Source organism: Winogradskyella sp. Asnod2-B02-A (assembly GCF_045063645.1).
Classification (GTDB): domain Bacteria; phylum Bacteroidota; class Bacteroidia; order Flavobacteriales; family Flavobacteriaceae; genus Winogradskyella.
The window spans coordinates 1,211,104-1,672,476 of sequence record NZ_JBEFOG010000027.1; the positions used below are offsets into that span (position 1 = coordinate 1,211,104).

The 461,373-nt window shown below is 32.9% G+C and carries 362 protein-coding genes, 2 tRNA genes and 1 riboswitch (2 of these 365 cut by a window edge); of the genes, 184 read left to right on the forward strand and 180 right to left on the reverse strand.

Annotated elements, in window-relative coordinates:
• The 3 genes in view from ACJJVO_RS13345 to ACJJVO_RS13355 are tightly spaced (at most 1 nt apart) and all read right to left on the reverse strand, a layout consistent with a single transcriptional unit that may run on beyond the window.
• Window positions 1–223 carry the 5' portion of a hypothetical protein gene (locus ACJJVO_RS13345; RefSeq protein ID WP_405574957.1) on the reverse strand. 911 nt of this gene lie to the left of the window's left edge, so only the first 223 of its 1,134 coding nucleotides appear in the window; it begins with the start codon at window positions 221–223; its stop codon lies beyond the left edge, outside the window.
• Between the two features lies 1 nt (window position 224).
• On the reverse strand, window positions 225–1,118 hold the full coding sequence (locus tag ACJJVO_RS13350) for a DMT family transporter (protein WP_405574959.1): 894 nt from the start codon (window positions 1,116–1,118) through the stop codon (window positions 225–227).
• Window positions 1,111–1,464: an arsenate reductase family protein gene (locus ACJJVO_RS13355; protein ID WP_405574961.1), complete on the reverse strand. Its 354-nt coding sequence runs from the start codon at window positions 1,462–1,464 to the stop codon at window positions 1,111–1,113. Before ACJJVO_RS13355 ends, ACJJVO_RS13350 begins: the two co-directional genes overlap by 8 nt.
• Window positions 1,465–1,604: 140 nt before the next feature.
• On the opposite strand from ACJJVO_RS13355, the gene ACJJVO_RS13360 reads away from it, so the two are divergent.
• Window positions 1,605–2,855: a cation:proton antiporter gene (locus ACJJVO_RS13360; protein WP_405574962.1), complete on the forward strand. Its 1,251-nt coding sequence runs from the start codon at window positions 1,605–1,607 to the stop codon at window positions 2,853–2,855.
• Here the strand turns inward: ACJJVO_RS13360 and ACJJVO_RS13365 are convergent.
• Window positions 2,852–3,571 (reverse strand): DUF3298 domain-containing protein, encoded by a 720-nt coding sequence (locus ACJJVO_RS13365; RefSeq protein ID WP_405574964.1) that lies wholly within the window; start codon window positions 3,569–3,571, stop codon window positions 2,852–2,854. The two genes, ACJJVO_RS13360 and ACJJVO_RS13365, sit on opposite strands and share 4 nt — an antisense overlap.
• A 113-nt stretch (window positions 3,572–3,684) precedes the next feature.
• Here ACJJVO_RS13365 and ACJJVO_RS13370 point away from each other — a divergent pair, with 113 nt between their 5' ends.
• Complete coding sequence (locus ACJJVO_RS13370) at window positions 3,685–4,824, forward strand: cystathionine gamma-synthase (RefSeq protein ID WP_405574966.1); 1,140 nt, start codon at window positions 3,685–3,687, stop codon at window positions 4,822–4,824.
• Between the two features lie 79 nt (window positions 4,825–4,903).
• Here the strand turns inward: ACJJVO_RS13370 and ACJJVO_RS13375 are convergent, their stop codons facing one another.
• Window positions 4,904–5,719 (reverse strand): THC0290_0291 family protein, encoded by an 816-nt coding sequence (locus tag ACJJVO_RS13375; protein WP_405574968.1) that lies wholly within the window; start codon window positions 5,717–5,719, stop codon window positions 4,904–4,906.
• Between the two features lie 281 nt (window positions 5,720–6,000).
• Between ACJJVO_RS13375 and gdhA the strand changes: the two genes are divergently transcribed.
• The 4 genes from gdhA (at window position 6,001) to ACJJVO_RS13395 (ending at window position 13,036) form a co-directional block, all read left to right on the forward strand.
• Complete coding sequence (gene gdhA / locus ACJJVO_RS13380) at window positions 6,001–7,344, forward strand: NADP-specific glutamate dehydrogenase (RefSeq protein ID WP_405574969.1); 1,344 nt, start codon at window positions 6,001–6,003, stop codon at window positions 7,342–7,344.
• A gap of 126 nt (window positions 7,345–7,470) precedes the next feature.
• Window positions 7,471–9,855 carry an ABC transporter substrate-binding protein gene (locus ACJJVO_RS13385; RefSeq protein ID WP_405574971.1) on the forward strand — a complete coding sequence of 795 codons (2,385 nt, stop codon included), beginning with the start codon at window positions 7,471–7,473 and terminating at the stop codon, window positions 9,853–9,855.
• A 2-nt stretch (window positions 9,856–9,857) separates the two neighbouring features.
• Window positions 9,858–10,577: a DNA repair protein RecO gene (gene recO, locus ACJJVO_RS13390; protein ID WP_405574973.1), complete on the forward strand. Its 720-nt coding sequence runs from the start codon at window positions 9,858–9,860 to the stop codon at window positions 10,575–10,577.
• Between the two features lie 29 nt (window positions 10,578–10,606).
• Window positions 10,607–13,036: a TonB-dependent receptor plug domain-containing protein gene (locus ACJJVO_RS13395; protein ID WP_405574974.1), complete on the forward strand. Its 2,430-nt coding sequence runs from the start codon at window positions 10,607–10,609 to the stop codon at window positions 13,034–13,036.
• A 212-nt stretch (window positions 13,037–13,248) separates the two neighbouring features.
• On the opposite strand, the gene ACJJVO_RS13400 is transcribed toward ACJJVO_RS13395, so the two are convergent.
• Window positions 13,249–17,967 carry a lamin tail domain-containing protein gene (locus ACJJVO_RS13400; RefSeq protein WP_405574976.1) on the reverse strand — a complete coding sequence of 1,573 codons (4,719 nt, stop codon included), beginning with the start codon at window positions 17,965–17,967 and terminating at the stop codon, window positions 13,249–13,251.
• Window positions 17,968–18,198: 231 nt separating this feature from the next.
• Here ACJJVO_RS13400 and ACJJVO_RS13405 point away from each other — a divergent pair, with 231 nt between their 5' ends.
• Window positions 18,199–18,672, forward strand: coding sequence for a regulatory protein RecX (locus ACJJVO_RS13405; RefSeq protein ID WP_405576953.1), 474 nt, complete (start codon window positions 18,199–18,201; stop codon window positions 18,670–18,672).
• Between the two features lie 65 nt (window positions 18,673–18,737).
• Here the strand turns inward: ACJJVO_RS13405 and ACJJVO_RS13410 are convergent, their stop codons facing one another.
• The 5 genes from ACJJVO_RS13410 to ACJJVO_RS13430 all read right to left on the reverse strand — a co-directional run bounded on the left by ACJJVO_RS13410 (window position 18,738) and on the right by ACJJVO_RS13430 (window position 24,232).
• Complete coding sequence (locus ACJJVO_RS13410; RefSeq protein ID WP_405574978.1) at window positions 18,738–19,223, reverse strand: DUF6646 family protein; 486 nt, start codon at window positions 19,221–19,223, stop codon at window positions 18,738–18,740.
• Between the two features lie 114 nt (window positions 19,224–19,337).
• Entirely contained in the window at window positions 19,338–19,811 is a 474-nt protein-coding gene (locus ACJJVO_RS13415) for a hypothetical protein (RefSeq protein WP_405574979.1), read from the reverse strand.
• Between the two features lie 58 nt (window positions 19,812–19,869).
• Complete coding sequence (locus ACJJVO_RS13420) at window positions 19,870–21,246, reverse strand: flotillin family protein (RefSeq protein WP_405576955.1); 1,377 nt, start codon at window positions 21,244–21,246, stop codon at window positions 19,870–19,872.
• A gap of 80 nt (window positions 21,247–21,326) precedes the next feature.
• Entirely contained in the window at window positions 21,327–21,950 is a 624-nt protein-coding gene (locus tag ACJJVO_RS13425) for a hypothetical protein (RefSeq protein WP_405574981.1), read from the reverse strand.
• A gap of 458 nt (window positions 21,951–22,408) precedes the next feature.
• The gene (locus ACJJVO_RS13430; RefSeq protein ID WP_405574983.1) at window positions 22,409–24,232 is read right to left on the reverse strand and encodes a TonB-dependent receptor plug domain-containing protein; all 1,824 of its coding nucleotides are present in this window, start codon (window positions 24,230–24,232) and stop codon (window positions 22,409–22,411) included.
• A 98-nt stretch (window positions 24,233–24,330) separates the two neighbouring features.
• On the opposite strand from ACJJVO_RS13430, the gene ACJJVO_RS13435 reads away from it, so the two are divergent.
• Window positions 24,331–25,827, forward strand: coding sequence for a PLP-dependent aminotransferase family protein (locus tag ACJJVO_RS13435; RefSeq protein WP_405574985.1), 1,497 nt, complete (start codon window positions 24,331–24,333; stop codon window positions 25,825–25,827).
• On the opposite strand, the gene ACJJVO_RS13440 is transcribed toward ACJJVO_RS13435, so the two are convergent.
• A complete protein-coding gene (locus ACJJVO_RS13440) occupies window positions 25,817–26,233 on the reverse strand; it encodes a DUF2007 domain-containing protein (protein WP_405574987.1) in 417 nt (138 codons plus the stop codon). The two genes, ACJJVO_RS13435 and ACJJVO_RS13440, sit on opposite strands and share 11 nt — an antisense overlap.
• A gap of 139 nt (window positions 26,234–26,372) precedes the next feature.
• Here ACJJVO_RS13440 and ACJJVO_RS13445 point away from each other — a divergent pair, with 139 nt between their 5' ends.
• The 4 genes from ACJJVO_RS13445 to ACJJVO_RS13460 are packed head-to-tail and all read left to right on the forward strand — an operon-like array spanning window position 26,373 to window position 29,523.
• Complete coding sequence (locus ACJJVO_RS13445) at window positions 26,373–26,882, forward strand: hypothetical protein (RefSeq protein WP_405574988.1); 510 nt, start codon at window positions 26,373–26,375, stop codon at window positions 26,880–26,882.
• Window positions 26,883–26,884: 2 nt separating this feature from the next.
• On the forward strand, window positions 26,885–27,472 hold the full coding sequence (locus ACJJVO_RS13450; protein ID WP_405574990.1) for a DUF2975 domain-containing protein: 588 nt from the start codon (window positions 26,885–26,887) through the stop codon (window positions 27,470–27,472).
• A 2-nt stretch (window positions 27,473–27,474) separates the two neighbouring features.
• Window positions 27,475–27,681 carry a helix-turn-helix domain-containing protein gene (locus ACJJVO_RS13455; protein WP_405574992.1) on the forward strand — a complete coding sequence of 69 codons (207 nt, stop codon included), beginning with the start codon at window positions 27,475–27,477 and terminating at the stop codon, window positions 27,679–27,681.
• Between the two features lie 45 nt (window positions 27,682–27,726).
• A complete protein-coding gene (locus tag ACJJVO_RS13460; protein ID WP_405574994.1) occupies window positions 27,727–29,523 on the forward strand; it encodes a M61 family metallopeptidase in 1,797 nt (598 codons plus the stop codon).
• A gap of 2 nt (window positions 29,524–29,525) precedes the next feature.
• On the opposite strand, the gene dinB is transcribed toward ACJJVO_RS13460, so the two are convergent.
• Window positions 29,526–30,743, reverse strand: a complete 1,218-nt coding sequence (gene dinB / locus ACJJVO_RS13465) for a DNA polymerase IV (protein ID WP_405574996.1) — start codon at window positions 30,741–30,743, stop codon at window positions 29,526–29,528.
• A 46-nt stretch (window positions 30,744–30,789) separates the two neighbouring features.
• Window positions 30,790–33,813, reverse strand: coding sequence for a DNA polymerase III subunit alpha (locus tag ACJJVO_RS13470; protein WP_405574998.1), 3,024 nt, complete (start codon window positions 33,811–33,813; stop codon window positions 30,790–30,792).
• Between the two features lie 88 nt (window positions 33,814–33,901).
• On the opposite strand from ACJJVO_RS13470, the gene ACJJVO_RS13475 reads away from it, so the two are divergent.
• A complete protein-coding gene (locus ACJJVO_RS13475) occupies window positions 33,902–34,669 on the forward strand; it encodes an XRE family transcriptional regulator (protein WP_405575000.1) in 768 nt (255 codons plus the stop codon).
• Between the two features lie 72 nt (window positions 34,670–34,741).
• Here ACJJVO_RS13475 and ACJJVO_RS13480 read toward each other — a convergent pair whose 3' ends face one another.
• From ACJJVO_RS13480 to ACJJVO_RS13510, 7 genes are all read right to left on the reverse strand, one after another.
• Window positions 34,742–35,017, reverse strand: coding sequence for a F0F1 ATP synthase subunit epsilon (locus ACJJVO_RS13480; protein ID WP_405575002.1), 276 nt, complete (start codon window positions 35,015–35,017; stop codon window positions 34,742–34,744).
• A gap of 76 nt (window positions 35,018–35,093) precedes the next feature.
• The gene (atpD, locus tag ACJJVO_RS13485; protein WP_405575004.1) at window positions 35,094–36,602 is read right to left on the reverse strand and encodes a F0F1 ATP synthase subunit beta; all 1,509 of its coding nucleotides are present in this window, start codon (window positions 36,600–36,602) and stop codon (window positions 35,094–35,096) included.
• Window positions 36,603–36,785: 183 nt separating this feature from the next.
• A complete protein-coding gene (locus ACJJVO_RS13490) occupies window positions 36,786–38,351 on the reverse strand; it encodes an SGNH/GDSL hydrolase family protein (protein ID WP_405575006.1) in 1,566 nt (521 codons plus the stop codon).
• Window positions 38,352–38,361: 10 nt separating this feature from the next.
• A complete protein-coding gene (locus ACJJVO_RS13495) occupies window positions 38,362–41,115 on the reverse strand; it encodes a TonB-dependent receptor (RefSeq protein ID WP_405575008.1) in 2,754 nt (917 codons plus the stop codon).
• A 169-nt stretch (window positions 41,116–41,284) separates the two neighbouring features.
• Window positions 41,285–43,132 carry a glutamine--fructose-6-phosphate transaminase (isomerizing) gene (glmS, locus tag ACJJVO_RS13500; RefSeq protein WP_405575010.1) on the reverse strand — a complete coding sequence of 616 codons (1,848 nt, stop codon included), beginning with the start codon at window positions 43,130–43,132 and terminating at the stop codon, window positions 41,285–41,287.
• A gap of 15 nt (window positions 43,133–43,147) precedes the next feature.
• Window positions 43,148–44,878 carry a DUF4270 domain-containing protein gene (locus tag ACJJVO_RS13505; protein WP_405575012.1) on the reverse strand — a complete coding sequence of 577 codons (1,731 nt, stop codon included), beginning with the start codon at window positions 44,876–44,878 and terminating at the stop codon, window positions 43,148–43,150.
• An 8-nt stretch (window positions 44,879–44,886) separates the two neighbouring features.
• Complete coding sequence (locus ACJJVO_RS13510; protein WP_405575014.1) at window positions 44,887–45,699, reverse strand: glycogen/starch synthase; 813 nt, start codon at window positions 45,697–45,699, stop codon at window positions 44,887–44,889.
• A 108-nt stretch (window positions 45,700–45,807) separates the two neighbouring features.
• On the opposite strand from ACJJVO_RS13510, the gene panC reads away from it, so the two are divergent.
• The 11 genes from panC (at window position 45,808) to ACJJVO_RS13565 (ending at window position 63,656) form a co-directional block, all read left to right on the forward strand.
• Window positions 45,808–46,659: a pantoate--beta-alanine ligase gene (panC, locus tag ACJJVO_RS13515; RefSeq protein WP_405575016.1), complete on the forward strand. Its 852-nt coding sequence runs from the start codon at window positions 45,808–45,810 to the stop codon at window positions 46,657–46,659.
• A 13-nt stretch (window positions 46,660–46,672) separates the two neighbouring features.
• Entirely contained in the window at window positions 46,673–47,023 is a 351-nt protein-coding gene (panD, locus tag ACJJVO_RS13520; RefSeq protein WP_115815707.1) for an aspartate 1-decarboxylase, read from the forward strand.
• Between the two features lie 4 nt (window positions 47,024–47,027).
• Complete coding sequence (locus tag ACJJVO_RS13525; protein ID WP_405575018.1) at window positions 47,028–47,987, forward strand: YbhN family protein; 960 nt, start codon at window positions 47,028–47,030, stop codon at window positions 47,985–47,987.
• A 41-nt stretch (window positions 47,988–48,028) separates the two neighbouring features.
• The gene (locus ACJJVO_RS13530; RefSeq protein ID WP_405575020.1) at window positions 48,029–49,177 is read left to right on the forward strand and encodes an alpha/beta hydrolase; all 1,149 of its coding nucleotides are present in this window, start codon (window positions 48,029–48,031) and stop codon (window positions 49,175–49,177) included.
• Between the two features lie 78 nt (window positions 49,178–49,255).
• The gene (locus ACJJVO_RS13535; protein WP_405575021.1) at window positions 49,256–50,455 is read left to right on the forward strand and encodes an alpha/beta hydrolase; all 1,200 of its coding nucleotides are present in this window, start codon (window positions 49,256–49,258) and stop codon (window positions 50,453–50,455) included.
• 201 nt (window positions 50,456–50,656) lie between these two features.
• A complete protein-coding gene (radA, locus tag ACJJVO_RS13540) occupies window positions 50,657–52,015 on the forward strand; it encodes a DNA repair protein RadA (RefSeq protein WP_405575023.1) in 1,359 nt (452 codons plus the stop codon).
• A 202-nt stretch (window positions 52,016–52,217) separates the two neighbouring features.
• Window positions 52,218–58,277, forward strand: coding sequence for a PA14 domain-containing protein (locus tag ACJJVO_RS13545; RefSeq protein WP_405575025.1), 6,060 nt, complete (start codon window positions 52,218–52,220; stop codon window positions 58,275–58,277).
• Between the two features lie 183 nt (window positions 58,278–58,460).
• On the forward strand, window positions 58,461–61,865 hold the full coding sequence (gene ileS / locus ACJJVO_RS13550) for an isoleucine--tRNA ligase (protein WP_405575027.1): 3,405 nt from the start codon (window positions 58,461–58,463) through the stop codon (window positions 61,863–61,865).
• Window positions 61,866–61,870: 5 nt separating this feature from the next.
• Window positions 61,871–62,254, forward strand: a complete 384-nt coding sequence (locus ACJJVO_RS13555; RefSeq protein ID WP_405575028.1) for a TraR/DksA family transcriptional regulator — start codon at window positions 61,871–61,873, stop codon at window positions 62,252–62,254.
• A gap of 166 nt (window positions 62,255–62,420) precedes the next feature.
• Window positions 62,421–63,011: a hypothetical protein gene (locus tag ACJJVO_RS13560; protein ID WP_405575030.1), complete on the forward strand. Its 591-nt coding sequence runs from the start codon at window positions 62,421–62,423 to the stop codon at window positions 63,009–63,011.
• A 27-nt stretch (window positions 63,012–63,038) separates the two neighbouring features.
• Entirely contained in the window at window positions 63,039–63,656 is a 618-nt protein-coding gene (locus tag ACJJVO_RS13565) for a lipoprotein signal peptidase (RefSeq protein ID WP_405575032.1), read from the forward strand.
• On the opposite strand, the gene ACJJVO_RS13570 is transcribed toward ACJJVO_RS13565, so the two are convergent.
• The 6 genes from ACJJVO_RS13570 to ACJJVO_RS13595 all read right to left on the reverse strand — a co-directional run bounded on the left by ACJJVO_RS13570 (window position 63,653) and on the right by ACJJVO_RS13595 (window position 68,169).
• On the reverse strand, window positions 63,653–64,063 hold the full coding sequence (locus ACJJVO_RS13570) for a response regulator (protein WP_405575034.1): 411 nt from the start codon (window positions 64,061–64,063) through the stop codon (window positions 63,653–63,655). The two genes, ACJJVO_RS13565 and ACJJVO_RS13570, sit on opposite strands and share 4 nt — an antisense overlap.
• 5 nt (window positions 64,064–64,068) lie before the next feature.
• A complete protein-coding gene (locus ACJJVO_RS13575; RefSeq protein ID WP_405575036.1) occupies window positions 64,069–65,196 on the reverse strand; it encodes an ATP-binding protein in 1,128 nt (375 codons plus the stop codon).
• A gap of 115 nt (window positions 65,197–65,311) precedes the next feature.
• Window positions 65,312–65,875 carry a 5-formyltetrahydrofolate cyclo-ligase gene (locus tag ACJJVO_RS13580; protein WP_405575038.1) on the reverse strand — a complete coding sequence of 188 codons (564 nt, stop codon included), beginning with the start codon at window positions 65,873–65,875 and terminating at the stop codon, window positions 65,312–65,314.
• A complete protein-coding gene (locus tag ACJJVO_RS13585) occupies window positions 65,872–66,840 on the reverse strand; it encodes a succinylglutamate desuccinylase/aspartoacylase family protein (protein ID WP_405575039.1) in 969 nt (322 codons plus the stop codon). Before ACJJVO_RS13585 ends, ACJJVO_RS13580 begins: the two co-directional genes overlap by 4 nt.
• Window positions 66,841–66,868: 28 nt before the next feature.
• Complete coding sequence (rimK, locus tag ACJJVO_RS13590) at window positions 66,869–67,744, reverse strand: 30S ribosomal protein S6--L-glutamate ligase (RefSeq protein ID WP_405575041.1); 876 nt, start codon at window positions 67,742–67,744, stop codon at window positions 66,869–66,871.
• Window positions 67,741–68,169, reverse strand: coding sequence for an ATP-dependent zinc protease (locus tag ACJJVO_RS13595; protein WP_405575043.1), 429 nt, complete (start codon window positions 68,167–68,169; stop codon window positions 67,741–67,743). The genes rimK and ACJJVO_RS13595 overlap by 4 nt, the downstream gene beginning before the upstream one ends.
• 88 nt (window positions 68,170–68,257) lie before the next feature.
• On the opposite strand from ACJJVO_RS13595, the gene uvrC reads away from it, so the two are divergent.
• Both uvrC and ACJJVO_RS13605 read left to right on the forward strand, forming a co-directional pair.
• Window positions 68,258–70,051: an excinuclease ABC subunit UvrC gene (gene uvrC / locus ACJJVO_RS13600; RefSeq protein ID WP_405575045.1), complete on the forward strand. Its 1,794-nt coding sequence runs from the start codon at window positions 68,258–68,260 to the stop codon at window positions 70,049–70,051.
• Between the two features lie 80 nt (window positions 70,052–70,131).
• Window positions 70,132–72,369 carry a patatin-like phospholipase family protein gene (locus ACJJVO_RS13605; RefSeq protein WP_405575046.1) on the forward strand — a complete coding sequence of 746 codons (2,238 nt, stop codon included), beginning with the start codon at window positions 70,132–70,134 and terminating at the stop codon, window positions 72,367–72,369.
• A 45-nt stretch (window positions 72,370–72,414) separates the two neighbouring features.
• On the opposite strand, the gene ACJJVO_RS13610 is transcribed toward ACJJVO_RS13605, so the two are convergent.
• Genes ACJJVO_RS13610 through ACJJVO_RS13620 form a run of 3 tightly spaced genes read right to left on the reverse strand, consistent with a single transcriptional unit; the run spans window position 72,415 to window position 76,084 of the window.
• Window positions 72,415–75,099 (reverse strand): carboxypeptidase-like regulatory domain-containing protein, encoded by a 2,685-nt coding sequence (locus ACJJVO_RS13610; protein WP_405575048.1) that lies wholly within the window; start codon window positions 75,097–75,099, stop codon window positions 72,415–72,417.
• 10 nt (window positions 75,100–75,109) lie between these two features.
• On the reverse strand, window positions 75,110–75,829 hold the full coding sequence (locus tag ACJJVO_RS13615) for a GLPGLI family protein (RefSeq protein WP_405575050.1): 720 nt from the start codon (window positions 75,827–75,829) through the stop codon (window positions 75,110–75,112).
• A gap of 6 nt (window positions 75,830–75,835) precedes the next feature.
• Window positions 75,836–76,084 (reverse strand): hypothetical protein, encoded by a 249-nt coding sequence (locus ACJJVO_RS13620; RefSeq protein WP_405575052.1) that lies wholly within the window; start codon window positions 76,082–76,084, stop codon window positions 75,836–75,838.
• A 716-nt stretch (window positions 76,085–76,800) separates the two neighbouring features.
• On the opposite strand from ACJJVO_RS13620, the gene ACJJVO_RS13625 reads away from it, so the two are divergent.
• The 9 genes from ACJJVO_RS13625 to ACJJVO_RS13665 all read left to right on the forward strand — a co-directional run bounded on the left by ACJJVO_RS13625 (window position 76,801) and on the right by ACJJVO_RS13665 (window position 89,301).
• Window positions 76,801–77,964 carry a homogentisate 1,2-dioxygenase gene (locus ACJJVO_RS13625; RefSeq protein WP_405575053.1) on the forward strand — a complete coding sequence of 388 codons (1,164 nt, stop codon included), beginning with the start codon at window positions 76,801–76,803 and terminating at the stop codon, window positions 77,962–77,964.
• Between the two features lie 19 nt (window positions 77,965–77,983).
• Complete coding sequence (locus ACJJVO_RS13630) at window positions 77,984–78,475, forward strand: CCC motif membrane protein (RefSeq protein ID WP_405575055.1); 492 nt, start codon at window positions 77,984–77,986, stop codon at window positions 78,473–78,475.
• A 96-nt stretch (window positions 78,476–78,571) separates the two neighbouring features.
• Window positions 78,572–79,732, forward strand: coding sequence for a 4-hydroxyphenylpyruvate dioxygenase (gene hppD, locus ACJJVO_RS13635; RefSeq protein WP_405575057.1), 1,161 nt, complete (start codon window positions 78,572–78,574; stop codon window positions 79,730–79,732).
• A gap of 421 nt (window positions 79,733–80,153) precedes the next feature.
• Window positions 80,154–80,936 carry a DUF3108 domain-containing protein gene (locus tag ACJJVO_RS13640; protein ID WP_405575059.1) on the forward strand — a complete coding sequence of 261 codons (783 nt, stop codon included), beginning with the start codon at window positions 80,154–80,156 and terminating at the stop codon, window positions 80,934–80,936.
• A 7-nt stretch (window positions 80,937–80,943) separates the two neighbouring features.
• Entirely contained in the window at window positions 80,944–81,876 is a 933-nt protein-coding gene (locus tag ACJJVO_RS13645; RefSeq protein ID WP_405575061.1) for a tryptophan 2,3-dioxygenase family protein, read from the forward strand.
• A gap of 12 nt (window positions 81,877–81,888) precedes the next feature.
• Window positions 81,889–83,202, forward strand: a complete 1,314-nt coding sequence (locus tag ACJJVO_RS13650) for a peptidoglycan DD-metalloendopeptidase family protein (RefSeq protein WP_405575062.1) — start codon at window positions 81,889–81,891, stop codon at window positions 83,200–83,202.
• Window positions 83,203–83,204: 2 nt separating this feature from the next.
• A complete protein-coding gene (pgi, locus tag ACJJVO_RS13655) occupies window positions 83,205–84,851 on the forward strand; it encodes a glucose-6-phosphate isomerase (RefSeq protein ID WP_405575064.1) in 1,647 nt (548 codons plus the stop codon).
• Window positions 84,852–85,013: 162 nt separating this feature from the next.
• Window positions 85,014–87,590, forward strand: coding sequence for a TonB-dependent receptor (locus tag ACJJVO_RS13660; RefSeq protein ID WP_405575066.1), 2,577 nt, complete (start codon window positions 85,014–85,016; stop codon window positions 87,588–87,590).
• A gap of 13 nt (window positions 87,591–87,603) precedes the next feature.
• The gene (locus ACJJVO_RS13665) at window positions 87,604–89,301 is read left to right on the forward strand and encodes a choice-of-anchor J domain-containing protein (protein ID WP_405575067.1); all 1,698 of its coding nucleotides are present in this window, start codon (window positions 87,604–87,606) and stop codon (window positions 89,299–89,301) included.
• Window positions 89,302–89,371: 70 nt separating this feature from the next.
• Here the strand turns inward: ACJJVO_RS13665 and gldD are convergent, their stop codons facing one another.
• From gldD to mutY, 4 genes are all read right to left on the reverse strand, one after another.
• On the reverse strand, window positions 89,372–89,941 hold the full coding sequence (gene gldD / locus ACJJVO_RS13670; RefSeq protein ID WP_405575069.1) for a gliding motility lipoprotein GldD: 570 nt from the start codon (window positions 89,939–89,941) through the stop codon (window positions 89,372–89,374).
• A complete protein-coding gene (locus ACJJVO_RS13675; protein ID WP_405575071.1) occupies window positions 89,938–91,257 on the reverse strand; it encodes a gliding motility-associated protein GldE in 1,320 nt (439 codons plus the stop codon). Before ACJJVO_RS13675 ends, gldD begins: the two co-directional genes overlap by 4 nt.
• A gap of 20 nt (window positions 91,258–91,277) precedes the next feature.
• Window positions 91,278–91,715, reverse strand: coding sequence for a single-stranded DNA-binding protein (locus tag ACJJVO_RS13680; protein WP_405575072.1), 438 nt, complete (start codon window positions 91,713–91,715; stop codon window positions 91,278–91,280).
• Window positions 91,716–91,816: 101 nt separating this feature from the next.
• The gene (mutY, locus tag ACJJVO_RS13685) at window positions 91,817–92,857 is read right to left on the reverse strand and encodes an A/G-specific adenine glycosylase (RefSeq protein ID WP_405575074.1); all 1,041 of its coding nucleotides are present in this window, start codon (window positions 92,855–92,857) and stop codon (window positions 91,817–91,819) included.
• A gap of 134 nt (window positions 92,858–92,991) precedes the next feature.
• Here mutY and ACJJVO_RS13690 point away from each other — a divergent pair, with 134 nt between their 5' ends.
• Together ACJJVO_RS13690 and ACJJVO_RS13695 are read left to right on the forward strand one after the other, a co-directional pair.
• A complete protein-coding gene (locus ACJJVO_RS13690; protein WP_008270198.1) occupies window positions 92,992–93,282 on the forward strand; it encodes an HU family DNA-binding protein in 291 nt (96 codons plus the stop codon).
• Between the two features lie 306 nt (window positions 93,283–93,588).
• A complete protein-coding gene (locus ACJJVO_RS13695) occupies window positions 93,589–95,133 on the forward strand; it encodes an Rne/Rng family ribonuclease (protein ID WP_405575076.1) in 1,545 nt (514 codons plus the stop codon).
• A gap of 371 nt (window positions 95,134–95,504) precedes the next feature.
• On the opposite strand, the gene ACJJVO_RS13700 is transcribed toward ACJJVO_RS13695, so the two are convergent.
• The 6 genes from ACJJVO_RS13700 to ACJJVO_RS13725 all read right to left on the reverse strand — a co-directional run bounded on the left by ACJJVO_RS13700 (window position 95,505) and on the right by ACJJVO_RS13725 (window position 103,045).
• Window positions 95,505–96,212, reverse strand: a complete 708-nt coding sequence (locus ACJJVO_RS13700; RefSeq protein ID WP_405575077.1) for a Bax inhibitor-1 family protein — start codon at window positions 96,210–96,212, stop codon at window positions 95,505–95,507.
• A 111-nt stretch (window positions 96,213–96,323) separates the two neighbouring features.
• Complete coding sequence (locus tag ACJJVO_RS13705) at window positions 96,324–97,019, reverse strand: zinc metallopeptidase (RefSeq protein ID WP_405576957.1); 696 nt, start codon at window positions 97,017–97,019, stop codon at window positions 96,324–96,326.
• 118 nt (window positions 97,020–97,137) lie between these two features.
• Complete coding sequence (gene ald, locus ACJJVO_RS13710; protein ID WP_405575079.1) at window positions 97,138–98,238, reverse strand: alanine dehydrogenase; 1,101 nt, start codon at window positions 98,236–98,238, stop codon at window positions 97,138–97,140.
• 401 nt (window positions 98,239–98,639) lie between these two features.
• Window positions 98,640–99,074, reverse strand: a complete 435-nt coding sequence (locus tag ACJJVO_RS13715) for a hypothetical protein (RefSeq protein WP_405575081.1) — start codon at window positions 99,072–99,074, stop codon at window positions 98,640–98,642.
• Window positions 99,075–99,078: 4 nt separating this feature from the next.
• Window positions 99,079–100,017, reverse strand: coding sequence for a hypothetical protein (locus ACJJVO_RS13720; RefSeq protein ID WP_405575083.1), 939 nt, complete (start codon window positions 100,015–100,017; stop codon window positions 99,079–99,081).
• 25 nt (window positions 100,018–100,042) lie between these two features.
• Window positions 100,043–103,045: a leucine--tRNA ligase gene (locus tag ACJJVO_RS13725; protein ID WP_405575084.1), complete on the reverse strand. Its 3,003-nt coding sequence runs from the start codon at window positions 103,043–103,045 to the stop codon at window positions 100,043–100,045.
• Between the two features lie 204 nt (window positions 103,046–103,249).
• On the opposite strand from ACJJVO_RS13725, the gene ACJJVO_RS13730 reads away from it, so the two are divergent.
• The 6 genes from ACJJVO_RS13730 (at window position 103,250) to ACJJVO_RS13755 (ending at window position 107,919) form a co-directional block, all read left to right on the forward strand.
• Window positions 103,250–104,128, forward strand: a complete 879-nt coding sequence (locus ACJJVO_RS13730) for a cell division protein FtsX (RefSeq protein ID WP_405575086.1) — start codon at window positions 103,250–103,252, stop codon at window positions 104,126–104,128.
• A gap of 19 nt (window positions 104,129–104,147) precedes the next feature.
• Window positions 104,148–105,173, forward strand: a complete 1,026-nt coding sequence (locus tag ACJJVO_RS13735) for a TlpA family protein disulfide reductase (protein ID WP_405575087.1) — start codon at window positions 104,148–104,150, stop codon at window positions 105,171–105,173.
• A gap of 106 nt (window positions 105,174–105,279) precedes the next feature.
• Window positions 105,280–105,543, forward strand: coding sequence for a DUF3098 domain-containing protein (locus ACJJVO_RS13740; RefSeq protein WP_405575089.1), 264 nt, complete (start codon window positions 105,280–105,282; stop codon window positions 105,541–105,543).
• Between the two features lie 57 nt (window positions 105,544–105,600).
• A complete protein-coding gene (locus ACJJVO_RS13745) occupies window positions 105,601–106,404 on the forward strand; it encodes an undecaprenyl-diphosphate phosphatase (protein ID WP_405575091.1) in 804 nt (267 codons plus the stop codon).
• Window positions 106,404–107,102, forward strand: coding sequence for a tRNA pseudouridine(55) synthase TruB (gene truB / locus ACJJVO_RS13750; RefSeq protein ID WP_405575093.1), 699 nt, complete (start codon window positions 106,404–106,406; stop codon window positions 107,100–107,102). Before ACJJVO_RS13745 ends, truB begins: the two co-directional genes overlap by 1 nt.
• A gap of 148 nt (window positions 107,103–107,250) precedes the next feature.
• A complete protein-coding gene (locus ACJJVO_RS13755; RefSeq protein ID WP_405575095.1) occupies window positions 107,251–107,919 on the forward strand; it encodes a hypothetical protein in 669 nt (222 codons plus the stop codon).
• 28 nt (window positions 107,920–107,947) lie between these two features.
• Here ACJJVO_RS13755 and ACJJVO_RS13760 read toward each other — a convergent pair whose 3' ends face one another.
• Window positions 107,948–108,562: a thioredoxin family protein gene (locus tag ACJJVO_RS13760; protein WP_405575096.1), complete on the reverse strand. Its 615-nt coding sequence runs from the start codon at window positions 108,560–108,562 to the stop codon at window positions 107,948–107,950.
• A gap of 79 nt (window positions 108,563–108,641) precedes the next feature.
• Here ACJJVO_RS13760 and ACJJVO_RS13765 point away from each other — a divergent pair, with 79 nt between their 5' ends.
• Window positions 108,642–109,205, forward strand: a complete 564-nt coding sequence (locus ACJJVO_RS13765) for a DNA-3-methyladenine glycosylase I (protein WP_405575098.1) — start codon at window positions 108,642–108,644, stop codon at window positions 109,203–109,205.
• Here ACJJVO_RS13765 and aat read toward each other — a convergent pair.
• From aat to ACJJVO_RS13780, 3 genes are all read right to left on the reverse strand, one after another.
• Entirely contained in the window at window positions 109,186–109,824 is a 639-nt protein-coding gene (aat, locus tag ACJJVO_RS13770; protein ID WP_405575100.1) for a leucyl/phenylalanyl-tRNA--protein transferase, read from the reverse strand. The genes ACJJVO_RS13765 and aat overlap by 20 nt on opposite strands.
• A 277-nt stretch (window positions 109,825–110,101) precedes the next feature.
• Window positions 110,102–110,476 carry a DUF3127 domain-containing protein gene (locus ACJJVO_RS13775; RefSeq protein ID WP_405575102.1) on the reverse strand — a complete coding sequence of 125 codons (375 nt, stop codon included), beginning with the start codon at window positions 110,474–110,476 and terminating at the stop codon, window positions 110,102–110,104.
• Window positions 110,477–110,521: 45 nt separating this feature from the next.
• Window positions 110,522–111,391: a flavin reductase family protein gene (locus ACJJVO_RS13780; protein WP_405575104.1), complete on the reverse strand. Its 870-nt coding sequence runs from the start codon at window positions 111,389–111,391 to the stop codon at window positions 110,522–110,524.
• A gap of 210 nt (window positions 111,392–111,601) precedes the next feature.
• Between ACJJVO_RS13780 and ACJJVO_RS13785 the strand changes: the two genes are divergently transcribed.
• Complete coding sequence (locus ACJJVO_RS13785) at window positions 111,602–112,750, forward strand: sensor histidine kinase (protein WP_405575106.1); 1,149 nt, start codon at window positions 111,602–111,604, stop codon at window positions 112,748–112,750.
• Between the two features lie 104 nt (window positions 112,751–112,854).
• Window positions 112,855–113,211 (forward strand): hypothetical protein, encoded by a 357-nt coding sequence (locus tag ACJJVO_RS13790; protein WP_405575108.1) that lies wholly within the window; start codon window positions 112,855–112,857, stop codon window positions 113,209–113,211.
• On the opposite strand, the gene ACJJVO_RS13795 is transcribed toward ACJJVO_RS13790, so the two are convergent.
• On the reverse strand, window positions 113,212–113,601 hold the full coding sequence (locus ACJJVO_RS13795; protein WP_405575110.1) for an HIT family protein: 390 nt from the start codon (window positions 113,599–113,601) through the stop codon (window positions 113,212–113,214).
• Between the two features lie 205 nt (window positions 113,602–113,806).
• Window positions 113,807–114,280 carry a transcription elongation factor GreA gene (greA, locus tag ACJJVO_RS13800; RefSeq protein ID WP_405575112.1) on the reverse strand — a complete coding sequence of 158 codons (474 nt, stop codon included), beginning with the start codon at window positions 114,278–114,280 and terminating at the stop codon, window positions 113,807–113,809.
• Between the two features lie 139 nt (window positions 114,281–114,419).
• Between greA and ACJJVO_RS13805 the strand changes: the two genes are divergently transcribed.
• On the forward strand, window positions 114,420–114,857 hold the full coding sequence (locus ACJJVO_RS13805; RefSeq protein WP_405575114.1) for a hypothetical protein: 438 nt from the start codon (window positions 114,420–114,422) through the stop codon (window positions 114,855–114,857).
• Here the strand turns inward: ACJJVO_RS13805 and ACJJVO_RS13810 are convergent.
• The 8 genes from ACJJVO_RS13810 to ACJJVO_RS13845 form a co-directional block, all read right to left on the reverse strand.
• Window positions 114,854–117,109 (reverse strand): TonB-dependent receptor, encoded by a 2,256-nt coding sequence (locus ACJJVO_RS13810; protein WP_405575116.1) that lies wholly within the window; start codon window positions 117,107–117,109, stop codon window positions 114,854–114,856. The genes ACJJVO_RS13805 and ACJJVO_RS13810 overlap by 4 nt on opposite strands.
• A 484-nt stretch (window positions 117,110–117,593) precedes the next feature.
• Complete coding sequence (arfB, locus tag ACJJVO_RS13815; RefSeq protein ID WP_405575118.1) at window positions 117,594–117,998, reverse strand: alternative ribosome rescue aminoacyl-tRNA hydrolase ArfB; 405 nt, start codon at window positions 117,996–117,998, stop codon at window positions 117,594–117,596.
• Complete coding sequence (locus ACJJVO_RS13820; RefSeq protein WP_405575120.1) at window positions 117,998–119,596, reverse strand: DUF4301 family protein; 1,599 nt, start codon at window positions 119,594–119,596, stop codon at window positions 117,998–118,000. Before ACJJVO_RS13820 ends, arfB begins: the two co-directional genes overlap by 1 nt.
• 7 nt (window positions 119,597–119,603) lie before the next feature.
• A complete protein-coding gene (locus tag ACJJVO_RS13825; RefSeq protein ID WP_405575122.1) occupies window positions 119,604–120,173 on the reverse strand; it encodes an AAA family ATPase in 570 nt (189 codons plus the stop codon).
• Window positions 120,134–120,766: a nicotinamide riboside transporter PnuC gene (gene pnuC, locus ACJJVO_RS13830; protein ID WP_405575124.1), complete on the reverse strand. Its 633-nt coding sequence runs from the start codon at window positions 120,764–120,766 to the stop codon at window positions 120,134–120,136. Before pnuC ends, ACJJVO_RS13825 begins: the two co-directional genes overlap by 40 nt.
• Window positions 120,750–121,010 (reverse strand): hypothetical protein, encoded by a 261-nt coding sequence (locus tag ACJJVO_RS13835; RefSeq protein WP_115815764.1) that lies wholly within the window; start codon window positions 121,008–121,010, stop codon window positions 120,750–120,752. Before ACJJVO_RS13835 ends, pnuC begins: the two co-directional genes overlap by 17 nt.
• 8 nt (window positions 121,011–121,018) lie before the next feature.
• On the reverse strand, window positions 121,019–121,744 hold the full coding sequence (locus tag ACJJVO_RS13840) for a geranylgeranylglyceryl/heptaprenylglyceryl phosphate synthase (protein ID WP_405575127.1): 726 nt from the start codon (window positions 121,742–121,744) through the stop codon (window positions 121,019–121,021).
• Window positions 121,744–122,370: a 4'-phosphopantetheinyl transferase family protein gene (locus ACJJVO_RS13845; protein ID WP_405575129.1), complete on the reverse strand. Its 627-nt coding sequence runs from the start codon at window positions 122,368–122,370 to the stop codon at window positions 121,744–121,746. Before ACJJVO_RS13845 ends, ACJJVO_RS13840 begins: the two co-directional genes overlap by 1 nt.
• Window positions 122,371–122,500: 130 nt before the next feature.
• Between ACJJVO_RS13845 and ahcY the strand changes: the two genes are divergently transcribed.
• Both ahcY and ACJJVO_RS13855 read left to right on the forward strand, forming a co-directional pair.
• Window positions 122,501–123,817, forward strand: a complete 1,317-nt coding sequence (gene ahcY / locus ACJJVO_RS13850; protein WP_405575131.1) for an adenosylhomocysteinase — start codon at window positions 122,501–122,503, stop codon at window positions 123,815–123,817.
• 96 nt (window positions 123,818–123,913) lie between these two features.
• Window positions 123,914–124,384: a DUF1569 domain-containing protein gene (locus ACJJVO_RS13855; protein WP_405575132.1), complete on the forward strand. Its 471-nt coding sequence runs from the start codon at window positions 123,914–123,916 to the stop codon at window positions 124,382–124,384.
• Window positions 124,385–124,626: 242 nt separating this feature from the next.
• On the opposite strand, the gene ACJJVO_RS13860 is transcribed toward ACJJVO_RS13855, so the two are convergent.
• The gene (locus tag ACJJVO_RS13860) at window positions 124,627–126,765 is read right to left on the reverse strand and encodes a S46 family peptidase (protein ID WP_405575134.1); all 2,139 of its coding nucleotides are present in this window, start codon (window positions 126,763–126,765) and stop codon (window positions 124,627–124,629) included.
• Window positions 126,766–126,847: 82 nt separating this feature from the next.
• Between ACJJVO_RS13860 and ACJJVO_RS13865 the strand changes: the two genes are divergently transcribed.
• The 4 genes from ACJJVO_RS13865 (at window position 126,848) to ACJJVO_RS13880 (ending at window position 130,187) form a co-directional block, all read left to right on the forward strand.
• Entirely contained in the window at window positions 126,848–127,990 is a 1,143-nt protein-coding gene (locus tag ACJJVO_RS13865) for a methionine aminotransferase (protein ID WP_405575136.1), read from the forward strand.
• A 68-nt stretch (window positions 127,991–128,058) separates the two neighbouring features.
• The gene (locus ACJJVO_RS13870) at window positions 128,059–128,574 is read left to right on the forward strand and encodes a hypothetical protein (protein WP_405575138.1); all 516 of its coding nucleotides are present in this window, start codon (window positions 128,059–128,061) and stop codon (window positions 128,572–128,574) included.
• Window positions 128,575–128,642: 68 nt separating this feature from the next.
• Window positions 128,643–129,290: a hypothetical protein gene (locus ACJJVO_RS13875; RefSeq protein ID WP_405575140.1), complete on the forward strand. Its 648-nt coding sequence runs from the start codon at window positions 128,643–128,645 to the stop codon at window positions 129,288–129,290.
• Between the two features lie 117 nt (window positions 129,291–129,407).
• On the forward strand, window positions 129,408–130,187 hold the full coding sequence (locus ACJJVO_RS13880; protein ID WP_405575142.1) for an amidohydrolase: 780 nt from the start codon (window positions 129,408–129,410) through the stop codon (window positions 130,185–130,187).
• Here ACJJVO_RS13880 and ACJJVO_RS13885 read toward each other — a convergent pair.
• Together ACJJVO_RS13885 and ACJJVO_RS13890 are read right to left on the reverse strand one after the other, a co-directional pair.
• The gene (locus tag ACJJVO_RS13885) at window positions 130,179–131,792 is read right to left on the reverse strand and encodes an Ig-like domain-containing protein (protein WP_405575144.1); all 1,614 of its coding nucleotides are present in this window, start codon (window positions 131,790–131,792) and stop codon (window positions 130,179–130,181) included. The genes ACJJVO_RS13880 and ACJJVO_RS13885 overlap by 9 nt on opposite strands.
• A gap of 82 nt (window positions 131,793–131,874) precedes the next feature.
• Window positions 131,875–132,552: a ComF family protein gene (locus tag ACJJVO_RS13890; RefSeq protein ID WP_405575146.1), complete on the reverse strand. Its 678-nt coding sequence runs from the start codon at window positions 132,550–132,552 to the stop codon at window positions 131,875–131,877.
• Window positions 132,553–132,622: 70 nt separating this feature from the next.
• Between ACJJVO_RS13890 and ACJJVO_RS13895 the strand changes: the two genes are divergently transcribed.
• Window positions 132,623–133,507 (forward strand): hypothetical protein, encoded by an 885-nt coding sequence (locus ACJJVO_RS13895; RefSeq protein WP_405575147.1) that lies wholly within the window; start codon window positions 132,623–132,625, stop codon window positions 133,505–133,507.
• Between the two features lie 77 nt (window positions 133,508–133,584).
• On the forward strand, window positions 133,585–135,123 hold the full coding sequence (locus ACJJVO_RS13900) for a glycine--tRNA ligase (protein WP_405575149.1): 1,539 nt from the start codon (window positions 133,585–133,587) through the stop codon (window positions 135,121–135,123).
• 91 nt (window positions 135,124–135,214) lie between these two features.
• Here ACJJVO_RS13900 and ACJJVO_RS13905 read toward each other — a convergent pair whose 3' ends face one another.
• From ACJJVO_RS13905 to ACJJVO_RS13925, 5 genes are all read right to left on the reverse strand, one after another.
• A complete protein-coding gene (locus tag ACJJVO_RS13905) occupies window positions 135,215–135,790 on the reverse strand; it encodes a DUF3575 domain-containing protein (RefSeq protein WP_405575151.1) in 576 nt (191 codons plus the stop codon).
• Between the two features lie 146 nt (window positions 135,791–135,936).
• On the reverse strand, window positions 135,937–137,067 hold the full coding sequence (locus tag ACJJVO_RS13910) for an efflux RND transporter periplasmic adaptor subunit (RefSeq protein WP_405575153.1): 1,131 nt from the start codon (window positions 137,065–137,067) through the stop codon (window positions 135,937–135,939).
• 2 nt (window positions 137,068–137,069) lie between these two features.
• Window positions 137,070–141,389 carry a CusA/CzcA family heavy metal efflux RND transporter gene (locus ACJJVO_RS13915; RefSeq protein ID WP_405575155.1) on the reverse strand — a complete coding sequence of 1,440 codons (4,320 nt, stop codon included), beginning with the start codon at window positions 141,387–141,389 and terminating at the stop codon, window positions 137,070–137,072.
• A 64-nt stretch (window positions 141,390–141,453) separates the two neighbouring features.
• Entirely contained in the window at window positions 141,454–141,843 is a 390-nt protein-coding gene (locus ACJJVO_RS13920; RefSeq protein WP_405575157.1) for a hypothetical protein, read from the reverse strand.
• Between the two features lie 59 nt (window positions 141,844–141,902).
• Entirely contained in the window at window positions 141,903–145,343 is a 3,441-nt protein-coding gene (locus ACJJVO_RS13925; RefSeq protein ID WP_405575159.1) for a hypothetical protein, read from the reverse strand.
• A 144-nt stretch (window positions 145,344–145,487) separates the two neighbouring features.
• Between ACJJVO_RS13925 and ACJJVO_RS13930 the strand changes: the two genes are divergently transcribed.
• The 3 genes from ACJJVO_RS13930 (at window position 145,488) to ACJJVO_RS13940 (ending at window position 148,530) form a co-directional block, all read left to right on the forward strand.
• Complete coding sequence (locus ACJJVO_RS13930) at window positions 145,488–146,249, forward strand: exodeoxyribonuclease III (RefSeq protein WP_405575161.1); 762 nt, start codon at window positions 145,488–145,490, stop codon at window positions 146,247–146,249.
• Between the two features lie 48 nt (window positions 146,250–146,297).
• Entirely contained in the window at window positions 146,298–147,257 is a 960-nt protein-coding gene (locus ACJJVO_RS13935; RefSeq protein ID WP_405575163.1) for an OmpA family protein, read from the forward strand.
• 235 nt (window positions 147,258–147,492) lie between these two features.
• On the forward strand, window positions 147,493–148,530 hold the full coding sequence (locus ACJJVO_RS13940) for an aldo/keto reductase (RefSeq protein WP_405575165.1): 1,038 nt from the start codon (window positions 147,493–147,495) through the stop codon (window positions 148,528–148,530).
• Window positions 148,531–148,588: 58 nt separating this feature from the next.
• Here the strand turns inward: ACJJVO_RS13940 and ACJJVO_RS13945 are convergent, their stop codons facing one another.
• Both ACJJVO_RS13945 and ACJJVO_RS13950 read right to left on the reverse strand, forming a co-directional pair.
• On the reverse strand, window positions 148,589–149,059 hold the full coding sequence (locus ACJJVO_RS13945) for an Lrp/AsnC ligand binding domain-containing protein (protein WP_115815785.1): 471 nt from the start codon (window positions 149,057–149,059) through the stop codon (window positions 148,589–148,591).
• A 90-nt stretch (window positions 149,060–149,149) separates the two neighbouring features.
• Entirely contained in the window at window positions 149,150–150,514 is a 1,365-nt protein-coding gene (locus ACJJVO_RS13950) for a saccharopine dehydrogenase family protein (protein WP_405575167.1), read from the reverse strand.
• A gap of 82 nt (window positions 150,515–150,596) precedes the next feature.
• On the opposite strand from ACJJVO_RS13950, the gene ACJJVO_RS13955 reads away from it, so the two are divergent.
• A complete protein-coding gene (locus ACJJVO_RS13955) occupies window positions 150,597–150,986 on the forward strand; it encodes a DUF423 domain-containing protein (RefSeq protein WP_405575169.1) in 390 nt (129 codons plus the stop codon).
• Between the two features lie 65 nt (window positions 150,987–151,051).
• On the forward strand, window positions 151,052–152,668 hold the full coding sequence (pckA, locus tag ACJJVO_RS13960) for a phosphoenolpyruvate carboxykinase (ATP) (RefSeq protein ID WP_405575171.1): 1,617 nt from the start codon (window positions 151,052–151,054) through the stop codon (window positions 152,666–152,668).
• A 192-nt stretch (window positions 152,669–152,860) separates the two neighbouring features.
• Here the strand turns inward: pckA and ACJJVO_RS13965 are convergent, their stop codons facing one another.
• Both ACJJVO_RS13965 and ACJJVO_RS13970 read right to left on the reverse strand, forming a co-directional pair.
• Window positions 152,861–153,610 carry a uroporphyrinogen-III synthase gene (locus tag ACJJVO_RS13965; protein ID WP_405575173.1) on the reverse strand — a complete coding sequence of 250 codons (750 nt, stop codon included), beginning with the start codon at window positions 153,608–153,610 and terminating at the stop codon, window positions 152,861–152,863.
• Window positions 153,611–153,626: 16 nt separating this feature from the next.
• Complete coding sequence (locus ACJJVO_RS13970) at window positions 153,627–154,277, reverse strand: DUF4271 domain-containing protein (RefSeq protein WP_405575175.1); 651 nt, start codon at window positions 154,275–154,277, stop codon at window positions 153,627–153,629.
• 147 nt (window positions 154,278–154,424) lie between these two features.
• Between ACJJVO_RS13970 and ACJJVO_RS13975 the strand changes: the two genes are divergently transcribed.
• The 3 genes from ACJJVO_RS13975 to ACJJVO_RS13985 are packed head-to-tail and all read left to right on the forward strand — an operon-like array spanning window position 154,425 to window position 156,999.
• On the forward strand, window positions 154,425–155,147 hold the full coding sequence (locus ACJJVO_RS13975; RefSeq protein ID WP_405575177.1) for a polyprenol monophosphomannose synthase: 723 nt from the start codon (window positions 154,425–154,427) through the stop codon (window positions 155,145–155,147).
• Window positions 155,148–155,153: 6 nt separating this feature from the next.
• Window positions 155,154–156,497, forward strand: coding sequence for a dihydroorotase (locus ACJJVO_RS13980; protein ID WP_405575179.1), 1,344 nt, complete (start codon window positions 155,154–155,156; stop codon window positions 156,495–156,497).
• A gap of 1 nt (window position 156,498) precedes the next feature.
• Complete coding sequence (locus ACJJVO_RS13985) at window positions 156,499–156,999, forward strand: DUF4296 domain-containing protein (protein WP_405575180.1); 501 nt, start codon at window positions 156,499–156,501, stop codon at window positions 156,997–156,999.
• On the opposite strand, the gene ACJJVO_RS13990 is transcribed toward ACJJVO_RS13985, so the two are convergent.
• Window positions 156,959–157,972, reverse strand: a complete 1,014-nt coding sequence (locus tag ACJJVO_RS13990) for an NAD-dependent epimerase/dehydratase family protein (RefSeq protein WP_405575182.1) — start codon at window positions 157,970–157,972, stop codon at window positions 156,959–156,961. The genes ACJJVO_RS13985 and ACJJVO_RS13990 overlap by 41 nt on opposite strands.
• 165 nt (window positions 157,973–158,137) lie before the next feature.
• Here ACJJVO_RS13990 and tyrS point away from each other — a divergent pair, with 165 nt between their 5' ends.
• Window positions 158,138–159,448, forward strand: coding sequence for a tyrosine--tRNA ligase (tyrS, locus tag ACJJVO_RS13995; protein WP_405575184.1), 1,311 nt, complete (start codon window positions 158,138–158,140; stop codon window positions 159,446–159,448).
• A 137-nt stretch (window positions 159,449–159,585) separates the two neighbouring features.
• Window positions 159,586–160,050 (forward strand): DUF1572 family protein, encoded by a 465-nt coding sequence (locus ACJJVO_RS14000; protein WP_405575186.1) that lies wholly within the window; start codon window positions 159,586–159,588, stop codon window positions 160,048–160,050.
• Window positions 160,051–160,175: 125 nt separating this feature from the next.
• On the opposite strand, the gene ACJJVO_RS14005 is transcribed toward ACJJVO_RS14000, so the two are convergent.
• Window positions 160,176–161,156, reverse strand: coding sequence for an acyl transferase (locus ACJJVO_RS14005; protein ID WP_405575188.1), 981 nt, complete (start codon window positions 161,154–161,156; stop codon window positions 160,176–160,178).
• A 77-nt stretch (window positions 161,157–161,233) separates the two neighbouring features.
• A complete protein-coding gene (locus ACJJVO_RS14010) occupies window positions 161,234–162,874 on the reverse strand; it encodes a T9SS type A sorting domain-containing protein (protein WP_405575189.1) in 1,641 nt (546 codons plus the stop codon).
• 234 nt (window positions 162,875–163,108) lie between these two features.
• Between ACJJVO_RS14010 and ACJJVO_RS14015 the strand changes: the two genes are divergently transcribed.
• Window positions 163,109–163,795 carry a response regulator transcription factor gene (locus tag ACJJVO_RS14015; RefSeq protein WP_405575191.1) on the forward strand — a complete coding sequence of 229 codons (687 nt, stop codon included), beginning with the start codon at window positions 163,109–163,111 and terminating at the stop codon, window positions 163,793–163,795.
• Complete coding sequence (locus ACJJVO_RS14020; protein ID WP_405575193.1) at window positions 163,795–164,838, forward strand: sensor histidine kinase; 1,044 nt, start codon at window positions 163,795–163,797, stop codon at window positions 164,836–164,838. Before ACJJVO_RS14015 ends, ACJJVO_RS14020 begins: the two co-directional genes overlap by 1 nt.
• Here ACJJVO_RS14020 and ACJJVO_RS14025 read toward each other — a convergent pair.
• A complete protein-coding gene (locus ACJJVO_RS14025) occupies window positions 164,821–165,732 on the reverse strand; it encodes a glycosyltransferase (protein ID WP_405575195.1) in 912 nt (303 codons plus the stop codon). The genes ACJJVO_RS14020 and ACJJVO_RS14025 overlap by 18 nt on opposite strands.
• A gap of 258 nt (window positions 165,733–165,990) precedes the next feature.
• Between ACJJVO_RS14025 and trmB the strand changes: the two genes are divergently transcribed.
• The 3 genes from trmB to ACJJVO_RS14040 are packed head-to-tail and all read left to right on the forward strand — an operon-like array spanning window position 165,991 to window position 167,670.
• The gene (gene trmB / locus ACJJVO_RS14030) at window positions 165,991–166,665 is read left to right on the forward strand and encodes a tRNA (guanosine(46)-N7)-methyltransferase TrmB (protein WP_405575196.1); all 675 of its coding nucleotides are present in this window, start codon (window positions 165,991–165,993) and stop codon (window positions 166,663–166,665) included.
• Window positions 166,666–166,668: 3 nt separating this feature from the next.
• Window positions 166,669–167,298, forward strand: coding sequence for a LysE family transporter (locus ACJJVO_RS14035; protein WP_405575198.1), 630 nt, complete (start codon window positions 166,669–166,671; stop codon window positions 167,296–167,298).
• A 39-nt stretch (window positions 167,299–167,337) separates the two neighbouring features.
• Window positions 167,338–167,670: an MGMT family protein gene (locus ACJJVO_RS14040; protein ID WP_405575200.1), complete on the forward strand. Its 333-nt coding sequence runs from the start codon at window positions 167,338–167,340 to the stop codon at window positions 167,668–167,670.
• Here the strand turns inward: ACJJVO_RS14040 and ACJJVO_RS14045 are convergent, their stop codons facing one another.
• Window positions 167,671–169,914 (reverse strand): T9SS type A sorting domain-containing protein, encoded by a 2,244-nt coding sequence (locus ACJJVO_RS14045; RefSeq protein ID WP_405575202.1) that lies wholly within the window; start codon window positions 169,912–169,914, stop codon window positions 167,671–167,673.
• A 200-nt stretch (window positions 169,915–170,114) separates the two neighbouring features.
• Here ACJJVO_RS14045 and ACJJVO_RS14050 point away from each other — a divergent pair, with 200 nt between their 5' ends.
• From ACJJVO_RS14050 to ACJJVO_RS14080, 7 genes are all read left to right on the forward strand, one after another.
• On the forward strand, window positions 170,115–171,254 hold the full coding sequence (locus ACJJVO_RS14050; protein ID WP_405575204.1) for a P-loop NTPase: 1,140 nt from the start codon (window positions 170,115–170,117) through the stop codon (window positions 171,252–171,254).
• Entirely contained in the window at window positions 171,255–171,497 is a 243-nt protein-coding gene (locus tag ACJJVO_RS14055; RefSeq protein WP_405575206.1) for a NifU family protein, read from the forward strand.
• A 62-nt stretch (window positions 171,498–171,559) separates the two neighbouring features.
• Window positions 171,560–172,615 (forward strand): NAD(P)/FAD-dependent oxidoreductase, encoded by a 1,056-nt coding sequence (locus ACJJVO_RS14060; RefSeq protein ID WP_405575208.1) that lies wholly within the window; start codon window positions 171,560–171,562, stop codon window positions 172,613–172,615.
• Window positions 172,616–172,672: 57 nt separating this feature from the next.
• On the forward strand, window positions 172,673–173,008 hold the full coding sequence (locus ACJJVO_RS14065) for a ferredoxin (protein WP_405575210.1): 336 nt from the start codon (window positions 172,673–172,675) through the stop codon (window positions 173,006–173,008).
• Between the two features lie 189 nt (window positions 173,009–173,197).
• Window positions 173,198–174,541: an autotransporter outer membrane beta-barrel domain-containing protein gene (locus ACJJVO_RS14070; RefSeq protein ID WP_405575212.1), complete on the forward strand. Its 1,344-nt coding sequence runs from the start codon at window positions 173,198–173,200 to the stop codon at window positions 174,539–174,541.
• A gap of 20 nt (window positions 174,542–174,561) precedes the next feature.
• On the forward strand, window positions 174,562–175,641 hold the full coding sequence (locus ACJJVO_RS14075) for an imelysin family protein (RefSeq protein WP_405575214.1): 1,080 nt from the start codon (window positions 174,562–174,564) through the stop codon (window positions 175,639–175,641).
• 81 nt (window positions 175,642–175,722) lie between these two features.
• Entirely contained in the window at window positions 175,723–177,114 is a 1,392-nt protein-coding gene (locus tag ACJJVO_RS14080; protein ID WP_405575215.1) for a di-heme oxidoredictase family protein, read from the forward strand.
• On the opposite strand, the gene ACJJVO_RS14085 is transcribed toward ACJJVO_RS14080, so the two are convergent.
• The 7 genes from ACJJVO_RS14085 to ACJJVO_RS14115 form a co-directional block, all read right to left on the reverse strand.
• Window positions 177,111–178,016, reverse strand: a complete 906-nt coding sequence (locus ACJJVO_RS14085) for a serine/threonine protein phosphatase (protein WP_405575217.1) — start codon at window positions 178,014–178,016, stop codon at window positions 177,111–177,113. The two genes, ACJJVO_RS14080 and ACJJVO_RS14085, sit on opposite strands and share 4 nt — an antisense overlap.
• A 29-nt stretch (window positions 178,017–178,045) precedes the next feature.
• The gene (locus tag ACJJVO_RS14090; RefSeq protein WP_405575219.1) at window positions 178,046–178,801 is read right to left on the reverse strand and encodes an SGNH/GDSL hydrolase family protein; all 756 of its coding nucleotides are present in this window, start codon (window positions 178,799–178,801) and stop codon (window positions 178,046–178,048) included.
• Between the two features lie 169 nt (window positions 178,802–178,970).
• Window positions 178,971–182,420, reverse strand: a complete 3,450-nt coding sequence (locus ACJJVO_RS14095; protein WP_405575221.1) for a hypothetical protein — start codon at window positions 182,418–182,420, stop codon at window positions 178,971–178,973.
• Window positions 182,421–182,557: 137 nt separating this feature from the next.
• Window positions 182,558–183,736 (reverse strand): acyl-CoA dehydrogenase family protein, encoded by a 1,179-nt coding sequence (locus ACJJVO_RS14100; RefSeq protein ID WP_405575223.1) that lies wholly within the window; start codon window positions 183,734–183,736, stop codon window positions 182,558–182,560.
• A gap of 111 nt (window positions 183,737–183,847) precedes the next feature.
• Window positions 183,848–184,564, reverse strand: coding sequence for a tRNA1(Val) (adenine(37)-N6)-methyltransferase (locus ACJJVO_RS14105; protein WP_405575225.1), 717 nt, complete (start codon window positions 184,562–184,564; stop codon window positions 183,848–183,850).
• Window positions 184,564–185,094, reverse strand: coding sequence for a ribosome maturation factor RimM (rimM, locus tag ACJJVO_RS14110; protein ID WP_405575227.1), 531 nt, complete (start codon window positions 185,092–185,094; stop codon window positions 184,564–184,566). Before rimM ends, ACJJVO_RS14105 begins: the two co-directional genes overlap by 1 nt.
• Before the next feature lie 148 nt (window positions 185,095–185,242).
• Window positions 185,243–185,746 carry a 30S ribosomal protein S16 gene (locus ACJJVO_RS14115; protein ID WP_405575229.1) on the reverse strand — a complete coding sequence of 168 codons (504 nt, stop codon included), beginning with the start codon at window positions 185,744–185,746 and terminating at the stop codon, window positions 185,243–185,245.
• A gap of 248 nt (window positions 185,747–185,994) precedes the next feature.
• On the opposite strand from ACJJVO_RS14115, the gene ACJJVO_RS14120 reads away from it, so the two are divergent.
• From ACJJVO_RS14120 to ACJJVO_RS14185, 14 genes are all read left to right on the forward strand, one after another.
• The gene (locus ACJJVO_RS14120) at window positions 185,995–187,248 is read left to right on the forward strand and encodes a DUF6252 family protein (RefSeq protein ID WP_405575231.1); all 1,254 of its coding nucleotides are present in this window, start codon (window positions 185,995–185,997) and stop codon (window positions 187,246–187,248) included.
• A 227-nt stretch (window positions 187,249–187,475) separates the two neighbouring features.
• Entirely contained in the window at window positions 187,476–191,855 is a 4,380-nt protein-coding gene (gene dnaE / locus ACJJVO_RS14125; RefSeq protein ID WP_405575233.1) for a DNA polymerase III subunit alpha, read from the forward strand.
• 243 nt (window positions 191,856–192,098) lie between these two features.
• Window positions 192,099–192,761: a 3,4-dihydroxy-2-butanone-4-phosphate synthase gene (gene ribB / locus ACJJVO_RS14130; protein ID WP_405575234.1), complete on the forward strand. Its 663-nt coding sequence runs from the start codon at window positions 192,099–192,101 to the stop codon at window positions 192,759–192,761.
• Entirely contained in the window at window positions 192,762–193,337 is a 576-nt protein-coding gene (locus ACJJVO_RS14135; RefSeq protein ID WP_405575236.1) for a Crp/Fnr family transcriptional regulator, read from the forward strand.
• 150 nt (window positions 193,338–193,487) lie between these two features.
• A complete protein-coding gene (locus tag ACJJVO_RS14140) occupies window positions 193,488–194,051 on the forward strand; it encodes a TetR/AcrR family transcriptional regulator (RefSeq protein ID WP_405575238.1) in 564 nt (187 codons plus the stop codon).
• A gap of 62 nt (window positions 194,052–194,113) precedes the next feature.
• Window positions 194,114–194,860 carry an SDR family NAD(P)-dependent oxidoreductase gene (locus ACJJVO_RS14145; protein ID WP_405575240.1) on the forward strand — a complete coding sequence of 249 codons (747 nt, stop codon included), beginning with the start codon at window positions 194,114–194,116 and terminating at the stop codon, window positions 194,858–194,860.
• Between the two features lie 106 nt (window positions 194,861–194,966).
• Window positions 194,967–195,947 carry an alpha/beta fold hydrolase gene (locus ACJJVO_RS14150; protein WP_405575242.1) on the forward strand — a complete coding sequence of 327 codons (981 nt, stop codon included), beginning with the start codon at window positions 194,967–194,969 and terminating at the stop codon, window positions 195,945–195,947.
• Between the two features lie 9 nt (window positions 195,948–195,956).
• Complete coding sequence (locus tag ACJJVO_RS14155; protein WP_405575244.1) at window positions 195,957–196,925, forward strand: alpha/beta fold hydrolase; 969 nt, start codon at window positions 195,957–195,959, stop codon at window positions 196,923–196,925.
• A gap of 311 nt (window positions 196,926–197,236) precedes the next feature.
• Window positions 197,237–197,554, forward strand: a complete 318-nt coding sequence (gene trxA / locus ACJJVO_RS14160; RefSeq protein WP_157363520.1) for a thioredoxin — start codon at window positions 197,237–197,239, stop codon at window positions 197,552–197,554.
• A 67-nt stretch (window positions 197,555–197,621) separates the two neighbouring features.
• Window positions 197,622–198,551: a DUF58 domain-containing protein gene (locus ACJJVO_RS14165; RefSeq protein ID WP_405575247.1), complete on the forward strand. Its 930-nt coding sequence runs from the start codon at window positions 197,622–197,624 to the stop codon at window positions 198,549–198,551.
• Window positions 198,552–198,627: 76 nt separating this feature from the next.
• Window positions 198,628–198,701, forward strand: a tRNA-Asp gene (locus ACJJVO_RS14170).
• Window positions 198,702–199,481: 780 nt separating this feature from the next.
• Complete coding sequence (locus tag ACJJVO_RS14175) at window positions 199,482–199,652, forward strand: hypothetical protein (RefSeq protein ID WP_405575249.1); 171 nt, start codon at window positions 199,482–199,484, stop codon at window positions 199,650–199,652.
• Window positions 199,653–199,774: 122 nt separating this feature from the next.
• Window positions 199,775–201,799 (forward strand): ATP-binding protein, encoded by a 2,025-nt coding sequence (locus tag ACJJVO_RS14180; RefSeq protein WP_405575251.1) that lies wholly within the window; start codon window positions 199,775–199,777, stop codon window positions 201,797–201,799.
• 5 nt (window positions 201,800–201,804) lie between these two features.
• Complete coding sequence (locus ACJJVO_RS14185) at window positions 201,805–202,473, forward strand: DNA-binding response regulator (RefSeq protein WP_405575253.1); 669 nt, start codon at window positions 201,805–201,807, stop codon at window positions 202,471–202,473.
• A 251-nt stretch (window positions 202,474–202,724) separates the two neighbouring features.
• Here ACJJVO_RS14185 and ACJJVO_RS14190 read toward each other — a convergent pair whose 3' ends face one another.
• On the reverse strand, window positions 202,725–203,222 hold the full coding sequence (locus ACJJVO_RS14190; protein WP_405576959.1) for a DUF456 domain-containing protein: 498 nt from the start codon (window positions 203,220–203,222) through the stop codon (window positions 202,725–202,727).
• Between the two features lie 126 nt (window positions 203,223–203,348).
• Here ACJJVO_RS14190 and ACJJVO_RS14195 point away from each other — a divergent pair, with 126 nt between their 5' ends.
• The 4 genes from ACJJVO_RS14195 to ACJJVO_RS14210 all read left to right on the forward strand — a co-directional run bounded on the left by ACJJVO_RS14195 (window position 203,349) and on the right by ACJJVO_RS14210 (window position 207,783).
• Window positions 203,349–203,708, forward strand: a complete 360-nt coding sequence (locus ACJJVO_RS14195; protein WP_405575254.1) for a BlaI/MecI/CopY family transcriptional regulator — start codon at window positions 203,349–203,351, stop codon at window positions 203,706–203,708.
• A 2-nt stretch (window positions 203,709–203,710) separates the two neighbouring features.
• Window positions 203,711–206,050 carry an energy transducer TonB gene (locus tag ACJJVO_RS14200; RefSeq protein ID WP_405575256.1) on the forward strand — a complete coding sequence of 780 codons (2,340 nt, stop codon included), beginning with the start codon at window positions 203,711–203,713 and terminating at the stop codon, window positions 206,048–206,050.
• Between the two features lie 9 nt (window positions 206,051–206,059).
• Window positions 206,060–207,190, forward strand: a complete 1,131-nt coding sequence (locus tag ACJJVO_RS14205) for a tetratricopeptide repeat protein (RefSeq protein ID WP_405575258.1) — start codon at window positions 206,060–206,062, stop codon at window positions 207,188–207,190.
• A 116-nt stretch (window positions 207,191–207,306) separates the two neighbouring features.
• A complete protein-coding gene (locus ACJJVO_RS14210) occupies window positions 207,307–207,783 on the forward strand; it encodes a hypothetical protein (protein WP_405575260.1) in 477 nt (158 codons plus the stop codon).
• 55 nt (window positions 207,784–207,838) lie between these two features.
• Here ACJJVO_RS14210 and ACJJVO_RS14215 read toward each other — a convergent pair whose 3' ends face one another.
• Genes ACJJVO_RS14215 through ACJJVO_RS14230 form a run of 4 tightly spaced genes read right to left on the reverse strand, consistent with a single transcriptional unit; the run spans window position 207,839 to window position 211,593 of the window.
• Window positions 207,839–208,576, reverse strand: coding sequence for a Bax inhibitor-1/YccA family protein (locus tag ACJJVO_RS14215; RefSeq protein WP_405575262.1), 738 nt, complete (start codon window positions 208,574–208,576; stop codon window positions 207,839–207,841).
• Window positions 208,576–209,436 (reverse strand): hypothetical protein, encoded by an 861-nt coding sequence (locus tag ACJJVO_RS14220; protein WP_405575264.1) that lies wholly within the window; start codon window positions 209,434–209,436, stop codon window positions 208,576–208,578. Before ACJJVO_RS14220 ends, ACJJVO_RS14215 begins: the two co-directional genes overlap by 1 nt.
• Window positions 209,437–209,488: 52 nt before the next feature.
• Complete coding sequence (locus ACJJVO_RS14225; RefSeq protein ID WP_405575266.1) at window positions 209,489–210,637, reverse strand: glycosyltransferase; 1,149 nt, start codon at window positions 210,635–210,637, stop codon at window positions 209,489–209,491.
• Complete coding sequence (locus ACJJVO_RS14230; protein ID WP_405575268.1) at window positions 210,637–211,593, reverse strand: hypothetical protein; 957 nt, start codon at window positions 211,591–211,593, stop codon at window positions 210,637–210,639. Before ACJJVO_RS14230 ends, ACJJVO_RS14225 begins: the two co-directional genes overlap by 1 nt.
• A 39-nt stretch (window positions 211,594–211,632) precedes the next feature.
• On the opposite strand from ACJJVO_RS14230, the gene ACJJVO_RS14235 reads away from it, so the two are divergent.
• From ACJJVO_RS14235 to ACJJVO_RS14330, 20 genes are all read left to right on the forward strand, one after another.
• On the forward strand, window positions 211,633–212,271 hold the full coding sequence (locus ACJJVO_RS14235; protein WP_405575270.1) for a cell envelope biogenesis protein OmpA: 639 nt from the start codon (window positions 211,633–211,635) through the stop codon (window positions 212,269–212,271).
• A 4-nt stretch (window positions 212,272–212,275) separates the two neighbouring features.
• Window positions 212,276–212,830, forward strand: coding sequence for a crossover junction endodeoxyribonuclease RuvC (ruvC, locus tag ACJJVO_RS14240; protein WP_405575272.1), 555 nt, complete (start codon window positions 212,276–212,278; stop codon window positions 212,828–212,830).
• 34 nt (window positions 212,831–212,864) lie between these two features.
• Window positions 212,865–213,230, forward strand: coding sequence for a hypothetical protein (locus ACJJVO_RS14245; protein ID WP_405575274.1), 366 nt, complete (start codon window positions 212,865–212,867; stop codon window positions 213,228–213,230).
• Window positions 213,231–213,259: 29 nt separating this feature from the next.
• A complete protein-coding gene (hemW, locus tag ACJJVO_RS14250) occupies window positions 213,260–214,387 on the forward strand; it encodes a radical SAM family heme chaperone HemW (RefSeq protein ID WP_405575276.1) in 1,128 nt (375 codons plus the stop codon).
• A 2-nt stretch (window positions 214,388–214,389) separates the two neighbouring features.
• On the forward strand, window positions 214,390–215,139 hold the full coding sequence (locus ACJJVO_RS14255; protein ID WP_405575278.1) for a cyclase family protein: 750 nt from the start codon (window positions 214,390–214,392) through the stop codon (window positions 215,137–215,139).
• A gap of 108 nt (window positions 215,140–215,247) precedes the next feature.
• On the forward strand, window positions 215,248–215,859 hold the full coding sequence (locus ACJJVO_RS14260; RefSeq protein WP_405575280.1) for a DUF4230 domain-containing protein: 612 nt from the start codon (window positions 215,248–215,250) through the stop codon (window positions 215,857–215,859).
• Window positions 215,856–216,257 carry a GNAT family N-acetyltransferase gene (locus ACJJVO_RS14265; protein WP_405575282.1) on the forward strand — a complete coding sequence of 134 codons (402 nt, stop codon included), beginning with the start codon at window positions 215,856–215,858 and terminating at the stop codon, window positions 216,255–216,257. The genes ACJJVO_RS14260 and ACJJVO_RS14265 overlap by 4 nt, the downstream gene beginning before the upstream one ends.
• Window positions 216,254–216,613, forward strand: coding sequence for an MmcQ/YjbR family DNA-binding protein (locus ACJJVO_RS14270; RefSeq protein WP_405575284.1), 360 nt, complete (start codon window positions 216,254–216,256; stop codon window positions 216,611–216,613). The genes ACJJVO_RS14265 and ACJJVO_RS14270 overlap by 4 nt, the downstream gene beginning before the upstream one ends.
• A gap of 135 nt (window positions 216,614–216,748) precedes the next feature.
• Window positions 216,749–217,123 (forward strand): hypothetical protein, encoded by a 375-nt coding sequence (locus tag ACJJVO_RS14275; protein WP_405575286.1) that lies wholly within the window; start codon window positions 216,749–216,751, stop codon window positions 217,121–217,123.
• Window positions 217,124–217,258: 135 nt separating this feature from the next.
• Window positions 217,259–217,669: a response regulator gene (locus tag ACJJVO_RS14280; protein ID WP_405575288.1), complete on the forward strand. Its 411-nt coding sequence runs from the start codon at window positions 217,259–217,261 to the stop codon at window positions 217,667–217,669.
• Window positions 217,669–218,208, forward strand: coding sequence for a heme NO-binding domain-containing protein (locus tag ACJJVO_RS14285; protein ID WP_405575290.1), 540 nt, complete (start codon window positions 217,669–217,671; stop codon window positions 218,206–218,208). The genes ACJJVO_RS14280 and ACJJVO_RS14285 overlap by 1 nt, the downstream gene beginning before the upstream one ends.
• The gene (locus ACJJVO_RS14290; protein WP_405575291.1) at window positions 218,208–220,166 is read left to right on the forward strand and encodes a PAS domain S-box protein; all 1,959 of its coding nucleotides are present in this window, start codon (window positions 218,208–218,210) and stop codon (window positions 220,164–220,166) included. The genes ACJJVO_RS14285 and ACJJVO_RS14290 overlap by 1 nt, the downstream gene beginning before the upstream one ends.
• A 2-nt stretch (window positions 220,167–220,168) precedes the next feature.
• A complete protein-coding gene (locus ACJJVO_RS14295) occupies window positions 220,169–221,302 on the forward strand; it encodes an FIST signal transduction protein (protein ID WP_405575293.1) in 1,134 nt (377 codons plus the stop codon).
• The gene (locus ACJJVO_RS14300) at window positions 221,302–222,366 is read left to right on the forward strand and encodes an ATP-binding protein (RefSeq protein ID WP_405575295.1); all 1,065 of its coding nucleotides are present in this window, start codon (window positions 221,302–221,304) and stop codon (window positions 222,364–222,366) included. Before ACJJVO_RS14295 ends, ACJJVO_RS14300 begins: the two co-directional genes overlap by 1 nt.
• Entirely contained in the window at window positions 222,353–222,670 is a 318-nt protein-coding gene (locus tag ACJJVO_RS14305; RefSeq protein ID WP_405575297.1) for an Hpt domain-containing protein, read from the forward strand. Before ACJJVO_RS14300 ends, ACJJVO_RS14305 begins: the two co-directional genes overlap by 14 nt.
• Window positions 222,671–222,680: 10 nt before the next feature.
• Window positions 222,681–223,391, forward strand: coding sequence for a LytR/AlgR family response regulator transcription factor (locus ACJJVO_RS14310; protein WP_405575299.1), 711 nt, complete (start codon window positions 222,681–222,683; stop codon window positions 223,389–223,391).
• Between the two features lie 415 nt (window positions 223,392–223,806).
• Window positions 223,807–224,304: a CAP domain-containing protein gene (locus ACJJVO_RS14315; protein WP_405575301.1), complete on the forward strand. Its 498-nt coding sequence runs from the start codon at window positions 223,807–223,809 to the stop codon at window positions 224,302–224,304.
• Between the two features lie 264 nt (window positions 224,305–224,568).
• Entirely contained in the window at window positions 224,569–227,169 is a 2,601-nt protein-coding gene (locus ACJJVO_RS14320; RefSeq protein ID WP_405575303.1) for a DUF6923 family protein, read from the forward strand.
• A gap of 185 nt (window positions 227,170–227,354) precedes the next feature.
• A complete protein-coding gene (locus tag ACJJVO_RS14325; protein WP_405575305.1) occupies window positions 227,355–227,903 on the forward strand; it encodes a redoxin domain-containing protein in 549 nt (182 codons plus the stop codon).
• A 6-nt stretch (window positions 227,904–227,909) separates the two neighbouring features.
• A complete protein-coding gene (locus ACJJVO_RS14330) occupies window positions 227,910–228,674 on the forward strand; it encodes a thioredoxin family protein (protein ID WP_405575307.1) in 765 nt (254 codons plus the stop codon).
• Window positions 228,675–228,748: 74 nt separating this feature from the next.
• Here ACJJVO_RS14330 and ACJJVO_RS14335 read toward each other — a convergent pair whose 3' ends face one another.
• Window positions 228,749–230,812, reverse strand: a complete 2,064-nt coding sequence (locus tag ACJJVO_RS14335) for a tetratricopeptide repeat protein (protein WP_405575309.1) — start codon at window positions 230,810–230,812, stop codon at window positions 228,749–228,751.
• A gap of 155 nt (window positions 230,813–230,967) precedes the next feature.
• On the opposite strand from ACJJVO_RS14335, the gene ACJJVO_RS14340 reads away from it, so the two are divergent.
• From ACJJVO_RS14340 to ACJJVO_RS14350, 3 genes are all read left to right on the forward strand, one after another.
• Window positions 230,968–231,249 carry an STAS domain-containing protein gene (locus ACJJVO_RS14340; protein WP_405575311.1) on the forward strand — a complete coding sequence of 94 codons (282 nt, stop codon included), beginning with the start codon at window positions 230,968–230,970 and terminating at the stop codon, window positions 231,247–231,249.
• A gap of 31 nt (window positions 231,250–231,280) precedes the next feature.
• Window positions 231,281–232,522, forward strand: coding sequence for an oligosaccharide flippase family protein (locus tag ACJJVO_RS14345; protein ID WP_405575313.1), 1,242 nt, complete (start codon window positions 231,281–231,283; stop codon window positions 232,520–232,522).
• Between the two features lie 577 nt (window positions 232,523–233,099).
• A complete protein-coding gene (locus ACJJVO_RS14350) occupies window positions 233,100–234,305 on the forward strand; it encodes a glycosyltransferase (protein ID WP_405575315.1) in 1,206 nt (401 codons plus the stop codon).
• A 228-nt stretch (window positions 234,306–234,533) separates the two neighbouring features.
• On the opposite strand, the gene ACJJVO_RS14355 is transcribed toward ACJJVO_RS14350, so the two are convergent.
• Genes ACJJVO_RS14355 through ACJJVO_RS14365 form a run of 3 tightly spaced genes read right to left on the reverse strand, consistent with a single transcriptional unit; the run spans window position 234,534 to window position 240,348 of the window.
• The gene (locus ACJJVO_RS14355) at window positions 234,534–236,048 is read right to left on the reverse strand and encodes a glycoside hydrolase family 2 TIM barrel-domain containing protein (RefSeq protein WP_405575317.1); all 1,515 of its coding nucleotides are present in this window, start codon (window positions 236,046–236,048) and stop codon (window positions 234,534–234,536) included.
• The gene (locus ACJJVO_RS14360) at window positions 236,042–237,259 is read right to left on the reverse strand and encodes a hypothetical protein (protein WP_405575319.1); all 1,218 of its coding nucleotides are present in this window, start codon (window positions 237,257–237,259) and stop codon (window positions 236,042–236,044) included. The genes ACJJVO_RS14355 and ACJJVO_RS14360 overlap by 7 nt, the downstream gene beginning before the upstream one ends.
• Entirely contained in the window at window positions 237,259–240,348 is a 3,090-nt protein-coding gene (locus tag ACJJVO_RS14365) for a hypothetical protein (RefSeq protein ID WP_405575321.1), read from the reverse strand. Before ACJJVO_RS14365 ends, ACJJVO_RS14360 begins: the two co-directional genes overlap by 1 nt.
• Before the next feature lie 271 nt (window positions 240,349–240,619).
• On the opposite strand from ACJJVO_RS14365, the gene ACJJVO_RS14370 reads away from it, so the two are divergent.
• From ACJJVO_RS14370 to ACJJVO_RS14395, 6 genes are all read left to right on the forward strand, one after another.
• On the forward strand, window positions 240,620–241,804 hold the full coding sequence (locus ACJJVO_RS14370; protein WP_405575323.1) for a response regulator: 1,185 nt from the start codon (window positions 240,620–240,622) through the stop codon (window positions 241,802–241,804).
• 28 nt (window positions 241,805–241,832) lie between these two features.
• Window positions 241,833–242,318: a glycosyltransferase gene (locus ACJJVO_RS14375; RefSeq protein WP_405575325.1), complete on the forward strand. Its 486-nt coding sequence runs from the start codon at window positions 241,833–241,835 to the stop codon at window positions 242,316–242,318.
• A gap of 11 nt (window positions 242,319–242,329) precedes the next feature.
• Window positions 242,330–243,310, forward strand: coding sequence for a type I phosphomannose isomerase catalytic subunit (locus tag ACJJVO_RS14380; RefSeq protein WP_405575326.1), 981 nt, complete (start codon window positions 242,330–242,332; stop codon window positions 243,308–243,310).
• Between the two features lie 74 nt (window positions 243,311–243,384).
• Window positions 243,385–243,960: a PhnA domain-containing protein gene (locus tag ACJJVO_RS14385; RefSeq protein WP_405575328.1), complete on the forward strand. Its 576-nt coding sequence runs from the start codon at window positions 243,385–243,387 to the stop codon at window positions 243,958–243,960.
• Window positions 243,961–244,137: 177 nt separating this feature from the next.
• Complete coding sequence (locus tag ACJJVO_RS14390; RefSeq protein ID WP_405575330.1) at window positions 244,138–244,401, forward strand: DUF1272 domain-containing protein; 264 nt, start codon at window positions 244,138–244,140, stop codon at window positions 244,399–244,401.
• A gap of 222 nt (window positions 244,402–244,623) precedes the next feature.
• On the forward strand, window positions 244,624–244,950 hold the full coding sequence (locus ACJJVO_RS14395; protein WP_405575332.1) for a hypothetical protein: 327 nt from the start codon (window positions 244,624–244,626) through the stop codon (window positions 244,948–244,950).
• A 101-nt stretch (window positions 244,951–245,051) separates the two neighbouring features.
• Here ACJJVO_RS14395 and ACJJVO_RS14400 read toward each other — a convergent pair whose 3' ends face one another.
• The 5 genes from ACJJVO_RS14400 to ACJJVO_RS14420 form a co-directional block, all read right to left on the reverse strand.
• Window positions 245,052–245,522 carry a YybH family protein gene (locus ACJJVO_RS14400; protein ID WP_405575334.1) on the reverse strand — a complete coding sequence of 157 codons (471 nt, stop codon included), beginning with the start codon at window positions 245,520–245,522 and terminating at the stop codon, window positions 245,052–245,054.
• A 91-nt stretch (window positions 245,523–245,613) separates the two neighbouring features.
• A complete protein-coding gene (locus ACJJVO_RS14405; RefSeq protein ID WP_405575336.1) occupies window positions 245,614–246,714 on the reverse strand; it encodes a DUF4407 domain-containing protein in 1,101 nt (366 codons plus the stop codon).
• Between the two features lie 187 nt (window positions 246,715–246,901).
• Window positions 246,902–250,414: a M56 family metallopeptidase gene (locus tag ACJJVO_RS14410; protein ID WP_405575338.1), complete on the reverse strand. Its 3,513-nt coding sequence runs from the start codon at window positions 250,412–250,414 to the stop codon at window positions 246,902–246,904.
• Between the two features lie 2 nt (window positions 250,415–250,416).
• Window positions 250,417–250,782, reverse strand: a complete 366-nt coding sequence (locus ACJJVO_RS14415; protein WP_405575339.1) for a BlaI/MecI/CopY family transcriptional regulator — start codon at window positions 250,780–250,782, stop codon at window positions 250,417–250,419.
• A gap of 194 nt (window positions 250,783–250,976) precedes the next feature.
• Window positions 250,977–252,365 carry a dipeptidase gene (locus tag ACJJVO_RS14420; protein WP_405575341.1) on the reverse strand — a complete coding sequence of 463 codons (1,389 nt, stop codon included), beginning with the start codon at window positions 252,363–252,365 and terminating at the stop codon, window positions 250,977–250,979.
• A 153-nt stretch (window positions 252,366–252,518) separates the two neighbouring features.
• Here ACJJVO_RS14420 and ACJJVO_RS14425 point away from each other — a divergent pair.
• Window positions 252,519–252,600: transfer RNA gene (locus tag ACJJVO_RS14425), tRNA-Leu, on the forward strand.
• Between the two features lie 77 nt (window positions 252,601–252,677).
• Here ACJJVO_RS14425 and ACJJVO_RS14430 read toward each other — a convergent pair.
• The 6 genes from ACJJVO_RS14430 to ACJJVO_RS14455 form a co-directional block, all read right to left on the reverse strand.
• A complete protein-coding gene (locus tag ACJJVO_RS14430; RefSeq protein WP_405575342.1) occupies window positions 252,678–253,646 on the reverse strand; it encodes a Gfo/Idh/MocA family protein in 969 nt (322 codons plus the stop codon).
• A gap of 30 nt (window positions 253,647–253,676) precedes the next feature.
• The gene (locus tag ACJJVO_RS14435; RefSeq protein WP_405575344.1) at window positions 253,677–254,993 is read right to left on the reverse strand and encodes a sugar MFS transporter; all 1,317 of its coding nucleotides are present in this window, start codon (window positions 254,991–254,993) and stop codon (window positions 253,677–253,679) included.
• A 234-nt stretch (window positions 254,994–255,227) separates the two neighbouring features.
• Window positions 255,228–258,110 carry an alpha-amylase family glycosyl hydrolase gene (locus ACJJVO_RS14440; RefSeq protein WP_405575346.1) on the reverse strand — a complete coding sequence of 961 codons (2,883 nt, stop codon included), beginning with the start codon at window positions 258,108–258,110 and terminating at the stop codon, window positions 255,228–255,230.
• Window positions 258,111–258,204: 94 nt separating this feature from the next.
• Window positions 258,205–259,389: a SusE domain-containing protein gene (locus ACJJVO_RS14445; RefSeq protein WP_405575347.1), complete on the reverse strand. Its 1,185-nt coding sequence runs from the start codon at window positions 259,387–259,389 to the stop codon at window positions 258,205–258,207.
• Between the two features lie 16 nt (window positions 259,390–259,405).
• Window positions 259,406–261,328, reverse strand: a complete 1,923-nt coding sequence (locus ACJJVO_RS14450; protein WP_405575349.1) for a RagB/SusD family nutrient uptake outer membrane protein — start codon at window positions 261,326–261,328, stop codon at window positions 259,406–259,408.
• A gap of 11 nt (window positions 261,329–261,339) precedes the next feature.
• Window positions 261,340–264,270, reverse strand: coding sequence for a SusC/RagA family TonB-linked outer membrane protein (locus tag ACJJVO_RS14455; protein WP_405575351.1), 2,931 nt, complete (start codon window positions 264,268–264,270; stop codon window positions 261,340–261,342).
• Between the two features lie 272 nt (window positions 264,271–264,542).
• Between ACJJVO_RS14455 and ACJJVO_RS14460 the strand changes: the two genes are divergently transcribed.
• The 11 genes from ACJJVO_RS14460 to ACJJVO_RS14510 all read left to right on the forward strand — a co-directional run bounded on the left by ACJJVO_RS14460 (window position 264,543) and on the right by ACJJVO_RS14510 (window position 282,279).
• The gene (locus ACJJVO_RS14460) at window positions 264,543–265,589 is read left to right on the forward strand and encodes a LacI family DNA-binding transcriptional regulator (protein WP_405575353.1); all 1,047 of its coding nucleotides are present in this window, start codon (window positions 264,543–264,545) and stop codon (window positions 265,587–265,589) included.
• 130 nt (window positions 265,590–265,719) lie between these two features.
• Window positions 265,720–267,090 (forward strand): MFS transporter, encoded by a 1,371-nt coding sequence (locus ACJJVO_RS14465; protein WP_405575354.1) that lies wholly within the window; start codon window positions 265,720–265,722, stop codon window positions 267,088–267,090.
• Window positions 267,091–267,099: 9 nt separating this feature from the next.
• The gene (gene pgmB, locus ACJJVO_RS14470; RefSeq protein WP_405575356.1) at window positions 267,100–267,756 is read left to right on the forward strand and encodes a beta-phosphoglucomutase; all 657 of its coding nucleotides are present in this window, start codon (window positions 267,100–267,102) and stop codon (window positions 267,754–267,756) included.
• A 45-nt stretch (window positions 267,757–267,801) separates the two neighbouring features.
• Complete coding sequence (locus ACJJVO_RS14475; RefSeq protein WP_405575358.1) at window positions 267,802–270,108, forward strand: glycoside hydrolase family 65 protein; 2,307 nt, start codon at window positions 267,802–267,804, stop codon at window positions 270,106–270,108.
• A gap of 136 nt (window positions 270,109–270,244) precedes the next feature.
• Window positions 270,245–272,185 (forward strand): glycoside hydrolase family 13 protein, encoded by a 1,941-nt coding sequence (locus ACJJVO_RS14480; RefSeq protein ID WP_405575360.1) that lies wholly within the window; start codon window positions 270,245–270,247, stop codon window positions 272,183–272,185.
• Window positions 272,186–272,211: 26 nt separating this feature from the next.
• The gene (locus tag ACJJVO_RS14485; protein WP_405575362.1) at window positions 272,212–274,599 is read left to right on the forward strand and encodes a TIM-barrel domain-containing protein; all 2,388 of its coding nucleotides are present in this window, start codon (window positions 272,212–272,214) and stop codon (window positions 274,597–274,599) included.
• Window positions 274,600–274,604: 5 nt separating this feature from the next.
• Window positions 274,605–276,500, forward strand: a complete 1,896-nt coding sequence (locus ACJJVO_RS14490) for an alpha-amylase family glycosyl hydrolase (protein ID WP_405575364.1) — start codon at window positions 274,605–274,607, stop codon at window positions 276,498–276,500.
• Window positions 276,501–276,634: 134 nt separating this feature from the next.
• A complete protein-coding gene (locus ACJJVO_RS14495; protein ID WP_405575366.1) occupies window positions 276,635–278,314 on the forward strand; it encodes an alpha-amylase family glycosyl hydrolase in 1,680 nt (559 codons plus the stop codon).
• A gap of 33 nt (window positions 278,315–278,347) precedes the next feature.
• Complete coding sequence (locus ACJJVO_RS14500; RefSeq protein ID WP_405575368.1) at window positions 278,348–280,468, forward strand: glycoside hydrolase family 97 protein; 2,121 nt, start codon at window positions 278,348–278,350, stop codon at window positions 280,466–280,468.
• Window positions 280,469–280,492: 24 nt separating this feature from the next.
• Window positions 280,493–280,981, forward strand: a complete 489-nt coding sequence (locus ACJJVO_RS14505) for a hypothetical protein (RefSeq protein WP_405575370.1) — start codon at window positions 280,493–280,495, stop codon at window positions 280,979–280,981.
• Window positions 280,982–281,061: 80 nt separating this feature from the next.
• Window positions 281,062–282,279 carry an NAD(P)/FAD-dependent oxidoreductase gene (locus ACJJVO_RS14510; RefSeq protein ID WP_405575372.1) on the forward strand — a complete coding sequence of 406 codons (1,218 nt, stop codon included), beginning with the start codon at window positions 281,062–281,064 and terminating at the stop codon, window positions 282,277–282,279.
• On the opposite strand, the gene ACJJVO_RS14515 is transcribed toward ACJJVO_RS14510, so the two are convergent.
• Entirely contained in the window at window positions 282,246–284,522 is a 2,277-nt protein-coding gene (locus tag ACJJVO_RS14515; RefSeq protein ID WP_405575374.1) for a response regulator, read from the reverse strand. The genes ACJJVO_RS14510 and ACJJVO_RS14515 overlap by 34 nt on opposite strands.
• A gap of 225 nt (window positions 284,523–284,747) precedes the next feature.
• Between ACJJVO_RS14515 and ACJJVO_RS14520 the strand changes: the two genes are divergently transcribed.
• From ACJJVO_RS14520 to ACJJVO_RS14550, 7 genes are all read left to right on the forward strand, one after another.
• On the forward strand, window positions 284,748–285,287 hold the full coding sequence (locus tag ACJJVO_RS14520; protein ID WP_405575376.1) for a DUF1697 domain-containing protein: 540 nt from the start codon (window positions 284,748–284,750) through the stop codon (window positions 285,285–285,287).
• A 1-nt stretch (window position 285,288) separates the two neighbouring features.
• On the forward strand, window positions 285,289–286,386 hold the full coding sequence (gene mvaD / locus ACJJVO_RS14525) for a diphosphomevalonate decarboxylase (protein WP_405575378.1): 1,098 nt from the start codon (window positions 285,289–285,291) through the stop codon (window positions 286,384–286,386).
• 34 nt (window positions 286,387–286,420) lie between these two features.
• Entirely contained in the window at window positions 286,421–287,350 is a 930-nt protein-coding gene (locus ACJJVO_RS14530) for a mevalonate kinase (RefSeq protein WP_405575380.1), read from the forward strand.
• Between the two features lie 60 nt (window positions 287,351–287,410).
• A complete protein-coding gene (locus tag ACJJVO_RS14535) occupies window positions 287,411–288,313 on the forward strand; it encodes a geranylgeranylglycerol-phosphate geranylgeranyltransferase (RefSeq protein ID WP_405575382.1) in 903 nt (300 codons plus the stop codon).
• Complete coding sequence (locus tag ACJJVO_RS14540) at window positions 288,314–289,261, forward strand: carbon-nitrogen hydrolase family protein (protein WP_405575384.1); 948 nt, start codon at window positions 288,314–288,316, stop codon at window positions 289,259–289,261.
• 41 nt (window positions 289,262–289,302) lie between these two features.
• Window positions 289,303–290,145, forward strand: coding sequence for a pseudouridine synthase (locus tag ACJJVO_RS14545; protein WP_405575386.1), 843 nt, complete (start codon window positions 289,303–289,305; stop codon window positions 290,143–290,145).
• 129 nt (window positions 290,146–290,274) lie between these two features.
• Window positions 290,275–290,655 (forward strand): hypothetical protein, encoded by a 381-nt coding sequence (locus ACJJVO_RS14550; protein WP_405575388.1) that lies wholly within the window; start codon window positions 290,275–290,277, stop codon window positions 290,653–290,655.
• Window positions 290,656–290,810: 155 nt separating this feature from the next.
• Here the strand turns inward: ACJJVO_RS14550 and ACJJVO_RS14555 are convergent, their stop codons facing one another.
• The 9 genes from ACJJVO_RS14555 to ACJJVO_RS14595 form a co-directional block, all read right to left on the reverse strand.
• Window positions 290,811–291,707, reverse strand: coding sequence for a hypothetical protein (locus tag ACJJVO_RS14555; RefSeq protein WP_405575390.1), 897 nt, complete (start codon window positions 291,705–291,707; stop codon window positions 290,811–290,813).
• Between the two features lie 17 nt (window positions 291,708–291,724).
• Window positions 291,725–292,246, reverse strand: coding sequence for a hypothetical protein (locus ACJJVO_RS14560; protein ID WP_405575392.1), 522 nt, complete (start codon window positions 292,244–292,246; stop codon window positions 291,725–291,727).
• A gap of 43 nt (window positions 292,247–292,289) precedes the next feature.
• Window positions 292,290–293,732 carry a hypothetical protein gene (locus ACJJVO_RS14565; protein WP_405575394.1) on the reverse strand — a complete coding sequence of 481 codons (1,443 nt, stop codon included), beginning with the start codon at window positions 293,730–293,732 and terminating at the stop codon, window positions 292,290–292,292.
• Between the two features lie 7 nt (window positions 293,733–293,739).
• Window positions 293,740–294,924: a hypothetical protein gene (locus tag ACJJVO_RS14570; RefSeq protein WP_405575396.1), complete on the reverse strand. Its 1,185-nt coding sequence runs from the start codon at window positions 294,922–294,924 to the stop codon at window positions 293,740–293,742.
• Window positions 294,925–295,083: 159 nt separating this feature from the next.
• A complete protein-coding gene (locus tag ACJJVO_RS14575) occupies window positions 295,084–295,557 on the reverse strand; it encodes a hypothetical protein (protein WP_405575398.1) in 474 nt (157 codons plus the stop codon).
• 126 nt (window positions 295,558–295,683) lie between these two features.
• Window positions 295,684–296,142, reverse strand: coding sequence for a lipocalin family protein (locus ACJJVO_RS14580; protein ID WP_405575400.1), 459 nt, complete (start codon window positions 296,140–296,142; stop codon window positions 295,684–295,686).
• A 21-nt stretch (window positions 296,143–296,163) separates the two neighbouring features.
• Window positions 296,164–297,456, reverse strand: coding sequence for an OmpA family protein (locus tag ACJJVO_RS14585; protein WP_405575401.1), 1,293 nt, complete (start codon window positions 297,454–297,456; stop codon window positions 296,164–296,166).
• Between the two features lie 281 nt (window positions 297,457–297,737).
• Window positions 297,738–298,487 (reverse strand): LytR/AlgR family response regulator transcription factor, encoded by a 750-nt coding sequence (locus ACJJVO_RS14590; RefSeq protein WP_405575403.1) that lies wholly within the window; start codon window positions 298,485–298,487, stop codon window positions 297,738–297,740.
• Window positions 298,480–300,462 (reverse strand): histidine kinase, encoded by a 1,983-nt coding sequence (locus ACJJVO_RS14595; protein ID WP_405575405.1) that lies wholly within the window; start codon window positions 300,460–300,462, stop codon window positions 298,480–298,482. The genes ACJJVO_RS14590 and ACJJVO_RS14595 overlap by 8 nt, the downstream gene beginning before the upstream one ends.
• A 529-nt stretch (window positions 300,463–300,991) precedes the next feature.
• Between ACJJVO_RS14595 and ACJJVO_RS14600 the strand changes: the two genes are divergently transcribed.
• From ACJJVO_RS14600 to ACJJVO_RS14640, 9 genes are all read left to right on the forward strand, one after another.
• On the forward strand, window positions 300,992–302,434 hold the full coding sequence (locus ACJJVO_RS14600) for an arginine decarboxylase (RefSeq protein WP_405575407.1): 1,443 nt from the start codon (window positions 300,992–300,994) through the stop codon (window positions 302,432–302,434).
• A 112-nt stretch (window positions 302,435–302,546) separates the two neighbouring features.
• Window positions 302,547–303,488: an agmatinase gene (gene speB / locus ACJJVO_RS14605; RefSeq protein WP_405575409.1), complete on the forward strand. Its 942-nt coding sequence runs from the start codon at window positions 302,547–302,549 to the stop codon at window positions 303,486–303,488.
• The gene (locus ACJJVO_RS14610; protein ID WP_405575411.1) at window positions 303,478–304,455 is read left to right on the forward strand and encodes a deoxyhypusine synthase family protein; all 978 of its coding nucleotides are present in this window, start codon (window positions 303,478–303,480) and stop codon (window positions 304,453–304,455) included. Before speB ends, ACJJVO_RS14610 begins: the two co-directional genes overlap by 11 nt.
• A 2-nt stretch (window positions 304,456–304,457) precedes the next feature.
• On the forward strand, window positions 304,458–305,987 hold the full coding sequence (locus ACJJVO_RS14615) for a bifunctional GNAT family N-acetyltransferase/carbon-nitrogen hydrolase family protein (RefSeq protein WP_405575413.1): 1,530 nt from the start codon (window positions 304,458–304,460) through the stop codon (window positions 305,985–305,987).
• Window positions 305,988–306,032: 45 nt separating this feature from the next.
• On the forward strand, window positions 306,033–306,371 hold the full coding sequence (locus ACJJVO_RS14620) for a hypothetical protein (RefSeq protein ID WP_115815927.1): 339 nt from the start codon (window positions 306,033–306,035) through the stop codon (window positions 306,369–306,371).
• 111 nt (window positions 306,372–306,482) lie between these two features.
• A complete protein-coding gene (locus tag ACJJVO_RS14625; RefSeq protein ID WP_405575415.1) occupies window positions 306,483–306,896 on the forward strand; it encodes a VOC family protein in 414 nt (137 codons plus the stop codon).
• 1 nt (window position 306,897) lies between these two features.
• On the forward strand, window positions 306,898–307,674 hold the full coding sequence (locus tag ACJJVO_RS14630; RefSeq protein ID WP_405575417.1) for an RMD1 family protein: 777 nt from the start codon (window positions 306,898–306,900) through the stop codon (window positions 307,672–307,674).
• 137 nt (window positions 307,675–307,811) lie between these two features.
• The gene (locus ACJJVO_RS14635) at window positions 307,812–308,186 is read left to right on the forward strand and encodes a hypothetical protein (RefSeq protein ID WP_405575419.1); all 375 of its coding nucleotides are present in this window, start codon (window positions 307,812–307,814) and stop codon (window positions 308,184–308,186) included.
• A gap of 289 nt (window positions 308,187–308,475) precedes the next feature.
• The gene (locus tag ACJJVO_RS14640) at window positions 308,476–309,306 is read left to right on the forward strand and encodes a GIN domain-containing protein (protein ID WP_405575421.1); all 831 of its coding nucleotides are present in this window, start codon (window positions 308,476–308,478) and stop codon (window positions 309,304–309,306) included.
• 61 nt (window positions 309,307–309,367) lie between these two features.
• On the opposite strand, the gene ACJJVO_RS14645 is transcribed toward ACJJVO_RS14640, so the two are convergent.
• The 5 genes from ACJJVO_RS14645 to ACJJVO_RS14665 are packed head-to-tail and all read right to left on the reverse strand — an operon-like array spanning window position 309,368 to window position 315,909.
• The gene (locus ACJJVO_RS14645) at window positions 309,368–310,804 is read right to left on the reverse strand and encodes a mannosyltransferase (protein ID WP_405575423.1); all 1,437 of its coding nucleotides are present in this window, start codon (window positions 310,802–310,804) and stop codon (window positions 309,368–309,370) included.
• Window positions 310,801–312,291 (reverse strand): cellulose synthase family protein, encoded by a 1,491-nt coding sequence (locus ACJJVO_RS14650; protein WP_405575425.1) that lies wholly within the window; start codon window positions 312,289–312,291, stop codon window positions 310,801–310,803. The genes ACJJVO_RS14645 and ACJJVO_RS14650 overlap by 4 nt, the downstream gene beginning before the upstream one ends.
• Window positions 312,288–312,980 (reverse strand): glycosyltransferase family 2 protein, encoded by a 693-nt coding sequence (locus ACJJVO_RS14655; RefSeq protein ID WP_405575427.1) that lies wholly within the window; start codon window positions 312,978–312,980, stop codon window positions 312,288–312,290. The genes ACJJVO_RS14650 and ACJJVO_RS14655 overlap by 4 nt, the downstream gene beginning before the upstream one ends.
• A gap of 32 nt (window positions 312,981–313,012) precedes the next feature.
• On the reverse strand, window positions 313,013–314,602 hold the full coding sequence (locus ACJJVO_RS14660) for a 4Fe-4S binding protein (protein WP_405575429.1): 1,590 nt from the start codon (window positions 314,600–314,602) through the stop codon (window positions 313,013–313,015).
• A 2-nt stretch (window positions 314,603–314,604) separates the two neighbouring features.
• Window positions 314,605–315,909, reverse strand: coding sequence for an NAD(P)/FAD-dependent oxidoreductase (locus tag ACJJVO_RS14665; RefSeq protein ID WP_405575431.1), 1,305 nt, complete (start codon window positions 315,907–315,909; stop codon window positions 314,605–314,607).
• A gap of 97 nt (window positions 315,910–316,006) precedes the next feature.
• Here ACJJVO_RS14665 and ACJJVO_RS14670 point away from each other — a divergent pair, with 97 nt between their 5' ends.
• A complete protein-coding gene (locus ACJJVO_RS14670; RefSeq protein WP_405575433.1) occupies window positions 316,007–317,014 on the forward strand; it encodes a glycoside hydrolase family 113 in 1,008 nt (335 codons plus the stop codon).
• A gap of 81 nt (window positions 317,015–317,095) precedes the next feature.
• Window positions 317,096–318,373, forward strand: a complete 1,278-nt coding sequence (locus ACJJVO_RS14675; RefSeq protein ID WP_405575435.1) for a POTRA domain-containing protein — start codon at window positions 317,096–317,098, stop codon at window positions 318,371–318,373.
• Between the two features lie 6 nt (window positions 318,374–318,379).
• Here ACJJVO_RS14675 and ACJJVO_RS14680 read toward each other — a convergent pair whose 3' ends face one another.
• On the reverse strand, window positions 318,380–319,903 hold the full coding sequence (locus tag ACJJVO_RS14680; RefSeq protein WP_405575437.1) for a carboxypeptidase-like regulatory domain-containing protein: 1,524 nt from the start codon (window positions 319,901–319,903) through the stop codon (window positions 318,380–318,382).
• A 173-nt stretch (window positions 319,904–320,076) separates the two neighbouring features.
• Between ACJJVO_RS14680 and ACJJVO_RS14685 the strand changes: the two genes are divergently transcribed.
• The gene (locus ACJJVO_RS14685; protein WP_405575439.1) at window positions 320,077–320,808 is read left to right on the forward strand and encodes a metallophosphoesterase family protein; all 732 of its coding nucleotides are present in this window, start codon (window positions 320,077–320,079) and stop codon (window positions 320,806–320,808) included.
• Here ACJJVO_RS14685 and ACJJVO_RS14690 read toward each other — a convergent pair whose 3' ends face one another.
• The 13 genes from ACJJVO_RS14690 to ACJJVO_RS14750 form a co-directional block, all read right to left on the reverse strand.
• Window positions 320,809–321,642, reverse strand: a complete 834-nt coding sequence (locus ACJJVO_RS14690; RefSeq protein ID WP_405575441.1) for a TIGR04283 family arsenosugar biosynthesis glycosyltransferase — start codon at window positions 321,640–321,642, stop codon at window positions 320,809–320,811.
• 32 nt (window positions 321,643–321,674) lie between these two features.
• On the reverse strand, window positions 321,675–322,535 hold the full coding sequence (locus ACJJVO_RS14695; RefSeq protein WP_405575443.1) for a DUF547 domain-containing protein: 861 nt from the start codon (window positions 322,533–322,535) through the stop codon (window positions 321,675–321,677).
• 27 nt (window positions 322,536–322,562) lie between these two features.
• Window positions 322,563–323,471, reverse strand: coding sequence for a sterol desaturase family protein (locus tag ACJJVO_RS14700; RefSeq protein ID WP_405575445.1), 909 nt, complete (start codon window positions 323,469–323,471; stop codon window positions 322,563–322,565).
• A 33-nt stretch (window positions 323,472–323,504) separates the two neighbouring features.
• Complete coding sequence (locus ACJJVO_RS14705) at window positions 323,505–324,317, reverse strand: purine-nucleoside phosphorylase (protein WP_405575447.1); 813 nt, start codon at window positions 324,315–324,317, stop codon at window positions 323,505–323,507.
• A complete protein-coding gene (locus ACJJVO_RS14710) occupies window positions 324,310–324,939 on the reverse strand; it encodes a TIGR04282 family arsenosugar biosynthesis glycosyltransferase (protein ID WP_405575449.1) in 630 nt (209 codons plus the stop codon). The genes ACJJVO_RS14705 and ACJJVO_RS14710 overlap by 8 nt, the downstream gene beginning before the upstream one ends.
• On the reverse strand, window positions 324,932–325,426 hold the full coding sequence (locus tag ACJJVO_RS14715) for a rhodanese-like domain-containing protein (RefSeq protein WP_405575451.1): 495 nt from the start codon (window positions 325,424–325,426) through the stop codon (window positions 324,932–324,934). Before ACJJVO_RS14715 ends, ACJJVO_RS14710 begins: the two co-directional genes overlap by 8 nt.
• Window positions 325,427–325,456: 30 nt before the next feature.
• Window positions 325,457–326,284 (reverse strand): metallophosphoesterase family protein, encoded by an 828-nt coding sequence (locus ACJJVO_RS14720; RefSeq protein WP_405575453.1) that lies wholly within the window; start codon window positions 326,282–326,284, stop codon window positions 325,457–325,459.
• Complete coding sequence (locus ACJJVO_RS14725) at window positions 326,269–327,603, reverse strand: sodium:solute symporter family transporter (protein WP_405575455.1); 1,335 nt, start codon at window positions 327,601–327,603, stop codon at window positions 326,269–326,271. The genes ACJJVO_RS14720 and ACJJVO_RS14725 overlap by 16 nt, the downstream gene beginning before the upstream one ends.
• A gap of 6 nt (window positions 327,604–327,609) precedes the next feature.
• Complete coding sequence (locus tag ACJJVO_RS14730) at window positions 327,610–329,052, reverse strand: SusD/RagB family nutrient-binding outer membrane lipoprotein (RefSeq protein ID WP_405575457.1); 1,443 nt, start codon at window positions 329,050–329,052, stop codon at window positions 327,610–327,612.
• A gap of 9 nt (window positions 329,053–329,061) precedes the next feature.
• Window positions 329,062–332,256 (reverse strand): SusC/RagA family TonB-linked outer membrane protein, encoded by a 3,195-nt coding sequence (locus tag ACJJVO_RS14735; RefSeq protein WP_405575459.1) that lies wholly within the window; start codon window positions 332,254–332,256, stop codon window positions 329,062–329,064.
• Between the two features lie 89 nt (window positions 332,257–332,345).
• Complete coding sequence (locus ACJJVO_RS14740) at window positions 332,346–333,026, reverse strand: DUF2064 domain-containing protein (protein ID WP_405575461.1); 681 nt, start codon at window positions 333,024–333,026, stop codon at window positions 332,346–332,348.
• A gap of 70 nt (window positions 333,027–333,096) precedes the next feature.
• Window positions 333,097–334,152 (reverse strand): arsenosugar biosynthesis radical SAM (seleno)protein ArsS, encoded by a 1,056-nt coding sequence (arsS, locus tag ACJJVO_RS14745; protein ID WP_405575463.1) that lies wholly within the window; start codon window positions 334,150–334,152, stop codon window positions 333,097–333,099.
• A 56-nt stretch (window positions 334,153–334,208) separates the two neighbouring features.
• A complete protein-coding gene (locus ACJJVO_RS14750) occupies window positions 334,209–334,544 on the reverse strand; it encodes an arsenosugar biosynthesis-associated peroxidase-like protein (RefSeq protein WP_020895861.1) in 336 nt (111 codons plus the stop codon).
• Window positions 334,545–334,719: 175 nt separating this feature from the next.
• On the opposite strand from ACJJVO_RS14750, the gene xdhC reads away from it, so the two are divergent.
• The 4 genes from xdhC (at window position 334,720) to ACJJVO_RS14770 (ending at window position 339,031) form a co-directional block, all read left to right on the forward strand.
• A complete protein-coding gene (xdhC, locus tag ACJJVO_RS14755; RefSeq protein WP_405575466.1) occupies window positions 334,720–335,505 on the forward strand; it encodes a xanthine dehydrogenase accessory protein XdhC in 786 nt (261 codons plus the stop codon).
• A 291-nt stretch (window positions 335,506–335,796) separates the two neighbouring features.
• Window positions 335,797–337,035: a M20 family metallo-hydrolase gene (locus tag ACJJVO_RS14760; protein ID WP_405575468.1), complete on the forward strand. Its 1,239-nt coding sequence runs from the start codon at window positions 335,797–335,799 to the stop codon at window positions 337,033–337,035.
• Between the two features lie 7 nt (window positions 337,036–337,042).
• Window positions 337,043–337,804 (forward strand): (S)-ureidoglycine aminohydrolase, encoded by a 762-nt coding sequence (gene allE / locus ACJJVO_RS14765; RefSeq protein WP_405575470.1) that lies wholly within the window; start codon window positions 337,043–337,045, stop codon window positions 337,802–337,804.
• Window positions 337,805–337,810: 6 nt separating this feature from the next.
• Window positions 337,811–339,031, forward strand: a complete 1,221-nt coding sequence (locus ACJJVO_RS14770; RefSeq protein WP_405575472.1) for a M20 family metallo-hydrolase — start codon at window positions 337,811–337,813, stop codon at window positions 339,029–339,031.
• 83 nt (window positions 339,032–339,114) lie between these two features.
• On the opposite strand, the gene ACJJVO_RS14775 is transcribed toward ACJJVO_RS14770, so the two are convergent.
• The 14 genes from ACJJVO_RS14775 to ACJJVO_RS14840 all read right to left on the reverse strand — a co-directional run bounded on the left by ACJJVO_RS14775 (window position 339,115) and on the right by ACJJVO_RS14840 (window position 364,642).
• Complete coding sequence (locus ACJJVO_RS14775; protein WP_405575474.1) at window positions 339,115–340,227, reverse strand: pyridoxal-phosphate-dependent aminotransferase family protein; 1,113 nt, start codon at window positions 340,225–340,227, stop codon at window positions 339,115–339,117.
• Between the two features lie 43 nt (window positions 340,228–340,270).
• Window positions 340,271–341,140, reverse strand: a complete 870-nt coding sequence (uraD, locus tag ACJJVO_RS14780; protein WP_405575476.1) for a 2-oxo-4-hydroxy-4-carboxy-5-ureidoimidazoline decarboxylase — start codon at window positions 341,138–341,140, stop codon at window positions 340,271–340,273.
• A gap of 5 nt (window positions 341,141–341,145) precedes the next feature.
• Window positions 341,146–342,549 carry a urate hydroxylase PuuD gene (locus ACJJVO_RS14785; RefSeq protein ID WP_405575478.1) on the reverse strand — a complete coding sequence of 468 codons (1,404 nt, stop codon included), beginning with the start codon at window positions 342,547–342,549 and terminating at the stop codon, window positions 341,146–341,148.
• Complete coding sequence (allB, locus tag ACJJVO_RS14790; RefSeq protein WP_405575480.1) at window positions 342,542–343,888, reverse strand: allantoinase AllB; 1,347 nt, start codon at window positions 343,886–343,888, stop codon at window positions 342,542–342,544. The genes ACJJVO_RS14785 and allB overlap by 8 nt, the downstream gene beginning before the upstream one ends.
• 6 nt (window positions 343,889–343,894) lie before the next feature.
• Window positions 343,895–346,216 carry a xanthine dehydrogenase molybdopterin binding subunit gene (locus ACJJVO_RS14795; protein WP_405575482.1) on the reverse strand — a complete coding sequence of 774 codons (2,322 nt, stop codon included), beginning with the start codon at window positions 346,214–346,216 and terminating at the stop codon, window positions 343,895–343,897.
• Window positions 346,209–347,618, reverse strand: coding sequence for an FAD binding domain-containing protein (locus ACJJVO_RS14800; RefSeq protein WP_405575484.1), 1,410 nt, complete (start codon window positions 347,616–347,618; stop codon window positions 346,209–346,211). Before ACJJVO_RS14800 ends, ACJJVO_RS14795 begins: the two co-directional genes overlap by 8 nt.
• Before the next feature lie 162 nt (window positions 347,619–347,780).
• On the reverse strand, window positions 347,781–348,254 hold the full coding sequence (locus tag ACJJVO_RS14805; protein ID WP_405575486.1) for a nucleoside deaminase: 474 nt from the start codon (window positions 348,252–348,254) through the stop codon (window positions 347,781–347,783).
• A gap of 157 nt (window positions 348,255–348,411) precedes the next feature.
• Window positions 348,412–350,652, reverse strand: a complete 2,241-nt coding sequence (locus tag ACJJVO_RS14810; RefSeq protein ID WP_405576961.1) for a BamA/TamA family outer membrane protein — start codon at window positions 350,650–350,652, stop codon at window positions 348,412–348,414.
• A gap of 47 nt (window positions 350,653–350,699) precedes the next feature.
• Window positions 350,700–355,781 (reverse strand): translocation/assembly module TamB domain-containing protein, encoded by a 5,082-nt coding sequence (locus ACJJVO_RS14815; protein ID WP_405575488.1) that lies wholly within the window; start codon window positions 355,779–355,781, stop codon window positions 350,700–350,702.
• Between the two features lie 189 nt (window positions 355,782–355,970).
• Window positions 355,971–358,928 (reverse strand): DUF6493 family protein, encoded by a 2,958-nt coding sequence (locus ACJJVO_RS14820; RefSeq protein WP_405575490.1) that lies wholly within the window; start codon window positions 358,926–358,928, stop codon window positions 355,971–355,973.
• A gap of 1 nt (window position 358,929) precedes the next feature.
• Complete coding sequence (locus ACJJVO_RS14825) at window positions 358,930–360,276, reverse strand: SWIM zinc finger family protein (protein WP_405575492.1); 1,347 nt, start codon at window positions 360,274–360,276, stop codon at window positions 358,930–358,932.
• A 94-nt stretch (window positions 360,277–360,370) separates the two neighbouring features.
• Entirely contained in the window at window positions 360,371–361,378 is a 1,008-nt protein-coding gene (locus ACJJVO_RS14830) for an alpha/beta fold hydrolase (protein ID WP_405575494.1), read from the reverse strand.
• Window positions 361,379–361,449: 71 nt separating this feature from the next.
• A complete protein-coding gene (locus ACJJVO_RS14835; RefSeq protein ID WP_405575496.1) occupies window positions 361,450–362,748 on the reverse strand; it encodes an O-acetylhomoserine aminocarboxypropyltransferase/cysteine synthase family protein in 1,299 nt (432 codons plus the stop codon).
• A gap of 120 nt (window positions 362,749–362,868) precedes the next feature.
• A riboswitch (SAM riboswitch) is annotated at window positions 362,869–362,992 on the reverse strand.
• A gap of 102 nt (window positions 362,993–363,094) precedes the next feature.
• Complete coding sequence (locus ACJJVO_RS14840; protein WP_405576963.1) at window positions 363,095–364,642, reverse strand: hypothetical protein; 1,548 nt, start codon at window positions 364,640–364,642, stop codon at window positions 363,095–363,097.
• Window positions 364,643–364,789: 147 nt separating this feature from the next.
• Here ACJJVO_RS14840 and ACJJVO_RS14845 point away from each other — a divergent pair, with 147 nt between their 5' ends.
• The 5 genes from ACJJVO_RS14845 (at window position 364,790) to ACJJVO_RS14865 (ending at window position 371,779) form a co-directional block, all read left to right on the forward strand.
• Entirely contained in the window at window positions 364,790–365,965 is a 1,176-nt protein-coding gene (locus ACJJVO_RS14845; protein ID WP_405575498.1) for a 2-isopropylmalate synthase, read from the forward strand.
• A gap of 5 nt (window positions 365,966–365,970) precedes the next feature.
• A complete protein-coding gene (gene leuC / locus ACJJVO_RS14850) occupies window positions 365,971–367,353 on the forward strand; it encodes a 3-isopropylmalate dehydratase large subunit (RefSeq protein ID WP_405575500.1) in 1,383 nt (460 codons plus the stop codon).
• A gap of 80 nt (window positions 367,354–367,433) precedes the next feature.
• Window positions 367,434–368,024, forward strand: a complete 591-nt coding sequence (leuD, locus tag ACJJVO_RS14855; RefSeq protein ID WP_405575502.1) for a 3-isopropylmalate dehydratase small subunit — start codon at window positions 367,434–367,436, stop codon at window positions 368,022–368,024.
• Between the two features lie 47 nt (window positions 368,025–368,071).
• A complete protein-coding gene (leuB, locus tag ACJJVO_RS14860; RefSeq protein WP_405575504.1) occupies window positions 368,072–369,190 on the forward strand; it encodes a 3-isopropylmalate dehydrogenase in 1,119 nt (372 codons plus the stop codon).
• Window positions 369,191–369,199: 9 nt separating this feature from the next.
• Window positions 369,200–371,779: a phosphoenolpyruvate carboxylase gene (locus ACJJVO_RS14865; protein ID WP_405575506.1), complete on the forward strand. Its 2,580-nt coding sequence runs from the start codon at window positions 369,200–369,202 to the stop codon at window positions 371,777–371,779.
• Window positions 371,780–371,916: 137 nt separating this feature from the next.
• On the opposite strand, the gene ACJJVO_RS14870 is transcribed toward ACJJVO_RS14865, so the two are convergent.
• The 4 genes from ACJJVO_RS14870 to ACJJVO_RS14885 all read right to left on the reverse strand — a co-directional run bounded on the left by ACJJVO_RS14870 (window position 371,917) and on the right by ACJJVO_RS14885 (window position 376,218).
• Window positions 371,917–373,173 carry an ammonium transporter gene (locus tag ACJJVO_RS14870; protein ID WP_405575508.1) on the reverse strand — a complete coding sequence of 419 codons (1,257 nt, stop codon included), beginning with the start codon at window positions 373,171–373,173 and terminating at the stop codon, window positions 371,917–371,919.
• A 6-nt stretch (window positions 373,174–373,179) separates the two neighbouring features.
• On the reverse strand, window positions 373,180–373,518 hold the full coding sequence (locus ACJJVO_RS14875; protein WP_405575510.1) for a P-II family nitrogen regulator: 339 nt from the start codon (window positions 373,516–373,518) through the stop codon (window positions 373,180–373,182).
• 310 nt (window positions 373,519–373,828) lie between these two features.
• Window positions 373,829–375,094, reverse strand: coding sequence for an ammonium transporter (locus ACJJVO_RS14880; protein ID WP_405576965.1), 1,266 nt, complete (start codon window positions 375,092–375,094; stop codon window positions 373,829–373,831).
• 62 nt (window positions 375,095–375,156) lie between these two features.
• The gene (locus ACJJVO_RS14885) at window positions 375,157–376,218 is read right to left on the reverse strand and encodes an outer membrane beta-barrel protein (RefSeq protein ID WP_405575512.1); all 1,062 of its coding nucleotides are present in this window, start codon (window positions 376,216–376,218) and stop codon (window positions 375,157–375,159) included.
• A gap of 441 nt (window positions 376,219–376,659) precedes the next feature.
• On the opposite strand from ACJJVO_RS14885, the gene gltB reads away from it, so the two are divergent.
• Both gltB and ACJJVO_RS14895 read left to right on the forward strand, forming a co-directional pair.
• On the forward strand, window positions 376,660–381,174 hold the full coding sequence (gene gltB / locus ACJJVO_RS14890; protein WP_405575514.1) for a glutamate synthase large subunit: 4,515 nt from the start codon (window positions 376,660–376,662) through the stop codon (window positions 381,172–381,174).
• A gap of 4 nt (window positions 381,175–381,178) precedes the next feature.
• The gene (locus ACJJVO_RS14895; RefSeq protein ID WP_405575516.1) at window positions 381,179–382,642 is read left to right on the forward strand and encodes a glutamate synthase subunit beta; all 1,464 of its coding nucleotides are present in this window, start codon (window positions 381,179–381,181) and stop codon (window positions 382,640–382,642) included.
• 139 nt (window positions 382,643–382,781) lie between these two features.
• Here the strand turns inward: ACJJVO_RS14895 and hisIE are convergent, their stop codons facing one another.
• From hisIE to ilvD, 23 genes are all read right to left on the reverse strand, one after another.
• Window positions 382,782–383,369, reverse strand: a complete 588-nt coding sequence (hisIE, locus tag ACJJVO_RS14900) for a bifunctional phosphoribosyl-AMP cyclohydrolase/phosphoribosyl-ATP diphosphatase HisIE (protein ID WP_405575518.1) — start codon at window positions 383,367–383,369, stop codon at window positions 382,782–382,784.
• Window positions 383,360–384,118, reverse strand: a complete 759-nt coding sequence (hisF, locus tag ACJJVO_RS14905) for an imidazole glycerol phosphate synthase subunit HisF (RefSeq protein ID WP_405575520.1) — start codon at window positions 384,116–384,118, stop codon at window positions 383,360–383,362. Before hisF ends, hisIE begins: the two co-directional genes overlap by 10 nt.
• Window positions 384,112–384,825 (reverse strand): 1-(5-phosphoribosyl)-5-[(5-phosphoribosylamino)methylideneamino]imidazole-4-carboxamide isomerase, encoded by a 714-nt coding sequence (hisA, locus tag ACJJVO_RS14910; RefSeq protein WP_405575522.1) that lies wholly within the window; start codon window positions 384,823–384,825, stop codon window positions 384,112–384,114. Before hisA ends, hisF begins: the two co-directional genes overlap by 7 nt.
• 120 nt (window positions 384,826–384,945) lie before the next feature.
• Window positions 384,946–385,524, reverse strand: a complete 579-nt coding sequence (gene hisH / locus ACJJVO_RS14915; RefSeq protein ID WP_405575524.1) for an imidazole glycerol phosphate synthase subunit HisH — start codon at window positions 385,522–385,524, stop codon at window positions 384,946–384,948.
• Complete coding sequence (gene hisB / locus ACJJVO_RS14920) at window positions 385,521–386,612, reverse strand: bifunctional histidinol-phosphatase/imidazoleglycerol-phosphate dehydratase HisB (protein WP_405575526.1); 1,092 nt, start codon at window positions 386,610–386,612, stop codon at window positions 385,521–385,523. Before hisB ends, hisH begins: the two co-directional genes overlap by 4 nt.
• Window positions 386,613–386,641: 29 nt before the next feature.
• Window positions 386,642–387,676: a histidinol-phosphate transaminase gene (hisC, locus tag ACJJVO_RS14925; RefSeq protein WP_405575528.1), complete on the reverse strand. Its 1,035-nt coding sequence runs from the start codon at window positions 387,674–387,676 to the stop codon at window positions 386,642–386,644.
• Window positions 387,669–388,958 carry a histidinol dehydrogenase gene (gene hisD / locus ACJJVO_RS14930; RefSeq protein ID WP_405575530.1) on the reverse strand — a complete coding sequence of 430 codons (1,290 nt, stop codon included), beginning with the start codon at window positions 388,956–388,958 and terminating at the stop codon, window positions 387,669–387,671. Before hisD ends, hisC begins: the two co-directional genes overlap by 8 nt.
• Window positions 388,958–389,815 (reverse strand): ATP phosphoribosyltransferase, encoded by an 858-nt coding sequence (hisG, locus tag ACJJVO_RS14935; RefSeq protein WP_405575532.1) that lies wholly within the window; start codon window positions 389,813–389,815, stop codon window positions 388,958–388,960. Before hisG ends, hisD begins: the two co-directional genes overlap by 1 nt.
• A 241-nt stretch (window positions 389,816–390,056) precedes the next feature.
• Complete coding sequence (argH, locus tag ACJJVO_RS14940; RefSeq protein WP_405575534.1) at window positions 390,057–391,331, reverse strand: argininosuccinate lyase; 1,275 nt, start codon at window positions 391,329–391,331, stop codon at window positions 390,057–390,059.
• 161 nt (window positions 391,332–391,492) lie between these two features.
• Window positions 391,493–392,554, reverse strand: a complete 1,062-nt coding sequence (locus ACJJVO_RS14945) for a M20 family metallo-hydrolase (protein ID WP_405575536.1) — start codon at window positions 392,552–392,554, stop codon at window positions 391,493–391,495.
• Complete coding sequence (argB, locus tag ACJJVO_RS14950) at window positions 392,551–393,327, reverse strand: acetylglutamate kinase (RefSeq protein WP_405575538.1); 777 nt, start codon at window positions 393,325–393,327, stop codon at window positions 392,551–392,553. The genes ACJJVO_RS14945 and argB overlap by 4 nt, the downstream gene beginning before the upstream one ends.
• Window positions 393,328–393,398: 71 nt before the next feature.
• The gene (locus ACJJVO_RS14955; RefSeq protein WP_405575540.1) at window positions 393,399–394,334 is read right to left on the reverse strand and encodes an acetylornithine carbamoyltransferase; all 936 of its coding nucleotides are present in this window, start codon (window positions 394,332–394,334) and stop codon (window positions 393,399–393,401) included.
• A gap of 1 nt (window position 394,335) precedes the next feature.
• Window positions 394,336–395,463: an aspartate aminotransferase family protein gene (locus tag ACJJVO_RS14960; RefSeq protein ID WP_405575542.1), complete on the reverse strand. Its 1,128-nt coding sequence runs from the start codon at window positions 395,461–395,463 to the stop codon at window positions 394,336–394,338.
• A complete protein-coding gene (gene proC / locus ACJJVO_RS14965; RefSeq protein WP_405575544.1) occupies window positions 395,460–396,260 on the reverse strand; it encodes a pyrroline-5-carboxylate reductase in 801 nt (266 codons plus the stop codon). The genes ACJJVO_RS14960 and proC overlap by 4 nt, the downstream gene beginning before the upstream one ends.
• Before the next feature lie 153 nt (window positions 396,261–396,413).
• Window positions 396,414–397,397, reverse strand: a complete 984-nt coding sequence (argC, locus tag ACJJVO_RS14970; protein ID WP_405575546.1) for an N-acetyl-gamma-glutamyl-phosphate reductase — start codon at window positions 397,395–397,397, stop codon at window positions 396,414–396,416.
• Window positions 397,398–397,480: 83 nt separating this feature from the next.
• Entirely contained in the window at window positions 397,481–398,662 is a 1,182-nt protein-coding gene (locus tag ACJJVO_RS14975; protein WP_405575548.1) for an argininosuccinate synthase, read from the reverse strand.
• Complete coding sequence (locus tag ACJJVO_RS14980) at window positions 398,655–399,284, reverse strand: GNAT family N-acetyltransferase (protein ID WP_405575550.1); 630 nt, start codon at window positions 399,282–399,284, stop codon at window positions 398,655–398,657. Before ACJJVO_RS14980 ends, ACJJVO_RS14975 begins: the two co-directional genes overlap by 8 nt.
• A gap of 426 nt (window positions 399,285–399,710) precedes the next feature.
• On the reverse strand, window positions 399,711–401,303 hold the full coding sequence (locus tag ACJJVO_RS14985) for an NADP-dependent glyceraldehyde-3-phosphate dehydrogenase (protein ID WP_405575552.1): 1,593 nt from the start codon (window positions 401,301–401,303) through the stop codon (window positions 399,711–399,713).
• Between the two features lie 79 nt (window positions 401,304–401,382).
• Window positions 401,383–402,651, reverse strand: a complete 1,269-nt coding sequence (ilvA, locus tag ACJJVO_RS14990; protein WP_405575554.1) for a threonine ammonia-lyase IlvA — start codon at window positions 402,649–402,651, stop codon at window positions 401,383–401,385.
• Between the two features lie 77 nt (window positions 402,652–402,728).
• The gene (gene ilvC, locus ACJJVO_RS14995) at window positions 402,729–404,228 is read right to left on the reverse strand and encodes a ketol-acid reductoisomerase (protein WP_405575556.1); all 1,500 of its coding nucleotides are present in this window, start codon (window positions 404,226–404,228) and stop codon (window positions 402,729–402,731) included.
• A 41-nt stretch (window positions 404,229–404,269) separates the two neighbouring features.
• Window positions 404,270–404,800 (reverse strand): acetolactate synthase small subunit, encoded by a 531-nt coding sequence (ilvN, locus tag ACJJVO_RS15000; RefSeq protein WP_405575558.1) that lies wholly within the window; start codon window positions 404,798–404,800, stop codon window positions 404,270–404,272.
• A 3-nt stretch (window positions 404,801–404,803) separates the two neighbouring features.
• A complete protein-coding gene (gene ilvB, locus ACJJVO_RS15005) occupies window positions 404,804–406,540 on the reverse strand; it encodes a biosynthetic-type acetolactate synthase large subunit (RefSeq protein WP_405575560.1) in 1,737 nt (578 codons plus the stop codon).
• Window positions 406,541–406,552: 12 nt separating this feature from the next.
• On the reverse strand, window positions 406,553–408,232 hold the full coding sequence (gene ilvD / locus ACJJVO_RS15010; RefSeq protein WP_405575562.1) for a dihydroxy-acid dehydratase: 1,680 nt from the start codon (window positions 408,230–408,232) through the stop codon (window positions 406,553–406,555).
• A gap of 703 nt (window positions 408,233–408,935) precedes the next feature.
• On the opposite strand from ilvD, the gene ACJJVO_RS15015 reads away from it, so the two are divergent.
• Entirely contained in the window at window positions 408,936–411,521 is a 2,586-nt protein-coding gene (locus ACJJVO_RS15015) for a T9SS type A sorting domain-containing protein (RefSeq protein ID WP_405575564.1), read from the forward strand.
• Between the two features lie 347 nt (window positions 411,522–411,868).
• Window positions 411,869–412,957 (forward strand): formylglycine-generating enzyme family protein, encoded by a 1,089-nt coding sequence (locus ACJJVO_RS15020; RefSeq protein WP_405575566.1) that lies wholly within the window; start codon window positions 411,869–411,871, stop codon window positions 412,955–412,957.
• Between the two features lie 109 nt (window positions 412,958–413,066).
• Here the strand turns inward: ACJJVO_RS15020 and ACJJVO_RS15025 are convergent, their stop codons facing one another.
• The 6 genes from ACJJVO_RS15025 to ACJJVO_RS15050 all read right to left on the reverse strand — a co-directional run bounded on the left by ACJJVO_RS15025 (window position 413,067) and on the right by ACJJVO_RS15050 (window position 424,068).
• A complete protein-coding gene (locus ACJJVO_RS15025; RefSeq protein WP_405575568.1) occupies window positions 413,067–414,905 on the reverse strand; it encodes an arylsulfatase in 1,839 nt (612 codons plus the stop codon).
• 37 nt (window positions 414,906–414,942) lie between these two features.
• Window positions 414,943–416,331 (reverse strand): sulfatase, encoded by a 1,389-nt coding sequence (locus ACJJVO_RS15030; protein ID WP_405575570.1) that lies wholly within the window; start codon window positions 416,329–416,331, stop codon window positions 414,943–414,945.
• 7 nt (window positions 416,332–416,338) lie between these two features.
• Window positions 416,339–417,889, reverse strand: a complete 1,551-nt coding sequence (locus ACJJVO_RS15035) for an arylsulfatase (RefSeq protein ID WP_405575572.1) — start codon at window positions 417,887–417,889, stop codon at window positions 416,339–416,341.
• 4 nt (window positions 417,890–417,893) lie between these two features.
• Window positions 417,894–419,048: a putative glycoside hydrolase gene (locus tag ACJJVO_RS15040; RefSeq protein WP_405575574.1), complete on the reverse strand. Its 1,155-nt coding sequence runs from the start codon at window positions 419,046–419,048 to the stop codon at window positions 417,894–417,896.
• A 10-nt stretch (window positions 419,049–419,058) separates the two neighbouring features.
• Window positions 419,059–420,849 (reverse strand): alpha-L-fucosidase, encoded by a 1,791-nt coding sequence (locus ACJJVO_RS15045; RefSeq protein ID WP_405575576.1) that lies wholly within the window; start codon window positions 420,847–420,849, stop codon window positions 419,059–419,061.
• An 87-nt stretch (window positions 420,850–420,936) separates the two neighbouring features.
• Window positions 420,937–424,068 carry a TonB-dependent receptor gene (locus tag ACJJVO_RS15050; protein WP_405575578.1) on the reverse strand — a complete coding sequence of 1,044 codons (3,132 nt, stop codon included), beginning with the start codon at window positions 424,066–424,068 and terminating at the stop codon, window positions 420,937–420,939.
• A 216-nt stretch (window positions 424,069–424,284) separates the two neighbouring features.
• Between ACJJVO_RS15050 and ACJJVO_RS15055 the strand changes: the two genes are divergently transcribed.
• From ACJJVO_RS15055 to ACJJVO_RS15115, 13 genes are all read left to right on the forward strand, one after another.
• Window positions 424,285–425,808 carry an alpha-L-fucosidase gene (locus ACJJVO_RS15055; RefSeq protein ID WP_405575580.1) on the forward strand — a complete coding sequence of 508 codons (1,524 nt, stop codon included), beginning with the start codon at window positions 424,285–424,287 and terminating at the stop codon, window positions 425,806–425,808.
• A gap of 33 nt (window positions 425,809–425,841) precedes the next feature.
• The gene (locus ACJJVO_RS15060) at window positions 425,842–427,026 is read left to right on the forward strand and encodes a putative glycoside hydrolase (protein ID WP_405575582.1); all 1,185 of its coding nucleotides are present in this window, start codon (window positions 425,842–425,844) and stop codon (window positions 427,024–427,026) included.
• Window positions 427,027–427,055: 29 nt separating this feature from the next.
• Window positions 427,056–428,963 carry a sulfatase gene (locus tag ACJJVO_RS15065; protein WP_405575584.1) on the forward strand — a complete coding sequence of 636 codons (1,908 nt, stop codon included), beginning with the start codon at window positions 427,056–427,058 and terminating at the stop codon, window positions 428,961–428,963.
• Between the two features lie 30 nt (window positions 428,964–428,993).
• Window positions 428,994–430,922 carry a sulfatase gene (locus tag ACJJVO_RS15070; protein ID WP_405575586.1) on the forward strand — a complete coding sequence of 643 codons (1,929 nt, stop codon included), beginning with the start codon at window positions 428,994–428,996 and terminating at the stop codon, window positions 430,920–430,922.
• Window positions 430,923–431,039: 117 nt separating this feature from the next.
• Complete coding sequence (locus tag ACJJVO_RS15075) at window positions 431,040–432,533, forward strand: arylsulfatase (RefSeq protein ID WP_405575588.1); 1,494 nt, start codon at window positions 431,040–431,042, stop codon at window positions 432,531–432,533.
• Window positions 432,534–432,737: 204 nt separating this feature from the next.
• Window positions 432,738–433,910 carry a DUF6786 family protein gene (locus ACJJVO_RS15080; RefSeq protein ID WP_405575590.1) on the forward strand — a complete coding sequence of 391 codons (1,173 nt, stop codon included), beginning with the start codon at window positions 432,738–432,740 and terminating at the stop codon, window positions 433,908–433,910.
• A 2-nt stretch (window positions 433,911–433,912) separates the two neighbouring features.
• Entirely contained in the window at window positions 433,913–435,508 is a 1,596-nt protein-coding gene (locus tag ACJJVO_RS15085) for an arylsulfatase (RefSeq protein WP_405575592.1), read from the forward strand.
• Between the two features lie 29 nt (window positions 435,509–435,537).
• On the forward strand, window positions 435,538–437,397 hold the full coding sequence (locus ACJJVO_RS15090; protein WP_405575594.1) for an alpha-L-fucosidase: 1,860 nt from the start codon (window positions 435,538–435,540) through the stop codon (window positions 437,395–437,397).
• Between the two features lie 8 nt (window positions 437,398–437,405).
• A complete protein-coding gene (locus ACJJVO_RS15095) occupies window positions 437,406–439,013 on the forward strand; it encodes an arylsulfatase (RefSeq protein ID WP_405575596.1) in 1,608 nt (535 codons plus the stop codon).
• Window positions 439,014–439,045: 32 nt separating this feature from the next.
• Complete coding sequence (locus ACJJVO_RS15100; RefSeq protein WP_405575598.1) at window positions 439,046–440,542, forward strand: arylsulfatase; 1,497 nt, start codon at window positions 439,046–439,048, stop codon at window positions 440,540–440,542.
• A 15-nt stretch (window positions 440,543–440,557) separates the two neighbouring features.
• A complete protein-coding gene (locus ACJJVO_RS15105) occupies window positions 440,558–441,706 on the forward strand; it encodes a prolyl oligopeptidase family serine peptidase (protein ID WP_405575600.1) in 1,149 nt (382 codons plus the stop codon).
• Between the two features lie 69 nt (window positions 441,707–441,775).
• Window positions 441,776–443,308, forward strand: coding sequence for an arylsulfatase (locus ACJJVO_RS15110; protein WP_405575602.1), 1,533 nt, complete (start codon window positions 441,776–441,778; stop codon window positions 443,306–443,308).
• 7 nt (window positions 443,309–443,315) lie between these two features.
• Window positions 443,316–444,875 carry a sialate O-acetylesterase gene (locus ACJJVO_RS15115; RefSeq protein WP_405575604.1) on the forward strand — a complete coding sequence of 520 codons (1,560 nt, stop codon included), beginning with the start codon at window positions 443,316–443,318 and terminating at the stop codon, window positions 444,873–444,875.
• Between the two features lie 172 nt (window positions 444,876–445,047).
• Here the strand turns inward: ACJJVO_RS15115 and ACJJVO_RS15120 are convergent, their stop codons facing one another.
• From ACJJVO_RS15120 to ACJJVO_RS15145, 6 genes are read right to left on the reverse strand one after another with little or no spacing between them, the layout of a single operon-like run.
• Window positions 445,048–447,792, reverse strand: a complete 2,745-nt coding sequence (locus ACJJVO_RS15120) for a T9SS type A sorting domain-containing protein (RefSeq protein WP_405575606.1) — start codon at window positions 447,790–447,792, stop codon at window positions 445,048–445,050.
• A 56-nt stretch (window positions 447,793–447,848) separates the two neighbouring features.
• Complete coding sequence (locus ACJJVO_RS15125) at window positions 447,849–450,665, reverse strand: chitobiase/beta-hexosaminidase C-terminal domain-containing protein (protein WP_405575608.1); 2,817 nt, start codon at window positions 450,663–450,665, stop codon at window positions 447,849–447,851.
• Between the two features lie 30 nt (window positions 450,666–450,695).
• Entirely contained in the window at window positions 450,696–452,324 is a 1,629-nt protein-coding gene (locus tag ACJJVO_RS15130; RefSeq protein WP_405575610.1) for a hypothetical protein, read from the reverse strand.
• Complete coding sequence (locus ACJJVO_RS15135) at window positions 452,314–454,866, reverse strand: hypothetical protein (RefSeq protein ID WP_405575612.1); 2,553 nt, start codon at window positions 454,864–454,866, stop codon at window positions 452,314–452,316. Before ACJJVO_RS15135 ends, ACJJVO_RS15130 begins: the two co-directional genes overlap by 11 nt.
• 38 nt (window positions 454,867–454,904) lie before the next feature.
• The gene (locus tag ACJJVO_RS15140; RefSeq protein ID WP_405575614.1) at window positions 454,905–456,428 is read right to left on the reverse strand and encodes an arylsulfatase; all 1,524 of its coding nucleotides are present in this window, start codon (window positions 456,426–456,428) and stop codon (window positions 454,905–454,907) included.
• Window positions 456,421–456,621, reverse strand: coding sequence for a hypothetical protein (locus tag ACJJVO_RS15145; RefSeq protein WP_405575616.1), 201 nt, complete (start codon window positions 456,619–456,621; stop codon window positions 456,421–456,423). Before ACJJVO_RS15145 ends, ACJJVO_RS15140 begins: the two co-directional genes overlap by 8 nt.
• A 132-nt stretch (window positions 456,622–456,753) precedes the next feature.
• Here ACJJVO_RS15145 and ACJJVO_RS15150 point away from each other — a divergent pair, with 132 nt between their 5' ends.
• The 3 genes in view from ACJJVO_RS15150 to ACJJVO_RS15160 are tightly spaced (at most 24 nt apart) and all read left to right on the forward strand, a layout consistent with a single transcriptional unit that may run on beyond the window.
• Window positions 456,754–459,138 carry a glycosyl hydrolase family 95 catalytic domain-containing protein gene (locus ACJJVO_RS15150; RefSeq protein WP_405575618.1) on the forward strand — a complete coding sequence of 795 codons (2,385 nt, stop codon included), beginning with the start codon at window positions 456,754–456,756 and terminating at the stop codon, window positions 459,136–459,138.
• A 10-nt stretch (window positions 459,139–459,148) separates the two neighbouring features.
• Window positions 459,149–460,672 (forward strand): sulfatase-like hydrolase/transferase, encoded by a 1,524-nt coding sequence (locus ACJJVO_RS15155; protein ID WP_405575620.1) that lies wholly within the window; start codon window positions 459,149–459,151, stop codon window positions 460,670–460,672.
• Between the two features lie 24 nt (window positions 460,673–460,696).
• Window positions 460,697–461,373 carry the start of a sulfatase gene (locus ACJJVO_RS15160; protein WP_405575622.1) on the forward strand. It continues 1,162 nt past the right edge of the window, so only the first 677 of its 1,839 coding nucleotides appear in the window; it begins with the start codon at window positions 460,697–460,699; the stop codon falls past the right edge of the window.

A 461,373-nucleotide genomic window follows, 5' to 3' on the forward strand; every position in this document is an offset into this window, starting at 1 on the left:
TAATGGTTTCAATACCAATAGTTACAATTTGTGTATTGGCAAATGCAACGGCTTGTTTGTCTTTTAAAATAAAAATATAATTAAACTCAATATCTGTATTTGCGGTTTCAAACGCTTTTAAAAATTCTGGTGAATAATAAATATTTGTACAACAGTTTACGCTATTCCAATAACGTATTGGAATACTATCAACGCTTTTAAATATTTGAGATTTTAACGACAAATTAAGTAACTTTTTTGGGCTTTTTAATCACTAGGTAAACACCTAGAAAGATGACTAACATCGCTGTAATTTTAATGGTATCTATAAAATCGGCTCCTACTGCTAATGCAAAAAGAGCGGCAATAGCTGGTTGAAGATAAATAAAAATACCGACGGTAGATGCTTTAAGTTTATTAAGCGCTAAAGGATTTAATAAATAAGTGCCAAAAGTAGCTCCGATAACAACAAATAGTACTGAAAAAGTGGTATATGGAGTAAACGTATGCCATTGAACCTCTTGTAATTCACTATATCCAAAAGGTGTAAGGATGATTAACCCAAATAAAAACAACCATTTTATAAATGTAAACGGATGATATTTAGCGGTTAATTTTTTAATCAAAATAATGTAAATACTATAGGATACTGCATTTAGAAACACAAGTAAATTTCCTAATGGAACATTATCACCAATCCTAGACGATTTACCATAAAGCGTTAATACCAAAGCACCAACTAAACCTAAAACGACTCCTGCTATTTTTAATTTTGTGACTTTTTCTTTTAAAATATAGGCAGATAATACAAGGATTATAATTGGTATAATCGTCATAATAGAAGACGCATGTATTGGTGATGTATATTCTAATCCTTTAAAAAAGAATAACATATTAATTACAACACCAAAGAGCGAAGCAACCGTGAGTTTAAGGTAGTCTTTTCTTTCTATTTTCTCTTTTGGTAAAAATAGACTAAGAATCCAGAATAGTATGGTTGCACCAATAACTCTTAGTAATACAAACCCAAATGGTTTAATGAAATTTTCATTCATCACTGTTTTTGCAATGGTATAATTGAGTCCATACAAAAGCTGAACCATTAAGAGCGCAAAAATGGCAAAACCTCTGCTATTCATGTATAGCAAGTTTTGCAGCTTCAACTGTTTTTTTAGAGTTGCCTATAAAAATCTGATTCTTAAAAAGAATGACTGGGCGTTTTAGAAAGGTGTAGTGTTCTAATATGTAGTTTTTATAGTCTTCTTCAGATAGTGATTTTTCTTTTAATCCTAATTCTTTGTATAGTCTAGCGCGTTTACTAAATAGACTTTCGTAGCTGTTAGTAAGTGCTCTCATCTCTTCAATTTGAGACTTAGTAATAGGTTCTGTCTTTATATCTTGAAGTTGAAATCCTTTAGGTAAATTCAGCTCATTAATGATTCGAGTGCAAGTATTACAACTGCTTAAATAGTAAATTTTGTTCATATCAGAATTCTATATAATTTTGAAATCTAACTTATACGCTCTTTAGGAATTTTAGTCCATTAAAAAAGTTTGTATGAGTTCAATGCAAAGTAACCGTATTTAAAGGGAAATTTAATTACTTTTAAGAAAAATATCATTCTATGGATTATTACTCAATTGCAACCATTTTAGTTGTACTATCTGCTCTATTTGGTTATATAAATGTGAAGTTCTTAAAACTGCCAATCACAATAGGCTTAATGGTTATTACTATTGTATTTACTGTGGTTTTAGTTGGAATTGCACAATTTGATGATACGCTATTGATACAAGAACGAAAATTTATAGCAATGATAGATTTTGAAACTGTTCTATTAGATATTATGCTAAGTTTCTTACTCTTTGCAGGTGCCTTACACACCAATTTTAATCAGCTAAAAGTGCAACGAGGACCAATTTTAGCTTTTGCTACGTTGGGTGTTTTGGTGTCTACATTTTTAGTTGGAATTGCCATGTTCTACGTGTTAAAATTTATGAATTTAGATGTGAATTTTATCTATTGCTTATTATTTGGTGCTTTAATTTCACCTACAGATCCAATTGCAGTGTTAGGTATTCTAAAAAAAGCTGGAGCACCAAAAAAGTTAGAAACTAAAATTGTAGGCGAATCACTATTTAATGATGGAGTAGGAGTTGTAGTGTTCTTAACCATTTTTGCGATTGCTGCAAAACCAGATGCAGCTATTGAGTTTGCCGATATTGCTACTTTATTTGGTCAAGAAGTTATTGGTGGGATTATTTTAGGTCTTTTTCTCGGTTGGGTAACTTATCGTTTAATGAGATCAATTGATAATTATGAAATTGAAGTTATTCTAACACTTGCAACCGTAATGGGAGGTACGATGTTAGCGCATCAGTTTCATTTGTCTGCTCCACTAGCAATGGTAACAGCCGGACTTATAGTTGGGAACGATACCGTAAGGAATTCTGCAATGTCTGAAACCACAGAGCTTTATGTAGATAAGTTTTGGGAACTGATAGATGTTTTACTCAACACTATTTTATTTGTAATGATAGGTATGGAAATGCTAGTGTTAACCTTAGAAGGTAAATTTATTTATGCAGGTTTATTGGCTATTCCTATTATATTGCTGTGTCGTTATATGTCGTTGTGGTTGCCTATTAAATTCTTTGCAAAACGTTTAGATTTTGTGCCTAAAACAAACTTAATAATGACTTGGGGAGGATTGCGAGGCGGAATTTCAATTGCATTAGCATTGAGTCTTACAACTGATATGCATAGGGAATTGTTTTTAGTAATTACTTATGTTGTAGTTGTGGTATCTATTGTAGGCCAAGGTTTAACCGTTGAGCCTTTTATAAAACGATTAACAAGAAGCGCAAAGAATTAATGAACTTTTAGGTAAGATTCACATTCTGAAAATGGAATTACAAATTCTGTGTAACCTTGATCGTAAGAAGCAACTTCATAAACATTATAAAGTAATACCAAACCATCTTCACTAAATCCTATGTTTTCTGGTAGATGAAATGGTTCTCCAAAAAAGAAATCTTCCATTTTTAAGTTGTCTTTTTTGTTGGATAATGAATTTACAAAAGCTTGTTGGGCTAGAGCTTTAAAGCTTTCTATATCCTTGATAATTTCGTTTCTGCTTAAAACCTTACCTGTTTTAGCATCTAGGTTTAGAAACTGTATTTGGTCACTACCATGTGCACCACCTTTAAATTCGTAAGTGCTAATGGCAATGGTAAGGACTTCTGCAGATTGATACGTTAGTTCTGTTTCAATTTGAAGTTCCCAAGCTGGTTCTGATTCCTCTGAAAATTCATTTTTAAAGTCAAGGTATTCTGTATTAAAAGCTTTTAAAACATCTTTTAAGTCATCGGTGTTTTCAAGTGGGCTTAATGCTTTAATAATTGCATTTTCAACATTTGTATTAATAGTATGGCTAAGCTCACTAGTACCTTTGGCTTTACTGTAAGTTGCTGAAATCTGAGCGTCATAAGCAACATCAACATCTATAGTTTCGAATGTTGCAGGTTTAAATTCAGAATTACAAGAAGTTAATACAATTAAAAAGGCGAAAAAAGAGATGATTCGTTTCAAAATGGTAGAGGTTAAATTATCAGACAATAAAGGTATTATATTGATTTGAATAGAACGAATTATCCGTTAAATTTGTTGTGTTCCCAACTCGATAATTCAATTAAATATTTATCATGAAATTCAATACAAAAACCATTCATGGAGGTCAAAAGCCAGATGCTGCTTATGGCTCGGTTATGCCACCAATTTATCAAACCTCTACTTTTGCGCAATCTACTCCTGGTGGTCATAAAGGTTATGAGTATGCGCGTTCAGGTAACCCAACACGTCATGCTTTAGAAAATGCATTTGCAAGTATAGAAAATGGTCGTTATGGTTTAGCATTTGGTTCTGGTTTGGCGGCTATTGATGCGGTTTTAAAATTATTGAAATCTGGAGATGAGGTGATTTCTACTAACGATTTATATGGTGGCACATATCGATTATTCACTAAGATATATGAAGACTTTGGGATAAAGTTCCATTTCATAGGTATGGAAAATGCAGAACACATAGAGGATTATATTAATAAAAATACAAAGCTTATTTGGGTAGAAACACCAACAAACCCAATGATGAATATTATTGATATTGTGGCAACAGCAAAAATTGCAAAGAAGCATAACGTGTGGCTTGCTGTAGATAATACGTTTGCAACTCCATACTTACAACAACCTTTAGATTTAGGTGCAGATATTGTAATGCATTCTGCAACTAAATACCTTGGTGGTCATAGTGATTTAGTTATGGGAGCTTTAATTGTGAAAGATAAAGATTTAGCAGGTCGGTTATATTTTATTCAAAATGCAAGTGGAGCCGTTTGTGGACCTCAAGATGCATTTTTAGCAATAAGAGGAATTAAGACCTTGCATTTGCGTATGCAACGTCATTGTGAAAATGGTAGAGCTGTAGCCTTGTATTTAAAAAACCATCCAAAAATTGAAAATGTGTACTGGCCAGGATTTGAAGATCACCCTAATCATTTAATTGCAAAATCTCAGATGAATGATTTTGGTGGTATGGTGTCTTTTACTACCAAAGGAAATAATTATAACGAGTCTATAAGAATTATTGAAAATCTAAAAATCTTCACACTTGCTGAATCTCTTGGAGGTGTAGAGTCATTAGCTGGTCATCCGGCAAGTATGACCCATGCTAGTATTCCTAAAGAGGAACGTGAAAAAACAGGAGTTGTAGATTCTTTAATTAGATTAAGTGTTGGTGTTGAAGATGAAGCAGATTTAATTGCAGATTTAAAACAAGCCATAGGCTAATGCATAAACTTCTTCTAATACACAAAAAAGACCAAATCTAATGATTTGGTCTTTTTTGTGTATTGTATAATTTATAATTCTAGTCTAAGTAGTAAATGTAGCCAAAGTTTAACCATACCATCCAATCATTTGCTTTATTTGAAGCAAGTTGGTGATCTAAACCATCTGTTTTATCACTAAAAAAGTATTGCCATCTTAAGTCTATCATTAAATCCGAAAGAATAGTTAACTTATATCTCGTACCTACACTTCCAACTACAGACCAAGCAGAACCGCTGGCATCACTTATAGAGCCTGGTTCCCAAGCTGAGTAAAAATTACTTGGATCATTAATATCACCAATATTATTTAGATTTGAAAAATCTGAACTTACATAATTGGTATAAACACTTGGATTATAAGAAACGTAATGAGCACCTAAACTTGCAAATGGAGCAAAGGAATAAACACCTGCAGCAAATTCTCTAATACTTCTAGGGAAAAACTCTAATTGCATTCCAATATCCCAGTTTTGAGCTTCACCAGTATGACTTCTTAATCGATCTGCATTTTCAGATGTTTTATCAGCATCTACCCATTCACCAAAATGTTGAAGCTTCGTTTTATTCCAAGCAATTTCACTTCGTAATTTAAAGTGATCATTAAAGTATTTATCTGTGGTATAACAATTACAATCTGCACGATATGCAAAATTGATGTAATGTATTAGACCAATACCAATACCTGTGTTTCCAGAATTGGTTTCTAAATCAGAGCGTACTCCAAAATCAGATTGATAGGCTATAGGACCAGCAATTATGCCTACTTCGTGAGAAAAGCCTAATTGAGAATAGCTGAATTGCACTGATAAAAGTAGTGCAAATGGAATGATTAGTTTTTTTATATCTAGTATCATGTAACTTTAAAATTGAGACTCTTGCCGAGCAAATATATAAAAACTCGACGAACTACAAAATAAAACAGACAAAATGCACACTTTATTATTCTTTAAAGAAAAGGATTAATGTTGATTTTGAAAAATTAAATAGAAAAAAATAAAAATTAATCACTTATTTTTGTGGATAATTTATATTTGCAACCAATATATTATAATTTTCGAAATTAAAGTAAATTAAAATGGTTTTTATGTAAAAAAACGCGCATAAAAAGATTTTAACAAAACAAAAAAATAAATTTATGAAAGACAAAATTGAAGCTTTTTTAAATCTAGTAAAAGAAAGAAATGGCCAGGAACCTGAGTTTATGCAAGCCGTTGAAGAGGTAGCAGAAACTGTAATTCCATTTATTGAGAACAACGTTAAGTATAAAGACAAAATGTTGTTAGAGCGTATGGTAGAACCAGAACGCACCATAATATTTAGAGTAGCATGGATTGACGATAAAGGTAATACCCAAGTAAATAGAGGATTTAGAATTGAATTTAATTCGGCTATCGGACCTTATAAAGGTGGGTTGCGTTTTCATCCTTCTGTAAACTTAAGTATTTTAAAATTTTTAGGTTTTGAGCAAGTATTTAAAAATTCTTTAACTACGCTTCCAATGGGAGGAGGTAAAGGAGGTTCTGACTTCAATCCTAAAGGAAAATCAGATAATGAAGTGATGCGTTTTTGTCAAAGCTTTATGAATGAGCTTTTTAGGCATATTGGTCCAAATACCGATGTTCCTGCAGGTGATATTGGTGTAGGTGGAAGAGAAGTGGGTTATTTATTTGGTCAGTACAAAAAACTGCGTAATGAATTTACTGGTGTATTAACTGGTAAAGGCATGTCTTTTGGTGGTTCACTCATAAGACCAGAAGCTACAGGTTATGGCAATGTATATTTTGCTAAAAATATGTTGGCAACCAAAAATGATAGTTTTAAAGGAAAGAAGGTATTAATATCTGGTTCTGGAAATGTGGCTCAATATGCTGCGGAAAAAGCGATAGAATTAGGAGGGAAAGTATTAACAATGTCTGATTCTTCTGGTTATATCCTAGATAATGATGGTATTGATAGTGAGAAACTAGCATTCATTATGGAACTTAAAAATGTGAAGAGAGGACGAATTTCTGAATATGCAGATAAGTTTTCATCCGGAACATTTTATGAAGGCAAAACTCCATGGGGAGAAAAGTGTGACATAGCGTTACCTTGTGCTACTCAAAATGAATTGAAAGAATCTGATGCCAAAGAATTATTAAGTAATGGTTGTATTTGTGTAAGTGAAGGTGCAAATATGCCATCAACACCTGAGGCAATTCACGAGTTTCATAAAGCTAAAATATTATTTGCACCAGGAAAAGCATCTAATGCTGGTGGTGTTGCAACATCTGGTTTAGAGATGAGTCAAAATTCATTGCGTTATAATTGGACGCGAGAAGAGGTTGATGCTAAGTTAAATCAGATTATGAATGATATTCACGCAGCATGCGTTAAGTATGGTTCTGATAAAGATGGCTATGTAGATTATGTACAGGGAGCAAATATTGCTGGTTTTGTAAAAGTCGCAGACGCTATGTTAGCTCAAGGTGTAGTTTAAACAAACCTTATTTTATTAAAATATAAGCTTCTGTGTTTTTCATAGAAGCTTTTTTATTGACTTAATATATGATAACTACAATATTATCGTTACTATTAAATATCTTTGACCAAACATAATTTTCTAATGCGTAACACCTTTTTTAAAATCTTTATTTTTCTATTTGGGCTTACAACTTCTGGATATAGTCAAGATTTCTCGGCACTTTGGCAAGCTCATTATTCATATAATAATATTGTAGATGTTGTAAGTGGTGGTGATAAAATTTATGCGGCTGCACAAAATGCGGTATTTGAATATGATACCTTAACAAATCAATTAACAACTATTACTACTGTAGATGGTTTGTCTGGAGAACAGATTACAACAATTTATTATAGCGAAGTTTATCAGTACTTACTCATAGGTTACGAAACAGGATTAATTGAGTTATATTCTGAAACCGACGATAGCGTTTTAACGATAGTTGATATTTTAGATAAACAAAATATTACGCCAGTGAATAAGCAGATTAATCATTTTTTTGAACATCAAGGACTCGTTTACATCTCTACAGATTATGGAGTCTCTATCTATGATCTAGAACGTTTAGAGTTTGGTGACACTTATTTTCTAGGTGATGGTGGTGCCCAAATAACAGTAAAACAAGTGTCCATTTTAAATAATGAAATATATGTGGCCTGTTTAAATAGCAACGGTGTAAAAAAGGCAGATTTAAATAATCCAAATCTTATTGACTTTCAGCAATGGGAAACAGTTATTCTTGGTGATTATTATACTATCAATACTATTAATAATAAATTATATACAGTTCGAAGTAATAACGTTCTTTATGAAATAAATGGTGCATCAATAAACACGTTGTTTACATTGCCGTTATTGCCATTAGATGCTGATGTTTCTGGTTCTAATCTTATTTATTCTACTACAAATACCATTTATGTATATAATGAAAACCTTAGTCTTGTAAGTAGCTTTCAGCCTACAGCAGAATTTTCTACCGTTTTTTCATCTGCAATTACATTAGACGATACAATATATATAGGTACAGATACCTTAGGTGTGTTAAGTCATTCTATTTCTAGCAGTAGTGGTTATTCTGAAATTATACCAGCAGGACCATTATTTAATGAAACTTTTAGAATTAATGCAGAGTCTAATACCGTATGGGCTAGTTTTGGCGATTATACAGAATCATTTAATCCTTCTCCATTACGATCTAGAGGTTTAAGCTTTTATAGAAATGAAACATGGAAAAGTCTTCCGTTCGATAGTTTATTTGGTGCCAAAAACCTTAATAGTATTTCTGTAAACCCATTTAACTTAAATCAAGTCTTTGTAAGTTCATTTCAAGATGGACTTTTAGAGATAAATAGCCGTGAACCCACAATATTGTATAATGAAACCAATAGTGGTTTAGAATCTTTATTTTTAACTGAAGCGCCAAGTTATGAAAGTATTAGGGTAGGAGCCTCTACTTTTGATGAAAGCGGACTTTTATGGACTGTAACATCTCGGATATTTGAACCTTTAAAATCTTATGATCCAAATTCTGGTAATTGGACGAGTTACGATTTTTCGAGTATAATACTAGATGCTATTGATGATGAGCTTGGTTATTTTGATATTGAAATTGATAATAATGGTACCAAATGGATGGGTGGTTATTCTAATGGTCTGTATGCTTATAATGAGACAATCTCAAATAATCCATTAAGAAATATAACTTCAGAAGAACAGAATTTACCTTTTCCTAGAGTAACCTCTTTAGCTGTTGATACCAGAAACCAACTTTGGGTTGGTACATTTTCTGGGTTAAGAGTGCTTTATAACACTTCTGGGTTTTATGAAGATAACAACCCTACTTTGAGTTCAATCATAATTTTAGAAGATGGTATTGCTAAAGAGTTGTTAGAAAGTCAGACTATTACAGATATTGAAGTGGATGGTTCTAATAACAAATGGATTGGTACTGTAGATTCTGGCGTGTTTTATTTTTCACCAGATGGACAAACAACAATATATCATTTTACTAGTGATAATTCTCCTTTACCATCAAATAGAATTAATGATATTTCAATTGATTCTGAAAACGGATTGGTATACATCGCCACAATTAAAGGATTATTATCTTTTAAAGCTGGTGGTTCTAAACCTGGAGAAACTTTAGAAGATGCTTTTGCTTATCCTAATCCGGTTAGACCAGAGTACAACATTCTAGGATTTAATGATCTTAATGATATTAATAAAGGTGTAAAGGTTAGTGGGCTTACTGAACGTGTTAATATTAAAATTACAGATATAGAGGGGAATTTGGTGGCAGAAGCGCAGTCTAGTGTTAACTTAAGATCTTCTAACTCTAATTATAATTTTGCCATAGATGGTGGGACAGCTATTTGGAATGGTAAAAACTTTTCTAATTCTATAGTGAGATCTGGCGTATATTTAATCATGATTTCAGATTTAGATTCTTTTGAAACTAAGGTGCTAAAAGTTCTTATAATAAGATAAATATGCGCGCTACAAACAATAGCATTGTTCTTTCAAAATTAAAATATAGAGATTACGATCTAATTGTTAAGTGCTATACAGAGGAGCGCGGAATTGTTAGTTATATGCTAAGAGGAGTTTTAAAATCTAAAAAAGGATTATCTAAAACGGTATACTATCAGGCTTTATCTCAACTTCAAATTGAAGAAAATTACAAGCCTAATCAATCACTACATTTTATAAGTGAAGTAAAGTTTAACTACATCTATAAAAGTCTTCACACTAATATTTATAAAAGTGCTATTGTACTGTTTTTATCCGAAATTCTTTCAAATGTTTTAAAAGAGGAAGAGAAAAATAAAGATTTATTTCATTTTATAGAAGCTGCGCTTCAATATTTAGATAATGAAGATCAGTTTTCAAATTTTCATCTATTATTTTTATTGAAATTAACACGTTATTTAGGATTTCAGCCTGAAAACTTAAGTAATGATTATCCATATTTTAATTTAGAATCTGGAATATTTGAAGCTTCAAACCATGGGATATACTCCGTTTCTGGTGAAAATTTAGCGCTACTAAAATGTTTGTTAGGCACAAATTTTGATGCTTTAAATACCGTGAAAGTTAATGCTAAACAAAGGCAAGAGTTTTTAAATATGTTGTTGTATTATTTTGAGTTACATTTGGGAAGTTTTAAAAAACCTAAATCATTACAGGTGCTTAACGAGGTGTTTCATTAAGCCATATTTACCAAAATATTTTATTGAAAATGAGTTTGCAATTAAAGCGAAACATCGCATATAGTATTTTTTTAGTTCTTTTTTTACAATCGGTTTTTGGGCAGACTGTTACTGTTTTAGAAGAAGGGAGTCTTACACCAATACCTGGAGTTGCACTTTATAATCTTAAGAAAAATAAAACACAAGTAACTGATTTAAATGGTAAGGCATCATTAGCCATTTTTGGTGCGAATGAAATCATCTTTTTTCAAAATTTTTTATACGAAAAACAAAAACTCACAAAAGCAGAAATTACTAAAAATAACAATATCCTTTATCTCGTTCCAAAGGTCGAAGGTTTAAAACAAATTGTTATCTCGGCTTCTAAATTTGAGCAGAACAAACGAGATATACCACAAACCATTGTAAGTATAGACGCCAAAGATATTGCATTGGTAAATCCGCAAACCAGTGCAGATTTATTAGAAAACACGGGTAATATCTACATACAGAAAAGTCAATTAGGTGGAGGAAGTCCAATGATTAGAGGGTTTTCTACAAATAGACTTTTAATTACAGTAGATGGTGTGCGAATGAATAATGCTATTTTTAGAGGAGGTAATCTTCAAAACGTCATTTCTATAGATCCATTTGCAATTAAAAATACAGAAGTTACCTTAGGAGCAGGTTCTGTGGTATATGGTAGTGATGCTATTGGAGGTGTGATGAGTTTTTATACCAAAAAACCACAATTATCTTATAAAGACGATTTGTATTTAAGTGCTAATGCCTTGGTAAGGTATGCAAATGCCAGCGAAGAAAAAACAGGTCATTTTGATGTGAATTTGGGTTACAAAAAATGGGCATTTTTAACCAGTGTGAGTTATACTAATTTCGATGACCTTAGAATGGGGAGTCATGGACCAAATGATTACCTGAGATCAGAATATGTGGTGAGAGAAAACGGAGAAGATGTGATGGTTTCTAATTCTAATCCGTTAGTGCAAACACCAACTGGATACGACCAGATTAACTTAATGCAGAAAGTAAGGTATGAGCCATCCGATAATCTAAATTTCGATTTTGGTGTGTATTATTCTACAACTTCAGATTATTCTAGGTACGATAGATTAATTAGGTATAGAGGAGATGATTTACGTTCTGCGGAGTGGAATTATGGACCACAACAGTGGTTTATGGGAAATTTTCAATTGACCAAATTGAGTAGTAATTCTAACTTGTATGATAAAATTCAGACCACTTTGGCGTATCAAAACTTTAAAGAGAGTAGAGAAGATAGAGACTATCAGTCTGCCATACGCGAGGTGAGGTCAGAATCTGTGGATGCAATCTCTTTTAATCTAGATTTAGAAAAGGGCTTAAATAAGAAAACAAGTGTGTTCTATGGTATAGAATATCTTCATAATACTGTAGGCTCTAAAGGACATGAAGAAAATATTGAAACCAATGAAAATGCACCTAATGTTACTCGTTATCCAGATGGATCAACATGGCAATCTATGGCGGCTTATGCGAGTTTAAAACATAAGCCTAATGCTAAGTTTGTGTTTCAAACCGGACTTCGGTTTAATCAAGTGATTGCTAAAGCAGATTTTACAGAAAACAATGTGTTTTTAAACTTGCCTTTTGATGATGTAGAAATTAATACAGGTGCATTAACTGGTACAGCTGGTATTACGTGGTCACCAAGTGATATGATTCAATGGAAATTAAATGCTTCAACAGCTTTTAGAGCTCCAAATATTGATGATATAGGAAAGGTGTTCGATAGTGAGCCTGGTGCTGTTGTGGTGCCAAATAAAGATTTGAAAGCCGAGTATGCTTATAGTGGTGAATTGGGATTAAAATTGAATTTTGAAAACAAAGTGGTTTTAGATTTAGCGACTTATTATACTTTTTTAGATAACGCTCTAATTAGAAGAAATTATCAGATAAATGGAGAAACCGAAATCATGTATGATGGCGAATTAAGTAATGTTCAGGCGATACAAAATGCATCTAAAGCTTGGATTTATGGTTTTGAAGTTGGTTTAGAGATCAATTTTTCAGAACAATTAAAATTAAAATCGCAGTATAATGTTATCGGAGGTACAGAAGATAATGATGGAGTAGAAGAGCCTGTAAGACATGTTGCACCAAATTTTGGACGCACGCATTTCATCTGGAAAAAGAATAAACTTCAATTAGATGCCTTTGTTGTTTATAATAATGAACTCTCTAATAATCAATTGGCGGCATCAGAAAGTGCAAAAGATTATATCTATGCTTTAGATGCTGATGGCAATCCATATGCTCCTGCATGGCACACCTTAAACTTTAGATCACAATACCAATACAATGATAAGTTAACTATTACGGCAAGCTTAGAAAATATTACTGACCAACGCTACAGACCTTATTCTTCAGGGATTTCTGCTGCTGGTAGAAATCTAATACTAGCTTTAAAATATACGCTATAATAAATGCTGTTAACTTTTATGTTTAACTGAATTAGAATAAGCGCTGATCTGATTATCACCCAAATGTTACCAAAATTAAACACGGGAGAACTTATAGTTTAAGTTCTCTTAAAATAACTTTAGAGTAATTTATAGGTTTATATAGGGTTTTGCTTAAAATAAAAAAAGCCTCATTTTACATGAGGCTTTTAATTTTATAGGTGAATATGTTCTTACTGTTGTTTAATCGCTTTCTTACTAATAATTTGTCCGTTAGATAATGTGATTTTTGCGATATAAGCAGATTTACTAAGCTGAGACAAGTTATATACTTCGGTCGCATTATTGCCTCTTAAGTTATAAACTCGTCTTCCTAACATATCTATAATCTCAACATTAGTAATGATGTTTTGATTAGAATTAAGCTTAAATTCTACATTACCATTGGTTAATTCAGTAATGGTAATACCGTTAGCATCGATTTCGTTGTCTTTTATAGAAAGTGTAGACGTTCTAAATACTATTTCAAAACGATCATTAAATATACCTGTTTCTGAAGTAAAGATATAGTCTGAATCTTTAAGGTTGTGGTACGTATTTAACAAATTATCCTTTAAATAAATCGTATTGGTAGTGTAAAAATCACCTTCAAATTGCGCAATAGAAATGTTATATAACGTTGGTACCGTTATAATGGTTTTAAACCCAACATGAATCACTTCATATTCATCTAAGCTAGAGGTATTTTTTCCTTGAATAACAAATTGGTCATCCTCACCATCTAAAATCCTCGAATATATTGTTGCCGCATTGCCTGAAGAAAGATTTTCTTTTACATCGTAAAAAGAACCATCATAGCTATCTGTTGCTCCATCAAGATGGGCTACTGCAATTTGTTTTGCGACTCCATTATCTGAGCTTAAATTAAGCCATAATACGTTTCTTGAATTACCCGTGTTTTCATTTCTAAAGAATTGATCATTATTACCTGTAACTCGCATAGAGTTGTTAAAAGTAATATTTGTTCCAGATAAGGCTTCTATGAAAAAACCTTGTCCAGAAGGCACAAAATCATTTGGTATTACACCATCTCCACCAGCTACATTTACACCACTTGCATTAATTATAGCATAATCAGCTCCAGAAAAGTTTTGACCTTCATTACCAGAAGCATTTGCATTTAATGGAGTGGCTTGGCTCCATAAATAGATATTGTCAGTAATACCAGTATTAACCGTAAAAAACACACTAGCATCTATTGCGCTTGGGTATGGGTTACCAATAAAGTTCCAGTCGTTGTAGACTCCAGCACTGTTATTTATAATTGTTGGGGTAAAAACACCATTGTTAAAAGGACCTACAAAAGGAAACTGTTGTGCAACAGGAAATGCAGGCCCAAGAGTACTTGGTGTAGCTGCGTAACCAATACCTGGCAGCATTGTGCCAGATGCCACTTCCCAATCATCTCCATTATCATCAATATCATCTGGTCCTGGTGTAAACGTGCCTGTGTTGGCAACTTCTGTTAAGGTATCAACAAAGTTGGCAGCATTAAACGTAAAGCGTCTGGTGGGTTGTACTGTAGAAAAAACATTTTCTATGGTTTCATTAGCTACAGGTGAACTCCAATAGGTATAATTATAAGCGTCAGTTAAAACGGTAGTAAATTTCTGAACAGTGATAACACCACTACCTGTTACAGCAGCTAAATCATTTATTTGCACTACTGCGCCATCAGTCTCAACTATAATATCGCCATTAGCAACAATGTCGTTTTCTATTTCAATAAACGTGTTGTCTCTTATGTCTAGAGTGAATCCTGAATTTACAGTTAGGCTACATGCGCTAAAGCTTATTTCATCTCCTCCAACTGAGGTATCATAATTTCCATTTATTAACGCAAATCTATCTATAGTTGGTGGTACAGACCAATTTGTACCATCCCAAATAGATACGCGTACATCTAGTTTTACAGCATTAGAGGCTTCATAACACGTTACGGTATCTTCTCTTAACTGACAGTAATATTGATAACCATTTAAAGTGGCTGTGTCTATTATATTTAATGTTGCTGTTTGTTGGCCACTGTAATCAGTGTTAGCAGGTAAAATTTCTGTCCAAGTTGAAGTGCCAGGTACATTATAAAACCATTGGTATGCTAAGTCTTGTGTATCTGCAGGAGTTGGACCTGTAAAGCCTTCCGTACCAGCAATAGTTAAACTTGCAGAAAAAGCACAAGCAAATACTGGATCCACAGGTTGTAATGTTACTATTGGAGGTGTTCCTGTAGAGAAATCGAATATACCTATGTGAGAATAATCATTACCGCTACAAGATGCTGTTCCAGAACCTACCCAATCAATCACAGTCCAATTTCCAAGTTCGGCTAATGTAAATGTTGGATCTGGTAGTACTGTGGCTGTATTAGAACGTCTAAAGTTAAAACCTCTATCACCAGTAATTATGGTTGAATCCATCCAATCACTATCTTCGTAAACACCAAACTCATCAATGGTTGTACCAGTGTTAACTAATCTTATAACATCGTGTTCATTGGTTTTTTTATTAATACCTCCACTAGAAAATTGAGCGTTTGCACTAGACGCTAATTCACCAGAGCCTCCTGTGATGCTTGTACAAGCGTTAGTTGAAGTTACAGGACTTTGTCTCCCTATGGCAATAACGTAAGTGGTGCCGTTTGGCATTGTGAAATTTTCTAAATCAAAAATATTGATAGTAGCTGCTGTTGGATCACCATTAGCAATTACTTCAATAGAATAATTATCTATGTTTATAGGTGCACCTGTACCATTAAAAAGTTCTACATAACTAAGTCCGCCATATGTGGCATCTGTAATTTCACTTATAAATAAATCGGTAGGTATGGTGCCTCCACTACCTTCGCAGCCAGAGATTTCTGAATCAATAACGGTAAATGGAGTAGAGCCTGGACAACCGTTACTGTCTGTTATTTCTAAATTACCTGTTGTGGCTCCAGCTGGTACAATTACAGTCATCAGAGTAGCAGAAATATTATACGCAGTTGCAGCTAAACCATTGAATGTTGCAGTAGCAGTTAATAAATCTGTACCTGTTACAGTTACTATGGTGTCTACAGGACCAGACGTTGGCGTGGCTGTAATTCCAGTAGCAAAACATAAACCTTCACCTGTTACAGTAAACGTATATGGATTTTCATCGGTATCGTTGCTAATAATTTGTATTACAGCAGTTCTTGTACCTATTGCTGTTGGATTAAATTCTATATCAAAACTACTAGTTCCTAAAGCCGCAATTGGTGAGGCAGGCAATGTGATAATAGAAAAATCTCCAGTATCACCACTTAAAACAGTGACGCTTGTGATAATTAAATCTGTAGTACCAGCAAAATTTTCTATTCTAAAAGGGTTACTTAATGGCGATCCAATAAACGAACTACCAAAGTCAGTACCATCAAACGTATTAGGTGTAACATCTCCATCAGCAATGTCTGGATAATTTCCGGTGTCTCCTTCAACGTTAATTTCTGGACCTGGTGGAGTACAAGGTGAAATAAGTGAATTTACTCCTGGAGAACCTCCATTGAGTACTTCCCAATAATTTGTGTTTGTAACTGAATTATCAAGTGATGTATCTACTACATGTAATGATTCACCTGTATTATTAGCACCATCACCATCATCGTAAGTAACTACATCAATATCTGTAGTGCCATCTGAAGCAACAAGACTTATTGTGGCACTTGTATTAATAAGATTATTGTTATTAAAAGTTGAAGCTCCTATGCCATAATCTGGTGTAAAAGGACAATCATTATTATAAATGCCATCACCATTACTTCCTAGGGAAACAGTAATACATGTACCATCTAGCATTATTACACCTGATGAAGGGAAAGTAAAAAGCGTACTTCCATTATAATCAATTGTATAATCATTTAAAACTTGTGGCACACCAGAAACGTTACATATTTCTATCCATTCATCATCATAACCAGCTGAGTCATACATTATCTCAGTTATTACAACATCTGCAATTGCAGATACTTCGTTGTCTATAATGGTTAAAACATGTTGGTCATTAGACCCTAAAGCTGCAGAATCTCCTCCAGCAGGAGAGACTAAGTCTAAAACTACGGTTTCGTTACCTTCAACTAAAAGATCATCGTTTGAAATGTAAACGGTAAAACATTCATCTGTGGTACTACCTATTGGGAACGTTAGTGTATAAGGAAAAGTGATTGCTGCAGGCACACCTGCTCCATCATCATAATCGGTACCGTTTGTAGCTGTTGAGCTCCCATCTAATGCAATATCTACTGTTGTAGCTGTTGAAGCAGATGCGTTTGTAATGCTGACACAAATATCTATAAATAAACCATTTTCATCTAGCGTAGACGTGGTCGAAGTAAATTGCACTATAGTATTTGTTGGTGCATCTTCTTTATATAGTTTTAATTTTACTTGATTTGAAGAATATGCAACAAATCGAGGAGCACTATTATTCCATTGTAATATTCTAGTACTATTACTAACATTTGCTAGCGTCCATAAGCCTCCACTTACTGTTGGTGTCCATCTTTCAGTATCTGCAATTGTACCATTAAAAAAATCAGCGTCATTTGCTGTTACACCACTTCTTCCCCAAGAAGCATAACCTTCATTTGCATTGTAAATGGTAATATTGCCACCAGAGACCGTAATATTAAAAACATTATTAGCTGTGTAACCAGTAGTAATTGCGGCTCCTGGGTTTGTAATAGCTGTGTAGTCGATATATACTGAGCCATCTGTTGAGTTAACCATGAGACCATCATTGCTTGTTCCATCTCCGACAATTAAATAATTGCCATCGGTAAGCTCACCTAACGTGGTAATTTGATTATAAGTTTGCCCATAAGAAATAAAGGCACAAAAAAATAGTAGGCATGTTAATAAGTAATTCTTAATCATAGGGATAAATTAAGGGGTTAACCGCCTACAAAGATAGGCTAAAAACATTGTAGGTCAGGGTGTTGTAAGTTCTGTTTTTATTAACAAATTGTTAAGGTTTAAATTATTTTTTCGATTAAATACGTTTTTAGACGATTAAACGTATTAACTGTTCGGTGATTGGATATTTTCTTTAGCTCTTTTCACCTCTTAAGTCAATCTTTAATGGCATTCTATTGTATTTTTGATGGCATGAATTCACATAAAACCTATACTGTAGCACAAGCGCAGCAAAAGCTAGAAAGCTATTGTGCTTACCAAGAGCGTTGCCATAAAGAAGTGCGTCAGAAGCTTAGAGATATGAAAATGATTCCTGAAGCTATAGATGTAATTATGGTGCATTTAATTCAGGATAATTTTTTAAACGAAGAACGTTTTGCTAAAGCTTTTGTTAGTGGGAAATTCAGAATAAAAAAATGGGGAAAAAACCGTTTGGTTAGAGAGTTGAAATTTAGAGAGATTTCTAAGTACAGTATTGATACCGCTTTAAAAGAAATAGATTTAGACGATTATTATAAGACTTTAGATGATTTGGTACAAAAACGAATAGCTCAAGTTAAAGAAACTAACATCTACAAGAAAAAGAAAAAAGTGGCAGATTACTTATTGTATAGAGGTTGGGAGTCGCATTTAGTGTACGAAAAAATGAATGAATATATTAAATAAAAAAGCCTTTTCGATTCTGATAACTACCAGAGGAAAAGGCTAAATTATAATAAAGTATTGTTGTTCTATAAGTTAAAAACAGCACCAAGATTAAGTGTGAATTGATTATGAATATCAATTGGTTCATCATTATCATATTTAGCTAAAGGGAAATTAGCTTCGGTGTAAACACCAAATCCTTCAGAAAAGAAATAACGTGCACCTAGATGTCCACCAAAGTTTTTAAGGCTAAGATTTAAACCAGGATAAAAATCGAAATTATCATCGATAGCTATAACATTACCTAAGTTAGCATTAAATCTTGCTTTTAAATCAAAACGGTCACCAAAATCTAGATCCTCGATACCATCTGCACCACCTAAAGAATAAGAAGACGATACACCAACAGAAATGTTTTCACCTAAACCGTGATCGAAACTTACATTAATTCCTGTAGCAGAATCTTGAATATTTGCACCTACTTGAAATTTCTGATCTCCTTTACCTTCAAAAGCTTGAGCATTACTAAAACTAAATGCTATTAAAGCAACTATTAATAAAATATTTTTCATTTTTTTCATTTTTTAAAATCTGTGCAAATATACAAATAGAATTCTTAAATGTGTGAGAATAATAGTCGAAACGCGAGGTGTTTATAGTTGACGTTTGTCTTCAATAATTAAAAATTATAACCATTTTGTTTCGCGTGTGGTAGCATCTAAAATATCTACATGTAAAATAGACGCTATTTCTTTTGCTTTTGAAAAGGCATCCTCTACGTCTTTAGTATCGTAAATTTCTATTTTCTGATTGGTGTTATAAAAAAGGTTGACCTTAACCACGGCACTTGATACATTGGCACTTGCACTTGCAGCCCAAACCGTTGTGGTTTCTGTAGTTTTAAAGACTGAGATATACTCTATTTCTGGAAGCGGTTGCCATTTCCCTACAGTAATTCCAAACAAAGATTTTATATGTCTGTAGCTCTTATTTTTGTAATCTAACTCTATACCATCTTGTATCAGTAAATAGATGCCAATAAATAGAGGTACTAAGCCTTTGATGTCTTTTATAATGCTTATGATACCAACGATTAAAGCAAAACCTCCGACTATGTATTGCCAAGCTAAATTTTTTCTTTTAAATTTAAATGTGTTCATCGTTTATATTAAAATGTAAAAAGTCCATTCTTTTAAAAATGGACTTTTTTAGTTTTAATTAGTCTTTAGATATTTCAATCTTAGCATCTTCAGCTTCAATTTCCTTTTTATCTTTTCCTTTTAAATACTCCGGTAAATCCATACCAGCCATATTAAACATTTCTTGTAAAGGTGGTACAGATTTGTACATGCCAGATAAGAAATTAGCAGTAGACGACTTTCCGTCTTCACCACCACTACCGTTATCCCAAACGGTTACTTTATCAATCTTAATATTTTTAATTGCGTCCGATTGAATTCTTACTAATTCTGGTAATTTATCTGCAATTAATAATAATACCGCATCTCTACTGTTGTTTCCAGCTGCTTTTACAATTTGCTCCATACCAGCAGCTTGCTTAGTTAAGATTTCAAACTGTCCTTGAGCTTCTGCTTGTGCTTTAAATAATATCGCATCTGCTTCACCTTTTGCTTTACGTCTAATACGCTCTGCTTCTGCCTCTGCATCAATTTCAACTTTACGCTTATCAATTTCCGCAGGTACAATAATATCTGCCATTTGAGAAGAACGCTCACGTTCTGCTCTTGCTGTTTCTGCTTCTTGTTCTGCAGCATAAGATTCTTGTAAGGCTTTTGCACTTTGTACTTTCTCTGAAGCAATTGCTACACGTTCTGCTTCTGCTTCTCGCTGACGACGTAAAGAATCTGAATTAGCAACAGAAATCTTAGCCGAGTTTTCTCCTTCAACAGCTTGCGCGTTGGCTGCTGCAACTTGGGTTCTTTCATCTTGTACAGCATTGGCTTCACCAATAGATCCATCTCTAGTTTTCTCCGCTACCGATTTACGTGCTGCGTTAATGGCGTGTGCAGCAGCTTCCTTACCAAGGGCTTCAATATAACCAGACTCGTCAACGATATCTGTAATGTTTACGTTAATTAGTTTTAAACCTACTTTCTTTAATTCTGTTTCAACAGATTGCGAAATGTTAGTTAAAAATTTATCCCTATCGTTGTTAATTTCTTCAATATCCATAGAAGCTACAACCAAACGTAACTGACCGAAAATAATTTCTTTCGCTAATTCTTGTACGTCTTGCGCGCCTAAACCTAATAAACGTTCGGCAGCATTTTGCATTACACCAGGTTCTGTAGATACACCAATGGTAAAACGAGATGGTACATTAACTCTAATGTTTTGTTTAGATAAGGCATTTACCAGATTCACTTCTATTGAAATGGGAGTTAAATCCAAGAATTCATAATCTTGAATTACAGGAATTATAAAAGCCGCTCCACCATGTATACATTTTGCAGATTGTCCGCCACCAACTTTACCATAGACCACTAAAATTCTATCTGAAGGACAACGTTTGTAGCGTTTTATTAAAATAATTAAGGTCAATACAATAAATAAGACCACAAAAATGGCGACCATAGGCAGACCTAGGCTATCGACATTAAAATTTTGTTGGATGGTTAGTAAATTCATAGTTTTTAAATTTGAAGGTTTGTTTTTTAGTTAGATATTTTCTTTTGAGTGTTGTTACTCAATAAAGGTTCATTTTGCACTGTAGAAGCCTCAATGGGTTTACGTGTTTGGTCTACAATTAATATTCCGTTAGAGGTTACATCTAGGACTTTTATAATAGTTCCGGTTTTTAAAGGTGTTAAGGAATCGGTTAAAGCATCTAATTCTCTCATAGAACCTTGCACACTAATACTTACTTTTCCCATTTTAGAACGGTCTGCTCCAATGGTTAAATAGACTTCGCCAACAGCATCTAGTGCATTTTTATAATTTAAAGTACCACTATCAGAAAGTTTGCTAATAAAGTAAAATAGCGCAGCCATAATTACCATCATTAATAAACCGCAAATTGTGGAAATAATAATAGTTGCTGGTGTTGATAGGCCAGCATCTATACAAGCAATGCCACTCCAACCAAAAATGGTAAAAAAGCCAACGAGGTTTTTAAAGGATATAAACTGAAATCCTGCTTCTACATCTGCATCAATATCATCTGCATCTCCTCCTGTAAAAGCCATGATCATAACTACAGAAAACACAATTGAACCAATAATAGCTGTTAGCCAATATATTTTGGAAAGCAATTCTAAATTTGAGAACCATTCTGCCATAGGATGTCGTTTTAATTTGAGTTTATAAATATACGACCATTGTAAGAGTTTCACCTCTTTTTTTGAAAGTAAGTCAGACCAAATTTAACCAGCAGATAGATGTTTAAAGTCTCAGTTTTAGACTCGTTTGAATTTTAATAATTCAAGCTTGGAATAATTGATTGTAATTTGATGGTTATTGAAGTACGGTCGTTTTTATACTATTTGGAGCCTCAAAAAAGTTTTGAGATTTAGACCACTTTCAACATATAAGTAGCAGATGAAGGAATTATGTTACAAGATTTTTAAAAAATATTTAGTGAACATTCCTTAAAGTTGACTAATGGGAGTAATTCTAAGATTGCGCAACTTCTCTTTATGGCTAGGGTTATGATTGGTTCTCGATACAATTTTATCCCGAAGTTTTTCGGGATAAAATCACTCAAACGTACGTTTGTTTATCATTGGGATTCCTTTTTTTAAAGGAATTTGTAACGCAAGCCAAATAATACATTACTTGGTGGCATTGGTGTAAAGCCAGATTCAATATAATCGGCATCAAAAATATTGCTTGCTGTTAGTGATAATTCAACTTGTTTTAATTGCATTACAATTGAGGCATCCCAAACATTATAAGTTTCTCCTGTGCTGCGTTCTGCATATTTATAAATAATATTTTGGCTAATGTTTTTAAATAATTTAGTGCTTAATCTTGTGGTGTAATGATGTTTTAAAGTCCTTAAGGCATAACGTGATAATTCTTCATTTTGTTCAGAAATAGTATCGTCTAAATAAGAATAACCAACGGCTATGGTTTGGTTAAAGTTATTGAGCTTAAAATTATAAGCAGCATCAAACTCAAAACCTTTAGTGTTAACTTTTGCAATATTTGTTGCTGTAAAAACTTCTTCAGAAACATTAGATCTTATATAATCTATTAAGTTTTCAGCATCTCTATTAAAAACAGCAAGCGTGGCAGAGAATTTTGGTGTCATGTATTTTATACCCAATTCTTGAGCAAATGCTTGTTCTGGTTCTAAATTGGGATTTCCAGCACTTCCTCCTCCGTTATAATACAAATCAGTGTAAGTTGGTATTCTATATGTAAATCCGACGTTTCCGTAGGTTTTTAGATTATCCGTAATATCAAATCCTACATCTAATCCAGGAAAGATGTTAAATTTAAAATCCGAAAAATAGGTCATGGCAACACCAGGTGTAATATCTAATCGGTTATCTATAAAGTGAAAACGGTGTTCTAAAAATAGCGTAGTCATAAAACGGTTTCTGTAGCCTAAGTTGTTGCTGCGCAAATAAACTTGAGAAATGTCAATACCAAAGCCAGTAATACCTAATTTAGACCTGTAAGATGCATTAGCTTCAGCACCAATTTTATTTGAAATATGAAAGTTTCTAAATCCATTTGGGTCATCGCGTTGAAGTAAAAACATATCTTGATTTCGTTTCCAGTAGACACGAGGCTGAATTTTTAATTTTTCAGATTGAAATTTAGTACTAAAGGCAATTAAGCTATTTTGAGTTTCTTCATATTCATTAAAACCCCAACTACTTGGTGTGTAGAAATTTTGAGCTCCAAAATTTTTATCGAAAAAGGTTGCTATCATTTCAATAGATTGTGCTTTTTTGTTGAAAACACTCTTTAAGAAATAATTAGAATTCTCATAATCTGAATTGTTTTGGTAACCATTAGACGTCATTTTACCAGCATGAAAAATATGTGATGAGTGTTCTAACTCAGACCCAACGGTTACTGAGCCATTAAGCTGGCCAAAAGAACCGGTTTCAACATTTGCAGAAACAGAATTATCTAGGCTAGATTTGGTAACAATATTTATAGCTCCTGTAAAGGCATTTTGTCCAAAAACACGTGCAGCAGGTCCTTTAATAATTTCTATTCGCTGAATAACTTCTAAAGGGAGTGCAGCATTCATGGTATGGTGCCCAGTTTGTGCATCGTCCATTTTTATACCATCAATTAATAAAAGCGTTTGGTCAAAACCTCCACCTCTTATAAATAAATCGGCTTGGCTACCTCCTGTACCACGACGTCTTATATCTACTCCTGCAACTTGCTGTAGTAAATCTACAATAGTTACTGCAGCACTATTTTTAATATCTGATGCTGTAATGATATCTATAGTTCTAGAATTCTTTTTAAAAGGTAGATCAATTCGAGATGAGGTTATGGTTACAGAATCGAGATGTTGTTCCTTTGGGTTTTGAGCGTTTACATTAAAAATAGTAATTAATATGAATGTAAAAAAGAAAATTTTATTTTTCATCTATTAAGTTTTGCGGTACTTAGTTGTTGTGCTGTATGTGTTTAACGTTGCAAATGTCGTAACTTTCCGGACGATTAAAGTAGTCCAGTTTTAAAACAATGAATAGTCCGGTTAATCAAATTCTAAAACAGCTTATTACATTTGATAAAAGTATAGTACAGCCAGTATATATCCAAGTAGCACAGCAATTAATGAATGCCATACAACGTGGTTATTTAGAAAAAGGCAGTAAGTTGCCAGGAACTCGTGTTTTAAGTCAGTTATTAAATGTGCATAGAAATACAGCAGTTGCTGTTTATGAGGAATTGGCATCTCAAGGTTGGGTAGACATTATACCTAATAAAGGCACTTTTGTTTTGGTACCTGAAGCATCTACAGCAAAAATTAAAGCGGCTACTAAACATTTAGATCATGCGTATGTCTACTCTAAAGTTGCGGGTTTTCCTTTTCAGAAATCATTTAATCTAGCTTCTACAGCAGAAGAAACGACAGCAAAATATACGATTAACGATGGTAAACCAGATTTGCGTCTGCATTCCGTACATCAATTTTCGAGATGGTATAGTGCTGCTATGAAGCGGAAACCGTTAATAAACAAATGGAACAGAGCATCTGCATTAACACCTTCGGTTTTTAAAATACAGCTTAGTAATTATTTAAATGCTACGAGAGGATTTCATATACAACCTAATAATTTATTAAGTACACGCAGTACAGAAATGAGTCTTTATATTGTCTCTCAATTGCTCATTAAACAAGATGATTTGGTGTTGGTTGGGCAATTAAGTAATTATGCTTCTAATATGATATTTCAGCAAGTAGGTGCAACTATAAGGACAATACCTGTAGATAATGAAGGATTAGATGTAGACTATATAAAGAAACATTTTGTAAAGCATAGAATACGATGTGTTTATGTTAGTACCAATAGAGATTATCCAACCACACAGACGTTAAGTGCCAAACGACGCTTGCAATTATTACAATTGGCAAAAAGCTATGGGTTTGCCATTATAGAAGATGATTACGATTATGATTTTCAATTTACTGGTTCTGCCATGTTACCTATGGCAAGTGCAGATGCTAATGGAATGGTGATTTATTTGGGTAAATTAGGGCAATCTTTATTTCCGAGTTTTCATACAGGCTTTGTGGTAGGACCAGAGAACTTAATTTCTGAGGCCAAAAATTATTTACAACTATTAGATAAACAAGGTGATTTAATACAAGAGCAAATGCTCTCAGAACTTATTTCTGAAGGAGAAATAGACCGTCTAAAGAAAAAAAACATTGTCACTTACAAACAACGTCGAGATCGATTATGCTATTATTTAGATTATTATTTTGAAGATATCATTAGATGGCAAATACCTTCTGGTGGTTTGGCGCTATGGTTGCAATTTGATAAAACCATATCCTTAATGAAATTGGCTGAGGAAGCTGAGAAACTAGATTTATTCTTACCTAAAACCATTTTATATCAAGATAAAAATACGTGTGCTATTCGTTTTGGTTTTGGACATTTAAATGAAGACGAATTAGAAATTGTGATTAAAATTTTGAAAAGTGCTTATGATAAGGTGCTTAATTTTTAATAGGAAATTCAGTGTTGCAATCCTCACATTTATATTGGTAGCGTGCACTAAAAGGTAATGTGAAGAATAAGAGACCAATTAAAAATGACATCAAGGATTTGAAACTATTAATGGTGGTGTACATTTCAATATGTTCATTTTTACAATTGGGACAAACTATAGGGTTCCCATTGTCATCTACAGAATAGGCTTTAATTGATTTTAAAATGGCTCGCGCTCGTTCTTCGTCCTTGGCAAGTACTTTTAATTTTACACCTCCAATAGCTTCGCTCACTAAAGGATCCGTGTCTATGGTAAGATTATCTCTTAGAAAGACTTCAATGCCATCTGCTTCTAATCGTCCTTTTGCAATTTGTGCTTCTGTAGAATATGGGAATCGGGCTATGGTAACGAAGGTATCTTGCATGTGGTAAAGATACTATAATCTTGTGGAGACCTGTCAGGTTTTTAAGATCTGCGAGGTCTAATATTAAAATTATCTTTTCTAATAGTTTATTATTGTTTATCGATAATTTTTATATATTTGTTATCGTAAAACGATAATTATGAATTCTGCAAAAACACTTTATACGATACTAAATGTTATTATTTTCCTTATTCTAATGAGCATTGGTATAGGGATTTTCATACTAGCAATGATTCTCTTGGGTATAAAACAAGATTTTATCGGTTTAAAATATGATGCATTAACTTTTAAAACGGAAAAACTGCTTTATATTTTTACTTTTTTAGAGCTTTTGGTTTATGCTGTTTTTGTCGATGCGCTTTTGAAATTAAGAAAGGCGACCAAGTTGTTATTAAAAAATGATTTTTACAATACCGAACTTACAAATGGCATGTTCAATTCGGGGAAACTTATGGTTTTTTCTTCAGTCGCTTTATGGTTGATTGATGAGATTGGTAATATGTTCTATAAACGGCAAGTTATACTTGGTTTAAGTGAAAAAACATTGGTCTATTTATTGATAATTGCGATGGGATTGTTTTTAATGCTAATGAGTACAGTCTTTAAAGATACTAAGGCTATAAAAGAAGAAAACGATTTAACGATATAATTATGACTAAAAACACACTTTTAAATACCGCGATTTGGGTGACTAGGCTATTGAAAATCATATTGATCATTGCTACCATAGGTATTACGAGCTTATTTATATATGCTCAAATTGATAAAGACACTTTTGCAGATCAAGAGATTGTATTAAAGGTTAATCCCGGTATTATAGGTTTTTCGACAATTGGTTCATCGGTTTGGAAGGATGATACGAAGGGTGGTAATTATGATTTAAAACCATATACTTTTGGAAAATTAAAAACTGTATCCTTGTATATCAATTATTTTAAAGTCATTTTTATTGCGTTGTTAATATTTCTTATACTTAGGGCTTTCGAGACCATTATGTTATCTGTTAAAACATTACATACCTTTAGTAGTCGTAATGCAAAGCTGTTTAGGAAGATTGGGGTCTATATAATTGTGATTACAATTCTTATAAGTTATACGGTATTTCGATTTGAAAGTGGAGTGCAAACAGTATCGCAAATATCATTAACTCCCATAGTTTATATCCTTTTATCTTTTATTATGGCAGAGATTTTTAAAGAAGGTGAGAATTTGAGAGCAGAAAACGATTTAACCATATAACCATGTCCATAGTAGTCAACTTAGACCTCATATTAGCCAAACGCGGCATGAAGAGTAACGAACTTGCAGAACTCGTAGGGATCACAACCGCCAACCTGTCCATTTTAAAAACGGGAAAGGCTAAGGCTATTCGGTTTTCAACCTTAGAAGCCATTTGTAAAGCTTTGGACTGTCAGCCTAGTGATATATTAGAATACGTAGAGGATTAAAAGGTTTTAAAAATTAGTATCTTGGGTGTCTAAAAAATTGAATAGATGCGAAGCCTAATTTTATTACTGTCATTTTTATGTTTAGTGAATTGTAAAGATGATACAACTTCTGAAACGGAATTAACAATTGGTGGAAGTTCAAGTTATATCATTTCGTTTGAAAATGCAGTGCATCATGAAGCTGAAATCATGGCCACTTTCAAAGGTTTAAAATCTGGTGAAGCCACATTTAGAATGTCTAGAAGTTCACCAGGACGTTACGCTATTCACGAATTTGCTAAGAATGTTTATAACGTAAAGGTTACAGATGGGAAGGGTAATGTTTTAGAAACGACACGTCCAGATCCGTATTCTTGGAACGTAAACAATCACGATGGCACTATAATAGTCAATTATACCTTATACGCTAACCATGGTGATGGCACTTATGCGCAAATAGACGAAACGCATGCGCATCTTAATATGCCAGCGACCTTTATGTATGCTCCGAGTTTGGAGAATGACACTTTCAACATTGAATTTAAACCACGCGAAGATTTAGGCTGGAAAGTGGAGACACAGTTAAAACACTTAAAAGATAACAGCTATTTCGCTGACAATTTACAGTATTTTATGGATAGTCCAACTGAGATTAGTGACCATATGGTACGTTCGTTTGAGGTGGATGGTCAAAAAATCAATTTTGCATTGCACCATAATGGCACCGCAGCAGAGTTTGATGACTATTTTGAAAAGGTCAAAAAAACAATCTTACAACAAAAAGCTGTTTTTGGTGAATTACCAACTTACGATTACGGAGAATACACGTTTTTAGGTTGTTATATTCCTAATGCTACAGGAGATGGTATGGAACATCGAAATTCTACTATCGTCACCAGCACGCGAAGTTTAGCTGATGGAGCCGATCGAAATATAGGAACAGTATCTCATGAGTTTTTTCATTGCTGGAATGTAGAACGTATACGACCACAAAGTTTAGAGCCCTTTAATTTTGAAGAAGCTAACATGAGTGGTGAGCTTTGGTTTGCTGAAGGGTTTACAAGTTATTATGATGATTTAACCTTAACTAGAGCAGGAATTATAGCACAAGAAGATTATATAAAAGGATTGACAGGAACTTTTAATTACGTGTGGAATTCGCCAGGACGACAGTTTTTTAATCCTATTGAAATGAGCTACCAAGCTCCGTTTGTAGATGCGGCACGTTCGGTGGATGATATCAATCGCGATAATACATTTATCTCTTATTATTCTTATGGAAGTATGCTAGGTTTGGCTTTAGATTTATCGCTTAGAGCAGAAAACTTGAATCTGGATGATTATATGACATTAGTCTGGAACACCTACGGAAAGACAGAAACCTATTATACCATTGCAGATTTACAGCAAGCGTTAAACGACTATGCTGGTGCTGAATTTGGAGATCAATTTTTCAATAATAATATCTATAAAAGCGGCATGCCAGATTTTGAAACCTTATTTAAAACGGTTGGTGTTCAGTTGCAACAAAACACAGCACAGCCTGCTTTTGGATTGCGTTTGAACAATCAAGTGATTACAAGTAATACATTAGTCGGTTCTGGAGCTTATACCGCAGGACTCGAAAAAGGAGATAAATTACTTGAAATTGATGGTGTTGCACTCAATGAAACATCAGACTTAAATAAAATTTTAGGCACCGTAAAACCGAATCAAACCGTTGTTGTGGTTTACGAGCGCTTCGGAAAGCAACGCATTGTAAAACTCACTTTAGATGCTGATACGTCTTATGCTATTTCAAGTTTAGATGAATTATCTGAAGGAGAGAAAGCAAATCGTGAGGCTTGGTTGGGTGCGAAGTAAAATTATTGTCGTCGATTAGCCAATAAAGGAGGAGGTTCTCCATTAAACGGGTTAAAACGGCTAATGGTTTTAGCTTCTAATCCTGCAGCACTCATAACGACTCTATCTCCATAACGTTCGCGCATTTTGTCCATGGCATTGGTTAGGTTGAGGTGCATTTCGTTGTCTTCAAAAAGATTCACTTGATGGCCTCCTTCTACTAAATGACTAAATTTTACGCCAATTAATCGTACTAAAAGTCTGCGATGGTATAGTTTTTTAAACAAATCTAAGACCACAGGAATGAGCATATGGTCCATAGCACTATATGGAATGCGTTGTTGTTGTGTGTAGGTCTGAAAATCTGAATACCGAATTTTAAACGTCACACAAGCCGTTAGTTTATGACCACGACGGAGTTGGTAGGCTAAGTTTTCTGCCATAGCAACAATCATCCCTTTTAATTTGGCAACATCTGTGGTATCTTGATTAAACGTCCGTTCTGTAGAAATGGATTTACGTTCTTGGTATTGTACTACTGGCGAATTGTCTATGCCATTGGCTTTTTTCCAAATAACAAGGCCATTTTTGCCCAATACTTTATGCATGAGTTCCATGGGCATTTCTTGTATGGTATGAATGCGTTTGACGCCCAAATCACACAAGGCTTTGTAAGTGACATTGCCAACCATCGGAATTTTTTTAACCGACAGTGGTGCTAGAAATGGTTTTTCGTTACCAGAGAGAATTCGGATTTCGTTATTAGGTTTGGCTTCACCAGTCGCAATTTTAGACACCGTTTTATTAAGCGATAAGCCAAAGGAAATAGGTAAACCTGTTTCTCTTATAATTTTCTGGCGTAATTCAGAAGCTAGTTTGTGGCAACCAAAAAATTTATCCATTCCGGTGAGGTCCATGTAAAACTCATCAATAGATGTTTTTTCATAAAGCGGTACACTTTCTTTAATCACATCGGTAACGTCATTTGAAAATTTAGTGTAAATCCCAGAGTTACCTCTAAGCACAATGGCTTCTGGGCACAATTGTTTTGCCATACGCATTGGCATGGCAGAATGCACACCAAAGGTGCGCGCTTCGTAACTGCAAGACGCTACAACGCCTCTGTCGCTTGTGCCACCAATGAGTATCGGTTTTCCATTGAGACTACTATCCATGTGTCTTTCACAGGACACAAAAAAGGTGTCGAGATCCATGTGTACGATGCTGCGGTTTTTGTTCATGCTTGATTTGGGATAATTCGCGGCACGGAGAAGTTGTGACTTGTCCCTACTGAGCGATGGCTCTTTTGTGTTCTTGAAAACTTTTTTTATTCTGAAATGTTGGATTCAAAGATTTTACTGAATAACGTGGATCTTCAATAATGGCCAAGCGTTCCATTTTTGAAACTTCAATAGTGACACAATCAAATTCTACCATGACCTTGCCTATGATGCTATAAATCCCTTTTCCTCTAAATAGATATTTGGCTACAGTAGGAGGGAAATGAACCGTATCTATAAAATCACCATCACGATCTAAGAACGTGCCAAAATGCATCATTTTACCGTTCGATGTTTTGGTATTTTTGGTGGTGATCAAGTAGCCTTCAATGCTAATGAGTTTGTTTTCTAGTTGTGTTAAGTGTTTAGCGCGTAACTTACTAATCGAATGTTTTTCTAATAAATAAAATGGATTGCAAAGGCTAAATCCTAATAATTCAATGGAATCGAAAGTATTTTCTAGCTCTGTACTTGGTAATTCTGGTGTATTATAGTTAATCCGTTGGGTTTTAAATAGTGTCATCACCTCGTCTTGTACTACCGTTTTACTAATTTTTAAATGCGCTTCCCAAAGCAATTCACGTTTATTAATATTTGTAAACCGAAAGGCATTGATTTTAATTAAAATGGAAATCTGTTCAATAGAAATGGAAACTCGTTCTATAAAATCATCAAGTGATTGAAATATGCCATTTTCCTTACGTTCATTCAGTATACGATTGATGTTTTTAGATTCTAAAGATTGTAAAAACATAAAGCCTAAATAAATGGTTTTCTCTTTTATAATCGCTTGATGAAAGGAGTGATTAATACAAGGAGCTTCAATGATACCGTTGTGCATTCGGGCTTCGTGCACATAGAGTTCTGTGCTATAAAATCCACCAAAATTATTAATAGTTGCGGTCATGTATTCTAAAGGGTAGTAAGCTTTTAAAAATAAGCTTTGGTAACTTTCAACAGCATAAGAAGCCGAATGCCCTTTGGCAAAGGCATAGCCAGCAAAACTTTCAATTTGTCGCCAAATATCGGTCACTAAAGCTTCGGGTTTGCCATCGTTTATACAATTGTCAAAGAATTTTTGTTTCACTTTATCAAACTCGTCTCGCGACCTAAACTTTCCAGACATACCACGACGCAACATATCCGATTCGCCCAAATCTAATCCACCAAAAAGATGTGCGACTTTTATCACATCTTCTTGATAGACCATAATACCGTAGGTTTCGGGCATGATTTTCTGCAAAATAGGATGGGCTTCTTTTCGTTTTTCGGGATAACGATAACGCAAAATATATTCGCGCATCATACCGCTTTTAGCCACACCAGGTCTAATGATAGAACTTGCCGCGACTAAGCCCAAATAATTATCGACTTGCAACTTTTTTAAGAGCATCCGCATGGCTGGTGATTCTACATAAAAACAACCAATGGCTTTAGCGTTACGTAATAAATCTTTTATGCGTTCGTCTTTTTTAAACCCGTTTATATCATGAATATCAATAGGCGGTTGATCGCTGTAATTTTCGTCAATAATTTCTACCGCTTCTTTTATTTTTCCTAAGCCACGCTGACTCAGAATATCGAATTTATACAACCCAATGTCTTCGGCAACCACCATATCAAATTGTGTGGTGGCAAAACCTTTTGGTGGCATAAATGTGGCGCAATAGCAATGAATAGGTTGTTCTGAAATTAAAATACCACCAGCATGAATCCCTAAATAATTAGGAAATCCTTGAATGTAGGTTGCATATTTAATAACTAATTGCGAGAGCTTATCGAGTTGATTAATGTTATATTTTCCTCGAGTTAATTTGTCCATTTCAGCTTTTGGTAAGCCAAAAACTTTCCCTAATTCACGTACCGAAGCTTTAAATTTAAAGGTGTTATAAACCGCAATAAGCGCTGTATGTTTAAAGGTTTTGAAAATGTAATTGGTAATATCATCTCTGTCTCTCCAAGAAAAATCGAGATCGAAATCTGGTGGGTTTTGTCTAAATAGGTTGATGAATCGTTCAAAATACAAATCGAGCTCAATAGGATCTACATCTGTAATTCGCAATAAATAAGCAATAATACTATTGGCACCACTGCCACGACCAACGTAGTAATAATCGTTGCTTCGCGCGTATTCTAAGATTTTCCAGTTGATAAGAAAATAAGACACAAAGTTTTGTTGTTTTATAATGCTAAGTTCCTTTTCAATGCGGTCATATACTTTTTGTTCCACGTTAGTGCCATAACGATACGGAATGCCATCGTAAGTCAATTGTTTTAATAATGTATAATCTGAAGTTTCATTTTCAGTGAGGCATTTTTGATTTTTGGGTGTGGTATTTTCAAAATCAAATGTGGTGGTACAACCTTCTAAAAGCTGCTCAGTATTACTGATGAGGTTTGGGAATTCTGAATAGGTTTCGCACAGGTCGTTATAAGGAAGCATTCTGTCGTGTTCATTGCCTTCTTCAGACTTTGGAAGTTTGCTTAACAAGGTGTTATTTGCAATAGCACGTAATAAACGGTGTGTGTTAAATCCTTTTTTATTTTGAAAGGACACTGTTTTTAAGACCACGAGTTTGTGTTTGAATTGATTCCATTTTGAAAATTTAAGTCGATTAAGGTCTTGAGGTGTAATGCCTAAAAACTCATTAGGTTTTAATTGGAAATCTATGTCGTTTTGATATGGATAAATCACGAAACAATCGTCTAAATTTTCATCTGGTCGTTCGGGAATTTGCAAATCATGATTATGCAGAAATTTAGACAGATACGCATTGATGTTTTGAAAGCCTTTATTGTTTTTAGCAATAAGAATAAATTGCTGTTGCACACCATTTCTAAAATCGACTCCTAGCACTGGTTTTATTCTATATTTTTTTGATAGACGCATCACATCTAAACATGCGGATGTACTATTAATGTCCGTTAAGGCAAGGGTTTGAACACCATTTTCGGATGCAATAGCAAGGAGTTGTTCTGGTTTTATGGTTCCATAACGAAGGCTGTAATACGTGTGACAATTTAAATACATAATAAAAAAGCTAGACTGTAAAATTAGCTACTATATGTAGTTTGTATTGCTTATATTTGTAGTAAATAATGTTAAAACTCAAATTTCAATGAAGCCTATTCAAATTAATATAAAACATTTACGCGCATTAAAACAGATGTCTCAAGAGCGTTTTGCAGACGAATTAAGTTGGAGTCGTTCAATGGTTGGGTCTTATGAAGAAGGGCGTTCTGAGCCACCAATAGACCGTTTAATAGACTTATCTAACTTCTTTGATATTCCTATTGATATTTTGGTTAAAAACGATTTGCGTAAAGCAAAAAATACTTCTTTTATAGAAGTAGGGAACAAGCGTGTGCTATTTCCGGTAACGGTAAATGAAGATAACGAAGATTTAATTGAAATTATACCTGCAAAAGCATCGGCAGGATATTTATCTGGTTATGATGACCCAGAATATATAGAGCAACTTCAAAAAATTAAATTACCGTTTTTACCCACAGGCACACATAGAGCATTTCCTATTAAAGGAGATTCTATGCTGCCAGTAAAAGATGGTGCGTTTATAGTGGCAAAGTTTGTAGATGATATTAGAGATGTTAAAAATGGACGTACGTATATTATATTAACTAAGGACGATGGTTTGGTGTACAAGCGGATTTATATTCCTGAAGGAGATACTACGAATTTGTTATTAAGTTCAGATAATAAAACGTATCAACCTTATTTAATTCCTCGTGAAAATATCTTAGAGATTTGGGAGTTTACATGTTGTATTAACACGCAAGAATACGATGAAAAGGAATTGAAATTAAGCAGTATTATGATGTTGTTTCAAGAATTGAAAGTAGAATTAGAAGCTGTAAAAAGAATGTAATATTTTACTATTAGACATAAAAAAAGCGCGAAATATTTCATTTCGCGCTTTTTATTTTATATAATGATTGAATTAATCTGCTAAAATAATTAGCTTATTATCTTTCATTTCAAGTGTTCCAGAATTGATTGCTAGCCAAACGCCTTTATCAGATTTAGTGAATTTTGCTTCAACTTCATCTTCTAATTGAACGTTACCAGCAACTTTTACATGTCCTTCTTTAAGAATAGAGACAATGGGTGCGTGATTGGTTAACATTTCAAACTCACCATTTACTCCAGGAACCGTTACTGAAGTAACTTCTCCGCTAAATAATGTGGCTTCTGGTGATACAATTTCTAAATACATATTCTTTTAGTTGTTTGTTATTAGTAGATGGTTGTTGGAAAAACTAGCAACCAACAACTACAAACTATTAACTAATTTACGCTTCAGCTAACATTTTCTCTCCTGCTTCAACAGCTTCTTCAATAGAACCTTTAAGGTTAAATGCAGCTTCTGGTAAGTGATCTAATTCACCATCCATAATCATGTTAAAACCTTTAATAGTTTCTTTAATGTCTACTAATACACCAGGAATACCTGTAAATTGCTCAGCTACGTGGAAAGGTTGTGATAAGAAACGTTGTACACGTCTTGCTCTACCTACAGCCATTTTATCTTCTTCAGATAATTCTTCCATACCTAAGATGGCAATAATATCTTGTAATTCTTTATAGCGTTGTAATAACTCTTTTACACGTTGTGCACAAGCATAGTGCTCATCACCTAAAATATCAGCAGTAAGAATTCTTGATGTAGAATCTAATGGATCTACCGCAGGATAAATACCTAACTCTGCAATTTTACGAGATAATACTGTTGTAGCATCTAAGTGAGCGAACGTTGTTGCTGGAGCTGGATCCGTTAAATCATCTGCAGGTACGTAAACCGCTTGTACAGATGTAATAGATCCTCTTTTTGTTGAAGTAATACGTTCTTGCATTGCACCCATTTCGGTTGCTAATGTTGGTTGGTAACCTACCGCAGAAGGCATACGACCTAATAATGCAGATACCTCAGAACCAGCTTGTGTAAAACGGAAGATGTTATCCACGAAAAATAATACATCTTTTCCTTGTCCTTCACCAGCACCATCACGGAAATACTCAGCAATAGTTAATCCTGAAAGTGCCACACGAGCACGAGCTCCAGGAGGCTCATTCATTTGTCCGAATACGAAAGTGGCTTTAGATTCTTTCATTCCAGATTTATCAACTTTAGATAAATCCCATCCACCATCTTCCATAGAATGCATAAAGTCATCACCATATTTAATAATACCTGACTCTAACATTTCACGAAGTAAATCATTTCCTTCACGTGTTCTTTCACCAACACCTGCAAATACAGAAAGTCCACCGTGTCCTTTTGCAATATTGTTAATCAACTCTTGGATTAATACTGTTTTACCTACACCAGCACCACCAAATAAACCAATTTTACCACCTTTTGCATAAGGCTCAATTAAATCGATTACTTTAATACCAGTAAATAAAACTTCCGTAGATGTTGATAAATCTTCGAATCTTGGAGCTTGTCTGTGAATAGGTAAACCAGCATCACCAGCTTTAGGTAAATCTCCTAATCCATCAATAGCATCACCAATAACGTTAAAAAGACGTCCATAAACATCTTCACCAATTGGCATTTGAATTGGAGCACCTGTAGCATGAACTTCTGTTCCTCTGCTTAAACCATCCGAAGAATCCATAGCAATAGTACGTACTGTATCTTCACCAATGTGAGATTGTACTTCTAATACTAATTTAGAACCATCTTGATTGTTAATTTCTAACGAATCATAAATCTTTGGAAGCTCTGAACCAGCAGCGAATTCTACATCAATAACTGGACCTACTATTTGTGCAACTTTACCTGTAACTTTTGACATTACTCTTATGTTTTTGTTTTTCAATAATTTAAATATGAGAAAAGACTGACTTAATCTAGTTAAGTACGTTCGTTTTTCGCGCTGCAAAGATATGGTTTTAATTTAAAAAATAACAGTGTTTTTTTGAATAAAAAAACACCTTCATATTGAAGGTGTTTTAAAAGTTTATTTTAACTAATTTTATTAAAGTGAAGGAGGATAATTTGTTGGGTAATTTCCTATATCTAATAAATTTCCGGAAGCCTCAAAGTTAGAACCATAGGTTGTATCAATTTCTCTCATAAATTCGTTTGCTAATAGCGCATAACCTCTTGCTGTTGGGTGAACACCATCTAACGAGAATGCTCCTCCTGTTACTAAACTAGAAGTTAAATTAAAGTCTCCATCTAGATAGCCACCATTATCTAATTGTTGCATTAATGAATTAGCATCTACAAAAGCAAATCCGGCAGAATTTGCTGCCGCTTCTAATGTGGCATTAAAATTATCTGTTGCTGTTTTTATTTCGGCCTGTTCTTCTGGTGTTAAAACCCACTTATCTGCTAAAGGTATTGCGACACCATTAACAGTTGTTGGATTTCCTGGAATAGCCTCAGTACCAATAAAACTAGAGGCAGGTAATACTAATAAGTCATCTTCAGTAGCTTGACGCATGCTAACTAAAGCAGCGTTTATGGCTGTTAAATCAGTTAAATTCTCATCCATAATAACAACAGCATTTCCCGCGCCTTCATTAAAGTAAACTTTTCTTTTAGCTATTTCAGCAGTTGCTAATTCCTCAGATGTCATTGTATCAGTAGGAGGAAAGAAAAATTCTAATTGAGTAGAATTATCTATAAGGTAAGCCAATGTAGCATCAAGTCCTCCATTGTATGCGCCATATGCGCTTGCACTATTAAGAAAACCAGCAGTTGCAGCGTCTAAAGGAACTGGGTTGTGAGGAACAGTTGTAAAATGAGGAATAGTGGTAACATATGGTATGTTGGCCATAACCCCTTGAGCACCTGAGGCCTGCAATGCGCCAACAATAGCATCTATAGAGCCTTCAAAAGTTGCTTGAGGTGTAATTGCAGCAACTGTTTGGTCTCCTCCAGATGTTGCATAACCTAGAACATCGTTATTACCTATCCATAATGAAACAAATGTAGGTTGTTGTGCTAGAGCATCTCCTAAAATTGTTGTGTTTGGAGCAGAAGCCATACGTACAAAATATGGATTAGCAGAAGGAGGATCTGTCAATAGATTAGCTGGATTACCATAACCATCATATAACAAGTGAAAACTTGCAGCACCAGGCACTCCCATATTGTTTTGAGAACCTAATGACGGTGCAAATGCTTCTGTTGTTGACATGGCTGGTAAACTTGCTGGTCCTGAGCCATTAAAATATAATCTAGGTCCAAAGCTACCATCATCTTTTGGGCTTCCTCCAAATAATAAGCCACCAATATTATCATCCATTAAGGGTTGTGTAAAAGTACCGCCTCCAAGTAAAGCGAACTTTTGTGATAACATATTAGGCATTGAATTTTCTTGTCCTGCTATAAATAAAGCATTATCTGTGAAACCAGCCGTTAATGAGTTACCTATTGCCACATATTTTGAGAAATCTGCTGTACCAGAAGTAAGTTCTGGAAATACAACTTCTTCTGTTGGATTGTCTAATAAGTCTTCAAAATCTTCTTCATCATTACATGCTGTAAATCCAATAAGGACAGCTGATAGTAATAAATATTTTATATTTTTCATTTTGTTTTTTTTATAAGTTATTAATTGTCCAAGAAGCATAATACATAGAACCGATATAACCCGATCCAAAGACGGTGAAATATTCTTTACCACCAATGTTTGTACCACCTATTTTAATAATAGATTTTAATGCTGGGATTTTGTAATTAATTTGGGCATCAACAGTATGGAATTCTGGTACAATACCATCACCAAATGTTGCTTCCCAGAAATAATCATCGCTAAATTTATAGGCTACATTGAATCCGAAATTTTTAAACAATTCTGTATTGCCAAAATGAGCTTTAAATTTGTGCTCTGGTGTGTTAAAGTTAGTTTCGAAATTAGGATTTGAAGCTTGGTCAAAATCTTGTTTAGTAAATGTATAACTTCCTCCTAAATCAAAATCTCCTAATACTTTTGCAGATAAACCTATTGAAGCTCCATAAGAATTAACATCTGCATTAGAATTTGTATAAGTACTATATGTAGTGAAATCGCTACTTGCTATTGCAAGAACAGATAAATTTCTTTCAGTAGAACCTTCAGGAGCAGTAACATCACCATATAAAGGAGCCATAACAACTTCTGAGGAAATAAAATCTTTGTATTTATTATAATAGGTACTAAAATCTATGGTCACTTTATCAAATTTCCCTCTATATCCAATTTCGAAAGAAGTTACTTGTTCTGGTGATACAAGATTTGGGTTTGCCTCTATTAAATCCGTAGTTCCTCCACTTTCAGCGAATTGCTCTACGGACGATCTTGTATAAGAATTATTATAAGCTGCAGCACCAGTTTGTGTATAAACGGTTCCGTTACTTGCTGTAAAGTCTCTAGAATATCTATCTAAATTATCTGGAGCAGAACCTACTAAAATAGCTCTACCAGCATCTAAACCAATAAATAAATCTTGTGTTGTAGGGTTTCTAAAACCTGTTTGTCCAGAAAATCTAATGTTATGGTTTTCATTTAATGTTAACCCTAAAGATAATCTTGGAGATACGAAACCATCAAAAAATTCTGATTTATCATAACGTGCTGAAGCAGTAATTTTTAATTCCATATCTTCATTAAGTTCTAGATTTTTTTGAATTTGAGTGTAAATACCAAATTCACTGTATTTTATATGGCCATCGTAGTCGGTATATATAGATCCTAATGAGTTTAAGTCGTATTGTCTAAAAGATCCACCTACTTGAATATCTGCAAAATCTATTAAATCGCTAAAGTTATAATTACCATCTGCATGATAGTATTTAGATGCATCTTGAAATTTTGATCCTGTAGCTAAATCTGGATCTTTAATAATTCTATCAAATGCATTTTGAAATTCAGTAGAACCTGGTTCAAATCTTCCGTTTTCTGCAGCAGCTCTTGCTGCAGCATGTGCTTGATCGTCTGTAGCACCACCTCCAAGAGTTGCAGCTACATACGTATTTATATAATCTCCAAACCAATCAGCATCGCTTTTCCAAGATCGGTTAATATTGATACCAGTAAATACCATATCATAAGAGTCACCAGCTTTATCAGCTACAACATAACCTCTCACAAAATAGTTATCGTTCTTTAATTCTATTTTGTGTTGTTGTTGAAAGAACCCATCAATATTGTAGCGGTTCGTTCCTTGATAAATTGTTGTACCTGTACCTACTTTACCTACATATTGTATTTCGAAATTACTATCCGTTATTGGACGATAATATAATCCCCAATCAGCTTTGATACTTTCTGCTTTGTTTTGTGTTAAATATCGTTCATTATATCCTGTTCTACTTACAAATACATCTGGTACTATACCTGTTCCACCAGCTAAATCATTAATATTTGCTGATACTTCATCTCCATAAACATTAATACCGTTATAGTTTAAATTTGTTGCTCTTGTACCTCCAAACACATCGCTGTCTACGATGCTATTTGCAGCCCAGTCTGTACCATTTAAATATCCAAAGTTTACTTTGGCGGCAAATTTATCGCTAAATTTATATGCTATTCTTATACCTAAATCAGTATACTCATTGTCTCCTGCTGCTTTTTGAGACGTGATACCTTTTTTAACAAAAGCACTTATGCCTTGGTGATCAAAAGGGTTTTTACTTCGCATAAAAAGAATACCGTTAAAAGCATTTGCGCCATAAAGTGCAGATGATGCACCTGGTAATAATTCAACACTTTGTACATCTGTTTCAATCATACCAACAAGATTTCCTATAGGGAAGTTTAAAGCAGGAGTCGAGTTGTCCATGCCGTCAACTAATTGCATGAAACGCGTATTAGCTGTAGTGGCAAAACCTCTAGTGTTTACAGATTTGAAAGTTAAACTACTCGTATTTACATCAACACCTTTTAGATTTTCTAATCCACCATAAAAGTCTGCTGATGCTGTATTTTTAATTTCTTTTAAACCAAAGCGTTCTACCGTTACCGGAGATTCAAAAATCCGTTCTGGAGTTCGTGAAGCTGAAATGACAACTTCATCTAACTCATTACCTTCAGCCAAGGTTATATCAATTGTTTGATTCTTTTTGGTGACTTCAATGGTTTGAGTTTCAAAACCAGCGTAACTAAATTGGATTGAAAAAGGAGGTTCTTGTTCTGTTGTTAGCACATAGTTACCATCAAAATCTGTAACTGTACCAGAACTCGTGCCTACTACAATAACGTTAGCACCAGGTAAGGGAAGCCCAGAATTATCAATAATTTTACCTTTTACTGTGGTCTGTGCAAAGGATACCACGCATAAGAGCATAGTGAAAAGCTTTAAGATTGTCTTCATTTTAGAGAATTAGTTAATTTATTAGATTAGCAATTTAATTAAATATATGAAAATTAGATAACAAATTCTTAAAAATGTATGCATGCATAAGAATATTTGAGAAAAAAACGGCTTAAAATTGATTATTACTCAATTTTAAGCCGTTTTATAAAAATTTTCTATCAGTTATTTATTCAACTGTTACCGATTTTGCTAAATTTCTAGGTTGGTCTACATTTTTATTCAACATTACAGCTATGTGGTAAGATAATAATTGTAATGGAATGGTTGTAAGTAATGGAGTAAAACATTCTAATGTTTCTGGAACTTCAATTACATGGTCAGCTAATTCCTTAACACTTGTATCTCCTTTTGTAACAATACCAATAATTTTACCTTTTCTAGATTTAATTTCTTGAATGTTACTTACTACTTTTTCGTAATGTCCTTTTTTAGTTGCAATAACTATTACTGGCATTTGCTCATCAATTAAAGCAATTGGTCCGTGTTTCATTTCTGCAGCAGGATAACCTTCAGCATGTATATATGAAATTTCTTTTAATTTTAATGCACCTTCTAGAGCTACAGGGAAATTAAATCCACGACCTAAATAAAGACAGTTTTTTGTGTCTTTATAGATTTCTGCTACCGTTTTAACGTAAGCATCAGATTTTAACGCTTCTTCTACTTTACCAGGAATAGTCTCTAGCTCAATTAAATGATGTCTAAATTCTGAACTTGACATAGTACCTTTAGCTCTAGCTAATCGTAATGCCATTAATGTTAATACGGTAATCTGTGTCGTAAATGCTTTAGTTGATGCAACTCCAATTTCTGGGCCAGCATGTGTATATGCTCCAGCATCTGTTTCTCTTGCAATTGTAGAACCAACTACATTACAAACTCCAAAAACAAAAGCTCCTTTAGATTTTGCTAATTTTATAGCGGCTAAAGTATCTGCAGTTTCACCAGATTGAGAAATTGCAATAACAACATCTTTTTCTGTAATTACAGGGTTTCTATATCTAAATTCTGAAGCATATTCAACTTCTACAGGAATTCTTGCTAAATCTTCAAAAATATATTCTGCGACTAAACCAGCATGCCATGATGTACCACAAGCTACAATTATAATTCTATCAGCTGCTAAGAATTTTTTCATGTTATCCTCAACACCAGCCATTTTTATAATAGCTTCGTTACTTAATAGTCTTCCTCTAAAGGTATCTAAAATTGCACTAGGTTGTTCATAGATTTCTTTAAGCATAAAATGGTCGTAACCACCTTTTTCAATTTGCTCTAAATTAAGTTGAAGTTCTTGTACATAGGGATCAACTAATGCGTCACTCTTAATTTTTCTGACTTTGATATCTTTTCCTCTTCTAATAATTGCCATTTCTTCATCTTCAAGATAAATAGCATTTTTAGTATATTCAATAAAAGGAGAAGCATCACTTGCTATAAAAAACTCGTCTTCACCAACACCTATAGCTAAAGGGCTACCAAGTTTAGCAACAACAATTTCGTTGGGTTTGTTTTTGTCAAAAACAGCAATAGCATAAGCTCCTACAACCTGATTTAAAGCTATTTGAACAGCTTTTCCGAGTTTAAGCTTTTCGCTTTTTTGAACATCTTCAATAAGATTAACTAATACTTCTGTATCTGTATCTGATTGAAACGTGTAACCACGTTTTATTAATTCTTTTCTTAATGAATCGTAATTTTCAATAATTCCATTATGGATGATAACTAGATCTCCAGAATTAGAATAATGTGGATGAGAATTTACATCATTTGGTACACCATGTGTTGCCCAACGTGTATGACCTATACCTAGAGTTCCGTCTGTAGAAGTTTCACTTTCCATTTTACTTTTAAGATCAGAAACTTTTCCTTTGGTTTTAGATAGCTTAATCTCTTTGCCATCATACAACGCAATACCAGCACTATCATAGCCACGGTATTCTAATCTTTGAAGTCCTTTAATAACAATAGGATAAGCCTCTCGATGGCCAATGTATCCAACAATTCCACACATAGGTTAATTTTTTAATTAATTTGGTTTGGTGTAATAAATTTCTAAATACACACGTTTTGTTTCATCTTCACTACCGTTACCATGCAATATTGTACCTCTTGGTGTTAATATTGAGCCTATTGGTACAGTAAAATCATTAGAGTTTTGTACTTTTTTCTGTGTCAAACCTAAAGTAGAGTTTTCTAAATTAACACTTAGTGAAACTGCTAAACCAAGTTCGACATTTGTAGAATCTCGTACTAATAAATTATTTATATGCTCTGTGATTCTTAATTTATATTTAACACCTTTATCATCATTAGATTCATCTCGTTCTAATATTCCAAGGTGACTATATTTAGAGATCGAAGGTAGACTAGTGTTAGTTGCATCTAAAAAATAATCGATTAACGGTGTTTTATTGTCCATATCGTACAAGTAAAGTCGATTTGGTTCGTTGTCTGAAACTTCATTTGCCATATCTAATTGATTTCTATCTACATAAAAAACAAGATTAGCTTCATTGACTAAACGTTTAGAACTTACAAATTTGCCTTTATCATCAGTTACTACAAATTCATTTTTGAAGTTTTCGAACGTATTTATTTCTGGATCATCATCTAAATCTTCACCATTAAATAGTTTTATGCCTGCAATTGATCCCTCTCCTCCTTTTAAATAGATTTTACTGTCGCCAGTTGTTGGATCACCTGAATTAATAGGTGTAGTAAAATTATTATCATAAAAATTAATTCTATTTGGTCCAAAATTAAGTACATAAGATGAAGTGTCGGTAGCATCATCAGCATCGTCTGTTGCAGATGTTAACTTTTTATAATAAATGGTAATATTAGCGTTTGAGCTACTTGCATCTAAAATAAGGAAACTGCCTTCATTATTTACAGCTTCTGCCTTGAAATAAAGTCCTTTAAAATAGTTTAAAAAGTTATTTTGGTTACTTAAAACGGCATCTCCTTCTTTATCTATAATTTTATTTTGCCAAAAAGTTGGATCTAGCTTAACTCTGATACCTGGTGCTATTCTTTCCGTTACCTGTGGATCTGTGTCTTCATCATCTTCGTCATCTGCTTCTTCTAATACATATACATCATCAGTAATACTGATTTCATTATTTGTAGCTCCATTGTCATAAGATGTTTGAAAATCTGGAATCAGAATAAGTTCTTCTCCTTCTAATGCCGCTGAAAAAGACTCAGCAGCGGATGAGCCTGTTTTATTCGAATAGTAAGCTTGGCTTTCGTTTACATCACCAAATGGGTCAAAATCTCTAATAAAATAATTATTTTCAAAGATTCTTAACTTTATTGAGTTGTAAGTATCATCTTTTGGTAATATTGAGTCTACCTCATAAGTTACATTACCATCATCATCAAACCCAGTACTAGTACTAAAAAATGGAATGGTAACTACAACAGAATCTATTATGGTACCATCTCCAAAGTCTGGATCGTAAGAACTTGCAGAAAGTTGAGTTACAAAACTAGCAGTTGTTTTTCCATAAACATCATCATAAAGTCCTAAAGTGCTTAGTCCAAGTCCATTTGTTTGTACGGGCTTATCAATAGGATTTAAAGCTTTAGTATATGTTATGATATTGTGTTTTTCAGAAAGAATATCAAAATTAGTAGCAATATCGTTGTTTATAACATCAGATTCTAACGTTGCATAATCTTCATCACAAGCTATAAATGTAAAGGCAATTAAACCAAATGCTATGATTTGTAAGGCTATTTTATTTTTTTTCATAGGTAATATTAACTGTTTAATACAGTGTTGTTGTAAAAATCTGTGTATGGATCTGCAAATTCTTCAATAGAATAGTAGTCTAATACAGGTTTTGTTAAGTCGTTTAAATAAGTATCTAGTTCTTCAGGTAATTCTTTTGAACCTCTTATAATGGCATCAGAATTATCTATTGCAATTTTCATTAAATTAGTATAATTAGGCTGTTCTAAGAGTTTTGTCGCTTTTGCATCTAAATCGTCAAAATTCACTTTAGAAAGCATGTTTTTATCTAACGTTCCTTCAAAGCTTTGATTGTATACTGATGTAACTATTTTACTTTCAGTAAATAAAGGTTCTGTTTTGTAAAACTCTTTTAAGTATAATGGTAGTAAAGAAGCTAGCCATCCATTGACATGAATAATGTCTGGAGCCCAGTTCAATTTTTTAACCGTTTCTATTACACCTTTAGCGAAGAAAATAGCGCGTTCATCATTATCTGAAAATAACTGTCCGTTTTCATCAGTTAATGTGGCTTTTCTTTTAAAATAATCTTCATTATCTATAAAATAAACCTGAATACGCTCTTTAGGAATAGACGCCACTTTAATAATTAAAGGCATATCTAAGTCATTAATGACTAAGTTAATTCCAGAAAGTCTAATAACTTCATGTAATTGGTGTCGTCTTTCATTTATGTTTCCAAAGCGAGGCATAAATATTCTAATCTGACCTCCTTGTTTGTTTACCATTCTCGGAGCTTCAAAGGACATTGAAGAAATTTCTGTTTCTGGTAAATATGGAACAACTTCCGAGGACACATATAATATTCGTTTATCTTTCATAAATCTGCTGCTTTTGAATTAATGGTAAAAAACATGCAAAATTACAAAAATTTGTGCAGATTGCTAGTATTATATTATGTTTGCATGCGTTAAACTTTTGTTACTGCATTGAAAAACTATAATAATAAAATAGAATTAGCAACTCAGATTAGTACTTTAAAAGAAAAAGGCTATACTATTGGGTTTGTGCCAACAATGGGTGCCTTGCATAATGGGCATTTATCTTTGGTGAATATGGGACTTAGTGAAAACGACTTTGTTGTTGTTAGTATTTTTGTAAATCCTACTCAGTTTGATAATAGTGAAGACTTGGTGAGATACCCAAGAACTTTAGAGGCTGATATGGCACTTCTAAAGCAGGTAAGTGATGATAAGATTATTATTTATGCTCCTTCTGAAGAAGATATTTATGGTGATCAAATACAATCACAAAATTTTGTTTTTGATGGTTTAGAGCATGAAATGGAAGGTGCATTTAGGTCAGGTCACTTTGATGGTGTAGGGACAATTGTAAAACGTTTGTTTGAAATTGTAACACCAGATCGCGCCTATTTTGGTGAAAAAGATTTTCAGCAATTGCAAATTATTAGAAAGTTAGTTGAATTACATCAATTACCTGTAACTATTATTGGTTGTCCAATTTATAGAGCAGAAGATGGTTTGGCTATGAGCTCTAGAAATGCAAGACTAACCGAAGAACACAGAGACATAGCGCCATTTATTTATAAAACATTAAATGCAGCTAAAGTAAAGTTTGGCACAAAAAGTGCTAAAAATGTTACAGAATGGGTTGTAAAGCAATTTAAAAATCAACCGCTTTTAGAGCTAGAGTATTTTATCATTGCAGATATAACAACTCTAAAAGAAGTAAAACGAAAATCAACAAAAAAGTCATATAGAGCGTTTATAGCTACATATGCAGGCGATATAAGACTAATAGATAATATTGCTTTAAATTAATTATCTTTGTGGTATGCAAATTCAAGTTGTAAAATCAAAAATTCATCGTGTAAAAGTTACAGGAGCAGCGTTAAACTATATTGGTAGTATTACTATTGATGAAGATTTAATGGAGGCAGCTAATATTATACAAGGTGAAAAAGTTCAGATTGTTAATAACGATAATGGCGAACGTTTAGAAACCTATTGTATTCCGGGTCCAAGAAAAAGTGGTGAAATAACTTTAAATGGAGCTGCGGCAAGAAAAGTTTCTGTTGGAGATACCTTAATACTCATTACTTATGCGTTTATGGATATAGAAGACGCAAAAGTATTTAAGCCTTGTTTGGTGTTTCCAGACGAAGCAACTAACTTGTTAAAATAAATAGGTGAGTAAGCCTAAATCTATCCTAAAAGTAGTTTTGCCTTTACTCTTGGGAGTAGGACTAGTTTGGTATTCTTTATCAAAAATTTCCATTCCTATATTGGTACAATATTTTAAAGATGCTGATTATAGTTGGATTATTTTAGGTGTATCTTTAGGTATTCTTAGTCATGCGTCTCGAGCATATCGTTGGCTTTATATGGCAGAACCTTTGGGTTTTAAGCCTAAGTTTGCCAATAGTTTTATGGCTGTTTATGCGGCCTATCTTATTAATTTTACCATTCCACGTGCAGGTGAAATAGCGAGAGCTTCAATTCTAACCAATTATGAAGGGATTCCTTTTGATAAAGGTTTTGGAACAATTGTAGCGGAGCGGATTGCAGATACCATTATGCTATTGTTTATAATTGCGATAGCTTTCTTCTTAGAGTTTGAATTTATTTACAATTTTTTTGCCGAAAAATTTAATCCAACATCATTACTCCTTGGTGGATCTATTTTGTTATTAGGTGCTTTATTTTTATTTATATTTATAAAGAAGAGTAATTCTAAATTTGCTTTAAAAGTAAAAGGATTTATTTCGGGTCTTTTAGAAGGTGCACTTAGTATTTTTAAGATGAAAAAGAAATGGGCTTTTATAGGACATACGTTATTTATTTGGTGCTTATATGTACTGATGTTTTATGTTACCACTTTTGCATTACCAGAGTTAGAACATATATCTATAGCAGCAGTGCTCATTGGGTTTATACTTGCAAGTTTTAGTATTGCAGCGACAAATGGAGGCATTGGTTCTTTTCCCGAAGCTATAGTTATTGCATTAACATTATTTGGTATGTCAGAAGATCCAAGTAGAGCTTTTGGTTGGATAATGTGGTCTACTCAAACTTTAGTTATAATCGTTATAGGAGGTCTATCATTGTTATACTTACCGGTTTACAACAGAAAGAAAACAACAGTATAGAAATATTTTTTAACTTGCTTTAAATTTAATCAGTTTTATATATGAAGAATTTTTATTCACTTGTAATCGTTTTTTTTATCGTTTTAAATATACAAGCGCAAGCTATTTATAAAACTATTGATTCTGAAAGGCTAGGAGGCGAACGTGAATTAAAGATTCAATTGCCAAGAAATTACGACCCAGAAGAGAAGCGTTCTTATCCCTTAATAATTGTCTTAGATGGAGATTATTTATTTGAACCTGTTGCAGGTAATATTGATTACCAGTCCTATTGGGAAGATATTCCAGATTGTATTGTTGTGGGTGTTAACCAAGCAGATACAAGGTCTAATGATTTGTTTTATGATTCTGAAAGCTATTTTCCAAAAGATTCAGGCGCGCAATTTTATGAATTCATTTCAGCAGAATTATTACCTTATGTCGAAAAAAATTATAAAGCCTCTAACTTTAGAATCATTTTTGGGCACGATCTAAGTGCTAATTTCATTAATTATTTTCTCTTTAAAGACAATCCTGTTTTTAGAGCTTATGTAGCATTTAGTCCAGAGTTAGCGCCAGAAATGGGAACTAGGTTACAACAGCGCTTATCTGAAATGACGCAAGAGATTTTTTATTATATGGCAACTTCAGATGCCGATATAAAAACCTTGAGGGCTTCTACCTTAGAAACAAATGCACTTATTTCAACCATAGAAAATGATAAACTTTTTTACAAGTTTGATGATTTTGAAGATGCAAATCACTATGCATTGGTAGGACGAGGAATCCCTAAGGCACTGAATGAGATTTTCGGACTTTTTAAACCCATAAATGCAAAAGAATACAAAGAAAAGTTATTACCATACGAAGGTTTATCTTACGATTATTTAATTAAAAAATATGAGGATATTGAACATTTCTATGGATTTGAAAAAAAATTAATTGAAAATGATATTAGAGCAATTGCTGCTGCTTGTAATAAAAAAGAAGATTTAGAATCTTTAGAAAAATTAGCAAAATTGGTTAGGAAAGAATTTCCCGATTCAATGCTAGGTGCTTATTACTTAGGTATGTACTATGAAAAAGAAGGAAACTATAAAAAGGCATTGTTGCAGTACAAAGGAGGTTTGCTTTTACAGCCCTCACAATCTGTAGATAAGGAACTTATGCTTGAAAAAATGTACGATGCTGAAGAGGCTCTAAATAATTAATTGTATTTCATCGAAAAAAATTGACAACTTAACGATAATTTAGTATGTTTGGAGTCCCAAATCTAAACCTATCAAATTATGAGAAAAACTATCCTACTAGTTTTTACTTATCTCATTTTTGCGTTTTCAACTGCGCAAGTAACCTATAAGGAGATATCTTCTGCTAGTCTTAATTCCGAACGGAAATTAAAAATTAAGCTACCTAAAAATTACAACCCAGACTCAGATGTAAAACATCCAGTAATTATTGTTTTCGATGGTGATTACCTGTTTGAACCTGTCGCTGGACAAGTAGATTTTCAAACTTATTTTGATGATATGCCAAGTTCTATAGTTGTTGGTATTATGCAAGGTGAAGACCGTTTTTATGATGCATATTTTGATCCTGCAACAGGATTGCCAACGGAATCTGGACTTAGGTTTCATAATTTTGTCTCAGAAGAATTGTTGCCTTATATTGATAAGGAATATAATACAAGTAAATTTAGAGTTGCTGTTGGCCATGATCGCATGGGTAATTTTATTAATTCTTATTTATTTAAAGAAGATTTGTCGTTTCAGGCCTACGTTTGTATAAGTCCAGATTTTGTAGGTTCGTTAAGTAGCTTTGTTTCAAAACGTTTAACGCTTTTTAAGGATGATGTTTTTTATTATATGGCAACTTCAGAAAAAGATATACCTCAAATTCGAGAGAATATAATTGGTACAAACGAACAAATTAAAGCTGTTGATAATAAACATTTAACTTATTATTTCGATGATTTTAATGGTGAAACGCACTATACATTAGTTAGTAGTGCTATTTCAAGATCTTTTGATAAGATTTTTGATATTTACACTCCGTTAAGAGAAAAAGAATTAGAAGAAAAAGTGTTGCCTTACGAAGGTACTTTAGATCAATATTTAGTAGATAGATACAATAGAATTGAAAAACTATTCGGAATCGAAAAAGAGATTAGTGAAGAAGAATTAGAGAAAGTGGCAAAAATTGCAGAGCAACGAGAAGATTATCAATCACTATACAAACTTGGTAAATTAGCCAATAAACTTCATCCCGAAACTTTATTAGGAACATACTATTTGGCGCAATCAGCAGAACATTTTGGTAAAACTAAAAAAGCTAAAAAATTATACGAATCTGCATTGATTTTGGAAGATGCTATTAATATTGATAAGGAATATATCGCATCTAAAATTGAAGAGCTTAATGTAGTTTTAGTAGATTTAGATGATGATTTAGACGAAGAAGAAATAGATGAGGATAATGAAGAAAAGTAAAAAAAACTCCCTATCAACAGACTACTTTTTTGAAGCATTATATCAAAAATCTAAAACATTTTTATTTTCTAATTTACCTTCAAAATTAGCTGCCTTCAAAATTTTAGCAATTTTAACTTGGTTTAAAGAGATCAACTAAATTTGTCTTAATTTTGCTGTTCGAATTTTAAAATTAGATGTCCGATTTCTCGGAATGTGAACATGGCTAAAGTAAAAACAACTTTTTTTTGTCAGAATTGTGGTAGTCAATATGCTAAATGGCAAGGACAATGTACATCTTGTAAGGAATGGAATACCATTGCAGAAGAAGTCATTCAAAAACCCGAAAAGAGCGATTGGAAATCACCAACGTCAACTTCAAAACGTGCATCAAAACCATTATTGATTAATGAAATTGATACTTCGCAAGAAGCACGTTTAGATATGCAAGATGGCGAATTTAATCGTGTGCTTGGAGGCGGAATGGTTCATGGTTCTTTAACATTATTAGGTGGTGAGCCAGGAATAGGAAAAAGTACACTTTTACTTCAAATTGCCTTAAAATTACAATACAAAACCCTTTATGTTTCTGGAGAAGAAAGTCAGAAACAGATAAAAATGCGTGCAGAACGTATTAATCCTAATAGCAGTAATTGTTACATTCTTACCGAAACCAAAACCCAGAATATATTTAAGCAAATTGAAGCTTTAGAGCCAGATATTGTGGTTATTGATTCTATACAAACCTTACATAGCGATTATATTGAATCTTCTGCAGGAAGCATTTCTCAAATAAAGGAATGTACAACAGAACTGATAAAATTTGCCAAAGAAACTGCAACACCAGTTTTATTAATTGGTCATATCACAAAAGACGGACACATTGCAGGTCCAAAAATTCTTGAGCATATGGTAGATACGGTTCTTCAATTTGAAGGCGACCGTAATCATGTATTCAGAATTCTACGAGCCAACAAAAACCGTTTTGGTTCTACTAATGAGTTGGGTATATACGAAATGCAAGGCTCAGGATTACGAGAAGTTTCTAATCCATCAGAAATATTAATATCAGAAAAAGACGAAGAACTATCTGGTAATGCAGTCGCAGCGACTTTAGAAGGATTACGACCTTTAATGATTGAAGTACAAGCATTGGTTAGTACAGCAGTTTACGGAACACCACAACGTTCTGCTACGGGTTTTAATGCAAAACGTCTTAACATGCTATTGGCTGTTTTAGAAAAACGTGCAGGTTTCCGCTTAGGTGCAAAAGATGTCTTTTTAAATATTACAGGTGGCATCACAGTAGATGATCCTGCTATAGATTTAGCGGTTGTCGCTTCCATATTATCATCTAATGAAGATGTGGCTTTGCCTAGTACATATTGCTTTGCGGCAGAAGTAGGACTTTCTGGTGAAATAAGACCAGTACAACGCGTAGAACAAAGAATTTTAGAAGCTGAAAAATTAGGGTTCTCAACCATTTTTGTTTCTAAGTACAATAAAATAGCCTTAAAAAATACGATTATTAAAATTCAACTGATTTCTAAGATTGAAGATTTGGTTGGTTTTCTAGTTTAAAAAAAAATTTAACACTGAATTTTTCCCATGTAAAAATACCTTTCAACGAACTTAAATGCTTTTTAACGACAAAAACAGTACAATTATCTAGATTATTAGATAATTTTTTTCTAATATTGCCCTGTTGTTAAAATGCAATATTAGTTTCAATTGTGAAAATTCTGCCCCTCAGGTTTATTCATAATACTTTAATTCTTAACCTATGATAACTGCTAGAATTTTATTCAGTCGATGGTCGACGCTGCTTTTTTTTATTTTTATAACAAAGCTAAATGCTCAATATTGTACCCCTTCTAATATTGGAAGTTTTAATACAAACTACATATCTAATGTAGCCATTGGTACAATAAACAACAGTAGCTCTGGAGCCACAGGCACGTTTGCAGACTTCACAACAGTGGTGCCTACAGATATTATTGCAGGTCAGACAATAAACGGAACTATTACAGTCACTATTGATGGATGGAATACCAATACCAATACAGTTGTAGTATGGTTTAATTTTAACGAAATAGATGACGATTTTGAAGATAGTGGAGAACGTTTTATATTTACATTTAGAGATACTAATAATGTTAGCGGACAAAAAAACGTGGCCGTTCCTGTAAGTATTCCGATACCTTCAACTGCTCAAAATGGAAATGCTAGAATGCGTGTTGGTTTAAGAACAGGTACTAATACTAATTTCACGTCGTGCGACTATAATTATCAGGCAGGTGAAATTGAGGATTATCTAGTTAATTTCATTTCAGGTACGGATCCTGGTGATTTGCCACCTAATTTTTGTGAAACCATAAATATAGGAAGCTACAATACCTTATACATTTCTAATGTTTCTTTAGGTCCTATAAATAATAGTAGTGTTGGCACAACAGGTAGTTTTACAAATTACACGACGTTTTCTTCAGAAAACATACCAATAAATCAAACGCTTGCAGGCACAGTAAGTGTCACTTTAAATGGTTGGAATACTAGTCAGAATACAATCGCTATTTGGCTTAATCTAAATGAAAGCTCGGATGATGATTATGAAGATGCAGGCGAACGTTTTTTGTTTACATTCCAAGATACCAATAACGTTGGTGGAAATAAAGTTGTAAATGTACCAATTAACATTGCTATTCCTAATAGTGCGGATGAAGCACTTTCTAAAATAAGAATCGGAGTACGAGGAGGAATTGATACAGGGTTTACATCCTGTGATTTTGACTTTACTAATGGAGAAGTAGAAGATTATATCATTAACATTGGTGGTTTAGCTAATACTCCAGATATCGATGGAGACGGAATTGCAGATAGTGTAGATGTAGATAATGATAATGATGGTATACTAGACGTAAATGAAGGTACTGCATGCGATGAAATTACTCAAAGTTTATCTTATGAGTTTTACGATGTAAATGTCTCACCAACTGTAGACGACATTCCAACTACTGGAGCCACAGCAACAGGTAGTGTTTCTGAAATCGATGTAGACGCACTTTGGTCTATGATTACACCAGGCGATCACGAAAATTTTGCGATAAGATATCAAGGTTTTATTAAGATTAATACAACAGAAACATATACATTTTATACAAGTTCAGATGATGGTTCTAAATTGTTTATTGACGGAAACGAGGTCGTTGATAACGATGGTTTACATGGTATAGTAGAAAACTCAGGAACAATAGCCCTTAACCAAGGCATTTATCCAATCACGATTCTGTTTTTTGAAAGAACGGGAGGTGAGTTCTTAAGTGTGTCATATTCGAGCCCAACTATTTCTAAAACATTAATTTCTTTTTCTGTCTTATCAGAAAATAATTGTACAGATACAGATAATGATGGGATTCCAGATTATTTAGATTTAGATTCAGACAACGATGGTATCTACGATATCGATGAAGCGGGTAACGGAGGTTTAGATACTAACAACGATGGAATAATAGATAGTAACGATGATTCGTTTAGTGATAGTAATAACAATGGAGCAGATGATACTGCAGAAACTACAATACCAATAGACACTTCTGGTGATGGTAATTTCGATTTTCAGAATATAGATAGTGATGGTGATGGCTGTAATGATGTTATAGAAGCAGGCCATACAGATAGCAATGCAGACGGACAAGTAGATGGTGCAAGTATTAACGCTAATGGTTTAGTTACAGGTACTTCAACGGCATATACAGGCACAACTACAAATGTGACTACTGCAACAGAAGTTATTGTAGATGCTACAGACTTAGATGATCAGTTAGTTGTAATAGGTGCGGCTACAAGCTTTACTATAACTAGTGCAACAGCGACAAGCACAACTACGTTTACAACAGAAGGTGTGCCAGATTATTCAAATAGCTCTACAGATGTAAGTACAGGCTTAGGCTACCAATGGCAATTAAATGGTACAAACCTAACTGATGGAGGTGTTTATACAGGTGTTACCTCGGATATTTTAAATATTTCCGATGTTACAGGATTAGACGATAGTGTATATACTTTAGTCGTAACACATGCAACTAATTTATGTATTCAAATAGAAAATAGTGCCACTCTTAATTTAGATTCAGATATGGATGGCGATGGTATAGGTGATACCACAGATTTAGATAGTGATAATGATGGTATACTAAATGTAAATGAAGGTGCGGTATGCGATGAAATTAATCATACTCTCTCTTATGAATTTTATGATATAAATGTCTCGCCAAGCGTAGACAATATTCCAACTACAGGAGCTACAGCAACAGGTAATGTATCTGAAATCGATGTAGATGCACTTTGGGGTATGATCACACCAGGAGATCACGATAATTTTGCTATTCGATATACGGGTTATATTACTATTAATACCGAAGAAACATATACGTTTTATACCAGTTCTGATGATGGTTCTAAATTGTTTATTGATGGCAATGAAATAGTTGATAATGATGGAGATCATGCTATACAAGAAAGGTCGGGAACTATTGCGTTAACTCCAGGTATTTACCCAATTACAATATTGTTTTATGAAAGAGGTGGACTAGAATCTTTAAGTGTGTCTTACTCAAGCGCAACTATTTCTAAAACATTAATTCCTTTTTCCGTATTGTCAGACAATATTTGTACAGATACAGATAATGATGGGATTCAAGATTATTTAGATATAGATTCAGATAATGACGGTATACCAGATAATGTAGAGGCACAATCAACAGGTGGTTATATTTCTCCGAGTGGTAGTGGAGCAACAATGGTAGATTTAAACAACGATGGTGTAGACGATAATTACGGATCTGGTTTTGCAAGCCTAGAAGATACTGATGGTGATAATATCCCAGATTATAAAGACTCAGATAGTGACAATGATGGAACTCCAGATATTCAAGAAAATGGAATGGCTAATACGCTATCAGGAAATGATGCAGACGGAGATGGTTTAGACGATAACTTCGAAACAACAAATATTAATGATCCTATTTTAGACATTAACGAAGATATTGAGAATCCATTAGACTTATCTATTTTACCAGATACAGATGGGGATTTATTATTAGGTGGAGATTTGGACTATAGAGATGGTATTGATGTCTATTTAACCTCAGCAACCATGGATTTTGATGGTATTGATGACTATGTTTTAGGTTCAGAATTCTTGTCTAATTTTAATGCAAGTAATAATGACAATATTACCTTAATGGCATGGGTAAAAAGTGAAGTTGAAGATAATAACACTTATTTTATTCTTGGCGAAGAGAACGGTATTGAAATATTTATTAGAGACTCAAAGATCATTGTTAATATAGCAGCAGAATTTTCAGATGGTTCCTCTTCCAATTTATCTGTTGAAAATAATGATGTATTTAAAAAGGGAATTTGGAGACATATCACAGTAAATCTAGATTTTAGTAGTGGTAATGTAAGTGTTTACTATGACGGAAAATTAGGAGTAACGCTGTCTATAAATTCAGGCTCTAGAACACTAGTTAGGTTACAAAGTGCAAGTACAGCAACTGAGGAAAAATTTATGCTAGGTAGAAAAAATGAAACAAGTACTAGTTATTTTGAAGGATCCATAGACGAAGTAAGAGTATTCAATAACATTTTAATTGAAAAGGAAATACGAGAAATTGTTTATCAGGAGATTGAAAATGACGGAGGAAATTTGAAAGGATCAATTACACCTTATCATATTGGTAACATAAGATGGAGTGATTTAGAGTTGTATTATTCAATGTCTAAAATTGCTTCAACAAAGCTTAGCGATGATTCTAATTATGGTAATGATGCTATTTTACATAATATTAGCACAGTACAACCTCAAACAGCACCAATGCCTTTTGTTACTGTACAAAATGGTAATTGGCACGATAAAACAACTTGGTTATATGGAGATCTTTGGGCTATTCCAGGAGATGAAGTAGCCGATCATGCTTTGCAATCAGAAGAAACCTATACTTGGGGTATCTATCACATTAAAAACAATATTAATTTAACAACATCTCAAAGCTTGAGTAATGAAGCTAGAGGTTTAAAAGGTATTCATGCTCTAGCTTTATTAGTAGATGAGAAAACGGCAGCCGACGAGGATATTGTTTTTACAGTAGGGAGTTCTGCTGAAGATTTACAGCTTAATGTAACTAAATATTTAGAGCTAAATGGAACAATTGATTTACAGCAAGATTCTCAACTGTTACAGGGAACGGAAAGTGATTTAGTGACCTCAGCTCAAGGTAAAATTTTAAGGCGTCAAGAGGGAAGTTCAAGTGCATACTGGTATAACTATTGGGCCTCTCCAGTAGGGGTTTTAAGTGAGACTTTATTAACAAACAATAATGCATTAAACACCAACAATAGTAATAACTCGATTTTTAGACTAAATATGCTTAAAAAGCAAGATGAAACTAATTTCGAATTTACAACCGCACATCAAGAAATAGGAAAAATAAGTACACGTTGGCTGTATACTTATAAAAATGGAGTCACCTATTATGATTATGAAGCTGTTAATACAAACACGGCATTACAACCAGGTGTTGGTTACACTCAAAAAGGAACAGGTATTTCTGGAGTAACTCAGCAATATTTGTTTCAAGGGAAACCCAATAATGGAACTATTTTAGTTGACGTTACAGATACGGGTGGTAACGGATCAGTTTCTGCGGTATCTAAAACAGACTACTTGTTAGGAAACCCTTATGCCTCTGCGATAGATCTGCATGAGTTTATTGATGATAATGCTGGTGTTATAGACGGTACTATTCAACTTTGGCAGCAATGGAGTGGAGCATCACATTACTTAAATGAGTATAACGGTGGTTATGCACAAGTTAATAAAACAGGCTCTACAAGAGCATATCAATTTATAGGTATTGAAGGTGCTACAAATGGAAGTCAAGATGGTACAAAAAAGCCATCTCGATATTTACCAGTTGGACAAGGATTTATTACAGAAATTGTATCTAGCGGAACTATTGTTTTCAAAAATAGCCAACGTGTCTTTGTCAAAGAAGCAGAAGCAGATGGCTCTTATAATAATGGTTCTGTTTTCTTTAGAAGTACTGCAAGTTCAGAAAATGAAAGTGATTCTGAAACATCAGAAGAATCTCTAATGCAAAAAATACGTTTAGAATTTAATTCTGTTAACGGACCAGCAACCAAGCGAGAATTGCTTTTAGGTTTTAGCGAACAGACATCAGACGATTACGATTATGGTTACGAAGCCATCAATATTGAAACTTATGTAGATGATTTAAATCTTGCATTAGATGATAAACTTGCCACAATTCAGGCATATGCTCCAATTACTGATGATAAAATAGTGCCTTTAAATTTAAAATCTTCAGGAAACTATAATTATACCATAGGAATTACAGAAACTGAAAATATTTCTGATGATCAAGAAATATATATAAAGGATAATTTTACAGGAGAATATTTTAACTTGAAAAATGAATTACCATATGAGTTTTCATCAGAAGTTGGTGAGTTTAGTAATAGGTTCGAAATAGTTTTTAAAAACGAGTCAGAATCACTTTCTCAAATTGATGAAACAATAGCATCCCTTAATTTTTATTACGCTTCAAATAGAAATAAAATAGTAGTGCTAAATCCTAATAATATTGATGTTAAAAGCATCGATGTCTATAATATTTTAGGGCAATCAGTTTATAGCGTCAATAAATCATTTTTAGGTTCTTATAATGAGTATCAATTATTTGATGTAAGCACAGGAACTTATGTTATTAAATTGACTACAGCTGATGGTGTTCTCACAAAGAAGATTTTGGTAAAATAAAAAGAGAGAATCTCGATAAATAATTATTGGGATTCTTTTTTCTATGACATCAGTTTAAAAATCAGAGTATAAAGATTCTATTGGTTTTTTTAATTCGTGATTGGAATAGGTTTCTAGAAAAAAAATTAGTCTTCTTTTTCCCTAAAATTCATTATTTTCGCACCTCGAAAAGAAAACAGAAAAATGAGTACAAAGTTCCCTGAATACAAAGGACTTAACTTGCCAAACGTTGCTGATGAAATCGGTAACTATTGGGAAGCTAACGACATCTTCGATAAAAGTGTAACCACAAGAGAAGGAAAACCACCTTTTGTGTTTTTTGAAGGACCACCTTCTGCAAACGGTTTGCCTGGTGTACACCACGTTTTAGCACGTGCGATTAAAGATATATTTCCACGTTATAAAACCATGAAAGGTTTTCAAGTAAAACGTAAAGCAGGTTGGGATACTCACGGACTACCAGTGGAGCTTGGTGTAGAAAAAGAACTGGGTATTACCAAAGAAGATATTGGTAAAAAAATCACAGTAGAAGAGTATAACGAAGCGTGTAAAAAAGCCGTTATGCGCTATACAGATATTTGGAATGACCTTACACAAAAAATGGGTTATTGGGTAGATATGGACGATCCATATATTACCTACAAATCTAAATATATGGAATCTGTTTGGTGGTTACTAAAGCAGATTTACGAGAAAGATTTAATTTACAAAGGCTACACTATTCAGCCATATTCACCAAAAGCAGGTACAGGTTTGAGTTCGCATGAACTTAACCAACCAGGAACATATCAAGATGTAACGGATACAACAGTTGTTGCGCAGTTTAAAGCCAATGCAGATTCGTTACCAGATTTTCTTCAAAATGAAGGTGATATTTTCTTTTTAGCTTGGACAACAACACCATGGACGTTGCCTAGTAACACCGGATTAACGGTTGGGCCAAAGATTGAATATGTTTTAGTTGAAACGTATAACCAGTACACGTTTCAACCCATGAATGTAGTCTTGGCTAAGAATTTAGTCAACAAACAATTCGATGGTAAATTTAAACGTGTTGAAACTAAATCAGAATTAATAGACTACAAGGAAGGAGATAAAAAGATTCCTTATTTTGTGGTTAAAGAATTCGTTGGGAAAGATTTAGTAGGTATTACTTATGAGCAATTATTACCATACGCATTACCAAACGACAATCCTGAAAACGCCTTCAGAGTAATTTCTGGAGATTTCGTAACGGTTGAAGACGGAACAGGTATTGTACACACAGCACCAACCTTTGGAGCAGATGATGCTATGGTTGCAAAACAAGCAATACCAGAAATTCCACCACTTTTAGTAAAAGATGAGAATGGTAATTTAGTGCCATTAGTAGATTTGCAAGGAAAGTTCAGACCAGAACTAGGTGAATTTGCTGGTAAATATGTAAAGAATGAATATTACGAAGATGGTGAAGCACCAGAACGTTCTATAGATGTAGAACTTGCCATTAAATTAAAAACGGAAAACAAAGCCTTTAAGGTTGAAAAATATAAGCACAGTTACCCAAATTGTTGGAGAACTGATAAGCCAATTTTATACTATCCATTAGATTCGTGGTTTATTAAAATCACAGATGTTAAAGGAAGAATGCACGAGTTAAATACCACTATTAATTGGAAACCAAAATCAACTGGAGAAGGGCGTTTTGGAAATTGGTTGGCAAATGCAAACGACTGGAATTTATCGCGATCTCGTTTTTGGGGAATTCCATTACCAATTTGGAGAACAGAAGATGGAAAAGAACAAATTTGTATTGGTTCTGTAGCTGAGTTAAAAGAAGAAATGGCTAAGTCTGTGAAAGCAGGTGTTATGTCTCAAGATATTTTTGCTGAATTTGAAGTAGGCAATATGTCTGAAGCAAATTATGAAACTATCGATTTACATAAAAATGTAGTTGATAAAATCGTTTTAGTTTCAGCATCAGGTCAACCAATGAAACGCGAAAGTGATTTAATAGATGTATGGTTCGATTCTGGTTCTATGCCTTATGCGCAATGGCATTATCCATTTGAGAATAAAAACCTAATTGATAATAAAGAAGCATATCCAGCTGATTTTATCGCAGAAGGTGTAGACCAAACACGTGGTTGGTTCTATACGCTTCATGCTATCGGAACTATGGTTTTCGATTCTGTAGCATACAAAAATGTCGTTTCAAACGGATTGGTTTTAGATAAAAACGGTCAAAAAATGTCTAAGCGTTTAGGTAATGCAGTGGACCCTTTTGAAACCTTATCTAAATATGGAGCAGATGCCACACGTTGGTACATGATTAGTAATGCAAATCCTTGGGATAACTTAAAGTTTGATAGCGAAGGTATTGCTGAGGTAAGTCGTAAATTCTTCGGAACATTATATAATACCTATTCATTCTTCACGCTTTATACCAATATTGATGGTTTTAGCTACAGTGAAGCAGATATTCCTTTAGAAGAACGACCAGAAATTGATCGTTGGATTTTGTCTGAATTAAATTCATTAATTCAGAAAGTAGATGAGTATTATGCAGAATATGAACCAACAAGAGCAGCACGAGCAATTTCAGACTTTACACAAGATTATTTAAGTAATTGGTACGTGCGTTTAAGCAGAAGACGTTTCTGGAAAGGCGATTACCAAACGGATAAGATTTCGGCATATCAAACGCTTTATACATGTATGGAAACCATTGCAAAGTTAGGCGCACCAATAGCACCTTTCTTTATGGATCGTTTGTATTTAGATTTGAATGCAGTGACTAAAAAGGAAACGTTTGAAAGTGTGCATTTAGCAGATTTCCCTGTTGCAGATACTAGTGTTATTGATAAAGTATTAGAGCGAAAAATGGAAAGTGCGCAAACAATATGTTCACTTGTATTATCGTTGAGAGCTAAAGAGAAGATTAAAGTACGTCAGCCGTTACAGAAAATTATGATTCCTGTTGATAATCAACAACAAAAGGAAGAAATTGAAGCGGTTGCAGATTTAATAAAACATGAAGTAAACATTAAAGAAATTGAACTGTTAGAAGATGCTTCAGATATCTTAGTGAAACAAATAAAACCAAATTTTAAAGCTTTAGGACCTAAGTTTGGTAAAGATATGAAGCTGATAGCGAGTGCAATAAGTGCTTTTACTGCAGATGATATTAAAAATATCGAGCAAAACGGCAATATTGATGTTGAAATTAACGGAAAAAAGATTAATTTGGGTCTTGATGATGTGGAGATTACATCGCAAGATATTGAAGGATGGCTCGTAGCAAATGAAGGTGCATTAACCGTAGCTTTAGATGTTACTATTAATGAAGATTTACGTAAAGAAGGTATTGCAAGAGAACTTGTTAATCGTATTCAGAATTTACGAAAAGACTCAGGCTTTGAAGTTACAGACAGAATTGATGTTCAGCTTCAAAACGACCCACATGTTGTGGAAGCAGTTTCTTCAAATGAAGCGTATATTAAATCAGAAACATTAACTGAAAAGTTAGAAATTAAGGACTCAATAAACAATGGTATAGAAATTGTATTTGATGAAGTAAATACTAAATTGTTTATTAATAAACACTAAAAATTATGTCAACAGAAACCAATAATAGATATTCAGATAAAGATTTAGCAGAGTTTAAATCTTTATTAAAAGAAAAAATTAAGAAAGCAGAGCACGATTTAGAGCTTATTAAAAGTGCTTATATGAATGATTTTGATAATGGTACAGATGATACGTCACCAACATTCAAAGCATTTGAAGAAGGGAGTGCAACAATGAGTAAGGAAGCAAACTCAGCATTGGCGATTCGTCAAGAAAAGTTTATCAGAGATTTAAAAAATGCATTGATCCGTATTGAAAACAAAACGTATGGTGTTTGCCGTGTTACTGGTAAATTAATAAACAAAGAACGTTTAAAATTGGTGCCTCATGCCACATTGAGTATTGAAGCAAAGAATATGCAATCTTAAGGAAATCCCTTTATTAAAAAGGAATTCATTATATTGAGATTATATTTTGAACAAAAACAGAACAATAAAGCCTTGGTATTTTAATTTCAAGGCTTTAGCGTATTATATAGATAGACCTCTAAGTTTTCAAAAATCTTTGAGGTCTTTCTGTTTTATAGTGTGCCTTTTGTCATTTGCAGTTACGAGAGCTCAAAATAAACTTCAAAAAGAAATTTCTGCTGAGCATATTAAAGTAATTTCAATACAAGGAGATCAATTTTTTAATATTATCGTTTCCAGCTCAAAAAAAGATAAGATTAGTATTTCTTCAATATTAGATGGTGAATATCAAAATGATTTTCAATTGGTTGTTAAAGAAGAAAATAATACACTAAACTTAAGTTTAGCTTACTTATCTTTAATAGACATGCCTGACGATAAGCGGAATGCACATAAGGTAATTGCTGCCATGCTCTATCTTGAAATTCCGGAACATCTTTCTTTAAATATTATAAGTGATATTGGACATGTAACATTAAACGGAGTTTTTAATTCGCTTTCTATTGAATTATTACAAGGGCAATGTAGTGTTAAGGGAGAATCAAAATCAGCAATTATAAATACCTTAGATGGAGATATCAGCATTGTAACTAAAAGTGCTACTGTTGAAGCCAAATCAAATCACGGAAAAGTTATTATAGACGACTTTAATAATAAAGATGCTATTTGGAAATTGACTTCTATAAATGGCAACATTACGGTTGCAAAGCCCAATTAAACGTCTATTTTTGCTTAAAATCTTTAGATGTCTCTTAAAAAAGCCTTATTAATTATTTTTGTTATTCTTCTGGTAGACCAAATCAGTAAAATTTACATTAAAACCCATTTTCAGTTAGGAGAAAGTATTCATGTTTTTTCTTGGTTTCAAATTGCTTTCATTGAGAATGACGGTATGGCTTGGGGAACAAAATTGAGTGATTTTACAACTATAATATCTGATAGATCCGCTAAATTAATTTTAACTTTATTTAGAATTGTAGCTGTTACAGGTATTGCATTTTGGCTAGTTGATGTGACTAAGAAGCAGAAGTCTAAAATCTTAGTTTTCGCTATTTCTATAATATTTGCTGGTGCTTTAGGTAATATTATAGATTCTGTGTTTTATGGCTTTTTGTTTAGTGATAGCATAATGCAAGTGGCTACCTTTTTACCTGAAAATGGCGGCTATGAAAGTGTATTTCATGGAAACGTTGTAGATATGCTTTATTTTCCTATTTGGAATGGTATTTTACCAGAATGGTTACCGCTTTTTGGAGGTAAGCAATTTTCTTTTTTTGATCCTGTTTTTAATGTCGCAGATGTAGCAATAAGCACAGGAATTGGGATTTTAATTGTGTTTAATAAGAAAGCTTTTAGTGATTAAGCTATTTTTTTAAATACAGCTTCAAGTTCGTTAATCCTCACGGGTTTTATCAAGTAATTTTCTACTGAAGATAATGATTTGGCTTTGTCAATATCTGTAGCGTTAATCGATGAGCTCACAACATAAAGCGTAATTTGATGATTAAATTTATTTTTAATCTTAGTAAAACGTTCTAGAAATTCCCAACCATCCATTACAGGCATATTGAGATCTAATAAAATGACTTCTGGTATGTTGTCTTTATCTAAATTTTGGAGTAGAGTTTCAAAATAGTCTATACCCTCTTTTCCGTCTTTAAATATGAGCAGATGATCACAGAGTTTTCTTGTCTCTATAATTTTTCTTACCAATTTTACATAGATATTATCATCATCAATTATACATGCCAATTTTATTTGTTTACTCATTGATATTAAAATTTTATAGTAAAAGTTGTACCTAAATTTAGATCACTTTTTACACTAATCTCCCCATTTAAAGATTCAACTTGGTTTTTTGTAATAAACAAACCAATACCTCTTGCGTCTGCATTATAATGAAATGTTTTGTACATGCCAAAAACTTTATCTCCAAATTTATCCATGTCTATTCCAGAACCGTTATCAGAAATTTCTAAAACAACACGATCTTGATTTGTGTAATCTCGCGTTGTACTGATGTTAATTACTGGATCTCTGTCTTTGTGCTTATATTTAATGGCATTAGTAAGTAAATTTAAAAAAATACTATCTAAATATGCGGGAATATACTCAATAAATTCAACTTTACTAAAGTCTGAATTTATTGTAACCTTATTATTATCAATAATTTGGTTGATTGATGTTGTCACTTGCTCTAATGTTTTAGCAAAATTAACTTCTACTTTAAGTTGATTAGAGTTAGTTTGTATAGTAACTACTTCATTTAAATGTTCTATGGTTGTATTTAGGCTTTCTGATACATGTGTAATATTATCTAGTAATTCTAATTTTTCTTCTACAGTATCTAAATCGTTTATAAGCTGAACAATTAAAGTTAAATTACTAGAGTGGGACCTTAAATTATGAGAAACAATATGTGCAAAATTGAACAATCTATTGTTTTGAGAAGCTACAATTCCCGAAGCTTTTTCTAAATTAATTTCCTTTTGAATATTATCATCAATATCTTGAAAAACGCCACGTACACCAATGATTTTATTAGCATTATTATAAATTGGCTTTCCAATAGCTCTTGCCCAAAACTTTCGGTTATTGGCAGTAAGCATTTGTATTTCTGTATCAAAAGGAGTACCAGATAAGGCGCATTCAAAAAATATATTTGAAATATACGCGTGGTGTTCTTCAGCATATAAAGACATTGCCATTTTTAAGGATGGAACAAAATCTACGGGATATTCTAAAATCGTCCTAGTAATATCATCCCAATAACTCTTTTTGTTTTCAAAATCAATATACCAACTTCCTGTAGAAGTCATAAGTGCTGATTCGTGATAATAAAAATTGTCTTCTTCTAATTTTTCATTAGGTATAATATGCCGTTTTAGGTTAGTTTCCGTCATGCTATTGTTAGTTACAACTCAGATTTTGGGTCAAATTTGAATACTTGAACTTGCAAGATATGAAATTTTTACACTTTATCTAATTTATAGGCACTTCAACGGTGGTTATTTTTCTTTAAAAGCGATATATTTTATTAGGAATGATGCAGTAGTCTAGCTTTATATCGTTTTTAGAAAAGTCAGAAATTTCGTCTTCAGATTCAAAAAATGATAATCCAATTTTTATAGTTTCAGGTTTACAACTCGCTAAAAAGCGATCATAGAACCCTTTTCCGTAACCAATTCTATTTCCTGCTGTATCAAAAGCTAAAAGTGGAATAAAAACGACTTCTAATTGGGATGGTTTAATTTCAATACCATCTATTGGTTCAGGAATGTTGTATCTATTTTTTTTAATCGTTGTACTATCTGTTAATAGATAATGCGACATGCTATAATCATCAAAGTTACTTTTAGAAATAACGATGTGTTTATCTTTTCCTGCTAAAATATTGAGTATAAAATCGGTATTGATTTCTTTTTGCTCTTCAATCGTTAAAAAAATATGGAAAAATGATTTATTCCAAATGTCTAACGTTAGTAACTGATTGGCAATAGCAATGCTAAAATCGTCTATGTCATTTTCAGAAAGTTGTGACCTAAGCTGTTTGTATTTTTGTCTTAATTCAGACTTTTTCATTCTTTCACTTTTGTGGAGATATGAAAAATAGCATCTCCTTGATAAATTATTGGAGATTCATTAATATTAAAAATGAATCCATCATTTGGTGCTTTTACAAAATGATTAAAGCTACCATATGGATCGGTTATGTTGCCTAAATCATCTCCTTTTTTTACTTTAGAGTTTATACTCACTGTTGCTTTAAACATACCAGAATACTTTGCTCTTACCCATTTACTATCTAATAAATAAATGCAAGATTGTTTAGGTTGAGAAACTTTAAAGTTTCGGTTAAGCATTTCAAGGTGATTTAAAACACGTTTAACTCCATTTACACCTGTGTTTGTAATAGTATTGTCAATATTAAAAGATTTGCCACCTTCAAACAAAAGAATAGGAATACCAAGTTTGTGGCAGGTGTTTCTAAAGGACTTATTAATGTTTTTAGAGTAGAAAATAAATGGTGGACCAAAGACTTTGGCTAATTCATCTAAGGTTTTTTCGTTTTTAATAATTCTAACTTGTGCTGCATTAAAACGATCTGCACCTCCTGTATGAAAATCCATGACCAAATCTGCATGTGGTAAAATTTCGGTAACCAATTTAAAAGCGACTCTACTTGCTAAAGAGCCACCACTTATACCTGGAAAAACACGATTAAGATCGCGACCATCTGGAAACTCACGTTTCATATTTAAAAAACCAAAGACATTAATTACCGGAACACAGATAATAGTGCCTTTTTTTGGTTTGTTAATGCCTTTTGAAATAATCTGTCGTACAATTTCTACACCATTAACTTCGTCTCCATGAATACCAGCAGTTATTAATATAGTTGGTCCAGGTTTTTTGGAACGCTCAATAATAATTGGGACATCAATGGTGTTTTGTGTATGTAGTTTTGCAACATTAAAACTCAATTGAGCACTTTGACCTAAGCCTATTTTTTTTCCGAGGATTTCTAAAATGTCTGGTGCCTTCATAGCAGTATTTTAAAATTGAAGTTAGGTCTTATTTCTTATTACGTTCAATAAAAGTAATAATAGCTTTTGCTATATTTTTATGTGTTGCACCTTCAATACCTTCTAATCCTGGTGTAGAATTTACTTCTAATAATAATGGACCACGAGCAGATTGTAGCATGTCTACACCACATACAGGTAATTTTAATACTTTAGCTGCATTCATGGCTAGCTTTAGCTCGTCTGGTTCTAATTTTATAATATTAGCAGAACCTCCACGATGTAAATTAGATCTAAATTCGCCTTCTTTTCCTTGGCGTTTCATAGCTCCAACGACTTGGCCATCTACAACTAAAGCTCTTAAATCAGCACCTTTAGCTTCTTTTATAAACTCTTGTACAATTACTCTGGCTTGTAGGCCATTAAAGGCTTCTAAAACTGATTCTGCGGCATTTTTAGTTTCAGCTAATACAACTCCAAGTCCTTGCGTGCCTTCTAATAATTTAATAATTACAGGTGTGCCACCTACATAATCAATCACTTCTTCTACATCTCTAGAATAGTTTGTGAAAACGGTTTTAGGCATGCCTATACCTGCTTTACTTAGACGTTGTAAACTTCTTAACTTATCTCTAGATCGTGTTATAGCATCAGAGGCTGCAATAGTAAAAACTCCCATTTCTTCAAACTGACGTACAACAGCACAACCGTAAAAAGTTATAGATGCTCCTATTCTTGGAATAATGGCATCAACATAATCTAAATAACGGTCTTTATAGTATATGGTTGGCTTTTCCTTCTCAATAATTATATCACATTTTAAAGGATCAATAATTTCAATTTTATGACCTCTTTTCTCGCCTTCTTCAACAAGTCGTTTTGTGGAATAAAGTTCAGAATTTCTCGAAAGAATTACTATGTTCATTTAGTTAGGGTTTGTTTATAGGATTGATTTTCGATATCTACATCAATCAAAAATTTGTGTTTCAAAAATTGACGACCAATTAATACAGGAAATCTCATGTCTTCTCTGGTGCTTAAAGTTAAGTTAATCTTATACGTTTTACCAAAGAATATAACGGTTGTTTTAATTTTGTAGCGGTTTTCTTTATGGCCATTACTACTTTTTACATCTGTATAGGTGTAAGTATCAAAAGCCACTTCTTCGCTCTTAAAGTTAGGGTGTCCTTTACTTTCAAAAATACAATAGAGTTTACCATTTTCTTCTCTAATTTTAGAGCAATGAATAGCAGAAGTATAAGCTCCCGTATCTATCTTAACATCGATGTTATTTAGTTTTAATTCAGGGAAATTGACTTTGTCTACGCGTCCCAAAACTTTTTTTGTCATAAACTGAATATATAAAAAGAGGTGCAAGGTAATGATAAAGTGTATTAATTATACATATATATTTTTATGAATTATTACCTTTGGTTATATGCCAGAATCGACCTTAGAAATACAGATAAAAACCTTACCACACCAGCCAGGTGTCTATCAATATTTTGATGCAGACGAGCGTTTAATTTATGTTGGCAAAGCTAAAGATATTAAAAAGCGCGTAAGCAGTTACTTTAATAAACATCACGATTATGGTAAAACGCGTGTTTTGGTTAAAAACATAGCCTCAGTAAAGCATATTGTAGTAGAAACTGAAAACGATGCATTGTTACTTGAGAATAATCTTATAAAAAAGTATAAGCCTAAGTATAATGTTTTATTAAAAGATGATAAATCTTATCCTTGGATTTGTATTAAAAAAGAACGTTTTCCAAGAGTATTCCCAACAAGACGCATTATTAAAGATGGTTCAGAATATTTTGGGCCATATACAAGTATGAAAACCGTAAAAACGCTTTTAGGTTTAATAAAAGGTTTATATCAATTAAGAACTTGTAATTATGATTTGTCTGAATCTAAAATTGAAGCTGGAAAGTATAAAGTTTGCTTAGAATATCACTTAGGCAATTGTTTGGGTGCTTGTGAAGGTTATGAAACTGAAGAAGAGTATCAGGCAAATATTATTGCAATTAGAGAAATTTTAAAAGGTAACTTTAAAGATTCTTTACAGCAATTTAAAATTCAGATGCGCCAACATGCAGAAGCAATGCAATTTGAAGATGCGCAGAAAATAAAAGAAAAATTAGAGGTTTTAGAAAACTACCAAGCCAAGTCTACTATTGTAAATCCTAAGATTAGTAACGTAGATGTATTTTCTATTGTCAGTGATGAAACATACGCTTATGTGAATTTTTTACAATTAAGCTACGGTTCAATTATTAGGTCGCATACGCTAGAGTTAAAAAAGAAATTACAAGAATCAGATTCCGATTTATTAGAATTAGCCATTACAGAAATCAGGCAGCGTTTTAATTCAAATTCAAAAGAAATTTATGTACCTTTTAAAGTTAATCTAGGAAATGACTTAAAAATAACAATTCCGAAACTTGGCGATAAAAAAAGTATACTAGATTTATCTATTAGAAATGCGAAGTATTTTAGAATGGATAAATTTAAGCAGGTAAAACTTGTAGATCCAGATAGGCATGCTAATAGAATTATGGCACAAATGAAAGCTGATTTACGCTTGTCTGAAGAGCCAAGACATATTGAATGTTTTGATAACTCAAATATTCAAGGAACAAATCCGGTTGCAGCCTGTGTAGTTTTTAAAAATGGAAAACCGAGTAAAAAAGATTATCGTAATTTCAACATAAAAACGGTAGAAGGTCCAGATGATTTTGCGTCTATGGAAGAAGTCGTTTACAGACGTTACAAACGTTTAAAGGAAGAAGACCAACCTTTGCCGCAACTTATAATTATTGATGGAGGAAAAGGGCAATTATCATCAGCGTTAAAAAGCTTAGATGTCCTAGGATTGCGTGGAAAAATCGCTATCATTGGTATTGCAAAACGTTTAGAAGAATTGTTTTATCCAGATGATCCAATTCCGTTGTATTTAGATAAGAAAAGTGAAACTTTAAAAATAATACAGCAGTTAAGAAACGAGGCACATCGCTTTGGTATAGAGCATCACAGAAATAGAAGAAGCAAAGGAGCGTTAACCACTGAGTTAGAAAATATACCTGGAGTTGGCGAGCAAACTATTGTAGATCTAATGAAGCAATTTAAAACGGTAAAGCGTATTGGAAACGCCAAGTTAGATGAGTTAGAGGCAGTCGTTGGAGTATCTAGAGCAAATAAAGTATATGATTATTATCATAAAGAATAGAAAATTATACTATTAAGAATTTAAATTAAGACATACAGCTTAAAAATCAATTTAAAATATCTTGTTGGATATTAAATGCTATGAAAACCAAACACTTTATATTTATTTTATTTCTTGTAGGTCTTTTGCAATTAAAGGCTCAGAATGATACCATTAAGCCAACACCTAAAATTGGTTTAGTGTTAAGTGGAGGTGGCGCTAAAGGTTTTGCGCACATAGGAGTTTTAAAGGTTATTGATAGTTTAGGTATAAAAGTAGATTATGTTGCTGGTACTAGTATGGGAGCCATTATTGGATCTTTATATGCTTCTGGTTATTCTGGTAAACAATTAGAGGATATTTTTAAAACTCAAGATTTCGATGAGTTAATAAATGATGGTTTCCCAAGAGCCTCTAAGTCTTTTTATGAGAGAGAGAATTCAGAAAAATATGCCGTAAACTTACCTTTTGATAGATTTAAAATTAGTTTGCCTTCAGCTTTATCAAGAGGTCAAAACGTGTATAACCTGTTGTATCATTTAATGCTTCCTGTAAATGATGTTAGAGATTTTAGCCAATTACCTATTCCATTTTTTTGCGTTGCTACTGATATAGAAACAGGTGAATCTTTAATAATGAATAAAGGCAAATTAGCAGAAGCTGTTACTGCAAGTGGAGCGTTGCCGTCATTGTTTCAGCCAGTAATGATTGATGAGAGGATTTTAATAGATGGTGGAGTTACTAATAATTTTCCTGTTGAAGAACTGCGAGCCAAAGGCATGGATATTATTATTGGTGTCGATGTTCAAGATGCTTTAAAGGATCGTGAATCGCTTAAATCTGCTCCAGACATTTTGTTGCAAATTGGTAATTTTAGGACTATAAATGCGATGAAAAGCAAGGCGAAATTAACCGATATTTATATAAAGCCAGACATCACAAATTTTTCTGTAATTTCATTTGATGAAGGAGATGATATTATTGCTAATGGTGAAGCAGCAGCACGAATTAAGCTTTCTGAATTAAAAGATATAAAAAAACATCAGTCAAACTTTACGGAACTACAGCCAGTTAAAATATTAGATAGTTTAACAATTAAAAATGTTAGTATTGAAGGAAACGAGCGTTATACTAGATCTTATCTTTTAGGGAAATTAAAATTAAAAGGTGCGGAAAAAATGAGCTATGCAGATTTTAGACAAGGTATAAATAATCTTATAGCTACAAATAATTTTGATACGTTTAGATACCAATTAGCTGCAACTGAAAATGAATCTGAATATAGATTGTTGGGTAAAATTACAGAATCTGAAACGAGTACATTTTTAAGATTAGGTCTACATTATGATGAGTTATACAAAAGTGCAATACTTGTAAACATTACTCAGAAAAAACTATTATTTAGTAATGATATTGCTTCATTAGATGTTATTTTAGGTGATAACACTAGGTATAATCTCAATTATTTTATTGATAAAGGTTTTTATATTAGTATTGGTGTAAAATCACGTTATAATCAGTTTAATAAAAATGTGAACCCAATAATAGCTTTAGAAGAAGGCTCTCCTTTATTAGAAGACCTAAATAAAATTGACGCCAAGATTTCAGATTTTACTAATCAGGTGTATTTGCAAACTATTTTCAGAAAGGATTTTGCATTACGAATAGGTGCAGAACATAAACATTTAAAAATTACTTCAGAAACTATAATCGATGACGATAGAGAGGATAAAATAATTTTTGAAAATACAGATTATTTTAGCGTGTTTGGTAATCTAAAGTTCGATGATTATGATAATTCCTATTTTCCTAAAAGCGGATTTTATTTTAATGGAGATTTTCATTTGTATTTAAAAGCATCAGGTTTTAATTCTAATTTTGAAGAGTTTTCAATAGCTAAAGCAGACATGGGTTATGCCTTTAGTTTTAGTGACAAGCTGGCTTTAAAAACAGAAGCCAATGGTGGTTTTAAAATAGGTGATAAATCCACAAATGCGTTAGGGTTTGCAATCGGAGGCTACGGAGCTAATTTTATTAATAATTTTTATTCATTTTATGGATATGATTATTTAGCCTTAACGGGAGATAGTTTTGTAAAAGCAACTTTCACTTTAGATTATGAAATTTTTAGAAAACATCATATTCTATTAGCCGCAAATTACGGAAATATTGGCGATGGTCTTTTTGAGTCTGGTCAGTTTTTCTCTTCACCTAGTTACAATGGCTATGCAATAGGTTATTCATTAGAAACTTTTTTAGGACCTTTAGAAGGGAAATATACGTATTCGCCAGATACAGGAAATAGTTACTGGATTTTTAATCTTGGTTTTTGGTTTTGACCACATTCCTGCGAAAGCAGGAATCTCAGAATTGAAATTTAAAGTTTACAATTTATAACTCACCTTAAACATCACAATCCTAGGCAAAACATAAGTTCTACTATCGCTAATTACAAAAGCATTAAATGAATTCTGTTGTTTAAATTTTACATCAAATATATTTGTTGCATTTACCTCAAATCCCCAAGGGCTATCTTCTATTTGGTAGAATAACGAGGTATTTGCAGTATCAAAAGTGTTGTTGATGTTTTGACTTTTATTGTTGTAATTATCAAAGGTATAATCTGCTTTAAAGATAAAATCCCTTAAAAAATCGTATTCTAAGATCAATTCTAATTTATCGTTTTCAAATTGAGATGTGTTGTTTAAAGCTTTATAATTACTATAATCTTTAGTGTAATTGATTTCTACATTTGGATAATTTTTAAAAAAAGTTTCTATGCCTATCGTTGAAGATATTGATTTTGAAATATTAAGATTGGTTTCATTATTTAAAATCTGAAAGTTATCATTATAACTAAAACGACTACTTAAATTATAACGTATTTTTTTTATTTTTTTTGAAATACGTCCGCTAATTGTCCAGTTATGTTCTGGTTCATCAAACATAGTGGTTGTGTTAAAGGATTCTATACCATTAAGTTCTGAAACCGTTTTTATACTTTCTATACGTTTATTAAAACTGGTATTTAAGTTGAGGTTTAAGTTTCTAAACAGGCTAAATTTATAATAACTTAAAGTGGCAGAATGGTACAATTGATTTTCTAATTGAGAATTTCCTCTATAAACACTATTAAAATTAGAGAGAACAAAATTATTAGCTAACTGATTAATACTTGGAAAACGTGCATTTAATTTGTAGCGGAAATTCAATTTTTCACTATTATTAAATTCAACTTTAGTTGTAAATTGTGGTAAAAACAGATTTTTAGAAAAGGTTTTTGCATTATCGAATTGCTGTGTTCGCCATAAATAACCATGATAAAACACGGCAGGTTTAAAAGTCGCAATTCCAACTTGAAATTTGTATTCCAAGCCCAAATAGGTATCTATAAAATGATAACCAAAATCATTTCCAAAACCAGCAGAACTAAAATTATTGATAGGACCATCATTTAGCAATTGTACATCTTCATTAAAGAAATCATTAAAAGAAGTGTTTATACCAACACTTGTATATAGATGGTTAAAATTATTAAGCGTCCAATAATCTTTTATAACAGCATTAAAATTATGTGATTTAGAATTTTTAGTTTGAAGAATATTATAGATAGCAGAATCTTCTAAAGGAATTAAGCCTTGTAAAATTTGCCGATTAGTTAACCATTCAGTTATTGGTTTATCATTCTGAAAATTATAAGTCGCTTCTAAAGTTGCTGTATGTGCTTTAGAAAGCTTACGACTATAGCTTATATTTTGTTTAAGATTAAGTGAAGTAACATCTGTTAGCGTAGTAATGTGGTTACTTTGATTAGGACTTAACGTATTTACAAAACCATGACTATCATTATTGGTCACCTTAACAAAAGCGTTATAAGCAAAATCTTCTTTATAACTTGGGTCGTAATCTATGGTTACTTTACCAATGGTAAAAAAGTTGTTGAGATTATTGGCAACTGTTCTATCTTCAGTAAAAGGGTCTGCAATATTTTGGTAATAATTTAGCGTATTGCTAGCTGTTTGGGTCTTAGAGTTAGATGTAATTAAATAACCACTAATATCTGTATGTTTAGAAACGGATTGCCTAATATTTAAAGCTCCAAATTGGTTAGTATTATCTGTAAAATCTTGGTTATTGAGGTATTGCGCAAAATCGCTATTAAATAAACTAAAATAATTACCAGCATCATCTAGTAGTTTACCAAAACCACCTTCAAATTCTAAATAATCTCTAAAACTAAAACTTTTTATTCCTTGGTTGTTTAAGTCGCCTATAAAATTAACATTGGTTTTTGGGCTGTAATAAAACAAATTAGGATGCAACAAATATCGCTCTTCAATGCCAGCACCAGCTTCTATATCACCAAACACAAATTTCTTTTTGTCTTCTTTTAATAAGATATTCATTGCCATATCCTCAGAGTCTTGCAAGCCTTTTAGCATAGCCACCTCATTGTAATTATCTAAAACTTCTATTTTTTCTACGGCATCTGCTGGTATATTATTTACAGCCAATTTACTATTGCCTGTAAAAAAGGTTTTGTTTTCTACTAAGACTTTGGTTACTTTTTTGCCATTTACCATCACATTACCTGCTCTATCTACTTCTACGCCTGGTAATTTTTTTAAAGCATCTCTTAGTTTGCGTTCTTCTCCAGTTACAAATTTAGAAACATCGTAAGTGATGGTGTCTTTTTTTACGGTTATTGGTGGTGTGTATTTTATGTTAACCTCGTCTAGTTGGTCTGGGTTTTCTTTGAGGATGAAGTTTTTAGAGAGGTTTTGGTCTGTGGTAGTTATAATAATCGTTTGTGGTTTGTAGCCCAAATAACTTACCGTGAGTTCGTAGGTTTGGTTTTTTGCTAAGCCAAGTTTGTAGCTGCCATCGTTTTCGGTGATGGCGAATTTTACTTCTTGGTTGTCTGCTTTTGGTATGGCTAAAATGTTGGCGTAAGATAATGGGTTTTGGATAACGTCTGTTATTTTACCAGAAATTTTGATTTTCTGTGCATTGCAATATGAAAAAAATCCTACTAAAAAGAGCAGGATTATTTTTTTTCTAAGTTTCAATTTTAAATACTTAATTTTCAAAAAAGTCAGGTGTTCTTTTCTTAGCGATTGCCATGAATTCTTCAAGTGTCAATATTGGTGCATTTTTATGTTTTTCAATCACAACATTTTTTTTATTTAAATTAATTTTTTCTGCAATGAATGTCATTTTAGAAAATTGTAATTCAATAATTAATCCTGGTAACCCAAAATATTCTAATGGACCAAAACCAACAGGGATAGAAGGACAAAACCATGCTGTAGCACCAACCTTTTCTTTATCTCCTTCTAGTATAGTTGAGTATGCTTTAGTGCATGTCAAACCATCGATCATCTTTGTTTCTTTTGTAATTACCCAGTTTGGTGAATCTTTCTTAATTAAATAAAGTTTACCTAATGATGTATTAGATTGGACTACTTTTAGTGAATCGTTGTTACAGTAAAATAAATTATCACCACCTGCAAAAAAATAAGTTATGTTGATTGAATCAATTCCATCGACTTTTAGTTTTTTGTTTACTCGATAGGAGGATTCTTTACTATTGAAATTTAAAGTTGTATAAACGTCTGAGGCGTTTTGTAATAATTGGTTTGCACCTTCTATTCCTTCGGACTTTTCTCCTGAATCTTTTTTAATCTTGGTTTTATTGTGTGAAGCTTTATATAAAACCGTTCCTGATAAATTACTCTGGGCTTGGGCTAATATGCCCAAGACCAAAGTTAAAAATATAATAAATTTGGTTTTAATCATTTGTATTTAGTTATTCACACATTCGGTATATGCAATCATGTATAATTCTAAATAAGTTGTATTGCCATTTACCATGTCTGTATTAGCCTCGTGTCCATTGTTGGCTGCTAATGTTAAAACAGCATTCCTCCAATAGCTAACGCAATCGGATGCTTTACCAAAATCTTCTTCCATTGGTTTATCAGATGGTGCAGCACTAACTAAACTACCTGCAAACATTACCACAGCCACAAGGCTAAATATTTTTTTCTTCATAATTTAAGATTTTAAACCCATCACATTTATTAAGATAAGTTGATTAATAAATAATTTCTCCCTAAAATTTAGGGAATAGAAGTCTTTTAAATTTAGAAGTCATTTGTTTTCTCATATAAGGGTATGAGAAGTAGAAGTCATTTGGTTAGAAGTCTTTTTTTGCGCTATTTAGTATAATTTTCAAAAGGGATTAAAAAATAAAAAAACCTGCGCAGGTCATAATGTTAACATTTATGTTGTTCACATTCTATAAGAGCGACTTCTTACATTACCCTATAAAAATGCTTTCAACTCTGTAAATCTAAAAAAAAAAAATGGAAACCACCTAATTAAAAACGCTTTAAATGTTAAAGAAATGTTAACTGCAAAAAACCGTAATTGAAACTGTAAAATAGTTGAAACTTTAACAGTTTTGCGTTTGGATTTTAACAATAAATTATTGGAAATGTTTCGTTTAGAAAACTTTATGTAAAACCCCTATTGTCATAAATATTTCAGTATCTCACATAATTTCTCGATATTTGTGCATATGACACCATTCTGGGCAAACATAAAACTTCACCTTCATTTCCTTATTAAAAGGAATCCGGAATAAACACGCCTTATTCCTGCGAAGGCAGGAATCTTTACAAATTTTGTACCTTTAAAGTTGTAAATAAAGTGTCACCTTGAGCGCAGTCGAAAGGGCTTTGTAATATTTAAAACCATTCAAAAAAATGCCATTCTATCATAAATTAGGGAAAATTCCACCAAAACGCCACACGCAGTTTAAAAAACCAAATGGCGATTATTATTACGAGCAATTGTTCGGAACCATTGGTTTCGATGGTATGTCTACCAACAGTTACCACGAGCAACGACCAACACAAGTTAAAGAAATTAAAAAACAATATAGTGTTGCTCCTAAAGTTGCAAAAGCTAATAATATGCAATCTTATCGTTTTAGAGGGTTTCAGGTTAAGCCAGAAAACGATTATTTAGAGAGTAGAAAAATTGTGTTAACTAATAGTGATTGTAATATTATATTGGCAGCACCAAAACAATCAACAAAAGATTATTTCTATAAAAATACAGATGCGGACGAATTAATTTTTATCCACAAAGGCACAGGGAAATTAAGAACACATCTTGGAAATTTAGATTTTAAATATGGTGATTACCTTTTAGTGCCAAGAGGTATTATTTACAAGCTCGATTTTGATACCGAGGACAATCGTTTATTTATTGTAGAATCTTACAGACCAATTTATACACCAAAACGTTATCGTAATTATTTTGGGCAATTATTAGAACACTCTCCATTTTGTGAACGCGATTTGCGTCAGCCACAAGAATTAGAAACCTATAACGAATCGGGTGATTTTTTAATAAAAATTAAAAAGCAAGACGAAATTTTTGATATGGTGTATGCTTCTCATCCTTTTGATGTGGTAGGTTACGATGGTTATAATTATCCGTATGCGTTTTCAATTCACGATTTCGAACCTATAACTGGTCGTGTACATCAACCGCCTCCAGTACATCAAACTTTTGAAACAGATGCTTTTGTAATTTGCAGTTTTGTACCACGTTTGTACGATTATCATCCACTTGCTGTACCTGCACCTTACAATCATAGTAATATAGATAGTGATGAGGTGTTGTATTATGTTGATGGTGATTTTATGAGTAGAAACGATATTGATGCTGGTCATATTTCATTGCATCCAGCAGGTATTCCGCATGGTCCACATCCAGGAGCTATGGAGCGCAGTATTGGCAAAGTAAAAACAGATGAGCTAGCTGTAATGGTGGACACGTTTAAACCCTTAAAAGTAACAGAAGAAGCCTTAAAAATAGCTGACGAAGACTATTTTAAATCTTGGTTAGAGAAAAAATAGGTCTAAAATTATATTATAAATGAATCAAAATAAATTACCAGCAGACCCATTAGCTTTAGTATTAGGAGTATTAGCATTGGTTATTGGTTTAGTAGGTTGTTGCTGTTATGGAGTTACTGCAATAGTGCCATTAACTATGGCTATAATTGGATTAGTAGTTGCTAATAAAAGTTTGCGAGAGTTTGGTGAAAATCCTGAGGCTTTCGATTCTCAATCTCGGAATAATGTAAATACAGCAAAAATTATAAATATTATAGCTATTGTACTTAATGGTTTTATTTTCTTGGCTGCCCTAGCAGCGTTTGTGTTTTACGGAACCTTAATTTCATCTGCTATTTTAGACGGTATTAAAAATGGTGATTTTGAGAATGATGACTATTATTACGAAACTGAAATTGAAGAAGAAACAGATACCATCAATACTTGGACTGATGAAGACTACATTATTGATGACATAGAAAGTGAAGATAATGTTGAAGATATAGAATTAGAAAGCGCTCAACAAGAGTAATTATTTATAGTTTTTAAAGAATTAAATTATTAACAATTAAACCCGCTTAAATTAGAATTTAATTAGTTTAGGAGGTCTAAAGTAAGCTATCATATTATGGCAAAAGAAGTAAAAAGTGTAAACTACGGTTTAGAAAAAATATTTGAAGGAGCGCAAGATTTTTTGCCGCTTTTAGGAACAGATTATGTTGAGTTTTATGTTGGTAATGCAAAACAATCTGCGCATTTTTATAAAACCGCCTTCGGTTTTCAGTCACATGCATATAAAGGATTAGAAACAGGCTCTAAGGATTCTGTTAGTTATGTGTTAAAACAAGATAAAATCCGTTTGGTACTTACAACTCCATTAAACAGTAAGTCAGAGATTAATAAGCATATTGTAAAACATGGAGATGGAGTTAAAATTGTTGCCCTTTGGGTTGAAGATGCACGTAAATCTTATGAAGAAACGACAAAACGAGGTGCAAAGTCTTACATGGAGCCAACAGTTGAAAAAGATGAGTTTGGAGAAGTTGTTAGAGCTGGGATTTATACGTACGGTGAAACTGTGCACATGTTTGTAGAGCGTAAAAACTATACAGGAACATTTATGCCAGGATTTGTAGAGTGGAAAAGTGATTATAATCCAGAGCCTGTAGGATTAAAGTATATAGACCATATGGTTGGCAATGTGGGTTGGGGACAAATGAACAAATGGGTAAAATGGTACGAAGATGTTATGGGCTTTGTAAACTTTTTATCTTTTGACGATAAACAAATACACACCGAATATTCAGCTTTAATGAGTAAAGTGATGAGCAACGGAAATGGGAGAATTAAATTCCCAATTAATGAACCCGCAAAAGCCGCTAAGAAATCTCAAATTGAAGAGTATCTAGATTTCTACGAAGACTCAGGAGTGCAACATATTGCTGTAGCAACAGACGATATTATTAAAACCGTTGCGCAATTAAAAGCAAGAGGAATAGAATTTTTACCTCCACCACCTCAAGCCTATTATGATGATATTCCAAAACGATTAGGTGAACACATGGATATGATGAAAGAGGATATTGGTGAGCTTCAAAAATTATCTATTATGATTGATGCTGATGAGGAAGGGTATTTACTTCAAATATTTACTAAACCAGTAGAAGATAGACCAACATTGTTCTTTGAAATTATTCAAAGAATGGGAGCTCAAGGTTTTGGAGCAGGTAACTTTAAAGCCTTATTTGAATCTATTGAGCGAGAACAGGCTAAAAGAGGAACATTATAATACTAGTGTAGTATTGTATTAGTTTTTAATAAAAAAAAAACAAAAGCGCGTTTAGTGGTCTATAACTAAACGTGCTAAAAAAATCAACTCTAAATTTCCACTGTATATAAATTCAAATTTTATGTTTTGGATAGAGATAAGCTTCCTTTAGTAATATTTAAGAATGTAGGTGGTTTTTCTTAATTGAATAATATAATTTTGGTTTTCAATTGTTTTTCAATGGTTTATGGGTTTGTGTCAACAGTTAAGAACTTTTGGAATAGTAATTGTATTTAAGATAATTGTAACATAATAAATCCGTTACATTAATTATATTTACAAACTAGGGATTATGGAATAAACGTGTTTAAGGTATTGTTAGCTGAGCTAATGGTGGCATAGAAAAGGCAGGTGAATTTCAAAACTCATTAGACATTTACAAATGAAATATTTATTCACAGTTATATTATTTTTTGTAGGATTTCAAGCTTCAAAAGTTGAAAAGGAAACCGCTTTTCAAGAAGGTGAGTGGTTTAAATTCGAAATGAGCTATAGTGGACTCTTAAAAGCAGGGAACGCTACTTTGTCTTTAAATGAAACAACATTAGATGGAAAGCCAGTCTTTCATGTTGTTGGAAAAGGTTGGACCACAGGAGCCATAAAATGGATGTTTAAAGTTAAAGACCGCTACGAAAGTTATTTTGATAAAGAAACAGGTGTGCCTTATAAATTTATTAGAAAAATAGATGAAGGAGGTCATACAAAGGATATCGAAATTAAATTTGATCATAAAAACAGAAAGGCTGAAGTTTTTAATAAAAAGAATAAAAGCGTAAAGACTTTAGCTACAGAGAAAGATGTACAAGACATGGTTTCTATGTATTATCATTTAAGAAATAAAATTGATATTTCATCTTTAAAACATGGCGATGAAATAAAAACAACTATGTTTTTTGATGAAGAAAACTATGGCTTTAAGCTGAAGTATTTAGGTCAAGAAATTATTAAAACAGAATTTGGAAAAGTAAATACCATAAAATTCAGACCTTACGTTATGGCAGGTCGTGTTTTTAAAGAAGAAGAAAGTTTAACCTTATGGGTAAGTGCAGATAAAAATAAAATGCCTTTAAAAATTCAAGCAGATTTAGCTGTTGGTTCGTTGAGAGCAGACCTAGTTGCTTTTAAGGGTTTAAAGCACGCCTTTAATATAGAATTCAAAGAATAAGTATTAGATGTCAGACCAACCTAACTACGACGATATTATAAAAGCACTTCAAGAGAAGTACATAAAAATAGATCAAGACACAGACGACCACTTATATGGTTTGCTTTACAGTAAGCCAATTACATATTGGGATTATATTCAAACAGATGCTTTATTGAATCTGCAGATTCAACGCACAACGCTTCCAGATGAAATGGTGTTTATTGCCTATCATCAAATTAATGAGTTGATTTTTAAAATGATACTTTGGGAAATTTCTCAAGTAGCAGAAAAAGAAGATTTAGATGTTACTTTTTTTGAAAACAAACTCATGCGAATTAGTAGATATTTCGATATGTTGTCTACCTCTTTCAATATTATGAGAGAAGGAATGGATGTTGATCAGTATATGAAATTTAGATATACATTAACGCCAGCTAGTGGTTTTCAGAGTGCGCAATATAGATTTATTGAATTTGCTTCAACTGAATTAATTAATCTTATAGATTATAGATTTAGAAAAGATATTGATAGAGATACACCATTTACACATGCTTTTGAACATTTATATTGGCAAGCAGCAGGAAAAGATCATAAAACAGGTAAGAAATCTATACTTTTAATTAATTTTGAAAAACGTTACAAAGACGAGTTTTTGAGGTTTATGGAAACCTATAATACTAAAAATCTTTGGACGCGTTTTAAAGAACTTCCGGTAAAAGACCAGAAAAATGATGAGCTTATAAAAGCTATGAGACATTACGATTATACCGTAAATGTTTCTTGGGTAATGGCACATTACAACGCAGCTAAACATTACATTGATAGTGGTATTGGAGATGGTGAAGCTACAGGAGGAAGTGATTGGAAAAAATATATGCATCCAAAATACCAGAAACGTATTTTCTTTCCAGAATTATGGAGTGCAGAAGAATTAGAAAATTGGGGAAATAATTTATAATTAGCTTAATTAATGCAGTTAAAACGCTTAGCAGTACTAACGATATTTTTAATAGGATTTTTTGCTTGTAAAGAGGATAATTCCGATGAAGTGGCCTACGAAAAGGAACTTTCAGAAATAGTTGAAGAAGAAAAAATTCTTGAATTTGGGTTCGATATCAATAACTACATAGTAAAACGAGATACCATTCATAAAGGTGATAGTTTTGGTGAAATTTTACAACGAAATAATATAGGATATTCAGATATTTTTCAAATTGCTGAAAAAACTAAAGACACTTTCGATATTACAAAATTACATCCAGGGAAACCTTATACCTTGTTGTTTTCAAAAGAATCACAATTAGATAGTCTGCCTCAACCAGAAACTTTTATCTATCAGACTGACCCAATAAAATATGTGGTTATCAATTTAAAGGATTCTATTCATGCCTATACCAATAAAAAGCCAGTGACCTATATAGAAAAAACAGCAACTGGTATTATAGAAAGTAGTATTTCTTCAACATTAGAAGACAAAGGTTTGAGTCAAAAGTTAGCCTATAAAATGGCCGATGAAATCTATGCTTGGACTATTGATTTTAGAAGACTTCAAAAAGGTGACCGTTTTAAGGTTATATATACAGATAAATATATTGATGATACTATCTATGCTGGTGTTCATAATGTAAAGGCAGCTTATTTTGAGCATAATGGAGATTCTCTTTATGCCTTTCAGTTCGAAACCGATTCTATTAAAGGTATAGTAGATTATTTTAACGAAGATGCAAAGAATTTAAGACGTGCATTTTTAAAAGCTCCTGTTCAATTTAGTAGAATATCATCGCGCTATAATTTAAAACGACGAATTGCATATTACGGTAATAAAGTCCGACCACATAGAGGAACTGATTTTGCGGCACCAATTGGTACACCCATAATGGCAACAGCCAACGGAACTGTAGTTGAATCTACAAGACGTGGTGGAAATGGAAAATTTGTAAAAATTAGACATAATGATACCTATTCAACGCAATATCTTCACATGAGTAAGCGCTTAGTGAAAAAAGGTGATTTTGTAAAGCAAGGTGATATTATTGGTAAAATTGGGATGACAGGTAATACTGGTGGTCCGCATGTATGTTATCGTTTTTGGAAGAATGGAAGAGAGGTAGATCCATTTCAGCAAAAATTGCCAGAGGCTAAACCCATTTCTGATAGCTTAAAAGTAAAATTTCTAGAACATATTAAACCAATAAAACAAAGATTAGATAATATCTTTTTCTTGGAGGCTGAACCAATTGAGCCAGAGAACACAATAACACAAGATTTAACTATAGATTTATAATAATGGCATTAAAAGCAACTAACCCGACAACTACAAACGCTTGGAAAAAATTACAAGCACATTTCGATTCTATTAAATCTCAACATCTAAAAGATCTATTTAGCTCAGATGCAGAAAGAGCAAAGGACTTAACGGTTAAGTGGGAAGACTTTTATGTAGATTTTTCTAAAAACAGAATCACAACCCAAACTTTAGATTTGTTAATTGAGTTGGCAAATGAATTAGATTTAAAAGATGCTATTTCAAAATACTTTGATGGAGATATCATTAATGCAACTGAAGGGAGAGCTGTTTTACATACTGCTTTAAGAGCACCTAAGGATGCTACAGTTTTAGTTGATGGAGAAAATGTGATTCCAGAAGTGCATGCGGTTAAGAAAAAGATAGAAGATTTCACTAATTCTGTAGTTAGTGGTGCTCATAAAGGGCATTCTGGCAAGGCCATCACAGATATTGTTAATATTGGTATTGGAGGTTCTGATCTCGGACCAGCAATGGTGGTAGATTCACTACAGTATTACAAAAACCAACTCACTACTCATTTTGTAAGTAATGTGGATGGTGATCATTATCAAGAAGTCATTAAAAATTTAAATCCAGAAACAACATTATTCGTTATTGTTTCAAAAACATTTACAACTCAAGAAACCTTATCTAATGCTAATTCTATTAGAGCTTGGTTTTTAAAGTCTCAACCAAAAGAGGCTGTTTCTAAACATTTTGTTGCCGTTTCTACAAATATTGAAAGTGTAAAAAACTTTGGAATAGATGAAGAGAATATTTTTCCAATGAAAGATTGGGTTGGTGGTCGTTTTTCATTATGGAGTGCTGTTGGTCTATCTATAAGTTTGGCCTTAGGTTATAAACATTTTGAAAGTTTATTAGAAGGTGCACACAAAATGGATGAGCATTTTAGAACAGCAGATTTTAATGAGAACATTCCTGTTGTTTCTGCGTTGTTAACCGTTTGGTATAACAATTTCTTTAAATCAGAAAGTGAGGCTATTATTCCGTATACACAGTATTTAAATCAATTTGCTACCTATCTTCAACAAGGTATCATGGAAAGTAATGGTAAGAGTGTAGATAGAAATGGAAACAAAGTAAATTATCAAACCGGAACCCTAATTTGGGGAGAGCCAGGTACCAACTCTCAACATGCTTTTTTTCAATTGATACATCAAGGCACAAAATTAATTCCAACAGACTTTATAGGTTATGTTGAATCTTTATATGGTAACAAGGATCATCATAATAAATTGATGTCTAATTACTTTGCACAAACAGAAGCTTTAATGAATGGTAAAACGGAAGCTGAAGTGTTATCTGAATTGAAAGGACAGTCGCTTTCGGCAGAAGAAATTTCTAAATTACTGCCTTTTAAGGTGTTTGAAGGAAATAAGCCAACGACGTCATTATTAATACAAAAATTATCTCCAGAGAGTTTAGGTAAGCTTATCGCTATGTATGAGCACAAGATTTTTGTAGAAGGTATTGTGTGGAATATTTATAGTTATGATCAATTTGGTGTGGAACTAGGTAAGCAATTGGCTAAATCTATACTAAACGAACTAAATGAAGAAGTAAATAGTACGTCTCACGACTCCTCTACGCAAAGTCTAATAGCGTTTTATAAGGATAATTGTTAAAAATTGTTAAAAACATTTAATAAAATCTATTATGCATACATAAAATTTAAGGATATTATAATTAATTTCGTTTTGCAGAATTGTTAACATTAAGTTAATGTATCAGCTTTTTAAGCTGTGTAATTTTGCGATAATTATAAAACCAATTAACTTAAATTTTATATGAAAAAATTTAGTCATTTTTTATGTATTGCTGTACTGACATTGTTCTCTACAGTTATGTATGCACAAACTACTATCACTGGTAAGATACTCGATGGTGATATGAATTCACCACTTCCTGGTGCGAACATAATAGTAAAGGGAACAACTAATGGTGCAACAACAAATTTCGATGGTAATTTTACCCTTAATTCAAATTCTGATTCTGGTGAAATTGTAATTACTTATGTTGGTTACGTAAGTCAAACGTTTGCTTTTAGTGGAAACACTGATTTAGGAACTGTTACTTTACAGTCTAGTGATTTAGGTTTGGATGAGGTTCAAATCATTGCTTCTGTCGCAGTTGATAGAAAAACTCCAGTCGCAGTTTCAACAGTAAAAGCTGCTGACATTGCATTAAAATTAGGTACTCAGGAATTTCCAGAGGTTTTAAAATCTACACCTGGTGTTTATGCTACCAAATCAGGTGGTGGCTATGGAGATGGACGTATTAACTTACGTGGTTTTAGTTCAGAGAATGTTGCAGTAATGATAAATGGTGTTCCTGTAAATGACATGGAAAATGGTGCTGTTTATTGGAGTAACTGGGCAGGTTTAGGAGATGTAACAAGTTCTATGCAGGTTCAAAGAGGTCTTGGTGCTGCTAAAGTAGCAGTTCCTTCTGTAGGTGGTACTATCAACATTTTAACAAAAACAACAGATGTAGAAGAAGGTGGAAATGTTATGGCTTCTATCGGAAACGATGGCTATAAAAAATATGGAGTAACATATTCTACTGGTTTAATGGATAATGGTTTTGCAGCTACAGTTTCTGCAGCAAAAACTGATGGTGATGGCTATGTAAAAGGTACTTCTTTTAATGCTGTATCATATTTTCTTAATGTTTCTAAAGAAATAAATGATAAGCACAAATTGTCGTTTACTGCTTTTGGGGCAAAACAACGTCACGGACAAAGACAAAATAGACAGTTAATTGAAACTTATAGAGAAAGTGAAGATGGGATTAAATATAACGCTGATTGGGGTTATAAAAATGGACAAGTAACATCTATTGAAGATAACTTTTACCACAAGCCACAGATTTCATTAAATCATTATTGGGATTTAAGTGAGAATACAACTATATCCACTGCAGCTTATGCTTCATTTGGTTCTGGTGGAGGTGGAGGAACTCTTGGTAGTGATGCTGAGACTCCAGGTTTCGAAGGAGATGCAAGATTTAAATTTACAAGTGCCGATTACCGTATTGGTGAATTTGGCCCATTAGATTTTGATAGAATTGTTGAAGAAAATATTGCTCATGGAGCTAACGGTTCTAGTGCTGCTTTGAGAGCTTCTAGAAATGATCACAATTGGTACGGTATCCTATCGACATTAAAATCAGATTTATCAGATGATTTAGTCTTTCTTGGTGGATTAGATTTTAGAAACTATAAGGGAATTCACTTTAGAGAAGTTACGGATTTGTTAGGTGGTCAATTTATTATTAATGAAGATAACGTTAACAATCCTTCAGGTGTATCTAAGGTTGGAGATAAAGTTTCATATTATAATGATGGCTTAGTAGGTTGGTTAGGAGCTTTTGCTCAAGTTGAGTATGACGTCAATGAGGATTTTAATACATTCGTTTCTTTGTCAGCATCGAATACTTCATATAAGAGAATTGATTATTTTCAATATACTCCAGACGATCCTTTAAGAGAAACAGACCGTTATAATTTCTTTGGTTTTGGTGCTAAAGGTGGTGCAAACTATAGATTAACAGAAAATCACAACGTATTTGCTAATTTAGGATATTTTGAAAAAGCTCCAGATTTTGATGCTGTTTTTCCTGAATTTAATAATGAGGAAATAAATGGAGATGCGGAAAATCAAAAGATTTTAAGTTTCGAATTAGGTTATGGGTTTAGAGGTAATAAATTGTCTGCAAATGTTAACTTATATAGAACTACTTGGAGAGACAGAACTGAAACAATTCCTTTTCAGTTAAATGATGATGAAACAGGTTTTGCTAATATTTTAGGTATTAATGCAATTCACCAAGGTATAGAGGTTGATTTTGTATATAGAGCAACAGATAAGTTGAATATAACAGGTATGGTATCGTTAGGAGATTGGAGATGGGAAGATGATGTAACTGATGTACAAATATTAAATGAAGAACAAGAGGTTGTTGAAACTTTAGATGTTTACATTGCAGACTTACATGTAGGTGATGCAGCCCAAACAACTTTAGCACTTGGAGTTAATTATAAATTTACTGACAAAACAAGATTTACCGTAGATTATAATTATTTTGATAATCTTTATGCTGATTTTGACCCAAGTGATCGAAGTGATGAAACTTTTAGAGAGGATGCTTGGAAAGTGCCTGCATATGGTATTTTTGATGCTGCGTTTACTCATGGTTTCAAATTAGGTATTTTTGATGCTTCTTTAACTGCACGATTAAATAATGTATTTAATACGACTTATATCGCTGATGCACTAGATGGTACAGGTTCTAATGCTCAAAATGCATTAGTATATTATGGTTTTGGAAGAACTTTCAGTTTCGGAACAACAATTAAATTTTAAAAAAAAAAGTAATATGAAAAAAGTTATTTATTTATTATCCTTTATAGGTATGGCTTTTGTGGGTTGTAATCCCGTAGAAGATATTCATAACGAAATTGACTCACAAGATAACTCTGTTGAGGGATCAACTGAATATACATTAACATCAGAAGATTATGCTGATTTAGTTGAACAAGGAGAAGATGAAGAAGCAGATTTTTACGAAACTTATGAGGCATTTAGTGATGTTGATGATGCTAAACTAATGTTACCAGATTTTTTGAGCTCTAAATACCCTTTTTGGGGACAAGGTTCTTCTGTAACTGTTAATTATAATCTTTATGACGGAAACCCTGAAGATGTAAGTCTTTACGTAAATGCAGATTATTATGAGTTAACTTCAGCAGATTATCCGCAAGGAGATTTAAATGCAGTAGGGTTTTACCCAAACGAATATGCGTCTGATTATATAAATGATATTCTGACTATGCAGTTTTCTACTGCGATAGAAGGACAAGTGGTTCTTGTTGAGTATAATGAATATACAGCTGAACCAATTGAAGGGTATTCAAATTTAGTTGATGTAGATTTTGTTGAAGCTCAAACATTATTAGACTGGGAAACTCAAAGTGTTTCTGGAGATGAAGCTTGGGCTGGTACGCAATATGGTGCAACAATGGATGGTTCACCAACATTTCCTGGGAGTAATGTCAATGAGGATTGGTTAATTTCTCCAGCAATTGATTTATCAACCGAAATAAACCCTCTATTTCAGGTCACTCAGATATTAAATTATTCAGCTGGTGATGATTGGTATAATATTATGATATCAACAGATTATGTAGATGACGTTACTACTGCAACTTGGACAAATATTGAAGTATCACCATCACCTACAGGTGATAGCTGGTCATCTTTTACATCTGATGATTATAATTTGTCTGCATATGAAGGTGAAACTATTCATATTGGATTCAAATACGAGTCAGATATAACAACTGGTGCAACTTGGGAAATAGAACAAGTTTTAGTAAAAGTGCCTGGTGTTGAAGGAGAAACTCTTTCTAAAAATATGTATTATAAATATACAGGTAGTGAATGGGATTTAGTTGACAATGTATATTATTTATCATCTGGAGATTATGATTCAATGGGTACTTCATCGGGTCAACCAGGTCAATATAATAACTTTAGTAGTTCTGTTTTACCTGCAGATTATTTACCTCAATTTTTGAACATAAATTATCCGTATGCGCAAGAGGATGAGACTTTATTTGTGGTTTATAAGTATTATGAAGGGTCTACAGTAACTAAAGGGAACTTATACACTTTTACAAGTGGTGAATGGGTGCCTTCTGTCGCTACGTTACAATTTGGCTTTACAGATGGAATATGGGTACCAGATAATACTATTAGATATACTGTAGCGAGTTCTGATTATAGTTTAGTTGCTTCTACTTTATTAACAGAACCTGGTTTTGAATCAGCAGCAGGTAATTTAGATAGTTACGGAAACTTTAATAGAACTGGTGGTAGCTCTGCTTGGACTGATTCTCAAATGAAAACAGCTATAGGTGTTGTATTAGATAATTTAGATCCAAATGCAGAAGAAGGACAAAAATATATTGTAACTGTTGATGTTTATAATGGTGCCAGTGGTACTGAGGACTTTCCTGTAATTAAAACAGATGGTGTTTGGGATTGGCAAAATCCAGAAGATTACGACGAGTAAAACACAATATTTTATTAAATAAGAAAATGCCACTGAATTTCAGTGGCATTTTTATTATAAATTAAATAAATTACTCTTTCCATTCCACGCTTTCCATAATCCGTCTTATATCCTTTTTCAAATATTCTGCAGCAGGATAAATAGAATCGTAATTAGGTTTGGCATAGAAATAAAGAGAGCCGCTTAAAAAGTGATGAATACTATCTGTAACGTAAAATTGAGATTGTGACGCAGCATCTCCTCCTACTTCATATAACATACCATATACTTTGGTTTTTTTGTTTTCAAACGGAATATTGAAAATTTCATCCGCTTTTATAGTATGCTTCTGTGTAAGGTTCTGTGCATCTCGTAATAAATCATTTAAGTTGTCATCTTTAACTTCTTTATAGGTGAGGTAAATGGTTGCGTTTAAGGATGGGTAATTAACATCAATACCATTAGTGTTAGCAGAAGATTTTATGCTTTTAATTGGATCTGCTAGCTCGTTTTTTTCAAAAGTGAATGGTAAGGGTATTGTCGCTTTTTTATAATTGGCTTTTGGATACTCTAATCTTAAATAGCCTTTTGGTTTAGGTAATGGATCATCTCCACAACTTAGCATTAATAGACTTAAAATGGGTAAAACTATTCGTTTCATTTTTGCTGATCTAATAAAGTGAGTTTAATTTGTTTTATGCGCTTTCGTTCTAAAGCCTCTACTGTAAAAACGTAATTTTCGAAATTTATTTTACTTCCTATTCTTGGAAATCCACCTGAAATCTCTAAAACGAAGCCAGCAAGTGTTTCGGCATCACCTTTCTTAGCTTCAAAAAGTTCAGTGTCAGTTTCAATACCAACTATTTTATAGACATCTTTTAAGGGTGTTTTTCCTTCAAAGCTATAATTGTTATTATTTAATTTAGTGTAAACTAAATCGTCATCATCATATTCATCACTAATATCTCCAACAATCTCTTCTATAATATCTTCAAGAGAAACCAATCCAGAAGTGCCTCCGTATTCATCAACTACAACGGCGAGATGTACTTTTTTGGTCTGAAATTCTACCATTAAATCATCTAACTTTTTGTTTTCTGGCACAAAAAACGGTTCACGTAAAATCGTAGTCCAATCGAATGTTTTTTTATTAAGATGTGGTAATAAATCTTTAACATAAAGCACACCTTTAATAGTATCAATGCTTTCTTCATAAACAGGGATACGAGAATAACCATTATCTATAATTTCTTTTATTATAGTTTCGTAAGGAGTATTGATGCTTAAGGCAAATAAATCCATTCTTGGACGCATTACTTGCTTAGTGTCGGTATTACCAAAGGACACTATACCTTGTAATAATTTTTGTTCTTCCTTGGTGGTGTCTTGATCATTGGTGAGTTCTAAAGCTTGAGATAATTGATCAACACTAAGATTAGAGCGTTGCTTGCCAAATTTGTTTTGAATCTGAATGGTTATAAAACGCATTGGTAAACTTAGAGGAGAAAACAGCACATCTAAAACTCTAAGTGGTCTTGCCATAAATAAAGAAAACTTTACACTATTTCTACTGGCATAAATTTTAGGAATAATCTCACCAAATAATAATATTAAGAAGGTTGCCGAAACAACTTCTAACAAAAATCTAAAAAGGGTATTTGTAATTGTATTAAAAAGAGTTTCCCCTATGTAAGCAAATAGCAAAACAACAGCGATATTTATAAAATTATTAGCTACCAAAATTGTGGCTAATAGTTTTTTAGGACGTTCTAAAAGTGTTGCAATTATTAACATTGCAGGAGATTTGTTTTCTAAGCCTTCATCTAAGTTAGATTTGGTTAAAGAAAACAAGGCCACTTCTGCGCCAGAAATTAGAGCAGAACACATTAGTAAAATAATAAGAATAATAATACTTGTTATAAAAGACGTATTAATAGCTAACAAATGAGAAATTAAAACCGTGGGTTCTGGGTCCAAGATATGATAATGTTAAATGGTTAAAATGGCAAATCATCATCGCCTTGTGGTGCTGCATTTTTTGATGCAGATGGTTGCGATTGAGGATTAGCATTTGGTCTGTTAGACTGTTGTTGATCTGTTTTAGGAGTTAAAAAGGTGAATTCATCACATTGTATTTCTGTAGAGTAACGCTCCATACCCTTATCATCAGTCCATTTTCTAGTCTTTATTCTTCCTTCAATATATACTTTATCTCCTTTGGTAAGGTATTTTTCGCAAATTTCAGCGGCTTTATTTCTAACCACAATATTATGCCACTCTGTATTAGTAACACGTTCGTTAGTTTGTTTATTAGTGTAAGATTCGCTTGTTGCTAACGGAAAACGACCAACACAATTTTTGTCATCAAAATAATGCATTTTCACCTCGTCGCCTAAGTTTCCAATTAGCATTACTTTATTTAATGTTCCAGCCATAATTATTTCGTTTTAAGATGCAAAGTTACTGTTTTTGCTATCACTACTTTAAAAGTAATAAAAAAATGTGATTTCTTTAAGGTTCTATAATCATATCCCATTTAAAAATTGAAGCTTTCAATAAAGTCGCTTATAAGGACAGAAGTAGGGTAATTTGTTAATGAAGCAATATTTATAGCTTCATTAGGAAGTTGATCTACGTCAATAATCCAAAATTTAGTATGTAAATGCTGGTGAGATAATTTATGGATGATATCAGTTTCATTATATAAGGAGTAATCAAAATCTACAGTACTTAACATTGTGTTTTCAAAATTTAAAAGATGAAATTCTTCAGCGTTTAGACTTTTTTCAGATTCAATTAAAGGAAACTGATAGAGGTTTTGCCAAATCCCTTTATTTGTTCGTTTTTCGTATAATATCTGTTTGTGACTATCTATACATACTAAAAAGTTGTAGTATTTGGTGGTAACTTTAGTTTTCCTCAATTTTACAGGAAGCACACTCACTAAATTCTTTTGAAGTGCTACACAACCATCTTTAAGTGGGCAAATATGGCAGTCAGGATTTTTGGGTCTGCATTGTAATGCGCCAAATTCCATAATAGCCTGATTATAGGTTGCGGGTTGAGTTTTGTCTATTAAAGAAGTTGCTAAGGATTTAAACTCTTTAATACCAATAGTAGAATTAATAGGTGTGTCAATGCCAAAATAGCGAGATAGTACACGGTAGACATTGCCATCAACAACAGCAGCTACTTCATTATATGCAAAAGATGAAATAGCACTTGCGGTATAATCTCCAACTCCTTTTAATTTTAATAAGTCTTTATAATTATTAGGAAATTCGCCATTTAGTTCATTTACAACATGTTTTGCGGCAGTATGTAAGTTTCTAGCTCTAGAATAATATCCTAAACCTTGCCATAATTTTAAAACAGAAGTTTCGGTTGCTTTTGCAAGGTCGAAAATAGTAGGATATTGGGCAACAAATGCGTCGTAATAAGGGTGGCCTTGTTTAACTTGAGTTTGTTGTAAAATGATTTCAGACAGCCAAATGTAATAAGGGTTTTTAGTTTCTCTCCAAGGGAGTTGTCTCTTATTATTTGAGTACCAGTAAATTAGTTTAAATTTGAAGTTCATTTGACTTTTTAAATGAGAAAGTAAAATTAATTGTTTATTGCGTTAAATTTTAATTAATTACGTTTGAAATATTGTAATTAAATTACCTATATTTGCAATCCCTTAGAATTATAGTAACCCTAAAACTAGTAAAAATGACAAAAGCCGATTTGGTAGCAAAAATATCTGATAAGTTAGGTATTGAAAAAGGTGACGTACAAGCAACTGTAGAAACCTTTATGGAAGAAGTAAAAACATCTTTAGAAAGCGGAGATAACGTTTATTTAAGAGGTTTCGGAAGTTTCATTATTAAAACAAGAGCTGAAAAAACAGGTCGTAATATTTCAAAAAATACTACAATAAAAATTCCTGCTCACAACATACCAGCATTTAAGCCTGCTAAAGTATTTTTAGAAGGAGTTAAATCTAATGTTGAGGTTAACTAAGAAAGCATTTAAAATATAATATTAACTAAAAGCATTATTTATTATGCCAAGTGGTAAAAAAAGAAAAAGACACAAGGTAGCGACGCACAAGCGTAAAAAACGTAGACGCGCTAATCGTCATAAAAAGAAATAAATTGTTAAAAGTAGTTTTAGAACTACTTTTTTCAGTTTTAAAGAAACGTTCTTTGATATAGAATCAGGAGTATTTAATAGAGTACACCTAGATTTGTTGGATATTACATCCTGTGTCAAATAATTTAGTAAAATCCATCTATCTCAATTAAGAGTTAGATATAAATTAACATCATGAACAAAGAATTAATCGTAAGATCGAGTTCAGATATTGTTGATTTTGCCTTATTAAAAGATGGAAAACTTATTGAATTACATAAAGACGAAGAGGATAATGACTTTGCGGTAGGTGATATTTTTATTGCCAAAATCCGTAAAGTTATGCCTGGTCTAAACGCTGCGTTTGTTAACGTAGGGTATGAGAAAGATGGTTTTTTACACTATCATGATCTTGGACCACAATTACCTTCTCTTTTAAAATTCATTAAACGTGTAAGCACAGGGAAATTAAAAGACTATACTCTAAAAGACTTTCCGTTAGAACAGGATTTGGATAAGCATGGCAAAATTGCAAATGCCATTAAGTCTAACCAGTCCATTTTAGTACAAGTAGTTAAAGAGCCAATTTCCACAAAGGGACCTCGCATTAGTTCAGAATTGTCTATTGCAGGTAGATACATTGTCTTAGTACCTTTTTCAAATCGTATTTCAATTTCACAAAAAATTGAATCACAAGAAGAAAAAGACCGCTTAAAAAGACTTGTTAAAAGTATCACACCTAAAGGATTTGGAGTTATTATTCGTACCGTAGCTGAAGGCAAAAAAGTTGCCGAGCTCGATAGTGATTTACAAAATTTGCTGGATCGATGGACAGCAATGTGTAAAAAGTTATACAAAGCACATCATCCTACCAAAGTACTAGGAGAAATGAACAAAGCATCCTCAATTTTGAGAGATATTTTTAATGATTCATTTTCAGGTATTGTTGTAGATGATGAAGAAATGTATTTACAAGTAAAAGATTATGTGCATCAAATTGCACCAAACAAAGAGTCTATAGTAAAGTACTATAAAAATGGTGTTCCAATTTTTGAAAAGTTTGGCATAGAACGTCAAATTAAAACATCATTTGGTCGTACAGTATCTATGGCAAGAGGAGCTTATTTGGTAATTGAACATACCGAAGCCCTTCATGTTGTTGATGTTAACAGTGGTAATCGCTCTAATAAAGAGAAAAATCAAGAAGATACTGCGTTAGAAGTCAACATGATCTCAGCTCAAGAAATTGCACGCCAATTACGTTTACGTGATATGGGTGGAATTATCGTTATCGATTTTATTGATATGGGAAAAGCCGAGAATAGAAAAACGCTTTACAATTATCTTAGAGATGAGATGAAAGATGATAAAGCAAAGCATAAAATATTGCCGCCGAGTAAGTTTGGTTTAGTACAAATTACCAGACAACGCGTTAGGCCAGAACGCAATATTAAAACGAAAGAAGAAAATCCTAACTTAATAGGAGGAGATGAAATCGAAGCACCAATTAAAGTGGTGGAACGCATAAATCAAGACCTAGAGCGCATTTTCAAAAAAGACTTTAAAAAGGTAACACTTAATACACACCCTTTTATAGCAGCCTTTTTAACCAAAGGGTTTCCATCAGTACGTTCAAAGTGGTTTTTTGAACACAAAAAATGGGTAAAAGTTTTACCTAGAGATGCTTACACTTATCTTGAATATCATTTTTTTGACAAAAATGGTGACAAAATCAAATAATATCTATTAGAAAAGCCCAACTGAAAATTTCAGTTGGGCTTTTTGTTTTTAAACTATGTTTAGTTTTATTTATAACGTCTTTTAGTATTCCAAACCATTGAATTGGCAAAACCAAATTTCAATGTTTTTGTACCTACTTTACTTTCTGTTTTTATCCTACTACTTGTTTTCATAACTTATTTACTTTTCTTTTTTCGAGGTGCAAATTTACGTTAGGTATAAGCATTTGAAAACAACAGACTTAATGCATTTGTATGTTATATTAACCTTATTTTGTTTTTTTTAACAAAAAACAAGATAAAATAAAATATCTCATAAAAAATCCCAACTGAAATTTTCAGTTGGGATTTGATTTTATATCTCATTATAGATTAATCTCTAGACATAAAGATTCTAAGGATATACCAGAATAATAGCATTAACGATGCAAATAAACCTAATGCTGCTGGAATATAGTCTTCAACACCATATTTGTTTATCAAATTAGAGGTCTGGTATAAAATTGAGCCGCCAGCTAATAAACACATACCTACTGAGAACCACAAGCCTAGGTTAAAACCAAATAAAGTACCAGCTATAATTAAGCCAATAGCAATAAAGAAACCTATGGTTAAGCCTGTTTTTAAGAATGAAAAATCTTTCTTGGTAAATAAAACTACAGCAGATAAGCCTGTAAATAATGCTAATGTAACAATTGAGGCTTGATAAAGAGTTTCTGAACCAGAAGGACCCATTAGCGTTGTAACGATATATAACATTGGCACAAAGATTAAGGCTTCAAAAAAGATATAAATACCATAGGCTAAATATTGTGTGTTTTTGTCAGAAGATTTCATAGCCATTCCTTCAGCGTAGTTTGTTGCTAACATAAATCCACCAAGTAATAGTAGCCATTTATAACCTTGGGTCATTGATAACATAAAATTCACTACAGTGTCACTTTGTAATAAAAGGTATTCAAAAAGAATAAAAACTAAAACGCCACCTGCAACGTGCGAATAGGTTTTCTTGTAAAATGCAACACGCTCTACTTCAGATAAGCTGTTGATCATTATTTTTTTTGGGAATTGATTTTCCATTTTAAGTTTTAGAATTAGTGAGTTAACTAATGTATATATTTTCAGTTGTAATTCAAATAAAAAAAGCTCCGATTACTCAGAGCTTTAATGATATTTATATGTTTTAAGTTTTTAGTCTCTTCCACCAAACACCTGAAGTGCCCAATACAATAAAGAGGCTAATGCACCAATAGCAGCAACTAAATACGTTCTGGCAGCCCATTTAAGTGCATCCTCAGAACCAGCATATTCTTCTGGTGTTACCATATTTTTATTCTTTAACCAAGCTAAAGCTCTGTTACTTGCATCGTACTCAACAGGTAATGTTATAAAGCTAAACAATGTAGCAAAGCCCATAAATACTAAGCCAGCAACTGCAACCCAATAGCCTAACCCTACACCAGCAGCAGCTCCTAAAACTAAGCCACCAATAACTAACCATTGCGACATGCCAGATGTTACGCTAACAATTGGTACTAGTGCAGAACGCATACCTAAAGCACTATAAGCTTGTGCATGTTGTACGGCATGACCACATTCGTGAGCAGCAACAGCAGCCGATGCTGCATTACGTTTGTTATAAACGGATTCACTTAAGTTAACCGTTTTATTTTTTGGATTGTAATGATCTGTTAATTGTCCTGGTGTTGAAATTACTTCTACATCGTAAATACCATTGTCGGCTAGCATCTTTTCTGCAATCTCTCTACCAGATAAGCCGTTACGCAATTGTACTTTTGAATACTTAGCGAATTTACGTTTAAGTTGATTACTTACTAACCAGCTTACTAAAGCAATAGCACCAATTAGTATGTAATATCCCATCATTCCACTCATAATTTGATTTTTTAATTTATGTAAATTTACTAAATGAATAGCAAATAGTGCGCCAAATTTGAGTTAAGAAAAATTGTCAGGATGCAGAGTAACAGAAAATCACTTTTAGTTACATGGCATCTACAGACCAATTAAAGGCTTCTGCGATTTCTTCATATACAATTCTACCATTAACAATATTTAAACCTTTAGCTAACATTTCGTCTTTTTCACAAGCTTTTTCCCAGCCTTGGTTAGCTAAACGCAGCACGTAAGGTAACGTTACATTTGTTAAAGCTAAAGTTGATGTATAAGGTACTGCTCCTGGCATATTTGCGACACAATAATGTACAACATCATCAATGATATAAGTTGGGTCCTCATGCGTTGTTGCTTTAGTCGTTTCCATACAACCACCTTGATCTACGGCAACATCTACTAATACAGTTCCTGGACGCATGTCTTTTAACATGTCTCTAGTGATTAATTTTGGTGCTTTTGCTCCTTTAAGTAATACACCTCCAACAATTAAATCATGATCTTTAATTCGTTTTCTAATATTATATTCGCTTGAAAACTCAGTAACTACATGACTAGGCATTACATCATTTACATAACGTAACTGTTTCATGTTAATATCCATTACGGTAACATGAGCGCCTAAACCTGCAGCCATTTTTGCGGCTTGTATACCAACAACACCAGCGCCTAAAATAAGTACACGTCCTGGTGGTACACCTGGAACACCTCCAAGTAATACACCACGACCTTTAATTGGTTTTTCTAAATATTTTGCACCTTGCTGAATGGCCATTCTTCCGGCAACTTCAGACATTGGTGTTAATAAAGGTAAAGTGCCATCTTTATCTTCAACAGTTTCATAAGCAATACAAACCGCTTTGCTTTTAAGCATGGCTTTGGTTAGTGGTTCGCTAGATGCAAAATGAAAATAAGTAAATACCACATGGTGAGATTGTATTAAAGGGTACTCTTCAGCAATAGGTTCTTTAACTTTTACAATCATGTCGCTAGATCCATAGACATCTTCTATAGTATCTAAAACAATGGCACCAGCATTTATGTAATCTAAATCTAAAAATCCGCTGCCAAAACCAGCATCTTTTTGTACATAAACGATGTGTTTATTTTTAGTTAATTCGAAAACTCCAGCAGGTGTCATACCAACTCTATTTTCATTGTTTTTAATTTCCTTTGGGACTCCGATTTTCATTTTTTAATGATTTATAAGATTAATAGCGTTTGGAAATTACTATTAAAAAATCTATCCAACCAAATTTGAAGTTGATATTGAAATGATTTTTGCGGAATTATTAATTTATAGCTTTTATTTTGAAAACTTCTAAAATAAGCACTGATTTTCAGGTTAATATGGTATTCGACGTATGTATAATAGTTTCGATAACCTGAAATGGCCTACAAATGAACTAATGATATTTTATGAAAATGAAGTGAAGACTGGATGATTTGGTAAAGGAAGGTTCTCGATACAAAATTGCGAAAAAGCAATTTCACTCGAACTGACGAATGATTAATTAATATGGTTTTTTGAACAGGACGTCATTTCGAGTGATTCCGAAGCATGAGGAATTGTATCGAGAAGCTAGATAAAAATTAATCTTTACTAGGCGTTATTAAGGTTTTAATGACGCGATTGTTTTTAAAAATTATAGTGAGCTGTTTAATGTCACCATTATTATAGGTTGCACGAATGCCTACATAATAATTAAATTGGTCTATCTCATTATAATTAGACTCTTTTGGATAACCTAATTGCTGAATCACTTCTCTTTTCGTATCATTAATAAAAAGTTCTCTATTTATGATATCCTCTAATATTTGGTAGCGTCTCATAGGACTTTCTTTCCAGCGTTCTTCTGTAAAACGTTGATCAAAAAAGTAAATTAAAGTGGTTGCCAAAACAAATGCCGAAAAAAATATTAAGCCAATTTGATTCACCTGATTATTACGAAAATCAAAATAATCTTTAAGGCCTTTTCTTTTCTTCTTTGGCACTGGTTCCTCAGTTGATGGCTTATCTAAATACATGAGGTTACGCTTTTGTGAGTTCAGAGTAACTTAGAAAATAAGATTCTTCACAAGGGCCCAAAACATGCGGATAACTAGGGATAAGTAAAACGCCTTCTGATGTTAAATTCCATGTTTTGTATTTCCAATAACTGTCATCAACAAAAGTTTCGCACTCTTCGTCTTGTACATCATTTTCAGACCCTTGGTATTTGCTTTTTAATTTTTGAAAAAAATCTACGTTTGGATATAATGATTCTATGTCTTCAACAACCTCTAATGTTTCGAGGTTAAACGTATATCCAACATTTCCATGAGAAGGATGTGCACCACCACAATAAACACTGTAATATTTAAGGTAGCTTATAAATTTATTATTAACGAGATTGATGTCGTATGAAATTTCGAACCAAGAATAACAGTCTAAATTATCTTTGGCATCTGTAAGATGAATAGCATCTAAAATAGGATTGAAAACAGCGCGTTGTTCTTTAGTAAATCCATTACCTAATCTAAATAAGGGCAGTTTTGAATATTTTTCATGAAACCAAACTAACTGTTTGTCTTTGTAATTAGTAATGCTATCTTTTATAAAGGTCAGTTTAGGGTTTCTAAAATCTCCTAAAGGCTCTTGTTCTGTTTCGGTTAAAACAACTTTATAAGTGTCATCTTTTAAAGTGAAATTACCTATAAGTTGATTACCTTTTTTAGTTAATTCAAAAACTTCGTCGGCATCAATTACCTTTTCAGGCCTAAAAAAATAGCCATCAATTAAAGTGATTTTATCTTTTTTGAAATCACCACAAATAGGAATACTTATCAATTTAGAATCGTAAAAATAATAGCCTTCTAATTCGCCAGAAGTGGTATCCTTTTCATGTGGATAAACATTAACTTCTAAATGAATAGGATAATCACCAATAGTACCAACATAACTTTGAGACCAACCTGTAATTGGTAACAAAGTTATGATAATATATCTTAGAAGTTTACCCAACAATATTTACTATTTTACCAGGCACTACAATGACCTTTTTAGGTGTTCTGCCATCTAATTGTGCAATAGTTTTCTCATGAGCCATAACGGTTTTTTCAATATCGTCTTTGCTCATGTCCATTGGCAATTCTAAAGTAAAACGCATTTTACCATTAAAAGAGATGGGATATTTTTTACTGCTTTCTACTAAATGACTTGCATCAAAAACTGGGAAAGGTGCCGTAGAAATAGTATCGTTATTTCCTAATTGACTCCATAATTCTTCAGCAATATGTGGTGCGTAAGGCGAAATTAAAACCAATAAATGTTCTAAAATGCTTTTGCTTGTACATTTCTGTTTACTCAATTCGTTCACCGCAATCATAAAAGTAGAAACTGATGTATTGAAAGAGAAATTTTCAATATCTTCTTGTACTTTCTTTATGGTTTTGTGTAATGTCTTTAAGTTGTCTTTTGTTGGCTCTGCATCATTGACAATTAAACCATTATCACCAACATATAATTTCCAAAGTTTTTTAAGAAAACCATGTACACCTGTAATACCAGCAGTATTCCAAGGTTTGTATTGTTCTAATGGTCCTAAGAACATTTCGTAGAGTCTTAGGCTGTCTGCTCCATAATCTGCAACAATATTATCTGGATTGACGACGTTGTATTTTGATTTGGACATTTTTTCAACGTCTCTTAAAGTAGTAAATTCAGTAGCTTTTTTAGAAACAAAATAAGCATCTTTAAACATTGGTCTCCATAATTTAAAAGCTTCAACATCTAATATATCTGATGTTCCTTTTAATAAACTAATATCAACATGTTGTTTTGTTGTTATACTGCCATCAATGTATTCTACAACAACATCTGCGTCCTTAAAGAATTCCATTGTTGAAAAATCTTCTTTTATTTCTTCAATAACTTCATTATACCTATCTGTCATGAGTACATCATCTTCTAGTACCATCATAGCACTTACTCTTCTTGGTTTAGAAAGACCGTTTTTTGTTTTGATGCTTATATCAAATTCTTGTTTTGTCCAATAAACAAAAGCACTCGTCCCCAAAATCATACCTTGGTTAATCAACTTTTTAAAAGGCTCTTCAACATTAACAAAACCTCTGTCTTTCAATAATTTCACCCAAAAACGAGAGTAGAGTAGGTGACCTGTAGCATGCTCGCTTCCACCAATATATAAATCTACATTTTCCCAATATTTAAGCGCAGCTTCACTTGCAAAAACACCATCTCTATTGGCAGCATCTTCCATATAACGGAAGAAATACCAAGAACTTCCTGCCCAACCTGGCATGGTGTTGAGTTCTAAAGGATGAATCGTTTCGTTATCAATTAACTCGTTACTTACTACTTTACACTTATCTGTATCCCAAGCCCAAACGTCTGCACGTCCTAGAGGTGGTTCACCTTCTTCGGTTGGTAAATATTTTTCTACTTCCGGTAATCTAATCGGTAAATGCTCAGCATCTATCATTTGTGGCATACCATTCACATAGTAAACCGGGAATGGTTCGCCCCAATACCGTTGTCTTGAGAATACAGCATCACGCAAACGGTAATTGGTTTTACCTACGCCTTGGCCTAATTGTTCTAATTGATAAATAGCGAGTTTGGATGCTTTTTTATAGTTCATGCCATTAAGGAAATCACTATTGGCAATTTTCACATTGTCTTTAGACGCAAAAGCTTCTTCAGAAATGTCAACACCTTCAAATATATTTGGAATCGGAATATCAAAATGTTTTGCAAAATCGTAATCACGTTGGTCACCACAAGGCACTGCCATAACTGCACCTGTTCCGTAGCTTGCTAAAACGTAATCGCCTATCCAGATTGGAATCGGTTCTTTAGAAAACGGATGCTCCGCATAGGCTCCTGTAAACACACCAGAAATGGTTTTTACATCTGCCATTCTATCGCGTTCGCTTCGTTTGGCTGATTTTTCTATGTAAGCTTCAACTTCAGCTTTTTGTGCTTCGGTTGTAATTTGTGATACTAATTCGTGTTCTGGTGCTAAGGTCATAAATGACACTCCAAAAATAGTATCTGGACGCGTTGTGAAAACGTCTATTTTGTGAGACGTCTCGACTGCGCTCGACGTGACAGCAGGAATTACATTGAATGTTACCGAAGCTCCAACGGATTTACCAATCCAGTTTTTCTGAATGTCTTTTAAGGCATCTGTCCAATCTAAATCATCTAAACCTTGAAGTAAACGTTCTGCATACGCAGAAATTCGCATGCTCCATTGGGTCATTTTTTTACGTACTACTGGATGACCACCACGTTCTGAAACACCATTAACTATTTCGTCATTGGCTAAAACGGTTCCTAATTCTGGACACCAGTTTACCTCAGTTTCTGCTAAATAGGTGAGTCTGTATTTTAAAAGTATTTCTTGTTGTTCTTCCGAAGAAAAATTATTCCATTGCTCTGCCGTAAACTGGCCTGCATTATCATCACATACAGCTTCTACAGCAGTATTACCCTCTCTAGCAAATACCTTTTCTAATTCAGAAATAGGAAAAGCTTTATTAGCATGATTACAATACCAAGACTCAAACAATTGAATGAAAATCCATTGTGTCCATTTGTAATATTCAGGATTGGAAGTTCTTACTTCTCTGCTCCAATCAAAAGAAAATCCAATTTGGTCTAATTGTCTTCTATATGTAGCAATATTGGTTTCAGTAGTAACTGCAGGATGCTGACCTGTTTGTATCGCATACTGTTCTGCAGGCAATCCAAAACTATCGTAACCTTGAGGATGTAAAACGTTAAACCCTTTATGACGCTTATAACGTGCATAGATGTCACTAGCAATGTAACCTAACGGATGACCAACATGTAAACCTGCACCAGAAGGATAAGGGAACATGTCTAATACGTAGTATTTTGGTTTGTCGCTTGTGTTTGAGGCTTTAAACGTTTGGTTTTTTGCCCAATAGTCTTGCCACTTTTTTTCTATAGTGTTAAAATCGTATGTCATTGTCTTGTTTTCCTTGTGATAATGGCACAAATTTAAACCTATTACAACACAATTAAAAATGAAACGTTGTAATACTTAGAGACTATTTAATGCTTGAAAATAATGAGTTTAGAAAATCAATGGATTCTTAGACAGTAAATCCAATTATTAAACGGATTTAATCCAAATCTTTATTATTTTTACATCATAAATTCGCATTGATTCATGGCATCATCTTTTGATAAATACCAAAAACGTAAACTGATATCTTCTTACGTATCTGTAGTGATTAGTATCGCTTTGGTATTGTTTCTTTTAGGCTGTTTAGGGCTTTTAGTCATTAACTCTAAAAAAGTAGCAGATCACTTTAAGGAACAAGTGGTTATGACTATTTATTTAAACGATACGGCAAAAGAAGTTGAGGTCAACCAGCTAAAAAAGAGTTTAGCGATGGCAGATTATACAAAAGATGCACTTTACGTATCTAAAGAAGAAGCTGCTGAGTTTATGAAAGCTGAAACAGGTGAAGACTTTATGGATTTTGTAGGTTATAATCCTTTGAAGAATTCAATTGATGTGCACTTAAAAGCCGATTTTGTTACTACAGAACAATTAACTGAAATCACTGAAAGTTTATCTAACAAAGCCTTTATTGAAGAAATAAGATATGATAATGATTTGGTAGAATTAATGAATGATAACGTTAAGAAAATTACGTTTTGGGTATTAATCATTAGTGCTTTATTTACATTAATTGCGGTATTATTAATAAACAGTTCAATTCGTTTAGCTGTTTATTCTAAACGATTTATTATTAAAACCATGCAAATGGTTGGTGCAACAAAAACCTTTATCCGACGCCCTTTTGTTTGGAAAAGTGTTCAGCTTGGTATTATTGGTGCGTTGGTTGCATTAGCTGGTATGGCTGTTGTATTATACTATTTAGACATCACCTTCCCTGAATTAGAACTATTAAAAAATACCGTTTTAATTGCAGGTTTATTTGTTGGTATTTTCTTGTTAGGCATCCTCATCACATGGATCAGTACCTTTATTGCTACGCAACGTTTCTTAAACTTGAAAACAGATCAGTTGTATTATTAATGAAAGAATAGTCAATGCTATGAAAGTTACTTTTTATTGTCTTTCTTTATTTTTTATTAGTTTATTAAGTGCTTGTAGTCATCTTGAAAAATCAAATCCAAATAGTATTTCAATTGAAATAAAAGGCGACGTACAACCAGACAGTATTAAGTTGGTAAGCTTCAATAATTCTGAAGGTTTAATAGCAAAAAATGGAAACCCATACGTTTTTAATTTTGGCAATGCCATACATGATGCCTATGTTATAGATGTTTTTAAAAACGGAAAGACAGATTCAAAAAAACTATTTCTTGATGGTGAAGCTTTAAAAATTAAAGCAGAATTAACACCTGAGGCATTTAAAATAGATACCGTTATGGGTTCTAAAACTTATAATAAATCTATTAAGTTCTATTCAACTTTAGACAGCTTAAAAAATAATAAGGTTAATGATTTTGAGATTAATCAGTTTTTATTGGAAAGCGTTGAAGAAAATATTAGTCATCCGTTTTCTTTTGAAATAAGTAATCATTTTATTGATAGAAATAAAAATTATAAAGCAAGATTAATTCAACTTAAAACTATTTTAGATCAACAGCCAGAAACTTTAAAAGCCAATACACTTAGTGTACATAGAACGTTAAAAGATTTGGTTAAAAATGAATATATAGATCTTACCGCTTTTCAGTTTTATAATAGAAGTGGAAAAGTATCTAAGATAGATCTTTCGCACAAGGGAGATTACATCCTAGATTTTTGGTTTGTGCATTGTCCACCTTGTGTGCGTGATCACAAAGAAATAATAACTCAATTAGATTTGTTTAGTAGCAATGATTTAGAATTAATAGGTATTTCTATTGATACGGAACCAGATAAATGGTTGAATTATTTAGAAAATCATCAATACAATTGGCAAAATTTTAGAGAGCTTAGAAACGGAAATGATCTTGTAGATGCCATGAATGTTTGGGAATTTCCTACGTATATTTTAATCAATAATAGTGGTGAGATTAAAACTAAGTTTTATGCTTTTGAAGAGATAGAAAACTATTTTAATAAGCTGTAATTGTTTAATGGAAGATTTATACTTTTTTAAATTCACAATCTCTTAACGTTCCAATTATAAATAAAACTGTTACTTTGCAAAGTAGTAAAACATAGCTGAAAAGACCATGGGAGAACAAAAACGTAAGGAAGAAACAAAGTCCGAATTTATTTTTGGAAAAAAAAATTATAAATTCTTATTTATAGGCTTAGCATTTATTGTTATTGGATTTATCCTAATGGCAGGCGGTGGAAGCGATGATCCTAATGTTTTTGACGAATCTATTTACAGCTGGAGACGTATTCGTTTGGCACCAACTTTAGTCTTAATTGGTTTTGGTATTCAAGTTTATGCTATTCTTTTGAATCCAAATAAAGCGTCGAAAAAATAATATTCATTTTACTTACTTTTGTATCGTGTCATTACTCTAAAATGATACTTTTGCCTTATGGAAATCATTGATGCTATTATTTTAGGAATTATCCAAGGGCTCACCGAATTTTTACCTGTGTCTTCTAGTGGTCACTTAGAGTTGGGTAAAGCTATTCTTGGAAGTGAAGCTATTCCAGAAGAAAGTTTAATGTTTACTGTTGTACTTCATTTTGCGACTGCTTTAAGTACAATGGTGGTTTTTAGAAAAGATATTATTGAAATTCTTAAAGGAATCTTTGCTAGTATTACAACTTTAAAATGGAACGAAGAGTCTAAGTTTTCACTAAAAATTATCGTTTCAATGATACCAGCGGTTATTATTGGTTATAAATACGAACGTGTTTTTGAGCAACTTTTTGGAAACAATATACTCTTAGTTGGAGCTATGCTTATAGTTACTGCGTTATTATTGTTTTTGGCAGATAGAGCAAAAAAAACCCATAAAAAAGTATCTCTAGCAGATGGTTTTATAATTGGTATTGCGCAAGGTATTGCAATGCTTCCAGGTATTTCTAGGTCTGGTGCTACCATTTCAACTTCTGTACTTTTAGGAATTGATAAAACCAAAGCAGCCAGATTTTCTTTTTTAATGGTGGTTCCGTTGATTTTTGGTAAAATAGCTAAGGATATTTTATCTGGAGAGTTAACCTATAGTAGTACAAGTTTTGGTTATTTAAGCGTTGGATTTATTGCTGCTTTTATATCTGGTTTATTTGCGTGTACTTGGATGATTGCTTTGGTAAAGAAAAGTAAATTAACCTATTTTGCTATCTATTGTGTTATCGTTGGAATAATAGCAATAATCTGGACTCAAATCTAATGCAAACTAAAGACGATTTTTTAAGCGGAAAAGTCTTATTGATAGACAAACCTTTGACATGGACATCCTTTCAGGCTGTTAATAAATTACGATGGGAAATCCGCCATGCTTTCGATATTAAGAAAATTAAAGTCGGTCATGCTGGTACTTTAGACCCTTTAGCAACTGGTTTATTAGTGATTTGTACTGGTAAAATGACCAAGCAAATTAATATTTATCAAGGACAAGAAAAAGAATATACAGGCACGTTTACTTTGGGTGGTACAACACCTTCCTTTGATTTAGAAACTGAAGTAAATGAAAGTTTTCCTACGGAGCATATCACAGATGAATTAATCCACGCGACTACCCAACAATTTATAGGTCAAATAAATCAATTTCCGCCAGTGTTTTCGGCCATTAAAAAAGATGGTAAGCGTTTGTACGAATTTGCTAGAGCAGGTGAGGAGGTTGAAATAAAATCGAGACAAGTAGAAATTACAGAATTTGAAATCACTCAAATTAATGCTTTAGAATTACATTTTAGAGTGGTATGTAGCAAAGGCACATATATTAGATCTTTGGCTAACGATTTTGGAAAAGCTTTAAATTCTGGCGCACATTTATCATCTTTACGTCGTACAAGAATAGGAGATTTTAAAGTTGAAAATGCATTAACACCAGAAGCTTTTATTGAAAGTTTACCTTCAAAAGATTGATTTAGTATAGGTTTTGGGTGGCTGTTTAAACTATTTCTGCATTATATTCGTATATAGTAAACATCACTAAACCTATTTTCTGAATTTCATTGAACAACATAAAGCCTTAATTATTACAATTCTTTTCGCCGGAATCGTTGTATTTGGTATGTTTAGTATTCAAATAAAACAACACCAAGATTTAATTACCGAGAGTTATTACTTGCTTGAGCCAGAGCCTGAAAAAACAAAAGAGGAACTTCAGAAACTCGAAGAAATAAACGGTAAGTCTACCAACAAAGCTTTTAATGAAGACGAAGAATACAAGGCAATGATGCGTAACTTTAAAACTGTAAGCGCAAACGATTTTGAACGGACTACTAAAGCCATCGAAGACGCTAAAACAAGTGATGAAGTATTGGACGAGACAAGTCTGAATAAATCTTATGATAATTCTGGTAATGCTTACGCTTTAAATTCTAAGGAAACAGAATCCTACAAAAAGCTGCAAGAACAATTAAATCAAAGTAAGAAAAATAAAAAACAAGCTGACGAGCACGCTAAAAATAAAGGAACACTAACATACTCCTTAAAAGGCAGAATTTTGGCCTATTACAAAATTCCACGATATCTGTGCGAAGTCGGTGGAAAAATTGTAGTTAATATTAGAGTCAATGAGGCAGGAAACGTATTTGAAGCTTACGTTAATGGTTCTTCTAACTCCAATAATAAATGCTTAACAGACCATGCTATTGCCTATGCTAAATCAGTTCAGTTTGATGCTTCAGACCGAAAAGATCAATTAGGTTCAATTACGTTTATGTTTAAAGGGAAATAGTATTGAACTTGGTTAAGTTGCACGCTTATTAGTTTAGCAAACTAATCAAGTCTTCAACAATAGATTGCCCTTTATCTTTATTATACCAACGTTGCAAATCTTCTTTAAACTCAGGTGTTAGCATACCATGCTCAGCTTTATAATCTTGTACCATTTTAGTAGCAACAACAGGTCTTGGACCAAAGGTGTTTAGTACTTCGTTGGTCTCAGAATCGAGCATAATTAATTTCGGAATTGACATACCTCCATTAGTTAAAAATTGGTTCATAAGAGTTTCATTTTCATCTCTTAAAACTATTTTGTAATCAATGTTATCATTAAGTTCTGCCACTTTATTAATAATTGGCATAATATGAGCTGCATCACCACACCAACTTTCAGAAATCACTAACCACGTAACTTTTTTGTCAAAGTTTTCAATCTTAGTTTTCATGTCTTCAGTAACTTTACCCGTTTTATCCCAACGTCTCATACGTCTGTCGTTAAGCTGAGTATATTCAACGAACGCTTCTGATTTGTCGTTACCAGTAGAAGATTTTTCTTCAACTAATTTTATAACTAAGTTTCTGTATTCAGTATAAGTCATACTATTATTTAGACTTTCTGAAATGATATCTTTTACTGTAAGTGTGTCTGTTTCCATAAAACAAAAATAAGATTCTATTGCCATTTATTATGCAACTGTTGTTACATTAGTAGCACAAAATTAAATTCCTTACAAGATGAATAAAAACAGGTGTGGTTGGTGTGTTGGCAATGATTTATATGAAGCCTATCACGATGAAGAATGGGGAGTTCCTGTATATGATGATGCTACTTTATTTGAGTTTTTAATTTTAGAAACGTTTCAAGCAGGTTTAAGCTGGATAACCATTTTAAAAAAGCGTGAAAATTTTAGAAAAGCTTTTGACAATTTCGATTATAAGAGAATCGCTAAATACAATTCCTCTAAAGTTGAAGCGCTATTGCAAGATACTGGTATTGTAAGAAATAAATTAAAAGTGAATGCAACAATAACTAATGCGCTAGCCTTTATGAAAATTCAAGAAGAATTTGGGTCTTTTTCAAAGTATATCTGGAATTTTGTGGATGGAAAACCGATAAAAAATAGTCTTAAAAATCATAAAAATGCTCCAGCAAATACACCTTTGAGTGATGCAATAAGCAAAGATTTAAAAAAACGCGGTTTTAAGTTTGTGGGCTCAACCGTTATTTATGCACACATGCAAGCCACAGGAATGGTAAACGACCACGTAGAATCTTGTTTTAGATACCATGAGGTGTAAGGTATTCTATGAAATCTTTTCGAGTGATGTTTTTGGCGCCTAAACTTTCTAAATGTTTAGTGTGTAGTTGGCAATCGATGAGCTTATAATTAGAGTTTTGAATAAAGGTTATAAATCCCACTTTACTGGCATTACTCACTTTAGCAAACATACTTTCTCCACAAAAAACGGAGTTATTAATTTCTATCCCATATAATCCACCAACCAACGCGTTATCTTGCCAAACTTCAATTGATTTTGCAAAGCCTTGTAGATGTAATTTGTAGTAGGCCTCTATCATGTCTTCAGTGATCCATGTGCCATCTTGATCGTTGCGTTTTGCATTGGCACAATTTTCTACAACGGCTTTAAAATCTTTATTTACCGTGACTTTAAAATGGTCTTTTTTTAAAATTTGCTTCATGCTTTTAGATACTTTTAAATCTTTAGGAAATAAAACAAACCTAGGATCTGGTGACCACCAAAGAATGGGTTCTTCATCTTGAAACCATGGAAATATTCCTTTAGAGTAGGCATGCATTAAGCGTTTTGTAGATAAATCTCCTCCAATGGCTAATAGGCCGTCAGCAGAGGCTTCAGATACGTCTGGAAATTCGATGTTTTGAGTTAAAAACTGCATTACTGTAAATAAAGGTAAGATTACATTAGTGAAATTAAGGCTTTTTTAGCTTTGATACTACAAGAATTTTAATGATATTTGAGTTGACCTTTATGAATTAAATTTTTGTTCATCATTGCTTTTTTTAATTTGTTTATAGAGGTCAAACCTAAAACCATTAGTACCAAGTCCTGATTAACCATCAGGACTTTTTTTGTCTTATATGAAAAGTATAAATATAAAAAAAGACCTGTTTTAAATAAAAACAAGTCTTTTTTTTATCAATTTAATTAACGATTTAGAATGGTAAATCGTCATTATCACCTTCGTTTAAATCACTAACTGGCTCAAAAGCTTCAGTTGGTGGTACAGGTGGCATATCTCCACTTGCAGCTGCTTGTACACCTTCAATTCTCCAACCTTGAATAGAGTTAAAGTATTTAGTTTCACCTTGTGGATTAACCCATTCTCTACCTCTTAAGTTGATGTTTATTTTTACTTGCTGACCTTCTTTGTAGCTGTTTAGTAAATCACATTTGTCTTGAACAAATTCCACCATTATATGTTGTGGATATTGCTCTTCTGTAGTCACTACAACTTCTCTTTTTCTAAACCCATTACTCCCAAAAGTTTGAGTCTCTCCTACCATTTTAATACGTCCTTGTACTTCCATTTTTGCTTAATCTATAATTTATTATAATACTTAATTATTTTGAGGCTACGAAAGTAATAACTTCCAAGCACTTTTTACGTCTCCAAAGCTCAAATAATTTCGAGCTAATTTATGTTTTTCTCTGTGCGATGCTGTTTTAATGTCTGGGTAACGCTCGCTAATATCTTCAACAAATTTATTTACTTCCTCTATACTAGGCAATGCTTCTACATTACCTAACATACCAAGATTATTTCCAGTTAAAATCATGCTGTTTTTTACATGGTCTGGCATATTATCAACACCAATTCCCATGTTAGATAATGGTTTTGGTATTTCAAAAAATCCTTTTTTAGCTCTACTATAATAGCTTCCGCCAGCTCTTGCTACTAAATCTAAAGCTTCTTGGTTTATGGTTTTGTCGTCGTTTAAAACGTCTTCGGTAATGTGAAGTTTTACCACTTCGCAAATCACTAAATTTCCAGCTCCTCCTTCAGTTCCTAGGTGTACAATTTCATTTACTTTACACTCCAATTGAATAGGCGATTCTGCAACTCTAAATGGTTTTATAAGATCTGACGGCAACATAGTTAAGCCAGCTTTAGTAAACTCATTAACGTTTTCAGGATATTCTGTGCTAGTTAAAGACATTTGATGAACCATGTCAAAATTCACAACATTAATAACTACTTCTTTAGTGGTTTCAACATTTTCTAATGTATGTTTTATGGTATTATCTCTAACACGTCTGGCTGGAGAAAAAATTAAAATTGGTGGATTAGCACTAAATACATTAAAAAAACTAAATGGTGACAAATTAGGATTACCATCTGCATCAATAGTACTAGCAAATGCAATAGGCCTTGGTGCAACAGCACTTAATAAATAACTGTGCAAAATGCCAGTTGTAAGGTCTTGAGGGGTAAATGAAACCATGTAGTTGATTGATTTTCAACAAATATAATTATATTGAGTTGTCAACGAAAGTATTTTATACACAATAGCGTACAATATTATTAACAGTTTTGCATTATATTTAGAATTGAAACGCATATTCTAAAGATTTTATTATTTATAGGAATTATTAATAACGAACAGCATGTGACTTAAAATATTAATTAAAAACACATGAATTAAAACGAATCAATGACTTTTAGCTTAAACCAGAATATAATCCGTTGGATTATTGTTGTGTCTTCATTTATTATTATTTCGCTTATTCTTTGGAACACCTATTCATTTTTTCAAAATTTTAAAGAAGAAGAACGTTCTAAAATGGAGAATTGGTCTTTTGCTCAAAAAGAAATGCAAAAAACTGATAATCTCAATTTAGATCTAGGATTACCATTAGCCATAATATCGAGCAATACTACAACACCAATGATCAATGTGTATAGTGACGGTAGTTTAGATCCAAGAAATATTAATCAAAAAAAAGATAAGGATTCGCTTTACCTTATTGGTTTAATTAAAGAATTTACAAAGGAAAATGAGCCCATAGAAATTAGTTATAAAGGCAAACATTATTCTACGGTATATTATGGTAATTCTCCATTATTGAACAGACTAAAATATTATCCTTTAGCTTTATTACTTATTATTTTTCTATTTGCGGCAGTGGTTTATTTCTTTTACCGAAGCTCTAAAAATGCTGAACAGAATAAACTTTGGACAGGTATGGCAAAGGAAACGGCACATCAAATAGGTACACCTTTGTCTTCATTAGTGGGTTGGGCAGAAATCTTGAAAACAGAAAATGTTAACCCAGAATATATTGTTGAAATTGAAAAAGATATTGATAGACTTCAAACCATAACCGAACGTTTTAGTAAAATTGGTTCTGCGCCAACTCTTAAAACAATGGATATTGTAGAGGTCACTAAATCATCTTATGACTATCTTAAGTTAAGATCTTCTAAACTAATTAATTTTGAAATTATAATTCCTGAAACAGAAATACAAGTTAATTTAAATGAACAGCTCTTTAGTTGGACAATTGAAAACTTAGTGAAAAATGCCATTGACGCCATGAAAGGTAAAGGGGATTTAAAACTTGAATTAACACAGCTTGAAAATCAGGTATTTATTAATATTTCAGATTCAGGGAAGGGAATTCCCAAATCTTCATTCACTAAAATTTTTGAACCAGGTTATACCACTAAAAAACGTGGTTGGGGACTTGGACTCTCTTTAGCTAAACGTATTGTTGAAGACTACCACAATGGTAAAATAAAAGTGTTGACTTCAGAGTTAGGAAAAGGAACAACGATACAGATTATATTAAGGCAAATTTAGATTATAATTTATACATCAAAAGAAGGTGTGTTGTTTCTAGTTAACAATAAGTTAGCTATTTTATTTTAAATTAAAAATATCAAAATTTTAGTTTAAATTTGGGCATGAATTCGTCACGATTTTTCACTATAAAAGAAGCTAGAATAGGTAATAACTGTCCGGAATGTTATTCTAACGATAGTTTAGAACTGATATTTAAGCAAAAGTTAAAGGAAACCACATTTTCTAAAGCTATTACTGAAGAAACAGTGTGTGAAATCCGTTGTTTAAATTGTGAAGAACAAATCTTTCCTATTCAATGGACTAATGATATTGAGCGTGTTGTGGATTACCACAAAAGAGGACTTAATAAAAAACCGAAGTCTGTAAAGTTAAAACCAATGACTTGGGCGCTTATTACGGTTAGTCTTGTGTTATTAATTGTAGTTATTTTATTTGTAACCGGAATTATCTCGGTTTAGTTACAGAAATGAAGCAATTTTATTTGCTATAGCTTCAAATTCTTCAGGCTCTAATTTTTGTTTATTTGAAAAACGAGCATCGTCCATGGTATGCAAAGGAATTAAATGCACATGCGCATGTGGCACTTCTAAGCCAATTACAGACATTCCTATACGTTCACATGGTACCGCTTTTTCAAGAGCAATAGCAACAGTTCTAGAAAATTGCATTAGCCTAGTATAAGTATCTTCATCTAAATCGAAAATTTTATTAACTTCTTTCTTAGGAATACAAAGGGTATGCCCTTTAGAATTTGGATTAATATCTAAAAAAGCATAGAAATCTTCTGTTTCAGCAACTTTATAAGATGGAATTTCGCCTGAAATAATTTTTGTGAAAATTGTTGCCATACTAATAAGTGAGCTTAAATATTAACTAAATGTCCTTTTGAGCGCAATCAAAAGGTTTTAAAAAAATATAATTTAGGTTGCGACTGCGCTTAACCCAAACAACTAAATGTAAATATAAGTTATTACATAAATATAAAAAGATTCCTTTTAAAAAGGAATCTTTTTTATGATATAACAATAAGATTATCGGATATTAAATATGTTATTATCTAGAAATTTCTAAAATATCAAATCTCATAGCACCACTTGGTACTTGTATTTCGGCAGTATCACCAACAGATTTTCCTAATAAACCTTTTCCAATAGGAGAGTTTACGGAAATTTTACCAGATCTTATATCTGCTTCACTTTCTGCAACCAATGTATAGGTCATTTCCATGCCATTTACTTGGTTTTTTATTTTAACTTTAGATAAGGCCAAAACTTTAGTAAGATCTAATTGAGACTCGTCTATAACACGAGCGCCAGATAAAGTTTCTTCCATTTTAGAAATTTTCATTTCTAACATACCTTGTGCTTCTTTAGCAGCATCATACTCGGCATTTTCACTTAGATCTCCTTTGTCTCTTGCTTCACCAATAGCTTGTGATGCTTTTGGGCGTTCTACATCTTTAAGATAATTTAACTCTTCTCTTAATTTTTTTAAACCCTCAGCTGTGTAATAAGATACTTTACTCATAATTTATTCGTTTAATTCAAAAGATGCTGAAATACATTCAGCATAAAAAAAATCTCGCGCTGACGAGATTACATTACAAATATATAAAATATTTACGGTATAGTTGAATTAATCGTAAATTGGCCCACAAAAATTGAAGATGAAGAAATTGATTTTAATACTAAGTTGTGTAGTTGTTTTTACTTGTAGTAATAATGATGATAGTAGTAATTGTAACTTCTTATTTAATACTGGAGTAAATTTAGTTGTTAATACTAATTTACCTCAGTTTGCTCAGTTACAATTTAATGATAATAGAGTTTATGTTCCTGGATATGGAAATAATGGAATTTGGCTTTATCGCGCAAATTCTTCTACACTTTATGCTTGGGATGCCGCAGATCCTAGCCATGAGCCACTTTCATGTTCTACTTTAACATACTCAGGTATAGGTGATATTGTAACTTGTGGCTGTGATGATGCTAACGAATATAGTTTGGCAACGGGTTATGGTTTTGAACAAAATACTCAACCCTGTACATTGCAGCCGTACAGGGTTGAGTCTACTGGTAATAATACTTATTTAGTGAGTAATTAAAACTTTAATGTTACACCAACTAAAAAGTTTCTAGTGGCTTGTGGATAAAATCCTGCGCCTTCTATAGTAGTTACGCTATTTGGGTCTGACCAAGTATCATCATAAGTGAAATAATAACCATTAGAAATATATTTTTCATTAAAAATATTATTCACTAAGCCTGTAAAGATAATAGACTCAAAAATAGATTTTGTTTTTAAGGTGTAACTAATGTTAAAGTCATTAATAAAATAACTGTCTAGTTTAGAACTTTCTGCTTCAGTATTACTCATATATTGTTCACCAACAAATTTACTTAATAATGACACCTGAAAATTTTCTATAGGTTGAAAAACAATCGCATTTGCGGCAACTAAATCTGGAGAAAATGAAATATCTGTTTTACCTAAATTTTGTAATTCTCCATCAAAAGGTGTGATAGTTTCATTATTTTTATTGGTACTAATTGTTATGTTTGGCTGCAATGTTAACTTTGGTGTCACAGGAATAATGGCCTCTAACTCTAAACCTAATCGGTAGCTCTTACCACTATTAGTTCTAATTGGGTTGCCTACATCATCTAACTGACCAGACAAAACCAATTGTTCATTATATAACATGTAATACGCATTGGCATTAAATGTGAAATTTCCTTTTTTATGTCTCCAACCTAATTCAAAATCATTTAATTGTTCTGCTTCTATACTTTCGTTGCTTTCAAAATCGGTTCTGTTTGGTTCTCTATTGGCTCTTGCATATGAGAAATAAAGATTATTGTCATTGTTTATTTCGTATGTAATACCTGCTTTTGGATTAAAAAATGTAAAATCTTTATCAACTGCAAATTCTACAATATCAGAGGTTGTTCCTGTAGTTTTATACGTTACGTTTCTTACTTGCAAATCACCATATAAGCTTATTTTTTCGTTAAGTTGATAATTTGCTTTTGTAAATAAAGAAAGGTCATTCTTTATACTATTACCATCGTAATAACGATCTCTAATTTCAGACTGACTTGCAAATTCTGCCCAAATCACTTCACCAAAATGATCACCATCATAATGACTATAAGATCCACCAAAGATAAGATTGATATTGTTATCTTTATAGTTCACGTTTGCATTAACAACAAAGAAATCATTTTCTAACCAACGACGACGAATCAAGTCTGTTTCATCAATTATTTCGCCATTGAAATCTAAAGGTTCAAAACCATAATCGCTAAAATCCTCAGCTTCTTTATATTGTTCAAAATAACCACTACCTTTTGTGTAGTTTAAACCAAGTGTTGTAGACCATTGATTGCTGTAGCGTTGATTCCAGTGCAGTTGATAATGGTCTTGTCCGTAATTGTCTACTTCATTATCATAAGTGTAATAGTTATATCTTCTGTCTGAGTTTCTAAGGTTTTCAGCTTCAGCTTCACTTAAATAATTTTCAGAAATATAGGCTTCAATTCCTGCTTCATCACCAGTAATTCTGGCTAAAGGTGTTCCGTACCATGCTTGGTAAGTTATTTCTTCACCTCCAAAAGTTATGGCTTTTATTAAGGTGTTATCATCTACGTAAGACCCTTGTAAAAAGTAAGACTTTAAATCTGAAGATGCTCTATCTATATAACCATCAGAGGCAATATTAGATAAGCGACCTGCAATTTCAAAATGGTCGTTCATAAGACCAGTACTAAATTTTAAAGTGTGCTTTCTGGTATTGTAACTACCAAATGAGTTAGAGATTTCGCCACTTGCATCTTTAGAGAAAGCATCAGTTAATACATTAATACTTGCTCCAAAAGCACCAGAACCATTGGTTGATGTTCCAACACCTCGTTGTAATTGTAAGCTTTCTACAGAAGAAGCAAAGTCTCCTAGATTAACCCAAAATGTACCTAAAGATTCTGCATCATTATACGGAATTCCGTTAATGGTGACATTTGTAGATTGTGAACTTACACCACGTACTCTAATACCTGTGTAACCAACACCTGCTCCAGCATCTGTTGTGGTTACTACTGAAGGTAAAAAGTTTAGTAACATCGGAATGTCTTGTCCTAGATTACGTTTTGCTAAATTTTCTTTGGTAACGTTAGAGTGCGTAATTGGTGATTTAGCATCCACTCTAACGGCTTTTACTAAAACCTCGTCTAGTTTTTCAACTTTGGTTGAATCTTGTTGTTTTTCTTGTCCATAAGCTGAACAAATTGCTAATAATAAAAATGAAAGTGTTAATCTCTGTCGTTTTGTTTTTGAGAGATTGTTGAATAAAATTTTCATACGACTATAATTTATAATCGAATAAAAAGAGGTCATTATTCTTGGTTAATAATTAATTTTTTTGAGCTATCAGCAACCACAATAATGATAAATGTCGTTTTTCTATTTGAATCTATAACATGTAAAATAGTACAAGATATAACTCAGAAGTAGAAAAATAAACATTGATAACTATTGCGTTCGCCAAAAACATCCATAAGATATTTTCTTTACGCTCGTTTCCTAAACAGCATTACCTGTTCTAGGTTCAATGGGTATGATCTCAGCCGATAATAGGCACCCCTTTTTTGAGAACGCGGCAAAGATATAAAGGAATTTAGAATTTAGAATAATGAATTGTGAATTATTTTTGAATTGAAGTAAAGATGTCAGTTCCAGTGAAACTCCTTTTTTAGAATTTTGTATTTAGATCTTTTTAAAAGTATATTAAAGCTTCTCGATACAATTCTTCGTACTTCAGAATCACACGAAGTTACGGAAGTGGTTAATCAAGTGTTGGTCGCTTTCGATTGGCTTTTTTATCTGCGTTAATACGCTTGTTTTTTAAGCGCTTCTTTTTTACTCCTCTTGGAACTCTTGTTGGTATACGAATTCTCTCTTCTTTTAATCCTTCTTCAATGAGTTCTAAAAAGCGCTGAGTGACTAAAGCTTTATTTCTAAATTGACTGCGACTTTCATCACAGGCAAGAATTAAAACACCGTCTTTGGTTAAACGGTTATTAAAGAATTCTAAAAGCTTTTGTTTTTCGTCGTCATTAAAAACATTAGAATTTTTAAGATCAAAATATAATTCAGCTTTAGAAGACACCTTATTTACATGTTGTCCTCCGCTACCTGAGCTGCGGACGTATTTATAAGATAATTCAGATTTAAGTAAGTTAGAATTCACTATTCTATAATTTGATGTGGTGATTTTAGTAAATCGTTGACTGTTTTCACAGGATTAAAAGTAATGATAGGGACTTCAACAAAAATAGTTGTCCAATGTGCCATGCTTCCGTTCCAAAGTCCTGGTAATTCTAAAGCTTTTAACTCTTTACCGTTTTTAGTTTTTTGGGAAATAAAAGCGGCATCATGATCCACATAATTTTCTAAATCAAATTTTTCGCCTTTATAATTTTTAATTCCACAAACCAAATCTACAGGGTTAAAATGGGTTGCGTTTTTAAGAATTTCTTCTTGTTTTACGTCTTTTAAGTTAATTTGTGCAGACTCAACAATTTGAAGTGATTGGTTAGACTTATTGTCTTTTACCCAAAATGGACCTCCTCCAGGTTCACCTTCATTTTTTACCATACCACAAATTCGGATTGGACGGTTTAATTTTTCTTTTAAATATTCAATTTTATAACGGTCTGCATATTTTTTATACTCATCAGATATTTTAACGCTTAACTCTTGGGTTAAAAAATGCTCAATAGCTGAGATATTATCTTCGTTAACCTCCTTGGAATCTAAATCATTTAAATACTCAAATGTTTTGGCTTGTAGTTCTAATAGAATTCCGGCTAAAACTTTTTTGTAAGTAGCCACTTCATCTTTATATTTATATACTACGACATTATCAATGTTTTTAACAAATACAATATCAGCATCGAGTGCATTTAAGTTTTTTAATAAAGCACCATGACCAGATGGCCTGTATAATATGGAACCATCCGTTTCTCTAAAAGGTTTATTCTGTAAAGTGACAGCAATGGTATCTGTAGATTGTTCTTGGTATGAAAATGAAATATCAAAAGTGACACCTGTGTTTTCTTCTATGTGATTCTTTATGTTTTTAAATTCTTCTTTAAAACTTTTTTCATGAACTTCTGAAATGGTAAAGTGTAATTTAGCCAATCCATTGCTTGAAGCATACAATGCTGCTTCGTACAAATGTTCTTCAAAAGCCGTAGAAATATGATCTTTTTTATATTGGTGAAATGGTAATAATCCTTTAGGCTGATTTCCAAAATTTAATTGGTTTTGGTCTAACATGGCTTTGGAAAAATGCCATACTTTTTCTTGTGTTGGGAGAGCTTTAAAATGGATACCATTAGATTTAAGTAATTCTAATACCTGATTATAAAATGGGAATTTTTCCATTGCTACCATAAAAAGCGATAATTCCCTTAGATTGTTTCGGTTAATGTATGAATTAAGGGATTGCTCATTAGCATTGTATTGGTTAACAAATTGAAACAAAAATTTAAACATTCTAGACGCTGCGCCAGAAGCAGGTACAAATTTTAATAAAGACTTATTATCTTTTTCAGCATTGAATCTTGTAACGTATTTATGTATTGAATCGTCGTTTAGTGCCATGATACCATTGTTAATAGTAGCAGCTTCCGAAATGTTTGTAAATGGAATTCCAGTTTCAAAAATTTCAATTTGCTTTTTAACAAGATCTAAGTTTAAACCTTTAGATTCTATTTGCTGAATATCTTTATCGGTGAATTTCATGGATGTATAGGTGTTAATTGATGATGAAATTTTAAACATGTATGTTTCATGTTTTGTTTGCTAGTAATTTGTCTATGTGCTTAATAGCTAATTCTAATCGTTCTTTTTTGTTTCCTCTTAAAAGTATGTATGGTCTTTTGTTTATTTCTAAAGCGTTTTCAAATGCCTTAAACATCTGTTCCCTTTCATTGGGTTTGTCTCTTAAGTCATCTGCTTCCCAAGGTGTGTCAATATAGGTTAAAAAGTAAAGGTCGTAAGAATTTTTTAGAGCATGTGTTTCTAAAATCGGGTCACATGTGCCTTTATAATAAACTTCGCTATATACTTTGGTTTCAAGTAAATCCGTATCACATATTAAAACTGAATGTGTTTTTTGAGCTAATTCATTTTCAAGTTTCATCTGCCCAATCGCAATAGGTAACAAATCTTTGAGTTCGCAAGTTTTATGTTCGTTATTCCATTTATCTTGAAGATACTCACGTGAATATTCTGGTACCCAAACCGAATGGTAATGTCTGGCTAGCTGTCTGCAAAGTGTTGTTTTTCCTGTGGATTCTGGCCCAAATAAAACGACTTTTATGCAGTTGCTAGGTTGTTGTTTAAGTTCTTTTTCCATGCTAAGTATCCAAATATTGCAATTACTGTAAACCCTAAATATTGGAAACTAGTAAATGTAAATCCTTTATAAAAGTACAAAGGGATAGAGATGAGATCTCCTATAATCCAATAAATCCAATTTTCTATTTTACGTTTTGCCATTAACCACATACCAACAAAAAAGGTCGCGGTTGTAATGGTGTCTACATAGGCCACCCAACCATTCCATTTATCAAATGTTTTGTAAATAACAAATACAAAAACAAGAGTTGCTAAAAAGATGGCAAGACTTATTTGTTTTTCTTTTTTTGTTGTTGAAGAGATTGGTGTTTCATGCTCTGCATCTACTTTACGTGTCCAGATATACCATCCAAAAACACTCATTATAAAGTAGTAAGCATTAATCATCATGTCTCCTAAAAGTTGCCATTTGAGTAATAAATACACAAAAATACATGTACTGATCATTCCTGTTGGAAAAACCAAAATATTGTTTTTTTTTGAAAACCAAACGGATAGAAAACCAAAAATTACAGCAACAATTTCTAATACAATGTCTGTAGTTTGATATTCGGAATATTGGCCGAAAAAGAAATCAAAAATGTGGTTCATAGTCGCTTCTATTTGTTTTAACCAATTTTATAGTTAATACAGAAATATCTACATCCTCAAAAGAGCGTTTTATTTCTTTGGTTAAGAAAGGCATTAGCTCGTCATAGTTTCCAAAAATTTGTGTGCTTAACGGATTTTCTAAAACTTTAAATGGCGAATCACGTAATGCTTTTATAAAATTAATAACATGTTTTTCATAATCATTCTGTAAAGGAGAAAGTGTTAGATCTACTGATATTTCCATTTTAAGTTTTATTTTTTTAAATCATTAAATAAGTTTTCATCGTCTTCAAAAGCTGTGCCTATAACTACTAAATCTGCTCCGGCTTTAAAGGTTGAATCCATCTCGGCTTTAGTTCTTATACCTCCGCCTACAATCAATGGGATATTTAATTGTTGTTTTACTTCAGAAATTATATTGGGCTCAATAGCATGAGTTGCTCCACTGCCTGCTTCGAGATAAATGAGTTTCATTCCTAATAATTCTCCAGCTTTTGATGTATCAACAATGGTTTGAATAGATTTTCGTTTTAACGGCTGAGTTTTACTTACGCGCTCAACAGACGTTTGTTTTCCATTTTCTATGAGGAGATAGCCTGTTGAAATTATCTCTAAATTAGAATTTTTTAATTTTGAAACAGCTTCTACATGCTTACCTATTAAATAGTCTGGATTACGACCTGATATTAACGATAAAAACAAAATCCCATCTGCTTTATCTGTAATTTGAATCACATCTCCCGGAAACAAAATAACAGGAAGATTAGTCTGTTTTTTGATTGCAATCACTAAACTTTCCGTTAATCCTTCATCAACTTCGCTTCCTCCCACGAAAATGTGTGTTGCTATGGATTGATTAACTTTTTCAATAAAGCTTAAAACATTTTGAAGCTTCATCTTATCAGGATCAATTAAAACAGCTAAAAGTTTTTCGTCTTTTGCTCTAGAGTCTTTTATATTTTGGTAAAGGCTATTCATTAAGGAATTACATAAGCACAGGTAAAACCTTCAAACTCCATAAATGCCGTATTGTATCTGTGTTTTTTATCTTTATAATCTATCCACGCGATAGTTTTATTATCTTTCATGGTGAATGGAATTACTAAAAAATGTTCTTTAAACAGCATGCCTGGCACAGCAAAAAGTTTGTACAAGGATTCTTTAATTCCCCAGATAACCGTAAGTCTATTAATGTAGTCTTCGTCTGTTGGTTTTAAATAATTATATTCATAATCGACAAACTTATGAGCAATGATGCCTATTTTTTCACGTTGCTTTTCAATGTCAATTCCAACAGGTTTATCACTAACAACGACTCCAGAAAATATAAAGGAATGTGTAATGGAAATATGTTTACCGTCGTTGAGGTGTGGTTTTCCATTGTCGTCATAATACAAATCTTGATCTGTATAACCAAACTCGCGTAACAAATGTCTAACACTTAAAAAACCACGTTGATGCAACTTACTTTTCATACCTAAAACACGTTTTAAACTTTGCGGTTTTAAGTTTAATGGTTTAAATAAATCGTCGTAAGATTCTTCAATCTTCCAGATTTTAACAGTAGTTTGTGAATTTACACTAATGGATTTGTATAGTGGCATTTAGAATTCTGAATGTTATTGATTATCTTTGCACTGCCTGAGGCAGATTTGGTATTTTTTATGTAGCGAATTTAACTATTTAAGTGCTAAACCCAAAGGTGTTTTAAAATATAAAAACAAAGAAGATAATATGAGTACAAAAACTGTTGCTTACGTACCTAATAAGGTAAAAGATATGTCGCTTGCGGCTTGGGGAAGAAAAGAAATTAATTTAGCTGAAGCAGAAATGCCAGGTTTAATGAGTTTACGTGAAGAATACAAAAACGAGCAACCTTTAAAAGGAGCACGTATTGCAGGATGTTTACACATGACGATTCAAACGGCTGTATTAATTGAAACTTTACAAGCTCTAGGTGCAGAAGTAACTTGGAGTTCTTGTAATATTTTTTCAACACAAGACCAAGCTGCTGCTGCAATTGCAGAAGCTGGTACTGCTGTGTATGCATGGAAAGATATGACGGAAGAAGAGTTTGATTGGTGTATAGAGCAAACTTTATTCTTTGGTGAAGATAGAAAGCCATTAAACATGATTCTTGATGATGGTGGAGATTTAACGAATATGGTTTTAGATAAATACCCAGAATTATCTGAAGGTATTAAAGGTTTGTCTGAAGAAACAACAACAGGAGTTCACAGATTATACGAACGCGTTAAAAATGGTACTTTAACAATGCCAGCAATTAACGTTAATGATTCGGTTACAAAATCTAAATTCGATAATAAATATGGTTGTAAAGAATCTGCAGTAGATGCCATTCGTAGAGCAACAGATATTATGTTAGCTGGTAAACGTGTAACCGTTTGTGGTTATGGAGATGTTGGTAAAGGTACTGCTGCTTCTTTTAAAGGTGCAGGTTCTATTGTTACTGTTACTGAAATTGATCCAATTTGTGCGTTACAAGCTGCTATGGATGGTTTTGAAGTTAAGAAATTAGAAACTGTGGTTGGTAACTCTGATATCATTATTACTACAACAGGAAATAAAGATATTGTACGTGCTGAGCATTTTGAAGCCATGAAAGACAAAACTATTGTATGTAATATTGGGCATTTTGATAACGAAATCCAGATGGCTTGGTTAAATGAAAAGCATGGAAATACTAAAGATACTATTAAGCCACAAGTTGATAAATACAACATTGACGGAAAGGATATTATTATTCTTGCAGAAGGACGTTTAGTAAACTTAGGTTGTGCTACAGGTCATCCAAGTTTTGTAATGAGTAACTCATTTACAAACCAGACTTTAGCTCAGATTGAACTTTGGAAAAATAGTGATAACTATGAAAATAATGTGTACATGTTACCTAAGCATTTAGATGAAAAGGTAGCTAAATTACACTTAGAGAAAATTGGCGTTGAGTTGACTGAATTAGCAGACTACCAAGCAGAATATATTGGAGTAACTGTTGATGGTCCTTATAAGCCTGAGCATTACAGATACTAATAAATGCCTGCGAAAGCAGAAATCTCATAATCGAAAAATCCCAAGCATTAGTGTTTGGGATTTTTTATTATAGTTACCTTTCAATAAAAAATTAAAATGAGTTCAGTTAATATTACAGTCTTACAAAAGAAATTAGATATTTTAGAAGGTTTAATTCCAAAAAGTAAAGCTATAAACATTAGTGTTTCAAAAGCGAATGTGGCATGGCATATAGATCATAGCTTAAAAGTGATTAATGCTGTTGTGAAAAACATGCAAGATTCAGATACAGCTTTGTATAAGGATAATTTTAGTTTAGTAGGAAAATTGCTATTGAAATTTAAATACTTTCCAAGAGGAAAAGCAAAGGCACCAAAGTATGTAACACCACCTGAAACAATATTAAAAGATGATATTATTTTACAATTAACAGAGGCTAGAGCGCTTATAAAAACCATATCAAGTTTGGACAACAATGCTTTTTTTAAACATCCTTTATTTGGTAACATTAATAAAGCCAGAGTTGTACAATTCTTAGATGCGCACACCAATCATCATTTAAAAATTGTGAAGAGTATATTGAAGTAATTCGATTTTTGTTTTTATCGATTTTCGATACAAAATTGCGGTTAAAGTAATTTCAATACAATGATAATTCTACTTCAATTGAACCCTTATATTTACTCTGAACCAATAACGTCACTTCGAGTCATTTGTGATGTACGAGCAAATAGTATCGAGAAGCTAAAATACCACATATAAAAAGACCTCAAAGTTCAAAAAAACGATGAGGTCTTAAATTTTTAAGTTTGGTAATTGACAGCCAAAACCTAACTACGTTTCTTACGTTTTTTTCTCTTCTTTTTCTTAGATTTAGAACCATCCTTTTTTGGATGTACCAAAGTCATTTCATCAATTAAGTGCGTTGCACCAGCATATTTATCAACTATAAAAAGTACGTAGCGTAAGTCTACCATAATGTTACGGCAGATTTCTGGGTCGTAATTCATATCGCTCATTGTGCCTTCCCAAACACGGTCAAAATTTAAACCTACTAAATTTCCTTCGGCATCAATTGCAGGACTTCCAGAGTTTCCACCTGTTGTGTGGTTGGTTCCTAAAAAGCAAACTGGTACTTTTCCGTTGTTATCAGCATATTGTCCGTAATCTTTAGCTTCGTATAAATCGATTAATTTTTGTGGCACATCAAACTCGTAATCTCCAGGAATGTATTTTTCAATGACACCATCTAAATAACTTACAGGATTGTAATAAACCGCATCTCTAGGTGCATAACCTCTTACTTGTCCGTAAGTGACACGCAATGTTCCGTTAGCATCAGGAAAATAACGTGCATTTGGTAATGCTTCCATTAATGCTGTCATATATTTAGTTTGTAACGCTGTAATTGGTTCGTTTTTTTGTTGATATTCAGGATTTAATGTGTTAAAAAACTCATCAATAATTGGTTTTGCATACGCATAAGCAGCATCGTTGTTTAAGTTTTTTATAACCGTTTCTGTATCGCCTTCAAGCAGGCTTAAAGCAGAATCTAAATTTGTAAATGCTGTGTTATCGTAGATAGATGCATCAATCTCTTTACCATATAAAGGCATAACGTTGAGGTAAACTCCTTTATCTAATTCAGCATTGTAATTTTTATGAATACCTTGTAATTGACCAGTTAAAACTTCTTTTCCTCTTTCTAGATTTTCTGGGTTAGCGATTAAAGCTTGCTCAACTTGGTAAGCTCTAAAGGTCATTTGCATTAACTCATTGGTGATTAAAAAGACTTCAATGAAATTTCTACGTTTAATATTTATAGGTGCAAAATCTTTGTAAAGTCTATCAAATTCTGGAAGTATGTTTCCATATTTATCCTCTAGCCCTTTTTCTTTCAAAGCTTTTGTAAATGTAGCTTCAAATTCTTTACGTTTTTCAACCGCATTACTTTTTTCAATTCCTAAATTCTCGCCAATCCATTTTTTCCAAGCGTTTGCAATTCTGGCTTGTTTAGAGGCATATTTAATTCTTACATCGTCGCTTTCTTTCATTTTTTGGTCAATGACTTTTAAAGCTGCTTCTCTAATCGCAATGTTGGTTGGATTAAATTCTTTTGTAATATGCTCAATGGCTACTGCTGGTAGGTACTCGCTAGTCGTTCCTGGAAAACCAAAAACCATGGTAAAATCACCTTCCTCAACACCATCTAAAGATACTGGCAGGTAATGTTTTGGTTTGTAAGGTTTGTTGTCTTTGCTATATTTTGCAGGTCTATTGTTAGCATCTGCATAAATTCTAAACATAGAAAAATCGCCAGTATGTCTCGGGAAAACCCAGTTGTCTGTGTCACTTCCAAATTTACCAATGCTACTTGGTGGTGCACCAACTAAACGAATATCTTCAAAACGTTCAGTTACAAAAAGGAAGTATTGATTGCCTTCATAAAATGCTTTTGTCTTTACGTCTTGCCAAGATTCTTTAGGCCAAGTTTTTAAAGCTGCGTTGGTATTTTTAGAAATTAAAGATTGTTTTTCAGTTTCCGTCATGACATCAGTGATACCTTTTAAAGCAACTTCTGTTACATCGTGAATACTCACAATAAACTCAATAAATAAACCTTCGTTTGGTAACTCCTCTTCAAGAGACATGGCCCAAAATCCATCTTTTAAATAATCGTTTTCTAATGATGAGTGTGACTGAATCTGGCTAAAACCACAATGGTGATTGGTTAACACCAAACCTTGGTCTGAAATCACTTCACTAGTACAACCACCATTAAAATGACCAATGGCATCCTTTAAGCTAGAGTTGTTAACGTCGTAAATATCTTGAGCTGTTAATTTACTACCCAAACTTTGCATTTCTGTTTCGTTCATGCCTTCTAAAAGTGAAGGAATCCACATACCACCTTGTTGGGCAGAAACCTGAAAAACAAAGAATAATAAGAGAATTTTTATAAAGCGCATAACTTATATTTTATTAGTTTTTGTAAAGATAGAAAAGCTTGTTTTATATCTTTAATGTTTTCGCACATAATGACCACTTTATATGAATTTTAAATCAAAATTACCCAACGTAGGTACTACTATATTTACTGTAATGAGTGCTTTGGCAAAAGAACATAATGCCATTAACTTATCGCAAGGGTTTCCTAATTACCCAAGTTCTCAAAAATTGAATGATTTGGTCACTAATGCCATGAATAAGGGTTACAATCAATACGCACCAATGGCTGGTAATTTAGATTTGCGATTAGCCATTGCTCACAAATATGAGTTGTTATATAAAAGCACGTATCATCCAGAAAAGGAAATCACCATTACAGCAGGTGCAACACAAGCGATTTACACCATAATTTCTACATTTATAAGACCAAAGGATGAAGTCATTATTTTTAAACCTGCTTACGATTGTTACCAACCTGCAATAGAACTTAATGGTGGAAAAACAATTCCTATTCAATTATCTGCGCCAAATTATAATGTGAATTGGGATGAGGTGGCTTCAAAAATATCGAGTAAAACCAAAATGATAATTATCAATTCGCCTCACAATCCAAGCGGAACGATTTGGTCTAAAGACGATATGCTTCAACTTCAAAAGTTAACAAAGGATACAAATATTATTGTGTTAAGTGATGAGGTTTACGAGCATATTGTATTTGATGATGCACAACATCAAAGTGCATGTTTATTCAACGATTTAAAACAACGCAGTTTCATAACCGCTTCTTTTGGGAAAACATTTCATAACACAGGTTGGAAAATTGGTTATTGCTGTGCACCAGAAGAGTTAATGACCGAATTTAGAAAAGTCCATCAGTTTAATGTGTTTTCAGTACATCATCCATCTCAAAAAGGTATTGCAGATTATATGCAAGATGCTGAAACCTATTTATGTTTAAATACCTTTTTTCAACATAAACGTGATTTATTTTTAAACTTAATTTCAGAGTCTAGATTTAAGTTTCAGCCATCAAAAGGCACTTATTTTCAGGTTTTAGATTATTCTGAAATTACAGATGAATATGATGTAGATTTTGCCAAACGATTAACTAAAGAATTTAAAATTGCATCTATTCCAATGTCTGTTTTTAATGAGAAAGATAAAGACGATAACGTGTTGCGATTTTGTTTTGCAAAGACTGATGAGACATTATTAAAGGCTGCTGATGTATTAAAGCGCATATAAGTATTGATTCAGTTAAAGCAGCAACAGTCATTAGGTTACCTTTAAAATATAATTTTGAAAAGAAACCTATGAAGATTTTAAGAAGGCTATCAGTATTACTAACACTATTCATTTTTGCATCATGTGGCACTAGCGAACGCGTAATTACAGACCAAGGAAAAGTATACGAAGTAAATGGAAGTAAGATTAAAAAGGATGGTATAGAAGTCACAGAAAGCTTAAGTGCCTCAGAAAAAGAATCTATTAATGCATTGTTAGAAGAAAAAGAAAAAGCTAGTAAAGTGTTTGAAAAAGAACATAAAGCCTTAGAAGACGCGATTGCTAAACAGCAAGACATACAAAAAGAAGCAGAAAATAAACAAGATGAACTAGAGGATAAATTAGAATCCTTAGAGAACACGCGCGAAGAAAAACAAGATGCTAGAGATAATTATGCAACGATTAAAGAACGTTATAATAACAAGAAAATAGAGTTTAAAAAATTAAAAAAAGAGGGTGAACTTTCACCAAATGAAGCCTATAAATGGAAAGAAAAACTAAGTAAATTAAAAAGCGAAGTTCTGGAAGCAAAAAATAAACTTTAAAAGAAGATTTTGATGTTACTTTTAATAAATTTATGTGTCTTAATAATGAACATAAAAACATAATTAAAATGAAATACTATATTATCTTATTATTCTTAAGCTTATCGCTTACTACTTTTGCACAAGAAGTGACAAAAGAAGGTAAAATTTATGAAGTTAAAAACGAAAAAATCTTTTTAGACGGACAAGATGTTACCGAAACTTTAAACCTTGAACAAAGAACATTAATTTTTAAAGAAGCAGCTGCTATTTCTGAAAAAATGAAACTTGAAGAATTAGCGAAGCAAAAAGAAGCGCAAGCGAAGAAAGAAGCTGAGCAAGCGAAACTTGAGGCTGAAAAAGTTGAGAAGGCAGAGGCGAAAGCTAAAAAAGAAGCAGAGAAGGTTAAGAAAGAAGAAGAGAAAGCTAAAAAAGAAGAAGAAAAGGCTTTAAAGAAAAAAGAAGAAGTAGCTAAGAAACTCGAAAAAGAGAACAAAAAAGCCATTAAAGCACAAAAAAAGTCTGAGAAAGCTCAGAAAAAAGCTGAAAAGGAAATAAAGAAAAAAGAAAAACTTCAGAAGAATTTTGAAAAGGCAGAGAGTAGTCTTGAAAAAGGACAGAAGAAATACGAGAAGTTAAAAGGCAAAGGAAAATTATCTCCAGAAGATGAAAAGAAATGGCTTGAAAAACTTGAAAAGCTTTCTGAAAAAGTAACAAAAGCAAAACGTAAATTGTAAATAAAAAGTTAGCTTCAATTTATTAAAGCAACCTAAAAAGTAAACACAATGGTTAGTTTACTTTTTAGGTTGCTTTTTTTATTCCGTTGTTTAAAATCAAATGTGTAATTTTAAAAGATGAATTCAGAAGTAAGAGTTGCCATTATTCAAACCAATTTAGTTTGGGAAAGTCCAGAAGAAAATAGACGTTTATTAGGTGCTAAAATCAATACTATTTCTACAGAAGTGGACCTTGTTGTTTTACCCGAAATGTTTACCTCTGGCTTTACTATGAATCCGGCAGCTGTCGCAGAAAGCATGGAAGGCAAAACTATAGCTTGGCTTAAAAATATAGCTAAAACAAAGCAGATTGCTATTCTGGGAAGTCTTGTTATTTTAGAAAACAACAATTTTTACAATCGTATGGTGTGTGTGGAACCGTCTGGAACTATTACTACCTATGATAAGCGACACACCTTCACTTTAGCAGGTGAACATAAAGTTTACACAGCTGGCACAGAAAAAGTAATGTTTAATTATAAAGGTTGGAAAATCTGTCCGTTGGTTTGCTATGATTTACGTTTTCCTGTTTGGGCTAGAAATGTTGAGGATTATGACTTATTAATTTATGTTGCTAATTGGCCAAAAATACGCATTGAGGCGTGGGACGTTTTGTTAAAAGCTAGAGCAATTGAAAACATGACCTATTGTATAGGTGTAAACAGAGTAGGTCTAGACGGCAATAATTTTGAATACTCAGGGCATTCTGCAGCTTACGATGTTTTAGGCAATAGAATAGATACTTTATCTAAATCAGAGGATGCCATTGCTGTAGTTACTTTAGAAAAAGCAGCGATTAAAAAATATAGAGAGAAATTAAATTTCTTAAATGATAGAGATGAATTTAATTTAATCTAAGAGAATAAAATCTATAATCTGATCAAAACTCGAACGGGTTTCATCAATTTCAGGAGAATAACTAACACGTTCTGGTTGAATACCTAATAAAAAATTCCCTGTATCATATTTCCCATTGCCATTAGTGTCAAAAATAGCACGTAAGTCATATTTCCCTGGAGATAAATCTGTGAAATCTACTACAGGCGAGTCTTTAGCATAACGCTCATATACCACTTCTCCTTTTTTATTTACTAATTGAACAATGAGCGGAAGTTTTGCATTTCTGAGATTAACTCTAATATTACCATATTCAGATTTCATCTTCGTTTTTACAGAATAACTCAACGTGTCTTTATTAGAGTTTGCGTAAAAATCTGTAAATGTGCCAGGTAATAATCTGAATTTGTAATTCTGTCCTTCCTGTTTATCAAATGGAAATTTATATCTATTAAAAATTGAATCATATACTGCTTTATACGGTACAGAAAGTGAATCTTTATCGATTAAATTTATTTTTGAAGTGTCAATTTGAGTTAATGGAATATTACTTTCAATGGTGAATTCGTCTTCAAAATTTAAAGTGCCTTTTGTTAAAGATGTTATTTTTAATGAATCGGCTTTTATCGTTCTAAAGCGATGCTTAAAAGTATCTATGTATTTTTCATTAGTGACGATAAAAAAAGTGGTGTCCGCTTCAAATTTTGGTTTGTACCAATAGTACAATGAATCTGTAATAGGATCTTTAAGAATTCGTGTTTTATAGCCTTCTGGTGTTTCTCCTAAAACTTTAATTCGCATGGTTTCATAATCACCTTCATAAGGGAAAATGATTCTACTTTCACCATCTTGTGTTGGTTTTATGGCTTTAAAATTTACCTTTTCCTTGAATAATTTTAATTTGTGTGACGCAGTGTCATTTGGGATAGTAATAAAACCTTCATTAAATCCTATTTTATCATTTTTTTGGTCAAACTTATAATTAGAGTTTTCATCTTTTAAAGCAATCAACTTATAGGTGCCTGCTTTAATATTATCGATACTAAAAGTTGTAACGCTATCAAGGGTATTTGTTATATATCTCGGTTTTTGTTTGTAAACAATAGAGTCTGTATAGGTAGAGTCTGCTTCATATAGCATCACTGAAACAAAGGTGTCGGGTTCTTTTAATAAAGCATCTTCAATGTACCCTTTTACAGATAGTGAATCTATATAGTTTCCTGTAGAAAATACATAGCGATAATAAGGATAAGGGTTCCCTTCATTGTTATCTACAATACTTTCTCCAAAATTAAAGGCATATGTGGTATTGTCTTTTAATGTATCTTGAATTTTAATGGTAATGTATTTACTCGCTCCGCTCGCAGGAGTTACAATTGGATCTGTGTCCATTGGAGGTGAAATAATGAGTTGTTTTCTAAGATCTTTAATTTTTATGTACTCATCAAAATGAATTCTAATCTCCTTACCTTTAAAGTTAGTAGAGTAGTTTTCTGGTACAGACTGCGTTATTACTGGTGGTACAATGTCTTTTTCTCCACCAGAAGGAGTTCCACGATTAGCACAACTAGCAAGGGTAATGGTAATAAAAATCAGACCTAAAATTCGCATTAATGATAACTGCATCTATTCAATATAATTTAGCACAAAGAAACAATATAAATGTCTTTACTCAAAACATATAGCTTGGAGTATTGCAACGAACAAATCAATCTGCAATTGCCATAGTTGCAAGACTTAACTTAATATTATCAATTTTTAACAAAACCGTAGCACAGGCTTCAACTGTTGCGCCTGTAGTAATAATATCATCTACAAGTAAAATATGTTTTCCGGCTAAAGATTTGTTTTCAGAAATATCAAATAAAGCACCATCATCATTCCAACGTTTTAATCGTCCTTTAAAAACTTGAGTTTTAGTAGATTTTGTTTTTATTAAAACAGTATCATTATAATCTGCGTTTAATGCATGTGCAATTGCTCTACCAAATTTTGTTACCTGATTATAGCCACGTTTTCTCAATTTAGATTTGTATAATGGCACAGGTACAACCACATCGATATTTTTATAAGTCTCTAAAGTTGCTAATTCCGCACCAAACCATTCTCCAAAGAATGCACCAATATCTTCATGTCCTCTGTATTTTAAATTGTGGAGTATTTGTTGTACAATGCCTTTTTTAGAAAAATGGAATAAAGCTGAAGCATTTTCTAATTTAACTCTTCCATAAAGCACTTTTTTTACATCTTCTGCATCATTAAAATGAAAGTTGGTTACCGGTAAGTGATGTCTGCAAGACGTACATAAAACCAATTCATTATCGGACAAAACATTGTTACATGCTTCGCAAACCTTAGGAAAGAACAAGTTTAACAAGTTTTTCATCACTTAATCGATTAAAATAACATTAGACTTCAATTAGTTATAATTTGGCATTAAATTAAGAAAATTAATAATGATAGTTAACCCTCAACTATTTAACTATAGATTAATTATAAGTTCTTTATTAGTCGTTTTAACTGTTTTAGGAATATATAGCTTTAATAAATATAAATCCATTGAATCTTATGAAGGATTCTTAAAACAAGAAAAAGTATTGATAGAAACTGAACTATCAGACATGCTTTTAAGTTATGACGATCTAAGTCAAGACTATAGTCTTATGGCTTCACAACTTCAAGAAGCCAAACTAGAAACTAAGATGGCCTTAGATTCTTTAAGATTATTAAATAGTGACTTATCTATTGTCACTAGGTTTAAAGAGCAACTTATAGTTTTAAAATCTAAGAGCAAGGTGCTACTAAGTACAATTGACTCTTTAAATTCTGCAAATAAAAAACTGCAGAAAGAAAAACGCTACGCATTAAGTACAATAAAAAAGAATACGAGTACAATTAATAATTTAGAAGAAGCAAACGATTCTTTAAATAAATCCATTAGTAATGCAGCAGTTTTAAAAGCTAGTAATATTAATGCACAATCTTATAGATTAAAGTATGGTAAAAAACGTATAACAGATAAAGCAAAACGTGCTAATGCAATGGATGTTTGTATTACTATAAACGAAAATCCGTTAGCTTTAAAAGGCAAGAAGGACATTTACATACAAATTGTGGGTCCAGATGGTAATGTGTTGGCAGATAAAGGTGAAGTTAAGTTTGGAGATTCTTCCTTAATTTATAGCAGTAAACAAATCATTGATTATAACAACGAAAATCTTGAAGTTTGTACTGCTATTGTTGCAGATGAAGACGATAAGCCTTTTCTAAAAGGATATTATTTTATTACTATTTTTCATAGAAATATTAAACTTGGAGGTACTAGTATTCAATTAAATTAGTCAAAGCATATAATTAAAGATATAATTTTTGAAAAACCGTTCTGTTAATCAGAGCGGTTTTCTATTTTTGCACTATTATGGCAAACGAAGATCAATTTAAAAAAGTAATCTCTCACGCAAAGGAGTATGGTTACGTGTTTCAGAGTAGTGAAATCTACGATGGACTAAGCGCAGTATATGATTATGCTCAAAATGGAGCAGAATTAAAGAAAAACATTAGAGACTATTGGTGGAAAGCCATGGTGCAAATGCACGATAATATTGTAGGTATTGATGCTGCAATATTAATGCATCCAACCACTTGGAAAGCATCTGGGCACGTAGATGCTTTTAATGATCCTTTAATTGATAATAAAGATTCTAAAAAACGTTACAGAGCTGATGTTTTGGTAGAAGATTTTAGAGAGAAGATTAATCAGAAGATAAATAAAGATGTTGCTAAAGCGCAAAAACGTTTTGGTGATGCCTTTGACGAAAAAGAGTTTAGAGCTACAAATGGTAACGTACTTCGTCGTCAAAAACAAATAGATGAGATTACAGTTCAACTAACCAAAGTCCAAGAGGAAAATGACTTAGAGGCTTTTAGACAACTTATAGTAGATTTAGGTATTGTTTGTCCTGTGTCAGGTACTACAAACTGGACAGAGGTTAAGCAATTTAACCTTATGTTTGGTACCAAACTTGGTGCTTCAGCAGAATCTGCTATGGACTTATATTTAAGACCAGAAACAGCTCAAGGTATTTTTGTGAATTTCTTAAACGTTCAGAAAACAGGACGTATGAAGATTCCTTTTGGTATAGCACAAACAGGAAAAGCGTTTAGAAACGAGATTGTTGCAAGACAATTCATTTTTAGAATGCGTGAGTTTGAACAAATGGAAATGCAATTTTTTATTAAGCCAGGTACACAAAAAGAATGGTTTGACTATTGGAAAGAAACCCGTTTAAAATGGCATAAATCACTTGGTTTAGGTGAAGAAAACTACCGTTTCCATGATCACGATAAATTAGCGCATTATGCTGATGCTGCTACAGATATTGAATTTAATTTCCCATTTGGGTTTAAAGAATTAGAAGGAATTCATTCGCGTACAGATTTCGATTTAAAACAACATGAAAAGTTTTCAGGTAAAAAGTTACAATATTTTGACCATGAAGATAACGCCAATTATACTCCTTACGTTTTAGAAACCTCTATTGGTTTAGATAGAATGTTCTTAGCTGTGTTTTCAAATGCTTTAGTAGAAGAAGAATTAGAAAACAATACAACAAGAACCGTTTTAAAATTACCAGCAGTTTTGGCACCAACTAAAGCAGCCATTTTACCTTTAGTTAAAAAGGATGGATTGCCAGATGTCGCTAAGAAGATTGTTGAAGATTTAAAGTGGGATTTTAACGTAACTTACGATGAAAAAGATGCAGTAGGAAGACGTTACAGAAGGCAAGATGCTAATGGAACACCATTTTGTATCACTGTAGATCATGATACTTTAGAGGATAATATGGTTACCATACGTCATAGAGATACTATGGAACAAACACGTGTAAAGATTGAAGATTTAAAAGATATTATAAAAGCAGAAGTTGATGTAAAACATTGGCTTCAGAAAATGTAATAATTAATTTCTGTGAAAGCAAAAGTCTAAATAATAAAAAACACCCAAACTATGAAAGTTTGGGTGTTTTTGTGTAATTAATTACAAGTATTTAAAATCTCCAACCAAGAGATGTACCTAATCTTGGTACAAACTCAGTGCCTATATCATTATTAGAAGTTGATATATTTCTACCAACACCACCATATAATTCAAATAAAAATCCTTTTTTGCTTACAAATTTTCCGCCAACAGCCATTCCAAATGCTATATTACTCGAGGTTTCTCCGGAATCTCTGTAGTAATATTCATTTGAATCATAATTGTAATATTCAGTACTATCTTCTTGTACATTATACATCCCAAAGGCTTCTAAGAAAAATCCCCAAGCATATTTACTAGAAAAATAACGTCTGTAGTATGGCGTAAAAGCAAATTTTTCGTTGTAAACAGGGCCATCTTCAAAGTCTCTGTCTTCGTTATTTTGTAAATTAAAAAGTATAGAAGCTCCTACAGAAGATTCAGAATCTATTAAGTATTCATAAGATAAATCTACAGATTTAAAAACAATAAGGTTAAAAGCGTTTATTTTAATTTCACTGTGTTTTACCTTTTCATCTTGATTCGCTTCTTGGGCAAAAGATGCAAAAGAAGTGAAGAGTAATAATGCTAATAGAGCTTTTTTCATTTGTTTAGTTTTTTAGATTGAGTTAATGTCTAATCAAAAGTTATACCAAGAAATATTAGTAATTTACAAGTAAAACTATTGTTTTCATTAGATGCCAAAAGTAAGAAAAGGTTGCGTGATATTTTATATTATTTATTGCTGTGACTTTATTCTTCTGTATTGAGTAACATACCAATTCCTTTTACTAAAATTTGTTTGTCTTTTAGAATTTCTGCATTTAGAATTTCGAATGCATCTTCGGTTTCTTTTCCAATGTTAATTTTTACCTTCTTAAGGTGAAACTCATTGTTGTTTTTTTCATTTAAAACTAAAACATAAGCGTCACCTTCCTCTAAAACTAAGGCCTCTTTTGCTAAACCCAAACGTTTAGAGCTTTCAGTAATTATCTCAGCTTCTACAAACATCCCAACAATAAAATGGTCTTCTTCATTATCTACATGTCCATGCACATTTACGCGTCTACTATTTTCATCAATTGTGGTGCCTACCAAATGTACTTCAGCTTCAAAGGTTTTGTCAGATGCTTCGGGAATTTGAAATATAATCTTTTGTTCCTTCTTAACCTTCATAATGTCTTTTTCAAATACCGATAATTCTAAATGAATGTGGTCTGTATCTACAATTTCCATAATGACATCGCTAGGTGAAACAAAGCTTCCGTTGCTCACATTTACTTTAGTCACATAGCCTTCAATTGGTGCGTATAAATTAATGCTTGATGAAATTTGTCCTTGTTCTACACGTTTTGGGCTAATATTCATCATCTGTAACTTTTTACGTAACCCATTGTAATGTGCTAAGTTGCTTTTGTAGGTGCTTTCTGCTTTTAGATAATTTTTTTCTGAAGTAATTTCCTCATCAAACAAGGTTTTTTGTCTGTTGAATTCAGATTTTAAATAATTTAATTGTTCTGCAACTTCGAGATAGTTTTGTTGAATTTCAACATATTCAGGATTTTGAAGCGTCACCAAAAGTTGTCCTTTTTTTACTTCGTTACCAATAAGCAAAGGTGTTTTTGTTACATAACCTCCAATAAAAGTAGACACACTCGATTTGTTTTGAGGTGGCACATCAATCATTCCGTTGACTTCAATACTTTCGTTAAAATCGAATTCACTCAAAGTTCCAAAAGCCATTTTTTCGCTTTCAAATTGTGCTTTTGTAATCGTTATGTCATTAGAATTTGTTTCTGTTGCTATGACTTCAGAATCATTGGCTTTGTCGTTTCCACAGGCCATAAAGACTAAAGCGAAAAGTAGTATATATAGATTTTTCATGATTAATATATTTTTAAAATAAGATTATTAATGTTTATGACTGTCTGATTATATGCGTTTAAATTATCTAAATATGTCAGCTCAATGTCTTTAGCTGTTTCTAAACTTTGGATGTATTGAAAAAAGTCAATTTCACCTTCTTTAAAGGTTCGGTTAGCTGTTTTTATAATTTCATCCTTTAGACGTTTGCCTTGTGTGTCGTAATAATTGATAGCTTCATTATATTTATTCAATGTGGTTAGAAGCGATTTATATTCTGAATTTAATTGCACTTCGTAATCTTGTTTTTGCTCTGAAATGATGTCTTTAGCAATTTTAGATGCTTTGATTTTTGAAGAATTTCCGAAGAATAATAACGGAATTTTTATTCCGAATTGATAGCCTTTAATATTAGTGTTCAATTGGTCATTTGTACCTTGAAAATATTCGAAATTAAGGTCTGGCAATAAATTCTGTTTTTCAGATTGGTAAATAGCGTTTTGATAGTTTTTCGCATTTTCAAAATAGAGTAGACCCGAATTATTTTGCATCGAAGGACTGTTCAGTTCTAATTTTTCTAAATTTTGGTCAACAATTTCTAAGCTATCAACTTGAACAATTGCTTTTAATTGCTCTTTTGAAAATTCTACATCTTGCAAAGCCTGTTTATATAAGGTATGAAGCTGTTTTTGTTTAGATTCTGCTGAAATTTTTTCGAGATAATTGGTTTCACCGAGTTCAAAACGTCGTGCTGCTTTTTTAGCAAAATCTTGATATAAACTATCTAAAAACCGATACGTTTCTGCTTTTTGTTTGGCATAACGTAGTTGATAATAACTAGCGTAAACCCTCTTTTTAACTTGCTGAAATTCCATATTGTATTTAGACTCTTCCAAATGCATCATGGCTTTATTCACTTTCTTTTCAGCAAAATAAACGGTCGGAAATCTGAAATCTTGAGCAATACCAAACACTTTTAAAGGTTCATTATTAATCGCTAAATTATTCTCATCGTAATTATAATACAATGCTGTTTTATCAAAACTAAAAGCGCTTCCAACATAAGCATCACTTTTTTCAATTTGTAAATTAGATGCTTTTAAACTCGCATTGTTTTCTAACGCTAATTCTAAAGTTTGCTCTACAGTGAGTTGAGATTGTGCGTTTAGATTCATCATAAAAAAGAACCCAATCACAGTAATTATAGCTGTTTTATTCATTTTAATTTCTTTTTTCTCTTCAAACCATGCGTATAATACAGGCAAAACAATGAGTGTTAAGACGGTTGCAGTGAATAATCCGCCAATAACTACTGTAGCTAAAGGTCGTTGCACTTCTGCACCTGCATTAGTTGAGATAGCCATTGGTAAAAATCCTAATGCAGCAGCCACGGCAGTTAATAAAACAGGTCTAAGTCGGTCTGTAGCACCACGTTTTATTCGTTCTTCAATATCATTAATGCCTTGTGCTTTGAGTTCGTTAAAATGCTCAATGAGGACGATTCCGTTAAGTACTGCAATCCCAAAAAGCGCTATAAAACCAACACCTGCAGAAATACTAAAAGGTAAATCGCGCAACCACAATAATAGAATGCCACCAACGGCTGAAAGTGGAATTGCAGAATAAACCAATAAAGCTTCTTTAACAGAATTAAATGCAAAGTAGAGCAATACAAAAATTAATACTAATGCAATAGGAACAGCTACAGTTAAACGCGCTTTGGCACTTTGTAAATTTTCAAATTGTCCACCATAAGTACTGGTGTAACCAACAGGTAATTTTAGATTTTTGTCAAGAATAGTTCGCACATCATCTACAACGGATTGTAAATCTCTATTTCTTACGTTTATACCAACTACAATACGTCGTTTAGTATCGTCTCTAGATATTTTTGCAGGACCAGTAGAGTAGGTAATGTCTGCCAATTCACTAAGCGGAATTTTAATACCACTTGGTGTATCAACATATAAATTTTTAAGGCTTTCTATATTCTTTCGATTCTTTTCATCTAAACGAATCACTAAATCAAAACGTTTTTCACCTTCAAAAACACTACCAACAGTTCCACCTGCAAATCCCATGGAAATTAATTGATTGACATCTGAAATATTTAAGCCATAACGCGCAATTTTGCTACGATTGAAGGTGACGCTCATTTGCGGTAAGCCTTCCACTTTTTCGATAATAATATCTGAAGCACCTTCTACATCTTGAATCAGACGTTTTATTTCATCTGCTTTATTCGCTAAAACAGATAAGTCGTCACCAAAAATTTTAATGGCAATGTCTGCCCTAACACCAGTAATTAATTCGTTAAATCGCATTTCAATAGGTTGGGTGAATTCCACTTCCATACCTGGAATTATAGTCAAGGCTTCTTTAAATTTATCTGCTAATTCATCTTTGTTTTTTGCAGAAACCCATTCTTTTTTAGGTTTTAATTTTATAATAACATCACTTTCTTCCATAGACATTGGGTCTGTTGGGACTTCTGCTGCGCCAATTCTACTCACTACTTGGTCTACTTCAGGAAAATTATCTAATAATACTTGCTCAATTTTAGTGGTGATTTTTATGGTTTTACCTAATGAAGTTCCTGTTTTTAAAACAGGTTGAATCACAAAATCACCTTCATCTAAAGTTGGTACAAATTCGCCACCCATTTTACTGAACACATAAAAACTTGAAACTAATAAGAGCATAGCTAAACCAATCACTAATTTTTTGTGATGTAAAGCCCAATTAATAGAAGGTTTGTACCAAGAGTTTAAAAGCTTCATTAATCTCACAGACACATTTTTGTCGCTTGGTTTATTCGGTTTTAAAAATAACGAAGCCACCACAGGAACATAGGTTAAACATAGCAACATGGCTCCAATTAATGCAAAACTAAATGTCAATGCCATTGGTCTAAACATTTTACCTTCTACACCACTTAAAGATAGTATTGGAATGAAAACGATTAAAATGATTAATTGCCCAAAAATGGCGGAATTCATCATTTTTGAGGCACTTTTTAGTGTAATGGCATCAATTTCGACTTGTTTTGCCTCTTTTGTGAGTGCTTTTAGATTTTTGCTTTGGGTAATAATTCTAAACGCAATGAACTCTACAATGATGACTGCTCCATCAATAATAATCCCAAAATCAATTGCGCCAAGACTCATTAAATTAGCATCGACACCAAAAAGATTCATTAAGGAAATAGCGAATAATAGACTCAACGGAATAACAGAAGCCACTACTAAACCAGAACGTAAATTACCCAACAATAAAACCACCACAAAAATGACAATGAGTGAGCCTAAAATTAAGTTTTCAGAGACTGTAAATGTGGTTTTTCCTATGAGTTCACTTCGTTCCAAAAACCCATTAATAAAAACACCTTCTGGTAAACTACTTTGTACAGAAGCCACACGTTCTTTTACAGCATCTATAATGGCTTTAGAGTTGCCATCTTTTAGCATCATTATTTGGCCTAGCACTTTTTCGCCTTGTCCATTTCCTGTAATGGCACCAAAACGTGTTGCACTGCCAAAACCTACTTTTGCTATGTCTTTTATGTAAATGGGTACGCCTTCATTTTTCACCACAATATTACCAACATCTTCAAGTGATTTCACCAAACCTTCACCACGAATAAAAAAGGCTTGGTCTGTTTTTTCAATGTATCCACCACCTGCAACACTGTTGTTTTTTTCTAAAGCGTCAAAAATTTCGGAAACAGAAATACCCATCGCATTCAGTTTATTTGGATTGATAGCAACTTCATATTGCTTTAAAAATCCGCCCCAAGTATTCACTTCAACTACACCTGGGATTCCGGAAAGTTGGCGCTTAACAATCCAATCTTGTATGGTTCTTAAATCGGTTGGTGAATAACGGTCTTCATAACCAGGTTTTACATCTAAAATGTATTGGTAAATTTCACCTAAACCAGTGGTTATTGGTCCCATTTCTGGACTACCAAAACCTTCTGGGATTTTCTCTGACGCCGACTTTATTTTCTCGGCAATTAATTGTCTAGGAAGATAGGTTCCCATATCGTCTTCAAAAACAATAGTAACTACAGACAAACCAAATTTAGACACAGACCGAATTTCTTCAACACCAGGTAAATTCGCCATTTCTAATTCCACAGGATAGGTGATAAACTGCTCAACATCTTGAGTAGATAAATTACGAGATGTGGTAATTACTTGTACTTGGTTATTAGTAATATCTGGAACAGCTCCTATAGGAATTTGGGTTAATGAGAATATCCCGAAACCGATAATAAACGTTGTAAACAAGAAGATAATCAGCTTGTTTTTAAGGCTGAATTTTATGATGTGTTCTAACATAATTCAAAAATTAAGAAATAATGAATGCCTGTTTTTTATAAAACAGGATTAAATCTAAAGTGAATTATGCGTGTTTGGGTGGGTGAAAAAAGGAAGAATTCTCGAAACTTGTAAACGTTTCTTCGTAATGAAAATTAAAAGGTATGGCGACAAAACTCTGATGTGTAAATTCAAACGTAATATCAGGATTTATAAAAGGTGTGCTAAAATGAGAACATAAATGCTGAGTATCCTTAAATGGCATACCTTTATGCTCTTCGTGCTCACTTTCATGGTCGTCCTTAGCATCTCCATAATGTTCTGCTAAAAACTGATAAAAACTATCACCATACATTACTTTATGATACTCAGCATGCTCCAATAAAACATTAAGCTTAGAGAGATCTTCTAAGCCAATATTGAAACTTTGAATAAGTATCAAAAACGAATATGTAAAAGCGATTAGTTTGCTCATAACGAGAGTAAAGATACAAATATTAGTACTTACAATAAGTGATAAATGTTACAAATCACCTAGAAATAAGCCTTTAGTTGAATGGTACCAGTGTGTATCATTTTAGAAGTTTCAGATTTCCTTCCGAAGTAATTTAAATTCAAATCTAAATACTTTGTCAATTTCTTTTGGGCTAATAAACTCCATGTGTAGTTTTTTCCAGATTGTAATCCTTCTAATATCTGATAACCAACAGGTGAATTGGCATTACCATCAAATTCATTTTTAAAGAAGTTAAATTCTCCTGTTAGTGCTATTTTTTGAGCATTATTATAGGTGAAAGATAAACCATAATTATTCTGTGATAAGGTTTCTAAACTGCCAATAGTGTTTTCTTTGGATGTGTATTGATAAAACACATCAAATTGGGCATTCTCGCTAAACAAATAACTTAGTTTAGGTTTAAATTGGTAATTGTCAATGGTGTAATTTCTGTCGGTAAAATTCTGACTTTTGCTATCTTCCTGTCCTAAACTAACCAAGGTAGTTACCAACCAGTTAACATCTAATTTATGATTAAAATTAAGCTGATGGCTATTGGTTTTATTTTGTTGAAAACCTATTGAAAGCAAATTTCTGCTTTTATTGGTTAAAAAGGTATAAGACGTAGTGTAATGTTGTTTACCTCTATTAAAAAATAATACATTTCTAATGCTGTAATTTAAGGATGCAAACTCTTCAGTATCTAAATCATCTTTTAAAGCTTCAAATGGATTTAGATTAAATGAATTTCCAGTTTTAAACTTTTTACTGTCCACAATAAATGATGCTTGATCATAAAAATGAGACCAAAATTGTTCGGTTTTATTTTCAGAAACACTCCATGTTTGCGGATTTACGGTAAGGGTTTGCCCAAATCGATTTTGATGCGTTTGTACATAAACCTGGTTAGGTAACAACACTCTAATATAGCTGCCTTGATCTGTAAATTGTGCAATCTCAAATTCGTTTAATTCTTGTATGCCATTATCATTGTAATCGATCCAGGTATAAGCTCCTTGTCCTGCTTCAACTTCCACATAAGTAAAATCTTGTTGTGGTAAAGTTCCTGAATTGGTTTCAAAACTGGTGTTTAAAATAACTAGGTTTTTAAATAATTTCTGATTGTAATTCAATCTACTATTCAAACTTTGTTCATCTTCAATGCTATTATCTTCCGACTTTAAATCTCTATAATTTGCATAAAACTGAAGTGTGGTATTTTTATTTTGAATCAATCTTGATTTTAAATAATAAGTATTAGAACTATTAACACGCTCTAGGTTGTTGTCTCTTAAGCTATCATTAAATCGTTTTATATAACCTATTTCTGCGAAAACTTTGGTGCTGTCTCCAATGCCAACAAAAGCTTCGTATGCTTTAAATTTTTGGCTCAATGGTGTAAGAATGTCAGTTGCTTTGGTGCGTTGCTCATTATCTTCGGTAGAAAATTTTACGCCTGTCCATTTATTATTTTTTCCGTAAACCACGCGATTAAAAGACCTTAAAAAGGTTGAACGATTTATAGTGCTTTCATTGTTTAGATAACTAGAATTTGAAAACATTGTAAAATCACCTAAACGTAAATTTGCCGTGATTTGATGTCTGTTTCCAGTGAAGTTTTCAGAATAATTTAAATGTTCAAAATTATAAGTCGCTGCCCCTTTTTTTGCATGAGATAAGCGCAAACCAGTAGTGAATAATAATTGATTGCCAAACTCTATATTTTCTTCACTGGTTTCTGAAGCGTCTATATTCCAATCACGAGTAAATTCTGCTCTATATAAACGTTGGATGGTATTAAAGTTTTTTTGAATAAAATCGGTATCAATGAGTGCAGATAAATTCCAAAGACTATCTGATTGAATTAATTTCTGTTTTAATGTGAATTTTCCAGCATAGCCATCATTATTTTCATCATCTATACTCGAAAATAAATTATCATCCTTTTTGCTTCCTGCTAATTCAAAAAAGAGATCTGTTTTTTCAGAAGGTTTGTATTGCCCATTTACAACCGCAATTTGTAAACGCTCTGGAGCAATAAGTTGAAGAATAGGCTCGTAATTACCTTGTGGAATACCTGCAATTGGAGCAATATATTCGTAAATATTATTAATAGCATTGGCATTGCTCAATACATAATTTCCTTGATTAGCGCCAACTAGCGTAAAACGAACGCTAAATAATTCGTCTTCCGCATCGTTAGAAAACACAAATATATCTTCTCCTCCCAAAAGCTCCTTTTTGTATAAAATACGGTTTTCAGAATATGACGTTAGTGAGGCAGAAGGTGCTACCATTAAATCTGTATTGTCACCAGCATCAGCTAAAATTTGTGTTTGTTCTGTAGATAGGTTTTGCTGTAAGGGTTGGTTTTTAGCATCACTCTCAGAATAGATAGACACATTTAATTTTAAGGTTTCTGTTTCAAAACTTGCGCCACCAAAAACGGTAAATCGCGAGTAATTACGTTCGCTAAATTGGTAATCTACCGTAATTCGCATTTCTGAAGTAACAGGAAATGTGGAATTAAAGACAATTTCACCAGCATTGTAATCTATAACGTAATCGTTGTTTTCGCCACGCTCTAAAGGAATACCATTTACATACACCGTTTCACTACCTGAAACAATAAGCACAAACAGCTCATTATTAGAACCAAGTAATTTATATGGTCCTTGGTTACCTTCTTGAGCTGCAAACTGTGTTGTTGTAAACTGACCTCTAACTAGCGCGCCAGATGCAAAAACAGACGTTTTTTCGCTTAAATGAGCATTTACCAACAATCCTTGTACGCGTTTTGAGAAATTAGCAAAATAACTTTTTGTGTTTTCTAGGTCAATGTCTCCGGCTCTTATATTCCAATCGTCGCTAAATAATTCTATAAATACTTGGTCAAATTCATCTAAACGCTGAGAGTATCCACTTTCTTGCAATGGAATGTTAGCATCTTGGATGGACGCTTTAAGCGAAACTTTATCACTTAACTTTCCTGAAATCTGTAAATCTAATTCGCTATTTAATACTGAATTTTGATTGTTTCCAATAGTAACACCTCGCGAAATACTTCCAGAAGTTGTTAATCCATCAAAAGGTGTAAATGTAGTTTTAGACTTCGTATTTTGTAATGTATATAATTGTTGAAATTGCGACGAACGCTCTATTATAACTTCATCATCTAGTTGTTTATAAACCTTGGTGATAAACTTTGGATAGCGCAAATATTCAATTTGAATTGTATCTATTTCCGTGGGTTGCTTAAAGCGTAGAATGGCTTTTGCAAAATTCACTGAGTATAATGTAGAATCTATTATTTTATTATCCTTTGTTCTCACTGCAAAGCGCGAAGGATTTATGCTTACAGAATCTATTTTAATGGAATCTTTAACGGCTACTTTTTTTTGTCTAAAATTACTATCCTGCTCTTGGGAAAAGCCCCAAAAAACAGATAGCATTAGAATAAAAGAAATAGCAATTTTCATGTAAAGTTATAACTGCTTAAAGCAAAAAATATTTTATCGTTAAAACAAGCTTAAAATAATGGTGTAAAAGTAGCGTATTATTTAATTTAGCAGTTCAACGATTGTTTAACTAAAAATAGATACCCACTTTTGTGGGAAATGCATATGAAAATAGTTTCTTATAACGTAAATGGTATCAGAGCAGCTTTAAATAAAGGCTTTATAGAATGGTTAACCGCAACAGATCCTGATGTTGTTTGTTTGCAAGAAATTAAAGCGATGGAAGAACAACTAGATCTTAATTTGTTTACAGATGCTGGTTATAGTTACAATTATTGGTTTAGCGCACAGAAAAAAGGCTATAGTGGAGTTGCTATTTTATGTAAAAATAAACCCAATCATATAGAATTAGGAACAGGAATAGAATCTATGGATTTTGAAGGTAGAAACATCAGAGTAGACTATGACGACGTTTCTGTGATGAGCATGTATTTACCATCTGGAACTAATGATGCAAGGTTATCGCATAAGTTTGAATATATGAATCTTATTCACAATTATTTGAATGAATTACAAACTGAAAAACCTAATTTGGTGGTTTGTGGTGACTATAATATTTGTCATGAAGAAATAGATATTCACAACCCAAAAATGAAAGGCGTTTCTGGATTTCTACCAGAAGAACGCGAGTGGTTAGGTGAATTTCTAGAAAGTGGGTTTATAGATAGTTTTAGACATTTACATCCAGAGCGTCAGGAATATTCTTGGTGGAGCTATAGAGCAAATTCTAGAGCTAATAATAAAGGTTGGAGGTTAGATTACGCCATGGTAAGTGCACCATTACAAGAAAAAATAAAACGCAGCGTTATACTAACGGAAGCAGTACATAGTGATCATTGCCCTATTTTATTGGAATTAGATCTTTAAAAATTAATTTGAATTTAAAAACGAACAACTTAACCTAAACAATATACTATGATTAAAAAACTTTCAATTTTAGCATTAACTATTACACTATTCACTTCTTGTGTGTCGAAGAAAATTTACACAGACCTTGAAGATAAATATGCCAATCTTAAAAAAGAAAACCGAAGTCTAACTGATGAAATGGCAGAATTATCCAAGGAAAAAACAAAAGTTTCTAATGATTTAAATGAATTAGAATCGGCTTATGAAGCTGCTGTTTCAGAACGCGATAAACTTCAGGCAGACTATGCAGCTTCTAAAAATAATCTCGAAACTTTAAAGGCATCATACAAAGCATTAGAAGAAAATAGTTCTGCATCCATAGCAAAAAATGCACAAAAAAACAGAGAGCTTTTAGCACAATTAGAGGCTAAAGAACAAGCCTTAGCAGCAGAAAACGAACGTTTAAATACATTAAAAAAAGAATTAGAGAGTCGCTCACAACGTGTTGCAGAATTAGAAAATGTGATTGCTTCAAAAGATGCTGCGATGCATAAATTAAAAGATGCGATTTCTAAAGCCTTAACTAATTTTGAAGGAAAAGGGTTAACTGTAGAACAACGTAATGGAAAAGTTTACATTTCTATGGAGAACAAATTGTTGTTTGAATCTGGAAGTTGGTACGTAGGTGCACAAGGAGCACAAGCCGTAAAACAATTAGGAAGTGTATTAGCTGAAAATCCTGAGATTTCAGTTTTAATAGAAGGTCATACAGATAATGTGCCTTATAAAGGTAATGCACAATTAAGTGGTAACTGGGATTTGTCTGCAAAAAGAGCAACAGCTATTGTAAATATCCTTAGAGAAAATGATGCTATTAATCCTGAAAACTTAACAGCAGCTGGTCGTGGAGAATTTGCACCAATCGCATCAAATGAGACTTCAGAAGGTAAAGCTAAAAACAGACGAATAGAAGTGATTTTAACGCCTAAATTAGATGAGATTTCTAAACTTTTGAATGAGATTTAAACTGGAAAGTCATTGCGAGGAACGAAGCAATCTGTTGAATTTGAGTTTCAGTTTGAATAAATTGTCTCGACGCTAAAAGCTTTTCGTAATGGCATATTAACAAACATTTAGACCTCGCAGATTTTAAAACCTGTGAGGTCTTCTTATATTTACTGTCAGGTTGAGCGCAGTCGAAACCTAATTTAGAACCTAAATGTTGAACTAAAAAGAGATTCCTGCTTTCGTAGGAAATGCTATGAAATACACAACACTACCAAATACAGATATAAAAGTGAGTAAAATATGCCTTGGTACCATGACTTGGGGCAACCAAAATACCCAAGACGAAGGTTTTGCTCAGATGGATTTTGCTTTAGATAAAGGGGTTAATTTTTTTGATGTTGCCGAGTTGTATCCAGTTCCTGCAACAAAGGAAACTTATGCAGAAACAGAACGTATTATAGGAAATTGGTTTACAAAAACAGGTCACAGAGATAAAGTGGTTTTAGCGACTAAAATTGCTGGTACAGGAGATTATACTGCACATATTAGAACTAACGGTTTTAGCAAAGAAGCGCTTAATGAAGCGGTTGATAATAGTTTAAAACGTTTACAAACAGATTATATAGATTTATACCAATTACATTGGCCAGAACGACAGACTAAAATGTTTGGAACAAGAGATTACGTTCATAATCCAAATGATCCTTGGGAAGATAATTTTAATGAAATTCTTCACAATTTAGATATGATTGTAAAATCTGGTAAAGTAAGACAAGTTGGTATTTCTAATGAAGGAGCTTGGGGAACCATGCGTTATTTGCAAGAATCCAAACAACATAATCTACCAAGAATGGTTACCATACAAAATGCCTATTCTTTAATAAATAGAGTGTTTGAAGTAGATTTAGCAGAAGTAGCGCACAGAGAACATATTGGTTTATTAGCCTATTCTCCGATGGCATTTGGTGTATTGTCTGGGAAATACATAAAAGGAACAGCAGGTGATGATACGAGATTAAAACTGTTTCCGAGATTTGCACGTTATAGTGGAGACAAAGCGACAGAAGCTACAAAACGCTATTTAAAAATAGCAGAAGACAATAATATGTCTTTAGCGCAAATGTCATTAGCTTTTGTGAATGATAGGCCTTTTTTAACGAGTAATATTATAGGATCAACTAGTTTAAAGCAGTTAGAAGAAAATATTGATAGTATTAATGTGTCTTTATCTGAGGATGTAATGAAAGCGATAAATGCAGTGCATGCTGAGATTCCAAATCCTGCGCCATAAAGTATGTTGTTTTTTATACATGAGAAAGTCCATTTGTATCCTGCAAATGGACTTTTTTTTAAATCTTAATCTGTCTATTAATTTGTTCTTGTAAAGAAATAAACGTTTCAGTTCTCGATACCCCTTTTATACTTTGTATTTCAGAATTAAGAACATGCATTAAGTGTTCATTATCTTTAGATAATATTTTAATAAAAATGGACCAATTACCAGTGGTATAATGACATTCTATAACTTCAGGAATTTTTTGAAGTTGTTTTACAGCTTCAGGATTACTAATAGCTTTATCCAAGTAAACTCCAACAAAAGCCATAGTGGTATAACCTAATGCTTTGGGATTAATAATAAATTTTGAACCTGCTAAAAGCCCAGATTTCTCTAGTTTCTTTAAACGTTGATGAATCGCAGCTCCTGAAATGCCAACATTACGAGCAATTTCAAGTATTGGAGTTCTGGCATCTTCCATTAATGCACGTAGTATTTTTTTATCTATACCATCGATGTAAATACCATTATCGTTAATCTTCATAAGTTGTTAGGCTTTTATTTTGAAAGTTAAAGATAAAAAAAGCGTTTCAATTTGAAACGCTTTAAGGGGTAATTCTATTTAATTGTTATTTTAAACATTTAAAGGATTGTAACCTAAATAAGGCACTTCATGTTCTTTAAAAATAATATCATAAGCCTCCAACTCTTTTAAAATAGGTGTGTAAACCTCTTTTGTAATTGGTATTTGTACTCCAGGTGTTTTTATTTTACCATTTAAAATAGCTAGAGTTGCAATTGCCACAGGTAAACCAACGGTTTTTGCCATAGCTGTATAAGTTTGATCTTTACCAAGTGTTACCATTGTGGCATCAATCTGATGTTTTTCGCCATTAAGTTCGTATCCAAATTTGTGGTACATCACCAACATATCTTTGTCAGTCTCGTCTAAGGTCCAACTATCCATTAAGATTTTTTGAAGAATTTGAGCAGGTGTTGCTTTATCTAACTCTACCATTTTTTTAGAATTAAAAATATCGAGTTCTAAAAATTTGTCCCAAACGATATCATCTTGGTCAATTTTTAAGGCATGTCTAAATTTAAGTTCAACTGAATCTGTTGGGCTATATGGTAAAAATGAATTCACAAAGTCACGGTAACTCATATTAGCACTGTCGTCTATAGTGTAGCTGTCATCGGTCATTCCTAATTGCACAAAAACGTTCCAAGCTCTACTAAAACCAACGCGTCTCATAGTACCTCTATACAATGTTTTAATATGGTCTAAGCCATAGATTTGTTGATATTTTAAAGAGTCTCTATTAGCATAGGCTTCAAATCTATCATAACCTTCAACATCTAAAAATTCGGTACGTCTAAATAAACGATTATATGGTATGTATTTGAATTGGTTTTCTTGCAGAAATTTTGCAGCACCACCTTGTCCTGCAACTACCACGTTTCTTGGATTCCATGTAAATTTATAATTCCACAGGTTGTTATCGCTTTCAGGTGCTACTAATCCACCTGTAAATGATTCAAATAAAATCATTTTGCCACCTTTATCTCTTATGCGATTTATGACTTGCATAGCGCTCATATGATCTAAGCCAGGATCTACACCAATTTCATTCATAAAAATAAGATTGTTGGCTTTAGCTTCAGCATCTAAGGCTTGCATTTCTTCACTAACATAAGATGCTGTAACCATATTCTTTTTGTAGGTAATACAGTCTTTAGCCACTTCAATATGAAAACGTGCAGGTAACATTGAAATTACGATATCTGCTTTTTTAACTGCGGCAACTCTAGATGCTGCATTAAAGACATCTAAATGAATAACATCTGTATTTGGATGTGAGCCAACTAATTTTTTAGCATTGTCAACATTTAGATCTCCAATAGTAATATGAAGTTGTTCAGATTGAGATTTATCGAGTAAATATTTTATAAGATATGATGAAGATTTACCTGCACCAATAATTAAAATGTTTCGCATAATGGGTTTATATAACTAATTTTGTGTTCAACGAAAGTAATAAATACAATAGGCAATAAAAACCTAAAATCCATATTTAATTATGAACAAGACACTATTAATTACAGGAGCAATCTTAGGCGTTTTAGGTATTATTTTAGGGGCTTTTGCGGCTCATGGTTTAGAGAAATTAATTGATGCTGATGCTATTAAATCTTTCGAAACTGGCGTACGTTACCAGTTTTATCATGCTTTTTTTCTTTTAATTTTAGGGAGTACTTCATTCTTGAATTTAAAAATGAAAAAAACAGTATTTTACTTGGTGGTTTTGGGAGTGATTTTCTTTTCTGGATCCATATATAGTTTGGCTACTAATTCGCTTTCAAGCTTTGATTTTAAGACTATTGCATTAATTACTCCAGTAGGTGGATTATTACTAATTGCCGCTTGGGTAGTGATGTTAGTCGGTATTATAAGAAATAAGGTCGATTAATGTTGATCAAAGGAGCTGTTTCAAAATAAAATTTTAATTTTGCAGCACTAAACAACACAAATATTATGGCAAATCATTCCCAATTAACGAAAACGATTTCGTTAGAAAATTATGGAATTAAAAATGCAAAAGTTAATTATCAACTATCCTCTGATGAGCTTCATTCTGAAACCATTACAAAAGGACAAGGCGTAGAATCCTCATCTGGTGCTTTAGCGGTTAATACAGGTGAATTTACAGGTCGTTCTCCAATGGACCGATTTATTGTAAAAGATGATATTACCAAAGACAAAGTTTGGTGGGGAAATATCAACATTCCTTTTGAAAGTGATAAATTTCAGAAGCTTTATGATAAAGTGGTAGATTATTTATCTGAAAAGGAAATTTACGTACGTGATAGTTATGCTTGTGCAGATGAAGATTACAAGTTAAATATTAGAGTTATTAATGAGTATCCTTGGAGTAATATGTTTGCTTACAACATGTTTTTACGCCCAACGGAAGATGAGTTAAAAGACTTTTCACCAGAGTGGACTGTGGTAAATGCACCAGGCTTTATGGCAGATCCAGAAATTGATGGAACGCGTCAACACAATTTTGCAATATTAGATTTTACACGTAAGATTGCTTTAATAGGTGGAACTGGTTATACAGGCGAGATTAAAAAAGGAATTTTCTCTGCTTTAAACTTTATCCTTCCTGTATTTAAAGAGACTTTACCAATGCATTGTAGTGCAAATGTTGGTAAGGATGATGATACAGCCATTTTCTTCGGATTATCAGGAACAGGAAAAACAACATTATCTACAGATCCTAACAGAAGTTTAATTGGAGATGATGAACATGGTTGGACAAAAGAAAACTCTGTATTTAATTTTGAAGGAGGTTGTTATGCTAAAGTAATTAATCTTTCTCAAGAACAAGAACCAGAGATTTTTGCAGCAATTAAAAAAGGAGCTATTCTTGAAAATGTAATAATGGATGACAAAGGCGTTGTAGACTTTGCTGATACGTCAATTACACAAAATACTAGAGTTAGTTACCCAATTTATCATATAGAAAATATTAGAAAACCATCTATAGGTAATAATCCTAAGAACATCTTTTTCTTAACAGCAGATGCTTTTGGAGTTTTACCTCCAATATCTAAATTAACACCAAGTCAGGCAGCTTATCACTTTATTTCTGGTTATACCGCAAAAGTTGCTGGTACAGAAGCAGGAGTGGTAGAGCCAGTGCCAAGTTTTTCAGCTTGTTTTGGTGCTCCATTTATGCCATTGCATCCAACGGAATACGCTAAGATGCTAAGTAAAAAGATGAAAGATGCAGGTGTAAATGTATGGTTAGTTAATACGGGTTGGACAGGTGGTCCTTACGGAGTAGGTACACGTATGAAATTAAAATACACACGTGCTATGATTAACGCAGCTTTAAATGGAGAGTTAGGTGATTATACTTATGAAGATTATCATATTCACTCTGTATTTGGAGTAGCACAACCAAGAACATGTCCTGGAGTGCCTACAGAAGTATTGAGCCCAAGAACAACTTGGAACGATGATAAAGCATATTACACTATGGCATTTAAGCTATCAAACGCATTTAGAGAGAACTTTAAGAAGTTTGAATCTTATGCGTCTGAAGAAGTGAGACGTGGTGGCCCTCAACGTTATTCGTTTTAATTAGCGACTCAGATATATAAAAAAGTGATTCTTTAATTAGAATCGCTTTTTTTATGCTTAAACTTCTATGAAGATATAAAACAAATGACTAATAATGAATTAGTGAATATATAAATGAGTCTATTGTTTTAAAACTAAAAATCCCAACTAAAAATTTTAGTTGGGATTTTATATTAAATTATTGAAAAGAAATTATTTTCCTTTATTAACGGAATCAATATATTTCTGTAATGCCATAGTCATTGATGGAGTTTCAGGTGTTGGTGCAGAAATATCTACACGCAATCCTTTTTCCTTAACAGCTTTAACTGTTGTGTTTCCAAATACAGCAATACGCGTTTCGTTTTGCTTAAAGTCTGGGAAATTATGGAATAATGATTCTATACCAGATGGGCTAAAGAATACTAAAATATCATAAGTCACATTAGATAAATCAGATAAATCACTGATTACCGTTTTGTAAAATGTAGCTTGTTTCCATTTTACGCCTAATTCATCTAAAATTTCTGGAATTACAGGCTTTACTTTATCTGTTGTAGGTAATAAAAAAGATTCGTCCTTATATTTTTTAATAAGAGGTATTAAATCTTCAAAAGTACGTTTACCAACATAAATCTTACGTTTTCTATAAACCACATATTTCTGCAAGTAATATGCTACAGCTTCAGACTGGCAAAAATATTTCATAGAATCTGGTACTTTAAATCGCATTTCGTCTGCAACTCTAAAGAAATGATCTACTGAATTTCTACTTGTAAGGATAATAGCTGTGTATTTGCTGAGGTCAACTTTTTGTTGTCTTACATCCTTGGATGATACACCTTCAACATGAATGAAGGGTCTAAAGTCCACCTTAACTTTTTGCTTTTCTTGCAAATCAAAGTATGGAGAGTTCTCTATTTTAGGCTCTGGTTGGGATACTAAAATCGTTTTCACTTTCATACGTAAACCTTGTGTTTTAAGCGTTATACTCTCTAATAACCTTATATAAAAGTATATAAGGTCCAATTTCGAGAGCGCAAAGATACAATAAAAAATAGAAAAAATTAGGATTTAATAGTTTTTGATAGGTTTTGAATGAAGATAAAAAACCGATCAAATTAATAATACAAACCAATGAAAACCCTATTGTTATTATTATTTCAATAGATATGTTTGTATACAGTAAAAACAAATTAGCAATTAAAAAAACAATACCAGATAAATTTTTGAAGGTTGTTTTTTGAAAAAGGTACTGGTCCATTAAGCTGTCTATTTCAAAAAGACTACCTATAAGCCGTTCTATAAGTGTTTTTATAATGATAACAGTAGATACTACAAATAGTAGTTTTAAGAAGGAAACTAGTTCAAAATCTAATGGAGATATAAATGTGGAGTAGGCAAAGAATAAAAAAATACTAAATGATAAACTTAGGTTTATAAATAAAAAGCTGTCAAACTGATCTATAAATTTTTGATCTTTAGTGTAAATTTTTAAATATTTAGAATTACCAATAACATACAAAAAGTCATTAAAGCGTAGCGTATTTATATATTTTGCAACAACGATAGAGAACAATCCTATGATTGTGAAAATGGTAAACCACTCGTATGTAATATAATTTCGCATGCTGCTAAATTATAAAAAAAAGAGATTAAAGTTATAAGTGAGATTCTTATCTATCAAAAAAGTTAATTCCGATATAAAATCCATTAAAAACTTTACTTTTGTTAAAATTCTAAAAGCTGCTCAAAAGAGTATTTTAAAAGAGAGTAAATGTCTGACGCAATTGTCATAATTCCTACCTATAACGAGATTGAAAATATTGAATCAATCATTAGAACTGTGTTTTCGCAACCAAAAAGTTTTCATGTTTTAGTTGTAGATGATAATTCTCCAGACCATACTGCTGAAACTGTTAAAACACTCCAACAAGAATTTAAAGGCCAATTGTTTTTATTAGAACGTACTAAAAAAAGCGGTTTAGGTACCGCTTATATTGCTGGTTTTGAATGGGCTTTAGAGCATTCGTATGAATATGTTTTTGAGATGGATGCGGATTTTTCGCATAATCCAGAAGATTTAATACGATTATATGAGGCTTGTGCTATTGATGGAGCGGATATGTCAGTTGGTTCTAGATATGTAAAAGGAATTACTGTTGTTAATTGGCCAATGTCGCGTATTATTTTATCTTATGGAGCATCTCGTTATGTAAGATTGATTACAAGAATGAAAGTCAAAGATTCTACAGCAGGCTTTGTTTGCTATAAAAAGTCTGTTTTAGAAGCTATTGATTTAAAAAAAATAAAGTTTGTAGGTTATGCATTTCAAATTGAAATGAAATTTAAAGCTTACAAAAAAGGATTTCAAATTGTAGAAATTCCTGTTATCTTTAAAGATAGAACCAAAGGGAAGTCAAAAATGAGTGGAAGTATTATTTCTGAAGCTATTTTTGGAGTGATTAGTTTAAAAATTAAAAGTTTATTTACTAAGTAAAAGACCATGAAAGGAAATACCCTAATTAAAAATGCCAGAATCGTCAACGAAGGAAAAATTGTTGAAGGTGATATTTTTATTGAAGACAATATTATAAAAGAAATAGATATTTCTATAAGCGTTAAGTCTTCAGATATTAATGTAATTGATGTAGAAGGTAATTATGTTTTTCCTGGTATGATTGATGATCAGGTTCATTTTAGAGAACCAGGATTAACACATAAAGCAGACATAGAATCTGAATCTAAAGCAGCTTTGGCAGGTGGAATAACATCGTTTATTGAAATGCCAAATACCAACCCACAAACTACGACTGTAGAAAAGTTAGAAGAGAAATTTGCTATTGCAGCCAATTCATCTTACGCTAATTACTCGTTTATGTTTGGTGGTACCAATGACAATTTAGATGAGATTTTAAAAGTTGATCCTAAAACTGTAGCAGGATTAAAACTATTTTTAGGTTCTTCTACAGGAAACATGTTGGTAGATGACCCTAAGGTTATTGAAAAAATCTTTTCGAGTACAGATATGGTGATTTCGGTACATTGTGAAGATGAAGCAACGATTAAAAAAAATCTAGCAAAGTATAAAGCTGAATATGGTGATGATATTCCTATGGAATTGCACCCAATTATAAGAAGTGAAGACGCTTGTTATATATCATCTTCTAAAGCGATTGAATTAGCAAAGAAAACTGGAGCAAGATTGCACGTGTTTCATGTTTCAACAGGTAAGGAAACGAGTTTGTTCTCAAATAAAATACCATTAAAAGATAAGAAAATTACAGCAGAGGTTTGTGTACATCATTTATGGTTTTCTGATGAAGACTATGCTAAAAAAGGAAGTCATATTAAATGGAATCCTGCGGTTAAGACAGCAAAAGATAGAGATCAGTTATGGAAAGCCTTGTTGGATGATAGAATAGATGTTATTGCAACAGACCATGCGCCACATACCCTAGAAGAGAAAAACAACCCTTACACAAGTGCTCCTTCAGGTGGTCCATTGGTACAACATGCTTTAATGGCTTTAATGGAAGCGCATCACCAAGGTAAAATTTCAGTTGAGAAAATAGTTGAGAAAGCTTGTCATAATCCTGCAATATTGTTTAATGTAGAAAAACGAGGTTATATAAGAGAAGGTTATTTTGCAGATTTGGTGATTGTAGATCCACAAAGTCCTTGGACAGTTAATAAAAGTAATATTTTATATAAGTGTGGATGGTCTCCTTTTGAAGGCAATACATTTAAAAGTAGAATTACTCATACATTTGTTAATGGACAATTAGCTTATAACAATTTTAAGGTTTTAGACGTTAAAGCAGGAGAACGATTGACTTTTAATAGATAAAATGATAAAGCGAATAAGTATAATATTAGTATTAAGTGTTTTTGTTTTGGCATGTAATGGCATAGAAAAACCAAAGAAACCAGATCATTTGATATCAAAAGATCAGATGTCTGATTTGTTGTACGATTTATACATTATTAACTCAGCAAAAGGGGTAAATAGAAATCTACTGCAAAGTAATGGCTTTAACCCTGAAAATTATATTTTAGAAAAATACAATATAGATAGTACTCAGTTTACAGATAGCAATACCTATTATACGTTTTATCCTGAGGAATACAGTACAATTATAAATAAAGTAAAAGCAAGACTTGAAAAAGAAAAAGAAATCTTTGAAGAGTTACAAGAAAAAGAGAATGATTCTATTAAAAAACATAAGGATTCAATTAGAAACTTAGGTAGAAATAGGACGATAAAAACAGTAAAAAAATTAGATAGTACTGTAATTAGAAAAAAGAAAATTAAACGTCCTGCAGGTATAAAAGACTCACTTCCTCTATAGATGTATTTATAGGTTTAAATTCAAAATTTAAAGTGTTTTTTAGTTTTGAAGCATCATATTTTGAAATGTTAGTTGCAGATTTAGCGACTTGTTTAGATAAGCTTCTAGGTTTGCCCAAAAGTTTGTGATTTAACCAATCTAGTCTCCATGCAATTTCTAATAACCAAGGTTTAGCTTCTTTTTTTGGAGGCTTAACATTTAGGGCTTTAGCTGTTTTGGTTTGCAAGGCTTTAAAACTTATGTTTTCTGAAACTAAAATAAAACCTTCATTTTTTATGGTGCTATTCATAAGCTGCTGCATGGTTTTAACCACATCCCAAATATCTACATAACCTGTAACACCAGTAGTGTAATATGGCATGCCATTATAAATGCGTTCAAATATATTACCACTACTTCCTCCATTCCAATAGCCAGCGCCTAAAATAATTCCTGGATTAACAATCACGGCATCTAAGCCTTCTTGTGTACCACGCCAAACTTCGAGCTCAGCGCCATATTTTGTTATGGCATATATGCTATTATCATCTTCTGGGTTCCAATCGGTTTTTTCGTCAATTAATATTTCTGGATTTGTATGTTGTCCTATGGCAGAAATTGAACTTACATAACACAGTTTCTTAATCTTATTGCTAATCGATAGATTAACAATATTAGCTGTGCCTTTAATATTTATTTTCCGAATTAAATGATATTTATTAGGCTCAAATGAGACTATTGCAGCACAATGATATACATGCGTAATGTTTTTAAAAGCATCTTGTAATTGTGGAATATTATTAAGATCAGCCTCAACCCATTCAATTTTGCTAAAAAGTAAATCAGCGTCATCAGAAAAATAGGAGAAAACATGTTTTACACGCTCTAATGTATTTTTTTGTCTGTATATGGCACGGATAGATACATTACTTTTTAAAAGTTGAAAAAGTAAATGTGAACCAACCAATCCTGTTCCTCCTGTGACTAAAATCATAAAGCGAAGTTACAATATTTTAAATCTAAATTCTATACTTAGAAGTTGGTTTGTATGGTTTAACAAGGTAAGATTTGTTTATGACTAAATTGGATTAAAATTGTCTTTTGTCTTTAGTTGTGGAAACATATCTTTGCGCAAATCAATTTTTGAAACTAAAAAGTAATGGCAAATAAATTTGTAGAAGAATTACGTTGGAGAGGAATGGTACACGATATCATGCCTGGAACTGAAGAGCAACTAGATCAAGAGATGACTACAGCATATATTGGTTTTGATCCTACATCAGATTCATTGCACATTGGTAGTTTAGTACCAATTATTTTATTGGTTCATTTAGAAAAAGCAGGACATAAACCCGTGGCTTTGGTAGGTGGAGCAACAGGAATGATTGGTGATCCTTCTGGAAAAAGTGATGAGCGTAATTTACTTGATGAGGCTACATTAGAGCACAATGTTGCTGGTATAAAAGGTGTATTGTCTCGTTTTTTAGATTTTAATTCTAGTGCAAAAAATGCTCCTGTTTTAGTAAATAACTATGATTGGATGAAAACGTTCAGTTTTATAGATTTTGCAAGAGATGTTGGTAAACGTATCACTGTGAATTATATGATGGCTAAAGATTCTGTAAAGAAGCGATTAAGCGGAGACGAAGGCAATGTTGGTATGTCTTTTACAGAATTTACATATCAACTCATTCAAGGTTACGATTTTCATCATTTGTATAAAACCATGGGTTGTAAATTACAAATGGGAGGTAGCGACCAATGGGGAAATATCACTACAGGAACAGAATTGGTAAGACGAATGCACGATGGAGAAGACCAAGCTAAAGCTTATGCCATGACGTGTCCGTTAATTACAAAAGCAGATGGTTCTAAATTTGGAAAATCTGAAGGAGGAAACATTTGGTTAGATGCAGATAAAACTTCGGTATATAAATTTTTCCAATTTTGGTTGAATACAACCGATGAGGATGCCGAAAAATATATTAAAATCTTTACATTTTTAGATAAATCAGCTATTGATGCTATAATTGAAGAACATAAAGCAGCTCCTCATTTACGTTTGTTACAAAATAGATTAGCTGAAGAGGTTACCGTTTTTGTGCATAGCAGAGAAGACTATGATAATGCTGTAAAAGCGTCTAAAATATTGTTTAGCAAAGATTTTAAAAATGAAATTAAACAATTACCAGAAAAATTATTTTTAGATGTTTTTGAAGGTGTAAAAGATGCTGAAATTTCTAAAGCCGAATTTGAAGAAGGCATAGATATGATTGGTGCATTAGCAGCTAAAACAAACTTTTTAAATTCTAATGGAGACGCTAGGCGTGCTTTAAAAGAAAATGCAGTAGCAGTAAATAAAGAAAAAGTAAAAGAAGATTATATCTTATCTACAGAAGATTTAATTCACGATAAATACATTATTATTAGTAGAGGTAAAAAGACAAATTTCATTTTGAAAATTGTGTAAATACTTGATGGCTTATAATAAATGGGACCTCATGAGTTTTAAAACTTGTGAGGTCTTTTTGTATCTTTATTTCTGAACTCAAAAAATGAGATATAATAGATTTGAGTTAATCGTTTAATAATGTATTCTTTTTAAAAATGAAGCAAACCGAACAATTAGCGAATCGGCTTAGAGAATTAATTCTTAATGGCACTTGGATTGCAAATACTAATTACAAGGATCAATTAGAAAATTTAGATTGGAAAACAGCAACTACAAAATTTCAATCGTTTAATTCAATTGCTGTTTTAGCACAGCATATTCATTATTATATTTCAGGAATCACAAACGTGTTTGTAAATAATAAGCTTGATATAAGAGATAAATTTAGTTTTAATTTTCTTCCGATTGAATCACAACAAGAGTGGGAATTATTTTTAAATCAATTTTGGACAGATACCTTAATTCTTGCTGAGTTTATAGAAAAAATGCCTGAAGAAAATTTAAATACAAACTTTGTAGATGAAAAGTATGGTACATATTTACGAAATATAGATGGTATGATGGAGCATGGCTATTACCATTTAGGACAAATTGTGCTGATAAAGAAGTTGTTAGAATAAAAAAGTGCCCAAAATTACTTTTGAGCACTCACTAACCAATCTATCAACTTTGAAAATCTCTCTTTTTCATAGCATCATTGTAGTCGTGTGTTAATTTGTGTCCTTACAATTTTATTTAATTTTTTTTATAAAGCCATTAAATTACATCCTCTAATATCAGAATTGTCGAATCTTCCGATAATTTCAAATTCGCCATTATCGTAGACTTTTCCTAAATCTTGGGTGGCAATAAATGAACACGAATTTAAATTCGCCAAATCAATGACGTTAATTCCACCAGTTTTATTTGGTTGCTGTATGGTGAGTGCGTCTTCAGTATCTCGCGTTACTATTTTCATCCAAGGCGGACATTCAAAAATACCATTGCCTTTAGAATACGCTTGGCTTAAAAGTTCGGTCATTCCATATTCACTATGAATTTGGTTAACCCCAAAACCCTTTTGTAAAATTTGGTGTAGCTCTTGCCGTATTATTTCTTTTCGTCTGCCTTTCATACCTCCGGTTTCCATAATTGTGGTATGCTTTAAGTTTAATTGGTAGGTTTCAACTAAATCTAATAACGCAAAGGACACTCCAATGAGTAAGGTTTTTTGTTCTTGGGCTTCTAATGTTTTTATGGTTTCTGCTAATTCTTCAAGATTATTAAGATAAAAACCGCTTTGAGCTTGTTTAGATTTATCAATTAAATCATTTACCATATAAATAAGTGAAGAGCCATCACGTTCTAAATAAGATGGCAATAATGCGAGTACTACATAATCTTCAATATGTCCATAAAAATGTTTAAAAGCGTTTAAGTAACTTTCTTCATAGAGTTTTAAATCTGATACTAAATGTTTACTTGTTACGCTTCCTGTGGTGCCAGAACTGGTGAATGTTTTTTCAAATGGTAAAGACGTGCTTAATACATTGTGAGATTTAAAAAATTGAATGGGTAAGAAGGGAATCTCATTAATGCTTTTTATATCTGAAGGGTGTTTGTACAATAAGTCGCAAAACGATCTATAGACTTTGTTGTTCTTAAACTGAAATTTAAAAACTTCTAAAGCTAATGCCTCAAAATCAGTATTAGATTTTATATTAAATATGTCGTCATTAGATATCATTCCGCAAAAATATGTAAAATAAAAAAGCGTAGCTCAATAATTAGAGCTACGCTTTTAAAATGTATTGAGAAATAAACTTACTTAACTACTAATTTTTTAGTAGTAGAAGCATTGTTTTGAGTGATTTTTACAATGTAAACACCAGACTTTAAGTTAGAAACATTTAACGTGTTGTTAGTTATAGTTTCGTTTTTAACTTGTTTTCCTAAGATATCAAATACTTGAACAGAAATAGCTTCACTATTTGTAGAAGATATTGAAACAGAACCTGTACTTGTTGGGTTAGGATATAAGCTAAATGAATTAGTGTTGAAATTGTTAACGCTTAATGGCGCAGCGATATCACTAGCATATCTTGGGAAAATTTGGTAAACACCATTAAATTCACCACCTAAACCAGTAATACTAGAAGCTGTAGTTGGAATTGTAGTACCAATTAAATCTTCATCAGTAAAAGCTGTTCTACAAACAGTTACATCAGCTCCGTTTGCTACGTTATAGTTAGTTGCTCCAGCAAATACTCCTGTATCAGAAAAAGTAACATCGTTTAATGTAATCAACATGCTTTCGTAAGTCTCACCATTAGTTATAAGCTCAGAAGCACTAACAACAACTGGTGTTAAAGTGTTACCAGTAGAAGATGTAGTAGCTACATTTTCGATAGGTACAAATTGAAGTAATCCATTATATTCAGAAAGATATCCTTTTACACCAGTAATACCATCACCTGCAGCAAAAGCAGTTGTTATAACACCACCGTTATCATCAATTAATATAGCTGCACCAGAATCTTGAATGTATTTTTGGTTTCTAGTATTACTTGTAACGATATAAGATATAATTGCTTCACCTGTTAATTCATACTCAAATTCAGAACCAATAGTACCAGCTCTCAATTGCGTTATGTTAGCAACTTGTGTTAAACTTGATGGGTTAGAAACACTAAAAGAAATTGTGCTAGTACTAATAGTACCTGTACCATCAATTAAATCAGCTGTTACTGTGTAAGATTCTCCATCTACTGTTGCTACTGTAAAAGGACTTGTAGCATTTGTATTTTCAGTTCCGTTAACTGTTATAGTAACACTTTCACCACCTGCTAAATTAGATGTTGAGAATTCTACGTCTACAGACGTTGTGCCAGAGTCAAAAGTCGTAGCGTCACTAGGACTTGTTATTACTACATTAGGAGATGATCCTGCAAGAACTTGTACGTTGTCTATATAAAATAAAGAAGATTGAGTACCAGCTGTCCAATTTGCTGCAGTATCATAAAAACGAATACCGAAATCAAAATCTTCATCTGTCGCAGGAGTATATTCGTAAGAAATAGTCTGCCATTGGTTTAATATAGTGTCATCAGAATATACTGTTGGATTGAACCCGTTACCATTAAAAATACGTGCTCTAGCTTCATTATTTGTTGCATATACATCCATACTCATAGTGTAAGTTACACCACCAGTTAATGCAATGGTTTGTCTAAGATCTGTGTCACCTTGAGTTTGTGTTAAAAGATTTACACTGGCAGAACTTGTACCATCAGAAACAAAAGTTGCATTAGTGTTTTCGGTAAGATCAGTAGTACTAAAATCGTTAGTAGTCCATGAATCAGGAGCATTAGCAGTCCAGTTTTCAAAACTACCGTTTGCGGCTAGATTTTGCCCATAAGTGGCAACACCCATCAAACAAAATAATAAAAAGTAAATTTTCTTCATAATTGATTTGTATAAAAAGTTAGATGACAAATATAATAACTAATCCTTAGTTTTAAGAATTCAATTAGTTAATAGTTATCAATTTTACAATTAGTTAACGTGGTTAATATCAGGTGATTCTTAATTTCAGTTAGTTATATTGTCAATGTTAGGGAATTGTTATCAATTCAATATTCTTAGATGCTTATGTACATATATATTTTATATTTACATCACATTAAATAAAAAGTACCATTGAAAAAGAAAGACATTAAAATTTTACTTGTAGATGATGAACCAGATATTTTAGAAATAGTTGGTTATAATTTATCTTCAGAAGGTTATCAAGTTATAAAAGGTGAAAATGGCTTAGAGGCAATTGAATTGGCAAAAAAGCATAAGCCACATTTAATTATCTTAGATGTTATGATGCCAAAAATGGATGGTATTGAAGCTTGTGAACGTATCAGAGAACAATCTGATCTAAGTGAAACCATTATAACATTCTTAACAGCAAGAGGAGAAGATTATTCTCAAGTTGCCGGTTTTGATGCTGGTGCAGATGATTATATTGCAAAACCTATAAAGCCAAAAGTTTTAATCAGCAAGGTGAAAGCACTATTAAGGAGACTTAAACATTCTGAAAGCAGTGTTAATGCTATTTTAGAAATTGGTGATTTAGTGATATACAGGGAAGAATATAAAATTACAATTAAAGGAGAAGAAATCACCTTGCCAAGAAAAGAGTTTGAATTGTTATCTTTGTTAGCAACCAAGCCAGGTAAAGTTTTTAAGCGAGATGAAATCTTAGATAAAGTCTGGGGAAATGAAGTGGTCGTTGGCGGAAGAACCATCGATGTGCATATTAGAAAACTTCGTGAAAAAATAGGAGATAAATCCTTTAAAACCGTAAAAGGTGTTGGTTACAAGTTTGTAGACTAATGCAAAATAAAACTCTTAAGAAATCTTATAAATTTGCGTTCCGAACAGCGCTATATGTTACGTTGTTCACCTCGCTTCTTATCGGTACCTTTTTATTTTATTTCCAAATCTATAATTGGTCTTTTGTTTTTTATCCACTCATCTGTTTTCCTTTCTGTTTTTTAATTATTCAGTATAGAGTGGAGCGGTTTATATATAGACGTGTTAAGAAAATTTATGATGATCTTACGTTGCTAGAATCTACCAGTCTAAGACAACAACCTATAACTACAGATATGGGAACGTTAACAAAGGAGATAGACAAATACGCCAAAAACAAAAAGTTTGAAATTGAAACTTTAAAAATTAGAGAAGAATATAGAAAAGAATTTATTGGTAATGTTTCTCACGAATTAAAAACTCCTCTTTTTACAGTGCAAAGCTATCTTCTAACGTTATTAGATGGTGGCATTGAAGATGATAAAATTAGAGATAAATATTTAGCTAGAGCGAGTAAAGGAGTTGAGCGCTTAACATATATCATTAAGGATTTAGACATGATTACCAAATTAGAGGTTGGTGTTCTTAGTTTAGAGAAAGAAAATTTTGATATCGTTAAACTGGTACAGAGTGTTTTTGATTTGTTTGAGATGAAAGCAGCTAAAAAGCATATTACTTTAACTTTTGATATTGATTATAAAAAACCAATTATCGTTTATGCAGACAAAGAACGTATTCAACAAGTTTTAACTAACCTCATTGTAAACTCTATTAAGTATGGTAGAGAAAAAGGAACTACAGAGGTTAGTATAGAGAATCTTATAAAAAACAAAGCAATCATTAGAGTTACAGATAATGGTGAAGGTATAGCTAAAGCTAATATTCAGCGTTTATTTGAACGTTTTTATCGTGTAGATACTAGTGGTAATAGAAAACAAGGAGGTTCGGGTTTAGGTTTGTCAATTGTAAAACATATTATTGAAGCACACGAAGAAAAGATTTATATTGAGAGTGAACTCGGAGTTGGTAGTGAGTTTTCGTTTACGTTAGAAAAGGCGGAATAACTTCTTGTAATTTAATTCGTATTCTTGAGATTTAAAACCAGAATAATTTTCCATACCTGACAACATTTCTATTTTAAATTTTTCTTGATTGCAAAAAGGAGCAACACCTTCAGATTGTAATTTATTAGCTAAATATTCTTGTTCAAATTGACCTGGAGTAGGAATAAAAAAGGCTTTCTTTTCAAGTTTTGCTAAATCCATTAAAGTTGTGTAACCAGATCTGCTGAGAATTAGGTCGCTTTCGTTTATTGCTGTTTCAAGTTCATTACTAGTCATAAAATTATAGATAACAACGTTTCCAATAATCTCTTTTTGTTGTTCAGGTTCTACTTTACCTTTTATAAATAGTACACTTTTGTTATAGTGTTTTAATTCGTTTAATAGTTTTTCTTCTAAAAAAGTACGTTGAGGTTCTGGTCCAGATAGTAAAACCAGAAGATTGTATTTTGTTTTTACTTTTTGTTTTCGAAAGCGTGTTAATGGGCCTATGTATTTTACTGATGTTACAAAATTCTCAACATGCCCTAATTCTCCACTTAAATTACTAAAGCCATTATGATCTGGTACCCAACACTCATCAAACTTTAAAATGATTTTTTGATGTAGTTTACTGCTTAACCAAGTAGTATTGCCGCTTAAAACTCGTAATTGGTGTGTAATAAACACAGAAGGAATAGCTTGGTGTCTAACGCCAAATCTATTATCTGAAATAATACCAGAAATAGCTTCTGTTTCAACTAAATTTTCAACAACTTTTTTTTCTCGTTTAATAGTTTTTAAAAGATGAGGTGAGTCTTTTAATAATTTAATTTTAAATCCGTTTGCTTTTTTTGCATAGGTAATATTATAAGATGGTAGCTCAAAGGATTTTAGATTTGGAAATTCTTTTTGCAATAATTGTAGTGCAGCACCATCACTAGCAATTATAGGTTCAAAATTATGTTGGATTAAAGCATTAATAATAGGAATACATCGCGTAGCGTGACCTAAACCCCAATTTAGTGGAGCAATTAAAATCCGTTTCTGATCTTTAGCTTTTATGTGTTGAAGATGTTCCAGTTTTTTACCTGTTGTTAAGATATCAATGATTAAAACAAAGATAAACCTAAAATGTTTCCTTAATTTTACCGAATTATTAAAAAATGAAAATTAGTGGGAAGTAAAAATAAACAGAGGCGCTTTAGGGAAAATGAAACCTTTCATAATGTGTATCAGCCTACACGAGAAGAATTAGTTGATGCTACTTATAAATTAAAAGGGCAATGGAGATCAGAAGTTTTTAAAAACGACAATCCTGTGGTGCTAGAATTGGGTTGTGGTAAAGGCGAGTATACTGTTGGTTTAGCAAAACGCTATCCCAACAAAAATTTTATTGGCATAGACATTAAAGGGGCTCGGTTTTGGAGAGGTGCAAAAACAGCTATTGAAGAAGATATACCCAATGCAGCATTTATAAGAACTCAAATAGAGCTCGTTGAATTTGTTTTTGAAGAAAATGAAGTGGATGAAATATGGATTACATTTCCAGACCCACAAATAAAATACCAGCGTACTAAGCACCGAATGACTAATCTACAGTTTTTAGAGCGTTATAAGAAAATATTAAAACCAAGTGGATTAATGCATCTAAAAACAGATAGCGAATTTATGCATGGTTATACTTTAGGTTTGTTGCATGGCCTAGGTTTAGAGGTGCTTTATGCTAATCATAATGTTTATAAATTAGAAGGTAGTCCTGAGGATGTTACAGAAATTAAAACGTTTTACGAAAATCAGTATTTAGAGAAAGATAAAGCAATTACGTATATTAGATTCAAAATCAATTAAAATTTGAGTATTACAATTATTTTTTTTCTAGGGCTTTTGGCAGCCATTATAGCGGTTACTCCTCCTGGTTTGCTTAATATGACAGCTGCAAGAATAAGCCTTAAGGAAGGAGCAGGACGCGGTATTATGTTTTCTACAGGCGTTTGTATTGTTGTTTTTATTCAAACATATTTGGCTGCAATATTTGCTAGGTATTTAACTAATCATCAAGATATTGTAGAGATATTAAAACGCGTGGCATTTGTTATATTTGTACTTATTACGATATACTTTTTTGTGTTAGCGTCTAAACAAAAAGAAGCAAAACCAGAAGCAGAGATAACAAGTAAACATGGCAGATTGTTACATGGCATGCTGTTGTCTGCTCTAAATGTATTTCCCATTCCATTTCAAGCTTATATGGTAATCACTTTGGTGTCTTTTGGTTGGATGGATTTTGAGAAATTGAGTATTGTTACGTATGTTACAGGAGCAGCAACAGGGACGTTTGTTGTACTTTATTTTTACATCTTCTTTTTTGATAAAATTAAAGATAGAGCTTTTACTTCACAGCAAAACATGAACTATATTATAGGCAGTGTTACAGGTATTGTAGCTTTAATTACGTTTATCAATATTTTAAAGGCTTTATAAGTTAAATCATTTGACAATAGTTTTAATAGATAAGAGCAAATGAAACCAGAAACTTTAGGTTTTTTTGAAAAGGTTTATGAAGTCGCCAAGCAAATTCCTTATGGAAGGGTAACAAGTTATGGAGCAATTGCGAAATATTTAGGAGCTGGTAAAAGTGCTAGAATTGTGGGTTACGCTATGAATGGTTCTCACGGAAAAGATGTGCCAGCACATAGAGTAGTTAACCGCAAAGGACTCTTAACAGGGAAACATCATTTTGAAGGCACTAACCTTATGCAACAACTTTTAGAAAGCGAAGGTATTGAAGTTGTAGAAAATCAAATTCAGAATTTGGAATCTGTTTATTGGGATCCAGTTCAGGAATTAAAATAATTATTCCTTTATAATTTTCTTTATAACGTTTCCTATCTCATTTTTAATCTTTATAAAATATGTTCCTTTAGAAAGTGCTTCTGTAGAAATATTGATTTCAGTTTTACCACCAATAACTACAATCTCTTGAATGCTTCTACCCGAAATATCGTAAATCGTTAGTTGTTGTATGGCTTGCTTCGATTTTAAATTTACACTATGCGTTGTTGGATTCGGATATAATGAGATGGTATTATTTGCCAACTCAAATTCATCAGCGCTTAGCGTTGCAATAGCAGTTTGTACTGTATTGGTTATAATAGGGAAATTAAAATCGAAATATATTTCAGCATTATTTTCAAACGTATCATTTAAAGCTAATGTTTCTAAGGTTTTTATTTTAAAAACAATATAGCCATCGTTGTTGGCATCATCAAAAGGTAAGTTGATGTTTTCAAAAATGAATTCTACGTAGTGATCTTCAAGATTGTTTTTTATTCTAGCTACAAAATCGTGACTTCCACGCAATGGGACTAAAGTAGCTAAATCGTATTTGCTAATATCAATAATATCTTTTACAACGACGTTTATAGCATTTGCAGTTCCTGTGTTTTCAAAACGAATCATATAGTGTACATAATCTCCAACCATTTCAGGAGTTATAAAATCACCTTCTAAACAGGTTTTATCATTTGGGTCAAAAGAATTCACCACAGTTTGATGAAGCTCAAAAGCCGTTTCAGGTTCTACCACGTCATATTCAATAAAATAATTGGCAGTAAACGTTAATACATCTCCACCATTTACAGCAGGAGCATCCATTGGTGTGTTAATTAACATTGAAAAATCTATCGTTCTAGTTTCAAAAGGTTGTAAATTTTCAAAATTAAAATGCCAAGCACTATCGACATTTGTAAAAGAGTCCCAACTTGGGTTAAAAGAAACTTCGCTCATTAAATCAAAGTCGTTTATGAGTAACACTTGTCCAAAATCAATCAATGTATTGCCTGTATTTTTATAAATAATTTGATAATCTGCTTGAAAACCGGGAGTCGCAGCCGTTAATGGTATAATTTGAATATCAATACCCTTATAGACACCTATTGGAGTTAAGCAAAAGTCTTGCGTAAAAGGACTTGTTTCTGTTGGAAAATCTATTGTTACACTCTCAGGTGTAACCTCAAAATAACTTGAATTTGCAAGAATTGGTGTTATGGTATGTGTACCATCTCCAACAGGAATGGAATAATCTCCTGAAGTATTGGAAATAAAATTGCCTGTTTCCGTTCCATTAGATACAGCAAAGTTAAAATTAGGCACAATGGCATCATTTATGTCACAACCATTGGCATCCAAATCCATTGTTATATTGCCATCAATTATAAAATAGTCTCCTCCAGGATAAAAAGAGCAATACGAATTCGCCGTGTAATTTTCTATTTCTGCCCACTCCATCATATATTGTATTCCTATAAATTCACTTTCATCTGCACATATATAATGTATTGGGTTTCCTGTCAAATTAAAATATGAATAGTGCTCATCCCAATACAGATCTTGAATCCCGTTTTTTATAAAAACCGTTGTTATCTCATTATTATCTGCACCAATAAAATAAAAATTTGTATTGTTAGATAGGTCTAAGGACGTAAGTAAATTATTGCTAATGTAAAATTCTTCGAGATTAGGATAACCACTTACATCTATTTCTGTCAATTGGTTGTTATTACAATCTAAAATTAAATATGAGGTTGAGGTACCTAAAGTTAAATTTGTTAATTGATTGTAACCGCATTCTAAGTAATTCAAATTGGAGGAGTTGCTTACATCGAGTGTAGATAATTCATTATTATTACAAATTAAAGCAATCAATTCGTTGAGATTGTTTAAACCTATTAATTCTGTTATTTGATTATTAGCACAATTTAAACGTTCAAGATTTATAAAAGCGCTTACATTTAAACTCGATAAAGAACTATTTTCACAACTCAAAGTTTCAAGATTGGTAAAGTATTCTATTCCAGTGGCATCGATGACATTATTACCGCTTAATTGTAAATGCGTAACGGCTTCAGCCTCAGCAATACTTATTTCACCATCATTATTGGTGTCTACTTTACTGATGCCTGTGGCACCAAAAGATGGAGCCACACAGTTTTGGTTTACTAATATATTTTTAAATTCAAGTCCAAAATTTTCGATGTTCTGAGCATTAAAAGGAATTGAAATTAATAAGAAAAGAACAAAAAAGTAGTAGTTTTTCATGTGGCTGGTTTTCAGTGCTCTAAAGATACATTTTTTTTAAGAAACCAAGTATTATCTTAGCCACTTGCTCTATTGTTCATTTCAATCAAAAGGTTTTCAAATTCTAAACATTTCACAGTATCTTTGCATTTAGAATTAATCTTAATAAGAAAGAATTGAGTCTAGGCTTTAGTTTCAGTTTTTTCTAGTCCTTATTCATTATGAAATTATTAAAACAAGATATACTCAATGCGCTCAAAACCATAACAGCACCTGGTGAAGGTGAAAATATGGTAGATAGCGGAGCGGTTACTAATGTTGTAACTTTTGCAGACGAAGTAATTGTAGATATTACTATAAAAAATCCAAGTCTTCAAGCTCGTAAAAGAACAGAAGTTGATATTTTACAAACCATCCATAAAGAAGTTTATGAAAAGGCAAAAATAAAAGTCAATGTAAAAGTAGATGCACAAGCTGCAGAACCTAGAAATGAGATTAAAGGAAAAGCAATTCCTGGAATTCAAAATATTGTAGCTGTTGCTTCTGGTAAAGGAGGTGTTGGTAAATCTACAGTAACTGCAAATTTAGCAGTCACTTTAGCTAATATGGGTTTTAAAGTTGGTGTTTTAGATGCTGATATTTATGGACCATCAATACCTATTATGTTTGATGTGGCAAATGAACGTCCATTATCTGTAACTGTAGATGGCAAATCTAAAATGAAACCTGTAGAAAACTATGGTGTTAAAGTATTGTCTATTGGCTTTTTTACAAAACCAGATCAAGCTGTAATTTGGAGAGGACCAATGGCTTCTAAAGCGTTAAATCAAATGATATTTGATGCAGCTTGGGGAGAATTAGATTTCTTATTACTCGATTTGCCTCCAGGAACTGGTGATATCCATTTAAGTATTATGCAAGCGTTACCTATTACAGGAGCTGTTGTGGTAAGTACACCTCAAAATGTAGCATTAGCAGATGCTAAAAAAGGTGTCGCTATGTTTCAGCAAGATAGTATCAATGTGCCTGTTTTAGGTATTATTGAAAATATGGCTTACTTCACACCAGCCGAGCTTCCTGAAAATAAATATTATATATTTGGTAAAGAAGGAGCCAAGCATTTAGCGGAAGATTTAAAAGTACCATTTTTAGGCGAAGTACCGTTGGTACAAAGTATAAGAGAAGCCGGTGATTTAGGACGACCAGCAGCAATGCAAACAGGCACTCCAATTAAAGAAGCATTTGAAGCAATTACAAGAGAGGTTGTACAACAAGTGGTGGATAGAAATGATGCTTTGCCAGCTACCGAAGCAATAAAAATTACAACAATGGCAGGTTGCTCTGCAGTTAAAAAGAATTAAATGAGCTCAGAAGAACTTAGATTAAACGTAGAAAAAGCCTTAGATGAAATTCGTCCCTTTCTGCAAAGTGATGGTGGAGACATTAACTTATTATCTATAGACGATGGTAAATTTGTGAAAGTTCAATTAGTAGGCGCGTGTACATCTTGCAGTGTTAACCAAATGACTTTAAAATCTGGAGTAGAAATGACGATTAAAAAATATGCTCCACAAATCGAAAAAGTTATTAATGTAGAAAAGTAATGTGACTTTTATCACATTTTGAATAAAATCACATTAGTAATTTTGTTTTCAATTTTTCATCTATGATTACAACAGATATACTTATAATTGGTGCAGGTCCGACAGGACTTTTTACAGTTTTTGAAGCTGGACTTTTAAAATTAAAATGTCATTTAATTGATGCCTTACCACAAGCAGGTGGTCAGTGCTCTGAGCTTTATCCCAAAAAACCGATTTACGATATTCCTGCATATCCAGAAATTTTGGCTGGTGATTTAACAGATAAACTTCTAGAACAGTGCAAACAGTTTGAGCCTGGTTTTACTTTAGGAGAACGTGCAGAAACGATAGAAAAGCAAGAGGATGGCTCTTTTATTGTTACCACTAATAAAGGGACACAGCATAAAGCTCCTGTTGTTGCAATCGCTGGTGGTTTAGGAAGTTTTGAGCCTCGTAAGCCATTATTAGAAAATATTTCTGATTACGAAGATTGTGGAGTAGAATACATGATTAAAGAGCCAGAAATTTACAGAAACAAAAAAGTTGTCATTGCAGGTGGAGGAGATTCTGCTTTAGATTGGAGTATCTTTTTAAGTGATATAGCTTCTGAGGTTACTTTAATACATAGAAGAAATGAATTTAGAGGACATTTAGATTCTGTTGAAAAAGTACAAGAATTAAAAAATCAAGGTAAAATTAATCTAATTACTCCAGCAGAAATTACTGCTATTAACGGAAATGGTAAAGTAGAAAGTGTTGAGGTTACTAAGAAAGATGAAGAACCAATTTTAGTTGAAACAGATCATTTTATTCCGTTATTTGGTTTATCTCCTAAACTTGGGCCAATTGCAAATTGGGGACTTGAGATAGAAAAGAATGCCATTAAGGTTAATAATTCATTAGACTACCAAACCAATATTCCTGGTATTTATGCTATTGGTGATGTAAATACATATCCTGGGAAATTAAAATTGATTCTTTGTGGTTTTCACGAAGCAACATTAATGTGTCAATCTGCATATCAAATTATTAATCCAGGTAAACGTTACGTTTTAAAGTATACTACTGTTGCTGGTGTAGATGGTTTTGATGGTACTAGAAAAGAAGCGCCAAAAGCAGTAGTGAAAGCTTTTGATTAATTAATTTAATATAGAGTCGTTTTCAGGGTTATAAAAACTGAAAGATCTCACTTACATATGGAAAACCCAGATATCAATATCACAATTATAGACAGAGAAGGAGTAAAACATCAAATAGAAGCTCCAACAGATATGGCAATGAACTTAATGGAGATTGTTCGTTCTTACGAGCTTGCTCCAGAAGGCACTATAGGAATTTGTGGTGGTATGGCCATGTGTGCCTCTTGTCAATGTTATGTGTTAAGCGAAACCGAATTACCAGAAATGCAAGTTGATGAAGAAGCGATGCTTTCTGAAGCTTTTAATGTGAAAGATAACTCACGCTTAGGATGCCAAATACAAATGACACCAGAAATGGAAGGTTTAGAGGTTGAGTTGGCACCAGAAAGTTAATTTCTTTTGTATTTCTTATTTATTAAAAGGTAAAGGTGTTATTGGTCTAATCTTCAAAATCATTAGTGCGCTTTATCGAGAAATCCATTTTATGAGATAATAATATTATTAAGAATCATTCAAAATAATTAATTTTTTATTTGGATTTGGTCTAAATAAGTATAATTTTGCGGTCTTATTTCAGACCAAATGAAAAAAATAATTGTTTTTCTTATACTTTTAGTTTCTTTTAATTTGAATGCTCAGATCAAAAAAGATTCTGTCGCATTACAGCAACTAAAGGCAGAGATTAAAAAAGAGCTTCTTGAAGAACTTAAAACAGAAGAAGCGTCTAAAAAGATGCCATTATTAAAATGGAATAACTTCAGCTTAAGAGGATATGGAGTTATTAATTACTACAATAATGATTACGACACAGACCCTACACTAAAGGATAAATTTGATGCCGAGCGTTTAAACCTATATCTAGAATATTTTTTCACGGATAAAATAAGCTTAAAAACAGAGATTGAGTACGAACATGGAGGTACAGCTTCTGCCATTGATTTAGATACGCAAGAAGAGTTTGGTGAGTTTGAAGATGAAATTGAAACAGGTGGAGGAGTAAAGCTAGAGCAAGTTCATATTAATTTTAAGATTAAACCTTATTTTAATATTAGAGCTGGTAAAATGAAAATGTATTTTGGATTACATCAAAGCTTAGATACACCAACCCAATATTTTACAACTACGCGTCAAGAAATGGAAAATGCGATTCTGCCTCTAGGATGGTACGAAACAGGTATTGAGGTTTACGGAACTTTTGCTAAAAGATTTAATTATAGAGCTTATGTTGTTAGCGGTTTAGACGCGTCTGGATTTTCATCTAGAGGTTGGGTAAAGGACGGTTACCAACAACGATTTGAGATGGCAAACGCACAGTCTTTAGCATTTTCTGCTCGCTTAGATTATAAGTTCGGAACGCACAAAGATACTTATGTTGGTATTGCAGCTTACATTAATGATTCTGCTGCTAACAGACCAAAAGACGATATGAGTGAAAGTGCATATGTAACCATAGTTGAAGGGCATGTGACTTATAATGAAAACAATTTAAGATTTAATGCTATTGGACTTTATGGGAATTTAGAGAATTCAAATATTGTGTCAATACGAAACGCAAATTTGTCTAATAACTTAGGTGTTAAAAGAACTCCTGTTGGTAAAAATGCTATAGGTGTTTCAGCAGAAATAGGTTACAACATCTTACCCTTAATTAAAACAAATAGTAAACAACAATTATACCCTTTTGTGCGCTATGATTATTATGATACTATGCAAGATGTAGAAGGAAGTATTGTAGATAATCCGCGTTGGGAGCGTTCTACAATTACTGGTGGTATCAATTGGTTTGTGCATCCTCAAATTGTAATAAAAGCACAATATTCTGATAGACGTCTTGGTTCAGAAAACTATGACTTATCTACTCTAGAGTTTACAGGAGAGAAACAACACGACAGAACATTTTCAACCGGAATAGGATTCAAATTTTAATATATAACACATAGATAATAATGAAAAAAAGTGCCATATTTTTAAGTTCAATCGCAGTAGCTGCATTGAGTTTTACAAGTTGTAGTGATAATGATGAAAGTACAGAAACTGTAGATCCAAATGCAGATTTATATACAGAGGTATTAACTGATGTTTCTTTAGATGTTATTACAGAAACTTATAATAGTTTATATACAAATGCCGGAATTTTAGAAACAGCAGTTAGTAATTTAACTATTGGAGACGAAACAGAATTAAGTGCAGTAAAAACAGCATGGCAGAATACTAGAGCACCTTGGGAAGAATCTGAAGGATTTCTTTACGGTCCTGTAGATACAGAAGGTATCGATCCAGCTATTGATTCTTGGCCAGTAGATGTTAATGCTATTAACAATATTTTAAATAGTGGAAATGCAATTACATCAACTTTATTAGAAAGTAATAATGAAGCTAGAGGGTTTCATACAATCGAGTATTTTATTTGGGGATTAGATGGCAATAAAACAGCTGCTGATTTAACAACAAGAGAAATAGAATATTTAACTGCAGCAACTCAAAATTTAAAAGCGCAAACAGAAGATTTATATTTTGGATGGTTAGCTACTGGTGATAATTTTGCTTTTAATTTTACAAATGCAGGCGAAACAGGTTCTATCTATACCTCTCAAAAAGGTGCTTTACAAGAAATAGTAGAAGGTTTAGTGATTATAGCAGACGAAGTTGCCAATGGTAAAATAGAAGAGCCATTAAATGGAAATAACGGAAGTGCAAAACCAGAAGCTGAGGAATCACGTTTTAGTAATAACTCTAAATTAGATTTTGCTGATAATATTAGAAGTATTCAGAATATCTATTTAGGTGATTTTAATGGAAATAATGGAAACGGAATTACTAATGTAGTTGACTTAACAAATGCTACTTTAGACGCTCAGATTAAAACGGCAATATCAGATGCAATTACTGCAATAGAAGCAATTCCTGGTACATTTACAGATGCCATTGAAAATAATAGAACTGCGGTACAAAACGCACAAACAAAAGTTGCCGATTTATTAACGGTTTTAGAATCGGATTTGGTTCCTTTCATAACAAATTTGTAATAGTTTTTACACCATATTATAATTTCTTAAAAAGAATACCAACATGTTTGGTATTCTTTTTTCCATATTAAGCAGACGACAATGAAACATCAAAATTATTTTTATTTTTTTATCCTTTTAGGAATTACTTTATTAGTATCATGTAAGTCTGATGATATGAGTGATTATGAAACGTTGCCAAATCTTGAAGGTCGTATTTTGGCAGGTGGTGAAACAACTGTTTTTTTAACATCAAGTAATTCATTTAGTACACCAGCAGCAAATTTAGAAGGTGGAGACCTAGACATGCATTTAGATGGTGATTTTCAATTTGAAGCAGCCTTTGTAACAGCTCCTGCAGGAATAAACGGAGGAATTGGCCCTATATTTAATAATACATCTTGTATTGCTTGTCACCCAAAAGATGGAAGAGCACCTTTTCCAGATGATATAAATGCACTAAGTGGCTTTTTTTTAAGGTCTAGTATTCCAGGCATTGCTGGAAATGGAGGCCCTGTTCCTGTTCCAAATTTTGGACTTCAAATTCAAAATCAAGCTATTTTTGGTTATGAACCAGAAGCTAAATTTCAAGTGAATTACACGTCTATAGTTGAAACTCTAGCAGACGGAACAACAGTAACATTACAAAAACCAAATTACAATTTAATTGAAGCTTATGAGACTGTGCCTAGTTCAATATTATTGTCGCCAAGATTAGCACCTCCTGTTTTTGGATTGGGATTATTAGAAGCCATATCTGAATCTGATATTCTATTAAATGAAGATATTAACGATAACGATAGTGACGGTATTTCTGGTAAAGCAAACTATGTTTACGACGCTATTTCAGGAACCACACAATTAGGACGTTTTGGATGGAAAGCTAATACAGCTACTATATTAGAACAATGTGCTGGAGCCTATCTTGGAGATATGGGTATTACGAGTTATTTATTTCCGCAAGAAACAGGTTATGGGCAAACTAATGGTAGTGATGGTTTGGGTGATGATCCTGAAATTACAGAGGAGATTTTAAATCAGGTGGCTTTCTATTGCCAAACACTTGCCGTTCCTGGTCCTAGAGATTACGAAGAAGATTCTGTAAGACGTGGTGCTCAAATTTTTGAAGATATACAATGTGCCAAATGTCATGTACCAAGCATGTCAACCTCTAGTAATTCAATATCTGCTATTTCTAATCAAACTATTTATGCGTATACAGATATGTTATTGCATGATATGGGAGATGATTTAGGAGATAACAGACCCGACTTTTTAGCGGAAGGCAATGAATGGAAAACAAGACCGCTTTGGGGAATTGGTTTAACTCAAGTGGTAAATGGTCATACAGACTTTTTACATGATGGAAGAGCAAAAAGTATTACTGAAGCCATATTATGGCATGGAGGTGAAGCTTTAAATTCTAAAAATGATTTTAAAGCATTATCTACACAAGACAGAGAAGACTTATTAGATTTTATAAATTCACTTTAGGCAGAACCTTCTGTTTTATAATCTACTAATTTTGTTGGCCCTTCTAATAAAAAGCGATCAATTTTTAAGGTGCCATCTTCGGTGGTTACAATTTGCCATTTTATAAGTGAAATAGCTCCGTTTTCAATTTCAAGGCCAGTAATACTTCTTGGATGTACACAGCTGCCATCATTAAAAAAAGCAATATCACCAGGCTCTGGAAAACGTGGTCTATGCGTATGACCTACAACGGTAATTAAATTATTGTTTTCGCTGATCCATTTTTTTGTTCTGCGTTCCACTTTAATAAGCTCTGTATAGTTTTTTGCCGGACTTGTAGGATCTGCAATTCCCATAACATTTAAAGGTTTCCATAATATCCGAACTAAAAATCGGCTCCATTTCCAGAAGGTATAATTCCACCAATCAGCTTGGTGACCATGTGTTAAAAATAACTCTTGGTTGGTTTCAGAATGTTTTAAAACAATACCTTCATGATATTGAATGCCACAAAATAAGTCTTCGTCATTTCCTGTTTTTGGATCAAAAAAGGTGGATAAGTATTTTTCAACATATTTAGGGTCGCGATACACCATATCGTGGTTGCCCCAAATCATGTGTAGTCGTTCTTCATCATGAAATTGTTTCATGAGCATATACACATTTTTATGTGCATGAAAAATAGATTCAAACGACAGGTTTTCCCATAACTCATCTCCATCACCTAATTCGCAATACTGAAATCCTTCGTTGTAATAATGCTTTAATGCATGAAAGTAGATGTTTCTATTGTTGGCAAAATCATCTGCAAAACTATTATCACCTCTATGGCAATCACTAAATAATATAAACTTAGTGGTATTATTGAAACTTATGCTTTTAGCATTTTTATAAGCACGATCTAACCTGGTTTTAGAGGACATAAAAAATGTTTCAACTAATGTAGTAAATCTTATTGAATTTTTTCAATCGCAATAGGAAGTAAGCGTTGTACAAACATAGAATAGGTTAATTGAGAAGGATGTAAGCCATCTGAGGCAACTAAACTTGGATTATTTAAACCTTGTCGAGTAATATCTGTAATATTCACAAACGTAATGTTTTGTTCGTTACAATAATTTTCGGCAAAAGCGTTGTATTGGTCTATTTCTGAAGATGTATTTTGAGTATTACCATAATTTTGTCCAAAAGGAGTATAAGCATAATCTGGAATAGAAATCACTATAACATTAGACTTGTCATTTTGAGCTAATTCAATAGCCTCTGAAACCAATAATGGAAATTCTGTTTCATAAACCGAAAATGCTTTATTTTGATATTGATTGTTTACACCGATTAATAAGGTAACTAAATCATTATTGTTTTCAGGGTTTTCATTAGAGATGGCATTAATTAGGTTATTGGTTGTCCAACCTGTTTGAGCAATAACTTTAAGGTTAAAAGTAGTTCCATCATTAAACGTCTCGATTAAATTGCTCTTTAATTGTTCAGGAAAACGACATGTTTCACAAACACTTTGGCCAATTGTATAACTATCTCCAAGTGCTAGAATATTAGTTGAATTAGTAATTATTACTTCGTCGTCATCATCAATAATTTCCTCAACGATTTCTTCAAGGTCTTCTTCAATTATAGTAATATCATCGCTAGTGCAAGAAGCTAATAATAACAATAATCCATAAAAAATAGTTTGATAAATTCTTTTCATATACTAAATATACGATAAAAATGATCTGTTAGTTTTATTTTTAGTTGATGTACTTAGTATAAAAAAATGCCTCTCGATTAAGAGAAGCATTTCTAAATTATATGATTTTATTTTAGTAAGACTGTTTCGTTTAACTAATTAAAAATCAGATCACCTAATTTGTTAGAGTTTATTTTTTATACAAAACATCTCTACCAATTGTACCGACCAACTGGTTTAAATACTCTGGTGATTTTGCTTCATTTAATGATTTTTTAGTATGCTCTAAACGTGTGTTTAATTGTAATTCTTCTGTTAAAATATCATTGTGTGGACTTTTAATAAAAGATTCTAAATAATCTATCTGTGAAGCATAATATTGAATGTCTTTTTCTTGTTTTAAGACTAACCTTTCTTTATACCAATCAGCATTTAAGACATAAGTTCTATCAAAATACTTTCTTAACTCTGGGTCACTAATATCTTTACCTTCATAATGACCATAAGCCATAATGTTTAATAGAATTTTTAAAGGCGGAATTGCTGCATCAATACTACCATCTTCAAAATAGTTGAGTGCTACTTTTTGTTGTGCTTCTACAATGTTGTTAATACCATCTACAAAATCCTCTAAATTTTGCAATTCTGGTTTTAACATGCGCTTGTTAAACACAGCAGTTGGCTCGTCAAACAATCTGTTTAAACATAATAAAGAGAATGTTTTGGTGATTCTATAGCCTAAACGACTAGCTAATACTTTTTCTCCGTTATGCTCAAAGTCTTCAAGCTTTTCTAAAGAGCCATTTGCAATTAAGTTTTTAGGATCTCTATCTTCTGGTGCCATTCTAGCCCAAATCTCTGGGATGAGTAAACTAACATCATGGTCAATTTTGTTTTCTGCACCAACGTAACCTGCTGCAGTACTAAATCCATTAGATTCTGTTAGGATGTGTGATAATAAAGCGTTGTTTAAATCTGTTGTTGGAGTCAACATATTAAATGGAGCTTTTGTTAATGCGCCTTCAGATCCTGCTCCTGTAGTAGATGGAGATTTACCTGTTAAACTACAGATAAAATCCATAAATAATTCTGGAGCTTCTTGATAATGAATTGGGTTGTATACCGCCAATGGTCTAATACCAGCTTCTCTATCTGCTGGGTTGTTTCTTCTACCTGGTAAAACGGCATTTACCACATGTATTACTGGGTCTTCAAGCTTAATTCTTCTACATAAGCGTACACCAACATCAGAGATGTAAGTTGCTTCCGTTTCATTATAAACTTTATTTGGTTCTAAATATCTTGGATTTTTAGTAGGTTCGCCATCCACAATTCTTGGATGAGAAGGCAAGACAAATTGTATGTCTTCATCATTAGAATCAATGATTTCTTTGATAAAATCTTTAACGGGTTGGGTGTACTTATCGTAATTTATGGTATCCTCATAGATTGCAATAGCATCTTTTTTAGATAACATTTCATAATTGGTTAAGAATCTACCATCAGAGATGATATCTAATTCAGCAAGTTTATCATAACCTCTTACAATAGCTTCATCTGGTCTTTGGAATAAATGTGCTTCACAATTAGTAAGCACTTTGACACTTTGGTTGGTGTATTCTTTATTTAAATTCTTAAAACGTTCTTTTGGCAATGTGATGGATGCTGTTATATCATCTTCTGTTTGAATCTTTTCACATGCTGCGAAATCTGAACGTAATTTATTGAGCATCCAGTTGCCTTCTTGATTAAAACCTATTCTAACATAACTACCAACAACTGGTGTATGGTTGTATATTAAAGACGTTCCTTTTGCACCATTGATAAATTCAACAGACATCATATCTTTCCAGTTAAGGTTTGCACCATGAGCTTGTCTAAATAATCGTTTTACAAATAATACTAATGAACGAATATGTACAGGAATATTATTTAAAAACTCATTAAACTCATCTGAATTTTCTTCATTTGGTGTTAATAGTTTAACAACAGAACCTAAGGTTCTTTTTTCACTTAAAAATGATCTTGAAATGGGTCTATTAGGATCTTTAACTTTCCATCGCGTTGAATAGTTAAACTCAATGATTTCATCCGCTTTCTTAAAATCCTCATCAATATTATGAATGTTAAACGGACTATAAGTAATAGCGTTTTGCATTGATTTAGAAATCTCAGACTTACCTCCTCCAGAAACGGTACAAGGCTTGTGGCAGAATACGCCTTCTGGATAAGTTTCAATCATTCTCCATAGATTGATAGATTTGTGTTTTTCTAATCTTAGTTTATTCCCAGAAGGATGGATGTAAGTTTTAAATGGAGATAAGGTTAACTTTTGTTCTTTACCTTTATAATTCCATGCGATGCTATTGGTAGCGGTATTAAAATAAGATGATTCTGGTATATAAACTAAATTTGGATAATTTTTGTCTATGGCATAATTTTCAGGTTTCACTTCAATTCTATCTGCCAATAGGGTTTTAACCTCTTCAAAAGTTTGGTCCAATCCGTAATATGTAGAATAGTCATTACAATTTACGGTTTCTCCCATAACACGTCTAGCGTAAGCTATAGCTCCACCAGCATGCTCTTCTTCAGCTAATCCAAATAGGTTTGCAGAGTAACTGATTTGTGTTTTTATTTCTTTTTTTGAATACCCATAATAGTTATCAGCAATAAGGGTAACAACAACACCTCTCTCATCTCTACATGTTATTTTAAATGCGCTACCTTCATTATAAAGCTCGTGTTCATTTTGCCAGCACATTCCGTCTTTTCTCTGACGTTCTGTAGCATCGTTATAATGTGGTAGACCTACATCTTTCTTTTTGAGTTTTAATAATTGAGGAGCAAGAATGATACAGCCTGTGTGACCTGTCCAATGCTCTGGATCTAATGCAGCATCATTATGAGCTAAATTAGGATCTCCTGCATTGCCAAATATAGATTCCACAAAATCTAAATTACTAACTAAGGTACCTGGTGCAAAAAAGCGTACTTCTAATGATTTTTCTTCAATAACACCTTTTACTTCTGGGCACACTACTGGTCTCAATAACATAGAAACCATAGTTTGCGCTTTCTCTGTTTGGTTTGATGTAAACGGAAGCGTTTTTAAATCATTTGGTGGAGTGAAAGCTGCATGTAAAAAGTGAGCTAATACAACTTTAGGTACTTCTTTTTTATCTAAAGGAACAGGTAGTGGACCTTCTACAATATGAAAAGTGCCTTTAGTTGTTCTTTTATCATGTAAAGGATTATTTAGGATACCTTGTTTAAGACGTTTTGATGTTACCAAATCGCTTTCAAAAGAATTGCCATCTGGCGGTAAACTGGCTTCTCTAGCTTGTCCTTTTCTAGATAAAATTAATGTGTTATTTGGAAGCACAAACGATTTTTCGATTGAAACATCCTTTAAATAATCGTCTATAAAATTTTGAATTCTTGAATCCGCAGGACAAAGGTGGCTTGCTAAAAGTCTCGATTTTTCTCTTAAACTTCTTATCAATCCTTGTGATAATACTTCAAATTTAGGATCACAGAATTTTTCTTTACTGTTTTCTGAATCTTTGTAGGTGGGTTGTCCTATTGAGGCTAATTGTAAGTTGATAAATTGAATGAGCTCCTGTCTTGTGTCTTCCATACTGAATGTTACTTGTAATTTTATTGAATGCAAATATAGGCCTCAGAGGAATTAAAAAAACTGTCTAATATCAGTTTATGAAAATTATAAAGGCTTAATTTGAAATTTTAAGCCTTTATAATTCATAAGTTTTATTCTTATTTAAAGGCATTTAAGCCTGTAATATCCAATCCTGTAATAAGTAAATGAATATCATGTGTACCTTCATAAGTAATAACACTTTCGAGGTTCATAGAATGACGCATAATAGAATATTCGCCAGAAATTCCCATACCACCAAGCATCTGTCTTGCTTCTCGTGCAATGTTAATTGCCATTTCAACATTATTACGTTTTGCCATAGAAATTTGTGCTGAGGTTGCAGTACCTGCTTCTCTCATTACACCAAGTCTCCACGCTAATAATTGAGCTTTAGTGATTTCGGTAATCATTTCAGCTAATTTCTTTTGTTGTAGCTGAAATTGTCCAATTGGCTTACCAAACTGCATACGTTCTTTACTATAACGTAAAGCGGTATCGTAACAATCCATTGCTGCACCAATTGCTCCCCAAGCAATACCAAAACGTGCAGAATCTAAACATCCTAATGGTGCTCCTAATCCAGATTTGTTTGGTAATAAGTTCTCTTTAGGGACTTTTACATTATCAAAAATAAGCTCTCCAGTAGCAGAAGCTCTAAGTGACCATTTGTTGTGTGTTTCTGGTGTAGAAAAACCTTCCATGCCGCGTTCTACAACTAAGCCATGAATTCGTCCACTTTCATCTTTTGCCCAAACTACAGCAACGTCGCAAAACGGTGAATTACTAATCCACATTTTAGCACCATTTAAAAGATAATGGTCACCCATATCTTTAAAGTTGGTGGTCATGCCTCCAGGATTAGAACCATGATCTGGCTCTGTTAATCCAAAAGAACCAATCCATTCACCAGAAGCTAATTTTGGTAAGTATTTTTGACGTTGTGCTTCGTTTCCATATTTCCAAATAGGATACATTACTAAAGACGATTGTACAGAGGCTGTACTACGAACACCTGAATCTCCACGCTCAATTTCTTGCATTATTAAACCATAAGAAATTTGGTCTAAGCCTGCGCCACCATATTCTTCAGGAATATAAGGTCCAAAAGCACCTATATCGGCTAAACCTTTTACAATTTGTTTTGGGAATTCAGCTTTTTGAGCATACTCCTCAATGATAGGTGAGACATCACGTTTTACCCATTCTCTTGCAGCATCGCGCACTAACTTGTGCTCTTCTGTAAGTAATTCATCAAGATTATAATAATCTGGTGCTTCGAATAAATCTGGTTTCATTCTAATTTTGTTATTTATAACTTCTAATTCTGAGAAATTATCAAAATAGAAGGTGTTATTTTATAAGTTTAACAAAAGTAACGAAAACGATAGCATTGCCCAACAATAGATTTACATTTTCAGATAAAAATCTTTGGTGAGATTAATGTAATCTTCTGTGTATTGATGACGCTCGGTTTCTATAACTAATTGAGACGTTTTAGTTGTGCTTTCTGTAAACGAGAATTCTAGTAAGCTTCGTTTAATTTCTGAATCAGGATTTCCTTTAACATGAAGTATACGATTAGGAAATAAACCCGATTTAGAAGCTAATTCAATAAATTTACGTTCTTCTTTAACAGGAATTACAACAGAAAACAAACCATCTTTAGATAGTAAATTGGCAACAGCAAAAATTAAATGTTCAAAAGGCATAGCGTCATTAAAACGCGCTAAATCTCTCGATGTATTTTCAGTTTTATAATTTTCGGAATAAAAAGGTGGATTACAAATTATAATATCAAATTTATCATCTATTTCTTCAACAAATTCAAGTAGTGAAGCATGATAGCAAAATAAACGATCTGCCCAAGGTGAGTTTTCAAAATTTTCGGAACATTGTTCGTAAGCATCCGCATCAATTTCTAGAGCTTCAATGTTTTCTGCATAGCTTCGTTGTGCTATCATTAAAGATAAAACTCCAGTACCTGCTCCAATATCTAATACAGAAAATGGATTAAGTTCTACTGAAGTCCATGCACCAAGTAAAACGCCATCTGTACCTATTTTCATGGCACATTGGTCTTGGTTTACAGAGAATTCTTTGAATTTAAAAGGAAGAGAACTCATTATTCTTCAAGATACAAATCAATTAATCCTTCAGGTGTGTTAACCTCAATGGTTTTGTTTTCTCGATCTACTTTATCTATAAATTCATCATTCATAGGAATTAAAATTTCAATACCATCTCTGTCAATTTCAAAAAGAGCTTGAGCTGTAGAATCATTTATTCCTGTAATAATACCAACATGTCCAAAGTTTTGATCTTTAACTGAAAAACCAATAACTTCATGAAAATAGAATTTATCGCCTTCTAGTTTTGGAAGTAATTCTAAAGGTAAGTATAGCTCTGTTTTAATTAATGCATCGGCATCTGCTTCTGTATCTACGTCTTCAAACTTTAAACGTAGCAAATCTGACTTGTGTAATTGTGAAGATTCAACAAAGAAAGGTACTAAATTTCCTCTTAGATCCACAAAAATAGCCTCTAAGCTATCGTATAAATTGGGTTCATCCGTATCTAGTTTTGCTAAAAGCTCTCCTTTAAAACTGTATTTAGATACAATTTTTCCTAAATAAAAACAATCTTCTTTTTTCATTTTCCTAGTCTGTCAGTTCAAACGCAGTCGAGAATAATAATAAATGCCAATCAATAATTACATCTCGACTGCACGCGATGTGACATTTTTGGTAATAAAAAAACCCAGACCATAATAGTCTGGGTTAAAAGTATAAAAAATATTTTTTTTATTCTTCTTCGTTTGAAGCTGCTGTTTCTTCAGTTGCTACTTCTTCTTCAACAACAGGTGTTGCTGCAGCGATACGTGCTTCATTTACAGCTTTTTCAGCTTCTAATGCTTTAGCTTTAACGTCAGCGTCAGCTTTAGATAAACCTTCAGATTTTGCTGCTACTTTAGCTGCTTTTTCTTCTAACCAAGCATCGAACTTCGCTTGTGCTTGTTCTTCAGTAAGTGCTCCTTTTCTAACACCACCAGCTAAATGATTTTTTAGCATTGCTCCTTTATAAGATAAAATTGCTTTTGCAGTGTCGGTTGGTTGTGCACCATTTTGTAACCATTGTACAGCTCCGTCAACATCTAATTCAATAGTTGCAGGATTTGTGTTTGGATTGTAAGCACCTAATTTCTCTAGGTATTTACCATCTCTTTTAGAGCGTGAATCCGCTGCTACGATCCAGTAATAAGGTTTTCCTTTTTTACCGTGTCTTTGTAATCTAATTTTTACAGGCATAATAATTAATTAATGAGGTTCTCGACCTCTGTTATTAATAAGGGCGCAAAGATACTATATTTTTTTGGTTTTGAATACAACTTATTGTTTTTTAGGAAAAAGTAAAGGTTTAGTTGAGTTCTTGCTAGTAATTTATTGCGTTTTAGCGAAAAGAAAATATCAAGAGCGCGACAATATTAAAAATTATTATACTTTTGATATTCTTGTTTCGTTATATTTGGGGCAAAGATAAAATTACCTTTTAGAATATGAAAAAACTAATCCTCTTAACGCTTGTTTTTCTAACAGTATTTAGTTGTGGTGATGAAGTTGAGTTTAATTCACCTGCACTGCAAGGCTCTTATAATAATCAACTTTGGAGAGCTAAATCTTTTGGAGCTAGAATAGCCGAAACAGGTGCTTTATCCATTAAAGGAATCAATAACGCTGAAACTTTAGAATTGTTTTTACCTTCTGCGTCAGTTGGTTTGTATTACTTAGGAGATGTTGATTCAATGGAGGCAAGGTTTACTGCAGCTGATGGTACAGTATATTCTACTAAGAATTCTAATGGTTCTCCTTATCCTGATTATGGTGAAATTAGACTTACTGAAATTTTAAATAATACATTTTCGGGTACGTTTCGTTTTAATGCCTATAGTGAATCTGGTGATGTTGTTAATTTTACTGGTGGAACTACTGAAGGGTTTAATGGTGATACTAATCCTCCAATTTATGGTGGTATATTTTATAGAGTTCCATTGTTATCTGGAACGATACCTTTAGATCCTATAGTATGTGAGGATGTTATTATTTTGGTAAATGAAGCTGAAGGAGCATATGAAGCAGCAACTTCAGAAGATTTAGAGTTTATAATTAAAGCAGATTTTGAAGCCGCTTGTAGTAATTACATAGCAGCATTAAATAATCAACGTGATTTTTGTGGAGATATCAATGGGACGATACAAGCCGTTATAGATGATTTAGGTAGTTGTGAAATGTCTTGTGAAGATGCAATGAGTAATGTAACTGAAGCAGAGTCGCAATATGTTACTGCTACTATTGGTAATTTTAATGAAATGTGTGCTCAGTATATATACTATTTACAAGAGCAAATAGAAATTTGTGAAGATGGAGATGGAAGTATCCAAGCTATAATAGATGGTTTAGATTGTGGTGATGCAGATAATGATGGTATTCCAAATGTTTTTGAAAACTTTAATGGTGATGTAGACGGTAATTTAGATGATCCAGGAGATGATTCAGATGGTGACGGTATTTTTAATTATTTAGATGATGATGACGATGGTGATGGTATTTTAACGCAATATGAAGCCGTAGATGCAGATGGTAATCCGGTTGATACAAATATTGATGGAGATTTCGATTATTTAGATAACGATGATGATGGTGATGGTATTTTAACCATTAACGAAAATGCAGATCCAAATGGTGATGGAAATCCTGATGATGCGCTTGATACAGATGGAAATGGAGTGCCAGATTATTTACAGCCTTTATAGAAAATATTAAATTATAAATTAGACAAGCGCTATTCTTAATTGAGTAGCGCTTTTTTTATGTTCAAAACTCTTTATAATTTCATTTCAGAAAAGTACAAATTCTATGTAATTTTATATGCTAACTTTTTGAAGAATAGAATTGTAATTTTTGCTGATTAGAAGCGTTTTATGCTTTAATGTCCTTGCAGTAAAAACACACCACTTAACAAAAAACGAAAGAACAACAGATGTACTTAATATTTGATACCGAAACCACAGGATTACCAAAACGTTGGGATGCTCCAATTACAGATACTGATAATTGGCCAAGATGTATTCAGATTGCTTGGCAGTTGCATGATGGTATGGGCAATTGTATTGAACATGAAGATTATTTGGTAAAACCAGAAGGTTTCAATATTCCTTATGATGCTGAAAAAATTCATGGTATTTCAACTGAATTAGCACAAGAAAAAGGTGTGTCACTTTCAGAAGTTTTAGAGAAATTCAATTTAGCGTTATCAAAGACCAAATTCGTTGTTGGCCAGAATGTAAAGTTCGATTTAAATATTATGGGAGCTGAGTTTGTACGTGAAGACGTTACAAATCCGCTTCAAGAATTACCAGTTTTAGATACTTGTACAGAACACACAGCAACGTTATGTCAACTGCCTGGTGGACGTTACGGAAAGTTTAAACTACCAACCTTAACGGAGTTACATGAGTATTTGTTTAATAAACCATTTTCTGAAGCACACAATGCTACAGCAGATGTTGAAGCAACTACGCGTTGTTTTCTTGAATTAATTAGACGTAAACAATACACCAAAGAACAGTTAGATGTAGAGCCAGAATATTTTGAGAATTTTACGCAAGAAAATCCTGCAGAAATTCAACTTATAGGTTTAAAGCATATTAATCTTAAGAAGGAAAGTGCTAAGATTAACGCACGCCTTCAAAAAGAACAAGCTGTACCAACAACCATTGATAAAGAAGCGGCATCACAAATTAAGGATGTCGATTTTGCACATTTACATAATCATTCGCAGTATTCTATTTTACAATCGACTATTAGTGTTAAAGATTTAGTTGCTGCAGCTGCTAGAGAAAATATGCCAGCAGTAGCAATGACTGATCATGGAAATATGATGGGAGCCTTTCACTTTGTGACTGCAGTTTCCAATCATAACAAAGGTGTAAAAGCGCAACACAAACAAGCAGAAGAAGCCGGATTAGAAAAGAAAGGAAAAGTTATAAAGCCAATAATTGGTTGTGAGTTTTTTGTGTGCGAAAATCACGCTGACAAAACCAGAAAAGATAATGGGTATCAAATTGTATTGATGGCTAAGAATAAAAAAGGCTATCACAATTTGGCGAAACTATCATCTGCAGCTTTTACAGACGGTTTTTATTACGTACCAAGAATTGATAAAAAACTTATTGAACAGTACAAAGAAGACTTAATTTGTTTAACAGGAAATCTTTATGGTGAAGTACCAAGTAAGGTTTTAAATGTAGGTGAAAATCAGGCAGAAGAAGCGTTGTTGTGGTGGAAAGAAACATTTCAAGATGATTTGTATGTTGAAATAATGCGTCACAATCAAGAAGACGAGAATCGTGTGAATCCCGTATTAATTCAATTAGCGAAAAAGCATGATATTAAATTAGTAGCAACCAACAATACCTATTACGTAGATCAAGAGAATGCCAATGCGCATGATATTTTACTCTGTGTAAAAGATGGCGAAAAACAGGCGACGCCAATTGGTCGCGGTCGTGGTTATCGTTACGGTTTACCAAATCAAGAATATTACTTTAAGTCTTCAGAAGAGATGAAAGCACTCTTTAGAGATGTGCCAGAAGCGATTGTTAATATTCAAGAGGTAGTTGATAAAATTGAGTCGTATCAATTGGCTCGAGATGTATTGTTACCTGCTTTCGATATTCCTGAGGAATTTAAATTTGAAGAAGATTTAGCAGATAATGGGAAACGTGGTGAAAATGCATTTCTAAAACATTTAACTTACAAAGGAGCTAAAATACGTTACGGTGAGATTACACCAGCCATTGAAGAACGTCTCGATTTTGAGTTAAGCGTTATTGAAAAAACAGGATATCCTGGTTACTTCTTAATTGTTGAAGATTTTATTCGTGAAGCCAGAAAAATGGATGTTTCCGTTGGTCCTGGTCGTGGGTCTGCGGCAGGTTCAGTGGTTGCCTATTGTTTATGGATTACCAATATAGATCCTATTAAGTACGATTTACTTTTTGAGCGTTTCTTAAATCCAGATCGTGTAAGTATGCCAGATATTGATATCGATTTTGATGATGAAGGTCGAGGTCGAGTAATGCAATATGTAATTGATAAATATGGTGCCAACCAAGTGGCGCAAATTATTACCTACGGAACTATGGCTGCAAAATCTTCTATTAGAGATACAGCCAGAGTTTTAGATTTACCACTTAATGAAGCCGATCATATTGCTAAATTAATTCCGTTGATGTCTAAACTCGGAAAGATTTTTGGTTTAGATGAAAAAGAATTGGCAAAGAAATTCCGAGCAGAAGATTTAGAAAAAATTAATGAACTTCTTAATATTTCTGATGGTGACGATTTACAAGCCGAAACCATCAATCAAGCCAGAATTTTAGAGGGTTCGGTAAGAAACACAGGTATACATGCCTGTGGTGTAATTATTACGCCAGGAGATATTACCAATTATGTTCCGGTGTCTTTAGCAAAGGATTCCGATTTATATGTAACACAATTTGATAACTCTGTTGTTGAGGACGCAGGTTTATTGAAAATGGATTTCTTGGGATTAAAAACCTTGACTTTAATTAAAGACACGGTAAAAATTGTAAAAGCGAAGCATGATATTTTGCTCGATCCAGAGAGTTTTCCTTTAGATGATGTAAAAACATACGAGTTATTCCAAAGAGGAGAAACAGTTGGTGTATTTCAGTATGAATCGCCTGGTATGCAAAAACACATGAAGAATCTCAAACCTACCGTTTTTGACGATTTAATTGCCATGAATGCATTGTATCGTCCTGGTCCAATGGAATATATTCCAAGTTTTATTGCGCGTAAACATGGTGATGAAGAGATTGTGTACGATTTACCAGAAATGGAAGAATACCTCAAGGAAACTTACGGAATTACAGTTTACCAAGAGCAAGTAATGCTACTGTCTCAAAAACTCGCAGATTTTACTAAAGGTGAAGCCGATGTATTGAGGAAAGCGATGGGTAAAAAGCAGATTGCGGTTCTCGATAAAATGAAACCAAAATTTATTGAGCAAGCCGGAGCAAAAGGACTAGACAAAACAAAACTAGAGAAGATTTGGAAGGATTGGGAAGCTTTTGCGAGTTATGCCTTTAACAAGTCGCACTCTACATGTTATGCCTGGATTGCTTACCAAACCGCCTATTTAAAAGCGCATTATCCAGCAGAATATATGGCTGCGGTATTATCTAATAATATGAATGATATTAAATCTGTAACCTTCTTTATGGAAGAATGTAAGCGGATGCGATTACCGGTTTTAGGACCAGATGTAAATGAGAGTTTTTACAAATTTTCAGTAAATAAAGATAATGCGGTTCGTTTCGGGATGGGAGCGATTAAAGGTGTTGGTCACGGAGCGGTTCAGACCATTGTAGATAATAGAAAAGAAAATGGACACTATAAATCTATTTTCGATTTTGCTAAACGTATTGATTTACGTGCAGCTAATAAAAGAGCTTTTGAAGGGTTAGCGAATGCAGGTGGTTTTGATTGTTGGGCAGATACACACAGAGCGCAATACTTTGCAGACGAAGGTGATGGTGTCAGTTTTTTAGAAAAAGCAGTGAAGTATGGAGCTAAGCATCAGGAAAATGAAAACTCGGCACAAGTCAGCTTATTTGGTGCTGCCAGCGATGTTCAGATTGCAGAACCTGTAGTGCCACCTTGTGAAGATTGGGGAACGATGGAGAAATTATCGCGAGAACGCGAAGTGGTTGGGATTTATATTTCTGGTCATCCGTTAGATGATTTTAATATTGAAATGAAAACCTTTTGCAACGGAGTGGTAGCTCATTTTAATGATTTGGAAGCCATTGTAAATAAGGAAGTCACCTTTGGAGGTGTTGTTACAGATGTGCAACATCGTGTGAGCAAACAAGGTAAAGGTTGGGCTATTTTTACTATTGAAGATTATACGGATAGTTTTGAGTTTCGAATCTTTGGAGAAGATTATTTAAAATTTAGACACTTCTTTGTTATCAACTCTTTTGTGTACGTGAGAGCATTTGTACGCGAAGGTTGGGTAAATAGAGATACAGGTAAAAAAGGGGATCCACGGATTCAGTTTAATAGTTTCCAGTTGTTGCATGATGTTATGGATACCTATGCTAAAAAGTTATCTATTCAATTAAACATTAAAGACTTAGAAAAGGATACCATTTCTGTTTTATATGACTTGATAAAATTTCATGAGGGTAATCAAACCTTGAATTTTGTGGTCTATGATAATGCTGAAAAGATAAAAGTACAGATGCCAAGCCGAAAAAATAAGATTAAGATTTCTCAAGAACTTTTAAATAGTTTGAAAGAAAATGATGTGATGTATAAATTGAATTAAATATTTAAGGCATAACATGCGTATAAGAACGTCGTGACATTTTTTCAGTATTAAAAAATGCTAGTTTTCCTTTTAATTTATAACAAATAAAGATCAGAACTCTAAAAGCACAATGTAAATTAATTGTGGTTTGTTGCTAAAACAAATCGAATTAGTTTTTATAAAAATCAATTTATTGACTTACATCAATGCATCTGATTTTTGAGCACACTAATTTTGTATCTAAAATATTAATACTTTAAAATGGTACTTACAGAATTAGATACATTACAAATGTTGGATAACGATAGCCAAGAACGGTTAGAAAGAGCATTAGAACACCTTAGAAACGGCAATGGAATTATCTTAATGGATGATGAAAACCGAGAAAATGAAGGTGATTTAATATTCTCTGCGCACCATATGACGAATCATCATATGGCACTTATGATTAGGAAATGTAGTGGTATTGTTTGTCTTTGTTTAACTAATGAAAAAGCAGACTTACTAAATTTGCCCTATATGGTAAAGGAAAACACAAGTAGTTTTCAAACCCCTTTTACAATTTCAATAGAAGCAAAAGAAGGAGTAACAACAGGCGTTTCGTCTAAAGATAGATTAAGAACGATTAAAGCGGCTTGCCATGCAAATGCAACAAGCAATGATTTAGCAAGACCTGGACATATCTTTCCTTTAAGAGCTAAAAATAATGGTGTTCTTGAAAGAGGTGGTCATACAGAAGGCAGCATAGATTTAATGAAATTAGCAGGCTTAAAACCAGAGGCCGTACTCTGCGAATTAATGAACGATGATGGTACAATGGCAAAATTGGACACGATTACAGAATTTGCAAATGAGCACAATTTGATGGTCTTATCAATTCAGGATATTATTCATTATCGTAAATTTGTGAGAGATTATAACTAAATGACAAATTATATTGAACTTACCAATTTCATAAAAAGGAATATAAATATTGAAGATGACGATTTAAAAATTGTGTTGTCTTATTTTAAAACCATAAAGAAAAGTAAAAATGACATTTTATTGTCAAATGGTAAAAATAGTCAGGTGAGTTATTTCGTTAAAAAAGGGTGTTTAAGACTGTTTTACATCGATGAGCACGGCAAAGATATTACACGTTATATAGCATTCGAAAATCAATTTGCAACAGAATTGGTGAGTTTTATAACCAATGAGCCTGCACAAGAAACAATTCAGGTAGTTGAAAATAGCGAGCTCTTATACATCACGCACAATGACTTTAGGCATCTTATGACCATTGTTCCTAAATGGAAAGATTTTTATAGTATTTATTTAGAGAAAGCATATGTGAATAATTCTAAAAGGTTACTGTCATTTACAGCTCTAGATGCATCAGAGCGCTATAAACAATTATTTAAAATCAGTCCCAACATTGTTAAACGTCTACCAAACAAAATAGTGGCTTCTTATATTAATATATCTCAAGAAACTTTGAGTAGGATAAAATCTAAAATCTGATTTTAGTCTATTTAAGAGAGTTGTCTGATACTTTGTGTAACTTTCTTCTCATTTAAATAACCACCATGCTTATCCAAAGAATCATTTTATAACTGAGAATAAAAACAGACAGACTTGTCTATTTTTAAAAATGTTTTATATATTTGCATCATGAAACATGCCGAAGTAAAAAATAGAATTACAGAAACGGCCTCATTTTTATTTTATAAGAATGGGTATAATTCTACGGGTATCAATCAAATTATTGCTGAAGCAGGAATCGCTAAGGCAACGTTATACAATCATTTCAAATCTAAAGAAGAGATTTGTCTGGCATATCTTCAGCATAAGAATATCAATTTTTTAGGAGATTTTGAGAATTTTACAACATCTCAACCCAAAGGAAAAGAGCAAATTCTAGCGATATTCGATTTCCTTCAATTGTTTTATCAAGATAAAGATTTTAATGGATGTTGGTGTATTAAAACAGTATCAGAAATTCCAAAAGATAATGAGATGATCCGAAATGAAATTCAATCTCAAAAAAACGATTTTATTGCCATCATATCAAAACTGATTACCAACAATTTAGATCAAGTGAAAAGTGAGCAAGTAAATTCACTCGCAAGACAAATCTATTTACTTTACGAAAGTGCCGTTGGAGAAAGTCACTTGCATCAAGAAGATTGGCCTATTGTTGAGTCTAAAAATTTATGTAAAAAAATAATAGCTTAAAAAAATTTTAAAAATTAAAGACAGACCTGTCTGTCTTTAATTAACAATTAAATAGAAATACAATGAAAGAATTTGAAAACAAAGTAGCCTTAGTAATTGGCGGAACAAGCGGAATAGGTAATACAACTGCAAATGCCTTATTAGAAGGAGGAGCCACAGTACATGTTGTAGGCAGAAATACTGATAAAATTGCAGACGCACCAAACTTAGTGAAACACACAGCAAATATCTCTAGTACAACAGAAGTGGATGCTTTAATCGCTAAAATTGAGGATTTAGATAACTTAGACTATTTGGTAAATGCTTCAGGAATTTTTGGACCTAAACCCTTTTTAGATCATACTATGGAAGACTATAATTCGTATTTAGATTTAAACAGAGGCTTCTTTTTTATTACACAAAGTGCCGCTAAAAAAATGAAAGCGACTCAAGGTGGCTCTATCGTAAATGTTGGGTCTATGTGGGCAAAACAGGCTGTAAAAGCAACACCTTCTACGGCATATTCTATGCAAAAAGCAGGTTTACATTCGCTAACACAACATTTGGCTATGGAATTAGCAGAAGATAAAATTCGTGTGAATGCAGTGTCTCCTGCCTTAGTAAATACGCCTGTGTATCATGGTGTTTTTGGAGGCGAAGAAGCAGCCAAAGAAGCCTTGGTTGGCTTTAATGGTTTTCATCCTATTGGTCGTTTTGGAGAATCGGAAGATGTTGCCAATAGTATTGTCTTTTTATTATCAGACAAGGCGGCTTGGGTAACAGGTGCTATTTGGGATACCGATGGTGGTGTTATGGCTGGTAGAAATTAAAAATCTAAAAATAATTATTGAGCCATAACCCTATCTCATTTTGGTTATGGCTTTTCTATTTTGTAAGTCTCAAAATAATTTTGAGATTTAAATTTGAATTCAAACTATGAAAAATTTAATCCTAATCTTAAGTATTGTTTTACTGTTTATGTCTTGTAAAGAGGAGGTAACATCAGAAACAGATCGTGTTTCTAAAGCAATAACATCCAAGGTTACAAGTGAAAAATCAACATTAAAATTTAGAACATTAGCTGTTAACGAGATAAACATAGCTTATAGAGAAGCTGGTGATCCTAAAAATCCGACTATTGTTTTACTACATGGTTTTCCGGCATCATCATTTCAATACAGAAAAGTGTTGGCACAACTATCTAACGAGTTTTATTTAATTGCACCTGATTATCCTGGTTTTGGTAATAGTGATTTTCCAGATGCGGAAACGTTTACCTATACATTTGATAATATTGCGAATACTATTGACTCCTTTTTAGAGCAAAAAAATATTAACTCTTATGCTATAATGATTCAAGATTATGGGGCTCCTATTGGTTTTAGATTAGCGACTGCACATCCTGAAAAAATTACAGCAATCATCAATCAAAACGGAAATGCTTATGAAGAAGGTTTAGGAGATGCTTGGGCTGGTATAAAAGCGCTATGGAAAAATAGAACAAAAGAAACTGAAGACGCTTTATTACCTGCATTTTCATTAGAAGGTTTAAAATGGCAATACACACATGGTGTTAGAGATATTGAAACCGTAGATCCGGATAGTTATAATTTAGATTTCTTAAGACTATCTCGACCAAATGCACATGCAGTAAATTTAGATTTGTTTTACGATTATCAAAATAACGTGAAGCTTTACCCAAAATGGCAGCAATATTTAAGAGACAATCAGCCATCATTATTAATAGTTTGGGGCAAAAACGATGCTTTTTTTCCTGAAAGTGGTGCCGAAGCGTTTAAAAAAGATGTAAAAGACATTGATTATAACATTTACGATACAGGGCATTTTGCTTTGGAAGAAGAAGGTGATGCTATTATTGAAAGCATTAGAAATTTCATGAGAAATCAGAATAAATAAAAATTTAGAATGAAGCAATTTGTAATAATTTTAGTGGTTTCACTAACCTTATTTGGATGTCAGTGTAAATCAGAAGACACTAAAAAACAGTTCTTTTTACCACCAGCTACGATTTATAATTATGTAGAAATTGATAGTGTAAAACTGTTTTATAGAGCAGCAGGAGATAAAAGCAAACCAACAATTGTATTGCTTCATGGTTACCCATCGTCTTCACATTCTTATAGGAATCTTATTCCTATGTTGGCAACGCATTATTATGTGATTGCACCAGACAATTTGGGTTCTGGCTACAGCACGCATTTAGACCCAGCAACAACGGCTTATACTTTTGATGTGTTAGCGGATTATACGGAGAAGCTAATCAATACGCTACAAATTAAGAATTATGTAATGTACATGCAAGATTTTGGTGCTCCTGTGGGTTACCGAATTATGATGAAAAATTCAAAACGGATTGAGGCTTTAATTGTTCAGAATGCCAATGCGTATTTAGATGGTCTAACAGCTAAACGGCAAGATTTTTTTAGAACGGCACAAACTGATACCTCTCAAGTAAAGCATGATTTTTTATATAGTTTAACAGGTGAAGATGCTATAATAAATAAACAATATTTGTTTGATTTAGACGTTACAAATATAAATACTCAAAGTCCGGATGCTTGGACACATGATTTGGCATTTTTAGGGTCTCAAAAAGATAGAGAAATACAGGTGCAGCTATTTAAAGATTACAATACCAATTTGATTCGGTATCCAAAATGGCAAAAGATGTTGAGAGAAACCCAACCAAAAACCTTAATAGCTTGGGGTAAGAAAGATTTGAAATTTAATGCTAATGGTGCCAAGGCTTATTTAAAAGATTTACCCAATGCAGAGTTGCATTTATTAGATGCTGGCCATTTTGCAGCAGAAGAAAAGACAAGAGAAATGGCAAAACTCATTCTAGAGTTTTTGTCTAAGAACAACATAGAATAAAGCGCTTAAAAGCTGAGATTTGTTTTGAGTTTAATTTAAAATGTTTTGAGTTTAGGAAAAGGTTTGTAGTGATTCTGAATTTGCGCAAAGGATGGAAGTGGCATCCTTTTTTGCCATTAAAAGCAAAAAAGATATAACGTACAGCCTGGTTTATGCGCCCAAAATAGAATACATATAACGGCTCTATATCGCTATAATCAAAACAAATAAAGGCTTTGTAAGGTTTGCGGAATATTTTGACTAATTTTGTAATTCCATCTTATATATGGAAGAAGAAAAGATAAGTACAATTCAATAAAAAATAAAATATTATGGCATTAGAAATAACAGATGCAAATTTTGAAGAAACAGTATTAAAGAGTGACAAGCCAGTAATGGTTGATTTTTGGGCTGCTTGGTGTGGACCTTGTCGTATGGTTGGACCAATCATTGATGAAATCAGTACAGAATACGATGGTAAAGCTGTAGTTGGTAAGGTTGATGTTGATGCAAACCAAGAATTTGCTGCTAAATATGGTGTTAGAAACATACCTACGGTTTTGATTTTTCAGAACGGAGAAGTAGTTGGTCGCCAAGTTGGTGTTGCACCTAAAAATGCATATTCAGACGCTATTGACGCACTTTTATAGTTAATACTCTAAAAGAAACTAAAAAAGGTTTGCCTATACGGCAAACCTTTTTTAGTTTCGGTAACTGATGGATTTACAAAAAGAACTCAATAAAACAGGAGGTTTTAAAAACCTTGAATTATTAGCGAAACAAGTCGTTGAGGGTTTCATTGCAGGTATGCATAAAAGTCCGTTTCATGGGTTTTCTGCAGAGTTTGCCGAGCATAAAATTTATAATCCAGGGGAAAGTACCAAACATATAGATTGGAAATTGTTTGCTAAAACCGATAGATTATATACTAAACGCTATGACGAGGAGACCAATTTGCGTTGTCATATTATATTAGATAATAGTAGTTCTATGCATTATCCTGAAACTGCTGGTACATCTATAGGTCATCTTAATAAAATTGCTTTTTCGGCTTTAGCAAGTGCGTCTTTGATGCATATTCTTAAAAAGCAACGTGATGCTGTTGGTTTAAGTATTTATAGCGATAATTATGATTTTTATTCGCCTGAGAAAGGGAGTGAGCGTCATCATCAAATGTTATTGCATAGATTAAGTGAAGCTGTGGTTTCTAAACCAGAAACAAAAACTACGGAAACGTATAAGTATTTACATCAGATTGCAGAAAAAATTCATCGTAGATCGCTGATTTTTGTGTTTACAGATATGTTTCAAACGTCGGAAGATGATGAAAAACTGTTTGAAGCCTTGCGACATTTAAAGCATAATAAGCATGAAGTGGTCTTATTTCATGTTTTTGATAAAGAAAAAGAACTTTTATTTGATTTTGATAATAGACCCAAACGATTTATCGATATTGAGACTGGTGATCACATTAATTTGTATGCAGATACCATAAAAGAGACTTACGAAAAATCTGTAAAAGAATACTTTACAGACTTAAAGTTGAGGTGTGGACAGTATAGAATTAAGTATGTCGAAGCTGATATTAATGCAGGATTTGATATTATTTTAACGACCTATATGATAGAGCGACAAAAATTTATTTAGATTATTTTTTATTTTTTTAGTTTTTTGTTTGTCAAATTAAAAATGCAGTGTATATTTGCCCTCGCAATTAAGCAACGGTCTGGTAGTTCAGTTGGTTAGAATGTCGCCCTGTCACGGCGAAGGTCGCGGGTTCGAGTCCCGTCCAGACCGCTAAAATTGCAAAAAGAAGCTTCAAGAAATTGAGGCTTTTTTTAAGCAATATAAAGACGTTGTGTTGTTCCGAGAGAGATCTTGGAAGTAGTTTACCAAAGCAATTTGGTATTCCAATGAGAAGCTTTCCTTTTTTCTGAATAAGAAGATTGGGATGCTTTTTTGTTTTAAAGAGGTTTTGAATAGGCAAACAATACCATTGAAGAGTTTCTTTTGTAATTTATTAAAACTAGTAGTTTTATTAAAGTGTTGTAAAACAGTAAGTTTAACTTTAATTAGTTCTATATGGTTATAAATTTGTGATTTTCATGGTGACTTATGCAAAAAAGAAGGGTCTTATAATTGCTATTAATCAATAATTTTAAAAAGGGTTACAAGAAATTGTAGCCCATTTTTTGTTTTTATTAATTTATACACTTTTAAAAATTAATTTTATTGTATTATTTTGATTTAACTATTAAGTTATCAACAAGTTATGAACACGAAATGTGTTTTTGGTCGGTGAATAATAGCGCTTAATCGATGATTTATTAGGAAATTATAAAAATACGCTTATATTTGTCATTCTTATTAAGTATTAAAAACGCTTAAAAAGAAACTTTTAATCCATTTTACTATTAGACATTTGCTTGTCTAGAAAAACGTCCCTCGTTTTTATTTTAGTATCGTTTTAGGTGTCACCTAAAATAGTTAATAATCCATTCCCTTCCCTCTGTGTGTATCGCTAGGCGTTACTCATTTTTGATGTTTAACTAATTTTTAACCCTAAATTAAATACTTATGAAAACCCTTAAAATTACTTTAGCTTTAACCGCTGTTTTATTATTAACTGTATCTGGTGTAAAATCTGATGAAGCTATTAACCAAAATGAACCTACAGTTAAAGAATATAGTCCTAACGATTTACTTGCTGTTGATAAGAAAAAATTAAAATTGATTGGTCATGCTTAAGTTTTAATAATAAATCTTAAGAATATAAAATTAGCCTTTGCACAGTTGCAAAGGCTTTTTCTATTTTAAATTAACAGTAGTTTTGAATTTTAGACTATTTTTGGTTGTAAAGTTGCTATAATTTGAACACGTTTCGTATTTTCTTACTGGGTTTAGTTTTCTGTATTAAAGTTTGCAATAGTCAGCAGAATAGAAACGCGCAAGCTATAGATAGCCTCATAGCGTTATCTCAAGATGGTGCTATCTCTAATGAAGAATCTTTAAACTATGCTTTACAAGCTCAGGATATTGCCAAATCTTTGGGTATTGATTCTTTAACTTTAAAGTCTGGTCGACACTTAGCATTAATGTATTTGTATAATGACCAAATTGAAGAATATATTCCGCAAAATTATACAAATCTTAATCTTGCATATAAGCTGAAAGACTCTTTTGCGGTTGCAGTGGCTTCTTCAAATTTAGGGTCTTATTATAGATTATATCAAAAAAACGATAGTGCTTTTTATTTCTTTTCAAATTCAGTAAAATATTTATCTCATCATAAGGCATCTTACATTAAAGCACAATCTTATTATATGGTTGCAGATGTAGAACATGTGGGTAAAATATACACAAGTGCAGAGGTAGATGCGGTTAATGCATTAAGAGTGTTAGATCAACTTCCTCAAAATGAAGAAAACTTAGATATGTATTGGGGCATTTATAATTTGCTTGCTATTATCTCTAAGGATATTGGAAATTATAATAAAGCCATTGAATATTATGACGAATCTATAGCTTATGCAAAACGCATGAAAAATGGGTATGTTAATGAAATATTTTCAATAAATAATAAAGCTAATGTGTATAGAGAACTTGGTCAGTATAAACTTGCTTTAGAGCTGTATAAAGGACTTATATCTGAGAGGAAAAAATATGAGACTATTGATCCTTCTTTTTATGGGTCGTTAATTAACAATATTGCGTTAACCAAAATAACCTCTGGAAATTATGTCTTTAGTGATGTTGAAGCAGAATTAAAGAATGCCATTTCTATAGCGTATAAAGAGGATGATGATAATGGAAAACTAAATGCTATTTTAGATTTGTCAGGTTTATATTTAAAAGAGCAGAAGATTGATTCTGTTAAAAAATATGCTAAGCAAGCATATGATTTAGCTACGTCGTTTTCATCAAACGAAGCGAAGCAAAAAGCACTTTTTCTAATGGCAGCAGTTGTTGAGGGAGATGAAGGAAAAGAATTGCTAGTTGAGCATATCAGACTAGGTGATAGCCTAGAAAAAATTCAAAAATCAGTTAGAAATAGAATTGCGAGAATCAAATATGGTACAGATCAAATTGAAGCAGAAAACAAACAAATTTCAAAAGAAAATGTATACTTATTAATTTTATCTATTGGTCTTCTTTTAACTGCAATATTGGTTTATTTGGTTATTTCTCAACGTGCAAAAAACAGAAAATTAAAGCTAATTCAGGTGCAACAAAAAGCAAATGAGGACATATACAATCTTATGCTTGGGCAGCAAGATAAAGTAGAGGAGGCCAGAGCAAAAGAAAAAATGAGAGTCTCAAAGGAATTACATGATGGTGTTTTAGGTGGTCTTTTTGGTGTGCGGTTAAGTTTAGATAGTATTAATTTTAATGAAGGAAAAGAAGCGATGATGACCAGAGCTAAATATATTAGCCAGCTTCAATCCATTGAACAAGATATTCGTAAAATATCTCACGACTTAAATACCGATTTTGTATCTGGTTCTAGTTTTATGGATATTGTTGCAGAACTTATTGAAACCCAATCTATCGCGTACAATTTAGAGCATGAATTTAATTTTACAGATGATATTAGTTGGGATTTAGTGTCCAATAAAACCAAAATCAATATTTATAGAATCATCCAAGAGTCGATGCAAAATATCTATAAACATGCCAATGCTAAATCAATTAAAATTAGTGTTTCATTAAAAAAAGACTTAATTTGCTTGCAGATTGTTGACGATGGAGATGGCTTTGATACTTCTAAAAGTAAAAAAGGTATTGGATTAAAAAATATGAAATCTCGTGTTGAAGATATTAAAGGCACTATCACCTTTACATCTCAATCTGGAGATGGTACAACAGTTAACGTTCAAATTCCCTATTTAAACTAAACCGTATGAATCACATTAACATTTTAATGGTAGACGATCACCCAATTATAATAGAGGGCTATCAAAATGTATTAATGGCTACAAAGCAAGAAGATCAAACTTTGCATATAGATACAGCTCATAATTGTGATGAGGCTGTTATTATGATTGAGCGTGCTTCAAAAAAATATCCTTATCATGTTTGTTTTTTTGATATTAGTTTGCCTGCTTCAGAAGATGGAAAGTATGCTTCTGGTGAAGATTTAGCTCTGTTGGCAAAGAAAATAATGCCTAGGGCAAAAATTGTGATTCTTACCATGTTTAATGAAACCTATAGAATTCATAATATTATAAAAGAAATAGATCCAGATGGTTTTCTTATTAAAAGTGATTTAACATCTATGGAACTGGCAGATGGTTTTCAGCAAATTTTAAAATCACCACCGTATTATAGTACTACTGTAAATAATTACTTGAAGAAAACAATTTCGAGTGATATTTATGTTGATGATATAAATCGAAAAATTCTACACTTATTATCGCAAGGCATAAAAACAAAAAGCCTAAATGAGTACGTAGATATTTCTACAAGTGCCATCGAAAAACGAAAAAAACAACTCAAATTATTATTCTCTGTTGAAGACGGAAAGGACGAAACATTGCTAAAAGAAGCTCGAGAAAAAGGATTTTTATAGAAAAAGTGATTAAATAGAACATTTTTTGATCACTAAAAACCCTTGTAACCCTTGTTAATTATAGAAACTACGGTTTTGCCACAATAGGTTTACGGTTTTTCCGCAGCAAAAAGACATTGCAGTAACTTATATTTACACCGTCAGCAAGAATTAATTAATCCCTTATTAAGTAATTGTTGAATTAATAGCAAGAAGATTAAACCTAATCACATATAATGTGCTTAGGTTTTTTTCTTTTAAAGGAAATTAAATTAATACCAACTTGCATTGTGTTCTGATAGTTTTACTACAAAAAAACCTAAGTAAACTATGGCTACAATAAATTTCATAAAAGTTGAAGCTATAAAGCCTAAGAAAGATCCAAAAGCTGCTTTAAGTGCTTTATCTATATCATTTCTGTGAATCATTTCACCTATCAATGCGCCAAAAAAAGGACCTATAATAATACCGAATGGAATAGGAGAGAATATTCCAATAATTAAACCAATTGTAGTGCCTACCATACCAGCTTTACTGCCACCAAAACGCTTGGTTCCAATAGCAGGTATAATATAATCCAACACATATATAAAAATAGCGAATATAAGTGTGACGATTAAAAAGGTCTGACTCATCTCTACACCTTCAGTAAAATGCAAAACCAAAAGGCCAGCCCAGCTGGTGAGAGGTCCAGGTAAAATTGGTAAGAAGCTACCCAGAATACCCAATATTATTAAAAGTAAAGCAACAAGCACTAAAAAAATTTCCATAGTCATAAATTATTATTCAATAATAAGACGCAATAAGCAGACCAAAGTTACATTTTAAACTAAAAAATTAGTTGAAACTAAATATTTAGTTATATTTGTGATGTATTTAACTAAAAAATTAGTTCTATGAAACAGTTAACCAAAGCAGAAGAGGAAATTATGCAAGCTTTATGGCAACTTAAAAAGGCAAATGTAAAAGCTGTAATTGAAACGTTACCAGAGCCTAAACCCGCTTATAATACAGTGTCTACTATTATTAGGATTTTAGAATCCAAAGGTTTTGTAGACTATGAGAAAAAAGGAAAAGGTCACGTTTATTTTCCAATAGTTGCAAAGGAGTCATACAGTAATCAATCTATCAATAAATTAGTAGATAATTATTTTCAAGGCTCGTTTAAAAGTATGGTGTCCTTTTTTGTTCAAAAAAACGACGTGGACGTCAAAGATATTGAAACCTTATTAGATGAAATTAATAAAAAGCACTAATTATGTTGTATTCTATTCTTCAAATTATAGCTTTTCAAGCGTTATTTTTATTGATTTACGATCTGTTTTTAAAACGCGAAACGTTTTTCAATTACAATAGAGCGTATTTAATAATTACGTCTATACTTTCATTTGTGTTGCCATTTCTAAAATTTCCAGAATTAAAAACTATGGCAACAAAAGATTTTGTAATTCATTTGCCAGAGGTATTTATCGGAGTTAAATCGCCTACAGTTTATGATATTAAAATTGCTGAGCAAGCTGGTATTATTTTAGAGCAACCACAAACACCTATATGGCAAATTATAGGAGTTTTAGGTATTGTGATTGCATCAGTAATTTTTCTAGTTAAAATAGCAAAGCTGTACAGGTTAAAGCATAAAAACCCTAAGCGTTGGCAAGGCAACATTCTTATTGTGAAATTGATAAAGAGTAGTGCTGCGTTTTCATTTTTTAATACTATTTTTTTAGGAGAACGTATTTCAGAATTAGAAAAACCGACCATTTACGAGCATGAGCTGGTTCATATAAAAGAGTATCATACCATAGACTTATTATTTTTTGAGTTACTCAGAATTGTATTTTGGTTTAGTCCATTGGTATATGTTTACCAAAACAGGATAAAAGAATTACACGAGTATATTGCAGATGCTAAAGCTGTAAAGCAAAGCGGAAAATCAGAGTATTATACAAGTTTACTCAATCAAGTTTTAGATGTGAATAATGTTTCATTTACCAATACATTTTTCAACAAATCATTAATCAAAAAACGAATTGCTATGTTACAAAAATCAAAATCAAAACAGCTTCATTTGCTTAAGTACGCACTATTAATTCCAATGGTTTTTGGAATGTTGATTTACACCTCTACGGAAGTTAGAGCGCAACAAAAGATAGACTCACAAGAACAAGTTGAAGATCAGGAATTAACAGATGCTGAATTAATACAGAAGTATTATGATGAGTTTACAGCCATGAAAAAAAATGGCTCTACGTTTTTCGAAATCTCAGCTTACGCAGGAATTGATGAAACAAGTTCCTTAAAATATTTGCCTTCAAGAATAGAATACTTAAAGTTAAAAGCTTACTTCAAGTATATTGCTGATGGTATGATTCAAAGAAAATCTGAAGAAGGTAATTTGACGCAAGAGGATATTGATACTTATGAACTTATGATAGTGGGTAAATTTAAAACGTATGACGAGTTTAAAGCTTTTAAAAACACTAAAGAAGAAAAGGAGCGATGGGAAGCAAATACGCAAGATCGTGTTTTAAAACTTTTTGTAGAAGATGTAGCAAACAAAACAGAAGAAGAAACTAAGCGTTACAATGGCTTATTGAAACAATTAGAAAACGATGATTATTTTAATAAACTCGTAATTACAGATGGTAGATCCACATTAGTATTAGATTCATATGTTTCAAATGATGGAGTAGAAATTATTAAAGAAGATGTAGAATCTGTTGAAGTCCCTTTCTCAGTTGTAGATGAAACTCCAACAACTCTTGAATGTAAAGATTTAGAATCTAATAAAGAGCGAAAAGATTGTATGAATATGTTTGTCAATAAGCACGTCGCTATGAATTTTAACACTAGCGTTGCAGATAGTTTAAGCCCAGGGAAAAAAAGAATTTTTGTGCAATTTAAAATTGGTAAGGATGGTATTATTAAAGATATTAAAGCTAGAGGTCCAAGCGTAGCGTTAGAGACAGAAGCAAAACGTGTGGTTGCAACTTTACCTCAGTTTATCCCAGGAAAACAAAAAGGAGAATTGGTGGTTGTTCCTTTTTCTATTCCAATTGTTTTTGAGGTTAAAGGAGATGATAATAAAAAACAGGTTACTAAATCGTATGATGAACTCGTCGCTCAAAGAGATCGAATTTTAAAGAATTCTAATGAGAAAAATCCCTTAGTAACTGAATTAAATCATCAGATTGAAGTGCTAGAGGCAAATAAAAAAGAAGGTAGAATACCATTTAATAGTGTTGATGAAGTACCGATTCATAAGGATTGTTCAGGTGTTTTAGATAAATCTGATCAAAAAAAATGCACAATTTCAGCCATTAATAAACATGTAGGTAAAAGCTTTAATACTGATTTAGCAAATTCTTTAGGTATACCAGAAGGACAAATACGGATCCATGTGCAATTTACTATAGATAAACAAGGCGATATTACAAAGATTAATGCTAGAGCTCCACATCCAAAGCTAGAAGAAGAAGCTATTAGAGTTATAAAATTATTACCTCAATTTACACCAGGAAAAGAGGACGGTAAAGCTGTAGATGTACCTTATTCTCTGCCAATTGTTTTTCAAGTTCATGGTTCTAAAAAAGACTAATTGTCGCTTATGAAATTATTTTTTTGGTTCTTATGTTTCGCGTATACATGTAGTTTAAATGCACAAAATTCAAAAGAAAAAGCAGATGATTTTTATGCTAATGGCAACTTTTCTAAAGCAATTGAGACCTACAAATCACTTAAAAATTTAGATGATGTTTACGATGATATTGCGAAGGCTAATATCGCTATTGGGAACTATGGTGAAGCTCTTGTTAATTATGAAAAAGCAATAAAAGCCAATACAGATAATCTATTGTTGCAATATGAATTCGCTAAACTTTTAACCAAAACAAAAAAGTATAAAGAAGCCAATGGGCTATTTACCAACTTGATTGAATCAGATAGCTTAAACCCCAATTACTATTATGAATTAGGTTTGGTTTTAGAGAAGCAAAAAGACACTACAGCGTTAATGCAGTTTAATAAAACCTTTACGCTAGATGCTACACATCAGAAAGCTATTTTTAAAATTGCGAAATATCATTTAATGAAACGTAATTTTATAGATGCGCATGGTTTTATAGATAGAGGTTTAGAAAGTTATGAAAATAATGTAGAGCTTATAAGCTTAAAAGCACAAACCTATTATTATCAAGAATATTACACACATGCAGTAGTTTGGTTTAAAAAACTTTTAGAATTAGGTGAGAAATCTGAATTTATCCATGAAAAATTAAGCTCAAGTTATGCGCAGAATTCAGATTACGAAGATGCAATTTACCATAGAAAGCAAGCTCTAAAATACAGTCCTAATGATGCAAATAGTATGCTGGTAATTGGAACTTATTATGAACGTCTTAGTAATTTTGAAAAAGCGGAGGAGTTTATTGCAAGGGCTTTAAAAATAAAAGATCAGTCTCTTTCAGACGAGTATCAAAATCTAGGAACGGTTTTAAATCGGCAGAAAAAGTATGAAAAAGCAATTAAGGCGTTTCAAAAATCTTTAAAAGAAGATCCAACTAACATAATGTCAGAATTCTTTTTACTTAGAACAAAAGATGAATTTTATGCAGATTTAGATAGTAAAATTGAGCTATATGAACAGTTTATTGCTAAGCATAAAACAAGTTACTTTATCAAATATGCCGAGAAGAGATTAAAAGAATTGAAGCAAGAAAAATTTTTAGAAGAGAACTAATTACAAATTAAGGAATGTGGCAAGTATTACAGTCTTGTTTGTTGTTACTAAAAGCAAAGCAGTCTAGTATATTTTTTGAATAAAAAATTGTACTTTTCGGCTTCAGAACTTTAGTAATGAATCGAATAGTTTTTCTTTTAATCTTCCTTTTTGCAACATCATGCAATTATTTTGAAAAGAAAAAGGTGTATCCTGAAGATTTACTTGAGGAAGAATTACAAACTTTTAATTGGAACGAAGTAGATACTTACCCAACGTTTAGTAATTGTGATTCTATGACGTCTAAAGAAGACAATAAAATTTGTTTTCAAAACACTTTAATTAATGGTGTTAATGAATTTTTAGCAGAACAAAACATCATAGTAACTAATGATGTTTTTGATACAATTAGGCTTCATATTGTAATAGATAAGCAAGGCGTTTTAGAAGTAGAATCTATGAAAATTCATGACGAAACAGTTCAAGAAATTCCTCATATTGATAGTCTTTTACGTCAGAGTTTAAAGAGTGTTCCAAAAATTTTTCCAGCTATAAAAAGAGGACAACAAGTTACTACGACATTTGAATTGCCGGTAATTGTAAGAATTAATTAAGCTCTTTTGAGTTAAATAAAATTACTGCATTATGGCTTTGTAAGCATCGCTATATCTAAAAGCGTAACGCAAACTTTTGCATTAAACGTAAGACCTCAATATACAACCAAATTAAGGTCGCTAAAAGTCCCCAAGTTGCTATCCATTCCTTGTATTTAGGAGCTTTGTTTTTGTAGCGTTCTATGTAATCAAAATCTAATAGCAGCGCAAAAGAGGCCACAACAGCAGCTAAAATATTAAAGCCTATTGCAAACCAAGATGTTCCCCAAATGTAATTTTTTATACCAAAAAAACTTAAAATCCATGTTATTAAATACGTCACCAATATACTAACGGTTGCTGTAATAATAACACTTCTTAGTTTTTTGGTTACTATAATGAGACGCAGTTGATATAGTAGTAACATCACAAAAAAAGTGATAATAGTTACACCAATGGCTTGGTAAGGTAGCTCAGGATAATGGCGATGCGCATATGCAGAACATCCTCCTAAAAAAAAGCCTTTTGCAATTACATAAAGTGGCACCAAAAATGGCGACCAATGTTGCCTTATAGATATTAAAACACTCACAATTGCTGCGGCTAACATGCCACCTAAAGTAAACCATTGCATAGAAACGCCTGCTTCATTTAGTTGCCATACATAGGTTGTAATTAAAGCAATAATTAGAATGCCAATGATTGATTTAAAAAAAATGCCAGTAACTGACATAGTCTTTGTAGATGATTTAGTATCGTCCCAAAAATAGTTGTTAAATACAGGATTAGAAGTTTTAAAATTCCGTAAAGACATTATAGATTCATCTTATATCCAATAGAGATATCAGTAGAAAAATTACCTTGATTATCTAAAAATACAGCGAATAATTCACCATAAGCCAGCGTAATATAACCTTGTTTTCCTATTTTAATATCAGCTCCAATGCCAAAAATAAAGGGCACATCAAAAGAAGTGTCATTTAAGCTTTTTTGGTTTCCATCCTCAAGATCAATTGTAGAACTTGTAATATTTAAAGTAGCTAATTTCACTTGACCATAAAGTGAAAAAGCAGTTTTATTAATTATTCTATAACGGTAACCCAAAGCTATTTCATTAGTACTGTAGTTAAAGTCATCACCGTCAAAGGTGTGACGACCTTGCAAAAATCCAGAATGACGAGGTAATGTATTGGCTTCAAAAAATTCTAATTCACCACCAATAAGCATCACATTTGTGTTTTCGGGATTATCAACAAAAGGATTGTTAGTTAGACCACCAAAAACACCAAGTCTAAGACCCAGTTTTCTTGTTTTTACCACAGAAGTGTAGTTAGAATCGGCAGAAATATTATAAGTGTTTATAAACGCCTTAAGGTCGTAAAGCGTAAATTTTAGCTTATCTGTTGCCATGCCATTAGTAAGATTGCTCAGTAAGGTTTTATATTCTTCTTGATAGGTCTTATTGTCTTTTGTGTTTTTTAATTCAGTAATGACATCATTTTCTGTTTTTACAAAATAACGATAGGTACCGCTATCACTAGTCCATAGTAGGTCTAATGTACCTTCTGCTTCCATTTTTAAATTAAACGATTCTCCGTTAATGGTATAATTTTCTTGACTATAATTAACCTGAAAAATTAAAAATAGCAGACTAAATAAAAGTAGTTTTTTCATATGTAGTTAGGAGTTAATTCAAGTAAAGCTACCAAAAAAAATGATTGAAATACTATTTTTTCGATGTTCTACCTTTCCAATGGTAAGACTTAAAGAAAGACAAGAAAGCAATGTAGACACTAAAAGCAGGATAAATAACACTTGAAAACAAATAGGAAAGTAGAAGATTTTCTTGTTTGAAAAAGCGAACTGTTTTAAATAATAGTAAAAAGTCAATACTAAATTTAATGACAAATAAAGCCAATGCAATTTTAAGTGAAATGTATTGCATTAAAACGGCTGGAATAAAAACGAGAGTTGTGAAATTTCCGAGTAGAACGGTGAGGCCAATTATTTTAGCAAACCATTGTGTGAGTTGACTTGTTTTTGAAGCCCAACGTAAACGCTGTTGAATGAGGTGGTTCATATTCTGAGCCGCATTTGTAGTAACAATAGCGTTATTAGATTTTAAATAGGATACTTTTTTAGGATTGCGTTTTAAAAATTTTTCGAGAAGAAAAACATCATCTCCACTAGCAATGGTGTCGTTACCTATAAAACCGTTTACGGAAATAAATTCCGATTTACGATAAGCAAAATTTGCACCATTACACATAAATGGTTTTTTAATACCAAAACCACCCATTGTTGCTCCTTGTAAACTTAAAAAATCTAAAGATTGAAATCGATTAAAAAACGAGGTTTTACTATGGTAGGTAACAGGTGCGACCATGCAATTAGGATTGTTAATTTGAATAAATTCATCAAATGTATCAAGCCAATAAGTAGGCAAAACACAATCTGCATCTGTGGTTACAATCCAATTAAATTTTGAAACTTTGATAGCAGAAGTTATGGCTTCTTTTTTAGGTGAACTTGTAGTGCTTCGGTTTTCGATAATTTTTAAATCTATATGTTTGACATTCTGCCTTTTGCTCAATGTCAATAGATAATTTTCAATTATAGACACAGAATCATCCTCAGACGCATCATTAATTAATATTACTTCAAATAAATGTTGAGGATAGTTAAGTTTAACAATAGAGTCTAATAATTTTGAGAGATTTTGAGCTTCGTTTCTAAATGGAATTACAATAGAAAATTTTGTCTTTGCAGGTAAATCTTGCAGCTTAAAATCGGTAACATTATCAAATCCATAAATGAGCATACCTATAACAAAGAGATATAGAATTATGGTAGTAATAGCGATTAACGTTAGCATTATTCTATAGGGTTAGTTAATTTAAAATTTAATACAAAGTAGCTTCCTATGATGCTTGGAATTACAAAATTAAGCAGCCACATAGTTGTGGTTACACTTAAAACAATGAGTTCACTTACTTGCAGATAATCAAATAAAAACACGGCAATACTACCTTTTATAACAACATCAAAAATTGAAATTGTTGGCACAATGGAGGCTAATAAATACATACTTGTTACTACCATCATTGTGTTCTCGTAGTTGATGTCAACTCCAAAAGCAATTAATAAATAATAAAACTGAAATGAAAATATAAGATATCTTAAAAAAGATAGAGAGAGGTTTAAACTATGGATTTTTAAAGATATTGATTTTATAAAAGTAAGAATTGTGGAAAATGAAACGCCTTTTACTTTAAATCGCTTTTGCTTCACTCCAAATAAAACCAATAAACCAATAATTAAAATAATGCTTGCAAATCTTGTTACTTTATAGTAATTGATATCAATTGAGAATTCATTCAAAAAGAAAAATAGACCAACAATACCAAAAAGTGTGGTTACAGTCATTTGAGCCATATTCCCTAAAAGATTTAACAATACAATTTTAGTTCTAAATGTCTTAGCGTAATAAATTGCTTTTGCACCATAATCTCCAATACGGTTTGGAGTAATTAAAGAAGCTGTTAAACCTCCTAAACTTTGCTCTAAAGCAGATTTGAAAGTAATGTGTTTTATGGTGCCTACCAAGTGTTGCCATTTTAAGATTTCGAAAAACCAATTAAAAAAGCTTAAAACGATCAAAATACTGATGTTTTTAATTGAAAAAACATTGTTTTCGTTTAAAAATGATACAAATTTGGTAAATTCTAAACTTTCGTTTGTGGTAATTTTTGAGTAAATAAAATAAAATGCACCAACTACAATACTCAATTTAATAAGTACAAAGAAGAATTGTTTAGTTTTGTATGGCACATAAGAACTCATATTACAAATAAAACCAAAAACTTAGAGATGGAATACAATTTTAAACAATACCTTTTCTTTTTTAGTCTTGTTTTTATCACATTTAAAAGCACAGCGCAATTTAAAGATACCGCCAAATGGAAGGCCCTTTTTGCCGTTGGTGTAAATTACCCAACAACAGATGGTTTTGTAAAAGGCTCTTATGCGCAATCCGTAAATTTCCCGACGGTTAATTTAGGGATTCAGCATATGCTTACACGTCAATACGGAGTGAAATTAGATTATGGTTTTAATCGTTTTAAAAACCATACGGACACGCCAGATTTTAAAATAAACTACTCAAGAATTAATGCACAATTTGTATACGATCCTACAGAGTATCTTACGTTTTTACCACTGAGATTACGTACAGTTGCACATGCAGGACCTGGTTTGGCTTTTGTGAAACCCTTAGGTGTTTTACGAGATAATAAACAGACCTATTTAAATATAAATGCAGGACTAGAACTGCACTATGCTATTAATGAAAAAGTAGCCATTTTCACAGATATTGCTTATTTATATGGTGTAACGTCTTTAGATGATTATAATCCTGAATTGAGTGGTTTAGGTGCATTTAACGGTAGCGTTTTTAACCTTACCTTTGGCTTGGCAGTTTCATTAAGTGGTTGCCAGTTTTGCGATTAAAAACATGAGTAAAGAAAAAATTATTTTAGGTATTGATCCAGGTACAACGATTATGGGTTTTGGACTCATAAAAATTGTGGGTAAAAAAATGGAATTTTTACAACTTAATGAGCTCATGCTAAAAAAGTACGATGATCACTATTTAAAATTAAAACTCATTTTTGAACGTACTGTAGAACTCATAGATACGTATCATCCAGATGAAATAGCAATTGAAGCTCCTTTCTTTGGTAAAAACGTACAGAGTATGTTAAAGTTAGGAAGAGCACAAGGTGTTGCCATGGCAGCCGGTTTATCTCGCGAAGTGCCTATTACGGAATACGCTCCCAAAAAAATTAAAATGGCAATTACCGGAAACGGAAATGCCAGTAAAGAGCAAGTTGCTAAAATGTTACAAAGCATGTTAGGACTTAAAACCATTCCTAAAAATTTAGATTCTATGGACGGTTTGGCAGCGGCAGTTTGTCATTTTTACAACCAAGGCAGAGTTGAAGTTGGTAAGAGTTACTCTGGTTGGGGAGCATTTGTGAAGCAGAATCAGGACAGGGTTAAAAAGTAAATGGTATCAATAACAGTATTCAAAAAAACAGAAAATGAAACTGATAATTTCACTTCTAATTTTTATTCAATCCTTTTTTGTTTTTAGTCAAGGACAAGTAGAAGCCAATGATATTGCACATCAAAATTGGTATCAATCCCAGAAAATAAAAGATTCATTAGTTGTAGAATTAATTAAGATTAACCAAAACGATTCCACTTTTATTACAACTTTTAAAGTTTCAGAAAAACTTTGGGATAGTTTTGTTGAGGCACAGTTTAAACTCAAATTTCCAGAGTATGAATCTTGGGAAACACGACGAGAAATTTATGGAAGCCAGTTTGATATGCTGAATTATCAGTTTATGAAATTGTACTGCGATTTAAGGATTGCTACTTTATATGATTTATTTGAAGAATAGTAAATATCAATTTGAATATTAAAAACCAAATGGCAGGAATCTACATTCACATACCATTCTGCAAACAAGCTTGTCACTATTGCGACTTTCATTTTTCGACCTCATTAAAGAAAAAGGATGAACTCGTAAACGCATTAACTAAAGAGCTAGAACTTAGAAAAGACGAATTTAAAAATACAACGGTTGAAACCATTTATTTTGGAGGAGGAACACCTAGTTTATTAACTAATGAAGAATTGCAATTTATAATAGATGCAGTTTATAAAAATTATAAGGTTACAGAACAGCCTGAAATAACTTTAGAAGCCAATCCAGATGATTTATCTAAAGACAGAATTATAGCATTATCTAAAAGTAAAATCAATCGCTTATCTATTGGTATTCAATCGTTTTTTGAAGATGATTTAAAATTGATGAATCGTGCGCATAACGCCAACGAAGCAATAGCTTGTTTGGAGGAAGCTACAAAGCATTTCGATAATATTTCTTTAGATTTAATTTATGGTATTCCAGGAGCGTCAAATGCACAATGGATAAAGAATATTGAAATGGCTTTAAGTTTCAATGTGCCTCATATTTCAAGTTACGCCTTAACCGTTGAACCTAAAACAGCTTTAGCATCTTTTATAAAAAAAGGAGTTATTGACGATGTTAATGATGAGCAAGCACATGAACAATTTCATTTATTAAAAGAGAAATTAGAAGCTTCAGGCTTTGTGCATTATGAGTTATCTAATTTTGGAAAAGACCGTTATTTTAGTAAAAACAATTCCGCGTATTGGCAAGGGAAATCTTATTTGGGTATTGGGCCTTCTGCACACTCATTTAACGGAACACAACGTGGCTGGAATGTGAGAAATAATTCAAAATATATTAAAACTATAGAAGCCAATCAATTACCCATAGAAATTGAAACCCTAACGCAAACTGATCAATATAACGAATATATAATGACAGGCTTGCGCACCATTTGGGGAGTTTCTATTAAAAAAGTGGAAAAGGACTTTGGTTTGCTTTATAAAGATTACTTAATTGAACAGGCAGAAGTTTTTATAAATCAACAATTATTGTATATTGATAAAGCGCATTTACGTGTTACTAAAAAAGGACAATTTTTATGTGATGGTATTGCCAGTGAATTATTTAAAATCAATTAAACGTGTTAGCAACCATACAATTCAATTCTAGAAAATTACAAATAGATTTATCTCAACCTTTAGATATTTCAATTCCTATAACAGGAAAGGATTCTAATGTTAATGCATGGTATTTGGGTCCACCTAAGATTGAGCCAGAAACCATAGACGGAGAAATAATAAGTGTAGAACAAGGAGCCGTTGTAAATTTTAATACCATTACATTTAATCCGCATTCGCATGGTACACATACAGAAACGGTTGGTCATATTACCGAAAAAGTGTACTCTATAAACAAATATTTAACGCAGTTTTTCTTCTTAGCAGAAGTAGTAACAGTTGCACCAGAAAAATTGGGAGACGATTATGTGATTTCTAGAAAACAATTACAATTTGCTTTAGGAAATAAAAAACGTGATGCCATAGTGATTAGGACCATGCCAAATACACGCGAAAAATTTTCGAGACAATACTCAAATACCAATCCAACATATTTATTAGAAGATGCCGCAGAATATCTTAAATCTAAAGGTGTTAAGCATTTATTAATCGATTTGCCAAGTGTAGATAAAGAACAAGATGAAGGCGAACTTTTAGCTCATAATGCTTTTTGGAACACCAAAGGGAAATTGCGATTAGATGCCACAATTACGGAGTTTATCTATGTATCTAATAAAATTGAAGATGGTATGTATATGCTTAATCTTCAAATTGCACCTTTTGAAAATGATGCAAGTCCGAGTAAACCAATTCTGTACAAGGTAATTGAATAGGTAACTCACTTTAGATTGTTTTTTGTAATGTATTTAGATCGTGAAATGTGACAACAATAAGTCCTCAGTGTCACATAAAAAAACACAAGTAGAAATTAAAAAATTAAAATGGAAACCTTTTTTATAATCATCATAAGTATTCTTGTCACTTTAGGATTAGTGACAATTTATAAACAATGGAAGACAAAAAAAGTCACGAATGAACAATCCATTTTAATATTAGAAAAAATAAAACGGGTTTGTAAATTTGTTACGGTTGAAGGAGATTTTGCTGAAATCTATCATTATGAAGACGTAAAAGAGAAGTTCTTAAAATTAATTTCTAGTCGAAAAAAAGCTTTGGTTGTCATTAATGCCAAAGCCCATGTTGGCTTTGATTTAGGCAAAGTTCAAATGTCTTCAAACGCTAAAACGAAAACAGTTAATCTAACGCATTTTCCACAACCAGAAGTGTTATCTATTGAAAGTGATATCAATTATTACGATAAACGTGATGGTATGTTTAATAGGTTTGAGGCTTCTGATTTAACGGAGTTGCATACTAAAGCCAAAGCACATATTATGGATAAAATTCCAGAAAGTGGTTTGTTTAATATAGCAAAACAAGAGGCTTTAGAAGCTATTCATCTTATTGAAAATTTAGTAGAAACTATTGGTTGGAAATTGGATTATTCGGCTTTGGAAATTGAAGCGACTGAAGTTAAAAAAATAGAAAAGTGATAAACATATCAACGGATAAATCGAAGCTTCAGGTTGAGATTATTCATAGTTTTCTAACCGAAACATATTGGGCAAAAGGCAGAACCATTGAAGAGGTCAAAACTACAATTGCGCATTGTCATTGTTATGGTGTATATATCAATGAAAAACAAATTGGTTTTGCCAGAGTTGCCACCGATTTTACCGTATTTGCTTACCTAATGGATGTGTTTATTCTTTCAGGATATAGAGGGAAAGGGTATTCAAAACAATTAATTGAAGCCATACATACCGATCCAAAGTTGCAAACCTGTGCAGTTTGGATGCTAAAAACAGCTGATGCACATGGTTTATATAAACAATTTGGGTATTCCGAATTACAACAGCCTAAAAAAGTAATGGAACGACTTTTAAAATGAACATAGAAGACTACAGAAATTACTGTTTAAGCAAGAAAGAAGTCACGGAACATTTTCCTTTTGATGAAGATACCCTCGTGTTTAAAGTTTTAGGAAAGATGTTTGCTTTGGCATCATTAAAGCGCTGGGAAAATGGAGAAGCTTTTATAAATCTAAAATGCGATCCAGAATACGCGCAAGAATTACGAGCAGAATACGATAGTGTAAAACCAGGTTACCACATGCACAAAAAACTTTGGAACAGTGTGTATATAAATTCAGGAGAATTATCACCAAAGCTTATAAGGGAATTAATAGATCATTCTTATGATATGGTGGTAAAAGGCTTACCTAAAAAGCTGAGAGATAGCATTTAGAATATATGTAAATTCTAATTAAAGATGCTTTGGCTCTAATCGTCGTTCCAAAACGTTTACTCATCGAAAAAGCCATTTTTCACTAATAATAGCCTTTAGTTTTGCGGTATAATTAATTAATAAAATCCCAAAACGATGAGTACATTATTTATATACACCGTATTTTTATTAGGTCACCTAAGTGTTTATTTTTATTTCAAGAATAATTTAAGTTTAAGTTCTAATGTTTTAGAAAACACCAATAAGAGTCATTCTAAGTTAACATTAGTAGAAACCGATCATTCGCAAAAAGTAACTAATAGTATTTCGAATAATAATAAAATGTTATTGCAAAAAAACCTTAGACAGTTAGAGTTTATAAATGAATTTGAAATGTACTTAGAAGAAAAAACACTTAATAATTTTTCAATTGAGTTTCTTCAAGAGTTTGAGCAAATAAAAATTGAAGCACAGTTGTCTACTTTAAAAGCGACAAGCCAATTAAATAATGGAGTAAAAATGGCTGCATAAAGTTGCAATAGTCCGTTTTACCATTCGTCGACACTTATCTACTATCCGTCGACACTAAATTACAACTAGCCGAATTAAAAAACTGTTGTTCTATAATTCAACTAATTTGGCTTACTAAACACAAAGCAGCTATTAATGAGAACCCTAAATATTTTACTGATAGAAGATGATATGATTGAAGTTATGAAGCTAAATAGAACAATTTCTTCATTAAAACTTAATCATAAAATCATCGAAGCTAATAATGGAGAAGAAGCACTCAAAATTTTAGAACAAAAAGACGTACTTCCTGATATTATTTTATTAGATTTAAACATGCCAAAAATTAATGGTATAGAATTCTTAGGGATTTTAAAAAACGATGATACCCTAAAATATATTCCAACGATTATCTTAACAACATCTAACAACCAAAAAGATTTGTTAGAATGTTATAAGATTGGTGTTGCAGGTTACGTTTTAAAACCTTTAAAATATGAAGATTACGTAGCTAAGATGGAGAAATTATTGGCTTATTGGAGCATTAACGAATTAATAAAAGCATAATGAAAGGCATTGTTTTTACAGAGTTTTTAGAACTCGTTGAAGATAAATTTGGTTTAGAAATGGTAGATAGAATCATTTCTAGTTCAGAGTTAGCATCAGACGGTATTTATACATCAGTTGGTACGTATAGCTTTTCTGAAATGCTACAATTATTGCAACACTTAAGTGAAAACACAGGTATTTCTATTGATAACTTACTTTTAGTATATGCTGAACATTTTTTTAGTGTAATAGAAAAAAGTTACCCAGGACTTTTAGCAACATACAAGGATCCTATTGAAATGATTTCATCTATTGAAAATCATATTCATGTAGAGGTTAGAAAAATCTATCCAGATGCAGAATTACCAACATTTGAAGTCATAGAAAAAACGGATAATCATCTCGTTATGGATTACACCTCAAGTAGAGCTATGCATCACTTTGGACTTGGTTTAATGAATAAAACATTCGAACATTTTAATTCTACAGCCACTATAGAATTAGAAAAAATTAAAGAAGACGGAACTCAGGTAAGGTTTGTGATTAATAAAAATTAATGGATCAAAACCAAGTAGAGATATTAAAACGCGCTCTTAATAGAGAAAAAAATGCTCGAAAGGCAGCCGAAAAAATCCTTGAAGAAAAATCAAGGGAACTCTACTTTACAACCCAAAAACTCGAAAGTTTATTAGACGAAAAATCATCAGAATTACAAGGTATCTTCGAAAATATAGTTGATGCCTATGTGGTAATGGATTTTGATGGGCATATTTTAAAATTTAATGAGGCAGCTACAAAATTATTTGGTTACGACATTGATAAAGAAAATATAAAAGTAGGAAGCCTTATTTACAAAGATGATTTTCAATATGCAATAAATAGCTTTAATGAATTACAAAAAAATGGCTTCTTTAAAGATTATGAAACTAGAGTTTATACCAAATCAAAGGAAGTAAAATGGGTTCATATAAATGGAAGTATTGTTTTTGATAAACACAATAAACCAATTGCGGCTCAAGGAATCGTTAGAGATATTACAGCAGAAAGAGCATCAGCAGAAAGATTAATAGAATCTGAAAATAGATTAGCGACTTTAGTTTTAAACCTAGACAGTGGTATCATCCTAGAAGACGAAAACAGAAACATTGTGCTTTCTAACACAAAATTCTGTGAGCTTTTTAACATTAATGCAAAGCCATCAGATTTATATGGTATGGATTGCACTTCAGCTTCAGAACAAAACAAAGTTTTATTTAAAGATCCAGAAGCATTTATTCAACGGATGAATACCATTGACAAAGCTAAAGAAATTGTCATTGGTGACGAACTAGAGATGGTAGATGGTACCATATTAGAGCGTAATTATATGCCTATTACTATTGGGGAAAAGTCTAAGGGTTTTTTATGGACTTTTACAGACGTCACTTTAAAACGTACGTATCGTAAAAGTTTAGAGGCTCAAAAACAAAAATATTACGGCATTATTGCTAATATGCACTTAGGTTTGGTTGAGGTTAATAACGATGATGAAATATTAATGATTAATCAGAGTTTTACTGAAATGTCTGGTTATACTGAAGAAGAATTATTAGGTAGAAAATCAAGAGAAATTTACCCTTTAGATGATTGTTCTGGTACAATAGCTGCAGAACAAGAAAAAAGAAAAAGAGGAGAATCTAGTTCTTATGAACTTACGGCCATTTGCAAATTTGGTAAAACTAGACATTGGTTAATAAGTGGAGCACCAAATTATGATATAGATGGAAAAATAATTGGATCTATAGGTATACATTTAGATATTACCGAACTTAAGAGTCTAGAACTTCAAAAAGAAAAACTGCTTCTCAAATTAGAGCGTAGTAATAACGAATTACAAGAATATGCACATATTGTTTCTCATGATTTAAAATCACCGTTACGGAGTATTGATGCTTTAGTAAATTGGTTAAAAGAGGATAATAAAGGGAAGTTAGATGATATGAGTTTAAAGAATTTTGAACTTATTGAAGCAACCTTAGAAAAGATGGAGCAGCTCATTTCAGATGTTTTAGATTATTCTAGTGTTGGTACAGATAACACTGAAAAGGCAGATGTTGATCTTAATAAAATGTTATTAGATCTAAAAACTATTTTATACATCCCAGAGCATATTGCTATAAATGCCTTAAATCCTTTGCCAACAATTAAAGGAGATGCAATAAAGTTACAACAGCTGTTTCAAAATTTAATTAGTAACGCAGTTAAATTTATTGATAAAGAAAAAGGCCTAATAACTATAGATGTAGAAGATTTAAAAAGTCATTACAAATTCTCAATTGAAGATAATGGAATTGGCATTGAAAAACAGTTTCACGATAAAATATTTAAAATATTCCACTCGTTAAATAAGAGTAAAGATTCTACAGGAATAGGATTATCGATAGTTAAAAAAATTGTGGATTTGCATGAAGGTCAAATTTGGTTAGAAAGCCAACCTAATGTCGGAACTACATTTTATTTTACCCTTAAAAAATAAACATGAAAATAGTACAGCTAGTAAAGCACAACGATAAAGATTGGACTTACATTGGTGAAAACCAAAAATTAATAGAACCTTTAGTTATTGTTTTTGGAAATCGTCTTCTTTTGGAAGACGCTTCTATTTATGAAGAAATTAAAGGCTTGTTTCCAGATGGTGAAATTGTGTTTGGTTCTGCTTGTGCTGAAATTTCATCGCGCACTGTAAATGAAAATAGCATTACTATAACTGCTATGGAATTTGAAAAAAGTAAATTTCTAATTAAAACAAGTAATGTTTTAAATGCGGATTTAGATAGTTATAAAACAGGAAATGATCTTATAAAACAGTTTCCAGAAGAGGGTTTAAAATACGTTTTTGTAATTTCAGAAGGTAGTTTTATAAATGGGAGTCAACTTACTCAAGGTATGAGTACGTTTAATAACGGAAATCTCTTAATTACAGGAGGTTTATGTGGTGATGATACACGTTTTGAAAAAACATTAGCATCATACAATGAAAATCCTAAAGAAGGCGAAATAGTGGCTATTGGTTTTTATGGAGAAACATTAGAAATCACCTTTTCAATTCATGGTGGTTGGACGCCTTTTGGTCCAGAGCGTACTGTAACAAAATCAGAAGGAAATACACTTTATGAGTTAGATGGTTTGCCTGCTTTAGATTTGTATAAAAGTTATTTAGGAGATAAAGCAAAGGACTTACCAGGAGCAGCATTATTGTATCCGTTGAATGTAAAATCTGAAGATGAAGAGCAATCTATTGTGAGGTCTATTCTTAATATTAATGAAGAAGAGAACTCTGTGATTTTAGCTGGTGATATAAAGCAAAATTCTAAAGTGCAATTGATGATGACAAACGTTGATAATATTGCAAACGCATCAGAGCGTGCAGCAAAACAAGCGCTAGAGTTTAGGCAAAACAAGCCAGAAATAGCAATGCTAGTTAGCTGTATAGGAAGAAAATTGGTATTAGATCAACGTGTAGAAGAAGAAATTGATGAAGTCATAGAAACTTTAGGAGAAGGCACTGCTGTGAGTGGTTTTTATTCCTATGGAGAAATTGCACCATTCCATGGAGAAATGGCCTGTCAGTTGCATAATCAAACCATGACCATAACATTAATCAGTGAATAATGAATTCATTACTTAAACGCCAATTGCGTAAGTATTTAAGTGAAGAATTAAAATCTAGCGAAGAATTAAAAACGTTTCTTGCCGCTATAGATAGCTCGTACAATAATTTTGATGAGCAATCAGCAATGATTCAAAGAGCCATGTCAATTAGCTCAGATGAATTATATACTGCCAACAGAAAATTACAAGAAGAAGCAAAAGAACAAAAAGAGTTAATTGATAAACTAAAAGAAGTTATCAATACGCTTAAGTTTTATAACCTTAAAGAAGAAGATAAAGCCGATGTTGTTGAATTAAAAAGTTCTGATTTGGTTGATTTTATAGATAATCAAACCAAAGAGATTATTGAAATGAACAAGCAAAAAGAATCGCTTTTAAATGAGCTTGCCCACCAAAACCAAGAGCTTAGCGATTATGCGCACATGGTGTCTCACGATTTAAAATCGCCACTTAGAAGTATAGATACATTAACCGCTTGGTTAAAAGAAGATTATAAAGATGCTTTTGATGCTAATGGTAAAAAAACATTAGACCTTATTAGAACTAATGTAGAAAAAATGGACACTTTAATAAATGGGATTTTAGAGTATTCTACTATTGGTAAAAATCAAATTGAGGTCTATGATGTAAATCTAAACAAGTTAGTAGATAATGTTTTAAGCATTATTCAAGTACCTAAACACATTTTAATCACTAAATCTAATTTACCAATTATAAAAGGTGATAAATATAGATTGCAGCAATTGTTTCAGAACCTAATTGGAAATGCAATTTCATATAACGATAAGCAAAACGGTACTATTGAAGTAAGTGCAAAAGATAAAGGGAAGTTTTGGGAGTTTGCCGTTAAGGATAACGGAAAAGGTATTGAAGATATATATTTCGAAAAAATATTTAAAACCTTTGAAAAGCTAGAAAATAATGGAGAATCAACAGGTATTGGTCTATCTATAGTTAAGAAAATAGTAAATTTATACGGTGGAAAAATTTGGTTAACTTCAAAATTAAATGAAGGCACAACATTTTATTTTACATTAAAAAAACAACCCAATGGAACAACCTAATTTATCTTATATTAATAGTATGTCTGGTGGCGACAAGGCTTTTGAACAAAAGTTAATAGACATCATAAAAAAAGAGTTTCCAGAAGAGAAAGAGGTGTATTTTACCAATATTAAAGCTAATAACTATAAACTTACAGCAGAGAACGTTCATAAACTTAAACATAAAATTAGTATTTTAGGCCTCGAGAAAAGTTATGAGACTGCAGTAGCATTCGAAAATAATTTGTTAGAGGGAAGTACTAAACTTCAAGACGAATTCGAATCCATACTAACGATCATGACTAATTATTTACAACAGTTATAATTAGGATGGCATGAATTGTATTATTATTGATGATGAAGCAACGGCAAGAGCAATCATAGGTCAGCTATGTTCGCAGGTCAGTAGCTTAAATGTATTAGAGGATTTTCCAAATGCAATGCAGGCCATAAAATATCTAAATCAGAATGATATTGATTTGATATTTTTAGACATACACATGCCAGATTTTACAGGTTTTGATTTTATAGATACAATTAAAAACCCACCAAAAATTATCCTTACAACATCAGATCCTAATTTTGCTATTCAAGCATTTGGGTATGACTGTATTGTAGATTACCTAGTAAAACCTATTACACCACAACGTTTTAAAAAGGCTATTGATAAAGCAGAAGCCATAAAGCCAGCTGTATCAGAAACTAAGGCTTCTAGCCAAGTAGAAACAAGTTCTGGGAATGATTTGTATGTTAATATTGATAGACGATTAATTAAAATAGATATTCCTAGTATCTATTTAGTTGAAGCTAAAGGTGACTATATTCAAGTAAAAACGGATGATAAAAATTACACGGTTCATTCTACACTGAAAAAAATTGAAGATAAGCTTCCAGACGATTTATTTCTAAAAATACATCGTTCTTATATTATCAATGTCGATAAAATTATTGATATCGAAGATAATAGTGTGCTTATTAAAAAAGATGTGATTCCGGTAAGTCGTTCTAACAGACCTGAGTTAATGAAGCGTCTTAACTTACTATAAGTATTATTACAATAATAGTTTTAGTGATTTTTTTCTCTTTTTTGAAGAGAAACCTGTCTGTGTGAATTAACTATAATCATAAGGATTAGCGATGTCTATAATTTAGAAAAAAAACCATGCGTCGACACCTTATTGTAGCCCATCGTTTCAAACATATCATCTAACGAAAAAAAATATTTCAAGTTACAATAGCATGTAAATTTGCACTATAAGACATGAAGGGGAAACTCATGGATTAGTATAAAGTTAGAGGCAAAAGAGAAATCTTTTGCCTTTTTTATTTGCAATAACACTATGTAAATAGCTTGTCTTTAGTTAAATGCCGTTCGTCGATACTTTTGAATGGTCTAATCGAATTATAAAAAAAAGAAGAGGTGATTCAAATAATTTTGTAATGAAATTAATAACAACCCTCATGAAAAAATTATCTCAAGTAGTAGTCCTTTTAGTATTAAGTATATCATTATTCTCTTGTTCAGTAGAAGATGAGCTTTCAAATCCAGAAATCTATAACACTGAAAATATCATAGTAGAATACAATCCTATAGACTATGAAATTTTAGAGTTGATTAATGTTTACAGAACAACATTAAACCTAGAACCACTTGGTATATTAAATGAAGCTTCAAAAGAAGCCATTAATCATAATCAATATATGATAGATGCAGGAGCCGTAAGTCATGATTTTTTCTATACAAGATCTCAAAATTTAGTGGAAGCTGTAGAGGCAAAAAAAGTTTTAGAAAATGTAGGTTATGGATTTTCTAATGCAGAATCAGTAGTTAATGCTTGGATAAATAGTGACAGTCATAGAGAAAATATAGAAGATTCTAATGTTACTGATTTTGGAATTTCAACTTCAAAAGATGAAAACGGAAAATATTATTTCACAAACATATTTGTTAAACTGTAGAGAGCTATTAATAATCGTAGGTAATCATTAAATATTATCCCTTTATTGATTACTGAATAACCCTTAATTATGATCTATAGTGTGAGGCAAAAGAGAAATCTTTTGCCTTTTTTTATGTGTAAATAGATCACATAAAATACGACAAAAACCATTCGTCGATAGTAATTGGTTAACTAACGTTGAATCGTTGGAGCCAATCGAAAAATCAATTTTGAGGCCTGATTATCAGGTAAATTTGTATCAGAATCTAATAAGAAACAGAAGATGAAAACACTTTACACTTTAAAAAATCAATTACTACTAGTCGCTTTTATACTATTGAGTATAAGTACTCAAGCACAAGATGTGCCATTTAATTGCGACTTTAATGCTTACTTGTTTCAGTATAACGATGTGTATGCTATTGATTTATCTTCTGGTAATTCTTATCAAGTTGCTGCAGATGTAACACCTGGAAATATAAATGCTACAGCTTACAATCCTGCAGATGGTTTTATTTGGGGTTCATTAAGTACACCAGAAAAATCAATTGTAAGGATTGGAAAAGATTTTAATACAACAACTTTTTATATAGATGAATTACCAGCAAGCAATCGTTATGTTGGCGATGTGAGTGCAGAAGGTATTTATTATTTAAAAGCTGGTGGAACAACATACTATAAAGTAGATTTAAATCCAGATTCTGATAATTATACACAGCACCAAGCAACAGAGACGTTGTCTCAAAATATTAATATTCACGATTGGGCTTTTAATTCAGTAGATAATCAAATCTATGCTGTTGAAAAAAACACGAATATTTTATATCGTATCAATCCAGATAATGGAGTTGTAACAGCGTTAGGTGAGGTTCCAGTGATTTCTGGTTTAAGTTACACATACGGAGCTGTTTATTTTGATAATGAAGGTCGTTTTTATGTGTCGGCAAATCAAACAGGAACGATATATGTGATTCAAAATGTTCAAGATATTGATGCTACAAGTGATATAGATTCTAATCTATTTGCTTTCGGACCATCAAGTAATAGTAATGATGGTGCACGTTGCCCAACAGCACCAGTGTTGCAAGAAATTTGTGATAATGGAATAGATGATGATGGTGATGGACTTATAGATTGTGAGGATCCTTCTTGTTCAGGATTTGGAATGTGTGATGTTGTTGAAGCACCAACATCGAGTTCTAATGCAGGTGGATTAGAAAGTAATAGCAGATTATCTGAGCAGATTAATGCACGTAATTTTAAAAGAGCAAAAACAGGATATAAATTTGATGCTACATTAGCACCAAAGGCAGTAAAAGGATTTAACTATGCAAGTAGAAGTGCAAATTCAAATTTCATTTTACAAGATTTTGTGCCACTTGAGTCTATAAATGAAGATGAGGCTGTAGAAGCATCGCCTTCAGATTTAATAGGCATTACTAATGCTACTGAAATTTATGCTGTAGATTACCTAAAAAATAATAGTGCTGTCGCTTCTGTGTTAGCTTTAAAAACCGAAAATGGTGTATACGAACATACCAAATACATATGCGATCGTTTGTTAGGAGCTGAGCTTATCTCAGTATCTACTATAGATATTAACGAGCAACAGTTTATAAAATCGATAATAAAAAATGAAGATGGTACGTATGAGTTTGTATTAAGTTTATCTGCAAAAGTAGTAAATAACGATACTAATTTTGCGATAGAAAGTCATTGGAATTTAGATCAATATGAAGAAAATGTTACTTTTTATAATTTCCAAATTTGGTCTAATACTATAGATGATTTGTACATCTTAGGACAAGAAGTTTTAAACTTATTAAATATTGAAAAACCAATTGTGAGTTATAATAACTCTACACCTCCTACAGTTTTTGTTAGAAAAGGAGCTTATACCAATGGAGGATTAGATTTACAGATTATAAATTCTAATGCAACAGAAACTATTTATTTAGATGCAGGTTATAGAACAACAGAAACAGAAGCCTTCGGAAATCTTAATTCTACTATTAACTTAAACGGAAATTACATTACTAATGTAAGAGTAGAAACAGGAAATCTTTTTGATATTGGTTTTAGAATTGGTGATGGTATCGCAACACCAGATGATTTATTTATGTCAGATGGTCCATGGGGAATTGATGCTTCACGTGAAGGAACTGATGTTAGTATGTATGAAGTGACTTTAAATACTTCTGATTTTGAAACATCTGATTTCGCAATAGAACGTAACGTAGAATTGAGAGCAATAACTAACTCTTATGTGGCTGCTTATAGAGCATTAACACCAAGATTTAAGGCTGTAGATGTTACAGATTACAATAGTTTTCAATTCAGTGCAAAAGGCACCGGAAATTTAGAAATCACATTTGTAAAAGAAAGCATTACTAACTGGGAAGAACAGTATAAAACGACTATTGCTTTAACAAATACATTGCAAGAATTCTCAATAGACATTGCAGATTTACAAAATAACTCAACGGATACAGCAGAATTAAATGATGTCGTAACAATAGTGTTCACTATGGTAGCTGAGAATGGTATATCGACTTCTAAAGTAATGAATATAAATCAGCTGCGATTTTCACAAGCGAGTACATTGTCTGTGGGTGATTTTGAAACAGAAACAACTAAAGTGTCTGTTTATCCTAATCCAATGACAACACAAGCCACACTAAGCTTTAACGTAAACCAAAGCGAAACTGTACAATTTGTAATGTACGACCAGTTAGGAAAGCAAGTACACCATAGAACATTTAATGCTGTATCAGGAAAAAACAGCATCACCATAAACAGAGAGAATTTAAGCTCAGGCTTATATTTCTGTAAAATCGTTAGTAACCAGTATGAGTTTAATCCCTTAAAACTGATTATTAATTAATAACCCTTAGTTAATTCCTTATTGTAATAGGCAAAAGCGCAAGCTTTTGCCTATTCTTTTTTATAGCGGTTTCATGAGTTAGAAATCATTACATAAAATCTTTTGAAGTAAATTCCTTATTAATTACAAATGAAATTAAACTTTTTAAAATTTTATAAGTCCAATAGACTTATACCTTTTAAACTGTGAAAAAAACTAAAGTTTTAAAACAAAAAATACATCAGCTATTTTACATGCTTCTTATGGTATGTTTTTGTTTTAGTTGTAAAAATGACAAAAAAGAGATTACTGAATTGAGTAGCACTAATGTTAATGAAACTATTGAAGTATACAATTTTGAAGCTATAGAACCTCTTTTTTATACAGATACCAATAAAACTTATATCGTTAACTTTTGGGCAATGTGGTGTGCACCTTGTGTTAAAGAACTGCCTTATATTGAGGCTTATGCTAAAAAGCATCCAGACGTTGAAGTACTTTTGGTAAGTATGGATTTTCCAAAAGAAATTGAAACCAAATTAAAACCATTTTTAAAAGAAAATAATATTACTTCAAAAGTCGTTTTATTAGATGATCCAGATTCAAATAATTGGATAGATAAGATAGATCCAAATTGGTCTGGAGCCATTCCTTTTACAATCATATTTAATAATGAAGATCGCGCTTTTTATGAGCGCTCATTTGAGAACTTAAAAGATTTAGAGAACCAAGTAAATAAAACCATTAAAAAATAAATTAATATGAAAAGAATAAAAGTAGCATTGTCAATGATTGCATTATCTACAGTTGTACTAGTAGGATGTAAAGACAAAGGGACTAATCAAGATACAGCTTCAGGGCATGAAAACCATGAGAAAGGCCCAGGCGGTAAGCATCATGAGGGCGATCGTAAAGGTCCGCCACATGGAGGAGATAGAAAGGGACCACCAAAAGGAGGAAGCCCTGAACAAACAAAAACCTTAGAAGAAATTGGAGGTTATAAAATAGGAGAAGTAGCTTCCGATTTTAACCTTAAAAATGTTGATGGTTCTATGGTGTCTTTAGCCAGTATAGAAAATGCTAAAGGGTATATTGTAACATTTACATGTAATGAATGTCCTTTTTCAAAGTTATACGAAGACCGTTTAATAGAATTACATAATACTTATGCACCACAAGGGTATTCTGTAATTGCGATTAATCCTAATAGTCCTGAAAACGAAAAGGAAGGCTATTCAGCAATGCAAGCTAGAGCAAAAGAAAAAGGATTTCCTTTCGCTTATTTAGTAGATGAAGGACAAGAAATATACCCACAATATGGTGCGGTTAGAACGCCTCATGTATTTTTATTAGATAAAGAACGTAAAGTGCAATATATTGGAGCAATTGATGATAATTCTAAATCTCCAGAAGATGTAAAAGTGAAGTATGTAGAAGAAGCTATTAAAGCATTAGAAGCAGGAGAAAAACCAAATCCAAGTTTAACTAAAGCTATAGGTTGTCCTGTAAAAGCAGCAAGAGCATAGTAAATAAGTTTAGTTTTAAGTATAAAAAAACACAAGCCATTGGCTTGTGTTTTTTCTTTTGTAGAAAGTTGAATCTACTTTCCAAAAACCGCCTTCTTCATAAACTGCCATTTAAAACGTAAACCAATTTCAGTAAATGTAAAACCTGAAGCTGTTGCAGATGCAATATTACTTCGTGTGCCATAAACGTTTAATAAGCTACGCTCTGAAAATTTGTACCCAAAAGCACCTTGTATTCTATAAGCAGTTATTTTAGGATCGTCTTCAATATATTGATAGCCAAAAGCAGCAGTAGCATTATAAAACCATTCTTTAGGTTTCGCGGCAGCTTCATCTTTAATTAAGTTGATAAATACCTCATAGGCATTAAATTTTTCTGGACTAAAATATACTGTAGGTAACTGATCTTTAAACGTAATATATTGGTAATTAAAGCCAACCTTAACAGATGGTTTTGGTAAAATATTATAATATAACGATGTAAATAATAAGTTCCTTTTATTGCCATCATTTTGAGAGGTGTGCATTAATTGTGTAAACCAACCTAGGTTAAAGTTGGTGCCTAAATTGTAATTAGCGTAATAATTATTTTGTACTAATTCTCGATCTAATAAATCGGCATTAAAACTTTCAATTTGTCTTTTGTAACCAATATCTAAGGTTTGTAATTTAAAAGATTTAATATTAAAAGAAATATCGGTTAACAGTTGCGTGTAATCATCAGTCTCTGCTTTTGCTGAGGTCATACCTGCTGAGCCTTTAAATGTAATGCTCGGTATAAATTTATAAGATAAACCTAACGAAAGATTATTAGATGTAGCACTATGGTCTGTAATTGTGTTGTTTGTTGTTCGGTAATTATAGTTTCCTAATACAGCAAACTTAGTAGACAAAGGAAAAATAACATTACTATTAAATGAAAATGCTTTATTGTCACCGTTATCAAAGGTATGTGCAGCCTTAGATTCTAAGGTAGGAGCGAAGCTGTTGTTTAATTGGTTAATAAAGTTAGTCGCGTCTTTTTGCTTGTCGTAAAATTTTAAAGTGTTCTCTGCTGAGTTGTATGCTTCATCAGTATAACCTAGCGCTTTCAATACGTTTGCTTTTCCGAGGTTACCATCAAAAGAGGTGCTATCGTTTTCTAATATTTGGTTGTAATCTGTTAAACTCTTTTTAAAATTACTCTTATAAATATTTAAAGTGGCACGTAAAGCTAAAACCCAGTTTTTGTTTGGGTTTTCAATAATTAAGGTATCAATGAGATTTTTGGCAGCTTTGTATTTTTTGTTCCAAATTAAAGCTTGCGCATAACGTTCTGTAGTTTGTTTAGTAATGTTTTGATCTGTGTTTTCATTAAGACTATTATAAGCTTCAGTACTTATACTTAAAGCTTTCTTTTCTTTTCCATTAAGATGTTCAACTAAAGCCAAACCGTTAAGGGCAATAATTTTATGCTCTGGTTGTTCTGCTAATCTATTGTATATTGATTTAGCACTGTCTAGTTTGTTCCAAATTAAGTACAAATTAGCTAAGTTTAATAAGGTGTCTTTGTCGTCTCCATATAACTCAAGGTTTTTTGTTAATAGCAGTTCTGCCTTATCATAGTTTTGAGCTTGTTGATTTTGGTAAGCATATCCTAAATAGATGTATTTTTTAGAAACCATAGCATTTGGGTTTCCTGGAGAAACGTCTAAAGCTTTATTTACCATAATTAAAGCGTCTTCATATTCTTTTAAATTAGAAAGCGTATTTGCAAAACCTAATAACGCAGCAAAACTTTTTGGGTCTTCTGTGACTAAACCTTTATAGTACACTTTGGCATCTGCAAAGTTGCTATTCCATAATAAAGACTCACCATAATTTAGTTTTACCTCAAAATCATTTGGATAGTCTGCAAGCAAATCTGTAAACAATACGTTTGCTTCTGGCGCCTTTCCATTTAGTCCAATGGCACGTCCATAACATAAACGCGCAGTCTTATTATTAGGATAATCTTTTAATATGGTATTAAAGAATGTTTCTGCTTGAGCATACTTTCCGGTTTCTAAATAGGTAAATCCTTCTTTCATGTCTTGAGCTGTTACGCTAAAAACGATTAAGAATATGCTAAGATTAATAAGTGATTTTAAGGTCTTCATTTTAGTATCATTTTACTTACTGCAAGTTAAGCACTATTTGACGTTCATTCATCTACAGCAATCTGCCATCCATCGAAATACACTGCACTTACATGGAAATACTCTTGATATTTGTGTCAGATTTAAAACAATAATAACTAAAAAACAACAAAATTATGTCACTTACAATTAAAGAAAATTTCGGATTATTTTCAGTATCAGGAGCAATTAACGCTTCAACAGCAGAATACTTTCAAACACATTTTGAAACTATTTTGAATGCATCTGGAGACTTAACTATAGATATAGAGAACATCAACGAAATTGATGAAGATGGAATCAACGCAATTAGAGTTTTATATAACAATGCTTTAAAATTTGACAGAGGTTTTTTAATAGTAGGAAACGTTTCACAACACATTTTTGAAAGTATAAGAAGTATCAAAGTTGCCGCATAATACTAAATAATAAAAGTTAAAACAAAACATCATGCAATTATTAACAGCAATCAAGTCTAGAAAGTTAACGCCAGAACAATTATTTATGGTCAGCGTGTTGGCTGTAAACGGAGGAAACTATTTGTACAATCTAATTTTAGGTCGTCTTTTAGGACCAACTGCGTTTGCTGATGCTGCAGTACTAATTACATTTTTATTAGTATTATCATTTGTGGCCATGACGTTTCAGTTGGTAACTGCAAAATTCTCAGTTTTGTTTGAGAATGAATTGTTTAAAAACTTTATAGCCAGAGTATACCAACAGGCTTTTGCCGTTGGAATAGGATTAGGCATTCTAATTATAGCATTCGCTTCACAATTACAAGCTTTATTTAATACATCATCTTCAACCATGTTTATCATTTTTGGTTGTGGAGTACCACTGTATTTTTTAATGAGTGTAAACAGAGGTGCTTTTCAGGGTAAAAAAGCTTATAAATCTTTATCAATAACATATCAGGCAGAAATGTTAAGTAGATTAGTAATTACCTTAGGCTTAATACTTTTATTTGATATTCAGTCTTCTGCAGTTATCGCAATTGGGATTTTATTATCATTTGTATTTGGCTTGTTCCCTTTTAAAATGAAGCAAATCAGTTTTAAGAAACCAGCAGCTTTAGATGCTCAGTATAGTAAGCAGATTAAAAACTTCTTTTTACTAACAGCCTTTTATGAACTTACTCAAATCATCATTAATAACAGTGATATCTTACTAGTAAAACATTATTTTGAGTCTTACGAAGCTGGTTTGTATGCATCCTTAGCATTAATTGGTAGAATAGTGTATTTCATTGCATGGATGTTTGTAATGTTATTATTACCAGCTGTGGTAGAATTGAAAAAAGAAGGGAAAGAAACAGCATCAGTATTATTTAAGTATGTTGGATACATTGCAGCAATATCTATTGTAATTGTGTTTACGTGTTTAGTTTTTCCTGAATTAATTATTAATATACTTTTCGGAGAACAATACATTGCAATGGCACCTTTACTTTGGAAATACGCTATTGCCACTTCTATGTTTGCCATTTCTAACATCTTCGCCTATTACTATTTGTCTTTAGATAAATATGTACCAGTAATTATTTCTGGAGTCTTTGGAATGCTTCAAATGGTGTTAGTTATCTTCTTTCACGATAGTTTAGAGCAGGTTGTTCACATGCAAATTGTAGCAATGCTTTTACTATTAGTGATTCAATTATCATTCTTTGTTTTTGATTCTAAAAAGAAATAAAATAGAATTCAGTTTTAATTTATATAGATTCTTCAGTCATACTTCTCACTGAATGATAGTCCATATTATTTAATTAGAATAAAGTTGTAATTCTTAGTTGTTTTGTCATTGAGAGCAAAGCGAAGAAGCTATAGAGAATTAAGTAATAATTAGAATAGATCCTTCAATCATACTTCCTTCTTAACGACAATAAGAAATTATCATTAAAACGTATTATATCATTCATAACGGGTTCTGTCATTCAGTACAAAGCAAAACATCTCAAACCAATTTAAGGTCAAAACTCAAAAACAGATTCATCTGTCTTTCATTCTTCTAAATTATGGTTTGTAAATCTTCTTTTATTCGGTAATTTTTTATTGGTAGTAGGAATAATATCGATATCAAATTTAAAGCTATAATCCTATTGCTAATCATGTTGTTAGGCTTAAAAAAGCAAAATATAAAAAAGCTTTGTCTAAGGATTAATTCCATTCGTCTACACTAAAAGTCATCCTATCGAAACTCTCAAAAATCAGCCAATTAAAACCCCAAATTTGCAGTGTAATTAATTAAAACATTAAAAAAAAATAAGATTATGAAACTAGCAATTGTAACAGCATATCCTCCAAGTAAAGTCACTTTAAATGAGTATGCTTATCATTTAGTAAAACAATTTAGACAAAAGGATGAGATAACAGAACTCATTTTATTAACTGATAGAACTGAAGGAGAAAAGGATATTGAATTTAAAGAATTTGGCTGTAAGATTACAGTAAAGGAATGTTGGTCTTTTAATAGCTATAAAAACTTATTTTCAGTTACTAAAGCGATTAATAACACACAACCAGACGCTGTATTATTCAACTTACAGTTTATGAAGTTTGGAGATAAGAAAATTGCAGCAGCATTAGGATTAATGTTACCATTGGTTTGTAAATTAAAGAAGATCCCTAACATTGTTTTACTACACAACATTCTTGAAGAAGTTGATTTAGGAAGTGCAGGTTTTACATCTAATAAAGTAATGCAGAAAATTTACGGATTTATAGGAACGAGTTTAACAAAGCTTATTTTAAAAGCAGATGTAGTTGCAGTAACTATGCAGAAGTATGTGAATATTTTAGAATTAAAATATTTGTCACCTAATGTAGAATTAATCCCTCATGGAACGTTTGAAATTTTAGACGAACCAGATTATACACTTCCATCAGGTCCATTACAAATTATGACTTTCGGAAAATTTGGAACATACAAAAAAGTAGAAGGAATGATTGAAGCAGTAGAATTAGTGAGAGCTAAAACAGGTTTAGATCTAGAAGTTGTTATTGCAGGAACAGATAACCCAAATGTACCAGGTTACTTAGCAAAAGTACAAGAAGATTATAAGCACGTGCCTAATGTAAGATTTACGGGTTATGTAGAAGAAAGTGAAGTGCCAAAACTATTTAATGAAAGTGCAGTGGTTGTTTTTCCATATACATCTACAACAGGAAGTTCTGGAGTTTTACACCAAGCTGGTAGTTATGGTAAAGCTGTAGTGATGCCAGACTTAGGTGACTTAGCATTATTAATTCAAGATGAAGGCTATAAAGGCGAGTTTTTTAATCCAACAAGTGTAGAAAGTTTAGCCGATGCCATAGAAGGAATTGTGACTAATGAATCTTATAGATTATTTCTTGCTAAAGCAAATTATAAAGCTGCAACAGCACACCCAATGTCACAAATTGCAGATATGTACTTAGAGCAATTTAATAAAATTATAGAAAAAAAGACAACTCATAATGCAGTGTTGTCATCATAATGTACACCATTATATTCAAGTAAGTAGTGCGATTAACCTACATCCTAATTAATACTACTGCTTAGATAAGTAATCGAAATTACCCTTTTTGCCCCAATTAATTACAACACCTACTAACAATTAGAATTCCCTAATTTCTAATTAATATGAATGCAGAACAGAAGAATCTTTTAAGGTTGGTTTGGTTAAAGAGAAAGATTCTTCACTGCATTCTAAATGATAGATACATTAATTAGAAATGTATTTAAAAGACGCCTTTTTTGCCCCATTTTTATCAATAAACCCAAAACGTTTTTGGGTATTACGACGCCAAGGACGACTACCTACAACATCTGTTGGCACATCCGTAAAATCATATAAGGTCCAAGACATAAATTGCAAATTATGAGATGCAATTTGCTCTTGGATTTTTTTATGGTAATTAGCTTGGTCTTCATCGGAAGACCCTAAAGGTTTCCAAAAACCAGAGTAAGAAGATATTCCAAATTCCTGAAGAACTATGGGTTTATTTGGTATTTCAGTTTTCAAGATATTTATAGCATCATCTAAATGTTCTAAATCTTCATAATAATGAAACGATATAAAATCTACTTTATCCTTTAATATGGAAGCACTTTGCGTGTTAGACCAACCAATAGTTACAGGATGGATAGTATCTACCGACTTCACTAAATCAATCATATTATCTAACCAAGCAATGACAACGGCTTTTTGTCGAGATTCAAAATCTAAATTGGGTTCGTTTTTAATATCCCAAGCTAACAGTGCGCTGTGGTCTTTTACGGCTTCAACTATGGTTTCTGCGTGACGTTGATTTAACGTCCAACTCATCACAGAATAATCGCCATAAAAATCGAATAAGGTTAATACCACTTTTAAATTATGAGCTTCTGCTAAATCTAAAGTTTCTTTAAGCTTTTCAAGTTTTTTAGGATTTACATATTCTTTGCCGAAGTCTTCATATTGCACAAATAAGCGTACCGAATTTAAACCAGCATCCTTAATAATTTTAAAGTCTTTAGAAATGGTGTCTGCAGAAAATTCATCGCCAAACATATTCCAAGGATTGGCTTGCGGATAATAATTAATGCCTTTTATATTCAAATCATCAACCGAAATAGGTTCCGATTTAGCATCATAAGTCTCAGCCTGTTCTTTTACCAAATGTCTAATGCGCCAAAAGCCATCTTCTAGTAAAAACACCATTTTGTAGTTAGACGTTTCGGTAGTTTCTAAAATGACGTTTTCAGCTTTAAAAACACGTTTGTATTCTATAACATTTCGGTCTGTTATCACAGCCATTTGGCCATCTTCACTAAAAAACTCTAAAGTAGGATTGTGTTTTAGTGTGGTCGCTTCAATAGTAATGTCTTCGGCTTTATTTAATTCAATAAAACGGTATAAATTTTCTCTAGCGCTATCTGTGTAATAATCTTTAATTCCGGCTGGTTTATTGGTTTTATAGGCTATTTGTTTTACATACCAAGCGTCTAAATAATTGCTTTGTAAAGCGTTTAACGTTTGGTTGTCCATAAACCGACCTTCATTTTGTAAAGGTTCCCAATCTATTTTGGGTAAATACTGTTCTACTTTCTGTATTTCTGTGTGCAACATGGTGCTTCGGTCTGCACCTGTATTTAGATAACTAAATAATGCGCTTACACCAGAAATGATTAGGGCTACAATCATAATGTATGAGGCAATTAATATAGAACGTAGTATGTTTTTGTTAAGACCTACCATAGTTCTTTTGATTTAAATTCTTTTGATTTACCAGCGGTTTCAATGCTAAAATTGTAGGTGCCATTGTTGTAAACAGCTGGTTTTAATTTGAAATTCACATAACCATTAAATGATGTTTTGGTTATGGTATTAATGAGTTTTTCGTTTTGATATATTTTCAATTTTACATGCAATCCATCTGGAATCATTTGTTGCATAAAACTTTGTAAAGGACCAACAATTACAGTTCTATTTTGGTCTGAAAAAGTAACGTCGAAATCTTCAATAACTTGTTTGTAGTTAAGAGAAATACTATCACTTTCTGCCATACCATCAACGTATGCTTTAATATTCCAAGTATCTGCATAATCTGGATGAATGATTTTTGATGTGGCAACACCATCAATAGTTGTACCTGTGGTTTTTAAAATATTACCTTCAGAATTGGTAATAAAAAAGGTAACGAAAGTACCATCGCTAATCACATTATTTTGTTCGTCTTTTAGTATTGACGTAGTGAACGTTGTAATTTGATTTCCATCTGCATAATTATGAGGTCGTGTTGCAGAAATTTTAAAATCTGTGGGTATTGCAGGCATTACATTAATGGTAAATTCTTTAGAATTGATGCCGAGACTTTCTGAAGAGACCAACATACGTCCACTTTCTTTTTTAGAATACATATTCCTCCACGAAATTAAATTCTTCGTGTAAATATCATTGGTTTCTTCTGAAGCTAAAAATTGATGTTTTGCTTTTACCAAAGTATTTGTTGGTACAGGATTGTCTAATGAGTCCGTTGGGATTACGACTAACATGGTGTAATCTGTTCCACCAGCTTCAATACTTGGTGGTCCAATGTAGGTTTCTAAAGTCGCAACTTCTGATTTTGGGTTGATGTTAAATTGACCTGAAATAGATTCATTTTTAGCCAACAATTTCCAAGTAACAACACCTATTTTTTTAGTGATGTTTTCAGGAATAAAATATTCTAACGTGTTGTTTTTTAAAGTTGAAGAAATCACTGTTGAGCCATAACTATTAGAGCAATACAATAAGGGTTGTTCTACTTCAGAAATTGAAAACTTTATAACGATGTTAGTGCCAACTTTATAATCGGTTTGTGTGGTAAGTAATTCAATTTTATTAACCGTTTCATTTTGTTGTATAACAGCAAATGATGATAATAAAATCAAACCTAAAAGAAACAGATATGTGCGTTTAAGTTGCATTAATTCGGACTTCCTATATATGTGTTAATTTCTATTTTAATATAACTAAAATTAGGATGCTCAATAGCTTGTAATTGCGCATTGGTATGATTTAGTATTCTGTTTGGTACTATTTTATCAGAAATATTTTCGTTTGGTAAACCGTTTACAAAAATGTTTTTCATGCTATCATTAATGATGTTTACTTTTCCATTGTCTAAAATAGTGTATTCAAAATCTTGCTTTCGTTGTTGCCTTACACCTTCTTTTACAAATAAATGGTCTACCCAAACCATATTTTTGTTAGCATCATAATAAGTGATTAATAGCTGAGGTATGGTAATTTCTTGAATACCACTATTAAATAAGTTTCCGTTTATAAGGTTGTCTTTTATATCAATAGCACTTAGCACCACGTTTTTGTATAAATCAGAACCAGAAACATTTCCTGCGACTTGTAAATTGAATTTTGTGGGTTGTTCTTCAAATTCAATAGGCGTAAATTCATCTGGATTAAACGTATCTGGAATAGAATCTTGTGTTTTAGACCAAGCAATACCTTCAAAATTAATACGGAAACTACTTGATTCTTTTGGCATTAATTTATGCTTCACATGATACTTGGCATTGTAGGTTGCCAATTCTTTATTATCGTCGTTGTACAAAGTACCTTTCAAAATAATATCTGCAGGTACATTATCTATATTTTGTACTTCGCCAATAATAGCATAGCTACCATCGTGTTGTACCAATTTAGCCGAAACTACTTCTAAAACAGGTTGTTTTAAAATGTCTTCGTGGTGTGTTTGTTCTGTGGTAATGCGTCGTCTACCTTGGTTAAAATATTTTGTTGCATTATCAGAATATAGTTGGTCTGGTGGCAAATCATTGTTTAAATCATCTGGCTGTATGTACCATTTCCCTTTGTGTTTAGATAAGGTTTTGTAATCTACTTTTTCAATTTTTTCTAAAGGTGTAATCCATTGACTAACCACTTTTGCAGAAACTGTACTGTCGTTATGTTTGGTGATTTCGGTTTCAATAGCGTCCATTTTGGCATAACTACTCAAAAGACCATCGGTTACTGAGATTTCTAACATGTATTGCGCAATTGGTAGTTGACTTTCTGGGTCAATTAAACTATGCGCTTTTTCAAATTCTTTAAAATCTAAAGCATCGTAATAGGCAATAATGGCATTTTCTGGACTGCGTTGTGAATCGTTTTTGAGATAGAATAAATAGATGCCATAAAAAACCACGACGATTAATATGAGCGACCAAATATGTGTAACGCGTAAAACATTCCGGTTAAATTTATTATAGGTAACCGAATAGTTTAAAAAGTCTGGCAAAGGTTTAAATCGTGTCTTCAACATATTTACCCAAAGCATTTGAATATTTAAAATAAACGCGATTAAAACGGTTAAAAAAGGCATAATTCCCCAATGTATCTTTAGCCATTTAGCCACATCTTCTTTCGGTAAAATAGAGGATACTGGCGGAATGTTGAGACGTTCCCAAACCATAATGCCATTTTCTAATTGTCGTAGTCGTTGCCAACCACAGAAATAGAGGATTGGGTCGTAAAATTTATCGTTAGAAAATATGTACTTGAGATTGTATTTTTCTGGTGTGGTTAAAAATTGTTGTAATGAACCAATACCTGCAACACCTTTAAATTTAGAATTTTCTAAACGCTCTATTGGTCGCGTTGTTAATTCTGGTAAGCGTCTTGCAGAATGGTAGTTGCCATCAACCGTCATGGCATTAGTCTGTGCACTTAACCAAGCCATTTGGTCGCCAAAACCTAGTGTTAAAAATCGCCATTTATCGTGGTCATCTTGGTTTAAGAAATTCACAATAGGTAACATCTTTATTTTTTGTGGTTGCGATGGTCTAAAGTAGTTTAAGCTCATAGTAAACACCACCATAAATACAGCTAATCCGGCTAATAATCCACCAATAATTCTGTGATAAACAGCACCAAATTTAGACTGAATGAGTTCCTTTAAATCACCTTCAACAAAACGATAGGCAAATTCTCCCATTAATGGTATAGATAAAATTGAAGCCCAAAGTGTAAAACGGTCTAAGGTTAAAATATTGAAAGCCGTTTCGCCTAACATTTTGAGGGGAATAGATGTTGTGCCACCAGTTCCTAAAATGGTACAAATGGTAACTGATAATCCAAAAAATATATAACGCTTACTATAATATCTATAGAATATATATGGAAGTAAGACGAGTAAAATGCCCCAAGGAATCAAAAAGAAGACGAGTCCAGAGGATGTGATTTCTAAAAAGTTATCACGAGAACCATGAGGAATAGGAACTTGTGTAATTGGGTTGGCTTTAGAGTTTAACCAATACGGAAAAATACAGCCTATAATTAAAACTAAGGATAGCATTCCAAAGCTTACAATACGTTTAAAGAGTTTGAAAAAAGTATTCAAGAAGAGTTTGAATGTCACTTCTTTCATAGAATTGACTTGCTCTCTCGATACATCCATTATAACCATACCTATTAAAGGAAAGATAAAGAAGACCATTCCGAAAATAGGTGTCACATGATGCGACGTAACCGTTACAGCTATTAAAGACAATGACGTTGCCAAATACCATTTCTTACCTGTTTTTAACCATAAATAGATTTCTGGTAAAGCATGCATCAATACCGAAACACCAACAATACTTGGTAATTGCCCAAAAATATGAAGCGTTTCTACAAACGAGGAAGAGAACACAGCTAATAAGGATGCATAACCAGCAACGGTTTTATTACCTGTCATTAATAATGAAAAGCGATACGTTCCTGTTATAAACAAGACGATAGCAATAAGCGCGACACTAAACATCCCAAATTTTAAACCACCAATCATAGAGAGTAAACCAATAGATTGATGTACTAAAGGTGGATAACTTTGTACGGTAAAACCTGTGTACCATTCATAGTTCCAAGGTTCAAACCAGCTATTGGCATAGTGGTCTGCAAAGAACAAATGGATTAAGGCATCATAAGTAGTTTCTAAAGTAAAGAATATAGCACTACCATGAAACGCTAATCCTAAAAGTAGCGCACCTATTAAATATTTATTTGAGGTTTCTTTCAAGGGTTAATTTTCATTATTCATTTATAGCTCAGCTGTCATATTCTTAATCATCATTAAAAGGTTCGTATTATGAGATAATAATATTTCATTTAAAGCCTAAGCTATAACGACTTGTCAAAGATATATAATTTAAACAGTGGTTCATTTTTTAATTATCTATAGTAATCTACCATTCGTCTACACTAACTATTAGCTTCAGCTAAATTTAAAATTTACAAGCGTCTTATCCTGTAATTTTGACCTGTAATTAAGAAACAAAATATCATTTATTATGAAAATATTAGCCATAGACGATCAACAATTAGTTTTACTTCCATTAGAGAAAAGATTATTAGAACTAGGTTATGAAGTAAAGATAGAAACAGATGCGTCAAAAGGATTAGAATTATATGAATCTTTTAGTCCAGATTTAGTTATCGTAGATATTAATATGCCAAGAGTTTCAGGATTAGAAGTGGTACAGTATATCAGAAATACAAAAAATGCGGATACACCAATAATGATTTTATCTGGTAATACTAAAGATGATACTATTATGCAAGCTTTTGAACTTGGTATTGATGATTACATGAAAAAGCCATTAAGCTTAAATGAAATCAGTGCACGTGTAAAACGATTAATAGGTACGCCAGAAACAAAGCATAAAATTACAAAGAGCAATGTAATGATACAAGAACGTTGTGTTGGTGTTGTAATTCCTTGTTATAATGAAGAAGAGCGCTTATTAAGTGATGAGTTTTTGAGCTATATCGATAAAAATTCTGGTTACCATTTATGTTTTGTAAATGATGGTAGTAAAGATAAAACGTTAGAGGTTTTAAAAAACTTACAAAAGGGAAGAGAAGATTTTATTACAGTTTATGATTGTGAGAAGAATGGTGGAAAAGCAGAAGCTGTACGTTTAGGAATGTTGCACATGGCAGAAAAAGAAGATTTAGATTATATCGGGTTTTTAGATGCCGATTTATCTACAGATTTAGCAGATTTTGATGACTTGGTAAAAACAATTGAAACTTCAGATTTTAAAATTGTAAGTGGATCACGTATTTCTAGAATGGGAGCAAACATTACAAAGGAATCTGCAAGAAAGATTATTAGTTTAACCATCAACTTCATCATAAGAAAGATTTTAAAAATGGATTTTAAAGACACTCAGTGTGGTGCTAAAATCTTTCATAAAGATGTGATTAACATTGCATTTGGAGAAAAGTTTGTAACGCAGTGGATTTTTGATGTAGAAATCTTTAAAAGAATGAGTATTCACTTCGGGTTGAAAAAAGCAAAATCAATGCTATGCGAGCAACCATTAAAAAGATGGATTCATGCTGATGGTTCTAAATTATCTATGAAGGATTCAGTGAAAATTGTGTTTCAATTAGGACAAATAGCTTGGGTTTACGGAGGAAAAAAACAAAGTAAAAAAACAGCAGTTTCAAATAACTTAAAAGTAGCCTAATTACAACCTTTTATTAAATCCCTAAATCATGAAAACTGGCATCATTATAATCTTTCATAATAATGAAAAAGAAATGGACACTACGTATTTTATAGAACAAATTAAACAAACGTCAAATTTAGAATTGTGTCTGGTTAATAATGACAGTAAAGATAATACCTATGATTTATTAAGAGACGTAAAGGATGAGTGTGATAATGTTTCGGTAGTTAATGTTAGAAAATTTAAATCTGACATGGCGGCAGTAAAAGCAGGAGCAAGATTTATGTTTAGTGAATTTGATTTAAAGCATTTGGGTTATGTTTCAATTAATATGTTAAACATTAAATACCATGGATTAAATGGTTTAATTGAAGTTATAACTGAAAATCAGGATGCTATTTTAAATTATAAAATAAAGACTTTACAAAAGAAACAAACCTTATTCCAAAGCTTATTCTCATTACTGGATTATCTAAAAAAAATAAGAGAAAATAACACTTTCATCAACCTTCAATTTCAAAGAAACCTTTAAAAGTAAAAATCATGCAAGCATATCCAATAAAATTTAGCCCAATATTAAAAGAGAAAATTTGGGGAGGTGAAAAACTTTCTAATATTTTAAATAAAAAGTCAGATTCAAAAAATGTTGGTGAAAGTTGGGAGATTTCTGGTGTGGAAGATAATATTTCAATGGTTTCTAACGGACGTTATAAAGGACAATCCTTAAACGACCTTATCAAATCTCACAAAAGTGAGTTTTTGGGAAAAAAGAACATTGCCACTTTTGGAGAGAATTTTCCGCTATTAATTAAGTTTTTAGATGCTAAAAGCAATTTGTCAGTGCAAGTACATCCAGATGATGAGATGGCAAAAGCACAACACAATTCTTTTGGTAAAACCGAAATGTGGTACATAATGAATAGTGATGAAGATGCAGAGATTGTTTTAGGTTTAAAGGATAATGACTTAGATAAAAATGTATTGAGTGCTATAAATGCCTCTAACGTTGATGCTATTTTTAATACAGAAAAAGTAAAGCAAGGAGATAGTTATTTTATACCAGCCGGAAAAATCCATGCGATAGGAGCAGGAGTTTTAGCTGCCGAAATTCAGCAAACAAGTGACATCACATATCGTGTTTATGATTGGGATAGAACTGATGCTACTGGTACGCAAAGAGAATTACATACAGATGCTGCAATAAAAGCCACCAAAACTTTTCCTTCAAACGGAAAAAGTAATTACCAATTAGAAACAGATAAAACAAGTAACCTTGTTGATTGTGATTTTTTTACGACTAATATTTTTGAAGTCAAATCACATCAAAAACGAGATTATAGAAATTTAGATTCATTTGTCATATTTATGTGTGTTGAAGGTGCTGCAGAAGTTACAATAGATAATGTAACAGAAATCGTAACCATGGGAGAGACTATTTTAATACCTGCAAATACGGATTCTGTAACATTTAATTCTGAAGGATCAAAACTACTCGAAGTCTTCATTGATAAGTTTGTGTTATAGTTGTAAGAGGCTTTCTTAAAAAAAAGGACTAAAAGTCTTAATTAATTTTACATTTGCATAATACAATATTTATTATGTCATTAGAAAGAGAATTACAACAACGCAGTGGCTCTAAATGTGAGCTTAGTGGAAGTGAAGAAAATTTATCTGTTTATATCATTCCAGATATCAAAGAAAACGGATTAAAAACAGCATTATATGCATCTAAAACATGTATAGAACAGATGAATGATGCAGATGCTATTGACCCTAACCATTGGAGGTGCCTTAACGATAGTATGTGGAGTGAGCACGATGCTGTAAAGATTATGGCTTGGAGAATGCTTAACAGAATTAAAGCAGATTGGACACAAGATTTGTTAGGTATGATGTACATGGAAGATGACATCTTAGAATTAGCTAAAGCTTCTGGTGATGGTGAAGACGAAGCGGATAAATTAATACATAGAGATGTTAATGGTGTGATTTTAGAACATGGAGATTCCGTTGTTTTAATAAAAGATCTAAAGGTAAAAGGATCTAGCATGGTAGCTAAACAAGGTACAGCAGTGAGAAATATAAGACTAGATCATGAAAACGAAACCTATATTGAAGGTAGAGTAGATGGTCAGCAAATAGTTATTATTACAGAATACGTAAAGAAAACTTAATCAGATTTTTTCTTATTGAAAAAATCGAGGCTCAAAGGAATTAGAAATACCATAAATAAGTACTGTTCGGTAACTAAACCGTAAATTGTAATGGCTGCTAAGAGGACCATTAATATTATTTTGTACTTGTATTTCATCTTGTAAAAGTAAAAAACATATTTTCAAAATTTTCTATTTGTGTTACAAATAAGACCAACCTGTGAAAATTGCAACAAATCATTGCCTCATGATTCTAATGAAGCAATGATTTGTACTTTTGAATGCACGTTTTGTAAGGCTTGTGTAACATTGTTAAAAGAAGTTTGCCCTAATTGCGGAGGCAGTTTTGAAAAACGACCAATAAGACCTTCGCATCTATTAGGAAAATATCCGGTATCTAAAGTGCTTATAAATAAGCCGGTAGATATAAAGGCACATCTCCAAAAGCTTAATTCTAAGTGATTTATTAAATTATTTTCCTACAATCTATCTGTTTATATTAGTGTCGTTCATCGAAAAAATAAACAGACTATATCGAATAATCTAGGCTAAATTACGGTTTGTCGATTTTATAAGAAAGACTCAAGTATAAGTCCGATATTGTGGTTATCCCTCTAAATAATAGCAAAAATATTACTGATTAATAGCCCTCAATTAGTATGAACCGCTTAAAAATTATTTATTATGGATTTAGAAATCACAAACTACAACAATCGCTTTCAAATTAAAGGAACTTTAAATAAGTTAAACCTTAAAACATTTAATGCGCAATTTGCGAATATCTTTGATAAATTAGATGAGGTATTATTAGATATTGAGCGTGTAAGCAGTATAGATAGAGCAGGTGTAATGGCATTAGCCAAATTGCACAATGAGTCTATAACTAAATCGAAACGATTATCGATTATAGGATTAGGATGCAAAGAATTATATCAGCATTTTAAAACAGAAGAACCAAAGCAAACATCCAGAAATAATAATATTGCTAATGGCAGTATTGTAGCCGCTTAAGACAAACTTTACTTTTGAAAATTATAAAGTGTTTCCAATTCATTTATGGTGATAGATAGATGTTTCGGACACACTTTATTTTTTTATTTTTCAAGTAGTTTTTAACAAGACATATCCGCAATGATTTTCCATTCGCCATTGATCTTTTTAAAGATAATAATGAATACTCCATCTGCGTCACCAATTTTACGTTTTAGGTGATATTCTCCCATTACCCAGTAATTGTCACCTTCAATTTTAGAAACATCATTAATAACAAAATTAAGCGTACCGCTCTCTGATTTTGTAGGATAACCTTTTTTGTAATTGGCTAATGTTTGCTTCCATCCTTTGGTAAGGCCATTACTACCATAAAATTTAAGCGAATCACTCTGCCAATAACCTTGCATAAAACCTTCTAAGTTGTGGTTATTCCATGCAGTTTCTTGCGCTTCCATTACTAATCGAATTCCTGCTTCGGCATCTGCAACACTAGAGGTTGTTTTGCTATTTTGTTCGGTGGTAACATCTGCTTTTATACTGATACAGCTTACAAATAATAAAGCGATTATTGTAGTATAAATAAGTCTCATAAGATTGAATTTTAATTTCAACTTAAAAGTAAGAACTTAATTTTAAAATGAGAGATTTATTTAATAACAGACCTGACTGGTCTCAAAAAGCTTAAAGTATACCTTTCTGCTTAATTAAAAATGCATCAGCTTGGTGTTGCATTAGTTCTCTTGCTTTTTTGCGCTTGTAATTCATCACCTCTTCTTCATCAGCAATTTCAGTATACACTTTATTATTAATGTCGTTATCTGTTTTTAAGAGTAGTTTTCGTTCTTCAACCTTTTGTAGCGTCCATGTTTTAATAGCGGTCTCTTGGTCTTGTAGTTTAAAGTCAAACTCCCCTTTTGGAGCTAAAAGTTTTGCAATTATTGGTGACGTTTCAATTGCTAGAAATAAGAGGAAAATAAAAAACGATGGCAACCAAGGTAACTTTCCTAAAGCGGTAATACGTGCCATTAAACCATCAAAATTATCTATTACAGGTTGTGTCTCTGCAACATTAGTTGTGTAATCTCCTTGCAGCGTTGCAATTTGTGTTTCTACAGCTTCAATTTTAGCGTTATTAGCGGTTTTTAATTGTTGGAGTTCTGCTAATCCAGCATCATGTTTGTCTCGTTTTTCTTTATACACAGGTCCTTTTCCTAATAGTTGGGTGCCAGCTGTGCCTTCTGCTTCAGAAATGTAAGTGTTGTACAATGCATTGACTTCGGTTTCTTTTAAATCTATTTGAGATTTTAATCCTGCAATCTTACTTTCGAGCTCAGAAATCTTAGGATTAAACTGTTCTGCAATTTGATTTTGATTGGCTAAGGTGAGATCATTTTTTTGTTCTAAAAGAACTTGATTGATTTCCTTTTCAAAAATCTTTAATTCTAAAGGTTTTGAAATTACTATGGCAATAATAAGTGCTAAGAAAATTCGAGGAGTGGCTTGTAATATTTCATTTAAAATACTATCACGTTTTTTGATAGTTGAAACAATATAACGGTCTAAATTAAAAATAAGCAAACCCCAAATTAATCCAAAAAATATTGAATAATAGAGATTGTCAAAAACAGTATATAGTGCATAACTAGCCGCAATGGTTGCCATAACAGCAGTAAAGAAAACGGTAGCACCAATACCTGCGTATTTGTTCTGCTCTCCATTAGAGCAGTCGTTTAAAATATCCGTATCTGCACCAGAGCAGAGGATGAAGAATTTTTTTAACATGATTGATTGTTTTTTGATTGACCTACAATTTAGGCTGATTGATTGACTATTAGAACGCTAAAACATCGGTTTTGTTACATTTTTCATGAAAAAAAGCCTCGAATTTCGAGGCTTAGTTTAATATATGTTATGATTTTGGAACGTTGTTAATTTATCAAATCTTATGAAATATGCATGTTTTCAAAATTTAATCAGTGATAATAACAATCAAAGGTGATATTTCTGAATCAGTACTATCTTTGATAGCAAACAGTGCAAGATGATCATCTTTTTTTGCGCTCTCAAGATTTTTTAGGGCATCAACATTTAGAGTATTACTCTTTATTGTTTGGGTTGGTTTGCCTGGGATTTTAAACTTAAATTCAGTTACTTTTCCATTCTTAGTGGTGAGTTTTATAGCTTTAATATCATCTCTTGTCATGGGTATTTTACGAGATGTAAAAGTTTTACCATTAACCATAGGTAAGATGCTTTCTTGTGCTTTCTTTTCTTTTGGACTAGATAGCTTCACAACATATTTACCACTGTCATCTAATTGAGAGAGCATCTCTGTGCTTTTGCCTTTACTTTTTATTGCAATTGATTTGGCCTCCTTTGCAGTGATTTTTTTGTTGTCTAAGTAAAAGGTAGCGCCTTGCTTTTCCATATCTTCAATGTATTCTAAGAATGAAGGGTTTTTAGATTGTACTGGAGGTAAATTATCCATTTTAACTTCTTTACCATAGCGATTAAAGTAAGTTGTTTTACCATGACTGGTAGTGTAATAGAACGTTTCGCCATTGATGTCTACACTACCCTGTAAGTCCTCAGGTATTTCTATAACTTCAAAAATCTCGCCGTCTGTTGATTTTGCTGTCCCTACTTTATCAGGATTGGCTTTCATATAAGCATCTGTAGCTTTCTGCATTTTAGCTTTTTGTTCTGGAGTCGCATCATTAGGTATTGGTGGTGGAGGTGGAATTTTATTAATATCTACCATTTTTCCATAACGATCATAATAGGTTGTTTTTCCGTTTTGATGCGTATAGTAATAACTGGCTCCATTTATTTCTATTGGACCAAATTTAGCATTTTCTGTTGCTGGTGGAGGTGGAGGCGGAGGAGGAAAATTAGGAAATGGTTCAGCATTTTTTTTCTGTTCCGTTGTCATTAAGTTATAAGTATGCTTGTGTTTTTCAATGTCCTTTAGCTTAATTACAGGATATGTTTTTGAATTGGTTTCTGCTTTTTCAACAGCGGTATTTATCTTTTTTGCCCAAGTATTATATTCTGCAATTTGTTTTGCTGAGGGTTTTTCTTGTGCGGAAAAATGACTTTCAATTGCAAAAGGCGTATTGCCCTTAGCTCTAATTATTTCTTGATTAGGTGCCACAATACGATAAAATCCATAATCTTGAAGGGAATTATAAATAAACCACATTTCTTTATTCGAAATCTCATTGGCTGAGCTTACATGAATATTCATATAGTTATTACGCTGCTCTGGTGTAATATCTTGATGTAACTGATTAAAGACATCTACAAATGTGCTTTTCGTTGCATTTATGCCATCTACAAAATAATAGCCGTTCTTTAAAACTTTTAAACTAATGCTTCTAGCATAAATCTTTTTTTTCTCAGCACTAGATAGTTTAACCATATAGTTGCCATCAGAATCTTTTTGGGTTGTCATTTCTGTCCGTTTGCCTTTATTATTTGTAGCAATAGACTTCGCTTTATTAGCTGTTATTTTTTCATCATCTAAATAGAAAGATGCACCTTCTTTTTCCATCTCAACGATATATTCTAAAAAGGAAGGGTTGTATATACTTTGATTATCGTCTGGGTTGGGTCCTCCTTTAGATGTTTTTTGTTTTACTGGTGGAGGTGGAGGTGCTATTTGAGACGCATCTGACTGAATAATTTTAAAGTCATACTTTTTAATTAAAGATTTAACTTCTTTAATGATTTTATATGAGTTTTCTGTACCATCATATTTAATATAAACAGCTCTAGAATTATCAAATGATTTAGATAACTTTTTTAGTTTAGATTCTATGCTTTTTATTGATCCTAACTCATCATCTACTAATAGTTGTCCTTTTCTATTAACTAGAATTATCATGATTGGTTTTTCTTGACTATTATAATTGACTTGTTGCGCAGGCACAGGAGGCACAGGTAAAATATTGTACTTTTCTTTTTCTTCTTTTGTAAATAATTTATAAATTTTATCAGCTTGCGCTTTTATAATTCTAAGTTCAGAATTATCTGTTTGAGCTCCATTCAAGTATTTTGATATAGCATTTGAATATGTTTCTGTAGCCTTGTTATAACGATTTAATTGTGAATCTTGGTATGTCTTTTTAAACCCGGATTTTGTATATAAATGGTATTGATTAGGCTGTGGGAATTTTTTGCTACGTGCATTTTTATAAACTGTAGAACCTGAGTAATGTACAAAGTCATTAACTGAATAGTTGCTTAAAATAGAATTAGGAACAGGCTTACCATTTATCCAAATAGCATATTTTTCAGCGTTTTTAAATGCTTCAAATTGTGATGAAGACGGTTTTTTCGGCTTTGTTTTCGAAAGATTTGGTTCTGGAATAAATCGTTTAGGATATTTTTTAACCGTTGATCTTTGATGATCAGACATTAGCTGATCATATATTATAACTGCACGCTCATATTTTGAAGAGAAAATAGTATTAGTTTCAGAATACTCTTTTATAAAATCCCGATACTCTTGCATTAGTTTTTTAGTTGCTCCATCTACATATTGTATATTGTAGTCATTAGCTTCTATTAATTCTTCTTTAATAGCATCAACAATGTCTAATGTTTCTTTTTCAACATATTGCTTTTCGGCAAAACTGTAAAAAAGAATCGCAATAATTGGCAATACTAATAATGTACTTAGCCAAACTCTGGTTTTGGAGGTTTGTGTTTTCATAACTGTAAATCGTTTTTTGATGGATGAATAATTGATGGCACTCGATAATTGATGATTTTGAGTGTTTGATGAAAATTGTAATAATATGTTCTGATAGGTTTTAGCATCAGAACCTTGTTGTAAAACGGCTTGATCTGCTAAAAATTCGTGATTGAGTTTTACATGATGTTTCAAAATATAAATTAAAGGATGAAACCAAAATGCAATTTGAAGTAACTCTAAAATAATAATATCTAAACTATGCAATTGCTTGGCATGCGTTTCTTCATGAAGCATTACTTCTTTCGGTATATTGTTAGATTCGTATCTGGTTTTATTAAAAAAGATATATTTAAAGAATGAATGAGGAATTAAATTCTCTTGCAGTAAAACATAAATAAATGAGCGGTTATTGATGTTTTCATTCTTATAAATACGTCGCTGCATTTTTACGATATTAATCAAAAATCGAATTGAAAATAGCAAAACACCAATTCCGTAAATAAGCCAAAGCGTAGTTTCTAAATCGATGAAGTCTGTTTCTTCAATTGGCATTGCAACAAAAGAAGATTCTATAGGGATAAATAATGGAGCAGTCTCTAAATCGTTAACTATAGGTTCAATATATTCTGTTATTGTTAATGTTGGAATTATTAAGGCTGTAGCTAATGCTCCTAAAAGATAAAATCGTTTAAAATGATGCATGTTTTGTCGCTCTAAAAAAAGCACATAGACTAACCAAAATACAAATAAACAAGCCGAAAGTTTTAATACATAGATTTCCATGATTACTTCTTTTTAATTTCTTGATCAATAATTTTCTTTAAGGCCTCTAACTCCTTTTTAGTTAAATCTGTTTTTCTAGTAAAGAATGAAGCAAACTGAGAGGCACTATCATTAAAAAAAGTTTTAATGAGTCCATTAACATGCTTAGAGAAGTAATCTTCTTTTTTAACTAAAGGAAAATACTCGCGAGATTTACCGTAAGTTTTATAATCCACAAAGCCTTTGCCAATCATACGCTTAAGCAAAGTAGCAACCGTCGTTGTTGCAGGTTTGGGCTCAGGATAGATGTCTAATAAATCTTTCATAAAAGCTTTTTCTAGCTTCCAGAGATGTTGCATTAATTGTTCTTCGGTTTTTGAAAGTTGCATGCTCTACGTATTTAGAATTAACTCTACAAATGTAGAATATATTTTTGAATTCTACAAATGTAGAGTAGTTGTTCTTTAGGATTTGATACGGATAATGGTATTTTATTTTATTTTTTGAAAAGTAAAAAGCCTTATGATTATAAGTAATCATAAGGCTTTAAGGAATGTGCTAAGCTATTCTGTAAGTCGCTTAATTATTTTGATAATTCTGTAAAGTATTTATAAAAATAAGGTATGGTTTCTATACCTTTTAGGTAATTCCACACTCCAAAATGTTCATTTGGTGAGTGTATAGCATCACTATCTAAGCCAAAGCCCATTAAGATGGTTTTGCTATTTAATTCTTGTTCAAAAAGCGAAACAATAGGAATACTGCCTCCACTACGTTGTGGAATTGGTGTTTTTCCAAAAGTTTGTTCATAAGCTTTAGAAGCTGCTTTATAACCAACACTATCAATAGGTGTTACATAACCTTGTCCTCCATGATGAGGTGTCACTTTTACAGTCACTCCTTTTGGCGCGATACTTTCAAAATGAGTTTTAAATAATTCTGTAATCTCTTCCCAATCTTGGTTAGGTACTAAACGCATAGAAATTTTAGCATATGCTTTACTTGCAATAACCGTTTTTGCTCCTTCGCCTGTATAACCTCCCCAAATACCGTTAACATCTAACGTTGGGCGGATTGAATTGCGTTCGTTCGTTGTATAGCCTTCTTCGCCATACACAGCATCAATATCTAATGATTTTTTATAAGCTTCTAATGAAAAAGGTGCTTTTGCCATTTCGGCACGTTCGGCATCAGATAAGTTTTCTACCTTATCATAAAATCCTGGTATGGTAATGTGATTGTTATCATCATGAAGCGATGCAATCATTTTTGTTAGTACATTGATAGGGTTTGCAACAGCACCTCCATAAAGACCCGAATGTAAATCTCTGTTTGGGCCAGTCACTTCAACTTCAACATAACTTAAGCCTCTTAGCCCAGTTGTAATAGAAGGTACATCTGGTGCAATCATTCCAGTATCTGAAATTAAAATGACATCATTTGTTAGTTTTTCGCGATTTGCTTTTACAAATTTTGCAAGGTTAACGCTACCAACTTCCTCTTCACCTTCAATCATAAATTTCACATTACAAGGCAATTCGTTATTCGTTGTCATAAACTCCATGGCTTTGACATGCATATACATTTGGCCTTTGTCGTCGCATGCACCTCTAGCAAAAATAGCACCTTCAGGATGTAATTCTGTTTTCTGAATAATTGGTTCAAAAGGTGGTGAATTCCATAAATTCAAAGGATCTGGTGGTTGTACATCGTAATGTCCGTATACTAAAATAGTCGGCAGGTTTTTATCAATTATTTTTTCGCCATAAACGATAGGATAGCCTTCTGTTTCGCAAATTTCTACATGGTCGCAACCAGCTTTTTCTAAGCTTGTTTTGATAACTTTAGCCGTTTTTAAAACATCTCCTTTATACGCAGAATCAGCGCTAATAGAAGGGATTTTCAATAAATCTATAAGTTCGCCAAGAAAGCGATCTTTATTGTCTTTAATATAAGATTGTATGGATTGCATAAGTGTATTTGATTTTAATCAAAAATATGAATTTATAGAGGAATAAATAGGTTAAGGCTAAACTTTAAGAAATCATTTAGAATTCTTGAAAATTTACTATTTGTATATTGAAACTATTGTTTATATTTGCAACCCAATATTTATTGGATAGTTGCAGGCGTGGTGGAATTGGTAGACACGCTAGACTTAGGATCTAGTGCCGCGAGGTGTGAGAGTTCGAGTCTCTCCGCCTGTACAAAATAAGAAAGCTAACTTTTACGAGTTAGCTTTTTTTGTTTTACTATAATCTTCAAAATATTAATACTTAGTAATTTAAGCTTTTAGAATTTGATCCATTACCCAAGCTGTATGTGCAGCTGTCTCACCAGTTGAAGGATGTATTGCTTGGTTTAATAATTGCTTTTTAATGTTTTCTACATGGTATAATTGAATATTTTCAGGATTTTCAATCATCATACTCTGAGTATTACCATTAGACTCTAAGACGATGGGTTGGTCTGCAAACACAGAAAATTCTATTTTGCCATTACTACCATATATTTTAACTAGGTCTTCTCGATTTTCTGTTCCAAAATTCCAACTACCAGAACCTGTTATTCCTGAATTATGAATCCAATTACCAGTAACAGCATCCATTGCTGAATAAAGGCCTTGTTGGTTTGTAGCAATACCATTTGCTTGTGAAATATCACCTAGTAAAAAGGTGAACAAATCTAAACCATGTGATGCTAGATCGTCAAAGTAACCAGCAGGAGCTATTTTAGCATCTGTACGCCAATTGTAATTTTTAGACAAGTCAATGTTATTAGCTGGTTTACTAAGATGCCAATCGATGTGCCTAATTTTTCCAATTTTATGGGTGTCAATCCATGACTTAACTTGCGTAAATCTTGGCAATGATCGTCTGTAATAAGCAACAAATAAAGGTAGTTTTTTATTTTTAAAAGCCTTATTTATAGCAATACAAGCTTTATATGTAGGTGCCATAGGTTTTTCAATACAACAAATTTTTCCAGCCTCAGCGACTTTCAAAGCATAGTATTCGTGAGAATCAGGAGGTGTGGCTATATAAATGGCGTCAATTTCAGAATCATTAATAAGTTCATCTGCATTTCCATAGAATTTTGAAACATGGTGTCTTTTGGCATGATCTTCTGCTTTGGTAATATCTCTGCGCATTACAGCAGTTAATTCAAATCCTTCTGTTTTCTGGTAAGCAGGACCACTTTTTAGTTCTGTTACATTACCACAGCCAATAATTCCCCAATTGTATGTTTTCATGTTAAATATCTATAAGGATTAGTAGATTTATTATTTTGATGAGCCTCTCATTTTATGTCCCCAAATTGCGAAAAATAAAATCATAGCATAGCAAGGAATTAGAATCCAATAACTTTCTGTAGAGGCAGTAGATAACGCTTCGGCTTCGTTAATACCTGAAGCTATTAATTCGAGTTTGTTGCTATCTACAATTCGACCATATAATGGTGGAATTATGGCACCACCTGAAATGGCCATAATTAATAACGCTGAGGCTGTTTTAGTATGCTTACCAAGTCCGTCTAGAGTTAAGGGCCAAATTGCAGGCCACACTAATGCGTTAGCTATACCTAAAGCTGCAACAAATAAAACAGATGTAAATCCGGATGTTGATAATATGAGAATACTAAATAAAATTCCTAATACAGCACTAGCTACTAATGCCGTTTTTTGTTTAACGTACTTAGGGATTAAAAAGACTCCTAAAGCATAAGTGGCTACCATTGCTAATAAGGTGTAAGTAGTAAAATATTTGGCTTCTTCGCCTGTGAAACCTAATGAAATACCATAGGCTATAATTGTATCTCCTGCAATAACTTCTGCACCTACGTATACAAACAAAGCTAAAACGCCTAGCCATAAATGCGGAAATTGAAAAATAGTTTTACTAGAACATCCATTTGTCGTTGAGGTTTCGTCTTCAATTGGTTCAACATGTGGTAATGGTGCTTTTCTAATTAAAATTGCTAAAATAAATAAGACTGAAGCCATTATTACATAAGGAGTAAAAACACTATCAGCCATAGTATCTAAAAGTACTGCTTTTTCTGAATCAGAAGCCGTAGCAACTTGCTCTTTTACAGCATCAATTCCAGAAAGAAGAATAGCACCAAAAATTACTGATCCTAAAGCACCAGCAACTTTATTGGCAATTCCCATAATTGCAATACGCTTTGCTCCGCTTTCAATTGGTCCTAAAATAGTAATGTATGGGTTGGCTGCTGTTTGTAAAATCGTCATACCAAGGCCTTGAATAAAAATTCCTGTTAAGAATACCCAATAAGTTCTTGCTTCTGCAGCAGGTATAAAAACTAATGCACCAATAGCCATGATAAATAAACCTAAAGACATTCCTTTTCTATAACCAATTTTACTTAGAATATATGATGCAGGCAATGCCATAACTACAAAAGAAATATAGGATGCTGAAGCTACAAAATAAGATTGAGCATCAGTAAGTTCATTAATGGTTTTCATAAATGGAATTAATGCTCCATTAATCCAAGTTACAAAACCGAAAATAAAGAAGAGTCCGGCGATTACAACTATTGGAACTAGGTTGTTTTGGCTTTTTGTACTTATGCTCATAAGCTAGTAATTAGTTAGTGTTGTTTAATAGGTTTGCTTTATTTTTTAGAAAGGCTTACTAACAAATATATTAACTTTAGTGTTCTGAATACTTATCAGTTGCAATAAATACAATATTGATGTTTAAGTGATCGGACATATTTGTTGATTTTATTATTGTATAATCTTGAAAACAAAAAAGAGTTTCTAATTAAAGAAACTCTTTTTTAATATTAATAAACACTGAGTAAGGTGTTAGATTTTAATCAACTTACTTGTTAGTATTCGGTTATCGTTGTTTTGTACTTTAACCATATAGATACCTGAATTTAATGTTGAAATATCAAAGGTGTCAGTCCTTGTAAAATCACCTTTAAATGATTTTACTAATTTTCCTGTTAAATCGTAAACTTCAATATTAGAAACATTCACGTTAACACTAAAAGAAGAATTTGTTGGATTAGGGTAAATTGTAAAACCAAATAAGGCTTCTTCATCTACACTTAATACATTGGTAGGTTGATTACCTAAAATTCTAAATTGACCTGCAGGAATAGAAATACTACTTGTAGAATTACTAACTGTAGTTGTACCTGTAGCATCCATAAGGTCATACCATGTAGTTGTTACACCACTTGGGAAATTTGTGTTAATGGTCTGAGTAACGACATCAAAATTAGCAAGAATGATTACATTTTTTAATTCTGAAGAAGGGATTGAATTATCAAACACATCAATCCTAGGTGTTAAATTTCCTGAGGTGATAGCATAATCTCCTTCAAATACTGGTTCTTCAATTTTTAACTTGTGTAATTTAGACCAATCTTCATAAATCTGACTTCTTAAAGCGTCAGTTAACCAGTCGTTAGTCCATTGCGGTTGTGGCTTAGTTGCAAGCTTGCAGCCATCATTTTCATAACTACCATCAGGACAAGTAAAAATAGAATTATCCATTCCTAGTTCTCCAAAATGCCATATCATTTTTGGTCCAGGTACCATAACTGTAACAGCACCTAATGCTGACATTCTAGATAATGCGGTATTTAAATCTTGAACATTATGGCTTCCGTTACTTGTATTTCCAAAAGCTACATTCTTGTACATTAATCGCTCTTCATCATGACTTTCTGCATAGCCAACTACTCTTGGGCCATTGAAACCAGAGTGAGCCGTATGACCCATTCTGCTGATGTTTTTATCACCACTTTGTGCCATTGTTAATTCGCTGTATGGAGAGTTCATAATTCCCCACATCATTACTCCTTTTCCTTCATCTAATCTATAATTAGCCCATTCTTTTTCTTCATTATCAGAACCTAAATGTTCAAAAATTACATAGTGATCTGGATCTATAGACCATGAGTGATCTGCATATTCTTTTAAAACATCTACACGATCTTGTTGGTAGCTGCCTGTACAACCTTCATCACCATCATAAGTACCGTTACCACAGTTCTGAGTAAATCCTTTAGTTAAATCCCAACGGAAACCATCAATTTTGTATTCATCTATCCAGTAACCAACAACTTGTTTTACATAGTCTCTAGTGTAAGTAGAGCTGTGGTCGAAATCATTACCAACACTATATGAGTGTGTAGGGAAAACATTAAAATAAGGATTATCTGTAGAAGGACCTCCCCAACCATCTCCATCTGGATCATCCATCCACATTCTAACCATTGGATTTCTTCCAAAGGCATGGTTAAATGCAATATCTAATACAACAGCAATACCGTTTTGATGACAAATGTCTACAAGCTCTTTAAATTTTTCTTGAGTACCATAAAACTTGTCAATTGCCATATGAAAAGCCGTATTGTATCCCCAGCTTTCGTTGCCTTCATATTCCATAATCGGCATTAATTCGATGGCATTAATATTTAACGTTTTAAAATAATCAATTCTATTTATAATATTCTGAAAATTTCTTTCGGCATCAAAATCCCTAATTAAAACTTCATATATAATTAAATCTTCCTCATTTGGTTTTGTAAAGTTTGCAACTTGCCAGTTGTATGGTGTTTGATTTGTTTGTAAAACAGTAACTTCTCGCTCTTGTCCTGCTGGATAAGTTGGCATGTTTGGATATGTTGTGTCTGAAATATATGGATCATCAAAAGGAGATAAAACTAAAGAAGAATATGGGTCTGCCGTTTTTACTAGCGAAGGAGAACCCGCTATAGGAGTTACATCACCTACCCAATATTGATAGGTTTCAATTTGTTGAGAAGTTAAACCCGTAAGTTCTAGCCAAAATTGATCTGTTGAGTTGTTCTTCTTCATTGCATAAGCACTAGAAGGATCCCAATTATTAAAACTACCTGCTACATACACAAAATCTTTATTTGGAGCATTTAAGACTAAAGTAGCTTTAGTTGGATCTGCTGAATTATAGTTGATACCATCTTTTAAACCTGACGGTAATGCTTCAGTTATAGTGTTATTTACAATTATAGAAAATGATTTTGTAATACTAGTACCGCTTTGGGTAATTACTAATTCGCATGATTGATTTTCCGTTAAATTAGAAAATAGATAGCCATTATAGAACGTCGTATTATTTTGAGTATGAACGCTAGTACCATTAGCAAATAGTTCATAATTAGCAGGACCTCCCGTATTTTGAGCTAAAATTTGAGTACTACCACCACTATTTACTACAATTATTCCATTTGAACTTGAAGAAGGATTAATCATGTTAACTTGGAAAGCTCCAATATTAAAAATAAAATTGGCACAACCTGTTGCTTTTAGTTCTTGGGTGCCATCAATATTTCTAAATACCATTCCCATTTTAGTAACAGTGCTTTCTTCTGCACTCGTTAAGCTAAAATACGTATTAGGTGTAAAGGTGATGCTCCACGTTCCATCTCCATTATTGGACATTTCTCCTACGCCATCATCTTGTCCCCAGTTTCCGACTACAGCTATTCCGTATTCGTCAGAATCGTCTCCAACACCTAAGTGAGCATAAATCTTTGTAGGATTACTGATGCCATTACAATCCGTATCGCTACTATTTAAATCTACTGTTAGGGTAACAGATTGATCAATCAGTATAGGACTTGGGTTAGTAGTAACTTGGGCTATTCCAATTAATGGCAATAGCAATAAAAAATTAAGTAGTATTTTTTTCATGATTTTATAATTTTAAGGAATAAAGCAAAAGGTTATGATCTATGACCATAACCTTTTGTTTTATAATTATATCACTTTTTTTGTTATAATAAAATTATTCTACAATAATAGTTAGAGCTACTGTATCTATTGTGATAAAGTAAGATCCTGTAGTACCATTAAATGCAAAGTTACTATCACCATCTAAAGCATTTTCTAGGTTGCTACTAAAAGTATAACCAGCATCTGCATAGTATGGGAAGTTTTGACCAGAATCCCAATCTCCTTCTACTGTGAAAAATCTAAAGTTATTGTCTGCGCCATCAAGATTTTGAAGATTAATATTACCTGAGTAAATACCTTCACCAGTACAAACTAACTGAACAGGTGATGTCCATCCCCAACCAGCATCAACGGCACCAGCTCCAACAACCCATAATTGGTCAAATTCACAGTTTCCTGTAGCTTGAGGATCACTTAATGTAATTGTCTTATCTACAGTATTAACAGCTAAATTGTAATAGCCAGTTGTTCCTAAGAATCTAAAATTATTATCACCATCTAATGCGTCTTCAAAGTTAGAATCTATAGTATAACCTTCCTCAATAAAGTAAGGGAAATTTTGACCAGAATTCCAATCTCCTTCAGAAGTAAAGAATCTAAAGGCTTCAGCATTTAATAAATTAACATTCCAAGAGTAAATGCCATCACCAGTACAAGGAAGACTTACAGGTGTAGTCCATCCCCAACCTGCATCTGGTAAACCAGCACCTACAGCCCAAAGTTGGTCTAAATCACATGTAGGACCTTCGTTACCTGTGCTTTCAGGTAAAACTAATGTTAAAGCTTGTGCTTCTGATATTAATTCAACAGTAGAATCAGTACCAATAGAAGCTCTTAATCTAAAATAAACACTTCCAGTATTTGGAATATCTGCAGTAGAAGCATCATTATCTAAACCTGCTTCTGCAGCATATTGCAGCATGTCACCAATAGTTACAGCATAAGCATTTAAATTTGTAGTACCAATAATTTCCATATCTGTAAAATCACCAGTAATAGACTTTTGTAATTCATAGGTAATTTCGGTTTCAACATCAAAATCGGCATCAGCCCAAATAAAACGTTCGCCTAAGTTTCCAGAAGCTGCTGGTGTTAAAATATATTCTGATAAGAAAGAATTCGAAAAAGCTAATTCACCCGTAGGTTCTGCAGTGTATGTTAAACTATCATCACTCTCACATGAATTAAAGCTAATTGCAGCCAATAGCATTAAGGCTATAAATTTTATTGTTTTCATTGTATTGAATTTTTTATTAATATCCTTCATTTTGAATTAAATTAGGGTTAGTTGAAATAGTGTTTGTTGGTATTGGAAATATATTTCTAAATGAACTCGCTGACGTACCATTAGCTTGGTTTCCTTTAAATGGCCATAAGTAAGTGTTAGTTGTGAAATAGTTGTAACGAATTAAATCGGTACGTCTTTGACCTTCCCAATATAATTCTCTTGAGCGTTCATCAAGTACAAAATCTAAACTTAAATCTCCAGAAGAGATATTTCCAGATGCTCCACCATAAGCTCTCATTCTTAACTCATTTATTTTATCAACAGCTGTTGCTAGGCTACCACCACCACCTCTTAGGTTGGCTTCGGCATAGTTTAAATATATTTCAGCTAAACGAATGATAGGTAAATCTGTGTCAACAAAGTCGCCACTACCATCACTACCTTGGTTTCCGTTTGAATCTATATTTTTAAATTTGGTTACAGCATAGCCTTGATTAAATGGAGGAATACTTTCAATTTCTAAGCTCTGTCCATCAGTATAAAACATTGCTCTTTTATCTCCTTCAGCAACAACTTCAGTAAGGTTATAGGTTAAGTTGTCTAGATCAAAAGTGATTAAGTAAGTACCTGCAGTCACTTCAATATTTGCTCCACCAGCTTCTAATGTGCCATCAACACTACCAATTCCGTAATTATTACCCCAATCTTCGTTAAATCTGAATTTCAATAATCCATCAGTTAATTCAGCATATAGTTTAAATTGATTTGTTGCAGTTTCATACATTTCTATATCAGCATCTTCATCAGGATTGCCATCTTCATTTGGATCCCCCCAATTATTTAAATCTCCTACTAATCCCCAATCAGAGAGTGTACCACCAAGACTACTATTTAATGCAGCAAGATCAATTTCTCCTGTTTCAAATTTTTCAACTAATGCTTTAGTGGTTCTGTAGCCTCCCCAGCCACCATTAATACCTAAGCTTGTAGGATCCATAGTTCCACCAGTTGCTCCGTGAACGATAAACGTTGATCCACCATAAGTTTGAGAAAATACACCATCGAAGTTTAATGCAAAAATAAACTCATTTTGAGCACCGTTGGTGTCATTATCTGCTAAAAATAGTTCATCATAAGCTGATCCATTTCCGTTGGCATCTGTAGTATTTATAATGTAAGAAGAATTCATTACATTTTCTGAATAAATGACACAGTCTGTATAACGAGGTGTACCTGTCCATACTTCAGCATTTAAATATAATTTAGAAAGCAAAGCCCATGCAGCCACTTTATCTACTCGTCCATATTCGTTTGCATCTAATAAAAGATCTTGAATGTCTAATAATTCAGACTCAACAAAATCAAATAGTTCAGTTCTAGAACTTTGAGATGGTAGGTCAGTAGAGATTTGTGTCACTATCGGCACATTAGCATAAAAGTCAATCAGGTTATAATAGGCGAATGCTCTTAAAAAACGTGCTTCAGCAATAAAGTTTTGTGCTTCTTCATCTGGTAATTGAGATGCGTTTTCAATGAAGGCATTTGTAAAAGAAACTTCCTGAGCTAAACGAGCATACATAGCTGCTGTAAAATCATTACCAGCAGACCAATATAAACCGTGTAAATCTGGTAAGCCAGGATCACCCCAACCTACAACAGCATGGTCAGTAGTTAACTCGTTTAAGTTAAATAGCATACGTGTATACTGTGAAAACCCTTCGTCAATTCCAGTGATATCTGCTTGCCCTGAAGGACCTTGTTGACCTGTTAATGCTAAACTAGCATATAGCTTAGCTAATGCACTTTTAGCTTCTGTTGCATTAGCAAAAACATCTTGTTCTGTAAAACTATCTGGATCAATTGGATCTTGATCTAAATCATCATGACATGAAGTCATGAAAAATGAGATAGCTGCAATAAAAATTATTTGTTTCATTTTATTTTTCATAATTCATTTTTTTAAAAATCTACATTAACACCAAACACAAATGATCTTGGTCTTGGATAGAAATTACTATCTATACCTCCAGTAATTTCAGGATCTAAACCTTCATAGTCTGTTATAGTAGCAACATTTTGTACAGAGCCATAAATTCTTAGCGATACATCTTTAATGGCGTTATCTAAAGTATAACCTAATGTGATATTATCAATTTTAAAGAAAGAAGCTTCCTCTATATAATGACTACTTAAAAAAGTGTTTTCATTAGATTGACTTACAAATCCGTTTTCTAAATAGCTTGAATGTATATTAGATAAATAATTATTAGTTGATGGCACTACACCATCTAAATAAGAATTACTAGCAGATACGTCGTTGTATGCATAATTACCTATATTAGCTCGCGTTACAACAGCTAAATCCCATTTTTTAAAACTTACGTTGGTGTTTAAACCCATGATAATATCTGCATAAGGATCTTTGTAAATGTACTTGTCTTCATCATTAATAACATTATCTCCGTTTCTATCTACAAAAGCACCTTCAATTGGGTTGCCGGAAGTATCATATACTTGTTGAAATACATAATAACTGTATGGTGCTTCACCTTCTCTTTGTATTTGTACGTTGTTACCATTACCACCACTTATACCACCTACAGACTCTTCAAATGGTAGTTTTGTGATTTCATTATCGTTAATAGCTATATTGTAACCAATAGACCACTCCCAATCTTCCGTTCTTACAGGTACTAAATTTAATTCAAATTCAATACCTTTATTTTCCATATCACCAATGTTCTGCTCAATAGCGGAACCAAAATTTGTTAATGGATCTACTGATGCAAAAGCAATTAAATCTTTGGTTTGTTTTTTGTAAACGTTGACAGCACCAAAAACTCTTTGGTTAAACAAACTGTAATCTAAACCTATATTAAACGTATTACCAACTTCCCATCTTAAATCTTTATTGAAAGGTTCTGGTCTATAAGTTTGGTAAAAGCTATTACCAAATTGATAATTAGCAGAAGATTGACTTCCTGTATATCGGGTTAAAAATTTGTAATCTCCCAATCCATTAGTATTACCTACTTGACCATAACCAAGACGTAATTTTAGGTTATTTATATTTTTACTATCTAAAAAGTCTTCATTAGTAATATTCCATGCAAATGCAACAGAAGGGAAGTAGCCCCAACGATCATCTGGATTTAATTTAGATGATGCATCTGCTCTTAACGTTGCCGTTAATAAATATTTACCATCGTAGTCATAGTTAAAACGACCAAAATAAGACAGCAATACAGCTTTATTTTTGTCAATGAATTCAAAATCAGTCCCTATTTCTTCTGCTTCACTATCGTAACTAAAATTATCATTTTCAAAAGATTGGTAAGAGTAACCAGCTACTGCAGTAATATTATGAATCTCGTTTAAAGATTTTTTATACGTTAAATAGGCATCAAATAACTTGTTGGTTGATGTGTTAGAGTAAGTGCTTCGAGATCCATTCCAAATCGGATCTGAAGTTGGCATTAATTCAGAAACTAAGGTTCTACCATTGCTGTTAGATTCATCAATACCTGTACTTACTGTTGCTGTAATATCAGGAAAGAAATGTAATTTATAATCCGCTTTTAAATTTAATATATAGCGTCTAACTTCAGAACTATCATCTTTTAAGTTTAATAAAGCTAAAGGGTTTGTGCCTGCTAAGAGTGGTTGAGCTCCTCCATTTGCTGAGTCACTCCATGCAAAATAACCTCCATAAAGAGAGTTTGAATCATAAATGGCCTGAGTAGGGTCAAATGTATTAGCACTACCAATAGCATCTCTATTAGCAAATGTATTCTCTGTATAATTACCTCTAGCAGAAATATCAAGTTTTAAGTGATCATCAAATAATTTAGGTGAAAAATTAAGAGAAGCAGTTGTTCTTTGAAAATTATCGCCTATTAATGTTCCGTCATGATCAGAGTGACTTAAAGAAGCTCTCATAGGTACGCCAAAAGCATTACCTAATGCACTAAATGAATGATCTTGGCCAAATGCAGTTTGGTAAATTTCATCTTGCCAATTGGTATTTGAATTTCCTAAAAGACCAATTGTAGTAGCATCTGAATTAGGATGTGTTGTTACAATTTCTCTAAATTGATTGGCATTTAAGATATCAACTCTATCTATTGCCGTATGAATCGTTGTAGAAGATGTTCCACTAAATCTAAAATCTGTGTCTTTTCCTTTTTTTGAGGTTATGATTATAACACCATTAGCTGCTCTTGACCCATAAATTGCTGTAGCAGAAGCGTCTTTTAATACAGTCATACTTTCAATGTCGTTGGGACTAATTACGTTGAGCGGATTTCTCGATCCTCCTACACCTCCATTATCTAATGGGATACCGTCTAAAATAATTAATGGGCTACTTGATAATGATAAAGAACCATTACCTCTAATAAGAATGTTTTGACCATCTCCAGGTGCTCCACTGCCAGAAGTAACAGATACACCTGCTATTTTACCGGAAATTAATTGCTGAGCAGAAACTAAAGGTCCTTGGTTAAAATCTTCAGCCTTTAATAAATCTACGGCTCCCGTTACATCTTCTTTTTGTACTGAGCCATAACCAATTAAGATGACCTCGTCTAATAGAGCAGAGTCTTCTTCAATTACGACATCAATACTAGCTTGACCTGTAAATTCAATTTCTTGAGTGGTATAACCAACATAAGAGAATACTAGAATTTCACCTTGACTTAATTCTAGTGAATATTTACCATCGAAATCTGTAATAGTTCCTCTGGATGTGCCTTTTATAATGACATTTACGCCTGGCATAGGCATGGCATTTGCTTTATCTGTAACAATACCTTTGGCAGTAGATTGCCCTAGCAAGGTTGCTGGTAGCATAATGAGACAGAATAGTAAAGCATTTAAAACTGTTTTCATACAATGTTTTTAAGTTAATTGCTTATTTAATTTAGATTTATATTTTCACTTCTCGGGTTAAATCTAGGTAAATTTAATGTGTTTAGAGTGTTAAATAATATGACGAAAGTCACGAAAACGTTTGCGTGTTAAAAACTTTTAAATAAAAATGATATTATTAGGAAAATAATGAAAAAAATACAAGATTTATACTTTTTAGAGCTATAATTAGGATATCAATAAAATCTAATATTGATATTTGAACTATATTCGTTACATATTTATATTCAAAAATGAGAAGAAAAATTACCCTAAAACAAATTGCTAGAGAGTTAGATGTGTCTATTTCTACAGTGTCAAAAGCATTAAAAAACAGCAAGGAAATAAGTGCAGATACGATTCAGAAAGTACAAGCATTTGCTAAGCTTTATAACTATAGACCTAATAATATTGCTCTAAGCCTTAAGAATAGAAAGACAAATACTATAGGAATTATTATTCCTGAAATAGTACATCATTTTTTCTCAAAAGTAATTAGAGGTGTAGAGTTAGTAGCAAACAAAAGAGGTTATAATGTTATTATAGGATTATCAAATGAGTCTTTCTCTAAGGAAGTTATAAACATGGAAATGCTTGCTAATGGTAGTATTGATGGCTTTATTCTGTCAATGTCTAAAGAAACGTTGCTTCAGCAAGATTACCATCATTATAACGAAACCATGAATCAAGGGATGCCTATTGTAATGTTTGATCGTGTGGTTTCTGAGATTAAATGCGATAAAGTAATAGTAGACGATTTTAATGGTGCAAAAAATGCAGTTGAAAAACTAATATCAAACCAATGTAAACATATTGCTTTAATCACAACGAAAGATTATGTAAGTGTGGGAAGATTAAGAACCCAAGGTTATTTAGAAGCTTTAGAGGAACATAAAATTACACCTCAAGCGGAATTAATCCTAAAAATGGATGATACATTAGATTATGAGGTGCATTTAGAAAAATTAGAGGCAGAGATTGAGCAACTTTTTAAGGCTCATAAAAATATAGATGGCGTATTTGCTGTTAATGAATTATATGCATTATCCGCAATGAAAGTAGCAAGGAGATTAGGTTTAAATGTGCCAAATGACATACAGGTTATTGGTTTTACTGATGGTGTGTTATCAAAACATTCAACACCGAGTTTAACTACTGTAAGTCAACATGCGCAGTTAATGGGAGAACGTGCAGCAGACTTATTAATAGATAAAATTGAAAATGATTTTGAAACTGAGGAAGAGCACTTTCAAACCGTTGTAATTAATACCGAATTAGTGGAGCGAGAATCTACGAAATAGAAATTTATTATTGTTGTATTAAAATCTTTTATATCTTTGACGCATAATCAAAACTTATATTTTCACTTCTCACAATAAGTTTTGATAAGTTAAGCTTATCAGAATAGTATCAATTTAAACATACTATTTCATGAAAAAGCGTATTCTCGGATTCTGGGAAATTTGGAACATGAGTTTCGGATTTTTAGGAATTCAATTCGGTTTTGCTTTACAAGGTGGCTTTATGTCGCGAATATTTCAAACACTTGGTGCAGATAAGCATGATATTCCACTTTTGTGGATAGCAGCTCCTTTGACCGGTTTGCTTGTGCAACCTATTATAGGTTATATGAGTGACCGAACATGGAGTCCAAAATGGGGAAGGCGACGACCTTACTTTTTAGTTGGAGCCATATTAAGTTCAATAGCCTTATTTTTTGTGCCTTACTCACCAGCCTTATGGATTGCAGCCGGATTTCTTTGGATTCTTGATGCGTCTATTAATGTATCTATGGAGCCCTTTAGAGCTTTAGTTGCAGACAAATTAGATGAGTCACAAAGAACCTATGGTTTTGTAATGCAAACTTTAATTATTGGAATCGGAACTTGGGTAGCCAGTAATTTACCTTGGTTGGTCTCAGAAATGGGAGTGAGCGATGCTGCAGATTTGGGCGTTGTGCCAGATTCTGTAAAAATTGCATTTGCTATAGGTGCATTTGTATTCTTAATTAGTATTCTTTACACCGTTTTTACTACTACCGAATATCCGCCAGAGGATATGGAAGAATTTGAGAGAGAGAAAGCTCAAAAAAACAGGTTCGTTTCAGATATTACTGCTAATATAGGAAATATGCCTTCTACAATGAAGAAATTAGGTATCATCCAATTTTTTAGTTGGTTTGCCTTTTTTACCATGTGGAGTATGGCAAATCCTGCATTAACAGAACATGTTTACAAAACACCAGCACCTATTGAAGCTAATTTTGATATGACTAATGCTGCAGATAAGGAAGCATTTGATATCGAAAATACGGCTTTTCAAAAAGCATCAAATTCAGTGGGTTCTGCGATGGGAGTTTATGGATTGTCATCAATGGCTTTTGCTTTATTATTTGTGTTTTATACTAGAAAACGAAATATCAATAGAAAATATGTGCACATGTTATCCTTGTGGATTGGTGGAGCAGGCTTTCTATTAATGATGGTCGTTTCGCCTGAACAACTCAAATACTGTTTTATGTTAATAGGTATTGCTTGGGGAAGTATTCTTTCCATGCCATATGCCATGTTATCTAGCTCAGTAGATCCCAAAAAGATGGGAATGTTTATGGGGATTTTCAATATGTTTATTGTAATCCCTCAAATTATTGCTGCACTTGGAGGTATTAATTTTGTGTCCGGACTTTTAGGAGACGATGCTATTAATGCTATGACTATTGCAGGCTTAAGTTTAATAATCGCTGGTTTGTGTAATTTCTTAATCACGGAAAAAGCAGCAATCTCATATCAACCAACAGAATAAAATTTTAAAATGAACAAAAAAGGATTCATATTCGATTTAGATGGTGTCATTGTAGATACTGCAAAATATCACTTTAAAGCTTGGCAAAAATTAGCTAAAGGTTTAGGTATTGATTTTACCGAAGAAGAAAACGAACAACTTAAAGGTGTTAGCCGTGTTCGTTCTTTAGAAAAAATATTGGCTTGGGGAAATAAAACCATTTCTCAAGAATTGTTCAATGAGCTCATGGGCAAAAAGAACGAAGAGTATTTAGGTTACATCGCAGAAATGGATGAGAGTGAAATCTTACCAGATGTACCAAGAGTCTTAAATACCTTAAAAGAAAACAATCAACCAATCTCTTTAGGTTCTGCGAGTAAAAATGCAAGAACAATTTTAGAGCGTGTCAGCCTCATGTCAGATTTTAATGCTATCGTAGATGGTAATGATGTTACCAAAGCAAAGCCAGATCCAGAGGTATTTCTTATCGCAGCAAAAGAGATTAATATAAAACCAAAAGACTGTATTGTGTTTGAAGATTCAGTAGCTGGTGTTACCGCTGCAAATACTGCAAATATGATATCTATAGGTATCGGAAGCAAGGATGTTCTAGGTCATGCAGATTACGTATTCAATGATTTTACGGAAATCTCAGATGATTTTATAAAATCCCTTATAGAGAATTAAATAGAAGTAAAACGTTTCAAAAAGAGACTTTTAAATAAAATTAGAATGAACCTAGATTATATTATCCCAAACGATTGGTCAATTATAGAAGAAGGATTTGATCCAAATCAGGTTAAGGCATCAGAAAGTTTATTTAGCATCGGAAATGGTGCTATGGGACAACGTGCCAATTTTGAAGAAAAATATTCAGGCCCAACATTTCAAGGGAGTTACATCGCTGGAGTTTACTATCCTGATAAAACCAGAGTAGGTTGGTGGAAAAACGGTTATCCAGAATATTTTGCAAAAGTATTAAATGCACCAAATTGGATTGGTATTAATATCTCAGTTAATGGTGAACAACTCGATTTATTCGCTTGTAAAGACATAAAAAACTTTAGAAGAGAATTAAACATGAAAGAAGGTTGGCTCTCTAGAAGTTTCGTGGCTACACTTCAAAATGATATTGAAGTTGAAGTGAAAACAACACGTTTTTTAAGTTTAGATTTAGATGAAGTAGGAGCAATTAATTTCAACATTAAGCCACTAAATTCAAAAGCTGAAATCACCTTTGAACCTTATTTAGATTCAGGTATTACTAATGAAGATACCAATTGGGATGATAAGTTTTGGGATACTTTAAATGTAAGTCACGAGAATAATCAAGCCTTCATTCAGGCTAAAACCATGAAAACAGATTTTTACACCTGTACATTCATGGAATCTCAAGTTTACATAGACGGAAAGTTGGTTGTAACAGAACCAAATTTTACGGCAGATTCTAATGTAGCATCTTTCAGTTATAGCTATAACGTTGAGCAAGGAGAAACCTATTCTATTCATAAATTTGGAGGTTATACGGTAGATCGTGATCATAATAAAAATGAATTGCTAAATGCTGCAAAATCTACTTTAAGTAAAGCTACATCAGCCGGTTTTTCTAAATTATTAGAAGACCAAAAACAAGCTTGGGCTCAAATTTGGGATATGGCAGACATTACTATAACAGGTGATGTAAAAGCACAACAAGGAATACGTTTTAATATTTTTCACCTTAACCAAACCTATTTAGGTACAGATGAAACTTTAAATATAGGTCCTAAAGGATTTACTGGAGAGAAATATGGTGGAAGTACATATTGGGATACCGAAGCGTATTGTATTCCTTTTTATATGGCAACAAAAGATCAAAGTGTTGCTAGAAAATTATTAGCTTACAGACATAATCATTTGCCAAAAGCCATTGAAAATGCTGAGAAATTAGGCTTTACTAATGGAGCAGCATTGTACCCAATGGTAACTATGAATGGCGAAGAATGCCATAACGAATGGGAAATTACCTTTGAAGAAATTCATAGAAATGGAGCTATTGCGTTTGCTATTTTCAATTACTATAGATATACAGGAGACTTTAGTTACATTCCAGAAATGGGTCTTGAAGTACTTATTGGAATTTCGCGTTTTTGGCATCAGAGAGCAAATTTCTCTACGCATAAAAATAAGTTTATGATTCTTGGAGTTACAGGACCCAACGAATACGAAAATAACGTAAACAACAATTGGTACACTAACTATATCGCCAAATGGTGTATTGATTATACTTTAGAAACTATTGAAAAAGTAAAAGAAGGTTATAGCAATGATTTTGATAGAATTTCTGGTATAACAAAAATTACAAATGAAGAGTTAGCACTTTGGAAAAAAGTAGCGGATAATATGTATTTTCCATATTCCGAAGAGCATAATGTGTTTTTACAGCAAGATGGCTTTTTAGATAAAGAATTAATTACCGTTGCAGATTTAGATAAATCACAAAGACCAATTAATCAGAAATGGTCTTGGGATAGAATCTTACGTTCGCCATACATAAAACAAGCAGATACGCTTCAAGGTATGTATTTCTTCGAAGATCAATTTACAACAGAAGAATTAGAACGTCATTTCGATTTTTACGAACCATTTACAGTGCATGAAAGTTCATTGTCGCCATGTGTACATAGTATACAAGCTGCTAAATTAGACAGAATGGACCAAGCGTATACCTTTTATTTAAGAACATCACGTTTAGATTTAGATGATTATAATCATGAGGTTCATGAAGGTTTGCACATTACTTCAATGGCTGGTACTTGGATGAGTATTGTTGAAGGTTTTGGTGGCATGAGAATTAAGAATGATACCTTATCGTTTGAACCAAAAATTCCTGCACAATGGGAAGGCTATTCATTTAAAGTGAATTTCAGACATCAAATTATCACAGTAAGTGTTAATCAAAATGAAACACAATTTAAACTCGAAGGTGATAAAGGTTTAACTATTTATGTGGATGGAAAAGAAGTTTCTATAAGTCCTAATAATATGGTTACTGTCTAATTTAGAAGACCTAGCAGGTTTTTAAAACCTAGCAGGTCTAAAACATGAATTAAATATCCTGCAAGGTTTCAAAAACCTTGTAGGTATTTGTTTAAGATTGTTACAATAACTTGTTTCATTTTTAAAATAAATTACAATGAAAACACTAAAACTAATTCTAATTACACTACTAGTTGCAATGGTGTTTTCATGTCAGGAAACCATATCTGAAGAAAATGAAGTTTCAGAATCTGTAACTGAAATCCAAAACGATATAGAAAAAGTAGAACCACCACATTGGTGGATTGGTTTCAAAAATCAAGACTTACAATTACTGGTAAAGCATCCTAATATTGGTAAGGCAACTGCAAAAATCAACTATGCTGGTGTTAGTTTAGTGGAAACGCATAAAGCCGATAGTCCTAATTATCTCTTCTTAGATTTAGAAATTTCAGAAGCCACAAAAGCAGGACAATTCAATATTACATTTCAGCTTGAAGATGATTCAGAATTAATTCAAACTTACGAGTTAAAATCACGAGAGAAATCAGCTGAAGATTACATTGGTTTTAATAGTAGCGATGCTATTTATCTAATCACACCAGATCGTTTTGCAAACGCTAATCCTCAAAATGATGAGGTAGAAGGATTGCTTCAACAAGGTATTGATAGAACAGATGGTTATGCTAGACATGGTGGAGATTTAGAAGGCATAACTAACCATTTAGATTATATTGAAGATATAGGCTTTACTGCGGTTTGGCCATGTCCTGTATTAGAAAATGATATGCCAAGTGGATCTTATCATGGTTACGCTATGACCGATTTTTACAAAGTAGATCCAAGATTTGGAACATTAGAAGATTATAAAACTTTAGCAAATGAGTTAGAAGCTAGAGACATGAAACTCATTATGGACCAAGTTGCTAATCATTGTGGTTTAGAACATTGGTGGATGAAGGATTTGCCATTTAATGATTGGGTGAATTATCAAAAACTATACGAAGACAATAAAAACCATTGGGATTGGAAAACAACTAAAACATCTAATCACAGACGTACCACTAACCAAGATCCTTATGCTTCTAAATTAGATCATAAAGAAATGACAGATGGTTGGTTTGTTTCTGGAATGCCAGATCTTAATCAGCGCAATCCATTTATGGCCAATTATATTACTCAAAATAGTATTTGGTGGGTTGAGACACTTGGTTTAGGAGGCATTAGACAAGATACTTATCCTTATCCTGATAAGGATTTTATGAGTCATTGGGCTGGAGCGATTATGGCAGAATATCCAAATTTCTCAATCGTAGGAGAGGAATGGAGCTATAATCCATTATTAATTGGCTATTGGCAAAAAGAACATAAAAATTATGATAAGTATGAGTCTAATTTAACCTCTACTATGGATTTTGCTATGCAAAGGAATATCGTTGACGCTTTAAATGAAAATGAATCTTGGGATAAAGGTTTGGTTAAAATGTATGAAGGCTTAGCTAACGACTTCGCGTATACATCACCAAAAAATATTATGGCGTTTCCAGATAACCATGATATGAGTCGCATTTTTACTCAACTAAATGGTAATGTAATTCATACTAAAATGGCATTGAGCTATTTATTAATGATGCCTAGAATTCCACAAATCTATTACGGAACAGAAATCTTAATGGACGATTTTAATAATCCTGGAGATCATGGGTTAATAAGAACAGATTTTCCAGGTGGATGGTCTGAAGATTCGATTAATGCATTTACAGGAGAAGGACTTTCTCCAAAACAAAAAGAAATGCAATTATTTCTTAAAAAAATATTGACTTATAGAAAAACAAGTGAGGCTTTACATAATGGTAAAACGTTACACTTTGCACCACAAGATGGTATTTATGTTTTAGCTCGCATTGCAGATAATGAAACTGTTGTGCATATTATAAATAAAAACGAAGAAGAGCAAAACTTAGATTTAACACGTTTTAAAGAGCTAGGATTAGACGGAAAAACACTTAAAAATATAATGAATCAAGAAGAAATAAAATGGAACACTAGTATAAATTTAAAGACTAAGGGAAGTTTAATTTTTTCTACGAGTTTATAAAGCTACTAGGACACAAAAGATTTAAAATGAAACACATAAATTTATTTATACTAGCCCTTTTTTCATTTGCATTTTTATCTGCGCAAAACTCTAACCGTGTTTTTAAAAGCGCAGTAAAACAGGGCTTAGATTTAAAAGTTGAAGTCAATGATGGCTATTATATTATCAAACCTTATTCTTCAAATATTATTGAAACCACTTTTGTGCCTAAAGGCGAATACTTAAAAGCACAATCTCATGCTGTGGTTGCAAAGCCTTACAATTCGTATTTTGAAATGACCGACAGAGGCAATGATGTTGTTTTAAAAACCAAAGGTTTATACGTTGCCATTACAAAAAGCCCTTTTCAAATTTCATATTATTACAAAGACAAATTTATTGTTTCAGAAAAAGAAGGTTATGTAAAAAATGACAGTTTAGAAACTATAGATTTCAATCTTACAATAGACGAAGTTTTGTATGGTGGTGGTGCTAGAGCTTTAGGAATGAATCGTCGTGGTCACCGATTACAATTGTACAACAGAGCTCATTATGGTTACGAAACCCATAGTGAATTAATGAATTATACCATGCCAATTGTGGTATCATCAAAACAATATATGTTGCATTTTGATAATGCACCAATTGGATTTTTAGATTTAGATAGTAAAGGTGATAATTCTTTAAAATACGAAACCATTTCGGGTAGAAAAACCTACCAAGTCATCGTTGGTGATTCTTGGTTAGATATGATGGATGTTTATACGGATTTAACAGGTAAGCAACCAATGCTGCCGCGTTGGGCTTTAGGTAATTTTTCTAGCCGTTTTGGGTATCATTCTCAGCAAGAAGTAGAGAGAACCATAGCTAAATTTAATGATGAAAAAATTCCGGTGGATGCTATTATTCTAGATTTATATTGGTTTGGTAAAGAATTAAAAGGTACCATGGGAAATTTAGAAGTTTTTAGAGAAGCATTTCCAGATTTTGAAGGCATGGTAAAACGTCTTAATGATAAAGGAGTCAAAACAATCACCATTACTGAGCCTTTTATTTTAACGACATCTAAGAAATGGGATGAAGCGGTTGAAAAAAAGATTCTGGCAAAAGACTCTGTTGGGAATCCGGCGAAATACGATTTCTATTTTGGCAACACAGGACTCATAGATATATACAATCCTGATGGCGAAAAATGGTTTTGGAATATCTACAAGGAATTAGCTGATAAAGGAGTAGCAGGAGTTTGGGGAGATTTAGGCGAACCAGAAGTGCATCCAGAATGGGTAGAACATAAAAAAGGTACTGCTAACGAAGTCCATAATATATATGGTCACGATTGGGCAAGATTAGTTTTTGAAGGCTACGAGCGCGATTTTCCAAACATAAGACCATTCATTCTAATGCGAGCAGGCTATTCTGGATCACAACGTTACGGAATGATTCCATGGTCTGGTGATGTTAACAGAACTTGGGGAGGATTACAAAGTCAACCAGAAATTGCATTACAAATGGGAATGCAAGGTTTAGCTTATATGCATAGTGATTTAGGCGGTTTTGCAGGTGCGAATTTAGATGATGAATTATATGTGAGATGGTTACAGTATGGCGTTTTTAACCCAATTTATAGACCTCATGCACAAGAAGACGTGCCTAGTGAGCCTATTTTTAGAAGCGAAAAAGCAAAAGGGCTCGCTAAAGAAGCCATTGAATTGCGTTATAAATTATTGCCATATAATTACAATTTGGTTTATGAAAATAACCAAACCGGTAAACCATTAATGCGACCATTGTTTTACGAGGAATCTGATAATAAGGATCTTTTTGATTATTCTAAAACCTATTTATGGGGAAATGACTTTTTAGTATCACCAGTTTTAGAAGCTAATAAAACCGAACAAGACGTTTATTTTCCAAAAGATAATGTTTGGTTCAATTTCTATACAGATGAAAAAGTAACAGGAGGGAAAACTAAAACGGTAAAATTGGTAGAAAATTCAATTCCAACCTATGTGAGAGCAGGTGCGTTTATTCCGACTTCTAATGCCATTCAAACTACTGAAAAATATGATGATTCAGTTTATAAAATAGATTATTACCACGATGGATCTGTATTAACAAGTAGCCGACAAATTTTTAATGATGATGGTAAATCTGCAAATACAATTGCAGATGAAAATTATGAAATTATCAATTTTGAAATGGAAAAAAGAGGTTCTGTGTTAGAATTCAAAATATCAGATAAATCAGGAAAAAACTTCAGTTCAAAATCGCGTCTGTTTTATTTAACGATACATGGACTAAAAAATGAACCAAAACGAATTACAGTTGGCAAACATGCTGCCTTTGATTGGTCTGAAGCGACTAAAACAGCTAGAGTTCCAATTGAAAGAAAGACAGGAGAGACGTCGATAATTACAGTAAAACTCAAAAAATAATCCGAATGAAACTGATTAAGAATATAACATTACTATTGATTATCTTTAGCTGTTTTGGATGCAAAAACGAAACAAAGGACGTCAACACTGAGACGAGTCTCAGTGATAATGAAATAAAACAAAACATGAAGAAAAAAGAAGTCGTATATCAAGTGTTTACACGTTTATTCGGAAATACAAATACAACCAACAAACCTTGGGGAACACTTGAAGAAAATGGTGTTGGTAAATTTAATGATTTTACGGATAAAGCTTTAAGTGAAATCAAAGATTTAGGAGTAACACATATTTGGTATACAGGTGTGCCACACCATGATGTGATAACGGATTACACAAAATACGGCATTTCTAATGACGATCCAGATATTGTAAAAGGTAGAGCAGGTTCTCCATATGCAGTTAAGGATTATTACAATGTAAACCCAGATTTAGCCGTAAATGTTAAAAATAGATTAGAAGAATTTGAAGCCTTAATAGAACGTTCTCACAAAGCAGGATTAAAAGTGATTATTGATATTGTTCCTAATCACGTGGCAAGAAATTATCAAAGTTTATCTAATCCAGAAGGTGCTTCAGATTTTGGTGCAGAAGATGATAAAACAAAAACATACGATGTTAATAATAACTTCTATTATAATCCTGGTGAGGCTTTTAAAGTGCCAGAATGGAAACATGGTTACCAGCCTTTAGGTGGAGAAAAGAATCCATTGGCAGATAGTAAGTTTACAGAGATACCTGCAAAATGGACAGGAAATGGCTCAAGAGCATCACAACCAGATATCAATGATTGGTATGAAACCGTAAAAGTAAATTACGGAATTTCACCAGAAGGTAGAAAAGATTTTGACGAATTACCAGAGGGTTTTGATAATGAAGATTACAAAAAGCACTTTGAGTTTTGGAAAGATAAAACCGTTCCAAGTTCATGGAAAAAATTTAAAGATATCGCATTGTATTGGACAGCAAAAGGTGTGGATGGTTTCCGCTATGATATGGCAGAAATGGTGCCTGTTGAATTTTGGAGTTACATGAATTCAGCTATAAAAATGAAAAATCCGGATGCCTTTTTATTAGCTGAGGTTTATAACCCAAGTTTATACAGAGATTACATTAGAAAGGGTAAAATGGATTATTTGTATGATAAAGTTCAGTTGTACGATACGCTAAAACATGTAATGCAAGGACACGGAAGTACAGATAATGTGCCGCCAATTTTAAATGATTTAAGAGATATTGAGCACAACATGCTTCACTTCTTAGAGAACCATGATGAGCAGCGTATTGCAAGTCCTGATTTTGCCGGAAGCGCAGAAAAAGGAAAACCTGCAATGGTGGTTTCTGCAACGTCATCAACTGCACCAACAATGATTTATTTTGGGCAAGAGTTCGGTGAGCCAGGAGCGGAAGATTTAGGCTTTGGGGATCCAACACGGACTTCCATTTTCGATTATGGTTCAGTGCCAAGTCAGGTACGTTGGGTAAACGATAAAAAGTTTGATGGAGGTCAATCTACAGAGCAAGAAAAAGAGCTTCGTGATTTCTATAAGCGCTTGTTAAATTTTACCATTAATAGTTCGGCTTTAATGGGAGACTATCAAGATATTCAGCATTATAACCACCAAAATACAGAATGGTATAATGATAAAGTATTGTCGTTTGTAAGATGGAGTGCTGAAGAAAAACTGATCATTATTTCCAACTTCAATGCGGAAAATACGTATGGTTTCGAGTTGCAAATACCAGAGGATTTAGTTCAGAAATTGGGACTTCAAGATGGAGAATATGAAGTGAAAGATCAGTTGTATAACACTTATACTTCAACTTTAAAAGTCGAAAATGGTAAAGCTGAAGTTAGAATAGATATAAAACCTTTAGAGTCTTTTATATTAAAAATTAATTAGCATCATTTAGAATTTAGACTTATCAGATTTTTAAAACCTGACAAGTCTTAAAGCAGAAGATATCAACTTAGAACCTTATAGGTTTTTTAAATAAAAGTTTAATAAAAAGATACCCGTTTTTATGGGCACAAAAGATGAAAAAAATATTTTTATTTACTATAATTCTTATCACTTTGAGTTGCAAAAATAAGGAGACCGAAAAACAAACTGCTGCATTAGAAACATCAGAAGTTCTAGAAACACCTTTTGTTTGGGAAGGTGCAAACCTCTATTTCTTACTAACAGATAGATTCAATAACGGAGATACCTCCAATGACATCAATTTCGATAGAACCAAAGAAACAGCAAAATTAAGAGGTTTTAAGGGTGGAGATATTAAAGGTATTACTCAAAAAGTAAAAGAAGGCTATTTCACGGATTTAGGAATCAATGCCATTTGGATGACACCAATTGTTGAACAAATTCATGGAGGAACAGATGAAGGCACAGGAGTAACTTATGGTTTTCATGGCTATTGGACAAAAGACTGGACAAAAATTGATCCTAATTTTGGTACCAAAGAAGATTTGCATGAGTTAGTAAAAGAAGCACATGCAAGAGGCATAAGAATTGTACTAGATGCGGTAATTAACCATACAGGTCCTGTAACTGAAAAAGATCCAGTTTGGCCAGAAGAATGGGTGAGAACAGATAAGCAATGTTCTTATGATAATTATGAAAATACAATAAGTTGTACGTTGGTTGCTAATCTGCCAGATATTAGAACAGAGAGCAATGAAAATGTAGAGTTGCCACCACAATTAGTAGAAAAGTGGAAAGCAGAAGGGCGTTATGAGCAAGAAGTAAAAGAACTCGATGCCTTTTTTGAGCGCACAGGCTATCCAAGAGCTCCTCGCTTTTACATTATAAAGTGGTTAACAGATTATATTACAGAATTCGGTGTGGATGGTTACAGAGCAGATACTGTAAAACATACTGAAGAATACGTTTGGGAAGAGTTTAAGGCAGAATGTGATTTTGCATTTTCACAGTATAAGAAGCATAATTTAGATAAGGTTTTAGATGATAATAATTTTTATCTCGTTGGTGAAGTCTATAATTATGGGGTAAGTTCTGGTCAAGAATTTGATTTTGGAGATCGAAAAGTGAATTATTTTGATCCGCCAAGTTTTCAAAGTCTTATCAACTTTGAATTCAAATACAATGCTAAGGACAATGATTATCAAGATTTATTTGCTCATTATGATGATGTTTTACATAATGAATTAAAAGGATTCGGGACACTAAACTATTTAAGTTCGCATGATGATGGTCAACCATTTGATGCGGTAAGAAAAAAACCTTTTGAAACTGCTAACAAGTTATTGTTGTCGCCAGGAACTTCACAAGTATATTATGGTGATGAATCCGCAAGAACACTTGCTGTACATGGTACTGAAGGTGATGCGAAGTTACGTTCTATGATGAATTGGGATTCTATTGCCAAACGAAAAAGAACAAAGAAGGTTTTAACACATTGGCAAAAATTAGGGCAATTTAGAGCCAAGCATCCAGCTATTGGAGCAGGAACTCATCAGATGATAACAGCTTCACCTTATTATTTCTATAGAAGTTTCCAAAAAGGAGATTTTAAAGATTTTGTGGTTATTGGATTAAAATTAGATAAAGGAGAAAAAGTAATTGATGTGTCTAAGGTTTTTGAAGATGGAGATATGATACATGATGCTTATTCTAATGAATCGGCAGAAGTTAAAAATGGAACAGTTATTATAAAATCGCAATTTGATATCGTTTTGCTAGAGAAAGTAAGATAAACATTGTGCCTTAAAAGGTTTTAAAATTATATTATGAAAGTATTTCTATTAAACATAGCGGTCGCATTACTTGTGATTTCATGTAAAACACAAGATAAACGTATCACCGAGATTAATTCACCAAACGAAAAAGTGACAGTTAATTTCAATGTCAATAGTGAAGGTCGTCCATTTTATATGGTGCAATTCAATAATAAAACTGTTGTTGATACGTCTTATTTAGGTTTTGAATTTAAAGACGCTCCTTCTTTTCATAAAAATTTTATTATTAAAAACACAAGCACTTCAACATACAATGAAACATGGCAAATGCCTTGGGGAGAACAGTTAGATGTGGTTAATAATTACAATGGGCTAACAGTAAAACTCCAAGAAAAAACAAGTCCAGAGCGTTTTCTAAATATTGTTTTTAAAGTCTATGATGATGGTATTGGGTTTAGATATGAGTTTCCAGAACAAGCAAGGTTAAAAGGTGATGTTTTCATTACCGAAGAAAATACCGAATTCAATTTAACTGAAGATTACAAAACTTTTTGGATACCTGGTGATTGGGATATTTATGAGCATTTGTATAACACCACAAATCTTTCAGAAATTGATGCCTTACAATTTGCTAATCATAAGAATCTAGCACAAACTTATATTCCAGAAAATGCTGTAAATACACCAGTAACCATGGTGGGCGAAGATGGCACACATCTTAGTTTTCATGAAGCGGCTTTAGTTGATTATTCTGGTATGACTTTAAAAGTAGATACAGAAAATCTTGATCTAAAAAGCAACTTAGTAGGTTCTGAAAATAGAGATTATAAGGTGAAAAAAACAATGCCTTTTAATACTCCTTGGAGAACGATTCAGATTTCGGATAATGCTCCAGATTTAATTGAATCGAAGCTTATTGTTAATCTTAACGAACCAAATAAAATAGGAGATGTTTCATGGTTTAAACCAATGAAATATACAGGAGTTTGGTGGGAAATGCATTTAGGGAAATCATCTTGGGATTATGGAATGACGCAAGATATGAGTACATGGACAGACGGGGGAAAATCTCATGGACATCATGGAGCAACTACAGAAAATGTAAAGAATTTTATAGACTTCTCTGCAAAAAACAATATAGGAGGTGTTTTAGTGGAAGGTTGGAACACTGGTTGGGAGCATTGGATTGGTTTTGAAGACAGAGAAGGTGTTTTTGATTTTGTAACACCATATCCAGACTATGATATCGATGAAGTAGTGCGTTATGGAAAAGAAAAAGGGGTGAGTATTATTATGCATCATGAAACTTCTGCAGCGACAGAAACTTACGATAAACAACAAGATACTGCTTATGCTTTAATGCAGAAATATGGAATGCATGCTGTAAAATCTGGATACGTAGGTAAAATTTTACCAAAAGGAGAATATCATCATGGCCAATATATGGTAAATCATTACAATAATGCAGCCATTAAAGCGGCTAAATATGAGGTTGCCGTGAATGCACACGAACCAATAAAAGCGACGGGTTTACGAAGAACATATCCTAATATTATATCTAGAGAAGGTTTACGCGGACAAGAATTTAATGCTTGGGCAAGCGATGGTGGAAATCCACCAGAACATTTATCTATTGTCGCTTTTACCAGAATGTTATCTGGACCAATAGATTTTACACCAGGTATTTTCAATATAAAGTTCGATGAATACAAAAAGGATAATCAAGTCAATACAACGATAGCTCAGCAATTGGCTTTGTATGTGGTAATCTATAGTCCAGTGCAAATGGCAGCCGATTTGGTAGAACATTATGAAGCTAACCCAAAACCTTTGCAGTTCATCAAAGATGTTGGTGTAGATTGGGAAAAATCAGTAGTTTTAAATGGTGAAGTTGGTGATTATGTGACTATTGCAAGAAAAGAAAGAGAGACTGCTAACTGGTTTGTAGGCGGAATTACAGATGAAAATGCAAGATCTTTAGAGCTAGATTTTAGCTTTTTAGACGCTAATGAAACCTATGAAGCAATCATATACAAAGATGGAGAAAATGCGCATTGGGACGATAACCCATTAGATTTAACAATAGAAAGAACTGAACTTAATAAAAACTCTCAATTAACTTTAAAATTAGCTCAAGGTGGAGGATTTGCTATCAGTTTAAAAAAGAAATAATATTAATGTAATTTTTTATCCCTTATGAAAAATATACTTCTAATAATCGTATTTACATTTTGTTTTAATAGTATTAATGCTCAAGTAGGCATTGGGACTACAGATCCTAAAAGCACTTTAGATATTAATGGTAATTTATCAATTAAAGTTGTTGATTATAATGGTGGTCCTAGTGGTACTGCAACACCAATTGATGATGGTGTTTATATTAATTTATCACCAACAGCATTCAATGTAGAGTTTATATTACCAAACGCGACAATCGTTCCAGGTAGAATATATATTCTTAGAAATATTTCTGACTCAGAAAATGCCGTTATTTACACATTTGGTGCTAATGCTACAGCAGGTACTGGAGTAGAGTTTTTTCGTGGAGATGGTAGAAATAGTCAAGGTCCTCTAGGCTCGGTAACAATGGCAGCAGATGTGGGAAATGATGGAGGAGATATCACTAAAACTCTAATTTTTATTAGTGATGGTGCTAACTGGACCTATGGACATTTAGGACTTTAGTATTTCTTTTTTTAATCATTAAAAAAGTATTAGTCTATTGACGTATAAGATTGTAGTTTTATCTTTTTTAAATCACAACATTGAATAATCACAAAGATATCATTATAATAGGTGGAGGAGCCGCAGGTTTTTTTGCAGCAATTAACATCGCAGAGCAATATCCAGACCTATCTGTCGCTATCCTAGAACGAGGTAAAGAAGGTTTGCAAAAAGTTAAAATCTCAGGTGGTGGACGATGTAACGTTACGCATGCCGAATTTATTCCTTCTGAATTAGTATTGAATTATCCTAGGGGAGAAAAAGAACTTTTAGGTCCTTTTCATAGTTTTATGACTGGTGATACTATTGCTTGGTTTGAAGAACGCGGAGTGGAGTTAAAGATTGAAGAAGATGGTAGAATGTTTCCGGTTTCAAACTCTTCTCAGACTATTATAGATTGTTTTTTAAATGAAGCAGAGAAACATAATGTAGAGTTACTATACAATCATGCTGTTAAAGCGATTCATCCGTTAGATACTGGATTTAAAATTGAAACCTCACAAGGAACTTTTGAATCTGAAAAATTATTAGTTGCTACAGGAAGTAATCCTAAAATCTGGCAATTACTTGAGGATTTAGGACATACTATTATACAACCAGTACCATCGCTATTTACTTTTGATATAAAAGATAAACGGATAAAAGATATACCTGGCGTTGTTGCAAAACATACCGAAATAAAAGTTGTTGGCACCGATTTAGAATCTAGTGGTCCACTTTTAATCACTCACGTTGGAATGAGTGCACCAGCTATTTTAAAGCTGTCTGCTTTTGGAGCTGTAGAATTAGCAAAGCGGAATTACAACTTTCAAATTGAAGTTAATTTTATAAGCTTGGATACTGAGAGCTGTTTAGACGAACTCAAAAATTGCAAACAAGAATTTGCTAAAAAGACACTTATTAATTCAACACAATTCGATTTACCAAAACGCCTTTGGAAACAGTTAATTTTAGCAGCCCATATTGGCGAAAATGAGCGATGGGCAGATATCAATAAACAACAACTAGAAAATTTAGCTGGGCAATTAACAAAGGCTACTTTTCAGGTTACAGGAAAAAGTACGTTTAAAGACGAGTTTGTTACCGCAGGAGGTGTGGATTTAAAAGAGGTAAATTTTAAAACTTTCGAAAGTAAACGAATACCTAATCTATACTTTGCTGGTGAAGTTATTAATGTAGATGCTGTAACAGGAGGTTTTAATTTTCAAAATGCATGGACAGGTGCTTATATTGCTTCTGCATCTATAATGTTGCATTGATTATACGTATTGCCATAAGATAGAATTATAGCCTTGAAATCTTCGAATATATAAGGTTTTGTAATAATTTGGTTGATACCAGAAGCTTCAGCCTTTGCAGAAATCTCTGAAGAATTTAATGCCGTAAGTGCCAGTACAGGAATATAAGGATTAAACATTCTTATGTGCTTTGTAACTTCATAACCATCCATGTCTGGCATATTAATATCCATTAATATTAAATCGAAATCCTTCTCTTTTACAATAGATATGGCTTCTCTACCATTAGAGATTGTTTGGCAACTGTAACCAGCAATTTTTTCAATATTCTTTTTTGTGATTAATAGGTTGATTTTATTATCATCAACAATTAAAATATGCATGTCTCTATGCGGCAAAAGTGTGGGTGTGCTTTTATTTTCTTCTGATATAGAAAGTTGAAACTTGATTTCAAAGAAAAAACAAGTACCCTTATTTGGTGTTGATACAAAATCAATATCAGAATTGTGGCTTTTTAATAAGGTCTTTACAATATAGAGTCCTAATCCAGAACCACTACTGTTTTTATTTAAAAACGTCTTGTTTTCAAAAGCACTAAAAACAACAGATCTGTGCTCTTCTTTAATACCAATGCCTGTGTCTTTAATCTCAAAGCGTAAAGTGATTTCCTCACCATTTCTACTTTTTTCAAAGACATTGATAGTTATAGAACCCTTTTTAGTATAACGGATAGCATTGTAAGCCAAATTGATTAATATTTGACTAAAAGCTACTTTATCTACCAATATATATTCATTTTCGTCTGATTTGTCAATGTTAACAATCAGTTTTAAATCTTTGTTTTTAGCAGCTATTGCAATTGTGCTCATAACATGGCTAACAATTTTTTCGATTTTATCTGGTTTCAATCGAAGGGTTTTATTATCAAATTTAAGTCTGTTAGCTTGTAAAATGTTATCAATTAAAATGGATAGGTAGTTGCTTGATGATTTTAATGAATCTAAATACGATTGTTTTTTAATACTATCGTTTTCTTGATCTATAAGTGTAGCTAAACCACTTATGCCATAAATCGGTGTGCGCAACTCATGGCTTAGAATAGAGAAAAATTCGAGTCGATCTTTGTCAATTTCAATAAGTTTAGAGTTAGATTTTTTTAGCGCATTATTAATCTTAACAATATTCTTTCTAGCCTTAAAGTAAAAGTAAAAAACAGTTAAGATTATAGCTAAAACAATACTCATTATTATAGTGCTTACTAAAAATATTTTTGAGTTAAGTGCTTCTTCCTTGCGAATTTCGTTTGCTAACGCTAGCTTTTGCTCAGCATTTATAATTTTATAAACTAACTCTCCGTTTCTAGTATTCTGAAGTTCTAAATTATTTAGTGCTCTATATTTATAAGTATCAGATTTTAGCAAGTATTTATTAGCTGAATCTAAATTTTTCTTGCTATTGGCATAATAAAGGTATTTGTAATAATTAAAAGAGGCTAATTTTTTATAAGGGTCTAAATCACCTGAAATAGTAGCTTTTAGTTCCTCTTCATTTATAGAAAATAAGGGTTTAAAAGAGGCTTCTTTATAATTTGAAGATTTTATGTTTGCTATGGCATTATAATACTTATAAGATTGATATAAATTCTGTTTCAGATGTTTTGTTCGGTAGTTCTTAGAATAGTTTAAGGTATCAAAATTGGTCTGTTTTAAGGCCTTTAATCCGAATTCACTAGATGCTAACATACTAATGTTATCTAAACTGAAATAATCTTTTTTTATCTTATATTCTAGATTTATAAAATAGATCTCGCTATTCAGCATCTTAGATATTTCTTGAGCTTTTGGATAGAGACTATCAAATTTTGAATACTCTTTTTCTAAAACATATGTATTAAGTAGGCCTGAATAAGATAGGTCTAAGCCTTTTTTTACATTTAGAGAATCGTATATTTTTAATGCCTTTTCGAAGTAGTTTTCAGCTTTCTTAAAATTTGACATTCTTGTCAATACATGACCTAAAGCATTATAGGATTTTGCTTCAGTTTTTTTTAGATTGTATTTTTTAGAAAAACTTATAGCTTCATTTAGAAGCATTGTTGCTTGATAAAGACTATCGTTTTTAACAAGTAAATCTAACTTGTAACTGTTAAAAGTGCAAGAACTACTATCAACGCTTATAAGTGATTCTTGTGCTCGAGCAAAGAAAATATTAGTTATTAAGCTTATAAACAATACTATAGCAGTGTTTGGTTTGGGGAAACACATGTAGATTGGTGGTTAAGGTTGTTGTAAAACTACACTTTTTTGTAAAAACTCACACTGTTAAACGTTTTTAAATGCGTTTCATAGGTTTTTTTGTTTTGCGAAATTAGGAGTATCGCTAGTGAGATGCTTTTATTAAAAATGTATAATTATGCTAAACATTAGATAATTTTAAAAGTGGCTATTATGGTATTACATTTGTTTCATAAATATTGGTAATTTCAATTTATGCAAACCTATATCGCACTTTTAAGAGGAATTAATGTTGGTGGACACAAAAAAGTGCCAATGGCAGAGCTTAGAGAATTGTTAACTAAATCTGGTTTGCAAAGTGTTAAAACTTACATTCAGAGTGGTAATGTTATTTTTCAATCTATTAATGATGATTTAAAATTCTTAGAAAATAGTATTCAGAAATCTATTTTAGACCATTTTGGTTTTGAAGTACCAATTATGGTTAGAGCCAGAGATGAATTATCTGTAATTTTTTCAAACTGTCCTTTTTCAGATGCTAAAAAAGCAGAGAGTTATTTTGTTATGTTAAGTGAGATTCCACAAGAGATTTTGGTTAAAGAGGCCTCTCAAAAAACATATCCAGATGATGATTATGTGATTCTTAATGACTGTATTTACTTGTTTTGCGCTAAAGGTTATGGTCGTGCAAAATTCAATCTCAGTTATTTTGAGAAAAAATTGAATGTGAATGCTACCGCAAGAAATTATAAAACAATGGTAAAACTATTATCTTTGTCACAGACAAATGACTAGCATGACAGAACAAGATTTTATTCTTAAATCATATAATACCAATAAAGAAAGTGGTTCCGTAAAATGGGCTTCACCAAGTAATATTGCTTTGGTAAAATATTGGGGAAAAAAGAAACATCAAATTCCAGAAAATCCTTCAATAAGTTTTACACTTTCAGACTGTAAAACCATTACTGAAATCACTTATACAAAGAAGGAAGCAAAAGGTTTTAGTTTTGATATTTATTTTGAAGGTGAAAAAAACGAAGCTTTCAAACCAAAAATTCAAACTTTTTTTGAGCGTATAGAAACCTATATGCCTTTTTTAAAGGATTATCATTTTAAAATAGAAACATCAAATACATTTCCACATAGTTCTGGGATTGCATCTTCGGCATCTGGCATGAGTGCGATTGCACTGTGTTTAATGAGTATTGAAAATGAGCTATCTGACATTCAGAACGATAGCGAAGAATCTAAAGATTTTTTCAACCAAAAATCATCATTCCTTGCAAGGTTAGGTTCTGGAAGTGCTTGTAGAAGCATTGAAGGCGAATTGGTAGTTTGGGGAAAAAATGAAAGTATAGATGATAGTTCTGATTTATATGGTGTAAAATTTGAAGGCGATGTACATTCAAACTTTAAGAAGTATCAAGACACTATTTTATTAGTCGATAAAGGTGAAAAGCAGGTGAGCAGTACCGTTGGTCATCAGTTAATGTATGGTCACCCATTTGCAAAAGAGCGTTTTGAACAGGCACATGTTAATTTAGCAAAATTGAAAGCTATTTTGGCTTCTGGCGACTTAAACGAATTTATAAAAATCGTTGAAAGTGAGGCCTTAACGCTACATGCCATGATGATGACGAGTATGCCATATTTCATATTAATGAAACCAAATACATTAGAAATCATTAATAAAATTTGGGCATTTAGAGAAAAAACAGATTCTAAGGTTTGTTTTACCTTAGATGCTGGTGCAAATGTGCATGTCCTTTATCCCGAAAGTGAAAAAGAAAATGTACTCGAATTTATTAAGGATGAATTGGTTAGCTATTGCCAAAACGGACACTATATTTGCGACCAAATCGGACAAGGCGCAAACCAAATACAATTTTAATACGTATATTTGTTAAAGTAATTGCTTATAACTTATGAAGGGACCATTATTTTATTCAAAGATTTTATTATTCGGTGAATACGGAATTATCAAAGATTCTAAAGGCTTATCTATTCCTTATAATTTTTATAATGGAGCTTTAAAAGTTGATAAAGACCCTTCTCAAGAAGCAATTAAATCTAACGAAAGTTTAGTGTGTTACGTTGCATATTTAAGAGAACTTAATAAAGAATTAGTAACTTTTGATATTGATACATTGCAAAATGATGTTGATAAAGGGATGTACTTTGATTCTTCTATTCCTCAAGGATATGGTGTTGGAAGTAGTGGTGCTTTAGTTGCTGCTATTTATGATAAATATGCATCAGATAAGATTACAGTTTTAGAAAATCTTACACGTGAAAAGCTTTTAAAATTAAAAACGATTTTCTCTGAAATGGAATCTTTTTTCCACGGAAAATCTTCTGGATTAGATCCTTTAAACAGTTATTTAAGCCTTCCTATTTTAATTAATTCTAAAGATAATATTGAAGCTACAGGTATTCCATCGCAACAAACAGATGGTAAAGGCGCTGTGTTTTTATTAGATAGTGGTATTGTTGGTGAAACGGCACCAATGGTGAGTATTTTTATGGAAAACATGAAAAATGAAGGTTTCCGTAGTATGCTAAAAGACCAGTTTATAAAACATACCGATGCTTGTGTAGATGATTTCTTAAAAGGGGATTTAAAATCTTTATTTAAAAACACAAAGCAACTTTCTAAAGTTGTTTTAAATAACTTTAAACCTATGATTCCTTCTCAGTTTCATGAGCTATGGAAAAATGGGCTTGAAACTAATGATTACTATTTAAAACTTTGTGGTTCTGGAGGTGGAGGTTATATCTTAGGCTTTACGGAAAATATAGACAGAGCTAAAGAAGCTTTAAAAGGTCAGAAGTTAGAGGTTGTTTATAATTTCTAAACCAATTTAGTTATATTGAACGTTTTTTAAGTGTTCTTTCAAGATTTACCTAATTAACTCATGTTATCTAGACGGCAGAAACATATTCTTCTTAAATTTTTCAGCCTGTTTTCAGTAGTAAGAGGTTACAATATTCTAGTTATTGTCATTGCACAATATTTAGCTTCGGTTTATATTTTTGCGCACCACAAACCGTTAAAATCCGTTTTGTTAGATGTTAATTTGCTGATGCTTGTACTGGCATCTTCAGCTACAATTGCTTCGGGTTATATCATTAATAATTTTTACGATTCCGAAAAAGACTTAATCAACAAACCAAGAAAAACGATGTTAGATCGTTTGGTGAGTCAAAACACAAAACTATCCTTTTATTTTGTACTTAATTTTGTAGCAGTTGTTTTTGCAAGTTATGTCTCGTTTAAAGCGGTTATCTTTTTTGCCGTTTATATTTTTGCGATTTGGTTTTATTCACATCGATTAAAAAAACTACCAATTATTGGAAATATGGTTTCTGCGATATTAACAGTAACCCCATTTTTTGTCATATTTATTTATTACCAAAATTTCGAAAAAGTGGTTTTTGCACATGGTATATTTTTGTTTTTATTAATCTCTATGCGAGAACTCACCAAGGATTTAGAAAATATAAAAGGGGATTTGGCTCTAAATTATAGGACTGTTCCTGTGGTTTATGGTGAAAAAATATCTAAACGTATGCTTACTGTTGTGGCAGTTTTAACTATGATTTCGGCTGTCTTATTGATTTTATTTTTTAAAATTGGCCACATGTATTATTACTTTTATCTCAGTATAGTCTTATTGCTTGTTTATCTTATTATTTTACTGAAATCGAGTAATAAAACCCATTACTTAACGCTTCATAATATTTTAAAATTTATAATTGTAGCAGGTGTGTTTTCTATATTGCTTATAGATGTTTCAGTTGTTTTAAACCGTATTTAAATGAATTCTACGTTAAAAATTGCAATGGCTCAAATTGCACCAGTTTGGTTAGATAAAAAGGCTACTTTACAAAAAATTGAAAATTCCATAAGAGATGCAGCAAACCAAGATTGCGAGCTTATAGTTTTTGGTGAAGCCTTATTGCCAGGTTATCCGTTTTGGCTTGCTTTAACAGGAGGTGCAGAATGGGATAAAAAAGTAAACAAAGAATTACACGCACATTATGTGAGGAATTCTATTTGTATTGAAAAAGGTGAATTAGATGCAGTTTGTAGCTTAGCTAAACTAAATAAAATAGCTATTTATTTGGGGATTATGGAACGGCCAACGGATAGAGGAGGTCATAGTATTTATGCGTCTTTGGTTTATATCAATGAAGAAGGAAAAGTAAAATCCGTACATAGAAAATTACAACCAACTTATGATGAGCGCTTAACTTGGGCACCAGGAGATGGTAATGGATTAAAGGTGCATCCACTTAAAGATTTTACTGTTGGTGGTCTTAATTGCTGGGAAAATTGGATGCCTTTGCCTCGAACAGCTTTATATGGGCAAGGTGAGAATTTACATATAGCCGTTTGGCCAGGTAGTGATCATAATACTAAAGATATTACACGTTTTATAGCTAGAGAATCACGTTCTTATGTGGTTTCGGTGTCAAGTTTGATGTCTAAATCTGATTTCCCTAAAAATACACCTCATTTAGATGCTATTTTAAAAAATGCACCAGATAATTTAGCTAACGGAGGAAGTTGTATTGCAGGTCCGGATGGTGAATGGATTATTGAACCAGTTTTACATAAAGAAGGATTAATTATTCAAACTATAGATTTCAATCGTGTTTTAGAAGAGCGTCAAAACTTTGATGTGGTTGGTCATTATTCTCGACCAGATGTTACTAAGCTGACTGTAAACCGTGAACGACAAACTACTGTTGAAATTAAATAGTTAATGTCAACTTTTGTTTTACCTTTGCGAAAAATTACAACATGAGCAGAAATCAAGACGGCAAAGGAAAAGGAAAGATTACAGGAAGAGGAAATGCAAATAGCAAGACCAAAAGTTATGCTAGAGGAAATGCTCCTATAAAGAAGAATACACAAGCTGTAAAAAAATCATCTAATCCAGATGAGATGCGTTTAAACAAATATATAGGTAACTCTGGTATCTGTTCGCGACGCGAAGCTGATGAGAATATCGCTATAGGTTTAGTAACCGTTAATGGTAAGGTAGTCACTGAAATGGGTTATAAAGTAAAGCGTACGGACGAAGTAAGGTTTGATGGGCAACGTATTATGCCAGAACCAAGCGTTTATGTCTTACTAAATAAGCCAAAAGGTTTCGCTACAACTACAGCAGAAAGTAAAGGTAAAACTGTTATGGATTTAGTAGCTAATGCTACAAGTGCTAACATAAAACCCATAGGTCGTCTTGGTAGAAACTCTGTAGGTTTATTATTGTTTACAAATGATGATAAAGTAATGCAAAAATTCACCAATTCTAAAAATGGTGTGGCACGTTTATTTCAAGTTGAATTAGATAAGAATTTGAAATTTGAAGATCTCAAAAAGATTCAAGAAGGTTTTAAAGTAGATGGTAAATTAATTGCTGTTGAAGAGATTAGTTATATTAAAGATGAATCTAAAAACCATATTGGAATTAAAATAAAAAATACAGGAAATACTATTTTACATACCATCTTTGATAACCTTCACTACGATATTGTTAGAATTGATTGTGTAGCTATTGGTCATTTAACTAAGAAGGATATACCTCGTGGACATTGGAAACACTTAACTGAGCAAGAAATAAATACTTTAAAGATGCTCTAATAGCAAAATAGAGCAGTGAATTCAATATTAAGCACCTTACCGTTCATCGAATAAATGATTCATTTTGACGACTAGGTGTTAATTTTTTTCTATATTGCAGCCCCAAATAGAATTGAAAATTACCTACTTATGAAAAATGTAAGACTACTCTTAGTACTTTTGCTTATAGTAAACTGTACAACAGATTTAACTGATGATAATAATATCTCAGAAATTCCCACCCCAGAAACACTAAGTTGTGTTGATGATTTACCCCAAATTAGAATAACTAATAATGGAGTACACAGTTTTGATTTTCTAATTTACGATTTAGAAGATGATTATAATACATTGTATGATCAGAATATCTCAGTTTCTTTAGATAGTGATTGGATTGAAATGCCTAGCAATAGTATTGTAATTATAGCATCTAATGAGTATGATTACGGACAGAAAATTGAAGTAAACTTAGAGAATTGCGATGCTATTGAAGTCGTAATTGATGCTAACGATGATTTAACTTTTTTGTAATAAATCATTTTAAGCAATAGTTAGCTTTTTACTATTATAGTGAAAGTTAATTTGTGGCAATTTAAAGTATAATAAAACCTCAGGTCGATAATTTGATCTGAGGTTTTATAACTAACACTAACACAGTTTACGAAATACTGTTTTTTAATTGATGTTTATCCTCTCATTTTAATCATTTTTTGAATCATGTCGTAAATTTCGCGTAACTCAGTTTCACTCATTTCTCCCATTTCTTCATCATTTAGTGTCGCCTGTTTTTTCCACTCTTCAAAAGACATATTTTTAATTTTGTTTAAATCTTTATCTATGTCTTCTAGGTTGGCATCAAAATCAGAATCAATTTCAACATCACCAAATAAATTTTCTTGTTCTACAATAGTATAATCCGGAAGTTTAAAATGGCTTTTGTCTACTTCAATATTAAATTGAATATTTGTTGCTTCTTTAGTCGTTTTAATTCCCATTAAAGTACCAACCGATTTTAACGTAACACCTTTATATATCCATTGTTTAATACCCATTATTTCCCAAATATCACAGTCGAAATCTTTATAGGTTTCATTACCTGTTTTTTTTCCTCCAAGGGCTTTTAGCATTTCTTCTCCTGCTTCTCCAGCATCTGCGTTAGGTTGAAACTTTTTAGTTAATTGCATGGCAGGATCTTGTGTTTTATAGATTTTTTTCTGTTTAAAATCTACACTGTAACTATCTCCATTATCAAGTTTTTTTATGGTATGTGTGTCGGTTGTATTTGTTGATTTATTACCAAATACATTTGTTTTAGTGGTTTGAGTAAATTGTTCTTCAACTAATTCTAACGCACCATAATCTTTAAAATAAATATGTTCCGTACCACTACCTGTAATTTTACTTCCCATTACGTCGCCTGTAATGGTTATTTCATATTCTATGATACCAGAATTTACCTCGTAGCGTTTTAGTTTGTTGTTTTGCTGTTCTGTGTTTTCTGAAGCATCTGTAAGCGTATTGCTTTTAGTTTCATTGCAACCTAAAATAAGGAAGGCAAGAATAAATAGGTTAAACTTTTTCATTTGTTTAAGTTTAAAGATTATAATGGATTAGCCGTAACTTCTAATTCTGCAGTAACCTCAATATTGAAATTCATACCAATATCATTTGAAACAGTATTTCCAGTAATCCCAACTGTTGCACTTTTGTTGCTTTTAAGCAAATCTGCCATAGCGTTTAGTTTACTCACATCTGTGACCTCGAAAATAGTGCCTGCATCATAAGCGTCTTTTACATTAAATGATGCTGCGTCTTTTAAAGTGATGTTATCTGCATAAAAATCAACATCAACAGTCCCTTCTTCATTTCCTGTAAAACTGATAATTCTGTAAGTTAGTTTTGTGATTTTAACACCTTTAATTTTATCTAAATAATCGTGTGTGTCATTGTTGTCTATGCTTAAGACAACATATTCGTTTACTGTTTCTTGATCTTGGTCAACGTTTGCAACTATGGTTGCTTTTGCAGTAGTATCGAAATCTACATCTAGGAGGTCATCATCACAAGATGTAAATGCGAAACAAATAAGTAAAGCCGAAAAAATTTTTGCTGTAGTTTTCATAATATTTTTATTTAATTGATAATTTCTATTTTTCTAAATGCGGTTACTTTATTTCAACTTCAACGGTTATTGTACTTAAAGCATCTTCTGCATTCATCGTTTCATTTTTTAGTAAAAAGTATTCAAAAATGTGATGGTTGCCTTCTAAAGACATGCCTGTTATGCCTTGTTTATAAGGGGAATGGAGATTATTACCAGCATAGGTTCCTGAGTTACTGCCATCTCTGCGTGTAAGAATCCAACAACCTGAAGCATTTACCGCAGCTTCGTCAAAACTAACTTCTACACTTAAACCTTCACCTTTTTTTAGAGTAACTTTATTAGTAGTGGGTTGTAAAAGTTTAAATTTATAATTTACTTTAAAATTTGGATCTTTCATTTTTAATCGGATGATGCTTTCTTCAGAAATAGTAGTGTATTCTATATAAGAAACCTTGTTCTTGTCATCTACTAATAGGATAAATCCCTTTAAATCATCAAATCTTTTTTCTCTAACAAAAAACCACATATTGTCTTTTTTATAAAAGGTTTTTAGTTGTATATCAAACTTACTTATAGGTGAAAGATCATCTAAAACGTATTGGAAAAGTCTGGCATCATCTTCTGTTTTTAGTGTATATTTTTTTTGTAAACTTTTTAAAAATAGTGGCATTTCTAAAAGACCATCAACCGAAGCTTTTATATACTCGCCATTATTAGAGATCAACATAAATGGTATATTATTGGTGAAACTGTTACCTTCTTCTCCTTCCGTTACTTTTAAGTTGCATTTGTTAATTGAAAGCGTGGATATTTTGTTGAGCGAATAAAAATTTAGAGGTGTAATTTCAAATTCATAATTAACGTTATCTAACAAGTACTGATGCATAAATGCACTATCTTTTTTTGAAATAACAGCTCCGGAATCTGTATAGTCTATTACATTTCTAGATTGTAAAAGTGTTTCTGGTAACGTCTTTTTTAAGTCGTTTTCATAGATTATTGTAGCGATTTGTCCATTGTTTGCTGTTGTAACAACATAAGCCTTAGTCTCACCAAATCTTGTTTCTCTATTAAAATACCATGTGTTATCTGCTATAAAAAAACCTAAGCCACGTTCATTATCAAATAATTTTAATAAGGATTGAAAAGCTACACCATCATCTTCAGTTTTTAATTTAAACTTTTTCTCATTTAAACTTTTAATAAATGCGCTCGAGGCAAGCAAGTCGTTTCTGTCTTTAAAAGCAATTAGTTTATCTGCTATTTTAATAAAATACTGTAATTGTAATATGCTATGTCCATCTTGATAACTTGTACTAAATAGTAATTCGCTTTGATAGATGTCTGATGTAGTTACGTTTTGTAAAGCGCTACTAATTAGTATCGTATTTTTGTTTTGTAGAGTACTTTCTAAATAGTCTTTAATCTTTGTTTGTTCTGTTTGGTTTTGGGAAAAGACTGAAGTACTTATTACTAATGCTATGGATATAAGTAAAGCTTTCATTTTGATACTATTTTTTAATTTCTTCTAATTCAATTATTGAATATTCTACTTTGTCGAAAAGACCAATATCTTCACGGATTATTTTAGCATAGATGCCAGGTTTGTCTATTATCATCCAGTATTTAACTTTAGCATCACCATCGAAACCCTCAAAAATTTCGCATTTAAATTCGCCTGCTGGTACTTTTATGGTTTCGGTTGTTACTAGTTTAAAAGGGCCTAATTCTTCTTGAGGAAAAAAGTCATTGTATTGATTGTATAAATCGCCTTTAACACGCTCCGAAAATTGCATGGTATCTTTTTTAGTGATACTTAAATTGGCTAAACTGATTCTTCTTTCTTCTGAATTCACATCTATTTTAGATAACAAAGTGTTGTAAGTAAAAGATGATGTATTAGGTATCAGTTTACTTTGCTTATATTTTAAATGGCTCACATGTTTTAATTCGTTTAGTAAGGCATCAAAGTCTTGCCAAGGTGATGAGTCGGTTGATTCTTCAGGGAAATCTTCAATAGTAAAAGTTAAACGTTCTATGGGTTTTGCAGTTGACTCTTTTTTGCCAATAATTTCTTTGCCATTTTTTTCTAAGATGAATTTATTTTCTGAAATTGTTTTTACGGTATTAAATCCTTTTATTAAACTAGTTCCGCCAAGAAATAAAATGGATTTTTCTTCAGGATTATAAATCCAAGTCCCTTTATAGGCTGCAGATCCTCCTCCAGAATATATTATGCTTATTAAGAAGGTATCTGGACGTTCAATTTTTAGTAATTGCGTTTGATCTAATTCATTTTCTATGGTCCATTCTCCTTCAATATTTAGTGAAGCATTATTTTTTTCTTTGTCTGCTAAATTAATCTTAGCATAATACAATTTAACACTACCTTGTTGTAATTGAAGTTTTTTAGGGGTAATTAAAATTATTTTAAAATTACCATCAAACTCTTTAACTTCAGTTGATTGCATTGTGATAAGTTCATTCTCTGAATCGTATTTCCAAGTGCCTAACTCTTGGTCCATAACTTCCATTTTACCATCTTCTTTAAAGTTTTGAGTAAACAGTGGGTTATCAACTTCGTCTCCTTGTTCTACTTTTGTCAATAGCCAATTGCCACTAATTTTTTCGTTTTGAGCATTAGTAAATCCTATAAATAAGATAAATATGGCAATTAATAGATGTGATTTTTTCATAATTTCTAAGCTTAATTTGTTTTTGATGATTTTTAGATTAAAAAGCAGGAGCACATACCCATTATTGATTAATAGCCCTTTACGTTTTTAGTATATACTCCTGCTTGCTCAAAACAATAAACGTCATGTATTATTATAGAAATTAGAGCTCTAGTTTTTTTAATCTATAACTTCCCAAGCTGTGGATTCTACATAGCCAGTTATAGTATAAACTTGTGCTTCCATTAGTTTGGTACAAGTACCTTGAAATGATATTTTACTAGCAGATGTACGTGTTAATGTGCCTGAGACTGTGCCATAATAGTCCGTTCCAGAAGAGATGTTAACTCCTGGGTCACTATCGGAATCCATCGTAATGTCGTCACCAATTATTGTTGGAAAACCTGAAACCATTATAGCTGTTTCGGTGCCTACACCAATAGAAACAGTATTTACATAGTTGCCTTGTGCATCCTTAATAAGACCTACTTCTGCATTGGTTGCTTGTTTGTAAAGCGCACCATCTAAATATATTTCAAAAGCTCCAGTGGCAAGTTGTGGTTCTGAGTTTGAGTCGTCATCACTGCTACATGAACTTAGTGTTACACTCAAGCCACTTAATAAAATGACGAATAAAATGATTGAATTTTTCATAATTTGTTGATTTGGTTATTATTTAAAATTTTCAGGTTTATTAATATATTTATGATTTTATCTTCAGTTTTTGGTATTCCTACTTTTGCATGATTTCATTAGCTTTAATCTGTAAATAAATGTCCGTTATTCTGTGTATAGCTCTAAAGTCCATACCCAATAACGAATATCATCGTCATCCAATCCAAGTAGTATTTGCAAAGGTTGTGTAAGAACTAATTCGTCACCACCTTGATTTAGTTGAGCTACAAAAGTCATTGCTCCTAAATTTGGGTGCATTGTTGTAATTACGTTATCATCTACTACAGTATAAGTGCCATTTTCTTCATATGTACTTACACCATTCTCAGTTTCATACATAGAGTAGCTGGTCTCAGTAAATGTTATGAAATAAGTGTCTTCCTCATTGAGGTCTCTATTTGTATACATACCATTGTTATCTTCTTGGAGGTGTGTTACCATCCATTCACCAATAGTTAATTGTTCTTGTAAAGTTGGTTCTGTCTGTTCATCGTCATTATTATCACATGCGTTGAATGATAATATTAAACTTGATACTATTATTAATCCTAAAAACTTTTTCATGATTTGTGGATTTAATGGTTACTAAAATTTTACAAATTCTACACGTCTGTTGTTTGCTTTACCTTCAGGTGTGCTGTTATTATCTATTGGTTTACTTTCACCAAACCCATTAGATTTAAGTCGGTTTTTAGAAATGCCCATGGCTATTAATTTATCCATAACAGCTTTTCCTCTTGCTTTAGATAATTCCATGTTTGTGTCGTCGCCTCCATCAGCATCTGTATGGCCTTCTACGCTAAAATTTAGTTCTGGTTGTTTTTGCATTAGCTGGTATATCTTATTGATTGGACCCATGCTTTCAGCTTTTAAGGTGGCTTTATTAATGTCGAATTTTATACCGTTAACAATAATTTTACCTTCAGATAAAACTCTGTCATAGTATTTAACGCCACCTTTAGCGATACGGATATTTTTAATATATGTGGTTGAACCCGATTCTGAACGTATGGAAATACCTGTTGGGTTACCTTCTAGACGAGGAATGTTAATTAATCTAGTATCATCCATATAGGCTTTAAATTTACCCTTTGTATAAGCTATAGATATATGTCTCCACATAGGTACATCTACAACACCCCAATTAACATTTTCTCTACCTGGGTATCTCTTACTTGAATTTCCATATTCTAATCCATTTGGGTATAATTCTAAATCGGTAGTTTCACCACGTCTTTGATTTTTTTTATCAAAAAACTCGATCCAATATCTCTTATACTCTTGTTCTTCACCAAACCATACATCCATTTCTATTGTAAAAACTTCGGGTAAGTAATCTTCGCTTGAATTTTTTAAATAGGGAATTATTACACCACCATTGTCTAGATACATTATAACTGGTGTACCATTAAATTCGGCAATTTCAGCACCTCCTTTATATAAATCCCATCGGCTAGGGAACTCTCCGTTTTCTTCATTGTCACTTGGTCCATCTTCAAATATTACAGTATCTCCAGGGATAAAATCAAACTTACTCCAAACCACATTTGGTTTTATATTTTTTGTGTCTTCACTAGTTTTTTTGTTTTGATTAGAGTCGGTTTTTTTAGACTTTGTTTTTTCTGAAATACTATCGGTTTTCTTTGTGTCTTTGCCGTCTATGGCATCCTCGGCTTTGTCAAATTCTTTATCAATTTTTTTATTGATACGATTTTCTGCTCTTTTCTCGGCTTCGCGTTCTACTTTATCTTCTGCTTTCTTTTTTAGACGTTTTAAAATTTGCGCATTTGAGTATTGAGGTATTGCAATTAGCATACTTAATACCAACAGAAACTTAAATAGATGTTTAGAGCTTTTTTTTGAGTGTAAAGTTTTCATAATATCTGTTGTTAGTAACTTAAAGTTACGACAGTATTATGGTTGTTTTTTAGCTGAATTTGATTCTGCTACGGCTGAATTTGAATTCGCTAGTTTTGTAACTGTATTTGCGAATTTAATTTTTGATCTTTTAGACAATCGTAATAATTAATTACGCTATAATTTAATAAAAGCAATGCGTTGGTATACGAGAATACAAATTGTAAATGCACAAGCTTTATAGGTGTAAGCATTTTGAGAATAGTTGAAATTTTGTCTAATGAAAGGTTTAAGTAAGCCTATTACAATCGATCTAACAAGTCGATAAGGTTTTTTTTTTGGCGTGTTGAAATAGGAATTTCTTTTTTGTTTTTCATAATGATAAAACCATGATCCGTTTTATCTACTTTTTTAATGTGATTTAGGTTGACTAAATAAGACTGATGCGGTCTAAAAAATCCGTATTCTTTCAATAAACTCTCGTAATCTTTTAGGCTTTTTGAAACTAATATTTTTTCTCCATCTTTAAAATAAAACGTTGTATAACTATTATCGCTTTTACAAAAATGAATATCACTTATATCCACTATGTGCATTGAGTTTTGAGTGCGCAAAACTAGCTTTTTGTTTTGTAGTTCTTTTTTAAACGCATTCATTAAAATATTGAATTGCGATTCTGTATGTTCCTTACTTGCAATTGAATCAAGAGCACGTTGTATGGCTTCTTTAAATTCTATTTCGTTTACTGGTTTTAAAATATAGTCTATAGCGCTGAATTTTATGGCTTTAATGGCATAAGAATCAAAGGCTGTTATAAAAACAACTTTAAAATCGTAAGAGGGTAATTTTTGTAATAATTGAAAACCTGAGCCATCGGTTAATTCTATATCTAATAAAACCAAATCTGGATTTTCTTTTTGGATTAAATCAATGCCAGATTTAATGCAGTTGGCTGTGCCAACCTGTTTAATACTAGGGAAATACTCAGACAATAATTGGCTGTTTACTTCTTGCATGGCAGTTTCGTCGTCTATAATTATAGCTTTAATCATTATTCAAAATTGGGATATTAATCGTTATTCTTACACCTGTTTGATTGGGATATTTGTCATTTAAGTTTAAGATTTCGAACTTAAAATCTTTTTTATATTTCTGTCTTATTAGTTTTCTTCTGTTTTCAAAAATGGACATTGCCATAGATTTATAACCTCCTTTTATTTTACCTTCTGGAAATCCCTCACCATTATCTTCAATAATAAATTGAACCCAATCTTTTTTATCCGTTATTGTTATGTTTAAGATACCTCCACTATCAATGTTTTTGAAACCATGTTTTATAGCATTTTCAATAAAAGGCTGATTAAGCATTGGTGGAATTCGTATAAAATCTAAGTCTAAATGATCATCGTAATTAATTGAGTAAGTAAACTTGTTCTGTTTTCGCATTTTTTCTAATGCCATGTAGTTTTCTAACATGTTAATTTCATCTGCCAATGAGATCGTTTCGGCTGTAGAGTTGTTTAAAGTAGCGCGTGTTAAAGAGGCGAATTGCGACAGATATTGCGAAGCTTTACGAGCATCATTTTTTAACATGTAATTTTGAATAGAGCCTAAAGCATTGAATACAAAATGAGGATTCATTTGGGTTCTTAGTACTTGCAAGCGCAAATTGTTTTGCTTTAATTCTGCCTGTTTATTTCTAATACTTACAATATATAGAATAAGAATTATTACCGTTATTAAAAAAGCAACGATAGCAATACCTGTGTTTATACCTTGATTTTTTAGTTCGTTTTCAGTAGTAAGTAACTCTATTTGTTGTTCTTTTTTTTCGGTTTCATATTTAGTTTCTAATTCTTCAATGCCTTTACGTACTTTATCATCTCGCAGTTTGTTTTCTAGAATTCTCAAAGAGTCGTTCCATTGAAAAGCAGCTTTGTAATCTAATAAATCAGCATTAAGCTCAGATAAGAGGCTGAGCGTTTTTTCATGCTCCATAGAGTAAAACCGAAGGTCATTTAATGTGGTATTTTTCATTACCAAATCTAGTGCTTTTTGCTCCTGTCCTAATAAGCGGTAGAGTTCTGCTTTACTATTGTTGCTAGATATAATTTCGTAAGGAAACCCAAGATAGCGTTCAGATTCTAGTAATAGTTCTAAAGCTTTTTTGGGTTGATTAAGGGTTTTGTATATGTCAGAGCTATTTCCTAAAGCAGCACTTATACCTTTGCTGAAACCTACTTGTTTGCTTATCACTAAAAGTGAATCAAAATAGATCAGTGCTTTTTTGTGGTCTCCTTTTCGTACTGCAATAGAACCTAAGTTATTATATATTTTAGCAATATCTCCAAACGAAGCACAATTTTCTACATCTTTTAATTTGTAGGCTTTTTGAATGTAGTACTCCCATTTTTCAACATTATCTGTTTCTTTAAAAATTGTAGCCATAGCAACATAATGGTAGCAGATACGTTCCCAGTCTTTAGCTGTTTCTTTAATTTTTAAAGCATTAAGGGCATATTTTATGGCTTTGTTGTAATCACCTAAGTAATTATAATTAGAAGCTAAATTCATGCTTATTTTTGCCATTTCGCTGCTGTCTTGTGCTATTGTGGCACTTTTGTAGGCTAAGATGTAAGTGTCAATAGAGGATTGATAAATACCAACTTGCCAATAAACGTTAGCTAAATAATTGTTGAATTCTGCTATTTGTACATCATTGTTTATTTCTTTCGCGATGTTTATAGCCAGTTTTAAGTAATCTATTGATGCTTCTTTTTCACCGCTGTTATTTAGATATTGTCCATACTCAAAATATGCTGAGGCTATTTTTAAACTGTCATTAGCCGCTTTGTCTATTTTATTTTTAAGCTGAATTTTAGCAGAGTCTTGTACAGTGCTAATGATTTTATTTTTATATAAATTAGTGCTAGCACTAATTTTAAAATTGGCAACGTTGAGACTGTATGAACTTGTGAAAGCAAGAAGATAAAAGAAGAAAAGTGATATGTATAATCTATACGTCATACTACGTATGTCTTTCTCTCTCAAAGTTAAGATTTTTATGTCTTAAATTTTAACTTTTGTAGGAATATTATTGAATTAATAGTGCTTTTTTTTAACGTGAAATAAGCAATTATTATCGCTTAGGTTTATTCTGTTTAAGTGTTTGTTTATTAGTGGTTTATTTGCTAAAATATATGGCTTTTAAAATTTTTTCAAAAAAAATAAAAAAAAGTTCTGTGTATTAAAAAATAATTTACATTTGTAATGAAATTGGTGACCGTCTAACAAGACTTTAAAACCAGTTTTAGCTGAACAATTGAAACATGTTTATATGTTCGGGTTCTTGAAAATTAGGAAGTCATATTCAAGAGCAGCTTACAGGTTAAGTAACCGAATTTTAGAGCTAACTTCCGCTTCTACGATTGCTGCTAGCCAGCATATTTATGGTTTTGTACCTACTACACAAAGCCAGATTCAGGTATGATATAACGTAACCTTAGTATAGTTTACGAATATATTTTTTTAAAACCTTGAATTTTTTACAAACAACATGAACAATAAATACATTGATCTCATCGATCAATCCTTTCACTTTCCACAAGAAGAATTTAAACTTGAGGACAAAGAGCTGCATTTCCATGATATAGACCTAATGAAATTGGTTGAAGACTATGGTGTGCCTTTAAAATTCACTTATTTACCACAGATATCTAACAATATTCAGCGCGCTAAAACTTGGTTTGCAGATGCGTTTAAAAAGCATAATTACAAAGGCAAATACAATTATTGCTATTGCACTAAAAGTTCGCATTTTAAGCATGTCTTAGATGAAGCGTTAACCAATGATATTCATATAGAAACATCTTCGGCTTTTGATATTGATATTGTAAAAGCTCTTAAAAAAGAAGGTAAAATCACAGACAAAACTTATGTGCTTAGCAATGGTTTTAAACGTGAGCAATACATTACAAATATTGCAGACCTTATTAATGATGGTCACAAAAATGCCATTCCTATTATAGATAATTACGAAGAAATAGATTTATTATCTCAAGAGATTAAAGGCAAATTTAAAGTTGGGATTAGAATCGCATCAGAAGAAGAACCAAAGTTTGAATTCTATACCTCTCGTTTGGGAATAGGTTACAAGAATATTGTACCGTTTTACAAGAATCAAATTCAAGACAATAAAAAAGTTGAACTTAAAATGTTACACTTCTTTATTAATACAGGGATTAGAGATAATGCTTATTATTGGAACGAATTACACAAATGTTTAAAGGTGTATACGGCTTTAAAAAGAATATGTCCAACCTTAGATAGTTTGAATATTGGAGGAGGTTTTCCTATTAAAAACTCATTGGCTTTTGATTTTGATTATGCCTATATGGTAGATGAAATTGTAAATCAAATAAAGTTAGTTTGTGAAGAAGAAGAGGTTGCTGTGCCAAATATTTTTACTGAATTCGGTAGCTTTACTGTAGGTGAGAGTGGTGGAGCCATTTATAAAATCTTATATCAAAAGCAACAAAACGATCGTGAAAAATGGAACATGATTAATTCATCTTTCATTACCACATTGCCAGATACTTGGGCTATAAATAAACGCTTTATTATGTTGCCAATTAACCGTTGGCAAGACAGTTACGAGCGCGTGCTTTTAGGTGGTTTAACTTGTGATAGTGATGATTATTATAATAGCGAGCAACATACCAATGCTATTTATTTACCAAAATACAACAAGGACAAACCTTTATATATTGGCTTTTTTAATACAGGAGCTTACCAAGAAACCATTGGTGGTTTTGGAGGTTTGCAACACTGTTTAATTCCAACACCAAAACATATTTTAATTCAACGAGATGCCGAAGGAAATTTAAATACTAAAGTATTTGCGGAACAACAAAAGAGCGAGAATTTGTTAGGTATTTTAGGTTATGAAACTGAAAATAAGGTCGAAACGGCTAAGAAAATTTTAGAAAATAAAATTTAAAACAAAAGACGAAGTCCCTTATTTAAATTGTGCCTTTGAGGGGACTTTAGGGGTGTTTTTTTAATAAAATAAGTATAATTTAATAAGATTCCTGTTTTCACGGGAAAAGATTATGAAAACAAAAACTTACGCTGGTATTCCAGAAGAATTAGCAAAATTAGAAACTGCTAAAATCGTATTAATTCCTGTACCTTATGATGGTACAAGCACATGGCAAAAAGGAGCTGATAAAGGCCCTGATGCTTTTTTAGATGCTTCAGCAAATATGGAGCTTTATGATATTGAAACGGATTCTGAGGTGTATCAACAAGGAGTATTCCTAGCTGATGCTGTTACAGAAAACGCATCACCAGAAGCGATGGTTGAAGCGGTTCATCAAGCCACAAAAAAGTATATAAAGAAGAATAAATTTGTTACCATTTTTGGTGGAGAACATTCAGTGTCAATAGGGACGATTAGAGCTTTCAACGAAATGTTTGAAGATATTACCGTTTTACATATTGATGCACATGCTGATTTACGCGAAAGCTATGAAGGTACAACATGTAATCATGCTTGTGCGGTTTACGAAGCGAGCCAAACGACTAACTTAATACAAGTTGGTATTCGTTCTATGGATATCATTGAGAAAACTGTAATGGACGAAGACAAAACGTATTTTGCTCACGAAATGGCAGAAGATGATAGTTGGATGGATTCTGCAATCGATCAAATGACAGATAACGTATTTATTACATTCGATTTAGACGCATTTGATCCTTCTATTATGCCAAGCACAGGTACACCAGAACCAGGAGGATTATTATATTACGAAACATTAGAATTCTTAAAGCAAGTATTTGAAGAGAAGAATGTAGTTGGTTTTGATATTGTTGAATTATGTCCGAACGAAAACGATAAATCTTCAGACTTCTTAGCTGCAAAATTATATTATAAAATGTTGAGTTATAAATTTCAAGATCAAAATATAGAAGATGGTTTTGAAAGTAATTTTAATGATTCAGCAAACACAGGAAATAAAAAATCTAAATTCGATACAGAAGATGACTACTAATAAAGGAGAAATTTCAAAATTTATAGAAAAGTATTATTTACACTTTAATGCAGCAGCTTTGGTTGATGCAGCAAAGGGGTATGAGGATCAACTTAATTCTGGAGCAAAGATGTTAGTGTCTTTAGCTGGTGCAATGAGTACTGCAGAATTAGGAAAGATATTCGCTGAAATGATCCGTAAGGATAAGGTGCAAATTGTGTCTTGTACTGGAGCAAATTTAGAAGAAGATATTATGAATTTAGTAGCACATTCGCATTATAAGCGTGTGCCAAATTATAGAGATTTAACACCTCAAGATGAATGGGAATTGTTAGAAAAAGGTCTAAATCGTGTAACTGATACGTGTATTCCAGAAGAGGAAGCTTTTAGAAGAATCCAAGAACATATTGTTAAAATATGGATGGATGCGGAAGCTAAAGGCGAACGTTATTTGCCACATGAATATATGTACAAATTATTATTATCGGGTGTTTTAGAAGAGCATTACGAAATAGATTTGAAAGACTCTTGGATGTATGCTGCAGCAGAAAAAAACCTTCCTATTGTTTGTCCAGGTTGGGAAGACAGTACTATGGGTAATATTTTTGCAAGCTACGTGCTTAAAGGTGAATTAAAAGCAAGCACTATGAAATCTGGAATTGAGTATATGACATTTTTAGCAGATTGGTACACAGATAATTCTGAAAATGGTATTGGTTTCTTCCAAATAGGAGGAGGTATTGCAGGAGATTTTCCTATTTGCGTCGTACCAATGTTATACCAAGACATGGAACGTACAGATACACCTTTTTGGAGCTATTTCTGCCAAATTAGTGATAGTACTACGAGCTATGGATCGTATTCTGGAGCCGTACCAAATGAAAAAATCACTTGGGGAAAACTAGATATTAATACGCCAAAATTTATTATTGAAAGTGATGCGACCATTGTGGCGCCACTAATTTTTGCTTATCTCTTAGATATGTAATCATGGACGATCAGAAGATTGAAAATATAGAATTAAAATACTTAACTGTTGACGATTTTGAAGAATTAAAATCAGCAACACTAGAGTCTTATGGAGGCGTTTTAGATTCCTATTGGAAAAAACACCACATAGAACGATTAACGTCAATTTTTCCGCAAGGACAAGTTGTTATAAAAATTGATGGTGTTATAGCAGGTTCTGCATTATCACTCATTGTAGATTATGATAAAATAGACGACAACCACACTTATGCAGATATTATTGAAGGGGAAACGTTTAAAAACCATGATCCTTATGGTGATGTTTTATATGGTATAGATGTTTTTATTAAGCCAGAATTTAGAGGTTTACGTTTAGGACGACGTTTATATGATTATAGAAAAGAAATCTGTGAAAACTTAAACTTAAAAGGGATTGTTTTTGGTGGTAGAATGCCAAATTTCCATAAACATAAGGAACTGACACCGAAGGAATATATAGAAAAAGTAAAACATAAAGAGATTCATGATCCGGTTTTAAATTTTCAGATTTCTAATGATTTTCATCCTGTAAGAGTGTTAAAAGGCTATTTAGAAGGAGATACAGCTTCAAACGAATATGCCGTTTTTATGGAATGGGATAATATTTATTATACTAAGAAAAGAAAAAGAGCCAGTAGCGTAAAATCTATAGTAAGATTAGGTTTAATTCAATGGCAAATGCGTCCTTATAATACTTTAGAGGATTTAATGCAACAAGTAGAATTTTTTGTAGATAGTGTTTCTGCATATCGTTCTGACTTTGCTTTATTTCCTGAGTTTTTTAATGCACCATTAATGGCTAAGTATAATCAATTACACGAGCCAGAAGCTATTAGAGAATTAGCAAAATATACTAGTGCTATTGTAGAAAAAATGCAACAACTTTCTATATCTTATAACATCAATATTATTACGGGTAGTATGCCAGAACTTATTGATAATAATTTATATAATGTTGGTTATTTATGTCGTAGAGATGGTAGTTTAGAACGTTATGAAAAACTTCATGTTACACCAGACGAAGCAAAAGTTTGGGGTATGCAACGTGGTAATAAACTGCAAACATTTCAAACTGATGCAGGTAAAATAGGAATTCTTATATGTTATGATTCTGAATTTCCTGAGTTATCAAGATTATTGTCTGATGAGGGCATGGATATTTTATTCATTCCATTTTTAACAGATACACAAAATGGGTATTCTCGTGTTCGCTTATGTGCGCAAGCAAGAGCAATTGAAAACGAGTGCTATGTCGCCATTGCAGGTAGTGTGGGTAATTTACCTAATGTAAATAATATGGATATTCAATACGCACAATCAGCCGTGTTTACTCCATGTGATTTTTCTTTTCCTAACAATGGTATAAAAGCAGAAGCAACAACAAATACAGAAATGATATTAGTTGCTGATGTGGATTTGAGCCTTTTAAGAGAATTACATGCCTTTGGAGCTGTGAAAAATTTAAAAGATCGAAGAAAAGATTTTTATGATGTTATACGAGTAAACAAATAAGTATTATATTTAAAAAAAAAATAGCTTCAGAAATATTATTAGAAAATGAAACCAAAAGACGCACATTTAAAACGAGTTATAGTTGATTTTAAAAAATTAACACCAGAAATTTTAGCACTTCTGGTAGAGAAATATCCAGATGGATATGACGATGATAATGTTATATCGTTTAAAAATGCAAAAAATGAAACAGTCGAAGCAGTTGAAGTTACTACAGAAGATACCAAGTATTTGGTTAAAGTAAGTACTAAGCTAGAGCAAACGATGGAAAATTATGACGAAGAGGATTATGAAGACTTTGAAGATGATGATCCAGATGCTGTAGTTGATCCAGATTTAGAACCAGGAGCTGACGACGATGATTTTGAACTAGATACGGAATAATTATTATTCAAGTTTTGTAATTTACTGTAAGAATTCAATTCGTCTGTTTTAGAACAAAAAAGACGAGTTGAATTCTAAATTAAAATATTATTAATTTTAAATGGTTGAATTATGGATACATCATTTCACATGTCTTTGCCATGTTTAAGTGTAGAAGAAACTAAAGACTTTTACATTAATAACATTGGTGCTACTCTAGGAAGAACTAGCGAATATTGGTTAGATATAAATTTATTTGGTCACCAACTGACATTTATTCAAGCCGAAAAATTTCATTTTAATAGTCCAAATTATGTTTTTGAAGGTAAAATGTTACCATCATTTCATTTTGGAGTGATAGTAAGTGTTGCAAAATGGGAGGAACTCTACGCAAGACTTAATAGTGCAAATTTAGAAGTGGTAACTCAAACCACATTTTTAAAAGATAAAACAGGCGAGCATTTGTCGTTTTTTATCAATGATCCTAATGATTATATGTTAGAATTTAAGAGTTTTAAAACCCCTAAGGATATGTTTAAATCTTAAAATGTTTCCCGTTGTTGCTTATCAAATAGCAAACACTATCAACATTAAAGCTAGCAAACAACAACTACAGTGGCAATTGTTGTTTCAAGATAGTGATGAACTTTTTTATTCGAGTTCAAATCATAAATACATTTACTTATTTCATTATGGAATTATTAGCTTTTTCAATATGTCTAATGATGAAATTGATAAGGCATTAACGTTAATTCAACCTTATTGTGATAATTATTTTTCTGAAAAAATCACAGAAGAACTTAGTGTTGTCATTCAGCCAAATACGCTCGAAGTTAATTTTGAAAGCACAATACTGCCAGAATTAAATAGTGAAATGATTAGGTTGGTCATGTTAAATACTACACAATCTGTAGCTTTAGATCGATATTCTGAAATTACCGAAGCGCTAATTAGTGAGACTAACGAACATACTAAGTATCTTGAGAATAATGGGAAATTAGATATTTCAGGAAATAAATTAAAGCGGTTTATTGGAAAAATATTGAATATAAAAAACAAAATTTCCGAGAACTTATACATCTTTGATTCTCCAGATAGTACTTGGGAAGATGAGCAGTTAAACAAACTTAATATAGAGCTAAAAAAGACTTTTGATTTAAAAGATCGTTACCACTTAATTCATAATAGAATTGAAATAATAAAGGAGAATTTAGAGCTTTTTAAAGATATTTTGGACCATAGAGAAAGTAGTCGGTTAGAATGGATTATAATCATATTAATCCTTGTTGAAGTCGTAGATATGTTTATCCTAAAACTATTCTGAAATTAGAAAAAAGAACATAGAAAACGTACCACAGAAGTTATAACCAGGAAGGTTATAATCTAAAAGCATTTGGGCTTGAGGTGGCAAAATCCCAAAACTCTAAATTAGTATAATAATACATTTAAATTTTATATAAAATGAAAAACAAACAATTTATACTGGCATTTATATGCTCTGTATTTGTAATTGGAGCCAATGCAATTTCTTTATCAAATGGAGATATTCAAAATAAGAAAAAAGTAACAACAATGGCCGTTTTCGATGGTTACGATGCAGATGATGGCTACGCTTTTGTGATTAGAGAGGATGAAAACGATGAAGACAGTGAAGAAACAATCTACTTTACAGAAATTACAGATGCAGCTTTAAAAGCTGGGAATCTAAAATCTGAAGATATGATTGGTAAACGTTTTGAAATTACTTATGAGATTTCCGAATATGAAGTAGAAGACGAAAATGGTTACACAGAAACTTTTGAGAGTTTTAAAATACTCGAAGTAAAAAAAATGTAAAATAATAGTGTCTCAAATGAGTTTGAGACCAGAAATTTAATAACTATTATGTTATTAAAAATGGGCTACTAGGTTTCTGGTGGCCTATTTTTATGTTCAATTTTAAGCAGAACTAGTCATTAACATACATTTTTCGTGTTATTTTAGAAAATATCCTCTAGAAAAGAGTGACTTTTTAATACAATTGGTGTTATATTAATATAGATATAACCGAAAAAGGAGAAGTAGTTAGTTCAAAATATCAAGAACTGTTACTTTTGCGCAATTTTTACCCTAACACTCATTGATTATGAAAACAATAAAATTACTTATAGTTACTCTATTTTGTTTAACAATGCTTCCTATAGCCGCTCAGAAAAAGGCAAAAATCAAAGGAAGTAAAATTGTTGTAGATGTATTTGAAAATCTAGAGGCATTCAATGAAATTGAGATCAATGATGGTTTAGAAGTATCGTTAATGCAAACCAATGCAAATGGCTATAGTCTAAAAATTGATTCTAACTTGGTAGATGTTGTTAAGTTCAAGGTTATGGATAGCGTACTTAAAATATATCAAACGCATAGAATTACTTCTAGTAAAAAATTAGAGCTTGCCGTAACTTTTCAGAATTTAAATAAAATGACGTTAAGAAATGGAGCTAAAATTGAAGGTCAAAATAAGTTTATTCTTGATTCATTAGCCATGACGGTTTCTGACAATTCGGATTTTGAATTAGACGTAGAAACACAGGTCACTAACATCATTATTAATGGAAGTTCAAAAGGTAAAATTCAACTTAAAAGTGAAAACTCTAAGATCACTTTAAATGATAATGCTTTTTTAAGGGGTAGTTTTTCTATGAACAATTTAGATTTAACATTGAACGCACGTTCAGATATTAATATTGAAGGTGATGTGATTAACATGAATCTTATTACTACAGGTTCTACAGATATAAAAGCGAAGAATTTAAAAACGACCAATGCTAGTCTTCAGGCATCAAATTCATCAGATATTTATTTGTATGTGAGTAAAGAATTAGGGATTTATGCAAAAGGTAAAAGTAATATCTATGTTTATGGAACACCACATATAACGGTAGATGGCTTAAATGATAAATCGCAAATTATTAAGAAATAAGTTTGTTATAGATCTATTTGCAATGGTTTTTATGTAAACCATAAACATTTTTATTATAAAATTAATTAGAAGCCAACGTATTGAGTTGGCTTTTTTTTAGGAACACTTCCCAAACAAAAACCGAAAATACAATAGTATATTCTAAAGCAATAATCCATAGGTTTTCAGAATTTTCAGTATTAGAATACGCCAAATAACTTAGAGCAATCACTAAAGACCATACCAAAGGGTATTTGTAATTTGTAAATACACTAAAAAATACTAAGGTTGCAATATACCATGGATGCACAGTTGTGCTTAAAAAGAGATATAACGTTAGTACTAATAACATTGAAGATATTAATTTGGAAATGCTGTCGTTTTGTTTAAAAAACGAAAATCCTAGAATAATGAGTATAGAGATTACAGGAAGAATTTTGCCAATAATAGCAATTTCATTATAACCGGTTATAGCATAGCCTATGGCTCTAGAGAGGTAATAAATACTCGCATTAAATTCAAAATTACCAAACCATAAACCAACAGTTTTTGTGTAGTTAGTTACAAATTCCATAGAAAAGAATGGCATAAAAAGTAGAATAGAAGTAAGGCCAACAATCGCGTAAAAAGCAATTAGTTTTAATAGATTATTAATAATTACTTTTGGTTTAGAAAGCTCATCAATAATAGCAGGCTCTTTAAATTTGTTTGCAATATTGTTAAATTGACCACCCTTCTTAAAATAGCCAAAAAATAAAGGTAATAACATTAGTGGAATTAGCTTTACAGAAATAGAACAAGCCAGAATGACTGCTGCCCATTTCCATTGGCCTGAATGTAATATATATAAAGACCAAACAAGAAAGAAAATCATGACACCTTCAAAATGAAGATTGCCAGTGAGCTCAATTATTATAAAAGGGTTTAAAATGTACCAAAAGATTCTATTTGATGGCAATTTTAAGCGTTCTAGCAGTTTTTTTCCAAAGTAAAGTGTCCCAATATCAGCAGCTATAATAATTAGCCTTAAACCTATTACTGAACTCAAAATACTTTTACCAGGGAATAGATTGGCCAAAACAAAACACAATTGGTTTATAGGAGGGTAATTGGTGAAATGAGATGCGCTTAAACTTCCCATGCCATTATGTAATTCAACTTGATTTGGGAAGTTGGTAAGTATGCCTAGTTCCATTTGAAAATCTGGAGTAGATAAGTAAGGATTTAATCCAGATAAAATCATTTGACCATCCCAAATAAAGCGATAAAAATCTTGCGATAAATTAGGTATAGCAAAAAGAAATAAGAATCTAACAAGAATTGAAAAAATGACTAATAGTCTAAAGTTGAATCCTGAAGTCTTAATAATGTTATAAGCAAATGCAAATAATGCAATATATAGAATAAGCAGTTGCGTGGTTTGAAGTCGTGTTATATTATAGGCAAACCATAAATAAAGAATACAACTCGCAATAAAAAATAGAACTGGAATTTTATGATATTTCCAAAGCGCAATCACACTTTAGAACTCAGTGATTTAAAAAACACATAACCAAAGCCAATAAATAACATTAAGTGAAATGGAAACAATCCAAAATCACCACCTTGATCACCAACAACAAATGCACTATACATCCCAAAAGCAAAATAGAGCATTAAAACACCTTCAATAATCACATGAGGTGACATCTTTTTCATAATATATTTGTTGCCTTTCCAAGAGTCTCTAATAGTACTAATGTTAAATTTTGGCGTACGTACAAATTCACTTCGTTTACCAATATGTCCTTCTATTACAGCAATAGAATTATGAAGAGAAAAGCCCATTGCTATTGAGAAAAAGGTAAAAAACATACCTATATAACTAAAGAATTTTTTAAAGCCACTACCATAGATACTTTTATACATAAACCAATAGCAAACAAAAAATATTATTGTACTTGTAACAAAAAAGCTCATTACGTAAAAGTAATTTCTTAAGTGAGCATATTCGTTCTTTATATATAACATTGGTATACTTAAAATAGCTACTGTAAAAATGCTTAAAAACATGGTGCTATTTAATAAATGGAGTATGCCATGTAATTTAGTTTTGTTAGAAATATTTTTAGATTTTAAAACGCGCCAAAGCATTTTTCTAAAGTTTTCTGCTCCACCTTTGTTCCAGCGAAATTGTTGAGAACGTGCAGCACTAATAACTACAGGTAATTCTGCAGGAGTTTCAACATCTTCAAGGTATTTAAATTCCCAGTTTTTTAACTGTGCTCTATAGCTTAAATCTAAATCTTCTGTAAGTGTATCTCCTTCCCAATTCCCGGCATCAATAATACAGGCTTTTCGCCATACACCAGCTGTACCATTAAAATTAATAAAGTGACCTTTACTGTTTCTTCCAACTTGCTCTAAAGTGAAATGGGCATCTAAAGCAAACGCTTGAATTTTTGTTAACAAAGAATAATCTCTATTAATATGTCCCCAACGTGTCTGAACAACTCCTATTTTTTCATTTTTAAAATAGGGTATGGTGCGTTTAAGCCAGTTCGGTTGCGGTAAAAAGTCAGCATCAAAAATGGCGATAAACTCACCTTTTGCAATTTCTAATCCTTCTTTTAGTGCACCAGCTTTAAAACCACTTCGGTCTGTTCTAGTAATATGCGTAATGTCTAAACCTGTTTTTGCTAATCGATCTACGTGTAATTTGGTAGTTGCCACTGTTTCATCTGTAGAGTCATCTAAAACCTGAATTTCTAACTTGTCTTTAGGATATTCTAATAAAGCAATATTGTCTAATAAACGCTCCATGACATACATTTCGTTAAAAACTGGGAGCTGTATAGTGACTAAAGGAATTTCTTCAGGGTTTGAAAAATCAAAGGTCTCGCAATCTTTTCTTTTCTTTTTTGAAGATAAATAATTGTAGAGTAGATTTAATTGCGCCAAAGCGTACATAAATATTAGTACAATGGCGATGGTATATATAACAATAACGATTGATTCGAGAATCATTTTTTAAAACTGTATTTAAAAATCCAACCTAAGATTTTTATGCCTGCAAAGATAGCACCTTTTATCGTACCTGAAACTTTTGAGACACCAATTCTGTTCCTATAATTAACAGGAATTTCCTTATATCTTAATTTTTGCTTTAAAACTTTTAGTTGCATTTCTACCGTCCAACCATAAGTTTTGTCTTCCATATTTAAGCCCAATAAACTACTATATTTAATAGCTCTAAAAGGACCTAAATCTGTAAATGTAGATTTAAAAAACAGCTTCATTAGGTTTGTTGCTAACCAGTTACCAAATATTTGAGGAGTAGTCATCGAGCCTTCTTCTCTTAATTCTTTAACACGGCTGCCAACAACAAAATCAATATGCTCTTCTAATATCGGTTGAATGATTTTTGTTAATTCTTCAGGGTAATCGCTGTAATCACCATCCAAAAAAACAACAATATCTGGTTTTTTTTCTTGTTTAGAAATATAATCCATGCCTTTTAAACAGGCATATCCATAACCTTTTCTGTTTTCAATTAAAACTGTTGCACCAGCATTTTTGGCATTGATTTCAGTATTGTCGGTTGAATTATTGCTAACTACAATAATTTCATTAACAATAGTAGGTATGTCTTTTATAACTTGAGGAATTGATTCTTCTTCATTATAAGCAGGAATAATAACTTTTATATTGGGCATTGAGTGCGTTTGAAGGTGCAAAAGTAATCTTCTTATTTTTGATTAACTAACTCCATTAGATCTACATCGTTTCCTAAAAGCACTTCTGTTGGATTAATACGTCCTTTCATAGAGTCATTTTCTAATTTTAATACACCTCTTGGGCAAACAGCAGAACAGATACCACAACCTACACAACTAGAACGGACAATATTTTCACCTTTTTGCGCGTAGTGTCTTACATCGATACCCATTTCGCAACTGTTAGAACAGTTACCACAAGATATACATTGTCCACCATTAGTAGTAATTCTAAATTTAGAAAACAAACGCTGTTGGAAACCAAGAATTGCAGCCATAGGACAACCAAAGCGACACCAAGAACGATTTCCTAAGATAGGATAAAACCCTGTGCCAATAACACCAGAAAAAATAGAGCCTATATATATTCCATATACAGATCTTAAAGTTCCTGCTTTAATATAAAATAAGTTTTCGGTAGTTCCTGTAAAGTGCAAAACGAGTAAAAGTGTAATAACTATAAAGTAGCCAATAGCACCGTATTTAGTATCCTTTCCTAATTCTTGTCTTTTAAAGAACATAACTGCAGCAAAGACTAAAGTTAAAAATCCAATGACTAAGCTTATAAAAACACCTCTAGTTAACCAGAAATCATTTTTATCATAGCCTAAGTAAGTATACACCATAGCAACAGTCATTACAATAGAAAAGACCAAAACGGTATGGATTAACCAACGTTCTAATTTCCATGCCGACATCTTTTTAGACGATAATTGTCTAAACGAATCACCAGCAGTTTCTGCTAATCCACCACAACCACAAACCCATGAGCAATACCAACGTTTTCCGTATTTGTAAGTTAAAATTGGGGTTATAACAAAGATGGATAGAATGCCAAATATGAGTAATGCTAAGCCAATATTTCCGTTAGATAAAAAACCTTTTACAGACCATTCATCAAAAATATAGTAGTTGAGTGGCCAAATACTTTTAAGATCGTAGTATGGTAAATCGTTATTCATTACGTACATAAATTCAGGAATCAAAAAGGCAAAACCCAATTGAAAAAACATTACTGAAACGGTACGCAATTGTTGGTAGCGATTATGTCTGTATTTTAAAATAAATTTATACCCAAATGCTAAAATAGCAACGGTATAAAGCGTTCCGTAAACAAACCATTGACTCGCATTTCTACCACTTAATAAGTGACTTAAAGGATCAAATAAACTAATTAAACCTGTGTTTTCTGCTCCATCAACACCTAAGCCTAAATATTTAGGGAAGAAGTAAAGGACAATATAAAATGTGGTTAAAATAACACCTACAATCCAACCCCAAACACCACGAGAAGAAATAGATTTAAACCAAACACCATCATTTTTTATACCTTCAAGTTTAGTGAGGTAAGCTTCTCTAGCGTATATAATAATACCACTAATAATAGAGCCTAAGGATAGTGTAAGAAATAAGCCTTTATTGGGAAAGTTTGTATTAAAAAGTGCTAATACTAAAATAAACAAGCCTATAACTCCTATGGCAAGCGCTACTTTTTGTTTGTTATTAATATCTAAAGCATCGGGTTTAGCCAATGACATACTGTGATTTAATTTATTACTCATTGTTATGCAGTTTGTAATTGGTTATTGTAAGCTTTTAATATGTCGTTTTCAAATCTCGAATAAAATTCAGGGTCAAAGTTTGCTTCAGTGAGGTGATTCATTACAAAATCCACATCTCGTTTTTCAGTAAGCCATTTGTCAAAAACTTCATGTCGCATTCTTATACCAAAGGTGTTAATACCAAGAAATTCATTGGTGTTTTTATCGTAAGCTACAGTGATGCATTTAGTATCGTCTTCATGTCTCCAATGAAAATGTTTTTCGTATTCTGGTCGTCCACGTTCTCCAAATACCCAACCATAGGTTTGGTATTCGATATCTAAAAATTTTGCAGAATTAAACCAATGTCCAGGTTTGTATGCTGTTGGATTTCCGCAAATGGTTTGAGCTAAGGTTTCTCCCATCATACGACCTGTGTACCAAACCGCTTCAATTGGTCTTCGGTTTCCAATAGCTTCATGCTGCTCTGCGCAATCTCCAATACTATAGATGTCTGGAATGTTTGTTTCTAAAAGACGATTCACTTTTACTCCACGTCCAAGTTCAATACCAGAATCTTTTAAGAAATCAATATTTGGTGTTACTCCAGCTGTTAAGCCAACCACATTACATTCTAATTCTTCTCCGGTTTCTTCAATTATTACGGATTTTACCTTGCCGTTTTCGTCAGAGTTAATGGCTTTCAGATTTGTAGAAAGTCGTAAATCGATATGATGATTCTTAATGTGTCTGTTAATCATTTCACTTTCTCCTTTAGGCAACACACCATTCCAAAAGCTGTCTTCTCTAACTAGGAAAGTTACAGGTATACTTCTGCTATTCAACATTTCTGCCAATTCAATTCCTATTAATCCTCCACCTACAATCACGGCACGTTTACATACGTCATTATTGGGAGCATGTGCTTCTAGAGTTTCTAAGTCTTGTTTGTGGTACATACCCATTACTCCTTTTAAATCTTGTCCTGGCCAACCAAATTTATTGGGTTTACTTCCTGTTGCAATGATTAATTTGTCGTATTGAAGCGTGTCACCTTTAGCAAAATGAAGTGTTTTAGTTTCCGTTTCAACCTGTTTTACATAGCCTTTTTTTAGTTCAATTCTGTTTTTTTTCCAGAACCAATTTTCATAAGGTTGTGTATGTTCAAATTTCATATGTCCCATGTAAACGTACATTAACGCTGTACGAGAGAAGAAATAATCGGCTTCGGCAGAGACGATAGTTATTTTTTTGTCGGATAGTTTTCTGATGTGCCTTGCAAGCGTAACTCCAGAAATGCCGTTGCCAATAATAACGATGTGTTCCATGTAATTGTGGTTGTTGATATGGACTATAGGTCGAAGGTTTTGTTAAAACCTTAATCTATTAGTCGAATTTCTTTAAATTTAGGCATAATTTTATAGTATGCGATATCTTTTTTACTTCCTTTTTAGCATCATTTTTATAAGTTGTGCTGCTGCAAAGTACCAACCCATTAAAATAAACGGTGTTAGTTTTGTAGCTTCTAGAGGTGTAGTGGATGCTTCACATGTTAAACCAATAGTAAATATAAATGCTAATGCAGCTGCTGTTATGCCATTTGGTTTTATTAGAGATATTAATCATCCTGAAATAATTCATAATACAGAGCGTCAATGGTTTGGTGAAACAAGATCTGGAGCAGGACAATACATTGAGGAGCTTCATAAGGAAGGTATTAATGTGATGGTAAAACCGCAATTATGGATTTCTCATGGTGAATTTACAGGTTTTTTAAAAGCGTCGTCGGAAGCTGATTGGAAATTGTTAGAAACTTCATACACCAACTTTGTTATAGAATATGCTGAATTGGCTGAAGAATTAAATGTTGAAGTTTTTTGTATTGGAACAGAACTTGAAGAGTTTATAAAAGGTAGACCAGAATATTGGCATCAATTAATAAAGCAAATCAGAACGGTTTATAAAGGGAAGCTAACTTATGCTGCTAATTGGGATGAATTTTGGACCACACCTTTTTGGTCTGAATTAGATTATGTTGGTATTGATGCTTATTTTCCTGTTAGTGACATGCAAACACCAACTATTGAAGATTGTATAAAAGGTTGGAAAAAACATAAGAAGGGTTTAAAGAATTTTTCCGAAAAATTAGATCGACCTATCTTGTTTACAGAGTTTGGTTATAGAAGCGTTGATTATTCTGGTAAAGAACCTTGGCGCTACGACCGTTCTATGACTTCGGTAAATCTTACAGCTCAAAACAATGCCACCCAAGCTTTATTTGAAGCTATATGGCAAGAAGATTGGTTTGCTGGTGGTTATCTATGGAAATGGTTTATTAATCACGAAGAAGTTGGTGGTGTTGAAAATAATCAATTTACTCCTCAGAATAAGCCTGTTGAAGAAATACTTAAAGTGCATTATGGAAAGTATTAAAGATTCTGGGTTTAAGCTTGTGTTATAATTTCTGTAATGATTCATTATGTTAAACGTCTAATTTTATATTAATCAAGGCGTGTGAGACAAAAATCAATAGTATTCTTTCTTTTATTTTGTTTAGGTTTTTGGGGTTATTCACAAGAAATAATAGTTTCCGAAATTATAATTAAAGGTAATAAACGTACAAAAACTAACTTTTTAAAGCGATTAGCTTTTGTTAAAGAAGGAAGTGTTTTAGACTCTGCTAGAATAGCTTCAGATGTTAGGCGTTTTAAATTATTACCATCCGTTGCTAGTGCTACTTCTGTATTAAAAAAAGTTAACGACAAAAATTATACCGTTACATATACGGTTGTTGAAAATTTCGCCATCATTCCTGGCTTAAATGTTTCTCAAGATAATAATGATGGTTTTGCTTTTAGGACATCTATTTTCGATTTTAATTTTCTTGGTCAAAATCAAATTTTAGGTGGGTTTTATGCTAGAAATGTCTTCGACTCCTATGGATTTTATTGGGAAGCACCTAATCTCTTTACGCGAAAGTTAGGTGTTGGAATAAATTATCAGAATAATGTATTGCAAGAGCCTATATTTTTTAAGGATGAACGCGATGTAAAATATAAGTATACTAGTAGAGCTTTTGAGTTGCGATTGATGTACGAGCATAATTTTAAAAACAGAATAGAATTTGGAATAAATATCGCTAATGAAGATTATAACTATTTAATTGGTGAGTTACCTCAAGAAATTCCTGAGAAATTAGGAGTTGATAGAGTGTCTTTTGTTGGTGAATATGAATACAATAACATTACCAATGAATACCAATATGTAGATGGCTTTAGAAGTATTTTTACTTATAGTTTCACATTAAATTCTAATGGAGATAATGAGTTGTTGCGTAATTTTTTTGTTGGTAGAAATGATTTTGAATATTTTAAACGTATTGGCAATAAAGGAAATTGGGCTAATAGACTCCGTTTAGGTTATGCAACTAATGCTACTACACCATTTGCGCCATTTGCATTAGATAATCAGCTTAATATAAGAGGTGTAGGTAATACCATTGATAGAGGTACTGCTTCTGTAGTTTTTAATACGGAATATAGACACACCGTTTTAGAAAAAGGCTGGTTTGCAATGCAAGCTAATGCGTTTGTAGATGCTGGTACATGGCAAGAGCCAGGAGGCAATCTTGGGGATTTAATAGAGGGAGAGAAAGCGACTTTATTTTCTGGTTTAGGTTTGCGTTTTATTCACAAACGAATCTTTAATGCCGTTTTTAGAATTGATTACGGTATAAGTTTAGGCAAAAAAGCAAATAATGGAATTGTCTTTGGTATTGGTCAATATTTTTAATAAAATTTACTCTAATGATATCACTTTAAATTCTTTTATGGCTTTATTAGGTTCAATGATATTATAACCTTTCCAAAATTCAGGATCGTATTGATTGAGGTGTATTGGCTCAACTAAGGTTTTTTCTTTAAAATTGTTATAAACAGATTCAGAAATGGTTTCTGTTTCAAAAACGATGAGTTCTGTTTTTTCAATGCTTCTTGCAATAAAGTGAATTTCTCCTTTAACTTCATTTTGTTTACGTCTGCCTTTTACATTCTTGTTCTTTTCAACGATTTTAAGAGGTCTCTTAATGCCAATTTGCTCACCTAAGGTTTCGTCTCTGTATTTTAAAGTGTATTTGTTGTTATCATTTATCTCAAAAATGATAGTACCTTCTTTTAAGTACTTATTGTTTGAAATGCCAAGTAATGAGAATTTACTCAACGGTTTTACATTTTTATAATCAACTCTTATTACAGCAAAATCTTCTGTATTTACGTATATAGTACCCGAGTAATCTTCACCTCTTTTGGGTTTAAAAGTAATTACATAAACAAACATATCATTTATGTAAGCGTAATCTGACAACTCAAATTCATAACGTCTTGATTTATGAATAAAGTTGAGATCATTGTCTGAATCAATAAAATTATTGTTTTCAAACTGATGAATCATCATTTTTCTCCAATGTAAAAATCCGATTTTACGTATAGAATCCTTTTTCCTTTGTTCGGCAAGTAATGTGTCTGTAACATCATTTTCTGTTGTGTCATCAAACAAAGATGAATCTTTACCTTCCTTTACACTAAACCAACCCGATTTTATCTTAAAATAAGAATCGCGTTTTACATGTTTTTTTAAGATGCTATTAAGTCGTTCTTCATAATTTTTTAAGTTCACCTCTGTTGATTTGTCGAATAATTTACAAGCTTTAAGAACTTCCATTTTTTGAAATTTTTCAGCCTCAATTTCACCATAAATTTCGCCTAGTATTTCTGTATGATTATCAATGTTTTTAGGAATGCTTTGAATTAAACTATCTATAAAATGCTGATTAATTTCTGGAATAGTCGATTTTTCTAAATCAACATATCGCTTATCCATTTTTATGTAATTAGATGTTCTATAAAAGAGTTTTCTTTTGGTGTATCCAAAATCATAGTTAACTAAAAGCCCTTCTTTTACTTTATCAATAATCTCATCAATGGTGTAGTTTTTATTAGTAATTAATACTTCAGACAGATCTACAGTTTGTGGAGTTAGATAAATAGTGGAATTATTAAAATTTAAAAGTGGAATTCGTTTTTCGTCATAACCTAAACAACTTATCATTAAAGAATCTGTTGCTTTTACATCGCGTTTTATAGTAATATTAAATTCGCCATTGTCATTACTAATAACACCAGTTTTTGAGTTGAATTGAATGGTGGCAAATACAACAGGTTTTTCTGTTTTAGAATCTAGTAAAGTTGAAGTGAAAGTTTGCTGCCCATAAGACTGATAACTAACAAGTAATACTATTGAGAAAATGATTTTGTTGATTTGCATTATTGAGAAGGTTTTAAAGCAAAGTAAAAATTTAAGATAAGTCTAAATCTCAATTTAATGATATATTCAGTTAGATTTATATAAAGTTTAACAACTTTAAGATTTTTTATGAATTTATGTGAAGTCGAGGCTTATTAATAATTAAACTTTAGCTTTGAAAAAAATGATGTAAAATGCGAACATTAGTAATTGGAGATATTCACGGAGGATTAAAAGGGTTAATTCAGATAATAAAAAGAGCCAAAGTTAGCTCAGATGATGCTTTAATTTTTTTAGGTGATTATGTAGATGGTTGGAGTGAATCTGCACAGGTTATTCAATATTTAATTGATTTGTCTAAAACTAATAAGTGTGTTTTTATAAAAGGAAATCACGATGTTTGGTGCGAACAATGGTTGGCTTCAGGCCTAATAAACGATGTTTGGTATATGCATGGTGGTAAAGAAACCATTGAGAGTTATAAAGGTTTTTCAAAAGAAGAAAGATCAAACCATCTCGATTTTTTTGAAGGTATGTCTTTATATCATATCGATTCTAAAAACCGATTGTTTGTGCATGCTGGTTTTACTTCTATGCATGGTGTTGAAAAGGAAATTGATATAAGAAATTTTTATTTTGATAGAACGCTTTGGGAAATGGCATTAACCATGGATAAACGCATTAAGAAAGATTCAAAAATTTATCCTAATCGCTTAAAGCATTATTCTGAAATTTATATTGGTCATACACCAACTACTAATTTTAATGAAGACCAACCGATGCATTGTGGAAATGTATGGAATATAGATACAGGAGCATCCTTTACAGGAAAATTATCTGCTATAGATATTGATACAAAAGCAGTTTTTCAGAGTGATAAAGTAATGAATTTGTATCCTGATGAATTGGGACGAAATAAAAAATAGTTAACAAACATACTTCTTATAATAAGTCAATAAATCATCAGCTGAAGCTCCAAACCATTTCTTTACATAAATCGTCCAGAAGTGATATTGTAATTTCCATACTCCGTGTTTACGATAGAGTCTTGCTGAGGTTGTCAATGTTTTATTGATAACTGTAAATTTATTCCGAGCATACAATTCATTAATCAGAATATTGTCTTCGTAGATAATATAGTTCTCGTTATAACCGCCAATCTCATCAAAAAGTTTTCTAGTTATAAATTGGCTTTGATCGCCTCCTCTGCAAGCTCGCCAAGAAAATTGTGTTAACCAACTTGCTAATTGTAACCACCAATGATTACTGTCAAACTGCATTCTAAAGCAACCAGCTTGATTATCTTTTTGAACTTCATTTATAATAAGTTGATCAAAGTCTTTAGGAGGAAAAGAATCCGCATGAAGGAAGTATAAAATGCTTCCGGTTGCATGCTTTGCACCCAAATTCATTTGTTTTGCTCTGCCTTTTGGCGAATTAATCAAAAGAATATTTAATGTATTCGCCAATCCTAAAATTGATTCAGGATCTCTTTCAGCGTTATCTAGTGCTTCAGTTCGTGTGAAATTCCGTTCTTGGAATTTTGTATCGAGAACATTAGATGTCTTAGTGTACTCTACAGACCTATCAGATTTTTCAAACCTGATAGGTCTAAGTATGTCTAACGTTCCATCTGTACTACCTCCATCAACTACTATAATTTCAGAAATGTTCTCAGAAGTAGAATTCTCAATTAAATGTGTCAACAAACGGCTAATAGTATCAGCCTCATTTAAAACAGGAATAATTATACTAATCATACACTACTTACGATAAATTAATGATTGTAGTTTTAATTATTTAAATTCCAATTGTAATCGGTATAGCTTTTTTTAGCAGATGCGGAAATGGTAATGTCCGAGTATTGATTTAAGAAATCAATTAAGCTTCCATTTTTCTCAAAATCTTTTTTAAACCATTTAAAGATTTTTGAAATTTTTATGTTGTCTTCAGAAAGTTCATTTTTAGATGTGTCGGCTAAAAATTCTTTTGTAGCATTTGTTAATTGCTCGTCTAAGTTTGATGCTGTAAATGCTGTATTCTGAAGTTTAGGACACGATACAGAGGCACAAACGATAGCAAAATGAATTCTAGGTTCATCCATTTCTCTAAGAATCTTATGCTCAATATCATTAAGGTTTTGCCAAGTGTCACCAAACTTCCAAAGGCGTTGATCCCAAGGATCTTTAATGTCTTTAATACTTTTTGTTGGGTAATTTCGGAGGATTAAATCTATGGTTAAAGCATTGTAAGCGTTAATCCAATAGGCGAGTTTGTCATTCTTAGCCCAATTATCAGTAGGTTGGTGTAATTTTATTAAGTCAATATAACTTTGTAATTTTTTTGATTCACTTTTAAGACCTTTATAATTTACGTTTCCATTTTCTGAAACGTACTTTTTCAGTAATGCATTAAAAATAGCATGATCAAAAGCTTCGGTGTAAATAATCTCTGTAGTTAACGAAATGCCATCATCGCTTATAGTGCCATCTTCCCCTAAGCTTATTTCAATAGGATGGTCTTCTTTTTGGGTTTCAGCAAAAACAACCTCAGTGTCATTTGTGTTTTTAGACTCATTTTGAGTTACTTGTTGCAATCCACTACACGATGAAGTAAGTATTAAGGTGACGATTAAGGCTGATAAATATTTCATGTATGGTGTTTTTAGCTGTTAGATTTACTATTCTGAACTCTTGATGTCCTGTTTTTTTGAAAACGCAGGATACAATTCCTGACTTACAAAATCTTTAGGGAAATTTTCATCACCTTCAAAACCGAGTTCAATATCTCTACCATCGTGTGGTATATAATCGGTTTTAAAAATGTAATCCCAAATACTCAAAGTAAGTCCAAAGTTTACACCAAACCTTACATCTTTAGGTAATTCTTTAACATGATGCCAAATATGCATTTTAGGATTATTGAAAATGTATTTCAAAACACCATAATCCCAGCCTAAATTAGCATGGTTAAGATGACCAACCGCAATGCTAAAGAAATAAACTATAGCAACATCTTGTGCATCAAAACCGCCAATAATAGCAATAGGAATGTAAAGTATAGATTTATAAACAACAGGTTCCATCCAATGGTAACGTAAATGTGCAGCAAAGCCCATTTCTTTTACGGAATGATGTACTTTGTGGAAATTCCATAACCATTCAAAACGATGTAAAAGCCGATGCGTATTCCATTGTACAAAATCCGAAACAATAAAAAAGATAAATAAACCTAACCACTTAGGAAGTTCATCGACATCAAAAAGTTGAAAGCTTGAAACTGACAGTCCAACAACTCCCAAAACATCATTAAATAGTTCTGAAACCGTATTAGACAATGCTATAAAAACAATAAGATTCAATAAAAAGAAATTGAAAAACATGTAAAACGTGTCTAACCAAAAATCTTTTCGGAATAAAGCTTGCTCTTTTCTCCAAGGAAATGCAATTTCTAGAATCCAAACTAAAATAGAAATGAGGATAAGACCATAAAAAAAGTTATCCCAATGATTAAGGTCAATGAGTTCGTATTTGAGGTAATTCCAATATCCGGAATATGAGTTTTTTATTAGGTCTAAGTATTTTTCCATAGTTGCTTCCTGAGTAGGCAGGAATTATTTGATTTATAAGGTCTTTATCAATTCCTTAAATAAAGTAATCATATGAGGTTCTGCTTTTTCAGCCATAGCAATGATTTCAGAAATATCAACAGGTTTTAAATTTTCTGGATCACATTCATCGGTTAACACAGAAACGGCTGCAACTTTTAAATTTAAGTGATTTGCTACAATAATTTCTGGTACTGTACTCATGCCAACTGCATCAGAACCCATAATTTTTAACATGCGGTATTCTGCACGAGTTTCTAGTTGAGGTCCAACCACACTAGTATAAACACCTTTGTGTAAAGTTATATTGTGTTCTTTCGCAATACTTTCAAATTTCGAATTAATTTCTGAATCATAAGGAGCACTCATATCAGTAAAACGTTCTCCTAATTCTGAAACGCCTTTAAAAGCTAAAGGCGAACCTCCTTGAAGATTAATATGATCATCAATAAGCATTAATTCTCCTTTTTTAAAGTCTAAGTTTACTGCACCAGCAGCATTAGAAACCAATAAGGTTGTTATACCCAACTTCTCCATAATTCGCACAGGAAACGTTACGTCTTGTAATGTGTAGCCTTCGTAAACATGAAAGCGTCCTTGCATAACAACCACCTTTTTACCTTCTAACAAACCATAAATAAGTTTGCCCTTATGAAATTCTACAGTAGCCGTTGGAAAGTTTGGAATGTGATTATAACTTGCTTCGGCTAAGATTTCAATTTCATTAACTAATTGTCCTAAACCGGTACCTAAAATGATGCCTATTTCGGGTTGATCAAAGCCTTTGCTTTGTAAATATTCTGTGCTTTCTGTTATATAGTTAATCATTGAGTTGCTGTATTTTTTCTTGTAATTTTAAATTCGATTTATAAAAGTCTGAAGCAATTAAATCTTCATACGTATCAATATCGTTTAAAGTGTCTAAGGTACCAACTGAAATTTTATTACTCTGTAACTCTTGTAACGTTAGCTGTAATAAATTGGGTTGACTCCATGGTTTGTTGGTGAAAATTTCGGGATTCAATTTAGACATGCCAACTAAATAATAGCCACCATCTTCTGCTGGTCCAAAAACCACTTCATTAGTAGTTAAGGCGTCTAATCCATTTTTTATATGTGTGGAATTGATATCTGGTAAATCAGAACCAATCAATACTATTTTTTCATAGCCTTCATTAAATCCATCTTTAAAAGCATTAAGCATGCGCTCACCTAAATCAGCTCCATGTTGTACTGCTTTAAATTCACCTTTCCATTGATGATATACAATAGCATTAGAAAAATAAATACGTTTATCTATGTCTAATTGTTCTGTTGCTTTTTCCGTAATTTTAACCAATTCAGAGTACACTTCAAACGCGCCAAAATCGCCAATAGTTTTAGCGAGTCTTGTTTTTACGGTTCCTAATTTTATGTTTTTTACAAACACAATGACAAGTGATTTATTCATATATTTTAATGCCTTTTAATAACCATTTACTCCAATCTTTAGAGTAAGCGTGTACTTGTTCTGTTTCCTTTTCTTCGGAATTATATACAGGAAAATTGTTGTTTTTCCATTCAAAAATACCACCAAATAAATTGTAAACATTGGTGTAGCCTTTCTTTTTGAGTTGTTCCGCAATGTCTTCAGATCTAATACCAACAGAACAATATACAACAATAGTTGATGTTGTGTCAGGTAGTGTTTTTACAACAGTATCTAAATCGAAATCATCATAGCCAACATAAGTTGAGTTAGGTATATGACTTACGTTATATTCTTTAAGTTCTCTAGCGTCCAATAAAATAGCATCAGTTTTTGGCATGGCCAATTCTTTAACAGAAATATAAGGAATACTCTCTTTATTATGAGTTTTTAATAACTCTTGAAGGGTTTCTTGGCTATTCCCAAAGAAGGATAAGAGTAAAAATGATAATATAAAGAGGTTTCGCATGTTTAATTAGTATAAATAATTTAGTTAACCTTACAATTCCAGTACTTTTCCTTGTTGCTGTTTTTCGGCTTCAGGTAAAATTTCCATATTGTCCCAAATTCCCGAAATAATAGTTTTTGCATAAGATTCGGGTAATAATCCGTTTAGCATTAATTTATTAGTGAGCAAATGATTATAATCTAACTTACGAAAATTTACCTGCAAAGGTTTTACCGAATCCTCCAAAATAGCAAACCAAACATTCGGTTTTCCATCATTGGCAGGCATACCAATCACTCCTGGATTTATCCAAAACTTGCCTTTTTGTTCATCTATAAATGGTAAGCCACAATGACCAGCAATAATGATATCACTTTCGGTAGCTTCAAAATTAGATTGCTTAGTAGCCCAAGGTGTTGACTTAAAAATAAATTCTGAAACATTAAAATACGAACCATGTACGACAGTCACCTTCTGATTCCCAATGGTGAATTTTATATGGTCTGGAAGCGTTTCAAGATAGTCAAGAGAATCTTTTGAGAGTTTGCTCTTTGCATACGGATACCATTGTTGTGAAAAACCATCGCATCGCGACCCTTCTCTAAAATCACAACCGCAATCGTCTTCATCATCACGTAATTGTATTTCAACATTACCAACAATGCTTCTGGCATTCCAGTTCTTAAATGTTTGAATGGTTTCTTCGGGTTGCGCGCAATAGCCAATAATATCACCAGTACAAATACAGTTTTCAGGGGCAATACCTTCAGATTCTGCCACAGCAATTAGTGCTTCAAGGGCTTGAAGGTTGCTGTAAACACCACCAAAGAGTAGTACTTTACCTGATAATTTTCCTATGTCAATTATGTTTTTATCCATTTCGGTATGAAATATAAAATATTACAACTTAAAATTCCCCATATATTAACCCAAAGTAAATCGGCATACTTGCCTTCTGTAAAAATTAGGACTTTTGGGAATACCTCAAAAACGAGTAAAAATCCAAATACGAGTCCTGCAATCACACTAAGATAAAAACTCAGTTTTGGAACTTTAATATTCCAGAATAAGAATACAGGTGTTAAACCAATAACCATCGTTCCTGATATGGTGGTTGCTGATAAAATTTCGGCTTCAAGAAAAACAGGTAGTGTGCCTAAAATCGCTATGGCAGCCATAGATGCTCTTCCAAAAGTTAAATCGTTAACCATGCCTAAATCAATCGCTAATAATTTTGAAAAGGATGAAAATGTTGAGTCTAGTGTGGATGCTGCTGAGGTTATCATTATAAAATTAATGACTAATAAAATAACCACACCAAAAGCTTTACCAACTTCTACGGCTGCTTGTCCTTTAAAACCTTGGGTTTGCGCATAAACACCAATGACGCTAAATAATATAATACAAATAGCACCTAATAAACTGGCCCATAAAAAACTTTTCCGGGTGACTTTAGGTGAACTGATAAAGGCTCTATCGGTTAAAACCGGATCGTGAAATGGATAGCTAAAGGATTGGATAATGGCTGCAAAAAACAAATTTAAGCCCAATTCAAAACTCCAAGTTCCAGAAGTGACGACATCATTGACGCTAAAAGTGTCTATTGAAAAGATATTCCATAGAATTACCATAAGTAGAATACCAAATAATACCATCTGAATCACATCAGTAAAAATAGAACTACTCAAACCTCCTTTTATAGCATAAGCTAATGTCAATATGGTGAAAACAATTATGGCTTTATAGTAGTTAGAACTACCTGTTTCGCCAAAATAACTGCCAATTACCATGGTATTACTCCAAACTTCATTAAACAACCTGATGGCAATTAATATAGAAAACAAAGCCATGGCTCCTTTTCCGAATTTGGTGGTTAAAAATTGATGAATACTTTTAAATCCACCAACAACGCGCATTTTGTAAATTAGTAAACCAGCGACAGCAAAGGATAGGTAATAACCAGCATACGCAACACCACCAACAATACCAAAATCCAAACCTAGATTTGCCGCATTGGTAATGCTCTTGGCAAAAATCCAAGAAATAATAAGGCTTCCGGTAAGCACTAGGCTGCTTGGTGCTTTCCTTTTATGAACCGCCTTAAAAAATTCGTCTGTAGTTTTTGCTAATGGTGATAATAGAAAGAGTAGTAAACTCGATACGATTATCAATGTCCATTGCCAGTTAATTATATCCATATTCCTTTAGTCATTCCACCAAACTGGCACGTTTATACTATTGTTGTCTGTTGCGGTTGCAGCAACATTGTAATTTTCAAAATTTAAAGCGGCTTCTTCTGCAGGATAAGGCATTCTTATTGGAATTAAATCGCCGTTTAAACTTGCTGAAATAGTTTGCAATTCAGGGAAACCAGTTCTTCGGTACTCTATCCAACCTTCGTAACCATTGATCACGCTAGCTATCCATTTCTGTGTTAAAATTTGTTCTATTGGGTTTGACCCAAAAGTATTATAAGCTGCAGGACCAGAAAGGTAATCTGTAGGTAGTTCCGTGTTCCAATACTCAAACGCTAACGTAACTCCAGCGTTGTATAACGTTTGTGCATCTGCATTGATAATACCTTTGGCGGCTGCTTCTGCTAAGGCGAATTGTACTTCCCAAGCTGTGATAAAATTAGCATCTAAAGTTGAAGTATCTTCTCTGAAAGCTGTGCTTGCTAAAGAATAATCTGCTAAAGCAATAGAGGTAGTGGAAGCATCGATTCCATTTAGTAAACCATTAAATTCATTGGCAGTTGAATTAGAAAATGGTCGGAATAAACTTGAAAGTCTCGTGTCATTTAGACCAACTAAAATGTCTTCCATGGTTTCGGACAATACAAAATTGTTGAAATCACCAATTCGTAATTGTGCTAATCTAAAACTGTTTGGGTCTGTATTGGTAAAATTGAAAATAGCATTTTCACTGTTTGAAGTGATAAAATTGCCTTCATCAAAAAGCGATTGTAAATCACTAGAAACATCTACTTTATCTGAAATACGAACCAAATGTTTAATTTTTAAAGCATTCGCGAATTTTATCCAAGCGTTTAAATTGCCATCAAATAAAATATCGCCTTCTAATGGAATTACATCAGTATAGGCTTCAATAGTAGCAATACCTTTCTCTAAATTATCTAAAATACCGTTTTCATTAAGATAGATGTCTTCTTGTGAATCGTATGCTGGTGTTACGGTACCTTCAACACCATTGAAAGCTTCAAAATAGGGAACGTCTCCAAATAAATCAGTTAAACCAGCAGCCATAAAGGCTTTTAAAATTAATGCAGGACCTTCATAAACAGCAAAGGTTTCTGTTGTTCTAGCTTGATTTAGGATAATTTCATTATCTCTCAAATTGGTATAAAAAATTGGCCAAGGATTACCTCCTAATTGTGGTGATTTTAAAGCATGTCTATCAAATAAATTGAAATCTAAAGCGGTTCTATGTTGTGCTAATAAATCGCCAGCAACAAAGCCTTCGTAGCTCATGTTTTCTCCAAAATCGTAAATAACCTGTCTTAGCAACAAACTCGGTTGGACCGAACTTGGTTGGTTTGGGTTGGTATTTATGTCTTCAAAATCTTTGGTACAACTCATCGTTGTTGCAATAAATAAAACAGAAAATATATATGTCAAATTTTTCATGTTGCTTTTTTAAAAATTAAATCCGGCTTTAAAACCAATACTTCGTGTTGTAGCATAACTCATGTCTTCAACACCACTTACAAATCCATTGCCTTGAACGGCTAATTGTTCTGGGTCAAAATGCGGATTTTCAGTGAAAGCAAATAAGTTGTTTCCAACTAAGGAAAGACTAATATCAGCACCTTCTTTCAAACCTAAAAATCCATCTTTTATATCAAAAGTATAGCCAATAGCGAATTGGCGTAACTTTAAAAAGGAAGCGTCATAAACATTATTTTCTTCGTGATTTCTATCGTAAAATTGTCGGTAATAACTTTCTGCAGTAATCGCAACGGTATTTGCTTGTCCAGTATTTACATTGACACCTTGTGCAATAATTCCAGAATCTGGTCGGTAACTCGTTTCTGCTAGTTGACCACCAACATTTCCTAAAGCACGTGTTCTAGAAACAACTTCGCCTCCTTGTCGCCAATCGAATAAAAAGCTCATATTCCAATTTTTATAATTGAAATTGTTACTCCATCCTAATGTGAAATCTGGATTGTAATTTCCTAGTTTTTTTAAGTTGTCATCGGCAATGTAGTTACCATTATCATCAATTAAAAATTCATCATTTTCATTTTTTAGATAACCAGTTCCATAGAAATCTCCTACACGTCCACCTTCTTCCACTTGAAACCAAACCGTTTGATTGGCGCTATCATAAATTCTACTATAAGCAAGTGTTAACCTTCCGTCCGACTGTGGCAAGTTTTTAATAACAGAGCGATTAGTGGCGAAGTTAAACGTGCTATTCCAATTGAAATTATCCGTTTGAATTGGTGTAATCCCTAAAACAATTTCTACACCTTGTGTGTTTACATTTCCGCCATTAACTACTTGTTGGCTGTAACCAGAAGAAATGGCAACAGGTAAAGAAATAATTTGATCCTTTGTATTGGCATTGTAATACGTAAAATCGAATCGTAATCTATTATCTAAAAATCGTAAATCTGTACCAAACTCATAAGAGGTGGTGCTTTCTGGTTTTAAATTGGCATTGGGAATAAAATCTTGGTCGCTAAAAGTAGGTTCGCTATTGTATGGTGTTTGTGATACAAAAGCACCAGAAGTTTGGTAGGCACTTGTATCGTTTCCAACTTGTGCAACACTTGCTCTAAGTTTTGCAAATGAAATGATATGAGGTAATTCCGTAACATTAGATAATATAAAACTTGAAGACACAGAAGGGTAGAAAAACGAGGTGCCATCTACCGAAAAAGGGGTGGCTAATGCACTAGACCAATCATTCCGTCCTGTAATATCTAAAAATAAAAAGTCTTTATAGCCCAGTTTTGTAATACCATAAAATGAGTTGATACGCTTTTCACTTTCAAATTGAAAGACTTCAATAGGTGAAGCTGCATTGTTTAAATTGTAAATTCCGGGTTGTGCCAAACTAACCGTTTGTGATTGTTTAGTGGTTGCGATTTGGTTCAATCTATTTCCACCTAAAAACACATCTACAGAAATATTATTAAACTGATTTTTATAATTGATTAAAAAATCGGTATTCACTTCTCTAAACATTACATCGTGTTCGGCATATGCACCATTACTAAAACGATTACTGCTGTAGGCTCTTCGTAATTGTCTAGTTTCGGTACTGTAATCCATTCCTGTTCTAAGAGAAACACTTAAGTTTTTAGTTAGGTCTTGAGTAATGGAAATATTACCGAAAACACGGTCGCGATTAAAGGAATTGGTGTTCTCATTTAGAATGAAATACGGATTATCAAAAAACGTGTAATTAAACGAGTATTGTTGTGTGCCTTCTAAACCAGGTTGCCAATAATTTTTTAGATTTTCAATATTTAAAGAACGTGGTCCCCAAGCTACTAGCGAATAATTGGCATTTTCACTTCCATAACCATTGGATGGTCTATTGTCACTATTAGAATTTATATAGCTAAACGACGAATTGATTTCAGTATGTTCACTTGGTTGAAAGTTTAACTTAGCAGAAATAGTTTGGCGGTCTAAATTAACACCAGGGATAATTGATTCACTTCTTAAATCGGTGAATGATAATCTGTAGTTACCTGAATCGAACCCATTAGAAACTGAAATGTTATTAATAGTGGTAACACCAGTTTCATAAAAATCTTTTAAGTTATCTGGATGAGAAACAAAAGGTGTTGCTGTGATGTCTAAGCCATTATAAAGTGCCGTGTCGCCACCTCTTACAAAAGTACCGTTTGGTAATTGCACAGGACTATCAAATTGTGGAATTAAAAGTCCAGCATCTAAACGTGGTCCCCAAGAATAGGTGATATTATCATTGATACCACCACCAAGACCATCACCATATTCAAACTGACCAGAATTACCTTGACCGTAAGAATTTTGAAAATCTGGCAACCTAAAAGCAGTGTCCACAAAAAGCGAGGAATTAAAACTAATACCTAAACCTCTTTTGTTTTTTCCGTTTTTGGTTTCAATAACAATAACACCATTAGATGCTCTTGTCCCATACAATGCGGCAGCACTTGGCCCTTTTAAAACGGTAACAGAACCAATATCATCAGCATTCACTTCCATACCACCATTTCCAAAATCAATTTCTTGAAATCCGGCTGCAGCTTCATTGGTGAAATTAAAAACCGTTTCGTTGTTAATCGGCACACCATCAACCACAAATAAAGGGTTGTTATTAGAAAAAGACGCTTCACCTCTAATCGTAATTTTAGAAGACGAACCAACACCTGTGGCACCTTGTGTAACCGTTACTCCAGCTAATTTACCCTGTAAATTGTCTAAAAAGTTCACCGTTTTTACTTCCGTTAATTTTTTAGAAGAAATGGCTTGGACAGCATAACCTAATTCTCGGGTGTCTCGCTCTAAACCTAATGCGGTAATTACGACTTCATCTAAAGCAGCAGAATCTTCTTGTAATTCAATATTGATAATTGTTTGATTTCCTATTTCAATAGTTTGTGTTTTAAAGCCTAAAAATGTGTAGGTGAGTTTATCTGTAGTTGAATTAACGACTATTGTGTAGGTGCCATCATCGCTTGAGATAGTTCCATTGCCGTTGCTAGATGAAATGTTTACAAAGGGCAAAGGTGTTTTAGAATTGGCTTCGGTAACTGTTCCGGTAATTGTAATTTGAGCATTACTGAAAAAGCAAAAGCATAACAGTAAGCATAGGTAAATGTGCTTCATATGTAGACCACAAAACGTGGCTATTTTTTAAAATGAGAGATTATTTAATTGAAAAAATCTTTAGGTATTAATGACATTAAAACCCAATTCTAAATATGAAGTAAGGCAGGTGAGCCTTTATTGTAGTGTTTGTTTAAAACGGTATTGCCTTGAAAAACAGAGGCGACTATTGCAATTGTTTTTATTTTTTTTAGAATTTTTAAAAGCAGTTTTCTAATATTGAAATCTAAAGATTTAAAACTTTTTAAGACCAATTCTATATCTGAAGTGTCATCAATATCTGTTAGCGTTTCTAAATAAGAAACACTTTCGTTTTGCTTTAGTAATTCTTGATGTAAACAACGTCTTAATTTAGACGTCTGCCAAGGTAAATTTTGGATGTCAGTTTTACTAAAATGTGCTTTTTTGAAACCCATTAAATAGAATCCTCCATCAGTTGAAGGTCCTAAAACATAATCTAAATGTTCTAATTCTTCTTTGGCTTTTAAAATAAGATGAGCCGTAAGGTTGGGAATATCATTACCAAGTGTAATTACATTTTGAAATCCTTTATTAAAAACAGCTTCTATGGCATTGGTAAAACGTTCTCCAAATGAATGTCCTTTTTGCGCTTTCTCAGAAATATGAAAATAAGGTAAACCCGCTTTTTTTACTGTTTTTACAGTATCAGAATCAAGCAAATTAAAGAAGTCAGAAGAAGCAACTGATTTTGACGTCAATTGTTTTTCTGCAGAATTTGCAAAGATTAATATGGCGGTTTTGTTATTCATATGTCATTCCTGCGAAAGCAAGAGTCTTAATTTGTTTAAGTCTGAGATTCCTGATTTGGCAGGAATTTGCTTATGCTACAACCCCTTGGCAACTACTTCCTGCACCAGCAGTACAGCCATAACAATGTTGAGAAATAACGATGTTTCGTCCTTCTAATAATTCTTCGTTAAATTCTGAAATATGTCTCGATTTGCTATTTACGGGTAACTCTAGCATCTGATTAAAATCACAATCAAATAAATACCCATCCCAACTAATTGATAAGGTATTGGTACACATCACATTTTCTACAGCAGCCGGATTATAAGCTTCCACTAAAGAATACATATAATCTTCGTAATTTTCTGAAGCAATTAAATAATCTAAGAATCGTGCGATAGGTAAATTCGTAATCGCAAATAGATTATGAAATTCAATTCCGAAATCGTCCATCAAGGCCTTTTTAAAATCCTTTTCCATCGCAACTTGATCACCTGGTAAAAAGGCTCCAGACGGATTGTAAACTAAATCTAGTTTTAGATCACTTCCTGGCATTCCGTAACCCACGGCATTTAATTCTTGCAACGCTTTAATCGATTTATCAAAAACACCATCACCACGTTGTTTATCCGTTTTTCCACGTGTCCAGTGTGGCATAGAACTTACCACATGTACATTGTGTTTTTTAAAGAATTCTGGCAAGTCATAATATTTTTTGTTTGCTCTAATAATGGTAAGGTTAGAACGTACAATGAAATCTGTAATACCAACTTTAGCAGCTTCTTCTACAAACCATCTAAAATCAGGATTCATTTCTGGTGCTCCACCAGTTAAATCTAGCGTGTGCGCACCTGAGTTTTTTATGACTTCAAGACATTGTCTCATGGTATCTCTGGTCATTATTTCTTTACGGTCCGGACCTGCATCTACGTGGCAATGGTCGCAAACTTGATTACACATGTAGCCAACATTAATCTGTAGAATTTCTAGTTTTTTAGCTTTAATTGGAAATTGACTCGTTTCTGAAATCTTATCTTTAAAGGTTGGTAATTCACCACTTTTAAAGATACCATTAGAGAGTATTTCTATTTGTTTATTGCTTTGCGCTAAATCGTTTCCGAGTTTTTTTAGGGACTTTGTTGCCATTAATCGTTTCTCTTGTTTGTAATTCTTACGAAATTAATGCGGTTGAGGTTTTTATCTTAACCGTCTAATTTGTTGACTTTATTCATCATTTGTACACCATGTACTAAAGTGGCGCCGCTTTTTATGGCTGCACCAACATGTATGGCTTCCATCATTTGCTCTTTAGTAATGCCACGTTGTAATGTGTCTTTTGTATAGGCATCAATACAATATGGACATTGTTCTGTATGCGCTACAGCTAAAGCTATGAGTGATTTTTCACGAGCAGTTAAAGCGCCTTCTTCAAAAACTTTTCCGTAATAATCGAAGAATTTTGTTCCTAATTCTTCACTCCATTCCGTGATTTTTCCAAATTTGCGTAAATCCGCAGCGTCGTAATATGGTTTTGACATATAGTTGTATTTTGATTAAAAAAATCAATATACAATCTTATGTCGAAGTTAAATCCTAAAGATTACAGAAAATTTTAAAAGTTTGATTTATAATAAAAGGTTTGACTCTAGTTTTAAAAGAGAATACTATTTATATCAAAAAAACCTTACTTTTAAATTCTCTTTTTTATTAGAAATGCAAAACTGGATTGAATTACTTTCTGAATTTAAACAAAAGCAAATACCTGTTGCTTTAGTGACGGTTACAAAATGTTTAGGTTCTACACCATGTGTTGTTGGTTCTCGATTGATGGTAACAATTGATAAGAAAATACATGGAACCATAGGTGGTGGAAAATTAGAATTTAATGCTATAGACGAAGCAGTCGTTGCATTGAAAGAAAATAGAATTATTGAATCAACTTATACTTTAGGTCCAGAATTTGAACAATGTTGCGGAGGAAAAGTAGAATTTATAATAGAACCCATGAATCAATCGCCAGAGTTATTTTTATTTGGAGCAGGCCATATTGGAGTAGAAATTGCAAAGTTATTAATAGACACACCCTTTGAAGTGAACCTAATAGATTCACGTGATAATTGGTTGTCTAACCTGAATTTAGATAAATATATTAAGACGCATCAAATCTCTGAAACCGACTTTAAAACTTTTAAAGATGTTGTAAAATGGGGACCTAATTGTTATGTGTTGGTATTAACTCATAATCATGCCATCGACTTTGATATTATAGCCATGGCTTTACAAAACGAAGCTAAATTCATAGGTTTAATTGGGAGTAAAACAAAAAAAGTTCGTTTTAATAATATGCTGATCAATGAGCTGAATATTGAAGAAGGTATGAGTAATGTGGTTTGCCCAATTGGTTTGGATATTGGTGGCAATTCACCAAAAGAGATTGCTATTAGTGTCGTTGCGCAGTTGTTGCAAGTGCATTATAAAACTAATGCAGAAAAGAGCTAGCAGGTCTGTAATAATATTTGCTCAGTTGATTTCCTGCAAGGCTTTCGAAACCTTGTAGGTGTAAAAAGTCGATATATACCTACAAGGTTAGAATAAAACCTTGCAGGATTCTGTAAATAAAACATTCTAATTTCGCACCAAACCATCACATTAGTTACACTATGATGCGGCTCGCTTTCACGAATTAATTCACAGTTGAACTATTAAATCAATACATTCAAGAAATGACCATTTTAGTTTGTATCTATTTTGAATAACAGTATTTTTATAAATTGAATCTCTCAGACCTAAATGAATATTAGAACAGAACGAATTACAAAACGATTAGAGCAATTGTCCTTAATCAGCGATGACGATAAGTGTTTATCTCGCTTTTTTGGAACACCTGCACATAATGAAGCCAAGAACCTATTAATGTCTTGGATGGAAGCAGCAGGTTTGCAGGTGTTTTGTGATAGTTTAGGCAATGTAAGAGGTGTGTTAAAAAGCAACCAACAAAATGCAAAACACTTTGTAATAGGTTCGCATTACGACACGGTTTATAACGCTGGAAATTTTGATGGTCCTTTAGGGATTATACTCGGAATTGAACTTGCACAACGTTTAAAAGAAAACAACACAGAATTACCTTTTCATTTAAATATTGTTTGTTTTTCGGATGAAGAAGGTTCACGATTTAATACGGCTTATCTAGGAAGTAGTGTTTTGGCTGGTAATTTTGATACGGATTGGTTGCTAAGAACAGATGATTGCAACGTGACGTTATCTGAAGCCATAGAAACATATTACGGAAATGTAGAAGCCATTTCTAATGATAAAATTCCTGAAGGAGACTGGTTAGGTTATTATGAAATTCATATAGAACAAGGGCCTGTGCTTTGTAAAGAAAATTTACCAATTTGCTTAGTTAGTAATATTGCGAGCCAAATTAGAGTAGAAGTCACTTGGGAAGGTATAAGTGCACACGCTGGCACCTCACCAATGTATTTAAGAGATGACGCACTTTGTGCTGCTTCAGAATTTATTTTAGAAGTAGAAAAAACTGGGCAAAAGCATCAAGATAAATTGGTAGGCACTGTCGGGAAAATGAATATGTTGTCTAATACATCTAATGTCATTCCTGCTTTTGTGTGTCATAGTCTGGATATCAGAAGTGCGGATTCCGACTTTTTAATCGAAATACAAGACCAACTTCAACATAAAGCTATAGAGATTTCTAAAAAAAGAAATATCAAACTGAGTTGGAAAGTCATGCAAATGAATCCGGCTGTGATTTGCGATAGTCATTTAAAAGACGTGCTTAGAAAAAGTATTAAAAAAGTGGGCATTGATAAATCCATAGAAATCACAAGTGGAGCAGGTCATGATGCGGTTATGATATCCAAAGTAGCACCAGTTTCTATGTTATTTGTGCGTTGTACAGATGGAATTAGCCATAATCCAGAAGAATATGCGAGCCCAGAAGATATAGAAGTCGCTCTAAAAGTTTCAGATCAATTTTTAGACGAACTAATTAAAGAATTTAATTAAAATAGTTATGAGTAAAATAAAACTAACAGCCTTATCAAGGTCAGTTGTAGAATCTGATCATGCCGTGATAACAGGCGATGGATTTGTAAATAGTAAAGTTCCTGGTTGGGATAATTGCGAAGTTAATGTGGTAATTAACGAAGCTATGGGAGCCAATTTTTGTCAGCTTTTAATAACCATGGAGGCCTCAGGACAATTGAAAGGCAGCACTAAAGACTCACAAATTTTCTTTTATGTTTTAGAAGGTTCATGCGACGTAACGGTTGAAAATCAAAACGAAAATCTCAAAAAAGGATCTTATGTTTATGTACCAATAGGAAAAGATTATCTGTTTTCTAAGGCTGAAGAAGGCACGAAACTATTAACTTTTCATAAAGTTTATGAACCGTTGGAAGGCTTTCCTGTTCCGGAAATTATAATTAATTCCGATTCAAAAATTGAACAAAACATCTATTGTGATGATCCTAATTTGTTGATGCAAAATTTATTGCCAGAACAAGATAATTTGTCTTGGGATATGGCTGTTAATATTTTTACCTATAATCCTGGAGCCAATCTTCCATTTGTAGAAACTCATATTATGGAGCATGGCTTAATTTATTTAGAAGGTCAAGGGATTTACCGATTAGCAGATAAATGGTATCCTATTAAAAAAGGAGATAGCATTTGGATGGCACCCTATTGTCCACAATGGTTTGGTGCTTTAGGTACAGAACCTGCCGTCTATATTTATTATAAAAATGTGAACCGATTTCCAACAACAATATAAATAACTATGAACAGAATACACCAAGAACTCGATACTTTAGCACGCTTTTCATCAAGCGAATTTCCATCGGTGACCAGAGTTTTATATACGCAAGAAGATTTAGACGCGCGTGATTATTTTATAGGCTTGTGTGAAGAGATTGGCTTAAAAGTTAGAGTGGATGCCATAGGAAATACATATGCACGTTGGGAAGGCACAGCACCAGAATTAGCAGCTGTCGGAACTGGTTCTCATATCGATGCTATTCCATTATCTGGACAATATGATGGAACCGTTGGTGTTTTTGGTGGTTTGGAAGCCATTAGGTATTTAAAAAGTTTAGATTATAAACCAAAACGCTCTATAGAATTGGTGTTGTTTACGGCAGAAGAACCAACACGTTTTGCCATTGGTTGTTTGGGAAGCAGAATGATGTCTGGGCAGTTAACACCCGAACAAGCCCTAAAGCTTAAAGATAAAGAAGGTGGTTTTTTTAATGATATCAGAGAAGCAGCTGGATTTAATGGAGATTTAAATGATGTGAAACTGTTTGAAGATTACTACCACGCCTTTATAGAATTACATATTGAACAAGGGCCGCGTTTAGAAAAAGATAACTTAGATATTGGTATTGTAGATAAGATTGCAGCGCCAAGTACATTGATTGTGAAATTGATAGGCGAAGGTGGTCATGCCGGAGCTGTGTTAATGCCGATTAGAAAAGATGCTGGTGTCGCAGGAGCTGAAATTATGATGGCTGTTGAACGCATTGCAAAAGATTCTAAAAGTGAAGATACTGTGGCCACGACTGGAATTTTTGATATTCTTCCACGTGCAGTCAATAGTATTCCCAAAGAAGCGTATTTAGAAATAGATTTACGGGATACAAATATTGAAACCAGAGACAAAGCTCTAGCAGATTTAAAACATGAAATCGCCGAAATTTGCGAGAAGCGACATATTAAATATTCAATAGAATTACTGAACTGCGATCCACCTGCCACTTGTGATGAGAACTTAGTTCATACAGCGGAAAAAGCAGCCAAAGGTTTAGGGTATTCAACGAAAGTGATGACGAGTCATGCTTATCATGATTCTCTGTTTATGGCACAAATGTTTCCAACAACCATGATTTTTATTCCTAGTAAGGATGGAGTAAGTCATCGTCCAGATGAATACAGTTCACCTGAAGAAATAGATAAAGGAGTACAAACTTTAGCTTTAACTTTAAAGGAAGTTGCTAGTTAAAAAAACAATCCAAAATGTCAGTTTGAGCGCAATTAAAAATTTAGAATTCATTTTAATTGCGCTCATTATGACAAAATATGTTACTAAAGTATTTCTTTCAAAGCACCAATTAGCATATTTACATGGTTATGCGTACAACTTTCACCCATAATTCCAATACGCCAAATTTTACCTGCAAAATCACCTAGTCCACCACCAACTTCAATATTAAAGTCGTTTAATAATTTGGTTCTCAAAGCAGCTTCATCTGTTACGCTTTCTGGTAAATAAACAGAATTTAAGTTAGGTAAACGATGTGCTTTATCTACTAAATATTTAAAGCCAAGTGCCTCTAATTCTTGTTGTAAATAATCGTGCACCTCATAATGTCTTTTCCATCGGTTTTCTAAGCCTTCTTCCATGACTAAATTTAACGCTTCATGTAATGCAAAAACGGCAGAAACAGGAGCTGTATGATGATACGCTCTTTTAGCTCCAACCCAATAATTTTTAACGAGATTTAAGTCTAAAAACCAACTTTGAACTTTGGTCTTTCTATTTTCAAGAACTTCAACTGCTCTTGGAGAAAAACTTACAGGAGATAATCCAGGAGGCGCACTCAAGTTTTTTTGTGAGCCTGTGTAAATAGCATCAATTCCCCATTCATCAACTTTTAAGGGCACACCACAATAAGAGGTTACAGCATCAACGACTAAAAGTGAATCAACATCATGCACAAGTTTACTAATCTCTTCTAAAGGCTGTAGCGCTCCTGTAGAGGTTTCAGCATGCACTAAAGCTACCAATTTTGGTTTCGGGCAGTCTTTTAAAGCGTCTTTTATTTGTTGCTCAGAAGTGACTTTTCCCCAAGGAGTCATTACTTTGTGAACTGTAGCACCACAACGTTCTGCGATTTCTGCCATACGTCCACCAAACACACCATTGATGCAAATAATACATTCGTCACCTGGTTCTAACAAATTGGCTAAACAGGTTTCCATACCTGCACTTCCAGGAGCTGAAACTACAAATGTTAGATTGTTTTGCGTTAAAAAGGTTTTTTGAACCATATCCTTAACTTGATCCATCATGGTTACAAAATGTGGGTCTAAATGACCAATTAAAGGAGATGCCATAGCTTTTAGAACTCTAGGATGTGCATCGGATGGTCCAGGACCCATTAAATAACGCTTTGGTGGATTAAATGTATATGCCATAATATTGTATTTTTAAATTAATGTTTTTATTTAGTGTGATTAATTAACTTCCTTTATATGTTGAATAACCATAAGGGTTAATTAATAATGGTACGTGATAATGGTTTGTATCTGTCACTTCAAATTGAATTGAAACTTCAGGATAAAATCCTTTTTGATTACTGTTTTTAAAATAGTTTGCTGTGTCAAAGAGCATCGTGTAATGTCCAGGTGTTAAAAGTTGACCAGGAGGTAACACATCTGAAATCCGACCATCGTTATTCGTAATGCCAACACTCATTGGTTTCCATTGATTGTTACGTAAACCTTTTAGTGTTATCAGCATATGTTTTGCAGGAATTCCTAACGATGTATCTAAAGCATGCGTGGTTAAATGACTACTTAAATCTGCGTTTTCAGCAAGATTTTCAATGAGTTTTACTAATCGAATGACAGTAATTTTATGCTGCTCATTCATAGCAACATAAATTTCATCGGCTTCGTCATGATTCAACCTACAATTGATAATCGCTAACATTTCCTCAGCCGATTTTCCACTAGCGCTCACTATAAAAATATAACCGAATTTAACTTCGTATGCATCATTGGCTTTGGCTAAAGCTACAATAGTATCTATATTGGCTTCTGCAACTTTAGCTTGTTCGTTTCCTGCCCAATTTGCGGTATGAGCGAATTTGGCTTTTAAACTTTCTATATTTCCAATTTTCGGATGGCCAGTAAAGGCTTCTTTAAAATCGTCTAAAACACAATCGTTATACCATATTGATGCGGCTTTTGTGATCAATTCACTTTCCGTCGCAAAAGGTCTACTCGCAAGCATACCTTTCACCCAAGTTTTGGAAACACAGCATTGCTCTAATTTAGAAAATGCTTCCTCATTAGAAAGTGAATTAAGTTGGTTTATTGTTATCATATGCTTTATTTTGGTGCTCCTTGATTGATCCAACAATTAATCATATCGCGTTCTTCTTGGGTCATTCCTGTTTGATTATTATTAAAAGGCATGTTTTTACTTACTACGACGCGTTGAAAAATTTTATCTTTTAAATTATAAATCTGTTCAGCCGTATCATATTTCACGCCATTTGGTGCAACTTTCCATATCGCATCTGTTGGATTTGAAGAATGGCAAACTGTACATCTATTATTAATAATGGTTTGAACGTCTATAAACGAAACCATTTCTTGGCAGTTTTCATATTTTGGAGGTGTAGGTGCTGTCATAAATGCCATCCCAAATAAAAGTAATACAGAAATTGGCATTACCCAAATAGAAAGCTGTCCTTTTTCGCGTAAATTGAGATAGTGTTTTACTCCTGCTGTACCTAAAGTAATACCAATAAGAACAATCCATTGGTAGGTATTTCCAAACGTACTCGGAAAATGATTGCTAATCATCACAAACAACACAGGAAGTGTAAAATAATTATTAGTGTACGATCGTAATCCAGCTGCTTTTCCATCTGCAGGATCTGGAAGCAAGCCTTTCTTTGCAGCAGCGACCATCCGTTTTTGCCCAGGAATAATAATGAAAAATACATTGGCAGCCATTAAAGTTCCTAGAAAAGCACCAAAGTGAATATAAGCGGCTCTCCCACTAAAAACTTGAGCATAAAACCAAGCAAATAAAAATACCAAAACCGTTATTGCCATGGTAAAAACGACTTTATTATTGCTTAAACGTTTGCAAATTTGGTCATATAAAATCCAACCAATTATTAATGAAGCTACGCTAATGGCGATAGCTGTAGACGGTAAAATATCTAAAACTTCAGGATCTATTAAGTAAGAGCTTGCATTAAAATAATAGACTATTGAAAGCAGACAAAACCCAGAAAGCCAGGTAAAATAAGCTTCATATTTAAACCAATGTAGATGCTTCGGGATTTTTTTTGGTGCTAATTTGTATTTTTCTACATAGTAAAATCCACCACCATGAACGGCCCAAAGGTTCCCTGCTAATTCATCTCTTACATTTTCAGTTCTGTTTAAGGCATTCTCTAAAAATACAAAATAGAATGAAGCTCCTATCCAAGCAATTCCGAAAGTGATGTGAATTAAGCGAACCGTTAAATTTAGCCATTCAAAAAAATGACTTTCGTAAATAGTGCCTTTCAAAAAAAGATATAAAACACCAATACCACATATAGAAGCGATAACAATTAAAGCGTAAAACCAATTTTGAGATGTTTGTAAGTCTTCTGCTTTTTCATCCTTGCCTTTAGCTTTAAAATCGCTGATGAGATTCTGAATTTTGTAAGTCCCAGCAACTATAATTATAAAAATAGTAAGCCAAGTTAATAATATTAATATTTTAATCATATATCTTCTTAAGTAGTAATTGTCCTTGTTGAAGCGTCTTTAAATTTGAGTCTTCAACTACTTGAACACCATTCACAAATGTATGCATTACTTTTCCAGTCAGCTTTTCATTCATATATGGTGTTGCTTTATGCTTGTGTTGTATGGTGCCTTCTAAAATAGGAATTTCTAAAGTGTCATCCCAAACTGTAATATCAGCATCAAAGCCTGCGATTAAAGCCCCTTTTTTATCATTAATTCCTAAAAATTCTGCTGGTTGCTTTGTTAGCAATGAAATGAGTTTTTCTGTTGGTAATCCTCTCTTCTTACCTTCTGAAAATAATATAGGAAGTGTAAACTGCAATCCTGATATGCCTCCCCAAGCTTTAAAGAAATCTCCACTTTCTAATTGTTTACGTTCAGGTGGAGCAGGTGAGTGGTCTGAGGCTAAAAAGTTAAAACCATCGTCTAATAAAAAGTCCCAAAGTTGGTCATTATTAGCTTTTTCTCTAATGGGTGGAGCACATTTGAAAATGGGTGACTCATCCGGAATGGTTTCTGCATTAAAATATAAATAATGCGGACAGGTTTCTACAGTCAGTCTATTCGTTTCTTTTTTACGCAGTTTAATGCGCTCAATACCTTCTGAAGCCGAAAGATGAACAATATGCACTTTAATATCAAAGGCTTTTTGAAGCTCTAAAGCTAAATCAATAGCATTAGTTTCCCAATGTTGAGGTCTTGATTCTAAATACTCTTGATAACTTTTAGGATTTGTCACTTCAGGAACATCATCGTCAGTTAATTCACAATGAAGCAATAAAGGGATATCATATGGTTTTAGAATAGACGCAATAGCTTCCAAATCTAGTTCTGAAACATTAGGAAATTCATCAATTCCCGAATGGGATAGAAAACCTTTAATTCCAAAAACACCCGCTTTTATTAAGTCTTCAATATCGTTTTTATTTGTTGGAATAACACCACCATAAAATCCGCAATTCACATGAAGCTTACCTTTAGAAGCGTCTTGTTTTAATTTAAATGATTTGATGTTTGTAGTAACTGGACTTGCATTTAATGGCATTTCAATTAGCGTAGTCACACCTCCAATAGCTGCCGCTTTTGTAGCTGTATCAAAACCTTCCCAATCTTCGCGACCAGGTTCATTAATATGCACGTGCGCATCAATAATACCAGGCATTACGATAAGGTTCTGATAGTCTAAAAACGGAATGTTTTCAACTTGATGATATCCTGCGTTTATACGATGAATTTTCCCATGTTTTACATGAATTGTAGCTTCTTTAAATACATCATCTAAAAAGCATCGCTTACTATATATAAGACATTCTTCCATGGCTTTTTAACTGTATAAACTCATTAAGACTTTTTCTGGTGTCATTGGAGCGTGAAACTTTAAATCATAGTTGGGATTAAAAGCTTTAATGGCATTTTGAAGTGCAAAATAAGCGCCAATGCCATACATTAAAGGCGGTTCGCCAACGGCTTTAGATTTTAAAATGGCTAATTCATGTCCTTTGGTTTCCACAGGAATCACTTCCACGCTTTTTGGTACAGAAAATATATCTGGTATTTTGTAAGTGGAAAGCGCGTTCGAGAGTAATTTACCTTCATCATTATAAGCAATTTCTTCCATGGTCATCCAACCCATACCTTGAATTAATGCACCTTCAACCTGACCTAAATCTATACCTTCACTCATGCTTTTGCCATAATCATGAACGATTTTTACAGAGTCAAATTCGTACGTGCCACGCGTACAATCTATTGTAGTTGTTGTGATGGCTGTTCCGTAAACATGATAGGCAAAAGGATGTCCTTTTTCTTTAGTTTTATCAAAGTGAATTTCTGGTGTGGCGTAATGTGCATTTTCAGTTAAAGCCACACGTTTTAGCATGGCACTACTAATGAGATCTGTCCAAGATAATTCTGTTTTATTATCATTTACAAAAACATATTCCTCTTTTAAAATGATGTTGTTTTCTGAAACATTTAAGTCTTCTGCTGCGACAATTTTTAAGCGTTCTAATAATGAATTACAAGCCATTAAAGTTGCTTTTCCATTTAAATCAGCTGTAGAACTCGCAGCAGAAGGTGAGGTGTTGGCAACTCTTGTGGTGTTGGTAGTTTCAATCTTAATATGTTCTATAGAAACCGAGAAAACATCAGCTGCAATTTGCATCATTTTTGTGTTTACTCCTTGTCCCATTTCTACAGCAGCAGTACTAATGCCAATACTTCCATCTAAATAAATATGAACCAAAGCACGTGCGTGATTCATAGGTGTATTAGTAAACGAAATACCAAAAGTAATGGGCATAAACGATACCCCTTTTTTAAACGCTGTATTGTTTTTGTTGAAGTCTGAAACCTCTCGTTCTAAAGCGTCACTATTAAATATGTTTTTAGCAGAATGCCATGTGTTTTTAGCTTCTACTTTTTTTGCTATTTGTCCATAGGAAAACGTGTCATTTTCATCTAACAAATTGGCTTCTTGAATTTGTCTGGCAGAAACTCCAATCTCAGAAGCAGCTTTTGCAATCGCAGACTCAATAACAAACATACCTTGTGGTCCACCAAAACCTCTAAAGGCTGTATTTGGTGGTAAGTTGGTTTTACAACTCAATACTTTGGTTGTTACATTTGGTACATAATAACTGTTGGTGGCATGAAATAAGGTACGCTCTGCAATGGCTGGCGATAAATCTGCTGCTGCTCCAGAATTTTGTAAAAATTCGGTTTGGTAGGCTAGGATTTTTAAGTCCTTAGATAAACCAATTTTATAAGTGCTTTCGTAAGGATGGCGTTTACCTGTCATGCGTAAGTCATCATGACGATTCAGTATCAATTTTACCGATTGGTTTAAATGATACGTCGCCAAAGCAGCCATCACAGCCCAAGGAGTTGCTTGGTCTTCTTTTCCGCCAAACCCACCACCAAGTCGTGTGACATCAACTTCGATTTTGTGCATTGCAATACCTAAAACTTGTGCAATTGTTTTCTGTACAGAAGTTGGTCCTTGTGTGGATGAGGTGATTTTTATATTGCCATTTTCTAAAGGTTCTGCGTAAGCACCTTGTGCTTCAATGTATAAATGTTCTTGTCCGTTGGAAAAGGTTTCGCCTTCAAAAACGTACTCACAATCTTGGAATGCTTTTTCTGTATCGCCTAAACTAAATGAACGTGGTGCATTAATAAAACTACCTTTTGCTTTCGCTTCTTTTGCTCTGGTTATTACTGGCAGTTCTTCAATGTCTATTTCGATTAAATCTCGAGCTTTTCTGGCAATAAATTCTGATTCTGCAACAATTAGCGCAATTGGCATGCCCCAAAAATGGACCTCGTGTTCTGCAAATAAAGGTTCGTCTGGAATAATGCCGCCAATTTCGTTTTTACCAGGAACATCTTTGTATGTGAAGATGCGTTCCACACCTTCTAATGCTTCGGCTTTAGAATAATTGATGCTGTTTATTTTTCCATGTGCTTTTGGTGAGTCAAAAACCACCGCATGAAAGGTACCTTGTCTAATATTAACATCATCAACATATAGAGATTCACCTCTAACATGTGTGTGAGAATCTAAGTTTTTAATGCTCTGTTTTAATGATTTTGAAACCGCATCTAACTTGGTGTCTAAGACTTTATTTTCTTTGTTCTTATGCATGTTGAATAAAATCGTTTAAGGTGAAATGCTTTGGAAATAACTCTGTAAAATGCGCAAAAAATAATTGTCTTGCCAGCAAACGTTTGTAATCTGTTGTGCCTCTAACATCGCTTATTGGACTGATTTCTTTTTGAAGAGTCTCGTAAGCGTTTAATATCGTTTCTGTAGTCAGTGGTTTCTCTGATAAAAAAGCTGAGGTCTCATGTAAATACTTAGGAATAGCAGCAACACCACCAATTGAAACGTGAGCTTCTGAAATGATATTATTTTCAACAGACAACTGAATTGCAGAATTTACACTTGCAATATCTAAATGGGTGCGTTTACACACTTTTTCAAAATTAAAAAATGACTGTTCTGTTGGTAATTTAAAGTTGATGTCTTTTAGAAGTTCACCTTCTTTTAAATCGTAAGTTTTATACCCTTGATAGAAATTTTTAAGTAAAATAGGTCGTTCTTTTTGATTTTCGTTTGTAATTGTGATTTCACTATTCAACGCTAAAAAGAAAATGGTCATATCACCAATTGGTGAGGCATTCACTAAGTTTCCGCCTAAGGAAGCCATGTTTCTAATTTGCTCAGAAGATACTAGTTTTAAATACTTTTTTAAGTGTGGTAAGCTGTTATTTAATTCTATATGATTCCATAAATCTGAAACTGTTGAGTTGGTTCCAATGGTACAAATTCCGTTTTCAATGGTAATGCCTTTTAGATAATCTTTTTCAGCAATTAGATGCACGTCATTATCTGCTAAGTGATCTGCTTTTTGGACGTATAAATCGGTACCTCCAGAAACATATTTTCCTTTGGGTTGATTTAGATATTTTCCTTCGATGTCTTTTAAGCGTTGCGGAATGCTTTCAAAATACTCTGGAATAAAGTCGTTTTTAATTAACCAACTTAATTCATTTTGAACTTTGTTTTCTAGTTTTTCAACCACTTGATGTACTGCTTTTTCAATCGCTTTATAACCTGTGCATCTACAAATGTTTCCGCTTATAGCGTCAATTGCGTTGCTATAATTGTTTTCAGAATTCGATAATGCAAAACCTGTTAAAGCCACTACAAAACCTGGTGTGCAAAATCCGCATTGCGTCGCGTAATTTGCTTTCATGGCTTCTTGAGCTTTGGTTAGTTTGCCTTTTAGATTTGTACCTTCAACCGTTACAATATGTTTGCCATGCGCATTACCTAATGGTGAAATGCACGAGGTGATACTTTGGTATTCCATAATATCGTTGGTTAATGTGCCAACTAAAAGTGTGCAAGCTCCACAGTCACCTTCGCGACAACCAATTTTGGTTCCTGTAAGGCGTTGCTCGTAACGTACAAAATCCAGTAAAGTTGTGCCTGAATGTTCTGACGTTATAATGGTTTTGTTATTTAGGATGAAGGTGATCATGTTAATTATTTCAATGATAAATGAATTAAAAATGAAATGATAGCATCACTTCGAGTGAAATTCCCTTTTCGGAATTTAGTATAGAGAAGCTATGAAATACTTAAAGTTCTCGATACATTTCGATCTAAAAGTCGAAATACTCGAACTGACGAGTTGTGTTATCTAATACTCAGTTTTATCAACTTTCTTAGTCCATTCCTGAAAAGGCTCTAAAGCCACTTCTCTAGCTAATTGTTCAAAAGGAATACTTCGTTCTGAATATGGTAATGGAATTTCTTTGTAAATAAATTCGTCATCAAAACCAATATTCGCAGCATCTACTTGGTTGCTTCCGTAATACACTTTGTCTGGTCGTGCCCAATAAATAGCACCTAGACACATAGGGCAAGGTTCGCAAGACGTATAAATTTCGCAACCGTCTAATTGAAAAGAATCTAAGTTTTTGCAAGCATCTCTAATGGCTGTAACTTCTGCATGGGCTGTTGGGTCGTTAGTAGAGGTTACCTTGTTATTGCCGCGTCCTACAATTTTTCCATCTTTAACAACGACGCAACCAAATGGTCCACCTTCATTGTTATTCATTCCTTTAAGGGCAGCGTTAACCGCTTCTTTCATGAATTGTTCTTTATCTGTCATCTAAATGTGAATCTGTGTTTTTAAAATATGTGAATCAATAAATATATAATAATTTTAGGAATTAGATGCGAGTCTATTAAGCTTTTAGCTGAAAGCTTGAGATATATGACGAAAAAATGAAGATTTATGGTATCAATTCACTTAAGCTTTTAAATATTTAGAACGAATACCCAATAGCAAAATTAAGTACAGGTTCATCATATTTAAAGTCCCATCGTTGACCTTCTGCTAATGAAGGATCGTGAAATGGTGCTGCCAAATCAAAGCGAATGACAAAGCCTTGCACGTCTATATGTAAACCGAATCCTGCTCCCATACCCAATTCTTTTATAAAGTTAGAAGTAAATTTATCCTCTCCATCAAACACTGAGTTGGCTTTAGAGTTCCATACATTTCCGGCATCGGCAAATACAGCACCTTTAAAATATGAGAATAAAGGAAAACGATATTCTACATTAGCTTCAAGTCTAATATTTCCAGTTTGATCAAAGTAAGTGACATCGCTATCATCATCGCTATCGTCGTCATAAGTTCCTGGTCCTAGAGCTCGCGTTTTAAAAGCTCTAACACTGTAAGGTCCTCCTGCGAAATATTGTTTCACATAAGGAATGACATCCGAATTTCCATAAGGTAAACCATAACCTGCAAATAAACGTGTTGCTAAAGTTTGGGTTCTGTCTTTACCGAAATTTAGATGGAATCTTAAATCGAGATCAGCTTTTGCATATTGTGCATATTCTAAGCCTAAAAATTCTTTAGGTTCACCAGATGTGGTTTCTTGTCCTAATAAGCTAATTGAATTACCTGCAACATCTAAAGTGGTGTTGAGGTAAAATTGATTTGGGTCGTTAGCATCTACCATTTCGTTGTAGGTGAATGAAAATGTCATTCCTGAAATAAATTGTTGATCGAAACTTTGCTCCAAGTATGAATTTTCTTCCAAAATAGCGTCAAATTCTGCTGTTGTATTTGAAAGTCTCGTATAGCTTACAGCAATAGGGTTAAATGCATATGTTATAAATCTATTAGCATTCCAAGAATAGCCAAATTGTCCATTTGCAGAGAGTAAAGTGTACAAGTCACTTCGACTTAAATAGTTAAGACCAACACTTGTTTTTGTTTTTGGGATTGAATATTTAAAGAAATCTGTATTGATTTTAACAGGAAATAAAACGCGTGGAAAAATAAGTTCTGTCGTTAAGCCTAATTCTAAACTCGTATTTCCTGCATCATCACCACTGGAAAACTGAGATTCATAACCCACATTTGTGCTAATATTTAAGGTTTCTCCACCATTAAAAACATTACGATTACTATAAGTTAATGCTAAATGTGGTCCTGTATAATTATTAGATTTTGTAACGCCTTGTAATTCTGCGCGGACAGCACGTTTTGTTAATGGTGATAAGAATATATTGGCTTCTAATAAACCTAAACTATCTGTTTCTAATGAATCAATTTCTTTATATTGAATGTTTACATATTTATAGGCTCCAATTTTTGATAATCGTCTTGCCGTGGTTTTAGATTCGTCAGGACTGTATAAATCACCTTCCTTTAGTGTGATAAATTCATCAAGATATTTCAGTTTAATAAATAGTGTGTCTTGAATGTAATTCTTATTATTGAATCGTTCGGGCGCTACGTACGTTGAATCTTGTAAATCGTAATTTGAAAAGACGTTTATTGAAGAAATTTGGTAAGGAATGGTTGCCTTTTTTGGTACTTCAGCTTTTAATTTTAAAAATAAATCGAAACGCTTTTTATCGTATTGCGTCGTGTCGGCTTCAAAAATGAAAAAATCTGAATTCAGATTATAATAGCCTTTTTGTTTTAACTCTGTATCAATCCGTTGACGTTCTAATTTCATATTAGACAAATCGAAACGCATATCATTTTGAAAAGGGGATTTATCAGTTTCTTTTTTGACCGCTTCATACAGTGGTGAAGGCATGGAGTCAATTTCAAAACGCTTCATTTTATAGGGTTCCGTGACATTTAGTTTGTAATTTATAGAGGCTTCAATCTCTTTCTCTTCAAAAGAAGATGTTGCAGTACTGTAGAAAAATCCTTTGTTTTCTAATCGGTTTCTTAAAACAGCTTCAACTTCAAACGGTTCTACGCTAGATTGATAAACGGGTTTTTCTCCAAGTTGTTTATATAGCCATTTATTGAGAAATCCTGGATTCTCTTTTTGGTTTTTGTAATAATAATATAAACCCAAATGCATTCCTAAAAACTTAGAATTGGGTTCTGGTCTCAAAATGGTTTCTAATTCTGTTTTTAGTTCTTTTTCATTTTTTATAATAGAATCAGCTTCAATTTCAATGGTAGCACCTGTATATAAACGTTCGCCTTCAGGAATATGTTTAGTGATACTGCACGAGTATAACACCATTCCAAATATGATAAAAGCAACACTATGTCTTAAAGTTCTTTTCAAATTTAATTTGTTTTCTGTTCCATGCTTTCGTCCGTAGCTTCTTGTTTTTCTTGAGTAACATCCTCAGCTTCGGATGCTGCTTCTTTCTCTTTCTTAGAACGCAAAATAGCATCCCAAAGCTCGTTAAATTGGTTGAATTCTTTAGTAAATATTAAGCTAATACCACTGACTATGGTTTGGCCATCAATAACATTTTCAAATTCACTTTTCCTAAAGCCTTTGAGTCGGTACCTACCATCTTCTGTTAAGGCATATTCTAAACTTACATTACCAATGATAGGTGTTTCTTCATCTGTACTACTGCTGCCTTGTATATCCACGTCACTACCAACACTCACGGTTAATCTGTCGTTAAACAATTTTTTCTTTGCCGCAATTTCTAATTCTGTGCGGTCGGTTGGTGAGTCTCCTTGGTAATCTGTGTAGCTGTTCAATCCAAAATCGAGTTCAATACCAGAACTGCCTAAAAGTTTGTCTGAAAACGCATTAAGTTGATCAGAAACGGCATCGTTTAAATTATCTCGCGCAATGGTGGCAAAACCTCCAGAGCTACCATCACTACCAGAATCTGGATAAAAACGATTAAGGACTAATAACGAAAAGACTTGTCGATTCAGTTCGCCTTCTTGTTGGTTCACTTGTTGCACTCTACTATATACTTGTCCGCTTACTGCGCCTTGTTCTTCTTCTGGCATATCTAAACCAAAGGAAATTTTAGGCTGCAAAAGTTCGCCATCAATATTGAGATACACATTAAAGGGTAAAACTTCTTGGTATTTGCTTTTTACAGAAGAATCTGCACCAGAAATTTGAGACGCCATCAATCCGTACGCTGAGGTTTCTAAATTGTAAATAGCGCGTACATCAAGTTTAGCATCAAAAGGATCACCAGACCAAGTAACACGACTACCTTGCGCAATTAAAAATTTTCGATTAACTAAATTATAAAGATTGAGTTCGTAATGCCCTTCTGAAATTTCATAAGCACCTGTTAATGTAATTCTTCCGTTCGGTTTCATGGTAAAAACAAAATCGCCTTCACCCGAAATTTTAAAATTATCTCCAGTCTCTTCATCTATAATTATAGTAACGGCAGCATTTTTACCGACGTTAAATAAGGCCGAAATATCAAAGCCTTTTATCGTTGCCGTTTGTTCTTCCGTTTGGGTGAGAATAGCATCTCTATTTTCACGATTTACAAATACAACCACACCATCACGTTCTTCAACACTAGCAACTGAGGACGGTAATACGTAGGTGAAGTCTGTATCTGAACCTAATGTGAGTTTAGCGTCTAATTTAGGGATTTGTAAATCGCCAGTAAGTTTTGCATTAGCATCAAAAGTCACTTTGCCGTAAAATTCTTCGTTGTCTTCTTTAGTGGCATTTAAGACTTGAAAATTTTTAGTTTTTACAGTTAAATCGAATGTTGGATTGATAAAACTTTCGGTGCCAACTTTACCGGAAAGCACCAAGGCATTATCATTTGCATCGCGAATGGTAAAATCTTTCATTGAAAGACCACTATTGTTAATGTTTAGTTTTTCATTGGCCATGCTAAACTTAGAGTTGAGTTTAGCGATGTTGAAACTTGCATTATTAAATGAGAGATACCCATCATATTGTGGATCTGCTGTGGTGCCTGTAACTTTAAAAGCACCAGAGAAACTACCTTCAGAATTTTTAACTTCACCTTGAGATAAGGTGTTCAGCGCTTTTATTTTGAATTCATTGATGTCAAAATCAAGATCGAGATTCGCTACGGTGTTCGTCACTGTGTAATCTCCGGTGAGATCAAAATCAATATCACCACCTTTTAATCCAGCATTAAAAGCGTAACTATTTGCGCCAAGAGAATTTCCGTTAATGCTTAGCGTACCTAAATTCGTTTGTAGTGTGTAAAAGTCTTTAATGCTTAAATCGGCAATGATACCTGCGTTTTCAAAAGGATCTTCAAGGATAAAATCACCATTTAATTTTCCTGTTGCTAATTCTGCTTTTGGACTCAAATAATTGAAAAATTCGTTTATGTCGAAGTTTTTAAAAGCTATAGCCATATGCTTTTTAGTGATGTTTTCTAATTTATCAGTGAGTTCAATAGATTGATTGTTCTTTGTAATCTTGAAGTCATTAAATTCCAAATTTTTCTCTGTTAGAATTACTTCATTGCCAGATGGGATGATCCATTTTTCTTTGTTGAGAATTAAGCTATCAGGATTTACCGTAAATCGTAATTGTTCTCGACTACCTGTGATTTTAGTATTGACATTCATTAAGGTTTCTTCCTCGTGATAGCCTGAGAAATTAAGGGTTAATTCATGATCCGTTTGTTTACCTGTAATCACCGTTTTCGGAACGTCTAAAGGACCAACATTCACATTGTTAAAACCAAAATTAAAGTTGAAGTTTTCTGGGTCTGTATCCATTGAAAAGGCGAGACTATCTAAGGTGTTTCCACTGTAGTTAAGATGTGGTGCCGTGATATTTGCTTTAAAGATTCGTGCTTTTTCATTAAAATCAACGGCAAAGTCAATCGTATCCAAATCTTTTACATTGACCAAAAACACGTCGTTAAGTAAAGACGATTCAGCAATTTTGCCTTCAAGTTTTAAGTTTACAAAATCTAAAATGGTATCTGATATGGTTTCATCTCTATAAAAATAGCTTAATACATGCCTTTGTATCGCTTTGCTAAATGTTTGAGGATTGGCGTTAGACTGTAAATTTAAATCTATAATTTTATTTTGAAGCGATACAGATGTGGTGTCGTTATCTACATGGGCAACGGCATCTAAATCACCAATTAAATAAGTTCTATTATCATACACAACAACACCATCATTCATTTTCGCACTCGCGTCATAGCGCTCTCCATTACCTTTAAAATTGGCATTAATATGCATAGCCGTTTTAGCATTACGCTGCATTACACCAAGTGCTTCTAAGTTGGCTCCAATAACATTGAGATCTACTTTGATCTCAGGATTTATAGAATCTAAAACGACGTAAGCTTCTAATGTCGCGTTGAGATTGTCGTCTTTATATGTTGAGTTAATATTTCCTGCTCCATTGACAATATCTCCGCTAATATTAAGATCTTTAATGTCATAGTTATTCAGTTGGAATTCGGAAATTTTCGCTTCTAAATTAGCATTAAGTGTGTTGATGGTATTACCACTTCCTTGCGATGTAATAGAAAGACTTAATGCTCCCAATTGTGGGTTGTTTAGTAATTCATTTAGCTTGTAATCGTCAATACTAATATCAGCGTTAAAAGCAATTGATTCTGCGTTTTTATAATTTCCATCAACCGTCGCGATTCCTTGTGTTGTGGTCAATTTAGCTTTAGTTGAAATGTCCTCAAGATTTCCTTTGAATTGTGCTTCAAACTTTACATCCTTCGGTAAGCTAACTCCCAAATCGTTTTCACTGACAAACTGAATTAAATCGGATCGTTTTGTAACTGCAGTAAATTGCGGAATATTAAAGGCAAGTGTTTCGGTATCTGTTATATTTTGAAGTGTTCCGTTGGTGGAAATTTTTGTTGAATTTCCCCAATTAAGTTCGGCTTTATTTAATTTTATTGAAGCTAAAGTTCCTGAAGCATTTAAGCTGCCTAAAACGAGTTTTTTGCTTAATTTATTGAGGTATGCGTTATTTTTTAAATCGGGTTGAAATTTGAATATCTCTGTTAGTGAAAGCTGAAACGACGGTAAATTTAAGTTGACTTTAGTGGTTTCAGGTGACTCAATTAAATTTGAAAGTGATTGATACTCTAACTGCGAGTAACCTGAAATGGAATTGTTATTTAGCTTGAATTTTAAATCATCCAATTGTATGCTTTGATCTGTAGCTTCAAAATTGACAGCCAATTGATTTAAGCTTAATCCTGAAGCCTCATTAAAATTAAGTTGCTCTAAATTTAGGCTTGCGTTTTTATCTTTTAATAAAATGTCCTTCGCTTGAAGCGTGAAATTTGACAGTGCAATCGCATCAGGATTGAATACGTCCTTTGTTGGCTTTGCATTGCCCACACGATAATCAATAGTGTTGTTTTCAAAATCAATTGCCGCAACATTAATTTTTAGTTGAGGCCATTCAAAGGTATTGTTATTTGTTGTTGAATCTTCAGTGACGTCTTCAATTTTTGGTCCTAAACCATCAATTTTAGCTTCGGTTGTTAAGCTTATTCTAGAGTTTTTAAGCGTGATTTTTTTAAGACTGAAATCACTATCTGCTAAATTTATATTCGGTGATTGGGTTTCAAATTTTGAAATATCGACATCTGCAATGAGGCGATCGGGTTGCGATTCGTAATAAGCAACCACATTATTGAACGTTATGTTTTCAAAAGCTAATTTTGGTAATGGAGCGTCAGAGGATGTGGTGTCAATGGCAACAGGCTTTTGTATGAATTTAATGTTAGCGTTAGTCAACTCTATATTTGAAGCCTCAAAAATCATGTCTTCAATATTGGTGGTTTCCATATCGGCTTTCAATTTACCAATTTTAAATCTCGAGTCGATTCCTGCAACCGCATCATCAAAAACAATATCGAAATTATTGAAATTTAAGTTGCCAATAACGAGATTCAATGGAGTAGACGTGGTGTCTGTTTCAACGGTTGTTGTGTCTGTTGTGGCAAAAGCATCAATTAAGAACTGAAAATTATACCCTGTAATGCTATCTTTTCTAATAATATTGGCACGTAAACCATCCCAATCTAAAGCATCAACACCAACACCTTCTCCACGTATCATTTTCCATAATGGAATATTGGCTTCAAGGGATTTGGAATAGACGAGAGTATCACCCTTAATGTCTTCGAGATAGAGGCCATCGAGTTGTACATCGCCATCAAATGTGATAAAAAGTTTTTCTATGGCAACTTTAGTTCCTGTTTTATCAGCGACGAAATTGACAGCTTTATCTACGATAATAGATTGTCCCCAAGGACTGCGAACAAAAAGAATCACCAAAAATAAAAACACAAGAATGCCTAACAGAACGCGTAATGTTCTGCGAAGCCAACGAAACTTTCGTTTTCTTGGTATTTGGGGTGCTGTGTCTTCTGTCTTATTCAATACGTAAAAATATACGAGTAAAAGTATTACAATTGTCGTTATTGCTAAGAATATTAACGCTCACACGTTTATTTTTAACTAAAATTGAAGGGTTAATAAAGCTAATGTATATTTAGGTGGTTGTGTTAATTATTTGAACGTCATAGCTATAATTAAATTTCTCGAAATATTTGGAGTGTTTTAACCCACTTATTTAATATCTAATATTTTTTTAATCACTGGTTTTACGGAAGGTACGTTTTGCCATTTAAGTAATTTTTCTTTTGTTAAATCTTGAAGTTCAGTTGCATTAGAACTGTGTTTAAGTTCTAGTAAAATCTCTAATAATTTTTTACTTCCACGAATAGGAATGTCATTCATTTCTTTAACAGCAGAATTTAAAAGTTGAAACAAAAAGGCATTATGTGTTTTAGAAATATTGAATAAATTATTAGTTAATAAATCCGTGAATCTTTTTAATGGAGCGTATTCGCCAGCTTCTAATCGTCCGATAAAACTTCCTAATAAATTATTATCTAATGTGGTTTCGTAATTGGCTTTAATCCAAATTTCGGCCGCCAATTCTCGCGATATTTTATCACTACATAAAAGGCCAGTAGCTAAAAATAAATAGGCACCTTCATTATAATCTGGTCGATTCCAAATGTGATATAACCCTTTGAGCAAATTAATCATGTTTTTTTTGCTCGATTCATCCCAAAACGTTGATTCTTTTAAGTTGTAATGTACCACCTGACTTAATAACATACTTGGGTTATTTGGTGATAAATACAAGAATTTGATATCGTCGTGAGGCTGAATGGTAGTATAGTATTTCTGTTTTTTGAAATACATAAAACTGTATATGCTTTTTATTTTGACGGTGTTTTTATTAAACTTAAAAATTCCTTTCAAATTATCTAACAGTGATTCAGGTCCTTTTTTCTGAGTATGAAAATCATGAAGTTTTAACTCTTTCTTTACGGTTTTCTTTCGGATTTGTTTTGACGAAGGGTAATCGTATTCCAAATAATAATGATCTCTTAGTTTACAATCCCAAGTGTAATTCCCTATCTCTTTTCTTAGATTGGTTGAAAGCTTATTTTGAAAATAGTCGAGTTCATTTTTATTGTTTTTTATGAGTACAGATTGTAACCATAATTCGGGTTGAGTGAGTTTAACACCTTCAAGTTTGATGAAATTAAAATGATATTTAAGTACTTGTTTCAGTTCAAAATCTGTGATGAGTTCAATCTGATTTGGAATATCTTCAGGATTATAATTAAAAGGCAATCGACTAATAGCAATTTGAAAATCATAAAGGATAATGGTTTCGCTCTGTTTTTCGTAAGCTACTATTCTTTCAATTAATATTGTTGGGTCTATCCAACAAGGCGCATGCGTGGGTTTAGAAAGTAAATCTAAAGTTGCGTTTTTTCGAATAAACGATTTAGATTGTATAAACAACGCGTGGTGAATTTGATAAATGTAATCCGGAATGCTTTGCTGTTCTATAGGTTTTAAATTTTCCTTATGGTGACTAGAGTAGAATTTATCATCCTTAAGTTTTTGAATTTTAGATTGCTTTTTCTTTTTAAAACTGGCAAGTTCAATGGGAAACCGTTTTATTAGAATTTCAGAAAAATCATTGATATAATAGGCAGCTTCATGTTCTAGATTTCCTATTTGGCTATTCCAATCATAACTTAAAGACAAATCTAAAGCGCGTTTAAAAATTGGTTCTAGTTTTGCAACGTTAGTTTTATTTATAAGCACATTGAGTTTTGGTAAATAACTTAGTAATAAATCGATGTGGTAAACCTCGTTATTATCAATGGCCTGACTCACAAAAAAGATGAGCTCGTCTAGCGTGTTATAGGTTTCAATTTTATTGTCGTCAGCTAAAACGTTATTGAGTTCTATGGTTTCAGGTTCCTCAATATAGCCGTTTTGTTTTGTTTCAGCAACAAGGTAATCTTTTAGTAAGTCTTTAGAATTATGCAGTAAATTATCCGCATACATGCTAATTTCATCTGCTAATTCTTCATTCTTAGGCTTGCCAAATTTTTCAATAATCTTAGCAGCTCTTATCTGTATTTTTTCATCGACGTTTATTAAACCTTCTGTGGCTTTTAAGCACACTGAATTTTGCAACGTTTTATGAGTTTTTGCAATTTTATCTAAAATCATTAATGTGGAAGTTACCACAGATTTTGTTTCAGAATTTAAAAGTATTGACGCATTTTCTATGAAAATGGCATGCTTAAAATTTTTGTGAGTTGCGGCAACTTTAAAATATTTTAAAACGGAATTAACCACTTTAGAATGTGGAGAGTTCAGTGCCGCAAAAAAGGCATCTTGTAAACTTAGAATTTCCTCTAAAGTTGGATTTAGTTTTAATAATAATTCGGCAAACCAGCCGCTTAATGTTTTATTAAATCCTTTTGTTGAGGTGTGTAGTGTGGCTGTTAAGACTTTGCGTCTATCAAGCTTTTCGGTTGCTGTTAAATTTACAAACGTGTCAATCCAAATGTCATTGCCTCCTTTGTAATTATCTAAGTGTAAATAATTGTAATAGTTATTGATTCCAGATGCTTCTTCAAATAAAAACCAGATATGTTGGTCTAAAGTTGTTTTGTGTTTTAGTAAAACTTCAGGTTTGTAAATGCTTTTGTTAACGTTGTTATTCCATGAGCTTTCAACGATAGCATTAGGCAATCTGGCTAATATTAGAGCTTGTGATGGTTCAAACAATTCCTTTTGAGCTAAATCCATGAGTTTATCATAGGTTAAATCCCAAGGCATTTCGTCATTTATTAAATCGCCAAACCATTTGGGTTTATACCAAGGAATGATGTTCTCGAGATAATCATCACTAACAGATAGTCTACTCACCTGAAAAAATGCTTTTTTAGTATCTGTTTTGTTGAAACACACATAACAAGCTTTATTTACAATGGCTTGCTTAGCTTCTGAGTGCACTGGTTTGGAAGAATAAGACATTCCCCATTTTGTCTTTTCATGAATATCGTAACGCTCAAAAATTCTTGTTCGTAATGTTTTTAAAAAAGGAACAAGTTCACGTTTTTGAGTTGGTGTTAAGGTTTTTAAAAGCGGAATAATATCTCCTTCTTTTTCTACAATAGCTTCAATTTGTTGGCTTAGCATACTAGTTGTTTTTTGCTTTTTTCTTTACAGCTAAAATATGTTTGCAAGCTCCACGCTCGCCTTGATTTTTACTAAACCATGTACACGTACATTTTTGTGTATCTCCTTTTATGATAACATAATGTTGAACTCCAGAACCTTCAACTTTGGCTTCAATTTCATTGTCTTTTTTTAATATAATTTCAACTTTACCTTCTAAAAGTAATTTTTCAGCACCTTTAAGTCGTGGGTTTAAAGACATAATTCTATCTAATTTAAAAGGTAGTCGTCGGTAAAAGAAACCGTTGTTTTCTAGATCGTAACCTAATAATCCCATGGCTGATAGTTTGGTCGCTAGCTTATCGATTTTAGACACATCAATATGTTCTTCAAAAGACATTAAGGTAGGATTGAAGGTTTGATTGGTATAAGAATAATTGTCGAAAGCTTTAATTAAATTTTCAGGAAGATCTTCTATTAAAGCTTCTAAAGCCGCTCCTTCGCCAGAAAAACCGCGCCAAAAATCTCTTGAAATTGAAAACACAAAATTTAAGTCGTTAAAACACAAAATGAAAGTTACCGATTGCATATCCTTTTGAGGATAGATTTTCATCTCATTAATTAAAGGAATTAAAGGCTGTAATAATTTTAAACGATGAATACCTCCAATGCAAACGGCAGAATTCGATTTTAAAGGGCTGAACAAGTATTTGTTGCCGCGTTTAATTAAAAAATAATCGGTTTTAACTTTACCGTTAGGAATGGTTTTAAATAATTGAAGTGCCTGAATTCTATTTAAGGTGAGCGCATAATCTGATTCTGAAAAATAATGTTGAACGGTTGTTAAGCCTTTAATCCATTTGCTTGGTAAAGGTACTTTGCGCTCAATAAAACTTTCACCTTCTTTATGAAAACCGACTTCTTTTTCTCCAACAGACAAAACTAGGTCGTCGTTCTTCTTTATTTTTCCTAATTCGGAAATTAAGGGAGTGTTGAAATCTACGTTGGTGGTTCCATTTTCAATAAACTCACCATCTTGTCCGTTTTCTAAAACATCAACTCTAGCATAAACACCAGCACAATGCGAAAAACCTTCGAATCGAATTTGATTGTTTCCGGCAGTGACAATTGGATCTTTTAATAAAGCTAATTGAAAAGGTGACAGATTAAAACTGGATTGTACGGTATTGGAAAGCGTGATTAAACAGCGTGATAATTCGTAAGGGTTGTTCAGTTTTCCCCAGAAAAAACAAGGTGAATTGCCTTTTTCTACTTCGTTAAACTTTGAGAGTAATAAATTTTCTTTTCCTTTTGTAGATGTTATTCTCGATTGGGAATTGTATTTATAACTTAAAGTCTCTGAAGCCATGTTTTTGTTTTAAATATACTAAAAATACATGGTCTAAAAATTAAAAAAGCCGAACTTGTCGTTCGGCTTTTTATTAAAAAACAGCATAGTTGGTTTAGGCAACTTGCTGTTCTAGCTTTTCTTTTTCTTTTAATTGCGTTGAAAAAATAGGTTTTAAAAAACGTGCCAATTGATCAAATTCTATTAAAAAGGCATCGTGACCGTGAACGGATTTAATTTCGTGAATATGCACGTTATCTTTAACACTTTTTAAGTCCACATAAGTATTCCAATTTTCATCGGCCTTAAAAAACAAGTCCGAATTAATCGTTATGATGTGGATATCGCTTTCAATTTTTGAAGCCACTTTTAAAAATTCAGTTCTATTTTTTGTAATATCTATAGTTCGCAATATCTGATTCATCAATTTATAAGCGGCCACTTGAAAACGATTTTCTAGTGCATTACCATGATAACTCAACCAAGATTCAATGTTGTAAAGTGAATTGCTTTTTTTAGTGCGTTCAAATTTTTGAGTTAATGATTCAGGTGTACGATATAGGGTCATAGCATGCATTCTGGCATCAACTAAAGGTTGTGAAGAGTTATTCAAAATTGCATCTTGAATGTGACAATTCGCAATTACCCAATCTGTAGATTTCCAGTCAGTCGCAATAGGAATTAAATGTTGAATTAGTTGTGGTTTTAAAGCTGCCAATTCCCATGCAATACCACCACCAACTGAACCTCCGAGAACTGCAAATAAAGTTGTGATTTCTAATTGGTCTATAGCTAGAGCAAATAATTGAGCAATATCTCTTGCTGAAAAATCTTTGTAATTTTCAATGATATTTTCCGCATTATTGTCATATCCATTACCAGGAATATTGAATGCTAGTATCGTATATAAATTAGTATCGATACATTTATTTGTTCCAATTAAATCATTCCACCAACCTTCTTTACCAATAACATTAGAGTTGCCAGTAAGCGCATGATTGACTAAGACAATGGGAGCGTCATGTAATGGTTTGCCAAAAGTTTGGTAAGACAGATTTATATTTGTGTCCTTGCCTGTATCTGATGTGTAATTAGAAATATTTATGTAACGTAAATTTTCCATTTTAAGAATTAAATTTTAAATAGATGCCTTTATAAAAAAGGCATCTATTACTAAACAAAACATGTTAAAGGCTAATTTTGAAGTGCTCTTTTTTGTTTTACAACAGCAAAAGCTTCCTTTAAATCGGCTTTTAAGTCTTCAATGTTTTCAATGCCTACAGATAGACGAATTAAGTCTTTGGTAACACCTGTAGTCTCTTGAGCGTCGTCACTTAATTGCTGATGCGTTGTGCTTGCAGGATGAATGATAAGTGATTTTGTGTCTCCAATATTGGCTAAAAGTGAGAATAATTTGGTAGTGTCTGCAATTGTTTTTGCAGCTTCGTAACCACCATCTACTCCAAAAGTGACTACACCACTCTGACCTTTTGGTAAATATTTTTCTGCGAGTTTTTTGTATTTACTACTTTCAAGTCCAGGATAATTCACCCATTTTACTTCGGGTTGCGATTCTAGCCATGTTGCTAATTCAAGCGCATTTTCACTATGCTTTAAAATACGTAATTCTAAAGTTTCTAGACCTTGAATAATTTGAAAAGCGTTAAACGGACTCAATGCTCCACCATAATCTCGTAAACCTTCAATTCTAATTTTTGCTATAAATGCAGCAGCTCCAATAGTCTCGCTATACACTAAGCCATGGTAGCCTGCAGATGGTTCTGTGAATTCTGGGAATTTTCCGTTGGTCCAATCAAAAGTACCAGCATCAATGATAATACCTCCAAGTGATGTTCCGTTTCCAGTAATATATTTGGTTAATGAATGAATAACGATGTTAGCACCATGTTCTATTGGATTTAATAAATAAGGTGTCGCAACTGTATTGTCTACAATTAGGGGTACTTTATATGCTTTAGCTTCTTTTGAAATTGCTTCAAGATCTAAAACATCTAACTTCGGATTCCCTAAAGATTCTACAAAAAAGGCTCTGGTGTTTTCTTGTGCTGCTTTTGCAAATTCTTCTGGGTTAGAAGCATCTACAAACGTTGTTGTAATACCATGTCTTGGTAGCGTCACACTCAATAAGTTGTAAGTGCCACCATACAAACTACTCGATGCAACAATGTGGTCTCCAGCTCTTAAAAGTGTTAAAAGTGTAGTAGAAATTGCAGCAGTACCAGATGCTGTTGCAACGGCTGCTATGCCTCCTTCTAATGCTGCTAATCGTTGTTCTAAAATGTCGTTTGTTGGGTTGTTTAGTCTCGTGTAAATAAATCCTGGAACTGATAAGTTGAATCGTCCTGCGGCATCATCAGAGTCATCAAAAACGTATGATGATGTTTGGTAAATAGGAACAGCTCTTGTTCCTGCTGTTTGACTTGTGTCGTGACCTGCGTGCAACGCTTGTGTTGCGAATTTTTGTGTACTCATTTTTCTAAGTTTTTGAGTTAATAAATGATTAAACCAAAAGCCAAATAAGCCTCGTTAGAAGCGTACTTAATAGAAAAATATTATAAAGAAAATGCTAATTACAGATGGGTAATTAGTCTTTAGTTATCTATCCAATTTTCCGATTGATGAATCGAATCATTAAGTAGAATTTAGCACCTTCTTAGTAAATCTAAGGGTTGCTAAGGTTTCGTAGGGTCATTCCCTCCACCTTTCTTGATAACATTTCAGTAAGTGTTTGAACTTTGTGAGCACAAATATTGCAATACAAAAATTAGAATTCCAAATTATTTCTCAATTTTGTGAGTTTTTTGTGAATTTCGCAGAATTAAGAACTGTTCTTTGCTAAATACTTAGTGCGGATAATTTGGCTTACAGGTTTATTTTCAATTTTACTCTCTAGCCAAGAAATAATATCGAGGTATAAAAATGCGCGTCGTTCATACGGATGATCTTCAAAAGTCTTTAAAGTTTTATGTAACTCCTTAAAAGCATTTTTAAGATCGTGTGGGTAAATATCTTGGAGCCCTCTAATGAATTTTATCATTTCCTTTTGCACTTCGTGCAGGTCGTTCATCTTAATTAAAAACTTATAGGTGCTTCGTAAAAGTGTCTCTAAATGGTAATCTAAACCAGCTTCATAATGCGCTACAAGATTTAAAACTCTTGAGAAACAAAGTAAATCTTCGCGCATTGAAAGCGTTTTGTTAGAAATAATTTTATCTAAATATTTTATACATTCTTTGTTGTTTCCAGCGCCAAAATGTAAACTCGCAAATTTGTAATAGAAAATCATTTTGTGATGTGGGTCAATTCTATTACTAAAAGGAATTAAAGCTTTTTCAATTTTAGGGATAAGATGAAGCCCTTCTTCAAAACTGCCGTCAATAAAATGTTGGTTTATACTATGGAAATTAGTGTAAAGAAAAACTAAAGAGGCCACATTTTCATCAGTTGGAAAATTTGGATTTTGAACTGTAGCTTCAAATTCAGCGAATTTTTCTAAGAATTTTGGTTGGTTTCCAATAAAGAATAAGGCTTCTAAAAGATAATTGTTGCCCTTAAGAAAGAATACAGGGTTGAGATTAATCATGCTTGGATTTTCGTAAAATAAATTTACCCATTTTGAAGCATATTTGTAACAATTCAAAAAATCTTGGAGTAAAAAACTTTGCCATAAATTAGCTTTATACAGCCATAATTTCTCTCTAAATCCTAGTTTTTCAATTTTAAATTTTGGCAGACTTTTATTGAAATAATTAATAACCATGTTGGCTTCTTCTTCATTTCTTATGTAACCTGTTTTTAGAATAGTACTATAGAGTTGAAGTGATAAATTGGAGAGTTTACTGGCTATTACATTAAGTGAACTCAATTCTTTTGCTTGTATTGCCAATTCATCTGCTCTAGTGCTAATGCTTCGTGTAATGTATTGTGATTCTATTACTTTTTCGAGCTCAACAATTTCAAAAGCTGAATTTTTTTCTTCATTTGCAATGGCTAATTCTTTGGCTTTATCTAAAATTTTTAAACTTTGTTTATAAAGGCCTTTGTGATATAAAATAGACGCAAAATCTTGTTGTTCTCTAATTTGTAATCGCACATTTTGATGTGATGGGTTCAGTTTAAGACTGATTAAAATTTGTTTATATAAATGCGCTTTTACATTGGCAAGTTGTTGCTTTTTTACGATACCGCTTTTTAAAATAAAAGCTTCGTTATAGGTTTTAGCTTTGTCCAAAAGATTGAATAAATTCAAGAATTTAGAATCTGAATTTACACCAAGTCTCCCTACGTAAAGTTTAAATTGCCGTTTTTCAGACTTTGTAAGTGACTTTACTAGTGAAAATAAATTATCTTTTTGGTCTTTAGTTATCAATATAAAATGTAGTTACTTAATTGGTAATCAGTATTTTGTTTTTCGATTTTAGTTTTGAACATCGTAAAGTTAATTGAAATGTAAACAGTTTAATCAAATTCAAAATATAAATTCGTAAGACAATACTAAACTATATTTTGATATATGTCAAATAACAATATACAAATCTTTGATACAACACTACGCGATGGAGAGCAAGTTCCTGGCTGTAAACTCAACTCAGAACAAAAAGTTGTTATTGCAGAACAGTTAGATGCACTTGGTGTTGATGTAATAGAAGCAGGCTTTCCCGTCTCAAGTCCTGGCGATTTTAAATCTGTAGAGGCGATATCGAAAATTGTTAAAAATGCTACAGTTTGTGGTTTAACAAGAGCGGTGGAAAATGATATCAAAGTAGCGGCTGAATCTCTAAAATATGCCAATAAACCTAGGATTCATACAGGGATTGGTACTTCTGATTCGCATATTCTACATAAATTCAAATCGAACAAAGATGCTATCATTGAACGTGCTTTTGAAGCAGTAAAATATGCAAAATCATTTGTTGAAGATGTTGAGTTTTATGCTGAAGATGCAGGAAGAACAGAAAATGAATATTTAGCAAGAGTTTGTGAAGCTGCGATTAAGGCTGGAGCAACAGTGTTGAATATTCCTGATACAACGGGTTATTGTTTGCCAAGTGAATATGGTGCGAAAATTAAATATTTAAAAGAAAATGTAAAAGGTATTGAGAAAGCTATTTTGTCTTGTCATTGCCATAATGATTTAGGGTTAGCAACCGCGAATTCTATTGAGGGTGTAATTAATGGTGCACGTCAAATAGAATGTACTATTAATGGTATTGGCGAGCGTGCTGGAAACACAGCTTTGGAAGAAGTGGTAATGGTTTTAAAACAACATCCATACCTTAATTTAGATACTAATATTAATACGTCTATGCTATACGGAATGAGCCAATTGGTGAGTGATAGCATGGGTATTTATACACAGCCAAACAAGGCGATTGTTGGAGCAAATGCTTTTGCGCATAGTTCTGGGATTCACCAAGATGGTGTGATAAAAAATAGAGCAACTTACGAAATTATTGATCCTAAAGATGTTGGTGTTACTGAGTCGGCTATTGTGTTAACGGCAAGAAGCGGAAGAGCAGCCTTGGCTTACAGAGCGAAAAATGTAGGTTATGAACTTACAAAATTGCAGTTAGATGATGTGTATGCTAACTTTTTAAGTTTTGCAGACAGAAAAAAGGAAATCAATGATAATGATATTCATCAAATTATTGAAACGAGTAATGTTTATCAACAAATAATTTCAGCATAGAATAAATGGGAAAAACATTATTTGACAAAGTTTGGGATTCTCATGTGGTCAGTACCATAGAGAATGGGCCACAAATATTATATATAGATAAACATTTAATACATGAAGTAACAAGTCCACAGGCTTTTAATGAGTTAGAAGATCGTGGAATTCCTGTTTTTAGACCCAATCAAATTGTGGCTACGGCAGATCATAATACTCCGACGTTAAACCAAGATCAACCTATAAAAGATGAGTTGTCTAGGAAACAATTGGAGCAATTATCTAAAAATTGTAAAAAAAATAATATAACCCTATATGAGTTAGGGCATAAATATAATGGTATTGTGCATGTAATGGCTCCAGAGTTGGGAGTGACACAACCAGGGATTACCATGGTCTGTGGAGATAGTCACACATCAACACATGGCGCATTCGGAGCCATTGCATTTGGCATAGGAACAAGCCAGGTAGCACAAGTTTTTGCGAGCCAGTGCTTATTGCTTACAAAACCTAAAAGTCTTAGAGTTACCGTTAATGGTAAGCTTAGAAATGGTGTTTTGCCAAAGGATGTTATCTTGTATATCATTTCAAAATTAGGAACAAACTCTGGGACAGGTTATTTCTGTGAGTATGCAGGGAATGTGTTCGAAGATATGAGTATGGAGGGTCGAATGACCGTTTGTAACATGAGTATAGAAATGGGAGCAAGAGGAGGTATGATTGCTCCAGATGAAACTACATTTAAATATGTAAAAGGTAGAGAATTTGCACCTCAAGGTGATGCATTTGATAAGAAAGTTGCTTATTGGAAAACATTACCTACGGACCACGATGCAAAATTTGATAAAGAATATAGCTTTGATGCTGAAGATATAGCACCAATGATTACGTATGGCACTAATCCTGGGATGGGAATTAAAATTTCTGAAACGATTCCTGTTGATGAAAATCCATCGTTTAAAAAATCTCTAGCTTATATGAATTTTGAAGCTGGAGAAAGTTTGATTAATAAACCGATTAATTTTGTGTTTATAGGTAGTTGTACTAATTCTAGAATTGAAGATTTTAGAGTCGCAGCGAGCTATATAAAAGGTAAGAAAAAAGCTGCTAATGTTACGGCTTGGTTAGTGCCAGGAAGTAAACAGGTGGAAACTCAAATAATTGAAGAGGGTTTGAAGTCTATTTTTGATGATGCGGGATTTGAATTACGTCAGCCTGGTTGTTCTGCATGTTTAGCAATGAATGACGATAAAATTCCTCAAGGGGAATATTGTGTATCTACGTCTAATAGAAATTTTGAAGGTCGCCAAGGGCAAGGTTCAAGAACAATTTTAGCAAGTCCATTGGTTGCTGCAGCTACAGCCGTAGAAGGTAAAATTATAGATATTTCAAAGCAATTAAATTGATATTATCCTATAAGGTTTCAAAACCCTTGAAGGTTTTAAAAATGAATTAAAAGAAGATACCCACTTTCGTGGGCATTATTATGGAAAAGTTTACAACATTACAATCAAGAGCCATTCCATTAAATATTGAGAATGTAGATACAGATCAAATTATACCAGCTCGCTTTTTAAAAGCAACGGATAGAAAAGGATTCGGAGACAATGTATTTAGAGATTGGAGATATCATAAGGATGGAACTATTAATACTGATTTTACACTTAATAATTCAAAATATTCTGGACAGATATTAGTTGCGGGAGATAATTTTGGCTGCGGATCTAGTAGAGAACATGCGGCTTGGGCTATTACAGATTTTGGATTTAAAGTTGTAGTGTCTAGTTTTTTTGCTGATATATTTAAAGGCAATGCGTTAAATAATGGGCTTTTGCCAGTGCAGGTTTCGCCATTATTTTTAAGTGACTTAATGCAAAGAATCGTGTCCAACCCAGAGACAGAATTAGTGGTGGATCTCGAAAACCAAACCATTTCAGTAAAAGATTCAGAATTATCCGAAAATTTTGAAATTGATGCCTACAAAAAAACATGTATGATCAATGGCTACGACGATATTGATTATCTAATTAATAATAAAGAACAAATTGAAGCTTTTGAAGCTCAAAGAATATACTAATAATTAAAAGTAAGATTTTCGTTAATTCGAGAATTAATTTTTCTTCGATGAAATTAAATATAGCAATTTTACCAGGTGATGGTATTGGTCCAGAAGTAACAAATCAAGCTATAAAGGCTTTGAAAGCAATTGCTTCGGAATTTAATCACAATTTTAAATTTACAACGGCAGATGTTGGTGCTGTTGCCATTGATAAGCATAATGATGCTTTACCAGATGAAACATTAGAGCTTTGTAAAAAAAGTGATGCTATCTTATTTGGTGCTATTGGTGATCCTAAATATGATAATGATCCTACTGCAAAAGTGAGACCAGAGCAAGGCTTACTAAAATTACGCAAAGAGTTGGGTTTGTATGCAAATATTAGGCCTGTAAAAGCTTATAAAACATTATTAGATAAATCGCCTTTAAAGAAGCACATCATTCAGGGTACAGATATTTCTATTTATAGAGAATTGACTGGTGGTATTTATTTTGGTGAAAAACATACGTCAGAAGATGGTGATTATGCTTCAGATTTGTGTGCCTATTCACGTGAAGAAATAGAACGTGTTGCGCATTTGGCATTTGTTGCTGCTGAACATAGAAGTCATAAAGTGACCTTAGTAGATAAGGCTAACGTGTTAGAAACATCTAGACTTTGGAGACGAGTAGTGAAAGAAGTTGCAGAGCAATATCCAGATGTTACACTCGACTTTTTATTTGTAGATAATGCAGCGATGCAAATGATTTTAAACCCAAAACAGTTCGATGTAATTTTAACAGAGAACATGTTTGGTGATATTATTAGTGATGAAGCTAGTGTTATCGGAGGTTCCATAGGGTTATTAGCATCAGCTTCAGTTGGAGACAAATATGCAATGTTTGAACCTATCCATGGATCGTATCCTCAAGCTGCTGATAAAGGTATAGCAAATCCGATTGCATCAATTTTGTCTGCTGCTATGTTGTTGAGCCATTTTGAGTTACATAATGAAGCCGAATTAATTAGGTTAGCAGTAGAAAAATCATTAAAATTAAACATTACAACACCAGATATAAATTCGGTGGTGAACACTGTGACGACCTCTAATGTTGGAGACTTTGTTGAGGATTTTATTTACAATCCAAAAGATACTAATCTCAACTTTAAGAATATCCATTTAGGGCAATCCACAATAATATAATTTAATATAATGCCCACACAACCAAAGTTAACACGCTTCAATCAAAACGTTTTATCAAAGTATCAGATATATAATAGTATATTCATGACTTTGCCTTTTGATACCATAACAAAAACAGGTGCTTTATTGCCTTTGTTTCACGAAACTTGTCAAAAGGGATTTACACACCAAGAGAATCCAACGACAATTGTTGATTCGTTTTTCGAAAAGTATCAAGCCAGACGATCTCCAGAAAGTCAAATTAATTTATTATTCCGATTTATTCAATACATAGAAAGACAGGTGGTATTATTTGATGCTATTGAAGATGCTGCTTTTCCGGTTGTAAATAATATGGACGGTATTGGTACGTTACGTAATTTAAAAGAAACCGTTACGGCAGAAAATAAATTAGAAACACTTCAAAAATATCTTGAAGAGTTTAAAGTACGTATTGTGTTAACAGCACATCCAACCCAATTTTATCCAGGTTCAGTTTTAGGAATTATAACCGATTTAACGGAAGCTATTCGTGAAAATGATTTATTACGAATTAATGATTTATTGGCGCAACTTGGAAAAACACCATTTTTTAAGCACGAAAAACCATCGCCTTTTGACGAAGCAGTGAGTTTAATATGGTATTTAGAGAATGTGTTTTATAAATCTTTTGGAACGATTTACGATTATATTCAGCAAAATATATTTGATGGTAAACAAATTGAAAACGATATTATCAATATTGGTTTTTGGCCAGGAGGAGATAGAGATGGTAATCCTTTTGTAACTCCAGAGATTACATTGAAAGTTGCTGGTAGATTACGTCTTTCAGTTATAAAGAGTTACTATAGAAACGTTAGGCAATTAAAACGAAAATTAACGTTTCAAGGTGTTGAAGATAGGATGGGTAATTTAGAGCGAGAGCTTTACAATATCATTACTAATGAGCCTTCTGATATAACATTGCCTTATTTTATTTCAGAATTAAAAGCTGTAAAGGATGTAATTATTGATAAGCATCAATCACTTTATTTAGATGAACTCAATAGTCTTATTAACAAAACACACTTATTCGGATTTCATTTTGCGAATTTAGATATCAGACAAGATAGTCGCAAGCACAATCAGTTTTTTAATGATATGGTGGATGCACTCATAAAGAGTGGGAGTGAAATTTTCCCAAAGAATTATCATGATTTATCGGAAAATGAACAAGTGAATATTTTATCTAAAGTAAAAGGGGAAGTTGATTTAACTTTAATAAAAGATGAAGAAACTTTAAAAGCTTTAAATACAATGAAAGCTATAAGAACCATTCAGGAAACAAATGGTGAAAAGGCAGCTAATCGTTATATTATTAGTAATAATCAAACAACGTTAAACGTAATGCAATTGTTTGCAATGTTGAAGTTGGTAGCATTTCATGATGAATTAACGGTAGATATTGGGCCACTTTTTGAAACGATTACAGATTTAGAGAATGCGCCAGCGGTAATGGAGGAGTTGTATACAAATCCAGAATATGCTAAGCACCTAAAATCTCGTGGTAATAAGCAAACTATTATGCTAGGCTTTAGTGATGGTACTAAAGATGGTGGCTATTTAATGGCTAATTGGGCAATTTATAAAGCAAAAGAAAATTTAACAAGAGTGTCTCGAGAACATGGTGTCAAAGTTATTTTCTTTGATGGTCGTGGCGGACCTCCTGCAAGAGGAGGAGGTAAAACGCATAATTTCTATGCGTCTTTAGGGCCAACGATTGAGGATGAAGAAGTGCAGTTAACCATACAAGGGCAAACGATAAGTTCTAATTTCGGAACCTTAGAATCTTCACAATATAATCTTGAGCAATTAATAAGTTCAGGTATTGGAAATAGTATTAGTACTAAGGATTTGAGTATGTCTCAAGAAAATAGAGATGTAATGACGGATTTGGCAGATAGAAGTTATAAAGCTTATGTGAATTTTAAAGCTCATCCGAAGTTTATACCCTATTTAGAAAACATGAGTACGCTTAAATACTATGCAAAAACCAATATTGGTAGTCGTCCATCTAAACGCGGGAAATCTGAAGGTTTAGTTTTTGAAGACCTAAGAGCTATACCTTTTGTTGGTTCATGGAGTCAATTAAAACAAAATGTGCCTGGTTTTTTTGGAGTCGGTACGGCTTTAAAGCATTATGAAGATGCTAATGAATTTGAAAAAGTTCAGGACTTGTTTAAAACATCAGATTTCTTTAAAACCCTTATTGAAAACAGTATGATGTCTTTATCTAAATCGTTTTTTGGTTTAACTAGATATATGGCGGAAGATCCTGAATATGGAGAATTCTGGAATGTTATTTATCAAGAATATGAAACTTCTAAACGTTTAATTTTAAAACTTACGGGTTATAATGAATTAATGCAAGAGGAGCCATCTGGAAAAGCTTCCATTGCAGTAAGAGAATCTATTGTATTGCCTTTATTAACTATTCAGCAATATGCTTTGAAGAAAATTCAGGAGTTAGAAAAAGCTGAGGTTAGAGATGAAGAGCAGATTAAGATCTTTGAGAAAATGGTAACACGATCTTTGTTTGGTAATATAAACGCTAGTCGTAATTCGGCTTAAATTAGAAATATACTATAAAAATATAAGCGTGCTAAATCTTAGATTAGATTTAGCACGCTTTTTGTATTATTAAAAAACCCCTTAAGTTTTGTACTTAAAGGGGTTTTTATTAATAAGATAATTGATCTTAAATAGTATTAGTGTTCATTTAATCTAAAGTCTGGATATGCATCCATGCCGTGTTCGTGAGCGTCTAATCCTTCTAATTCTTCACGTTCAGAAACTCTAATGCCAACTGTTTTCTTCATTATAAAAATGATTAAGAAAGATGAAACAATACAAATGGCTGCATAAGAAGCAATACCAATAAGTTGACTAATAAATTGTGCTCCACCAGCGAGGTTTCCAAAGATACCAATGGCAAGTGTTCCCCAAATACCACACACCAAGTGTACTGCAATGGCTCCAACAGGATCATCTAACTTTAACTTATCAATTAACGATACAGCAAAAACAATAATTGCTCCTGCGATGGCTCCAATCATGATTGCGTCTGTAGGGCTCATTTGGTCTGCTCCAGCAGTAATTCCAACTAGACCTCCTAAGATACCGTTAAGAAACATTGTTAAATCTAAGTTTTTATATAGTAAAGTAGATACTAGGGCAGCAATAACTCCTCCAGATGCAGCAGCTAAACATGTGGTTACTAATGTTAGTGATGTTAATCCTGGATCTGCAGATAAAACAGAACCTCCATTAAAACCAAACCAACCTAACCAAAGTATAATAACACCTGCTGTTGCTAATGGAATATTGTGTCCAGGAATAGCCTGTGGTTTTCCGTCTTTAAATTTACCAATTCTAGGTCCTAAAAGGCAAACGGCAACTACAGCAGCCCAACCACCAACAGAGTGTACTAATGTAGAACCAGCAAAGTCATAAAAAGGAGTTTCTAGTGTTTGTAAAAATCCTCCTCCCCATTTCCAAGAACCTGCAATTGGGTAAATTAAGCCAACATAGATTATTGTGAAGATCATAAATGGTCCAATTTTCATGCGTTCTGCAACTGCTCCAGATACAATTGTTGCTGCTGTTGCTGCAAACATACCTTGAAATAAGAAGTCTGTCCAATATGTGTAACCTGCATTGTACGTTAAATCGAGTATTGCTTTTCTAGTTTCAGGGTCAATAACTGTTGGTGAGTCTAATCCAAAGCCTGCAAATCCGAATATTCCTAAGTCACCAGATTCAAAACCTGGATACATTAAATTGAAACCTACTAGGCAATAGAGAAGTAAACCTACTGTGATAATAAACATATTTTTAAATAGTATGTTTATGGTGTTTTTTTGACGTGTTAATCCAATTTCTAAAAATGCAAACCCTAAGTGCATGAAGAAGACGAGTGCTGTACAGATCATCATCCATACATTATTTATTGTAAGTAATTCCATGTTTTTTTATTTTAAAGTGTTTCCTCCTTTTTCGCCTGTTCTAATTCTGTATACTTCATCTATTTGTGAAACAAAGATTTTGCCGTCTCCAACATCTCCCGTAGAACCAGCTTCTATTATGGCTTTTATTGTGACTTCTGCAAAATCGTCATTCACTACGATTGATAAATAACGTCTTTGAATGTCACTTGTGCTATAAGAAATCCCTCTGTAAACATGACCTTCTTTTTCGTTTCCAAGTCCGGTAACATCCCAGTAAGAGAAGAAATTAACGCCTACTTCGTGCAGTGCATTTTTTACTGTAGAAAATTTTGATTTTCTAATAATAGCTTCAATCTTTTTCATTGTGTTATTTGTTAGTTAGAATATTAATGTGTCGTATTATATATTTAATTATATAATGTTAAAACGAGCTAATTTCTGTTAAATCTATATAATATTAACTTATACCTTATATAAAAATGGGGTTAATGCGTAATTTTTATGAATTTATAGATTTTCGCCCTATAAAATTTTGGTATAAATTGCAATTCGGTAATTTTGGTGAAAAGCTTCTAAAAGCAAAACCCTTGAAACAAATGTTTCAAGGGTTTTATTTTTAACAACTAAATTATGCTATTAATTCTAGATATTTGTGTGAGATAAAGTATGTATATTATCCTCTTTCTCTCTTTCCTGGGTAAGCAATTTCTCCATGTTCAGAAAGGTCAAGACCAACAATTTCTTCTTCTTCAGTAACACGAAGACCCATTGTAGATTTTAATATTTTAAGTATAATGAATGACAACCCTATAGACCAAGCTGCATAGGCTAAAACGCCAATAGCTTGAGTACCTAATTGACCAAACCCTCCGCCGTTGAATAAGCCGATACCTGTATCACCATCAATTCCCCAAAGACCTATAACAAGTGTTCCCCATGCTCCGGCAACACCGTGAACAGAAGCTGCACCAATAGCATCATCGATTTTAAGTTTTTTCTCAATAAACTCTATAGAGAATACTACAATAATACCACCTATAAGTCCGGCGAAAATAGCTCCTGGTGCAGACATGTTTCCACAGCCTGCAGTAATACTTACTAAGCCAGCTAGAGCTCCATTTAAAGTTTGTGGTAGATTTGGTTTACCGTACCATATCCATGTGGTAATTAATGCTCCTAGTCCACCAGCTGCTGCAGCTAAATTAGTGATTAGTACAACATTTGAAGCTGCTATAGCGTCTGCACCTCCCCATGCTAATTGAGATCCACCGTTGAAACCAAACCAGCCTAACCAAAGGATAAATACACCTAAAGTCGCTAAAATTTGGTTGTGACCTGGTATGGACATTACTTTTCCGTCGACAAATTTTCCTATTCTAGGTCCAACCATAAATGCGGCAACTAAAGCGGCCCATCCACCAACAGAATGTACAATAGAAGATCCTGCAAAGTCAATAAAACCGAGTTCTGTTAACCAGCCAGATCCTTGCCATTGCCATCCACCTGCGATTGGGTAGATTAATGCGGTCATCACGATAGAAAATATAATATAAGTTGAGTATTTTGTGCGTCCTGCAATAGCTCCTGAAACTATGGTTGCTGCAGTTGCTGCAAACATTGTTTGAAACAATAAGTCGGCACCTTCGCCTTGCATTAATCCGCTCCAGAAAAACCATCCATTAGAAGTGTCTCCATACATTAAAGAATAGCCAACAAGCCAGTACGTTAATGATCCAACACAAATGTCTAGTAAGTTCTTCATTGCAATATTGGCTGCATTTTTAGAGCGTGTCATTCCTGTTTCAACAAGAGTAAAACCAGCTTGCATAAAGAAAACTAGGATGGCTGATATTAGCATCCAAAGCATTCCCATGTCGCCATTAATGGCGGCAACAGCAGCTTCAATTTCTGTAGGTTCGGCAGTGTCTTGTACTGCCATAAGACTTGGGATGAATGTTAAAAAATTACTTATCATAATAATGGGTGTTAGTTAGTGTTGGTTTAGAAAGTATAGATAGCAGCTAAAGTAAATGCGGCTAAGCTACTTTGGTCTTCTCCATCAGCATCAAAGAAAGCAGCATCGTTATTACTCCAAGAATCTAATCTAACTTCTGGCTTAATGATTAAGTTGCTGTCTACAGTATAGCTTCCTGTTAAAGTTGCACCTATAACACTTGGTAAATCATCACCTTCTTCAGCGTGATACCCAAAATATTCACCTCTTAGACCTATTGCTAAATCATCAGATAATGTGTATTGTGGATATAAAGCCACTCCGTAGAATCCATTTTTAAAATCATCAGATATTTGTATACCATCATCATCATATGCATACGAATTAACTTCGTAAGCAGCATTGATTCCTAAGAAGAATTCTTCAGATACTTCAAAACCACCTGTATAGTCAATTTCAAGACCTAAACCGTTATTAGCTCCGCTATCGTAGTATATGTTTAGAAATTGTCCTTTGAATCCTAATTGTGCTCCAAAAGAATATTCTCCAGTTGTAGAGGTGTTATTTGTATCCCAAGGATTCATAACAGCTAACATTAAGCTAAAATCATCAGATAAAGCAAAATCTGCTTTTAAACCCATGTGAGAAAAAGGTCCGCTTGAAAATAAATAAGATGTGCTATAGTTGAAGTTTGCTGCAGGAGCAATAACCTCGTAACCTAAAAACGTATTAAAACGTCCAAATGTTAATGTTGTACTTTCTGAAACATTCCAGTAAGCGTAGGCTTGGTTTACAATTCCGTCAACAATATCGTCGCTGAAAGTTGCGCCAGCACCTCTTGGTCCTACAACTAAATCTAGTACAGCACCTACTTTTCCACTTTCATAACTAGCAATTAAATTACCCATACCTAAAGCAAACCCAGTTTGATCGGCAAAAGCAGTTCCAAATGATTGTCCGGAATCGTCAGAAGCTGTTAAATAAGTTTGGTAATAAGCATCAACACTTCCACTTAATGTAAAAGACTTTTCTTTTTTTGCCTCTTCTGTTTCTTGTGCTGTTAAAATTATTGACATTAACAGTAATGTTAGAGAAAAAATTTTCTTCATAATATTCAAATTTAAAAATAGTTAGTTTCACTCAAATCTATATAATAATAATTTACACCCTATTTAAAATTGGGGTTAAAATATCATTTTTATGATATTTTTAATTTACACCCCTCTTTTTTTGGGGTATAAGTAATTTTAGATGATTTATTGTGATTTTGTTAATCGCGACTTTTAAAGTTTTGTTAAAATTGCTAAATCTGTGAAGAGTTTTTAATGGTTTTGTCTTATTCTAATCGTTTTCATAAAATATCATTTATTTTATTGAATAATTCTTATTGATTTATTGCTAGTATATATCATTTTTATTGCTAAATTTTCATTAAAAAAGCTCTCTATTATCGATATGAGAAAAGTGTTTCGACTTTTTTTATAATCAAAGTTTAGCGTCTATATTAGAGATATAATAAGGTGTGAAAACCTTGAAAATTTTTTTGAATTATGTTTAAGAAACAAGGACTTTATTTACCGGAATTTGAACACGAGAATTGTGGTGCCGGATTCATATGTAATCTTAAGGGAGAGAAGACAAATCAAATTATACATGACGCCTTAGAAATATTGGTAAAATTGGAGCATCGTGGAGGTGTGAGTTCTGATGGGAAAACAGGTGATGGAGCAGGTCTTTTAATCGATATTCCTCATGCTTATTTTAAACGCGTTTGTGGATTTAAAGTACCAGTAAAAGGGAAGTATGCTGTAGGTATGGTTTTCTTGCCAAAAAATAGAAATCAGTATAAGTTTTGTAAAGATACTTTTGAGAAAGAAATAATTGCTCAAGGTCTATCTGTAATTGGGTGGAGAGAGGTACCTGTAGATTCTACTCAATTGGGTGAAATCGCTTTGGCATCAGAACCTAATATAGAACAACTTTTCGTTGGGAAATCTAACGAAGTTTCTGAGGCTAATTTTAAAGCAAAACTCTACGCAGCACGTAAGATAACAGAGCATATTGTTAGAAAATCTAAGATGTCTCAGAGCTCTTATTTTTACGTGTCTAGTTTATCAATGAACACACTTATATATAAGGGTATAATTATGCCAGAAGATATAGGTCCTTATTATAAAGATTTACAAGAAGATGATTTAGTAACGCGTTTGGCTTTAGTGCATCAGCGTTTTTCTACTAATACAATGCCTACTTGGGAGTTAGCGCAACCATTTAGATTTATGTGTCAGAATGGAGAAATAAATACACTTCGTGGAAATATTAGTAGAATGCGTGTGCGTGAGGAAATCATGAAAAGTGAAGTCTTTGGTCCGCAAATAGAAAAATTATTCCCTATTATTTTACCGGGAAAATCAGATTCTGCCTCTATGGATATGGTGGTAGAATTGTTAACACATACTGGTCGTTCATTACCAGAAGTTATGATGATGATGATACCAGAGGCTTGGGAAAAACACAAAACCATGTCGCCAGAACGTAAAGCGTTTTACGATTATAATGCTTGTATTATGGAACCTTGGGATGGGCCTGCTTCTGTGCCATTTACAGATGGTAATTATATTGGAGCCTTATTAGATAGAAATGGTTTAAGACCTTCTAGATATACAGTTACTAAAAGTGGTAAGCTTATTATGTCTTCAGAAATAGGTGTTGTAGATATTGCTCCAGAAGATGTAGAAAGTCATGGTCGTTTAGAGCCTGGGAAAATGTTCTTGGTAGACATGAACCAAGGTCGTATTATTAATGACGAAGAAATAAAAAGCAAAATTGTTAGAGAAAGACCATATCAAGAATGGTTAGATAAAACAAGATTACATCTAAAAGATATTCCATATACAGGTGAAACGTGTCCTATTGAAACACTAGACATTAAGACAAGACAGCGTTTATTTAATTACACGTTCGAAGATATTCAAGAAGTCATTACTCCAATGGCGCAGAAGGCTAAAGAAGCTTTGGGTTCAATGGGAATTGATACGCCTTTAGCTGTTTTATCTAATAAACCACAGATTATTTCAAATTATTTTAAGCAATTATTTGCTCAGGTTACAAATCCTCCATTAGACGGAATTAGAGAAGAGATTGTTACGGATATTAGTTTGTCTTTAGGGAAAGATAGAAACATTTTTAGTATTACTGAAAGACAATGTAGAAAGTTGAAAATTCAGAACCCTGTTATTTCAAATGATGATTTAGATAAAATCCGACATATTAATGTTGAAGGCTTTAAGGCCGAAACAATTGAAATGTTATATCAAAAAGATAGAGGTCTTAATGGTTTAGAAGATGCTTTAGATAGCATTATAATTCAAATTGAAAAAGCTTTAGTTAGAAAAACAAACATAATTATCTTATCCGATAGAGGAGTAAGTAAAGAAAGGGCTCCAATTCCACCATTATTAGCTTGTTCTTATGTAAGTCATCAAATGAATCGTTTACGTAAGCGTTCATATTTCGATATAATTATAGAATCTGCAGAACCACGTGAGCCACATCATTTTGCAACATTATTTGGTTATGGTGCAAGTGCTGTAAATCCATATATGGTAAATGAAATCATTAGAGCGCAAGTAAAAGAAGGTTTCATTACAGATATGGATGAGCAAAAAGCGGTTGATAATTTCAATAAAGCTATTGGAAAAGGAATTCTGAAAGTGATGAATAAAATAGGAATCTCAACCTTGCGTTCTTACAGAGGTTCTCAGATTTTTGAAATAGTAGGTTTTAATTCTCAATTTGTAGAAAAATATTTTCCATATACGGCATCAAGAATCGAAGGTATTGGGTTATATGAAATTGAGAAGGAAATCGATAAAAGATACCATCATGCTTATCCAGATAGTATAGTTGATAAGCGTTTAGGATTAAATATTGGAGGAGATTATAGATGGAGACGAAACGGAGAAAAGCATTTATTTAATCCAACAACGGTTGCAAAATTACAACAGGCAGTTAGGTTAAGTGATCAGGCGAGTTATGATGTTTATGCTAAAACTATAAATGAACAATCAGAAAATTTAATGACCATCCGTGGATTGTTTGAATTTAATAATATTGACCCTATTCCTATTGAAGAAGTAGAACCTTGGACAGATATTGTAAAACGTTTTAAAACAGGTGCGATGTCTTATGGTTCAATTTCTCGCGAAGCGCATGAAAATTTAGCCATTGCCATGAACAGAATTGGAGGTAAATCTAATTCTGGTGAAGGAGGAGAAGATAGAAGACGTTTTCAGCCAGATGTTAATGGAGATAGTAGAAACTCAGCAATCAAGCAAGTGGCTTCTGGTCGTTTCGGAGTGACATCTCACTATTTAACCAATGCCAAAGAGATTCAAATAAAAATGGCTCAAGGTGCAAAACCTGGAGAAGGTGGTCAGTTGCCTGGTGAAAAAGTGTTACCATGGATTGCTGCAGCCAGAAACTCTACACCATTTGTAGGTTTAATTTCACCACCACCACATCATGATATTTATTCTATTGAAGATTTAGCACAATTAATATATGATTTAAAAAATGCAAATCGGGAAGCGAGAATTAATGTAAAATTAGTATCAGAAGTTGGAGTTGGTACCATTGCAGCAGGTGTAGCAAAAGCAAAAGCAGATGTTGTACTTATATCTGGATATGATGGAGGGACAGGAGCTTCACCTTTAACGTCATTAAAACATGCAGGCTTACCATGGGAACTTGGCTTAGCTGAGGCACAACAAACGTTGGTGCTTAATAATTTAAGAAGTCGAATTGTAGTTGAGTGTGATGGTCAGTTAAAAACAGGTCGTGATGTAGCAATTGCAGCATTATTAGGAGCGGAAGAGTTCGGTTTTGCAACGGCACCTCTTGTTGCTTCTGGTTGTATAATGATGCGTAAATGTCATTTAAATACCTGTCCTGTTGGGATTGCAACTCAAGATAAAGAATTGCGTAAAAACTTTAAAGGTACGCCAGAGCATGTTATTAATTTCTTCTACTATATAGCAGAAGAATTAAGAAGTATCATGGCAGAATTAGGGTTTAGGTCTATGGCAGAAATGATTGGTCAAACACATAAAATTAATGCCAATAAAGCTATTAAGCATTATAAAGCCAAAGGTTTAGATTTATCTTCTATTTTACACAGACCAGAATCTTACAGTAAGATGACTGTAAAGAATACTGAAAAGCAAGAACATAATCTCGATAATGTTTTAGATTTTAAAATACTAAAAGATTCGCATCGTGCTTTATATAGAAAAGAGCAGATGTCCTTAGCTTATCCGATAAAAAATACAAATAGAACGGTTGGTGCGATTGTAAGTAATGAGATTTCAAAAATCTATGGTCATTTAGGATTGCCTGAAGATACACTAAATATCCATTTTGAAGGTTCTGCAGGACAGAGTTTTGGTGCGTTTGGAGCACACGGATTAACTTTTAAGCTAGAAGGAAATACTAACGATTATTTAGGAAAAGGATTATCTGGAGCCAAGTTAATTGTTAAGAAACCAACTAAAGCAGATTTCAAGGCAGAAGACAATATTATTATTGGTAACGTTTGTTTATTTGGTGCAGTAGCAGGACAGGCTTATATCAATGGAATTGCAGGAGAACGATTCGCAGTTAGAAACTCTGGAGCAACAGCAGTTGTAGAAGGAGTAGGTGATCATTGTTGTGAATACATGACAGGTGGGAAAGTTGTTGTTCTTGGTAAAACAGGACGAAATTTTGCAGCAGGTATGAGTGGAGGAATTGCATATGTATACGATCCAGAAAATAAGTTTGTCAACGGATTATGTAACACAGAAACTATAGAATTTGAAAAAATTCTTAAGAAAGATGCTAATGATTTAAAAGCAGTAATTGAGAAGCATGTAAAACACACAGATAGTGAATTAGGAAAATCACTATTAGGAGATTGGGAAACAAGCTTGAAGAATTTTGTGCGTGTAATGCCTACGGAATATAAACGTGCTTTAAAACGTTTAGAGACAGAAGAACAAATGGTTGAAGAATTAGAAACAGTATAGGACAATGGGAAAAGTAACAGGTTTTAAAGAATTCGAAAGAAAAGATGAATCATACAAGCCAGTAAAGGATCGTGTAAAGAATTATAATGAATTTACCGTGCCTTTAAAGGATAAGGATATGACCGAACAAGGCTCGCGTTGTATGGATTGTGGAATCCCATTTTGTCATAGTGGTTGTCCGTTAGGGAATCTAATTCCAGATTTTAATCATATGGTGCACCAAGGTGAATGGCAAAAAGCCTCTTGGATTTTACATTCAACAAATAACTTTCCTGAATTTACAGGTCGTTTGTGTCCTGCTCCTTGCGAGCAAGCTTGTGTTTTAGGTATTATTGAAGACCCAGTGTCTATAGAAAATATTGAAAAAAGCATTGTAGAACGTGCTTTTAAAGAAGGATGGATTAAGCCACAACCACCAAAAATTAGAACAGGTAAAACAATTGCAGTTGTAGGTTCTGGTCCTGCAGGTTTAGCTGCGGCTCAACAATTAAATAGAGCTGGTCATACCGTAACTGTTTTTGAACGTGATGATGCTATTGGTGGATTATTACGCTACGGAATTCCTAATTTTAAAATGGAAAAAGGTATTATAGATCGTCGTTTAGCCATTTTGGAAGCTGAAGGCATTGTATTTAAAACCAATGTTAATGTTGGTGTAAATTATGACGTTGAAGACTTAAAAACTTTTGATGCTGTAGTGCTTTGTGGTGGGTCAACCGAAAGAAGAAGTTTGCCAACACCAGGAATTGATGCTGATGGTGTAGTGCAAGCGATGGATTTTTTAACCCAACAAACTAAAGTTGTTTTCGGACAGAAAGTAAAAGACCAAGTATTAGCGACTGGTAAAAATGTAATTGTTATTGGAGGTGGAGATACTGGATCGGATTGTATTGGTACATCGAATCGTCAAGGAGCAAAATCAGTTGTTAATTTCGAAATTATGCCAAAGCCGCCAGGACATCGTTCGCCAGCAACACCTTGGCCATATTGGCCATTGCAGTTAAAGACTTCAACATCTCACAAAGAAGGAGTGGAACGTAATTGGTTAATTAACACCAAAGAATTTGTAACCAATGCAAAAGGGAAATTAACAGCCTTAAAAACGGTAAATGTTGAGTGGGAAATGGTGCCAGGAGAACGCCCTAAATTAATTGAGGTAGCTGGTACAGAAAAAACATGGAAATGTGATTTAGCATTATTGGCACTAGGTTTTACTGGGCCAGAATCTACTATTGCAGATCAACTCGGTTTAAAAAGAGATGTACGTTCTAATTATAAAGCGGAGTATGGTAAATATCAAACAAACATTCCTAATATATTTACAGCTGGTGATATGCGTAGAGGACAATCATTGATTGTTTGGGCAATTTCGGAAGGTAGAGAAGCTGCTCGTCAAGTAGATATTTATTTAATGGGCAAATCTGATTTAGCGACTAAAAATGAAGAAGGTGATTTGGTTGGCCTGTAATTAAGTTGGCTATAAGAATTTTAATAATTGGAATAGCCTATTAAGCTATAAAAAAAGCATCTGGAAACAGATGCTTTTTTAAGTTGAGTGAGTGATTCTATTTACAAATAATTGAAGTAATAATTGTTTTTGTAATTGCTTATCGCTGTCTACTTTCCAACACACCTTCAATATCTTCAAGTGTAAAACCTTTTGCTTTCAGTAAAATTAAATAGTGATACATTAAATCTGCAGCTTCATTCTTAAATAAATCAGCATCATCATCTTTAGCTTCAATAACTAATTCTACAGCTTCTTCTCCTACTTTTTGAGCGACTTTATTAATGCCGCGTTGGTAGAGTTTGTTGGTGTACGAATTCTGATCGTTGGTATCAATACGTTCACTTATTGTTTGCTGTAATTCATATAAAAACCCTTTAGCAGTTTCTTCTTTAAAACAAGAGGTGCTTCCGGTATGACAAGTTGGTCCTTTCGGTTCTGCTTTTATTAAAATGGTATCGTTATCGCAGTCGATTTGAATGTCTTTTACCGTTAAAAAATTGCCAGATTCCTCACCTTTTGTCCAGAGTCTGTTTTTGCTTCGGCTAAAAAAAGTGACTTTGTTTTCTGCTTTTGTTTTTTGGAAAGCTTCTTCATTCATATAACCCAACATTAACACTTGTAAGGTGTTACTGTTTTGAATGATTACAGGAACTAATCCATCTCCTTTTGAAAAATCTATGTCCATCGTATTGCTATATTTTCGTTTTTTAAATATTGTTTTAATTCAGGAATTGGTATTTCACCATAATGAAAAATACTGGCAGCCAATCCTGCACTTGCTTGCGTAGTTTCAAACAAGGTTTTAAAATGTTGTTTAGTTCCTGCACCTCCAGAAGCAATTACAGGAATGTTAACTGATTTGCTCACTGCTTCTGTAATATCAAGAGCAAAACCAGCTTTGGTACCATCATTATTCATAGAAGTAAGTAAAATTTCGCCAGCTCCTAAAGTTTCAACTTGCTTTACCCAATCTAATGTTTTTAATGGTGTTGCAGTTCGTCCTCCATGCACAAATACGATCCATTCACCATCTATAAATTTTGTATCGATGGCTACAACCACACATTGACTTCCAAATTCGTTTGCGATTTCAGTTATCAATTCTGGGTTTTTAACAGCAGAAGAATTTACACTCACTTTATCTGCACCTGCTTTAATGATTGCAGACACATCTTCAATAGAATTGATGCCTCCACCTACAGTAAACGGAATATTAATTTCTTCGGCAATATGAGTCACCAATTCTACTAAGGTTTTACGTTTTTCAACGGTTGCTGTAATGTCTAAAAACACCAACTCGTCTGCACCATGAGCTACATATTGTTTGGCGAGTTCAATTGGGTCACCAGCATCTCTAATACCAACAAAGTTGATACCTTTAACTGTTCTGCCATCTTGGATATCAAGACAAGGTATAATTCTTTTTTTTAGCATAATTTCTGTAACTCTTTAAGTGATATGTTGCCTTCGTAAATGGCTTTTCCAAGAATCACGCCTTCACAACCAATTTCTTTTACCAATTCTAAATCTCGTAGTGAAGAAACACCTCCACTGGCAATTAAATTCACTTTTGATTTTGAAATAATCTCTGCGTATAATTCGTTTGAAGTCCCTTGCAACATGCCATCTTTTGCAATATCTGTACAAATAACATATTGAATGCCTTTAGATTCATAATCTTTTATAAAATCTACAACATCTAATTCTGAAGCTTCCAACCAGCCATTAGTTGCAATTTTTCGGTCTTTGCAATCCGCTCCTAAAATTATTTTTTCAGAGCCATAGGTTTCTAACCATGCTAAAAATATATCCGGATTGTTGGCTGCAATGCTGCCTCCTGTAATTTGATTGGCACCACATTCGAAAGCAATTCTTAAATCGTCATTAGATTTTAATCCTCCACCAAAATCAACGTTTAAGTTGGTTTTGGTAGCTATTTGTTCTAATATCTTATGATTGACAATATGTTTTGATTTGGCACCATCCAAATCTACTAAATGTAAATATTGAATGCCATTGGCTTCAAATTCTTTGGCGACTTCTAAAGGGTTTTCGTTGTAAACTTTCTTAGTGTTATAATCCCCTTTGGTGAGTCTTACACATTTTCCGTCTATAATATCTATTGCTGGTATGATTCTCATCTTAGTTCTTGTGAAAGCAGGAATCTTATCCTGACTTTCTTGTTTTTGTTATAATCCTTCTTTTTGTTACTTGATTAGACCTGCTAAGTTTTAAAAACTTGCGAGGTCTGCATTATCTTTTTACAACTCTAAAAAATTCTTTAATAATTGTGTGCCAACATCAGCTGATTTTTCTGGGTGAAATTGTGTGGCGTAAAAATTATTGTGCTGTATTGCTGTAGCAAATGGTTCTATATAGTTGCAAACGGCAATAGTCTGCTCATTTTTTTCAGCATAATAACTATGTACATAATACATGTCGCTTTCGGTTTGTATATGTTGAAAAAGTTCACCCTTCACTTCAGCAAAACTATTCCAGCCTATATGAGGTACTTTCTCTTTTGGTGGAAATTTTTTTACTTGTGTGTTGAAAATCCCGAGACATTTAGTGTCTCCTTCTTCACTATAATCACACATTAATTGCAAACCCAAACAAATACCAAGCATCGGTTTTTCAATAGATCGAATGACGTCATCAAGGCCTTTATTTTTTAAATATTTCATGGCAGAGCTCGCTTCTCCAACACCCGGAAAAATAACTTTATCAGCATTTAATATTTCGGTTTTATCGTCTGTAATTATACTGTCATAACCCAAACGATTCAATGCGTTTTGAACAGAGCGAATATTACCAGCGTTGTATTTAATTATTGCAATCATAAACTTCCTTTTGTGCTTGGAATGGAAAAATTATTCGTTTTTGAAACAGCCATTTTTATTGCTTTTGCAAAAGCTTTAAAAATGGATTCAATTTTGTGGTGTTCATTGTCACCTTCGGCTTTTATATTTAAATTACATTTAGAGGCATCGCTAAAGGATTTAAAGAAGTGCATAAACATCTCTGTTGGCATTTCTCCAATCATTTCGCGTTTAAATTCTGGTTCCCAAACCAACCAAGGTCTTCCTCCAAAATCAATAGCAACTTGTGCTAAACAATCGTCCATAGGTAATAAAAAACCATAGCGTTCAATGCCGCGTTTACTTCCTAAGGCTTCAATAAAAGCTTCACCAAATGTTATGGCAACATCTTCAATGGTGTGGTGTTCATCTATTTCTAAATCTCCTTCAACTTTTACAAACAAATCGATATTTCCATGTTTTGAAATTTGTTCTAACATGTGGTCAAAGAAGCCTAATCCTGTAGAAATATTACTTTTTCCAGAACCATCTAAATTAATGTCAACTTCAATATCAGTTTCATTGGTTTTTCTAACAACAGTTGCTGTTCTTGGAATTGCTTTTAAATAATTATAAATTTCTTCCCATGATGTGGTATTTAATATGGCATAATCACTGCCTTCATCATTCATGTAAATACCCTTGCTTCCTAAGTTTTTAGCCAATTCAATATCAGTGGCTCTGTCACCAACGACAAAAGAATGCTTTAAATTGTAATTTCCATGGATGTATTTCCCTAATAAACCTGTTCGTGGTTTTCTGGTTGGTGCATTATCTTCTGGAAAACTTTTATCGATTAGTATTTCTGAAAATTCTACACCTTCATTTTTAAAAGCTTGGATAATCTTATTTTGTGCTGGCCAAAAGGTGTCTTCAGGAAATGAATCCGTTCCTAAACCGTCTTGATTGGTTACCATGACCAATTCGTAATCTAGTTCTTTGGCAATTCGTGATAACCACTGAAAAACACCTGGATAAAATTCTAATTTTTCTAAACTATCGAGTTGAAAATCGATTGGTGGTTCTATGGCTAATGTGCCGTCTCTGTCTATGAATAGTACTTTCTTCATTATTCGGTTGTGTTGATACTTTACAGGTTTTAAAAACCTGTAAGGTATGTTAGTGCTTTTATCAATTGCTTATTTTCTTCAGGTTTTCCTACCGTAATTCGAATGGCGTTCTCTACTAAACTATTTCGGTTTCTGGTAATTACTTTTTGATCCACTAATTGTTGGTAAAGCTCATTAGCATTATCAACTTCAACCAATAAGAAATTAGCATCAGATGGATATATTTTTTTTATGATGTTTAACGATTTCAATTCTTGAATTAATTGTTTTTTTTCTTCAAGAATGATTTGTTTGTTGGCTTCAAAATCTTTTCTGTTATCTAAAGCGTCAATAGCAGCAGATTCGTTTAGTTTACTGATATTATAAGGCATTTTTATAGTGTTCAGTAATTTAATAATAGAATCACTAGCATAGGCAATACCGATTCTGGCAGCTGCTAAAGCCCACGCTTTACTAAAGGTTTTTATAACGATAAGATTAGGATAGGTTTCAAAAGAATTTTGCCAAGATTGCTCATCACTAAAATCGGCATAAGCTTCATCAATAATAACAATGCCATTAAAATTCTTTAATATAAACTGAATATCAGATGCATTAAAACAATTACCAGTAGGATTATTAGGTGAGCAAATGAAAATGACTTTTAAATTAGCATCTTTAAAATGTGGTTTCAAATCGTTTCTATTAATTTGAAAATCATCATTCAGCGGAAGTGTTATTAATTCAATATTATTGATATCTGCAGCGACTTGATACATACCAAATGTAGGTGTAAACGTTAGCGCTTTATCTTGTCCTGGATTACAGAAAATGCGATGAATAAGATCTATAATTTCATCGCTACCGTTGCCTATAAATGTATTTTTAGCTTCTATGCCGTTATAGTCAAATAACTTTTGTTTTAGCTTTTTTTGATCTGAATTTGGGTAGCGATTTAAAGTGCCAAACGGATTTTCGTTGGCATCTAAAAACACGCCTTCGTCGCCTTTAAATTCATCGCGAGCACTAGAATACGGTTTTAGTGCTAAAATATTTGGTCGGACTAAAGTTTTTAAATTAAACATTGTTAATGGCTTTTAATCTTAATGTTACGGCGTTTTTGTGAGCATCTAATCCTTCGGCTTCAGCCATTAATTCAATAGCTGGACCAATAGTTTTTAAGCCTTCTGTATTTAAATTCTGAAATGTAATTTTCTTAACAAAACTGTCTAAGGATACTCCACTATAATTTCTAGCAAAACCATTTGTTGGTAAAGTGTGATTGGTGCCACTTGCATAATCTCCTGCACTTTCGCAACTGTATTTTCCTAAAAATACCGAACCTGCATTTGTGATTTGTTCAATATAACCTGAAGCATTATCAGTTGCAATTATTAAATGTTCAGGTGCGTATAAATTGCTAAATTCGATGCATTCGTTTATTGAATCTAAAAGAATAGCACGACTTACCATTAATGCTTTTTCTGCAATCGATTTACGAGGTAACAGATTGAGTTGCTTATCTAATTCTTGTAGGGTTTTATTGATCATATCTTCATCGTCAGACAATAAGATTACTTGGCTATCTGCACCATGTTCTGCCTGCGATAATAAATCTGCTGCTACAAAAGCAGGATTACTAGTTTGATCTGCAATAACTAGAACCTCACTCGGGCCGGCAGGCATGTCTATAGCAATTCCCTGTTGCTGAATCAATTCTTTTGCTTTAGTTACAAATTGATTTCCTGGTCCAAATATTTTATATACTTGCGGAATGGTTTCTGTTCCATAAGCCATTGCTGCAATAGCTTGCGCACCTCCAGCTTTATAAATTTTAGTGATACCAACTAGGTTTGCTGTATATAAAATTGCTGGATGAATGTTGCCCTCTTTATTTGGTGGTGAACATAAAACAACTTCTTTACAACCTGCTAATTTTGCAGGAATGCCTAGCATTAAAATCGTAGAAAATAAGGGCGCAGAACCACCAGGAATGTATAAACCAACTTTCTCAATACCAACAGATTTTCTCCAGCATTTCACGCCTTTCGTGGTTTCTATAATTTGTTCTTTTTCTATTTGACTTTTGTGAAATATTTCAATATTCTGTTTGGCTAGTGTAATCGCATCTTTTAAATCTTGGCTTACAAGTGTTTTAGCAGATTCAATTTCTGACGCATCAATGGCTATTGAATCTAGTTGTACACCATCAAACTTTTCGGCATAATTAAATAAGGCGTTGTCTTTATTTTTTTTAACATCCTCTAGTATGTCAATGACGATAGCATCTAGAGATGCTTGCTCTAAAATTGGTCGCTTTACTAAAGCGTTCCATTCCGATTTGTTGGGATTTTTATAGACTTTCATTACATCACCATTTTATCAATAGGAACTACTAAAATACCTTCTGCTCCAGCATTTTTTAGAGCGTCAATACTATTCCAAAATTTTTCCTCATCAATTACTGAGTGTAATGAACTCCAGCCTTCTTGAGCCAATGGTAAAATTGTAGGACTTTTTAAAACCGGAAGAATTGCGGTGACTTCATCAATTTTATCATTAGGTACATTCATCAATACGTATCTTGAATTTTTGGCTCTTAACACGGCTTGAATTCTGAATATAAGTTTCTCGAGTATGGCTTCTTTTTCAGAATTAAGATTTTGGTTTTTTGCTAATACAGCTTCCGATTTTAAGATCACTTGTGTTTCGCGTAAACCATTTTTGAAAAGTGTACTTCCTGAGCTTACAATATCGCAAACACCATCTGCTAATCCAATATTTGGTGCAATTTCTACCGAACCAGAAATCACATGAATATCAGCTTCTATATTATTCTTTTTTAAATACGTTTGAAGTGTGTTAGGGTAGGAGGTCGCAATCTTTTTTCCATCGAAATAAGATGCATTATCTGTTTCAATGCGTTTTGGGACAGCCAATGAAACTCTGCATTTGGCGAAGCCAAGTCTTTCAACAATTTTAGATTTTTTTTGTTTTTCAATAAGAATGTTTTCTCCTATAATGGCAATATCTACAACACCATCTTCAATATATTGAGGAATATCTGAATTCCGTAAATACAAGACTTCTAAAGGGAAATTACGCGCAGCAACTTTTAATTGATCTTTTCCGTTATCTATTTTAATACCGCAATCCTTTAAAAGTTTTAAAGAATCTTCGTTTAATCTACCGCTTTTCTGAATAGCAATTTTTAGTTTACTCATTTTTAATTTTTTTAATCTGAATAAACCAAACGTGAGGAAATAAAAAACCCGTCTGAATTTATTCAGACGGGTTTTGAAATATTTTAAAATACATATATCAATTCCTGCTCGCCTGAATGCAAGTATGAAAATGATGATGATGTAATTGACTTAATGTCATTTGTTTCTTATTTGAAAATCAAAGGTAAGATTAATTTTTGATATAAGAAATTATTAAAAATCATTTTCAAAATATTTAACATCATTTAGGAAACTTAGCCCTAATATCCTCCAAACACAAATTATGAATACTCCCAATATGAGAGTGCTCTTTACCTAAATCTGGTTGGTAGGTTCCTGCTTGTACTTGTCTTCCGATTTTTTGATAGGCTTCTCTAAAACTCATACCATCAACCACTAAATTATTAATACTGTCTACGGTAAACAGGTATTGGTATTTCTCATCTGTGAGGTCAATATCTTTCACAATGATTTGTTGAATAGAATAATTAAAGATGTCTAAAATGTCCTTTACATCTTCAAAAGCATTGATAATGTTTTCTTTCAGCAATTGAAAATCTCTGTGGTAACCACTCGGTAAATTATTTGTGATTAATAGCATTTCGGAATGTAGTGCTTGTATTTTATTACACTTACCACGAATTAATTCAAATACATCAGGATTCTTCTTATGTGGCATAATACTACTTCCTGTGGTTAACTCATCTGGAAACGTAATAAACCCAAAATTCTGACTCATATACAGGCAAATATCCATTGCAAAACGCGCCATGGTATTACATAAACCGCCTAACGCACTTGCGATGGCACGTTCACTTTTTCCTCTGCTTAATTGTGCTGCAACTACATTATATTTTAAGGTTGAAAAGCCTAATTCTTTTGTCGTAATATCCCTATCAATAGGAAAAGAACTGCCATAACCAGCAGCCGAACCTAATGGGTTTTGATCCGCAATTTTAGACACCGCATTTAAAACGTATACATCGTCAATAAGTAACTCAGCATAGGCAGAAAACCATAAACCAAAAGAGGAAGGCATGGCTACTTGTAAATGTGTATAACCTGGTAAAAGTTGGGTTTTATGAGTTTCAGCGAGACCTAAAAGTGTATCGAAAAACGTTTTAGTTTTATCATTAATGATTTGCAGATTCTCTTTATAATAGAGTTGTAATGCTACTAAAACTTGGTCGTTTCTAGAACGTGCGGTGTGGATTTTTTTGCCGACGTCGCCTAAGGTTTTTGTGAGTTCGTGTTCAATTTTAGAGTGTACATCTTCAAATGACTCTTCAATAACAAAAGTACCATCTTCTATAGAATCAGCTAAAACTTTTAAACCTGATTTTAATTGTTCTAATTCGTCAGAAGTTATAATGCCAATGGATTCTAACATAATGGCATGCGCTCTTGAGGCTTCAACATCATATTTAGCAATATGTATGTCAATTTCTCTGTCGTTACCAACGGTGAATAATTCTATTTTTTTATCTATTGAATAGCCTTTGTCCCACAATTTCATAATATTCCTGCGAAAGCAGGAATCTCTGCTTTCATTTTTAGTTAAACTTTTATTCTTTTGTCATTCCTGTCTTTCGGCTATCGCTCAAGATAAACTTCGGCAGGAATCTATTTTTAATTTTAGACCTGCAAGGTTTTAAAAACCTGCTAGATCTGTTATTTCTACAATACTTTCTCTAACAATTTAATATACAAATCAACACCTTCTTCAATTTCAGCTAAATAAATAAATTCATCGGCTGTATGTGAACGTGTACTGTCACCAGGTCCTAATTTTAAAGAAGGACAAGTTAAAACAGATTGGTCAGAAAGTGTAGGTGAACCATACGTTTCTCTTTCTAGTTCGATACCTGCTTTTACCAAATCGTGATTGACAGGAATAGAAGACGAATTTAATCGTAAACTTCTTGCAGTAATACTAGAACAAGGTGATTTCTGAGTTAAAATATCTGCGATTTCCTGATTAGAATATTTGTCATTCACACGTACATCAATCACTAAATCTACTTCTGCAGGTACAGCATTGTGTTGCTTACCAGCATTGATTTGGGTGACCGTCATTTTTACATCACCTAAAACTGGTGATTTTCTTTCGAATTTATAATCTTTAAACCAATTTAAAACATCAATGGTATTATAAATTGAATTGTCTGTATTTGGATGTGCTGCATGACTAGCCGTTCCTTTTACCTTGGCGTCAAAAACAACTAAACCTTTTTCGGCAACGGCTAAATTCATTAAAGTTGGTTCGCCAACAATAGCGACATCAATTTTTGGGATGATAGATAACATGCTATTGAGTCCGTTTGGTCCACTGCTTTCTTCTTCGGCAGAAGCTACAATGACTAAATTGTAGTTGAGGTCTTTTTTATTATAAAAATACGTGAAGGTGGCTATTAAAGAGACCAAGCATCCACCAGCATCATTACTTCCTAAGCCATATAATTTACCATCTTCAACAATCGCCTTAAAAGGGTCTTTGGTGTAACCGTTGTTTGGTTTTACAGTGTCGTGATGTGAGTTTAATAATAAGGTTGGTTTGCTCTCATCAAAAAATTTGTTGGTAGACCAAATGTTATGGTTATCTCTTTTAAAAGGTACGTTGTGAGTTGTAAACCAATTTTCAATGAGTAAAGCTGTATGGTCTTCTTCAGAGGAAAACGATTGCGTTTCTATAAGCTGCTTTAATAAAGCAATGGCTTCTGTGGTAAGGCTTTCTATCATTTTGTGATGGTTGTATGTTTGTTGTTGGTGTTGAAAAGCATGTCTGATTTTCCGATACAAACTTTTTGAACGTTTTTATTTATAGCATGAAAACAGTTATCTAATTTAGGTAACATGCCTTCGAATATGATATGGTTATCTTTTAATGTTTTATAGCTTTCTGTGTTAATGTTTTCAATTACAGAATCATCATCTTCCACGTTTTCTAAAACTCCATTTTTTTCGAAACAATAATACAATTCTGTGTTAAAAATTGAGGACAATCCTATGGCTAATTCTGAAGCAATGGTATCTGCATTTGTATTTAGTAATTGTCCATTCTCATTATGAGTTATGGCGCAAAATACAGGTGTAATTTCGTTGTTTAATAATATTTCTAAAACGTTTGTGTTTACGTTTTTTACATCACCAACAAATCCATAATCAATGGTTTTAATAGGTCTTTTTTCTGAAACAATAGTATTACCATCTGCACCAGAAAGTCCAATGGCATTACATTGGTTAGCTTGTAATTGCGCTACAATATTTTTATTGATTTTGCCAGCATAAACCATGGTGATAATGTCTAGGGTTTCTGCATCAGTAATACGTCTGCCTTCAGTCATTTTTACAGGAATATTCATCTGTGTTGCTAACTTGGTGGCTAATTTTCCACCTCCATGTACCAAAACTTTAGGACCTGAAATAGTTGAGAATTCCTTAATGAATGAAGTTAATACTTCTTCATCATCGATAATGTTTCCACCTATTTTTATGACTTTAATTGTTTTCATTTTTAATCTTTTGTCTCCTCGAGCGAGTCGAGAGGTTAATGAGGTCTCGACTGCGCTCGACCTGACAGAAATTATAAATCCTCCAAAATTTGCTTTAATACAATTTGTGCTGCATAAGTTCTATTATTGGCTTGTTTAATAACCACAGATTGCTCACTGTCTAAAACAGCATCTTCAACTATTACATTTCGTCTTACAGGTAAACAATGCATAAATTTTGCATGACCTAATTTGGCTTTTGTGAGCATCCACTTATCATCTTGGCTCAATACTTTTCCGTAATCATTATAACTACTCCAGTTTTTTACGTACACAAAATCAGCATCTTTTAAAGCGTCTTCTTGGTTATGATTTATTGGTGTGTCTTTAGTTATGGCTTTATTAAGTTCATATCCTTCAGGATGCGTAATGGTTAAATCAACTTCTAAATCTCGCATCATTTCTACAAATGAATTTGCAACCGCTTGTGGTAAAGCTTTTGGATGTGGTGCCCAAGAAATAACCACTTTTGGCTTCACTTTTTCCGTCAGCTCAGTAATGGTGATGGCATCAGCTAGTGCTTGTAAAGGATGTGCTGTAGCACTTTCCATATTTATAATGGGTACAGTTGCATATTTTTTAAAGTTATTGAGAATGTATTCTGATTCATCTTTAGCTTTATCTTGTAAAGTTGGGAATGCTCTCACAGCAATGATATCTGCATATTGCGAAATAACGCGTGCCGCTTCTTTAATATGTTCAGATTTGTCCATGTTCATTATAGTGCCATCTTCAAATTCTAAATTCCACGCATCATTGATATTTAGAATCATCACTTCCATACCTAAGTTTTTTGCAGCTTTTTCTGTACTTAATCGTGTTCTTAAACTCGAATTGAAAAATAGCATCACTAAGGTTTTGTGTTTTCCTAAGTTTTCAAATTCAAAAGGATTCATTTTTAATAAAATGGCATCCTTAATAATTTCTGATAGATTAGAAATATCTTTTATTTTGGTGTAGTTTTTCATTCTAAACTAGTTCTTTTTCTAAGGCATCAAAAAAGATGTCAATATGTTTTTTCTGAATCGTTAATGGTGGAAGTATTCTAATTAAATTAGGGTTCTTTGCACTTCCAGTAAATATATGATGTTCAAAAATGAGCTTTTTCCGTAAGTCTGAAATCGGAAAATCGAATTCTAAACCTAACATTAATCCACGACCTTTTATCGATTTTAAATTTGGTAATGATTTTGCTTTCTCTTGAAAATACTCTGAAATGTTTTTAGCATTTTCCATTAACTTTTCTTCTTCCAAAACTTCTAAAACCGATAGCGTTGCAGCACAAGCTAAATGATTGCCGCCAAAAGTTGTTCCTAATAATCCAAAAGAAGCTTTAATGGAAGGGTGAATTAAAATCCCTCCAACAGGAAATCCATTTCCCATGCCTTTAGCTATAGAAATAATATCTGGTGTTATATTATGTTTTTGAAAAGCAAAAAAGTCGCCAGTTCTACCAAATCCAGATTGTACTTCGTCTGCAATAAATGCCGTGTTGTATTGTTTGCAAAGGGTTTCTAGTCCTTTGTAAAATTCGATAGTGCTCTGGTCTAAACCGCCAACACCTTGAATGAACTCAACAATAACAGCACAAGTTTGGTTTTGTTTTAAAATGGTTTCAACCGCGTCTAAATCGCCTAATTCTACAAAATCAACGTCTTGTTGTGCATTGATTGGTGCTACAATTTTTGGATTATCAGTTGCGGCAACAGCAGCTGACGTTCTACCGTGAAATGAATTTTTAAATGATAAAACTTTGGTTTTGCCATTATGAAACGATGCTAGTTTTAAAGCATTTTCGTTGGCTTCTGCGCCAGAATTACATAAAAATAATTGGTAATCTTTGCAGCCAGATATGGCTTCAAGCTTATCTGCTAATTCAACTTGTAATGGATTTTGAATCGCATTACTGTAAAACCCTAGTTTTTCAACTTGTTTAGAAATCGCGCTTACATATTTTGGATGTGAATGTCCAATGGAAATCACAGCATGTCCTCCGTAGAGGTCTAAATATTCCACATTGTTATCATCGTAAACGTAGATGTCTTTTGCGCTTACTGGTGTAATGTCGAAGAGTGGATATACATTAAATAAACTCATATCTGCTCTTTTTTGATGTTATTAATTTTATTGAAAGAAGCTACCATACCTTGTATTAAAGATGAGCTTAAACCTTTGTGTTCCATTTCGTTTAAACCTTCTATAGTACAACCTTTTGGAGTGGTTACTCTGTCTATTTCTTCTTCTGGATGGTGACCATTTGTAATTAATAAATTGGCAGCTCCTTCTGAAGTATACATGGCTAATTCTTGTGCTTCCTTGGCATCAAAACCTAACTGAATAGCAGCTTGTGTTGTAGCGCGAATCAGTCGCATCCAAAATGCAATTCCGCTTGCACAAACTACAGTTGCAGCTTGCATTTGAGATTCTGGAATAGCCAACGTATGTCCTAATCTATTGAAAATAGCTTCCGCGATTTGAATGCGTTTAGCGCCTTTTTCATTACTACACATGCAAGTCATAGATTTACCAACAGCAATCGCTGTATTTGGCATAGCTCTAATGATGAATTGGTCAGAACCAACAATAGCTTCAATTTGTGGAATTAGAAATCCGGTAATGGTAGAAATTAAAACGTGTTTTTCTGTTAAATACGGTTTTAAATCATTTAATATTTTATCAAAATGTCTTGGTTGAATAGCAAATATTAAAATATCTGAATTTTTTACAGCTTCAATATTATCTGTTGTTAATATGACATTTTTATAACCGTCCAAATCTTGAATATCATCTAAGTTTCTTTTGGTTAAGTATAGTGTTGTTATGGCATTATTGGTAATCAATCCTTTTGCGATAGATTTTCCTAAGTTTCCTGTGCCTATGATTGCTATTTTCATTTTGCTTTTCTATTGTTTTTCAATGGTAAAATGTGTTCGCATTAAAAATGCTCCGTTCATCTTTCTAATTTTTTTTGTCATTCCTGCGAAGGCAGGAATCTATATTTTGGTTTAGACCAGCTAGGTTTTATAAACCAGCAAGGTCTATGTTTGTTAAAAATAATTCGCCTTTAATTGTAAACCTTCGGTTTCTTCAAACCCATGCATTAAATTCATGTTTTGTATGGCTTGTCCTGAGGCACCTTTTAGTAAATTATCAATGATGCTTGTTACTAGTAATTTGCCTTCATGTTTATGTAAATGAAGAATGCATTTGTTGGTGTTTACTACTTGTTTCAAATGAATGTCATCATCCGAAACAAAAGTAAAAGCAGCATCTTTATAAAAATCTGAGTATAACGCTTTTGCTTCTTCTAAATTTCCTTCGTATTTAGTGTAAAGCGTAGCAAAAATTCCTCTTGAAAAATTACCTCTATTTGGCATGAAGTTTATTTCAGAATTAAAAGAAGACTGCAATTGATTTACCGTCTGATTAATTTCGCCTAAATGCTGATGCGTAAAAGCTTTATAATGTGAAAAATTATTATCTCTATAGGTGAAATGTGTAGTTGTAGAAAGTGAGGTTCCTGCTCCAGTTGCACCAGTTACAGCATTAATGTGTACATCGTTTTGAATGGTTTTAGCCTTGGCTAACGGCAATAATGCTAACTGAATTGCTGTAGCAAAGCAACCAGGATTAGCTAAGTAATTTGCTTTTTTTATAGCTTCTTTGTTCAATTCTGGTAAGCCGTAAATAAACGTTTTGCCATTAAAAACTTCATCTTTTGTCAATCTAAAATCATTACTTAAATCAATGATTTTAGTGTGGTCTGAAAAGTTGTTTTTTTCTAAAAAGGCTTTTGAGTTACCATGACCTAAACATAAGAAGAGAACATCTACTTCTGGGTTAATGTTACTTGTGAATTCCAAATCTGTAGAACCTATTAAATCTTGATGTACTTTATAGATTTTGTTTCCTGCGTTAGAGGTGCTGTAAATAAAATTAAGGTTTGTTTTTGGATGGTTGAGTAATAATCTTATCAACTCTCCAGCTGTATAACCTGCTCCTCCTATGATTCCTATTTCTAATTTTTTCATCTCAGTGACCGTGAAAACGGTTATCTTTATTTGATTACACTTTGTTCAGACCTGCTAGGTTTTAAAAACCTGCGAGGTCTTACTTAATTATTTATCTGCTGATAAATCTTATTTTGGTTACCAACTATTTTAATAAAGCCTTTAGCTTCATCAGCTGTCCAACCTTTATTTTCTTCACCATAGCTTCCGAATTTAGCACTCATTAAATCGTGTTTAGAAGAAATTCCATCTAAATCGAAATGATAAGGCTTCAAGGTTACAAAAACATCACCAGTCACTTTCTCTTGACTACTTTGTAAAAAAGCTTCCATATCTCGCATTACTGGGTCTAAATATTGACCTTCATGTAAATGCATACCATAGAAATTTGACATGTAATCCTTGTGTTGCAATTGCCATTTAGTAAGCGTATGCTTTTCTAGCAAATGATGCGCTTTTATAATCACCAAAGCACCTGCTGCCTCAAAACCAACACGACCTTTTATACCAACAATAGTATCTCCAACGTGAATATCTCTACCGATTGCGTAAGCTGAAGCTAAATTGTTTAACACTTCAATATTTACTTCTGATGTGTTTTTAATTCCGTTTACAGCAACCAATTCTCCTTTTAAAAAAGTTAATGTTACTTTTTCATCTTCGGCATGTTTTAATTGTGAAGGATAAGCAGTTTCTGGTAATGGTTTTTCTGAAGTTAATGTTTCTTCACCACCAACACTAGTTCCCCAAAGTCCTTTGTTAACTGAATATTTTGCTTTTTCCCAAGAGGCTTCGATACCATTTTCTTTTAAGTAATCAATTTCTTGTTGTCTGCTTAAACTCCCATCTCTAATTGGTGTAATGATTTTAATGTGTGGTGCTAAAGTTTGAAAAATCATATCAAAACGTACTTGGTCGTTTCCTGCTCCTGTGCTTCCGTGTGCGATATATTCGGCATCAATACTTTTTGCATATTCAATAATCTCGATTGCTTGAATGATACGTTCTGCACTTACAGATAAGGGATAAGTGTTGTTTTTAAGCACATTTCCGAAGATTAAATACTTAATGACTTTATCATAATATGATGCAATAGCGTCAATATTTTTATAGGTTGAAACACCCATTTTGTAAGCATTATTCTCAATAGTTTGAATTTCTTCATCAGAAAACCCACCTGTGTTTACACTTACAGCATGGACATCGTAACCGGCTTTACTTAAACTGACTGCGCAATAGGATGTGTCTAATCCACCACTATATGCTATAACTAATTTTTTACTCATCTTTTTTATCTTTTTTTAGGAACATCGATTGTTTTAAATTTTTCAATCTCGTCCATGCTTTTTTATCGTAATTGTGTTCTTTGGGTTTTGTGTCTTCGGCTTTTTTAGGGTCGTAAAGCATACCTGTACATAGGCACATTTTTTGTTCAGTTCTTGTTAAAACGTCGAAATTTTTACAAGTTTGACAACCTTTCCAGAAAGATTGGTCGTCGGTTAATTCTGAAAACGTAACGGGCTTGTAGCCTAGTTCGCTATTCATTTTCATAACAGCTAAACCTGTTGTGATACTAAAAACTTTAGCGTCTGGGAATTTGGTTCTAGAATGTTCAAAAATGACTTTCTTAATCTTTTTGGCAAGTCCTAGATTTCTAAAATCTGGATGCACAATAAGACCTGAATTGGCAACAAACTTACCATGACTCCAAGCTTCTATGTAACAGAAACCGGCGAACTTATCTCCATCTAATGCAATGACAGCATTACCATTTTCCATTTTGGTAATGATGTATTCTGGTTTACGTTTTGCAATTCCAGTTCCTCTAACTTGAGCAGCATCGGCAATGGTTTCGCATATCGTTTCTGCGTATATGCTATGTGATTTATCAGCAATAACAATTTTCATTGTAATTGAGTTTTTATATTAAAAAATATGATTTGTTTTTGTTTGAAAGTAGAACCGGACACACCAGAGTTCTATTAATAATTGTATACCCTTACGGCCGACGATTATGTACACAGCGTAATGTATTTCTATCTGAAATGGGAAGTACTAAATCTAAAAGTGTAAGTATGTGTGCTGAATTGTTCAATTTCAAAAAAATAAAAGATTAACTAAATGGTTTAATGTAGTTCCATTAGCGACGTCGCTCGTTTAACAAACGTGTGGGTCTTTCGATTCTGTTTTTTTGACTTAACATACTGTAAATTTAGAATTAAAATTCAATTAAAACTCTATTATCAATCATTTTTTGAAAGAATTATGAAATTCATAATTCTTTCAACTAAAACTGTAAATCCTTCATTAATAACTCCTTTGAAGTGATTTGTACTAGAGAATATAATCTGTACTCACAAAATTTGAAGCTCTAGAATCTAATAAATCCTTTAAAATAGCATTGTTGTAATCGTTGTCTTTTGAAGCTACAAAAGTTCTTATTGAAAAAGAACGTAAAGCATCATGTACACTTAATGTACCAACTGCTGAATCTTTACGACCAGTAAAGGGATAAACATCTGGTCCACGTTGACAAGAACTATTTAAGTTTACTCTGCAAACTAAATTCACTAAAGTATCTATTAAAGGTGCTAATGTTTTTACATCTTTACCAAATAAGCTTACTTGTTGTCCGTAATTAGATTCTGCCATATCATCTAAAGGTTCTTCAATATCTGAAAACGGAACTACAGGAATTACAGGTCCAAATTGTTCTTCTTGAAAAACGCGCATCTCTTTTGTTACTGGATATAAAACAGCAGGAAAAATATAGTTTTCCGTTGTGTTTCCACCTTTATTGTTAATGATTTTTGCTCCCTTTTCAGTAGCATCGTCAATTAATTCTTGAATATAAGCCGGTTTATCTGGTTCTGGTAATGGTGTTAATTTTGCACCATCTATCCAAGGATTTCCAAATTTGAGTGCATCAACTTTAGCAGAAAAACGTTTGTTAAACTCTTCAACAATGTCTTCATGTATGTATAAAACTTTCAAAGCAGTACAACGTTGACCGTTAAAAGAAGTTGTGCCAGCAATACATTCATCAATTGCTAAATCTAAATCAGCATCTGGTAAAACTATAGCCGGATTTTTAGCTTCTAACCCTAAGACTAATCGAAGCCTATTGCTTTTAGGGTGTTGATTCTGTAAAGCATTTGCAGATTTACTGTTTCCTATTAAAGCTAAAACATCAACTTTTCCAGTTTGCATAATTGGTGCAGCAACAGTTCGCCCACGTCCATAAATAATATTTACAACTCCTTTTGGAAAGCTGTCTCTAAAAGCTTCTAATAATGGCGTAATTAATAAAACACCATGTTTTGCAGGCTTAAAAATGGCTGTGTTTCCCATGATTAAAGCCGGAATTAATAACGCAAAAGTTTCATTTAATGGATAATTATAAGGACCTAAACATAAAACGACTCCTAATGGTCCACGTCTTATATGTGCATTTACTCCTGAGCTTTTTACAAATTTTGCGCTATCACGATCCATTTGTTTGTAATCTTCAATAGTATCGTAAATATATTCAACGGTTCTGTCGAATTCTTTTTCAGAATCGGGTAGGTTTTTGCCAATTTCCCACATTAGTAATTTTACTACTTGCTCACGTTTGGTTTTCATTTGCTCAACAAACTTTTCCATGCATGCAATACGATCTACAACTTTCATTGTTGGCCATAAACCTTGTCCTTTATTATATGCAGAAACAGCAGCGTCTAATGCTTTTATAGCTTCTTTTTTTCCTAAAGTAGGAATAGTTCCAAGTAATGTAGGTTCATAATCTTCTGTTGAAGAAATTGTCGAATATACTTTAGAGGTTTCTCCTCGCCAAGGTATTAGTGCTCCGTCTATTAAATATGTGTTTTGCTCTACTAAATTTTTAATTTGAAACTGTTCTGGAATATTCACAAATGTTGAAGTCATAATAACTTATTTTGAACTATTAATTGTAAGTAATAAAGATACTAAATTGAATCTTTTGAGTGATGAATTTTATGTTAAGTTATACTAAAAACTGAAACAAATCTGGTTTGTCATTTAGGTAATCTCCAAAGAAATTATGAAGCTTCATATTGGTAATTAATGGTTCTAAATCATCGGGCGATTGTAATTGTATGCCAACTACAGCTACATCATTTTCTCGATTGGCTTTCTTGGTGTATTCAAAATGAGTAATATCATCATTTGGACCTAAAATATCAACTACAAAATCTCTTAAGGCTCCCGTTCGTTGAGGAAACTTAACAATGAAATAGTGTTTTAGATTAGCATAGAGTAAGGCACGTTCTTTAATTTCTGCCATTCTAGTAATGTCATTATTGCTTCCACTAATAACACACACTACATTTTTACCCTTTATTTCTTCAGAAAATTGCTCTAATGCACAAAGACTTAATGCTCCTGCTGGTTCTACAACAATAGCATCTTTATTATATAAGTCTAAAATAGTTTGACAGATTTTTCCTTCATCTACTGTAACCACACGATGTAATGTTTCTTTACAAATGGCAAAACTTAAATCACCAACACGTTTAACAGCCGCTCCGTCTACAAAACTATCGATGGTACTTAATTCTGTGTTTCTATTTGCTCTAATAGAAGTTAACATTGCTGGCGCACCTTTGGGTTCTACACTAATAATTTTAGTTTGAGGTGATAAAATTTTAAATACAGAGGACAATCCTGCTGCAAGTCCACCACCACCTACAGGCACAAAAACATAATGAATGGGATGAGCTTTTGCTTGGTCTATAATTTCTAAACCAACTGTTGCTTGACCCTCAATAACTTTTTCATCATTAAAAGGATGCACAAAGGTTTTATTCATTTCTTCACTTTGTTGCATTGCTGCATGGTAGGCATCGTCAAAAGTATCCCCAACTAAAACAACTTCAACAAAATCTTCTCCAAACATTTTTACTTGTTCAATCTTTTGATTTGGAGTAGGGGAAGGCATAAAAATAGTGCCTTTTATTTTTAAAAGTTTACATGAAATTGCAACACCTTGAGCATGGTTTCCTGCACTTGCGCACACGATTTCATTTTTAATTTGAGATGGACTCAATGAGGATATTTTATTATAAGCACCACGAATTTTATAAGAGCGCACCACTTGAAGATCTTCTCTTTTAAAATAAATATTAGCGTCAAAATGCTTAGAGTACCGAGCGTTTTTAATTAAAGGTGTTACTGATGCAATACCTTTTAATTTTTCTGCTGCAGCTTCTATATCCTCTAGTGTTGGTCTGTATATGGTTTTGGTTTTTTCCATGCTCACTTCCCTTGAAAAAGGGAATTTCTTGTTTTATTAGACCTATCAGGTTTTTTAACCTGATAGGATAATTTTTGTTATGCTAAAACAGAAGCTTTTACATCTTCAGTTTTGATCACTTTCATAGCTGTCATTGCCGCACGTAAACGTTGACCAACAGATTCTATAGGGTGATTTCTAATAGCGTCGTTAACAGCTATTAATTCAATATTATCAACACCTGTAGAGTTTGAAAATGATTTGCCAATAATAGACGTATCTACGGTTTTCATAAAATCTGTTAATAATGGTTTACAAGCATGATCAAATAAATAACAACCATATTCAGCAGTGTCAGAAATCACGCGGTTCATTTCAAATAATTTCTTTCTGGCAATAGTGTTTGCAATTAACGGTAGCTCGTGTAGAGATTCGTAATAAGCAGAATCTTCAATAATACCTGCACTAACCATAGTTTCAAAAGCTAATTCTACACCAGATTTTACGAAAGCAACTAATAACACTCCATGGTCAAAATACTCTTGTTCTGTAATATGATCTGAAGTTAATTTTGTTTTTTCAAAAGCAGTTTCGCCCGTTTCTGCTCTCCATGTTAGTAAATTAATATCGTCATTAGCCCAATCTTCCATCATGGTTTGAGAGAAGTGACCAGAAATAATATCATCCATATGCTTTTCAAATAATGGACGCATAATACCTTTTAACTCTTCAGATAATTCGTAAGCCTTAATTTTTGAAGGATTAGATAAACGATCCATCATGTTGGTAATTCCACCATGCTTCAGTGCTTCGGTTATAGTTTCCCAACCAAACTGAATTAATTTAGCAGCATAACCAGGTTCAATACCTTCTTCAACCATTTTGTCAAATGATAAAATGGCTCCTGTTTGTAATAAACCACAAAGAATGGTTTGTTCACCCATTAAATCTGATTTTACTTCAGCAATGAATGAAGATTCTAAAACTCCTGCTTTATGTCCTCCAGTTGCTGCTGCATAAGCTTTTGCTTGAGCCCAACCTTTATTTTCTGGGTCATTTTCTGGGTGTACAGCAATTAATGTTGGTACACCAAATCCACGTTTGTATTCTTCTCTTACTTCAGTTCCAGGACATTTTGGTGCTACCATGATTACGGTAATATCTTCACGAACCTTAGTGCCTTCTTCAACAATATTAAAACCATGAGAGTAACTTAATGTGGCTCCTTTTTTCATTAGAGGCATCACAGCTTTTACCACACTTGTATGTTGCTTATCTGGTGTTAAGTTTAGAACTAAATCTGCAGTCGGAATTAACTCGTCGTAAGTGCCAACATTAAATCCGTTAGATGTTGCGTTCTTGTAAGAATCGCGTTTTTCATCTATAGCAACCTGTCTTAGTGCATAAGAAATATCTAATCCAGAATCTCGCATATTTAAACCTTGGTTCAGTCCTTGAGCACCACAACCTACGATCACGATTTTCTTCCCTTTTAATGCGTTTACGCCATCTTCAAATTCTGAAGCGTTCATAAAGCGACACTTTCCTAATTGCTCTAATTGTTCTCTTAATGGTAATGTGTTAAAGTAATTTGACATTGTTTCTAGTTGTTTTTTAAACTAATTTTAGTCTTAATATATTAATGTTGAAATGCTTGAAGCATAGTTGATATTTTCATTTCGTCTTTAGTAACAGCCACACGACCAGAACGTGTGAATTGCATAATCCCAAAGGCATTCAATTCTCTGTACAGTAAATCAATTTCTTCCTTTCTTCCTGATTTTTCAAGTACAAAGAACTCTTTGTTTACAGTTACAATTCTTGAATTACTATCTTTTATTATATTTTGAATTTGACGTTCATCAAATAATAATTCTGATTTTATTTTGAACAAACAGGATTCTTGATAAATGATTTCATCTTCAGTGTGATAAAAAGCTTTAATCACTTCGACCTGCTTTTCTATCTGACCTTGAATTTTTTTCATTTGAGATTCTGTGATATTAACCACAATGGTAAATCTTGAGACCCCTTCTATTTCAGAAGGTGAAGTATTAAGACTCTCAATATTCATGTGTCTTCTTTGGAAAATTGCTGAAATTCTATTCAACAATCCAATGTTGTTTTCCGTATAAATTGAAACGGTATATTGTTTGTTTTCTGTACTCATGTTTTATTCTAATCTTATATCTGAAACACTAGCTCCTGTTGGTATCATTGGGAATACGTTTCCTTCTTTCTCAACTCTTACTTCTAAGAAATATGGGCCTTCGCAATCAATCATTTCTTTTATAGCGGCTTTTAAATCTTTTCTCTCCGATACTTTTTGTGCTTCAATATGGTATCCTTTTGCAATGGCTACAAAATCTGGATTTACCATTTCTGTAGAGGCATAACGCTTATCAAAAAATAATTGTTGCCACTGACGAACCATGCCTAAGAATTCATTATTTAATACCACAATTTTTACTGGTACTTTTTGTTGAAAGATGGTTCCTAATTCTTGAATATTCATTTGATATCCACCATCTCCAGCAATCATTACTACTTCACGATCTGGAGCTGCCATTTTTGCTCCTATTGCTGCTGGTAAAGCAAAACCCATAGTGCCTAATCCGCCAGAGGTAATATTACTTTTGGTTTTGTTGAATTCTGCATAACGGCAAGCAATCATTTGGTGCTGGCCAACATCACTTACAATAGCAGCATCACCTTTGGTTTGAATGTTGATTTCTTTCAACACTTCACCCATGGTTAAACCTTCTTTAGTTGGATGTAGGTCATTTTTAATGACTTTTTCGTATTCAATTTTGTATAAATCTTTAAATTTTTGATGCCATTCTGTATGCGAATTAGCATTTAGCAGTGGTAATAACTTGGCTAAACTGGTTTTTGCATCTCCAAGAACAGCAACATCTGTCATTACATTTTTATCAATTTCAGCAGGATCTATTTCAAAATGAATAATTTTTGCTTGTTTTGCGTAGGTTGCTAAATTTCCTGTAACACGATCATCAAAACGCATTCCGATGGCAATTAAAAGATCGCACTCGTTAGTTAAAACATTTGGAGCGTAATTACCATGCATACCTACCATACCAACATTTAATGGGTGTGATGTTGGGATTGCAGAAGCCCCTAAGATTGTCCAAGCAGAAGGAATACCTGCTTTTTCAATAACCGCTTTAAATTCTTCTTCAGCTTTACCTAAAATAACACCTTGTCCCCAAACAATTAATGGTTTTTTCGCATTGTTAATTAAATCAGCTGCAGCTTTTAAAGAATCTTTGTTCGTATCTGGTACAGGTTTGTAACTTCTTACTCCTTTACATTTTTCGTATTTAAAATCAAATTCTTCAAACTGAGCATCTTTTGTAATATCAATTAAAACAGGTCCTGGTCTGCCGCTTTTTGCGATATAAAATGCTTTTGCAAAAGCTTCAGGAATTTGTGCTGCTTTAGTCACTTGAATATTCCATTTTGTGACTGGTGTAGAAATGCCAACAATGTCAGTTTCTTGAAAGGCATCACTTCCTAATAAATGAGAACCTACTTGACCTGTAATACAAACCAAAGGAGTAGAGTCTATTTGTGCATCTGCAATACCTGTAATTAAATTGGTTGCTCCTGGTCCAGACGTTGCCATGGCAACACCAACTTTACCAGAAATACGAGCATAACCTTGTGCGGCATGTGCAGCGCCTTGTTCATGTCTTGATAAGACGTGATGGATTTTATCTTGATACTTATATAATTCATCATAAACTGGCATAATAGCTCCGCCAGGATAGCCATAAAGAATATCAACTCCTTCGGCTAATAAACATTTTATAACGGCTTCACTTCCAGAAATTCTTTCTGTAGCCGTAGCGTCTGTTTTTTGACTTGTTATGGTTTGAGTTTCTTTCATTTACTCTTAATTTTAAAATTCATCAGTTACACATCCTTTGGAAGCTGACGATACCGTTTTTGCGTATTTATATAAAACACCACGTTCAAATTTTAATTCTGGTGCTTTCCATTTTGATCTTCTTTTTTGAAGTTCTACTTCCGAAACTTCTAATGAAATTGAATTTGTTTCTGCATCAATTGTAATAATATCTCCGTCTTTTACCACGGCTATTGTACCACCTTCTTGTGCTTCAGGTGTAATATGACCTACCACAAAACCGTGCGTTCCTCCAGAGAAACGGCCATCAGTAATTAAAGCTACATCTTTACCTAAACCTGCACCCATAATGGCAGCTGTTGGTTTTAGCATTTCTGGCATTCCTGGCCCACCTTTAGGACCTTCATATCTAATAACAACGACATCTCCTTTTTCAACTTTACCATCTCTAATGCCATCATTTGCCGCATATTCACCCTCAAAAACTTTAGCTTTACCTCTAAAGCATAAACCTTCTTTACCTGTAATTTTAGCCACGCTTCCTTCGGTTGCTAAATTTCCGTAGAGCATTCTTAAGTGTCCTGAGATTTTTATAGGTTCTTCAATAGGTTTAATAACATCCTGACCTTCTTTTAAATCATCAACATCCAATAGGTTTTCTGCTATTGTTTTTCCTGTAACGGTTAAACAATCTCCATGTATTAATCCTTTCTTTAAAAGGTATTTTAATACAGCAGGAATTCCGCCAACGGCATGAACATCTTCCATCAAATATTTTCCGCTAGGTTTTAAATCTGCTAAAAAAGGTGTGTTATCACTTATATCTTGAAAATCTTTTAATGTAAAATCTATTTGAGCAGCTCTAGCAATTGCTAAAAAGTGTAAGACAGCATTTGTAGATCCACCTAATATTGTTACGAGTCTCACGGCATTTTCTAAAGACTTTCTAGTAATAATATCTGAGGGTTTAATATCCTTTTCTAGTAACAAACGTAAAGCCTCGCCAGCTTTTACGGATTCTTGTTTTTTAGCATCGCCTAATGCAGGATTTGAAGAATTGAAAGGTAAGGTCATCCCTAAAGCTTCAATTGCAGAAGCCATTGTGTTTGCAGTATACATGCCTCCACAAGCTCCAGCTCCTGGACATGCTTTTTCAACGATATTTTGATACTCAGTTTCGTCCATAGTTCCAGCAACTTTGCTTCCCCAAGCTTCAAACGCAGAAACAACATCTAGTTTCTTTCCGTTGTGACAACCTGAGTCAATAGTTCCTCCATAGACCAAAATACTTGGTCTGTCTAAACGAATCATAGCCATTAAAGCACCTGGCATATTTTTATCGCAACCTACTACAGTTACTAATCCGTCGTAGCTCATGGCTTGGACTACGGTTTCCATAGAATCGGCAATAATATCTCTAGAAGGTAGTGAGTAACGCATTCCTGGTGTTCCCATGGAAATACCATCACTAACACCAATGGTGTTGAAAATTAAGCCTATAACATCTTCATTTTTTGTACCTTCTTTAACTAGTTTGGCTAAGTCGTTGAGGTGCATGTTACAAGGATTGCCCTCGTAACCTGTACTTGCAATACCAACAATAGGTTTAAAAAAATCTTCTTTTGTTAATCCAATCGCGTGCAACATAGCCTGAGCTGCAGGTTGCGTTGGGTCTTGGGTAACTGTTTTACTGTATTTGTTTAATTCGCTCATACGTTTTATTAATGCAAAAATGATTTGCTAAATCTAAATTACTTGTTATGCTAAGTTTGTTTATTAATATTCTGTTTCTTAATCTAAATTCAATATAACTGACACTGGGTTAAACTGTTGTTTGTCAGGTGTTTGGATTGGTAAAAATATGATGTTCAAGTGTGTTAATTTTTTGTATAAAAAAAGCCTTCTCGATTGAGGAAGGCTTAAAATAAATTTATGTTTAAATTATTATAGCATTCCATGGCTTCGTGAAATAATCACGATGCGAATAATTGAAAGGATATTGATAACTTGTTTTTTCATATGTTGATTCAAAGGTTATATATTATTTTTTAGCATGCAAATGTTTTTAATATAAAAAGTGAAAAAACAGCTACAAGAACATGGTTTAGGATGGGTTTTTTAGAGAAAAATAAATCTAAATACTTTTTGAGTTTAAATTCGTTGTTTTAAAAACAATCTTTTAATTTAAACAAGTCATGTGTTTGTTTTAAATAACAATTAAGCAAAAGATATTTATTTTGAGATCCTTTTTTACATCTAGCATTTTATAATAAATTGTTGGTTATTAGTAACATATTGTTTTAGACCTTGTAAATAAAGGGTTTTACAAGAAATGAGTATGTTTTTGGGTGAATTAAGCAAAGCGAAATCGTTGTATATGCGTATTTTTGTTAAATCTTAAAAATCTACTTATATTATGAATAAACAATTACAATTCTTTTTACTTTTAGCTATTATAAGCTTAAGTAGTTCTCAATTAAATGCGCAGACAGTATTAACAGTAACCGATGTTGTAGAAGTTCAAGATTTCGCACTTGGGACAGGTTTAGATCTTACTGCAGCTGATGCTGCAATAGTTACAGGGACTGGAACGCTTGTAAATCAGCCTACTTATGTCAGGTACACTGGAACTAGTTCTGATTTTGCATCAAATTTAACTTTTGATTTAAAATCAACTACTGCAGATGTAACTGCAAGTATTACATTTGAGTTGAGAAAAAGAAGAGCAAATAATTTAGTTGGAAACGTTACTGTCGGCGGTATTCAAACAAATGTTACTTTAGCTGGGACTAATGCTTCAACATTCACTGATAGTACAGACGGCACTACCGCAAATACTTTTGAAGATGTTGTAGTGGTTTTGGATCCTATAACATTAACATCGACAGCTCAAACCATTGTTGTAAATTTTACTACATTAGAAACTGGAACCCAAGCTTCGGGTAATCCGCAAGTAAGGTTTGAGAGTATTTCTATTAACAAAACTGCTCTTCTTTGTGGACCTGCAACAGATGTTACAACTTTAGCTGCAAGTGCAGGTGCTGAATATATAGATTTAAGTTGGGTAGATCCTACTTGTTTTGATGAAGTTTTAGTAGTTGCTAAAGAAGCTACTGCGGTAACATTTGCGTCACCAACAGGAGATGGTTCATTATATACTGATGATGCTGCTTTCGGAACTGTTGGAACAGATGCAAACATAGTAGCTAGTGAATTTGCAGTTTATAAAGGAGCAGCTAATAACGTAATTGTTTCTGGATTAACAAAGAATGGTACAACTTATCATTTTGCTGTATTTACGCGTATAGGTACAGATTGGAGTGCCGGAGTTACTGTTAGTGCTACTACAAATAACACGTATACTTCGATAGATGGTGTAAGTGGAAATCCTACACGTACATGGGAAGCAGAAACTACTTGGTTAGGAGGCGCTATTCCTACTAATGCAGTTACAGATAATGTAATAATACGTGGTAGAGTAAATATTGCATCTTCAGATGTAGTTGTAAATGATCTTACAATAGATAATGTTACTGCTTTTCTTGAAAGAGTATCTGTTATTGAAGGAAACTCTCTAACTATAAAAGGAGATGTAGTAACAGCAAATCAACTTCAGGTAAATGCTAATTCTACTAGTACTGGTAGCTTAATTATAGATGGAACTGTTACAGGGAATATTAGATTTAATAGATATGTAAACTCAAATGCTACAGGTAACGATTTAATATCCGCTCCTGTGCCTGTAACTTTTTCTAGTATTGCAGGAGAGCTTTTTGAAAACCCTACAACTACTACTCAAAAATTATTTGGACCTTTTGATAATTCAACTGGTGTTTATGAAAACTGGGATACTGCAACCGATGGTGCTACAACTTTAGTTCAAGGAAAAGGATATAGAGCAGGGCATATAGATGGAGATGAAATTTTATTTACAGGATCTCCAGTCTCACCAGCAGTCGATGTACCTGTTTCTATTACGGATGAGACGGCTACAGGTACAGGTAATTATAAAAGATGGAACTTAATCGGAAACCCTTTTCCTTCTTATTTAGATTTTGCTGCCTTCTTTACTGAGAACTCAAGTCAATTAGATGCTGGAGCTTATCAAGCTATTTATGGTTATGATGCTGATGATTCTAATGGTAGTAATTTCACTATCTGGAATGCATTTAATACGACTGATAAAGTTACACCAGGACAAGGTTTCTTTGTTAGAGCTAAGACAGGAGGTGGAACTATAACTTTTAAACCAGCTATGAGAACTACTGGTGCTTCCGATGACTTTATTGCTGGTAGATCAGCTACAACTAGTTTTGTTTTGTCGGAGTTGTTTTTATCTAACGGATCATCTACTTATAATACAAAAATATATTTTTCTGAGGATAAAACAAGAGGGCTAGATCCAGGTTATGATGCTGCTGCTTTTACAGGTTCTACCAACAGTATTTATACAAATCTTGTAGAAGATAATGAAGGATTAGAATTTGCTATTCAGGCTTTGTCTTATAATGATTTAAACGATGTTGTTGTGCCACTTGGTGTTAATAGTGATGCAGGTATACAATTAACAATTGGTTTAAATACAGCAACTGCTACTATTCCTTCAAATATTAATGTTTATCTTGAAGATAATGTAGCCAATACATGGACGTTATTAAACAATAGCGATTATATATTTGCACCATCTGCTGAATTAAGTGGAACGGGACGATTCTTTGTGCATTTCACACCAACAACATTATCTACTACAAAAGATAATTTACTGAACGGTATAAATATCTATTCAGAACAAATATCAAAAACAGTAGTAATTAATGGTCAATTAAACACCGATACTACAGCTGTAATTTACGATATGCAAGGTAGATTAGTTTTACAACAAGCTTTAAACACATCTAACACTACAAACGCAATTAATGTGAATGCATTAAAAACCGGAGTTTATATTGTTGAATTAAAAAGTAAAGCACAAAGTAGAACACAAAAGGTGATCATTAATTAAAATGTAAAACCGGCGCTTTGTTTTTTTGAATATAGACATGCCCTTAAATTGATTAATAGCAGTAAAAAAAACGTGATATTTTTTAAAATATTGCGTTTTTTTTTAATCAGAAAAAATTCCTTTGAGCTCTCCTTCGTAATTTTGTTGCTATTTGAAAAATGAAATATTTTAGAGAATTAGCATTAAATTAATAGGGAATTCATGCGATGATATGGCTCTAAATTAGTTAATTTACAGGTTGAATAATGGATCATTTGAAGAACAAAATTTCAACTAACTTGTTATTCAAATAAGAATACAATTTTGAATAATTATATTTAAAATAAAACAGCATGCATTGCCTAACTATGAAAAAACCATTCGCTTATTTTTCTCTCATTTTGTTAATTTCTGTAACAATATCTAGCTGTAAAAATGAAGAAAACAAAAAATCACCTGATACAGAAACAAAACTAATTTCAAAAACTGAAGCACCTGAAGGCATGGTTTGGGTTGCGCAAAAAACATTTTTACAAGGAGCAAAAGATTCTGATAATTATGCCATGCCAAGAGAAAAGCCAGCTCATATGGTTAATGTTGATGGTTTTTATATGGATATTACTGAAGTTACAAACAAGCAGTTTAAAGTGTTTGTGGACGCTACAAACTATATGACCATTGCCGAACGACAAATTGATTGGGAAGAAATGAAAAAGGAATTGCCTCCTAATACACCAAAGCCTCATGATTCTATTTTACAACCTGGCAGTTTAATTTTTAATAAAGACGTAAATGCCGTTGTAAACATGGAAAATTATGGACAGTGGTGGACATGGAAGACAGGGGCTGATTGGAAACATCCTTATGGTCCAGAATCTACTATTGAAGGTAAAGATGATTACCCTGTTGTGCATATTGCTTATTTAGATGCTGTGGCTTACTGTAAATGGGCCAACAGACGTTTACCAACAGAAGCAGAGTGGGAGTCAGCTGCTCAAGGTAAAAACATAAATACCATATTTACTTGGGGAAATGATGCTTCAAAATTAGATGCTAATGCCAATACTTGGCAAGGTGTATTTCCTACAAACAATGATTCTAAAGATGGATTTCAATTTATTTCTCCGGTAAAATCTTATCCACCTAATAGCATTGGTTTATACGATATGGCTGGAAATGTATGGGAAATTACTAGTGATTTTTTTAGTGTAAAATATTACAGTGAATTAGATACGTCTCAACCTATTTTAAATCCAAAAGGAGCAGATACACATTTCAACCCTAATAATCCTTATCAGGTAGAACACGTAATGAAAGGTGGCTCTTTTTTATGTCATTCATCCTATTGTGCTAGTTTTAGGATTTCAGCAAAAATGGGTGTTTCAGTAGATTCTGGGTCAGATCATATGGGCTTTAGAACGGTAGCAACACCAGATATGTTAGAGTCTAAAGAATAAGGATTGTATTTTACATCTATAAATAAAAAAAGGGAAAATTTAATTTCCCTTTTTTAGTTCTTAAAACTATTAATAATACTTGCTTAGTGCAGTAACTCTATAGAGCTGTTTAGTCTATCAAAGAGAATTTTTTAGACACTCTAGTTACTCTAATGTAGAAAGCTCCCCAATCTTCATCATCATTGGTTGTAAACCAAGCACTCATATCAGTTTCACCTTTAGTAAAATTACCTTTAAAGTTTATAACTTTTGCGCCTTTTTCAATAGCTTTAGTTTGTTCCCAAGCTCCAATTTTTACACCACCAGATTTAAAATCCATGGTTCTACCTTCACTAATGGCTTCAGTAGATAGTGTACCTTCTCTTCCGTCTGCAGTAGCATTAATAGCTAAATCAGATTCAAAAGGCCATCTGCTTAACTCAATGGTATAGGTGCCAGATTGCTCAAAGGCTACGGTAAATTCACCTCCTATTGGATTCTTCTGAGCTTCTCTAATGTAATTCTGATTCCATGGGATTTTAGAATCGTGAACATGCGTGTCATGACAGGTTAATTCTATAGGGTTTTGTGCATCTGAACCTAAAATAATAATAGGAAACTGATTAAACTCTGTAGATACAGAACTCCACCATTCATTATAGTAGCCTCGCATTTGTTCTACTTTTTCAGGAAACTGTACGGCTAAGTCATTCTCTTGACCTGGATCTTTAGAAATATCATACAATTCTGTACCATTAACCAATCTCATTTTGTCTGACATCACTGCGCTTTTTCTCCATTTTATAGGACTTTGCACACGCTGAGAATCGGTAATAAGATAATCTCTACCAATGGTTTCTTCAGTTCCTAAAAGCAGTGAAGAAATATCTGAACCATCAATTTTCTTTTGTCTTTCTGGTAATTCTAAATCACACAACGTCGCTAAAGTTGGTAAAATGTCTAAATGAGCTGTTAAATCCGTAACATCTCTACCACCTTCAATATGCTGTTCTGGATACGATATAAAAAATGGTACTCTGTGTCCGCCTTCATATTCACTGTTTTTTGTGCCTTTCATTCCTGCATTGAAACCGTATTTTTTACCTCCTACAGTTTTATAACCAGAAGCAGTTCCGTTATCTGTCATAAAAATAACAATCGTATTATCTGCAATATTTAAATCTTCAAGTTTCTTTTGAAGTTTAGCAAAGTTATCATCCACATTGGTAATCATTCCGTAAAATATTTTTTGGAACTCCGGAATGTCTAAATCTTTGTATTTGTTATAATAGTCTTCAGGAACATTATAAGGTAGGTGAGGTGCGTTTGTAGAAATATAAGCGAAAAACGGTTTGTCCTTTTTATCTTCGATATATTTTATAGCCTCATCAAACCAAACATCTGTACAATACCCTTCATACTTCGTTGGTACTCCATTTTTAAAATACGTATCATCAAAATAATCATTATCCCAATAATCTGGAGTCTGGCCAACACCACCACCACCATGAGATATAGTGTATTTAAAACCTTTATCTTGTGGTCTAGAAGGGTAGGTGTCTCCTAAGTGCCATTTACCAAACATTGCTGTTTCGTAGCCGTTTTCTTGAAACACATCAGCCATCGTAACTTCATCTTCTCTTAATATAGAAACTCCGCCTATTGTATGCCAAACACCAACTCTATCTGCATATCTTCCGGTCATTAAACCAGATCTTGAAGGTGCACAAGTCGGACCCACATGAAAGTCTGTTAAACGCACAGATTCATCATGAAATTTATCTAAAGCAGGCGTTTTAACTAGTGTATTTCCATGAGCACCTATATCACCATAGCCTTGGTCGTCTGTGATAATCACAATGACATTAGGCTGCTTTGTTTTTTTAGTTGTAGCTGTCTTTGTTGATTGAGATGTACATGAAATTGTAAGTCCCACAAGTGCCATTAATACTATTATTTTTTTATTCATTTTGATGCTATTTTATTTATGCTAAACTATTTCTAATCTATTTAGGTAATTCTTTTTTCCAATCTTTCCACAAACCTTTAAGTTCACTTACAAGTTGCTCATTGTTTTCTGCTACATTAGTTTTTTCAAACGGGTCTTTAGAAATATTGTAAAGTTCTTCTTTATTAATTTTTTCATTAAATAAAAGTTTCCAATCTCCTTTTCTAACGGCTCCTTGTGCCCAGTGATTTGAATTCTCTTTTGTAAAACGCCATTCCCAAAATAATGGTTTTGTTCTTTTAAAGCTATTATTTTCCAAAATAGATCTTATATTTTCACCATCTATATTATAGTCTTTTTGCAATTCGGTTTCTGCTAGACTTGCAAATGTTGGTAATAAATCTACCGTAGATAGTACACTTGTAGAATCTACTTTGTTTTCTTGGACGTGATTTTTCCATTTTACAATGAAAGGCACTACCACACCACCTTCATAAATATCTACTTTTCTTCCCTTTAAACCTGCTGTAGAACCTGCTTCTAATGACGGTCCGTATGCTGCAGGACCATTATCACTAGAAAAAATAATTAATGTGTTATCATCTAATCCCATTTCTGATATGGATTCTAGTAAGCGTCCAACATGAAAATCGGCATCTTTTAAAACTGCATAATAGGTTTCTTTATTTGGTGATAATCCTTTGAAGGATTCACGTTGTGCTTCTGAAGGCCATAACGGTGTGTGTGGATCTTTTAACCAAAGATTGACATACATGGGCTGTTTGCCTTTATTTCGTTTGATAAAATCTATAGTTTCATCTACAGCAATTTTACTAGAACTTTGTACCCATAAGGTATCGGTATCCATAAATCGTGTAGTTGGCCATTTTTGATCTCCTTTCCAAGTTGGTCCATTGCCGTTCCAAACTCTAGCTTCATCATAACCATAAGTCTTAGGCTCTGGCGCAGAAGGATCTCCATGAGGTTTGCCACCTCCTCCTAAATGCCATTTACCAAAATGTGCTGTTTTATAGCCTGCTTTTTGCATGGTTTTAGGCAGGTATACTGGTAAGGAATCATTTAAATAATTAGGCATGTTACGTTTGGCATTAACTTCATTCCCTGCAAAATGACCATGCACGCGATGTCTGGCTGGAAAATGACCTGTGATAACCGAAGATCGACTTGGAGAACACACTCCGCTTGTAACATGAAACTGTGTGTAACGTGTGCCTTCAGCTGCCATTTTATCTATGTTTGGAGTCACTACTTCGGTGCTTCCATACACTCCTAAATCTCCAAAACCCCAATCATCTGCAAAAATGAAAATGATGTTTGGCCTAGTGTCTTCTTTTTCTGCTACAACTTCTTTTTTAGTGTTGTTGCATGAAAGCATCGTCATAACTACGACACCTAACATAATGTGTTTTAATGGGTTTATTCTCATTATAGAATTAATTTTTAAACGTTTCTGTTTTTTGTTCTTTCAGTAATACTGTTGCCAACTCATTTACTTTCTTTGGGAATTGACTTGCTAAATTCGTCGTTTGCCCAATATCGTCTTTAAGATTGAAGAGTTGTACGGTGTCTTTAGCCGTTTTAAAACGTTGTCCTTCAACAAACCATTCTGGTATTCTGGCGTGATAACCATCTTTATTATTGATATACAGCCAATCTCCTTTTCTAACGGCATATTTGGATGTAAATGTATTATGAATAATATTCGCTCTTACAACCTTATTATTTTCTTCTAACCACAACTTGGAAAAATTATAACTATCGTGTTGAAAGCCTTTTGGTAAATCGCTATTTGTAATAGTGGCTAGCGTATTTAGAATATCTATTTGACTAAATAATTGAGAACTTGTAGTCCCTGGTTTTATTTTGTTTGGCCATTTTACAATAAACGGCACATGGTGTCCGCCTTCGTAAACGTCTCTTTTTACACCTCTAAATGGATGAGAACTATCGTGATTGTAGTTTTTAATGCGATCGTAGGCATAACGCTCTGAGCCATTATCTGAAGTAAAAATAACAATGGTATCTTCGTCTGCATCTATAGCTTTTAAAGCCGCTAATACTTGTCCGATAGCATCATCTGTTTCATATACCCAATCTCCATAAGGACCCGCTTTACTTTTGCCTATAAAGTCTTCATTCGGAATTATAGGTGCGTGCGGAGACGGAAACGGCAGGTACAAAAAGAAAGGTTTATCTGCTTTTTCTTGATTTTTTATAAAAGTTACTGCCGAGCTTGTTATTGTAGGTAAAACGTTATAAAAATCCCAATCCTTAACTGCTGGTCCTGGTCGTAATTCCCAATTACCCTCTAAAGGCATATCTTCTCTTGGAAGTTTTAAGGTTTCTATAGGCGCTTCTGTGACCTTATCATTTTTAATCCATGTATAAGGAGGGAAATTAATAGTGCCATCTCCAAAATAAGAATCAAAACCAATAGACAAAGGTCCATTAGGAATACTTTTAGTCCAATCATAAGCCTGTGCTGGCCAGATTTCTAATTCCTTTTTTCCACGTATGACTCTTTCTTTTTGTGTAAAGTCTTTTTTTCTGATGGCTTCCCAATTCCAGCCCAAGTGCCATTTACCAATTGCAGCCGTATGGTACCCATTTTCTTTAAGAATTTTAGGTAAAGTCACCTGATTTTCTTTAAAAACAGATTCTCCCATAGAGTGTACAATATCATTGAAATCTCTCCAATGATAACGACCAGATAATAAGGCGTACCGACTTGGCGTACAAACACCAGAAGAACTATGAGCATCTGTCATGAGTAGACCTTCTCTAGCAAGTTGGTCTAAATTAGGTGTTGGAATTTTAGATTGTGGATTTTGAATTGCTAAATCTCCATAACCCATATCATCAGCGTAGAATATAATGATGTTGGGCTTATCAGACTTTACTGTTGGGTTAGTTGGTTTTGTTTGTTGATGACAAGCTGTTAAGAACACCAACATTACAAGATAAAAGTAGGCGCTTATTTTCATGGTATTAGATTTGTTTTTTCCAGTCAATGGTTGCTTTCTTGTTTTCTAAATCAACCCAAATACTAGCATGCTCGTAATTTCGGGTCAAAATCCAATCATTAACTTGCATCTCATTTAAAGGTTTACCTAAAGGTTTATCGAATTCTGGATACCATGAAAGTGATCCCATTTTTAAGCGATATCCCCAATTATAAATAATATACGAATGTTTTTGTGCACCAGCTAAAAAAGAGGCCAAAGCAAAAGTTATATGTTCTTTAGAAATTTCTTCCTTTTCTTTATCAGATTTAGCCATAAACTTTTTGTTAACCCAAGCATTTTCTGGCCAAGTCTTAAACACTACAATTTTTCCGCTCTTACCTGCTTTTTCCATTTCTTGAATATCTTGAAGCATACTTTCTTTAGTTTTGCTATTGAAAAATCCAAAATGTTCAATCATTATGGCATCTGTGAAATCCGGAAAATTATTTCCTACATTTCTAAGTGGAGTGGAGCGTATGCCGTTGTATACAATTAATTTATCATTACCAATTTTGGCCCTGGTTTCTTTAATTAAATCTTTTAAGCCTTGCTGAATGGAATCAAATTTTTCAGTTCCCCACAATTGTTTGTTGCCTGGGTTTGTAACCTGAACTAAAGCATCGAAGAAAACACCGTCTATGTTTTCATTCTTTAAATTGTTTAAAGCAATATTAGACCACCAATCTCTAAGCTCTGGATTTGATAAATCATAGCGCTTTAATTTACCATCTTTTAAATCTAAATCTCCTGTTTTTGTTTTAAGCCACCAATCTGATTTTGTTTGATAATCTTCATGCGCTTTATACATATTATAATCTAAAAAAGCATTCCAATAGAATACCACTTTCATGTCTGGATTTAAATCTTTTAACACTTTTGCATCAGCTGCAATAGCTTCTTCTGAATATTTATATTTTGGAAAACCATGCGCTTTTTCTAACACAGTGAAATTAGAATGAGACGCTATAAATTTTGCTTCAGATTTAGTTAAAAGGTTTCCTTTTTTACCAAAATGAAAAGCTACAGGAACTTTATCCCAACTAAAATCTGGATAATGCTTATCGCTTTGTGAAAAGGTTGCTTGAGCAATTACCAAACTCATTAAAAACAAACTTTTATGTAAAAAGGTTAACTTCATGATACTTACATTATTTTATTGGTAAAATTTTAATAGATTTTAGACTAGATGTTTGTGCATCACCTTCAACCAAAGTTGTTTTTATAATATGATTACCTGCTGTTTTAAATTCTAAAATTCCCATTCTGCGATAGGCATACTTATCGGTTGCTGCTTGCTGGTTTTGAACTTTTACACCTTCATCTGTTGTTGTTTTCCAAACCAATCGTCCTTCACCTTTGTATTCTAAATCTAGATAATAATAACCTGGTTCTTTAACATTAACCTCCCAACAGACCATGCCGTCTTCTTCCCAATTACTTACCTGATTGGCGTGTTTCCATTCGCCAAATTTTTCCATCCAACGGACATTTTTTTGTTCTGCGCCTTCAGCTTTTCCAAATTCGGTTAATAGTCTTGTAGGCACGTTGGGATAAATACCTAAGTTTGTTTCTACAATAGGTTCTGCGTCTTTTAGCTTAACTTCAATTACAGAGATTAACTCTTCTGGAGCTTCGTAAGGCACATTTATAACCAACCAATCGTTTTCTATCTCATATTTTAAGTTACTACTTTCTGATCCATCTAAAAGTAACACGTCCTTCACTTTAGATTTTAAACCAGGTAAATATAATTTACCATCCGTTGGCCATTCACTTACGGATAAATAAAGTGATTTATCATTTGTGGTGATATCTCCCCAAGGTAATGCGTATCCCCAAGGTGAACTGCCTGCATCATAAACTACTTGTGGGTATTTTTTTATCCAACGACCCGATTCTTGTAAAAACTCTATGCCTATACTTGGAATAGCACCACTGCTATCTGGACCAACATTAAATAAATAGGTACCTCCTCTAGCTACGGTTTCAATAACGCGACCTAGAATTTTCTTAGGGCTTTTAAAGTTATTGTCATACCAAGCATAAGACCAAGAATCGTTATTTGTATCACAGGTTTCCCAAAGACCTTCAACATTTCTTGTTGGCACTTCCATATCTCCAATACTAGCGTAGTCTCCCATGCCATAACCAACTCTACTACACATCATGGCATTTGGTTGTAACTCTCTTACCATTTCTGCTAATTCTACTACATACTCTTTTGGCATATCTCCTGGAGTATCAAACCACACAAAATCTATTTGTCCATAATTGGTACAGATTTCTTTAACTTGAGGTTTACACTTATTGTAGAAGTAATCTTTAAAGTCCATTTTGTTTCCATGCTCGTCAACCTCAGGTCCTCTAGTGCCTCCTGGCGCTGTCCAGTCTTGATTATGAGAATAATAAAATCCAAACCCAAGTCCTAATTCTTTACAAGCTGCAGATAACTCGTGCATTGGATCTCTACCAAATGGAGTTGCTTTGACAATATTAAAGTCACTCGCTTTAGAATCGAACATGGCGAAACCTTCATGATGTTTACTGGTAATGATAATGTATTTCATCCCAGCATCTTTTGCAAGTTGCGCAATCTTTTTTGCATCAAATTCAGTAGGATTAAATGTTTTTGCGGTTTCCATATAATCTTTTGGGGAAATATCTGCTACACGTTTGCTCATTAGCCATTCTCCAATGCCGTAATACGTTTTGTCTTCCCATACACCACCTAGATTTGAAAATAAACCCCAATGAATAAACATGCCGTAGTTACCTTCATCGAACATCTTGGCTTTTCCACTTTTTAAAGCGTCACCAGTAACCGTGGTTTCTCCCCACATTTCTTCCATTCCCTTTTTATTCTTGTCTTGAGAATGCATAGCCGAAACACTAATTAAGATTAGTAAAACGGAAACTATAAATCTTTTTTTATTCAACATATGTATGTATTCTTATTAAATTTACTTTTATTTTATTCTTGAGAATCAATAAAAAATTATCTACCTAATGATCCTAAAGAATTATTATTAAAACTTATATCTCATCGTTAATTTCCAAATAGGGTTTCTAGCATAGTAAGCTGAAAAATTTCGAGTATCACCTGCTTGATACCTGCGAATATCCTCACCTGTAAGGTTAGATACTCCTGCACTAAGTTGTAATTTTTTATTTAATAAATTCTTTCTAACGGTAATCCCAAGGGTTGTGGTTCCTTCAGTATAGTGTGGTTCATCTGCACGTGTATTTCCTCCGATAGCTCCTAAATTACTCAGGTAATCACCTCTATAAGCTGCCGTAAACCTTAAAGAAAAACCAGATCGCTCATAATATAAAGTTCCATTAGCATTATGCTTAGCTGTTCCAGGAAAACCATCAGCTTGTTCCCCTAAATCTCCATCAAATTCACTTTCAACGTAAGAATAATTAGCTTTTATACCAAAATCTTTTGCAAAACCAGGTAAAAAAGAAAGGTGTTGATTAAGGCCTACTTCAAAGCCATAAATTTGGCCATCTGTAATGTTTATTGGCTTGGTTATATCAAATAACAAACCAGTTAAATCATCAGTACCTCCTGTGCCATCAGGTAATGCTATCCCTAATAATTCTTCTCCGGGATATGTTTGATCTGGTGTTACTGCTTTTACTATATAATTTTTAAGATCTTTATAAAAAGCACTAAAAATAAAAGCACCTCCGTTGTTAGTATAAAACTCTAAAGTACCATCATACATCCATGCTGTATAAGGTTTTAAGTCAGGGTTACCAGAAACAATAGTTCCTCTTAATCCCGAATTAGCTAAGTCTGCTGCATCTGCAGGATCAATATTAGTTAGAAAAGTAATCTCATTGTTTGGAATTAGATCCACAAACTTTGGTCTTGAAACTCCTCTATAAGCACTTAATCTCAACTTCAGATTTCTTTTTAATGATAAATTAGCATTAAAGCTAGGTAATACATCCCATCTTGAAGTTTCTACTTCATAGTAAAAATTCTCTATTGAAAACTCATCTAGATCATCACCAGTATCTGCATCTTCAAATTGTACTCCACTAAATCCTCTTGATTTATTTTGTGTTCTTACAGCTCTAACTCCAAAATTAAAACTTACTGGTAGTTTAAAAAGCGCTGTATTAATATCCATTTGTGTATAAAAATCGGTACTAGCTTCATTCGCACCATAAGATCTTCTAGCATCAAAACCTAAATTATTTTCTTCTGCCACTACGTCTTTTAAATCTACATCAAAATCAAAAATACTTCCTCCATCTATATTTGCATATCCAGGTAATAAATCTAATACAGCTTGCCCTGGGACTTTAACCCATCCGTTTTGCAATCCAGCAACATTACCTTCATTAAAACCTTCACCTGTAATCTCTCCTAAAAGATCACTGTAAGCTCCACTCTCATTTAGTTCCGCTACAATACCTCCATACAGACCACTTAATTGATCACTATCAGTATGTGAGGAAGTTGTTTGTCTAGCTTCAAAATCAGTTACCGCATATCTAGTTCCAAAAGTTATTTTTGCATTTTCATCTAACTCATATTCTACATCAAATTTTGTAGCATAATTATATCCTTTAGTTTTAATAAGTCTACGTGAAACTCTATTAAGGTCGAAAGAAGCTGGATCAAAAGCCTCTGCAGGTAATCCATAATCAGGAACATTCCCTCTCAAATCAATATCTAAACTTGTTTGGTCATATCCTCCGTTACGTCCTTGAACTCTGTGAGTTATTTGTGTTAAATTTTGAAAAAAATCTAAATCTGAATACGAAATATCTGAAATAATTTTTATTTTATTTATTGGTGTAATTGTTGTATTTAAGCCAATTATATTATTGGTTGACTCATTATCATAAAATTGATTTGCATTCGTAATGGTAGTCCTAGCATTGTCCTCTGAAGAAGGACTTATATACGTTAATATATTTCCATTAAAATCAAGATCTCCTTCATCAAAAATATGGTTTCCCCCTAACAATTGAGTACCTCCTGTACTACCCAAACCTATCTGAAATTGCTGTCTATTCGAATTAGCTTCTACAGTCGTTCGGGTATAGTCTAATACCATATCTATTTCTTTTATTGGTCTCCATTGTATTGCTGCAGATGTTGCAAAACGCACTTGATTGGTTCTTAACAATGAATTATTAATGGTTCTTGCTGCAATTACATCAGAATACACTGTCCCATTTACATCTGTAAGAGTAAGACCTTGAGTAATTCCTCTTAATGAGGTTTCATCTTTTATATTATCTTCATCAGCATAAATAACTGAAAGAGCAACACCTAGTTTATCATTTATTTTCGTTCCGTAAACACCAGAAAATCTTTGACCAAAATCAAGTTCATCAATTGGCGTATTAGATGCGCCTCTTACATTTATACTAGCAAAATATTTTTTCTTTCTATATTTTGCGTCTAACGGTCTTATAGTTAGAAAATCTACTGAACCTCCAATGTTCGTTGTAACTTCTTTAGCCTGCGTTGTCTTATGAATTCTTGCTCCTGAAATGATTTCGGTAGGAATAACATTTAAATTAAACTTTCTAAAATCAGACTTTCCTTCATTACCTGCAGATATTGGTGTACGCCCATTCATTGTTACACCAACAAATTGTGGCCCTATACCTCTAATAGAAACTCTGTCTCCAGACACACCATCAACATCTCTTTCTATTTGTACTCCAGCAACTCTTTGCAAAGCATCTGCTGCGTTGGTGTCTGAAAAATCCCCAATATCTTCTGGTGTAATAGCTTCTATTACAGTAACAGCTTGTCTTTTAGCTCTTACTTCAGCTAAATGCGAAGCACGTATTCCTACATTAATAACTACTTCGTCTAGCGATTCGGAATCAGTTATCATCTTAACATTGATAATAGTCTTTCCGATAGTAGAATGTTCTACAGTCTTAAAACCTAAATAATAAAACTCTAATACAGCATTAGCATTTTTTAATAGTATGGCATATTCTCCATCCATATTAGTCGTTGCACCATTTTTTGTGCCTTTTTCTATAATACTTGCTCCTGGTAAAGGGATATTATTTTCATCTGTAACTTTACCTGTAATAATTTGTTCTTGAGCAAAACCAATAAAGCATTGGAGCATAATCAAAAACAATAAGCTTTTAGTTTTATTTTTTTTCATGACATGATGAGTTAGTTTGTGTTATTACAAATATGTATCAAATAAGATAAATCCACTTGCTCAGTTCGCTTTAAAATTTTCTCATTTCAACCAAACCTGTTTAGAACCAATCGGTATCAGTGCGTTTGAATTTTTACAGCAAAAAAATGACGGAATAGAGAAGCGTTACTAAATTAGTAAATGGTTACTTTGTATATATACGATAAATGAACAGAGATGTCTATAGGAAAACTTACAATCATCCTTTTTTTAACATTAAGTACTTGTTTTGTTTTTGGTCAAACTAAGTCGGCTGAAAAAGTAATTGATGCGAATTGGAAATCTATGGCTGAAAACTATCAGGTTCCAGAATGGTTTCAAGATGGTAAAATTGGTGTTTGGATGCATTGGGGAATTCCCTCTTCAATAGACGAAAACAGAGTTGAAGATGGATCGCACTACGGAAGACGAATGTATGGTGATGAAGATTATGATGCTAGAAATGAACCAGACAGACTTAGAACGGTAAGATTAACAAAATGGCATACGGAACGTTATGGATCTCCTTCAGAATTTGGTTACGAAAAATTTATAGCAGACTTTAAAGCTGAAAATTTTGATGCCGATAAGATTGTACAGTTTGTTAAAGCTTCTGGAGCGCGTTTTATAATGCCTGTGGCCACGCATCACGATAATTTTGACATGTATGATTCCTTCTTTCCGTGGAATTCGGTTAAAATGGGCCCGAAGAAAGATATCCTAAGAGAATGGAAAGATGCCGCTTACAAACATGATTTAAAATTTGGAGTATCTACTCACTTATATTGGTCTCCTCGCTTTTTTAGAACGGCTCGGAAATTTCAAAAAGAAGGCACACCAGAATGGGAATTCTTTAATATGGATTATGACACTAAAGAATTCGCTAGTCAAGATAGTTGGAACGAACATTGGTACAAGCGGTCTTGGGATTTAATAGAAAAATATGATCCAGATATGTTTAATAACGATTCTCCTTATCCGTCTATAAAAACAGGAAAAGGATTGGGTGTTAAACTATTTTCAGAGTATTTAAATAGAGATTTAAAAGAGAATAACGGCAAACAAACCACTGTTTTATCTTTTAAAAACGCAAAAGAGAACAAAGCTGCATTTACTTATAATTTAGAACGAGGGATGTTTGGTGAACAACAAAAACAGCCGTGGATATGGGCAACCGATTTATCTGGAAGTTGGTTTTATAGAAAAGATGCTTTCACCAAAATGTCTTTAAATGTTTTAATTGGTAATGCTATTGATGCCATCAGTAAAAATGGTATTGTAATGATTAATTTGGCGTTAAAAGGCGATGGTACGATTCCTGAGAATCAAATAAAAATGCTTAGCGACTTTGGAGCTTTTGTAAAGATTAATCAAGACGGTATTTACAATACCAGACCTTGGGAAACTTTTGGGGAAGGTCCTTTAGAAATTGTGACAAAACGCGCTGGTGAGAATTTAAAGCCATTCTCAGAAAAAGACATTCGTTTTACCACAAAAGATGGAAATCTTTACGCTTTTCTATTAGCACCACCAACAGAAGATATTTTGATTAAGGTGTTAAAGCAAGATGGGCTTTTACAAAAGAATATAAAAGAGATACAGTTGTTAGGTAGCGATGAAATCATCAACTGGAACCGAAACAAAGATGGTTTGGCTATTACATATGATTTTAAAAACATCCCAAATCAATCTGCTATTTGTTTTAAAATAATTACAGAATAGTTGAAAATACAATTAAATTAACTAGAGGTAACAATGCGTTTTAAATCGTCCTTTTTAGTAGTTTTATTAGCCGTTTCTTTAAGTGCGTGTTCAGTACAAAAACAAGAGACACCTGTGGTAAAACAAAAATTACCAGAATTTTCTTGGGATAAAATGCCTTTGTATATGCATCTGCGTAAATCTGAAGCATTTACAAAAAAGGAACTCACCTATCTTTCAAAATTCCCTTTAATAACCTTTGAAAAAACAACAGGAAGTAAAGCATATGGATCCACAGAAATAGGTACTATTAGAGCTGCTAAAGCTGTAAAAAAAATAAATCCTGATGCCAAAATACTTTACTATAAAAATGTAGTTATAAATTGGGGAGGTTATTCTGAAGATGAAGAATTTTTATATAAACATCCCGAAGCTTTATTAGTTAACACTAAAGGACAAAAAGCGTTGATGCCAAACGGTAGAACGGGCTTCTTTGATATCTCTGAAGACTATGTTCGCGAATATTGGTTAAACCATGTGAAAAAAGTTACCGAAAGCCCATTTATTGATGGGGTGTTTTTAGATGCTAATATTAAAGTTTTAGTCCCTATGTTTTTTAACAATCGTGTTGGAGAAGAAAAACGAGAAGCTATTAAAACGGGCTATTTATCCATGATGGCAGATTTAGACGCTCAAATAGGAAAAGACAACTTATTAATTGCAAATATTCTTCGTGTGCGACCAGAATTTGAAGATTCAGGAAGGGAATACTTAAAATTCTTTGATGGTTCTTACATAGAAGGCTTTGAACATGAAAGTTTTGGCATGACTTATGAAGATTACCTAGCAAAAGGTATTGAGGCTGTTCAAAAATCAGCAAGAGAAGGCAGTGTCATAGCGATGTCTCTTGGTATTGGTAAAGGTTTAGAAAATGCTGAAGCAGGTATTGATGATGCTAGAAAAAAAGTAACTATAAATGAAAATTTTACAGAACGCTTAGATTATCTATTGGCTATTTTTCTTGTTTGCGCTGAGGAATACAGTTATGTCTATCCACATGATGGTTATGATATTCAAAAATCTGCGGTTTGGCTTAAAACGTTTCCGCAGTATGAGAAAAACCTAGGAGCACCAAAAGGCTATGCCGTGCGTGAAGGCTACATTTACACAAGGTCTTTTGAATATTTAGACGTTACCTTAGATATACAAAACAAAACAGCCCAATTAGATTGGAAATAAACTAACACTAAATTATTTATACATATAAAATGAAATCACTTTTAACAACTCTAGCAATTTTATTGTTCTTTTCTAATTATGGAATTAGTCAAGAAAAAAAGGATTTAGTAAAACCCAATATCATTATTTTTTATGCTGATGATTTAGGTTGGCAAGATACAGAAATAAATAATTTGGATGAACCAAGCCCATGGGAAACGCCTAATATTTCAAAATTAGCCAAAGATGCTGTAAACTTTACCAACGGATATTCTCCTGCACCTACTTGTGCTCCATCTAGATGTGCTGTTTTAAGTGGATTGCATCCTACCAAAACAGGAGTAACACACGTTGCTGGAGGTCAAATGCCTACCGCAGAACAAAGCGCTAACTATATATCGCCTTTTTTTGAAGGAGGGTTGTTTCCAAAACATTTTACAATTGCGGAAGCCTTAAAAATGAATGGATATAAAACAGGACATATTGGAAAATGGCATGCAGGACATGACGATTCTCAAAAATCAAAAAACCAAGGTTTTGATTTTGTTCATGAATCTAGAGGAGCACATCAAGGACCTAAAAAACCAGACAATCGTTTGAATACATTTGCAACAAAAGCAAAGAATGATCCTTACCGTTTAAGTGATGAAAAATATCCTCCTTTTACCAAAGAATCTCCAGAAGGAATTTCATATCCATATGATGAAATTACTGAGAATGCTCTTAAATTTATTGGTGAAAGTAAAAACGAGCCTTTCTTCTTATATTTAGCACATTGGATGGTTCATTCTCCAATTCATACTAAAAACCGCGAGTTATTACAATACTACTGTGATAAGTTAGGAATTGATTTCCCAACAAAAGATGTCCCTGTAACTACAGAAGGTCAAACAAACCCTTATTTTGGATCTATGGTAACAACCTTAGACTGGAGTTTAGGACGTGTTGTAGACTTACTAAAGAAAACAGATGACCCTAGAAATCCTGGTAAAAAATTATACGAAACTACTTATATCTTTTTTTCTTCGGATAATGGTGCCGTTGAACATGTAGGCAAAGAAATAGTTACAGATAATTTTCCATTAGATGAAGGAAAAAAATATGCTCAAGAAGGAGGTATTAGGGTACCAATGCTAATTTATGGACCAAGCGTACCAAAAGGAAAAGTATATGATGGATTGGTAAATCAATTAGATTTTTACCCAACAATAGTAGGTTTAACAGATAGTAAGATACCAACGAAGTATAGTTCAGATTTAGATGGATTAAATATTTCAAACGTATTATTAAATACTGATGCTGTTATTAAAGATGAAAAGGGAATAGAAAGAAAAGATTTATGGTGGCATTTTCCTCACAATCGTGAATTTCAAATGCAATCTGCAATAAGAGCGGGAGATTATAAATTGTATAAAAACCATGTAAAAGGTAATTATGAATTATACCGCTTGTACAAAGATGGTAAAAGAGCAGATTTAGAAGAGAAATTTGATATTGCAGAACAGTCTCCAGAGATTGTTAAAGATTTATCTACAAGATTAGAAAAGTATTTAAAAGATTACGATGCTAAATTCCCTTATAAAAATCCTTTAAAAATAAAAGGAGAACCAGAAAATGTAGCTGCTATTCCAAAAATTAAAACAGATTCTTTTGACCCTTCATCACGTAAAATTACGGTTACATTAGAAAAAGGGAGTTCTAAAGTTATTGAGTTTTATGGATTGATATCTTACAAAGATTTACATGCCGTTAAGAAAAATGGAAAACATAGAAAAGTTCACGAACCTTTTACAAAATTAGAAGGAGAATTTAATAAAAAGACCTCAGAATATACCTTAACGCTTCCAGTTGGAGTAACAGAAGCAGGTATCATTTTTATAGATGAAAACAGATTTATGGTTAAAAGTAAATTTCATGCTTTAAAATCAACTAAAAAATCTAAAAAAAATAAGAAATAAGAAAAACAAATAAAATTTAAAATACTTAAGATGAAAAACAAAACAAATCTTTTAGGTTTATTGTTCTTATCACTATTTGTATCCAATACAATGTATAGTCAAAAGAATTCTAAATTAATAAAACCAAATATCATCATTTTTTATGCGGATGATTTAGGTTGGCAAGATGTACAATTAAATGATTTAGACGAACCTTGTGCTTGGGATACACCAAATATTGCGGCATTAGCAAAAGATGCCATCAATTTTACAAATGCATATTCTCCAGCTCCAACTTGTGCGCCTTCGAGATCTGCACTTTTAAGTGGATTACATCCTGCTAAAACAGGCATAACAAATGTAAGTGGAGGAGGAATTCCTAAGGCTCAGAGAGCTGAAAAATATATTAGTCCTTATTTTCCATCAGGATTAATGCCTGAAAACTTTACCATAGCAGAAGCTTTAAAAATGAATGGCTATAAAACAGGACATGTAGGGAAATGGCACGCAGGACATCTTGAGATTCAAAAATCAACGAATCAAGGTTTTGATTTTGCACATGAATCTAGAGGTGCACATCAAGGTCCTAAAAAACCAGACACTCGTTTGACGGCGTTTGCAACAAATGAAGCTAATGATCCATACCGTTTAAGTAAAGAAAAATATTTTCCTTTTACAAAAGAGTCTCCTGAAGGAATCTCTTATCCAACTGATGCAGTCACAGAAAATGCACTTAAATTTATTACCGAAAGTAAAGAGGAACCTTTCTTTTTATATTTGGCGCATTGGATGGTACACTACCCAATTCACACAAAAAATCGTAAATTATTAGACTATTATTGTGATAAATTAGGAGTAGAGCTTCCAGAAGTAGATGCTGAATGGACTAAAGAAGGCCAGAATAACCCTTATTTTGGTGCTATGGTCACCACTTTAGATTGGAGTTTAGGTCGTGTTGTCGATTTATTAAAGAAAACAGACGACCCTAGAAATCCAGGAAAAAAATTATACGAAACGACTTATATTATCTTTTCATCTGATAATGGTGGAGCGGAAACTCGTAAAGCAGAAGTAATGTCGGATAATGCTCCTTTAGACAAGGGGAAAAAATATAGCGAAGAAGGTGGTATTAGAGTCCCAATGCTTATTTTGGGACCAAATATTCCAAAGGAAAAAACAAAAGATGTTTTAATCAATCAATTAGACTTCTATCCAACTATTTTAAGCCTTACCAATAGTGAAATACCTTCTAAATATAGTGATGATTTAGACGGATTAGATATTTCTAATGTCTTGTTAAATAACGAAAATGATGTAAAAGATAGCAAAGGAAAACCTAGAGAAGATTTATGGTGGCACTATCCTTATGGAGACGATGTTAAAAACCAATCGGCTATTAGATCTGGAGACTATAAATTGTATAAAAACTTTAATTCTGGTAAATATGTATTGCATCGTTTGTATAAAGATGGAAAGCGATATGATTTAGAAGAACAACATGATATTGCAGCAGAATCTCCTGAAATTGTTAATAAGTTAGCTGCTAAACTAGAAAAGTATCTAAAAGATTACGATGCTAAGCTGCCATATAAAGATCCTTCTAAATTTAAAAACGAAGAGGATGCAGCCGCTATTCCAGTTATTGTGAATGATGTTTTTGATGCAAACTCTCGTAAAGTTTCTATTCAATTAGAAAAAGGAAAATCTAATGTAATTGAAAGTTATGCACTTATTAAAATCTCTGATAAACCAAGTGCTACTGGAAAGAAAAAATTACACACAACATACATAGAAGTACCTTTAGAGTCTAGTAAAGATAAATTAGAATACACTTTTAATGTACCAAAAGATGCACATGAATGTGGAGTTATTTTTATCGATGAAAATAGATTTATGGTGAAAAGTAAATTTCATGAGTTAATAAAGACTCCTAAAAAAGGAAAGAAAAAAAATAAAAAGAAAAAGAAAAAAAAGAATTAAGCTTTTAAAGGAAGTGAAAAGATATAAGAGGTCTTTAATAGAGTTATAATCTTTTTATGGAAAAAGTCGAGTTTCAAAAAGTAAAGTAATTAAAAGTTAAATATAAAAATAGGAATCATGAAAAATGTAGTTATCAACTGTTGCTTGTGTTTCCTGTTTTATTTTCAAATTAATTACGCACAAGAAAATTCAAAAAATCTTAAAAACAGTAAACCTAACATCATCTTTGTAATGACGGATGATCAAGGTATGGGAGATTTTTCTTGTATGGGAAATGAAGTTGTAAAAACTCCCAATATTGATGCTTTTTATCAAAAATCAACACGTTTTACAGAATACCATGTAAGTCCTACTTGCGCTCCTTCTCGAGCTGCTCTAATGAGTGGTCGTCATGAATTTAGAGTAGGTGTTACCCATACTATTTTAGATCGCGAACGCATGGCTTTAGAGGTGTACACGCTACCTCAAGCGTTGCAGTCTGCAGGTTACCAAACCGGACTTTTTGGTAAATGGCACTTGGGAGATGCAAAGGAGTATTTACCACAAAACAGAGGATTTAATGAAGTACTGATGCATGGAGCTGGTGGCATTGGACAAGTGAGTTTAGGTGATTTTCCACCTAATAAAGACAATGTTTATTTTGATAATATCTTACTTCACAATGAAACCATTGTAAAAACCAAAGGCTTTTGTACCGATGTTTTTTTTGATGCTGCCTTGTCTTGGTCCAAAGAAAAGATAGATCATAAACAATCCTATTTTACCTATATCTCTTTAAATGCACCTCACGCACCTTTGGTTGCTCCTGAAGCTTACAAAAAACGATTTTTAGAATTAGGATATGATGAAGGGACTGCAGGCAGATATGGTATGATTGAAAATATTGATGACAATTTTGGAAGATTGATGCGTAAACTTGAAGAATGGAATGCTTTAGAAAACACCTTAGTTATTTTTACTACAGATAATGGAGCAACACATTTAAGAGGAACTTTAAATGGGGAAAACGTAAAGCACTTTAATGCCAACCTTAAAGGTGGAAAAAACTCGCCAAATGAAGGTGGAAATCACGTGCCGCTTTTCTTTTATTGGAAAGGTGTTTTAACGGAAGGCAAAGATATTAACCAGCTTACAGCGCATGTAGATTTATATAAAACTTTTACGGAATTGGCAAGAGTTAAACTACCAGAATCGATGCAACCCTTAGAAGGCTTATCCTTATTGCCATTGTTAGAAAATACAACGACAACTTGGAAAGATCGTTTGATGTTTACACATTGTGGACGTTGGAAAACAGGAATGGTTAATGAAGCTAAATACACTAAAATGGCGATTAGAAGTCAGCAATGGCGTTTTGTAAATAACAAGGAATTGTATGATGTTATTAGCGATCCTGGTGAGCGTGAAAATGTGGCTGCACAAAACCCTGATGTGATTACTAAATTTGAACAACCTTATAATGAATGGTGGACCAATTCTATTCCACTTATGGTAAACGAAAACAGAAAAAGAGTAAAGGAACATCCGCTTCACATAAGGTATTATAAGCAACTAGATACAAAAGGGATACCTTATTGGAGTCCGAAAAGTGGGATTGCTGAAAAAAACTAAAAAAGTAAAATGTAATGATTTCTAGTTCATCTAAAATGATCCATTTATTTAAAAGAGATATCTTTTAGGTTGAATTAGATATGAGGTTAATCTAAAAGAAATTGCAAATTAGTAATCTTTAAAAATTTCTTTTTCGTAGAAAACGATTTTGAGATTCTAATGAATTTACAAGTACACTGGTATTCTAAAACTATAATTAATATTATGAAAAAAGACCACGGTTTTTCTAAAGATCTTAACTTTCTTAAAAAGCATACAAATATTATGGTCTTACAAGAAGGTCAGAGTGCTGTAGTTATTGCCCCTCAATTTCAAGGACGTGTTATGACGAGCACTACAAATGTAAATGAAGGCGACGGTTTTGGTTGGATTAACAAAAAAGTTATTGAAGCTGGTTTCTTATCAAAAGAAGAACGTAAAGGACGCTTAGAAAATCAGATTTATGTATTTGGAGGTGAAGAGCGTTTTTGGTTAGGTCCTGAAGGCGGTCAGTTTTCGCTCTTTTTTAAACCAGAAGACGATTTTGAATTTTCAAACTGGAAAACTCCAGCTGTTATAGATACAGAGGCTTTTACCTTGGTTTCTCATACAGATCATTCGGCGACGTTTGAACACCGTTGTGAACTCATAAATAAAAGTGGAACAATTTTTAAAATGGGTATTGGACGTTCCATTTCTATTTTAAATAAAGCATCCATTGAAAACATAATAAAAAAGAAATTTTCAGCAAATGTTGAGTTTGTTGGTTATCAAACCAATAATCAAATTACAAATATTGGTGATCAACCATGGATACCAGAAACGGGCTTACCTTCTATTTGGATGTTAGGGATGTATAAACCATCGTCAGAAACGACTATGATTATTCCTTTTAAAGATGGAGAAGAAGCCATTTTAGGACAAACAGTAAATGACACCTATTTTGGTAAGGTGCCTAAAGACTATTTAGAAGTAAAAGAAAATATTTTGTTTTTTAAGGGAGATGGGACCAAACGGAGTAAAATTGGAGTCAACTCAAAACGCTCAAAAGGAATTGCAGGAAGCTATGACGCCTTAGGTAAAGTTTTGACTTTAATCACTTATAATACCCAAGAAGCGCCCCATGGATATGTGAATTCAGCATGGGAGCACCAAGAAGAACCCTTTGCAGGAGATGTATTAAATGCTTATAACGATGGTTCTCCAGAACCAGGAGTTCCACCGATGGGACCATTTTATGAGTTAGAAACGTCGTCGCCAGCAGCAGCCTTAAAACCAAATGAAACGATGGTTCATATTCAAACCACTATTCATTTACAAGGAGAAGAACAAGAATTAAGTAAAATCGCAGAAGCAACATTAGGCGTTAGCTTAGATGCTATTATAAAATCATTATAGCAATGAAGCGATTAAAAAATATATTAATACGATGTTTAATGTTGGTGTCTTATGTAAGTTTGACATTTATAGCAACAGCTTGCGCACAAGAATCTAATAAACCAAATATCATTGTTATTTATACAGATGATCAGGGCTATGGAGATGTAAGCACTTTAAATAAAGATGCTAAATTTAAAACACCAAACATGGACCGTTTAGTAAATGAAGGGATTGCCTTTACAAATGGGCACAGTGCTTCTTCAGTATGTACACCTTCTAGATATTCCTTGTTAACTGGTCGTTATAGTTGGAGAACAACACTTAAAAATGGTGTGATGAAATCTGAAGCCACATGTTTAATAGAAGATGGAAGAGAAACATTGGCATCACTTTTAAAAAATCAAGGTTACAATACAGCAATGGTGGGCAAATGGCATTTAGGAATGGATTTTCCTGGAACTCCTCAAAACAGAGATTGGTCACAGCCTATAAAAGATATGCCCTTAGACAAAGGCTTTGATTATTTTTATGGAGTACCAGCCTCATTAAATTTTGGTATTCTGGCTTGGTTTGAAGGTAGATTTGCCAAAGTTCCTCCAACAGAATATACGAATAAAAAGAAAAATGATAGGCATGTAGATTATCGAATCATGCCACCATATGATACAACTCCCGAACAGACAAAAGAGAAATTAGGAAAACCTGGTTTTGAGGTTGCTCCAGATTTTACGGATAACCAATGTCTAACTCAATTTACAGAGAAAGCCATTGATTGGATGAAAACCGTAGAAGGTGATGCTAAAAATGATAAACCTTTTTTCTTGTATTTACCATATACATCTCCACATTATCCTGTAGCTCCATTACCAGAATTTCATGGTCAAGGAGATTCAGGTGCTTATGGTGAATTTGTAATAGAGACGGATTATCATATTGGACAAATTTTAAATTATTTAAAAGAGTCAGGACTAGATGATGATACATTGATTGTTTTTACCAGTGATAATGGTCCTGAAAAATCTTGGAGTAAACGTATCGAAGAATTTAATCATGACAGTAGAGGAGGATTAAAAGAAGGAAAACGTTCGGTTTACGAAGGCGGTCACCGCGTGCCATTTATAGTGCGTTGGCCAAATGGAATTAAAGAATCTGGTCGTACATGGAATAAACCTGTAGGACAAGTTGACTTATTAGCAACTTTTGCGGATTTATTAGGAGTTGATATTTCAGACAATGCAGGTGAAGATAGTCAAAGTTTTGCTTCAGTTTTAACAACAACTCAAAGTACATATAACCGCTTACCTCTTATAAATAGAGGAGATAATGGTAAAATTGGCAGGTATGCTATTACCGAAGGCAACTGGAAATTGGTTTTACCATCTAAAAAGAAAGAAGAAGGCATTGAATTATATGATTTAGATAATGATCCAAGCGAGGAGACAAATTTAGCAAAGAAACACCCTAAAAAAGTAAAGGATTTAACAGCTAAAATAAATGTCATTATTGCTAGCGGACGCACAACTAAAGGGGTTTATCAGAATAATGATACTGGGTATTGGGATGATTTAACTTGGATGACAGCTGAAGCGTATAATACCATAGCAACAGAAAACTAGAAAGAAAGTAAACAACAACTATATTTAAGATGAAAACTAATTTAAGAATTATTTGTTTACTAATTGTACCCATTTTGGCACAGTATGGATGTGTACAAAAAGAAAAGACAAATGAATCTGAAAGTCAGGTTTTTGACCAAACTATGAATTGGGCATTATTAAATAAGGCAGATGGTGTAAAAGAAGGAAATACATACAGTTGGGATATTGAAGTCACACACCCAATTGATTATTCCGTACAAGTTGTTTTTGATGCTTTACCAACAAATTCATCCGTGGCTAAAGTTACGATAGATGATCAGGAGTTAGAGGGAGACTTTCAAAAAGATTACACCACTTATAACCATAAAATAGTTTCAGAATTCAAGAAGCCAATTAAAATTAAGGATATCTCAGCTAAACATGTTTTAACTATAGAGACAGAAGCCAATTTTAATCAAGTACGATTGGTGCCGCATTATAAAAATTTAGTGGGTTCTGGTAAATATCACAGCGAATGGTTAACCATGCATCAATCTAATGAAAAACAAGAAGCGCTTAAATGGTTTAAAGAGGCAAAACTTGGTATGTTTATACATTGGGGATTATATTCTCAGGCAGGTGGAATTTGGAAAGGGACTAAAATTAACGATGCTCCATATCCAGGACCAAAAGTAGCAGAATGGTTAATGCATGCGTTTCAAATTCCTAGGGATGAATATGCCCAACTCGCAAAAACGTTTAACCCAGATAAATCTTTTGCGCAAAACATAGCCAAACTTGCCAAAGATGTTGGAATGAAATATGTAGTGATTACCTCTAAACATCACGACGGTTTTGCATTGTTTGATTCTGAGAGTTCAGAATACGATATGGTAGATGCAACGCCTTACAAAGCCGATGTTGTAAAAGAATTATATGAAGCTTGTTTAACCGAAGGTTTAGATTTTGGTGTTTATTATTCACATGGAAACGACTGGAATGATGGAGGTGATGGTAACTACGCTAACGTAAAAAAAGTAAATGATTCCTTAGGAATCTATACTCATAGTTCTGGTAAAAATTTGTGGGATCCAAGTCCAAATACACATGCCGAATATTATGCCTCTAAAAGTTATCCGCAAATTAAAGAGCTTATTGCGTTATTACCAAAGTTACGTTTAATTTGGTTTGATGGTGAAGGATTTACAACTGAAGAACAATCCTTTACGTTTTACAAAATGGTGTACAATGCAAATCCAAATATATTGGTAAACAGAAGAGTTGGCTGGGAGTTTGGAGATTATTTAGATGCCGGAGATAATAAGATTCCTTCGGCCTCCGAAACGTTAGAAAAGTATTGGGAAACTTGTGGTACTACGAATAATTCTTGGGGTTATAAATCTTATGATGAAGACTGGAAAAGTCCAAAAGAATTGCTGTATTATTTTGTAGATATTCTATCTAAAGGTGGAAACTACCTATTAAATATAGGTCCTGATGGAAAAGGACACGTACCAGAAGCTAGTGCACAAAACTTGCGCGACATGGGCAAATGGATTCATCAAAATGCAGATGCTGTTTACGGAACAACCCGTTGGAAAACACCAAACGAAGGACAAGAAGAAACATTATTAGATGGCACAGGTCATAGAGCTGCCAAAGGTTTCAAAAGAGATTTTACATCTAAAGATTTTTGGTTTACTGCTAAAGAAAATAAAGTTTATGTTATTTCACTCACCCAAACAGAAGGAGATATCTTAATAAAATCACTAAAAAAGGGTGAAGGAGATATTGAACAGGTAAAACTATTAGGAAGCGATAAGATCCTTAGTTGGAATCAGAATAAAAACGGATTACAAACCATAATAACAGGAGTGCCTAAAGACGCACTTGGTTACGTTATAGAAGTGACTTTAAAAAATAATTAAATAAAATTATGAAAACTAAAACAACTCAAATACTTATAATTAGTAGCTTATTATTGGCATCACTTTTTATGCTTACCAGTTTTGATAATAATGATACTACAGAAGAACTAAAACCCCAAAAGCCAAATATCATATACATTTTGGCAGATGATTTGGGTATTGGTGATTTAAGTATTTATAACGAAAACAGTAAAATACAAACACCTCATTTAGATCAAATGGGTAAAGAAGGTATGCAGTTTACAGATGCACATACCTCTTCTTCTGTGTGTACACCAACACGATACGGCATCTTAACTGGAAGATACAATTGGCGTACGCCTTTAAAAGAATTTGTGACTTGGGGAAATTCACCTAGTTTAATTCAGAAAAACAGATTAACAGTGGCACAGATGCTAAAAAATAAAGGCTATAAAACAGCAAGTATTGGAAAATGGCATTTGGGTTTAAACTGGACGATGAAAAACAACAGCAAAGAGTTTGATCATTTTTCAGATACATCAGATCGCTTGAATTTTAAGGCTATTGATTATAGTCAACCTTTAAAGTTTGGTCCTAATGATATGGGCTTCGATTATTCATATATGATTTCAGCATCCCTAAACATGCCACCTTTTGTGTATATAGAAAATAATAAGGCCACCATGGTACCAACAGGAATTTCGGCTCAAACCAAAAAACAATCACCATATGCCACTTGGATTAGAGGAGATATTGCGGATGATTTTAAACATGAAGACGTACTACCAAATGTTGTAGATAAATCTATTGCTTTCATTAAGGAAAATGCCAATAAAGACCAACCTTTTTTTATGTACATTCCTTTGCCTTCTCCACATAATCCAGTGTTACCAATTGCACCATGGAAAGGTCAAAGCGACATTAAAAGTCCTTATGCCGATTTTGTAATCATGATAGATGATTTAATGGGTCGTATTTTTGAAACATTAAAAGCACAAGGCATTGACGAGAATACATTAGTCATCTTTACTAGCGATAACGGTTTTGCTACCACTAACGATTTAAAAACTTTAAAAAAGGAAAAACACAGTCCAAGTTATATTTATAGTGGTTATAAAGGAAGTTATTTAGAAGGAGGTCACAGAGTCCCATTTTTAGTAAAATGGCCAGGAAAAATAAAACCAAATTCGGTTTCAGAGGCCACCATATGTACTACAGACTTTATGGCAACATGTGCAGACATTATCGATTATGATTTTAAGGATAATGAGGCAGAAGATAGTTTTAGCATGATGCCTTTATTAACCAATGAAGGAGATTATTTAAGAGATGCCACTATTCATCATGACAAGTATGGTGTTTTTGCGATTAGAAAAGGAGATTGGAAATTAATCGTATCTCCAAACTCAGGTATTATGGCCTCTGGAGAAACAAAAATACATAAAGATGTTACTGCGGAAGAAATTCTATACAATTTAAAAAAGGACGTCAAAGAGAGAAATAACTTTGCTGATCAATTCCCTGAAAAGGTTAAGGAATTAAAAGCAATTCTAATCCAACAAATAAAAGAGGGTAGAAGTACGCCTGGGAAAGTTCAAGAAAACGACCCTATTTTAGGAGAATGGCCTCAAGCAAAGTTTGCTTTAAAAAAATAATTTAAGCAACAATAATTATATTAAAAGAACGAATGAACATATTAAAATTTCTTTTCATATCAGTTTTAGTAACATCCTGTAAGTCTAATGCGACTGTCCAAAAGCAAGAAGTTCCTATTAAAAACACAACTCCTAATATCGTATACATTTTAGCCGATGATATGGGTTATGGAGACCTTTCGGCTTTAAATTCAGAATCCGGAATTCAAACTCCACACATGGATAAAATGCTATCAGAAGGAGTTCATTTTACAGATGCACACACAAATTCTTCAGTGTGTACACCTACTAGATATGGCATCATTACAGGGCGTTATGCCTGGAGAAGCTCACTAAAAAGAGGTGTTTTAAACGGTTATAAACCTGCCTTAATAGAAGAAAGCAGGCCAACAGTAGCTTCTTATCTTAAAAGTAATGGTTATACAACGGCCTGCATTGGTAAATGGCACATAGGTATAGATATGCAACCAAAAGATGGAGATAAGACTATAAAAGCAAAAGACGGAGTTAGCAATGTAGATTTTAGTAAACCCATAAAAGACCCTAGTTATTTAGGCTTTGACTATTCGTATATCATTCCTGCATCATTAGACATCCCTCCTTATTTATATATCGAAAATGGAAAAGCTGTAGAATTACCTACAGCATATACAAACGTAAAAAGAAAGGGTCGCGGTCTTAGTTGGAGGCCAGGGGAAAAAGCACCTAATTTTGTTTTTGATCAAGTCTTAGACAATTTTACAAAAAAATCGGTTTCTTTTATTGATGATCAAAAAAATACAGACCAACCTTTCTTCCTTTATTTTGCGTTAACAGCACCTCATACACCTTGGTTACCAATAGGTGATGCTGTAGGTAAATCTGAAGCAGGCGATTATGGTGATTATGTTACTATGGTAGATGATGCTGTTGGTGCAGTTGTTACTGCCTTAGAAAAAGCAGGAAAACTAGATAACACCTTAATTATTGTGACTTCTGATAACGGCTCTAATTGGACCGAAAGAGATAAAGAAAAATTTGCGCATCGTGCAAATTATATTTACAAAGGGCAAAAAGCCGATATTTATGAGGGAGGTCATAGAGTCCCTTATATTGCAAAATGGCCAGGTGTCATTCCTGAAGGATTGGAATCGAATCAACTCATGTGTACAACAGATTTGTTTGCTACCTTATCTGGTGTATTAAATCAACCTAACGTAGAAAAAGGAGCTGAAGATAGTTACAATCTTTGGCCTGCTTATACATCTAATATAGAGACACCAATCAGAGAAGCCGTGGTACATCATTCAATTTACGGCATGTTCTCCATAAGAAAAGGCAAGTGGAAATACACTCCCGAATTAGGTTCAGGTGGTTTTACAAAGCCAAAATCTATAGAACCAAAACCTAACGAAACTCCTGGGACGTTATACGATATGATTAATGATCCTGAAGAAAAGAATAATCTCTATAATGAACATCCTGAAGTTGTAGCAGAATTAGAACAACTTTTAGAGACCTATAAAAGTCAAGGGTATAGTAATAAATAGGAATACAGCAGAGTTATGACAAGATTTAGAAAATTTAATTTTAATGTTTCATTAGTAATTCTAGGTATCACATTTCCTTTTTTACAAGGATTTGCGCAATCAGAGGATCAATCCAACGGAGCGTATCGTGATGTTTACATTAACAAAACTTGGGAAAGATTAGATGTAAACAAAGACGGTCAATTTACAGAGGATGACAACAAACGCCTATGGAAAAATTTAAATAAATTATTGGACAGTAACGGAGATGCCCTAGTTAGCTTTGAAGAATTTTCGGCAAACAAGCAAGTTCCATATCTAAAGACAGAAGGAAAAAGAAAGTTAAATGTGCTTTATAAAGTTACCGAAGAAGAGGATTTATACTTAGATATTTATTATCCTAAAACGTCAAAGGAAGGAGAGAAATTACCCGTAGTGATATACACACATGGAGGTGGATGGACAACCGGTAGCAGACACGGAGCAGCTAATGCTTCTTTTAAAACTGTGCATACGGCACTTTTAGAAAAAGGATTTTGTGTGGTATCCGTGAGTTACAGACTTTGGAAAAAAGACGGAAATACGACCATGAGAGACTGCGTAATAGACAGTAAAGATGCTATGCGTTATTTGTCTAAACATAGTGAAACATTAGGCATTGATGCCAATCAGTTTTTCTCTTTTGGAGACTCTGCTGGTGGTCAAATTTCCCAAATGCTATTATTAAGCTCACCTGAAACTTTAAAAGGCGATCCTGATTTGGCTTCTTACAAATATAACATGGTCGCTGGAGGATCTTGGTACGGTCCTTGCGATTTTGAAGATATCAGTTTATTTAATCATGATGATAGCCCCAATTTTAAAGATCGATTTGGTGCTAGAATAACAAAACCAGATACCAAACCTAAAGATAAATTAGCGCTATATAAGGAAATGAGTCCGATTAATTATTTAGAAAAAAACAGTGCTCCGTTATTAATGATTCAAGGCGATAAGGACACTACCATCCCAGTAAATCACGCTTATTATATGGCAGAAAAAGCGAATGAGGTTGGTGCACCTGTAACCACATTAATTGTAAAAAACGCAGGTCATAATTGGAGAAAAGTTGGAGCTGACATTAATCCAACACGAGAATCGATAATCAAAACAACAATAGATTATTTTGTTTCTTATTTAAAATAAACGGAATACAATACTATAAAGATTCCTTTAAAAAATTTTATTTCACAACAATACTAAATTAATATAACCATGAAAAAACAAAAACGTAATAGCTTAAGATTAATTGTTTTGCTATTAAGCATCTTTACTTGGTCTTCTAATGCCCAAAAAAAGGCAAAGAAACCTAATATTGTTCTAATAGTCTGTGATGATTTAGGCTATGGTGATGTACAAAGTTTAGCACCAGAAACTAGTAAAATTAAAACCCCTCATATAGATCAATTAAACCAAGAAGGGATGACATTTACGGATGCACATGCTGGAGCATCTGTTTGTACACCTACACGATATGGTATTATGACCGGACGTTATAGCTGGCGTACAAAATTACAAAGTGGCGTCGTATCTGGTTTTGCTCCAGATTTAATTAAAGAAGACCGACCAACAATTGGAAATTTTCTTAAAGACCAAGGGTATCATACAGCTATCATTGGAAAATGGCATTTGAATTTTCAATATATTGATTCTATTTCGCAAACAACCATTCGCAAAAAAGGGAGAAACTTACCTCCTATAGGTGCAACGATACCAGATGGACCTATTCATAGAGGATTTGATTATTATCATGGTTTTCACCACGCTGGAAGTATGAAAGCAGTTATAGAAAATGACAAAGTAATTATTCATGACGATGAAATTAATATGCTACCTCGTTTAACAACTAAATCTGTAGAGTATATTAACGAACAAGCAAAGCATAAAGATGGTAAGCCATTTTTCTTATATGTGCCTTTAGGATCTCCGCATACACCAATTGTACCTTCAAAAGAATGGCAAGGCAAAAGTGGACTTGGTAATTATGCTGATTTTGTAATGCAAACAGATGCCACTGTGGGATCTATTTTAGATGCGCTTAAGGCAAATGGATTATCAGACAACACATTGGTAATTTTTACTAGTGATAACGGTGCCTCTAGAGCTGCAAATATCAAAGGACTTGCAAATAAAGGTCATTTAGTAAGTGCAGGCTATCGTGGTTCAAAATCCGATTTATGGGATGGCGGCCATCGCATACCATTTATTGTAAAATGGCCCAATAACATAGCACCTAACAGCACAAACAATGATTTAATTTGCTTAACCGATATTTTCGCTACGTTTTCTGAAATAACAGATATTGCTATGCCAAGCAAAAGTGGTGAAGATAGTGTGAGTTTTTTACCAGCATTACACGGGGAAGCTATTAATAGTACTAGAGCTGGAGTTATTCATCATTCCATAAGTGGCCATTTTGGGTATAGACTAGGAAAATGGAAATTGTTATTAGCAAGAGGTTCAGGAGGTTGGAGTACTCCTAAAGAAGATGATCCTACATTAGATACTATGCCTGTTGCGCAATTATATGATATGGAAAATGATCCTGCCGAAACCACAAACTTATATACAACACATCCTGAAATTGCGGAACAACTTTTAAAGCAATTGGAATTGGATATAAAAACAGGAAGAAGTACCAAAGGGGAGTTTTCTGAAAATGATATGGATGATATTATTTTATGGAAAAAAAGAACTGTTAATAGAAGTAAGAAAGCAAAAAATAAAAAGAAGAAGTCTAAAAATTAATAATTAAATGAAAAGGTTAAGTTATTTAATCTTATGTGTTGGTTTAATTTTTAGCACTTATTTGTTTGCAAATAATTCTTGTTCTGTACCAACAGAGTCTATTTTAAAAAGGGAAGCTAGAATCACATTTGAATTAGCTTCTCTTTTTAAAAACCATATGGTTTTGCAACGTAATCAATCTATTCCTGTATGGGGAAAAGCTGAGGTTGGAGCAACCATTACCGTTAAGTTTGCAAATTCAGAAAAAAGTATTATTGTAGATTCTAATGGTGAATGGCGTATAGATTTAACTGCTTTAAAAGCTAGTTTTGAACCAAAAACAATGATTATATCATCCTCTTTAAATAAAGATGATATAAGGATTTTAGATATTGTAGTTGGCGATGTATGGGTATGTTCTGGTCAATCTAATATGGAAATGGAAGTTGACCGTGTTCCTGAAATTAAGGCATTGATACCCAAAGCTTCTCATATTCGAAGTTTTAAAGTAGAAAACAACGTAGCATTTAAACCTCAAGCTAGATGTAAAGGCAAATGGGTAAATGAGCAACCAAATAGTGCCGTAGCTTTTTCTTTTGCTTATTTTCTTCAGAAATCTGCCAATGTTCCCGTGGGTATTATATTAACATCTTGGGGAAGCTCATCTATAGAAGGATGGATGCCAAGAGAAATGACCAAAACATTGCCTCATTTTAAAGCGATGATGGATGCGTTTGATACTAATAGTAAAACTAAAAACAGAATAAAAACCATTAAAAATGGTCCGGTACCGTGGTCCAGAGAAGATAATCTTTTTGCGCGGAGGCAATCAAATATACTTTACAATGCGATGATACATCCATTAATTCCTTATGCTTGTAGAGGGTTAGTTTGGTATCAAGGAGAAAGTAATACACAATCAATGCATGGTAAAAAGAATCGGAATACTGGTATGCTTCAGTATGAAGAAACGCTGAAAGAATGGATTAAAACGTATCGAAAATCTTGGAATAACGATGACATGCACTTTATGATAGTTATGCTACCTGGTTACGGAAAGATTTTAGATTCAGAGACAGAGATGAATGCAAAAAGCCCTAATGCGCATTCGTGGGCATGGATGCGTGAGTCACAATTGAAAGTTCTTGAGTTGCCCAATACATCTGTAGTAAATACAATTGATTTAGGTGATGTTAAGGACGTACACCCAAAAGATAAATTGCCTATTGGTAAGCGCTTGGCTTTATTGGCAATGGATGAAATTTCAAAATCAGATTCTAAATCCTGTGGTCCCATATTTAAAGAAGCAAAAATAAAAGAGAATAGAGTAGTCGTTTATTTTGACCATGCTAAAAAGCTTAAAACAAAAGATGGAAAAGCACCGACTGGCTTTTGGTTAGCAGATGATTCTAAAAATTGGTTTTGGGCCAATGCCAAAATAAAAGGAAAAACAGTCGTATTACATTCTAATCAATTATCAAAACCTAAATACATTCGTTATGCCTTTACAGCTGTACCAGAAGTAAATTTGGTTAATGAAAAAAACTTGCCAGTATATCCATTTAGAACAGATACTTTTCAACCATAAAAGGTTTTATGAAAAGTGATTTACTACTATTCATAAAACCTTTATCTCTTTTTATATACTGTAATAGGGTAGGTTGTACAAAGTGTTAATTATTATGCTAAACCAACCAAAGGAAACAGGATTAATTACACTATTTATTTTATGAAATTATTAATTTCAAAATTTATCTTACTCACTGAATAATTACTTTTTGAGATTTTAAAACTTTATTACCTGAATAAATTTTCATAATATATAGTCCACTTGAAGCTTCTAGTTTTATTTCTTTGTCACTAGACGTCTCTAATTCCAAGTTTTGAACAGCATATACTTTCACTCCATGTAAATCATAAATTTCCACAGAAGTAGTATAGTTTTCTGCCGTTGTTTTTAAATTAAAAAAACCATCTTTTGAAACTGTTGGATATATAATAATAGAATTATTACTTAGCTCATTTTGATCTATTGATAAATCACTATCTGCTGTGAAAGTACTTGTAAATAGCCCTCTGCCATAAGTAGAAGCTAACACTGTATTATCTGCTTCTCTTAATTCAAACGAAGTTACTTTTACACTAGACATTCCGTTTTGAGAATGTACCCATTCAGGATTATCATCCGTAAAATTATCTGTTTGCCAAACCCCATAATTTGTCCCTATAATTACTTCATCATCATCCATTGGATTCATCATTATTGCTTTTACAGGAATGTCTGCAAAATCTCCATCTTTTACAGCCCAATTAGTACCTCCATCAGAAGTGTAATAAATATTATTTACACCATAATTATGCAACGTTACCAATATTTCATCTTCGTTCTCACCTAATTCTATACTAGAAATTGAACCTGTATTGATTATTCCATTAACATCTATGTTTGTATAAGTAAGAGTAGTACTACCAAAACTATCGTCATCAGCATTTTCTATCTTTACAATTGACCCTGTAGCAGAACCCACAAATAATGTAGTGCTACCTGTAGTATATGGTGAAACTTTGATAGCTGTAGGCTCACTATCTATAAAATTACTATTTGCAAAACTACCTGCCCCAACATTACCGGATGTTAAATCCGTAAATCGAGAAACTCTATAGGTGCCATCTGATGAACCATTCACATATAAAATATCTAAATTGTCATCTAAATCTGCAATGTTTGCGAAAGAACCTCTAGAAGTATCATTTCTAATTGGTATACTTTGACTATTAGCCGTTATTGGTAATAAATAAGATTCATATACATTATACACATAAGAAACTATTAAATATTCTTCATCTTTATCTATAAAAGTAGCCACTCCATCACCTGAATAAACTTCAGAAAATGAATTAGTTCCACTTGTAGCATTACCAACATATAAAGAGCCATTGTCTTGTGCACCTCCTAATAACATCTCGTTTTCAGGATCTGGACCAATAGCTCCTGAATAAAATTGTGTTATATTGTAGTTGTTATTTCTGGCAACTATTGCTGTTTCGCTTGATGAAGCAATTGACAAATTAGATGAATAGTAAACACCTCCATCATTGGCAAATATTCCTTTATTAGAATCAGAAGGATCAAAAACAAGTGCATGATGATCGGCATGAACCAATGATACATTTAAATTTGCTAAATTATTATTGTTAGACCATTTAGAAATTTGATTCCAAGAAAAACCTCCATTATCAGATCTAAATAAATCTATTCCTCCTACATAAACAATATTATCATTCGTAGGATCAACCTCTACCATTAAATTATAAAAAGCCTGACCTCTTGTAAAGTGATCTGCATCAATTCCAGTATCAGCATCTGCTGGTTCTGGAAGCACAGTAAAGTTTTCTCCATCTGTAGTTTTAACAATTCTAACACCTGTAGAGTTTCCTTCTTCTACCAGCGCATATACTAAATTAGGATTTGTTTTAGATGCAGAAAGTTCTACTCTATCTCCTCCTGTTAAAGAATACTTCTGTGTAAAATTTTCTCCGTCAGTTGTTCTATATATCTCTCCACCACCAGTACTCCATCTATTCTTTTTTGTAGCGCACCATAAAGAATTATCTGCTGCTATCTCTACGTCACTAAAAACATAGGCTCTTGTATCTCCATCAACATCAAATTCTATTTGATTAATGTTTCCATTTTCCATTTTATACCAGCCAGAGGCATTAAAACCAACATGATTATAGTCTAACCAACCATCTAATGAGAAAAACACTTCGGTTGTACCATTATTATCCCATGCTACAATTTCATTAAAAAAGTAAGGGCGTCTGCCTCTTCCTTGATTTAGGTTGATGGACCATAATACAGACCATGTATTTCCTCCATCTGTAGTATACCATGCTCCATTTCCTGTGCCATCATTATGCGTATATGCCTCTCCTGTACCTACATACCACGTATTAGAATCATTTGGGTCTATAGCAAAACATGTAATCGCTAGGTTTTCGTCTATTCCTACTTGAGTCCAAGAAGAAGATGCATTACTAATATCATCGTTTACCCATAAACCTCCACTTACTCCTCCTGCAAATACTCTTGTTCCGTTTATGTCATTAGGGTCATAAAAAACAACTCTAGTTCTACCTCCAATATTATTTGGACCTCTATCTACCCATGCATTTTCTGTATCTTCACCTGGTGACCTAGCAGATCCCCCTAAAAAATTTGAAGATCTTTCTTCTTCTATAATTGCTTGAATATTTTCAGGATTTGTTTTTCCTGTAGCAGGATTCATCTCTAACAAATATTGATCATCGAAATACCTATTTGGGGGAATCCCTGATTTTTTTCTCTCCGATTTAGACAGTTTTAATCTTTCTTGCATTGGATGATTGTCTATCATCGTTCTAAATTCTTCTTTTGTTACACCTTTATTTTCTTTAAAAAAAAGAGTTAAAAACGCAACAAAAGCTGTCGTAATGATTAAAAATATAGTAATTTTTTTCATGAAAATAAATTTAAATTTATTGAGTTTTTATCTTAGATGAAACACATTGGATTTACTTAAGGAATGATGACTTCAAACACTTTAGAACCATAATCTCTCACCGCAGTAATCTTTACTTTTTGACCTGCATATTTTTTAAGGAACTTCTGTAAATGGGCAATATTTAAAACTTTATGCTTGTTTAATTTTTGAATCACCCAATCTTTGTTCAATCCAGCATCCAACCACATTTGCGCTTTTTTATTATCTAATGACTCAATATAACAACCAAAATTATACCCACCTGTAGCATCTATTAAATCTGGATCATCTGCAATGTTAATTAACAAAGCTCCTTTTACTTCTTTTTGAAGCGCCTTTTTAATTTTTGTAGTCTTTCCCTTGACAATAGTTTCTCCTTGATATTTACCATCTAGTAAAGTGGCTAGCCAACTAGGATGGATAACTTTTTTAACTTTTGTAAATTCAACCTCGTTTGTAAAACCAACTGGAATTCCATTAGAATCAAAGGTTCTAGCTCTCAACAATGTTGATTGGTTAATTTTAAATGGCTCTGAATATTTTAACGAATTCACGGTTGGTTCTGAACCATCTGTAGTATAATAAACATTAGATTTTTTTCCTGCTCTAATATCAGCCTTTAAACGTACAATAGTTTCGTTTTCAAAATCACCTCCAAAAGGTAATATGCGAGTCATTGTATGACCAAACTGATCCATAGGGAAGTTTTTAAACCCTGTCTTTAATGCTGGAGAATTCTCTTTAACTTGATAATTTCCATTAATAGGGTCTACAAAATTTGGATTTGCTGAAACAGAGTTTAAATCATAGCCTTCCTTATTCCAAGCTTCCATGTTCTGATTAGGTGACATGTGAAAATTATCAGGATAGTTAACATTCCAATAGGTATTATTATCATAGTTTTCACTCCATTTAACTTCTTTAGACAATCCTACACCTCGAATAAAGTTTTGAGTAGGTACATTTTTACCAGGCAATGTACCAGCGATCACAAAAATGTTTTTATAAATCTCGTCTTCCGAATTCTCTGGCCATACATGCCATCCTGAAGGTACTGCACTTACTGTAATATTATTGTACACCTTACGTCCCATACCATCTCTAAGTTTGATAGTAGAACCTAAATTTAAATTATTATAGATTTCGTAATAACTAGAGCCATCATCCAAATCAATCGTCCAATTTCCTGCACTAATAGATTTACGGTAATTAGCGATTCGGTTATTTCGAATAACCACATTATCAATGGCATCCAGTCGCGTCAATTCCTTAATAAAATGCTCATCCGTTCCTCTACCTCCTTTCCATTGTCGCTCACGTCCCCAAGAATTAAAAGGGCCATGCTCGCCTGTCTCTCTTACGGTTTCCCAGATATCATTAAATTCGATTAGGTGTCCGCCCCAAGTACCATCATTAATACATATGCCTGCACGCGGACAGTTATAAATGGTATTATGTGAGGCTGTTATTTTATGACTCATAGAAATATAAACACCTGCCACTTGCTTACCAACATCTCCAAAATCGTGCATAATACTATTTTCAACAACGCAATTCTTTGGATAATCTGGGGTTTTAGGACCTGCTTCTAAGTCCATATTTTCACGCATTTCATTCCAATTCTTGCCATCCATTAATCTGTCATCCCAAGTTTGATAAAACCGAACAGCTTCCGGCGAACCAACAAAGCAAACCGCACTTTCTCCGGTGTGTACAAATCTACAACCGCTTACTTTATTTTTACGATTGTAAGCACTCATAAATACACCATTACCACCTACATATTCAAAATTACAATCTGCAATTAACAGGTTTTCTGTACCTTCCATAAAAATAGCACCACCTCTATGAATAGCCCAATCTCCGCGAGCTACAGGCTCATAAGACTCCATAAACGTGTAGTTGGTTTGTGTAAAATTGAATCCTTTAAACTGAATATGTTTTACAGGAGCTTCTTTAGTGCCCTTCAACTGAATCATATCTTTTATAACTGGAACTTCAATTTTAACGTCACTTAATTCTACGCCTTGCATCGGATAATAGTAAAGCGTATGGGTTTCTGTATTTAAAAACCATTCCCCAGGAACATCTAGTTCTTCAAAAATATTTTCAACAAAATAGTAAGACGCATGACTTTTTTTTCCTCCTATACCATGTGTTCTTTGAAGTTGCCAACCACCTTCGTTTAGAAAAATTTTATTTTGTTCTCTATTAATTGATTTAAGTCTGTACTGCATATTTCCCCAGTTATGACTTTGGAAACCATGCACAATTCCTGTTTCTGGATGGCTCCATGTTTTATCCGAAAAAGTTTCAGGATCATAGGAAAACCATTTATCATAACGCTTATCTGTACCACCTGTGACTTGAAGGTATCCTTTCCCGTCACGAAGTGGATTCTCATAATCATAATTAGGGAATCTTGCTCTAACTTGGCGTTCTTCATTAACAAATAATTGATCCATAGACAAGCCTTCAGGAACTTGCGTTTGATAAATACCATTTTTATAGGCTTTCCATTCTAGATGCTCTAATCGCTGAGAGCCTTTGATAATTACTTTTGCTCCAGGTATAGCTGAAAATACAACGGGATATTTTTCCGTTCCAGAATAATCACTACCTATCTCAATGGTTTTATTAAGATAATATTCTCCAGAAGTAAACCAGACCGTAACGGCTTCGTTACCTGCATATTTTTTTACCTCTTGTAAGGCTTTTTCAAAACTTAAATAAGGACTGTTTTTTGTTCCGGAATTAGCATCGTCTCCTTTAGATGATACATAAATATCTTTGGCAAAAGCGTTTCCAAACACGAACAGTGCGATAAGAACGGTTAATATATTTTTCATCATCTTATGAAACTTAAATTCGGTTTTAATTTTTTATTTCTTAAACGACACAACTACCTTATCTAAAATTGGTTTTGATTCATTTTCTGTAGTATCCGTCATTTTAACCTCAAATTGAAAACCATATCCTTTAGGTAAGTCAGAAAAATTCAACTGTGCTGGTGTTTTTTCAACCTGCTTAGAAAAACCTTTTATATAATCATACTGTTCTTTTACAACCTGCCAGTCACTCCACTCATTAATTTGTCCGTCATTGGTAGTGTCCACTCCCATGCGCACTTCTACGGTTTCTACCCAAGGACCAGTACTTACATAATCGTTTCTAGTTTGCGTAAGCAAGTAATATTTACCTTCTGCAAACATGATATCTGGATCTGGATGGCCTTGACCTATATTTCCACAAAATTCAAATTGTTTATTAATATCATCAGACGTAAACCAAGCAACACTCATGTGTTTACCACCAGTCTTACCTGCTGGATCATAATCAGCAAATAAATAATATTGACCACCAATAGAAATAGAAGCCCAATCTCCAAAAGAATTTTGTTCTGGCTCATGGATTTCGTATTTACCAAAAGAAACGACGTCTCCTTTTTTGATTCTTTGTCTAGGTATATCAACAGGTGACGCTTTTCCAGGATAGTTATCAGGATCTTCCTTAAACCAATGTGGATGTGCATATTCCGCAAATTTACCAGTTGGTTTGGTGCGTTCATCTACAGGAGGATTTAAAATTTTAAAATCATTAAAACCATCTTTACTAACCGCATGCGTTGCTAAGGGCGAATCCCAAGCATGCGTAGAAGCATCAATAGGCGACCAATCTTCAGCTATAATATGAAAATTACCATCTAAATCTCTAATGACTGCACAATCAGAACCATCTGAAGGATCCTTAAAAGCCATGCCCATCTTTTTCCCAACAAGACCATCAGTTAAGTTTTCATCAATAAGTAAATGCGGATCTTGATCGTTTGGAAAATCGTAATAAAAATAAAATTTTCCATCAATATATTCTGCAGAAGTTACCCAACGTGAAGACATGTCTGATATAGGTCCATAATGCACCCAGTTTTTCATATCGATACTATGCCAAGCATGATAGCCCTTTAGCGATTTTTTTAATCCTGATGGAGCATCAAATTGATTTTTAAGATGTGTGGTTTTTAACACCACATCATAACCTTTTAAGATGGTATCCTTACTTTTAAAATCATTCGGTCGTTTATTATTCTTTCGAGTATCATATTTACCAAACATCCAGTAATTTCCATCTCCTAACTGTAATGCGACAGGAGCATCACCTAAGTTTGCTGGTGCTGCAGTAGGGATTTGTTCCCAATTTAACCATTCTGTTGATTGAGAAAATGTAATGGATTTTGCAGCTCTTTTTTTTGTAAACTTTTTCATGGCGCTTTGGAATACGGCTTCCTTTTCAGTAGGAATTACTTTTCCATTGGTGATTTCCAAATTTGATTTTGTAGCTATATTCGCTTGCCAGTCTTCTTGAGACTCAAGGGTCCAAGTATCTTGTGCGTGTAGCATTCCGCTTGCTGTAAATAATAAAAATGTAAGTGACAGAAATAAGCCTTTATTTACTTGTGTTCTATGGTTTGTTTTCATGATATTTTTAGATGAATTATATGATTTATTTTTCAAAAGAAAATGTTTTTGATTCTTGATGTCTCCATACTTTCACGGTATGTTCATGGTTCGCTAATTGCTTCATGTTTTTAATAAAATCTTGTTCATTTGCTATTTTTTCCGAATTTAATTCAAATACGACATCATCCACTTTAAATCCCATTTTAGCCAATTTACTATCCTTAGGAACAGAAACCAATAAAACGCCATAGGTGTCAAACATTCCCGTTGCTGTAAGTTCGGCTTCTGTTTCTAGCGTTTTAAACTTAGCTCCAAATAATCCTTTCATCTTTTTCTCCACATACACATTAGATGCTACCTCTTTTGGTGCATGTATTTGTGGTTTCATTGCTAAACGCTTCAATTTATCTGAAGTAACACCAAAACCCGTCATCGGAAAGTTTTTAAATCCAAGTTGTAATGCTGATGATTTGTTTGAAACTGTAAAATCGCCATGTTGAGGCGCTTCAAAAAGAACATTTCCATAGAGACTTTCTGCATCATCTAGTGTTTGCTGCTGTACTCCATAAGCAGGAACAACGTCTTTAGCATCTGGATTGTGAATGAAATTTTTATTGCGTATGCCTCCCCAAAGCGTGGGATTACTAGATTTGTATACTGTTCCACCCCATAAAATGTTACTTTCAAAAATATCATGCGTTGGTTTAGGGTATGGTACATTACAGGTGTATCCTCTACCTAAGATTACATTATTAGTAACATTACGATGATAGCCTTCACGTGTTTTAATACCACCTGAAAGACTGATATTATTATAGATTTCATAATTAGTGGAACCATCATCTAAATCGATATCCCAACCATGATCGCATTGCATTCTGTTATTTCGAATTGTAGTTGTTTGATATGCATCCCATAAAGGCATATTTGGATACTTATCTATATAATTACTAATCATAGGCTTTCCATTTTCATCCATTAAATCTGGTCCTGATGGGCCAGCTCTAAACCAAAAACGATCTCTTCCCCAAGAATTAAATGCGCCATGATCGTGCGTTTCTAGTACAGTTTCAAAACAATCATTCCATTCTATAATATGACCTCCCCAAGTACCATCGCAAATATTAATGGCAGCTCTTGGTGTATGACTAATAGTATTGTGAGCAATTGTAATTCTTGATGACATAGAAATATTAATTCCTGAGGCTTGCTTTTCAAAACGACCACAACGCATCATCAGATTATTTTCAACTATACAATCTGCTGGATATTCTTCAGATTTTGGACCAATTGTAGTGTCTATTTCATCTATTGGTGGTGGAAGATGTTGAAAACTAAATGAAGGATCACGAACCGCAGCAAAGGAACCAACCAAGTTCACATCCGTAGAACCATTATTCTGAAAAAAGTTGCTTTTAATTTCTATATGACGATTATAACCATCAATAAATACAGCGTTTCCTCCCAATTCTTCGAAAGAACAATTTTCAACAATAATATTCTCCGTACCACGTATATGAATAGCACCTCCACGATATACACACCAATCGCTTCTGAGTAAAGGCTCAATGGTTTCTTTTAAGGTTCTTTTTGTTCCCGTAAAGTGAATACCAGAAATCTGAATATGTTTTACCGGCTTAGTCGTTTCGTAGTTTTTAACAACGGTTTCTTTTTGTGCATTACCACTTTTGTGAATAACCATTTCCGCAACAGGTAGTTTATGCTCTCCGTAAATTTCAATAAGGTGTTTAATTTGAAGAACGGCTTCAATCTTTGTGTCGTTAAGATTTACATGGGCTTCTGGCATATAATATAACCAACCGTCCTTGGTATTGTGATACCATTCTCCCGGAACATCTAATTCTTCAAAAACGTTTTCAATCATGCGATAGCCTTTGTGAGGCGGAGCAGATCGGTTGTTTTGCCAACCACCTTCGTAAACCAATTCTCCTTTATCGTTTTTGCCCGTCACAAAATAATGTTGACTTCCCCAAAGCCCTCTGTGCATTCCATTTAAGATGGCGCCTTCAGGATTTTCCCATTCTGCCGCTTTTTTAGCATCCCAAGCGTCTGGCGTCGCTCCTGAAAAAGGAACTGTGCCTGCTTTTTTACCACGTACAGAATCGTCACCATCAGTAGGTATAAATCCAGCGTTAAAATTTGGATACCTAGCCATATGTTGTCTGGTATGATCTACAAAAAGTTGATCGATAGCATTTAAATCACCAACGTTAGTTCTATAGATGCCATCCTTAAACAATTCCCATTTAGAGGAAATTAATTGCGCTCCAGTAATAACGACCTCTTCATTCTTAGCAGCAGCATACATAACAGGGAATTGCTCACTACCACTATCTTCTGTTGTAATCTTTAGAGGCGTGCTTAACCTATAAGTACCTTGATGAATGATGATTTGACAGGGTTCTTTTCCTAAACGTCCACTAGCTCTTAATTTTTTCTGAGCAGTTTCAATAGTTAACAAAGGCTTAGATGCCGTTCCTTCATTAGAATCTGAACCATTTGTAGCGACATGGATATCTAGTGCATACATTGGTACAATAGATAAGATTAATAAAAAGGTAATTAATTTTTTCATTCGTTTAGATATTTTTTTATTCCTATTTAAGCTGTAATTTATTTTGCTTTATCTTCTGCATAAATATTGACGTCTCTATCATTTTTTTGAATTTCCCCAGGTGTACTTCTTCCTTTGTCAACATAAGATTGAAGTAGTTGGGTTAATTCTTCTACTTTTTCAGGGTATTTATCCTGCAGATTTGTTGTCTCAGCAATATCGTCTGATAGGTTGAATAACTGCACACTAGGTGATCCTTCTGGTGTTTGCCCTGCTCTTGGCGTACTCCAACCACCAGACCCTGGACAAAGTGCTAGTTTCCAATCTCCTTTTCTGATAGAAAAAGAACCATTAATACTATGGCTAATAATGTCTTCTCTATTTGTTTTCTTTGGATCTTTTAACGTTGGTAAAAAAGAAATGGCATCGACACCTGATGTATCATCTAATTTTACACCAGTAATTTCAGAACAAGTAGCAATAAAGTCAGTCATACATGTTAATCTATCTGTTTGTGTTCCTGCTGTTATAACTTCTGGCCAACGAACAATAAGAGGAACGCGATGGCCACCTTCGTAAATATCGGCTTTATTTCCTCTTAGATTTCCACTAGGTGAGTGTCCTTTCTTTTTTAAAGCAGGAATTTTTGCAGCAGGCGAACACCCATTGTCCGTAGAAAATATAACAATGGTGTTTTCGGATAAATTATGTTTATCCAAAGCTTTTAAAACTTCTCCTACAACCCAATCTGTTTCCATTAAAAAGTCTCCATAAGGTCCTAATTCAGACTTTCCTCTCCATTTTTCACTAGGAACAATAGGCGTATGTGGTGAGGTTAATGGCAAGTATAAAAAGAACGGTTCTTTTTCTTCAGCTCTCTCGTTTATATAATCCACTGATTTTTCTGCAAAAACTTGTAAACATTCACCTGATTTAAAACTTGGTGCAGAAGGCCCTTTTCTAGAACGTATCTTTGGGTCATTCATAACAGAAGGGATTTCTGTCACTTTTTCATTTTCAATATAAACATAAGGAGGCATATCTAAAGAAGCTGCAATGCCATAAAAGTAATCAAAGCCATTACTTGTTGGCGTTATAGCAGGTTTAGTATAATCGATATTCCATCCTCCACCTATTTGCCATTTTTCCTTCTTATAATTAGGTAACAGTTCCCAACCGATACCTAAATGCCATTTACCAATCATTGCTGTATGATAATCTGCTTGCTTTAATAAACTTGCTATGGTTGTTTCATCTTTTTTAAGCAACGGTTTTGTAGTCGGTTTATGGATGACCCCTTTAGATAAACTTGTTCTCCAATTATAACGACCCGTTAAAAGTGAATAGCGAGACGGAGTGCAAACGGAAGATGAGGTATGTGCATCTGTAAAACGAATCCCTTCTCCTGCCAAACGATCTAAGTGTGGTGTCGCCGCTTTTCCTGTAGTATGAGAAACATCACCTATTCCCATATCATCGGCAAAAATAAATATGATATTTGGACGACTAGAATCTACTTGTTCTTGTGCTCGTATGTGTTGGCTAAAACATAATACAAAAATTGCAATTATAGATTTATACATTTTGATCTGGATTGGATATTGGAATTAATAATGTAAAACTATGCATTAATGCTACAATGTGTTTTCTGTTATCGACCATTTTCTTACTCAATTTAAACTTGAGCAAATCATCGCGCGTCATCATGGTCGTTCTTAGGGTCAATTCATTTTTTTTCCTATACGGATTAGTAACCAAAAGGGTGTCATATTTCATATTTAAAATTTGGTTCACGCACTATATATTTACCGAATGCTGAAATAAAGAAAGTAATTGCAAGATTAGAGAACAACTTTCTTTAGTTAATAAAATATATTTGTTATTCATTATCTAAACAAATATTAGTCCATGTTTCGATTAAAATTAGAAATACGTATTCTTTATCTTTTTATTCTTGTTTCGAGCACCTTATTTTCTCAGAATAATCAGGTCGATTTTAAAGTGGATTACGAATCCTTTCTATCCAAACACGACCTGCTTTGGGATCTTGTTCCAGACAAATGGCAAACCGCACCTTATTCAGGAAATGGTAATGTTGGCTTTTTATTGTATCAAAGTCCAGAGGAAAACGACAATGTGATTTCGCTGCATATTGGTAGACATGATTATTACGATCATAGAGAAGCCGAAACAAAGGCGGATGAAATGCTTTGGATCAAACGAAGCCGTTTACCATTAGGTCATTTTAAACTGAAATCTAAAGGTAAGATTACAGGTATCGATATGCGTTTAGATTTATGGAACGCAGAACTAATAGGTACTATCACAACGACTAAAGGAAGTTACAACATTAAAGGGTTGACGCATAGCACCACTGATATCATTTATTTTGAAACAGAGACAAAAGATGAAGACGTAGAAATCACATGGCATGCTGAAGATCCTATTCCACCTGTATACGAAGTTTTAAAAAGTGGTGGCGGACCAAAAGGTGGTACATGGGATAAAATGAGGGCTGTAACTTTAGAAATGGCACCCAAACCAACGTTCAGTGAGAAAAACGGTTACAAATTCTGTTACCAACCGTTATACGACAATAGAGGAGAAACTACTACAGGTTATAAAATAACAGGTAATCCTTCCGGAAAACAACAATTAATAGCGAGTGTACACCATTGTTTTCCAGATCATAACTCTCTAGAAATTGTTACTGAAAATTTAGAAACTGCGGAAGCGCTTATCCAAAAAGACAACTTTGTATCTACCCATCAAAAATGGTGGCACGACTATTATCCATTAAGTTTTTTAACCATCAATGATGCGGAAAAAGAATCGTTCTATTGGATACAAATGTATAAACTAGGCTCTGCTTCTAGAGGAAACGGACCCATTTTAGATTTAATGGGACCTTGGTATAACCGAACGTTTTGGCCAATGGTTTGGGGCGATTTAAATGTGCAACTCATCTATTGGACGCATTTAACAGCCAATAGAATGTCTATTGGAGAATCTCTACCAAACAACATTGATAAATATGCTGAAAACCTAGAAAACAATGTGCCGGGAAGTTGGAAAAACAGTGCTGCCGTTGCTGCTTTAATGCCGCAAGACCTCATCGCTTTCAACGGAGCAAAAGTGCCAGATATGTTAGCATGGATGTTAAACGATTATTGGTTGCATTGTCAATTTGCAGGCGATGATATTAGAATGCGAGACAACCTATTTCCAATCTTAAAAAAGACGGTGAATAGTTATTTAAATTATATAAAAGACAATCCTGTAGAAGCAGAAGACGGCAAAATTCATATTAAATACAGTTGGTCGCCAGAATATAAACCTGGTCGTGGTCAAGATATTAATTTCACTTTAGCCTTAATTCGTTGGAGCTGTCAAACCCTAATCGATATTGATGAAAAGCATGAATTAAATGACCCGCTTAAAAAAGAATGGAAACATCTGTTGGATAATTTAGTGGATTTTCAAATTGATAAAAATGGTCTTATGGTTGGAAAAGACCGACCTTTTGCCAATCCGCACAGACACTATTCGCATCTATTAGCCTTTTATCCTTTAATGGTAATCACACCAGAAAAAGAAGAAGATAAAAAACTACTGCGCACGTCGTTAGATCATTGGTTGGATGTTACATTTAATAGTGGTAAGAAAATCAAAGCCATGCCAGTTACAGGTTATACAGCAACTGGAGCATCTTCTATGTATGCCAATTTAGGCGATGCTGAAAAAGCCTATTATTATCTAGATTTTCTAATTAAGCATAAAAATATTTCGTCTACTACGATGTATTCCGAAGGAAAAATTAATCCGGTTATTGAAAGTCCACTGTCTTTTGCCACAAGTTTACACGATATGATGTTGCAAAGTTGGGGCGGAAAAATTCGTGTATTTCCTGCGAGTCCGAGAAAATGGAAAGATGTTGCGTTTCATGATTTAAGAACACAAGGTGCCTTTTTGGTCAGTGCTAAAAAAGTAGAAGGAGTTACCGAATTTGTATCTATAAAAAGTTTAAAAGGAAATGCATGTGTCGTTCATGTAGATTTTGAAAATCCTAAATTTTATATCGATGGGAAGTCCGTTTCTATAAATCAATCTGAAGATGGTTCTTACAAAATTGATTTAAAGCAAAATGAATCGGTTATTGTTACTTCCAAAGAAATAAACAAAACAGATTTAAGCATAAAAGAGTTACCAAAATCGGAAGCAGAGCAAAATCTATTCGGTTATGGTGAAAAAACAAAACGACTACCAGGTCATAAATACTACAGTTCTTATTAAATATAAACTCATGAAAAAATCTATTCTATACAGCATTTTTATGTGCGCTTCGTTTATAGCATGCAAAGCACAAGAACAACAAAAGAAACCGAATGTCATTTTTATTTTTTCAGATGACCAACGGTATAATTCTCTGAGCATGACAGGCGACCCAATAGCGGAAACACCAAATATAGATCAGTTAGCAAAAGAGGGCATCTTTTTTAACAACGCGTATATTACAAGTCCTATTTGCGGTCCAAGTAGAGCCAATATCTTTACAGCACAATGGGAACGAAAAAATAAAATTGGGTTCACCTCTGTTTCTAATAATGTGATTTCAGAAAAGTCATATCAAGACAGTTGGCAGTCGCAATTAAAACAAGCTGGATATTCCACGGCTTTTATTGGGAAACACCACACCAAAATTGGAGATAAAAAAAATACACCTTTAAATAAAGATACTGACTTTGCTTATTATGGTAATGGTCATTTGGGGTTTTATCCTGCAAAAAGACACAAACAGTTTGCTAACCTTAAAAACAAAACACAAATAGAAGGGTTCTTAGAAGCGACCAAAGCTTATTTGTCACAAGATGAAACCTATGATTACTTTTATAAAAACGCAGACCCATCTATTAAAAATCAATTGAAGAAAAGAGATCCTAACAAACCCTTTTCGGCATGGATTAATTTAAATCTTCCGCATGCCTCTAGTATTGGTGGTATGGGATCGGAAAACACAGATCCAGAATATTATAAAACAAAATACGATGATGTAAAGCATAAAATGGAATTACCAGATGACTATCCTCAAGATATTAGTTTGCCTAAAGAAGTGTATGCAACATCCGATTTAATGAAATATTATGTCACGTCTAATAAAGGCAAATTATTAAATGAAAAGCTAAAAATGGATCGCGCTAATTATGCTATCGATTTAATGGTAGGGAATTTACGTGCCTTTTTACAAGAAATTGGTGAAGCGGATAATACCATTATTATATTTTGCTCCGACAATGGTCTGTTTTTAGGCGAACATGGATTAGGCGGAAAAACCATTTTGTATGATGAATCTGTACATGTGCCAATGATTGTGTATTCCCCATTTTTCAACGATAAAACAAAAAGCAAAGTAGTTGATGAATTAGTGGTTGGTCAAGATATTCCTGCAACTATTTTAGAAATGTGTGGTGTAGAAACACCGGAATCCTATCAAGGTAAAAGTATGCTTCCACTAATTGCCGGTGAAAATACAGATTGGAGAGAAGACATCTTTTTAGAAAACTTATTTACAGATCAAGGTTACCCTAGACAGGAAGGAGTGCGTAGTAAACAGTTTAAATACATTCGCTCTTTTAGTAAAGAAAATGACCGAAATAAATATGTTCCAAATCAATCTATTGAAACGGATGAACAACCGATTTACGAAGAATTATTTGATATAATAAACGACCCAAAAGAACAGAATAACTTGGTTGGGAATAAAGACTATTTAGAGATTTTAAACGTGTACAGACAAAGATGTAAAACCCTTGTATCTGAACTAAATTAGTTTTATAATTAAGTAATAATCATCATGAAAAAAGTATTTCTATTAGGAATGGCTTGTTTAGTTATTTCAAGCAGTTTTGCACAAGAAAGACCAAAAAAGCCAAATGTAGTATTAATTTTAACCGATGATTTAGGTTGGCAAGATGTAAAATGTTACGATATTGACGAGCCTTCTCCATTCGAAACTCCAAACATTGACAGATTAGCTAAAGAAGGAGTTTTATTCTGGCAAGCGTATTCTCCTGCAACGACGTGTTCTCCGTCTAGAGGTGCAATCTTATCTGGCCAACACCCAGTGCGTTTAGAAAGAACTAGCGTAAGAGGAGGTCATCCACCATTGCCTTTTAATCATAGATCTACCTTGATTAGTCCTTGGATGCGCGGTGCTTTAGATGCTTCTAAAGTAACGATTGCCGAATCACTTAAATCAAATGGCTATAAAACAGGACACTCGGGAAAATGGCACGTTGGTATTGCTGTAACAGACTATCCTGAACCTAAAGATCAAGGATTCGATTTTTCAAAACATGGTTTTGGACCTCATAAAAGAATGACCGATCGTACAAAAGGATTTGCAACGACGGATTCTTCAGATCCATTTACACTAGACGAAGATGGTTTTCCTTTTGATGATATCACTCAAGACGGTATTGATTTTATGGACCAAAATAAAAAAGATCCATTTTTTCTTTACTATTGCTC

Bases quoted from the DNA above. Each gene is read 5' to 3' on its own strand.
- ACJJVO_RS13350 (WP_405574959.1), bottom strand. From the start codon at position 1,118: ATGAATAGCAGAGGTTTTGCCATTTTTGCGCTCTTAATGGTTCAGCTT.
- ACJJVO_RS13355 (WP_405574961.1), bottom strand. From the start codon at position 1,464: ATGAACAAAATTTACTATTTAAGCAGTTGTAATACTTGCACTCGAATC.
- ACJJVO_RS13360 (WP_405574962.1), top strand. From the start codon at position 1,605: ATGGATTATTACTCAATTGCAACCATTTTAGTTGTACTATCTGCTCTA.
- ACJJVO_RS13370 (WP_405574966.1), top strand. From the start codon at position 3,685: ATGAAATTCAATACAAAAACCATTCATGGAGGTCAAAAGCCAGATGCT.
- ACJJVO_RS13375 (WP_405574968.1), bottom strand. From the start codon at position 5,719: ATGATACTAGATATAAAAAAACTAATCATTCCATTTGCACTACTTTTA.
- gdhA (WP_405574969.1), top strand. From the start codon at position 6,001: ATGAAAGACAAAATTGAAGCTTTTTTAAATCTAGTAAAAGAAAGAAAT.
- ACJJVO_RS13385 (WP_405574971.1), top strand. From the start codon at position 7,471: ATGCGTAACACCTTTTTTAAAATCTTTATTTTTCTATTTGGGCTTACA.
- recO (WP_405574973.1), top strand. From the start codon at position 9,858: ATGCGCGCTACAAACAATAGCATTGTTCTTTCAAAATTAAAATATAGA.
- ACJJVO_RS13395 (WP_405574974.1), top strand. From the start codon at position 10,607: ATGAGTTTGCAATTAAAGCGAAACATCGCATATAGTATTTTTTTAGTT.
- ACJJVO_RS13400 (WP_405574976.1), bottom strand. From the start codon at position 17,967: ATGATTAAGAATTACTTATTAACATGCCTACTATTTTTTTGTGCCTTT.
- ACJJVO_RS13405 (WP_405576953.1), top strand. From the start codon at position 18,199: ATGAATTCACATAAAACCTATACTGTAGCACAAGCGCAGCAAAAGCTA.
- ACJJVO_RS13410 (WP_405574978.1), bottom strand. From the start codon at position 19,223: ATGAAAAATATTTTATTAATAGTTGCTTTAATAGCATTTAGTTTTAGT.
- ACJJVO_RS13415 (WP_405574979.1), bottom strand. From the start codon at position 19,811: ATGAACACATTTAAATTTAAAAGAAAAAATTTAGCTTGGCAATACATA.
- ACJJVO_RS13420 (WP_405576955.1), bottom strand. From the start codon at position 21,246: ATGGTCGCCATTTTTGTGGTCTTATTTATTGTATTGACCTTAATTATT.
- ACJJVO_RS13425 (WP_405574981.1), bottom strand. From the start codon at position 21,950: ATGGCAGAATGGTTCTCAAATTTAGAATTGCTTTCCAAAATATATTGG.
- ACJJVO_RS13430 (WP_405574983.1), bottom strand. From the start codon at position 24,232: ATGAAAAATAAAATTTTCTTTTTTACATTCATATTAATTACTATTTTT.
- ACJJVO_RS13435 (WP_405574985.1), top strand. From the start codon at position 24,331: ATGAATAGTCCGGTTAATCAAATTCTAAAACAGCTTATTACATTTGAT.
- ACJJVO_RS13440 (WP_405574987.1), bottom strand. From the start codon at position 26,233: ATGCAAGATACCTTCGTTACCATAGCCCGATTCCCATATTCTACAGAA.
- ACJJVO_RS13445 (WP_405574988.1), top strand. From the start codon at position 26,373: ATGAATTCTGCAAAAACACTTTATACGATACTAAATGTTATTATTTTC.
- ACJJVO_RS13450 (WP_405574990.1), top strand. From the start codon at position 26,885: ATGACTAAAAACACACTTTTAAATACCGCGATTTGGGTGACTAGGCTA.
- ACJJVO_RS13455 (WP_405574992.1), top strand. From the start codon at position 27,475: ATGTCCATAGTAGTCAACTTAGACCTCATATTAGCCAAACGCGGCATG.
- ACJJVO_RS13460 (WP_405574994.1), top strand. From the start codon at position 27,727: ATGCGAAGCCTAATTTTATTACTGTCATTTTTATGTTTAGTGAATTGT.
- dinB (WP_405574996.1), bottom strand. From the start codon at position 30,743: ATGAACAAAAACCGCAGCATCGTACACATGGATCTCGACACCTTTTTT.
- ACJJVO_RS13470 (WP_405574998.1), bottom strand. From the start codon at position 33,813: ATGTATTTAAATTGTCACACGTATTACAGCCTTCGTTATGGAACCATA.
- ACJJVO_RS13475 (WP_405575000.1), top strand. From the start codon at position 33,902: ATGAAGCCTATTCAAATTAATATAAAACATTTACGCGCATTAAAACAG.
- ACJJVO_RS13480 (WP_405575002.1), bottom strand. From the start codon at position 35,017: ATGTATTTAGAAATTGTATCACCAGAAGCCACATTATTTAGCGGAGAA.
- atpD (WP_405575004.1), bottom strand. From the start codon at position 36,602: ATGTCAAAAGTTACAGGTAAAGTTGCACAAATAGTAGGTCCAGTTATT.
- ACJJVO_RS13490 (WP_405575006.1), bottom strand. From the start codon at position 38,351: ATGAAAAATATAAAATATTTATTACTATCAGCTGTCCTTATTGGATTT.
- ACJJVO_RS13495 (WP_405575008.1), bottom strand. From the start codon at position 41,115: ATGAAGACAATCTTAAAGCTTTTCACTATGCTCTTATGCGTGGTATCC.
- glmS (WP_405575010.1), bottom strand. From the start codon at position 43,132: ATGTGTGGAATTGTTGGATACATTGGCCATCGAGAGGCTTATCCTATT.
- ACJJVO_RS13505 (WP_405575012.1), bottom strand. From the start codon at position 44,878: ATGAAAAAAAATAAAATAGCCTTACAAATCATAGCATTTGGTTTAATT.
- ACJJVO_RS13510 (WP_405575014.1), bottom strand. From the start codon at position 45,699: ATGAAAGATAAACGAATATTATATGTGTCCTCGGAAGTTGTTCCATAT.
- panD (WP_115815707.1), top strand. From the start codon at position 46,673: ATGCAAATTCAAGTTGTAAAATCAAAAATTCATCGTGTAAAAGTTACA.
- ACJJVO_RS13530 (WP_405575020.1), top strand. From the start codon at position 48,029: ATGAAGAATTTTTATTCACTTGTAATCGTTTTTTTTATCGTTTTAAAT.
- ACJJVO_RS13535 (WP_405575021.1), top strand. From the start codon at position 49,256: ATGAGAAAAACTATCCTACTAGTTTTTACTTATCTCATTTTTGCGTTT.
- radA (WP_405575023.1), top strand. From the start codon at position 50,657: ATGGCTAAAGTAAAAACAACTTTTTTTTGTCAGAATTGTGGTAGTCAA.
- ACJJVO_RS13545 (WP_405575025.1), top strand. From the start codon at position 52,218: ATGATAACTGCTAGAATTTTATTCAGTCGATGGTCGACGCTGCTTTTT.
- ileS (WP_405575027.1), top strand. From the start codon at position 58,461: ATGAGTACAAAGTTCCCTGAATACAAAGGACTTAACTTGCCAAACGTT.
- ACJJVO_RS13555 (WP_405575028.1), top strand. From the start codon at position 61,871: ATGTCAACAGAAACCAATAATAGATATTCAGATAAAGATTTAGCAGAG.
- ACJJVO_RS13565 (WP_405575032.1), top strand. From the start codon at position 63,039: ATGTCTCTTAAAAAAGCCTTATTAATTATTTTTGTTATTCTTCTGGTA.
- ACJJVO_RS13570 (WP_405575034.1), bottom strand. From the start codon at position 64,063: ATGAGTAAACAAATAAAATTGGCATGTATAATTGATGATGATAATATC.
- ACJJVO_RS13575 (WP_405575036.1), bottom strand. From the start codon at position 65,196: ATGACGGAAACTAACCTAAAACGGCATATTATACCTAATGAAAAATTA.
- ACJJVO_RS13580 (WP_405575038.1), bottom strand. From the start codon at position 65,875: ATGAAAAAGTCTGAATTAAGACAAAAATACAAACAGCTTAGGTCACAA.
- ACJJVO_RS13585 (WP_405575039.1), bottom strand. From the start codon at position 66,840: ATGAAGGCACCAGACATTTTAGAAATCCTCGGAAAAAAAATAGGCTTA.
- rimK (WP_405575041.1), bottom strand. From the start codon at position 67,744: ATGAACATAGTAATTCTTTCGAGAAATTCTGAACTTTATTCCACAAAA.
- ACJJVO_RS13595 (WP_405575043.1), bottom strand. From the start codon at position 68,169: ATGACAAAAAAAGTTTTGGGACGCGTAGACAAAGTCAATTTCCCTGAA.
- uvrC (WP_405575045.1), top strand. From the start codon at position 68,258: ATGCCAGAATCGACCTTAGAAATACAGATAAAAACCTTACCACACCAG.
- ACJJVO_RS13605 (WP_405575046.1), top strand. From the start codon at position 70,132: ATGAAAACCAAACACTTTATATTTATTTTATTTCTTGTAGGTCTTTTG.
- ACJJVO_RS13615 (WP_405575050.1), bottom strand. From the start codon at position 75,829: ATGATTAAAACCAAATTTATTATATTTTTAACTTTGGTCTTGGGCATA.
- ACJJVO_RS13620 (WP_405575052.1), bottom strand. From the start codon at position 76,084: ATGAAGAAAAAAATATTTAGCCTTGTGGCTGTGGTAATGTTTGCAGGT.
- ACJJVO_RS13625 (WP_405575053.1), top strand. From the start codon at position 76,801: ATGCCATTCTATCATAAATTAGGGAAAATTCCACCAAAACGCCACACG.
- ACJJVO_RS13630 (WP_405575055.1), top strand. From the start codon at position 77,984: ATGAATCAAAATAAATTACCAGCAGACCCATTAGCTTTAGTATTAGGA.
- hppD (WP_405575057.1), top strand. From the start codon at position 78,572: ATGGCAAAAGAAGTAAAAAGTGTAAACTACGGTTTAGAAAAAATATTT.
- ACJJVO_RS13640 (WP_405575059.1), top strand. From the start codon at position 80,154: ATGAAATATTTATTCACAGTTATATTATTTTTTGTAGGATTTCAAGCT.
- ACJJVO_RS13645 (WP_405575061.1), top strand. From the start codon at position 80,944: ATGTCAGACCAACCTAACTACGACGATATTATAAAAGCACTTCAAGAG.
- ACJJVO_RS13650 (WP_405575062.1), top strand. From the start codon at position 81,889: ATGCAGTTAAAACGCTTAGCAGTACTAACGATATTTTTAATAGGATTT.
- pgi (WP_405575064.1), top strand. From the start codon at position 83,205: ATGGCATTAAAAGCAACTAACCCGACAACTACAAACGCTTGGAAAAAA.
- ACJJVO_RS13660 (WP_405575066.1), top strand. From the start codon at position 85,014: ATGAAAAAATTTAGTCATTTTTTATGTATTGCTGTACTGACATTGTTC.
- ACJJVO_RS13665 (WP_405575067.1), top strand. From the start codon at position 87,604: ATGAAAAAAGTTATTTATTTATTATCCTTTATAGGTATGGCTTTTGTG.
- gldD (WP_405575069.1), bottom strand. From the start codon at position 89,941: ATGAAACGAATAGTTTTACCCATTTTAAGTCTATTAATGCTAAGTTGT.
- ACJJVO_RS13680 (WP_405575072.1), bottom strand. From the start codon at position 91,715: ATGGCTGGAACATTAAATAAAGTAATGCTAATTGGAAACTTAGGCGAC.
- mutY (WP_405575074.1), bottom strand. From the start codon at position 92,857: ATGAACTTCAAATTTAAACTAATTTACTGGTACTCAAATAATAAGAGA.
- ACJJVO_RS13690 (WP_008270198.1), top strand. From the start codon at position 92,992: ATGACAAAAGCCGATTTGGTAGCAAAAATATCTGATAAGTTAGGTATT.
- ACJJVO_RS13695 (WP_405575076.1), top strand. From the start codon at position 93,589: ATGAACAAAGAATTAATCGTAAGATCGAGTTCAGATATTGTTGATTTT.
- ACJJVO_RS13700 (WP_405575077.1), bottom strand. From the start codon at position 96,212: ATGGAAAATCAATTCCCAAAAAAAATAATGATCAACAGCTTATCTGAA.
- ACJJVO_RS13705 (WP_405576957.1), bottom strand. From the start codon at position 97,019: ATGATGGGATATTACATACTAATTGGTGCTATTGCTTTAGTAAGCTGG.
- ald (WP_405575079.1), bottom strand. From the start codon at position 98,238: ATGAAAATCGGAGTCCCAAAGGAAATTAAAAACAATGAAAATAGAGTT.
- ACJJVO_RS13715 (WP_405575081.1), bottom strand. From the start codon at position 99,074: ATGTATTTAGATAAGCCATCAACTGAGGAACCAGTGCCAAAGAAGAAA.
- ACJJVO_RS13725 (WP_405575084.1), bottom strand. From the start codon at position 103,045: ATGACATACGATTTTAACACTATAGAAAAAAAGTGGCAAGACTATTGG.
- ACJJVO_RS13730 (WP_405575086.1), top strand. From the start codon at position 103,250: ATGGCATCATCTTTTGATAAATACCAAAAACGTAAACTGATATCTTCT.
- ACJJVO_RS13735 (WP_405575087.1), top strand. From the start codon at position 104,148: ATGAAAGTTACTTTTTATTGTCTTTCTTTATTTTTTATTAGTTTATTA.
- ACJJVO_RS13740 (WP_405575089.1), top strand. From the start codon at position 105,280: ATGGGAGAACAAAAACGTAAGGAAGAAACAAAGTCCGAATTTATTTTT.
- ACJJVO_RS13745 (WP_405575091.1), top strand. From the start codon at position 105,601: ATGGAAATCATTGATGCTATTATTTTAGGAATTATCCAAGGGCTCACC.
- truB (WP_405575093.1), top strand. From the start codon at position 106,404: ATGCAAACTAAAGACGATTTTTTAAGCGGAAAAGTCTTATTGATAGAC.
- ACJJVO_RS13755 (WP_405575095.1), top strand. From the start codon at position 107,251: ATGTTTAGTATTCAAATAAAACAACACCAAGATTTAATTACCGAGAGT.
- ACJJVO_RS13760 (WP_405575096.1), bottom strand. From the start codon at position 108,562: ATGGAAACAGACACACTTACAGTAAAAGATATCATTTCAGAAAGTCTA.
- ACJJVO_RS13765 (WP_405575098.1), top strand. From the start codon at position 108,642: ATGAATAAAAACAGGTGTGGTTGGTGTGTTGGCAATGATTTATATGAA.
- aat (WP_405575100.1), bottom strand. From the start codon at position 109,824: ATGCAGTTTTTAACTCAAAACATCGAATTTCCAGACGTATCTGAAGCC.
- ACJJVO_RS13775 (WP_405575102.1), bottom strand. From the start codon at position 110,476: ATGGAAGTACAAGGACGTATTAAAATGGTAGGAGAGACTCAAACTTTT.
- ACJJVO_RS13780 (WP_405575104.1), bottom strand. From the start codon at position 111,391: ATGGTTTCATTTACCCCTCAAGACCTTACAACTGGCATTTTGCACAGT.
- ACJJVO_RS13785 (WP_405575106.1), top strand. From the start codon at position 111,602: ATGACTTTTAGCTTAAACCAGAATATAATCCGTTGGATTATTGTTGTG.
- ACJJVO_RS13790 (WP_405575108.1), top strand. From the start codon at position 112,855: ATGAATTCGTCACGATTTTTCACTATAAAAGAAGCTAGAATAGGTAAT.
- ACJJVO_RS13795 (WP_405575110.1), bottom strand. From the start codon at position 113,601: ATGGCAACAATTTTCACAAAAATTATTTCAGGCGAAATTCCATCTTAT.
- greA (WP_405575112.1), bottom strand. From the start codon at position 114,280: ATGAGTAAAGTATCTTATTACACAGCTGAGGGTTTAAAAAAATTAAGA.
- ACJJVO_RS13805 (WP_405575114.1), top strand. From the start codon at position 114,420: ATGAAGAAATTGATTTTAATACTAAGTTGTGTAGTTGTTTTTACTTGT.
- ACJJVO_RS13810 (WP_405575116.1), bottom strand. From the start codon at position 117,109: ATGAAAATTTTATTCAACAATCTCTCAAAAACAAAACGACAGAGATTA.
- ACJJVO_RS13820 (WP_405575120.1), bottom strand. From the start codon at position 119,596: ATGTTTAAAATTTCATCATCAATTAACACCTATACATCCATGAAATTC.
- ACJJVO_RS13825 (WP_405575122.1), bottom strand. From the start codon at position 120,173: ATGGAAAAAGAACTTAAACAACAACCTAGCAACTGCATAAAAGTCGTT.
- pnuC (WP_405575124.1), bottom strand. From the start codon at position 120,766: ATGAACCACATTTTTGATTTCTTTTTCGGCCAATATTCCGAATATCAA.
- ACJJVO_RS13835 (WP_115815764.1), bottom strand. From the start codon at position 121,010: ATGGAAATATCAGTAGATCTAACACTTTCTCCTTTACAGAATGATTAT.
- ACJJVO_RS13840 (WP_405575127.1), bottom strand. From the start codon at position 121,744: ATGAATAGCCTTTACCAAAATATAAAAGACTCTAGAGCAAAAGACGAA.
- ACJJVO_RS13845 (WP_405575129.1), bottom strand. From the start codon at position 122,370: ATGCCACTATACAAATCCATTAGTGTAAATTCACAAACTACTGTTAAA.
- ahcY (WP_405575131.1), top strand. From the start codon at position 122,501: ATGAGTACAAAAACTGTTGCTTACGTACCTAATAAGGTAAAAGATATG.
- ACJJVO_RS13855 (WP_405575132.1), top strand. From the start codon at position 123,914: ATGAGTTCAGTTAATATTACAGTCTTACAAAAGAAATTAGATATTTTA.
- ACJJVO_RS13860 (WP_405575134.1), bottom strand. From the start codon at position 126,765: ATGCGCTTTATAAAAATTCTCTTATTATTCTTTGTTTTTCAGGTTTCT.
- ACJJVO_RS13865 (WP_405575136.1), top strand. From the start codon at position 126,848: ATGAATTTTAAATCAAAATTACCCAACGTAGGTACTACTATATTTACT.
- ACJJVO_RS13870 (WP_405575138.1), top strand. From the start codon at position 128,059: ATGAAGATTTTAAGAAGGCTATCAGTATTACTAACACTATTCATTTTT.
- ACJJVO_RS13875 (WP_405575140.1), top strand. From the start codon at position 128,643: ATGAAATACTATATTATCTTATTATTCTTAAGCTTATCGCTTACTACT.
- ACJJVO_RS13880 (WP_405575142.1), top strand. From the start codon at position 129,408: ATGAATTCAGAAGTAAGAGTTGCCATTATTCAAACCAATTTAGTTTGG.
- ACJJVO_RS13885 (WP_405575144.1), bottom strand. From the start codon at position 131,792: ATGCAGTTATCATTAATGCGAATTTTAGGTCTGATTTTTATTACCATT.
- ACJJVO_RS13890 (WP_405575146.1), bottom strand. From the start codon at position 132,552: ATGAAAAACTTGTTAAACTTGTTCTTTCCTAAGGTTTGCGAAGCATGT.
- ACJJVO_RS13895 (WP_405575147.1), top strand. From the start codon at position 132,623: ATGATAGTTAACCCTCAACTATTTAACTATAGATTAATTATAAGTTCT.
- ACJJVO_RS13900 (WP_405575149.1), top strand. From the start codon at position 133,585: ATGGCAAACGAAGATCAATTTAAAAAAGTAATCTCTCACGCAAAGGAG.
- ACJJVO_RS13905 (WP_405575151.1), bottom strand. From the start codon at position 135,790: ATGAAAAAAGCTCTATTAGCATTATTACTCTTCACTTCTTTTGCATCT.
- ACJJVO_RS13910 (WP_405575153.1), bottom strand. From the start codon at position 137,067: ATGAAAAATCTATATATACTACTTTTCGCTTTAGTCTTTATGGCCTGT.
- ACJJVO_RS13915 (WP_405575155.1), bottom strand. From the start codon at position 141,389: ATGTTAGAACACATCATAAAATTCAGCCTTAAAAACAAGCTGATTATC.
- ACJJVO_RS13920 (WP_405575157.1), bottom strand. From the start codon at position 141,843: ATGAGCAAACTAATCGCTTTTACATATTCGTTTTTGATACTTATTCAA.
- ACJJVO_RS13925 (WP_405575159.1), bottom strand. From the start codon at position 145,343: ATGAAAATTGCTATTTCTTTTATTCTAATGCTATCTGTTTTTTGGGGC.
- ACJJVO_RS13930 (WP_405575161.1), top strand. From the start codon at position 145,488: ATGAAAATAGTTTCTTATAACGTAAATGGTATCAGAGCAGCTTTAAAT.
- ACJJVO_RS13935 (WP_405575163.1), top strand. From the start codon at position 146,298: ATGATTAAAAAACTTTCAATTTTAGCATTAACTATTACACTATTCACT.
- ACJJVO_RS13940 (WP_405575165.1), top strand. From the start codon at position 147,493: ATGAAATACACAACACTACCAAATACAGATATAAAAGTGAGTAAAATA.
- ACJJVO_RS13945 (WP_115815785.1), bottom strand. From the start codon at position 149,059: ATGAAGATTAACGATAATGGTATTTACATCGATGGTATAGATAAAAAA.
- ACJJVO_RS13950 (WP_405575167.1), bottom strand. From the start codon at position 150,514: ATGCGAAACATTTTAATTATTGGTGCAGGTAAATCTTCATCATATCTT.
- ACJJVO_RS13955 (WP_405575169.1), top strand. From the start codon at position 150,597: ATGAACAAGACACTATTAATTACAGGAGCAATCTTAGGCGTTTTAGGT.
- pckA (WP_405575171.1), top strand. From the start codon at position 151,052: ATGGCAAATCATTCCCAATTAACGAAAACGATTTCGTTAGAAAATTAT.
- ACJJVO_RS13965 (WP_405575173.1), bottom strand. From the start codon at position 153,610: ATGAAAGTGAAAACGATTTTAGTATCCCAACCAGAGCCTAAAATAGAG.
- ACJJVO_RS13970 (WP_405575175.1), bottom strand. From the start codon at position 154,277: ATGCGAAATTATATTACATACGAGTGGTTTACCATTTTCACAATCATA.
- ACJJVO_RS13975 (WP_405575177.1), top strand. From the start codon at position 154,425: ATGTCTGACGCAATTGTCATAATTCCTACCTATAACGAGATTGAAAAT.
- ACJJVO_RS13980 (WP_405575179.1), top strand. From the start codon at position 155,154: ATGAAAGGAAATACCCTAATTAAAAATGCCAGAATCGTCAACGAAGGA.
- ACJJVO_RS13985 (WP_405575180.1), top strand. From the start codon at position 156,499: ATGATAAAGCGAATAAGTATAATATTAGTATTAAGTGTTTTTGTTTTG.
- ACJJVO_RS13990 (WP_405575182.1), bottom strand. From the start codon at position 157,972: ATGATTTTAGTCACAGGAGGAACAGGATTGGTTGGTTCACATTTACTT.
- tyrS (WP_405575184.1), top strand. From the start codon at position 158,138: ATGGCAAATAAATTTGTAGAAGAATTACGTTGGAGAGGAATGGTACAC.
- ACJJVO_RS14000 (WP_405575186.1), top strand. From the start codon at position 159,586: ATGAAGCAAACCGAACAATTAGCGAATCGGCTTAGAGAATTAATTCTT.
- ACJJVO_RS14005 (WP_405575188.1), bottom strand. From the start codon at position 161,156: ATGATATCTAATGACGACATATTTAATATAAAATCTAATACTGATTTT.
- ACJJVO_RS14010 (WP_405575189.1), bottom strand. From the start codon at position 162,874: ATGAAGAAAATTTACTTTTTATTATTTTGTTTGATGGGTGTTGCCACT.
- ACJJVO_RS14020 (WP_405575193.1), top strand. From the start codon at position 163,795: ATGCAAAATAAAACTCTTAAGAAATCTTATAAATTTGCGTTCCGAACA.
- ACJJVO_RS14040 (WP_405575200.1), top strand. From the start codon at position 167,338: ATGAAACCAGAAACTTTAGGTTTTTTTGAAAAGGTTTATGAAGTCGCC.
- ACJJVO_RS14045 (WP_405575202.1), bottom strand. From the start codon at position 169,914: ATGAAAAACTACTACTTTTTTGTTCTTTTCTTATTAATTTCAATTCCT.
- ACJJVO_RS14050 (WP_405575204.1), top strand. From the start codon at position 170,115: ATGAAATTATTAAAACAAGATATACTCAATGCGCTCAAAACCATAACA.
- ACJJVO_RS14055 (WP_405575206.1), top strand. From the start codon at position 171,255: ATGAGCTCAGAAGAACTTAGATTAAACGTAGAAAAAGCCTTAGATGAA.
- ACJJVO_RS14060 (WP_405575208.1), top strand. From the start codon at position 171,560: ATGATTACAACAGATATACTTATAATTGGTGCAGGTCCGACAGGACTT.
- ACJJVO_RS14065 (WP_405575210.1), top strand. From the start codon at position 172,673: ATGGAAAACCCAGATATCAATATCACAATTATAGACAGAGAAGGAGTA.
- ACJJVO_RS14070 (WP_405575212.1), top strand. From the start codon at position 173,198: ATGAAAAAAATAATTGTTTTTCTTATACTTTTAGTTTCTTTTAATTTG.
- ACJJVO_RS14075 (WP_405575214.1), top strand. From the start codon at position 174,562: ATGAAAAAAAGTGCCATATTTTTAAGTTCAATCGCAGTAGCTGCATTG.
- ACJJVO_RS14080 (WP_405575215.1), top strand. From the start codon at position 175,723: ATGAAACATCAAAATTATTTTTATTTTTTTATCCTTTTAGGAATTACT.
- ACJJVO_RS14085 (WP_405575217.1), bottom strand. From the start codon at position 178,016: ATGTCCTCTAAAACCAGGTTAGATCGTGCTTATAAAAATGCTAAAAGC.
- ACJJVO_RS14090 (WP_405575219.1), bottom strand. From the start codon at position 178,801: ATGAAAAGAATTTATCAAACTATTTTTTATGGATTATTGTTATTATTA.
- ACJJVO_RS14095 (WP_405575221.1), bottom strand. From the start codon at position 182,420: ATGGAAGACACAAGACAGGAGCTCATTCAATTTATCAACTTACAATTA.
- ACJJVO_RS14100 (WP_405575223.1), bottom strand. From the start codon at position 183,736: ATGAAACCAGATTTATTCGAAGCACCAGATTATTATAATCTTGATGAA.
- ACJJVO_RS14105 (WP_405575225.1), bottom strand. From the start codon at position 184,564: ATGAGTTCTCTTCCTTTTAAATTCAAAGAATTCTCTGTAAACCAAGAC.
- rimM (WP_405575227.1), bottom strand. From the start codon at position 185,094: ATGAAAAAAGAAGATTGTTTTTATTTAGGAAAAATTGTATCTAAATAC.
- ACJJVO_RS14115 (WP_405575229.1), bottom strand. From the start codon at position 185,746: ATGCCTGTAAAAATTAGATTACAAAGACACGGTAAAAAAGGAAAACCT.
- ACJJVO_RS14120 (WP_405575231.1), top strand. From the start codon at position 185,995: ATGAAAAAACTAATCCTCTTAACGCTTGTTTTTCTAACAGTATTTAGT.
- dnaE (WP_405575233.1), top strand. From the start codon at position 187,476: ATGTACTTAATATTTGATACCGAAACCACAGGATTACCAAAACGTTGG.
- ribB (WP_405575234.1), top strand. From the start codon at position 192,099: ATGGTACTTACAGAATTAGATACATTACAAATGTTGGATAACGATAGC.
- ACJJVO_RS14135 (WP_405575236.1), top strand. From the start codon at position 192,762: ATGACAAATTATATTGAACTTACCAATTTCATAAAAAGGAATATAAAT.
- ACJJVO_RS14140 (WP_405575238.1), top strand. From the start codon at position 193,488: ATGAAACATGCCGAAGTAAAAAATAGAATTACAGAAACGGCCTCATTT.
- ACJJVO_RS14145 (WP_405575240.1), top strand. From the start codon at position 194,114: ATGAAAGAATTTGAAAACAAAGTAGCCTTAGTAATTGGCGGAACAAGC.
- ACJJVO_RS14150 (WP_405575242.1), top strand. From the start codon at position 194,967: ATGAAAAATTTAATCCTAATCTTAAGTATTGTTTTACTGTTTATGTCT.
- ACJJVO_RS14155 (WP_405575244.1), top strand. From the start codon at position 195,957: ATGAAGCAATTTGTAATAATTTTAGTGGTTTCACTAACCTTATTTGGA.
- trxA (WP_157363520.1), top strand. From the start codon at position 197,237: ATGGCATTAGAAATAACAGATGCAAATTTTGAAGAAACAGTATTAAAG.
- ACJJVO_RS14165 (WP_405575247.1), top strand. From the start codon at position 197,622: ATGGATTTACAAAAAGAACTCAATAAAACAGGAGGTTTTAAAAACCTT.
- ACJJVO_RS14175 (WP_405575249.1), top strand. From the start codon at position 199,482: ATGAAAACCCTTAAAATTACTTTAGCTTTAACCGCTGTTTTATTATTA.
- ACJJVO_RS14185 (WP_405575253.1), top strand. From the start codon at position 201,805: ATGAATCACATTAACATTTTAATGGTAGACGATCACCCAATTATAATA.
- ACJJVO_RS14190 (WP_405576959.1), bottom strand. From the start codon at position 203,222: ATGGAAATTTTTTTAGTGCTTGTTGCTTTACTTTTAATAATATTGGGT.
- ACJJVO_RS14195 (WP_405575254.1), top strand. From the start codon at position 203,349: ATGAAACAGTTAACCAAAGCAGAAGAGGAAATTATGCAAGCTTTATGG.
- ACJJVO_RS14200 (WP_405575256.1), top strand. From the start codon at position 203,711: ATGTTGTATTCTATTCTTCAAATTATAGCTTTTCAAGCGTTATTTTTA.
- ACJJVO_RS14205 (WP_405575258.1), top strand. From the start codon at position 206,060: ATGAAATTATTTTTTTGGTTCTTATGTTTCGCGTATACATGTAGTTTA.
- ACJJVO_RS14210 (WP_405575260.1), top strand. From the start codon at position 207,307: ATGAATCGAATAGTTTTTCTTTTAATCTTCCTTTTTGCAACATCATGC.
- ACJJVO_RS14215 (WP_405575262.1), bottom strand. From the start codon at position 208,576: ATGTCTTTACGGAATTTTAAAACTTCTAATCCTGTATTTAACAACTAT.
- ACJJVO_RS14220 (WP_405575264.1), bottom strand. From the start codon at position 209,436: ATGAAAAAACTACTTTTATTTAGTCTGCTATTTTTAATTTTTCAGGTT.
- ACJJVO_RS14225 (WP_405575266.1), bottom strand. From the start codon at position 210,637: ATGCTAACGTTAATCGCTATTACTACCATAATTCTATATCTCTTTGTT.
- ACJJVO_RS14235 (WP_405575270.1), top strand. From the start codon at position 211,633: ATGGAATACAATTTTAAACAATACCTTTTCTTTTTTAGTCTTGTTTTT.
- ruvC (WP_405575272.1), top strand. From the start codon at position 212,276: ATGAGTAAAGAAAAAATTATTTTAGGTATTGATCCAGGTACAACGATT.
- ACJJVO_RS14245 (WP_405575274.1), top strand. From the start codon at position 212,865: ATGAAACTGATAATTTCACTTCTAATTTTTATTCAATCCTTTTTTGTT.
- hemW (WP_405575276.1), top strand. From the start codon at position 213,260: ATGGCAGGAATCTACATTCACATACCATTCTGCAAACAAGCTTGTCAC.
- ACJJVO_RS14260 (WP_405575280.1), top strand. From the start codon at position 215,248: ATGGAAACCTTTTTTATAATCATCATAAGTATTCTTGTCACTTTAGGA.
- ACJJVO_RS14270 (WP_405575284.1), top strand. From the start codon at position 216,254: ATGAACATAGAAGACTACAGAAATTACTGTTTAAGCAAGAAAGAAGTC.
- ACJJVO_RS14275 (WP_405575286.1), top strand. From the start codon at position 216,749: ATGAGTACATTATTTATATACACCGTATTTTTATTAGGTCACCTAAGT.
- ACJJVO_RS14280 (WP_405575288.1), top strand. From the start codon at position 217,259: ATGAGAACCCTAAATATTTTACTGATAGAAGATGATATGATTGAAGTT.
- ACJJVO_RS14285 (WP_405575290.1), top strand. From the start codon at position 217,669: ATGAAAGGCATTGTTTTTACAGAGTTTTTAGAACTCGTTGAAGATAAA.
- ACJJVO_RS14290 (WP_405575291.1), top strand. From the start codon at position 218,208: ATGGATCAAAACCAAGTAGAGATATTAAAACGCGCTCTTAATAGAGAA.
- ACJJVO_RS14295 (WP_405575293.1), top strand. From the start codon at position 220,169: ATGAAAATAGTACAGCTAGTAAAGCACAACGATAAAGATTGGACTTAC.
- ACJJVO_RS14300 (WP_405575295.1), top strand. From the start codon at position 221,302: ATGAATTCATTACTTAAACGCCAATTGCGTAAGTATTTAAGTGAAGAA.
- ACJJVO_RS14305 (WP_405575297.1), top strand. From the start codon at position 222,353: ATGGAACAACCTAATTTATCTTATATTAATAGTATGTCTGGTGGCGAC.
- ACJJVO_RS14310 (WP_405575299.1), top strand. From the start codon at position 222,681: ATGAATTGTATTATTATTGATGATGAAGCAACGGCAAGAGCAATCATA.
- ACJJVO_RS14315 (WP_405575301.1), top strand. From the start codon at position 223,807: ATGAAAAAATTATCTCAAGTAGTAGTCCTTTTAGTATTAAGTATATCA.
- ACJJVO_RS14320 (WP_405575303.1), top strand. From the start codon at position 224,569: ATGAAAACACTTTACACTTTAAAAAATCAATTACTACTAGTCGCTTTT.
- ACJJVO_RS14330 (WP_405575307.1), top strand. From the start codon at position 227,910: ATGAAAAGAATAAAAGTAGCATTGTCAATGATTGCATTATCTACAGTT.
- ACJJVO_RS14335 (WP_405575309.1), bottom strand. From the start codon at position 230,812: ATGAAGACCTTAAAATCACTTATTAATCTTAGCATATTCTTAATCGTT.
- ACJJVO_RS14340 (WP_405575311.1), top strand. From the start codon at position 230,968: ATGTCACTTACAATTAAAGAAAATTTCGGATTATTTTCAGTATCAGGA.
- ACJJVO_RS14345 (WP_405575313.1), top strand. From the start codon at position 231,281: ATGCAATTATTAACAGCAATCAAGTCTAGAAAGTTAACGCCAGAACAA.
- ACJJVO_RS14350 (WP_405575315.1), top strand. From the start codon at position 233,100: ATGAAACTAGCAATTGTAACAGCATATCCTCCAAGTAAAGTCACTTTA.
- ACJJVO_RS14355 (WP_405575317.1), bottom strand. From the start codon at position 236,048: ATGGTAGGTCTTAACAAAAACATACTACGTTCTATATTAATTGCCTCA.
- ACJJVO_RS14360 (WP_405575319.1), bottom strand. From the start codon at position 237,259: ATGCAACTTAAACGCACATATCTGTTTCTTTTAGGTTTGATTTTATTA.
- ACJJVO_RS14370 (WP_405575323.1), top strand. From the start codon at position 240,620: ATGAAAATATTAGCCATAGACGATCAACAATTAGTTTTACTTCCATTA.
- ACJJVO_RS14375 (WP_405575325.1), top strand. From the start codon at position 241,833: ATGAAAACTGGCATCATTATAATCTTTCATAATAATGAAAAAGAAATG.
- ACJJVO_RS14380 (WP_405575326.1), top strand. From the start codon at position 242,330: ATGCAAGCATATCCAATAAAATTTAGCCCAATATTAAAAGAGAAAATT.
- ACJJVO_RS14385 (WP_405575328.1), top strand. From the start codon at position 243,385: ATGTCATTAGAAAGAGAATTACAACAACGCAGTGGCTCTAAATGTGAG.
- ACJJVO_RS14395 (WP_405575332.1), top strand. From the start codon at position 244,624: ATGGATTTAGAAATCACAAACTACAACAATCGCTTTCAAATTAAAGGA.
- ACJJVO_RS14400 (WP_405575334.1), bottom strand. From the start codon at position 245,522: ATGAGACTTATTTATACTACAATAATCGCTTTATTATTTGTAAGCTGT.
- ACJJVO_RS14405 (WP_405575336.1), bottom strand. From the start codon at position 246,714: ATGTTAAAAAAATTCTTCATCCTCTGCTCTGGTGCAGATACGGATATT.
- ACJJVO_RS14410 (WP_405575338.1), bottom strand. From the start codon at position 250,414: ATGGAAATCTATGTATTAAAACTTTCGGCTTGTTTATTTGTATTTTGG.
- ACJJVO_RS14415 (WP_405575339.1), bottom strand. From the start codon at position 250,782: ATGCAACTTTCAAAAACCGAAGAACAATTAATGCAACATCTCTGGAAG.
- ACJJVO_RS14420 (WP_405575341.1), bottom strand. From the start codon at position 252,365: ATGCAATCCATACAATCTTATATTAAAGACAATAAAGATCGCTTTCTT.
- ACJJVO_RS14430 (WP_405575342.1), bottom strand. From the start codon at position 253,646: ATGAAAACATACAATTGGGGAATTATTGGCTGTGGTAATGTAACAGAA.
- ACJJVO_RS14435 (WP_405575344.1), bottom strand. From the start codon at position 254,993: ATGAGCATAAGTACAAAAAGCCAAAACAACCTAGTTCCAATAGTTGTA.
- ACJJVO_RS14440 (WP_405575346.1), bottom strand. From the start codon at position 258,110: ATGAAAAAAATACTACTTAATTTTTTATTGCTATTGCCATTAATTGGA.
- ACJJVO_RS14445 (WP_405575347.1), bottom strand. From the start codon at position 259,389: ATGAAAACAATAAAATTTATAGCCTTAATGCTATTGGCTGCAATTAGC.
- ACJJVO_RS14450 (WP_405575349.1), bottom strand. From the start codon at position 261,328: ATGAAAAATAAAATGAAACAAATAATTTTTATTGCAGCTATCTCATTT.
- ACJJVO_RS14455 (WP_405575351.1), bottom strand. From the start codon at position 264,270: ATGAAAACAGTTTTAAATGCTTTACTATTCTGTCTCATTATGCTACCA.
- ACJJVO_RS14460 (WP_405575353.1), top strand. From the start codon at position 264,543: ATGAGAAGAAAAATTACCCTAAAACAAATTGCTAGAGAGTTAGATGTG.
- ACJJVO_RS14465 (WP_405575354.1), top strand. From the start codon at position 265,720: ATGAAAAAGCGTATTCTCGGATTCTGGGAAATTTGGAACATGAGTTTC.
- pgmB (WP_405575356.1), top strand. From the start codon at position 267,100: ATGAACAAAAAAGGATTCATATTCGATTTAGATGGTGTCATTGTAGAT.
- ACJJVO_RS14475 (WP_405575358.1), top strand. From the start codon at position 267,802: ATGAACCTAGATTATATTATCCCAAACGATTGGTCAATTATAGAAGAA.
- ACJJVO_RS14480 (WP_405575360.1), top strand. From the start codon at position 270,245: ATGAAAACACTAAAACTAATTCTAATTACACTACTAGTTGCAATGGTG.
- ACJJVO_RS14485 (WP_405575362.1), top strand. From the start codon at position 272,212: ATGAAACACATAAATTTATTTATACTAGCCCTTTTTTCATTTGCATTT.
- ACJJVO_RS14490 (WP_405575364.1), top strand. From the start codon at position 274,605: ATGAAACTGATTAAGAATATAACATTACTATTGATTATCTTTAGCTGT.
- ACJJVO_RS14495 (WP_405575366.1), top strand. From the start codon at position 276,635: ATGAAAAAAATATTTTTATTTACTATAATTCTTATCACTTTGAGTTGC.
- ACJJVO_RS14500 (WP_405575368.1), top strand. From the start codon at position 278,348: ATGAAAGTATTTCTATTAAACATAGCGGTCGCATTACTTGTGATTTCA.
- ACJJVO_RS14505 (WP_405575370.1), top strand. From the start codon at position 280,493: ATGAAAAATATACTTCTAATAATCGTATTTACATTTTGTTTTAATAGT.
- ACJJVO_RS14515 (WP_405575374.1), bottom strand. From the start codon at position 284,522: ATGTGTTTCCCCAAACCAAACACTGCTATAGTATTGTTTATAAGCTTA.
- ACJJVO_RS14520 (WP_405575376.1), top strand. From the start codon at position 284,748: ATGCAAACCTATATCGCACTTTTAAGAGGAATTAATGTTGGTGGACAC.
- mvaD (WP_405575378.1), top strand. From the start codon at position 285,289: ATGACAGAACAAGATTTTATTCTTAAATCATATAATACCAATAAAGAA.
- ACJJVO_RS14530 (WP_405575380.1), top strand. From the start codon at position 286,421: ATGAAGGGACCATTATTTTATTCAAAGATTTTATTATTCGGTGAATAC.
- ACJJVO_RS14535 (WP_405575382.1), top strand. From the start codon at position 287,411: ATGTTATCTAGACGGCAGAAACATATTCTTCTTAAATTTTTCAGCCTG.
- ACJJVO_RS14540 (WP_405575384.1), top strand. From the start codon at position 288,314: ATGAATTCTACGTTAAAAATTGCAATGGCTCAAATTGCACCAGTTTGG.
- ACJJVO_RS14545 (WP_405575386.1), top strand. From the start codon at position 289,303: ATGAGCAGAAATCAAGACGGCAAAGGAAAAGGAAAGATTACAGGAAGA.
- ACJJVO_RS14550 (WP_405575388.1), top strand. From the start codon at position 290,275: ATGAAAAATGTAAGACTACTCTTAGTACTTTTGCTTATAGTAAACTGT.
- ACJJVO_RS14555 (WP_405575390.1), bottom strand. From the start codon at position 291,707: ATGAAAAAGTTTAACCTATTTATTCTTGCCTTCCTTATTTTAGGTTGC.
- ACJJVO_RS14560 (WP_405575392.1), bottom strand. From the start codon at position 292,246: ATGAAAACTACAGCAAAAATTTTTTCGGCTTTACTTATTTGTTTCGCA.
- ACJJVO_RS14565 (WP_405575394.1), bottom strand. From the start codon at position 293,732: ATGAAAGCTTTACTTATATCCATAGCATTAGTAATAAGTACTTCAGTC.
- ACJJVO_RS14570 (WP_405575396.1), bottom strand. From the start codon at position 294,924: ATGAAAAAATCACATCTATTAATTGCCATATTTATCTTATTTATAGGA.
- ACJJVO_RS14575 (WP_405575398.1), bottom strand. From the start codon at position 295,557: ATGAAAAATTCAATCATTTTATTCGTCATTTTATTAAGTGGCTTGAGT.
- ACJJVO_RS14580 (WP_405575400.1), bottom strand. From the start codon at position 296,142: ATGAAAAAGTTTTTAGGATTAATAATAGTATCAAGTTTAATATTATCA.
- ACJJVO_RS14585 (WP_405575401.1), bottom strand. From the start codon at position 297,456: ATGAAAACTTTACACTCAAAAAAAAGCTCTAAACATCTATTTAAGTTT.
- ACJJVO_RS14590 (WP_405575403.1), bottom strand. From the start codon at position 298,487: ATGATTAAAGCTATAATTATAGACGACGAAACTGCCATGCAAGAAGTA.
- ACJJVO_RS14595 (WP_405575405.1), bottom strand. From the start codon at position 300,462: ATGACGTATAGATTATACATATCACTTTTCTTCTTTTATCTTCTTGCT.
- ACJJVO_RS14600 (WP_405575407.1), top strand. From the start codon at position 300,992: ATGAACAATAAATACATTGATCTCATCGATCAATCCTTTCACTTTCCA.
- speB (WP_405575409.1), top strand. From the start codon at position 302,547: ATGAAAACAAAAACTTACGCTGGTATTCCAGAAGAATTAGCAAAATTA.
- ACJJVO_RS14610 (WP_405575411.1), top strand. From the start codon at position 303,478: ATGACTACTAATAAAGGAGAAATTTCAAAATTTATAGAAAAGTATTAT.
- ACJJVO_RS14615 (WP_405575413.1), top strand. From the start codon at position 304,458: ATGGACGATCAGAAGATTGAAAATATAGAATTAAAATACTTAACTGTT.
- ACJJVO_RS14620 (WP_115815927.1), top strand. From the start codon at position 306,033: ATGAAACCAAAAGACGCACATTTAAAACGAGTTATAGTTGATTTTAAA.
- ACJJVO_RS14625 (WP_405575415.1), top strand. From the start codon at position 306,483: ATGGATACATCATTTCACATGTCTTTGCCATGTTTAAGTGTAGAAGAA.
- ACJJVO_RS14630 (WP_405575417.1), top strand. From the start codon at position 306,898: ATGTTTCCCGTTGTTGCTTATCAAATAGCAAACACTATCAACATTAAA.
- ACJJVO_RS14635 (WP_405575419.1), top strand. From the start codon at position 307,812: ATGAAAAACAAACAATTTATACTGGCATTTATATGCTCTGTATTTGTA.
- ACJJVO_RS14640 (WP_405575421.1), top strand. From the start codon at position 308,476: ATGAAAACAATAAAATTACTTATAGTTACTCTATTTTGTTTAACAATG.
- ACJJVO_RS14650 (WP_405575425.1), bottom strand. From the start codon at position 312,291: ATGATTCTCGAATCAATCGTTATTGTTATATATACCATCGCCATTGTA.
- ACJJVO_RS14655 (WP_405575427.1), bottom strand. From the start codon at position 312,980: ATGCCCAATATAAAAGTTATTATTCCTGCTTATAATGAAGAAGAATCA.
- ACJJVO_RS14660 (WP_405575429.1), bottom strand. From the start codon at position 314,602: ATGAGTAATAAATTAAATCACAGTATGTCATTGGCTAAACCCGATGCT.
- ACJJVO_RS14665 (WP_405575431.1), bottom strand. From the start codon at position 315,909: ATGGAACACATCGTTATTATTGGCAACGGCATTTCTGGAGTTACGCTT.
- ACJJVO_RS14670 (WP_405575433.1), top strand. From the start codon at position 316,007: ATGCGATATCTTTTTTACTTCCTTTTTAGCATCATTTTTATAAGTTGT.
- ACJJVO_RS14680 (WP_405575437.1), bottom strand. From the start codon at position 319,903: ATGCAAATCAACAAAATCATTTTCTCAATAGTATTACTTGTTAGTTAT.
- ACJJVO_RS14685 (WP_405575439.1), top strand. From the start codon at position 320,077: ATGCGAACATTAGTAATTGGAGATATTCACGGAGGATTAAAAGGGTTA.
- ACJJVO_RS14690 (WP_405575441.1), bottom strand. From the start codon at position 321,642: ATGATTAGTATAATTATTCCTGTTTTAAATGAGGCTGATACTATTAGC.
- ACJJVO_RS14695 (WP_405575443.1), bottom strand. From the start codon at position 322,535: ATGAAATATTTATCAGCCTTAATCGTCACCTTAATACTTACTTCATCG.
- ACJJVO_RS14700 (WP_405575445.1), bottom strand. From the start codon at position 323,471: ATGGAAAAATACTTAGACCTAATAAAAAACTCATATTCCGGATATTGG.
- ACJJVO_RS14705 (WP_405575447.1), bottom strand. From the start codon at position 324,317: ATGATTAACTATATAACAGAAAGCACAGAATATTTACAAAGCAAAGGC.
- ACJJVO_RS14710 (WP_405575449.1), bottom strand. From the start codon at position 324,939: ATGAATAAATCACTTGTCATTGTGTTTGTAAAAAACATAAAATTAGGA.
- ACJJVO_RS14715 (WP_405575451.1), bottom strand. From the start codon at position 325,426: ATGCGAAACCTCTTTATATTATCATTTTTACTCTTATCCTTCTTTGGG.
- ACJJVO_RS14720 (WP_405575453.1), bottom strand. From the start codon at position 326,284: ATGGATAAAAACATAATTGACATAGGAAAATTATCAGGTAAAGTACTA.
- ACJJVO_RS14725 (WP_405575455.1), bottom strand. From the start codon at position 327,603: ATGGATATAATTAACTGGCAATGGACATTGATAATCGTATCGAGTTTA.
- ACJJVO_RS14730 (WP_405575457.1), bottom strand. From the start codon at position 329,052: ATGAAAAATTTGACATATATATTTTCTGTTTTATTTATTGCAACAACG.
- ACJJVO_RS14735 (WP_405575459.1), bottom strand. From the start codon at position 332,256: ATGAAGCACATTTACCTATGCTTACTGTTATGCTTTTGCTTTTTCAGT.
- ACJJVO_RS14740 (WP_405575461.1), bottom strand. From the start codon at position 333,026: ATGAATAACAAAACCGCCATATTAATCTTTGCAAATTCTGCAGAAAAA.
- arsS (WP_405575463.1), bottom strand. From the start codon at position 334,152: ATGGCAACAAAGTCCCTAAAAAAACTCGGAAACGATTTAGCGCAAAGC.
- ACJJVO_RS14750 (WP_020895861.1), bottom strand. From the start codon at position 334,544: ATGTCAAAACCATATTACGACGCTGCGGATTTACGCAAATTTGGAAAA.
- xdhC (WP_405575466.1), top strand. From the start codon at position 334,720: ATGCAAAACTGGATTGAATTACTTTCTGAATTTAAACAAAAGCAAATA.
- ACJJVO_RS14760 (WP_405575468.1), top strand. From the start codon at position 335,797: ATGAATATTAGAACAGAACGAATTACAAAACGATTAGAGCAATTGTCC.
- allE (WP_405575470.1), top strand. From the start codon at position 337,043: ATGAGTAAAATAAAACTAACAGCCTTATCAAGGTCAGTTGTAGAATCT.
- ACJJVO_RS14770 (WP_405575472.1), top strand. From the start codon at position 337,811: ATGAACAGAATACACCAAGAACTCGATACTTTAGCACGCTTTTCATCA.
- ACJJVO_RS14775 (WP_405575474.1), bottom strand. From the start codon at position 340,227: ATGGCATATACATTTAATCCACCAAAGCGTTATTTAATGGGTCCTGGA.
- uraD (WP_405575476.1), bottom strand. From the start codon at position 341,140: ATGATAACAATAAACCAACTTAATTCACTTTCTAATGAGGAAGCATTT.
- ACJJVO_RS14785 (WP_405575478.1), bottom strand. From the start codon at position 342,549: ATGATTAAAATATTAATATTATTAACTTGGCTTACTATTTTTATAATT.
- allB (WP_405575480.1), bottom strand. From the start codon at position 343,888: ATGGAAGAATGTCTTATATATAGTAAGCGATGCTTTTTAGATGATGTA.
- ACJJVO_RS14795 (WP_405575482.1), bottom strand. From the start codon at position 346,216: ATGCATAAGAACAAAGAAAATAAAGTCTTAGACACCAAGTTAGATGCG.
- ACJJVO_RS14800 (WP_405575484.1), bottom strand. From the start codon at position 347,618: ATGATCACCTTCATCCTAAATAACAAAACCATTATAACGTCAGAACAT.
- ACJJVO_RS14805 (WP_405575486.1), bottom strand. From the start codon at position 348,254: ATGACAGATAAAGAACAATTCATGAAAGAAGCGGTTAACGCTGCCCTT.
- ACJJVO_RS14810 (WP_405576961.1), bottom strand. From the start codon at position 350,652: ATGGTGTTATACTCGTGCAGTATCACTAAACATATTCCTGAAGGCGAA.
- ACJJVO_RS14820 (WP_405575490.1), bottom strand. From the start codon at position 358,928: ATGCTAAGCCAACAAATTGAAGCTATTGTAGAAAAAGAAGGAGATATT.
- ACJJVO_RS14825 (WP_405575492.1), bottom strand. From the start codon at position 360,276: ATGGCTTCAGAGACTTTAAGTTATAAATACAATTCCCAATCGAGAATA.
- ACJJVO_RS14830 (WP_405575494.1), bottom strand. From the start codon at position 361,378: ATGGAAAATTTACGTTACATAAATATTTCTAATTACACATCAGATACA.
- ACJJVO_RS14835 (WP_405575496.1), bottom strand. From the start codon at position 362,748: ATGAGTACACAAAAATTCGCAACACAAGCGTTGCACGCAGGTCACGAC.
- ACJJVO_RS14845 (WP_405575498.1), top strand. From the start codon at position 364,790: ATGTCAAATAACAATATACAAATCTTTGATACAACACTACGCGATGGA.
- leuC (WP_405575500.1), top strand. From the start codon at position 365,971: ATGGGAAAAACATTATTTGACAAAGTTTGGGATTCTCATGTGGTCAGT.
- leuD (WP_405575502.1), top strand. From the start codon at position 367,434: ATGGAAAAGTTTACAACATTACAATCAAGAGCCATTCCATTAAATATT.
- leuB (WP_405575504.1), top strand. From the start codon at position 368,072: ATGAAATTAAATATAGCAATTTTACCAGGTGATGGTATTGGTCCAGAA.
- ACJJVO_RS14865 (WP_405575506.1), top strand. From the start codon at position 369,200: ATGCCCACACAACCAAAGTTAACACGCTTCAATCAAAACGTTTTATCA.
- ACJJVO_RS14870 (WP_405575508.1), bottom strand. From the start codon at position 373,173: ATGGAATTACTTACAATAAATAATGTATGGATGATGATCTGTACAGCA.
- ACJJVO_RS14875 (WP_405575510.1), bottom strand. From the start codon at position 373,518: ATGAAAAAGATTGAAGCTATTATTAGAAAATCAAAATTTTCTACAGTA.
- ACJJVO_RS14880 (WP_405576965.1), bottom strand. From the start codon at position 375,094: ATGGCAGTACAAGACACTGCCGAACCTACAGAAATTGAAGCTGCTGTT.
- ACJJVO_RS14885 (WP_405575512.1), bottom strand. From the start codon at position 376,218: ATGAAGAAAATTTTTTCTCTAACATTACTGTTAATGTCAATAATTTTA.
- gltB (WP_405575514.1), top strand. From the start codon at position 376,660: ATGTTTAAGAAACAAGGACTTTATTTACCGGAATTTGAACACGAGAAT.
- ACJJVO_RS14895 (WP_405575516.1), top strand. From the start codon at position 381,179: ATGGGAAAAGTAACAGGTTTTAAAGAATTCGAAAGAAAAGATGAATCA.
- hisIE (WP_405575518.1), bottom strand. From the start codon at position 383,369: ATGGACATAGATTTTTCAAAAGGAGATGGATTAGTTCCTGTAATCATT.
- hisF (WP_405575520.1), bottom strand. From the start codon at position 384,118: ATGCTAAAAAAAAGAATTATACCTTGTCTTGATATCCAAGATGGCAGA.
- hisA (WP_405575522.1), bottom strand. From the start codon at position 384,825: ATGAGAATCATACCAGCAATAGATATTATAGACGGAAAATGTGTAAGA.
- hisH (WP_405575524.1), bottom strand. From the start codon at position 385,524: ATGATTGCAATAATTAAATACAACGCTGGTAATATTCGCTCTGTTCAA.
- hisB (WP_405575526.1), bottom strand. From the start codon at position 386,612: ATGAAGAAAGTACTATTCATAGACAGAGACGGCACATTAGCCATAGAA.
- hisC (WP_405575528.1), bottom strand. From the start codon at position 387,676: ATGTTTAATTTAAAAACTTTAGTCCGACCAAATATTTTAGCACTAAAA.
- hisD (WP_405575530.1), bottom strand. From the start codon at position 388,958: ATGAAAGTCTATAAAAATCCCAACAAATCGGAATGGAACGCTTTAGTA.
- hisG (WP_405575532.1), bottom strand. From the start codon at position 389,815: ATGAGTAAACTAAAAATTGCTATTCAGAAAAGCGGTAGATTAAACGAA.
- argH (WP_405575534.1), bottom strand. From the start codon at position 391,331: ATGAAATTGTGGGACAAAGGCTATTCAATAGATAAAAAAATAGAATTA.
- ACJJVO_RS14945 (WP_405575536.1), bottom strand. From the start codon at position 392,554: ATGATAGAAAGCCTTACCACAGAAGCCATTGCTTTATTAAAGCAGCTT.
- argB (WP_405575538.1), bottom strand. From the start codon at position 393,327: ATGAAAACAATTAAAGTCATAAAAATAGGTGGAAACATTATCGATGAT.
- ACJJVO_RS14955 (WP_405575540.1), bottom strand. From the start codon at position 394,334: ATGAAAAACTACACCAAAATAAAAGATATTTCTAATCTATCAGAAATT.
- ACJJVO_RS14960 (WP_405575542.1), bottom strand. From the start codon at position 395,463: ATGAGTTTATTTAATGTATATCCACTCTTCGACATTACACCAGTAAGC.
- proC (WP_405575544.1), bottom strand. From the start codon at position 396,260: ATGAAAATAGCAATCATAGGCACAGGAAACTTAGGAAAATCTATCGCA.
- argC (WP_405575546.1), bottom strand. From the start codon at position 397,397: ATGAAAAAATTAGAAATAGGAATCATAGGAGGAGCAGGTTATACAGCT.
- ACJJVO_RS14975 (WP_405575548.1), bottom strand. From the start codon at position 398,662: ATGAGTAAAAAATTAGTTATAGCATATAGTGGTGGATTAGACACATCC.
- ACJJVO_RS14980 (WP_405575550.1), bottom strand. From the start codon at position 399,284: ATGAAAATTGTTATTGCTGATAAATCACATAGCATATACGCAGAAACG.
- ACJJVO_RS14985 (WP_405575552.1), bottom strand. From the start codon at position 401,303: ATGACTTCAACATTTGTGAATATTCCAGAACAGTTTCAAATTAAAAAT.
- ilvA (WP_405575554.1), bottom strand. From the start codon at position 402,651: ATGGAAAAAACCAAAACCATATACAGACCAACACTAGAGGATATAGAA.
- ilvC (WP_405575556.1), bottom strand. From the start codon at position 404,228: ATGTCAAATTACTTTAACACATTACCATTAAGAGAACAATTAGAGCAA.
- ilvN (WP_405575558.1), bottom strand. From the start codon at position 404,800: ATGAGTACAGAAAACAAACAATATACCGTTTCAATTTATACGGAAAAC.
- ilvB (WP_405575560.1), bottom strand. From the start codon at position 406,540: ATGAAAGAAACTCAAACCATAACAAGTCAAAAAACAGACGCTACGGCT.
- ilvD (WP_405575562.1), bottom strand. From the start codon at position 408,232: ATGAGCGAATTAAACAAATACAGTAAAACAGTTACCCAAGACCCAACG.
- ACJJVO_RS15015 (WP_405575564.1), top strand. From the start codon at position 408,936: ATGAATAAACAATTACAATTCTTTTTACTTTTAGCTATTATAAGCTTA.
- ACJJVO_RS15020 (WP_405575566.1), top strand. From the start codon at position 411,869: ATGAAAAAACCATTCGCTTATTTTTCTCTCATTTTGTTAATTTCTGTA.
- ACJJVO_RS15025 (WP_405575568.1), bottom strand. From the start codon at position 414,905: ATGAATAAAAAAATAATAGTATTAATGGCACTTGTGGGACTTACAATT.
- ACJJVO_RS15030 (WP_405575570.1), bottom strand. From the start codon at position 416,331: ATGAGAATAAACCCATTAAAACACATTATGTTAGGTGTCGTAGTTATG.
- ACJJVO_RS15035 (WP_405575572.1), bottom strand. From the start codon at position 417,889: ATGAAAATAAGCGCCTACTTTTATCTTGTAATGTTGGTGTTCTTAACA.
- ACJJVO_RS15040 (WP_405575574.1), bottom strand. From the start codon at position 419,048: ATGAAGTTAACCTTTTTACATAAAAGTTTGTTTTTAATGAGTTTGGTA.
- ACJJVO_RS15045 (WP_405575576.1), bottom strand. From the start codon at position 420,849: ATGTTGAATAAAAAAAGATTTATAGTTTCCGTTTTACTAATCTTAATT.
- ACJJVO_RS15050 (WP_405575578.1), bottom strand. From the start codon at position 424,068: ATGAAAAAAAATAAAACTAAAAGCTTATTGTTTTTGATTATGCTCCAA.
- ACJJVO_RS15055 (WP_405575580.1), top strand. From the start codon at position 424,285: ATGTCTATAGGAAAACTTACAATCATCCTTTTTTTAACATTAAGTACT.
- ACJJVO_RS15060 (WP_405575582.1), top strand. From the start codon at position 425,842: ATGCGTTTTAAATCGTCCTTTTTAGTAGTTTTATTAGCCGTTTCTTTA.
- ACJJVO_RS15065 (WP_405575584.1), top strand. From the start codon at position 427,056: ATGAAATCACTTTTAACAACTCTAGCAATTTTATTGTTCTTTTCTAAT.
- ACJJVO_RS15070 (WP_405575586.1), top strand. From the start codon at position 428,994: ATGAAAAACAAAACAAATCTTTTAGGTTTATTGTTCTTATCACTATTT.
- ACJJVO_RS15075 (WP_405575588.1), top strand. From the start codon at position 431,040: ATGAAAAATGTAGTTATCAACTGTTGCTTGTGTTTCCTGTTTTATTTT.
- ACJJVO_RS15080 (WP_405575590.1), top strand. From the start codon at position 432,738: ATGAAAAAAGACCACGGTTTTTCTAAAGATCTTAACTTTCTTAAAAAG.
- ACJJVO_RS15085 (WP_405575592.1), top strand. From the start codon at position 433,913: ATGAAGCGATTAAAAAATATATTAATACGATGTTTAATGTTGGTGTCT.
- ACJJVO_RS15090 (WP_405575594.1), top strand. From the start codon at position 435,538: ATGAAAACTAATTTAAGAATTATTTGTTTACTAATTGTACCCATTTTG.
- ACJJVO_RS15095 (WP_405575596.1), top strand. From the start codon at position 437,406: ATGAAAACTAAAACAACTCAAATACTTATAATTAGTAGCTTATTATTG.
- ACJJVO_RS15100 (WP_405575598.1), top strand. From the start codon at position 439,046: ATGAACATATTAAAATTTCTTTTCATATCAGTTTTAGTAACATCCTGT.
- ACJJVO_RS15105 (WP_405575600.1), top strand. From the start codon at position 440,558: ATGACAAGATTTAGAAAATTTAATTTTAATGTTTCATTAGTAATTCTA.
- ACJJVO_RS15110 (WP_405575602.1), top strand. From the start codon at position 441,776: ATGAAAAAACAAAAACGTAATAGCTTAAGATTAATTGTTTTGCTATTA.
- ACJJVO_RS15115 (WP_405575604.1), top strand. From the start codon at position 443,316: ATGAAAAGGTTAAGTTATTTAATCTTATGTGTTGGTTTAATTTTTAGC.
- ACJJVO_RS15120 (WP_405575606.1), bottom strand. From the start codon at position 447,792: ATGAAAAAAATTACTATATTTTTAATCATTACGACAGCTTTTGTTGCG.
- ACJJVO_RS15125 (WP_405575608.1), bottom strand. From the start codon at position 450,665: ATGATGAAAAATATATTAACCGTTCTTATCGCACTGTTCGTGTTTGGA.
- ACJJVO_RS15135 (WP_405575612.1), bottom strand. From the start codon at position 454,866: ATGAAAAAATTAATTACCTTTTTATTAATCTTATCTATTGTACCAATG.
- ACJJVO_RS15140 (WP_405575614.1), bottom strand. From the start codon at position 456,428: ATGTATAAATCTATAATTGCAATTTTTGTATTATGTTTTAGCCAACAC.
- ACJJVO_RS15145 (WP_405575616.1), bottom strand. From the start codon at position 456,621: ATGAAATATGACACCCTTTTGGTTACTAATCCGTATAGGAAAAAAAAT.
- ACJJVO_RS15150 (WP_405575618.1), top strand. From the start codon at position 456,754: ATGTTTCGATTAAAATTAGAAATACGTATTCTTTATCTTTTTATTCTT.
- ACJJVO_RS15155 (WP_405575620.1), top strand. From the start codon at position 459,149: ATGAAAAAATCTATTCTATACAGCATTTTTATGTGCGCTTCGTTTATA.